The following is a 456,763-nucleotide window of genomic DNA, read 5'->3' as shown; positions in this document are numbered from 1 at the left end:
GCATGTGCAGGAGAAAATGCTGGTCACGCCTGCACATGCTGGTGGGGATTTTGGCCTTGTCGGGGGCCCCTGTCTCGAACAGTCGGTGTACTATCCTGAAAACTGTTAGCTAATTTTTTCTAACAGTGTTTGGGGAGCAGGCAGGTATGGGTTTTCATGAGCGTTTGAAGGACGCCATCCTCCAGGGCGAGTGGGCGGTAGGGCAGCAGTTACCTTCGATTCGCAAGATGATGGCAAGGGAGGGTTTGAGCCATCACACAGTCGTCAGTGCGTACACCCGTCTGGTGGGTGAGGGCATGCTGGAGGCCTTGCAAGGGCGCGGTTATTTTGTGGCCCGCTGGTCCGGTTTGAACGAGGACCTGCCCATTCTGCCGTCCGAAGCCCCGATGGATCCCTTGTTTAAACTGCTGCAGGCCAGGCCCGAGCAGTGCAAGCTGGGCTGTGGTTGGTTGCCCCTGCCTTGGCGGGATACGGATATGCTGGCCAAGGCCATACGCAAAACGGCCCGATCTGGCCGTAGTGGTTTGGTGGAGTATGGCGATATTCATGGGTATCTGCCGTTACGCAAGCAGTTGTCCCTCTTGCTGCGTCAATCGACCTTGATCCAGGTTTCCCCTCAGCAGATTTTGACGACCCTGGGAGCAACGCAAGCCTTGGATCTGATCTCGCGCACGGTGATTCGCGCCGGGGATCATGTTCTGGTGGATGAGCCTTGCAGCAGTAATTTGATCAAGCTGATTCGTTTGTGCGGTGGGATACCTGTCGGGGTGCCTCGTCTGGCGGATGGGCCGGATGTGGCGGTGCTGGATCGTATTTTGCAGACTCACAAAGTGCGGGCTTTTTTCTGCAATAGCACTTTTCATAATCCAACTGCTGCGGGTTTAAGTCCCAAGGTGGCTTTTGAAGTGCTGAAGCGCGCAGCCGAACACGATTTTCTGATTGTGGAAGATGATGTGTATGGGGATTTTTTCCCTGGTGTGCGTCAGACGTTTGCGGGGTTGGGGGATTTTGAGCATGTGGTCTATATAGGCAGTTTCTCCAAGTCGCTGTCGGCTTCCTTGCGTATCGGATATCTGGTTTGTGGGCCGAAGTTGATGGAGTCCTTGCTGCGTCTGAAATTGTTGACCAGTGTGGCCGTACCGGGGTTTTGCGAGCGTTTTGTGAATACGATTCTGGCCGATGGCACTTATGCCAAGCACACGCAGGCGATTCAACGCCAGTTGATGACGCACCAGCAAATTGCGCAGAAGGTGCTGAAGGAATATGGCTGGGAGTTCGAGGTACAGGCGCAAGGTGGGATGTTCTTGTGGGTTCGGCATCCGGATCTGCCGGATTTGGCGGATTTTATTCAGCGGTTGGAGAGCAAAGGGGTCTTGCTGATGCCGGGAAGTGCGTTTGCCGTCAGCAAGGAGTTCAAGGACAGGACGCGATTGAATGTGGCGCATTTGATGCCTGCGGTGTTTGATTGTCTGGATGTGAGTGTGGGAGCTTGATTCTTGGTCAGTATCTGGGTTTTTTTGCCAAGACGCCCCTCAAGCCCGCCGCCCGACCAATCGGCTGAGCCCTTGCCGGTGCTGCGCACCGGTGCCCTTGGCGTACCATTGCTCCGGGCGCGCCCTTAACTCCGGGGGTGACTGGTCCCCCGGACCAGCCACAAGCGTCCCCGTCAAACAGAAGGGCGCTTGCATCCCTACGCAATGGTTCGCCGGCGGCAAGGACTCTGACCCGCCGATTGGTCGGGCGGCGGGCTTGAGGGGCTTGGGAAATACATAAAGAGCAAGCCAGAATCCCAAATTGGAGTTCTGGCTTGTGGTGTAAAAAAACGGCCCCGGCTGCCTATGCATACAGGTGGGGCCGGGGTCGGCTTAAGGCTTCAGAGCGGGTTGGTGTCCTGCCAGGGGTTTCATCGCTTCTACGGCGTAGGCTACGTTCAGGATGCGTGCTTCCTCAAAGGCAGGGCCGATGATTTGCAGGCCTACGGGCATGCCGTTGGAGATACCGGCGGGCACCGTGACGGCCGGCAGACCGGTCAGGTTGCTGGGGCCGGTAAAGCGGATGCCTTCGTCGATGAAGTCCAGCGTTTTTCCGTTGATGTTGACGGTATCCACGCCAATGTCCGGTACCTGGCAAGGCAGGGTGGGGGCGATGATGACGTCTACGTCGCTGAAGGTGCCGGTAAATTGCTGTTTGAGGGCGCGGCGTACTTGCTGGGCTTGCAGGTAGTCGATGCCGCTGAACAGTTCGCCCAGTTCAAACAGGAAGCGAATGTCACCGCCAAAGTCTTCTGGGCGTTTGATCAGGTCCTGGTGGTGGATGGTCGCCGCCTCGGTCAGGCTGACGGCCAACTCGGCCCATTCGGAGTAGCGCAGGGCAGGCACGTTCAGGGGGATGACCTTGGCGCCCTGTTTTTCCAGGTCGGCCAGGCGGTCGCGAATGACTTTTTCAATTCCCGAGTCGACGTTCTTGAAGAAGTAGTCTTCGATGATGCCGATGCGCAGACCTTTGACGTTGCCGTTCAGAGCGCTCAGGTAGGAGCCGACAGGGACATTGGCGCAGGTCGGGTCGCGGGGATCAAAACCGGCAATCACTTCCAGCATCGCGGCAGCGTCCGCTACGGTTTTGGACATGGGGCCAACGTGGTCCAGGGTCCAGGCCAGCGGATAGACGCCAAATTTACTGACGCGTCCGTGCGTGGGTTTCAGGCCCACAATGCCGCAAGCGGCCGACGGGATGCGAATGGAACCGGCTGTGTCAGTACCCAGCGTGTTGTAAGAGCTGTGGGAGGCAACGGCGGCGCCGGAGCCACCGCTGGAACCGCCGGGGACGCGATCAGGGTTCCAGGGGTTATGCACGGCACCAAAGTGCGGGTTGTTGTTGTCAATGCCCCAGGCATATTCGTGCATGTTCAGCTTGCCGGTGAAGATTACCCCGGCATCGCGCAGCTTGGTGGCAACGGTGGCGTCGTCCTTGGAGACAAAGTCCTTGTGAATCTTGGAGGCCATGGTGGTGACCTCGTTCGCAAAGTAGATATTGTCTTTCAGCGCCAGGGGCACACCATGGAACACGCCCTTGTACTTGCCGGCCATGATGTCCTGTTCGGCTTGTTTGGCACTTTTTCTGGCCTGCTCGGCGGTGACGGAAATGTAGGCGTTGGTCTGTGGGTTCGACTCGTCGATGTAGGCCAGTAGGTTGTCGGTCACTTCGACAGGAGAAACAGCCTTGTTGCGCAGTTTGTCCGCCAGTTCAATGACGCTTAGCTCAAGCAATTCCTTATTCATGGTGATCCCCTCCGGCCAGGTGTTTGATAGCAAGGTCGGCATCGTCAATGGCGATGCCTTCCAGATTGCCTTTCATGGCTTGAATCTCGCGCCATTTGGTCTCCAGCTTGGCCAGATGTTCGGGACTGGGGTGTATTCCTTTTGCAGCCAGGGTGTCTTTGACACTTACAGTCATTTGTCCTCTCCTTATCGTTTTCAAAACCGTGCATGCGCCAATGACGCGCACAAAAAAAGCCCCACCCCTGGTGACAGGGAGTGAGGCTTTATTGCCTGCATGTCGCTGGCAACGTTGGCAGCGCATGCATGTGTTTTGGCAGACTCAGATATCTGCTTTTTCAATCTACAAAATATTGATGCCTAAACATACTGGGGTTTACCAGAGGACGTCGAGGACGGGAAAAGCTCGTCGATTTTGCAGCTTTCCGGCCTCTGATCTATGCGCTTTAGCCGGCTTGATTCACAGATTCAGACAGTAGGTAAAAAGCACTATCGGAATAGTCTTATGGTTTGTTGGGGTATGAATGGGTGAAATTATATCTGGGTCTTTTTACATGCCTATTTAAAAAAAGGTAATCCCATGAGAAATAAAAAATGCAAAAGCAAGTTGTGTTCAATACTGGTAGCCGGTTTTTTTACCTGCTTTTCCGTGAATGCTGTTGCTCAAGCTAGTGAGGATTGCCTAAGAAATACGGATTTGAATTTATATGACTGGAAAGTCGAGCCTTATGGAAATGGATTCTATAACGGTCAGGTAATAGCATCAGCATTGACAAACGCGACATTCTTTTATTCGTCAAAAGAGCGTAAAGCCAGTGTGGATGCGGGGGGAGTGAACGGTGGTAATCACCCCTATAACGCTATTCCTATGCCCAAGACACCTGGTGTGGGAGTACGAGTTTCCTGGAATGGTTTTTATAGTCTTTACGCGTTTACTGCGTCCTCTGTCCGTCCTGACGGAACCCCGGTTTCTGTTTCTTATATGGGGAAGATGTTGACCGGAGAAGGCCCAAAAAGTTACACGATTTCGTATTATTTTAAATACGAAATCGTGGTGATCGACGCGGAAAAATATAAAGGTGGAAAGCTTGAGGTCACTAATGAGCAGGCAGTTACTGCTTTTGTTTCTCGGACTAGTTCGGCAGGCAGAAACACAATTTGCGTTAATGGGATCCTTGATCTTATGGGGCCTTTGGTAAAAGGGGGCGGAATTCCCGAAATGCCCAAACCACCAGCGCCCACCTGTTCGTCGGCTGACCTGAACCGGGTGGTGTCCATGCCGCCCATCACCCTCTCGCAGTTGGCCGCATATGGCAGCAGTCGCAGCGAGGGGAGGATCGCTGAACAGAACTTTGAACTGGTAGGCCGCGGCTGTCCGGCAGGCACCACGATCAAGGCCTTTTTTACCGATACTCGTGCCAGTTCGGAGCCCAAGAATTATTTGCGCTCTTCACATCCGTCGGTTGGTGTGCGTCTGTATCACCGGGATAGCCAGCAGCCAATCGAGTTTGGTCCTGCGCCTGTGGGTTCCACTTTGCCGGACCGGCCCCCCGTCGTGGAAGGGCCAACAAGCAGCTCTTTATCTGATATGTATTTGCCTATCACCGCCCAGTATGTGCAATTGCCCAATGTGCAAAGCGGCACGGTAACACCAGGCAGTTTGCAGGCCGAGGCCGTGGTCACTTTCATGTATGACTAGGCCTGTAAGAGCATCCGCTCATATAAAGAGCGGGCTGCACTGGCAAGGGCTGGGGTTTTCAGACTATTCCTAGGCCATTAGCCCGCAGGAAATCTTACGATCTCAGTTATCGATTCTGGCCTGGAAATTCCAGTCTGTTCATTGTTAGCCGGGGACATTCATGTTCGCACCATCCACTTCTCACATGCCACCTACGATGGTGATGAACTTGCTTCGTCAGCCTCGCTCGGAGTCCGGCTTGTGGATGCCCCGGCGCATTGTCCCTGCTGTCGGGCGTTCTGCTAAAGCAAGCGCAGCTCCGGTAGACAGCAAGGCCTTGAGCAGCCGCCTGGTCCGGCCTTACGGCTTTTCGGGCCGTAGCGGGTGCGCTCAGCCTGAACAGGGCGGGATGCTGATTACGCGGGCTGTTTTGCTCGATGCCTTGCGAAAGGAGCAGGTTCAGGCGTGGCTGCAGCCCAAGGTCTCGGTGCAGTCCCAGCAGTTGGTTGCGTTGGAGGCTCTGGCGCGCTGGCGTCACCCTCAATGGGGTGTCTTGTCCCCCGATGTGTTTTTGCCCTGGTTCAGTGAGCATGGCCTGGACGAGGCTTTGCTCTTGCATATGCTGCAAGAAGTTCTAGGTTTGCAGGCCTATTGGCGTCGTCAGGGTTTGTCGGTGCCTGTGGCAGTGAACCTGCCCACTCATTTGCTTGATGATGTCAGCCTGCCAGATCGTCTGATGGCCTGTGTACAGGAACAGCAGGGGCAGGCCAGCCAGATTACGTTGGAGTTGCTGGAAAACTCCAACACCCGGACGCCCTGCGCCTTGTTTTTAGGGGCTTCACGCCTGGTAGCGATGGGCTTTGGGCTGGCGCAAGATGATGCCGGGGTGGCCTACAGCTCAATGGAACGTTTGATGTCAGCCCCGTTTTCAGAACTCAAACTGGACCGGCAAAGTGTGTATGGCTTGGCGCACAGTCGCGAGCAAAGCGAACAGGTACAAGACTGGATCCGGGTGGCCAAGCAGCGTGGCCTGCGTGTTACCGCCGAAGGAGTAGAGCAGCAGGAGGATCTGGATTGCTTACGACAAATGGGCTGTGATTATGCTCAAGGCTATTTGTTCGCCAAACCCACACCCGCCTTTGAGCTGGATATGTGGATGCGTCAGCGTTGGGCGACATGAATCAGGCATGCCCGGCCCTGCCTTGTGCGCATTCAGGAGAACAGGTTGTTCTGGGTACAGAACGCAATCAGGTCCTGGTTGTTATGCACGTTCAGTTTGCGCATGGCCGATGCTTTTTGGGCGCTGATAGTCTTGATGCTGCGGTTTAATTGTTCAGCAATGGCGCTGATGGAGTCTCCCATGGCAAACAGGCGCAGGACTTCAAATTCCCTTGGGCTCAGGGACTCCAGGCGCTCCTGTACCGAGCTGGTCAGCACGTCTTTGGGCGTATCTTGCTTGAAATTGGCCGGGTAGTACTTCACGCCCTGGCGCAACAAGTGCAGGGCGACCAGGACTTCAGAGAGCTCGTCCTGTTTGAGGACAACTCCTTGTACGCCAGCATCGTACAAAGAAGAAATAATCATGGGGTTGGACACCATGGTCAGCACAATCAGTTTGACGTCGGGAAAGTGGCGCCGTAGATAAGAAATGAAGCGCATCCCGTCGCCATACTGCTCATCGCCGGGCATGGAGTAGTCGGTAATGATGGTATCGGGCTGGTTTTTCTGCAGGTGCTCGACCAGCTCCGAGGGGCTGGCAGCTACGGCCTCAACGCTCAGGTTGATATCGCGGCCCAGCAGCTCGCGTATCCCCATCAAAATCAATGGGTGATCGTCTGCAATGATGACGCGCAGTTTCTGAATGGCGGGCATTCGGGTTTCCTTGCCTGTTTTGCTAGACTTGTTCAATCAGCTCGCGTAGTGCCTGGCACACGGCAGCGGCTGTATGAACTTGTGTTTCAGTTTGTTGAGTATTTTGCCTGAAATTCTGTTCCAGTTCTTTCACTCTGTCCGCGATTTCATGCAGACCCATTACCACCAGAGCTCCAGCCATGCGATGCAAGACGGCCTGGCTTTGCGCCGCGTTTTGCTCTTGCAGGGCTTGTTCCAGAGTCTGTAAATCCTTGCTCATGGTGCTGCGGAAAATCTCCCGATAGCGTTTGGGCACAGGTGAGGTAGCTAACGATTCCAGCAGACTGCTCAGGGTGGCCAGATTCATGGGCTTGACCAGGCATGCGTTCATGCCGCTTTGCGTACAGCGCTGGGCCTCGTCGCGCATGGCGTTGGCGGTAATGCCAATGATGGGTGCATTCATGCCTTGTGCACGCAGATGACGTGCCAGCTCGTAGCCCGTCATATTGGGCATATTGACGTCTGTCAGTAGCAAATCATGGTTGTTGTCATCCCACAGACTCAAGGCCTCTTCGCCATCTTGAGCCAGGGTTACCTGATATCCCAAACGCTCCAGCTGTTCACGCAAAGTCGCCTGATTGAGCGGGTTGTCTTCAGCGACCAGCACATGCAGGCCGGGGCGGCTGGGGGGCTTGATCGCTGTTTTGGCGGGTGGCGTGGACTCCAGGATTTGTGCCGGCGTGGCATGTTGTTGTGTCTGCCAGCGCTCCAGGGAACGAGCGATGCTTTCGGGACTGGTGCCATCCGCCTCGGGCAAGGTACTACTGCCATCGCGTGCCGAGACACTGAGGTAGGGGCCGAGCCAATGAGGTACCGGCTGGCTGCCGGGCATCATCACATCCAGCAAGATCTCTTCGGCCTGGCCTGTCAGAGAGTCGCTGGGCAGCAGGGCTTGTGCCTGGGCATTCCAGCGGATAAGCCAATTGCAGATCGACTCGGACAATTCGGCATGGGGTGTTCGCACATGCAGCTTCATGCCATGCAGGTTCGGGGCAGGGCGGGTTTGGGCCTCTTTGGGCTCTATGTCCAGATTCAGCGTAAAGGAGAAACTGCTGCCCAGTCCTGGTTCACTGGTTAACTGAATCTGACTGTCCATCAGTTCGGCCAGACGGGCACAGATGGACAGGCCCAAGCCTGCCCCTCGTATGGTGTGCTCGCCCGCATGGGCGACATAAAAGGGGGTAAACAGCTTGTCCTGTCGTTCGTGCTCAATGCCCACGCCACTATCAGCCACCTGAAACATTAATTGGGCTTTTCCTTGGGCAATCTGCTCAAGACGCAGTCGCACAATAATGTGACCTGCCTGAGTGAACTTGACGGCATTGCTGATCAGATTGCTCAGAATCTGACGTATGTGCAGAGGATCGCCCAGGACGCAAGAAGGGACATCCGGGTCTATATGGCAAAACAGCAGCAGGTTTTTTTGCTGAGCCATGGCGGTATAGGTGGCGGTGCAATCCTGGACCAAAGCAATCGGGTCCAGGGGCACCGACTGCACATGGGTCTGGCCCGCTTCAATCCGGCTGATATCCAGAATGTCACTGATGATCTGCAACAACTGGCGCGAGGCACCTTGAATTCGGTCTACCTGTTGATGCTGCTGGCTATTTAATTCGGTCATGGACAGCAACTCCAGGGAGCCCAAAACGCCGTAAAGGGGCGTGCGAATCTCATGACTCATCGTGGCCAGGAAAGCGGACTTGGCCGTACTGGCTTCATCGGCGGCCGCGCGCGCGCGTTCCAGTTCACGCTGGATTTCTTCTTGTGCCGTCAGGTCCATCAACACACACAGCAGAACGTCCTGCTCATGGTAGCGGCTGGGTGCGCAGGCCAAATGCAGGCTGCGTCCGTCTGCTAAATCTACTTTGCCTTCGGTGGCCTGCGCTCCCTGTTGCTGCAAGGTGTTCAGGGCCAAGGCTAGCGGTGCCTGTTCAGGTAATACATCCCCCGCATCCAGCCCCAGCCATTCCAGTGCCTGGGCATTGCCAAAAATAATCTGCCGCTTTTCTTTGCTGATCACGCACAGAGCTACCGGCGAGGTATCAATGATGCTGCGGTTGAAGTCCCGGCTTTCCAGCAGTGCACGTTGGGCCTGACGTGCTGGCTCCACCACACGGCGCCCGTACCAGCGGGCATAAGCCATGCCGCCCAGCAAACTCAGCAATAAAAATACGACCGTGCCCAGGGGTACCCATGTGCTGTCCAGCAACTGACTGGGGCTGATCAGGTAGCGCCCTGTCCAGGTGCCGGAGGGATCGCTCATTTGAAAGGCCAGGCCCCGCCAGCTGATGCTAAAACCATCGTGCTGCAAATCAGGGGAGTCGTTTTTACCGATCAGCAAACCCTGCTGGGTATGGTGCAGCCAGAATCGATACCCGACAGGCGCTTCGGACTGATTGAAAAATTCCCGCAGCCTGCCTTTGTCAAACAGACTCATGGCCTGGAATCGGGCCGGGTCTGCACCAGGTACGGGCAGTCCGGGCAAGGCAACCGGGATGATGCCCAGCATATGCAAGGGGTGGTCGGGCAGGGAAACCCACTTCACTGCTTGTGGACCGGGTAAAGGCGTGCTCCAGGGCTGGACGTGGTCGCGTGCTTCTTTGTGCGACGCAATAGGCAGGACCGTATCTGTGCGGGAGGATTCCAGCTCCGGAATGCTCAGGCTGTCCTCCATGTCGGGATGGAACAGGAACAGGTAGCCGGAGGGAAAATAGGATCTGGCCCAAAAGGACGCAAAGCTGTCGGCCAGATCGGCCCCCAAGGTTCCGTAGGCCTCTTTGGGGGCGCGGCAGTGCTGCTCGCAAATCATGGAAAACGAGACGCTGGCTGTTGGCCGCCAGATATTCACGGAACGGCCGCTTTCTACCGGTGGAGGTTCTGGCTCCGGCCCGGCTTGCAGTTTGGCGGCATCTGCCTTGAGCTGCGCTAAAAATCGTTCCTGTTCGTGGATATAGGCCACCGTCACGGCGAAATCGGATTTCAGACGATGGCGCTCCTGGCTGAAAAAATGCTGGCCGCCTACGACCAGAGCGCCCAGCAAAACGAAGGAGACAGGAATAACGCTAAGCAATAGTCGCGTGTGTCCACGCGAGCGCCGCGTCATACGATTAAAAGGTGAGTTGGCCATGGTTCTCCGTGAGGTCGCCGATTTGGGCAATTCCTGCCGTATCATACCGCCCTGCGCCGCGGTAGCGCCGTAGCATTTGTGGCTGGTCGGGCTGGTTTAGAAGGTCGGAGGCTGCAGGCTGTCGCGCAAGGCGGCCATGGGCAGAGGTTTGATCAGCAGGGCATCCATGCCTGCGGCTGACCATTCTTTGTCTTTATCCAAAATGGCATTGGCGGTAATGCCAATAATGCGTCCCTGGTAGCCTTCCGAACGCAAGGCGCGGGCCAGAGAGTAGCCGTCCATGCCGGGCATGAACAGGTCTGTAAACACAATATCAAATTGATCTTTGTTTGCCAGTGTCGAGGCGGCTTCGCCGCTGGCTTCCAGATGAGTCGTGCAGCCCAGCAAAGTTAATTGCTCCTGAAGAATTTGCCGGTTAACCGGGTTGTCGTCCACGACCAGTACACGTTGGGGGCGTACGGAGGGTTTTAATGTCTCTTTGGTCGGCTGAGGCGCGCAATCGAGCGCTTGAGCCTGCTGCACCGCTTGCATGATGTGTTCCATGGCGGTCGAGGCAGTGTAGAAGCAGTCAGGATTATCGGCTTGAGGGGTTTGGGTCTGGGTATTGGGTTGAACCATGACCTGGCGGCCTGTCCACTCAGGTGTACTGGTGGCAAAAGACGGCCAGCTATGCACCAGCACAGCCCCCGGTTTGGCGACTTGCCCGGTGTAGGGCAGGGCATAGGCACCCCAATGACGGAGCCATTTGCTGACGTTGGAGACGATTTCCGGGATGTCTCCAGTCACATAGACGGGGCGGAATGCCAATTTGGACTCGGGAGCCGGAGCTGTGCCGGGCGGGGAGGCCACAGGCAGAATCACTTCGAACGTGATACTGGTGCCGAGGCCCGGTTCACTGACCACAGACAGAGAGCCGCCCATCAGGCTGGCCAGGCGCTGACAAATGGGCAAGCCCAGACCCGTGCCAGGCTGCTTGTTGGCACCACCTTCGTTAAGGCTGAAATAGGGCAGGAACAGTTTGGGCAGAACCTCTGCACTGATGCCCTGTCCGGAGTCCGTAATCTGAAAGCGCAGTGACAGGCGGTTGCCCGGCTGGGGTTCAGTATGCAGACGCAGCACCACATGGCCAGAAGTGGTGAACTTGATGGCATTGCTGATCAGGTTGCTCAGAATCTGGCGAATCTTCAGGGGATCACCAATAGTGGGAACCAGGGCCCTGACAGGGGTGATGGAATACAGTAGCAAGCCCTTGTTTTGTGCGGTTGCAGCAAACGCTGCAATAGTTTCATCCACCTGCTCCTGCGCACAGAATTCGCGCGGTTCCAGGGTGACGTGCCCCGCTTCAATACGAGACAGGTCCAGCGATTCACCCACTACCCGGAACAGTGTTTCGGCCGAGCGGCGCAAGGTGTCCAGATAGGGCGAAGGGTGTTGCTGCTTTTCGGAAAGAGACAGGAGCTCCAGCGTCCCTAGAATTCCGTACAGGGGCGTGCGGATTTCATGACTCATGGTGGTCAGGAATTGAGTTTTGGCGATATTGGCGTTCTCGGCCAGTTGGCGGGAGTGGCGCAGGGCAGCCTCTTCGGCTTTCTCAGCGGTGACGTCAATAATGGAGCACAGAGCCGCGGGCTGTCCGCGGTAATGCAAGCTGATGGCATGGACACGTACACTGCGCCCATCCTTCAGGGTAACGTCGGTGCATGTGCTGGGGTCATGCTCACCGGGTAAGCGTGTACGCCATTGATCATCACCTTGCATCCAGGTGCGTGCCTGCAGGTTTTCTTGAAAAACCACTTCACCTTGGGCGTCGACCAGGGCCAGGCCGACAGGAGCCATGGCAACCAGCTTGCGATTCAAGGACACGCTATCGACCAGGCTTTGTTGCTGCTGGCGCGCAGGCAGCAACAAGCGCCTCCGTATCAGGCAAGCGCCGACCAGAACAACGGTGGTAAAGACGGTGAGGGTCAGCAAGGCCGTGATCAAGGCATTGCGGCCATCGTGCAATAACTGTTTGGTGGGCAGGGCGTAGAGTACTCGCAGGCCGCCCGTCCCAATGGATTTGCTCAGGATGATATGTTTGGGCCAGCCTTTGCCGTCAAAACCAAAGTAGTCCTGCTGAATCCAGCGCAACTCGGACGCATCAGGCGGGGAGCTGCTGTACAAAACAGCTTGCCCGCGTATATCGAACAAAATGTATTCCGTGCCAGGTGGTGGTGGCGTCAAGGTCAGGGCGCGGTCGATATTGTTCAGTTCAAGACCCAACCAGGCTCCCTGACGGTTTTCTCTGTCTATCGGGGTGTAAGCCACCAACTGCGAGAAAGAGTCATTGTCCTGGTGTAGCCAGAGCACGGGAACTTGCCGGGCGTGAGGCTGTTTATTGATGGTGTTCAGGCGTGTGGCTAGCGCATCCACCTGTGGTTCCCAGAACCGGCGCTGGCCGTCGCGCTCCAGACGGTAGTCTCGGGCAGGATCCAGCTCGCTGTATCGCAAGGTGCCTGTGCGATGGATGGCATTCCAATGGCGGCGCGTCAGTAAAAAGACGTAGTGATCGGCTGAGCCATTATTCGGGGTGTCGAGCGTTTCCAGGTTTTGTCTATTGGACGAGAGCTGCACGGTGTCGGGAGAAACCGCTGCTGCGGCCACGGCGCGCAGCAGGACCTCACGCTGGTCAAAAAATAATTGGGCGTGGTCGGCAGCACCGTTCAGTTGCCGACGATACTCGGAAATCAGGTGCGTAGCCGATGCATACAGATATGCCCCGGTGCCCAAGGAGGCACACAGGATAAGGATTAAGGACAAGGCACCCAGCAAGACGCTGGGAAAGCGAGGAACCTGCATGCAGGGCAGGTTCTCTCGCATGGGGCTGCCTCTTAGCTGAACAGGCCTCATACTGTTCCGTCCTGGCTTGCGCCTTGTTTGGCCAGATCGCCGGGCAGCATGGGATCGGGTTCACGCTTGACACAGTTCAGGCGAAGCAACTGATAGTTCAGGCTTTCGGCTTGTTCGGCCAGCTCGTAGCGGGCGCGACACAGCTGACCATTACGGCTGATATCCAGATAGCCGCGCATTTGTTCAGGGGAGACCATGGTCAGGATACGGCCACGCGGGTCGGTCATGCCCAGTTGCTGGCCGGCGGCATCCCGCACCATGGCGCCAAAGGGCAACGCTGCACCTTGCTCATCGCGCAATTCAAACTGTACGCGGTAACCGACTTCGGCCTTGAAAGTAGCCAGGGCAACCGCACCGCGGGTAGGGACGATTTGCTGCACGGCGTTGTCGAATTCGGCATTGCGCGGGGCGTTGCGTGTATCCAGGCTGACGTGGTTGCTGCGGTAGGGGGTGGCATTGGGGATGATGGCGTAGCCGTTCGAGCCGGTCTTGACACCTGCGTGGCTGGATACGCCTACCCCGGCTACAGGCGGCTCTACTTTGGCCAGCATGATGGTCTCGCCCAGAGCCTGACCCAGGTTCACCCCGCCGCTATGCGCCACAATCGAACCATTGGCCGAGAAGTTGCCGGAGCTGTGTTGATTGCCATAGGAGTAGCCGGCATTCATACGGGCAAAAGAGCTTGCTGTTCCCACGTTGACCGAGGTACTGCTTTCACCGGCAGCACTGCGGCCACCTGCAACGGCGTAACTGATCTCGCGCTCGGTAGGCAATAGACCGCTGGCACCAGCCTGGACGGCATTGCCACTATTGTCATGGCTGACCGTGGTAAAGCTTTGTGGCGCATTTGGTCCGCTGCCCAGAGGGATACTCAAGGTCAGCATGACTGCGTTGTCGTGCGAGCGCGAAGGACCAAAGGAAGACTGCAGGTTACGGGTACGGGTGTACGACAGGTTGTAGTTCACCTTGCCGATATGGTTGCTGTAGCCCACCGACAAACTATTGGAGGAGTTGTTCTCCCAGTTCTTGTTGTAGGAAGCGCTCAGGTACAGATTGCCACCGCCTACAGGTTGGCTGATATTGGCATCGATGCGCTGGCGCGAGTCACGTTGACCGTACAGGCGCAAGTGCGCTGGTGCTTCTGTGGCGGTGACGTGATCGGACAGGGTGCGATAGCCACGGCTCAAGTCGTGACGCATATTGATGGACACGTTCGAGCCGGTAGCCTCGATGAACTTGTTGTAACGCAGGTTCATGCTGGTGCCCTGGGATTGCTGGCCCTGGACACGACTGGTGGAGCGGGTCGCATCCAGCGAGACCGCACCCAACTGGGTGTTCATGCCGACCCCCAGGGAATAGGCATTGAAGTCTTTGGAGACCTGCACCCCGGCGGCCAGGGTGGTGTTGGCGCTGACGCCATACAGCATGGAGCCGCTGACAAAGTGGGGACGCTCCTGCATTTCGTCGTTCAGGCGCAGTTGACCGGCGGCGATGTCATAGCTCAGGCGGCCTTCACGCACCATCAAGGGCGGTGCAGAGAATGCCTGGCGCAAGATGCGACGCGAACCATCGGCTTCGATAATGGTGATTTCCAGATCACCGTTCGAGCCCGAGGGCGCCAGGTCACTGATGGCGAAAGGACCGGGGGCGACGTTGGTGGTGTAGATCACATAGCCGTTCTGGCGTACTTCCACCGTGGCATTGCTTTCGGCCGTGCCACGGATAACCGGCGCGTAGCCCTGCTCGCTGTCGGGGCGCATGGCCTCGTCCGAGAGCATCTGCGCACCCATAAAGCGCACACTGTCAAACAGGGGCGAGCGGGTATACGTCTGCCCGGCCAGCAACTGGCTTTTCAGGGACACGATATCGCGCTGGGCGTAAGTGTTCTGGCTGGTAAAGGAGCTGGAACGATTGGTGCCCGAGGTGTAGTAGGAGTTGTTGCGTATGCGCCAGGGGCCGATGTTCACACCCAGGCGCAGGTCTGCACTCAGGTGGTTGGTGGCGGACATGCCTTTGCTTTGATCGCGGCGCACATTGACACCGTAGTTCACAAAGGCAGCTGTCTGGCCTTCGTCCCACAAAGAGGGATCAACATAACCGCGTTTGCTGGGGCTCAGGTAGATCTGCGGGATACTCAGCAGCAGACGCAATTGGGCACTTTCGTAGACCACGGTGGCGTCAGGCACAATTTCGGGCAGACGCAAGCAGGTGGACTCGGCCGACACGGGAGCGGGCAATTTGCTCAGATCAATCCCGATCTGCTCGAGCATCTCCTGGTCAAAGCAGGGCTCGTTTTCGTCCGTACGCGGGTTGCGTTTGAAGGTGATGTCGCGTCGTCCGGTACGCTGCTGGTTCACGTACAGGTCCACGCGCTGTACGCCTTCAGCGACGTTGCTGCTCGAGAGCAGGGTGCGCAAGTCGGCGGTGGAGGCGTTGCCTTGCAGGAAGGCCATGTTAAATGCCATGGAGTCACCGCTATCCAGAGCAGCAACTTGTACGGGCTCTGTCTTGTTTTCTTCGGGAGCGGGAACGGTAACGGAGGCGGTCGTCTGAGCCTGGGCAGCACAAGCTGCAAATACCATGCAGGGCAGCAAGGCAATCCGCAACGCGGCCAGTGGCTGGCGGCTGATGGGATGAATGCGATGGCAGAACAGATGGTTTTTTGTGAACATGACTCTGCACCCAGGGGGCGTGATTGACGATTTGAAGACGTGCAAGGGCTCCTGCTACTGGCCGGGTGCCAGTAGCCGAAAGGGTCAGACGTGAGAAGCGGGGAGTGGGCGGCGGGTCGTGCCGCCGGCTTACGGAGTGTCCGAGCTCAAGGCGCGGGCCTGAACTTTGCTTTGGCCGTTCAGGCGAACTTCATAGGGATCGGCGCTGCCGTAGTCGCTGATCGCACGAAACTGCAAGGTGTCTTGTGCGCCGGAGCGACCCAAGGGCAAGCGGCGGGTCTGGCCAGGGGCAATCATGCCGGGGTCTTCCATTTCCTGGCCTTTGGCATTGCGCAGGGTGGACATGGACACGTGGTAAGCGCTGGGGTTGTGGATCTCCAGCATAGGTGCGCCCTGAGCGTTGACCACGGACCACTGCAAATCGACAGGGGCCTGGGCGGCCGAACCGGGCAAGCCGTCAGGACGGAAAAATAATTTGATGCGTTGGCGAATGGCTATCTGCAGCTGATTGTCTCCGGGACTTTGTTGCGGGATTTCCTGGATGTTCAGCCAGAGCACGGTTTCGCGGTCACGAGGCAGGCCCTGGTCACCGCCGGCATAGAGCACACGCATCACTTGCTGGCCGTTAGGGGCAACTTTGACCAGTGCAGGGGTAATGGCAAAGGGGAGTTCTGCTTGATCGTGATCGGTATTCGTTTCCAGCCAGGACTGAACCAGGATGGGCGAATTGTCGTTGCGAACCACAATGGACGCTTCTTGCTGCTTCTCGGGCAGGATCAGGCGGGTACCGCTCAAGGAGATGGATGCCTGAGCCTGGTTGCTCAATAGCGCAGCGCTCAGGGCCAGACATCCAAAAGCCAGTTTCTTGAAAGTTAAGATGGACATGGTTCATTCTCCTTGAGGGGTTGGTTCTGGCGAAAGGGATCACCCTTCGCCAGAGGTTCAGGCAGTCTTATTCGTAAGACAGCTCGTAGGCAACGGTCGCGTTGGCTTGGCCACCGACAACATCAGCAACTTCAGCACCGGCCTTGCGGGTGTAGTAGGCGGTCAGAGGAATGTTGATGGCGCCGTCAGCGTAAGGAGCTTCCAGCTTGGCGGTGCCGCTGGTGAAGTCCAGAATGGTTTGGTCGCTGACCAGCATGATCTGCACGTTCTGGGCGCCGCCAGTGACAGCAATACCCTTGCCGGAGGTCGCGGTAGGAGCCAGCTTCAGCTCAACTTTGGTGCCGGTGGCACATTCGATCTGCATATCGATGTTCTTGGAGATCGAGGTGATGCCGCCTGCGGAGGTAGCGGGCGTCGCTTCCGTACCCAGAGTCTTGGCCGACACAGGGCCCATATCGACCAGCATGTTGGCACCGGAGCTGGAAGCACCAGGAGAACGCACGGTGCAACTGTCAGCGTTGATGCTGCCTACAAAGTTGATGTTGCCGCGGGCACCGATAGTGGATTCGGCTTGAGCACCGGCAGCAGCAAAAGCGGAAAGGATAGTGAGGCCGAAAAGGATCTTTTTCATGATTGATTTGACTTCCGATTGTTGGACAAACGAAGCAACCTTGTTGTACGCCTTGGGGCGCTCTAAGGTTCCCAGGAGTGTGCTCTGTTTGGGCACAATTGAAGTTTAGGAAATCAATCGGGGAAAAGATTTAGGACTATTCTTAAAATGCAGTCCTATTAATTGAGAATGTTTTTTTTAATTGTTTTGTTCTGTCAAGTGGCTTGTTTGCTTGGTTTGCAATTCTTGACGATTAAGCTTGATTGGGTTTGAGTATCAATTAAGAGCGGAAAAATAACTCTAGGAATAATCTTAAATAATTGAATAGACTGCGCTTTTAAAATTTCATCATTAATTGGCCCCGATAGGGGTTGGAAACGAATTTTGATGAATGAGATGCGTGATATGTGGAACCGTATATTCAGGAAACAGGAGTTTTCCCGCCAGCGATTCGTGTGGGCTAAAGCATTGATGCTGCCCATTGCCTTGCTTGTCGGGATGGGCCAGGTCCAGGCTCAGTCAACGAGCTGTTTCAGGTCCCGAGACCTGACGGCACGCTCAAGCTGGAGTATGGCCCCTAGCGGCACCGTCTTTAAAAATGGCGATATTGTAGGGCGTACGTCTGCCTATGCTGAGTACTACATGCCCATTGCCCACGGCGAAACAGTGGATGTCTATGCAAGCGGGCAGATAGTGGATAACGCTTATCAAGCAGTTCCCTTGAGTGGGATGCCAGGGTTGGGTTTGGTCGTTCGCTGGGCGGGGTACGCCTCCACTGTCTCTTTGACGCCAATCGGACCAAGTGCTCCGCAGGGAACGATTATTTCCAGTAGCCCGTGGATTTCTGTGCTACGAGCGCGAACAACGGCCAGTTACACGCTGGCCCAGTTCTACAGTTTTGAACTGGTGGTTATTGATGACAAGGTATATAAAGGCGGCAAACTGACCTTTACTGAAGCCAATAAAGTCCTTGTTATGACAGCCAATCAAAAGGGCACGGCTAATGCACAGCTTTGTATTAATGGGTTCGTGGACCCCATGGCGGCTTTGACCGGCACCGTGCAAGTGCCTGAGTTGCCCAAACCTGCCTTGCCCAGCTGTAAGTTCTCGACCAGTACCTTGACTCAAAATGTGGTTCTGGGACCCGTTGATCCCGGTCAGATTGTGCCTGCAGGTGCAAGTCGCTCTTCAGGTGCGTCAGGGCAAGCCCATTTCTTGATTGAGGGAACGGGTTGTACCAAAGACACCAAACTGAATATCTATTTCACCGACACCAGGGATAGTGCAACGAATAAAAATTATTTGCTCTCAAGCAACCCGGCAGTCGGGATACGTTTGTTTCATCGCGGTGAATCTGACCCCCTGCCTTTTGGTCCTGCGCCTTCAGGCTCCTGGGTGCCGTCGCGTTATGCGCCTTCTGTAGGGCCGGCCCTGACGGATGGTGCTGTACTGTCTACCGGTTTTACCGCTCAGTATGTACGGCTGCCCAATAAAACCGAATCAGATGTCAGACCGGGGCCTTTGGAAGCGGCTGCAACTTTTGTGATTGTGTATCCCTGATATGCAGGAAGAAAAAAGCGGAGCCAAGGGGCTCCGCTTTTTTTATTTGCTGGTAGCGGGTTCCTGCCAGCGTAAATAGGCATTGCGGGTTTGGGTGGACACGGACTCCAGCACCTTTTGATGTGTCACCTTATGGCGTGCCAGCAGGCGTGCATCTGCCACTGTTCGGGATTTGCAGAACCAGTGGCAGCTGTGTTGAAACAGGTATAGCTCGGCGGACAGATGAAAGGCCCGGCTTTTTGGGTCCAGCTGTTCGGGGTTGTCCACCATATGACGCAGCCCGGCAGCATGAATCTGCAATAGCTGGCGGAAGTCGCGCGTCATGGAGGGGATGATGCGTTCGGCATAGGGCACGCAAAAGGGCAGCATGCCTACTCGGGTGTTTTCTGCTGGTTCTTTTTGCAGAAGGTCGGCCAGAGATTGAATCTGGGTGGCTACCGCGTTTTCGGTCTGGGCAAACATCTCCAACACCTGCAGTTGGCGCGAGGGGTCCTGTTCGCCAATCGCGCGGGTATAGCCTTCCGTCAGCGTTTCCATATGGCGTTCCAGCTGGAAGCTGCTCAAGTGGCGACCCAGCAAGATAATGCGTCCGCGTTGATACCGTGCCCGCACAAAGTGCAGGGCTATTGCGGCGACCAGAAGAAGAATTACTGTGTCCATCATCCGTGTTTCCGTGCAGGGCCAGGCACCTTGTTGTTTTCTGCTGCAGCGCCAAGCCTGGCTATAAAAATCTCGGCTGCCAAATAGCAGCCGGCCATTGTATCCCGCCATTCTTTATTCTTGTTTTCATTCTTGTCGGGGATTGCCACCAGTGAGGCCAGGTGGATTGCACAGACGGAAATCGCTGAAAAAGGGGGGCAGTCCCCCCGAGCAGCCCCCAAGCCTGAAGACGAATTCAAGCTTGGGGAGCTACGTATGTGTGGGGTGCGTCTTCCAGGTAGAACGCAGCCCTTGATGCAAGGGCTGACTCCAGGAGGGCTGGTGTTCAGGTTGCAGCTGGATTCCAAGCTGCAATTGGTTCTGTTCTCAAGCTTTTCCAGCGGCTGGCAGGGCGGGGCTGCCGGATGCTCTTGCCTGCTCCTGACTGATCTGACGGACTACCAGCAGCATGCACAAGGCTGAAACAATAATGCAGGGAATTGCCGAGCTGATGACGCCAGCGGCTCCATACCCCTGGCTAAGCAACATGCCTGCAAGGGTTGGACCCAGCGTTGCGCCGATACGGCCAACGGCTGCAGCGGTGCCGACGCCAGTGGCACGTACGGAAGTAGGGTAGACAATACCGCCAAAGGCATACAAGACGCCCTGGCAACCAATCACAAACGCACCCGTCAGTGCGGCAGCCCAATACATCTGCGTCAGGCCGGATGCGGCGTTCAGGCTTAACAAACCAGCCAGAATACCGCCGTACATCAGTGCAATAACCAGGGTTTTGTGCCAGCGGTCGGTCAGATACCCTAACAAGACGGTGCCCACGGTTGCGCTGACCATGAACCAGAATTGGGCTGTGCTGCCTTGCTTGCGGCTAAAGCCCAGCTCCTGGAACAGGGAGGGAAGCCAGCTCAGCATCAGGTAGACCACCATCAGCGTGAAAAAATAGCTGACCCACAAGAGCAGGGTGCGGGTGGCCAGACCATTGCTGAACAGATCCTGGAAGCGCCCTTGAACGACAGCAGGGCTTTGTCGAGCCTGCAGGAACTCGCGTGATTCGGGCAGGAACCATACCATGACAGGAATAACCAGCAGGGGGAGCAGGCCGCCCAGATAGAAGATGTTTTTCCAGTTTTCACCAAAGTTGGAGGCAGCGACCAGTGACAGAATGGCGGCCCCAACAGGCATGCCGGCATACATCATGCCCACTGCACGGGCACGGTGTTCTGGTTTGACGGATTCGGCAGCCAGCGTAATCAGATTGGGCATGGCCGCGCCCAGACCGGCTCCAGCCAGAAAGCGCACCATCAACAGGATGGCCAGGCTATTGACCCAGGCAGTGAACAAGGTAAACAGGGCAAAGATGGCGACCGAGGCAATCAGCACGGCCTTGCGACCGTATTTATCGGCCCAGCGCCCGCCCATCAGCGAACCGGGTAGCAGTCCCAGAATGCCCGCACTTAGAAAATAACCTTGGTAGGTTTTATCCAGACCAAACTCTGCTGCTACGCCTTTCACGGCAATACCAGCGGCCTGGATGTCCATGCCTTCGATAACGGCGATCAGAAAGCAGATCGCCACGGTAATGACCGCATGTCTGCGGCCTTGAGTATGTGTCATTGCTATGTCTCCTCGGTTGACCGGGACGTTTTTCTTGTTGCTTCTGCCCCCTGCCCGCCCCGAATTCAGGGTGCAGAAACCCGCTCACTGCGCGGCAAGGCAGCGCTGAGCGGGGGTAGAACTTTTTTTTAGAGTCTCGGAATCAGGCTGTGGCGCCTTGGCGCTGCAGCAAGTCCAGGGCCACGTCCACGATCATGTCTTCCTGTCCGCCCACCATGCGGCGTTTGCCCAGTTCGACCAGAATGTCCACGACTTTCAGCCCGTACTTGTTGGCTGCGGCTTCGCTGTGGCGCAAGAAGCTGCTGTAGACACCGGCGTAACCCAGGGCCAGGGTTTCACGGTCTACACGGACCGGGCGATCCTGCAGGGGGCGCACAATGTCGTCGGCGGCATCCATCAGGGTGTACAGATCGGTGCCATGGTTCCAGCCCATGCGCTCGGCAGCCGCAATAAAGACTTCCAGCGGTGCATTGCCGGCACCTGCGCCCATGCCTGCCAGGCTGGCATCAATGCGGTCGCAGCCTTCTTCAACGGCCACAATGCTGTTGGCCACGCCCAGGGACAGGTTGTGGTGGGCGTGAATGCCGGTCTGGGTTTCAGGCTTGAGTACATCCTTGAAGGCCCGGAAGCGTTCGCGCACATCGTTCATGTTCAAGGCACCGCCCGAGTCCACCACATAGCAGCAGGTTGCCCCGTAGCTTTCCATCAGCTTGGCCTGTTCGGCCAGATGCTGCGGACTGGTCATGTGGCTCATCATCAAAAAGCCGGCGGCATCCATGCCCAGCGAGCGGGCGTATTCGATGTACTGCTTGCTGACGTCCGCTTCCGTACAGTGCGTGGCAACGCGTACGATGCGTGCGCCGGCGTCGTAGGCGGCTTTCAGATCATGAATGGTGCCAATGCCCGGCAGCAGCAAGGTGGCAATCTTGGCGTGCTGCACGACCGAGGCCACTGCCTCGATCCACTCCAGATCAGAGTGCGCCCCAAAGCCGTAGTTGAAGCTGGAGCCGCACAGCCCGTCACCGTGGGCCACTTCAATCGAGTCCACCTTGGCCTGGTCCAGGGCACGGGCAATGTCGATGGCGTTCTGCACGCTGTACTGGTGACGCACGGCGTGGCTGCCGTCGCGCAAGGTCACATCGGAAATAAAAAGCTTTTTTTGTGAATCGTGTGCCATGTTCGTGTCCTTGCTAATCATGCGGCCTGCGTCAGCAAGCGGGTTTGTGCCAGACGCTCGGCACAGGCCAGGGCGGTGCTGGTCATGATGTCCAGATTGCCTGCGTAAGCGGGCAGATAATGGGCCGCACCTTCCACCTCGATAAAGACCGACGTTTTCAGACCGGAGCGCAAGCCCAGACCGGGCACATTGATGGGCTGGTCTTCCCGGATCAGGTCAAATTGCACTTTTTGCTTGAGGCGATAGCCGGGCACATAGGCCTGAACCTGGGCTGCCATAGCTTCAACCGATTGCTCGATTTCAGCCTCTTTGCCCGGATCAGTCAGGGTGTAGATGGTGTCGCGCATCAGGAGCGGGGGCTCGGCCGGGTTCAGCACAATAATGGCTTTGCCTACCTGTGCGCCGCCTACCACTTGCATGGCTTTGCTGGTGGTTTCCGTGAACTCGTCGATATTGGCGCGTGTGCCGGGACCTGCGGATTCGGACGAGATGGAGGCAATGATTTCCGCATAGTGCACGGGGGTGACTTGCGAGATGGCCGCGATGATGGGCACGGTGGCCTGTCCGCCGCAGGTCACCATATTGATGTTGGGCGCGTCCAGATTGTCTTCCAGGTTCACCACGGGCACGGTGTACGGGCCAATGGCGGCAGGCGTCAGGTCAATCACCTTGATGCCGTGTTCTTGCAGCAGCGCATTGTGGCGGGCATGGGCCCCGGCACTGGTGGCATCGAACACAATACGAATGTCCTGGAAGTTGGGCAGCTTCAACAGCCCTTCAATACCTTCATGGGTGGTGGGCACGCCCAGCCGGGCTGCACGGGCCAGGCCGTCCGAGCTGGGGTCGATACCGACCATGGCACCCATGCTCAGGTATTTGCTTTGGCGCAGTACCTTGATCATCAGGTCGGTGCCGATATTGCCCGAGCCAATAATGGCGACGGCAATTTTGGGGTTTGTCATGTGTGTTACTCCGAACAAAGAGGACTTAGCCTGCGCTGAAGGTGACCGATACCGAGCCTATGCCCTCGATCACGGCTTCAAAGTGATCGCCGCTGGCCACCGGCGCCATGGGGCCCAGAGCGCCGGTCAGAATGACATCCCCGGCCTTGAGCGGATCACCCAGTTCGGCCAGGGTGCGGGCCAGCCAGGCGGCTGCATTAAAGGGGTGGCCCAGGCACTCGGCACCACTGCCGCTGGAGGCCGCTTCGCCGTTACGCAGCAGCGTCATGCGGGCGGCGCGCAGGTCCAGACCATCCAGGCGACGGGCGGGTCCGCCCAGCACATACAGGCCGCTGGAGGCGTTGTCGGCCACGGTATCGACAAAGCGGATGTCCCAGTTTTCGATGCGGCTGCCCACAATTTCCAAAGAAGGCATGACCCAGCCTACGGCGGTGGCGACATCCGCAAAGCTGGTGTCGGCGTGGGGCAGGTCGCGCTCCAGAATCAGGGCGATTTCGGCCTCGATCTTGGGCTGCAATACACGTTCGAAGGGGACGGTGTCGCCATCGCCATAGGCCATGTCGGCAAACAGGGCGCCGAAGTCGGGCTGGTCCACGCCCAACTGCTTTTGCACCTTGGGGTTGGTCAGGCCGATCTTGCGGCCCGTCAGGCGGCGTCCCTGCGCTACGCCACGAGCAATATTGATACGCTGGATGTCATAGGCGGCCTGGGCATTGTCTTCACCGATCAGAGCGCGGATCGGTTCAATGGCCTGACCGCTGTGTTCGGCCTGGCGCAGGCGGGCAGCCAGCGTGTCCAGCAGTTCAATGGATGATTCGCTCATCTCAACGCTCCAGGAAGTCCAGCACCAGCTGGTTGAACTTCTCGGCGTGTTCCCATTGCGCCCAGTGGCCGCATTGGTTGTAGACGTGCAGCTCGGAGTTCGGGATACCCGCCAGCAAGCGCAGGCCGGTGTCAAAAGGAACGACACGGTCCTGACGGCCCCAGATGATCAGGGTGGGGGCGGTGATGCCGGGCAGGCGCGGGCTGAAGTCGGGGAACTGGCGCGGGTTGGCTTCCAGGGATTTCAGGAAGTTTTCCAGATGATCCTTGCGGCTGAGCATATTGTTCAGACGGGCTTGCAGCAGCTCTTCGGTCAGAACGCTGGCATCGAACACAAAGACATTGTTAAAGCGCTTCAGGTTTTCCAGCGTAGGTTCGCGGTACAGGCCGTTCAGCAGCTTGATGCCTTCGCTGGGCATGGGGGTGAACAGGCTCATGCCACCTGTGCCGCCGCCCATCAGAACCAGTTTGGCCACGCGTTCGGGCCAGGTCAGGGCAAAGGCCACCGAGCTATGTCCGCCCATGGAGTTGCCCAGCATGTGAATCTTGGCTATGCCTAACTGGTCGATGATGCTTTTGACGACACGGGCATTCAAATCCGAGCGCGAACCGCTGTTGACGATGGAGTCGCTCTTGCCCCAGCCGGGGCAGTCAATCAGCAAGACGCGATAGCCAGCCTGGGTCAGGGGTTCGATATTGCGGTTGAAGTTGGCCCAACCGGTTGCACCGGGGCCCGAGCCGTGCAGCATGACGACGGTCTGTTCGCCCTGGCCCAGATCGTTGTAGTGAATGCGCAGTTCCTTGCCTTCCTCGACCACGGTCGCGAAACGGCTGTAATCAGCTTCATTAAGACTCATGACAATCTCCTGATGTTTTGTTGTGGTGGATTTCAGTTCTTGCTGGGATGGGCGGACAAGCCGCCAAAACCGGCAATCCACTCGGGAATTTCGCGGTAGTAGCGATGGCCTGCTTCGTAAGGGCCATAGGCCGACAGTCCGGCAAAGGCGGCTACCCAGGTTTTGACTTCGTGGGCGCTGCGGCCTGCCAGGGCGGAGACCTCGTCGTTGGCGACCTCATCGAGCTGGGCATAGCGCTGCGTTTGCAGCAGATCCAGAAAGTTCTGGTCCCACTCGGGGTTAAGCGGATGCAACACCGAGGGGTCCTGGGTGAAAGCCTTGCCAGCATCAATCGTGCGCTGGGTGCGAGCGGCACGGGCTTCGGGCGACAGGGTGTAGCCTTCGCCATCCAGAGAGCGGCGCACGGGCTCGGGCGCTTCGGCGTAAACGGGCACGGGGGGCTGATGTGACAGCCCGCCGGAACCCAGCCACAGCACGCGTTTTCCGGTAGAACGGGCCCATTGACCGATGGCTTCACCCAGCAGGCGTGCACGCTTGAACGTGGGCAGGGGGGCCGCTACCGAGTTGATGAACACCGGAATAACCGGGTACTGATCCAGGCTGCCTACCAGATGCTCCAGCGGATAGGCAGCACCGTGATCGACCTGCATATCGTGTGAAATCGCCACATCCACACCGCTATTGATGACATGGGTGGCGCAGTCGGTAGCCAGCTCAAAGGGCACGTTCAAGCGCCCGGCCAGACTGCCAAAATCCCCAATCGCATGGGCGCCTGTGCCGATGCAAAAGCTGGGCATGACGTTATAGAAAAAACCATTGAAGTGATCGGGCGTGAACAGCACGATCAAATCCGGTTTGAAGGCGGCAATGCGCTCGCGGGCGGCTTTTTGTACTGCAAAGACTTCGTCCAGCACGGCCTGTGCCGGGTCGTGATGACCCAGCAAGGGGGTGTGTGATAAGCACTCCAGATGTGCCTGCATCCCGGTCTCCTGTTTTATGAGTGTGAAGGGGCCGCGACGCATGGAGCCGCGGCTTGTGCGGCAAGCGCAAGGCTCGCCCCCTGTTTGGCCAGATTGCGCAGGGCCTGGGTGGTATCGGCCCAGACCTCCAATGGCAAGATGGCTCTTTGTTCAATCAATTCCTTCAAGGGACGCATGTCGCGACCTTGGTTGACGGTGATGGCGCCACAGATGGCACCTTCCGGGTCCAGGCCGATCAGCACAAAGGGCGTTTGCTCCAGTGAGCCACGCAGGACCCAATGAGCCGCCTGCATCTCCCCGGCGAATTGAATATTCAGGTCGCATTGATCAGTCCAGAACCAGGAGGGAGTGGCTTTGGCGGGTTCCTGGTTCAGCATGTGGCACACAGCCATCACGGCCTGGCGGTTGGCGTTCTCCCAGGTTTCCTGCCGCTGCCAGCGGCCATCCAGTCCGATCTGAACGGTGGTGTCGCCGGCGGCATAAATGCCTGGGCAGGAACTGCGGCCATGCTCATCAATGACCACGGCGCCTTGCTCGGTATTTAGCCCGGCACTGTCAGCCAGGCAGGTGTCTATGGTGACGCCTACGCCGTAAATCAGCAGATCACCCTGCAGCGTCTTGCCGTTGCTGAGTGTCAAAGCAATTTTTTGTTCAGCTTCAAGGCTTGCATGCTCGACATGGGTGCCCAGATGAACGTGGACGCCGCGCGCTTGATGGACGCCGAGCAAGTAATCGCTCAAGACTTCGGGAGCATTGCGCGACATGATGCGGGTGGCCGGGTCGATCAGCTCGACAGTTGCGCCCATGGCGACCAGGCTGGAGGCCAGCTCCAGACCAATCACGCCAGCCCCTACCAGCAGTGCATGACTACCGGGTTTGATCTGGGCGCGAATGCGATGGGCATCGTCCAGGGTGCGCAGCACATGCGATACAGAACCCAAGGCATCCAGTTCGGGCAGGCGTCGGGCCTGCGCACCGGTGGCCAGCAGCAGCGAGTCGTAATGCAGGCTGTCGCCATTGGACAGGCTGACCTGACGAGCTTGAGCATCAATGGCTACAGCACGTACGCCCAGTCTCAGATCGATATTCTGTTCCTGGTAGAAACTTGCGGGGTGCAGTGTCAGTTGGGCCTGTTCGGGGTTGAGCAAGGCGTCCTTGGACAGCGGCGGACGCTCATAGGGCAGATGAGGCTCATCACCGACCAGCGTGATCGAGCCTTGAAAGCCACGGCTGCGCAGTTCAGCGGCTGCTGTGGTGCCGGCCTGCCCAGCTCCAATAATGAGGATATGGGGGGCTTGCATCACAGCTCCAGACCGCCAGCCACATTGCGGATGCCCCGGATACCCAGGCCCGCATCAGCATTGATCATGACGCCGGTCAGCGTCTGGTTGTTCTGGCGTGATGCCAGCAGCACAAAGGGGCCGGTAAATTCTTCCGGTTCGGGGAAGAACTGCAGGGGCAGGATGGCCTTGATTGCATCGGGCGAGCGTGAGTCCATGATGCGGGTGTCTTGCTGACCCAAAGCCTGCGGTCCGCGCAGATCGGTTTTCATGCCGCAAGGGCCCACGCCATTGACGCGTACCTTGGGGGCCAGCTCGAATGCCAGTTCACGGATCAGACCGACCGCCGCGTGCTTGCTGGCGGTGTACAAAGGGCCACCGCCTTCGGCGTAGAAGGCGGAGTTGCTCAAGGTAAAGATCATGCTGCCGCAGGATTTCACCAGCTCGGCGGCAGCCGCTTTGGCCCCAAGCAGATAGCCTTTGACGTTGATGGCAAACAGCTCATCAAAGCCTTTGTCCAATTGCTCCATGCTGGTGTTGATCAGGCGTGCGCCGTGATCCCAGACGGCCGCATTGCCAATAAAGCAGTCCAGCTTGCCAAAGCGGGCCACTGTGGCATCCACGGCCTTTTGATTGTCGGCCGCGCTGCACACATCGCCCTGGATGGCCAGCACCTTGCCTTCAAAGTGCTGCTCCAGCTGGGCGCATTTTTCTGCCGAGCGTTCCAGCACGGCCACCTTGGCCCCTTCTTTCAAAAAGCGCTCCACCAGAGCCAGGCCCAGGCCGGAGCCGCCTCCGGTGATCAGTGCGACTTCGTTTTCAAGCCAGCCTTTCATGCCTGGGCCTCCAGATCGATATAGACCATGCCTTCGCTGATGATGACCGGATAGGTACGCAGCGCTTCCGTGGCGGGCTGGCACAGTGCCGCGCCCGTTTTCAGACAGAAGCGGGCAGCGTGCAAGGGGCACTCCACGGTGCCGTCGTCCTCGACATAGCCTTCGGACATGGACGCGTTGCCGTGGGTACAGCGGTCGTCCGTGGCGTAGAAGGTGCCAGCGATATTGAACAAGGCGATCTGGCGCTCGGGGGTGTCTATCTTCAGTGCTTCGCCATCGGCCAGCGCACCGGTTTCACATGCAGTAATGTGGGTCATATCAATCAACATCGGAAAATAAGCGGGTTCAGAACAGAACGCTTAAGTTGTGGGAGGTAATGACGACCTGATCCAGAACGATTTCGCGTTCGTACAGCTCCCAACCAAAGCGGTTGTCGCTGCGGCGCACGCAATCAATGCGTTTGCCGGCATACCAGGTCTCATCCCGTTCTTTCTGAGCGCGGTACAGGATGTAGTTGCTGCGGATCTCGTAGCCCTGGCCATCGCTCGTTGGGCGGATACGCAGATTGCTCACAAAGTGACGGGTGCGGGAGGGTGGCTCTTCCGCCCAGGCCATGCCGGTTTCCAAACGTGCGACGCGGCGCTCCAGCTGGAACTTGTTGTCGTTGAAGATCCAGGTGCTCGGTGGCTGCACACTGCGCCGACGATCGCGGGTTTGCGCATTGGTCGTGCTGCGCATGTGGTAGTGCACATCCTCGGACAGCAGGTCCAGCCAGTCACGGAACTGCCAGTCATCCAGCAGTTCGGCTTCCTGGTACAAAAAGTCGGCAATCTCGTGATACAACTGCATGTCGACGATGGCCGCTTGAGTCGGCTCTTGAATGACGGCGCTCATTTCACCAGCTCCTCTTCGTAGGCACGGCTGCGTTCCAGTACTTCATCCCAGGTTTCGGACACCATCAGGTCGGCCCAGTACTTGTACAGGCCACGGGCGGCGGTCTCGGAGAAGATGTAATTGGTCACACCGGGTACGCCATCGCTGCGCAGCCCTTCGTTACCCAAGCCCATTTCCATGCACAGTTGCGTGCCGCGAGCGCGTTTGCCACGCAGGATTTTCTGGATTTCAGCCCAGTTCTCGGAGTCGTCCTGTTCCAGGAAACCGGCGGGACCGAAGGCGCGGGTAGCGCTGCGCTCGAAGGCGGCTTTTACATCGTCGGGAGCGGCTGCATCGGCAATGCAAAAGGCCCAGACTTCTACCTGATTGGGGCCACGGGGATGCCAGACGCGTAGTGTGGCGGTGCCGTTCAACCAGCTCAGGGTAGGGAACATATTGTTGTGACCGGCCAGGCGCAGGGCGCGGACTTCACCCAGGCGCTCGTGGGCTTCGGCATAGGTGTCGCGGAAGTACTGGGAGACTTCACCGTCCACCCACACGTTGGCGTCAGGCTGCTCGGTAAAGAAGAAGCCACTGCCATGGCCGCGCTGGCCGTACTGGACGGCGTCCTTGGCGGTTTCCCAAACCGGGCGTGCGGTTTGTCCGGCGCCCAGAGCCTTGTCCTCGTCACCGGGTTTCTGGCCCAGCACTTGCACGGCAGAGGCGTGCGAGAACAGGGCGTGATACTGGTCGGAGGCAAACTGTTCGGCGGGGAATTTCCAGTTGCATTCGATGGTCCATTTCTGAACACCACCGATGATTTCAGTGCCGCCTTCGCGTCGGTCCAGCACACCGTCCAGGTACCAGGCAATGTCGCCCATGTACTCTCCCAGATCAGGCGCTGTGGCGTCCCAATTGCCAAAGACCAGGCCTTTGTATACTTTGACGCGGGTTACTTCCTGCAGGCCCCACTTTTCCTTGCACAAGCCTTGCGGATAAGCGCGAGGCTCCAGCGGTACATCCACCAGATCGCCGTTGGTGCCGTAGCTCCAGCCGTGGTAGGGACAGGTAAAGGCTTTGGTATTGCCCGAGTCTGCATAAGACACGCGCATGGAGCGGTGTCGGCATTGGTTCAGAAAGGCCTTGATCGAGCCGTCTTTCTGACGAACCACGATGATCGGGTCCTCGCCCATATAGGTATTGAAGAAGTCTCCCGCTTTGGGAATCTGGCTGGTGTGGCACAAGAACAGCCAGGTGCGGCCAAAGATGCGCTCCAGCTCCAGCTCATAAATATCCGGGTCGGTGTAAATGGAGGGGGTGACGCGTCCATTACGTGCATCGACCAAGGCTTCGATTTTTTCAGGGTTGATTCCCATCGTTTGCTCCTCGCTATTGCAATGCGTGCTTTTGCAAAACAGGTTTTTGTCGCTAGCGGCAAAATGTAGAAGCTTGAAATGAATCCGACCAATACTTGCTTTAGATCGGGTGATCGGCAAACCCGATAAGTCCCTCTAAAACCCCTTGCTTACATGTGGGTTTCGGGTTCAGGCCAGTATTGATGCGGCTTTGGCGACACCTAGGGTTTACGCTAGCTATGATTGCTGCGCTGCAGCATTGAAGATTGGGTCTGCTTTTCAGGGCGTGGGAGCGGCGACAATAGTGCCTAAAAGAAAGGCTTGTTTTGGTCCTCACAGCAGGCTGCGTCCAACGCTGTGCGGGTACGTTCCGGGCAGGGAACGATCAATTTGACAGGAGACAAACTTGGAGTTGCGACACTTGCGTTACTTCGTTGCAGTCGCGGAAGAGTTGAATTTCACCCGTGCTGCCGAGCGGCTGTATACCTCTCAACCCTCCTTGAGCGAGCAGATCCGAAATCTGGAAGAAGAGATCGGTTATCCCTTGCTGAACCGCACGCGCCGTAAAGTCGAATTGACCGAAGCAGGTGTGATTTTTCTGGATGACGCGCGCGAGATCCTGCACAAGGTGGAGGAGGCCGTACAGCGGGCCGGCAAGGCCGCCTCGCAGGCGCGGGAAGTGCTGACGATAGGCTTTGTGCCCGCGGCCGAGGTGCGTATCTTTCCAGCAGTGCTGCCCGCTTTTCGTGCAGCCTTTCCTCAGGTCGATGTAGTGTTGCGCAGCCTGACTTCCAATGAGCAGGAGGGAGCCCTGGCGCGTGGCGAGCTGGACCTGGGATTCATGCGCGGCCCGGTGCGCGCCACCAATGTGTTCAGCGAAGTGGTGCTGGATGAGCCCTTGCGAGTGTATCTGCCTCAGGGGCATAGCCTGGAGGCTTATAGTCTGATCCCGCCGGCACGCCTGAATCGCTTGCCCATGATTGCGGTGGATCGTTCCTATGGCCGCTCCATGCACGATGTGCTGGCCCGCTATCTGGCTCATCATAAAGTGGTGCCCGAGCACACCTATAACTCGGCCAACCCCCTGATGAGTATTAATCTGGTCGCTGCTGGCCTGGGTTATACCTTGCTGCCTACCTACGCGGAATACTTCATGCCCAAGAATGTGGTGTCGCGCCCCTTGATCGGTGGCGGCCCGCGCTGTGAATTATTGATGGCCTATCCACGAGATACAGGCTGCATGAGCGAGGCCGCGGTCAGCCTGATAGAACGTATACGGGAGCTGGCTCGCTGGCACGGTTCGGGCCCCTCGGCTGCCAGTCATTTGAAACTGGCTCCCAGCAAAATCGCCTGTATGTAGTTGCACATACAGGCGAGGGCGTTTTTCAAAAATACGGGCTCTATCTTACTGTTTGATAATGTGGATCTCGTTTGACAGTTCAGGCGTATTTATTATTGTGTCCAGAACTGGGCAGGTTCTTTCAATGAAATTGACGAATTCTTCTATTTCTTCATCATTGTTATTGGCCTGGATATAGTATTTGCACGTAATTTTATGAAATCCCATTTTGGCCTCTTTATTGATCCCGTAGAAGCCATCTGTGTCTATTTCACCGTCCATCTCGATTTTGATGTCGATTAAGTCAATTTTTTGACTCTTTGCAAAGCTTTTTGCAGCAATGCATTTACAGGCGCCAATTGCTGAAAGCAGGGCCTCCAGGGGAGTCATCCCGCCGCTGCCATTATCTCTCTTGCCGGGTTCATCCAGAACAATGGAAAAATCCCTGGAAGTGCATTCAATCTTTAGTTGGTCTATTAACGTTGCGGTTGCAGAAAAAACGTGGATGCTCATGGCTGTTCCTTTTGCTTATAGCTTGTTAATTGGCTAATGATTCCAGGCTTCTGTCTCTTTTTTAAAATTGGATATGGGTGTGCTTTAGTGTGCTCCGGTGGGAGCGTGCGGCGCTTTTGGGCTTGAAAGGTAGTTTATATATTTTTTTTGGCTGCGGCATTTATTTTGAAAATTAGCTGCCTAAGCTAATAACTGCCTGGTATGGCACGAGCTGCTGCTTGCAGACTCGGCAACGGCACTGGCTATTGCTTCCAATAGGTTATGGTGCTGGCGTTGCCGGTCCTTGGTTCAGGGACTGTCGCTGTCCTATTTATTTATCTTCTACAAAGCGCATGCGAAAGCGTCGGCCTTTGATGTTGGCGTTGGCAATGCGGTCAAAGTATTGACGTGCAATCTTGCGGTCCAGCGCCACGTAGGAACGGGCATCGGTAATCGCAATCTTGCCAACCTGCTCGCCTTTCAGGCCCACATCGCGGGTCAGGGCACCAAGCAGGTCGCCGGGGCGCAGCTTGTCTTTTTTGCCACCCTGAATTTCCAGCGTCATCATGGGGGCGCGCAGCGGCTCTTTGGACTGAGGGCGCAAGCCTTTCAGATTGCTCCATTTCACTTCGCTGCCCTGGAACTCCTCGATCAACTTCACCCAGCGCTGCTCGCTGCGCGAGACCAGATTCAGGGCCAGGCCTTTCTGATCACCCCGGCCGACCCGACCCACGCGATGGATATGCACTTCGCTGTCTTTGGTGACGTCTACGTTGATGACGGCCCCCAGATTCTGAATGTCCAAACCGCGTGACGCCACATCGGTCGCGACCAGCACGGCACAGCTCTGGTTGGAGAACTGCACCAGAATCTCGTCGCGATCACGTTGTTCCAGGTCGCCGGTCAGAGCCAGGGCCTGGATGCCTTCGGATTGCAGTTCTTCCACCACTTCCTGGCAACGCATCTTGGTGTTGCAGAAAATCAGGGTAGAGGCGGGGCGGAAGTGCTCCAGCAGGGTCACCACGGCAGATAGACGTTGCTCAGGGTGAACTTCATAAAAGATCTGTTCGATCTGGCTGGCATCGTGCAGCGCTTCCACTTTGACTTCTGCAGGGTTTTTCAGAAAGCGGGCGCTGAGCTTGCGGATATTTTCCGGATAAGTGGCGGAGAACAGCAGGGTTTGACGGCGGGGTGGGCAGTGCGAGGCAATGGCCACGATGTCATCGTGAAAGCCCATATCCACCATGCGGTCGGCTTCGTCCAGGACCAATGTTTTCAGGGCGGACAAGTCCAGATTGCCGCGCTCCAGATGGTCCTGAATACGGCCCGGCGTTCCCACCACCACGTGCGCACCGTTGCGCAAGGCTTCGGTTTGCGGACGCGAAGGCACACCACCGCACAAAGTCAGCATGCGCACGTTAGGAATCTGGCGGGCCAGACGACGCAGTTCCGTGGTGACCTGATCGGCCAGCTCGCGCGTGGGGCAGATCACCAGGGCTTGCGGAGTCAGCTTGCTGGGGTTGAGGGTTTGCAACAGACCCAGGCCAAACGCGGCGGTTTTGCCGCTGCCGGTCTTGGCTTGGGCGATCAGGTCGCGGCCTTGCAGAATCAAGGGCAGGCTTTGTTCCTGAATGGCCGTCATTTTTTCAAAACCCAGGCTATCCAGGGTTTCAAGCAAGGCGGGCAGAAGGGGAAGGGTACTGAAAGAGGTATGGGGCACGATGGGTGACATCAAAAAGGACTGCAAAATAAAGGATTTAGCGACAGTTTACCGTTTGCGGGCCGATCGCTGGGAAATAGAAAGCAGGGAAGATGGTTGGATGTTGGCAAGCAAGTAAGCAAGTAAGCAAGCAGGCAGGCAGGCAAGCAGGCAGGAAGGTAGCGCAGCTCCTGCGATTTACTGGTTTTCTTGCAAGGCCTGGCGGGGGTGACAGTCCAGGTCAGGGTTCATAGGCCTGCGCTTTATAAACAAACTTCAGGGTAAATGCCGCTACCGCCTTCTGGATCAAGAAATAATTCAAACAAAAAGGGGCTGCTGATGCCGCCCCTTGTTTTTATAACGTGCTGTGCAGGCTGGAAAAAGCTTATGCCTTGCGCGACGCCCCCAGGCGTTCTGACAGGCGATTAGCCAGCTTGCGCATGGCTTCACCGGCACGGCGCTGGGCTGCTTCATCGGCTTCCTGGGTCAGCAAGCTGACGGCCACTCCGGCCACGGCAGCGCGGTTATTGGAGTCAAACACGGCAGCTCCAAAGCAGTGCATACCGTCGCGTACGCCACAGGCGTCCACGGAGTATCCCAGGCGCTGCACATCGTTCAATTCCACCATCAAGTCTTCCTTGCTGCGCGGGCCATGCACGGTAAGCGGTTCGGGCCAGGGGTGATTCAAGGCCTGCTCCAGCTCCGATCCCGGCAAGGTGCTGAGCATGGCTTTGCCGGTAGCGGTATAGACCGCAGGCAAGCGCATCCCCGCACGGAAGGTGAAACCCAGCGGGCGGGTTCCGTTGCGGCAGGCAATGTAGACCACGTCTTCGCCATCCAGAATGGACAGGGTGATGGTCTCTTCAGGCAGGACGCGCATATCGTCCCAAGCGGCAAAAAACTCCTGCGTCAGATCCAGCTGAGACAGGAAGGCATTGGCCCAGCCCATCACGTGTGTACCCAGGGTGAAACTGCCATTTTCCAGCTTACGGATCAGGCGCAGATCCAGCAAGGTGGTGCACAGACCATACAAGGAACTTTTGGGCATACCCAGGCGTTTGACCAGGTCCGTAAATGACAGGGGCTCCGGCGAGGCCGCCAATTCGTCCAGTACGGTGACTGCACGTACTACAGCCGGAACCAGTTTCTTCTCTTCCACTACGACTAACTCCATAACGACACACAGGAAGTCCAATAAGCCCGGATGGACAGGGCTGAACTCTGGGAACAGGGGCAGGGTTCTGTCAGCACAGCCAGAAGCATCTCATAGGGCAATCAGCCCACAGACCAGGCGTACAGGCCCTGAATTAGGCCAGATTTGCTGTCGGGATGCCAACTCTACATTGTGCCTTCAAATGCCCCAAAACAAAAAATACGGTGACTGATGTTCTACGGGTAAACCCGTAAGCCGATTCGTTGACGACGCGATTTTTCGGCTCCTATAATTCTATCAAGTTCACTATAAGAGAAACAGGTTCAGCATAATGAACAATATCGCGGCATCATTGATTAGCAAACTGAAGGATCCCAGCCTGGCAAAAGATCAGTCCTGGACCGCTCAGGGTTGGGTCTCGGCAGGCGATGGCAACACCTTCGCCGTTCTTAATCCTGCTACGGGTGAGTGCCTGGCCAATGTCGCCAGCCTGGCCACAGCGGAAATCGAAGCGGTCATCGGCGATGCTGAAGTGGCCCAGCGCGAGTGGAAGGCACGTAGCGGGCACGAGCGTGCCAAGCTGTTGCGCGCCTGGTTCGATGCGCTGGTTGCCAACGCGGACGACCTGGCCACCATAATGACCATGGAACAGGGCAAGCCCTGGGCCGAGGCTCGTGGCGAAGTGCTGTACGCCGCTTCCTTTGTGGAATGGTTCAGCGAAGAAGCCAAGCGTGTATATGGCGACGTGGTCGGCCACCCCCAAGCGGACAAACGCATTGTGGTGGTCAAGCAGCCCGTCGGTGTGTGCGCTGCCATCACTCCCTGGAACTTCCCTGCGGCCATGATTACCCGCAAGGTAGCGCCAGCTCTGGCTGCGGGTTGCAGCATTATTGTTCGTCCTGCCGACCTGACTCCCCTGACCGCCCTGGCGCTGGCCGTACTGGCCGAGCGCGTGGGTATCCCTGCTGGTGTGTTCCAGTTGGTCACCGGTCAATCCCGTGTGGTGGGCGCCGCTCTGACGGAAAGCCCCATTGTGCGCAAGCTGTCCTTTACCGGCTCCACCGAAGTGGGTCGTTTGTTGATGGCGCAGTGTGCTCCAACCATCAAGCGTCTGTCGCTGGAACTGGGTGGTAATGCCCCGTTCATCGTGTTTGACGATGCGGATCTGGACGCCGCCATCGAAGGCGCCATGGCCTCCAAGTACCGCAACAGCGGTCAGACTTGTGTGTGTGCCAACCGCTTCCTGGTGCAAGACGGTATTTACGATCGCTTTGCCAAAGCCCTGAGCGAACGGGTTGCTGCCCTGAAAGTGGGCAACGGTATGGAAGAGGGCGTGGAGCAAGGTCCGCTGATCGAGCAAAAAGCCGTCAATCGTTTGCGCGAATTGATTGATGACGCCGTTGAAAATGGCGCCAGCGTTCTGCAAGGTGGCCAGCCTCATCCTCTGGGCGGTACCTACTTCTCGCCCACCGTGCTGGGTGATGCAACACCGGCCATGCGCGTGGCCCGTGAAGAATTGTTTGGCCCTGTGGCGCCGTTGTTCCGCTTCAAAGACGAAGCTGAAGCGATCGCGATGGCCAATGACACCGAATATGGTCTTGCTGCCTACCTGTTCACCCGCGACAACGCACGTGCCTGGCGCATGGGCGAAGCGCTGGAGTACGGCATGGTTGGCGTCAATACCGGTTTGATTTCCAACGAAGTGGCTCCCTTTGGTGGCGTCAAGCAATCCGGTCTGGGTCGCGAAGGCTCCCGTTACGGAATCGACGAGTACCTGGAAATCAAATACATGTGCCAGCAGCTGTAAGTTGATACATGCCCGCGCCCAGCGCAGCGAAGGGGGCCGCTCTTATATATAGAGCGCCCCATCAGCAGAACCCCACAATAAGCTAAATAAAGGAGACGCTATGTCTATCCTGTCTGCAACCCCACGAAAATTGACTTTGGCCCTGACACTGGCCACCGCCGGCCTGATGGCCAGCACGACTGCCAACGCTGATGATGTCAAACCCATCAAGATTGGTGTGGTGACTTTCTTGTCCGGCGCTGCTTCCGGTCCTTTTGGCGTTCCTGCCAAAAATGCCGCTGAACTGACGGCTGCCCAATTGAATGAAGGTAAAGTACCTGCCCCTTACAACACCAAGGGTCTGGGTGGCGCACCGATTGAACTGGTTTTCATTGACGAGAACGGCGGCACCGCCAAACAGGTCAGCGAATACCGCAACCTGGTTCAGCAACAGAACGTGGACATCGTGGTTGGCTACATCTCCTCGGGTGATTGCCTGGCCGTGGCCCCCGTTGCTGAAGAGCTGAAAAAACTGACGTTGATTTTCGACTGCGGTACACCTCGCCTGTTTGAAGATGCCAGCTACCAGTACGTCTTCCGTCCTGTGGCCCACGCCACCATGGACAACGTGGCTGCTGCCCGCTTTGTGCTGGAGCGCAACCCCGAGTTGAAGAGCTACGCCGGTATCAACCAGAACTACGCCTGGGGTCAGGATGCCTGGCACGACTTTGAAGGCACACTGCAAGCCCTCAAGCCCGGTGTAGAAGCCAAGACCTCGCAAATGCCCAAGCTGGGCGCTGGTCAGTACAACGCCGAAATCTCGTCCTTGATGGCTGCCCGTCCTGAAGTGATTCACTCCAGCTTCTGGGGTGGTGATCTGGAAGGCTTCGTGGTGCAGGCTCTGCCACGCGGTCTGTTCCGCAATACCCTGACCGTGCTGACCGCCGGTGAAACGGCAACACACCGTGCCAACAACCAGATCCCGACTGGCACCATCATCGGTGCTCGTGGCCCACACGCTGCTTTCGCTCCTGACAATGAATTGAACCGTTGGTTGCGTGCCAGCTACCGCGAACAGTTCAATGCAGATCCTAGCTACCCGTCCTACAAGATGACGCAAACTCTGCTGGGTCTGAAAGCGGCTTACGAAAAAGCCCAGGCTGCCAACGAAGGCAAAACCCCTTCCACCGAACAAGTGGTTACTGCATTCGAGCACCTGACCTTCGAGAGCCCATCGGGCGACGTGACCATGTCTTTGGGTAAAGGTCACCAGGCTGTTCAAGGTACGACCTTGGGCGTGGTGAAAAACGATAAAGGCGTGATCAGCTACACCGACTTGCGTCACTTCAAACCTGAAGAAGTCACTCCACCCGAAGGCGTGAAGTCCATCGACTGGATCAAGGGTGGTCTGAAGTACTGATCCGAGCAGATGTCCTGAAAAGGACGCTGCCCTGACAATCCGGGCATGCAAGACCGTTTTTTGCATGTCCGGTTTTTACCGCCGGGCCGCTCCCAAGGTTAAGGCTCCCTGTAAGGGGGACACCGAAGGCGTCGCCAGTGGTATGTGCATTACCGCCGAGTTGCTTGCGAGGTAAAGGCTCCTCCCACAAGGAGAAGCGCACCGAGCTTGCGGCGTGGTGGCATTTTTTATTCCCTTTCCACAGAAACCGACTATGTCTCTTCTTTCTGCTGCCCTAATAGATGGCATCATGTACGCCGCCTGGCTGTTTCTGGTCGCGGTCGGACTCACGCTGATCTATGGTGTGATGAAGATCCTGAACATGGCCCACGGCAGCCTCTATACCATTGGCGCCTATACCGCTGTCACCATGGTGACGCAGTGGCTCTCTACCGATCAAAGCCCATACGGCAGCTATTTGATGCTGATCCTGGCCGCGGTTATTGCCGGTCTGGTGCTGGGGCTGGTCATTGAATATGGCCTGCTGCGCTTCTTCTACCAGGAAGAACCTGTTGTCTCTTTGCTGATTACCTACGCGGTCTTCCTGATCCTGGAAGATACCGTCAAGCTGGTCTGGGGCGTGGATCCTTATGTGATCGCCGAACCTTATGGTTTGCTGGGTAACGTCGAATTCGGCGACCTGTTCTACCCCACCTACAGCTTTGTGATTGTTGTGGCTGCCATTCTGGCTGGCCTGTTCCTGACCTTGTTCCTGAAGTATTCGCGTCAAGGCCGCATCTTGCTGGCCGTGATTCATGACCGCGAAGTCAGTCAGGCCATGGGCATTAACGTGCAACGCTACTTCCTGCTGACGTTTATTGCTGGTGCCACGCTGGCCGCCCTGGGTGGCGCGCTGACGGCTCCTACCATCTCTGTCGCTCCCGGCATGGGCGTGGAAGTCATCGTGATGGCTTTCGCCGTGGTCGTGATCGGTGGTCTGGGCTCCTTGCCTGGTGCTGCTCTGGGCGCTGTGATTGTTGGCCTGGTGCGCTCTTTTGCCGTGCATTACTGGCCTGAAATCGAACTCTTCTCCATCTACGCGGTAATGGCACTGGTGTTGGCCGTCCGTCCTAAAGGATTGTTTGCTGCCGCCGAGGCCCGAAAGATATGAACAAGACCAACATTACGCTTAAGCAGGGCATGATTGCCCTGGTCATTACGGTGGCCGCCCTGATTGTGGGCTTTGGCCTGCCATCCTGGCAGTTTCTGATCACGGTGGCGCTGGCCAAGGGCCTGGTTGCCCTGGGCGTGGTGCTCTTGCTGCGCTCCGGCCTGGCCTCTTTTGGTCAAGGCTTGTACTACTGCATCGGTGCTTACGGTGTCGGTATGGCCATGAACTACCTGGACTGGCGCGAAGCCGTGATCCTGCTGCCATTTGCCGCTGCTTGCGCTGCGCTGCTGGCCTGGGTTCTGGGTTTTCTGCTGGCTCGCTACCGCGATATTTTCTTCGCCATGCTGAGCCTGGCCCTGTCCATGATCATGTACGGCTTGCTGGTGCGTAACCCCAGCCTGGGTGGCAGTGACGGCTTTAACGTGCACGCGCCTTCCTTCATGTGGGGTGCCTTTGCTGAAACCCTCTCGCGTCCAGGCGTGTTCGTCCTGACCGTGGTACTGGTGGGTTTTGTGCTGTGGGCCATGCAAGGTTTCCTGCGCAGCCGTGCCGGTCGTCTGGGACCAGCCATCAAGGACAATGAAATCCGCGTTGAATACCTGGGTGCTTCGGCTTACCGCAATATTCACCTGAGCTACGTGCTGGCGGCGGCTCTGGCTGGTCTGGGCGGTGCCTTGTCCTCGCTGAGCATCGGTCACGTGGACCCTGAGCTGGCGTTCTGGACCACTTCGGGCGAGTTCATCTTTATTGCTGTGCTGGGCGGTACTCGTAACGCTTACGCACCTTTCCTGGGTGCGCTGAGCCTGGAACTGATCCGCACACTGGCTTACCAATATGCTCCTAACACCTGGCAGATTGTCATGGGTGTCAGCATGTTGGCCCTGATTGTGTTCTTGCCCGGTGGCCTGATCAGTATTCTGAACCGTCGCAATGCAGCGGCTACCTCCAACGATTCTTCTTCACCGACAGGGGCCCGCTCATGAGTCAGTCACCCTTGATTTCTGCTAAAGGTTTGTGCAAGCAGTTTGGCGCTGTCCACGCTGCGCGCGATATGACCGTTGATATCCATGCGCAAACCATTACGGGCCTGATCGGTACCAATGGCGCAGGTAAAACCACCTTCGTGAACATGTTGACCGGCTACATGAAGCCGGACTCCGGCAATATCTTTTTTGCCGGTCGCGAGATCACGGGTTTGCCACCCCGGGAAGTGACCCGCATGGGGATCGCCCGTTCTTTCCAGATTCCTCAGCTGTTCACCTCCTTGAACGCCTTGGAAAACGTGGAAATTGCCCTGGGCGTGGCCAAGCAGCCCTTGTCCGAAGCCAGTGCGATTCTGGAGCGTTTCGGCCTGAGCGCCTTCGCCCAGTCCCAGGCCGGCACCTTGCCTGAAGGGATTCGCAAGTTGCTGGACATTGCTTTGGCCATGGTGGCCCAGCCTAAAGTGCTGTTGCTGGACGAGCCTACCAGTGGTGTGGCCAGTGACGAGAAATTTGAAGTGATGGACCGTGTCATGAAAGTGGTTCGTGATGCAGGCGTGACGGTTCTGTTTGTGGAGCACGATATGGAAATCGTGCGTCGCTACAGCGATCGCGTGCTGGCTTTCTACGACGGCACCATTCTGGCCAACGGCACGCCAGACGAAGTGCTGGCCCATGAGCAGGTCCGTGAATACATCATCGGCGAGCCGGTGGGACGCAATAAACAGGAGGCCGATAATGCTGCTTGATGTCAAAAATCTGGATGTACGTATTGGCCCGACCAGCATTTTGCGCCAGGTAAACCTGCAAGTGCGCCAAGGCCAGATTGTGGGTCTGGCCGGTCGTAACGGTGCGGGTAAAACCACGCTGATGCGCACGGTGATGGGCTTGCTGGCCGTGGACAATGGCTCGGTCATGTTTGATGGTCAGGAACTGGCCAAGATGCCTGCTTACCGTCGCACCAGTCTGGGCATGGGTTTTGCCCCCGAGGATCGCAAACTGATCCCCGAGCTGAGCGTGGAAGAGAACATCCGCCTGCCCGCCTGGGCCCTGAAATCCCAGGATATTGAAGAGCGTCTGGAACGCGTCTGGCGCATCATTCCTGAGTTGAAAGTATTTGGCCCACGCCGCGCCCTGCAATTGTCGGGCGGTCAACAAAAGCTGGTCGCCATTGGCCGAGCCTTGATGACGGCTGACAAGCTGCTTTTGCTGGACGAGCCTTTTGAAGGCGTTGCTCCTGCGCTGTCCAAGCGTATTGCAGAAGTGGTGGGCGAGTTGAGCAAAGAGGGCTTCAGTGCCTTGTTGTCCGGTGCTGACTTGCAGCACGCAGGCAATGTGATTGATTACACCTACCGGATGGACCGCGGCCGTATCGAAGTACCGCAGCCCGCCATACCATAAGGAGAAAGCCCATGTCGGCATTCGAGTTCAGAACCACCCCCGCTATTTATGTTGAAAGCGGAGCCGCTGCCCGGCTCGGTCAGATCTTGCGCAAGCGCTACTCGCAAGAGCGCGTTTGTCTGGTGACTGACCGTTTCCTGCACGAAAGCGGCTTGCTGGATCCCGCCCTGGCTGATCTGAAAGCCAACGGCTGGACCGTGCAAGTGATTGACGATGTTATTGCCGATCCTCCAGAGCACATTGTTTTGCAGGCAACGGAGCGCGCTCGCCAGGCCAAAACGGAAATCGTTGTTGGCCTGGGTGGCGGTTCGTCCATGGACGTGGCCAAATTGCTGGCCGTCCTGCTGGCGTCAGACCAGCCCCTGCAAGAGATGTACGGCATTGATAATGTGCGCGGCTCGCGCCTGCCCTTGGTGCAGATCCCGACCACGGCGGGAACAGGCTCGGAAGTGACGCCTATTTCCATCGTGACCACCGGCGAAACCACCAAATCCGGTGTGGTGGCGCCCGAGCTGTACGCTGATCTGGCCATTCTGGACTCGCAACTGACATTGGGCTTGCCACCGCGCATCACCGCGGCGACGGGTATCGACGCCATGGTGCACGCCATCGAGGCTTACACCAGCCGTATTTTGAAAAACCCGCTGTCGGACAACCTGGCCAAACAAGCCCTGCGTCTGATTGGCAGCAAGCTGGTGCACGTTTGTCGTAACGGCCAGGATGCCGAGGCTCGCCAGGACATCCTGCTGGGTGCCACGCTGGCTGGTCAGGCTTTTGCGAACGCTCCCGTGGGTGCCGTACACGCATTGGCTTACCCGATCGGCGGTATTTTCCACGTGCCACACGGCTTGTCGAACTCGCTGGTCCTGCCACACGTTCTGCGCTTTAACGCTCCGGCTGCCGCTCCGCTGTATGCCGAACTGGCGGAAGTGCTGATCCCCGGCATCCAGGGTGATGAGGCCTCCAAGACCGAAGCCTTCATCAATTTTATGGAACAGATCGCCATTGATACCGGCATCGAGCGCCAATTGCGCGAAGTCGGCATCAAGGAAAGCGACCTGCGCCGTATGGCCCAGGAAGCCATGAAACAAACCCGTCTGCTGGGCAACAACCCCCGCGACGTGACTGAAGACGACGCATTCGCTATTTACAGCGCCGCGTTCTGATAGACCGCTAACAGCGGAAATCTTTTTGCCTGAGTCTGGTGCTGTGCCGGCTCAGGTTTTTTTTCGTCTGCTCAATGGGGGGCTGCAACGACGCTAATAGAGATAGGGAAGAGAAATAGGAATGGGGAGTTAAGCTTCTTGATGGCGCGAGTTCCGTTTTATGCGGCAGGGCAGCGATGCCGCGTCTGCCTAATGCGTGTCAGAACGAGCGATAAGGACGTAGCTGAGGCTAGACTGCTTGCTTGTACAGGTCGGTTTTTGGGTTATCAGGGTTATGCTATTATTAATCATCATAAATAACCTTCAAGGAGTCTATCCATGAGCGTCCTGGTAAGTAGTCCCAGTGTCTCGACCTTGGTGGGTACGCCCAAAGAGGTTAAGGCTCGCTTGGGTCGTTCGCAGGCCGAGCAGGTGCTGGTGCTGGCTTTCGATCACATCAAGCCCGCCGCTTTCAAGGCTTTGGCCGAGAACTTCACCAATGTGGCCTCGTCCATGTTCGAGGTCTTGCAGGAGCGGCAGGACAAGGAGTCGCTGGAGCGTCTGGCTGAAGTGCTGGTGCCCCGCACGCCACCATCGCCCCGTCTGCTGAAAGAAGCCGCCATGCTGGTTCAGGCCCGCACCGCGGTGTTGGAAAGCGGGGATTGGCTTAGCGCTGCTGATGTGGCGCAACTGGCGGGCTTAAGCACCCGCAACCCTAGCGCCCAGCCTAATAAGTGGAAGAAGCAAGGGCAGATTTTTGCCATCAATCATGGTGGCGCGGATTACTTTCCTGGCTATGGCCTGGACCCGGCTACCAGCTTCCGTCCTGCCAAACCATTGGCTCAGGTTCTGGAGATTCTGGCCGGGCATAAAGATAGCTGGGGCATGGCCTACTGGTTCATGTCCAGCAACAGCTTTTTGGGTGGCAAGCGGCCGCAGGACTTGTTGATGTCTGCACCGGAAAAGGTCATTGCCGCTGCTCAAGACGAAGTACAAGCCGTGGCTCATGGCTAAGCCAGCGTCGCCCGCGGCCGCTGATAAAAAGCACATTCCGCAGGAGGGGGGATCGGCAATCTCCGCTCCAGGTGGTGAGCTGCGTTTGACCTTGATGGAGTGGCCCAAAGGGCAGTTATTGCATCGCGTTCATCAAGATAAGTATTTGGCGACCCAGTTCAACCCAGGTATGCAGGGCAATGCCCGTTTCAGTCCAATTCAGGATGAGAAGGGCAGGGCCATTCCCACCTTGTACGGTGGCACCAGCCGCGATTGCGCCATGATGGAAACCGTCTTTCATGACGTTCCGCACGCCGCAGGCTTTAAAAGCTATGACAAGAAAAAGCTGTTGGGGCAGGTGCATTCCACCGTGCTGCTGAACGCGCCTTTGGTTTTAGTGGATCTGGCCAGCGTTTCGCTAAGGAAACTGGGTGTGACACGCAAGCAACTGATCGACACTGAAAAAGATCAATATCCGGCAACCCGCCTGTGGGCTGCCGCGATTTATCAGCAATGCCCCCAAGCCCAAGGCTTGTGCTGGGTGTCCCGGCAGGACGATTCGGCGCGAGCCGTGATGCTCTTTGGGAATCGTGTCGCTAAAAGTATCTTGAAATCGCAGGGGATATCGTTGAGTTTGAGTGAGGACTCAGCCACCTATGATGCCGTGCTGGAGCTTGCCGAGCGGATCGGCGTCATGATCGTTCCGGGCGATGTTTAAGTAAATGGGGGCTTGGCCTCAATCTATAAACTATTTGAAGTAGATCCCGTATAAGTAGTTTTAGTCTGTTTTTAGGGTTTTCCATATGATGAAGTTGCTGACAAAGTCTATCTGGCCTTCTATGAAGAAAATCAAGGAGCCAGGGGAGATGGTCGTCGTTGTTGCTTATGTTACGGCGGACCTTTTGGGTTTGGGAGAGGGCGATATCCTGATCTGTGATGCTTCTAATGTGAATGTGGCTAGTGGTGCTGTGTCAGCCATTGCTTTAGAGAGTCTTTTTAAAGCTGGTGTCACACTCTTTAGCTTTACGGGTTTGCATGCCAAACTAGTTTTGACATCAACGCATGTTTTGGTGGGCTCTGCCAACATGACCCAGAACACAAGTAAGCTCTCAGAGGCTTCTGTGTTGTCGGATGATCCGGTTCTGTTGAAACAAAGTAGAGGGTTTGTTGACAAGATGCTGGCAGATGAGCGGCTTATCCCGATTGATCAAACAGAGCTAGAGCGTTTATTGAAGATTCGAGTTGCAGCTCAGAAAAACTCGGGAAAGAGTGTAAGGGAGGCCCAGCTGTGGGTGAGTAAAGTCGATTTCTTGCCTGAAAAAAAAGCGGATGAAATAGCGCAATATATTGGATCCCTTAGTGACAGTGGGATGCCATGCGAGGATCCTTTCGTCGTTTTTTCTCGTAAAGATAGTACGTTGGCAAAGAATATTGGTATTGACGACTATTTTATTTCTGTTGATGAAAATGCGAATACGGTAGGGCCGCAGAAAGTGAAAGCAACTCTTAAATGGCCAATGAAGGGTAAGAGTGCGGGCGAGCAGATAGTTATCGTTTTGGAGGAATCAGCAGAAGAAGTTTCTGAGATCCCTTGGGAGACAGTGCGCTTGGCATTGTTGCAGGAGGACATGGAGATTTCTACTCGAAAAGGTATACGACCTGGTCTCACTCAACTAAGTAGCTCGGCACGAGAAAGGACTGAGCAGATTTTTACCTCTTGACGCAGGGCGACAAGGTGGGCGGTATTAAACTAGCTAGGTTCTGCGGGATGTAGCGTGGGTCTTCCTCCTGTGCTGTCCTTCTTGAATCGACTGCTTTTTACTCACCATGATTGCGATTACCCTTTCTTCCTTACAAAACCGGCGCACCCTGATCTTGTGTCTGGCTGGTGCGGTGCTGGGCCTGCTTGAGTGGGTCGCCTTCAGCGAGCTGATGATGGCGCCTGTGACGCATGAGCGGATCTGGGTCTCCTTGTTGCTGGCAGTGGGGATTTTTGGTGTTGCCTCCTTTACCCTGCTCATGCACGTGACTCTGTCCAAAGCCTTGTTGGCTGCCGTGGGGCTGGGACTAGTCAGCGGTGTGCTGATCTTGCAGGGACTAGGTGGATATGCCGAGGCGGATCTGTTCTGGCGGGCACCGCAGATGTGGGTGGCCATAGGTCTGTTAACGACGATCACTCTGCCATTTCTGGCTATTTTGATAGAACGTGCACGGGACTGGGCGAATTACCGCCGCCTGTTCGAGCTGAGCTGGTCCATGGTGTGTTCCTGGGCGGTGGCCTTGTTCTTTTGCGGCCTGGCTTGGGGCGTGCTGATGGCTTGCCATATGCTGCTCAGCTTTGTCGGCATTAGCCTGCTGGGGGACGTCTTGATGGAACCCGCAGTTGCGGCTGTGGTTTCTGGTGCTTTGGTGGGAGCAGGTCTGGCGCTGGCCTCGGATTCGGAGGGCGGCTATCTGTCCCCGATTCTGTTGCTGAAGCTGCTGCGTTTGCTGACCCCTGTTTTGCTGGTGGTGATGGTGGTGTTCATTGTCGCCTTGCCCTGGCGCACGGGTGAAGGCTTGCCACTGGCGGCCTTGTGCGTGGCGGCCGTTCTGGGGGCCTCGACGCTGGTGTCTTCGGTTGTCGCGGACGAGGACACGAATGCCAGCGCCACTTCTTTGTTGCGCGTTTCTGCTCGTTTGCTGGGCTTTGTCATGCCGGTGCTGGCGGGCGTGGCCTTGTGGGCGATAGGGGCTCGGGTTGTTCAATATGGCTGGACACCAAGCCGCGTTCTGGTAACGACGGCAGCGCTGGTCGCGGCGGGCTATGGGGTGAGCTATTTCTGGGCTGCCTGTCATCCTCAACGCTGGATGGCGCGAGTGCGTCGCTCCAATGTTGGCATGGCTTTGGTGTTGATTGTTCTGGCAGTGATCTGGCTGCTGCGCATTGCTTCTCCTGAAGCCATTTCTGCTGCCTCTCAAGTAGCCAGGCTGGAGGCCGGTACGCTGGCAGCGGATGATTTCCCCGATACACAAATGCGAATGTATTGGGGGCTGCCGGGGCAAGAGGCGGTGGAGTATGCCGTCAACAAGAATTTACTGGATAAAGAAGTCGGACAAGAGGAAGACGGCACAGTACCGGATCAGGAGCTGAAGGTCTGGGAAATAGGCGAGGACAAGGGGCGAGAGATGCTGCTCGGTTCCTTGCCAAGTTCTCCGGCTGATCACCCTTTGCGTCAGTCTTTTATTGAAAAGTATCCAGGCTGGGATATTGCCTATTTGGTCAAGGCCTGCGAGACCCGAACTCCCGGTGAGCATGCTGGTTGCTTGCTGGTATTTGCAGATTTGTTGCCGGGTGAAGCAGGGGAAGAAGCGATTGTCCTGTCGGTCAACAACCCCATGAGCAATGGGGCCGTGTTTGTGCAGACGGCGGAGGGGGAATGGGAGAAGGCGACGGCCTTTACGCCCGGTTTGTCTCTGGACAATATGGGCGTCATTATTGATGGCATTTACGCCAAGGGGGCAGTCATTGAACCAGCCCCTTTCAATGTGCTGAAACTACCAGATGGTGGCTTTATTGGCGTGGGCCAGCGCCCTTGAAGGCAGGGGGCTGACCTTGCTCAGTAGTGATGCCCCCGGTGGGCATCGCTATTGAGCGGCAATTCTGAGTGCTGGTTTCAATGAGGCCGCCAGCATTTGCCCATGGTTCAGTTCGCTGAAGTTTTCGTAGCTGACATTCAACCCTGCATCTTGCAGATGCTTGGCCAGATCCTGCGTAGACCATTGAGCTGCCGTATTGCTCATGGAGGTATTTCTGCGCTGTCCGCCCACCATGATGGCAATTTGCTTGTCCTTGGCCAGCGAGGTATTAAAGGCCTGAGCGGTCTTGACCAGAATCCCGTCATGCCACCACAGGGAAGGATCTCCCGCGACGTAACGCTGGTACAGATCAGGGTGGGTGAATAGGGTATGCAAGGTGAACAGGCCGCCATAGGAGTGACCCCACAGCGTCTGGCGGGAGCGATCAATAGGTTCGCGTTCTTCTACCGCCGGCTTGATATGCGTTTCGATGTAGTCCAGGAAAATATCTGCACCGCCCCCTAAGCGACCTCGTACTTCTACCGTTTTGCTGACGCCGTTTTCCGTAACGGGAGGCGTGTAGTCGAAGGCGCGGGCAATCACATCGTGGCGCGCTTCGGTGTCGTAGCCAATGGCAACCAGGACCGGGGCAGACAAGGCGCTGATGGCTTTCAGGTCGTCCACATCAATACTGGCCATGGCGGCATTGCCATCCACCATATAAATCACCGGATGACCGCGTGCGGGAGCGGGGCGGTTGGGCGTGCCTATCTGTATTTTGTAGTGCCGCTTGCCGTCTTCCGAGGACATGATCAGCGTCTCGAAGCGGTACAGGCTTTGTTGCTGGTCCACGATGGAGGGGCCGGCTGCCTCGTTCCAGGGGCGCTGGGTTTGCTGGGCGTGGGAGGGAAGTGTGAACGCCAGGCAGAGCGTGGCGGCACTGATCAGAAAGCGGGGCAGGGAGGTCTTCATCAGGGTCGGAATATAGAATGCTGAACAGGAATCATTCTTGATTATAGAGTGTGCTGTCTGGTAGAAAACAAATATCCGGACAACAAATCGTATCTATATGATGAGGGCGCTACTGCTCAGCTGTCGATGACCTATTGCTGGTTATTTGGAGCTTGCAAATTGCTATCAGGTCTTGGCTGCCTGTTCTTGTGATGGTGCAGCCACGAGAGAGGAGTGTATAGAGTGTGAGGCTGGTAGCGAAGCGGATATAAAAAAAGCCCGGATCAGCGTTGAGCCAGTCCGGGCGTTTCTTTACAGGGCCTGATCGGGCAAGGCGAAGGGGTTCAAACCCGTGCGACCATAACCTTCTTCGGTCGCAGCATCGTCCAGCACCAGGCTGGCCAGGTCATCGGCGACGCTTTCTGCTGCCGCATCGCGTTCCTGTGAGATGACTTTCAGATAGCTATGGCAGTGACCACAGCTTTCTGCACGGACGACCGCCTCGGTCGTTTCAAAGCTCAGATAGTCCAGATCGCCGGCGTCGGCGCAGTTCGTGCACTTGGCACGAACCATATGCCATTCACACTCGCACAGGGAGCAGTGCAAGTAGCGCAAGCCTTGGCGCGTGCCTTTGTGGATCAGGCTGGCAACAGGGGCGCCACCGCAAACCGGACAACTGGCAGACTCTTCCTTGCTGTTTGCAGGCAAGGGAAGAGCTCGTGCGGCCAGGGCAACTTCCAGAGACAAGGCGGCCCATAAAAACGGAGCCAGTGCCTGGGAGACGGCGTCGAACTGGTTTTGTGCCAAGGCCAGGCCTGCCTCGCGACGTGCCTGGGTGCTCATGGCGCGCAGCGCATCCAGATGAGGGCTGATAGCGGGCGAGGCGCTGGGAGCAAGCTGCTCCAGCAGGGCGTCCAGATGCGCTGTCCAGGCACCCTGACGAGCAATGGCAACAGGATCGACGGCATCGGCATCCGATTGGGCTTGTTCCGAAACCTGGGCCTGTGCCTGAGCAATATCGGCAGCCAGCTGCAGATAGGCCTCAAGCTCATGGCCTTGAGCCAGCTCGCGCAGACGGGCTGCGCGGGCGGTGTACAGCTCGTGCAGTTCGGGCCGCAGGATGGGATCAAAATGCCGGGTGGAGGCTTCCGACGGCACGGAGCGGACGATAGGGATTTCGTTCATGCCTTGCCTTCCTTCGCATCTTTTTTTGCAGCCTGCAATTCATCATGCCAGCGGTCGTGGTGATGACGTATCCAGGCTTTGGAGACATAGCCGGTCACCATGCCGGTGATGGAGCCGCGCACCCAGATCGCCAGATAAATATGGCCCAGAATCAGCAGGATCAGCCCGATCCCGGCGACGGAGTGGATCAGGATGGCCAGACGCAGCACGGGAATGGAGAAGAACTCGGCAAAGTAGGCGCGCCACATGATCAGGCCCGATACCAGCAGCGTGACGATGGACAGCATGATCAGCCAGAACAGCAGTTTCTGACCGGCATTGTATTTACCGATACGCAAAGGTTGCTTGGCGTTGTTCAGGATCACGCCTTTGACATTACGGAACCAGATCAGGTCGGTTTTTGCCGGCAGGTTGTACTTCACAAAACGCACAAACATATAGCAAAGGCCGACGAAAACCGCGATCCCTAGAAAAGGGTGCAGGACGCGGGCCAGTTGCGGTGTGCCCAGGAAGGAACTGAGCCAGGAAAAAGAAGGGTAAAACCAGGACAGCCCTGACGTTGCGGCCAGAAAGAAGCAGAGCACCACTGCCCAGTGGCACAGTCTTTCGGGGAATTTGGTGCGCAGAACAAGATTATTTTTCTTGGCCATGATCGCCTCCTTCAGATGCCTTTGCCTCTGTGTCCTCGTGGTCCTCGTCAACACTGTTCGGGCCTACGCCAATAAAGTGTGCTGCCATCCCTGCGACAGCCACGGCGCCTGCCACCGCTGCAGCGGGTTTGAGCACATCTTTCCAGCCACCGACCACCGAGCTGATGTGCGGGTCTTTGGGCAGACCGGCATAGCGCTGGGGATCGTCCGCGTGTTGCAGCACGTACATGACGTGGGTACCACCTACGCCTTGCGGGTCGTAGAGGCCAGCGTTTTCATAACCGCGCTCGTTCAGGTCCTCGATACGGCTCAAGGCCAGATCTTTCATTTCCTGCTTGGAGCCAAACGCAATTGCGCCGGTGGGGCAGGTTTTGGCGCAAGCGGGTGCCTGGCCCACGGTGACGCGGTCCGAGCACAGCGTGCATTTGTAGGCCTTGTTGTCCTTCTTGGAGATACGCGGTACGTCGAAAGGACAGCCCGCCACGCAGTAACCGCAGCCCACACACAGATCGGACTGGAAATCCACAATGCCATTGGCGTATTGAACAATTGCACCAGGAACCGGGCAGGCTTTCAGACAGCCGGGGTCTTCGCAGTGCATGCAGCCGTCCTTGCGTATCAGCCATTCCAGCTTGCCGGCTTCGTCCTCGTGCTCTGTAAAACGCATCAAGGTCCAGCTGTCGGGGCTCAGGTCGCTAGGGTTGTCGTACACGCCGACGTTTTCCTCGACCTGGCCGCGCAAGTCGTTCCACTCATTGCAGGCGACCTGGCAAGCCTTGCAGCCAATGCAGATGGACACGTCAATCAGCTTGGCGACTTCCATCTGGTGATCACGCACCTGCGGCGCAGGCGTGACCGAGTTGGTGGCCGAACGGCGCACTATGTTTTGCGAATTCATGCCGTGGCTCCCTTCATTTTCTCGACATTGACCAGAAAGGCTTTGAACTCCGGTGTTTGCGTATTGGCATCGCCTACGCCGGGGGCCAGGGTATTGGCCAGAAAGCCCTTGCGGGTTTCACCTTCAAAGCCCCAATGGCAGGGGATACCAATTTGCTGCACTTCCTGACCCGCAACGGTCAGGGTCCGCATGCGCTTGGTCACCACGGCCTTGGCTGTGATGTAGCCACGCTTGGTGGTGACTTTGACGGTGTCGCCGTGACGGATGTCTTTTTCAGCGGCCAGTTGCTCGCCAATTTCCACAAACTGTTCAGGCTGCAACATGGCATTCAGATAGGAATGCTTGGTCCAGTGGCGGAACAGTTCGGTAATGGAGTAGGTGGTGGCCACATACGGATAGTCGTGACGGTTGCCCATGCGCTCGGCATCATTGGACAGAATCCGTGCCGTTGGGTTGTGTGTCACCTTTTCGTGCAGCGGGTTCTTGGCAATCGGGCTTTCTACCGGCTCGTAATGCTCCGGGAAGGGGCCGTCATTAATGCCTTTTTCCGAGAACAGGCGGCCCAGACCTTCGGGCAGCATGATGAACGGGGCAGCAGGGCTACCGGGAGGCAGGTTGGCCGGGAAGTCCGGAATATCGGCCCCGGTCCATTGCTTGCCATCCCAATGCAGGATTTGACGTTGGGGATCCCAGGGATTGCCCATCTCATCCATGGATGCACGGTTGTACAGAATGCGCCGGTTGGCCGGCCAGGCCCAGGCCCAGCCGGGAGTATTGCCCAGGCCCGTATCGGTATTGTCCCGATTGGCCATCTGGTTGCCTTTCTCCGTCCAGGAGCCGGCAAATACCCAGCAGTAGCTTTGCGTGGTGCCGTCATCGCGCAGTTGCGCGAAGTTGTCCAGCAACTGGCCCTTGCGCAGGATCTGCTTGCCGTTGTCGTCGAACACGTCAGCCAGCGCATAGCCATTGGCCTCTTTGGCCACTTCTTCGGGATGCGGGAAGTGTGGGTCGTGATAAGTATCGGCGTCCCAGGTCATGCTCAGAACCTGCTCGGGACAGGCACCGCCTTCCTCTTCGTACAGGCGACGCAACTCCATCATGATTTCGCCCAGAATATTGGGGTCATGACGGGCCAGCCCTGGAGGTTGCTGCCCGGCGTAGTGCCACTGCAACCAGCGGCCCGAGTTCACGATGGAACCGTCCTCTTCAGCAAAACAGTTCGATGGCAGGCGGAACACCTCCGTCATCACTTCTTCTGTCTTGATGTCGTTGAACTGGCCTTCATTGCGCCAGAAGTTCGAGGTCTCGGTGACCAGCGGGTCCACAATAACCAGGAACTTCAGCTTGGACAGAGCCTTGGACGTCTTGTTCTTGTCCGGCATCGCGGCCAGCGGATTAAAGCCCTGCGCAAAGTAACCGTTGACCTTGCCTTCATACATCATGTCGAAGTAGGCCAGCATGTCATAGCTGCGATCCCACTTGGGAAGCAGGTCAAAGGCAAAATCGTTGGCTGGCGTGGCGTGCTTGCCGTACAGGTTCTTCAGCAAGGAGATGAAGAACTTGGGTGTGTTTTTCCAGTAGTTCACCTGACCGGGCAACACATCCTTGGGCGTGGTTTCTTCCAGATACTGCGCCAGCGTCTGCTGATTGTCCGAGGGCAGGTTCATATAACCTGGCACACGCAAGGACAGCAGGCCCAGGTCGGTATAGCCCTGGATATTGGAGTGGCCGCGTAGGGCGTTCACGCCGCCGCCAGCCATGCCGATATTGCCCAGCAAAAGCTGGATCATGGCAGCGCCACGAATAATCTGTGCGCCACCCGTGTGGTGCGTCCAGCCCAGCGCATACAGCCAGGTCAGGGTTTTGTTCTTGGCCGAACAGGAACCAATGATTTCGGCAATCTGCAGGAAATCGGCCTGCTTGACGCCGGTAATGTTCTCCACGACTTCGGGCGTGTAGCGGTCCACGTGGGCTTTCAACAGCTGCAGCACGGAACGTGGATGCGTCATGCTCATGTCGCGCATCACTTCGCCGTTTTCGTCTCGTGCGTAGGTCCAGGAGGATTTGTCGTAGACCTTGGTTTTGGGATCGAAGCCGGAGAACAGGCCTTCTTCAAAGGCAAAGTCGTCGCGCACGATCAGGGAGGCATTGGTGTAGGAGCGCACGTAGTCGTGCTGAATCTTGTCGTTCTCCAGCAGCCAGCGCACCATGCCCATCAAAAAGGCGGTGTCGGAGCCCGCGCGGATGGGCGAGAAGATGTCTGCCACCGCAGCCGTACGGTTAAAGCGTGGGTCCACCACGATAACCTTGGCCTTGTTCTTGACCTTGGCTTCAATCACCCATTTGAAACCGACCGGGTGGGCTTCGGCGGGATTGCCGCCCATCACGATCACCACGTTGGCGTTCTTGATGTCCACCCAGTGATTGGTCATGGCACCGCGCCCAAAGCTGGGGGCCAGGGCCGAGACGGTGGGGGCGTGACAGAGCCTCGCCTGGCAATCGATACCCAGCATGCCCAAAGCGCGAGTGAACTTGAAGTCCAGCAAGCCGGTTTCGTTGGAGGCTGCCGAGGAGGCCAGAAAGCCTGAGGACAGCCAGCGGTTCACGACCTGACCTCTCTCGTTCCTGGCAATGAAGTTGGCGTCGCGGTCGTCCTTCAGCAAGCGGGCAATGCGTCGCGTAGCGTCTTCCCAGCTGATCTTGACCCATTCCTTGGAGCCGGGCGCCCGGTATTCGGGGTGCAGCAGCCGGTTCTTGGAATGAATCATGTCCAGCAGGCCTGCGCCTTTCGGGCAGAGCGAGCCACGGCTGACCGGGTGATCCGGGTCGCCTTCAATGTGAAAGATACGGGGTTTCGCATTCTTGGAGCCATCGCCCATGGAGTACATGAGGATGCCGCAACCGACTGAACAGTACGTACAGTTGTTGCGAGTTTCTTTGGCGCGCAGCAGTTTGTAGGGCCGGACGGCTGCAGGAACTTGAGCGGCGGCTGTCGAAAGTCCCATCGCGGTAGCTGACAGCGCAGCTGCCCCAGCACCAAGAATTTTGAGAAATTGACGCCGACCAAAACTTGGCACGGTGTTATTCATGAAGGATTCTTCTTGCAAAAAAGGTAGTGGCAAAAGGATCACTAATTGCCGGGGCGGATTATAGCAGCATGCTTATAGGGTGCCCGGCTATTGGCATATAGGTCCTTGAAAAGGCAATAGTTGTGGCATAAAGGGGAATGTGGAAGTCGCCATATAATTGAGAATGTGTGCTATTCTCATGTGGCCTATTTCACTCTTTCCTGCCATCCGCGCCATTAAAGAATTATTTGCGGGCCTGGCTCGGGCTGCTTGCTCCCACACTCCTATGATCAGATTTACGGTATCGGATTTTGACCGACTCGGTAGTCCGACGGGTTTTCGCTATTGCTTGCCGGATTACAACGGTCCCAAGCAGGACATGGAGCAGGTTTGTATTGCCGAAGGGCGCGTGCAGGAATACGAGGTCCGGCCCGGCATGAAGATGGTGCTTTCAGACATCATCACTCACCACCAATACCAGGCGACCTCTTTGGCCGCGCCGCAGTTCTCGGCCATTGTCATGTTGCAGGGTCGGGCGCAGACTCAGCTCGCCAGCCAGAACACGGTCAGCATGATGGCTCAAAGTGGGGCCACCATTGCACATGCGGACGCGGTGGCCATGACAGGAACTCATCCTGCTGGGCAGCGTCTGCGTGGCTTGAACATCACTTTACATACGCCTGACAGCTTGGCTGACTCACCCTTGGGAGAGATGCTGGCCAACGTCATGGGTTCTTCGCGGATACGCCTGCAACGCTGGGCGGTGCCCCCGCATTTGTTGACCGCGATCGATCAGTTGATAGACAGTCCCTGGCAGGGCACCTTGCACAATCTGTTGCTGGAGGGGGTCAGCTTGCAAGTGCTGGCTCATGCGCTGGATGGCCTGGCCCGAGAAACAGAAAAAGATTCTCCCGTCTCCGCGCGCGACCGGCAATTGCTCGAACGTGTCAGAGAGCGCCTCTACCATTCGCCTGGCGAGGACTACACCTTGGCAGATCTGGCCAAACTGGCCTGCATGAGTCCCAGCACTTTGCGGGTGAAGTTTCAGGCGGTCTATCAGTGCTCGGTATTTGGCTGGCTGCGTGAGCGCAGGCTGGAACTGGCGCGAGAGTATCTGGCGCAAGGCTGGAGCGTACAGCAGGCAGCGCACTATGTAGGCTATCGCCATGCCACCAACTTCGCCACGGCATTCCGTGAGCGCTATGGCATCTCACCCAGCGAGTTGAATTAGGCTGTCCCGTCATTGCCCAAAGCTCTTCAAGCATTGCGCATTCCCTGACGACGCTTGCATCGCTCATGCTGAAAGACCCTGCCCCTTGCGGGCCGCTTCTTTTTGTATGTGACTGTGCCGCCTTTCCTGCTTCCTCCGTATCCCTTGATGGTTTTGATGTTGGGCCTGCTGGCCTGCGTGGCACCGGCCACCATTGATGCCTATTTACCTGCATTCAGCGCTCTGGAACAGGAATTCAATGTGCCGCCACACAGCGTGCAGCAGACCCTGGGTGTGTATATGTCTGCGTATGCGGCCATGTTGCTCTTGCACGGTACCTTCTCCGATGCCTGGGGACGCAAGCCAGTGGTGCTGGTTTCCTTGCTGGTTTATGTGGCAGGTTCTGTGATGGCGGCTGTAGCGCCCAGCTTCTCGTTCTTGTTGGCGGGCCGTGTCTTGCAGGGCTTGTCCGCCGGAGCTGGCTTGGTCATCGGGCAGGCCATGGTGCGTGATTGCTATCAGGGGCAGCAAGCGCAGCGCACATTTTCTTATATCTTGCTGGTGTTCAATGTCTCGCCCGCGCTGGCGCCGATTGTGGGCGGGCAGTTGATCGCCCATCTGGGCTGGCGCTCGGTGTTCTGGATGCTGGCCGTATTGGCCGCGCTGGCGGCTTGCTTGTGTGCGCTGCGCCTGCCAGAGACCTTGCCGACGTCCAGACGTCAGTCTTTGGTCTGGTCGCAGTTGCGGGTCGAGCTATGGCTTTTGTTGCGCAATATCCCTTTTATGGGGATGAGCCTGGCTTTGAGCTTGTTGATCGGTGCGCAGGCATTTTTGATTGGTGCCGCGCCTGATTTCATTACCCATACCTTGAAGCTGCCCGAGACCGCGTTTGCGGCCTTGTTCGTGCCCTTGGTGATTGGGGCCAGCGCGGGAGCCTTGGCCTCAGCTCAGCTCTCCCGTCTTTGGGAAGCGCGCAAGCTGATTACTTGTGCCTATGGCTTGATGCTGGGGAGCTGCCTGGCCTATGCCGCCTACCTAGCACGTGCTGCAGAACCCGCGTTGCTGTGGGCGGTCGGGTTGCCGGCATTCTTTGCCGCCGGGCTGGCCATGCTGTTTCCGGTGTTGACCATGCAGGTCTTGGCGCAGGTTCCCGCACGCGCAGGGCTGGCGGCTTCCTTGCTGGGGTTTTGTCAGATGGCTACCTTTTCCCTGGTCAGTGGCTGGTGCGTACCTTGGGTTTACGGGCAGCCTGTGCGCATGGCGGCCGCGATGCTGTTGGCCGTAGTTGCCAGCCTTGTCGCCTGGCTTTGGCTGCAAAAGCGTGCAGATCGGGCCGTGTCATAGGCAGGACTGATGTTTGGCATAGCGTTTTTGCGTTTATGAATACATCGCTCTAAAACATGAAGATGATAATTGTTCGCATCTAAAACCTTTGCTGAGATCCACCTTCATGTTTGCCGTTTCTTCCAGCTCTGCTCGCCTGCGAGTGCGTTTGCTGACACCTCTTACTCGCTCCGCCATGCTGCTGGCGGCCGCGGGCAGCCCAGCCTGGGCACAGGACAAGGCTCCTGATCAATCTCCCGTGGAGCTGTCCACAATTACGATCAAAGGCAATCGAGATCCGGGGGTGACCGAAACCAGCCAGTCCTACACCACCAAGGCAATGAGCACAGCCACGGGTTTGTCACTGTCCATTCGTGAAACACCGCAGTCGGTCAGCGTGGTGACCCGCCAGATGATGGAAGATCGCGGTATGCAGACAACGGCCGATGCCCTGCAAAGCGCCCCGGGTATTTCCGTGACGCGCAGCGATACCAACCGTTATTCCTTTTCTTCGCGTGGCTTTGGTATCGATAACTATCAGTTTGATGGCTGGACCCAGCCTGTGCTCTCGCCCTGGGCTTTTGGTGAAAGCAATCTGGACCTGGTGGTGTTTGATCGGGTTGAAGTGGTACGCGGTGCGACAGGTTTAATGACGGGGGCGGGCAGCCCCTCGGCCTCGGTCAACTATGTACGCAAGCGTCCCTTGCGTGATTTTGCGGCATCGGGGGGCGTGGACGTAGGCAGCTGGGACTTTGCCCGTGGTTATGCCGATGTTTCCACACCTATTACCGAAGATGGCCGTATTCGCGGGCGTTTTGTGGGTGCTTATGGCAAGGCCAACAGCTACACCAGTTTGCAGGACACCAAGACGCGCACCTTGTATGGCGTGATCACGGCTGACCTGATGCCCGGCATGGAATTGACCGGTGGAGTGGCCTATCAGTCCAGCTCGAACAATGGCTTTGGCAGTGGTTTTCCGCTGTTCTATAGCGATGGTTCGCGCACAGACTTCAAGCGCTCTGTTTCCAACAATACGGACTGGTCGCGCATCGAGAATGACACCACCACGGGCTTTCTGGATTTGAGCCATCAGTTTGCCAATGACTTGAAGCTGCGCCTGACTTATAACCAGTCGCACACCGATGCATCCATGAAGCAGATTTTCCGGGGCGGCTACCCGGATCGGGAAACCGGCTTGGGTACCGCTAACTCCTATTCCTATTACAAGGGGGATGTGCGTCGCAAGGCATTCAATGCCTCTTTGTCCGGCCCCTTCGAGCTGTTCGGTAAAGAGCATGAGTTCTCTGTGGGCTGGATGATGTCCCAGGACCGTGTCTCCTTCCCGCAGTATCGCGCCCTGGCACCTTTGCCGGATGCGGGCAGTTTTTATCAGCCGGGCCGCGTGCCCGAACCCGTGTGGTCAGGCGAGCCCTCCCAGGCGGATGACATGAGCAACAGACAGTCTGGTGCCTATGCCGTAGGGCGTTTTTCCTTGATGGATAATCTGCGCTTGATGGTAGGTGGACGCTTGAGTAACTGGGAGACGGACCAGACCTACTTTGGTGCCAAACGCCAGTATCGCAACCGCAATGAGTTCATCCCTTATGCCGGCCTGATCTACGACTTTGACGACACCTACACGGCTTACGCCAGCTATACGGAAATCTTCAAACCGCAGAACGCCCGCAACGAACAGGGTGATCTTCTGGCTCCCATCACGGGTAAAAGCTACGAACTGGGCTTGAAGGCCGCCTGGCTGGATGGCCGCTTGAATGGGGCGGTATCCGTGTTCCAGACTCGCCAGGACAATCTGGCCGAAGCCACTGGCAATAACGTGATCGGCGCGCCGCCCAATACCCCCGCTTATCGCCCCGTGTCGGGAGCCAAGGTAGAAGGTATCGAGCTGGAGCTGGGCGGGGAGTTGATGCCCGGTTGGAGCTTGGCCAGCAGCTTGACGACCTTCACGGCCAAGGATGCACAAGGCAAACCCATCAACACCAGCAAGCCACGTACTTTGTTCAAGCTCTACACCACCTATCGCTTGCAGGGCGATTGGCAAGGGCTGACAGTGGGTGGTGGTATCGACTGGCAAAACCGCATGTACCAGGATGCGACCGCACCGGGCCGTAAAGTGGTCAAGGTAGAGCAGGGCAGCTATGCCATCGTCAATCTGATGGCGCGCTATGACTTCAACAAGCGCATGTCCGCCACGCTGAACGTGAATAACCTGTTCGACAAGAAGTACTACTCGCAGATCGGGTTTTATAACCAGGGCTGGTATGGGGCGCCTCAGAACGTGATGCTGTCCTTGCGGGCGCAGTATTAAGAGAGAAAGGTGCAGGCAGTAGAGCCTGATGCAAAAGTCTGCTTGTCATCGCCAAGCAGGCTTTTTTATTGGAAGCGGATAGGTTGCTTGCTGTATCTCGGACACCGAGATCTTGTAGCCCTTGAGCTACAAGAACAGCGCTATCGGTCTGCTTTGAGGCCTGCGGGCTACAAACTCAGGACACCAAAGCCAATAAATCAGTCACCCCAATATCGACACCTGCCTGATACAACAAGGTGCTGGTCTGACCGCGATGGTGAGTCTGGTGATTAAAAAAGTGCGTCACTAAAAGCGCAAAATCCTTCTCCATACTCTGGCCCGCCATATTGCTGTAGCGTAGCGTTTGGCCCAGTTGCTCCGGTGTCAGCGTGGCGGCCCAATCAATAATGATCCGGTCCAGCTTGTGACGGTACTGATCCAGTTCCGCCAAGGTGTCGAACAACTGCTGGTCCAGTGCACGTGGCTTGGCAAATACGCCGATTTGCTCGCGCAAGGCGTGAGCATCAGGATGCTCGGCAAAGCGGTGCAGCCAGACGGTGTCCCCCACCGCAATGTGCATCATGGTCTTGAACAGCGAACCGAAGAAAGCCCCCCGTTCCTGATACAAGTCCTGCGCTGAAAGACTGGCCGCCGCATCGTAAAGACGGCGGTTCATTTGGCTGTTGTAGGATGCCATGCGGGTGGCGGTTTGGGGTGTCATGTTTTTTCCAGGCCAAGGTTCAGTACAAGGATTATTTGATTAAAAGGAAGTATGGATCAAGACGGATCTGCTTCTTCAGACTTGTGCCTCATTAATTCACTTGACCCAAATATAAGTAGTCAGCTACATTTCAGCCATGATAATTATGTGGCAGCGCGATGTTTGAACTCAAGGACCTTCCTAGCTACGACACTCTGGTAAAGATGGGCGTCGAGTACCGCAACCCGGATGTGGATGGGTTGCAGGCTTGGCTTATCTGGGCTTCGGCTACCAGTGAAATGTTGTCGGCTTTTGAGGCCAATCTTGATCGCACTTCCGGTTTGTCGCAGACACAGTTTTTTGTGCTGATTCTGCTCAAACGCAATCCGGATGGCTTGAGCATAGGCACGCTGGCAGATGGGGTGTCGGTTACGTCGCAGACGATGACTCGCATTATTGATCGCATGGAAGTTGCCGGTTTATGTGATCGGGAGCAGCACCCTCAGGATCGTCGTGCCTGGTTGGTTCGCCTGACAGAGCATGGGGCCCAGGTTTTGGGTAAAGCCTTGCCGGCTCACTATGTGTGGGTGGCTGAGCTGATGAGTCATTTCGACGCGCAAGAACGCGATGTGCTTGTGCGCTTGATGCTCAAGCTCAATCAACAAGGCATCTTGCCCAAGACAAGCGGCGGCTGATTGTCGGCCGTTTTTTTTAAATAAATATGTAGCTTGCTGTATAACAGCTAGGAACATTTATCATGAAAGTATCTGCTAGTGATCCGCAAGCTGTCGGGACAGGTTTGCGTGCCTTGATGGTTGTCTGCGCTTTAGCGGTTGTTTCGCTGCTTTACCTGCCTTTGCCCATTCTTGGAGTCTTGAAGCAAAGCCATGGCATTGATGCGACGGGCATGGTGAGCAGTTTTGGGTTTGCCTACGCAGCCGGGTTTCTGATCTTTGGTCCCCTGTCCGATCGAGTGGGGCGTCGCAATGTCATGGTCGCAGGCCTGCTGGCCCTGGTGAGCGCGACGGTGGTGCTGGCCGTAGCAAGTACCTCCTGGTCCCTAATGGTCGGCCGTGTGTTGCAGGGCTTGGCGGCTTCTTCTTTCCCTCCCGTAGCGATTGCCTATCTGGCAGAGCGGGGTAGCCCACGTCAAAGGGTGTGGAGTGTGGCCTGGATGAGTACGGCATTTCTTTCCGCTGGTTTGTTGGGGCAGATTTATGGCGGACTGGTTGCTGGACCTTGGGGGCTGGCGGCTGCCTTTTGGCCGCTGTGTCTTGTATTCGCCTTGACGGCCTGGTGCCTGTGGAAGAAACCCGCTGATATGCAGGCGGGCCAAGGCTTAAGCGGATTTTTCAGCAATTACAAAGCCATAGGTGGCTTGTTGGCTGATGCACGACTGCGTCGTGTTTACCTGCCTGCATTCTTCCTGCTGATGTGTTTTGTTGCTTTCTACATGACTTTGGATAGCAAGCTCGGGATGCAATTTGCGCAGTTGGGAATGTCTCCTTTGATGACACGGGCTGTGGTGGCGCCTGCTTTTTTGATGCCCCTGCTGGTGGCTGTCGTGATGCCGAAGCTAGGGCCTCAGCGAACCTTATGCTCTGGATTAGCGTGTGCCGCTGCTGGCTTGGCCTTGAGTGCATGGGCTGGGGAAGAGCATCTGATGGCTTTGCTGAGTGCCAGTTTCCTGTTTGTGGCTGGGCTGGGCATCAGCGTTCCTAGCCTGATTGCCCGAGTGGCAGCAGTCAGCGATATCTCGGTGCGGGGATTGGCCGTGTCGCTCTACACCTTTGTGCTGTTTATTGGCGCAAGTCTGGGGCCATGGCTGGCTCAACAGACTGCGGATATGACTTTGGCCAGCACCTATTTGCTGTTTGCCGGTGTATTGGCCATCTGCGCGATCTACGCCGTTTTTTCCAACTAGGAGTTCACAACGATGCGAGTTCGTCTTCCCCTTTCTGCTGTGCTTGCTGTTGCAACGTTGCAAGCTGCCTGGGCTTTTCCTGTGCAGACACAGAACAGTCTTTCTACTACGGAGAATGTCATGAGTACCACAATCAATAATCCGGCTGCCGCCTTTGTTCCTGAGGCTTACGTTCAAGTGGCCCAGCGGGCTGTCAGCGTGGATGGTGAAGCCGTTGTATTGACTCGTTATGAGCGTGAAGATGGTCGAAATTCAGGTTTGGAAGGTGAGCACTTCAGCTCTGTAGTGTCTGAGTCCGGGCGGCTGAAGGGCTTTGCGCATATCTCTTTGGACCTGGTGGATCGGCCCTTGCCCAGCGCTGAACGTAGTGAGGCGATCGCTCGTGCTTTCTTGAAGGAGCATGCCCCTGACCTGTTGCCAAAAATGGAGATTCATTGGGTCGATACCCATGATGAGCCTATCCGTGTAGAGCGGAATGGTCGTACCGAAACAGTGGCCTTGACCGGTATGAAAGTGAAGGCGCGCAACCTGGAGGATCGCCTGTGGTTCTGGGTCATTGTTGGGCCGGATGAGCAGCCCATAGTGTTCGAGCGCGACATTACCTGGATTACTTTCCCTGGCCATCGCAAGACAGAGAAGTGGCTGCATGATAGTTGGCTGAAGCAGCAAAAGACGGATTTTGCTAAGGGCACCCAAGGTGTTTAAGCTGCTTCCAGGGAGTATTTGACGCTACGTTGACAAGGCCCCGGTTCCGGTTTGGAAAGCCTTTGTGCAAGCGCAGTTTTAGCCGTTCAGGCCAAGACTGCGCGTGTTGGATTCAAGCCTTCCTCAGCCTTTATTTCATATATGGAATATCGTTTCTTACAGCTTTTTTAGCTTGATGCCTTTTTAAGCGGACAAAACTGTCCGTATAATTTCGGAATGAAAAACCGGAATTTACCTAATCGTTCTGATGCCTTGGAACGCCGGGAACTGTTGCTGGATGCGGCTAACACGGTCTTTAGCAAGTGTGGTGTCACGGCCCCTTTGGATCAGGTTGTGTCGCAGGCAGGGGTAGGACGGGCGACGCTCTATCGCAATTTCCCTGATCGGGCTGCCTTGATGGAGGCGTTGCTGATACGGGCAGCAGACCGGATTGAAGAGCGCTTCTTAAGCAAGCGCAAAGGCAATGCCCAGGACTTCAAGGTCTTGATGCAGGTGCTGGCAGGGTTCGCGCTGGAGTCGGCTCCCATGTCGGATTACTGGAAGGCGATTGACCCCAATCACCCCACCATTGTGGGGGTGCGCGCACGTTTGGTTGATCTGGCGCGCGAACCCTTGGCAATGGGGCAGGCCGCCGGGCAGTGCAACCCGGCCTTGCAGCCCACGGACATTCCCTTGTTGATTGGCATGCTGGCTGCCAGCTTGCGGGGGCGCACGGACAAGGAAAGGCTACTGTTCGTAAAACGCTCGCTGAAGTTCTTGTGTGAAGGCGTGTTGTTGCAGGTGGACCGTAATGCTCCCGATTGGGAGCCTGAATGAGTCAGTACATCAAGCCGCATCCACATTGGGAGGAGCATGAAAAGCCCTTCATGCCGGGCTCGCCATCGGCACCTCATCATGAATCGCATATCCGTGTGGCTTATGGTCTGGTTGCGATTCTGGTTGGTTTGACAGGTGGTTTGGGTAATGCCCTGGTGTCGGTGAATTTGCCGACGCTGCAAGGGGAGCTGGGTTTGACGCCCTCCGAGGCAGCCTGGTTGCCCGCAGCCTATGCCATGGTCAATATCACCGCCAATTTGCTGGTGTTCAAGTTCAGGCAGCAATATGGCATGCGCCTGTTTGCCGAGATAGGCCTGGGTTTGTATGCCGTTCTGGCTTTGCTTCATTTATCCATTAATAGTGCTGAATCGCTGATTTTTCTGCGTGGTGCCAGCGGGTTTTCTGGTGCGGCGGCCAGCACCCTGGGCGTCTTGTACATGCTGCAAGCTTTCCCCAGACGCCTGCTAGGTAAGGCTTTGGTGCTGGGAGTGAGTATCACGCAAATGGCGACGCCCTTGGCCTGGGTGCTGTCGCCGTCCTTGATAGAGCTGGGGAATTGGCACGGCCTGTATAGCTTTGAGGCGGGCATGGCCTTGTGCTCCTTTGCGGCAGTAGTGCTGTTGAAGTTGCCCCCCGGCTATCAGATCAAGGCGTTTGAAAAACTGGACTTCCTGGCTTTTGCCTTGTTTGCTCCGGCTGCCGGTTTGCTGATCGCATTCTTGACGCAAGGCTATATCCGCTGGTGGTTCAACGACACAAGCCTGGCCTGGATGGCGATGGCGTCCTTGTTCCTGTTCACCGTCTGTTCGTTTCTGGAATATCACCGCGTCAATCCTTTGCTGAAAGTGCGGTGGTTGGCGCAGGGTTCCACCATTTACTTTGCCGTCGGGGCCATGATTTTGCGCTTCATCACGACCGAGCAGAACTACGGCATGGTCAATATGCTGCGCAGTTTGGGCATGGGCTCGGAGCAGATGCAGCCTTTGTTCTGGGTGGTGTTTGTGGGCATTGTGTGCGGCATTGTGCTCAGCGCCATCACTTTTGGGCCCAAGACGATTCTGGTACAGGTGTTTGCCGCGATTTTGCTGATTGGCGTGTCCAGCTTCATGGATTTTGGGCGTACCAGCCTGGACCGCCCGCAGGACTTTTTCTATAGCCAGTTCGTGCTGTCCATTGGCGCGGGCATGTTCATGGGACCTTTGGTGATGATTGGCTTCAAGCAAGCCTTCAAGTATGGCCCTGACCATATCGTGACTTTTATTGTGCTGCTCAATGTCACTCAGACTTTGGGCGGATTGATGGGCACCGCGACCTTGAGCACGTTTCAGCAGCAGCGCCAGCAGCATCATTACGCGGCCATTGTCAGCCATGTGAATGTGGCTGAGCCTTTGGTGGCCAATCGTCTGAAACAGCAGCAACAGGCGGTGGGGCCAATGGTGACTGATCCCATGTTGAGGGCGGCGACGGGCACGGCTCAGTTGGCACAGATTGCCCGCCGCGAGGCCAGTGTCAGGGCGTACAACGATGTTTTTCTGTTGATTGGCATTCTGGCGACGGGCTTTTTGCTGTGGCCCGTGTTGCTGGCCGCTGGCCCCGCTATTCAGTCCAGACGAGCGCAAGCCGCTGCTGGCACTTCTTCGAATTCTTAAACCTGGTCCGTATTTATGAGTCAAGACACTTCATCTGAAAATCAGGATCGCAATAGTGAGCTTGCCGCGCCGACAGACTCGGATAACGATGGCAAGCTGGGTCCGAATACTGAACCTTCTCTGCCGCCCAAGATCATCAAACCCAGCAAACGCAGTGTCATTGCGATGGCCTTTGTATTGTTGGGAGGTTTGCTGTTGATCTTGTGGGCTTGGAACCTGGGGCCGTTCAACACCACTCGTGTCACTACCGACAACGCCTATGTACGTGGGCAAATGACGGTGCTGGCACCGCAGGTAAGCGGTTATGTGTCCGAGGTACTGGTGCAGGACTTTGAGCGAGTTCAGGCGGGCCAGCCTTTGGTGCGCATTGATGAGCGCATTTATAAAGAAAAACTGCATCAGGCGCAGGCTCAACTGGATGCGGCTTTGGCTGAGTTGGCGAATCTGGATCAAGCCCAGGCACAGAACCGCGCCAGCCTGGATGCTCGCAAGGCGGCCTTGGTGTCGGCTCAGGCTGAAGCCCGTCGCTCCGAGGCGGATCGTAATCGTGCCAGGGAATTGGCAAACAAAGGTTCGATCTCGGTACGAGAGCGAGATCAGGCTGTAGCGACTGCCGAGCTGGGGCGCGGCAATATGCTGCAAGCCAAGGCAAACATTGCGATTGCCGAAGAAACCATCAAGTCCACCGAGGTGGCTCGGGCGACCTTGCAGGCCAAGGTGAAATCCGCTGAAGCCGCCTTGGGTTTGGCTCGCATCGATATGGATAACACCGTGGTGACCGCGCCCGCAGCCGGTCAGATCAGCGAAGCGTCTGTGCGTCAGGGGCAGTATGTGACGGCAGGTTCGCAACTGCTGTTTCTGGTGCCGGATACCCGTTGGGTAGTGGCGAACTTCAAGGAAACGCAGACGGCGGGTATTCATGTGGGGCAGGTGGCCCGATTCACCGTTGATGGTCTGGATGGCACAGAGTTTCAAGGTCATGTAGAGCGTATTGCCCCGGCCACGGGCTCCGAGTTTTCCGTGCTGCGCGCGGATAATGCCAGTGGCAACTTCACCAAGGTTGTTCAGCGCTTGCCGGTACGCATTGCTATCGATGCGGATCAGCCCGGTATGGAGCGTTTGCGACCTGGCATGTCCGTGATTGCCAAGGTGGATATTTCCGATAAGCCTGATCAAACAAAACAGGAGCATGAACAATGATCCTGTCTGCAAGAACGTATGGCATGGCCTTGTTAAGTGCTGCGGCGCTGTTGTCCGGCTGTATGCCTGCTTACCGGGTCGCACCCGAGCAGGCGCAGGTAACCGTGCCATCCGGGTGGATAGGAGCATTCTCTGAAGGCACAGTCGTTGATTCGGCCTGGTGGAAAGCCTTTAACGATCCTGGCTTGAGTGCACTTGTAGAAGCTGCCTTGGCACGTAATAACGATATCTTGAGTGCTGCTACCCGCATCGAACAGGCAAGGGCGGCCGTGCAGCTGGCGGATTCGTCCTTGGGCCCTTCCTTGTCTTTTGACACAGGCGCGCATGCAGAGCGGGCCCTGGGGCCTGGCGGTATGGCAATCAGCCGTGCGGTACAACCTGCCGTGCAATTGAATTGGGAGCTGGATCTATGGGGGCGCTTGAGTTCGCAGGCGAAAGCGGCTGAACTCAAACTGTCTGCTACGCAGGCGGATTATGATGCCATTGCCTTGAGCGTCGCCTCCGAGACAGCACGTACCTATATTGCCTTGCTGGGTCTGGATGCACAGTTGCAGCAGGCCAAGGCCACCTCTACCTCCCGGACAGAAGCCTTGCGCCTGGCGCAGGAAAAGTTTGATGCGGGCTATATCTCCCAGCTGGAGTTGACCCAGGCCCAGTCCGAGCTGGAAGCGGTAGCGCAGCATATTCCACAGCTGGAATTGGCGATTAGCCGTCATCACAATGCTTTGCGCCTCTTGTCCGGGGAGTTGCCTGCGGCTTATGAACAGAACTCCAGTTCCACCTTGTCGGCTTTAGAGCTGCCTGCACCGGGCTCTGGCTTGCCGTCCGAGCTGCTACGCCGCCGTCCTGATATTGCGCGAGCAGAGCTCGGTTTGGCTTCCAAGGACGCGTCCATGGCAGCCAGCCGGGCTGCCTTTTTGCCGCAGGTTTCCTTGTCGGCACGGGCAGGGGCTTTGTACGTCAGTGCCTTGAGTTATGACCCGACCAAGATCTGGAGTTTGGGTGGCAGCATTCTGGCACCAATTTTTGACCGTGGTCGTTTGCAGGCGCAGTTTGATTCTGCAACAGCCCAGCGCGATGAGGCGGCCTTTGCGTATCGCGGCGTTGTTTTGACGGCCTTTTCCGAAGTGGAAAACGCCTTGGCGGGCCAGCGTCGTTTTGCGGAAGAGTTAAGCCACGTGACCGCTCGTCGGGACGTCTTGAAGCGCTCCTTGGAACACGCCCGCAATCGCTATGAGGCTGGCTATGCGTCTTATCTGGAACAACTAGATGCGCAGCGGAATCTGTACGAGGCAGAAAACCAGGTCATCGCCGTGCGGGAAAACCAGTTGCAGAATATGGTGGATCTGTACAAGGCGCTGGGTGGCGGCTGGGATTATGAAAAGGCGATGAAGCGGGAGTAACTTGAAAGAGTCGGTAGAGGGGCCCTGTCAGGTGGAGCATGTGTTTTGCTGCTACTGCTCCCGCAAAATCCGCCGAATTTCCAGAATTGCCTCGGGCGTCTCCTGCACACTGTGGGAGAACGGAATCACCAGCTCCGAGGTCGCACCGGGCAGATGAGAGCTTTGATAAGGCACCAGTCCATCGTCCGAATACAGCAGGTCTTTTTTGGGCGTGTCGTTGGCGATAATGCTGTGATACCGCACTTGCGTGGAGATCGGCATTTTGGAGGTGATCTGCATGAATGGATCGCTGTCGCGCAGGCTTTCCACGCCATTGGGCAGAATCAGCATCTCATCTTTGGCGGGCGTGTTGCCAACCGCCACCTGGCTAAGTTTGTTGAGTTGAGTCACCACCGTAACCGGCAAGGTAATCAGTGCTGCCGCCAAGCGTGAAATACGATTTCCTGCAAACGGCGTGCCCTTGTGAGGCGCAGCAATAAAGATGGCTGTCGTCACGCCGGGCAGGGGAGAGAAGTGCACCACATTGCCAAACTCCTGATTCATTCTGGCAATGCTGACATCATCCATTTGATAACGGTCGCGGGCCGCGTCTTCCAGCAGATTATCGGACGAGGACACCAGCAAACGTCCCAGCACACCGCCCATGCTATGGCCGATCACCACGATATTGTTCGAGGCAACGGCTTTCCTGTCCGGATCAAAATGCCGGAAGGTTTCCGTTAGAGCTTTCCGAATCTCGGCATTGTTGTAGGGCAGGGGCAGGTTGGTCGGATAGTAGACCTGCCAGATCTGATAGCGATCCCGTAATTCCTCATCGCCCAGCACCTCATTGGCGACGTTAATCCAGGCTTCCGGGCTGCTGGCCAGGCCGTGTAGCATGATGATGACGCGGCGATTCGGGTCATAGGGTTGCAGCAGGAACACATGCGGGGATTCAATACCACCGTCCCGTCCCAGGACGGTGCGCAAAGCCTGGGTCGAGAAGTCCGAGCGCGCCAGCCATAGCCCGTAGGCAGAGGTGTAATTGGCCGCCAAGGGCACTTGCACGTCTTTCAGCTTGACGCTGGTTTGCTGGTACGGATCGTAGCCAATAATGGTGGCGTCGCGAGTTTGCAGAACCTGGGACAGGGTTTCGCCGGGGAAAGTAATAATCCCCGTCACTGCCTGGAAGGGCGGCTCGCTATAAGTGCTTTGAAAGCTGTTCGGCGTGACATCCTTTGACTCGTTCACGACCACCATCTCGGCTCCAAAACCGTCGCGCCGATAAATGCTGCGCACCCCGCGGAATGTTAATTGGGAGGCCGGAATCAGCTCATGGGGCTGAGGGGCGGCGGCATCGCGTACCTGGGACAGATCACCACGAATACGCCACCGACCAATCTCGATAGTTTTCTGGAAGGCGTAGCTGGTGTCGTGATACTTGGCAAACAGCAGCATGGTCGCTTGCTGTACCGCGTAGTTGTAGTAGTCACGCACCTGGGTCTGGCGGTCTTCAAATGCCCGGTCTCCTGGCCTGCGATCCGTGAAGAACAGATAGGCGTAGGCATAGCGGGCGCTTTGCAGATAGGCATCGAACAGCTCGGTCGAGAAGTCTGGCCGGGCATTGCGCCGACCTTGCAAGCGCAAGGCCTCTTGCGTCCAGATCTCGGCCAAGGTGGCCATGCGCTGCTCGGTGTCCAGATTCCACAGCTCTGTCAGCCTGGAAGAGCAGTGGGGAATATCTTTAGCGCATTGCTCGGGCGCGATAGCCAGACTGGTCAGCGTATCGCGTGCGGAGGCGCTGAGTTTATTAGTGGTAAGAATGTCGCCACGGCGTTGGGCAATGTAGTCCTCGGTGCTGACAGTGGCGATTTTGACGCCGGCGCAGCCGCTCAGCAGTATGGCCAGAACTGTGATGGCCCCAGCCTTGTGTAGCCCGCTCCTATGCTTGCCAGATACAAGCCGCTTCAAGCTGGTCGCGACGGCTTGTACCGGTGCCAGGTCAAGCAGCGTGTTCCGTACAGGATTAATCAAGGCCATCACGTTCTACAGTGGGTTCGTTGACGGGTTTAGAGGAGCTTGGTGCCGTGATACGGACTCAAGCAGCTGTCCAACGGCGTCAAATCGGCAGATTTGCGGAATGTATCCGTGTGCGAAATGCGATATTAACCTAAAGGCCTGGTACTGGCAGCAGCCGGATCTGGACTGTGTAAAGCGTGCTTAGTTTTCTTTGCTGCGGGCGCGGTAGGTGGCTGGTGTATTCAGTCTGTATGGAGGCACTGCGTTCGTAGGCGCAGCGTTCCAGGCATCGCTGCAATGTAGAGTGCTAATTCTTGATGAGGGGCTAGCTTTAAGCGTGTAGGGTGGACCCACATCAGAGCGGGGTGGAACTATCGGTTTGCTCTTATGGTGTTTTAGCTGCTCTAACGCTTGCCTGCAGCAGAAAAGAAAAAAGCCCAAACCGAAGTTTGGGCTTTTTGAATTTGGAGCGGGAGACGAGTCTCGAACTCGCGACCTCAACCTTGGCAAGGTTGCGCTCTACCAACTGAGCTACTCCCGCATTTTTTACTGCACTACCGACTTGTGACCAGAATTACTGGAGGCGCAAGCCGGAATCGAACCGACCTAGACGGATTTGCAATCCGCTGCATAACCACTCTGCCATTGCGCCGTGGTCGATTAAAAAGGGAAGCCTAGGCTTCCCTTAGGAATCTGGAGCGGGAGACGAGTCTCGAACTCGCGACCTCAACCTTGGCAAGGTTGCGCTCTACCAACTGAGCTACTCCCGCATTTTGCTGTGCAGATTGAATCTGTTTTCAGCGTTTTACTTATTAGCTATTGCTTATTAAGTAAAGAAAGCTAGTTTAGAGTGGCTATCTTTGTTTGTCAAGCGTTTTTGATATTTTGCTTAAGCTTTTTATCAGTACTGCCTAACGAACTAGCCTGCCTTCAAACTGCTTTTTGCTGCGAAACCGACGCTGCGCTAAGCAAGAACGTAACTATAGACTGCAGCAAAGAAGCTTGTCAATAGATTCTGTAAATTTTTCCGGAAAATTGTCTGTCCGAGCTATGCTTACTGCTTTCTTTGATGGTGGGACAGGGCCGTGGACAGGCAGCGTAATGTGGATTTGAGCTCTTTTAATACCTTGGGTTTGGGCAGCCGCGCGCGCGACCTGGTGGTGTATGACAATGTTACCCAGCTGCCTGCCTTGCAAGCGCTGGTGGAGCAGGGGGAGCGTATCTTTGTGCTGGGCGGTGGCAGCAATGTGGTGCTGGCCGAGCACGTTGATGCCCTGGTGATCAAGGTAGAAAGCAAAGGGATCTGTTTACTGCAAGAGCGGGACGATGCCTATATTGTGGAGGCGCAGGCGGGTGAATGCTGGCATGATTTTGTGCAGTATTGTTTGAATCAAGGCTGGCCCGGTCTGGAGAACCTGGCTTTGATTCCCGGTACGGTAGGTGCTGCGCCTGTACAAAATATTGGTGCTTATGGCTTGGAGCTGGAGCAGCGGGTGCACAGTGTACTGGCCTGGAGTTTTAAGGAAGGCAAAGAGGTGGAACTGTCTGCGGCCGAGTGTGGCTTTGCTTATAGAGACAGTCGCTTCAAGCACGACCCGGCCGGGAGCTGGTTGATTCTGGCGGTGCGCTTTGCCTTGCCGCGTCAGTGGAAGCCGGTGCTGGAGTACCCCGATCTTAATAAGCAAGCTCATTTGGCGGGGGAGCCAGACCCTCAACGTATTTTTGATGCGGTTTGCCAGATTCGCCGTCAAAAATTGCCTGACCCTCGTGTCTTGGGTAATGCGGGCAGTTTCTTCAAGAATCCCCTTGTGCAGACCGAGCAGCGTGATGCCTTGAAGCAGCAATGGCCCAATCTGGTTTCTTATGAAGTTGGACAGGGCCAATGCAAACTAGCGGCGGGCTGGTTGATTGACCAGTGTGGCTGGAAAGGCAAGCGTGATGGTGCCGTGGGCGTGCACGATCGCCAGGCTTTGGTGCTGGTGAATCATGGTGGCGGAACTGCGCATGATATTGAACGCCTGGCCCAGGCGATTCGGGGTTCTGTTCGGGAACGCTTCGGCGTGGAGTTGGAACAAGAGCCCGTTATTGTCAATTAAACATCGACCGCGCCCCACCATCGCAGAGTTTGTGCCAGATGGTGGCGCACGGCTTCCATGGCCGCTTCGGGGTTTCCTGCCTGTAGCGTATCCAGAATCTGTAAATGCTCCTTCATGGCGGGCACAATGCGCTCGGGTAATGGGCGGCGCGAGTGCTGCAGAACATTGATGCGATCACAGTTCTCTTCGTAGATCGTCATGGCCGAGCGGTTCTGCAGCGCTTGAGCCAGATAGCGATGCAAGGCCCAGTCCACTTCCATGGCCTGAATCTGCAAAGCGGTGGTAACAAGGCCGCTTTGTGCCTGCTCCAGAATCTTCTCGTGTTTGTCCCGCAAGCTCTCCAATGCGGGCTGCTTGGCACAGCTAGCCAGTATCCTGGCCCCCTCCTGATCAAAGACACAGCGCAGTTGGAAGCATTCCCGCAGCGCTTCCGTGGTTGCCTCCAGAACCAGCACTCCCCGCTTGGGCAGGATGGACACCAGCCCGGCAGCCGCCGCGCGCTTGACCGCTTCACGCACTGGGGCCAGAGGGAAGTCGCTTAATTTCATCAGCTCCGCCATCGACACCATCTGCCCCGCGCGAACCTGCCCTGTAGCCAATAAATGACGAAATGCCTGAAACGCCTGGGTGGCCAGCAAAGTGTCATCAGAGGAGGAGGGAATACTCATTTGGCGTCTCCGGTTTGTACTTGTAGGGGTTTTTACGACTGCTTGTGCATATTCGATTTTAATTATATTCGGTATTTCATATTGAATATATGCTGACATGTCAGATGAGATTTTAGATTGATGGATTGCTGGTAGCGACACGGCAGCGCTTACAAAACAACAGGAGACAACGATGCGTTTTTTGTACAGAACCTTGTTTGGACAGGTCATTGTGGCCTTGATACTGGGAGTCCTGGCGGGTGTGATCTGGCCGGATTTCGCCGCCTCGCTCAAACCCTTTGGTGATGGTTTTATCAAGCTGATCAAAATGATCGTGGCTCCCTTGGTGTTTTGTGTCGTGGTGCACGGAATTTGTGGCAGCAGCGATTTGAAGAAGGTGGGGCGTGTTGGGGTGAAGGCCCTGATTTACTTTGAGGTTGTCACCACCTTTGCCTTGGCCTTGGGCATTTTGCTGGGCTACTTCTTTACGCCTGGGCATGGGATGAATGTAGACCCCAGTACCCTGGACGCCAGTGCCATGGCTGCATATACCTCGCGAGTGGAGCAAAGCACAGATACCGTCGGGTTTTTAATGAAGATTATTCCGACGACGTTTGTGGATGCCTTTGCGTCAGGCGATATTTTGCAGGTGCTGCTGATTGCAATTTTGTTCGGTTTGGCGGTTGCCTTGCTGGGGGAGCGGGGCCGTCCGGTAGCATCGGCGGTAGAGACGCTGTCCCATGTGTTCTTCAAAATTATTGGTTTCATCGTCCGTTTGGCACCCTTGGGCGTGCTGGGAGCCGTCGCTTTTACGGTTGGCGAATACGGGCTTGGCACCTTGGGCAAGCTGGGCCTGCTGGTTGTACTGTTTTATGTGACGTGCGCCATTTTTGTGCTGGGCGTCTTGGGGCTGATCCTGCGCATGACCGGCTTTAGCATCATCAAGCTGTTGAAGTATTTGCGCGAGGAATTGCTGGTTGTACTGGGCACAGCGTCGTCTGATGCAGTCTTGCCCCAAGTGATGCGCAAGCTCGAGCGTATGGGTATCAAGCAATCCACTGTAGGTTTGGTGGTGCCAACAGGTTATTCCTTTAACCTGGATGGTTTTTCGATCTACCTGACCTTGGCCGCCGTGTTTATTGCACAGGCAACCAATACCCCCTTGTCCTTTATCGATTTGATGACCATTTTGGCCATTTCCATGTTGACCTCCAAAGGGGCGCACGGTGTGCCGGGGTCTGCCATTGTGATTCTGGCAGCGACCTTGAGTGCGGTTCCTGCTATTCCGGCCATTGGTCTGGTGCTGGTTTTGTCCGTTGACTGGTTCATGGGTATGGCGCGGGCCTTGACCAACTTGATTGGTAATTGCGTAGGAACCGTGGTGGTGGGCGCCTGGGAAGGTGACGTGGACCGAGAGCGGGCTCATGCTGTTTTGGATGGGCGTGTTCACGTTGATCTGAGCCAGGACAGTAATGGCAATTAAGCCGAACCGTTCATGAGCTTAAAACCCGTGTCAGCCAAATCGGCTGAAACGGGTTTTTTATTGAGCCTTAAGTCTACTAATCATCAATTAAATCAGAGCATTAAGCTGAAACTTCCTCCAGCGAACGCCCCTTGGTTTCCACCCCCAATGCAATCACCACCAACGCTGCAATAGAAAAGGAAATAGCCCCCAAGGTGAAAACGCCTGCATGACCGGTCCAGGGCAGGATAAAGCCCACCAGCAGCGGTCCGAATAAGGAACCCAGTCGGCCAATGGAAGAGGCAAAGCCCGCGCCTGTGCTGCGTGTCCGTGTGGGGTACAGCTCGGGGGTGTAGGCATACAAAACCGACCACATGCCAAACATGAAGAACTGCATGCACAAACCAGCGCCAATCAGTTGAGCAACAGGCGCCTGACTGGTGGCGACGTGGCCATAGATAAAGGCACAGCCGGCGCTACCGAACAGCATCAAGACCATGGTTGCCTTGCGACCCCATTTCTCCAGCAACCAGGCCGAGAAGATGAAGCCTGGAATACCGGCCAGGGAAATATAGATGGTGTAGGTAACGGACTTGGTGACTTCATATCCGGCTTGTTGCAATAGTGCGCCCAGCCAGGTGGTCAGACCGTAGTAGCCCAGCAAGGAGAAGAACCACAGCATCCACAGCATCAGGGTACGGCGGGCGTATTGGCCTTGCCAAAGCTGGGCAAACAGCGCGCCACGCTTAAGCTTCTCGCAAGGGGTGGGAGGCAGGGGAGAGGGCAGGGCCTGGCCGCCGTTGGCCTGAATAACTTTATGTTCAAAGGCCGTGGTGACTTGTTCGGCGCGGTCGTTATGGCCTGCTTCTTCCAGCCAGCGGGGGGACTCAGGAACCCAACGGCGGATCACAAACACAAACAGGGCAGGGATAGACAGGGCAATGAAGATCCCGCGCCAGCCTATATAGTCCAGGCTCAGGTAGGTCAGAATCCCGGCGCTGATAAAGCCCAGCGGCCAGAAGCCTTCCAGAATCGCGATGTACCGACCGCGACTTTTAGCGGGCACGATCTCCGAGACCATGGCCAGGCCGATGGGAAATTCCATTCCCATGCCAAACCCCAGCAGCACCCGGAACGCCATCAACTGCTCGACGTTTTGGGACAGGCCACAGGCCAGGCTGCCTACGCCCCAAAAAATCATGCTCCATTGAAAGACAGGTTTGCGCCCGTACTTGTCTGCCAGCATGCCCGCAATGGCAGCACCCAAAAACATGCCTAAAAAGCTGGAGCTGGCCAGCATCCCCGCCTGCGCGGTGCTGAGCCCCATTTCTGCTTTGATGGAACCTAAAACAAAAGTCATGATGCCCAGGTCCATGGAGTCAAAGAACCAGGCGGTCGCGATAATACCGAACAGCATGCGTTGATAGCGTGTCATGGGCAATCGCTCCAGGCGATTGGCCACATTGGGGGATACGGCTGTCATAGGTGTCTCCTGTAGGTCCGCTCTTGTGGCGGGTTTATGTATAGGTGACCTGCCGTCAGGCCATGGCAGGCCTTTTTTCTTCTACTGATATATTACATGGATACTAGTGGTGTTCATTTTAAGATTAAATAATGGTATGTACTTAGCTGGCTAATTAATTATGGGTCAGTGCTCCGGCTAAAGAGCCCTCAAAAGCGTGTTGAATAATGCGTTGATAGGCGCTGGTGCAGTCAGCAACCGGGAAGGCTTTGGCAAGACGAGTCACTTGCAGGGCGTCGCTCAACAGGCGCTCCAGCTGATGCTCTTGTACGCCGCATTGGCTCAGGTCAGAGGGGATGTCCAGTTGTTCGACCAGCGACCGCACATAGGCAGGCAGAGCCAGTAAGGTATCTTCCGGCTTGCCGGTTGGCATGCCCAGTAGTTGGGCGACTTCCAGCAATTCCGAGGCGCGGGTTTCACGCAGTTCGTCCAGAACGTAGGGCAGCAGCACGGCATTGGTGGTGCCGTGAGATTGATGCGTCAAACCTGCCAGTGCGTAGGCAATGCCGTGCACCGCATTCAGACCTGCCGTGCCGTAGGACAGGGCGGCATAGTAGCTGGCGCTGGCCATGCCATCACGGGCTTCAGTGTCGGTGCCGTCGCGATAGGTTCGCAGCATGTACTGGCCGCACAGGCGTATGGACTCGCGTGCAAACATCATGGTCAGGCTGGATCGGCCACTATAGCCAGGGTCGGGGCTGCCACCACGATCAAACAGGCTGGCATCCTGCGTCACAAAGGATTCAATCGCGTGGGTCAGGGCATCGATACCGGCGTCGGCAGTGACGCGGGGTGGGCAGCTATCGCTGAGTTCCGGGTCGATGACCGCAATGGCGGGACGCAGCGCATTGCCCATGACGGCAATTTTGGTGGCATTGTCGGGGTCGACCAGAATGGCTCCCGGTGTTGCTTCTGATCCCGTGCCGGAGGTGGTGGGCAGGGCGATCAAGGGCAAGGGCTTGGTGTGGGCGGGCCAGGTCCCGCTGTAGGTGCGTATGGGCTCCCCGGTGGGGACGGTCAGACACAGGGCTTTAGCCAGATCTATATTGCTGCCGCCGCCCAACGCCAATACGAAATCGATAGGGTGATCGGCCAGGTGGGCACGTACTTGCAGCGTGGCCTGATCACATAAGGTAGTGGAAGGATCTGGCTCGCCCCCATCAAAAACCACAAGTTCAATTCCCTGTTCTCTACAGGCGGCGATGTGGTCCTGAACCCAGGTGGTTTGAATGGTGAAAAAACGGTCGGTAATCAATAAGCCGCGACGCCAGCCCAGGTGGGCAATCAAGGCAGGTAGTTCATGGCGGCAGCCGCGTCCCATCAGGGTGCGGGGTGGTGGGCAAAAGAAAACGTGTGTGTTCATACGGCAGTCCTTGCGGTGTGTAGAGAGCAGAAGGGGTCTATCAATGAGGCGATTAGTTCAGTGTGTGAGCCCAGGATGCTGTGGCCCGCATCAGGCAGGCTGTGCAAGGTGGCTTGTGGCAGTGCCTGCGCCAACCGGTGGGCGTGCTCAATGGGACAGTCCTGATCCTGTTCGCCATGGATGATCAAAGAGGGGATGGAAATACGGGGAAGTTGCGCATACAGGTCGTGGTGCCGATTAGCCAGCCAGGTCCAGGCCACATCTTGATGACCTGCGGCCTCCAGCAGGCCCAGGCGCTGTTCCCGTTCTGCAATTTCTTGCAGCAAGGCAGGCGTGTCCTGGGCCTTGAACCATTGAGTCCGGTTCAGGCTGGCTGTGCCCGATAACAACAGCAGGGCTTGAGGCAGTGGGGCCTGTTCGTCCAGTAAAGTCAGACAGGTTTGCAGCACCACTGAGACGCCCAGGCTCCAGCCTGCCAGGACATAGGGCGTGTGTTCAGGCAAGGCTTGAATGCTGGCGCGTAGATCCTGCACAAAGCCGTCCAGCCCGTAATCTTCCTGGCTGGAGCCACGAAAGGCATCGCCTCGGCCTCGCAAGTCCGGGGTGTGCCAGGACATCAAATTCGAGCTGGCGTTGACTACTGGCAACCAGCTGCGATGGGTGCCCTGAATCCCATGCACGGCAATGATGGTGGTTTGTTTTGAATCGCAGGCAATGCTCATGTGGCTTCCTGGAGTAGATAAATACAACTAAGATATGAGGCTGTTGCCCAGTTCCGGCCTTGTACTTGCAGGGCCAGAGCAGGCGTCAGAGTTTGGGTGTCAGCAGCAAACGCTGCGTTTTAAAGGCAGGGTCAGCATGGTTACAAGCAAGCGGAAGGTAGCGGGAAAAGGGCAGGCTCAAGATGAGGTGCTGGACATCAAGGCCTTGACGGAACCCAAGCCCAAGCTCACAGACATTGCTTATGAGCGTTTGGAAGAAGCCATCATTACCCTGAAGCTGCCGCCGGGCAGCATCGTGTCCGAGCTGACCTTGAGCCAGATGTTCGAGATTGGCCGCACGCCGATTCGGGAGGCCATTCAACGGCTGGCACGCGAACATTTGATGCTGGTCTTGCCGCAGCGTGGGCTGTTGATTCCAGAGCTGGACATGCCCAAGCAACTGCGCCTGATCGAGACGCGACGGGAGATCGAGCGTCTGATCTGCCGTAGTGCGGCCAAACGGGCGACACGCGATCAACGCGAGCAATTCAAGAGCTTGCATGATGCTTTCCTGGAAGCAGCCACCCAGAACGATGAAGTCAGTTTTATCCGGGCAGATCGACGGTTGAATGAGCTGGAAATCGAGGCGGCTCGCAATGAGTTTGCCGAGGCAGCGATGCGTCTGACACATGGGCTATCCCGTCGTTTCTGGTTCTGCCACTATCAGCAAAATCCGGATTTAACGGAGATGGGCAGACTGCATGCCAACTTGGCGATGTCCATTGCCGGGGGCGATATGGACCAGGCCGGTCAAAGCCTGGATCTCTTGATGGACTACATCGAAGAACTCGCCCGCACGACCCTGATTTCCAGCTTGTAAGGACAGTCAGGGCCTTAGCTGGCCAGGCCACGCTCCAGGGCGTGGGCCTCTTCTTTTTTCAAGGCCGGGCCGTCCGTGGTGTCGCCGGTATCTTCAAAACGGAAACGGCGAATAATGGGCTTGAGCTCTTCCTTGACGTGCTTTTCGCTATAGCCATTGAACAGGTGGCCAAGCAGACCGCGACGTAGATCCGTAGTGCCCATGGCCCAGTCGGCGATCGGGAACGTCAGGTTCATGTTGTACTTCATCATGATGCCCTGATTGTGGTGGGCGGTATGGTGGCGGCGAATGGTGTTGATGAAGGGCATATTGCGTACAAAGCTGTTCTCATGCACATGACAGCAGTAGTGAAAGGCCTCGTACACCAGGTACTGCGCCACCATGGTCATGAATACAAAATAGCCTGCATTGGGGTTGATGATGGTTGCGGCCAGCCAGCCCAGAATCCCGCCGCCTACCCCCAACGTGGCCAGAACGCGCCAGGGGAAAAACACAATCCGGAACTCCTTGCTGGAATCAATCGTGGCTTCGTTGTCGGTGAAGTACTGGTGATGCTGGCGGGTGTGGCGTTCGTAGATTTCCCGCAAGCCAATGATGTTGATGCGTCGGTGCATCACATAACGATGCATGGCCCATTCAACAAAATTACCCGCCAGAAAAACGGGGATCACAATCAGCCATTCCCAACCTACCGGGCCTAGCTGGGTGATGCTGTAGTAAATCGCTGCCAAGCCCACGATATAGGTCACTACCACGTGAACAATGCCGTTGTAGGCGGGGCTGATGTTGGATTTGTAGTCCTCTCGGAACTTGCGTTGGCGTTCGCTCATCATGTCGGTTGTCTCCTGCGGGAAAAGGTTTATTCTTTAAATATCCAACTAACATATTAGTGATATTTTTTTCTGCGTCAAGCAGGGAAAACAGGGGGGAGGGAATGTGACAAGGGGGCGACTTAAGGGGAGAACCCGCCACAGCGTTTGGTGGAGCAGTTTTTCAGGCTGGGCTCAGGGCTGGTTTTGCCGTTTTACTGGCGAGCTTGGAGCTGCTTTTTTGTGATGAGGCGAGTTGGGAAGGGGCAGGACGGGACACACTGGATCAAGGCTGGAGCAGGAGAGGAAAGGACGAGTGAAGGACAAAGCAAGGTAAAGAGTAGGGACAAAGGCAAAGGGATAGGTGCTGGCCAGATCAATCCAGCGTGGCCACTTTCGGAAAGTAGCCAACAGGAGGAGGCTCTGTTAAGCGAAGATAAAAAAAGCCGGCTCGAAAGCCGGCTTTTGGTCAGAGCGTTTGCAAGTCAGGAACTTACAGGCCCAGCACGTCTTGCATGTTGTACAGGCCAGTGTTTTTATCGCCCAGGAAACGGGCTGCACGCAGGCTGCCGTTGGCATAGCCAGCACGGCTGCTGGAGCGGTGCGAGATTTCGATGCGCTCGCCTTCGCCGCAGAAAAACACGGTGTGGTCGCCTACAATGTCGCCACCACGGACGACGGAGAAACCAATGCGGCCATCCTGACGGGCACCGGTGTGGCCGTGACGGGCCCAGTCGGCTACATCGTTCAGGGATTCACCCCAGGTTTTGGCAATGGCTTCGCCCATAGCCAGAGCTGTCCCCGATGGCGCATCCACCTTGTTGCGGTGGTGGGCCTCAAACACCTCGGCGTCGTAGCCCTGGTTCAGCAAGGCAGCCGCCATTTCAATCAACTTCAGGGTGGCATTGACGCCTACGCTCATGTTCGGGGCGAAGACAATGGCAATCTCGCGACCAGCCGCCAGAATCTGTTGTTTCTCTGCTTCGGAAAAACCGGTAGTGCCAATGACCAGACGGGTGCCGTGCTGCATGCAGGCGTCCAGATGGGCCATGGTGCCTTCAGGGCGGGTGAAGTCGATCAGGCAATCTGCCTGGGCCAGGGCGTTCAGGTCGTCCGTGACTTTGATACCTGTGTCTTTACCCAGAAAGGCTCCTGCGTCCTGACCAATGGCTTTGGAGCCGCTGTGGTCCAAGGCCGCGGCCAGTGTCAGGTCGGTACTGTTCAAAACAGCTTCAATCAGCATACGGCCCATTCGGCCGTCTGCGCCAGCAATGGCAATGCGCATGTATCCAGTGTCCTTAACGTAAAGCTTAAAGCGTGGGCTGGTTGCCGCTCACGCTGGGTGTTGGGGCGGCTTGGTCGGCGTCAGCGGGGGGCGGGGTGTGTTTCTTGCCTGTGTCGCTGCGCTCGAAGGGCTGGCGGTCAGGTTGCTCGTCGCCTTCCCAGCGAACCAGAGTGTCGCCTTCAAACCAGACGGTAAAGGTGCGCTGCTCGCTCTTGCCGTAGCCAGGCTTGTTCAGGTAAGGGTAGTCCCAACGGTCGGCGTGGAAAATGTCCTGCAAGGTGGGCGAACCCAGCAGGTAACGAACCTGTTCGCGTGTCATCCCCGATTGCAGGCGGGCCACTTGCTCGGCAGTGATCCAGTTCCCCTGCTGAATGTCGGCGCGGTATGGGAAGCCCCATTTAGAGGATCCGCAAGCGCTCAGGGCGGCGGCAGCCAGGCTGGCTGCGAGTATGGCGCGGATGACAGGAGTGAATGAATTGGCCTTCTTCTGCACGAAATGCCCCAGTAGGAATAAAATCGTTATCATATAAGGGTTTAGGAAAAAGCGCATGAATTGCGCATTGAACCGCCTCAAGACGAGCTGGTTTTCAACCAGGACGGACTTGAGATCCATCCCCATCAAGATGCGATAATTTAGCCATGAACGATCAAAATGAACTGAAGAACATGGGGCTTAAGGCGACTTTTCCGCGCCTGAAGATTCTGGATATTTTTCGCCGCTCCGACCAGGACGGTCAACGCCACCTGAGCGCTGAAGACGTATACCGCCTGCTTATTGCCGAAGAAGTCGATATTGGTTTGGCCACGGTCTACCGTGTGTTGACCCAGTTCGAGCAAGCCGGCATTTTGGTGCGCAGCCAGTTTGACGGCGGCAAAGCCGTCTTTGAACTGAATGATGGCGATCACCACGATCACCTGATCTGCACCAATTGTGGCGTTGTGGAAGAGTTTACCGACAGCAATATCGAAGCCCGCCAGCACCAGGTCGCCAAAGACCACGGTTTTGTGCTGGAGAGCCATACCATGCTGCTGTACGGCATTTGCCCCAAGTGCTCGGAAGCGGGCAAGCAGGCCAAGCCTACCTTGCGCAGTTAATCCCTTTGTAGAGGGTCCGCCGGTGCGGGATCTGATGATTGGGGGCAGGATAGCCAGGGCGGCATCCTGAAAATTCAAAGAACAATCAGATCCGGATCATAGGGCCTCACGATTGGATACAAAAAAACCACCAGCTGCTTCGGCGCTGGTGGTTTAGCTTGCGTTTCAAAATTGCTTAACGCTGACGTGCCAGCATTTCCCGCGCATGTTCACGCGTTGTTTGTGTAATTTCCAGACCACCCAGCATGCGGGCGATTTCGTCCACGCGTTCGTCTTGCGTCAAAGGACGGATAGAGGAAAAGGTCTGACCTTGCTCGGTCGTTTTCTCGACCTTCAAATGATGGTTGCCGCAGGCGGCCACTTGGGGCAGGTGGGTCACACACAAGACCTGATGACGTGCCCCCAACTCTTGCAGCAAGCGTCCCACCACTTCGGCCACCGCGCCACCAACACCCGTATCCACCTCGTCAAAAATCAAGGTAGGCACGCGGGCTGCCTGGCTGGCGATAACAGACAGTGCCAGGGAAATTCGGGCCAGCTCACCACCCGAGGCCACTTTGGCCAGCGGACGTGGTGTTACCCCTTCGTGACCAGCCACCAGAAACTCCACCTGCTCTGCGCCGTGAACCTGAGGTGTGCAAGCGGTGAGGGCGACCTCGAAGCGACCGCCTTGCATGGCCATGGACTGCATCGCCTGGCTGACCTGTTTGCTCAGTTGCACACTGGTTTTGCGTCTTGCGGCACTTAGCTTGTTACTTAGCTCCTGGTACTGCTTTTCAGCCTGCTGAGCCTTGGCTTGCAAGGCTTCCAGATCAAAAGACTGTTGCAGCTGTGCCAGCTGTTCCTGCCAGGTTTCCAGCAGGCTGGGCAGTTCTTCGGGCTCCACTTTCAGCTTGCGTGCGGCACTGAAAATGGCAGAAACCCGTTCTTCTGCCTGCGCCAGACGCTCGGGGTCCAGCTCCATATCGCTTAGATAACTGTTCAAGTCCGAAGCTGCTTCGGTGACGGCAATTTGTGCCGACTCCAAGGCATCCACAATCGCTTGCAGGCTTGGGTCATGGCGCAGCAGGGCGCTCATTTCGTGGCTTGCTTTGCCCAGCAGTTGCTGTACCGAGGTTTCCTCGCCATCCAGAGCTGTCAGGGCCAAGGCACTGCCGTCAATCAAGGCCTGGGCATGGGACAGGCGGGTGTGTTCCTGTTGCAACTGGTCCCATTCACCAGCACGCAGATTCAGGCTGGACAGCTCGTTGATCTGCCACTCCAGACGCTCCTGCTCTCGTTTGCCCTGCTCAGCACTTTGACTGGCCTGTTCGACGGCTTTGCGTGCCTGGCTCAATTGCTGCCAGGACTGCGCCACTTGGCGCGCCAGGGGTAAATGGCCGCCTTGGCTGTCGAGCAGATCGTATTGGCTTTGAGGGTTCATCAGACTTTGATGAGCGTGCTGACCGTGAATATCCACCAGCAATTCACCCAGTTCGCGCAACTGAGTCAGGGTTGCAGCGCTGCCATTGATGTAGCTGCGGTTGCGACCTTGCTGGTCGATCAGTCGACGCAAGATCAACTCGTCCGCGACATCGAAGTCACGCTCGCTCAGCCAGCTTTGAATGTCTTGTTCACAATCGAAGTGCGCGCTGACTTCAGTGCGCGGACAGCCCTCGCGGATGGCTTTGGCATCGCCGCGTGCCCCCAGCACCAGGGAGAGCGCGTCAATCAGAATGGATTTACCAGCGCCGGTCTCTCCGGAAAAAACCGTGAAGCCGGAGTCGAAATCAATCGTGGCTTGATCCACGATCACAAAGTCTCGAACGTGCAGGGTACGGAGCATAGGGGTTTATTCGTTTTCGTCGTTAGGCAAAGGGATGTGATTCCAGCCCAGCTTCTGACGCAGGGTGGAAAAAAAGCTGTAGCCCTTGGGATGGATAAAGCGAATGGTGTCCTGGGAGCGACGCACGTCAATGCGGTCTCCCTGCTGACAGTCCGACCAGGTTTGCATGTCAAAGTGCACGCTGCCACCCGATTCCACCCGGCCCAGAGCCGTAATGGTCAAGTTCAGGGTGCCTGTGTCGGGTAGCACGATAGGGCGGTGCGACAGGGTTTGCGGAGCAACGGGGACCAGCAAAAATGCCTTCAGGGAAGGGTGCAGCAAGGGACCACTGGCCGCCAGCGCATAGGCCGTGGAGCCCGTGGGGGTGGAGATGATCAGGCCGTCGGAGCGCTGGCGGTACATGAATACGCCGTCAAGCTCGACACGCAGCTCGATCATGCCGCCGCGCCCGGCACGGTTGATGACCACATCGTTCAGGGCCACGCCCGAATACAGCACTTGCCCGTCACGCACCACGCGGCCTTCCAGCATGGAGCGCTCTTCAATGTCGTATTCGCCTTTCAGCACGCGCAGCAAGGCGTCGTTGGCGTCATCCAGGGGAATGTCGGTAATGAAGCCCAGGCGGCCGTGATTGATCCCGATCAGGGGAACCTTGCTGTGGGCTAATTCGCGCGCAGCGCCTATCATGGTGCCATCCCCGCCCATCACGATAGCCAGATCGGCGCGCTCGCCAATTTGGGCATAATCGCCGATGGGGAATTCGGTAATACCGGCATTCTGGGCGGTTGTGGCCTCAAGCAGCACCGAGCAACCAGTGTTGACCAGGGTTTTAGCCAGCGATCGGATGGGCGCATCCAAGCCGGAGTCCTGGTATCTGCCAACAATGGCAACCGTTTTGAAATGCATGGGGCGAAAACCTTATGATTGATGAAATAATGGCGATCAGTGGATTATAGAGTTGCCACTCTAGGCTTGGCTGTAAGATTCTCCCCTTTATCATGCAGAGCTGGTGTTTTTAAGTGACGTACGCGACATGGATGACAGAGCAAATGCCTTGTTGAAGGTGCTGATCGAGCGTTACATCGCCGATGGTCAGCCGGTAGGGTCCCGTACCTTATCGACCATTTTTGATTTTTCCCCGGCCACGATTCGTAATGTGATGGCCGAGCTGGAAGGCCTGGGCCTGATTCATAGCCCCCACACCTCGGCGGGGCGCATTCCTACGCCCAAAGGCTATCGCCTGTTTGTGGATCGCCTCCTGGCTGCCGAGCGTTTCGAGCGGCCCGATGCACGCAACCTTAGCCAGTACCTGCCTTTTGACGAGCCCAACCGGGCGGTCAGTTCTGCCGCTTCCTTGCTGTCGAATCTGTCGCAGTTTGCTGGTGTGGTGCTGGCGCCGAAAAAAGCCCAGACCTTCAGGCAGATTGAATTTATTCGCCTGTCTGACAAACGGGTGTTGCTGATTATCGTCACGCCGGATGGTGATGTGCAAAACCGCATCCTGTTTGTCCCGCGCGACTATCTGGAGCAGGAGCTGGTCGAGGCCAGCAACTTTTTCAATCAGCATTTCTCGGGCATGTCCTTCGAGTCGGTCAAGCTGGCCTTGTCGCAGGAGCTCAGCTCCTTGCAGGCGGACATTTCGCGCCTGATGCAACAGGCGGTGGATGTGGGCAGCCATCAGCCCGATAGCGAAGAAGCGGTGGTCATCGCCGGTGAAAGCAAGCTGTTGAACGTGACCGAGATGGTGGCGGACATGGACCGTTTGCGCCGTCTGTTTTCCTTGTTCGAGAAGAAAACCGATCTGCTGCACTTGCTCGATGTCTCCAGTCAGGCCGACGGCGTGCAAATTTATATAGGCGGAGATTCGCAGCTTTTACCTTTGGATGATGTGTCCGTCATTACCGCGCCGTATGGCGTGGATGGCAAGGTCGTGGGGACGCTGGGTGTGATCGGGCCATCGCGGATGGCGTATGATCGTGTGATTCCTATCGTGGACATTACGGCCCGGCTATTGTCCAATGCCCTGAGCCATCACTCTGCCAGTTAAGGGATGGACCTTCGGCCTGCTGTTGGGCTGAGGGCAATCTGGCTGTCTAACGTACTAATCATCATGCCCAAGTTGTTTGCTTCTCCTTACTTGCCCGAAGCGCAGGACGCCGATATGTTCAATGATCAGGCTCCGGTACGCGAGGCCGGGCCCATCGGTATCTTGCTGGTCAATCTGGGCACGCCGGACCAGCCCGATGCTGCGTCCATTCGCCGCTACCTGGGGGAATTCCTGTCAGATCCCCGTGTCATTGAAATCCCTCAGCCGCTCTGGCAGATTATTCTGCGTCTGTTCATTTTGCCGCGCCGTCCCAGCAAGCTGGCACCGCGCTACAAGGATATCTGGTTGCCACAAGGCGCGCCCTTGCTGGTCTACAGCCAGGCACAGGCCGATGGCCTGCAAGAGCTGCTGCAATCGCAAGGCCATGATGTGAAGGTGGAGCTGGGTATGCGTTATGGCAACCCTTCCATTGCCAGTGGTCTGGATAAATTGAAAGCAGCGGGCTGCGAACGAATCTTGAGCTTGCCCCTGTATCCGCAGTATGCAGCCAGCACCACGGCTACGGCGGTGGATTGCGTGGCGGAGCACCTTGGAAAACAGCGCAATCAACCTGAGCTGCGCTTCCTCAAGCGTTACCATACGCACCCGGACTACATTGGCCCGCTGGCGGCACAGATACGCCGCTACTGGGATGAACATGGCAAGCCAGAGCGTCTGCTATTGAGCTTTCACGGCTTGCCGCGCCGCTGCGTGGAGCTGGGCGACCCTTATTACCGTGACTGCCGTGAAACGGCGGATGCCTTGCGTGCGGCGCTGGATGAGCCTGCTGTAGAAGTGCATATGGCATTTCAAAGTCGCTTTGGTGCGCAGCGCTGGCTGGAACCCTATACCGAGCCCACCTTGCGCGAATGGGGCAAGCAGGGCGTGGGGCGTGTGGATGCCGTCTGCCCCGGTTTTCTGGCCGATTGTCTGGAGACGCTGGAAGAAATCCAGGTGGAATGCCGCGACGCTTTCCTGGAAGAAGGTGGCCGCGAGTTCCATTACATACCTTGCCTGAATGACGATCCGCAATGGATTGAGGGTCTGGGACGGCTGGCCGTGCAGCATTTGGGAGGCTGGTTGCCCAGCCGTCTGGTGCCAGCCGGATAGCGGTATTGGACGTTTTCCAAGGGACTGGCCAGCAAAATATGCAGGCGGGTCTTGAACTGGGGGCAGATGCCCCCATTTTTATGCGATCAACGAATTCTGTAGTGGAGATACATCGAATGGCTACACATGCCGATCCCAATAAGCCTCTGGACGGGGAAGTGACGGAAAACACGCCTGAACAGGCACAACAGGGCACCCCCGAGCACGAGCAGCCAGAGATTTTGGCTCAGCAGCCCGAAGAAAGTTCGGCTGATCTGGCCACCGAATTGGCCCAGGCTCAGGAAAAAGTGTCGCAGTACTACGACCAGCTGCTGCGTGCCAAGGCCGAGGTGGAAAACATTCGCCGCCGTGCGGAGGATGATGTCTCTAAAGCCCGCAAGTTCGGCACCGAGTCCTTTGCTGAAAGCCTGATTCCCGTGCGTGACAGCCTGGAAGCGGCTCTGGCCCAGACCGAGCAAAGCACGGACGCCTGGAAAGAAGGCGTGGAAACTACCTTGCGTCAACTGAACAAGGCTTTTGAGCGCAACAACCTGAAAGAAGTGGCTCCCCAAGCCGGTGACAAGTTTGATCCGCACCTGCACCAAGCCATTTCGGCCGTGCCTTCGGAGTTTGAAGAAGGCGTAGTGGCTCAGTTGCTGCAAAAGGGCTACACCATTTCGGATCGCGTGCTGCGTCCAGCCTTGGTGATGGTGTCGGCCCCCAAGTAATAGAGCCAGCCTGTCTGTGCGCGCAGGCTGTCCGGAATCAAGGCGTTTTTGACTGCTTTTTCGGATCAGCCGCTTGCACAGTAAAAAAATAAGGCCATTGCTCTTGAAATGCACGCAGAGTTCCCCATATGCATTTCATCAAATAATTTGCTTTCGCAATCAATCTTTTAGTCAGGTAAAAAATCATGGGCAAAATCATTGGTATTGACCTTGGAACCACCAATAGCTGTGTATCGGTGTTGGATGGCGACCAGGTTCGTATTATCGAAAATGCCGAAGGCGGTCGTACGACCCCTTCCATCGTGGCTTACATGCAGGATGGCGAAATCCTGGTTGGCGCTCCTGCCAAACGCCAGGCGGTCACCAACCCCACCAACACTATCTTCGCTGTCAAGCGCTTGATCGGTCGTAAGTTCACTGAAAAGGCAGTTCAGACAGACATCGAGCACGTGCCTTACACCATCACTGCCGCCGACAACGGCGACGCATGGGTGGAAGCTCAAGGCAAGAAGATGGCACCTCAGCAAGTGTCCGCCGACATCTTGCGCAAAATGAAGAAAACCGCCGAAGACTACCTGGGCGAAGAAGTAACCGAGGCCGTGATTACCGTGCCTGCTTACTTTAACGACAGCCAGCGTCAGGCAACCAAGGATGCAGGCCGCATTGCCGGTCTGGAAGTCAAGCGCATCATTAACGAGCCTACCGCCGCAGCTTTGGCTTTTGGTCTGGACAAGGCTGACAAGGGTGATCGCAAGATCGCTGTGTACGACTTGGGTGGCGGTACGTTTGACGTGTCCATCATCGAAATCGCCGATATCGACGGTGAGAAGCAATTTGAAGTGCTCTCCACCAACGGTGACACCTTCCTGGGTGGCGAAGACTTTGACAAGCGCATCATCGACTACATCATTGACGAGTTCAAGAAAGAAAGCGGCGTTGATCTGTCCAAAGACGTGCTGGCCTTGCAGCGCCTGAAAGAGTCCGCTGAAAAAGCCAAGATCGAACTGTCTTCCACGCAGCAGACCGAAATCAACCTGCCTTACATCACGGCAGACGCTTCCGGTCCCAAGCACCTGAACCTGAAGATCACTCGCTCCAAGCTGGAAGCGCTGGTCGAGGACCTGATCGAACGCACGATCGAGCCTTGCCGTGTTGCCATCAAGGATGCTGGCGTGAAGGTTTCGGAAATCGACGACGTGATCCTGGTCGGCGGCATGAGCCGTATGCCCAAGGTGCAAGAGCGCGTTAAAGAGTTCTTTGGCCGTGACCCACGTAAAGACATCAACCCTGACGAAGCTGTTGCCGCTGGTGCAGCCATTCAAGGTTCCGTGTTGTCCGGCGATCGTACTGACGTCTTGTTGCTGGACGTGACTCCTCTGTCCCTGGGTATTGAAACCCTGGGTGGCGTCATGACCAAGATGATCCAGAAGAACACCACGATTCCTACGCGTCACTCGCAAGTGTTCTCCACGGCTGACGATAACCAGCCTGCTGTGACCATCAAGGTGTTCCAGGGCGAGCGTGAAATCGCTGCCGGTAACAAGGCTCTGGGCGAGTTCAACCTGGAAGGCATTCCACCAGCAGCACGTGGCCTGCCACAGATTGAAGTGACCTTCGACATCGACGCCAACGGTATCTTGCACGTGTCCGCCAAAGACAAGGGCACAGGCAAAGAGAACAAGATCACCATCAAGGCAAACTCCGGTTTGTCCGACGAGGAGATCGAGCGCATGGTGAAAGATGCCGAGGTCAACGCAGCAGAAGACCACCGCATCGCTGAACTGGCGGTTGCACGCAACCAGGCCGAGGCTTTGATTCACTCCACCCGCAAGTCCATGACGGACTACGGCGACAAGCTGGAAGCGGAAGAAAAAGAAGCCATCGAAAAGGCCATCGCTGATCTGGAGGAAACTCTGAAAGAAGGCGATAAGGAAGCCATCGACGCCAAGGTGGAAGCACTGGGTGTGGCCTCGCAGAAACTGGGCGAGAAGATGTACGCCGACATGCAGGCTCAAGCCGCAGCACAAGAAGGTGCTGAAGGCACAGCCCAGCAGCCCGCCGACGAGAACGTGGTCGACGCTGACTTTAAAGAAGTCAAACGCGATCAGTAATTGCGAGCCTGAATAAGGTTCCCTGGCCCGATCTTTGGCGGCATACGCTGGAGATCGGGCATTATTATTCAAACAGCGGCGTTTGGACGTCGTTAATCAAACATGGCAAAACGCGATTTATACGAAATTCTCGGTGTGGCCAAAAATGCGACGCAGGATGAAATCCGCAAGGCGTATCGCAAGCTGGCCATGAAGTTCCACCCTGACCGTAATCCGGATAGCAAGGACGCCGAGGAAAAGTTCAAGGAAGCCAAGGAAGCTTACGAGATCCTGTCCGACGAACAGAAACGCGAAGCCTATGACCGCTATGGTCATGCCGGAGTCGATCCCAATGCCGGCATGGGCGGTATGGGTGGCGGCATGGGCGGGGCCGGATTTGCAGACGCCTTTGGCGATATATTTGGCGAAATCTTTGGTGGTGGCGGCGGACGTCGTGGCGGTGGCTCTCAGGTTTACCGTGGCGCGGACTTGCGCTATTCGCTGGATATCAGCCTGGAGCAGGCAGCAGCCGGTTTTGATACTGAAATTCGTGTACCAAGCTGGGAAAACTGCGAAACCTGCTCGGGTTCGGGTGCCAAGCCCGGTACCTCTGCACAGACTTGTCGCACTTGCCAAGGTAGTGGCGCGGTCCGTATGCAGCAGGGCATTTTCAGCATGCAGCAAACCTGCCCGACCTGTCACGGTAGCGGCAAGGAAATTCCTGATCCCTGCGTGGTGTGTCACGGCGAAGGCAAGGTCAAGAAGACCAAGACTTTGCAGGTCAAGATTCCAGCCGGTATTGATGATGGCATGCGCATTCGCTCCAGCGGCAATGGTGAGCCTGGCGTTAACGGTGGTCCTGCCGGTGACTTGTATGTGGAAATCCGCATCAAGCCGCACGGTATTTTCCAGCGTGATGGCGAGGACCTGCATTGCGAACTGACCATCCCCTTTACCACGGCGGCCTTGGGCGGAACGGTGGAAGTGCCTACCCTGACAGGGCGTGGCGAAATCACCATCCCTGAAGGCACCCAAGTGGGCAAGACCTTCCGCTTGCGTGGCAAGGGTATCAAGGGTTTGCGTTCCAGCTACCCCGGTGACTTGTACTGCCACATTCAAATCGAGACACCTGTACGTCTGAACGAAGAGCAAAAGAAATTGCTGCGTCAGTTTGAACAGGCCTTGAGCGATGGTGGCGTCAAGCACTCGCCAAAAAGCGAATCCTGGACGGACAAGGTGAAGGGTTTCTTCTCCTGAATCCTGGCAGGGCTCCAGCAAGGAGTCGCCAAGTAGAAAGTAAAAAGCCCGGTACTTTTGTACCGGGCTTTTTTACGCCTGCTCAACGTTCAGGCAAGCGGGGTTGCTGGCTTGATCAAGGTTGGGCATCCAGTGGCTCTGGAGCCGGCGCTGTCACCGGAGCCTGTTCTGCGGTTTCAGGTGCTGGCGCGGAGGCGCCTTGCTTTTGACGCTCATGGTCAGCGGCAATCGCTACGACCATTTCCTTGGGTTTCAGGTATTTGCGCAAAACCGCATTGACTTGCTCCGCATTGAGCTTTTGCAGATCCTGGTCCATTTTCTCGGACCATTCAAAGCTGCGGCCCAGGTCCAGGTAATTCAACCACGCACTGCTGACCACGGTGTCCTGGCTGCGCGACAAGCGGCGGTAGTTCAGCAAGGCATTCACACCTTCCTTGACCTCTTGCTCGCTAAAGCCATCTTTCAGTGTTTGGGCCAGGACCTCGTCGATAGTCTTGCTCAACTTATCGCTATTGCTGGGAGCGTGAATGGCATAGACCGTCCACGAACCCTTGGGTTCATAGCTGGACGCATCCACCTGGCTGCGTACGTTGTAGGACAAGCCATCCTCTACGCGCACACGGTTCCACAAGCGCGAGGTTTCAGACAGGCCCAGCAAATAGTTGGCCAGATAGACAGCCGGGAAGTCCGCATCGCTGTCTTGCAGTTTCAGGCCCAGGTCCGCCAGATAGAAAGCATTTGCCTTGTCCGGCGTGTTGATGTCAAAGACCTTGGGAGCCACGGTCTGCAGTGGATCGTCCGGACGCTGGTAGGTCGGGGCTTTGCGCCAGCCTTTCAAACCATCGGCCAACGCCTTGCGAACCTCGTCCTTGTCAAAGTCACCCACGGCACTAAAGGCGACATCACCCGTACCGTAGAATTTTTGATGGAAATCCCGCACCTGTTTGATGTTAATCGCCTGGACTCGCTCTATGCCTTCTTCAAAGCTGGGCGTGTAGCGGATATCGTCTTTGGGCCATGGGTTGGTGTAGCGTTCAATCGCTTGGCTGGCCAAAGCAGCAGGTTCAGTGCTGGCCGATTTCAGATCGGTGACCACGGCTTGCTGATATTTCTTCAGCTCGTCCTCGGGGAAGTTTGCATTGCGCAGCACGTCCAGCGCCAGAGCAATGGCTTTGGGCAGGTTCTCGCGGTTGGAGGACAAGCTCAGGTACAAGCGACCATTGGAGCCGCTGGTGCTGAACTGGGTTTGCATGGCGGTGAACTGATCAGAAATCTGTTCGCGGTTCAGTTTCTTGGTGCCGGTGCTCAGCAGGCTGGCGACGGCTGCAGCGGTAGCGGTCTGGTTCTTGAGCTGATCAGGTGAACCAAACTTGAAGGACAAGCGAGCCTCCACGCGTTCCGCACGAGTTCCCTTGGGCAGCAGGGCCATTTTCACTTCGCCCAGATCCTTATCCAAGGACAAGGGCTGCAGATCGGTGCGAGCCATGATGTTGGCAGGGCTAGGATCAAAGGCTTCTACCGTTTTGCCGCCATCCTTGCCGGTGTAGTCCTGGACCAGCTTGGCCACATCAACGGTGCTGGCTTCAGGAGCTCGCAGCGGTTTTTCTGTGGGGATGTACAAGCCATTGCTGCGGTTGCTGGCGACCAGCCAGGTTTCCAGCGCCTTTTGAACTTGGGGCAGCTTGGCAGCTTCGACCCGGTCGCGCTGCAGGAAAAACAAACGCCAGTCGCCGCTGGCCGCGGCTTCGGATAACGCGCTGGCCAGACTGGAGGGGTTGGCATAAGTTTGTGTCCAGCCCGTCATCCACTGGCTGCGGATGCGCTCCAGGTCCGTATCTTTCAACGGGGATTTGGCCAGGCCTTCCAGCGTGTCATTCATGACCTTCAAGGCCTTTTGCTGATCCATATCAGGTTTCAGCTCCGCACCAAACAGGGCGTAGCCTGGATCGTGGCTTTCGGAATCAAAGCTGAATACGCTGGTGGCCAGGTTCTTGTTGACCAGATTCTTGTACAACTGTCCGCTGGGGGTGTCGCCCAAGGCGCTGATGCCCAGGCTCAAGTCCATGTATTCCGGGCTGGCAGCGCTGGGCAGGTGGTACAGCGACATGATCAGGGGCGCACCACCGTGACGGCGCAAGGTGACTGTGCGGGTACCGTCTTGCACGGGTTCAACCGTGTATTCGGGGCGCAGCGTGCGAGTCGGTTTTGGTATGGAGCCAAAGGCCTTGGCAATGTGCTCCAGAGTCTGATCGGTGTCGAACTGCCCGGTCACAAACAGCACCGCATTATCGGGCTGATAGTAGTCGTGGTAGAACTTGCGCAGTTGTTCAATATCCACGTTTTCGACGTCGGAGCGGGCGCCAATCGTGGTCTTGCCGTAGCTATGCCATTGGTACGCAGCGGCTGTCAGCTTTTGCATCAGAACACGGAAAGGGCTGTTTTCACCGCTTTCCATTTCATTGCGCACCACGGGCATTTCCGCTTCCAGATCCTGCTTGTCGATTAGAGCGTTGACCATCACGTCGGCTTGCCAGTCCAGATACCATTTCAGGGTCTCGGGATCAGCGGCGAAGCTGGCAAAGTAATTGGTACGGTCGCTGGAGGTGGTGCCGTTGGCTTCCAGACCACGTTTGGAAAACTCTCCCAGCGCATTGCGCAAGGTGGGGGTGCCGCGAAACAGCATATGCTCCAGAAGGTGAGCCATGCCGGTTTGCCCATAGTTCTCGTGTCGCGAGCCGACCAGGTAGGTCATGTTGACGGTGGTCGTAGGTTTGGAATCGTCTGGGGCCAGAACAAGGCGCAAGCCATTGTCCAGCGTGTATTGAGTGACGCCTTCGACAGAGGGGCCTTGGGCCAGACCTGCGGGTAGGGCATAGGCTGCCAGCGAAGTGGACAGCAGCGCAGCCCCTGCAAGATGGCGCAGGCGCAGGGCGGCAATCAGTACAGAGAGTTTCATGAACACATCCTTACGGTTTTAGCGATGAAAAAGCCAGCCAAGCCGACCAGTGTCTTTTGTAGCATGGGGCCGTTTGGCTGGGTAGGCGACTTCTCTCGCAAATGTCCTGCACCATCGAAAAAAAGCCCACCAGGGGTACTGGTGGGCAAAACAGCAAGAAAACAATGCTGCTACTGGTTAGGTTTGTGTTTCAGCCTTTCCAATGCATCTTGGCGCAGGTGGCCAATGCTCTTGGAGAGAAAGTCGTATAGCGCACTTAATTGCTTGGCGTTGTAATGTGCCGTGGCTTCCATAATGTAATGTGCGGGCCGATCCATATCGGCAATCAGGCGCTTGCAGCGTTCTGCGTTGGGATACAGGCTGGTCATGCGTCCGTCGCGCGGGTGCGGTTTGCGTAGCAAATAGCCAGCGCTTTCCAGACGAGTGATCAGGGCTTGCGTGCCACTGGGGCTCAGGTCCAAGAGCTGGGCCAGCTTGCCAGGAGACAGGGGCTTGAGCTCCAGCACAAATTCCAATGCCTTGTATTCATTCAGGCTCAAACCGGCTGCTTGTGCCAATTGGTGCTTGTTGGCTTCCAGGTAGACATCAAACTGGCGCAGCATCATGCGCACAATGTCGTTTTGCATATGCCCTGACAAAACCCCATCCCTTGCTGCTGGCTCAGTCCATTCCGTTGTCAGGGGCTGTTTATTGGGCATACGCATATATCCTTAGCGCGGGGGAGCACCCAGCAAACCGTTAACCAGACCCGTGACGGGGCCTAGCAGACCGGTATTGTTGACGGTGACTGTGTTGTCGGTAGGAGTCTCGGTCACGGCTGCGGGTGGGCTAAGCAGACCATTGCCCAGGATAGTGACGCCGTGTCCAGCTGTGTCAAATGCTCCTTCAATTTCATCGTTTTTGATGATGCTACCCATACTTATTGCATCGAGAATGCGCGCTTTCCAGCGCTCGATACTCGTAGTGTCGACTGTCAGGCTGAGCAAAATGATCCCGCTGGATGCAAAACGAGTCTTTCTAGTCATGACTTACTCCATCTTCTAGTGATCAGGATTGCTCAGCCATTTCAGGCAGAACTGAGGGGGAGCCTGGGGTTAAGGGATGGGGCGTACTCCGCCCCATCTCTATGCTTAGCGAGGGCCGCCCAGCAAGCCACCAAGCAGTCCGGTTACCGGGGCGAGCAGCCCGCCATTGTTGGTGCCCGCAGCCGCCCCACCACCCGCGTTGACGTTACCCGAGGCGCTGACATCTACGGAAACAGTTGCACCGCCGCCCAGGAGCCCGCCGACCAGGCCGGTCACAGGAGCCAGCAGACCGCCATTAGCGGCGTCACCGCCTGCCAGGCCACCTGTCAAACCACCGACCAGACCCGTTACGGGTGCCAGCAAGCCGCCATTGGCTGCATCACCGCCACCCAGGCCGCCGACCAAACCACCGACCAGGCCTGTTACGGGAGCCAGCAGGCCACCGTTAGCTGCATCGCCACCACCCAGGCCGCCAGTCAAACCACCGACCAGGCCTGTCACGGGTGCCAACAAGCCGCCGTTGGCTGCATCACCGCCGCCCAGGCCGCCGACCAAACCCCCGACCAGGCCCGTCACGGGAGCCAGCAGGCCACCGTTGGCTGCATCGTCACCACCCAGGCCACCCGTCAAACCTCCGAGCAGGCCGGTCACAGGGGCCAGCAAGCCGCCGTTGGCTGCATCACCACCGCCCAAGCCGCCAGTCAGTCCGCCGAGCAAGCCGGTTACTGGCGAGAGCAGGCCGCCTTCCCCATTACCCGTCAGCCCGCCAGTTAAGGAGGCGACAGCTTGTGTAGCGTGATTCAGGGTGTTGCCCAGTGGGTTTGTATTGGTCTCTGTTTTATGCAAGAGGCCACCGACCGAGGCAACAGCCTGGCCCAAGTGGTTGACGGTGCCGCCCAGACCCAGAGGAGTTGCGCCATCAATCTGAGTGCCCACATTGCTCAGGGCGCTGCCTACACCACCCAGCAAAGCATTGATAGGCTGGCCAACACCCAGACCATCACCCACTTGTTGAGTGACGTGGGTGACTGTGGCGCCAACAGGAGCGACTACGGTGTCCAGAGTCTCGCCGACATTACCCAGGATGGGGTTCAAGCCAATGGGCAAAATGTTGTCGACTGTCTGGCCTACGTTTGCCAAAGCAGGTTCGAGGATAGGGGCGGCATCAGCGCCATTGAGCAAGCCGCCCAGTCCCAGTTGTCCTGTCAGGGGATACAGCAGGCTGCCTTCACCCAGCAGGGAGTCTGTCAGTGCAGCAACACCGCCGGTTGCATGGCCCAGTACGGCTGTCAGTGGGTTAGGGTTGTTGGCGTCAGCATGAAGCAGGCCACCTGCGCTGCCTACGGCATTACCCAGACCGCTCAGCAAGCCACCAACACCCTGGCCCAGATTCAGGGGCAGGCCGCTGTTACCCAGCTGCTCGCCCAAGTTGGTTACAACGCCGCCAACTTGCTGTGTCAGTCCATTGATGGGCTGGCCCAGGCCGGTTGCGCCACCAATTTGTTGAGTCAGGCCAGTTGCGGTGTCCACGATAGGAGCGACTACGGTATCCAGTGTTTTGCCCAGTTTGCCGCCGGTATCTTGCAAGCCGACTGGCAGGACATTGTCGACGGCTTCACCGACATTATTCAGAGTGGTCTCCAGCGGGCCTGGCGTGCGAGTGGGGGGATTGCCACCGTTATCGCCACCGCCGTTATCACCGCCGCCGTTGTCACCGCCGCCGTTGTCGCCGCCGCCGTTATCGCCACCGCCGTTATCACCGCCGCCGTTATCGCCGCCGCCGTTATCGCCACCGCCGTTGTCACCGCCGCCGTTGTCGCCGCCGCCGTTGTCACCGCCGCCGTTGTCGCCACCGCCGTTATCACCGCCACCAGTGCCTGGGCCTGGATTGGTGGGGGTTTCCGATCCGCCGCCACCGCTGCCACTACTGCCACCACCGGATAAACTGCCGCAGGCAGTCAGCGCTAAAGTGCTGGCCATCAGGGTGGCCAGGAGTGTCAGGCGCAGGCCTGGTTTCTTGCTGTCTGTATTTTTATGCATTGCTTGCTCCAATAAATGATCGGGGGACTTGCTTGCTTCCTGAGTCTAGTTAAGCAATTCACGTGCCAATTTATTGGCTTGCCTGCAGGCCGCATGTAAGCTGGGTTTGGCGAAAAGTAGAGGAAAAAAAGAGGGCTATTTGTTACGGGTTTTAGGGGCTGGGCGGAACGTGTTACGTAACAAAAAAAGAACCGCTGACAAGCAGCGGTTCCGAAGGGGCTGAGCAGGGTGCTCAGGAGGCTCGTGGCACCAGGGCCTTGGCATCCAGCCAGGCTTTGGTGTTTTGCCTGAAGGTGCTCATGCTGTCGACCAGAAAGTCGTACATGGCAATCAGCTGGGCAGGGTTTTGATTCGCTGCCGTGTTGATCGCCTGGTTGATAGCACGTTCCTTCACAGCCAGGACTTCACGGCATTTGTCCATTACCGGATGCAAGGCAATCACACGCTTGTCCAGGGGGTGGCGGCCGCGGGTAATGTAGCCCCTGTGTTCCAGACGGTTGATCAGGGCGCTGACACCGCTGGCACTCAAGTCCATCAAATGAGCCAACTGACCTGTAGGCAATGCATCGAATTCCATGATGTATTCCAGTGCTTTGAAATCATTCAAGGGGATATTCGCTTCTTCGGCCAAGCTGGCTTTCAGGGCTTCTGCGTAGATGGTGAACTGACGGCCCAGCATTTTGCCCAGATCCATCAACATCTTTTCTGACAACATGCTTTGCTCATCGCTGTGTGAGGACCAGTTGGAGCGAGCCCCGGCGCCTTGGGCGCCAGGATGAAAGCTCACTGGCAAACTGACCGGGTTCATGACTTTATTCATCATTTCCGGCCACCTCCCAGCAAGCCACCGAGCAGACCAGTTACCGGGGACAGCAAACCACCATTGGCTTGTTCGCCGCCGGCTGCGCCAGCGTTTGCCTGTACGTTGACGCCACCTGTCAGGCCACCGACGAGACCACCGACCAAACCGGTAACGGGTGCCAGCAATCCACCACCAGCCTGACCTTCCGCTGCTGCGCCACCACCGATCGAAACACTGCCTGTGATGCCACCCACAAGACCCGTGACAGGAGCCAGCAAGCCACCGTTGGAGGCATCACCACCCGTCAGGCCACCAGTCAAACCGCCCACCAGATTGGTGACGGGAGAGAGCAGGCCGCCGGCCGCGCCGTCACCGCCACTCAAGCCACCAGTTAATCCACCGACCAGATTGGTGACAGGGGAGAGCAAGCCGCCGCTCGCGCCGTCGCCGCCAGCCAAGCCACCAGTTAGTCCACCGACCAAGCTGGTGACAGGGGCCAGCAATCCACCGCTAGCACCATCGCCGCCACCCACACCACCTAACAGCCCGGTAACGGGTGCCAGCAAGCCACCACCTTCTCCACCTGTGATACCGCCCAGTCCGCCCGTCAGGGAGGCGACGGCCTGGGTGGCGTGATTCAAGGTATTACCCAGGGGGTTGGTATTTGCATCAGTCTTGTGCAGTACACCACCCACCGAGGCGACGGCCTGACCCAAATGGCCTACCACACCGCCCAGCCCCAGAGGTGCTGCATTGTCCAGTTGGCTGCCCACATTACCCAAAGCGCTGCCAACACCACCGAGCAAGGCGTTGATGGGTCGGCCAACGCCCAGGCCATCACCCACTTGTTGGGTCACATTGGTGACGGTGGCAACCACAGGCGCTACCGTGTTGTCCAAAGCACCGCCCACATCACCCAGAATCGGGTTCAGCCCCAGTGGCAGAATGTTATCTACGGTTTGTCCGATATTGCCCAGTGCAGGCTGCAGGACAGGTTCTCCCCCCTCTGCCAGCAAGATACCCCCCAGGCCTAGCTGCGCTGTCAATGGATGCAGCAGGCTGCCTTCTCCCAGCAAGGAGCCGGTCAGCACTTCTATGCCTTTGGTGGCGTGGTGCAAGGTGTTGCCCAGTGGATTGGGGTTCTTGGGATCGTTGACCAGCAAGCCGCCGACCGAACCCACGGCTTGACCCAAGTGGGACAGCAGACCGCCCGCACCCTCACCCAGGTTCAGGGGCAGGCCGGTTTTGCCCAGTTGATCGCCCAGATTGGTCACTACACCGCCGACTTGAGTAGTCAAGCCGTTGACGGGCTGTCCCAGTCCGGTCACACCACCGACGGTGCGTGTGGCATCCGTCACGATATTGGTAACGGGTTTGAGCGCGCCATCCAGCGTTTTGCCCAGTTGATTGCCTGTTTTGCTCAGGTTCAAAGGCACTACGTTGTCGACAGCCTGGCCCAGATTGCCCAGTGCATTTTGGGTCAGGCTAGTGTCCTTGCCACCGCCGTTGTTTCCGCCGTTATTGCCGCCGCCGTTGTCGCCACCGCCGGTACCGCCGTCACCGGGCTTGGGCAGGTTAGGGTCAACAACAGGGGGGCGAACCGACACATCCAGGCCGTCGCGAACACCGCCGCGCGAGGAGCAACCGGCCAGAACGGCGGCGCTGATGACCAATGTAGCGACAACGGCACGTTGCAAGTTGCGGTGTACCGAGGCGTTTCTTGCTGAATTCCTTGCTTTCATGTCTGACTCCGATTTGAAGTGTAAGCACGCCCTTCAAGGGCTGTTGATAGACATGAAGCAAGTAGCGTGCCAAGTTCTGTTTTTGTTGTTGTGTTTTATTTTTATTGTTGTTAATCAGTGTGTTGTGAGTTTTTCTGGTTTTTGTGGATCAGGATTTCATCAAAAAACAGGGTCGGTGTGAGCGTGTTTAGGGCTGTTTTTGTGGGGTGTTCCGTTCCTGTTACGTAACGTTTTTCGTAACACCTGAGGCCGGAATCTGCCGAAATGGAAAACAAAAAAGGCCATCTTGCGATGGCCTTGGGGAAAAATCGGCAGTAAGGGTACCGGCAGGATGCCTGCTAAAAACCGTCGTAGAAGAACAGAAAGTTGGTGTTCAAGCGTACTTTGCGTTTGTCGGAGTTAACCGGCAAATCGCCCAGCGGTTTGGCGACGTTGATGTCAAACAGATAGTGTTTGTTATTGGACAGCCGTACACCAATGGCAGCGGAACGCAGGCGTCGATTGTTATAGCTGTTCAGTCGCTCCAGGTTGTACCAGGCGCGTGCCCAGTCATAGGCAATATAGGGTTGAATGTTGTTGAGCCAGGTGGAGGAGTTCGTAAAGCGTCGATTGATTTCCAGCGTGGCGCCTATGCCTTTGTCGCCAGCCAGCTCGCCTTGCGGATAGCCATAGCCATGTCGCCAGGCACCAAAAGAAACCTGTTCGGAGTTTGGCAGGACGTTCGAGCTGTACTGGCCGCTGGCCGAAAAGCTCATGCCAAATTGCCCTGGCAAGGCCAGATTCTGCTTGAAAGAGGCGGTCCAGCGGGTGAAGTCCAAGTCCAGATCGGACTCGGCGTCACGTTGCAAGTAGGTGTTCAGAGACTTGCGGGCGCCCATGGCATCCAGACCCTTGTAGACCCCCAGATTGACCTCGCGAGATTGACGCTGCGAGGCATCGGTATAGCGCAACTCAGCCTTCAGGGCGCGTACGTCGGTGGTGTTCTCGATCCAGACATTGTCCAGCGTCTTGTGGGTGTAGTCGTCCAGGGAGCGACTGGCATAAAAACCTGCCGTGCCTTTCAGACTGCGTTGATTGTTCAAAATAAAGGGATAGCTGATTGCCGCCCCGATACGTTCGTTGATGACCTTGCGGTTCCAGCCCTGGCTTTCCAGAACTTCATCACGCGGCTTGGAACGGTAGTGATAGCCATCAATCTCCAGATTCAAGCCATTACCGGTCAGGGGAATGGTCAGGTTGCCGCTGACGTACTTCACGTCCTCAGAGCTGGTGGGGATGGCGGCAGTCAGCTTCAGCTCTTCGCCCAAAGGCGTCAGGCTATTGGCGCTTAACTGCACCAGAGCCTGTTTGCTGGAGCCCATTTCCGCCACACTGGCATTTGCGCTGAAAGATTTGTGCTGTGCATTGATGACCAGCTCGGAGGCGCCATCAGTACGTACGGGCATGTCCAGCTTGGGATCTATTTTCAGGCCCGGAACGGTGCGCAGCAGATTCATGGTGCGCTCCAGCGTGCGCTGGGTAAGCGGCTTTTCATCCATCATGGCTTTGGCGATACGCTCGATGCGAGCCTGGCTGCGACCTGGATCGCCTTCAATACGAACACTGCCTACATGCCCTTCCACCACTGTGACTTTGATGTGTCCTTGTGCAAAGTCCTGTTGCTGCAAGATGGCAAAAGACAGGGGGTAGCCCTGCTGCTGATACAGGGCGGTGATCTTGTTCACCTCGTTGATCAGCTGGGCAATGCTAAGCGTTTTACCGGCCAGCGGTTCCAGAATCGCGGTGATCTGTTCAAAAGGAATGCTGCGACTGCCGCTGACATCAAAGCTGCGCACCACCACTTGCAGCTGTAGTTGCTGCTGCAATTGAGTCTGGGCGGCAGCGGGCGGAATGTTTAGAGATGGCGCACGCGTGCTGGGGGCCGGTGCATTAATGGGCGGCAAAGAGTCGACCGGGTTCCCCCGCAAGGGGGCGTCCGCCCAACTTACTGAACCAGTAGCGGCCAGCCCCATAAATAATCCCAAGCTCACAATCAGGCTGGGATTTTTTTTTCTAAGGAAGGCCAGTGACAAGTGATGCTTGGGATTCATATTCATTAATCATTATTCGCTGTAAATCGGGCGCTTTTTTCTACTGTGCCGTAGTTTAACTTCGCTGTCACTTTTTGCTGTTTGAGAGCAGGGTATTTCCTCTTAGTGCTTTAAAACACTTTAACTATTACATTTTGAAACGTAAAAAAAATAGCCCTGATTTAGCTCGTTAGCAAACAGTCTTGTATGTCTGTATTCATGCTTAGTTGGGGCTGCGCGGGTTTTCCCTTGCTAACAGCAATAAATTGAAAAAAAGCTACTTTCTTTCAAGTAATTAAAGCTGGCTTGCAGACGCCTTGCAGCAGTAGCCGGTCAGTTTTTCTGTTGCATTCTGAAATGATAAAAACAGTAACATTAACAAACTTCGACACAATACAGGTAAGTAAAGGTTTCAAATTAGCTGTTTTTTGGCCTTTTTCTATGGGAAATTGGCTGTTGTAAATACACAATCATGCGTTTTTCGTATCTTTGGGCTAGAATTCGTTTGTGTATTTGATGTTTGTTACACGTAAACCCTAGTAAAAACAGATACATACATGGGTTTAAGATGATTTCAACTGAAAAATACAAAAATTGATAACAGTTAGCAGTGGAAGTTGCCAAAGTTGGCAAAGTGTAGTGCCCCAAGGGGCCTTGAATCCTCGCTGTTGAGGGTAATTTTTTCTTTTTGAATGGGGACAGTCATGAAGACTCAACTTCAGCAATTCTGGAACGATGAAGACGGTGCAACGGCTATTGAGTACGGCCTGATCGCAGGGCTCATCGCTGTGGCGATCATCGGTGTCTTGACCGCGCTGGGTACGAATTTGGATGCTCTTTTTACAACGATATCTGACAAGATCAGTGGTGCAAAGTCCGTCACGTAATAGTTTTTACGGACTCTTGTTTTGATTAAGTAAGACGTTTTGATGGTGCATCAGCCACTTCAGGTCTGGCTGTATCTTTTAGCTTGAATGGCTGATGCTTATGCCCGTTTTAATTAAGCTTTCCTTTATTTTTATTCTGCTTTTCTTTTCCTCTCAGATTATCTATAGCGATCTGAAGCTCCGGAAAATCCCTAATGCCTTATTAGTTTTTTATGGTTTGGCGGTTCTGTTGCACAAGGTTTTTGTCAGTGTGTCCTATGGCCTTCCCTGGGGATGGGTGGCGGGCTGGGGGGACTCCCTGATCGGTTTTGCCGCCGCCTTGATCGTGTTTTATCCAATCTGGTTATTGCGTTTGATGGGTGCGGCCGATGTGAAGCTGATGGCCGTGCTGGGCCTGGCCCTGGGGTGGAAGGAAGCAGGCATGGTGGTGTTGTTTGGCACGGTATTGGCGGGTTTGCATGCCTTGGTGCTGGTGCTGATTCCATCCTTGGAACGTAAGTACGGATTTGCTTTGCCGGGAACCCGCGTCAAGGCGCGTAGTGTGCCTTTAGGGGCCTGGTTATCCCTTGCAACAATGGGGTGGGTATGGATGCAAAATCAATAAAGCCCCCACGAGAGGGCCAATTAGCAAAACGGCGTGGCGTAGATAAAAAATACCAATACGGAGCCTACGCACTGGAATTTGCATTCGTTTTCCCATTGTTGTTTCTTTTCATGTATGGCTTGCTGACGTTCGGTCTGATCATGACCGCGCAGCAGTCTCTTAATTTTGCGGCCGAATCCGGTGCCCGCGCTGCTTTGCTGGAGCCAGGCGCAGGTCCGGGTGGCCCCATGCTCAGTCCGGATCGCCTGCAAGCACGAGTAAATCGGGCCAAGGAAGTGGCCGCCGATCAGGTGCAGTGGCTAAGCACTTGGGTAGGCAGTGAGCATGTGCGCATCACCACAGATTTGCTCAGTGATGAGCTGCGTGTGGGGATTGTGTACGACTACCTCCAAGCCCCTCTGATTCCTCGTTTTGCTCCCGATACCTTGTTTGCGCTGGTTGTGCCCGAACAGTTAAAGGGCAATGCGCAGATCAATCTGCTGGTTGCCGGTGAAGTGGGCACAGCGGGAGACACGCCATGACGCGTGCCGCCTGTTTCCTTTCTGCTGCACAACGTCAGCAAGGTGTTGCTGCCATCGAGTTTGCCTTGATGGTGGGGATTCTGTTGTTGATCTTCAGCGGCATCATCACCTTCAGTTCCTTGTTTCTGGCCAAGCAAAAAATGGACCATCTGGTCGGCGATCTTTCTCGCCAAGCGACGATGCAGGTCAAGAACGCCGATGAGATCGCGCCTTTTATAAATCAGGAACTGGCCAGGAACTATGGCAGGGGCCAAGCCAAGAGCGACGCGTTCTTGCATTGGTTTGGCGACCTGAGTGCGGATGTTCAATCCCAGGCTTGTGCCTCGGAGCCTCAGTATGACTGCGCCCAGCTTTCTCTGAAGCTGGAGCTTGAACCCGGAATTCTTTCTCAAACCCTGGATCTGTTCAGGCCTGAAGAGGGTCAGGCAGATCAATTGCGCAGCTTAAGCGCCAAGACACTACTCGTACTCAGGAGACCACATTAATGAGTGGCATTATGAAGGGGGCGGCAGTCCTTTTATTGCTGATCGCAGCCGTATTGGTTGCGTTTGCCTTGTACCTGGGCATGAAGCCCAAACCCGAGGTGGTCCAGCCTGTGCTCAGCACGCAAAGCGTAGAGCCAGCGGCCAACTTGCAGGCGGTGGTCGTGCTCAAACGGGATGTGAAAGCGGGGGAAACCTTGCAGGCTGATGCCCTGGAATTGGCGCAGTGGCCTGCGGCCCCCGCCCAGTCTTTCAACACGCTGGAAGCCTTGAGCGGGAAAACCCTGCGTTTTGACTTGGGCCAAGGGCAGCCGGTGTTAAGCAGCTTCATCGCCAAAAGTCTGGCCAGCTATCTGGAAGAGGGTGAGCGCGCCGTCACCATTCCCATTGATGTGATTACTGGCGCCAGCCACAGGGTAGAGCCGGGCGATCTGGTCGATATCTTCATTACCTTTAACAGCAACAACGAAGTCAATGACACCCAGGCCCGCCTGTTGATGTCGCGTGTGCGCGTGCTGGCCTATGGCGGCGCTTCGCTGTCCGGGCCAGATCCGGCAGAGGCCAATGCGACAAATCGTGCCGAGACTCAGGCGCGCCACGCCATGCTGGCCGTCCCCCTGGAGTCGGTGAACGAACTCCTGCTGGCCAGCCGTAGCGGCAGCCTGCAACTGGTCCTGCGTGCTCCCAAGGACGAGAGCTTGCCGGACGCCTCCTTGTTCCCTGAATTTGCGGGTCTGATTCCCGCGCGTGCTGGTCTGGATGCGGATCAGCGCGATGCCTTGAAACTGCCGGATAACCGCGCCATGGCCGGTTTGGGCTTGCGTGAATTTGCAATCAGCCAGACCGAAAAAGAACAGGTGCAGGCACGAGCCCTGGCCAGCGGAGAACCGCATGCTGCGCCGCCGCGCCGCACGGAAGTTATTCGCGGGGGCCGTTTAGAGGTCATTCAGTATTAAGCAATACAGAGCTTGTTGTGGGGACGGGTCAGCCTGCCTGTGAGGGCTGACGAGACGCGACGCAAGGCAGCATGGATTAAACACATGAGACAGAAAATCAAAAAAGCAGGTCTGGGTTTGGGGTGCTGGTATGCGCTCTGCTTGTCGGGTTTGGCACCGGTGCCGGTGATGGCGCAAACGGCCCAAACCAGCGCCAGTCAGAAGGTGATACGTCTGGTGGCCAACGATCAGGATATTTTGCGCTTGTCGCAAGTTCCGCAGCGTGTGGCGATCAGCGATGAAAGCGTGGCGGATGTGCAAATTCTGTCTGCATCGGCCGGGCAGCGCGGCGAGGTGCTCCTGATCGGCAAACGCGCGGGTACGGCTGATTTGCGTGTCTGGATGCCTGGTCGCACGAATCCGGATCGCTGGACGATTGAGGTGACCAGTCAAGTGCAACAGCAACTGGCACAGGCGGGTCGCCCCATGTCGGCGCAGGTGTCCAGCGCCGGGCAGCAGTCCTTGATTACGGGTAGCAGCCCCTCTTTGCTGGATCACCAGGATGCCATGGCCGCCGCACGCTCCGGCGCTGGTCCGGATGCGCCGGTGCTGGACCTGTCCGAGGTCAGCACCAGTGGCATGGTGCAGGTGGAAGTCAAAGTGGTGGAAGTTTCCCGCGAAGTCATGAAAGACATTGGCCTGAGTGCCAATGCCATTGGCGGCAAGCCCTGGTCGGGCGGGGTGAACTTGTTGCCCAAGGCTTTAACGGGTGGCTTGAGCCTGGGGTACAACTCGAGCAACTTCAGTGCGACCTTGAATCTGCTGGAGCAAAATGGCCTGGCCCGTGTGCTGGCTGAGCCGACTTTGGTGGCCATGTCAGGTCATAGCGCCAGCTTTTTGTCCGGTGGCGAAATTCCCATCCCCAGTTCGGGCGGTTTGGGAACAACGACGGTGGAGTACAAACCTTTCGGGATCGGTCTGACGGTAACGCCAACGGTGCTGTCTCCCGAACGTATTGCCCTGAAGGTTGCCCCTGAAGCCAGTGATCTGGATTACTCGAATGTGGTGCAAATGCCCGGTGGCGGTGTGATGCCTTCTTTGCGTACCCGTCGAGCCGATACAACTATTGAGCTGGGTGATGGCCAAAGCTACATCATCAGCGGGCTGGTGTCGCGCCAAACCGCCGCTGCCGTCAAAAAGATTCCCTTCCTGGGGGATTTGCCGATTCTGGGTAGTTTTTTCCGCAACGTGCAGTACAGCCAGAAAGAGCTGGAACTGGTCATTGTCGTCACTCCCCGTCTGATCAAACCTATCCAGAAAGGCGCCACGATTGCCTTGCCGGGTGGTCGTCAGGAAAAACTGGATGACGCACCCAATGCCTGGGGCTACTTCTTGCTGGGCCGCCATGGTTACGAGCAGATGCCAGGGTTTTCGCGCTAAGCGCGTGGAGTGGTGACGTGCAACGATATCGGGAATACCTCTTGTGTACAGAGCACCCCGAGCTGGCTGTGATGATCAACACGGCAGCTGCCGGGCTCCTGACGGTAAGGGCGATTGAGCCCACGACCGAGAGTTTGCGCCGGGAGCTGGCCAAGCAAGCGGAACCTTTGGTGTTTTTTGACTTTGTTCATGGACAGCATGGGGAAGAGAACGGACAGGTAGTAAGTTTGGTACGCAGTCTGGCGCGGCTCGATGCCAGTGTGCAGCGTGTGGCGGTAGGGCGGGCATCCGTGCCCCAAGGCCCCGTCAATGCCTTGCGGGCGGGTGCCAACGAGTTCCTGAACCTGGACACGAACGAAGATCTGCATCATCAGTTGCAGGTATTGATTGAAAAGTTGGGTCAGACCCAGCACAGCCCTTTGCTGGACAAGCCTTTTCGCAGTGTGCTGTTGATGGGCGCGCGTATTGGTGTCGGTTGCAGTACCGCTGCCAGCAGTCTGGCCTGGCTCTTGCAACAAGAGATGAACCGCATGGGCAAGGAAGTACGAGGTTTGACGTCGGCCAAGCCCTTGCCGGTTGAACTGGTGCCGCTGTCCGAGCGAGTCGGTTTGCTGGATCTGGGAGCACCTACCGGGGACTGTGCCTTGTACATGGGCCTGGGTTCGGAATTTGACTTCATTCAGGCGGCATCACAGCGTCATCGAATGGACGACACCATGTTGCATTCGGCACTGGCACAACACAGCAGCGGCTTGAACCTGCTGTCTTTGCCCGCCGATGTGAATACCTTGAATCAAATCAGTCTGGAAGATTCGCTGGGTTTGTGCAGTTATTTGCGTGAACGCATGGGCTGCCTGGTGATTGATGCTGGCGGTTTTCCCAATCCGCGTTTTCTGGTGGAACTGGAATCGCTGGTGGACGAGGTGCTGGTGGTCACAGACCAAAGCATGGGGGCGCTGGTGTCTCTGGCCGAGTTCATGGCCTTGCGTGCGCAGTTCGATGCGCTGGCCAATGTGCGTCTGGTGGTGAATCAGTTTGATCCGGCTTACGGTTTTTCTGGGCAGGCCATTGCCGAGCGCTTTGATCTGGAGTTGGCCGCCGTGCTGCCGGATCGGCGTCTTGGGCATATGCGCAGCGCCGGTCTGGGCAAGATTCTGGTGCAAGTAGATGAGAAGGACCCCTATACCCGTGCCTTGCAAAGTTTGGCATCGGGTTTGATGGGGCGCAGGCAGGGGCTGTCACAAAACAAGGTCAGTACGGTTTTGGGACGGTTGAAATTCAGGTTCGGGGGCTGAACAGGCCCAAGCATGGAAAAGTAAGGCATGAACAATACTTCATTGCTCGGTGGGCGTCCCGACCTGATTCAGGTCCGGGAACAGGCCCATGAACATTTGCTGGCTCGCATCGAAGAGTTGGGAGCCGAGTTTGGTCGCTGGACACGGCAGGCCATACAGGATTTTGTTGGCATCGAATTGGCCAGCTTTGTTCGGTTGAAACGGGTGCCCGTCAACGAACAGGAAGTGCGCGAGATCGTGCAGGCGCTGACCCGCGAACTGGCGGGCCTGGGGCCTTTGGAAGACCTGCTGGAGGACCCGGCGGTTGAAGATATTCTGATCAACGGTTACGACAAGCTGTTTGTGTCGCGCGGTGGCGTGTTGGGCCAGGAGCCCAGTGGGTTTACGGATGATCAGCACGTGCTGCGTATCGTGCGCCGTATTCTGGCTCCGTTGGGACGCAGACTGGACGAGTCGGTTCCGATGGTGGATGCCCGCTTGCCCGATGGTGGCCGCCTGAACGTGGTCATTCATCCCCTGGCGGTGGATGGCCCCATGGTCTCTATCCGTAAGTTCCGCAAGGACCCGCTAAAGCCTGAAGATCTGATGCGTTTGGGCGCGTTTGACGAGCCGGTGGACCGGCTGCTGCAAGCCGCAGTGAAATCGCGTTGCAATATTCTGATTTCTGGCGGGACCAGCTCCGGCAAGACGTCCTTGCTCAATGCCCTGGCTTTTTACATTCCCAAAACCGAGCGTGTCGTAACGGTGGAAGATACCGCCGAACTGGCCTTGAATCACCCGCATGTGGTGCGCCTGGAAGCACGTCAGGCCGGGTATGACGGCAGCGGCGAAATCTCGATTCGCGAACTCCTGCGCAACAGCTTGCGTATGCGTCCGGACCGGGTGGTCGTGGGGGAAGTGCGGGGTGCCGAGGTCATCGACATGCTGCAAGCCATGAATACTGGTCACGAAGGCTCCATGGCCACGATCCACGCCAACTCGCCGCGTGAATGTGTGTATCGCGTAGAAATGCTGGCCGGGTTTGCGGGCTTTCAGGGCAGCGAGGACAGTTTGCGCAGACAGATCGCCAGCGCGCTGGACTTCATTATTCAGATTGGCCGCCTGCCCAATGGCAAGCGCCGGGTGCTGTCCATTACAGAAATTACCGGCATGGGCGATGGTGTGATTGCCATGCAAGAGCTGTATCGCCACGAATCCTATGTGCTGGATGATGGCACCGAGCAGGATCGCTGGGTCAGCCTGGGCATTCATCCTCATACCCGCAAGCTGATGCAGTACCGCGATCAACTGGCTAATGAGCAGGTTCAGGCTCAGGACAACACGCCTAAAGAAGGCGGTGGTTTCTGGGATTGGAGACGCTAAATGATGGCTTTGTATATCGCTTTGGCGGCTGTGATTCTGATGCTGGGCGCGGTGCTGCTCTGGGCCAAGGGTGCTCAGCGTCAGCAGGCCCAGCGTTCGGCACAGGTGCTCGAGCAGCAGCTGGCTTTGCGCCCGGCGGTGCAAAGTAGCGTACGAGCCCAGCCTAGTACGCAGGATGCCTGGTTGGGAGCACCCAAAGGCTGGCGGGAGTTCATGCTGCGCACCGGCATTCAGCCTTCACGCCGTTTTTATCTGATTCTTCTGTTGGGCACGCTGGTGCCGCCTGCTTTGTTGCTGGCTTTTGTCGGGCCGGTTGCAGGTGGGGCCATGCTGCTTGCCACCGTACTGGGCGCCTATACCTTTTTGTGGTTTCGCAGCGATAAGCGACACCGCAAAATCGTCTCTCAAATTCCGGACTTTCTGGATCTGATGGTGCGCTTGATCACCATTGGCAACAGCATGGGAGCGGCCTTTTTGAATGCGGCTGACAACACGCCACAACCCCTGGGCCAGGTATTGCAGGATGCAAATTCCCTGCACCGTTCCGGGCAGGATCTGGACGTAGCCTTGCGTGCTGTTTCGCGTCAGCACGGCTTGCACGAGCTCTTTCTGGTTGCCGCTGTAATCAGTGTGGCAATGCGTTTTGGCGGTCGCAGTGATCAGACCATGGAACGTATGGCCGGCTTCATGCGAGACCGGGAAAACGCCCGCAGCGAGTTGGTGGCCTTGTCTGCCGAGGTGCGCCTGTCCGCCTGGATTCTGGCGTTATTGCCGATCCTGATCGGTGTCTACATTCTGATTTTCAATAACGAGCTGTTCCTGACCATGTGGAACGACCCCGTGGGGTTTCGCATGCTGCTGTTCGCAGCAGTCTTGCAGTGTGTGGGCTGTTATTGGCTGTATTGGATGGCACGCAATGTCTAGGAGCAAGACATGATGGCCTTGGAAGCACAAACCGTTCTGGTCTGGGGAGCTGTGGCTTGCGCTCTGGCTGGCCTGATTCTGTTTGCCTTGTGGTTTCACAACCATTGGCAGCAGCGTCAGCAAGCCATGCGTTTGAGCCAGGCGGTGGATGAACGCCTGAAAGGCGCGCCGCACATGACGCAGGCGCCCAGCCAGTCTCGCCAGACGGTGGAACAGATCAAGATGCAGGCAGGCAGTCTGGGCGAGCGCTGGCTGAAAGGGCGTTTCGGGTCCAGTCTGCTTAGCGAGGAAGATCGCGTACTCATCATGAATGCGGGCTTCAAGCACATTGATGTGGCGCGGCAGTATTTCGTCCTGAGTCGAGTCGGCCTGAGCATCGTTCTGATTGTCCTGTTCAGCTTGCTGCCCATGACTCGCAGGCTGAATGAGTATGTGCCGTTTGTGTCTGTGTTCATTGGCTTTGCCCTGGGCTGGATGCTGCCCAAATGGTGGCTGGCGCGCCGGGTCTCGCAACGTCGTCTGCGTATCGCTGCGGAGCTGCCCCTGTTTGTGGATTTGCTGCGTTTGCTGCAAGGCGTGGGCCTGTCCATGGACCAGACCTTGCACACTATCGAGCGCGAGTTCCATGACGTGATTCCCGTCATGGGCTCAGAGCTGACCATTGCGGTCGAGCAATATGCCCGTGGTCGTACTCGTGAACAGTCGTTGGAGCGGATTGCCAGCGGCTTTACCAACGAGGATCTGGCCGTGATCTGTCGCCTGATTGTGCAGGTGGACCAGCACGGTGGTGCGATGCAGGAACCCCTGCACCGCTTCGGTGTGCGCTTGCGCGAGCAGCGTCGCCTGGAGCTGAAAGCCAAGGTAGGCAAATTGACCGTAAAGATGACGGGCGTCATGGTGCTGACTTTGCTGCCTGCCTTGTTGATTATTACTGCGGGGTCAGGTTTTCTGGCCTTGTTCCGTGGCTTGAGCCAAGTGGCCGGAGGGTGACTTTGATGAAAACGTCGATATGGACTCGTCCCTTGATGCGCTGGGCTGCGCTGGGTTTGGGGAGTACTTTGCTGGTGGCGTGTTCCACCACGGACTCCGCCTATGAGCTGGTGCGTCAGCAACAGGAACAGGAAGCCTTCTTGCAGAGCAAGGAAATTGAGCATTGGGAAAAGCGCAGACCGACTGACAAGCAGATGGCGGTACGCATGCTGGAAGAGACGCAAAAACAGGGCCGCTACTTTGCGTCCCTGGCCTATGCCGAAGCCATGGAAAAGGAATATGGCGCAGACCCGGAGGTCATGGTGTTGCGGGCTGAAGCACAGCGTCAAACCGGACAGCTGGAGCAGGCAGCGCACACCTTCAAGTCCCTGTTGAATACGCCCGTGGCCGGACGGGCTTATCAAGGTTTGGGTTTGATTGCTGGCTCGCAAGAACACTTTGATCAGGCTGCTCATTTCCTTAAGCAGGCGGCTGGGCAAGACCCCACGAATGCGATTGTGCAAAGCGATCTGGCTTATGCCTACTTGCGTTCCGGTCGCCCTCACGAAGCACGTCTGGCCCTGGGCAAGGCGGCCGAACTGGCCCCGGATAACCCCAAGATACTGAGCAATATGGCCTTGTATTTGCTGGTCAGCCAGGAAACGCAACGGGCTGGCTTTGTGATGCAGCAAGCAGGTATGGACGCCGCAACCCAGCAAGCCATTGTGCAGATGGCCGAACAGATTGGACAGGAGCTGGAGCAATTGCACGCCCGTCAGCAAATGCAGAAACAACACGAGCTGCGTATGGCAGCGGCTGCAAAGGATGAGCAGGCCAGAGCCCAGGCGGTGGCATTGAGTCCGGCTACTCCGACGGCGATGGGCCAGGTGGTCTTGAACCGATCCGCCCAGGCACCAAACCCGGCCGTGGCTCGTCCTGCTGCGGTTGTGGTTTCTTCTACGCAAGCGGGCTTGAACCGTCCCTTGCTGGAAAGCCTGGGCCCTGTGTCTTCGTCAATGAATTGATTGCCGTTTTTTCAAGGATATCGCAATGAACCGATCCCGCATTTTGGCCTGCTGCACCTTGTTGATGGCCAGTAGTGCCTGGGCGCAGACACAAGCTCCGCTGACTGGAACCATGGTTTCAGGCACCAGCACCTACCCGGTCAGCACCAGCCCGGCAGCGGCCAGCAATCAGGGTGTGCACACACCGGCCGCTCCGGCGGCAGAAACAGCGCCTGCTGAGCGTCAGCCTTACGAGAAGTACCGCTTGAGTGATGAGGAAGTACACCCTTGGCCTGAAGTGGAGGGCCTGCCTGTGCATGTACAGAACGAGCGCCGCCATATTCCGCCGCGCATCGAGGTGGGGCCTGATACCCGCAGCCTGCTCAGCATGCAGGCCGACCCGGACCGAGAAGGCAAGGTCTTGCCGGTGCATGGTGCGGCAGCCAATCTGGCCTGGGAGCGCTATTTGGAGAGCTTCAAGCATCCCATTCCTGAGTACATGAAAGAGCGCATCAAAACAAACGGTAGTGATTAAAGCCCACAGGGCTGGAGTGGGTCAGGAGAGCGAGATGAAATGGGGAAGAACTCGAACCCAGAGCGAGCAGGCACATAAGCAGCAAGGTTCCATTATTGTGCCTGCAGCCGCCGCGTTGCTGGTGGGGCTGGTGTTGCTGGGGGCGGCGCATCTGGGGCATAACTTCCATGTGAAGCGGGGGCTGCAAAACGCGGCTGACCTGGCTGCACTGGCGGGGGCGCAGGCCTTGGGTTCCGGGGATGCGCTGGGCTGCCAGCAAGGTGAAAGCATGGCCAGGTTCAGCCTGAATAGCCAGCCCGATTCGCCTGCTGCGGGTTTGACGGGCGATGGTGCCAAAGTCTTTTGTGGTAAATGGAATAGCAGCCACAGTGATCCGGCCCAGCGTTTTGTTTCTTCCTTGCCCGCTGATTCCGTGCGCGTGCATTTGAGCTATCAGCCGCCTTCTCTGTTCCCTTTCTTTACTTCCTCGGTGATTGAGGCGGTTGCCACCGCCAAGAACAGTGAGCCGGTTGCGACCTTCTCCGTGGGCAGTCGCCTTTTGTCCTTGAAGCGCAATGGTCTGGTCTATAACCTGCTGCGCGGCGTGGGCCTGCGCCCGGACCAGTTGACGGTGCTGGACTCGGCCGGTTTGGTCAATGCCAAGATTACGCCTTCCGGTTTGTTGAAAGCCTTGGGATTGCCCGCCACGGTTATCGCAGGAGTGGGTACACCTGAAGAATTGGCCCGGCTGGAGCAGCTGACTTTGGCCGATTTGCTAAGTGCCAGCCTGGCCTTGCTGGACCAGCAAAAAACACTGGGTCTGGACGTTGGGGCCCTGCAGGAATACATCCGCTTGTTGCTGGGCGTCGGGCCTCTGGATTTGCCCGTCAAACTGCTGGGCGATGGCGGTATTCTGGCCTTGATCGATGGTGTGGATCCCTTGTCGGCCTTGAATGTGAACCTGGACGTGCTGCAACTGGTCAACACGGGACTGGTGGTGGCCAATGGCAAGAATCTGATTGATTTGAACCTGACTGCGCTGCCTTCCGGTTTGACCAATATGTTCAATAACGCCCTGGATTTGCGAGTGCGGGTTGTGGAGCCGCCCAGCATCGCCATGGGCGGGATAGGCACTAAAGCGAACTCGGCAGGTGTGCGAGTCTATCTGAATCTGGATACTTCCAAGATTCCATTGGCCGGCCCGATCCTGAAGGTGCTGGGAACCGAAGTCAGCTTGCCGGTCATTATCGAGTTGTCCCAAGCCACTGGGGAGCTCGTCAATATCTGTCGTGCCCCGATTGCCGAGAATCAGGCCACGATTGCGGTCAAATCCTCCTTGGTGAATGTGTGTCTGGGCAAGTTCCCGCATTCGGATTTCTTTTCGACCAGCAATAGCTGCAAGGACGAATCCTTCGGGCAGATTCAGCGCCATCGTGTCATCAATGTGCTGGGTATCTTGCCTTTGACTGCCAAAGTCACCTTGCCCCTGATTGATACCAAAAACCCGGTTCATGTGACGCTGACAGCGCCTCCGGGCGAGCCTTCGGAAGCAACCGTGAACGCAACTCAGCTGGACTTGTCCCGCAGTGTGCGCCTGCTCTCCGATGCGGTTCTGTCGGGCATTCTGGGCGACTTGCTGAACACGCCCTGGAGTGGCGCTTCCGGTAAACGTCAGATGGCAGAAAGTCTGGTCGGTGATGGGGCGGGCCGCTCAATTTCTGCCGTTGTGAACGAGATGAACTGGTCCAAGGAACGCATGGAGCAACTGTCCCGCACCATGAGCCAGAACGGTTTGATTGGTGTGTTGGGCGGAACTCTGGGCTTTGTCGATAATTTGCTGACAACCCTGCTGGGTGCTCCCTTGAGCGATCTGGCTTGTGTGATTGGCGGTATAGGTGGCCAGAAAGCCATGCGCGAGTGCCGGACAGGCGCGGTAGAGGTGCTGGTCTTTAAAGACTCCAACCTGGTTGGTGCCGTTCTAAGTTTGGTTGTCGCTTTGTTAGACCCTGTATTGCAAGGTTTGAGCGCGCTGCTGGAAGAACTGCTGAAGCTGCTGGGCCTGAGCCTGGTCGAGGCGGATGTGAAACTTCATGATGTGCAGTGCGGTACTGCCTATCTGGTGCAATAGGGCGGGAGGCGAATACAGCAATGAGCGTCAGCTTTATGGGTAATGAACCCGTTTTATACGTCTGGGAGGGTAGTTCCGATCTGGTGACGCGTGCCGAGCGCGCCATGGAACCCAGTTCGGTAGCGGTCATGCGCGTAGAGCCTTCCCTGGTGCTGGACGCCGAGCGTCATCCCACGCGCCATGCGGTTGCATTGGTGTCCGTCAGTGTGATGGCCCAGGGACGTTTTGAGCAGCACCAGTGGCTGGTCGAGCACGCCATTCCGGTGATCTGGGTGGCCTCGGAGGACCGGGGCTACGACCCGCGTTTTTACCCCTCGGCCTACTCCTATACCTTGCCGCTGTCTTTCAGTCAGGCTGAGCTGCGTACCCTGGTGGCCAAGCTGGCCGGGCTGACCGCACAGGTCGAGCGCGAAGGGCAAGGTGGTCCTCAACCATTAGTAGCCGTATCGCCTGTGATGCGGGCCTTGATTGCTGAAGCGGATATGTACGCCGATAGCGGGGCCAGTGTTCTGATTCATGGTGAAACAGGTGTGGGCAAAGAACGCATCGCTCAATTGCTGCACGAGCGTTCTTCACGAGCGCAAGGGCCCTTTGTTCCGGTGAATTGCGGGGCGGTGCCTGAGGGCCTGTTTGAAGCCCACTTCTTCGGCCACGCGAAAGGGGCTTTTACAGGCGCGATCGGTGCTCATAAAGGTTATTTCGAGCAGGCGGATCAAGGCACCTTGTTCCTGGATGAAATTGGGGATTTGCCCCTGCATCAACAGGTCAAATTGCTGCGTGTACTGGAACAGCGTTCCGTGACGCGTCTGGGGTCGACGCAACAGATTCCGGTGGATTTTCGTATGGTGGCCGCTACCAATAAAAACCTCTTGGGGCTGGTGCAACAAGGCCAGTTCCGTGCAGACCTGTATTACCGCCTGGCCGTGGTGGAGCTGCTGATTCCGAATCTGGAGCAGCGTGGCTCCCAGGAAAAAATCGCCATTTTCTGCGCCTTGCTGGAACAGGCCCTGGAGTGTGACGTCGAGGATATCCCTCAATGGGTTCTGGATGCGGTGGGCAGCATGCGCTTTAACGGCAATGTGCGCGAGCTGGCTAATCTGGTGGAGCGCGTTGCTGTCATGAGCAAGCAGTTTGGGGCCTGGGAGTCGGTGCAGTTGCGGCAAGTGCTGGAACGTTTCAATGCCCCCGTTATGGCCCCGGCTCTGGCTTTGCCTGAAGGTGCACCCATTCTGGAGAGGCCCGAGCCCGTCATCAGCTTGAGCGCACAGGAGCAGGAAGAGCGTGCACGTATTATTTCGGTTCTGGATACTCAGAACTGGCGACGGCAGGATACCGCTGCCGTATTAGGGATTTCTCGTAAAGTTTTGTGGGAAAAGATGCGCAAATTCAACATAAAGGCACAAGATGCGACAAGCCGCGTTTAGAATACGGGCTGATTCTGTGTATCAAGCTAAACACAAAAAAATTGTTTATCAAGGGATGGGTATGGTGAACCTTAGTCAGAAGACGGCGGTGTTGCTGTCCTTGGGGGGACTTCTTTTCTTGTCAGCGTGCAGCTCGGTGTCTTTGGTGCAGGAGCCAGAGCGGCCCGTGGTCGCGCAAACCCAGGAACAAGAGGTTGAAGAGGTAGCCCCGGTTGCGGCTCCAGCCGCTGCTTCAGCGCCCGCAGCGGCCCCGGCTTATCAAAACACCACTGTGGCTCAGTTGCAGCAGCTGATTCAGGCCCGTGCCGTGCAAGAGCTGCGTACCGCCTATAACGGTCGCTTCGGTGCCAGTCTGTTGTTCTCTGCCGAAAGCATGACCTACTACGTGGCCCTGTTCCAGCAGCGTGAGTTCTGGCGCGTCTTCAAGACCACCGACGAATCCCTGGCCGAGCGCATGTACACCCAGTACCGTCAGGACACGGTGGACTATGCCGCCGCCGATCTGGAGCGCATCAAGCTGCAGGCTGAAGTTGCCAAGGCTGAAAAGCAATTGAATGAAAGCGCCGATCAATTGACCGTGCTGCAGAACGACTTGGCGTTGCAGCGTCAGCAAGAGGCCTTGGCCATTGCTCAGCGCGAGGAGTCCCGTCGCGAAGCCCAGGCGCTGGCCGAACAAGAGCGTGAAGCCCGAGAGCAGTTGCGTGAATTGCAGAGTCAGATCAAGGATCTGGAGCGACAGCGTGCCGGGATGTTGCAGCGTCAACGAGGTCGTTGATCGCTGCAGTAGCAAAGCCTGATTGAAAACCCGCACAGTCGCAAGACTCTGCGGGTTTTTTAATCGTAAATAAAAAAGACCCGAAATTCGGGTCTTTTAACTTGCTGCTTGATAAAGGTCTGATGCTACCGCGACAAGTACCGCATTGCCTCTTCCAGCCCTGCGCTGGTGACGGGGTACATATGGTCGGACATCAGATTCTGAATGATGGCAATGGATTGGCGGTACGGCCAGTAAGCCTGCGGCTCGGGGTTGAGCCAGGCAATACGTGGCCAGTGGTCGTTCAGTCTTTGCAGCCAGGCTGCGCCGGTTTCCTTGTTGTAGTGCTCGACAGAACCACCTGGGGCCATGATCTCGTAAGGACTCATGGTGGCATCGCCCACGATAATGACGCGCCAGTCCTCGTTGTACTTGCGCAGCAAATCCCAGGTTTCCAGTCGTTCGCTTTGGCGGCGTGAATTGTTCCGCCATACCGATTCATACACGCAGTTATGGAAGTAGTAGGCCTCCAGGTGTTTGAATTCGGAACGTGCGGCCGAGAACAGGGATTCAACCTGGGCGATGTGGTCATCCATGCTGCCGCCTATATCCAGCAGCATCAGCACATTGACGCGGTTTTGTCGCTCGGCCTGCATTTGCAAATCCAGCATGCCCGCATTGCGAGCCGTCTCGCGTATGGTGCTGTCCAGATCCAGCTCGGTAGGGGCACCTTGGCGTGCAAAGCGTCGCAGGCGACGTAGCGCCATCTTGAAGTTGCGTGTGCCCAGCTCTTGCTGGTCGTCGTAGTCCACGAACTCGCGCTTTTCCCAGACCTTGATGGCGGTACGGTTTCCTGCCGAAGGGCCACCAATGCGGATACCTTCGGGATGATAGCCACCATGTCCAAACGGCGAGGAGCCGCCGGTTCCAATCCACTTGTTGCCGCCTGCATGACGCCCTTGCTGCTCTTTCAGACGTTCCTTGAACATCTCCAGCAGCTTTTCCAAGCCATGCTTTTCCAGTGCGGCTTTCTGTTCCGGAGTAAGGTTACGCGTCAGGGTTTTGCGCAGCCAGTCCTCGGGCAGGGTTTTATCTTTGGCCAGCGCTTCCAGCTGCGGCTGATAGAACTCCCCAAAGGCCAGATCAAAGCGGTCGTAAAGCGTTTCGTCTTTGATAAGAACCAGTCTGGATAGATGATAAAAATCGTCCAGCGTGGGCGGCATGATGCCTTTGCACAAGGCGTCCAGCAGCGTCAGGTGTTCCTGAATGGCCACTGGCAGGCCACGTTCACGCAGGTGGTAGAAGAAATCAAGCAACATGGCTGTGCTGCCTTAGTTTGTCCTGCAAGTGGGCGCGGGTATCGGGCCACTCGCCTGCCATCAAGCTGTAGAACATGGTGTCGCGTATCGTGCCATCGCGGCGGATGGCATGGTGGCGGACACGACCATCGAAACGCGCTCCCAGCCGGGTGATGGCTTGCTGGGATTTGAAATTCAGGTGGTCGGTACGCCAGCCCACGACTCCGGCTCCCAAGGTCTCGAATGCATGTTGCAGCAGGAGCAGTTTGGCCGCGGTATTGACGTGGCTGCGTTGGGCGCTGCGCGCGTACCAGGTGTAGCCGATTTCCAGGCGGGCCACTGGCGCAATAATGTCGTGATAGCGCGTAGTGCCGACAGCCCGGTCTGTTCTCAGGTCACGCACCAGAAAGGGCAGCATATGGCCTTGCTCCAGGCCGTCCAGCGCCTTTTTTACATAGTCCTGGGCCTGGCCGGGGGCGGGCACGCTGGTTACACGTACATTCCAAAGTTCGCCATCGGCAGCGGCGGCTTCCAGTAACTCCACGTGCGCCAATTGCAAAGGCTCCAGACGCACGTCCCATCCTTCCAGCGTCACGGGGGCCAATGGCTGGGAAAAAGCGCTTGTTTGCATATCAGCTCCGGCGCTGGCTGCGTTGGCTCATGGCGGCCAGACGCTGCATCAAGGACAAGTCCTGTTCGTTTTTCAGCAAGGCACCGGCCATAGGGGGCAAGCCTTCATCCAGCTCGTGCAGGGCATCGGCAGGAATATCGTTGGCCAGCAGCAGACGCAGCCAGTCCAGGAATTCCGAGGTAGACGGCTTTTTCTTCAGGCCGGGGACATCTCGCAGGGCAAAGAAGGTATCCAGGGCGCTGGACAGAATGTCACTGCGCAGATTGGGGTAATGCACCGCCACAATCTGTTCCATGGTTTCGCGCTCGGGGAAGCGAATGTAATGGAAGAAACAGCGGCGCAGGAAGGCGTCGGGCAGATCTTTTTCATTGTTGGAGGTAATGATGATCAAGGGACGATGGCGCGCCTTGACGGTCTGGCGAGTCTCATAGACATGAAACTCCATGCGGTCCAGTTCCTGCAGCAAGTCGTTGGGGAACTCGATGTCGGCCTTGTCGATTTCGTCGATCAGAACAACCGTGGGTTCCTCGGACTCAAACGCTTGCCACAATGTGCCCTGCACAATGTAGTTGCCAATGTCGCGGACTTTTTCATCGCCCAACTGGGAGTCACGCAGACGCGACACCGCATCGTATTCATACAGGCCCTGATGGGCCTTGGTGGTGGACTTGATGTGCCATTGCAGCAGGGGGCGTCCCAGGGCGCGGGCCACTTCCAGGGCTAGCAGTGTCTTGCCAGTGCCGGGCTCACCTTTGATCAACAAAGGACGTTGTAGCGTCAAAGCGGCGTTGACGGCCAGCTTCAAATCATCAGTGGCAACGTACTGATCGGTGCCTTCAAAACGGGTCGTAGTAGTCATAAATCGGCTCAAACTTGTACTTAAAATGTTGATCTGTCAAGAATAGAAACTCGGGTATAAATACTAGTATCAGTCATCCTTGGCAATTATCATACAATCGACTCAGTACTCGTCGGTCAGCATCACAGAGCCAGGTGTCGCGTTGATTCCTTTTTGCTGCAATAGACGCAGAGCCTGACCCGGACCGTTTTCAACTCCACGACAAAGCGAATAGCGATGATGAAGTTGCAAATGAAGCGGTATGTCTCTTTCTTTCTTCTGGCCTCAAGCTCCTGTCTGCCCTGGGCAGCCCAGGCGCAGGATTCCGAGCCGATCAAGGCCAATCCCGAGGCGGCGCGCGACAAGATCTCCATGTGTATAGGCTGTCATGGCTTGCCCGGTTACAAGGCCAGCTTTCCCGAGGTCTATCACGTCCCCATGATTGCCGGGCAGGGCGCTGCTTATATAGAAGCAGCACTCAAGGAGTATGCCAGCGGCGCTCGAACCTTCCCCACCATGCAAGCCATTGCGCTGAGCTTGTCCGAACAGGACATGGCGGATATTGCCGCGTACTACGCGGGCAACAAACCTTGAGGACGGGGAGGCACCTATGAGAAAAACAGTCTTGCTGGTAGCAATGGGGCTGATGGCCGGGGTGGCCGGTCAGGCGATAGCCGCTGAGGATCTGGCCAAGGCAGGCGGGGAAGCCTGGAAGAATCTGAATTGCGCATCCTGTCATGGTGACGATGCGAAAACGCCCTTGAACCCGGAATATCCCATTCTGGCCGGTCAGCATGCCGATTATTTGCGGCAGGCCTTGATGGCTTACAAGCGTGGGCAGGCCGGGGCACCGGCAACGTCCAATATCCGCAAGAATGCCGTCATGGGGGCTATGGCCAATACCATGAGCCAGGCGGATATCGACAGTATCTCCGTATGGCTGTCGCGTCAGCCCGGCCCTTTGAGCATTAGAAAGTAAGGCAGCCTGCGGCTTTAGTCGCGCGTGCTGTGGCGCAAAATCAATTCGATATAGCGCTCGTTGTTCAGCGGAGTGCCCAGACGTTGTGCTTCCCAGATCACCTCGCCCAGCGCTTCCATAATGATGTGCGCTGCGGCGTGCTGATCGTGCCGGGTCAATAGGCGCTGATACGCTGCCTTGATGCCCGGAGGCTGGTCAATGGACAGTTGTTCATTGATAGCCAGGTGCATGGACAGATGCAGGAAGGGGTTGCTGCGTCCTTGCTCCACGGAATAGTCCTGGTTGACGGCGTCGGCGTTGCGCAAGTCGTCGTGGTATTCAGGGTGCTGTTGCACCAGATCCACCGCCATGGTTTCCAGAGCGGTCAGCAGATGACCACTTTGGTGCTTGTCCCAAGCTTCAATGAAAAATTGGCGAACCTGCTCGCGAGAGGGGTTGAACATGGTGGAATCGAGATAAAAATAGTCAGAAAATGCGAATCTTCGGCGCGTGTTTTGCGTGAAATGGTGGGGGCGCAAGGCCGGCACAAGCTGCAATCGGGGCCGTGTAGAATGGATAAGTTGCCAAGAATGCAAGCATTTTTGGCAAGCTTTGAGTTTACAGGTGCCTGAATACGCGCGAATTAAGTTAAACTCTTATATAAGACTTCGGAAACGCGAAAGCGTTCCGTGTTTAGCTATCCCTAATATTGGAGCACAACTGGAGCATCCATGTCCTATCAGCATATCAAGATCCCCGCGTCGGGGCAGAAAATTACAGTTAACGCGGATTTTTCCCTGAATGTTCCCGATCAACCCATTATTCCTTACATCGAGGGTGATGGTACGGGCGTGGATATTTCGCCAGTCATGATCAAAGTGGTCGACGCTGCTGTTGCCAAGGCTTATGGCGGCAAGCGCAAGATCGAATGGATGGAAGTGTTCGCCGGTGAAAAATCCACCAAGGTGTACGGTTCCGACGTCTGGCTGCCAGAAGAAACTCTGGATGCCGTTAAAGACTACGTCGTGTCCATCAAAGGCCCTCTGACCACTCCCGTTGGCGGCGGCATCCGTTCCCTGAACGTGGCCCTGCGTCAGCAACTGGACCTGTACGTCTGCCTGCGCCCAGTGCGCTACTTCAAGGGTGTTCCTTCGCCTGTGCGTGAGCCAGAAAAGACCGAAATGGTCATTTTCCGCGAGAACTCCGAAGACATTTACGCCGGTATTGAATTTGCTGCCGAGTCCGAAAGCGCCAAGAAGCTGATCGACTTCCTGCAAAACACCCTGGGCGTGAACAAGATTCGCTTCCCCAATACCTCCGGTATCGGTGTCAAGCCTGTGTCCCGCGAAGGTACCGAGCGCCTGGTGCGCAAGGCCATCCAGTACGCCATCGATAACGATCGCTCTTCCGTGACCATCGTTCACAAGGGCAACATCATGAAGTTCACCGAAGGTGGCTTCCGTGATTGGGCTTACGAACTGGCTCAAAAAGAATTCGGCGCTGAATTGATCGACGGCGGCCCATGGTGCAAATTCAAGAATCCCAAGACTGGTCGCGAGATCATCGTCAAGGATTCGATTGCTGACGCCTTCCTGCAACAGATTCTGCTGCGTCCTGCCGAGTACGACGTTATTGCCACACTGAACCTGAACGGCGACTACATCTCCGACGCTCTGGCTGCTCAAGTGGGTGGTATCGGTATCGCTCCCGGTGCCAACCTGTCCGACTCCGTGGCCATGTTCGAAGCTACCCACGGTACTGCTCCCAAGTACGCTGGCAAAGACTACGTGAACCCCGGTTCGCTGATCCTGTCTGCCGAAATGATGCTGCGTCACATGGGCTGGACCGAAGCTGCTGACCTGATCATCTCCAGCATGGAAAAATCCATCACCTCGCGTAAAGTGACTTATGACTTTGCCCGTCTGATGGAAGGCGCGACTCAAGTGTCCTGCTCCGGCTTTGGCGATGTCATGATCGAAAACATGTAATGAATACAGGCTGTTAAAGCCGGTTTTCTACATGAGAAACCGCCGACCTTCGGGTCGGCGGTTTTTTTTCGTCTCATGCTGGCGCAGGCCATTTTTTTCTCTTTTTTCTGCTTCGCTTGTGCTCAAAATATTTTTGATCGTTACTTTTATGCAATTAAAAATAAGCTTGGTGCATGATTATTACTAGGTGAAAACCCGAATAAACTCAATAAAACAAGCGGGTTTAGCGTTTTTCATGATTATTGATATTGCGATTAACTGACGATAGCTATAAATTTGCCATATTAAATAATTCTAAGGAGCTGTTATGACTATCACAGGAGCTACATTGGTCGCCGAGCGCGAGCGGATCACCGTTACCCAGGCGCCATCCCGTCAGGAGACAGAGGAGATTTTGGAGCGTATCCATGAGATCGGCCCGCTGCTACGTGAGTTGGCCCCGCAGGCTGACCGTAATCGCATGTTGTCAGACGAGGCGGTTCAGGCTTTGGAGTCCACCGGGGCCTGGCGCATTTCGGCCTTGAAGCGCTACGGCGGTTATGAGGGTGGGGCGGAGATGCTCTTGCAATGTGCCAGCGCCGTGGGCTATTACGATCCGGCAGCAGCCTGGTGTGTGGTGATCTCTAATGGTTCGGTCATGCTGGCCAACCGCTTTAGCGATGCCATGCTCGATGAGGTGTTTGCAGACGGTCCAATCCGTGCGGCGTCCATTTTTGCCCAACCCCAAGGCACGGCAACGCCGGATGGCGATGGCTGGCGCATTACGGGCAAGTGGCCTTTTGCCTCGAACAGCAATCACTCGGACTGGGCACTGGGGATTTTGTTCATCAAGGAAAACGAGCAGGTCGAGCCTACCGTGGGCTTTGTGCTGATGCGTCGTGATGAGTTTGAAATTCAGGATACCTGGTACACCATCGGTATGCGCGGCTCGGGCTCCAACACCATGGTGGCAGAAAACCTGTGGGTGCCCAAAGAGCGCCTGATTACGTTTCAGCAACTGATGGGTGATGTGCAGGAGCAAGATCCCTTGGCTACATTTGGTCGTCGTTTGACGCCGCACCTGACCATGTCCACCTGCATTCAAGCGCCATCTTTAGGGGCCGCGCAAGCCGCCGTGGATTTCACTACTGGTGTCAGTGGCAAGCGCGGCATTACCTATACCCATTACAAGAAGCAGTCGGATTCGGGGGCGTTTGTGCAGAACCTGGGAACGGCAAGTATTCAGATTGATGGTGCTCGTTTGCTGCTGGAACGCGCTGCGGCGCAGATCGATGCTGCTGCTTCCGGTACCGTGCCCATGCCTTTGGAGCTACGTGCTCGCCATCGTGCCGGGATCGGCCATGCAGGACACGAGCTGGTGGATGCGGTGAACAATCTGTGCTGGTTGCATGGCACCGCCTCCTTCGCGGAAAACAGTCTGCTGGGCCGCATGTGGCGCGATATTAATACAGGTACTCGCCATGCCTCCATTACCGCGCCAATGGGATACGAGCTGCACGGTAACGGCATGACCGGTACGCCTTATATTTCCAACAAGCTCTAAACCATGACGGCGACCTTGCGGATCAATGCTCCTTCACGCCGTTGTCATGCCGACGGCGTAGAGGTGCAGGCCTGGTATGGCCTGCGTTATGCCCAAGGCACGCGCCGTTTTGAAGCGGCGCAGGCAGCGACGGGGCGAATGGCAGCGACCTCTCTGGATCAGGTGCCTTTGTTCCCGCAGCGCCCCAGCCGTCTTGCGGCGGTCATGGGAGCAGGCAGTGCCAATCCTCAATCTGAAGACGCTTATTTTTTGAATGTGTGGGCACCTGCGCAAGCACAAGGTCTGCCCGTACTGTTCTTTATCCACGGTGGAGCCTGGGTGAGCGGTGGCGCTTCTTTGGATTGGTATGACGGCACCCGCCTGGCAGCGCAGGGCATGGTGGTGGTCAATGTGAATTACCGTCTGGGTGCCTTGGGGCACCTGGGCGATGCACAAGCTGACGATTTGCCTTTGCCGGCAGCCGACCTGCTCTTGGCACTGCAATGGGTGAAAGATCGTATCCATGCCTTTGGCGGAGACCCGGACAAGATTACCTTGATGGGGCAATCGGCGGGTGGCTGGTATGCGCATTTGCTCAGCGTGCTGGAGTCCACACGAGGTTGGATTAATCGTGTTGCTTTGCTCAGCATGGGAACGCGCACGCCGTGGTCACCCGAGCAACAAAGAAAAACCACAGAGCGCCTGCGACAAAGCCTGGGTGATCAGTGGCTGACGGCGAACGTGGATATCTTGATGCAGCACGGCATGATGGCCTTGGACAAAGAGCCGCTACGTTTGGCTCATGCTCCTTCGGCATTCTTGCCTGTGGCCAGCGCCGGGATGCCGCCCGACTTCTTAAATCCTGACTGGGCGGCACAAGCCTGCCATGCGCAGGCGGTGTATCTGCGTTGTACTGCCCAAGAGTCCTCGGTGTTCTTTTTTGACGTGCCTTTTCATCGGCAGGCGACGCAAGAGCAGGTCGATCAGGCTTTGGGTGTATGGCCTGTGGGAGATTTGCCAGACAGCCTGCTGCGAAATGGGGTGTATCAGGGAGTAGGTTCGGGTCTGACGCCGTATCAGCAAGTGGTGGCCGCGTCGTCCTGGTTGCAATTCCAGCGTTTTCCCACGCAGTATGCGGCTAGTCTGAAAGCAGCGGGGCGCTCGGTGGTCTGGAGTGACTTCATGGAACAAAGTCCGCTTGAAGCGGTGTTCAGCGGGCACTGTTTTGATTTGCCTTTCCAGTTTGGCAACTTCCGGGCCTGGCAGGATGCGCCCATGATGCAGGGGGTGACGCCGGAGCGGTTTGAGCGCGTCGCCCAGGATTTGATGGGCGACATCGCACGCTTTGCGGGGGCCTGACTAAAGGAGCAGGTTTACTCCGTGCCGCGGGCCTTCCAGTTTGGAATGGCCTGCTGCACGTGTTGCGAGCTCAAGGGACTAAGCAGTCGATGCAAATCACCGAACAATTTGCGGGCTGTATTGCCTACCCAGTTGTCTGGCAATAGCTCGGGTGCCAGGCCTGGGTCCAGAAAGGGCAGTCTGCGCCAGCGTGTCACCATAGGCATATAGAGTCGGAAGGCTTCCAAAGGGTCGGCCGTGCCTTGGCGTAAAGCGGTTTGCCACGCTTCAACTTCGTGTTGATACGAGTTCAAGAAGGCCTGGTACTCATTGGCCAGCTTGTCCCAATTCCACCAGCGGGAGATCTTTTCCTGAATATCGCTCAGGCCACTGGGTTCGCAGGTGAACAGCTCAATATAGGGCCAGAGCTGGTGCTCGCGTATGTACTCGACAGCCTCTGCCTGCAAGCGCGCCGGACCTATATACAGGCCCGCATTTACCGTGCCAAACCCCATGCGAGCCAAGCCTGTACGAATCTTGTGACGGTTCTGGCGTTCGCTTTCCGGAACGGAGAAGGAGACCAGCAGCCAGGGGTCCCGAATATTCATGGAGGGGGAGGAAAAAATCCGCTCGTCACCGGCCTGCATATGCGGCTCCAGTTCGGCCGCCAAGGCATAGCCTTTGCCCGAGGCGGCTTGTTGGCTAACTAGCACGCCTTTTTTCTTGAGCCGGGAAATGGCGGAGCGCACGCTGGACGGTTCAGCACCCAGGTCGGCCAGTAGTTGAACCACGCTGGCCACGGGAATGATGACGCCGGTGGGGCGGGCGAACAGACCGTAGAGCGTCAGAATGTAGTGGTGCGGGGCAAGTTGCTCGTGCTCGCCATGGTCTCGGCTAGCGATGAACTCATCAATCGCGACGCTTGCTTTCATTCTGTTTTCCGGTGGTGGGGCTGATTGCTACCCATTTTTGATAGTAGGTTTGTAGCGGGCCATTTTACCGTGCGTGCCCCGGCGGCGCTAGCGTAGCCGCACTGGGGCTGCTTGCGTCCTGTTTGCCAGGGCGCCAGCTTGAGCTTCTTAGGGCAGGCTTTTCTCCAGCACGCTGTCCAGCACGACGATGTCCTGAATGTGCGGGGCGATGGCATCCAGCATGGCCTGGTGAGCATCACTCTGTCTGTAGGCGTCCAGTGCTTCTTGAGTGCGGAATACAGAAAGCAGGGCATGGCTGTAGCGCGCCGAGCTGAGTGACAGGTTCGGCACCCATTCAAAGCGTTCTATGCCGGAGCATTCCTGATGTATGCGGATAAAGGCCTGGTCCAGCTTGGGGGCGAGTTCCGGGCTGACAGGGGTGTGGGGGGCCATCAAAACGATATGTAGATACATGCTGTCCTTGTGGATTCCGAGAGGTTTTAAGCTCATTAATTATTGCAAATAAATAATGACGAAAGATAATACGCAATAATATTCGGTTGAATTGTATAGGCCTATAGCTTTTAAAACGACGAATTTTCATAGGGTTAATACCTAAATTCAACAAAAAACATCCTTATTTGATTATTTTGTTATTGCAAATAAATGACGATCGAAACAGAATTGAGGCCAAGCGAGTGTGTTGTCGCAGAGCTCGCCTCATTTTGGGTTTTGGGTCTTTAACGCCTGAGCAGAGTCATCGTCATGAAAGAAAACATAAGTGGGTTGGGAGCCAGGGTGGTGCGCGAAGCCTTCGGACATTTTCCATCCGGGGTAGCGGCCATTGCCGCCGTACTCGATGGCAAGCCGCAAGTCATTGTTGCGTCCAGTTTTTCCGTAGGGGTTTCGCTGGATCCGCCTTTGGCCGCCTTTTTTGTGCAGAAAAGTTCCTCGACCTGGGCGCTGCTGTCTCGCGCCTCGCGTCTGGGGGTGTCAATTTTGAGTGCTGAACATGCGGCTATTTGCCGTCAGCTGGCCGGACCGGACAAGGACAGCCGATTCAGCGATATCGAGGTCGAGCTGACCGAGGAGGGGGCCGTCCATATACAAGGGGCATCAGTCTGGTTTGACTGCAGTGTTTTTCAAGTGCATCCCGCTGGGGACCACGATGCCGTGCAATTGCTTATCCACGATGTGCAGATCGAGCGCGAAATCTCGCCACTGATCTTTCATCGTTCTCGTTTCACGCAGTTGGTGGCCTGAGCCACCGGATCAAAAACAATAAACAAGAAGCATAACTATCACAGTGAAGGGGACATCTCTTGGACGCACATACACCATCGTTGCGCGAGCAGCCCATGACTGCCGCGCAGCGTCGACGCGTTATTTTGGGGGTTGGGGCGGGTAACGCCCTGGAGTGGTACGACTGGACGGCTTATTCGATTTTTGCCGCCTATTTTGCCAAGCAGTTTTTCCATAGTGAGGACCCGCTGGCGGCTTTGCTGGGCACACTGGCGGTATTTACTGTGGGTTTTTTCATGCGCCCGCTGGGAGGCATCTTTTTTGGCTGGCTGGCCGATCGCAAGGGGCGGCGTTTCACCATGACCCTGTCCATGCTGGTGACAGCCTTGGGCAGTTTGGTGATTGGTATTGCTCCTACGTATGACATGGTGGGGCCGATTGCCGCCTTGTTTTTGTTGATGGGCCGTTTGTTGCAAGGGATTGGCCACGGTGGGGAGGTGGTTTCTTCCTTCACCTATGTCACCGAAATGGCACCTGCTCATAAACGTGGGCTGTGGTCTTCCTCCGTGTTTGTGTTTGTCACGATCGGGGTATTGGCGGCTGTGTTGCTCAGTGCCTGCCTGACCAGTCTGCTGGGTGAGGATGTTGTTCGGGCCTGGGCATGGCGTGTGCCTTTTGTCTTGGGTGGGGCCTTGGGGGTATATGCGCTGTATCTGCGTAGAAAGCTGGATGAAACTCCCATGTTCAAAGCCCGTCAGGCCGCAGCGCAAGCGGCAGGCAAAACGGCACGCCCGGGCGCACGCGTGTTCTGGTCGGAGGTCTGGAAGTATCGCAGTGCCTGCTTGCGCGTATTTGCCTTGTCGGCTGGCGGCACCGTGCTGTATTACGTCTGGGCCATCATGGCGCCCACCTTTGCCATTACCTCCCTGGGCATGCCTGCCGCCAAAGTGATGTGGGTGGGGGTGGGGGCCAATCTTTTCCTGATTCTGTGCCTGATTTTCTGGGGCGCATTTTCGGATCGTTTTGGTCGCAAGGCGAACTGGTATTTCTTCTCCATCGGTTCAATCATCAGCATCATCCCGCTGACCATGGTGCTGACCGGCGGCCAGGGCGAGATCTGGCGTCTGGTGGTGTTCATGGCGGGCGGCATGCTGTTGATCTCGGCACCCACCGCCATCATGCCGGCCTTTTTCCCCGAGCAGTTTCCGACCCGCATTCGTGCGGTTGCCATGGGCTTGCCCTATTCGGTTGCTGGTGCCCTGACGGGCGGGACCGCTCCCTATTTGCAAGCCTGGCTGCATTCCATCAATCAAAAACAGGTTTTTGACTGGTACCTGATCGGCCTGTGTGTTCTGGCTTTGTGGGCCACCATTGCCTCGCCCGAGACCAAGGGCAAGGACTTGCACGACTGATGTGTATAGGCGCTGCCCGGCTGAAAGAGCCGCGCAGCGCCTTTTTTGAATTTTCTAGGAGTAGTGAGATGTTGCGTGAGCATATTGAAGGTAAGTGGATTGCTGATTTTGTAGAAGTGTTTGGACTATGCAAAGTACAACCCGGCGAAATGGCAGTCGTGCTGTCCGAGACGCAATCGCGCTCCGTGCTGGCCGAGCTGGCTGAGTTGGCCCTGACGCAAATGGGGGCACGGGTTTGCCATGTGAAACTGGTCTCGCCACGTCTGAAAAGCAATATTGCCCTGCGCTCGACCGGGACGTCTTTGGCGCTGGAAGGTATGGACCCGATTGTCCAGGCTTTGGCAGGCAGCCAGTTCATTGTGGACTGCACCGTAGAAGGGCTGCTGCATTCGCCCGAGCGTGCCGCACTGCTGGCCAAAGGTGCCCGCATCATGATGATTAGCGACGAGCATCCCGAGATTCTGGAACGGGTCAAACCCAGTCCTGATTTGCAAAGCAAGTGCGATATTGGCGGCAAGCTGATTACCGATGCCAGTGTCATGCACATTAGCTCCGAAGCCGGTACGGACCTGACGGTCAGCCTGGCGGGTGTGATCGGGCGCGGCAGTGCCGGGATAGCCGACAAGCCGGGCAGCTTTGGGTATTGGCCTGCTGGCCTGTGCATTTGCTACCCCAGCAATGGCAGTGTGAATGGCACGCTGGTGCTGGATAGTGGAGATGTGAACCTGACCTTCAAGCGCTATCTGGAATCAGCCGTAACCTTGCGCATCGAAAACGATTATGTCGTGGCTATTGAGGGCAAGGGCGTGGATGCCGATTTGATCCGCTCCTATTACGCCAGTTGGAATGACAAGGATGCCTATGCGGTCAGTCATGTGGGCTGGGGCATGGCGCCGGCGGCACGCTGGGACTCCATGGCTATGTATGACAAGCGCGATACCAACGGAACCGAGTTGCGCGCCTTTGCCGGTAACTTCCTTTTCTCTACGGGCGCAAATCCAGCGGCTGGCCGTTTCTCCGATTGCCACTTCGACTACCCAATGCGCAATTGCACGGTTAGCCTGGATGGCCGTGAAGTCGTCAGCAAGGGGGTGTTGCAAGGCGATCTGGCCTAAAGCGCTAGCCAGGGCGGTACCAGCAGGAGAATGGGCCTACAGAGCCCGGCCGGCTGAGGCCGCCCTTTGATATTCCGTGGTACAAAACCAAGCTCAATGGTTTATGGCTGGACAGTTCAATAGTCATCAAGCTGTGCAGGCGTGTCGTAGCCGCTATTTTGCTTTGTGTGAAGGCAGTGCGACCCAGCTTTGCTTTGTTTTCAAGGGTACGGATTATGCGCGAAGGATTGGAGAAGCTACTGGCGGCAGGCAAGGATAATGCTTTGTTGCGCTTTGGCCTGGGCAATGCCTGTATGGGCGAGGGCGATTTGGAAGCGGCTCGCGAACATTTGTCCAAAGCCGTGGAAATGAATCCGCGTTACACCGCAGCCTGGAAGCTGTTGGGCCGGGTGCTGGTGAACCTGGAGCAATTCAAACAGGCCAGGGAAATTCTGGAGCAGGGCTTGGTGATTGCCCAAGAGCAGGGCGACAAGCAGGCTGAGAAAGAAATGCAGGTGTTTTTGAAGCGGGCCATGAAGGCTTTGGACCAGGCAGCAGAATAAAGACTGCGAATGGGCGACTGATATTTTCTTACCATGCGGGTATCAGTGCATTCCCTAAGTGTGACAGCTTTATAAATGGGGCACAATACGTTTCATGCAGGTGAGGAGACATAGCCCCGCAACGCTGGGCAATAAAGACCGAAATAAAACGGTCACTATTATAAAAGCAATAGGCAGTACAACATAACAACAACAAAAAAAAGGCCAGCGAAAGCTGGCCTTTTTTACGTCTGTACCTAATGGAAAAAATCAAACACCGGGCTCGGACATGGCTTGCAGCACCAGTTTGACGGCACCTTGCCCACCTTCGTTGGGCGCGCATTCCATATAAGCCAGAACGCTGGGCAGCTGGGTTAACCAGCGACGCACGGCATGACGCAAAACGGGTTCGCCATTGCGCGAGCCGTAGCCCGTGCCATGGACAATTCGTACACAGCGCACGCCGTGCTCCAGACAGGAGCGCAGAAAGTTGTCCAGTCGCTCGCGGGCCTGTTCCAGATCCGAGCCATGCAAATCCAGGCTGGACTCAATCGGCCAACGGTTGCGTTCCAGATCGCGCAAGACATCGGTGCCACAGCCAGCACGCAAATGTCGTATATCGTTGCTTTCACCTTGCACGCTGACATATTGGTCAGAGGCCTGGGGCAGGGCAGGCGTACTGGTGGGCGCACCTACCGCGTGGCGACGACGTTGCTCCAACTGTTCCGGGCTAGCCGCAGGACGGCTCATGACTACGCTTTGACCGCGTTTTTTCAAGGGGGCGACGTCCCGCATGGACTGGCGTAGCCAGGCCCTGTCGCTGGGGTCCAATAAGGAAACGGGGTCTTGGGCCGCTGTAGCATTACTGGCAGGAGCCAGTTTGGCTGGCTTGCCACCGGGATCCGGTGGGCGGGGGCGCTTGCGAGCCTGGGGACGGGCGTCGTAAGGCTTCTCGTCGGTCGCAGTCGTGGTGTTGCCAGCGTCGTCAGTCGTGGTGACTTTGGCTTCAACCTTGTCGTTGTTGACCAGTTCGGAACCAGGAACGTCCACGCTCCAGGTCTTGCCGTCCGGATTGACGGTGGTTTCGTATTCTTTACCGCCGACGGTCACAGTGACCTTGTCGCCAGGTTTGACGTCTTTACCAACCGTACCAGTAATAGTTACATCACCTTCGGACTCTTCCTTATTGATGACGCCGTCTTCAGTAATGGAATCGATCGTGATTTCAGCTTCTGGGGGCAGCGTGTCGACCGTGGTCGTGTCTTCGCCGCCGTTACCTGGGGTACCAACTTCGTTGGTGTAGCTACCGTCAGGCACTTTGACGGTGATTTCACCTTCGTAGTTCGGTGGGGGAACCAGCGTTCCGGTCCAGGTCTTGGGATCTTTGTTGTCTGGTGTCAGACCTTCGATGCGACCGCCGCCGGTGACCACGATATCTTCGATATCAAAGCCAAATGGCACTTCAGTAAATGTGAAGGTAACGGTGCCGTCGTCATTGATCTTGACAGTAACGGAGGGAGGAACCAGAGGACCGGCCTCTTCTTCGCCAGTACCGCTGTAGCCACCCAGGCGCACGTTTTCAACGGTGGGCACGCCAGGACGTGGGTATTCCAGGGCCAGAGGGCGCGTGGTTTCCACAATGCTGACCAGGCGGGTGAAGCTGCTGCCACCGCCTTCGCCACCACCGGTCAATACGGCAGCGGTTGGGTCAAGTTGGGAGAATGGGTCATCGCCAGCTTCCAGAGCGGCCAACACAGCCGTAATGGCTGGGTCGTTCGGGTTGGCCAGAGCAGCGGCTACTGGGTCCACATCGGTTTCTGCGATATCGCCGCTGACCAGGAAGGAGCGGTTATCGGAAATGGTCATCGATGGGCTGCCAGGGATCTCAAGCTCGACGCTGGCGCCGGTCTCGGTGATGATCTCGGCATTAACAGGGACGCGCATCCCTTCTTTGACAGCTACTTTGGAGCCATCGGCGGTACGGATCCATGCCGTACCTTCAACTCGTGTCACTAAAACAGTATCCAGTGCCATGACTGTCTGATTCCTAAAAAAAGACTGCCGCCAAGCAGCAGTCAGAAATGGACTTTCTTTGATCAGAGAATAGCGAGTTGGTCCGCTAGTCGATATTGGCGTCGCCGCCAGTTCGCTGTTTTATTTATTGTTATTGACCTTACTTAACAATACGAACGGGACGGCGAGCAGGGGTTTAGGCTATGCCGTGTACTTTTAGCGCCAACATCAAACGATCTGTTACATCCAGCTTTTCAAAAACCGCCTGCAGATGGGCGCGAACCGTTCTCTCGGTGATGCCCAGGTCCTTTGCGATCAGCTGATTGGAGTGGCCCAGCGAGGCGCGTTGCGCAACCTCGACTTCACGACTGGTCAGGGTGCTTTCCCAGCCCGCCTTGGGTTCCAGACGACGGGTAACGTCGCTAAGCAAACGGCTCAGCAAGGACTCCCCAACCCAAACCTGCCCACTAGCCACGTGGTCCAGCGCCTGCACCAGCAAAGGCGACGAGCTGTAGGCGTGAATGTAACCACGAGCCCCCAGGGCCAGTACGGCCTGACCTTCGCTATCCAAAGGACGTGGGCTGGCGACAATAATCTTCATGCCCTGCACAGCCTTGGACCATTGGGGATGATTCCACAAAGCCAGGGCACTATCGACCACCACCAGATCACGCTGCTGTTGTTTCCAACGCAATAAATCGTCCATGCCCTGCCCTCTGGCGGGCAGCCAGGTGACCGAATCCAGATGACGCCAATGCTGCCACAACGCCTCATCGGCAGTCAGAAATAAAACCGAATTTACTTGTCGCATACCGCTTTTCCCTTACTGGTAACACGAGCTATATGCCATCAGCTCTTGGTCTGACTCGGGTGTTACACCTCTATCGTCAGCGCTACTCCCCCAACGGACCAATCAGCCTTAACGCTCTCTGAATGCGTTGGATCTGGCCCTGAGAATAGGTTTGAGTAAGTACTGCATAACAGTCCGCTTGCCAGTCATGATGTGCACTTCGGCCACCATACCGGGCAAGATTGGACGGTTATCGTCACCGACATACACCGTGTCCGTACGTACTTTAGCTATATAGAATGAATTGCCTTTTTCATCGGTAATGGTGTCGGCACTGGTCTGTTCCAGCACACCGGGCAAGCCGCCATAAACAGCAAAGTCATAGGCGGTGAATTTGACCTCGGCAGTCTGGCCTGAGTGCAGAAACCCGATATCGCGCGGATTAATACGCACTTCCAACAGCAGGGTGTCGTCAGTAGGCACGATTTCCAGAATGTCTTTACCGGGCTGCACCACACCGCCGACCGTATTGGCAGACAGGGTCTTGATGGTGCCGCGCACGGGCGAGCGCACTTCAGCCAGGCGCACACGGTCGGCCAGGGCACGTTGGCCTTGCTCCAGGGAAGCCAGCTTGGCACGTGTTTCAGCCAGTTCGGTACGGGCCTGATTGCGGAAGGTAATTTCCACTTCACCAATCCGGTTCTGGGCTTCCTGAATCGAGGCCTGAATACGGCTGATCTGTGCCGTGGCTGCTTTTTGCTCACCGCAGTAACGAGCCACATCACGCTGCAGACGCAGCAAATCCACTTCGGACACCGCCCCGCTTTTGAGCAAAGGACGTGTCATTTGCAGTTCTTGCGAGGTCAGCCCGCAACTGGACGCGGCCTGATCACGATTGGCCTGCGTCTCACGCAATTCTTGTTGACGCTGGTTCAGCTGTTCCTGAGCCACCGAAATATTGGAGCGCAGCTCTTCGGTACGAGCCTGCCAGACGCGGCGTTCCATTTCTGCCAGATCAGGGGCTTTTTCCAGCACTTCACTGGGCATATCAAAGGGCTGATCGGCAGCAATCGCTTCCAGTCGAGCCGCCTTGGCCATCAAGGACAAGGACTCGGCTTCGTTCTCGCCCAAGGAGGACGAGGCACGGGTAGGATCGATACGCAACAGCACTTCGCCCGCTTCCACGGACTGGCCAGGACGCACCAGAATTTCTTCCACCACACCGCCGTCCAGACTTTGCACAATCTGGACCTGGCGAGATGGCACAACCTTGCCCTCGCCACGCACCACTTCATCAATGCTGGCAAAACTGGCCCAGACAATCAGCAGGCTGATGGCCAGCAAGGTCAACCAGATCAGCAGCGTGGAACCCCGTACATCTTGGTAACGAGCCGTCCACGACGCGTTTTTGAGCATATTGCTACCAGGAGGTGGGGAATTGGTGTCCTGGAGTTGCGCACGCACCCAATTGGTCAGGTTCTTTATTTTCATGCTGCACTCCGGGCCTTACCAATCTGCCCACTACGCAAGGCGGCAATGACCTGATCCTTAGGACCATCCGCCACAATACGCCCCATATCCATCACGATCAGGCGATCCACCAGCTCCAGCAAGGCGGTGCGGTGGGTCACCAGCACAACTGTCTTGCCCTCACATTCTTTATGCAGGCTGCGACGCAGGGCCGATTCGCTCTGGTTATCCATATTGCTGCTGGGTTCATCCAGCAACAGAATGGACGGGTTACCGATCAAGGCACGAGCCACAGCGATAGCCTGACGCTGACCACCCGAGAGGGATTCGCCGCGTTCGCCAATCATCATGTCGTAGCCATCAGGATGGCGTCGTGCGAAATCATCCACCCCCGCCTGACGAGCCGCTGCCAACATTTGATCGTCAGTTGCATAAGGCGTGCCCATCAGCAAATTGTGTTTCAAAGTGCCATAGAACAGCGTGGGGTCCTGCGAGACATAGCCCATGGATCGACGCACGTCTGCCGGGTCAATCTGCTGGCTATCAATTCCGTCCAGCACAACGGTGCCGCCCGTCGGTTTGTACAGACCCAGGATCAGCTTGGACAAGGTGGTTTTGCCGGAGCCAATACGGCCGATAATCCCTATCTTCTCGCCAGCCTTCAAGGAAAAACTGACCTTATCCAGCACGTTCTGATTAGTGCCGGGATAGCTGAAACTAACGTTGCGGAACTCGATAGAGCCTTCCAGATAAGGGCGTGGCACAAAGTGACGCTCTTCAGGATGCTCTACCGGCATATTCATGTACGAATCCACCGAACCCAGGGAGGTACGGGCATTCTGATACTGCATCATCAAGCCAGCCACTTGCCCCAAAGGAGCCAGGCAACGGCCTGCAATCATGGAGGAAGCAATAATGCCCCCCATGGACAATTTGGTTTCCTGAACCAGATACACCCCGATAATCACCACGCTGATGGTGACCATCTGCTGCAGCATCTGCACCGTGTTTACGGTCAGGGTGGAAGTCATCTTGATACGCGCACCCTGACGAGCCAGGTACTCGGTGGACTGCTCCCAGTCGCGCTGCGCATTGCTTTGCGCATTCAGGACCTTCAAGGTTTCCATACCAGCCAGGGATTCGACCAAGCCGGCGTTACGCTGGGCAGCAGCCTGGAAGGTCTGTTTGGTCAGGCGTTCCATACGTGCCTGAGCAAACCAGGAAATACCCAGAATGATCACAATGGCCACAACGGGCGGGATCAGCATCCAGGGCGAGATCCAGGCCAGCACAGCCAAAAACAGCAGCACAAATGGCAAATCGACCAGTGTCGTCAAACTGGCCGAAGCGATAAAGTCGCGCACCGATTCAAAAGAGCGCAGATTGGCAGCAAAAGAGCCCACCGACGGCGGTCGGTTCTCCATGCGCAAGTCCAGCACCCGCTCCATAATCCGCGCGGACAACTGAATATCCACCCGTTTGCTGGCAGCATCAACTACATAGGCTCGCACACTGGAGAGCACCATGTTCATGACCAGCACCAGCCCAATCCCAATCGACAGTACCCACAGGGTTTCAATCGCTTTGTTGGGAACCACCCGGTCGTACACGTTCATGGTGTAGAGCGGAATGGCCAGCGCAAACAGGTTAATCAGCAAGGCAGCGCCAATGGCGTCGCGATACAGACGCCAGTTTTGCACTACGGCTGTCCAGAACCAGTGTTTGCCCTTCATGGGGGCCACACCATCTTTGGCACGCGCTTCGACGCGGAAATCCGGCTGCACCACGGCCAACAGCCCGGAGTACTGCGCTTGCAGATCTTCCAGGCTAATTTCGCTGGGGCTACCACTTTCCGGGAAATGCACCCGGGCACGTTCTTCTTCCAGCCCCAGCAACACACATGCCCGGTTATTGTTCAGCAACAAAATAACCGGGAACAGATTGGTGTCGAGTTCGGTAAAGGCGCGGCGCCACACTCGGGCCGTGCAATGACCACGCGCGGCTGCTCGACTGAGCAAGGCAGGCGTCAAACGCCCACGCTGCAAAGGCAAGCCTGCAGACAAGTGCTGCGGCGTGCAAGGATTACCGTGGATACGGGTAATCTCTGCCAGGCAGGTCAGAAGAGGATCATCATGCGTCAGATGAGGCGGGATACTGTATTGCCCGCTTGCTTGTGTCGTGCTGTCAGATGAGTGGTTCATCGTCATTAATCAAATCCAGCGAATCCCGCAGGCGTTGACGGGTACGTTTGCGCTCGTTCAATTTGGCCAAGGCCTGGGGAGGCAGATCAGTCATACGAAGCACACCGTTAGCAACCAGTGCGTCAATCAAATCCTCCAGCACTCGGATAAAACTGGCATCCGAGACTGAGAGCTCTTGTTTGTAGTCATCTTCGTTCTGACTCATACGTGCCTCCCTTCACTATCCAATAACGCCAAGAAGCAGCTACTTACAGCCCGGCTGGTTTCTCGCGCAGGACTGGCGGAGCCATACCGTCGCGGTAATCAACAGAAACCGGGGCCAGGTTGCTGGTATCTGGAACAGGCGTCATACATGCCTTGAATGCCTCTTCGGGGAAGTCCAGCTTGGCGGCTTCTTCAGGCTGCTCCGAGTAAGGCTGGGACAGGCCAACTGCCGACACCAGACGGTGCGACAAGGTCAACCAACGGTATTCGGCTTGTTGCAGGTCGTAAGTGGCATTGGCCAGAGCGCGACGCGCATCAAACAGTTCGTTTTCCGTATCCAGCAAGTCCAGCAAGGAGCGCTGACCGATCTGGAACTGCTGCATGTAAGCAACGCGAACCTTGGACGTAGCCAGTTCGTGTTGTTTCAGGAATGGCAACTGAGCACGCAGGCGCTCGATGTTGTTCCAGGCCACGGCCAGATCCTGCTGTACGTTGCGGCAGGTGTAATCGCGCACGTCGCGGGCAGCGTACTGCTGAGCTGTGGTTTGACGGATGCGAGCAGCATCGGCACCACCACGGAACAGGTTGTACGACAGCATCAACTGCACGTTGCTGCTTTGCGAGTTGCGGTATGCGGAACCGGGAGGATCATTCTTGTCCTTGCCTGTCGCAGCACGGAATTCCAAAGTAGGCGACATGCGGCCTTGAGCCACGTGTTTGCCCGACTCAGCAGCTTGATACAAAGCCTGCTTGGCCAGAATCACGGGGCTGGTGCGCAAGGATGGCAAGAAGTCGGTGGTATTGGCAGGAATCGACTCGCTCAGGCTAGGGGCCGCTTGCATGACTTCAGGAGCAGCCACACCCACAATGCGACGGTAGCGTTGCAGCACGTCGTTCAGGTTGCCGGCCTCGGTCATCATGTTGCTTTGAGCCAGGGACTGACGGCCATAAGCTTGTTCCAGGTCCACACCACGGCCCACGCCGGATGCCGAACGCTCCTGAATCTGGCTCAGGATGTTCATGTGCATGCCGTAGTTTTCACGGGCCAGCTTTTCCATTTCGCGGTAACGCAGCACATCAATGTGCGCGTTGGCCGCTTCCAGAGCCAGAGAATCTACCGAAGCCAGCAGCTCGTAGTAGGTAGCCAGTTTTTCGTAACCCAACTGACGAACCTGGTTGATCGAGGAGAAACCATCAAAAATCAACTGACGCAGTTGCAGGCTGTAGCCGCTGCGGGACCAGTCGGTAGACGGAGCACCGGAGGTGCTGCCACGCCACTCTTTGCCAACCCAACCCTGTGCATTGACCTCGGGCAACAAGGCGCCACGGCCAACGTTCTGACCTTCAAGCGCAGACTGGAAATCCTGGAAGCGAGCGCCAAGTTCAGGATTGGACATAATTGCCCGCTCAATACTGTCCTTGAAGCTCAAGCTGTTTTCCTGCTGGGCAAGCGCTGGTTGCGCCAGCAGTAGCGCTGTCAGCAGCGCACTTACCGTTAGAGTTTTCTTACCACGCACGTCGGCCTCCGTAAGATCCTGTGCCGCGTTCGCAACAGACGTCATTACGTCAGCGTTGCAACGCATTGCCAGATCAAATTTAAGTACAAAAATGAAAGAAGAATGGGTTCGGTGTGTCGCTCAAACAAAGCGAAAGAAACACCACCCGAGGGCCCAACACCTATGTATTGCACATGGGCTTTACATCTAAGACTGGTAAGTACATCGCCAGCCGCAGCAGTATGTTCATAATGGACCGGGGCAAGACAAGGCGGAGCTACAGGCTTCTGACCTGTATTCTTGGAGCATAACCTTGTGTCTGATTGTGACTTTTTACGTGACGCATAGTGAAACTCATCACGTAGATCACGGGACAAATTGTATCTTAGATTACAAGGAGCTTCGTGGACGACAATGTTAAAAATGATAAATAGCCCGTGATAAAAAAGGCAACAATACACTGAAATTAAACGATTTCGGGCGATTAGGCGCTTAAGCAATAACTGTTGCGCTTATCCCACGTGGCGCGATCGTTGGTAATAATCTACAAAAAACTTTCACCTTAATAAGCATTTAGGTTACATCAAGATAAAACCAGGTTATCACCAGACGATAAAAATATTTTCATCGTTAAAAATATAACAATCGCTCACATTAAGAATGCTGCACTTGTAACGATTTCTTATTGCAGCTTGATGTCGGTTTTCATCTCTTTGTCAGGCCTTCAAAAAGAGATATGAAATCAAAAACTTATAACGGTTTCTTGAAGGGCTCCCTGTTTCGCGCCCGTTTGTAGCTTCTCTGAACAATCCGTTGCTGCAATATCCGCCGCCCACGCTTGTCCCGTTTCTGCTCGCCCGATACCATCGAACGGTACGTATTTAGTTAGCAACACAGACAACTTGGAGGCCGCTCATGTATCAACACCTGGCCCTGTATATCAATGGTCAATTTCTGGATGGACAAGGTCGCCAGACCCAGGCCGTCATCAATCCTGCCAATGGCAGCACCTTGGGCCAACTGCCGCTGGCATCCCAGGCGGATCTGGACGCGGCTCTGAACGCCGCCCAGGACGCGTTCAAAAGCTGGCGTCACAGCTCGCCCATGGATCGCAGCGCGATCCTGCGCAAGGTCGCGGAACTGTCGCGTGAACGCGCCCAGGAAATTGGCCGCAATCTGACACTGGACCAAGGCAAGCCCTTGGCCGAGGCGGTAGGCGAAATCATGTCCTGCGCGGACCATGCGGATTGGCACGCCGAGGAGTGCCGCCGTATTTATGGCCGCGTCATCCCCGCCCGCAACCCCAAAGTGCAGCAAATGGTTCTGCGCGAGCCCATCGGGGTCTGCGCCGCCTTTACGCCCTGGAACTTTCCCTACAACCAGGCCATTCGCAAGATCTGCGCGGCTATCGGTGCTGGGTGCACGATTATTCTGAAAGGCCCCGAGGACTCCCCCAGTGCGGTCATGGCTATTGCCCAAGCCTTTCATGATGCGGGCCTGCCTCCGGGTGTACTAAATATTGTCTGGGGTGTGCCACAGGAGGTGTCGGACTACCTGATCCGCTCGCCCATCGTGCGTAAAGTCTCCTTTACCGGATCTGTACCTGTAGGCAAGCAACTGGCTGCACTGGCCGGTGCCCATATGAAACGCATCACCATGGAATTGGGCGGTCACTCGCCTGTGCTGGTCCTGCCTGATGCCGATGTAGCCCGCGCTGCTCGTCAGCTGGCTCGTTTCAAAATTCGCAATGCTGGTCAGGTGTGCATTTCGCCCACGCGTTTTTATATCCACGACGACATCTACACTGCATTTGTGGACCGCTTCACCGAAGAGCTGGCCAATGTAAAAGTGGGCGATGGTCTGGACCCGGATACGCAAATGGGGCCCTTGGCTCACGAGCGCCGCCTGCCCATGATGCAAAAGTTTGTCGACAACGCCCGCTCTCTGGGTGGCAAAGTGTTGCTGGGAGGAGAACAGATCAAGCGCGATGGTTTCTTTTTCTCGCCCACAGTGCTGACGGATTTGCCCGACGATGCACTGGTCATGACCGAGGAGCCATTTGGCCCCATCGCCCCCTTGACGCGCTACAGCGATCTGGACGATGCCATCGCCCGTGCCAACAGCCTGCCCTACGGTTTGTCGGCCTATGCCTTTACACAATCCTTGCAAGACGCGCATCGACTGGGTACCGAACTGGAATCCGGTATGGTCAATATCAATCACTTCGGCAGTTCCCTGCCCGAGACTCCGTTTGGCGGCGTCAAGGACAGCGGCATTGGCAGCGAAGGCGGTGCCGAAACCTTTGACGGATACTTAGTCACCAAATTTGTGACCCAGATCTAAGACTGGCTCCTGGCCCCGCTTTGCGGGGCTAGGGTGAACCCCTACTGTACTAACTGCGCATTCCCGTTACATTATTCAAACACTCGTTTGAAATTAGGAAATAACGGTGAAACGCTCTGATCGGACACAGTCCGCCATTCTCGATGCAGCCGAACATCTTTTCGCGCTGTATGGCCACGAAAATACCTCCATGCGCCAGATTACGGCGCAAGCCAAGGTGAACCTGTCGGCTGTCAATTATCACTTTGGCAGTAAAGACGGACTGACACAGGCCGTGTTCCAGCGCCGCCTGAACAGCATCAATCAAGAGCGCCTGGAAAAACTGGCGTTTTATCGCCAGCAAGCCGGTGAAGGTCCTTTGAAAGCATCCCAGGTGGTGGATGCCTTTTTTGGCCCACTGATCCGCCTGGCAGGTTCAGGCAACGGCGCCCCACGCTCGTTCATTCCTTTGCCGGGGCAGGACCGCCCGGCGCCGCAGGATTTCATTCAGTCCATCTGTTGGGACGAACAAGTCGCCATCTTCCTGCCCTTCAAGCAGGCTTTGCATGAAGCTCTGCCTACCGTGCCTGAAGAAGAAATCATCTGGCGATTCCATTTCATGCTGGGTGCCACCTCTTATGCCTTGATGGGCACCCAATCACTGCGTCGGGCTTTGCAATTACCCCTTAGCGACAGCCCGGAAAGTGAGCAACAACTGCAACAGCGCTTGATGAGTTTCCTGCTGGGTGGATTACGAGCTCCTTTACCCGCCAGCACCTGAGCTGAACGGCCCTGACCACCAAGCTACACCACGGTGAACCGCGCCCCTCTCTTAGGGGCAGCAAGTCGAAGGTGCAGCATGAGGGGGTTTTACCGCCGGGCCGCTCCCAAAGCTCGGCGCCCCCGGTAAAAAGTGCCCCCTCGGGGGCAACAAGCCGAAGGCGCAGCGTGGGGGCCTTCTTCTTTTTTTTTCTGAGCTAGTCCGGAGTTGCTATGTTTGTGACCTTGCTATTGATAGTGCTAGTGCTTGGCTGCGTCTACGTTCTCAAAAACCGGAATCTACGCACCAAGTGGCTAAGCCGCCCAATCTACCGCGCCTTTTCCAGCGTTCTGCCTGCCATGTCCCAAACCGAGCGCGATGCGCTGGAAGCAGGTACGGTCTGGTGGGAAAGTGAGCTGTTTCGCGGCAAACCCAACTGGAATACCCTGAGCTCTTATCCGGCCTACCGGCTCACCGATGAAGAGCGCCAGTTCATGGACAATGAAGTCAATGTGGCTTGCGCCATGATTGACGACTGGCAAGTCAGCCAGGAAGACTTCGACATGCCTGCCGAGGTCTGGAACTACCTGAAAGAAAACCGCTTCTTCAGCCTGATTATTCCCAAGGAATACGGCGGTCGCGGTTTTTCGGCGCAAGCGCACTCGGCGGTTGTCGCCAAGCTCTCCACCCGTAACTCGGCCTTGTCCGTCTCGGTCATGGTGCCCAACTCGCTGGGCCCGGCAGAACTGCTGCTGCACTACGGTACCGACGAGCAGAAACAACACTATCTGCCCCGCCTGGCTGATGGCCGTGACATTCCCGCTTTCGCACTGACCAGCCCTTGGGCCGGTTCGGACGCCGCCTCCATTCCTGACGTAGGGATTGTCTGCAAAGGCGAATGGGAAGGTCAGGAAGTGCTGGGCATGCGCGTCACCTGGGACAAACGCTACATCACCCTGGCTCCGGTTTGCACCTTGTTGGGTCTGGCCTTCCGCCTATATGACCCGGACGGTTTGCTGGGTGGCGAAAAAGACATTGGCATTACCTGCGCCCTGGTTCCAAGCGACCACCCCGGCGTGGACACTGGCCGTCGTCACTTCCCCTTGAACGCCATGTTCATGAACGGCCCCACCCGTGGCAAAGACGTGTTCATGCCGCTGGAGTTCATCATTGGTGGCCCCGCCATGGCTGGCCAGGGCTGGCGCATGTTGATGGAATGTCTGGCTGCTGGCCGCTCCATCTCTTTACCCTCCTCCTTTACTGGCATGGCCAAACTGACCAGCCGCGCCGTGGGTGGTTACTCCGCCGTGCGTACCCAGTTCCGCAGCGCCATCAGTAAATTTGAAGGCGTGGAAGAAGCACTGGCTCGCATTGCCGGCCATACCTACGCGATGGATGCCGCCCGCACCATGACGGCTGCTGCCGTGGACCTGGGCGAGAAACCTTCTGTCGTCTCGGCCATCGTCAAATACCACGTCACCGAGCGTGGTCGCATTGTGGTGAACGACGGTATGGATGTGATTGGTGGTAAAGGCATTTGCCTTGGCCCCTCCAACTTCCTGGGCCGGGCTTACCAGCAAATTCCCGTCGGCATTACGGTGGAAGGCGCCAATATTCTGACGCGCAGCCTGATCATCTTCGGTCAAGGCGCTATCCGTTGCCATCCTTTCATCCTTGAAGAGATGACAGCCGCCCTGAACCCTGACCGCGAAGCCGGTTTGCGTAAATTTGACCAGGCTTTCTGGGCACACATCCGCTACACACTGGCCAATACAGGCCGCTCCTTCTGGCTGGGCCTGGGTGGCTGGCGCTTGCTAAGTGGCCCTACCGGCACCTCCAAGGCCATGCACACCTACTACAGCCAGGCCAGCCGTTACAGTGCTGCTTTCTCCCTGCTGGCCGATGCCTCCATGCTGGTTCTGGGTGGTTCCCTGAAAATGCGTGAGCGCCTGTCCTCGCGTCTGGGGGATGTGCTGTCCGAGCTGTACATGCTAAGCGCCGTGCTCAAGCGTTACCAAGACGAAGGCCGTCAACAGGAAGATGCACCTCTGGCTCACTGGGCGGCTCAAGACGCCTTGATGCGTGCTCAACACGCTCTGGACAAAGTACTGGAGAACTTCCCGAACCGTCCTTTGGCGGCCGTACTGCGCTTCCTGGTCTTCCCTCTGGGTCTGCGCCGTCTGGGCCCTGATGACAAGCTGGACCACACTGTTGCCAAACTGTTGACCAAGCCCGGTGCCACTCGAGATCGCCTGACTTACGACACCTACTTGCCTGACGACGATATGGAACCCGTCGGTGCGATTGAAGCGGCCCTGCTGGCTTCGCTGAACACCCGCGATATTGACGCCAAAATCCGTCAGTTCGAGAAAAGCGGTCAATTGCAGGACAACCCCAAAGCCAACGTACGCGATCTGGCCGAAGCCGTCTTTCAGGCCGGTGGCATCACGGCTCAGGAATACGAGCAAATCCAGGCCCGCGACATCGTGCGCGATCGGGTTATTGCCGTTGATGATTTCCCCTTCGATTTGCGTCGGGAAAATCCTGCCGCTGAAGCCGCCAGTGGGAGCCAAGCATGAGTTTTCAACCGGTCTATATTATTGACGGCGCACGCAGCCCGTTTCTGAAAGCGCGTAATGCGCCCGGCCCCTTCTCTGCTGGAGATCTGGCCGTGCAAACGGGTCGCGAGCTGTTGCTGCGCCAACCCTTTGAGGCCCCGCAGCTAAGCGAGGTCATCTTGGGTTGCGCCGCCCCCTCGCCCGATGAAACCAATATCGGCCGGGTTCTGGGTCTGCGTCTGGGCACAGGTCACAAAGTGCCGGGCTGGACCGTGATGCGTAACTGCGCCTCGGGTATGCAGGCACTGGACTCGGGCGTACAGGCCATTCAAACCGGCCGCTCGGATCTGGTGCTGGCCGGTGGCGTAGATGCGCTGTCTCACGCCCCCATCCTGTTCAGCGACGACATGGTGCGCTGGCTGGCCACCTGGGGCAAAGCGCGTAGCCTGGGCGCACGCCTGAAAGCGCTGCGCAGTCTGCGTCTGTCCTATCTGAAACCAGTCATCGGCCTGCTTAAAGGGCTGACTGATCCCGTCGTTGGCCTGTCCATGGGGCAGACCGCTGAAATTCTGGCGCACGAGTTTGGTATCAGCCGTCAGGATATGGACGAGTTTGCGGCCCGCAGTCACCGTCTGGCTTTGCGTGCTCAACAAGAAAACGCTTTTGAAGAAATCGTGCCGTTAAGCGACACGCGCGGTAATAACTACCCGCAAGATGATGGCGTACGCGAAGACTCCACGCCCGAGAAGCTGGCCAAGCTGCGCCCAGTCTTTGATCCGCCTTGGGGCAATATCACGGCCGGCAACAGCTCCCAAGTGACCGATGGCGCTGCCCTGCTGATTCTAGCCAGCGAAGCCGCCGTCAAGGAACATCAGCTCAAACCCATTGGCCGCATTGTGGATGCGCAATGGGCTGGTCTGGACCCAGCCACCATGGGCCTGGGCCCTGTTTTCGCCGCGACGCCTATTTTGGAGCGCAACCGTCTGGCCCTAAATGGTCCGGACTTGTGGGAAATCAACGAGGCTTTTGCAGCACAGGTACTAGCATGTCGTGCTGCATGGGACAACCAGGAGTGGTGCCAAAAGCATCTGGGTCGTGATGCTTTGGGTCTGCTGGATATGGACAAGCTCAATGTGGACGGTGGCGCCATTGCGATCGGCCACCCGGTGGGTGCCTCCGGAGCCCGAATTGTGCTGCATTGCTTGAATGCCCTGCGTCGTCGCAACTTGCGTCTGGGCATGGCCGCTATTTGTATTGGCGGCGGACAAGGCGGTGCCATGCTGATCGAATCGCTGCAAGGAACTGAATCATGATGCCCGTCGCTACCCTGGATTTGCAAAATTTCACGCTGTACACGGACGATCAGCAAATTGCCTGGCTGAAAATCGATTGCGTGGGCAGCTCGGTCAATAGACTCTCGGCAGCCGTTCTGCAGGAGCTGAACCAGGCGCTGGACTACCTGGGCAGCCATCCTCCTAAAGCACTGATCATTTACTCCGGCAAAGCTGCCGGTTTTGTAGCCGGTGCGGACATTGACGAGTTTTCGGAACACAACAACAACCCTGAAAAGGGCTTGGCACTGGTCACACGCGGCTGGACCGTCTTCAACAAGCTGGCCAAGCAGAACTACCCCACGTTGGCGCTGGTGCAAGGCCACTGCCTGGGCGGTGGTCTGGAGCTGGCCCTGGCATGCCGTTATTGCCTGGCCGTAGATCAGGACGATACACGCCTGGCTCTACCTGAAGTGATGCTGGGTATTTTCCCCGGTTGGGGCGGCATGTTGCGACTGCCTGAATATATAGGCCCTGCCGCCGCCATGGACTTGATGCTGAGCGGCAAAAGCGTGGATGCCCGCAAGGCCGCCCGTCTGGGTATGGTCGATGCCTGCGTTCCCGTCCGTCTGGCCAAGCAAGCTGCTATCAAACAGGTGCTCAGTGGCAAGAAGCCGCGGCGCGCCAAGGGTCTGCCACGCCTGATGAATACCAAGCTGCTACGCCCCCTGGTTGCTAATCAGGTACGCAAGCAGTTGGCAAAGCGCGATCCCTATCAGCACTATCAGGCACCCCGCGCCATCCTGGAGATCTGGGAAAAGCACAACGGCAATGCCTTGAAGGCTCCCGAGCTGATCGAGCAAATCACCCGCTCGAACACCGCAGCCAATCTGCTGCGTGTCTTCCATTTGCAAGAGCGTCTGAAAAGCGTAGGCAAGCATTCGTCGACTCAGGAGATCAAGCATATTCACGTGGTCGGTGCTGGTGTCATGGGAGGCGATATTGCCGCCGTATGTGCGCTGAAAGGCATGCGTGTGACGCTGCAGGATCAGGACCGCAAGCGTATCGCCCAGGCACAAGGTCGTGCCGCCAAGCTGTTCCAGCGCCGTCTCAAAGACCGCAGGCTGGTACAAGCCGCACTGGATCGATTAATCCCGGACCCGGACGGCCACGGCATCCCCTCGGCAGATCTGGTGCTGGAAGCGATCTTCGAGAACGCCGATGCCAAACGTAGCCTGTACACCACCATTGAGCCTCTGCTAAAACCCGGTGCCGTACTGGCGACCAACACCTCCAGCCTGCCCTTGTCCGAGCTCAGCCTGAACCTGATCAATCCGGAACGGCTGGTAGGCATTCACTTCTTTAACCCGGTCTCTCGTATGCCCTTGGTGGAAGTGGTGGAAAGCGAACTGCTGGCCCCAGAGGTGCGCAGTGCCGCCTACGCTTTTGTGAACCAGATCGGCAAGCTGCCCTTGCCCGTCAAGGACAGCCCCGGCTTTCTGGTCAATGCCGTCCTGGCTCCCTATATGCTGGAAGCCATGCGTTGCGTGGACGAGGGGCTGGACCCGGCCACTGTGGACAAAGCCATGCTGCAGTTCGGCATGCCGATGGGACCACTGGAATTAGCCGATACCGTAGGCCTGGATATTGCCCGTGATGCAGGTGCCCAATTAAGCCAGCAGGCGGCCATGCCAGCCTGCCTGAAAACCCATCTGGACCGCCAGGAACTGGGTCGCAAAACCGGCCAGGGTTTCTACACCTGGAAAGACGGCAAAGCCCAAAAATCTCCTGCGGGAACAGTCCCAAGCGGTCTGGCAGATCGCTTGATCAAACCACTTATCGAACAGACCGAACACCAGGTTCGCATCGGTGTTGTGGAGAACGACGATCTGGCCGATGCAGGCGTGATTTTCGGTACCGGCTTTGCGCCATTCAGAGGGGGCCCTCTGCATTACAAAGCAACACAAAAACAACGCAATTAGTTCGGATTGGCACAAATACCTATACGCCGATTGGCCTAGGTCATGCACCATAGAAAACAAACAGGTGTTTTAAAACTTGTCATAAGCCTCTGTCAGACGTCGCACCTATACCTTGGAGAAGAGACATGAAAAAGACGGTTGTAGCTTTGCGTACCATCCCCGCCTTGCTGATTCCTCTGGGAATGAGCATGGGGATGGGTCAAGCCCATGCGGCTGGTTTTAACTTGCTCGAACAAAATGCGAGCGGCCTGGGCAATGCCTACGCAGGCTCGGCCGCCATTGGTGACAATGCCAGCACGATCTACTTCAACCCGGCCGGCATGACCTTGTTGCCCGAGACCAACTTCTCGGCAGGTTTTAATGCGATTAAACCTACCTTCAAGTTCTCCGATAAAGGCAGTACCGACCCCTTGGCCCTGACGGGTGGCGCCAGCCGTCCCGCCACCGGCGGTTCAGGTGGTGATGCCGGTAAAGTCGCCGCTGTTCCCAATATTTATCTGTCCCACCAGCTCTCGCCCAAGTGGTGGGTGGGCCTGGGTATTGGTGTCCCGTTTGGTCTGACAACCGAATATGACGAAGGCTGGGTTGGCCGTTACCACTCCGAAAAATTTGCCATTGAAACCATCAACGTCAACCCGTCGGTGGCCTACAAGGTCAACGATCAGTTGTCCTTCGGTGTGGGTGTGAACTGGTTGCACATTGATGCCGACTACCGTCTGGCTACCCCCGTCGGCTATCACCCGGCATTGGGCCCACTGGACATGGACACCCGCGTCAAGATGAAGGGCGACGCCTGGGGCTGGAATGCCGGTTTGCTGTACCAAATTACCCCCAGCACTCGTTTGGGCGTTTCCTATCGCTCGCAAATCAAGATCACGGCTGATGGCGACACCAAACTGCGTAACCGCAACGTGCCGGCTGGCATTCCTGCCCCCAACATCAATTGGGACGCAGAAGCCACCATCAAGCTGCCTGACACCGCCATTGTCAGCTTGGTGCACGACCTGAACTCGCGCTGGCAATTGCTGGCCGATGTGTCCTGGACAGGCTGGAGCAGCATCCCGCGTCTGACCATTGAAAACAGCGGCCCCGGTGCCAAGGATTCCGGTCTGGAACTGAAGTTCAAGGACGCATGGCGCGTCGCCCTGGGTGCGAACTACCACTACAACGAGCAGTGGACCTTCAAGGGTGGTATTGCTTGGGACCAATCCCCCGTTCGCGACAAGAACTACCGCCCAACCGCCCTGCCTGACAGCGATCGTTACTGGGTGTCCCTGGGTGCTCAGTATCGTGCCAGCAAGAACGCCACCTGGGATATCGGCTACACCCACTTGTTCCTGAAAAATACCGACATGAACAACAACACGGATCTGAAAGGTCGTGGTCTGACACGCGGTACCTACAAAAACAGTGGCGACATCCTGGGCGTGCAGTTCAGCTATCGCTTCTAAGGATGCACTATGGCCCGCAGTCGCCGCATGGAGCTGCTCGCACGCCTACCCCCCACATGGCGTGCGCGCTTTTTGCAGCTGGGCTTTAACTGGCACCCCGCCTTCCGGGCAACCGGCGGGCGGGTCCACAAAGTTTCAGCGAACTTGCAACACATCGTCGTACGCCTGCCATTGCGTCGTCGCACTCGCAACATCAATGGCTCTTTATTTGGCGGCTCCCTGTTTGCCATTACAGACGGCGTGCACGCCACCATGCTTCTGGCTGGGCTGCAACGCCATGTGATTGTCTGGGACAAGAATGCAGAGATTCAGTATCGCCGCCCCGGCTACCAGACTCTGTACGCCAATTTTCAAATCAATCCAGATGAACTGGACGCAATACGAGGACAGCTAGACCAATACCACGAGGCTGAAGCCACATTTACCGTGCAGATCCAGGACCCCGAAGGCCAGATCTACACCACGGTGGAACGCACCATCTATATCGCCGACGCCCACTTCTACAAGCAGAAATCACAATCACGCTAATTTGCCGGAGGACCGCTTCATGTTTACCCCCCGCTGTGCCGCCCTGATTTTAAGTCTGTCCCTGGGGCTACCCGCCGCCCAGGCCGCTACTGTTGCGAATGTCACCGTGCCAGACACGGTCACCGTCGAGCAGCAAAGCCTGAAACTGAATGGGGCAGGCCTGCGCAAGAAAGTTGTTTTTGATGTGTACGTCGCCGCCCTGTATACCGCTTCGCCTTCCCAGGATGCCGAGGCCATTATTCAATCCCCCGGACCGCATCAGATCCGGCTAGTCCTCAAACGCGACCTGGATGCCCAAACCCTGATCGATGCCCTGAAAGACGGCATTCACAGCAACCTGACTGATCCTGAAAAACAAGAACTGGACCCTGTCATCAAGCAATTTGAAGACTTGATGCGCCAGGTGGGTGAAGCCAAGGAAGGCGACGTTGTGGTGCTGGACATGCACACCCCTCAGGTCAAGATCCTGTTCAACGACAAGACGCTGGGCGAGCTCTCTCACCCTGATCTGACCCCTGCTTTGTTGAAAATCTGGCTAGGCAAGAAGCCTGCCCAAGAATCGCTCAAAAAGGCCCTGCTGGGATTGTCTTGAACCTACACGCCTCGGAGCGCTTCATGGATAAAGTCTGGCTGCAGAACTACCCCGCCGGTATTCCTGCCACTATCGAAGATCAGGCCCAGCAGTACTCGTCCTTGCTGGATGTATTTGAACAAAGTTGTACCGAGTTCGCGCAGCGCACTGCCTATATCAGCATGGGCAAACGCATGAGCTACCGCGAACTGTCGACCAATGCCTTGGCCCTGGCCAGCTGGCTGCAAAGCCAAGGCGTGAAAAAAGGCGACCGTGTCGCCCTGATGATGCCCAATATGCTGCAGTACCCCATCAGTCTGTATGGGGTGTTGCGCAGCGGGGCCACCATTATCAATACCAACCCGCTGTATACGGCCCGTGAACTGCGCCACCAGCTGCAAGACAGCGGCGCAGAAACCATCATCATTGCGGAGAACTTTGCCCACGTGCTGCAGGAAATCCTGCACGAAACACCCATCAAGCGAGTCATTGTGACCAGCGTGGGGGATTGTCTGGGCGGCTTCAAGGGCTGGCTGGTCAATCAAGTGGTGCGCCACATTAAAAAAGGTGTGCCTGCCTGGTCCTTGCCTGGCTCCGTCTCTTTCAAAGCCGTACTGGCTCAGGGCCGAGGCCGCGCACCGGCCCCGGTCAAGCTGACCCACGATGATATTGCCTGCCTGCAATACACCGGGGGCACGACGGGCGTTGCAAAAGGAGCCATCCTGACCCATGGCAATCTGGTTTCAAACCTGAGCCAGGCCCTGTCCTGGATTCGCCCTTATTTGAAAGAAGGCCAGATCGACTGCGTTGTTACTGCCCTGCCGCTTTACCATATCTTCGCTTTCACCGCGAACCTGCTGGTGTTTCTGCGTCTGGGTGCGGAGAACCTCTTGATCATTAACGCGCGCGACATTCCCTCCATGATCAAGGACATGTCCAAGCTGCGTTTTACTGCCATTACGGGGGTGAACACGCTCTTTAATGCCATGCTGAACAATGCCGAGTTCCGCAAGCTGGATTTCTCCTCGCTGCGCTTTACATTGGGTGGCGGTATGGCAGTGCAGGAAGTGGTCGCCAAGCGCTGGCTGGAAGCGACCGGCAAACCCCTGGCCCAGGCTTATGGACTGACTGAAACTTCACCAGCAGCCACGATCAATCCGCTGGATAAAAAAGAGTTCACCGGCTCAATCGGGCTGCCCGTTCCTTCTACCGACATACGCATACGCGACGAAAACCAGAACGACCTGCCGTTGGGCGAAACGGGCGAGCTATGCATTCGTGGGCCGCAAGTTACTCCCGGCTACTGGCAACGTCCCGATGAAACCGCCAAGGTCTTTGATCGCGACGGCTTTTTACGCACGGGCGATATTGGCTATATGGACGAGCAAGGTTATGTCTTCCTGCTGGATCGCAAAAAAGACATGATTCTGGTCTCGGGCTTTAACGTCTACCCCAATGAGGTGGAAGCGGTCGCCGCCCAGCACCCGGATATTGTCGAGGCCGCCGCCGTCGGTGTACCGGATGAAAAAGCAGGCGAAATCGTCAAGCTCTATGTCATCAGCCGTAATCCCGAGCTGACGGAAAAAGACGTGATTGCCTTTTGCCGCAAGGAGCTGACCGGCTACAAGGCCCCACGTATTGTCGAATTCCGCGACGATCTGCCCCGCACCAATGTGGGCAAAATCCTGCGTCGGGAACTGCGTCCATAACACGTATTTCGCACGCGCTTAGACCAAGATGAAAGGGGCTTATGCCCCTTTTTCATTAACCGGAGTATTCATAAACAAATAAGAATCGGATCGTTCGTAGCCCTGATACCGCTCTTTAGAATGGGACAAACTATTTATATAAGCGAGTGTCAGAATGCACGCCCTGTCCCGCCTCTCGGAGTCCAATCGCACGGCGATTGCTCAAATTACCGACGAGCTCGATCCGCTGTCCCTGAACTGGCTGTCCGGCTATCTCGCGGGTGTCGCGCAAGTGCGCCACACCGGCCTTCCCGCTCAAGCGCCTGTTTCTCCTGAACTGTCGTTGGTGCCCGCCGCCGCTGCGCCCGCCCAACGACCTGCCACTATTGTGTTTGGCAGCCAGACAGGCAATGCCCAACGCGTCGCCGAAGCCTTTGCCCAACGCTGCGAAGCCGCCGGCATCCCCGTGCGCCTGCTGCGCGCCGACCGTTACCCCACGCGCGAGCTGAAAGAAGAGCGTCTGCTGTACGTCATTATCAGCACCCAGGGTGAAGGCGACCCGCCAGACGATTCCATCGCATTCTTCGAGTTCCTGTCCGGCGCCCGTGCTCCCAAGCTGCCCGAGCTGAAATTCGGTGTGCTGGGTCTGGGTGATTCCAGCTATCCCCTGTTCTGTGGGATCGCGGAAAAGATTGATCAACGTCTGCTGGCGCTGGGTGCGGAACGCATTCTGGACGCAGGGCTGGCTGATCTGGATATTGATACGGTCGCCGCCCCCTGGCAGGACAAAGCCTTTGGGTTTCTGGAAACGGATCACCAGGCCCACGCCGCTGCGGCCGTTCCTGCCGCCCAATCCAGCAACGTTACGGTGCTGGAAACCCAGACCCGCAGCAGCTTCACCCGCGACAATCCATTCCAGGCCACCGTGCTGCAAAGCCAAAGCATTACGGGCCGCGACAGCACCCGCAACATCTATCACTACGAGTTGTCGCTGGAAGGCAGTGGCCTGAAGTACCAACCCGGTGATGCATTGGGTGTCTGGCCTACACAAAACGCCAAGCTGGTCGAAGCAGTTATCCAGACGTTGAAGCTGGACCCGCAAGAGACCGTCACCATTCAGGACAAGTCGCACACGCTGCAAGAATGGCTTAGCCACTACCGCGAGCTGACGCAACTGACCAAACCTTTCCTGGTGGAACTGGCCAAGCGCAATAGCGATGCCGTGCTACAGACAGCCGTAGGCCCAGAAGGTTTGAGCACTTTGCAAGAGCTGCTGAAAACCCATCAAGTGCTGGACGTATTGGAACGCTTCCCGGCCACCTGGAGCGCTGCCGAGCTGGTGCAAGCCTTGCGCCCCCTGGCACCCCGCATGTACTCCATCGCCTCCAGCCAGTCCGAGGTGGACGAAGAAGTACATCTGACCGTGGCCAATGTGCATTACCAATTCAACGAGCAGGATCGTTGGGGCGTGGCTTCCGACTATCTGGCCCGCCTGAACGAAGGCGATACCGTGCCGGTCTTTATCGACCCCAATACACGCTTCCGCCTGCCTGAAGATACCAGCCGTGACGTGATCATGATTGGTCCCGGCACCGGCGTTGCCCCTTTCCGTGCCTTTGTGCAGGAACGCAGCGTTCAGGGTGGTGAAGGCCGCAACTGGCTGTTCTTTGGCAACCCGCACTTTCACTCCGATTTCCTCTACCAGACCGAATGGCAACGCGCCTTGCAGGACGGTCAGTTGCAACACCTGGATCTGGCCTTCTCGCGCGATCAGGAAAACAAGGTTTACGTCCAGCACCGCTTGCTGGAAAAAGCAGCCGAGGTCTATGCCTGGATTCAGGGCGGCGCCCACATTTATGTGTGCGGTGATGCCAATCAGATGGCCAAGGACGTACACCAGACCCTGCAGGAAATTGCCCGCCAGGAAGGTGGATTGGACGCAGACCAGGCTCGCAGCTGGTTGGAAGAACTCTCGGCGCAGGGCCGCTACGCCCGCGACATTTACTGAGAAGCAAGGACATGACAGAAAAGAAAATCGCCGCTATCGAGCAAGTAAAAATTGATAGCCACTATCTGCGCGGTGGCATTACCGAGGGTCTGGCAGACCCAATCACGGGCGCCATCAGCGAAGACGACAACAAGCTGCTGAAATTTCACGGCAGCTATCAACAAGACGACCGCGATCAGCGTGAAGAGCGTCGCAAACAAAAGCTGGAACCGGCTTTCAGCTTCATGATTCGCGCCCGCCTGCCTGGTGGCGTGGTCACGCCCGCCCAGTGGCTGGCCTTTGACCAGATCGCCTGTGACTGGGCCCAGTTTGGCCTGCGCATCACCACCCGTCAGACCTTTCAATGGCACGGCGTGCGCAAGCCCTTTTTAAAGCCCACCCTGCAAGCCATCAACAAGGCCATGTCCACGACATTGGCTACTTGTGGTGACGTGAACCGTCAGGTGGTCAGCGCCACCAATCCCTTGCTGTCCGAGCAGCATGGTCTGGTTCAAGAGTGGGCTGACAAGATTTCCGAAACCTTCCTGCCCAAAACCCGCGCCTATGCCGAGATCTGGCTGGACGGCAAAAAAGTCGAAGACGCCATTGACGGCGAAGACTTTGAACCGATTTACGGCAAGACTTACCTGCCCCGCAAATTCAAGATCGGCATTGCCGTGCCTCCCTTGAATGATGTGGACGTATTTGCGCAGGACATCGGCCTGATCGCGATTATTGAGAACAATCAGTTGCTGGGCTTTAACGTCGCCATTGGTGGTGGCATGGGTGCCACACATGGCGACGACACCACCTATCCACGGCTGGGCAGCGTGATCGGCTTTGTACGCCCCGAGCAATTGCTGGCCGTTTGCGAAGCCGTCATCACCACACAACGTGACCATGGCAACCGCGACGAGCGCCGTCATGCCCGTCTGAAATACACCGTGGATAAGCTGGGCGCCGACTGGTTCCTGGAAGAAGTGCAAAACCGCAGTGGTCAAACGCTGGAGCCATCACGCCCCTACCATTTTGACCACAATGGCGACCGCTTCGGCTGGACCCAAGGCAGCAATGGCCGCTGGCACCTGAGCCTGCGTATCGATTCGGGCCGCATCATGGATACCGAAGTCGGCCCCTGGCTGACGGGTATGCGTGAGATCGCGAAGATCCACCAAGGGCAGTTCCGCCTGACCTGCAACCAGAACCTGATCATTGCCGATGTGCCTGAAGAAGATAAGGCCAAGATCGACAAACTGGTCGCAGATCACAAGCTGGATGTGTACCAAACGCAAAGTGGCATACGCAGCAGCACAATTGCCTGTGTCTCTTTGCCGACCTGCGGTTTGGCCATGGCCGAGAGCGAACGCTACGCCCCCATCCTGCTGCCCAAGCTGGAAGCCTTGCTGGACAAGTACCAGCTACGCGACGAGCGCATTGTGCTGCGTATCTCCGGCTGCCCCAACGGCTGCGCCCGTCCTTATCTGGGTGAAATTGCCCTGGTTGGCCGTGCTCTGGGTCGCTATGACTTGCGTCTGGGTGCGAACTTCAGCGGCGAGCGCCTGAACGTAATCTATCGTCAAAATATTGCCGAACCAGAAATTTTGAGCATTCTGGATGAGCTGTTTGGCCGCTTCGCTGCCGAGCGTCTGGAAGGCGAGCACTTTGGCGATTTTCTAGTTCGCTCTGGCGTGGTTGCCGAGCCTACAAGCCGCTTGATTCCTTTAGTTTTACAGCCAGCCTGACATGAACCTCTTTCCTTTATTCGCCAACTTGAAGCAGCGCGCGGTATTGGTGATCGGCGGTGGAGAAATCGCCGAGCGCAAAGTGCGTCTGGTCCTGGCCGCCGGTGCCCAGGTCACGCTGGTCGCCCCCTATGTGGTGGACAGTCTGGAAGAGCTGGCGAATCAAGGGCGCATTACCCTGATTCGGGAGCGCTATCAGGCCCAGCATCTGCAAGGGGCCTGGCTGATTATTGCCGCCACTGATAAGCGTGACGTGAACCAGGTCATTGCCCAGGACGCACAAGAAGCCCGCATTCTGGTCAATGTGGTGGACGACCCCGAATTGTCCAGTTTTCAGGTGCCTGCCATTGTGGATCGCTCACCGCTGATTATTGCCATTTCCTCTGCAGGGTCGGCCCCCATGTTGGCACGGCGAGTACGGGAGCAACTGGAAACCATGTTGGACCACAGCCTGGGTGCGATCAGCCGTCTGGCGCAGGAATACCGCAGCGCCATTCGGCGCGCCCGCCCCGAGCTGGGTGCACGCCGCCGTTTCTACGACTGGCTGCTGGATGGCCCGGTAGGTGCCGCCCTGCGCAGCCAGCAAGCCGAGCAAGCCCGCTTGAGCCTGGAGAGCGCGCTGCAACAGCCTGAGTCACCCCGCGCCACACAAGGCCGCGTGATTCTGGTGGGCGCCGGTCCAGGCGATCCAGGTCTGCTGACCCTGCATGCCCTGCGTGCACTGAATCGTGCTGATGTGATTCTGTACGATCGTCTTGTATCCGATCAGGTGATGGAGCTGGCTCGTCGCGATGCCCACCGTATTTTTGTAGGCAAGCAATTGGGCGAAGATCATCACCAGACCCAAAACCGCATTCATCAATTGATGATTGAACACGCCAGAGCAGGTCAAACCGTGGTGCGCCTGAAAGGCGGCGATGGCTTTATTTTTGGCCGTGGCGGTGAAGAACTGGAATATCTGGCCGAGCATGGCATCGCATTTGAAGTGGTACCCGGCATCACGGCTGCCATCGCATGTGCGGCTTATAGCGGTATTCCTCTGACCCATCGTGACCACGCGCAGTCCGTGCAATTCGTGACGGCACATCGTAAAAGCGGTCACGGTATCGAGGATTGGAACCCGCTACTGGACACCAGCCAGACGGTAGCTGTGTACATGGGTTTGCAGCAAATCCTGGGCTTTAGCCATGAACTGGTGCAGCGTGGCCGCAGTGCCACCACGCCCTGCGCCTTGATTGAAAATGGCTCGCGCCCCGAACAGCGCACCTTGCTATCCACACTGGAAAATATTGCCCAGGATGCGCAGCAACATCAGTTTGCCAGCCCGTGCATTCTGGTGATCGGTCAGGTAGCTACCTTGGGCAGTACCTTGTCCTGGTATGGCGAGCTAATCGACCAGCTCAGTCCACGTACAGCAATTACGCAGGATGCGGACAATACCCTGGTCGCTGCATGAAGGCAGTGATCAAGGCCTAGCTAGAGTCTCGTCTCAAGATCACTTTTCTATACATACCAACTAAGGCTCCAGTCAGTGCGGGATTAGCATCCTTACCGCTTCAAACTGAATCTAAAAAGGCCCTCAACATCTCAAATGTTGAGGGCCTTTTTTATCTTTCTGCAGCTTCTGAAAAGCCACTAAGCACCAGGTAAAACTGCCAGCGCCTACAAGAACGGAACTGGCAGCGGCAGATAGCCTGAGCATGCTCTGTCACTTGTCTTTCCTGGAAATACAAAACAGTCAAAGCTCTTCACCTGCCGGCCCAAGGGCTGATTATTTAGCGCTGTCCCAAGGCCGCAAATAAGGCTCGCAAAGCGCTATCCAGCAGATAGCCAATCAGACCAATCAAGACAATTACGGCCATCAGTTCGGAATATGCCATACGGTCGCGCGTATCCAGAATCAGGTAACCCAAACCGGCCGACACACCCAGCATTTCGCAAGGTACCAGCACAATCCACAAGACGCCGATTGCCAGTCGGCTACCCGTCAGCACCGAGCCTACAATGCCGGGCAGAATCAAGTACAACAGCGTTTCCAGCTTGGTGGCCGCCAGACTGCGACCCAGCATCAGCCAGCGCGGATTCAGATGCCGTACGCCCGAGGCTGTATTCAGCAAGACAGGCCAGACACCGGCCACACCCAACAGAAAATAAATCGGTGCATCCCCAATGCCAAAGGCCATGACGGCAATAGGCATCCAGGACAGGGGCGAGATCATGCGCAGGAACTGGAACAAGGGAGTCAATGCGGCGTGAGCTCGCGCTGACAAGCCCAGCAGCAAACCGGCGGGCACGCCGACACCCAATGAGATCGCCAGCCCTACAAAAATACGCTGCAAGCTGGCACCTATGTGCATCCAGGTCTCGGACCAGCCCAGTATCTCCAGCAGGCTATGAAATGCAGCGGCCGGCCCGAATTGCTGCATCAAAGGGCTGCTGGACCAGGCTGTGGCCAAGTACCACAGCACGACTCCCGCCAACAAACCGCCCAAGCCCCACAGGGTGCTGGCAATCCAGGCATTCATTTTGGGGCGTCGCAAAGACGCAGCCGATCGCAGATCAGACTGCGCCAATGACGGAGAAGAAGCAGACGCACTCAAACTCATACAACAATGCTCTCGTTGCGGGTGTATTGCTCGGACAAGCCAAACTGCGCCAGGCCCCCCTGCTTTTCCAACGCGGCACGGACAAAGCGGTCATCCACCAGATCGCTGGCTACGTGTTCAGGAGACAGCCCTTCCAGGAAACCACGCTCGCCCTGAATCAAGGTCCCTTGCAGCATTTGCACCAAGGACTCGGTGTAGCTGGGGAAAGGATAAGGTTGAAAATCGATACGCTGGTCGTCCCAGTCCGGATGACGAATTACGCCAGACTTCACGTATTGCGCGCGATCCGCCGGGTTCGGGGACAGCACTTTCAACAGGTTTTCCTGAGTGTGCGGGGTATAGCGGTTCCCGCCTTCACGCGACAGAATCTGGGCCGCCTCGGCACGGTGACTACGTATCCAGATCTGTGCCTTGACCAGGCCATCCACCACGCCTTGCGACCATTGGGGGCGAGTCTGCAAATCCTGCTCGTGCATGAAGGCTACGCAACAGGCATGATCGCGCCAGACGTCGCCGGTAAAGCGCAGGATGCGGCCCATGCCTTGAGTTTCTGCCAAAGCATTGAAAGGTTCGGCCACCGTAAAACCGGCAATTCGCCCCGAGGCCAAGGCCGGCGGCATATCAGCAGGCGCCATCACCACCAGATTGACCTCATTGGGTGCCAGCGCACCGGCGTTTTTCACGACAGGCGTCAGGCCATGTGCTTTGAGCACATGCTGCAGCACCACGTTGTGAATCGAATACCAGAAAGGAATCGCCACCGTCTGCCCGCCCAATTGCTCGGCCGAGCTGATGTTCTGCGCAACCGTGATAGCAGAGCCACTCATGTGATTCCATGCCACCACTTTTGCAGGGACTTTGCTGCCGTAGCGCGCCCACACCGTCATGGGAGAGAGCAAGTGCACCAGATTGACCTGACCGGAGATGAAAGCCTCGATCAACTGAGCCCAACTGCGCACCATCACGGGCTTTTCAACCGCAATACCCGCTTCTTCAAAATATCCATTGTGATGCGCCACCAACATGGCGGTGGCATCGGTAATCGGCAAATAGCCGATACGCAAAGGCGCATTTGACTCACTTTGTGCACGAGCAGTCCCTTGGGCCAGCAAGGGCGCAGCACCCGCAACGGTCAGCAAAGACGCCAGTTTCAGCAAGTCGCGACGGGTACGAGACGTAGGAGATTCAATCATGACGTGCACCTTACAAAACAGAAGCGTGAACCGCCTGGGAGAGGCTTTGCTCCAGGCTGGCCACAATTTCCAGGCGTATGGCCTGAAGCCAGTTATCCAGATGAGATCGGGGGTGTGCCGGGCAGCTCCATTCACGCTGCAAACCGGCAGGACGGCCACCTAACAGCAGAACTCGGTCCGCCAGCAAGAGGGCCTCATCAATATCGTGAGTGACCAGCACAATGGCGCAGCCGGTCTGATCGCGTATCGACAGAATCAGCTCCTGCATCTGGCGACGGGTTACTTCGTCCAGCGCGCCAAAAGGTTCGTCCATCAACAAGACTTGTGGACGTCGAGCCAGACAACGTGCAATGGCAACACGCTGTGCCATACCCCCCGACAAGGCACCAGGACGCTGATGACGGCTTTCATACAAACCAACCTGACGCAGCGCCTGTTCAACCCGCAGGCGGCGTTCGGCGGCGGATACGGAAGGCTGGCGCGCAAAGCCCAGACCAAAACCGGTATTGGCCTGCACATTCAGCCACGGCAAGAGAATGGCTTCCTGAAACGCCATGGCCAAAGCGGGGTGAACCCCACGCACGGGCTGCCCCAGAAAGGACACCTCTCCCTGGGTGGGCGTTTGGAGGCCTGCCAGTACCCGCAACAAAGAGGATTTACCCACTCCGCTGGGGCCCAGCAGCGCCACGATCTCGCCCGCGCGCACGTTCAAGTCCAGGTTCTGCAAGATCGTCTGGCCACCGTAGGCCAGATTGATCCCCCGAGCGGACAAGAGTCCGGCCCCTACAGAATCGGTATGCGAGGGGGCGGGGGAACTCATACGGCATCCTGCCCAAGTTCGGCTTTCAGTTGCGCCACCGTGGGTGAAATCAAAGGCACCAGCATGGCTTCGCGATAACGGCGCAGCAGTTGCGGATGCTTGCCCTGCATATAGGTCGCCCCGCCGATCGCGGAGCTTTCCAGGGCCACAGCCTGCGACGCCAAACTACTTAGCTCGATACGGACTTTGAACAAATCAGGCGGCGTGGCCGAGCCGGGCTTACGTACAGCATCAACCAGCACATCCGACAATTCCTGCACACGATCCAGCAGGCGGCGGGCGGGCTGCTCCTGTACCCATTGGCAGCGTGGCGCATCCAGCACTTGCTTCAAGGAACGACGTGCCAAGCCCATGGTCATCCCGCATTGCAGCGCCATGAAACGGGGGCGTACCGAGCGCACAAAGTGGCCTGCATCGGGATGCAGCAAACGCTCTTGTCCCAGACGCACAGCATTGAACTTCAAAGCGGCGGTATTGCTGCCACGCAGTCCGACCAGATCCAGATCTGCGGAACGCTCCAAGCCTGGATCGCCCAGTTCTGCCACCCAAATACCGGCTCGCTCTTCAGGCATGGCGGCCACAATGGCAACCAGGCAGTTGCCGGGACGCAGATTGGTAATCCAGGGCAAGCGGCCCTCAAACTGCCAATGTCCTTGTTCAGGCTGGGCACGCACTTGCAGCTCTTCAATGCCACCCAAAAACTTGATGGCATTGGACAGACCCGTCGCACCGGCAACACTGCCATCCAGCAAACCGGGCAAATAGCGGTCGCGCATGGCGGGGTCCTGAACGTCACGCAGGTATTCAATAAAGGTACGCTGGCTCCACAGGACAAAACCTGCCGTCAGCGAATGTTCGGCCACTTCCACGATGGATTGAACGGCATCACCGAAGTCGGAAAAATCCGCTTTCAGGCCCAGGTTCAACAAACCGTCTTGCGCCAGGCGAGGCAACAAGGCCTGCGCCTGAGATGCATCGCTATCCAGCGACAGGGCATGCTCTTCCAGCCACTGGGCCAAGCCAGGCGACAAAACAGGGCGCTCTGAGGCCAGCACAGGCTGCTCAGCGCGCTTTAAGGCGTTTCCCATGCGTAGGCCTCCAACTGGCTATTGAGCGGCGTACGAGCCAGATTATTGGCAAAGTTGCAGATCGTCGCCAAGCCAATACCGGTAATCACTTCCAGAGCCTGCTGGTCGCCGTAACCGGCAGCACGAAAATCGGCCAGAGCCTGATCCGACACCTGACCACGGGTATCAATCACGGCGCGACTGAACAGAGCCAGAGCCTGCAGGCGCTCGTCGTTGATCTGGTCAAAGCCACGCGCACGCAAAGCGGCCAGAATTTCCGGGTCCAGCTTGGCTTTATTGGTCGCAATGGCGGTGTGACCGGCCACGCAGAAGCGGCAACCGTGAGTGGTACCGGCAACCAGTTGCACGACCTCACGCTCGACCAGCGACAGGCTGGCGGTGGCGTTCAAGGCGGACATATCCTGATAGGCTTGCAGGGCAACAGGAGCATTAGCCAAAATAGCCAGCAAATTGGACAAAAAGCCGCTACCACGCACAGCTTTCTCAAGGGCTGGTTTGACCGCCTCTGGTGCGGAGTCCACAGTATGCAAAGTTAAGCGAGTCATGATGGCGACAATTCCTTAGTTAATCCGAGAAGGTTTCATTGTCGATTGACTGGCGCCTTATCTCCATGTGCGAACATAGCGGTATTCATATTAAAAATATCCACGAAAAGAAATAAGCATATTTTCTGCATGAGCGACTCTGCCTTTCCTGACAGCCATTGCGCTGTCGACTCCAAAGACACAGGACACCCTGTGGAGGAACTGCTCTTGTCCGGGCTGGAGATCTCTGCCAGCCTGTTTCACTTGGGGCAATACTGCAATCAATGGGAAAGCAGCCTGCACGGGCACCAACGCGCAGGCTTTCATGTGGTCTTGCATGGGCCGTGCTGGCTGCATATTCAGCATCAGGAAGCCTTGGCCTTGCAGGCGGGTGACGCGGTGTTCTTCTTGCGGGATGTGCCCCATCGCTTAAGCTCCTCGCCCACGCCGCCAGACTGGAATGCGGCCATGCGGCGACAAACCATGCAGAGCCTGGAGCCACAAGTGCCACACAGTACGGGCTTGCTCTGTGGTTTTCTGGATCTGGGCCGTGGTTTGAGCGAATTGCTGCTGGCGACCGTGCCTGATGTTTTGTTGATTGATGGTTCTCAGACAGATGCAGATTCAGGACGCCCTTTGCTGGACTTGATCCAGGCCGAAATGCGACGCCAGCCGCAAGCCAACTCCAGCCTGCTGGAAAAGCTGGTGGAGCTGTTGTTGTTCTATACCTTGCGCCAGCAAATCGGACAGACACCTGCCGAAGGTGCCCTGCCCGCCGGCTTGATTCATCTGGCAAGTGACCCTGCCTTTGGTGGCCTGATCGAGCAGCTGCTGCGTGAACCTGCCAAAGCCTGGTCGGTGGACGATATGGCCGCCTACTTGAACATGTCACGCGCTGCCTTTCACCGCCGCTTTACCTTGCTGTGCGGGATGGCGCCAGCCCAAGTACTGTTGCAACTACGTATGCAGCTGGCCAAGCGTCAGCTGGAGCAAGGTCTGACCATGGAGCAGATTGCCGAGCGTATCGGTTATAGCTCTGCGGCCGCATTCAGCGCCGCGTTCAGACGCAGTGTGGGTCTCAGCCCGGCACAATGGCGCAAGCAAGACGCGCGTCCATAAGTCAGCAAGCTGCTACAACTCTGACCCCCAGATTGTCGTCCTAACCCGAGTACGTATGCAGGGTAGCTGGCACGATATCGCCCTCGCCCCATAGTTGCCACCGCACAGAATAGAACAAGCTGTTCCCGCTTTTTTGTGAAGGCTTCCGGCTTACGCATACAAGCCGCCATGCCCCAAGCTTGATCATTCAGTTCAACTCCGGGTTTAAGCGGCATGACGGGCCACAAGACGAAATACGAACATTGCTCCTGTCTATGAGCAACAGCAAAGTGGACAAGCATAAAAAAACCCCAATCTGTAAACAGATCGGGGTTTTTGACCTACCAGAGCCAGGCCGAAGCCTGGACATCTGAGCAAGCGTTTAGATCACGCGGGCTGCTTCGATCAGACGCACAACAGTCCAGGACTTGCTGCGGCTGATAGGACGGCCTTCGGTAATCTCAACGGTATCGCCTTCGTTGTACTGGTTGGTCTCGTCGTGCGCTTTGTATTTATTGGAGCGGACGATGATCTTGCCATACAAGGGATGTTTAACGCGGCGTTCAACCAGAACGACGACAGTTTTGTCCATCTTGTTGCTGACAACTTGACCGATCAGGGTACGTTGACGTTTTGCGGTAGTTTGAGTTTCGCTCATCTTACTTTCCTGCGGTCTCAGCCATGACGGTACGGACGCGAGCGATGTCGCGACGTACTTTGCCCAATTGGCTGGTGTTGGAAAGCTGTTGAGTAGCACGCTGCATGCGCAGGTTAAATTGTGCTTTCAACAGGCTCTCGAGCTCTTTTTGGAGCTCGGCGGCATCTTTAGTACGGAGTTCGCTGGCTTTCATGACGTCTCCTTAAGCACCGATCTGACGCGTTACGAACGTCGTCGAGATAGGCAGCTTGGCAGCGGCCAGACGGAATGCTTCGCGTGCCAGCTCTTCGCTAACACCTTCCATTTCGTACAGGACCTTGCCTGGTTGAATCTCAGCGACCCAGAACTCTGGATTACCCTTACCGTTACCCATACGAACTTCGGCAGGTTTCTGCGAAATTGGCTTATCGGGGAAGATGCGGATCCAGATGCGGCCACCACGTTTGATGTGACGGTTAATTGCACGACGTGCTGCTTCGATCTGGCGAGCAGTCAGACGGCCACGGTCAGTGGCTTTCAGACCAAATTCGCCAAACGAAACTTGCGCACCGCGAGTAGCCAGACCGGTGTTACGGCCTTTGTGCTCTTTGCGATACTTTCTGCGAGAAGGTTGCAGCATGTTTTATTCTCCTTCGGACGCAGCAGGAGCAGCGTCTTTACGAGGACCGCGGCCACGACCACCTGGACGGCGGTTTTCAGGGCGGTCACCACGTGGACGACGTGGGCGGCGCTCTTCAGGGGCTACGGTGTCAACAGGCATTTCGCCGTTAGGCAGCATGTCGCCCTTGTAGACCCAGACCTTGATACCGATGATCCCGTACGTCGTGTGCGCTTCGGAAGTACCGTAATCGATGTTAGCGCGCAGGGTGTGCAGAGGCACACGGCCTTCGCGGTACCATTCGGTACGAGCGATTTCGATGCCGTTCAAGCGACCCGAGCTCATGATCTTGATGCCTTGGGCACCCAGACGCATGGCGTTTTGCATGGAACGCTTCATCGCACGACGGAACATAATGCGCTTTTCCAATTGCTGAGCAATGGAGTCGGCGATCAGTTGAGCGTCGGTTTCAGGTTTGCGAATTTCTTCGATGTTAACGTGCACTGGCACGCCCAACAGGCGCTGCAGGTCAGCCTTCAGGCTTTCGATATCCTCGCCGCGCTTGCCGATCACCACACCAGGACGAGCCGAGTAAATAGTGATGCGAGCATTCTTGGCAGGACGCTCGATGACCACACGGCCAACGGACGCACTTTTCAGCTTGCGTTTCAGGTATTCGCGCACACGGATGTCGTCAGCCAACATCGTACCGAACTCAGCACCGTCAGCGTACCAACGCGAGCTCCAGTTACGGTTAACAGCCAGGCGGAACCCAATTGGGTGGATTTTCTGTCCCATTGTGACTCCTTAAGCGCCGACTTTGACCACAATGTGGCAAGTCTGCTTCTCAATACGGTTACCGCGGCCTTTGGCTCGTGCAGAAAAACGCTTCAACGACTGAGCCTTGTCCACGTAAATGGAGGTGACTTTCAGTTCGTCGATGTCGGCGCCGTCATTGTGCTCAGCGTTGGCAATAGCCGATTCCAGAGCTTTCTTGATGATGCCAGCGGCTTTCTTAGGAGTGAAAGTCAGCGTATTCAGAGCGTGAGCGACGGACTTGCCGCGGACCATGTCCGCAACCAGTCGTGCTTTTTGCGCCGAAATATGGACTCCACGAATAATTGCTGTAGTTTCCATCACTTATCTCCGGGCCTTTTTGTCCGCAGCGTGACCCTTGAAAGTACGGGTCAAAGCGAACTCGCCGAGCTTGTGGCCAACCATGTTCTCGTTGATGTAAACGGGAATGTGTTGACGGCCATTGTGAACGGCAATCGTCAGCCCAATGAACTCGGGCAGGATGGTAGAGCGGCGCGACCAGGTTTTGATTGGTCGCTTGTCGTTACCCACAACGGCTGCGTCAACCTTTTTGATCAGGTGAGCATCAACGAATGGGCCTTTTTTGATCGAACGTGACATAGTGTTCGCCCCTTACTTGCGCTTACGGCGCGAAACAATCATGTTGTCTGTGCGCTTGTTACGACGGGTGCGGTAGCCCTTGGCAGGAGTACCCCATGGGCTGACTGGCTCACGGCCTTCACCCGTACGACCTTCACCACCACCGTGCGGGTGATCGACTGGGTTCATCGCCACACCGCGAACGGTAGGACGAATACCACGCCAGCGAACAGCACCGGCTTTACCGATTTGACGCAGGCTGTGATCGTGGTTGCTGACTTCGCCAATCGTGGCGCGGCAGTCGATGTGAATGCGGCGAACTTCACCGGAACGCAGACGCACTTGAGCGTACGTGCCTTCACGAGCCAGCAACACAGCGGAACCACCAGCGGAACGAGCGATTTGAGCACCCTTACCAGGCAGCATCTCGATGCAGTGAATGGTTTGACCCACAGGAATGTTGCGGATAGGCAAAGTGTTGCCGGAACGGATAGGAGCTTCCGCGCCAGACACAACCGTTGCACCCACTTCCAGACCACGAGGGGCGATGATGTAACGACGCTCGCCGTCTGCGTAGCACACCAATGCGATGTGAGCGCTGCGGTTAGGGTCGTATTCCAGACGTTCTACTTTCGCAGGAATACCGTCCTTGTTGCGACGGAAGTCGACAATACGGTAATGCTGCTTGTGACCGCCGCCACGGTGACGAACCGTGATATGGCCGTTGTTGTTACGGCCAGCACTGCTGGATTTCTTTTCCAGCAAAGCCGCGTAAGGAGCGCCTTTGTGCAGTTCAGGGTGAACCACTTTGATCATGCCACGGCGACCTGGCGACGTTGGTTTTACTTTTACCAATGCCATATTAGTTCACCTCAGAAAAGTCGAGTTCCTGACCGGGCTTGAGCGAGACATATGCCTTGCGCACACTGCGGCGGCGACCCATGAAACGGCCAAAGCGCTTTTCCTTGCCCTTCTGATTGAGCACCTGCACCGACTCAACTTCTACTTTGAACAGCAGTTCAATAGCAGCTTTGATTTCAGGCTTGGTAGCATCAGGAGCGACGCGGAAAGCGATTTGCTGATTTTTTTCGGCAACGTACGTGGCTTTTTCAGTCACGACAGGAGCCAGAATTACTTGCAATAGACGTTCGGCGTTCATCCCAACATCTCCTCAAACTGAGCGACAGCCGCTTTGGTGACCAACACTTTTTTGTAGTGGATCAGGGACAGCGGGTCGGCGTAGCGTGGTTCAACCACAGCAACGTGAGGCAGGTTACGCGTAGCCAGGTACACGTTCTCGTCCAGCGCGTCGGTGATGATCAGCACGGATTCCAGGCCCAGGTCTTTCAGCTTGTTGGCTGCCAGACGGGTCTTGGGTGCTTCCAGAGTGAAGGAATCAACAACCAACAGACGCTCGTCACGGACCAACTGAGACAGAATCGCGCTGATACCGGCGCGGTACATCTTCTTGTTGACCTTGTGTGCGTAGTTTTCTTCACCGGTGTTGGGGAATGCACGACCGCCTCCACGCCACACGGGCGAGGATGTCATACCAGCACGAGCGCGGCCGGTGCCTTTCTGGCGCCATGGCTTCTTGGTGCTGTGGTTGACTTCGGCACGAGTCAATTGCTTGCTGTTACCGCTGCGAGCATTGGCTTGGTATGCAACAACGATCTGGTGAACCAGTGCTTCGTTGAATTCACGACCGAAAACGGTTTCGTTGGCCTGCAATGTGGATGCAGCTTGGCCTTGTTCGTTCAGGAGCTTCAGTTCCATGGATTAGGCTCCTTTCACAGCAGGGCGCACAACGATATTGGCATTCTTGTGACCTGGGACAGCGCCCCGGACCAGCAACAAGCCACGCTCGGCGTCGACGCGGATCACGTCAAGATTCTGAACCGTACGGGTAACGTCACCCATATGGCCCGACATTTTTTTACCTTTGAACACACGGCCTGGATCCTGGGCTTGACCAATGGAACCGGGTACGCGGTGCGAGCGCGAGTTACCGTGGCTGTTACGCTGGCCGCCAAAATTGTGGCGTTTGATGGTACCGGCAAAGCCTTTACCAATCGTGGTGCCCGTAACGTCAACCTTCTGACCCGCTTCGAAAATGCTTTCCACAGCAACTACGGAACCGGCGGAAAGCTCGGCGATAGCAGCGGGGTCGAGGCGGAATTCTTTCAGGATGCTGCCAGCTTCAACGCCAGCTTTTGCATAGTGCCCTGCCTGGGGCTTGGTAACGCGTGTTGCACGACGGGTGCCAAAGGCAACCTGTACAGCAGCGTAACCGTCAACTGCGGGCGTCTTGACCTGGGTGATGCGGTTGTTGGACACGTCCAGCACGGTCACAGGGATGGACTCGCCTTCCTCTGTAAACACACGGGTCATGCCAACTTTACGCCCAACAAGGCCCAGCCGCCACGCGGCAGGCGTAGGTGTCGAGTTCGACATCGTTTTCTCCATTCCTGACTACGATTGGTCAGGGCTAACTGAGAGTACACGCAATAATTTGCGCGACGACCATAGCCAAAACTTTTTGGCTAAGCTAGTAAATATAGCACGCAGCTGTAAAGCCAAGCAAGATTTACTGCAAAAATCCGCCCTAAACTGCTTGATTGACAACAGTTTTTTTGAATTCGCGGTGCTTGGCTACACAGTCTGAATCAGAAAAATTGATCTGCCGCGCATTTTCTATTGGTGCGCCTTATTGACAAAACGAGCCACGTATTCGTTCACCGGTTCATCACGAATTTGAGCCGGAGTACCGCTTTGTTCCACCCTGCCCTCACGTAGCACCACAATATGCTGACCCAACCGTAATGCCTCATCAATATCGTGAGTAATAAAAATGATGGTTTTGTTCAGGCTGCTTTGCAGGCGTAAAAGCTCATCCTGCATCTCGTAGCGAATCAAGGGATCCAGGGCCGAGAAGGCTTCGTCCATCAAAAGAATGTCTGCATCAACGGCCAAGGCTCGGGCAAGTCCTACTCGTTGCTGCATCCCGCCTGACAATTCGTCCGGATAGTTATCGGCATAATCATGCAGACCCACGCGCTCCAGCCATTGCCGAGCCTGCTCTCTGGCCTGTGAACGCTTGTCTCCTCGGACCTCCAGACCGAAGGCGACATTCTCCAACACCGTCAAATGGGGTAACAAGCCAAAGGCCTGAAAGACCATGCTGATCCCATAGCGGCGAAATTGTCGCAAGCTGGCCATGTCCAGCTGCAATATGTCCTGTCCATCCACCAACACCTGCCCGGCACTGGGGTCGATCAAACGGTTGATGTGGCGCACCAGCGTGGATTTGCCTGAACCGGATAAACCCATGACGCAGGATATCTGCTGCGCGGGAAAGCAGGCATCGACCCCTGCCAGGCCTACGATGCAATCCGTCTGCTTTTGCACGGCCTGCTTGTCGGCCCCCTGCTTTAACAGCTCTACGGCTTCGGTCGCCCGGCTCCCAAAGACCTTATAAACGTCTCGCAGTTCTATCTTGCAGGCCTGCTCACCCGAGGGGGTAGGAATGATATTCATGCTTGCCTCCTGACCTTGCGACGGTGACGCTGAGAACGACCAAAGGATTGAGAGATTCGGTCAATAACAATGGCCAGGATCACAATCGCCACCCCTGCCTGCAAACCACGCCCTATATCCAGTGTCTGAATACCAGCCAGCACGTCTTCACCCAAACCCTGGGCTCCAATCATGGAAGCGACCACCACCATGGACAAGGCCATCATGGTGGTTTGATTAATACCGGCCATGATGCTGGGCCGCGCCAGGGGCAAGGTGACCTTGGTCAGCATTTGCCAGCGTGTAACCCCGTACGCCTGGGCTGCTTCCATCACATGTTTGTCCACCTGTCGCAAGCCCAGGCTGGTCAGGCGAATCAAGGGAGGGACGGCATAGACAACAGTGGCCAAAACGGCGGGAACCTTACCCAGACCGAACAGCATCAGTACCGGGATCAGATACACAAAACTGGGCATGGTTTGCATCACATCCAGTACGGGCGTCAGCACTTTTCTAAGCAGGCGGCTACGAGCACTAAGAATGCCAACCGGGACGCCGATCAGCACAGAAAAGACCGTGGCCACCAGTACCAAGGTGAAGGTTTGCATCAGCTTGTCCCACAGGCCCATAGCGCCTATCAAGTACAGGCCAGCTACATAGAGCAGAACAGGCAAAAAGCGCCGTTGTCCCCACCACGCCAGCAAACCGGTTAAAGCCAGAATCGCCCAGGCAGGCACCTGCTGCAAGACACGCTCCACCGGCAAAATGGCATGCGTCAGAATCCAGGCGCTGATCTGGCGAAAACCTGTGCCCCAATCCTGCACGGCCACCAACAACTGACGGTTAACCCAGTCTGCAGCTGACCACTCCGGGAAGAAGCGGGACTGCGCTGCGGCGACCGACTGTATTGCCTGAGGTTCCAAAGCTGCCTGCAAGCGATCTGCCTGGGCCATTGGCATCCACTGACGCCATTGCTCTGCATTCTCTTTCAGGAACTTCTGTACCTGCGTGCTGGCGTTCTGCCCACCCTCTGTCATGCCCAAAATGATCTTGTTCATCTGTTCGGGCTCTAGCTGGATCTTTTCAAACAAGGTCACCAGCTCGGGGTGGGACTCTACGAAAGGAGTAGAAGCCGCCACGCCTATATGCGCCAGGATAAAGTCCGTTGGACAGATCTTGCCCTTACCCGACACAGCGGCTTCCCAACAGCTTTCATTGAAAGGCGCGCTAGCTAACTTCTTGAAGGAATACTTGGCCATCAGACCCGCAGGCTGCCAGTAATAGAACAGGATCGGTTCACGCCTGTCATAGGCGGCGCTGATTGCCGCATCCAGAGCCGCGCCCGTACCGGGCCGAAAGTTTTGATAGTGTTCGCCCAGACCATAGAGATCGAACAGGCGACTATTGAAGGTTTCACATACCCAGCCGGAGGGGCAGTTATAGAAGCGGCCTTTATTGGGCTGTTCCGGGTCACTAAAAACAGTGGCGTAGCGCCCTAAATCCTCAACTTTCTGTAGATCGGGTGCAGTGGGCTTGATTCCTTTGTCCGGGTCGCCATCGACGACATAGTCCGGCACATACCAGCCCTGTTCTGCCCCACCCTTCAGGGTATTACCAAGTACCTGCACCTGGCCGGCTTCAATGGCTTTTTCAATGATCTCGGTACGTCCCGACCAGATCTCGCCAATTACTTGAATATCATTTTGCGCCAGCGCACTTTCCAAAGCCGCCGAGGAGCCTGGAACCCGTTCGGTCTTGCAACCGTAGGCCTTCTCCAGAATCTGCTGATACAGCTCGGTGCTAAATGCTGCGCTCTCCCAGCTCAGGTCCGCCAGCCGTATGGGTTTGTCGTCCCCACACGCTTGCGCTGATGCACTGCTTCCCCACAGACATAGCCAGAGCGCCAGGAAATACCACAGGGCCAGGAACGGCTGTCGTCTCCGATTTATCATTCTTGTCCTCCTTCAACCCTGCCCATCGTCGCATTTGTAGCCCTGGCAAAGTGTGTCCGGTCGTAAAAAGTAGACCAAAACCCGCTTTTTCCCAATCACAACACCATGATGAACTAGCCATGAAGCACCTAAGAGCAAAGCTCTTGTTCTGTTCAGGATAAACGGGCAGTCGCCATTGCTCCTGCAGCGTCCGAAGGAAACGTGCAGACGAAAAAAAACGCCATGCAGTTGCATGGCGTTTCTTTCGATGTAACTCGAACAGCTAGGCAGAATTACTGCAGAGCGATTTCGACGTCAACACCGGCTGGCAAATCCAGACGCATCAGAGCGTCGACGGTCTTGTCGGTAGGATCGACAATGTCCATCAAGCGCTGGTGGGTACGCATTTCAAACTGATCGCGCGATGTCTTGTTGACGTGCGGCGAACGCAGAATGTCGTAGCGACGGATACGTGTTGGCAGTGGTACTGGACCACGAACAACAGCGCCGGTGCGCTTGGCGGTTTCTACGATCTCAGCAGCAGACTGATCGATCAACTTGTAATCGTAAGCCTTCAGACGGATGCGGATTTTCTGGTTTTTCATGGGTAATCCTAAAGAACGATATAAGTGGGGGCTTTTTGACTGAGCTTACCGATTGCTCGAAGAAACGCTGACTAAAAAGCACCCCTTTTGGGGGTAGCAAAGACGCGGCGGGAAGGTTTGCACCTTCACACCGCGATCAAGGCTTATTACTTGATGATTTTTGCAACCACGCCAGCGCCGACGGTACGGCCGCCTTCGCGAATAGCGAAGCGCAGACCTTCTTCCATGGCGATAGGAGCGATCAGGGACACTTTCATCGAAATGTTGTCGCCTGGCAGAACCATTTCCTTGTCTTCTGGCAGCTCGATGGTGCCGGTCACGTCAGTCGTACGGAAGTAGAACTGAGGACGGTAGCCCTTGAAGAAAGGAGTGTGACGACCACCTTCTTCTTTGGACAGAATGTACACCTCGGCGTCGAAGTCGGTGTGTGGCTTGATCGAACCGGGTTTGGCCAGAACCTGACCACGTTCCACGTCTTCACGCTTGGTACCACGCAGCAGCAGACCGACGTTATCGCCAGCTTCGCCCTGGTCCAGCAGTTTGCGGAACATTTCAACGCCGGTACAAATGGTCTTGACCGTGTCTTTGATACCCACGATTTCGATTTCTTCGCCGACTTTGATGATGCCGCGCTCAATACGACCGGTCACAACCGTACCACGGCCGGAGATCGAGAACACGTCTTCAACAGGCATCAGGAACGTACCGTCAACGGCACGCTCAGGCGTAGGAATGTAGCTGTCCAGCGCTTCGGCCAGAGCCAGAACGGCTTGGCTGCCCAGTGGGCCTTCGTCGCCTTCCAGAGCCAGTTTGGCCGAACCCTTGATGATCGGGGTGTCGTCGCCAGGGAAGTCGTACTTGGACAACAGTTCGCGAACTTCCATTTCAACCAGTTCGATCAGCTCTTCGTCATCAACCATGTCGGCCTTGTTCAGGAACACGATGATGTAAGGAACGCCAACCTGACGGCTCAGCAGGATGTGCTCGCGAGTCTGGGGCATTGGGCCGTCAGCGGCCGAGCAAACCAAAATAGCGCCGTCCATCTGGGCAGCACCGGTAATCATGTTCTTGACGTAGTCAGCGTGGCCGGGGCAGTCAACGTGAGCGTAGTGACGGTTAGGCGTTTCGTACTCAACGTGCGACGTGCTGATGGTGATACCACGTGCTTTTTCTTCAGGGGCGTTGTCGATCTGCGAGTAATCGCGCGCTTCGCCGCCGTATGCCTTGGACAGAACCGTGCAGATTGCAGCGGTCAGAGTGGTTTTACCGTGGTCAACGTGACCGATAGTACCGACGTTGACGTGCGGTTTAGTCCGTTCAAACTTACCTTTTGCCATGATTTATCCCAATTATGTTTTACAGGAAAACAAAAAAATTGTTGAGCAGCCCGCCATAGGGCGGGCTGATATTGCTATTACTTACCGCGAGCGCTGATCACTTCGTCAGCCACGTTCTTTGGAGCTTCAGCATATTGCTTGAATTCCATCGTGTACGTAGCGCGACCTTGTGTTTGCGAACGCAGGCTGGTCGAGTAACCGAACATCTCGGCCAGAGGAACCTCGGCCTTGATGACCTTACCACCACCAACCATATCGTCCATACCCTGAACCATACCGCGACGGGAGGACAAGTCACCCATCACTGTACCGGCGTATTCCTCAGGGGTTTCAACTTCTACAGCCATGGTGGGCTCCAGCAGAACTGGGGCAGCCTTGCGCATACCATCCTTGAAGGCCATCGAAGCGGCCATACGGAAGGCGTTTTCGTTCGAGTCCACATCGTGGTACGAACCGAAGAACAGCGTAGCCTTGACGTCAACCACTGGGTAGCCAGCGACCACACCTGCGGACAGGGTTTCGCGGATACCTTTTTCAACGGCAGGAATGAATTCGCGAGGAACCACACCGCCCTTGATGGCGTCAACGAACTCAAAGCCACCGCCTGCTTCCAGGGGCTCCAGCTTGAGGACAACGTGACCGTACTGACCACGACCACCGGACTGTTTGACGAATTTACCTTCGATTTCGTCGCAAGTCTTGCGGATGGTTTCGCGGTAAGCCACTTGTGGTTTACCCACGTTGGCTTCCACGCCGAATTCACGGCGCATGCGGTCTACCAGAACTTCCAGGTGCAGCTCGCCCATACCGGAAATAATGGTCTGGCCGGATTCTTCGTCGCTGCTGACGCGGAAAGAAGGATCTTCCTGAGCCAGACGGGACAAGGCCACGCCCATTTTTTCCTGGTCGGACTTGGTTTTTGGTTCCACAGCCTGCGAAATCACGGGCTCTGGGAACTCCATGCGTTCCAGAATGATGTGCTGACCGGCGTCACACAGGGTTTCACCTGTGGTCACGTCTTTCAGACCCACCACGGAAGCGATGTCACCAGCAACCAGTTCTTTCAGCTCGGCACGGTTGTTTGCGTGCATCTGCAAGATACGGCCGATACGCTCTTTCTTACCCTTGATAGGGTTGTAGACCGTGTCGCCCGAACGCAGAACGCCCGAGTAAACGCGTACGAAAGTCAATTGACCAACAAAGGGGTCAGTCATCAGCTTGAACGCCAGAGCGGACATAGGCTCTTCGTCGTTGGCTTTACGATGAATGACTTCACCGTCATCGTCCGTACCTTCGACAGGTGGAATATCCACAGGCGATGGCAGGTAGTCGATCACGGCGTCCAGCATGCGCTGTACACCCTTGTTCTTGAACGCGGTACCGCACAGCATTGGCTGAATTTCGCAGGCAATGGTACGTGTACGCAGACCCAGGTTGATGTCCTCTTCGGAGAGATCACCGTTTTCCAGGTACTTGTTCATCAGGTCTTCGCTGGCTTCAGCAGCCGACTCGACCATTTTTTCGCGCCATTCTTCGGCCGAAGCTTGCAGCTCGGCAGGAATGTCGGTGTATTCAAACTTCACGCCGTTGCTGGCTTGATCCCAGATGATTGCTTTCATCTTGATCAGGTCAACCACGCCTTGGAACTCTTCTTCAGCGCCGATCGGGATAACGACAGGCACGGGGTGGGCTTTCAGACGCAGCTTGAGCTGGTCGTAAACCTTGAAGAAGTTAGCGCCAGTACGGTCCATCTTGTTGATGAAGGCCAGACGAGGCACGCCATACTTGTTGGCTTGACGCCATACGGTTTCCGACTGAGGCTGAACACCACCCACCGCGCAGTAAACCATGCAAGCGCCGTCCAGCACGCGCATGGAACGCTCAACTTCAATAGTGAAGTCAACGTGGCCGGGGGTATCAATGATGTTGATACGGTGTTCTGGGTAATTGCCCGCCATACCACGCCAGAAAGCAGTGGTAGCAGCCGAGGTAATGGTGATCCCGCGCTCTTGCTCTTGCTCCATCCAGTCCATGGTGGCCGAACCTTCGTGGGTTTCGCCCAGTTTGTGGTTCACACCGGTGTAGAACAGGATGCGCTCGGTAGTGGTCGTTTTCCCGGCGTCGATGTGAGCCGAGATACCGATGTTGCGATAGCGCTGAATAGGGGTTTTGCGGGCCATGGTTATATGTCCTCAGATTACCAACGGAAATGGCTGAATGCTTTGTTAGCATCGGCCATCTTGTGCGTGTCTTCACGCTTTTTCATTGCACCGCCACGGCCTTCAGCCGCATCGGACAATTCGCCGGCCAGGCGCAAGTCCATCGATTTTTCACCGCGCTTTTTAGCGGCTTCACGCACCCAGCGCATGGCCAGAGCCAAACGACGCACGGGACGCACTTCGACAGGTACCTGGTAGTTAGCGCCACCAACACGGCGGCTCTTCACTTCAACAACAGGTTTTACATTATTGATGGCAGCATTAAACACTTCGAGCGGATCTTTGCCGGTTTTCTGCGCAATTTGTTCCAGCGCGCCATAAACAATACGTTCGGCAACAGCTTTCTTGCCGGACAGCATGACCACGTTCATGAACTTGGCCAGCTCAACGCTGCCAAATTTCGGGTCAGGTAGGATTTCACGTTTGGGTACTTCGCGACGGCGAGGCATTTTTATTTCCTTGTGACTATTCAGTTGAACCGCTTTTCGCGGTCTCGGTCATTCATGACAAATGACCACTTACCTACCATGGCACTCAGGCCACGGTTGCACGGATCCAGACCAGGGAACTGATCAATGGATACATGGATTACTTGGGACGCTTGGCGCCGTACTTGGAGCGGGCTTGTTTACGATCCTTGACGCCTTGCAGGTCAAGAGCACCGCGAACAATGTGGTAACGCACACCTGGCAAGTCTTTAACACGACCACCACGGACGAGAACGACCGAGTGCTCTTGCAGGTTGTGGCCTTCACCACCGATGTAAGAAATGACTTCGAAGCCGTTGGTCAGACGCACTTTGGCGACTTTACGCAGAGCGGAGTTAGGCTTCTTGGGGGTCGTGGTGTAAACACGGGTGCAAACACCGCGGCGTTGTGGGCAGTTCTCGAGCGCAGGGCTCTTGCTGCTAACGCGGCTGACTTCGCGCGGTTTACGCACGAGCTGGCTAATGGTTGGCATGACCTTTACGTATCCTATAACGTACTTTACGTACTGGTTGACGTATATGTTTTGAAAAACGCCGTCCAGTTGGCGGGTATTGAAACCCTGGACCGGAAGCGGCATTGCGCACTACCACTCCCCATAAAACACGAAAAAGAGCGGTCTTGCACATGGCTTGGGCTTGATTTCAAGCACTAAAAAAGTGCCCGCAGCCCCTAAATTCAGGGCTGCCATCAAATTACTGCAAGGTGTACCGGCAAAGGATCCTTAAAGTAAGCTCTAAAATTTACCACAGTAAACCCTTATAGGTCAACGATTTGGACACCAATCCGGCAGTTTCCCGTTGTCACGGCACACGCATGGAAGCACTTGGTCACTCGCTATCTACATATCGTTATACTGCAGGGCTATTGCACTTCTGCGACAAGGACAATACCCATGATCATCGCTTCCCTGGAAGACGACCTCGTCCAGGCTGAACTGATTGCCCGGATCCTGACCGAGGCTGGCTATGAGTGTCGCTCCTTTCATCAAGGAAAGGACCTGCTGGCCGCTCTGGCCAAGCCACATAATTTCGGTTTATTGCTACTGGACTGGGAACTGCCGGACGTCAGCGGCCTGGATGTGTTGCGTTGGGTTCGCACCACACTGGGCCATGCCCTGCCCGTCATATTCCTGACCAGCCGTACCCAGGAAGAGGATCTGGTCACGGGTTTGCAGGCCGGAGCCGACGACTATATTAATAAGCCCGTACGCAAGGGAGAGCTGGTTGCGCGCGTCAATGCCGCTGTGCGCCGTCTGGATCTGAGCACCTCGGCCACTCAGGACAGCCGCTTTTCGTTTGCAGGCTACGATATCTTTCCTGAACAAGGCCATATTGTGCTGAACGGTGAAACCGTTACTCTGGCGCCCAAAGAATTTGAATTGGCCCTTTTGCTGTTTCGCAACCCCGGCCGCCTGTTCTCGCGTGATGTTTTAAGTTCCGCGGTCTGGAACCGGGAAATTCCGGCCACCTCCCGTACGCTGGACACTCACCTGTCCAACATACGCCGTAAACTCCAGTTGCGACCCGAAAACGGGGTACGCCTGACGGCGTCTTACGCCCTGGGCTATCGCCTTGAACTTTTGACCGACCCTAGCTGATTTCTATGATTACTTTGCGTATCGCCGCGCCTCTCGTTTGCGGCCTGATTTGGGGTGGCGTCGTGTCAGCCCAACCTTCTGGCGCCCGCGGCGAAAATTTTGTCTATAAAGTGCTGGCCGGTGACACCTTGCTGGGCATCTCCCAGACCTACACCCGCCAGGACCGCAACTGGTCCGAAATTCAGCGTCTGAACGCGGTGGCCGATCCCTACCGTCTGCCTATCGGCAAAGAACTGCACATCCCATTTCGCATGATTCCGGAAGTGCCCGCCCCCGCCCGTATCACTCACCAGACCGGCCAAATTCTTGTGAATGGTCAAGCACTGGGTGCAGGAACGACTCATTTGCAAGAAGGCGACCTGATCCGCACAGGCAGCAATGGCTACCTGACGCTGGAGTTGCAAGACGGCAGCCAACTGAGCGTACCCGCACAGGCATCCTTGAGCGTGGCTCGCATGCGTGCCTTTGAAGGCACCGGCCTGACCGACTCGATCATCGCTCTGGACGATGGCGACGTGGAATCACGCGTTTCCCCGGAAAAAACCGGCGTAGGTCGCTTTGAAGTCCGCACCCCTGTCAGCATTACCGGTGTACGTGGCACCGAATTGCGTGTGCGTACTCAACAAGGCATGGCTCACAGCGAAGTGCTGGAAGGCCGCGCAGAATTGGGAACCCAGCAACGCAGCACCCCCACCGCCCTGAAGCAGAATCAAGGGGCCGCTGTAGGCACAGATGGCAATATCATGGCGCTGGAGCCTTTGTTGCCCGCTCCGCAGATCTCCACGCCCGAGCGTCGCGGTGGCCAATGGAACAGCACGATTCAGGCCGTGCCCGGTGCCCAGGCCTATCTGGTCCAGACCTCTACCGACCCGCAAGGTGCCAAGCTGCTGTCGCGTAACATTACGACAGATACGGATATTCAGTTCGGTGCCTCGCGTCCCGGCACGTACTACGTTACCGTTCGTGCCATTGACCGCCATGGTCTGATGGGCCCGGACACAATCGAAAGCTTTGAAGGCGCAGCCAGCCTGACCAGCTCGGATGGCCAAGCCGTGGTCAGCAATTTTGGCGATCCAATCCTGCTCTCTCAGTTCGAGTAGCTAAACGGCGTACGGCATGAGCAGCCCAGCCCCCAGAAACAACAAGCTACTCTCTGACCGGATTCGGAAAGAGTGGCATCTGGTTTCGGGCTTGCTGATGCTGCTGACCTTATTGTTCAGCTCCCTGCGTGACGACTTCGCGCTGGGCAAGCTGAACAACCTGATTTACGACTTCACCATGGCAGCCGCTCTTCCACAGGCTGCGCCCCCGGATATTGTCATTGTCGCCATCGACGACTACAGCATTGCCAACCTGGGCTTTTGGCCCTGGCGACGCATCAACCATGCCCAACTGCTAGGCCGTCTTGAACAGGCTCGTGCTGTCGGCATCGATCTGGTTTTTCAGGAGCCCAACCCAGCTTACCCCGATGATGACCTGGCTCTATCAGAGGCCATACATCATCACGGACGCGTTGTGCTGCCAATGATCTATGACACTCAGCGGCAGGCCGTGCATACCGCCATTCCCGTGCTCAGCCAGGCAGCCAAGGCGTCGGGCTACATCAATATCGAACCTGATTCAGATGGGGTAGTGCGCCGTGTCGCCCTGCAGCAGACGACCCCCTTGGGCCGTGTGCTGCCGCACTTCACGATTGCCATGCTGATGACAGGCGGAGATGTGGATCTGGCCCTGCAAGCTCTGGACTCCAGTCAGAAAGACATTCCCCACATTCCCTTTCTGGGCCGCAGCGGTCACTTTCGGACCGTGCCTTACTTCAATGTCCTGAACGGCGATATTCCGCCCTCTTTCTTCAAGGACAAGTATGTGCTGGTAGGAGCCTGGGGCAGTGGACTGGGCGATACCTTTCCTACCCCTTTGTCCAAAGCCGGCATGAGCAGCATGTCGGGCGTTGAGATCCTGGCCAATACCTTGCAAGCCGTACGCAGCAATCATTGGGTGCGCACCCCACCAGCCTGGTTCATTGCGCTGGCCAGTTGCCTGCCAGTCCTGCTGGCATGTCAGGTTCTGATCTATCTGTCGCCACGCGCCACCTTGCTGAGCCTGATCGGGCTGGTCTTTGCGATCCTGCTGGTGAACTGGATCGCCATGCATGGCTTCAATCTGTGGATTCCGCCACTAGCCAGCCTGATCACTGTTCTGTTGGCCTACCCGCTATGGCACTGGCGCAGTCAGGAGGCTGCCCTGAATCAGGTGACCGAAGAACTGAACAAGCTGCAGCTGGAATACCCGGATGTCAGAACTGCTCTGAACGAGCGCTTATCAGGCTTAAGTACACGTAACCTGCCTCATCGTCTGACCCAGCTGCATAAATCCATCAATTTATTGCGCCAGGCCCAGACCAAGCGTGAAGAAACCTTGCGCTTCATTTCGCATGATATGCGGGCGCCCCAGAACTCCATCCTGGCACTAACGAGCTTGCAACGTCAGGATGACAGCAAACTGCCGCCAGATCAGTTTCTGCACAAGATGGAAGGCTATGCCGAACAAACGCTGGAACTGGTGGACAACTTCATCAGTCTGGCACGGGCCGAAGCCATGGAAATGGTGCTGAGCCCGCTGAACCTGTTTGATCTGCTGGCAGACTGTCTGGATGACGCTTGGGCCAGCGCCAGCAAGCGCTCTATCAGCCTGAACTTGAACGACTCGGAGCTGGTCTGGGTGAACGGCAATGCGCCCATGCTGCGCCGCGCCTTTACCAACCTGATTCAAAACGCCATCAAGTACGGACCGGATGGCAACCAGATTGATATAGACCTTGTGCTGGGCAACAACAGCGTTCAGGTATTCGTCAAAGATCAAGGCTGGGGAATTCCGGCAGAAAATCAGGCGACGATTTTTGAGCCTTATCATCGAGCCCACGAAAATACCGAAGGTGCACCTTCGGGTAGCGGACTAGGTTTGGCCTTTGTGAAAACCGTGATCAACAAACACGGCGGGGATATTGTCCTGGACAGCACGCCTGAGCAAGGCTGTACCTTTATCGTCTCCCTGGCCACGATTACTATCTCCGATGAAGACTGAATTCTGGCGCGATGCCGCCCTGCCCTATGTAGAAAGCCGACGTGCTTGCAACAGCCGGATCTGCTATCAGGAACACAGCCACCCCACCTACTCGATTGGCGCCGTTGATGGCGGTGGCAGCGTCTTTACGGGCGCACCCGGCGGCCCGGTCCAGCTTGCGCCAGGCTCTCTGGTCTTTGTCCCTGCGCACCGCAGCCATGCCTGCAATCCTTTGCCAGATCAGTCCTGGAGCTATCAGATGCTGCATCTGGATGCAGGGTGGCTGGAGCAGCTTTGGCAGGAAAGTACAGAGTTCAGACTTCAAGCCCAGGAGCCCATCCGCGTTAGTCACGAGCCGCTGCTTTATGCTGCCTACTGTGACTTGAACTCGCTCTTGTTTTCAGCCGCTCCTCTACTGAGCAAAGAAGCAGCCCTGATCGACTTTTTGCTGCATCACGGCTCAGCCCAATCCCAGCCTTTGGCACCCGCTCCCCCACCTAGCCCCATCTTGCAGAAAACCCTGGATCGCTGGGTTGAAGGCCAATTAGCCACTATCCCCCTGCACGAACTGGCCCAGGAAACCGGTTTTAGCCGCTACCAGCTGATTCGCGCCTTTCGTCGCCATACCGGCCTGACTCCACAGCGCTGGCAATTGAACCAACGTATCAATTTGGCCCGAAACGCCCTGCGCCAAGGTGACGAGCTGGCTGATATTGCCTATCGCCTGGGCTTTGCCGACCAAAGTCATTTTCAGCGTGTCTTCAAGCACTACACCGGTGTCACTCCGGGCCAGTACCGCAGTTAAAGCGCGCGCACTTTTATTCAATACGGCACCCCCACTTCTGGTCACACTGCAGTTTTGCTCCTGGACGTACCGCCGTGTCCTTGTTCTTGCTGATCGCCAGCACCCATTTCCTGGCCCTGCTTTCCCCCGGCCCCGATTTTTTCCTGATCGCCCGCAGCACCCTGGCCCATGGACGCTGGGTCGCAAGCGGAGCGTGTGCCGGTGTCGCCCTGGCCAATGGCCTGTACATCAGCCTGGCACTAACGGGCTTTGCCCGGATAAGCACTGGCAGCCCTCTCTTTGTGCTGCTACAGGGCGCTGGAGGACTGTATTTACTGTACTTGGGCGTGACGTTCCTGCAGGTAGCCCACCACACTGCTGGGCAAAGGATCAAGGCCTCTGAAGCCTCTACAGGTGGCTGGTGGCATCATGCTCTGCTTGGCCTGCTCTCGGGGCTGCTGAATCCCAAGAACGCCTTGTTTTACGCCAGCCTGGCCTCCGTACTGGCCAGCAGCCGCGCTGGCACCGGCCTGCACATCTTGCTGGGTCTGTGGATGTTTTTAATTGTTCTGCTCTGGGACTTGTTCATCACCGTTCTGATCGGGCACCCGCTTTGGCAGCAGCGTATACAAAAGCACTTGCCACGTATCGAACAACTCTGTGGCCTGCTGTTGTGCCTGATTGCCGCTGCCGCCCTCTTCAACGTGGCTCAACACTTGGTCACAAAATAAACATCCCGAAAAGTGAAACCTGATCTGCACCGCCGTCAAGCTACCTGAAGGTGATAGAGTGAGGCTGTTAGAGCCACATCAAACGATGGGAAAACAAATCATTTACGGTCTCGGACGCGGCGATATAAGCCGGTAAAATAGTCCGGGTCTTTGTTTTGTTAAGCACCTTGAGTGCGCTACAGTCTATGCTGTAAGACCGGAACAACACCCCCCGTGTCCCGTTCCTTTTTTTGTCAGTTTTCAAGGAGTTACTAGAATGTTTGCCAAAATCGCTTTCACAGCCGTTCTTGGATTGGCCAGCGTGCCTGCTTTTGCTGCTTGCGACGTTACCATCGAAGGCAATGACTCCATGCAGTTCAACACCAAGAGCATCGTTGTTGACAAGACATGCAAGGAATTCACAATCAACCTGAAACACACTGGCAAGCTGCCTAAAGCAGCCATGGGCCACAACGTCGTTATCTCGAAGAAAGCCGATGAAAGCGCTGTTGCTACCGATGGCATGAAAGCCGGTCTGGACAACAACTACGTTAAAGCCGGTGACGAACGCGTGATCGCTCACACTGACGTGGTTGGCGGTGGCGAAAGCACCTCCGTAACCTTTGACGTCTCCAAGCTGAAAGAAGGCGAAGACTACGCATTCTTCTGCTCCTTCCCAGGTCACTGGAGCATCATGACTGGCGAAATCAAGCTGGGTAGCTAAGCGCATCCGCTTGTAGCCGCCAGACGGCCATAAAAAATCCCCACGTGGCCTGGCCATGTGGGGATTTTTTTAGCTCGAACTATCTGGTTTCAACCGACTACCTGAAGGTAGCGGCCCACCCTGGATAAGCAGGGTGGGGAACCACTAAGTCTGGCTTATTCCTGATCGCCCTCTGGGGCTGCAGGTTGCTGCTCGGGCTCGGAGGCACCGGACACAAAGACCGGATCTTCCGAAGGCTCAGGAGCCGATGCAAACGGGTTTTCCAGTTCACGGGCTGCTTTGCGCTCTGCCACTTCAAAGGCTTCTTTTTCCTTGCGGGCGGAATGGAAGGCCATACCGGTACCAGCAGGAATCAGACGACCCACGATCACGTTTTCTTTCAGACCACGCAGATCGTCGGTTTTGCCCATGATGGCCGCTTCGGTCAACACGCGGGTGGTTTCCTGGAAGGAAGCCGCCGAGATGAAGGAGTCGGTCGACAGCGAGGCCTTGGTAATACCCAGCAGCACGTTTTCGTACGTAGCTGGAATACCGTTTTCGGCCAGAACGCGATCGTTCTCGTTCAGCAGTTCGGAGCGTTCAACCTGTTCACCCGTGATGAAGTTGGTATCACCGGCATCCACAATGTTCACGCGGCGCAGCATCTGACGAACAATCACTTCAATGTGCTTGTCGTTGATCTTCACACCCTGCAGACGGTAAACGTCCTGCACTTCGTTAACAATGTAGTTGGCCAGCTTCTCGATACCCTTCAAGCGCAGGATGTCGTGCGGATCGGCTGGGCCGTCCACAATCATCTCGCCCTTGTTCACCACTTGACCGTCGTGAGCCAGAACCTGTTTTTCCTTCGGAATCAGGAACTCGTGGCTGACGCCGTCCAGGTCGGTAATGACCAGACGCTGTTTGCCCTTGGTGTCCTTACCGAAGGAAACCGTACCTGTAACTTCGGCCAGCAGGCCGGCGTCCTTGGGCGAACGAGCTTCGAACAGTTCGGCCACACGTGGCAGACCACCGGTAATGTCTCGAGTCTTTTGCGATTCCTGAGGAATACGCGCCAGAATCTCACCCACGGACACTTGCTGACCGTCGCGAACGGTAATCAGCGCGCCCACCGGGAAGGAGATATTGACCATGTGATCGGTACCAGCGATCTTGATCTCCTGACCTTGCTCGTTCAGCAGCTTGATCTGAGGACGCATGGTGATCTTGCCACCACGTGTCTTGGGAGTGATCACAACCAGAGTCGACAGACCGGTCACTTCGTCCACCTGACGAGCCACGGTCACGCCTTCTTCGATGTTCTCGAAGCGAACGGTACCGGTGTACTCGGACACGATAGGACGGGTCAGCGGATCCCAGCTTGCCAGACGCTGGCCAGCCTTGATGGCTTCACCATCGCCCACCGTAATGGTGGCACCGTAAGGCACTTTGTGGCGTTCACGTTCACGACGGTTGTCGTCAAAAATGACGATTTCACCGGAACGGGAGATCGCAACGCGTTCGCCCTTGGCGTTGGTCACATAGCGCAGACCAATTTCAAAACCGACCGTACCAGCCGTCTTGGTTTCCACCGAGCTTGCCAGCGCTGCACGCGAAGCCGCACCACCAATGTGGAACGTACGCATGGTCAGCTGAGTACCCGGTTCACCGATGGACTGAGCAGCGATAACACCGATGGCTTCACCACGGTTAACCAGCATACCGCGGCCCAGATCGCGACCGTAGCAGCTTGCGCACAAGCCGTGACGGGTTTCGCAAGTCAGCGGAGTGCGGATCTTGACTTCATCAATACCCAGGTTGTCGATCAGGTCGACCAGGTCCTCGTTCAGCAAGGTGCCGGCGGGGATAACCAGTTCCTGATTGTCAGGGTTGACGATGTCGGTCGAGGCCACGCGGCCCAGAATCAGATCGCGCAGGGGCTCGATAACCTCACCACCATCCAGGATGGCTTTCATGGTGTAGCCGCCCTTGGTACCGCAATCGTCTTCGGTAATGACCAGATCTTGAGTCACGTCGACCAGACGACGAGTCAGGTAACCGGAGTTAGCCGTCTTCAACGCCGTATCGGCCAGACCCTTACGAGCACCGTGAGTCGAAATAAAGTACTGCAGTACGTTCAGACCTTCACGGAAGTTCGCGGTAATAGGCGTTTCAATAATGGAGCCATCAGGCTTGGCCATCAGACCACGCATACCAGCCAGCTGACGAATCTGTGCAGCCGAACCACGAGCACCGGAGTCCGCCATCATGTAGATGGAGTTGAAGGACTCTTGACGTACTTCTTCACCAAAACGGTTGGTCACTGGCTCGGAAGCCAGTTGCTCCATCATGGCCTTACCCACGCGGTCACCGGCTTTGCCCCAGATGTCCACTACGTTGTTGTAGCGTTCCTGAGCGGTCACCAGACCCGAGGAGTACTGCTTGTCAATTTCTTTAACTTCGTTGCTAGCCTGAGCCAGGATACTTTCCTTGACGACAGGCACAACCATGTCATTCATGGCGATGGAAATACCACCACGAGTTGCCAGACGGAAACCGGACTGCATCAACTTGTCGGCAAAAATCACGGTGGCACGCAGGCCGCAGCGACGGAAGGACTGGTTGATCAGACGCGAAATTTCTTTCTTCTTCAACGCACGGTTCAGTGCGGTGAAAGGCATGCCCTTGGGCAGAATTTCGGACAGCAAGGCACGGCCAGCAGTCGTTTCGTAACGCTTGATGGTCTTGACCCACTCACCGTCTTCGCCCTTCTCGAATTCTTCGATACGGACGGTCAGACGAGTTTGCAGCTCGACTTCCTTGTTGTCGTAGGCGCGCTGAACTTCAGCCACGTCGGCCATGAACAAGCCTTCGCCCTTGCCGTTTACCAGTTCGCGGGTCGCATAGTACAGACCCAACACGATATCCTGGGAAGGAACGATGGATGGTTCGCCGTTGGCGGGGAACAGCACGTTGTTGGAGGCCAGCATCAAAGTGCGCGCTTCCAGCTGGGCTTCCAGCGACAGCGGCACGTGAACGGCCATCTGGTCACCGTCAAAGTCAGCGTTAAAGGCGGCACACACCAGGGGGTGCAGCTGAATCGCTTTACCTTCGATCAGGACCGGTTCAAAAGCCTGAATACCCAAACGGTGCAGCGTAGGCGCACGGTTTAGCATCACGGGATGCTCGCGGATCACCTCTTCGAGGATGTCCCACACCACCGGTTCCTGGCTTTCCACCAACTTCTTGGCTGCCTTGATGGTCGTAGCCAGACCCATCAATTCCAGACGGTTGAAGATGAAAGGCTTGAACAGTTCCAGCGCCATCAGCTTGGGCAGACCGCACTGGTGCAGCTTCAACTGAGGACCCACCACAATCACGGAACGACCGGAGTAGTCCACGCGCTTGCCCAGCAGGTTCTGACGGAAACGACCGCTCTTGCCCTTGATCATGTCGGCCAGGGACTTCAGTTGACGCTTGTTGGCGCCGGTCATGGCCTTACCGCGACGACCGTTATCCAGCAAGGAGTCCACGGACTCTTGCAGCATACGTTTTTCGTTGCGCAAGATGATGTCCGGTGCCTTCAGTTCCAGCAGACGCTTCAAACGGTTATTACGGTTGATAACGCGGCGGTACAGATCGTTCAGGTCGGAAGTGGCAAAGCGGCCGCCGTCCAGCGGTACCAGCGGACGCAGGTCCGGTGGCAGCACGGGCAGCACTTCCATGATCATCCAGTCTGGCTTGATGCCGGATTTCTGGAAGCCTTCCAGCACTTTCAGACGCTTGGAGATCTTCTTGATCTTGGCATCCGAGCCGGTGGCTTTCAGTTCGGCACGCAGGCGCTCGACTTCGCGATCGATGTCGATCGTACGCAGCAGTTCGCGCACCGCTTCCGCGCCCATCAGGGCGTGGAAGTCGTCACCGTATTCTTCGGTCTTGGCCAGGAAATCGTCATCGGACATGATCTGACCGCGCTTGAGCGGGGTCATGCCAGGTTCGATGACGCACCATGCTTCAAAGTACAGCACGCGCTCGATGTCACGCAGGGTCATGTCCAGCACCATGCCCAGACGGGATGGCAGGCTCTTCAGGAACCAGATGTGAGCAACCGGGCAGGCCAGTTCAATGTGACCCATGCGCTCGCGACGCACCTTGGAGACGGTGACTTCAACGCCACACTTCTCGCAGATGACGCCACGGTGCTTCAGGCGCTTGTACTTGCCGCACAGACATTCGTAGTCCTTGATGGGACCAAAAATCTTGGCGCAGAACAGACCATCGCGCTCGGGTTTGAACGTGCGATAGTTGATGGTCTCTGGCTTGCGGACTTCACCGAAAGACCAGGACCGGATTTTCTCGGGCGAGGCGATGCCGATCTTGATGGCATCGAACTGCTCGTCCTGAGTGACTTGTTTAAAGAGATCGAGTAGCGCTTTCATTATTTACGCTCCAAATCCATGTCCAGGGACAAGGAACGGATTTCCTTGACCAGAACGTTAAAGGACTCCGGCATACCGGCGTCGATCACGTGGTCACCCTTGACAATATTCTCGTAGACCTTGGTACGGCCGGCGATGTCGTCGGATTTAACCGTGAGCATTTCCTGCAGGGTGTAGGCGGCGCCATACGCTTCCAGCGCCCAGACTTCCATCTCCCCGAAACGCTGACCACCGAACTGAGCCTTACCACCCAGCGGCTGCTGAGTAACCAGGGAGTACGGACCGGTCGAACGAGCGTGCATCTTGTCATCGACCAGGTGATGCAGCTTCAGGTAGTGCATGTAGCCTACGGTGACCATACGCTCAAAGGCTTCGCCGGTACGACCGTCAAACAGGCGAACCTGCGTGCGGTGTGGTGCCAGCTGCAGTTTCTCGGCGATGTCGTCAGGGTAGGCCAGACGCAACATCTGGTCGATTTCCTGCTCGGTTGCACCGTCGAACACTGGCGTAGCCAATGGCAGACCTTTCTGCAAGTTGGTGGCCATGTTCATCACTTCGTCGTCAGTCAACTCGTTGATGCGAGTCTTCTTGCCGGCAGTGTTGTAGACCTTGTCCAGGAACGCGCGCAGTTCGGAAACCTGCACGTTCTTTTCTTCTTGCATCATGTCGTTGATGCGGTGGCCAATACCTTTGGCAGCCCAACCCAGGTGAACTTCCAGAACCTGACCCACGTTCATACGCGAAGGCACGCCCAGCGGGTTCAGAACGATGTCCACAGGGGTACCGTCAGCCATGTGCGGCATGTCTTCCACGGGAACGATGCGGGAAACCACACCCTTGTTACCGTGACGGCCAGCCATCTTGTCACCAGGCTGCAGACGACGCTTAACAGCCAGGTAAACCTTGACCATCTTCAGCACGCCAGGAGGCAGCTCGTCGCCTTGAGTGAGCTTCTTGCGCTTTTCTTCAAAAGCCAAGTCGAACTGGTGACGCTTTTGCTCCAAGGATTCCTTGGTGTGCTCCAGCACCAGTGCGTGTTGCTCGTCTGCCAGACGGATGTCGAACCACTGCCAGCGATCCAGATCGTTCAGGTAATCAGCAGTCAGCTCGGTGCCCTTGGGCAGTTTGCGTGGACCACCGTTGACGGTTTTGCCGACCAGGAACTTCAAGGCACGGTCAAAGGCGTCGTCTTCAACGATTTGCAGCTGGTCGTTCAGGTCCTGACGGTAGCGACGCAGTTCATCATCAATGATGGACTGAGCACGCTTGTCACGCTCGATACCTTCACGGGTAAAGACTTGAACGTCGATCACCGTACCGACCATGCCCGAAGGCACGCGCAGGGAGGTGTCTTTAACGTCAGAGGCTTTTTCACCAAAAATGGCGCGCAGCAGCTTTTCTTCCGGCGTCAGCTGGGTTTCACCCTTGGGTGTCACTTTACCGACCAGCACGTCGTCGGCACGCACTTCGGCGCCGATGTACACAATGCCGGAATCGTCCAGACGGTTCAGCTGAATTTCGGACAGGTTGCTGATATCGCGGGTGATATCCTCAGGTCCCAGCTTCGTGTCACGGGCAACAACCGTCAACTCTTCGATGTGAACCGACGTGTAGCGATCGTCAGCCACGACCTTCTCGGAGATCAGAATCGAGTCCTCGAAGTTGTAGCCGTTCCAGGGCATGAAGGCGATCAGCATGTTCTGACCCAGAGCCAATTCGCCCAGGTCAGTCGATGCGCCGTCAGCCAGCACGTCACCACGAGCCACGATATCGCCACGTTTGACGATAGGACGCTGGTTGATGTTGGTGTTCTGGTTGGAACGGGTGTACTTGGTCATGTTGTAGATATCTACACCGACCTCGCCAGCCACGTTCTCGTCATCGTGCACGCGAATAACCACGCGCTGTGCGTCAACGTCTACAACCACACCGCCACGACGGGCTTGTACGGTGGTACCCGAGTCAACAGCAACAGTACGTTCGATACCGGTACCGACCAAAGGCTTCTCAGGGCGCAGGCAAGGAACTGCCTGACGCTGCATGTTGGCGCCCATCAGTGCTCGGTTGGCGTCATCGTGCTCCAGGAACGGAATCAGCGAAGCAGCCACAGACACGATCTGCGAAGGAGCCACGTCCATGTAATGGATGTTCTCTGGCGCAGTCATCATGGTTTCGCCAGCTTCACGGCAGGCAACCAGATCGTCAGCAAAGGCACCGTCTTCGGTCAACTCGGCGTTAGCCTGAGCGATGACGTAATTGCTTTCTTCAATAGCCGACAGGTAATCGATCTGTTCACTGACCTTGCCGTCAACAATCTTGCGGTAAGGCGTTTCCAGGAAACCGTACTCGTTCAGACGAGCGTACAGCGCCATGGAGTTGATCAGACCAATGTTTGGACCTTCAGGCGTTTCAATCGGGCACACGCGACCGTAGTGGGTTGGGTGCACGTCGCGCACCTCAAAGCCCGCACGTTCACGAGTCAGACCACCAGGGCCCAGTGCCGAAACACGACGCTTGTGCGTGATCTCGGACAGCGGGTTGGTTTGGTCCATAAATTGCGACAGCTGGCTGGAACCGAAGAACTCCTTGACAGCCGCAGAGATGGGCTTGGAGTTGATCAGATCGTGCGGCATCAGGTTTTCGGTCTCGGCCTGGCCCAGACGTTCCTTGACGGCACGTTCCACACGCACCAGACCGGCGCGGAACTGGTTTTCAGCCAATTCGCCCACGCAACGAACACGACGGTTACCCAGGTGATCGATATCGTCGATCTGACCGCGGCCGTTACGCAGATTCACCAGCACCTGAATGGTGTCCAGAATGTCTTCGTCGGTCAGGGTCATGGGACCTTCAATGCTGTCACCACGGCCCAGACGGCTGTTCACCTTCATGCGACCCACGCGCGACAAGTCGTAGGACTCTTCGCTGTAGAACAGACGGTTGAACAAAGCCTCAACCGCTTCTTCGGTTGGTGGCTCGCCGGGACGCATCATGCGATAGATCGCGATGCGGGCAGCATTGGAATCCGCTGTTTCGTCCGTGCGCAGGGTCAGGGAGATAAAGCCGCCCTGATCCAGTTCGTTGACGTACAGGGTCTCGAAATCACGCACATTGGCTGCGCGCATTTCGGCCAGAATGGATTCGGTAATTTCGTCGTTGGCGTTGGCAATCACCTCGCCGGTTTCGGCGTTGATGATGTTCTTGGCCAGCACACGACCCAGAAGGAAATCTTCCGGGATGGAAATGTATTCGATCTTGGCTGCTTGCAGGTCGCGCAAATGCTTGGCATTGATACGCTTGTCCTTTTCAACCAGTACGCGACCATCACGGTCGGTAATGTCGAAACGGGCAACCTCGCCCTTCCAGTGTTCTGGAACGAATTGCAGCTTGCCACCTTCCTGGTGCAGTTCGATGTGATCGAACTCGAAGAAGTGGGCCAGGATCTGTTCTGGCGTCAGGCCAATGGCCTTCAGCAAGATAGTCACAGGCATCTTGCGACGACGGTCGATACGGAAGAACAGAATGTCCTTGGGATCGAACTCGAAGTCCAGCCAGGAACCACGGTAAGGAATCACGCGAGCCGAGAACAGCAACTTACCCGAGCTGTGCGTTTTACCGCGGTCGTGTTCAAAGAACACGCCGGGGGAACGGTGCAGCTGGGAAACGATGACTCGTTCGGTACCGTTGATCACAAAAGAGCCGTTATCAGTCATCAGGGGCATTTCGCCCATGTAGACTTCTTGCTCTTTTACTTCCTTGACGGTAGGCTTGCTCACCTCGCGGTCCATAAGGACCAGACGAACCTTCGCCCGCAAGGGGGAAGCATAGGTCAAACCACGAAGTTGACACTCTTTGACGTCGAACACCGGCTCGCCGAGCGTATAGCTCACGAACTCTAGCCGCGCCATTTGGTTATGGCTTACTATTGGAAATATGGAACTGAAAGCTTCCTGCAAGCCTTCAACCTTACGCTGAGAAGGCAGCGTGTCCTTCTGCAAGAAGGTTCTGAAAGAATGCAGCTGGGTAGCCAACAGGTAAGGAACCTGCTGTACGTCTTCACGTTTGGCGAAGCTCTTGCGTATGCGCTTTTTTTCGGTGTACGAATAAGGCATGAGCACTCCGACTCAAGGGTTACACGGACCGTCAACCACGGCCCTGGTTTACGACTCTAAAAAACCCGACTTTCTACAATACTAATTAAAAATCATGGGTTTTCTGGAAACGCAAAAGCCCGGGAAGGCTTGAAACGCATTCCCGGGCATCTATCGATACTCTTACTTGAGCTCGATCTTGGCGCCAGCTTCTTCCAGCTTCTTCTGAGCGTCTTCAGCATCAGCTTTGGACAAGCCTTCTTTAACAGCCTTAGGAGCACCGTCAACCAAGTCTTTGGCTTCTTTCAGGCCCAGACCGGTGATTTCGCGCACGACTTTAATGACGCTAACTTTGTTTGCGCCAACGTCAGCCAGGAACACGGTGAATTCGGTTTGCTCTTCAGCGGCAGCAGCAGCGCCACCAGCAGCAGGAGCTGCAACAGCAACAGCGGCGGCAGCAGCCGACACACCGAATTTTTCTTCCATTTCTTTGATCAGCTCGGACAGTTCGAGCACGGACATTGCGCCGATGGCGTCAAGGATTTCAGCTTTAGTAGCCATTTTTAAGAACTCCAGATATTAGGTAAATGCCAGGTTTGGTTGTCGTTCGCAACGACGAAGTTTCCTGAAGGAAAACTGCTTACGCAGCTTCTTTCTGATCGCGCACAGCCGCCAGGCCGCGAACAAACTTGGTGGGAACTTCGTTAAGCGTACGCACAAAAGTAGCGATAGGTGCTTGCATGGTGCCCAGCAGTTTCGCCAGCAATTCTTCGCGCGAGGGCATTGTGGCCAGAGCCTTAACACCATCAGCATTCAGAACGCTATTGGGCAGCGCACCGCCCATGATGACCAATTTGTCATTGGTCTTGGCAAAATCTGCAACGACTTTCGCCGCAGCAACGGGATCTTCACTGATGGCGTACATCAGAGGACCCACGAGCTGGCTGGAGATACCGTCAAACGAGGTACCTGCCAACGAACGACGAACCAGGGTGTTTTTCAACACACGCAGGTAGACGCCAGACTCACGCGCTTTTTTGCGCAATACGGTAGCAGAAGCGACGTCCAGACCACGGTACTCGGCGATAATGATCGATTGGGCCTTTGCCAGTTCGGCAGTGACTTCTTCGATGACTACCGCTTTCTCTTCACGATTGAGACTCACGGTTGAACACTCCTTCAAACGATGTCGGGAAGGCTTCCCAACATCAACCGAATGCGGCGCACCTGGACGAGTTCTATAACGAATTCTTCCACGGGCGCCGTCTACGTTGGATGGGACGTTCTGCCCCGATTAAGCAGTGAGATGACAAGTCAGCCAACTGCTCCAACGGTCTTTGACAGCAGTGACCCTGTAAACAGGATCACAGCCCAAAGTTCTTTTTTTCTAACTGTTGATTAAACAGTCAGAGATGCAATTTCAACACGTGCACCGCCACCCATGGTGGAGGACACGGCAACCTTGCGCAGGTAAACACCCTTGGCAGCGGCTGGACGAGCCTTGTTCAAGGCGTCAACCAGGGCAACCAGGTTGGTCTGCAGCTGTTCAACGTTGAACGAAGCGCGACCAATGGTGCTGTGAATGATACCGGCCTTGTCAGTACGGTATTGAACTTGACCAGCCTTGGCGTTCTTAACAGCCGTAGCAACGTCAGGAGTCACAGTACCAACCTTGGGGTTTGGCATCAGGCCACGAGGGCCCAGAACCTGACCCAGGGTACCGACAACACGCATGGTGTCAGGCGAAGCGATCACAACGTCAAAGTCCATCTGACCGGCTTTGATTTGCTCAGCCAGGTCGTCCAGACCAACGATGTCAGCACCAGCTTCACGAGCGGCGTCGGCTTTTTCGCCTTGGGCGAAAACGGCAACACGCACGGTTTTACCGGTACCAGCAGGCAGAACCACGGAGCCACGGACCAGTTGGTCGGACTTACGAGGATCAATGCCCAGCTGAACAGCGATATCGATGGATTCGTCGAACTTGGCAGTGGCAGTATCTTTCACCAGGGCCAGAGCTTCGGCCACAGGGTAGAACTTGTTGCGGTCGATCTTGGCAGCAATAGCGGCTGCGCGTTTGCTTACTTTAGCCATGACTTACACCACCCCTTCAACGTTGATGCCCATGCTGCGAGCGCTACCAGCGATGGTACGCACAGCGGCGTCCAGATCGGCAGCGGTCAGGTCGGGTTGTTTGGTCTTGGCGATTTCTTCAGCCTGAGCGCGGGTCAGCGTACCGACTTTATCCACGTTAGGACGTGCAGAACCGGATTTGATACCAGCAGCCTTTTTGATCAGGATGGTTGCTGGAGGAGTCTTCATGATGAACGTGAAGCTCTTGTCAGCAAAAGCGGTGATCACCACAGGAATTGGCAGACCGGGTTCCAGACCCTGTGTCTGGGCGTTGAACGCCTTGCAGAATTCCATGATGTTCAGACCGCGCTGACCCAGCGCTGGACCGATTGGAGGGGATGGGTTTGCCTTACCAGCTGGGACTTGCAGCTTGATAAAGCCGACGATTTTCTTCGCCATGCTTAGCTCCTTGCGGGTGATGACGCCTGGCACATGATGCGACAGGCTTCCCGGGGGTTGTAATTAATCAGGTCTTTTCGACTTGATCGAAATCGAGTTCAACGGGGGTGGCGCGACCGAAAATAGTAACGGTGACACGAACCTTGTTTTTCTCGTAGTTAACTTCTTCGACGTTACCGTTAAAGTCTGCAAACGGACCGTCCTTGACGCGTACCAGTTCGCCAACCTCGAACAGCACTTTGTGCCGTGGCTTCTCAACGCCCTCTTCCATTTGCGACAGGATTTTTTCCACTTCGCGCTCGGAGATGGGAGCGGGACGGTTACCGGAACCGCCCAAAAAGCCGGTGACTCGCGGCGTACTTTTTACCAAGTGCCAGGTTTCGTCGGTCAAGGCCATCTCGACCAGAACGTAACCAGGGTAAATACGTCGCTCTGTAATTGATTTCTTGCCGTTCTTTACTTCAACGACTTCTTCCGATGGAACCAGAATGCGACCAAACGCTTCTTGGAGATCAGCGCGTTCAATGCGCTCCACCAGAGCTTTGTGCACGCTTTTTTCCATGCCGGAATAAACGTGAACCACATACCAGCGTTTGCTCATGTGTGCCCTTTATTTCCAGCCCAGCAACAGGCCATAAATGATCCAGCCGAGCCCTTTGTCAATCAGCCACAACAAGATGGCCATAACGGCAACAAACACAAAGACGATACCCGTCATTTGCGTTGCTTCTTTACGGGATGGCCAGTGAACGCGACGCACTTCCGTGTAGGCATCACGAGAAAAAGCGACCAGGCGGCGGCCTGTATCGCTAAACCAGATGATCAATACGGCGACGATTAAGCTGGCAACAAATACCCCAGCGCGAACCAGTGAATTTTGGCCATCCAGAACGGAATAGCCAACAATACCGGCGGCGACGACTAGGACCGCTAGGCCCAGCTTGATGCGCTCGGAACCTCGGTTAACGGTTTCTACGTTGGTATTCGACATATTCCGACGAGTGACGCCACGCGAGGTGGTGGCGAGTGACTGTGGTGGCAGGGGCAGAAGGAATCGAACCCTCAACCTTCGGTTTTGGAGACCGACGCTCTGCCAATTGAGCTATACCCCTATACCTTGACAAACCGTAGCGCGTTACTTTGCTACGTTTGGCTTTTAGGCAAAAGAGGATATTAACCTCTTTCGCCCAAAATTACTACTCTTTTTTTACTTGATGATTTTTGCAACCACGCCAGCGCCAACGGTACGGCCGCCTTCGCGAATAGCGAAGCGCAGACCTTCTTCCATGGCGATAGGAGCGATCAGGGACACTTTCATCGAAATGTTGTCGCCTGGCAGAACCATTTCCTTGTCTTCTGGCAGCTCGATGGTGCCGGTCACGTCAGTCGTACGGAAGTAGAACTGAGGACGGTAGCCCTTGAAGAAAGGAGTGTGACGACCACCTTCTTCTTTGGACAGAATGTACACCTCGGCGTCGAAGTCGGTGTGTGGCTTGATCGAACCGGGTTTGGCCAGAACCTGACCACGTTCCACGTCTTCACGCTTGGTACCACGCAGCAGCAGACCGACGTTATCGCCAGCTTCGCCCTGGTCCAGCAGTTTGCGGAACATTTCAACGCCGGTACAAATGGTCTTGACCGTGTCTTTGATACCCACGATTTCGATTTCTTCGCCGACTTTGATGATGCCGCGCTCAATACGACCGGTCACAACCGTACCACGGCCGGAGATCGAGAACACGTCTTCAACAGGCATCAGGAACGTACCGTCAACGGCACGCTCAGGCGTAGGAATGTAGCTGTCCAGCGCTTCGGCCAGAGCCAGAACGGCTTGGCTGCCCAGTGGGCCTTCGTCGCCTTCCAGAGCCAGTTTGGCCGAACCCTTGATGATCGGGGTGTCGTCGCCAGGGAAGTCGTACTTGGACAACAGTTCGCGAACTTCCATTTCAACCAGTTCGATCAGCTCTTCGTCATCAACCATGTCGGCCTTGTTCAGGAACACGATGATGTAAGGAACGCCAACCTGACGGCTCAGCAGGATGTGCTCGCGAGTCTGGGGCATTGGGCCGTCAGCGGCCGAGCAAACCAAAATAGCGCCGTCCATCTGGGCAGCACCGGTAATCATGTTCTTGACGTAGTCAGCGTGGCCGGGGCAGTCAACGTGAGCGTAGTGACGGTTAGGCGTTTCGTACTCAACGTGCGACGTGCTGATGGTGATACCACGTGCTTTTTCTTCAGGGGCGTTGTCGATCTGCGAGTAATCGCGCGCTTCGCCGCCGTATGCCTTGGACAGAACCGTGCAGATTGCAGCGGTCAGAGTGGTTTTACCGTGGTCAACGTGACCGATAGTACCGACGTTGACGTGCGGTTTAGTCCGTTCAAACTTGCCTTTAGCCATGGCAGACTCCTGAAGGGATAGAACGATATAGAGAAGAGAGATGTGGTGCCCATGACGCGGATCGAACGCGTGACCTCTCCCTTACCAAGGGAGTGCTCTACCACTGAGCCACATGGGCATTCAACTTCAGCCGAGAGTGGCTAAAGATTTTTACCTGGAGCGGGTGAAGGGGATCGAACCCTCGTCTTAAGCTTGGAAGGCTTCTGCTCTACCATTGAGCTACACCCGCAGACTTTTCTTCACCCTCTCCTAAAGTCGCCTTGCTGGCTGACTCTAGAAAAGTGCTGGTGGTGGGAGTTGGATTCGAACCAACGTAGGCGCAGGGCCAACAGATTTACAGTCTGCCTCCTTTAACCACTCGGACATCCCACCCGAAGCGAAAATCGAATTATGGACATGTTTTAAGAGGTCGTCAAGCCTTTTGGGAAGAAAACTGAATAATTCGATGAATTTTTTAAAAAAACTGGATTTTGGGTGCTTTTCTTACTGGTTTTGTCACTGTTTTCAGGCGTTAGACATGCCGCTTTTGAATGCTTTCAAAACTGGGAAATCACGGTGAAATACGGGTAAACACATAGATTTTTTTCTGTTTTCAGCGCTTATTTTTGTAAGCAAAAGATACGAAACCGGATTTTTCACTTTTAATCCGGCTCTCGGACGTCTTCCCTGCTCTGTTCCCTGACTTGCTTGGAGTTCCTCTTGCTGTTTTCCACTGGCCGGGGCACAAGCAAGCAAGCAATCTGAAAACCTTGCAGCCATGAACTACCTCCAGAAAGAAGCTTGGATTGCTGATGAACTTTACTTAAGAAGGAGCAATCCATCATTCCAGAAGTTGTTCCAGTTCATCTCCCACCAGCTGCTTCTTTTTTTCAGCCAAATACTGCTCAGTAGCAAAACACGGGGCATGGCAAGGAAAAAGCCGACCTGAGGTCGGCTTTTCTACATCAACTGCATCGCTTTCAGCGTGGCGCGGGCCTGACTTAATCGTCCGTTTGCTCCAGCAAGGACGACAGCCCCTGCTTTTCCAGCAAAGCATTCAAATGCTCCCAGCCATGGAAAGCGATCTGCAACTGGCCCTTGTCCTTGGCACCGACCTTCAAGGTCACCTTGGTACCCAGGTGGTCAGACAGCACCTTTTCAAAGCGCTGTACGTCGCCATTGCGGTTCGCCTTGCTCTGGGCCTGCTTGCTGGCAGGCTCGTCATCCTCGTGCAAAGCACGGGCGACCAGCTTCTCGGTTTCACGTACCGACAGACGGCGGGCAATCACCTCGTTGGCCAACATGATCTGACGGGCAGCGTCCACAGCCAGCAAGGCACGAGCGTGACCCATATCGATGTCGCCGGCCAGCAGCATGATCTGCACAGGCTCTGCCAGGTTGATCAGACGCAGCAGGTTGCTGGTGGTCGAACGCGAACGGCCAATCGCCTGAGCGGCCTGCTCATGAGTCAGACCGAACTCGTCCAGTAAACGCTTCACACCTTGCGCCTCTTCCAGCGGATTCAGATCTTCACGCTGGATGTTCTCGATCAGTGCCATGATGGCGGCGTTCTCGTCGCCTACCTCGCGCACCAGAACGGGCACTTCTTCCAGACCAGCAATTTGCGACGCACGGAAACGACGTTCACCGGCGATGATTTCGTATTTGCCCTTGTCCTTACCCGACAGAGGACGCACCAGAATAGGCTGCATCACGCCTTGTGCGCGAATGGACTCGGCCAGCTCGTTCAAGGCGCCCTCGTCCATGCGAGTACGCGGCTGATACACCCCAGCCTTGAGCAGTTTGACGGGCAGGTTGGAAGGTGGGCCATCGCTCACCGTCGCTTCGCCCTTTTTCCCGATGGTTGCGATAGCGCCTGCGTCTGCGCCGAGCAAGGCATCCAAGCCTCGACCTAGACCTTTTGGTTTTCGTGTAGCCATGCTTACATTCCTATTGATTCTTGTGTGCCTTATGCCTTGTCGCTGCGGGATTCTTTCTTCAAGCGCTTGATCAGCTCTTTACCAAAGTCCATATAGGCCTTGGCACCCCGGGAGTTCTTGTCATACACAATACCTGGCATACCGTGGCTTGGCGCTTCAGCCAAACGTACGTTACGTGGCACCACCGTCTTGAACACCTTATCGCCAAAGTGTGTCTCGATCTGATTGGAGACTTGCTGCTGCAAAGTTACGCGGCCATCAAACATCACCCGCAGCAAACCAATCAACTCCAAATCCGGGTTGATATTGCGATAGACCCGTTTAACCGTGTTGACCAGATCCGACAGCCCTTCCAGCGCAAAGTACTCGCACTGCATGGGGATGATGACCCCGTGAGCACTGGCCAAACCATTTAACGTCAGTAAGGACAAGGTAGGCGGGCAGTCGATCAGCACAAAATCGTAATCGTCCAACACCTGAGCCAGAGCCTGTTTAAGTTGTTGCTCACGCTCTTGCATCTGGATCAGGTCGATTTCTGCGCCCGACAGCTCCCTATTGGAAGGCAGGACGTCATAGCCACCTGTTTCTGAATGCATCTTTACGTTAGCAATGCTTTCGTCGCCAATCAGAACTTGGTACAAATTACCAGACAGGCTGTTTTTATCAATACCACTACCCATGGTGGCATTGCCCTGAGGATCCAGGTCAATCAATAAAACCTTTTTCTTCAGCACAGCAAGAGCAGCTGCCAAATTAATTGCTGTGGTCGTCTTGCCAACCCCGCCCTTTTGGTTCGCAATACAAAACACATAGGCACGGGGAGATTTATCGTCTTTTTTACTCATGATTATCCTTGCTGCACCAACCACACTAGACAACGCTGTGCCTCTAGCTCCGGTACGGTTAATGATTCTATTCGTTCGACCCGCCAGTTACTTTCAGATTGCAATGCCGCTATTTCTTGATCAGGTTCTTTACCCTTCATAGCCGCAATGCGTCCACCTGGACGAACATGCCTGCCTGCCAAATTTACGAAATCAAGCAGCGAAGAAAAAGCTCGGGAAACCACAATATCTGCCTGCATGGGTTCCAGCTGCTCTACACGCACATGCATCGCCGACAAATTGGGCAGAGCCAAAGCACCAACCATTTGTCGAACAAATGCCATTTTTTTCTCGACAGCATCAATACAGCTAATGTTCCACGTGGAACATGATGCTGCCAAAACAACTCCCGGCAAACCTGCCCCTGAACCTACATCTACAATCTTTACCGATTCTTGTGTCTGTGTATTGTTGCCGGCCAGATAGTTCTGAAACGGACGGACAATCGACAGGCTATCAAAAATGTGTTGCACCAGCATTTGATCTGGGTCACGCAGGGCGGTCAGATTATAGGTACGGTTCCAACGCTGCAATTGATTTATATAATCCAGTAGCTTGCGTACCAGGACAGGGTCCTGATCCAGACCCAAATCCAGCAGGGCCTGATTCAGGCGTTTTGAAAAAATATCGCTCATGCCGTTTGTTTGTTCTTTTGCTTGCGCTTCAGGTGTACCAACAATAAAGAAACCGCCGCAGGTGTCACACCTTGAACACGCCCGGCCTGGCCAATGGTTAAAGGCTTGGCTGCCTTCAAGCGTTGGCGCACCTCAATCGACAATCCCTTGATGTCGTCGTAATCCAGGTCCTCTGGAATGGCTTGCTCTTCCAGTGCTGCCTGGCGAGTCACCTCATCCTGCTGACGCGCCACATAGCCCGCATACTTCACCTGAATTTCCACCTGCTCCACATGCACCGGATCTTCCAGACCTGGGCCTGCTACAGGCATGCCTTGGTCATTCAGCACGGCCATCAACTTGGCATAGTCCACTTCGGGCCGCTTGAGCAAATCGAAGAAGGAGTATTCCCGTTCGATATTTTTACCTAACAGTGCATTTGCTTGTTCGGCAGGCAAATTGCGAGGGTTCACCCAGGTACCTTTCAAGCGTTCAATTTCACGTGCAACCGCATCACGTTTACGATTGAAATGATCCCAACGGGCATCATCCACCAGGCCCAACTCCCGGCCAATTTCAGTCAATCGCTGGTCGGCATTATCCTCCCGCAGACTCAAACGGTATTCGGCACGAGACGTGAACATACGGTAAGGCTCGGTCACCCCACGGGTAATCAAATCGTCTACCAACACACCCAGATAGGCTTCGTTGCGACGTGGATACCACTGCTCTTTCTCTTGTGCCAAACGCGCTGCATTCACCCCGGCCAACAAGCCCTGAGCGGCGGCTTCTTCGTAACCTGTCGTGCCATTGATCTGACCGGCAAAGAACAAGCCACGAATCTGTTTGGTCTCCAGCGTGGGGTACAGGGATCGAGGGTCAAAATAATCGTATTCAATCGCGTAACCTGGACGCATGATGCGGGCATTTTCCAAACCAGGCAGGCTGCGCACCATAGCCAACTGGATATCGAAAGGCAAGCTGGTCGAGACACCATTAGGGTAGATCTCGGTCGTGCTCAAGCCTTCAGGCTCCAAAAACACTTGGTGGCTGCTCTTGTCCGCAAAGCGATGAATCTTGTCTTCGATAGACGGGCAGTAACGCGGACCAATGCCTTCGATAGTGCCTTGGTCGCTATACATGGGCGAGCGATCCAACCCGGAACGGATGATGTCGTGGGTACGTTCGTTGGTGTGCGTAATCCAGCACGGCATCTGCTGAGGATGCATGGAAACATCGCCCATATAAGAGAACACCGGAATCGGATCGCTATCGCCAGGTTGGACTTCCAGGCGGGAGAAATCGATGGTGTTTGCATCAATACGCGGAGGGGTCCCTGTCTTCAACCGCCCTTGCGGTAACTGCAGTTCCCGCAAACGATGCGCCAAGCTGATGGACGGCGGATCCCCTGCCCGGCCCGCAGAATAATTATTCAGGCCTACGTGGACCAGACCATTCAAAAAAGTGCCTGCTGTCAGAACCACAGATTTGGCTTTGAATTCCAAGCCAATCTTGGTCACAGCACCCACGACCCGATCACCTTCCACAATCAAGTCTTCGACTGATTGCTGGAACACCATCAGGTTGGGTTGGTTTTGTAGAACCTCGCGAATAGCCTTACGGTACAAAGACCGGTCCGCCTGAGCACGAGTGGCGCGCACGGCCGGACCTTTGGAGCTATTCAGAGTACGGAATTGAATACCGGCGTGGTCGGTAGCCAACGCCATTGCCCCGCCCAGCGCATCCACTTCCTTGACCAAATGCCCCTTCCCAATCCCCCCAATAGAAGGGTTGCAGGACATCTGCCCCAAGGTATCCATATTATGGGTTAACAATAAGGTAGACACGCCGGTTCGAGCTGCCGCTAAAGCCGCTTCGGTACCAGCATGTCCGCCGCCTATGACAATAACGTCAAACTCTTCGGGATAAATCATGTCAGAACAGCTAAAAAATAAAAATCAATTATACGATTACCAGCGGAGTATGTTCCACGTGAAACACATGGAACCAATATCTGTTCCACGTGGAACACAGTTTTTTGCGTAAATACCACTGTGGATAACTTTGTGGAGAAAGGGACGCTTTTTTATCCCCAGGCCACCTTGGGAAGCACAGGCAGCGCTTGCAAAGATTTTCTTCAGCCAGAACTCCCCACGGAGCGAAGCCATAAAAGGCGCGCTTATCACTCTTAAATCCCCTAAAAGGGGCTATCTAAGCCAGTACCTCACAATAGGTGGATAAAAGCAGCCCAAGCAGGCAGCAAAATTGTGGATAACAGAGCAATAAAAAGAAATACTGCCTGAGGACCACATCCACCGTTCTACAGTGTGGCGATAAGAAAATTTCCGCTGGCCTGCGGAAAATATAAGGCGTCGATTATGTAATCCGACTACCTTGGCTACAAGAAAAAAGTGTCCTATGCGCAAAAAGACAGCTATCCAGATAGAACAGGATTTACTTGAGACGACAGATACTTTGAAGAAACAACAGCAGCACCTTTAACGCCTAGCTTAAAACCTGGGACTTAATCGAGAGGCCGAAGTTAAGACACAGGTCTAGCCAGAAAATTCCCGTGGCTACAAGACGAGCCTGCAGCGCGAGAGCTGAGGAAGCAAAACAGCAGGAGAAGCCGGGCTCGGAACCTATATAGGCAATAGCTATATCAATGTAAGAAACCGATCCTGAGTGGTCAGTTCCACGATCAACAGATACGCGCAGAATCTATGGTATTTTCGACAAGAATTTGTCTGATACTTCGCCACCCAACTTTTTACTCAAATCTGAAGCGCGGGTGCATTTTTATTATTCATATCAGTAGACCCATGCAGATCACATCCAAGCTCCCTTCTGTGGGCACCACCATCTTTACCACCATGAGCCAGCTGGCTCTGGAGCATAAGGCCATTAACCTGGGCCAGGGCTTTCCAGACTTCAATCCGGATCCAGCCCTGATTGAGGCTGTGCACCAGGCCATGCTGGATGGCATCAACCAATACCCTGCCATGGCTGGTTACCCTGCCCTGCGAGCCGCCATTGCCAGCAAGACGCAGGCTCGGTATGGCCGCCTTTACAACGTGGATACGGAAATCACCGTCACCAGTGGCGCTACTGAGGCCTTAATGGCCAGTTTCCAGGCTTTTGTGCACACAGGCGATGAGGTCGTCGTAATCGAGCCCTTCTACGATCTGTATATCCCCGCCATCGAGCTGGCCGGAGGTACCCCTGTGGCTGTCCCCATGACAGCGCCTAGCGAGGCTGTACCCTACTACCGCGTTGACTGGGACCGAGTGGAGCAAGCCATTACCAGTAAGACCCGTATGCTGGTGATCAATTTCCCACACAACCCAACCTGCACCATCTTGCAGCCCCAGGATCTGGACGCGTTGGAGCAGATTGTAGAAAAACATCCTTCCTTGATCATCTTGTCCGATGAGGTCTATGAACACCTGACCTTCGATCAGAAAGAGCATCTAAGTCTTGCTACCCGCCCTCTCCTGGCAGAACGAGCAGTAATCGTTTCTTCCTTTGGCAAAACCTTCCACGCCACAGGTTGGAAAGTAGGCTACTGCTGTGCTCCTGCCAGTCTCAGCACGGAAATTCGCAAGGTCCACCAATACACCGTCTTTACCGTTCCTAGCCCCTTACAGGCTGGTTTAGCCACCTATATGCAGGATCCAGCCACCTGGGAGAGTCTGCCCGCGTTCTACCAGGAAAAACGCGATCATTTGCATCAAGGTCTGCAGAACACCCGTTTCACTCCTATGCCCAGTGAAGGGACTTTCTTCTTGCTAGCCAGCTACGAACACATTTCGGAGCTGTCCGAGCTGGATTTTGCCAAGCATTTGAACCAGAACTATGGCGTAGGCGCGATCCCCGTGTCTGCCTTCTACCTGAATCCCAATTCTGAGCAGGCTAACCATCGTTTGCTGCGTTTTTGCTTTGCCAAGCAGCTCAACACCCTGGACCAGGCTATTGAACGCCTGAAAAAGGTCTAAAGGCTTTTTTCCCTACCTTCATCAAACCGCCGTCAGGCGGTTTTTTTGTGTCCTGATTTTTGTGGACAAGTGCAGTCATCGCAATCTTGCCTAAATCTGTCACACAAGCCCTGCAACGGCGACGTAAAACAGTAAGCATTGTCCGAAGCACAAACCATCTACCGCAAACCACAAAACCCGCATCTTGTGCCCCATAGAACGCCAAACGTGAAACGGGCAATACAGCCTTCCAGCGCTGTCCTGTTGATAACTTTGGGGGTAAACCTGATTTTTTGCCCAGTTATCGCTTCTTTTCCTTTGAGAAAAGTAAAAATCAGCCAGCTCGCAGGCCTTCCTGTTTCAGTTCATGTGGCTTGCCAAAAAACAGGCCTCAAAGTTAAAACCACAAAAAATATAGATATAAAACAAGGACTTATTTCAATATCACAAGCTTTGAACAGACTTTGCAACTGTGAAAATACACAGGTCACCAAGCCTCTTCGAGCACCACAAAATACGAGCAAGCACAAACCAACGCTTTACCCACAAAATGTGGATAAGTCAAAAATTCAAACAAGATTGACCTAGTACAAGCTCCAGGCGCAGCAATCCCTGCAGCCATAGCAAACTCTTGGCCAAACATGTAGTCCAGGTAGAACACCCCTCTTTTGCCAACCCATTCCTTTGTTTGAGTTTTTCTCATGTTGAAAGAAAACTCCGGGAACAGACGACAAAGTCGATCTTGTACGGTTCTGAAAATAAATTTTCAGCCTTTGACGCTCAGATTTCTGTATGCAAAAGCCGCATAAGCCAGCTTTGAGCGAGATCGTGATTTTTGTTCATGGACTGCATCTTAGTCGAGAACTTTTAGCTTGCAAAGGGCATGGAGCTGGCCTGCAGAGAGTTGAACTTATCTTATATAACAAGCACTTAAATCTTTTATTGGAATTATTGGATGGAGCCCTGTTGATAAGTCGAACAAGTGTCTTTAGCAGCGTTAAAACAAGAGCTTAGCGCTTTTTTTTCCGGGGATAGATCTAACGCTTACCGGTGGATGGTTTAGGTACAACTTTTAGACTTCACAAAGAAGTACCTACTTATGCCTTATGTATCCACACCCTGTTCACAATGCCCTTCCTAGAGCTTATCCACAGCAAAGAAAATTGTAACAGCGGAATATAAAGTGAATTTACCGGGTTGCTTGGATAAATCCAGTGTCTGTCATGATGATTTTCTCTGGCCAACGCAAAGCAGCCAGGTGAAAAGCGGAGCCTTCAGGTGCCTGGTCCTTGCGGCGATCGCGCCAACGAGCTCCTACGGAAAAATCCACGCAAAATGTATTTTTCTTTGCTCCATGCCAGGAAAATGGATCTATATCTTTGAATAATAAGGAATATTTAGACATTTTCGCTGTTGGTTGAGGAAAAAGCTGGCGCCAATAGTGGCCAAAAACGACAGGAATATCGTCCTGGTAGTTGTTCCACCAAGGAGTTCGGTCGGAAAAACGCCAACGGTTGCCAGCAAAAAACGGACGATCTGCGGGTCCTTCAGTGCCGGAAGTCAGCAAACGGATGGGGTTGAAGTCATTTTTGACCAAGTCGTAGTCAATGTAGGCCTGCAACAAAGGTATCAGGGCCTTTGGGTCTTCAATTTTTTCTTTCCATTCTTGTTTTGCAGCTAGATATTTATTTAGAATTCCTTTTTTTTCTGCATAAGTATCAGCTTTACGCTCACATTCAAAGAAAAAATCAAGAAAATCTTCGTTTTTAACCGATCTAATTGTATCAATAGCAGGATTATTCCAGGCTGCATGCACAATTCTTAGGTCATCTCTTTCCAATGCAATGGGTAGTGTGCTTAAAAACTCTCGGATTTTGTCTCTATTTTGAGGTTTTGCACGTATAAATGGCGAGTAATTCTTTAAATCTGACTGATATCGCTGCTCAAAATACCAACCTGATCCATCTTTTGCATCATCTATCAGTAGATTGATTTCATGATTACCTAATATTCCTTTTGCTTTATTATTATTTATCAAGGACTTAAGGTATTCAATTACAGCAGGGCTATTTGGACCTCGGTCACAATAATCTCCCACGAATATCAGGCTACGTTGCTCTGGATGAGAGCCATCTTCCTGGTAACCCAAATTTTGGATCAGTTGTTGCAAGGCCTGAAGCTCTCCGTGTACATCACCGATGATGTCTAAAGAACCAGCAGGTAAAGGCTGTACAAGAAAGTTGGGCATGGGTGAAGAGATCTTTATTTAATAATAACTATATATATAACTGGTAATGGATAATGGGTGTCTGTGGATAAGTGGCATAGATAGAAATTAAGCTTTAATTTCAGTACTTTATTGACCACTTTCGCCTGTGCACCACCCCGTTGGAGTCGGTGGACCGAAACTGGACAAAATTTGAGGCCCGGCCAGACAGGCAACTTATCCCCCTTTCATCCACAGCAGGTCCACAGCAGGCCTTCTTGGAGCTTATCCACAGGGGGCCAGAGCCAGTAGCTGCCTTAAATATAGCTTTTTTGCCCCGTTCTTGACCGATTTTCTGGCCGAACTTCGCCTGTTTGGGAGACCAGGGTGGGCGGATGCAGGTGTTCTCATGAACCCGGTTTTGGGATACGGATTAAGCCTTTATAATATCCACAAATTATTCACTTTCTTATTAAGCGCTTATTTCAACCAGTTCTATATTTCCATTTTTGGTTTAATCTGTTTTGTTAATAAGATTGTGGATTTCTTTTTTATCCAGACCTGTGGATAAGTCGACTCATCACGACCGTAATTTGTTTTCTTTATCTAACAAACCCTTGTTTTTGTGATTCACTGAGCGTGGTTTGTTTTTGCTCCCAATCTTTATTTTTATTCAATTGATAAATTTCTAATAATAAAATTATTATTTTTATTTTTTCTGAATTATTTTTCTTGTTTGTTTTTTATAAATAAGAATATTTCCTGATTTTTATGTTTTTTCAAGAAAATAGAAATTAATCAATGCTCTGGGTTTGTTTTTATCCATGATTCAGAATTTTTATTTAGAGATTTCTTAATTCCTTTCTGTATTTATTGGATAAAGCTTGCTTGCCGCAGGTTGATAAAAATAGCTTGAGCAGAGTAAAAACATTGAAAGATCAGGGTTGATGCTGAAACCTATGCCGACCCGACCCGACCCGACCCGACCCGACCCGACCCGACCCGACCCGACTGCGGCGGCCAGGCTGTTCGGCGGAAATCTGGGTGTTTGCTTAGTATTGGATATAAACCCAGTCCCATGTGCCCGTTTCTCGGCACTCCCTCCCCTGCCCAAGCACTAGCACGCTTTATTGATCGTTCTCTGTCCGGATGCCAAACGTGGCTTTTTGGCGATAGTGGGCAATTCGTTTTGTCAGCTATCTACTTTGATAGGACAATCTGCTCACCGTGGAACTTTCGAGGCGTTTGGGACGACAAAGCCGTAGGTTTGAATCGCAAATTGCTGCCAAGGTGAGGCGAAACCGGCACTTACTCCAGTACATGGACAACGTATTTCTGCCTTGGCCCGTGGAATCACCCACTTATCTTTAAGGGGTATGTTTTTTCCTTGTGGGCAGCAAGGGTATTCTCCTGCTAGCCCGTGGCTTGTATCGCTATAAGAAATAGCGCGAAATCTCCCCTCATGTAACAATTGCCGCCAAGGCTGTTTAATCCTTAAGTATCGTCTCGCTACTCTCCCTGTACTTCATGTCTCAACCGAATATCGAAGAAGCCGCTCAGGACTGGCACGGCTTGCTCCAGAAAGTGCCCCTGGCGGTCCGTGCTCATGTGCTGACTATCACTCAAGATAACCAGGACGAGCTTGCGACCCACTTTTATACGCATATGCTCAAGCACCCTGCCGCACAGGTGTATCTCTCGCATGATCAGGTACATAAGCGCTTGCATCGCTCCTTGCGCAGTTGGTTGGTACAGCTGTTTTCGGTGGATGAACACAGTGATATGCAAGATCAGGTCAAGCTGCAAAATCAGGTTGGCGAGGTCCATGCTCGGGTTGGGGTGCCGGTTCACCTGGTGCTGCGTGGTGCACGCTTGCTCAAGGGGCGTTACGCCCGCTTCCTGTTTGAATCTTCGACTATTAGTTCCGAGCAGGCCTGGGAGTGCTATCGCTACATTCAGAACTTCATTGATCTGGCGATGGAACTGATGAGCCATGCTTATGCCAATTCGCGTGAGCGTAAATCCCGTGCCGAAGAGTCCTATCGCCTGTTTGCCATTGTGCAGAACGTGGCGGCCGAGCGTGGCCGACAGCGAGCCGCGCTGCTGGATTGGGAAAATCTTTTCATGTTTGCGATGGCGGTCAACAATGGTGTGACGCCTGCCCCGCGGATTGGAGATTCGGACTTCGGTATCTGGTTCAAGCATAAGGGTGCGCATGCCTTCCAGGGCACGGTAGAGAGTCGTGAGATCCTGGACTTGATGAATCTGATTGATACCGAGCTGATGCCGGCTTTCGAGCAAGGGGACGCGAAAGGACAGGTTCTACGCTTGCATGAGCTGCGTGATCGAACCCGAGCCATTGGTTTACACCTGGATCGCTTGTTCGAGCAGCAAAACGAGCTGGAGTCCGGCCGGGACGTGCTGACCCGCCTGTTAAGCCGCAAATACCTGCCTGTCGTGCTTAGCCGTGAAGTGGGCTATGCCCAGCAGCGGGGATCGCGTTTTGCGCTGCTGGCCGTGGATATAGACTTCTTCAAGCGGGTTAATGATACCCATGGCCATGATGCCGGTGATCGTATCTTGCGTCAGTTTGCTGAGCTGCTCAGCAATAGCGCGCGTGCCGGTGATTACGTGTTCCGCCTTGGGGGCGAAGAGTTCCTTCTGGTCTTGGTCGACGTGGATGCGGATGGTGCGATGCGTGCCGCCCGTAATTTGCGTCTTCGTATTCATGCGGAGACCTTCCGGGTTGTGGATGGCGAAAGCATGAATATCACCGCCAGTATTGGCGTGGCCTTGTATGACGGTCACCCGGATTACGAGCGCACGCTGCGCCGGGTTGACCGCGCCTTGTATCAGGCCAAAGAAGAAGGCCGCGACCGGGTTGTCTACGTCTGATGGGACGGGCTTGCCCGCCCTTTTATGTCGTATGGCGGCAACCTGTGCTACAAGTGCGTATTGTTTTGTTCCTGCCAGTGTTTGGTGCCTGATTCCTGACGGTTGCGCGGCCTTTGAAGTGGTGGCCCCGGCCGGATGTGGCGCGTGAAACACAATTACATTGAATGGCATAAACGCTTTGGCCCCAGGCTGAAGCAGGATTTGTTTGCGAGCTGATTTTATGCATCCCCGTTTGGCTGTTCTTCCCCAGTACCTGCTCCCTAAACAGGCTCTGACCCAGTTTCTAGGCGGTTTGGCCTCCAAGCCCATGGGCGGGCGCACGACCTGGGCTATCAAGCGTTTTATCGACCGTTATCAGGTCGACATGAGCGAGGCAGAAAACTCCGACCCAGCCAGCTACGCCACCTTTAACGAGTTTTTTGGTCGAGCTTTGCGTCCGGGGGCCCGCCCTATCGCGGAGACGGCCTTGGTCAGCCCGGTTGATGGTGCCATCAGCCAGTTGGGGCCTATCCAGGGTGCCGAGGTGTTCCAGGCGAAGGGGCATAGTTACTCGACGACGGCTTTGGTAGGCGGAGACGCTCAGGAGGCTGCCCGCTATCAGGATGGGCTGTTTGCGACCCTGTACTTGAGTCCTAGCGACTATCACCGGGTACATATGCCTTGTGCGGGTGTGCTCAAGCGCATGATTCATGTACCGGGCGATTTATTCTCGGTCAATCCGACGACGGCGCGCGGTGTTCCCGGCCTGTTTGCCCGTAATGAACGTGTGGTTTGCTTTTTTGACTCCGAGCAAGGCCCGTTCGTGTTGGTGCTGGTGGGGGCGACGGTGGTGGGCAGTATGGTCACGGTTTGGCATGGTGTGGTAAATGCCTCGCGTGACGGCAAGATCCACGAGTGGAACTACGAAGGTCAGAATATCGCCTTGCAAAAGGGGCAGGAAATGGGCCGATTTCTGCTGGGTTCCACGGTGGTGATGTTGTTCCCCAAAGAAAGCGCCTATCGTTTTGATCCGAGCTGGCAGCCGCAAGGCGTAATCCGCCAAGGTCAAGCGATGGGCTATCAGGGCTAAACCCTGTTTTCTAATGAATAAAACCTGTGTTCAAGTGGACACAGGTTTTTTTTTGTCGTCGGGTCGTCTAAAGGCTCGGCGCCTCCGGCAAAAACTCCCCCTTTGGGGAGGCAGCAAGCCGAAGGCGTTGCGTGGAGCCTTTTTTGACGGTTCAGCGCTTAAAAGTAATCTGTATTCAAGAGGTCTGTGGAGTGAGTATGAAAAGGTGGGGGGCGATGGTGATCAAGATTTTGGTCCTGTTATTGGTCTTGGCGGTAGCGGCCTGGGGCGCGCTGGCACTACAGTTTCAGCTGTCAGCAGGTCTGGGGCGCTGGCTGGCATTGGCTGGCTGGGTCGCGGTGGCTGGATTGAGCCTGTATGCCTTGAGCAAGGGCAAGAACTGGCTCTTTGCACCCCAGGCGTTGGGCTTTCTGGTGCTGGTGGTCTGGTGGAGCAGTATTGCGCCCAGCAACGACCGGGAATGGGCGCCTGATGTGGCCAGAATGAGTTACGGCGAGGTAAATGGTTCAGTAGTGACTCTGCACAATGTGCGTGACTTTAACTGGCGCAGCGAGACCGATTTTGATGAGCATTGGATTAGCCAGGACTACGATCTGCAGACGCTCAAATCGGTAGATATGTTCCTTTCGTACTGGATGGGCCCGGTGATCGCTCATACCCTGGTGTCTTTCGGGTTTGAGGATGGCCGCCATGTGGTGTTTTCGGTAGAAATACGCAAGGAAAAGCACGAGGCATTTTCTGCGATAGGCGGTTTTTTCAAAGAGTTTGAGTTGAGCTTGATTGCGGCAACAGAGCAGGACATTGTGCGTACCCGTAGCAATGCGCGCGGCGAAGACGTGTATATGTACAGCGTGAAGTTGGCGAAACCTGCCATGCAGGCCTTGTTCTTGTCTTATGTGGAGCAGGGCCAGCAATTGCAGACTACTCCTCGTTTCTACAACACCTTGACGGCTAATTGCACCACCATTGTTTATGACATGGTCTCCAGGATTGTGGACGGGATACCGTGGGACTGGCGTGTGTTGGCTTCGGGCTATTTGGCCGAGTATGTGTATGGTCTGAATGCTTTGGCGCCAGGCCATAGTTTCCAGGAACTGAAGCAACTGGGCTACATCAACCCGAGAGCCTTGTCGCAGCAGGAGGGGCAGGATTTTTCTGCTTTGATTCGACAGGATTTGCCTCTCGTAAAGCCTTTTTAAGGCTGTTTTAGGCGCTTTTGTTCCACGTGAAACATATGTTTTACTTGATACGCTCTGAAAATTAGAGCGTATCAGGAATAAAAAGAATAAATAAAAACCCCATCATATGAAAATTATGTGATGGGGTTTTTTAATCCCTGTACCCTGTTTTCCAGATTGCAGATGCGATAGAAAATAATTATTTTTTCCAAATGCGTCAGGGCTGATAACGGACAGTTTAAGGAGTGGCCCGCCACTGCACCAACTGCTCCAGCGTCGTGGTGTTGCCACCACACACAACGACCAGAATGTTGTTGTAGGGAGCCAGGGCCTCATGATCCAGGTAGAGAGTCGACAAAGCCGCGCCACATGCGGGTTCCACCAGAACGCGATGATCGGTCAGAAAGCGCAGGCATGCGCTGACGGCCTGAGCATCGCTGACCTGAACGCAGGTGGTGGGATGAGATTGGCTGATGGCGTAAGCCTGGTCGCAGACGCGTGGTGCAGCCAAGGAGGTGGCAACCCCACTGACTTCGCTAAGTGTGATGTGCTGGCGCTGCCTTACCGACTCGCCCAGGCTGGCGGTGCCCTGGGTTTCTACCGCAATAATCGGGGTTTTGTCCCAACCCTGCTCCCGCAGGCCTTGAGCCACACCGCATAGCAAGCCACCCCCGCCTACAGCCAGCAAGACGGCATCCGGCTGTACGCCCATTTGGGCCACTTCTGCGATCAGGCTGGCATGGCCTTCCCAAAGCAAAGGATCATCAAATGGGTGAATCAGGGCGTCGTCTTCTTGCACCAGGGTCAGCGCATACTCATGAGCTTCCTGCCAGTTCTTGCCGATTACGTGCAGCTCGGCTTTTTCCCGTTGAATCAAGCGTCTGGCGTGTTCGCTAGTGGTTTCGGGGACGACAACAAGGGTGGGCATGGTCAGGCGGCGTCCGGCATAGGCAAGGGCAATTCCGGCATTGCCTCCCGAAGAAATAATAAAGCGCTTCTTTCCTTGCTGGGCATGGTGCTGACACAAGTGGCCAATACCGCGAATTTTGAATGATCCGCTAGGTTGCAGCGCATCCATTTTTAACCAGATTTGTTTGCCAAGCTGCTCGCTCAAGGCGTGTGAAAAAATGAGCGGTGTCTCAAGGTGAAGAATCATTTCTTATCGTTCCAGATTTTATAGTGATCTGAGGGGGCGCGTTGGGCGCTCCGAGCGCTGTTCACCACATTTTATCGGTCTGAAACACGTGTGGCTAAAGATCCTGGGCATGGTTTTGTGACGACCAGGACAAGCGGGCGGAAAATTGTTTGGAAAGGATGCTTATATCATCGGGCCTGGATTTTGTAACTGTTCTTGTTCTCTGCCCTAAGTCCCTTTATTAGCGTTTAATGTGAGGCAGCTTACTAACTAACTACGTGTCTGCACCTACTTACAATTTTGCTTCGTCTGGACTGTAGTGTTCAAGCTAAATCAAGGGCTTATCTGATAAAATTCCAGATAAATCGCCCGACTCAAGACCCCTTTCCGTACGGAATTCAGGCCCGGTCTTAAGCGTTTAATTTTAAGTGCATGATAAGCACCGAAACTCATTCCAATCACTCGGGCCATAAAGCAGTGTTGTTTTTTGCTTTGCCTGGGCGGAATAAAAACAATAATAACCAGAACTTATTTCTAGAAAGGACGCTGTGGTAGCGGTTCTTAAAGGAATAAAGATTTTGTTATGAAAACTGCCACCAGACCTGCTGATATTTATATGCGTTTTTTGCAGCTCGCCGATTCGCTGCATACCCTGCCTTGCTTGCCTTGCCTGGACCCTCTTGAAGAGCGGATCCTGGTGCTGGTTGCCAAGGCATCGAAAGACTGTTTGCGTTTGTCGGTGCGCGATGTCATGGCCGTAGAACGGCTGGGATCGCCCGCGACTATTCATACCCGTCTCAAATCCATGCGCGAGAAAGGCTGGATCGTCCTTAGTGATACGGAGGACACTCGCCGCAAACAAGTGGACTTGAGCCAGGCTGCCCTGCTGCATTTTGATCGTCTTTCCGCCTGTCTTTTAGAGGCGGCAAATGTTTGATTGATCAAATGGCGCGGCCTGGCACCCGTTGTAATTGCTGAACCCGCAAAAAGAAGCGTTTGGCATCAGGTAAATAAGCGGGAAGCGCTCGGGTCCAACTAATGGAATGCAAACAGGCGTTTGCAAAAAGCGCTCGCGTGTCTGGTGCTTAAAAAACGGAAAAGATAGGCGGTATTAAAACAATGCCCCTGTTCCGCGGATTTACCTGCCTTCAAAGAGTCTATTTTTCTATACTGGGGACTCACCTTGAATTCCATGCCTGGAGGCAGAATGCGCTTACCCATCTATCAGCTTGATGCCTTTACTGACACCTTGTTTGCAGGCAATCCTGCCGCCGTGGTGTTGTTGCCCGAGTTCCCTGACGATGCCTTGATGCAGTCGATTGCGCAGGAGAACAATCTTGCCGAAACCGCCTTTCTGGTGCCACAAGGCCAGGACTTTCGCCTGCGCTGGTTCACCCCTACGGTAGAAGTGCCCTTGTGTGGACACGCAACATTGGCCAGCGCCGCCGTTGTGCTGCAGCATGTGCGTCCCCAGGACAGCCAGGTGGTGTTCCATACGCTAAGTGGTGCTTTGACGGTACGTCGTGACCAAGACAGCTATGTCATGGATTTGCCTGTGCGCCCGGTTCACCGTGTGGATGACAATCCTTTGCTGGAGCAAGCCTTGGGCACCAAGATTACGCAACTGTGGCGTAATGACTTCACCCATCTGGCTGTATTGGAAACGGAAGAGCAAGTGCGACAGCTGCAGGTGGATGCGGCAGCCATGCTGGCCAGTGGCTGTGACGGATGCATTGTGACAGCGCCGGGCTCGGGCCAGTTTGATATTGTCAGCCGCTTTTTTGCTCCTGGTCACGGTATTGAGGAAGATCCGGTGACGGGCTCGGCCCATTGTGCTTTGCTGCCGTACTGGGCTCCTATCCTGGGCAAAACTCATTTGCTGGCATATCAGGCTTCTGCCCGTGGTGGTGTACTGGACTGCACCTTAACGGGTGACCGCGTGTTCTTGAAAGGCCAGGCCGTCCTGTATATGGAAGGACACATCCAGATCGCCTGAGACGATGCCAAGCGGTTTAAACGGGCCTGGCGGTGCCGTGCCTGTATTGGTAACGCCCTTCCCTTGTTTTTGCCCGATCAGCACAGTAGTCAGCAAGACAGGCTGTACATTTTTTCGGCCTTCTTTATTGCGACTTTTTATGGTTTTTTGATCTCTTATGATTCCTGTCGCTCCATTTTCTTTGCTGTTTCTGCTGATTATTACGCTCGGGCCGCTTGCCTTAATTATTGTGCTGGTCTGGGTGGTTTTGCTTTTAGTACAGCCACATCGCCGGGAAAACTTTAAGAAAAAACCCTGGCCACGCCTACTGGTTTTGCTTCCTTTGCTTGTATTGGCGCTCTACTACAGTTATTTCCAGTGGGAGGTCTATCAGTTCGATAAACGTCAGGCACAGGAGCTGGCTAGTCGGCAGCATGTTTTAAAAGAGCCTGGCCGTTTTGCCGGAATTGATATGCCAGCCGGAACAGAGCTGGAGTTGAGTGTGTGGGGCGACCCGGACAGCGTGTCCTGGGCTCGTTTCCCGGGGGCGGTCATGGTAGGCAATGCTCCAGTGCTGTCTTTCAAGCGCCCCCGGCCCGATTTGCAGAACTCCAGCTGGAAGCTGCATCTGGCAGGCGATACGGAATTGGAGGGCTGGCAATGTGATGGCAGCCAAGTGCTTGAAATGGAACAAGATTCCATGGCAGAGCACGGTTTTCGTTTTGTCAGCTGCTTTTTGGCTAAAGGGAATCAGATCAGGGGCTGGAGTCCCTATGCGGCGGCTTCCAATATGAATACAGCCCCGGATTTTGTTCTGGATCTACCTGCCGGCACTTTGGTTCAGGCCAGGCCGGATGGGACTTTGTATGTCAACGGTGAGCGGGATCAGGACCGTTGGATGGTACGTGTAGAGGAAGAGGGTTTACAGGTTCAGGCATGGAATCTGCCTTTGGAACGTGCTTATTTCTCAGTCGATAAAAATAAAAATCTGCTTTATCTCTCGCATGCTCAATTGGCTCGAGAATTTCAATTCGGCGGATTTAGTTATCCAGCCGGTACGCGTGTGTCGACGCCCAACTATCGCTTTTACCCGCAGTGGCCACTTTTATTGAGAATGGTATTGCCTGCGGATGGCGAATCGGATCAAAGAAAAGAACAGGTTCATGACCTGCTTAGTGGCCAAATTTTGGACGGATTTCACTAGTTAACGACCTGATTCCGGCTTTTTTTACCTGTAATCTGCAGTTTTTTTGTGGTGAGTGTAATTAAATAAGGCGAATTTGTTTGGAATGGGTCAATTTGAGTTAATGTAAGCATTTGAAGCGAATGTATAAAATAAAAACGTATCGTTTTCAAAGGTGGAATGTAGAGGGTTGGTGGCTGCTGGTTTCGTTTTTTAAGGTTTTGGCCTTGAGCGGAAGAGACAATCCGTCGGACTGAAACCGCCCTATTGCTGGCTTAACTGAACAAGGTTAGATGCCGCTATGACGACATATCAAGGGGAACTGCTGGAGCATACGCAGGCCCACGCACAGGCTGCTTACTGGTTTACTCGCTTGAACTCGGGCGAGGCTACCGCAGCTGAATTACGGGAATTTGAGGATTGGCGCCGTGACAATCCTGAAAATGAACGTTCATATCGATATATTTGCTATTTTTGTGACGCCAGCCTGGATGCGCCCGAGCATGAGATACGCCGTTTATTGGCTGGCTCGGGGGAAAAGCCAGTGTTGCTCAAGCCCTATCACCGTGGTTTGCTGGCGGGTTTTCTGGTGTTGGCCTTGGCGCTGACCGTGTTTTTCTCCTGGCCCGAGCCGGTATTGCGAGAAGAGCACTTGGTATCGGGGGCTCAAATGCTGGAGCAACGGTTTGTCGATGGGGCCGTGCTGCGCTTGGGCCCGGATTCAGCCCTTGAAATCCGTGAATATGAGGACAGATTGAATCTGCAGCTTTTACGTGGACAGGTCACGCTGTTGCTGGCTGATCCCACACCAAAGAGTGTGACGGTCTTTTCCAGCTTTGCGCAGGCCCGCAGTAACAAGGGGCAGTTCTCGGCTTTTCTGGACAGCGATCAAATGAAATTTGCTGTGGATACTGGATCGGTCGAAGTATCTAGCGGGACATGGTGGCGTCGACAGACTCGGGTCTTGATTCCCGGTCAACATATTGATGTGGATCGATGGTCTGGAATGAAGCGGGTTCAACCCGCTCCTGTATCTCCGAATGAGGCCGACTAACAGTCGGCCTCTTACGTTTCGGAGCGTTTAGAACATCCAGTTCAGGAACAATTTACCGTTTATATCGGCACGGCTATCCCCTAATAAACGGGTGCTGGCCGACAGACCTAAACGCAGACGTTCGGATTGCTGCAAGCTGATGCTGGTGCCCAGCGCCAAAGCATGGCTATCTACCCGCGCGTAACGACCATCAAAACTCACGGATTGGGCACTGGCGAAGGCTGCCTCCTGGTTCTGGTTACGGCTTAGCAAAGCCTGCTCCCAAGCAATCGATAAGGACGTTTGCAGTTGGCGATCCTGGCTTAAATTCCAGTTTTGACGCAGGGCCAGGCCAATGGAAGCCTGCAAGGCATTTTGGCGGCTGGCGTCCAGGCGCAGACGGCTGGCGGCATCGCCGCTCTCTTCCAGTCCAGGGCGCCGGTAATGGAGGTAATCCAGAGCCAGAACCGGCCCGATGCTGCCGTTCTCGCCTAGCGCCCAGTTGTAGCCAGTCTGTACACCGAGCGAGAAGGTATGCCCTGTCCAATCCGAGGAGGGACGTGCCTGATAGCCCGCAAAGCTGATGTTGCGGTTCATCTTGCCCTGTTCGATACCCACACGTAGTTGGGCCAAGCCATTCCAGCCTTCCTGGCTGTAGCCACGGTAGCGGGCATGCACCCCCAGGCCCAGACCGGTCAGCTTGCTCTTGGCCTGGAAGGGGGCGTCTACGTTGACGCGCTGCTCGTTGGCATTACCATGCACCCCCAGGCTCCAGTCACTGCCTTCAGCCCGGTGTTCCGCCCCCAGCATTACCCCATAGGTCTCGCTGCGGTGGTCAACATCGTTGTTACCCAGTTGCCAGTGGTAGCGGCCCCCATAGGTCTGGATGAAGCTTTGCCAGCCGCTCTTGTTGATACCGTCGGTTTGGCGCAATTGCTCGGATACCAGTTGTTCGCGACGCAAGGCGGCGGCGGTTTGGGCGGCGTAAGATCCTGCACTTAATTGGTCCAAAGCCAGGCCAATATCGCTGCCATCAGTTCGAGAGAAGTCCATGGCCTGATACACCGCTGCCAGGGACTGATTGCCCGAGGAAGCTTGTGCCAGGCTGGTACCTACCGAGGCTGCATTGGGCGAAGCAGCATATTGCGCATAAGCGTCCTGATTACGGCTGACGGACCAGCCATTGCCGGTACTTTTTACATTCAGGGTGGGGGATGCCAGCGTGGCATTGAGCGCAGCAAACTGCCCTTGTGTCTGGCTGGCAGTGAACACCTTGTCCTGATTCAGTGTCCATCCGTTCTGATACCAGTCTGGCTGCAAGTCCACGTGCAGTTCACCATCCAGCTGAGCCAAGCCTTGCACATCAATATGATCGTTCTGCGTGGTCGAGGCCTCCACCAGAATCCGGCCATCGGCACCTTGGACAAAGTTGCCCTTGATCGTCATGTTCCCGTAGGAATTCCCAGGGCTGAGTGTGCCGTTATTGGTGAAGTTGTATTCAGGGTTGATCGTGAATTCGCTATTGCCGTACAGGGTGGCGCCCTGATCTACTCGCAAGCCATACAGCTCGTGTTGCCCATTCAAGGAAGTTGAGCCCCCGGCAATGACAACAGCCAGATTGTTTTGACCTTTGATATTGCCGTCATAACGCATCTGGAAGTTAGGATCAGCCGCCTTGGTGGCACGACCGTTTTCATCGGCCTTTTGACCGAAGCTGATGCGGGTCAGGAGCAGTTGCTGGTCAGAACCGCGACGGTTGTAGTTCGAGGTGATGTCACCAGTAATTTGTGCGCCCTGCAAGATATTGATGTTTTGCACCCAGGCATTGTCTGCGATATGGATGGCTGCTTTCTGGCCCGACAAGGTGCCGGACAGATCGTAATTGCTGATCAAGGCACCTTGCAAAATGGTCGGTACAGCTTGTAGCCGGCCATCCACTACGACTAGCCAGGAGCCGTGATACTCATCGTCGCTACCCATGGCGTTCTGGCCAAAGTCAAACAGGGCTCCGATGCCATCCTGGCCATCTGCCCGGACCTCACCTTGCTGAACAATATTGTGATGACGACCATAGCTGAATTGCAGGCCGCGGCCATACCAGCCCTGGGCATGAATACGCGTGGCTTCGGGGATAAGGAGAGTGTTTTCGCTACCATCCACACGTACGCCTACGCCTCCTGGCCCGGCTGTCAGTAAATCCGCCGCCTGGGTAATGGTGTTGCGTTCGCCATAAATGTGCAGCCCCAAACCTTGCGTGGCCATATTGTATTGACCGGGCAGGTAGGCCGTGCCGTTTGCATTGCGGGCAAAGTAGCCATTGGTATTGTTCAGGGTGACACCGTCCCCATAGACCGAATAGCCAAAGAAGTTGCGGCGATCAATGCTCAGCCCAATATCCTGCAGGGCGGCAAGCTCGGCTTCCATCAGATTCACATAATTGCGATAGGTCTGATGGCTCATCAAGCTGTTGCGCAGCTCGGTGTGGCTCATGTAGTTGCGATCCACTCCGTATCGCGGTTGGTCATGAACGTTCAGGATGCTGACGGGGATGCCCGGCATGGCGCCATTCAGGACTTCCTGTACATGATCTCCAGTGAAGTAGCCCTTGTCTTCGCGCAGGTCAAAAGCGGCAGGATCATATGGGTTGGTGCAGACCGAGCACAGGATTTTCTGTCCGGGGCTGGGGGCTCGACCCTGGTCATCGCGCAAGCCCAAGGCCCAGGGACTAAGGTCATTCAGGAAAAAGGGATCGGGTGGATCAAAGCTGTTTTCAGGCAGGTTGTCGGTGACTGTATTGCTGATGCCCAAAGCATGCGCCAACTCGTGGAAAATGACTGCGTTGTAGTCCGCCTTGCCAGTTAAGGGCAGTTGGCTTGGATTGACGGGGGCGGTATCCAGATCCAGCTTTCCGACGCTGATAACCGCATCGGGGTTGTTTGGGTCACCCTGGAAGATTCCGTGCAAGCGTGCTTGCAAGGCCGACAGGACGAAGTTGGGATGATCAGGGTTACTTAGTTGGGCACCATAGGCATTGGCGTTCTTGTCATTCATGGTGCCCAGGTTGATCACAGCCGGTGTGTAGCCCGCCGGCAGATTCAGGATTTCGGCCCAGCGCTCCAGTGCGGCACGAATTTTCAGCCGACCATTCTCGTCAATATTCCAGGGGGAAACGCGTGGATTGGATTGATCCGACGTATCGTAACCGCCATCATCCGGCCCATAGATCCGCAGCTCAAAGGCTTGTTGACCTTGTTTGTTCAGAATGAATTCTGTCTCGTAGGCATAAGCGCTGCCGGCCCAGCTCAAGGCCAACAGGGTGTGGCCTAGTAGTGCTTTGATTTTGAAGTCCATGGGGTTCAGATAAAGAGAAGACAATGGTTAGGGGGCACTTTTCGTATAAAAGTAAATAAAAGTGTCTTTTCTTGCTACTTATTTCTGAGCTGTGCCGAACAGCTGAGTAAAAGGCGCAACACTTGTGCACACATCACGGTAAAGAACTACCGGGTTTCAGCCGTAACCCTCTAGGGGATGATGTGTACAAGAGAGGAAAGTATGACCATAGAGATCAGTGGACAGGGTTTAATGCATAGGCAAACTATGCCTGTGGCCGAACCATTAAACGCGTCGGCCATGACGCCCCCTGTGGTACCCGAGCAGGAAGAGTCTGGTTCCATAGACTCATCGGGACGTATCAAGGTGCACCTGTCTCCCATGGGCAAAGATCTGTCGTTGACCAGTCAGCAAGCTCAGAAAAAAGGCCGCGACAAGGACATTGATGACAGCTCTTTGCCTGACGGAGTCAAGGACATACTTAAACGTATCCGCGACCTGAAAGAGCAAATTCAGCAAAAACTGATGGAGTTGCAGCGTATCCAGGCCAGCGACAAAGGTAGTGAAGCGGAAAAGAAACAGGAGCTGGAGCGCGTGCAAGGCGAGCTAACCAGCTTGAACGGTGCTCTGTCCAGTGCCCACGCCATGTTGAACAAGGTTATGGACGACGTTGAGCTGGATGGAGATAGCCGTATGGAAGTGGCAGATTTGTTGATGAAGTAAGAAGCCGTTCGACTGGCTTCGGGAGTCCTTGGGGGCGCGGGTGGTTTGTTCGGGCGCAAGCCTGTATGAACCATTGACTGCGCCCTTTTTTGACTCTGGACAGCCAGGGGCTGCCGTCACTGATGCTCAGGGCTGGTTTGCCACCGTCAAGGCCTGCGTAATTTTGTGGTTGAGCTGATGTGGAGACATCAAATCCGCCGTGACCTGTGCTTTGGTACGAATGATGTAGGCAGTTGAAGGATTCAAATCAATGCAATACACCACCAGCGATCCGCCCCCTAGGGGAGCGGCACCAATATAAACCCCTAACTGTTCGCTGGCTGCCGAGTCATTGCGCTGCTGGTAGCCTTCGCCCGCGGCGGTTTGCTGAACGGTATCCAGGCACTGGGCCACGCTGAGACGGGAGATGGAGCGCTGTTCCGCCTCCAATTCCAGAGGCATCCATTCTTGAGCTTGTGCTGCCCAAGCGCCATGAAGCAAAGCTGCCATCAAAACCCACTTGTTGAGTGTGTGCATGATGTCCTCCCGCAGGAGACGATGGAATGCTCAGCATAGTCCTGATCGATGAGGGCGAGCTTTGATAGGGCTTAATTCAGGGATGAATTTCGGGTTTTTACTGAGGTGGGGGCCTGCTCGCAGTAGTCGGGGTAGGTAAGTATCCGGCCGTCGGCTTGAAGAGGGTTTCAGGCCTTCTTCCTTTAGCTGCTAGTGTGGCTCTTGGTCTTTCTGCTTGTGGGCTGGAAGTTTCCCTGTTTGTTTCAGCAGTTTCTTTTCTTCTGTTTTGACGCGACGTTCCAGCTTTTTAATATCTTCCTCGGCAGGGAGCTGCTCAGGTTGGATACCGCGCTGACCCAGCATATCGCGCACGCTGCGGTTGTTCTGTTCATGCTCGCGGGTGATCGACGTCTCGCCATGTAGCTGCTCTTGCGTGACGTTGTGATTCGTCATTTCCGTGGCGAGGTTCTTGGCGGCAATGGTTAGCGTAGGCAGAAAGTCAGCCAAGGGGCGGGTTTGAATAATGCCGTAGCGGTCTTTCATCATCTGGGTGGTGTGCCCACCAAATAGCGCCGCATCTCCTTTTGATCGGATGCGGCCAAAGCCTTTGGCGTCTACCCCATGTTCATAGAGGTTTTGCGATAGTGTCCTTTCGGACTCGCGAAGGCGTTCGCGGGCATCCAGTCTGGCTTGCAGACGCATGCGATCTTCAATCAGCTCCTGCTTGCGGGTCTGGATGGCGAAGTAGCTTTGAGCAAAGGCAATGGCCGGCTTGCGTGGGTCGCCGTTCTGGGCGATGAGGTAGCAGGCATAGCGGGTGAGCATGATGTCTTCTATTGAACGATCTGCTCCGCTGCCAATCTGGACCATTTTCGTGACGCCACGAAAATGGTCCCCTTCTTCGTAACCCGTTGTTTTACAAGACTCCACCGCCCGATCTATCGCCGTCTTGAAGTTCTCCCAGCGCACATAGCCCAAGGGTTCCATCAAGTCGCGGGCGAACCAGAACTCCACGCCCTCTTCGGGGATGGTGTGGCTCAAGCCGTCGAACTGGTTTGTTAGCTGCGTAATGTCTTGAGATTCCACTTGATGTCTCCGGGTTGTATGACACTTGCCATCATGTCGCCAAAAGCCTTGTCTGGTTCTTGGGCCCGTGCGATGAGACACCGAGGACGTCCAGGCCTGCGTCACTTCCCAATACAAAAACTGGAGAAAATCTCCCCCAGCAAGTCATCGCTGCTGAACTCGCCGGTAATCGAGCACAGATCCAGATGCGCCAAGCGCAGTTCTTCGGCAAACAGATCCAGCACCTGATCGCTGTGTGTGGCGTGTTCCGCAGCCAGGCTCAGGTGGTACTCCGCGCGCTCCAGGGCCCGCAGGTGCCGTTCTCGCGCCAGCCAGGGGGACTCACTGCCGGGGTTCCAGCCTGCGATATCCAGCAAAGTGCGGCGCAGCGTGTCCAGACCGATATCCTTACGGGCAGAAATTGGCAGCACGGTGGCGCCGCTTTCTTGTGCCGGCAAGGCCGCCTGCTGCTCAGCTGTCAGCAAGTCTATCTTGTTATAGACGCGCAGCACGGGTACGTGTGATGGCAGGCGAGTGGTAATGGCACTGTCCAGCTCGTCTTGCGGGTTGCGAGCATCGAGCAGGTGCACGATCACGTTGGCTTTGGCGATTTCGTCCCAGGTACGGGCGATACCGATGCGCTCTACGGTGTCCTCGGTTTCACGCAGACCAGCGGTATCCACAATATGCAGCGGGATGCCATCGATGTGGATCAGCTGCATGACGCGGTCGCGGGTAGTGCCGGCGATGTCGGTCACGATGGCCACATCTTCACCGGCCAGGGCGTTGAGCAGGCTGGATTTGCCCACATTGGGCTGGCCTGCCAGTACAACGTGCAGCCCCTCGCGCAGGATCGCCCCCTGACGCGAATGCTGCAGGATGCGTTCCAGCTCGTCCTGTATACCTTGCAGGGTGGCCGCTGCCTGGTATTTTTCCAGGAAGTCGATTTCTTCTTCGGGGAAATCCAGCGTAGCTTCTACCAGCATGCGCAGGTGAATGATGCGGTCGGCCAGGGCGTTGACGTTGTTGGAAAACACGCCGGACAGGGAGGCGACGGCACTGCGGGCGGCGGCCTCCGAGGAAGCGTCAATCAAGTCGGCCACGGCCTCGGCCTGGGCCAGGTCCAGTCTGTCGTTCAGGAAGGCGCGCTGGGTGAATTCGCCGGGCTCGGCCAGGCGCAGGCCCTGATCTTTACCTGCTTCCAGGCAGCGATCCAGCAGGCGGCGCAGAACAGCCGGGCCGCCGTGGCCCTGCAGCTCCAGCACATCTTCGCCGGTATAAGAATGCGGGCCTTTAAAAAACAGCGCGATGCCCTCGTCGATTGCCTCGCCTTGTGCGTCCTTGAAGGGCAAAAAGTGCGCATGACGCGCTTGCAGCGTGCGGCCAAACAGGGTCTGGATCAGAGCATCAAGCTCCTTGCCGGACACACGGATGACACCAATACCACCCCGGCCGGGGGCGGTGGCAATAGCCACAATAGGGGAAGAACTGGACATGGGCAGATCGATCAAAGAGGCGGAACAGAGCCGTATTGTAATGGAGCAGGTGGATGGTTCGGGCTTGGCACACTAGGCCTGATTGGTATCTGAAATGCTTGTGTTTATATACTGGTGGCCCAGGCTCTTGAGAATCAGGCAGACATCTGGGTTATCTAACCGGGGCCAAAGCAAATAAACAAGCTCTTTGGTATGCCACCAAAGCGTAAAAAGCTAGCTGTCTACGCCTCTTGGGCCTAGTGATTGTTCACACAAACCACCAAGATCTCCACGCTTTCCCCGTGTTCGCACAGGTACAAGTGGCCCAGATTGCTTTTGAAGTAGATGCTGTCGCGCGCCTGCAGCACGTGGCGGCGCCCGTCCTGAAACTGCATGGTCAACTGCCCTTCGATCACAAAAATAAATTCTTCGCCTTCGTGCTGGCTGAAGTCGCTGGCATCGCGTGGTTTACCGGCCAGGACACGCCCGTGCATGGGCGTCATTTTCTTGTTGATCCATTCCGATGCCAGCATGCCATATTCATAACGATGCGCATGGTAGGTCACGGTACGTGAAGCCCGTCCCACCAGAATATCCATGCCGGATTCATTTTGATCGCGAGGCGTCTTGAACAGGTCGGATAAATCCATCTTCAAGGCCCGGCTGACGGCCAGAAATTTTTCGTAGCTCAGGCCAATCAGGCCGCGCTCTGCCTTGGACAGGGTGGACAAAGACACATTGGATAAGCGTGCCAACATGAGCAGGGTCAGGCCCTGTCGTTTGCGTTCATCACGTATGCGCGCCCCCATGGCTGTTTTGCTCAATAAGTTGGGGGCGGTGTTGGCTAAGTCTTTTGTCATAACCTAAAGAAGTAAAAAACCATCTTCTTATAAATAATATTAATTTTCTTATAAGAAAACTCTGTCCTATTGTATAGAACTACACGCTTTACGCTGGGAGAAAGAAGGCATGACTGCGTTGTTTGATCCTACTGCTTATCCCTCTACCTCGGTGGAATGGATACAAAAACTGATTGCTTATGATACGACAAGCCGGGAATCCAACCTGGAACTGATTCATGACGTGCAGGCCTATTTGCAGCAGCAAGGGCTGGAAACTGTGCTGACGCATGACGCCAGCGGCCGCAAGGCCAATCTGTTCGCTACGATTCCGGCTGCCGATGGCACGCGTACGGGTGGCATTGTTTTGTCGGGCCATACTGATGTGGTGCCTGTCGATGGCCAAAACTGGAGCAGTGACCCTTTCAAAGCCGAGATTCGCGACGACCGCCTGTATGGCCGCGGTACTTGCGATATGAAAGGCTTTGTCGGTGTGACTTTGCAATTGGTTCCTGAAATGCTGGCGACCAAGCTGGCCAAACCCATCCACCTGGCTTACTCCTACGACGAAGAAGTCGGTTGTGTCGGCGCGCCCGTCATGATTGATGATCTGGTTCGTCGTGGCGTGAAACCGGAAGGCTGCGTGGTGGGTGAACCCACCAGCATGCGCACCATCGTGGCGCATAAAGGCATTAACGCCTATCGCTGCCGGGTGCACGGTCATGCCGCGCACTCCTCGCTGACCCCTAAGGGTGTGAACGCGATTGAGCATGCGGCACGCATCATCACGGCTATTCGTGATCTGGCCGATGACTACAAGAGCATGGGCCCTTATGACCATGATTTCGACGTGCCCTTCACTACTTTGCAGACCAGTATGATTCGTGGCGGTATCGCCTTGAATACCGTGCCTGACCTCTGCGAGTTTGAATTTGAATATCGCAATCTGCCCGGCGTGGACCCCGAGCCGATCTTGCAGGAAATCCGTGAGTTCATCGACCAGAAAGTCCTGCCTGCCATGCGCCGCGAGCATCCCGATGCTTTGGTGGAGCTGGAAAAGCTGGCCAGCGCCCCCGGCCTGAATCCTGAAGAGCAGGCCGCCATTACCAAGCTGGTGCGTGAACTGACACGGGACGACACGGTGCGCAAAGTGGCCTATGGCACAGAGGCAGGTCTGTTCCAGCAAGCCGGTATCCCTTCGATTATTTGTGGTCCCGGCAATATCGAGCAGGCCCATCGTCCCGACGAATACGTAGAACTGGCGCAAGTGGAGCAGTGCGAGCAGTTCTTGCGCGCTCTGATTCGCAGCCAGGCCGTAGCCTCTTAAAAATAGACAAACAGGTTTCAAGGCAAACCCATGACAACAGAAAAAGTTACCAAGGAAAATGTGGTGCAGGCGCATGAGCGTCTGCGTCCCTATGTGCGCCAGACGCCCGTGTTCGATTACCAGACCGGGCGTCTGGATAGCGCCGTCAATTTCAAGTTTGAGCATTTGCAGGCCTCGGGCACGTTCAAGGCACGCGGTGCTTTCAACAACTTGCTGAGCTTGTCCGAAGAAGCACGCCAGCAAGGGGTGACTTGCGTTTCTGCAGGTAACCACGCCGTGGCCGTGGCCTATGCCGCCCATCAAATGGGGGTGAAAGCCAAGACCGTGATGATCAAGACGGCCAGCCCGGCGCGCGTAGCCCTGTGCCGTGAATATGGGGCCGAGATCATCTTTGCTGACAATGGCGAGCAGGCGTTTGAACTGGTGCGTCAGATAGAGAAGGACGAACAGAAGACCTTCATTCATCCGTTCAGCACCTACCCCACCGTGCTGGGAACCGCCACGCTGGGCTACGAATGGTTGCAGCAAGCGGGCAAGCTGGACGCGGTGCTGGTGCCCATTGGGGGCGGTGGCTTGGCCGCCGGTGTGTCGGCTGCCGTCAAGCTGTGGCAGCCTGATTGCGTGGTTTATGGCATCGAGCCTGTGGGAGCAAACGTCATGGCGCTTAGCCGCCAGGCTGGCGAGCCGCAAAAAATCGGCGCCATGCAGTCCATCGCAGACAGTCTGATGGCTCCGCATACTGACGAGTTCAGCTTCCGTGTGTGTCAGGACAATATCGATACGCTGGTGACCGTCAACGACGACCAGATCCGTGCAGGGATGCACTTCCTGTTCAACGAATTCAAGATGGCCACTGAACCGGCTTGCGCTGTGGCAACGGCTGCCTTGATGTTCCCCTTGCGCAAACATCTGGCCGGGCAACGAGTGGGCGTGTTGTTTTGCGGCTCCAATACGGATACCGACACCTTTATCCGCCATATCACCACGCCACTGGCGCAAGGCTAATCATGCAGCTAAGCGTTTATGTAGCAAAAGCCCAGGAAGTGTATGAAGGGCTGGATATGGGTGCGGCGATTGATCTGATGCGCCAGGGTTTTATCGCCATGCAGCAAGGGCGTATTGACCAGCCCTTGCGTACGATTGTGCGCAGCCATTTGTCCAGCGGCTTTCTGGGCATGATGCCTGCCTGCATCGACATGCCGGAGATTTATCCCGAGCCTTTGTACGGTGCCAAGATGGGCACCCTGTTTCCAGACAATGTGCGCCTGGGTAAGGACCCCCATCAAGGCTGCGTGCTCTTGATGAGCGGCTTGACCGGCGAAACACGTGCCATTCTGGATGCCAGCAGCGTGACGGCCTTACGTACCGCAGCGGTCAGTGGCCTGGCCACCGACATGCTGGCGCGCCCGGATGCCAGCGTGCTGACCTTGTTTGGTGGCGGGCATCAGGCCTTGTGGCAGTTGCGTGCCGTGGCGCAAGTGCGTCGCTTGAGCAAGGTATTTGTGATTACCCGCTCCGCACAGTCGGCTCAGCATTTCATTGAAGAAGCCCAGGCGTATCTGGATTGCCCCTTGATAGCCGGAGTCTCGGCCCAGGAAGCCGTGTCCCAGTCGGATATGGTACTGACAGCCACCAGCTCTGCCACGCCTGTCTTGCAGCGCGAATGGCTGCGCCCTGGCACGCACATCACCGCCATGGGTTCCAGCACACCCGCCAGCAGTGAACTGGATGGCCCCACCATGACGGCAGGCCGTTTGTTTGTGGACCGTGCGCAATCCACTCGTAACGAGTCGGGCGAGTTCTTGAATGCGTGTAAGCAGGGCTACTTGTCGGCCGATACCGAGCTGAACGAGCTGGGTGCCGTTCTGGAGAGGCAAGCCGCAGGCCGCATCAACAATGAAGAAATCACGATTTTTAAATCCTTGGGCTTGGCATTCGAGGACGTATTGACGGCGGCCGCCTTGTTAAGCCGTCATGCCGCACAAGGAAATGGACGAGTAGTAGAACTTTAATAGCGTCATCAAGAGGTAGGGAGACAAGTAATGAAAAAGAAATGGGCGCAGGTTTTGCTGGGAACGGCGTTGGCCTTGGCAACAGGTATGTCTGTTGCTAGCAAATTGCCGGACACCATACGTTTGGTCGTAGGTTATCCGGCCGGAGGAACAGCGGATGCCGTCGCGCGGGTGTATGCCGAGCAATTGCGTGAAAAGCTGGGTGTGAATGTGGTGGTGGATAACCGCGCAGGCGCGGGCGGGCAGGTTGCTGCTCAAGGCTTTTTGCGCTCGCCTACCGATGGCTCGGTGCTGTTGGTCGCTAATAATCACATGATGACCACCCTGCCCCTGACCGTAAAAACGGTCAGCTACGATCCAATAAAGGATTTTGCGCCGGTAGCCGTGATTGCCAAGTTCGAACATATCTTTGTGGTGGGTAAAACCACGCCTGCCAATACCTTGCAGGAGTACGTGGAGCTGGTGCGCAAAGAACCGGAAAAGTACGGCCACTATGGTATTCCCGCCCCCGGCAGCGCCCCTCAGTTCATTGGCTACAGCATCGCCAAGAAGAACGATATCCAGATGTCCCCCGTGCCTTATAAAGGGGGTGCCCCTTTGATCAACGACCTGCTGGGTGACCATATTCCCGCTGGCGTGGATGCGGTGGGCATGATTACCGAACACGTTGCCGCCGGTTCGGTGCGGGTGCTGGGGATTACCGGCGCGGAACGCCTGCCTATCTTGAAAGACGTGCCCACCTTTGCAGAAATGGGCTATGGCGACCTGAAAGCGTCGGGCTGGATGGGGATTTTTGCCCCGCTGGGCATGGAGCCGGAGATGGTCAAACAGTTCCAGGATGCCTTCAATGAAGTGGCCAAGCTGCCACGCATTGAAAGCGCGATTGTGCCGATCGGCTTCCGACCCGAGTCGGGCGATGCGCAGGAGCTATCGCGCATTGTTCAGGATGATCTGGATACTTGGGGACCCATCATCAAGGAGTCGGGGTATTTGCAGCAGTAAGACTCAGGGTGTTGATGCATACGCCTGCTTGTGATGAGCGGTGTTCATCAAGTCCGATGAGTAAAGGCTAGCGCTTCGACTTCGTTCTTATGGAACATGGGGAGCAACGGCTAGTAGCAGCTAGCAGCACAAAACTTGTTAGCGCAGAAAAGTGGGAATGCGGGCCTGATGTCAAATCAGGTCCGCTTTTTTATGGCGATTTCAAGAAGGGAACTGCCACCTTCAGAGCTTGTTGGTTGTGTCTCTTGTGAGGCCAGCTTTTGGGCGGAATTTCATCATCAGAAAGAGGCCTAGTGACCCGAAAAGGGAGCTGGTTATCTATGTGCTGAGACATCGGGTTTTCGGTTCGTAGCCAGTCTGTGGGTAGCTGAAATACCTTTGGTATACCCTTCAAATAGCACTTGAGTGTTGTCACCAAGATTAAGCCGGCAAGCAGGTTTCGCCTGGCCTCCATCATCCATGAAAACTGCTGGAAATCCATTAAGTGACTGATAGATAACAATAAAAAATTATTTTAAGTCTGTAGGGAATTCCCTATATTTTATTTATTGGCTAGTCAGTTAATAATATTTCAAACTAGAAATAATCAATCAGTTAATTAAAAACCAAGGAAGGAGATACAAGGTGCGCAAGACGATATTGACGATGGGGTTGCTCATGACGCTGGGTGCTGTGGGGGCCGTGCAAGCGCAAACCATCAAGATTGGTGTGATTCAGCCTTTGACCGGGTCGGTGGCCTACAACGGGGAGGCCGATGTGAACGGTTCCAAGTTGGCTGTCAAAGAGCGTAATGCTCATGGCGGGGTGTTAGGCAAACAGGTTGAACTGGCTATTGAGGATGGAGAATGTCAGCCCTCCAAAACCGTGAACGCGGCTGAAAAACTGATTCAGAAAGACAAGGTGCCAATTATTTCCGGCGCCTTTTGCAGCTCCGCCACCATTGCGGCTATGAGCGTGGCGCAAAAGTACAAAGTGCCTCTGCTCTCGGGCGTGTCGTCAAAAAGTGATTTGACCGAGCGTGGCAATGAGTGGTTCTTCCGCACCGCTGAAACCGATGGTTTGCTGGCCCATGCCTTCGCAACGATTCTGGTCGAGCAGCTCAAGCTGAAAAAAATCGCCTACATCGGTGTGAATGATGATTGGGGCCGGGGCGGCATGGAAGAGTTCTCCAGCCAGATCGAAGCCTTGGGCGGTGAAACCGTGCAAAAGCTGTATTTCGACCATGGCACCACGGACTTCTACACGCTGTTGACGCGGGTACGAGCCGCCAAACCAGATGGTGTTTTTGTGGCAGCCGAAACCCAGGATGGCTCGATTCTGGTCAAACAGATGAAGGAAGTGGGTCTGGAGAGTCTGATTTTTGGCGTGGGTAGTTGGGCGACGGCGGACTTTGTGAATTTGGCGGGCTCTGCATCAGAAGGCATTCATGCTGCCGTTCCTTATGCCCACACCTTGCAGCGTCCCGAAAATCTGGAGTTCGTGCAGTCCTATCAGAAAGAGTATGGCGAGCTGCCAGGCAAGTATTCGGTGGCTGGCTATAACGCGATGAACATCATCATGGACGCGATCGAACGCGCAGGGGAAGCCGATCCGGACAAGATTCGTCTGGCACTGCCGGCCACGGATTACAACGGCCCCAATGGCAACTTCAAATTCAACGAAAAACGCCAGGGCTACGGCTTTGATGCCGTGTTGGTGAAGCTTCAAGGCGGGCAGCCGGAAATAGTTGCTCAGGCCAAGGTAACGGCGGACTAAGAGCACGATGAGCTGCGGATTTTATCGTTTGATGAGGGGGCATTGTGTTTGATTTATTGCTGCAGTTCATTGCCAATGGACTGGTGAACGGGACGTTCTACGCGTTGTCGGCTCTGGGTCTGACCCTGATTTTTGGTTTGATGCGATTGGTGAACTTTGCCCATGGCGAGTTCTACATGATCGGTGGCCTGCTGGGATGGTTGGTGACCCAGCAACTGGAGCTGAACTTCTTTGTGGGCCTGGCGCTGGTCATGGTGATCGTCGCGGTGTTTGGTTGGCTGCTGGATCGCTTCCTGATTGCTCGTATCCGGGACAAGGGCCCGGAGCCAGGCATTTTGCTGACTATCGGTTTGTCGATTTTCCTGACAAATACCGCCTTGATGATCGTGGGTACGGCACCTTTGAAAGTGGTGGCGCCGGTGCCTAATACTCCCCTGTTTTTGGGACCGATATTCATCACCGAGGTGCGCGTTTTTGCGATCGGGATGTCTATTGCGGCCATCGTCGGCGCACGCCTTCTGATCCAGAAAACCCGCTTGGGTAAAGCCATGCGGGCCACGTTTCAGGATTCGACGGCGGCCAGTCTGGTCGGTATCAATACCGCCACGATTTACGCCTCCACCTTCGCTTTGGGTGTGGTTCTGGCGGCAACCTCGGGCATGTTGCTCAGCTCCATTTATGTCGCGCAGGCTTCGATCGGTGGCCTGATCAGTTTGAAAGCCTTTGTGGTGGTCATTCTGGGCGGGATGGGCAATTTCGGTGGGGCCATTCTGGGTGGCTTGATCCTGGGCGTGGCAGAAGCGCTGTGGGGAGGTTATGTGCAAACGGGGACAGCGGACATGGTGGGCTTTGCCCTGGTTATCTTGATTCTGTTCTTCCGCCCCTATGGCTTGTTTTCGGTTCGAGCGGAGCGCGCGTAAATGAAAATAGAACGTCACTTTATGGTGGGCTTCCTGGCCTTGTCGGCGTTGCTCGCTGGTTTTGTGCAGAACGATTATTTGCTGCATATCCTGGTGCTGGTGCTGATGTATAGCGTGCTGGCCAGCAGCCTGAACCTGATCATTGGCTATGTAGGGGAATTCCCGCTGGGTCATGTGGCATTTTTTGGTCTGGGTGCGTATTCAGTCGCCATTTTGAGCTCGCCCGCGGTGGGCTGGCCTGTCACGGTCACCATTGCCGCGGCGGCCTTGATTGCTGCGGCAGCGGGCTACGTGATCGGGCGTGTGACTTTGCGTCTGAATGGGCCCTTCTTTGTCATTGTGACGCTGGCCTTTGCCGAGGTCCTGCGCCTGCTGGCCAATAACTGGGTGGACCTGACCAATGGCCCGATGGGCATCTCGGGTGTGGCTCATCCTGCCTTGCTGGACATGTCGCCCTGGCTGGCTGGGAAGCGGGGTTTTGTGGTGATGGGCATTGTGCTGGCCGCCATCACTTTCTACATCTGCTACCGCCTGGTGCATTCCAGTGCGGGCCGTGCTGCCGTCACTCTGCGAGAGAACAACTACGTGGCGCAATCGGTCGGTATTGATCCTTTTCGCTACTCGCAGTTTGTCTTTGTGGTGGCGGCCTTTCTGGCCGGGATTGCCGGGGCTTACTACGCCAGCTACATCAGTTTTGTAGGGCCGGAAGTTTTCGGTTTTCCGTTTACCGCGACCATGATCATTATCGTTTTGCTGGGCGGTAAAGGCACCTTGCTGGGGCCTATTGCAGGGGCCATTGTGGTGGCCTTGCTGGAAGAGTATTTGCGCGAATTCAAGGAGTTGCGTCTGTCCTTATTTGGACTGATCGTCATGGCTTCGGTGCTGTTTGCGCCGGATGGAATCATGGGATTTGTGCAGCAGCGTTTTCATCATTTATTTGGGAGGACGCGTCATGCTTGAAGTGTGCGGTCTCAGCAAATCCTTTGGCGGTATTCATGCGGTTCAGGATATTGATTTCACCGTTCCTGCCGGGCAAATCGTCAGCTTGATCGGGCCCAATGGGGCTGGCAAAACAACGTGCTTCAACCTTATCACCGGCTTTTATCAGCCTACTCGTGGGCGGGTGTTATGGGATGGCAAAGAGGTCACGGCCAGCAAGCCGTATCGCATGGCACAGCAGGGCGTCATACGCACTTTTCAAAAGACTAATGTGCTGCGGGCTCTGAGTGTTTTCGACAATCTGGTCCATGCCCATTATTTGGCTGATCGGGCACCCTTGTGGCGCACTTTCTGGCCTAGCAAAGAGCAGGCAAAAACCGAACAGGAAATCATCGTCTCGGCCCGCCGTATTCTCGATCAGATTGGCTTGGCCAAGCGTGCTGATGTCCTGGCCAGCTCCTTGTCTTGTGGCGAGTTGCGACTGCTGGAGGTGGGCGTTGCTCTTGGTGCTAAACCCAGATTGTTGATGCTGGATGAGCCAGCCGCCGGACTTAATACACATGAAGCAGAAGGCTTGGCCGACTTGCTCAAACAGCTGCCTGGGCAGTGGGTGGAGTCCATTTTGCTGGTAGAGCACAACATGGGTTTGATCATGCGTGTGTCTGACCAGATCGTGGTCATGAACTTTGGCAAAAAACTGGCAATGGGAACACCGGCAGAGATTCAGGCCAATGAGCAAGTGTTGGAAGCCTATATGGGGAAAGCGGCATGAGTAAACAGGACATTGAACCTCTATTGGCGTTGCAGGATGTGGTGGCGGGTTATGGCAATTTGACGGCCCTGCATGGCGTCAGCTTGCATGTGCAGCCTGGTGAAGTTGTAGCCATTCTGGGAGCCAATGGCGCCGGGAAATCCACCACGCTCCGGGCAATCTCCGGTCTGATCCGCCCTACTTCTGGCCAGATCACCTGGAAGGGACAGGTGATCAGTGGTCGTAGCCCTGAACATATTCTGAAGCTGGGTTTGGCTCACTGCCCTGAAGAACGGCATGTGTGGCCTGAAATGACCGTTGAAGACAATCTGGATCTGGGCGCTTACCTGATCAAGTCCAAGACTGAAGTGGAGCGGCGTAAAGGCATTGCCTTTCATCGCTTCCCGCGCCTGAAAGAGCGATACAGGCAACTGGCAGGCACGCTTAGCGGCGGGGAGCAGCAAATGCTGGCGATTGCTCGGGCATTGATGTCAGAACCGGAGCTGTTGATTCTGGACGAGCCCTCCTTGGGGCTCAGTCCCAAGATGGCTCTGGAGGTTTTTCAGGTGGTGCGGGACATCAGTGAGCATGGCGTGTCCATTCTGGTGGTGGAACAGAACGTGCATAACGCGCTGAACGTAGCCAGTCGAGCCTATGTGCTGGAGACAGGGCGCGTTATTGCAGAGAAAGACAGCGCCAGCATGTTGAAAGACCCTGAACTCTTGAGCGCTTACCTGGGAGGCTGATGATGAGCATGAACAAGACAGTAGAGCTCCCATCGCGCCTCAGCTACGGCGCCCATGTCCATGCCAATGGCATACGGCAGCATTACTTGCGTTATGCCGGTCCCGGACCAGCCTTGGTGCTGGTGCCCGGAATCACCAGCCCTGCCCCCACCTGGGGCTTTGTGGCAGAGCGTCTGGCCCGGCATTTTGATGTGTATGTGCTTGATGTACGTGGTCGTGGTCTTTCTCAAGCAGGCGCAGAGCTGGACTACGGCGTGAATGCTTGCGCGGATGACTTGTGCCAGTTCGTTCGGGAGCTGGCACTGGAGTCGCCCATTTATGTGGGGCACTCCATGGGGGCGCGCATTCTGTTGCGTGCGGCCAGCCGAGGCTTGGCCAAGGGGGCCGCCATGGTGCTGGTGGATCCGCCAGTGTCCGGCCCAGGGCGACGCCCCTATCCGGCGAATATCGCCTGGTACACCGATTCGATTGCACAGGCTCAACAAGGTATGAGCGCCGAGCAGATGCGGCAGTTTTGCCCGACCTGGACTCCCGAGCAACTGGCGCTGCGCGCCCAGTGGCTGCACACCTGCGATGTGCGCGCGGTGACGGACAGCTATGAGTGGTTCCACACCGACGATGCGTTCCCGGACTTCAGCCAGCTCAATGACTGGAAGGTGGCCCTGATGGTGGCGGGCAAGGGAGATGTCATTCGCGATGAGGATAGTAAAGAGGCGCAGTCCTTGAAGCCCGACTTGCAGGTCTTACGTGTGCCAGAAGCGGGACACATGATTCCCTGGGATGACGAGGAAGGCTTTTATCGCGCATTGGGCACCTTTCTGGGCCTTACCTTTTAACAAGAAACAGGAGTGGAAGATGGCTGTATCTGATCATCAAATGGTTCAGGCCTGGAATGAGGTGCTGAGTCTTTCTGGAGTGAAGCCGGGGCAGATGGTCACCATTCTGACCAGTTCGCATACCCATCCTCAAACCTTGGCTACCGCCAAGCTGGCCGTGGCATCTTTGGGGGCAACCCAGATGCAGGTGGACTTGCTGCCTGTAAACGCAGAAAAAGCATTGAGCCGCGACCTTCTGGCTTACTTGGGCACGACTCCGCTGACGGGTAATCCAGCAGCGATTGCCGCCCTCAAGGCCAGTGATTTGGTGCTGGATCTGATGACCTTGCTGTTCTCTCCCGAACAGCATGAGATTTTGAAGTCGGGCACCAAAATTCTCCTGGCAGCCGAGCCGCCCGAGGTGCTGGTGCGTATGGTGCCGTCCTTGCAGGACAAGGAGCGTGTGGAGCGTTCGGCGCAGGTGTTGCAGGGGGCTCGTGAAATGCGAGCCACGTCAAAGGCAGGAACCGATCTGGTCATGCCTTTGGGTCAGTACCCGGTGGTAAAGGAGTACGGCTTTGTGGATGAGCCGGGGCGCTGGGATCACTGGCCCAGCGGTTTTATCCTGACTTGGCCAAACGAAGGTCAGGCTCATGGCCGCATCGTGATTGATCGTGGCGACATCTTGTTGCCCATGAAGTCCTATGCGGCTGACCCGATCACCATGACAGTCGAGAACGGTGTGGTGACCTCGATTGAAGGTGGGTTAGATGCCGAGCTGCTGCGCGAATACATGGCCTCGTTCAATGATCCTGAGGCTTACGCCATGTCCCACATAGGCTGGGGTTTGCAGCCCCGTGCTCACTGGTCCACGCTTGGCCTTTACGACAAAGAGCAAACCTTGGGCATGGATGCCCGTGCCTATGCGGGCAATTTCTTGTTCTCTTTTGGCCCCAATAATGAGGTCGGGGGCGACCGCACGACGGCTTGCCACATCGATATTCCGCTGCGTGCTTGCACCGTGACCGTAGATGGTCGCGAGACCGTTCGGGAGGGCAAGCTTGTGGAGGAGTTGGCATGAGCAGCCAGAGTGTTTACGAGCGTCAGGGATTTGGGCAAGGGCTGGAGCTTGAAGGCAATGTCGGGCTGTTAATTGTGGATTTCGTTAACGGTTTTGCGGACCCTCAAGCATTTGGCGGTGGAAATATTCTGGAAGCCATTGAGCAAACGCGCACGGTTCTGGCGGATGCGCGGGCACAGAACTGGCCGGTGGCGCACAGCCGCATCGTCTTTGCCGATGACAGCGCCGACCGTAATGTATTCGGCCTGAAAGTCCCCGGTTTGGTGCAGCTGCGAGAACACAATCCAGCCAGTGCCATTGTCGATGCCTTGAAGCCAGCACCGGGTGAGCTGGTCGTGCGTAAAACGGTTCCATCGGCCTTCTTTGGAACGGCTCTGGCTGCCTGGTTTGCGGAACGGGCGGTGCAAACCTTGCTGATTGCTGGCGCAACCACAAGCGGGTGCGTACGTGCCTCTGTCGTAGATGCCATGTCCTGCGGCTTGCGCCCTTTTGTCCTGGCAGATTGCGTGGGTGACCGAGCCAAGGAGCCTCATGATGCGAGCCTGTTTGATATTCAACAGAAGTACGGCGAGGTTCGTCCGTATGCAGACTTGCGCCCCTTGCTGGTGATCTAGGCTTATCTGTTTTTTTGCTTATTTATTATTTATTTGTTTAATTAATTGAGGAGGTTTGGGCTGCCCAAGGCCCAAACACCGAGGATGTACAGCATGAAAAAAACGTTGAAAGTAGGTGTGATAGGCGGTGGTATTGGCGGCGTGACTTTGGCAGCAGCCCTGGAGCAACGCGGCATCGAAGTCCATTTGTTTGAGCGTGCCGCCGCCTTTGGAGAGGTGGGTGCCGGGATTCAAATGACTCCGAATGCCGTCAAGGTGCTCAACGCTTTAGGCGCCCACGATGCGCTGGCCAAGGTGGGGTTTTTGCCCGAGGCTTTGGTGGGGCGTGATTGGTCCACTGGAGAGGAAAGTTTCCGTATCCCTTTAAAGAGCGATTGCCCGCAGCTGTATGGCGCAGAGTTCTTTCACGTGCATCGTGCGGACCTGCATCATTTGCTGACCGAGCTTCTGGGGACAACGAAGGTCACCTTTAACACGCAGTGCACCAGGGTGTCGCAGCAAGATGGCAAGGCGGTGGCGCATTTTGCTGACGGCTCTAGTTTTGAGGCCGATCTGATTGTGGGGGCTGATGGCGTACGTTCGGAAGTACGTCGCTCCATCTTCGGGGAGGAAGAACCCAAGTTCACCGGCAATATGTGCTATCGGGCAGTCGTACCTTTTGACCAGATGCCTGACTTCGTCGCACCCGAGTCTTCATTCTGGCTGGGGCCTAAAAGCCATGTGGTGACCTATTACGTAAACGGCGGCAAGGCCGTCAATATTGTGGCGGTGAATGAAACGGCCAGCTGGGTGGAGGAGTCCTGGAATGCGCGCAGTACCCAGCAGGAAATGCTGCAGGATTTCAAGGACTGGCACCCCAATATCGTCAAGCTGTTCGAGCGTGTGACGGATGTCTATCGCTGGGGGCTGTTCGATCGTGACCCTATGACTAAATGGTCGTCGGGCCGTGTGACTTTGCTGGGCGATGCGGCGCATCCCATGCTGCCCTTCTTGTCTCAAGGTGCGGCAATGGCTATCGAGGACGCCTACGTGTTGGCGGTTGCGCTAGCCGCTTTGCCAGATGATCTGGACACCGCCTTGTCGCTTTATGAAGCAGAACGCTTGCCACGTACCAGCCGGGTGCAACTGGAAGCACGTGAGCGCGGCCGCACCTATCACCTGTCCGATAGCGAAGCCAAGGCCAAGCGTGATGCCGAATACCGTGAGCAGCAGAAGAAAAACCCGCACGCGGGCGGCATCAAGACGGACTGGGTTTATTCATATAATGCTACTGACTTTCAGCCGAAAGCATTACAGGTTTAACAGGTAGGGCCGGAGGGAGCGTCTTGTTGTCGATACGTCAGTATGTTGAGAACCAGATTCACATCATTACCGGTCTGCAAGGCAGCCTGGTAGACTTTACGACGCCTGCGGGCGACCCCGGCTTGTTTGGCCCACAGTCGGCTGTGTGGCAAGTGCATGCAGATTTCACCTCCATGATGCTCGGGGGGATTTCTGCATTGTGTTTGCAGATGCTGGACCCGAAGGTTTTGGCCGGGGTCTGGGATCATTCCCGCTTTCGTCAGGATATGCAGGGGCGCTTGAGTCGAACGGCGCAGTTCATCTCGGCAGTCAGTTATGCGGGTACGGAGCAGGCTGAGCGTTGCATTGATCAGGTACGGCGGGTGCACGAGCACGTACACGGGTATTTGCCGGATGGCACGCCTTACGATGCCAATGACCCGGAGTTGCTGCGTTGGGTGCATCACACGCAGGCCTACTGTTTTCTGCAATCCCATATGCGCTGGCGTAATGCCAGACTGGCGCCGGAGCAGCAGGATCGCTATGTTGCGCAATACTCGAAAGTTGCCGTGCTGCTGGGTGCGGATGGCCTGGTCATGGATGCGGCAAGCTTGAGGGAGCTGTTTGCCCAGGCCGGTCCGCAATTACGGGTTGATGCGCGAACCCGGGAAGTGGCTACAATTTTAATGTCTTCACATACCCTGTTTAAGGGGCCCAAGGCTTGGGTTGCCAGGGTGTTTCTGTTAGCGGCATTGGATATGTTGCCAGAGTGGGCTCAACGCTGTTTTGAGCATCGCCCCAGCACGGCATCCATGTGGTGGCGTCGCAAGGTGGTGAACAGCGTTGCTTGCGTCTTGCGTTGGGCCACACGTAACGGTTCCGTGCATCGGGCGCAGCGTCGCGTCGCCAATCTGGCTTAGCTGGTAGATAAGAATGAATCAAATTTTGAGGCAAATATGGGCCGTGTAACTTTGTCGTCGGATAGCTCCTGGGTCAAGCGGGATAAGCCTGGACGCCCGGAAGGGGTAGGTGACAACACGTCAGAGCGGATTCTGGACGCCGCCGAGGAAGAGTTTTCCGAGACTGGCTATGCCGGGACCACATTGCGTGTTATTGCTCAAAAAGCGGCTGTGACCCAAGCCTTGATCAATTACTACTTTGGTTCCAAATACGGCCTGTTTGAGGCCGTGTTCATCCGCCGAGGCAAAACCATTTCCGATGAGCGTTTACGGCGCTTGCATGCTCTGCGCGATCAAGATGGCAAGGTCCTGGTCGATGATGTGGTGCGCGCGTTTTTGGCACCCACGATAGCCTTGCGCGAGACACCCGGAGGCCGCCGCTTCTTGCGGCTGCAAGCACGTTTGCACACCGAGCCAGCCGAGATTTCCTACAAACTGCGTAATGAAGCCTACGACGGCTCAACGCGTGCGTATGTGCAGATCCTGGAAGAAATATTGCCGGAGTTGCAGGCTAAAGATGTGTACTGGCGTGTGGTCCTGATGATTGGGGCCTATATGTATGCCTTCTCCGATACCCACCGGCTGGAAGAGCTGGCGCCAGGTATCTGTGACCCCAACAATACCGACGAGATTCTTGAGCAGATCATTGCCTTTGTCTCTGCCGGTTTGCTGGCTGCGCCGGTTGTCTTGCCTGGCAAGGCTTGAACCGGGCACCTGCATGTCGACCAGGGACCCTGTTGAACTCTTTGCATTGAAATGACACTTGTCCTTTCTCGCCATCAGGGCCGACGCCAGCAAATTTTGCTGGCGTTTTCGATTATTTAACCGGCGTACACAACTCCACCACAACACGCTCTGGCGTCTGCACATAAGACACCATCTGTCCCCATGGCTTGTTCTGTGGTGGCGCCAGTTCCGTGCCCCCTTCCGCCAGTGCCTTGGCATGAGCTGCAGGCACATCGTCGCAGACCAGGGCGATTTCAATGGCCAACGGCACGTCGGATGCGTGAGTCGACAAATGCCCTTTGGGGTAGTTCATGTAGGCCAGCATTTCACCCGCAAAGGCCAAGGTGGTTTGGCCGGTTTCCAGCTCACCGTACAAGCCGGTTTCATGCAGCATTTTGGTGGACAAACCAAACGCACGGTTAAAGTAATCCAGTGCCTGGCCGACGTCGGGTACGTAGATGATGGTGTAGCCAAATTTCATGGTGGGGCTCGATAGGAAAACGCAGGGCCAGTGCAAAAAAAATCGGCTCCCCGATTGTAGATGGGGAGCCGATTCTTTGATGGCTTAAACAGCCCGGTCAGGGTTTAAAGCTGACCGCGTTTTGTCAGTTCTGCCCTTACACCGGCACCGTAGGCAGGGTCTGCCTTGGTGAAGTGGCCCAGCTGACGCTCGATGATTTCCTTGGGAACACCCGCCATGGCGTCGGCAATATTGCTGAACAGACGCTGCTTTTCCTCGTCGTTGAACAGGCGGAACAGATTGCCGGGCTGCGAGTAGTAATCCTCATCCACGCGGTGATCCCAGTGATCTGCCGGCTGGCCGTCCAGCGCCAGAGGCGGTTCGCTACGGGGAGCCTGTTGCCATTCGCCCTGGCTGTTGGGCTCGTAGTTGATCGTGCCGCCGTTATTGTCGCCAGTACGCATGGCGCCATCGCGGTGGTAGCTGTGGAACGGGCAACGCGGTGCGTTCACTGGCAGCAGCCCGTGGTTCACGCCCAGACGGTAACGCTGGGTGTCGCCGTAGGAAAAGATACGACCTTGCAGCATGCGGTCGGGCGAGTGACCAATGCCGGGCACCAGGTTGGCAGGCGTAAAGGCGGCTTGCTCCACTTGGGCAAAGTAGTTGGTGGGGTTCTCGTTCAGTTCCAGCATGCCCACATCGATCAGCGGGAAGTCGCCATGTGGCCAGACCTTGGTCACGTCAAAGGGGTTGATGTGGTAGGTGCGCGCCTGCTCTTCGGTCATGATCTGAATGCGCAGCGCCCAGCGTGGGAAGTTGCCCTTTTCAATGTTTTCGTACAGATCGCGCTGCGAACTCTCGCGGTCCTGGCCCACGACTTTGGCGGCTTCTTCATTGGTGTAGTTGGCAATGCCCTGCTGGGATTTGAAGTGGAACTTCACCCAGTGGCGCTCGCCCTTATCGTTGATCAGGCTGTAGGTGTGCGAACCAAAGCCGTGCTGCTGGCGCAGGTTACAGGGCAAACCGCGGTCGCTCATCAAGATGGTGACCTGGTGCAAGGATTCGGGCGACAAGGACCAGAAATCCCAGGCGGCGCTCATATTGCGCAGGTGGCTGCGAGGGTCGCGTTTCTGTGTGTGGATGAAGTCGGGGAACTTCAGTGGATCCCGTATAAAGAAGACAGGAGTGTTATTGCCCACGAGGTCCCAGTTTCCGTCTTCTGTATAGAATTTGAGGGCAAATCCTCGAACGTCGCGTTCTGCATCGGCGGCTCCTGCTTCACCAGCTACGGTGGAAAAACGTAAGAAAACGGGGGTCTGGCTGCCTGGCTTGAAGACCTTGGCCATGCTGTACTGCGTGATGTCGTGCGTGACGGTAAAGGTACCGAAAGCGCCCGAGCCTTTGGCGTGTACGACACGCTCCGGGATGCGTTCTCGATCAAAGTGAGCCAGCTTCTCCAGCAGCCAATAATCCTGCATCAGGACGGGACCACGAGGGCCTGCTGTCATGGAGTTCTGGTTCTCCTCAACTGGGCGGCCAGCGGCGGTCGTCAGGGTTTTGTTGCTCATTGTGATTCTCCGTTGAAGCTGACCCGAACCGAGGGGGGCGGGTCGTTTTAAGAAGTTGAGATCAGTCTACTTGCCTTGGTCTAAATAGTTAAATCAAATGATTTTAGCGAACGAATAGCTTTTTGCTATTGAAAGGGGTTTTCATCCCGATCATAGCGGTAAGTAGAAACACAGAAAATGAAATTTCTACGATCGGGGCAGAGAGAAAAAGCTAATAAATGTGTGCACACAGTCTTTAAGCGCTGGGGGACAAGGCATTATTGGCGGGCAGTAGCGTTTAGTGCAATCGGGTAGATAACAGGCATAAAAAAACCCCGCTAAACGTAGCGGGGTTTTTTGTGTCAGAGCGAATTAGCTGTTGGCTGCTTTCGCGCTGTTCTTTTCGATCTGCACCATGATGTAGCGCTGCTGGGCAATGGACAGGATGTTGTTCACGCACCAGTACAGAACCAGACCGGCGGGGAAGAAGAACATCATGCCACCAAAGACCAGAGGCATCAGCATCATGACTTTGGCTTGCATTGGATCAGGCGGAGTGGGGTTCAGCTTGATCTGCAGGAACATGGTACCCATCATGATGGCGGGCAGAATCATCCATGGGTCGCGTGCGGCCAAGTCGTGAATCCACAGAATCCAGGGTGCACCGCGCATCTCGACGCTGCCCAGCAGCACCCAGTACAGCGCAATGAACACAGGGATCTGAACCAGCATGGGCAAACAGCCACCCAGCGGGTTGATCTTCTCGGTGCGGTACATCTCCATCATGGCGGCGTTCAGCTTGGCCTTGTCGTCGCCGAACTTCTCGCGCAGGGCTTGCATGCGTGGCGCAAATTGCTTCATCTTGGCCATGGAGCGGTAGCTGGCGGCCGACAGCGGGAAGAACACCAGCTTGATCAGCACGGTCAACGCCACAATGGCCCAGCCCCAGTTACCCAGCAGGGAATTCAGCCAGGTAAGCAGCTTGAACAAAGGCTTGGAGATGATGGTCAGCCAGCCGTAGTCCACCACCAGATCCAGACCGGTAGCCAGTTGCGACATGGCTTTCTGGTCTTGCGGGCCTACCCACAGGGAGGCGTCCACAGCCTTGCTTTGCCCAGCGGCGATCGAACCGACCGATTCCAGCGTGCGCACGGCGTACAGATTGTTGCCCAGCTTCAGGATCTCATTGGTGCGTTGCAGGTCCTGGGCAGGAACCCAGGCGGTTGCAAAGTAATGCTGCACCATGCCGATCCAGCCGTTATCCACGCTGCGAGCGTAGGTGGCCTTGTTCTTGTCGATGTCCGAGAAGGTGATCTTCTGGAACTTGTCGCCGCTGGAGTAAACCACAGGACCGGTAAAGGTGCTGTACAGGCGGGAAGAGTCGGGCGGGTTGTTGCCGTCGCGAGTCAGTTGCAGGTACAGGCGTGGGTCAATCGCGGTACCCGTATTGTTCTGGATGTCGTGACGAACCTGGATGTCGTAGCGACCCTTGTGCAGCGTGTAGGTCTTGGTGACTTTCACGTCGTCCGCAGTAGCTTCGAACACCACGTCCAGCGTATCGCCCGTCATGCTGCGCTGGCTCGAGACCAGGGTGAACGGGGTCAGGTGGTTGGGCAGGTTCTGGCCGGCGGCACCCACAATACCGGACTGGGCCAGGTAGGTGGAGGCAGGCGAGTTATCCAGCAGCACCATGGGCTGCTCGGGGTTCTCGGGCGAACCGTACTTCAACAGCTCGGCCTTGATCAGCTGGGCACCTTCGGTGCTAAAGCCCAGCTTGTAGACGTCTGTGGTGATGTCGATAGTTTGCGCTGTGGCAGACACCGCGCTGTTGCTCGAAGGCAAGGCAGCAGACGCAGTCGGCTCTTGAGCAGCGGGAACACCACCGTTTGCGGCAGGTTCGTCGGAGGCTGCTGGCGCTTGTGTGGTGGCTGGGGTGGAAGCGAACAGCGATGGTTTGCCGTTATATTCCTGCCAGTTGTTCCACAGCAGCAGCAGTGCAAAGGAGAAGATCATCCATAGGATGGTGCGTCGGATATCCATAGCGCCTGTATCACATTTATAAAGCTGAGCAAAAGCTTAGCAGTTTAACGTAGCTGGTCAGCAAACAGGGGGTTGCCTTGAAAAACAAGGCGCAGACCAGGACGATTTTAGAAAGTGTTGCGGTCTTCGGGCGTGCGAGCGGGCACAGGATCATGCCCTCCCTTGCACCAGGGATTGCAGCGGCAGATGCGTACACCACCAAGCCATAGCCCTTTGAGCGGGCCATGAATGTCAATGGCCTGCAAGGCATAGTTGGAGCAGCTGGGAGTAAAGCGGCAGTTTCTACCGATCCAGGGACTCAGAAAAAACTGGTAAAAGCGGATCGGTGCCGAAGCCAGTTTGCGCATCATGGCCGTACCTTGGAGAACAAGGTGTCGGCCTCGGTGCGAACCAGTTGCTTCAGGGCAGTCAGCGACACCTGGGGTACCTTGCTGTGCAGCCTAAAGACATAGGCGGCATTGGGCAAGCCTTCACGTTTGTGGCGGAAGGTTTCGCGCAAGATACGCTTGATGGTGTTGCGGGTGACGGCGCGGTTGGCAAAGCGCTTGGGGACGATCAGTCCCAGACGGGCGCCTTCGGTCTGGTGTGGATCTTCGCCACGAGAGCGAGTGACCACGAACAAAGCCCCGCGACCTACGCGTTGCCCTTTAAGAGACTGTGCGTATTCGGTGGGGCTATGTAAGCGAGCCGTAGCTGGAAAGGAGGCACGCATGATGCGTATCGTGGGAGTCGGGCTTTAGATAATAGATCCATCACCCTGGGCCCCGCATCCCGACATGGCTTATACAGCCAGACGTTTGCGACCTTTAGCGCGACGTGCGTTCAAAACAGCGCGGCCACCGCGAGTTTTCATGCGAACGCGAAAACCGTGGGTACGCTTGCGACGGGTAACAGAGGGTTGGTAGGTGCGTTTCATGGTGTATCCAAAAAAATGAGCCGCCAGAAATCGCAGAAAATCTCCACCCCGACAGCGCAAACGCTTGGGATCTGGCAACAGAAAATCGTGTTAAGCCCGTCATTTCAGCAAATTCTTTCTGTTGTGTCAATTATTTAGCCCGATATTACGCAACTAAATTTGTTAGCCTGTGGATAACTTGGCACAGCTCAGGGTAGAATCGAGGTTTACAGAAGTGATGACCGATGAATGAATTCTGGCAGTCCTGCGTTCAGAAATTGGAGCAGGAGCTTCCCCCCCAACAAATAAGTGCGTGGATACGTCCACTGGTTCCCCTGGACTTCGACAGCGAAGCCGGGGTGTTGCGCGTTTCTGCTCCTAATCGTTTCAAACTGGATTGGGTCCGCAAGAATTTCGCCACTCGCATAGAGGAACTGGCTTCGGATTTCTACGAATGTCCCGTAACGGTTCAGTTCGAGCTGCCTTCGGCCAGCGCGGCGCCTCGTCGCGCCCTGGCCGATCGTGCCGCTCCTGCGCCTGCAGGCAGCCCCGCCGGTGAAAACCTGGCCCCTCCTGTTGCCAACCCGGCCATGACGGCGGTGGTGGATGCGGTACAGGATCGTTCGCGCCTGAACGCCGAACTGACTTTCGACAACTTCGTGACGGGTAAAGCCAACCAGCTGGCACGCGCAGCGGCCTTGCAGGTGGCCGAGAACCCCGGTGTCTCCTATAACCCACTCTTTCTGTATGGCGGTGTGGGTTTGGGCAAGACCCACCTGATTCACGCGATCGGCAATGCGCTGGTCGCCAATGGCAATGGTGTGCGGGTACGTTACGTCCATGCCGACCAATACGTGTCGGACGTGGTCAAGGCGTATCAGCGCAAGGCGTTTGACGAGTTCAAGCGCTACTACCATTCGCTGGACTTGCTGCTGATTGACGATATTCAGTTTTTCGCCGGCAAGAACCGTACGCAGGAAGAGTTTTTCTACGCCTTTGAAGCGATGGTGGCTCAGCGCAAGCAGATCATCATCACCTCGGATACCTATCCCAAAGAGCTGGCCAATATTGATAGCCGCCTGATCTCGCGCTTTGACTCCGGCCTGACCGTGGCCATCGAGCCGCCCGAGCTCGAAATGCGCGTGGCGATCTTGTTGCGCAAGGCTCAGGCCGAAGGCATTGCCATGCCCGAAGAAGTGGCCTTCTTCATTGCCAAGCATCTGCGCAGCAATGTGCGCGAGCTGGAAGGGGCGCTGCGCAAGGTTTCGGCCTACGCGCGTTTCCATGGCCGCGATGTCTTGACGGTGGAAGTGTGCAAGGATGCACTGAAGGATTTGCTGTCGGTCTCCAATGGGCAGATCACAGTGGAAAATATTCAGAAAACCGTGGCCGATTTTTATAAAATCAAGGTCGCGGATATGTACTCCAAGCGCCGCCCCGCCAATATCGCCATGCCGCGCCAGGTGGCCATGTATCTGGCCAAGGAACTGACCCAAAAGAGTTTGCCGGAAATTGGCGATCTTTTCGGTGGTAGGGACCACACTACGGTGCTGCACGCGGTGCGCAAAATCTCGGATGCACGCACCAAGCAAGCCGAACTGAATCACGCATTACACGTACTGGAACAAACTCTCAAAGGATGACCATGCAACTCGTTCAAGCTACCCGCGACGCATTGCTAAAGCCCTTATCCACAGTAGTTGGCATTGTGGAGCGCCGCCATACTTTGCCGATTCTGGCCAACATCCTGCTGCGTAAAAACGGCTCTGATGTCTCTTTCCTGGCAACCGACCTGGAAGTGCAGATCACCACCAATGCCGACTTTGGTGTGGGTGAGGACAATGCAGCCACCACGGTGGCGGCCCGCAAGCTGCTGGACATTCTGAAAGCCCTGCCCGACTTTGGCGATGTGCGCCTGGGCCTGGACAGCGGCAAGCTGACCATCCAGTCCGGCAAGAGCCGCTTTCAGTTGCAGACTCTGGAAGCCGCTGATTTTCCAGTGCTGAACCTGCCAGAGCAGTGGGACGTGTCCTTGAGCATGCCCCAGCGCACTTTGAAGCACCTGTTCAATACGGTGCACTTTGCCATGGCGCAGCAAGACATTCGCTACTACCTGAACGGTATGTTGCTGGTGTTTGAACCCGGCCTGGTACGTACGGTTACCACGGACGGTCACCGCCTGGCTCATAATGCCACCGCAATTGACGGCGTGCAGGAACGTCACGACATCATCGTGCCGCGCAAGACGGTGCTGGAAATGCAGCGTTTGCTGGGCGATACCGACGATCTGGTCAACATTGATGTGTCCAGCCGTCAGATTCGTTTCCGCTTTGGCGATGTGGAGTTGGTCTCCAAACTGGTTGAAGGCAAATTCCCCGACTTTGCTCGTGTGATTCCTTCCAACTACACCCGCCACTTCGATGTCAGCCGTGAAGTGCTGCAAGGCAGTTTGCAACGTGCTGCCATTCTGACCACCGACAAACTGCGTGGCGTGCGACTGCAACTGTCGCAAAACCAGCTGAAGATTTCTGCTTCCAACGCTGAACAGGAAGAAGCCGTCGAAGAGCTGGATATTGATTATGAACACGAAAGTCTGGACGTTGGCTTTAACGTCAGCTACCTGCTCGATGTGTTGGCCAGCATCAAGGACGAAACAGTCCGCTGGTCTGTGCAGCCCGATGCCAATGCCTCTGTGTTGATGACGCTGCCCGAGCAAGAAGACTTCAAGTACGTGGTCATGCCGATGCGCATTTAATGCAGCATGTTTGACCGGTATGGCCCGCCGGGCCATACCCGCTTGAAGCAGACAGGCTATTACAAGGTTTTATGCTATGACCGATCAAACCACGACCACCCAGCCAGCCGATTACGGCGCTGATTCCATCAAAATGCTCAAAGGCCTGGAGGCCGTGCGCAAGCGTCCAGGCATGTACATCGGGGACACCTCCGATGGCACCGGCCTGCACCACATGGTTTTCGAGGTGGTGGATAACGCGATTGATGAGGCCTTGGCCGGTCATTGCGACGATATCGTCGTCACTATCCACTCCGACAACAGCATTTCGGTGTGCGATAACGGCCGCGGTATTCCAACCGATATCCACAAGGACGACGAACACCAGCGCAGCGCCGCTGAAATCGTCATGACCGAACTGCACGCCGGCGGTAAATTCGACCAGAACTCCTACAAGGTATCTGGCGGTTTGCACGGTGTGGGTGTGTCTTGTGTGAACGCCCTGTCCGAATGGTTGTTGCTGACCATCTGGCGCAATGGCAACGAACACCAGGTCGAGTTCCGCCGTGGCGAGCGCACTGCGCCCCTGGCGGTGACCGGTCCTGCAGAAGGCCGCACGGGTACCTGCGTGCGTTACCTGGCCGACGTGGAAATTTTCAGCAATATCGAATACCACCACGAGATCCTGGCCAAGCGCCTGCGCGAGCTGTCCTTCCTGAACAATGGCGTGAAGATTCGCCTGGTTGACGAGATTCAGGGTAAGGAAGAAGACTTTGCCTTCCTGGGCGGCGTCAAAGGCTTTGTGGACTTCATCAACCGCAACAAGACCCCGCTGCACCCTAACGTGTTCAGCGTGGCAACCGAGTCCAATGCCGGCGGTACGCCAGTATCGGTTGAAGTGGCCATGCAGTGGAACGACAGCTACGCCGAAACCGTGCTGTGTTTCACCAACAATATTCCCCAGCGCGACGGTGGTTCCCACCTGACCGGTCTGCGTGCGGCCATGACCCGCGTGCTGAACAAGTACATTGCCGACAACGAACTGGCCAAGAAAGCCAAGGTCGACACCTCCGGTGACGACATGCGTGAAGGCCTGGTGTGCGTGCTGTCGGTGAAGGTGCCCGAGCCCAAGTTCAGCAGCCAGACCAAAGACAAGCTAGTGTCCAGCGAAGTGCGTCCCGCCGTGGAAGAAGCCGTGGCCCGCACCCTGGAAACTTGGCTGTTGGAAAATCCGAACGACGCCAAGGCCTTGTGCGGCAAGATCGTGGAAGCAGCCCGTGCCCGTGAAGCGGCCCGTAAAGCCCGCGAAATGACCCGTCGCAAGAGCGTGCTGGAAGGCGCTGGCCTGCCCGGCAAGCTGGCCGACTGCCAGGAAAAAGATCCCGCCTTGTGCGAACTGTACATTGTGGAGGGTGACTCCGCAGGCGGCTCGGCCAAGCAAGGCCGGGACCGTAAATTCCAGGCCATTCTGCCGTTGCGCGGCAAGGTGCTGAACGTAGAAAAAGCCCGTTTCGATCGTCTGATTTCCAGCGAGCAGATCACCACCCTGATCACCGCCCTGGGTACCAGCATCGGTCCGGACTTTGATATCGACAAACTGCGCTACCACCGCATCATCATCATGACTGACGCGGACGTGGACGGTGCTCACATTCGTACCCTGCTGCTGACACTGCTGTATCGTCAGATGCCCGAGCTGATCGAGCGTGGCTATGTGTACATCGCGCAGCCGCCCTTGTTCAAGGTTAAGGTTGGGCGTGAAGAGATGTACCTGAAGGACGAGGCCGAGGAAGCGGAATTCATGTTGAAGCTGGCCCTGCGCGATGCAGTGCTGACGCCAGCTGAAGGTGCAGCTCCCATCACAGGCGAAGCCTTGTCCGACTACGCTCATCGCTACGTGAAGGCCAAGGCCGTGATTGAGCGCCTGTCGCGTCATATGGACGGCGATGCCCTGTCAGCATTGGCTGAAGGCGTGAAGTTGAACTTGGATACACAGGAAGCCGCCGAACAAACTGCTAAGGATTTGGAGAAGGCCCTGTTCGACGAAGCTGCCCCCACCGTCGTCAAAGTCTTTGCCGCCTTTGATGAAGGGAGCGAATCCTGGCGTGTGGTGGTGCAGCGTCTGCACCATGGCAACATCCGTGTCACGGTGTTTGACCGCAACTTCGTGCGTGGTGGCGATCACCAAACTTTGGCCCGCGCTGGCGAGACCTTTGCCGGTCTGATCGGTGATGGCGCCATGGTGGCTCGTGGTGAAGGCGAGAAGCGTCGTGAAACCGCCGTGGATGACTTCCGTGAAGTCATGCAATGGCTGTTGACCGAAGCCGAACGCGGGCTTAGCAAGCAGCGCTACAAAGGTCTGGGTGAGATGAACCCCAGCCAGCTGTGGGAAACCACCATGGACCCCACTGTACGTCGTTTGCTGCGTGTGCAGATTGCTGATGCTATCGATGCGGATCAGATCTTCACCACGCTGATGGGTGATCACGTTGAGCCACGTCGTGCCTTTATCGAATCCCATGCCTTGCAGGCGGGGAACCTGGATATTTAAGGCTGTCGGTGCTCACCGTTCCTGAAAGCTGTTCGGCTTGATGAAAACCGATCTCAGGAATTCGTGAAAAACCTCGCAGTGATGCGAATGAATAAAATGGGCTCCGGCGTTCCTGCTGGGGCTCATTTTTTTGGTGATGACTGATGAGCTCTGAGTCTTAAAGATTCAGCGTCTTTGGGCAGGCTCAATTAATTTTTGTCAGTAGACACGGACTGATCAATTGCCTGGTGGGTTGGTGGCAATGGCGTCACGCGCCAGGAATGGAAAGGTGCGGAATCAAGCTGATGTGGTCTACTTGCAGTGATACACCCTGCTTCAGAACGAACTAAAAGAAGGGGCGTGGGGATCTGATGGTGGTACCTGGCGTCGGCCTTGCAAGGCCTCTTGATCGATCGTAAAGACGCTGTAAATTATTCAATAATTCTTTGTTTGGAAATGGAATGCGACTGGACAAGTTTCTTGGTGAGAGCACGGACCTGAGTCGCTCAGACGCGCGTAAAGTGCTTAAAAGCGGAGAAATCACCGTCAATGGCGAGGTAGTGACCAAAGGCACTCACGTTGTACAAGAGGGTGATGTAGTGTGCTGGGATGATGAGCCGCTTGCCCTGATTGGCCTGCGTTACATCATGCTCAATAAGCCCGCTGGTTACGAGTGCAGCCTTAAAAATAGTGCTTACCCGTCCGTGATGATGCTGATCGATGTAGAAAAGCGCGAGCGCTTGCACACCGTCGGTCGCTTGGATGTGGATACTACCGGCCTGATTTTGATTACGGATGACGGCCAGTGGACGCATCGTATTATCTCGCCCCGCCATCAATGCGATAAGGTCTACGTGGCGACCTTGGCAGAGCCTTTGCCTGATAATGCAGAAGAATTGTTCAAGGCCGGTATCTTGTTGAATGGCGAGGACAAACCAACGCTGCCAGCCGTGCTGGAACGCATTGATGAACGCACTGCGCGGCTGACCATCCAGGAAGGGAAATACCATCAGGTGAAGCGTATGTTTGCTTCCCTGGGGAATCTGGTTCAGACCTTGCATCGCGAGCGTATTGGCTCTCTGTCCCTGGACGACAGCCTGGAGCCAGGCGAGTCGCGCTACTTAACGCCTGCCGAGGTGCAGCAGTTTGTAGAAGAAGGCTGAACTCCTGGCCCTTGGGTCTGGCTTTGATAAGTCAAAGGTGTATCAAGGCCAAGGCTTTGATGTCCTGACTTTGGGAAACCAGTCAAAAAAAAGCGCTCAAACAGAATGTGGTTGAGCGCTTTTTTGTACCTGCTCAATCATCAAAGGGTCTGGTGGCGCGGTGTCCTGCCTTATTTAAGCGCCTTGCGCATGATGCTGGTGTTGTGTTCATAGCCTAGTTGCTCATATAGCGCGATAGCGCCCCGATTATTGCTCAAGACCCCCAGCTCGATGTAGTCCAGTCCACGCACTTGTGCCCACTCCTGGGCGGTCTGCATCAGCAGCTTGCCCAGTCCCATGCCTCGTGCCGATTCCGTCACGACAAGATCAATCACATAGGCAAAGTCATGCGGCGTGATGCAGTTGTACGGCGGGGTCTTTTGCTGCTGAACAATAATAAAACCCAGCGCCTGATCGTCCTTCTCGGCCACAAACAAGGCTGCCTGGTCCGACTCGATCATGGACTGGATAAAGCCCTCGTCCTGCCGTGCTTGCAGGTAGTAGTGCGGTTGCAAATGATGCATGTGGGCGAATAGCTCGGCGTACATATCTCCAATCGTGCCAATGTCAGCAAGTTGGGCGGGACGTAGGGTGGGCATGGTTCGGGCTCTTGGTCAGTAATAAAGCGGAAGCGAAAACAGAAGCGTCTTGATGGTAGGCCGGGCACGGGGAGGAGGCAAATCTTCTGTTCAGAATATCCCTTCAATAACAAGGGGTAATCCGCTTTCATGCAGGCCTGAAGCTTGGGTCCGGCTTCGTTCCCTGTACACCTTTTCCCCCTGAGAGCCGCTTCTGTACATTTATCCCTGTTTTTGTAAAGTATTTGTGCACGTACTTTACGACCGTCTTTTTCCTGCAAGCTCTTTTCCCGGGTTTCATAATGAGGCTCTGAAACCCTTGTGTATTCAGGTTTTTTATAAATATTTAATGGAAAACCCCAAGCTTATTTTTTTCAAAAAACTAGAGGTTTAAAGTAATATCACACTGTTTTTGGGCAAATTTTGTGTACATTTAATGCACGAAATTTACACGAGGCACTGAAATTTACACGCAATGCCTATAGAGGGGAGGAGATTGATGCAGACCCGTTTCTTGCGTCATGTTTGTAGTTGGATGTTCGGGCTGTCCGCACTGGCCATTCTGGCCTTGATGGCGGTGGCCTTTGCCGATGTCATGATGCGCAGCTTCGTGCGGCCGCTGTCAGGCGCTTTTGAATTAACCGAGGTGCTGGTCGGGGTGATGGTGTTTGCCGCCCTGCCCTTTGTCACCTTGAGTGGCAAGCACGTCAAAGTGTCCCTGCTGCGCTCTCTGGTGGGCAAGAACGTGCTGGTGCAAGGTCTGTTGCGTTGGTGCAGTCGCGTGGCGACAGGCGTGCTGATGGCCTTTCTGGCTTACCACCTGTGGGCCCTGGGTGTGCAGTTTGCACAGACCAATTCGCGCGCGGTTTTTGCGGACCTGCCCCTGGCGCCTTTTGCCTATTTTGCAGCGGCAATGTGCGCCCTATCCACGCTGGCCGCACTGTTCAGTGCCGACGGCGACGAGCTCGCTGAGGAAAAATAATGACTGTCGTTGTCACTGGCATGATCATCCTGATCGTGCTCATGGTCCTGGAAGTACCCATCGCGGTGGCGATGGCTCTGGTTGGTATTGGTGGCTTTGCTTACGTGGTCGATTGGGGCCCGGCCGCCTATATGGCTGCGGAAACCTCGTATCGCCTGGTTCATAACTACAACTTGTCCGTCATCCCGCTGTTCATCCTGATGGGCAATCTGGTGACACGGGCGGATGTCTCCAAAGACCTGTTCGATCTGGCCTATCGCTTTGTCGGTCATCGTCGTGGCGGTCTGGCCATTGCCACAGTGCTGTCGGGCGGCATGTTCTCGGCCGTATGCGGTTCCAGCTTTGCGACGACGGCCACCATGGCCCGGGTCGCCTATCCCTCCATGAAGCGCTACGGCTATGCCGATTCCCTGGCAGGCGGCGCTATTGCCTCGGCCGGTACTTTGGGTGCCATGATCCCGCCCAGCGTGCCCCTGATTGTCTATGGCGTGCTGACCAGCAATGACATCGGCAAGCTGTTCATTGCGGCTGTATTGCCGGGCATCCTGGGCATGGTGCTGTACATAGGCGCGGTTATGGTGGCCACTCGCATGACACCCGGCCTGGCTGGCGCGGGCGAGCGCAGCTCCTGGATCGAACGTATTCGCGGCTTGAAGAGTGTGGGTTCGGTCTTGCTGCTGTTCCTGCTGGTGATTGGCGGGATTTACGGCAACTTGTTCACGCCGACTGAAGCGGCCGGTATTGGTGCGGTCGGTGCCCTGCTCATCATGATCTGGCGTCGCAAGTTCTCCTGGCAGAGCTTGATGGGTGCCTTGCGTGAAACCGCCATGACCAGTGCCGCCATCTTCGTGATTATGGTGGGGGCACAGATCTTCACCACCTTTGTGAACGTGGCCGGCTTTACCGCCCTGTTGTCCGATGCGGTCCAGCAATGGGACTTGCCGGGCTGGGGCATTTTGCTGGGCATTGTGGTGCTGTACCTGGTCCTGGGCTGCATGCTGGAAGGTATGTCCATGCTCTTGCTGACCTTGCCCATTGTTTACCCGCTAATCATCAACCAGGGTCTGGACCCGATCTGGTTCGGCATTCTGGTGGTCACCTTGATCGAAGTGGGTCTGATCACACCGCCCTTGGGGATGAACGTGTTTGTGCTCAATTCCGTGGTGCCGTCCATGTCGCTCAGCACTATTTACCGCGGCGTTATCTATTTTGTCTTTGCTGATCTGCTGCGCCTGGCGCTTTTGATTGGCATTCCCGGCATTGCTTTGTTTCTGCCCTCATTGATGTAAGCCATTTTTATTGAATCTGATTTTCTCGAAGGAATAAGCATGATTAAGCAAGTTAGCAAATGGGTGGGGGTAGCGGCAGTCGCCCTGGCAGCCAGCACCAGCGTTCAGGCACAAAACGTCACGCTGCGTTTTTCCAATTGGTTGCCACCCACCCATCCCATGGTGACCGAGATGTTGAACCCTTGGGCCAAGGATGTGGAACAGGCAACGGAAGGACGGGTGAAGATTCAGGTTTTGCCGCCTCTGGGCACCCCGGCTTCGCACTACGATCTGGTGCGTAATGGTGTGGCGGACATGACCATTGGTGTGCACTCCTACACCCCGGAGCGTTTCAAGTTGACGGAAATGGTGGAGTTGCCCATGACGGCCGAGAACGCTCAGGTGAACTCGCTGGCCTACTGGCGTACTTATCAGAAGTACTTCATGGGCAAGAACGAGCACGCTGGCACCAAATTGCTGGGCGCGTGGGTTCCTGGCTCGTACCAGTTGTGGACAGCCGCCAAGGTAGACAGCCTGGACAAGCTGGATGGCACCAAAATCCGTATTCCCGGTGTGCTGGTGGAGCGTATCGCCAAGCTGCTGGGTCTGGTGTCGATTTCCTCGACGCTGACCGAAGCCTATGACCAGATTTCGCGCGGCATTATTGATGGCATGTTCCAGAACTACACCACGGTGATCGACTTCAATCTGGCGCGCTTCATGCCGAACTTGTTCATCTTGCCCGGTGGTTTCTCTGCCTCCAGCCAGTTCATGGTGATTAACGAGCGCAGCTGGCAGCGTATCAGCGAGGCCGACCGTGCCGCGATTGATGCCTTGTCGGGTGAAGCACTGGTCAAGCGTTTCTCGGGTATCTGGCAAAAAAACAATATGGCGGCTTTTGATCGCTTGAGCGCTGAAGGCATCAAGGTGCACCGTATTGAAGGCGAGCAGCTGGAAGCCATGAAGACCAAGCTGGCGGTGATTGAGCAGCAATGGTTGAGCGAAGCCAAGGGTGTGGAGGCTCAGGAAGCGCTGAACTTCTACCGTGCCGAGCTGGATCGCGTGGCTGCTGAATTGGGCGTTCCCAAGGACTAAGCCCGTCATGACACAGCATCTGGAAAGTGAATACAACGCCAGTTGGCATGTGCCCGACCATAAGGAGATTGTGGCCTCGTGGTCGGGGTTGGCCGAGCAGTTTCGGGCTGGTTCGCGTCATGAAGCCAATCAGCCTTACGGCCCGGAAACGCGTAATGTCATGGACATTCACTTTCCGGTTGTGGAGCGCCCGGATGCGGCGGTGCTGATGTTCATTCATGGTGGTTATTGGCAATCCATGGACCAGCGTCGTTTCAGCCATCTGGCACAAGGCAGCGTGGATAACGGCCTGATTACGGTATTGCCTACCTATACCTTATGCCCGCAGGCGAGCGTGGCGCAGATCATTGATGAGCTGCGCCTGGCTTGCGCGACGGTCTGGCGACGTTTCAAGCGTCCGATCGTGGTGGCAGGACACTCGGCAGGGGGCCACTTGGCAGCTTGCCTGCTGGCTACGGATTGGCCCGGTTTTGCACCGGACCTGCCCCACGACATGTTGCAGGCGGGCCTGGGTTTGTCCGGCTTGTATGACCTGGAACCGCTGACGCATATCGGCATCAATGATGCCTTGCAGCTCAATGCCGATACCGCCCGAGCCTCCAGCCCCTTGTTCTGGCCTGCCCCTGCCAATGGGCAGCCTTTCGAGGCCTGGGTAGGCGGTGACGAAACCTCGGAATTTCATCGTCAAAGTCAGGAACTGGCCAAGGTTTGGTCCAGGCAAGGAGTGGATGCGGTGTACCGCAGCCTGCCGGGAACAAATCACTACAACGTGATCGCGGCCTTGGCCGATAAAGAATCCGTACTGTCAGCGCGTCTGGTTGCGCTGGCAAGGAATTGAGTGATCTCTGTCTTTCATTAGACACACCACTTTTACCGGGCCTTTGGCCCGGTTTTTTTGTGCCTGCTTGATTCTCTTTAACTTTGTTCATTGTTAATAATTCGTCTTTAAACGAAAATAACGCAGAAAGACTGCATGGGGCGCTTATTTATTGGTAGGACTGGCAGGAGAGAAAAGACCATGAGAAGCAGATCACATGATGAGGCTATGGCCGATCTGTATCGCAGTGATCCGGCCTTGGCATTAGAGACTATCAATCAGATTTTGGAGGACGGGGATCAGGCCGAACTCCTGATCGTGTTGCGTCAATTGGCACAGGCTTTTGGTGGTGTGCAGGCAGTTGCCGAGCAGGCGCAGTTAAATCCGACGCAGCTTTACAGGACCTTGTCCCCCAAGGGGAATCCGGCCTTGAGCAGCCTGACGGCCATTTTGAAGGCAATGGGCCTGCGTCTTGCGGTGCAGCCTTTGTAGGCTTCTGGCGGATCATGATTTAGCATGACATTTCCCGCCCTGGACTTATTGTGATTCAAAGCCATTCATGACTGAAAACACCCCTGATACTCGCCCTGTGCATAAAGCGGCCTGCCATTGCGGAGCCGTTCGTTTCAATGTGAAGCTGACCGATGGTCTGCGTTCGGCGCGCCGTTGCAATTGCTCCTATTGCCGCATGCGTGGCGCGGTGGCGGTGTCGGCTAACCTGGCCGATATTCAGGTGGAGCAAGGGCAGGATGCACTGACGCTTTATCAGTTCAACACCGGGCAGGCCCAGCATTATTTCTGTTCGCATTGCGGGATTTATACCTTCCATCAGCGCCGTTCCAACCCGGAGCAGTATGGAGTGAACGTAGCCTGTATTGAGGGCATGAGCCCCTTCGACTTTGAAGAAGTACCGGTTAATGAAGGCCGTAGTCATCCCAAGGATCGTCCGGGCGGTGGCAGTGTGATTGCTGGCTGGTTGCGTTATCAGGCAAATCCCCAGGCGCCGGACGACTGACGTTGCCTGCCCGGTGGTTAAAAAAACGCCCCTTACGGCTAGCGTAGAGGGGCGTATAAAAACAGATAGCGCGGAACAGAATCGCGTATCTACGGAAAAACAGTACAGCGAGTCAGGGTGTGGCCCCCGAAGGGGCGTCCCGCTTTAGAACTTGTGGTTAAAGGCTACGTACAGCTGTGTGGCGCGTGCGTCTGGCAGGAAGGTCAGGTTCTGTGCATAGCCGCCGTACACGTACACCATGGTGCGCTTGGACAGGTCGTACTGATAACCCACCGAGTACACATGCTGACGTTTGGTCTGCGCATTGGGGCCGGTAATGCTCTCTGGCAAGTTGCGTGGATCAGCCATGTTCCAGCCCAGCGAGAAGCGGCCGCCTGCCAATGGTGTGGTCACACCAAAAGAGTAGGAGTTGATCCGCAGGCCTGGCACTGCTGCAAAGGAAGGCAGCGGGTTGGTGACGTTGCTCAGGCCAAAGACCTGGGTGGCGAACAGGCCGTCGCGAGTCTGGCCGATGCCGGCAAACACTTTGACCACATCAAAGTCGTAGCTGGCCGCCCCCGCCCAGGCGCTGACACGGGTAGAGTCGGCGGCAGGGCGTGCGCCGCTGGCAGACTGTTTATTGATGTGCAGTTGGTCGTACACCAGAGCGGCGCTCAAGGGACCGTTGTTGTAGCGCAGGCCGGTGGTCACTGCACGGATATTGTTGTCTTTGCTGTTGGTGCCATCCGGGCGCTCGCTATCCCAGTGCTGCTGTCCGTTGATGTTGAAGGAATAGCCAATACCGAACTGAAAGCCGTTCAACGTGGGCGATTGGTATTGGATCTGGTTGTCGTAACGCACCGTGTTGGCCACGCTGAAGGTCGATCCAAAGCCTACAATTCCACCACCGCCACCCAAGGGGTGAGCCATGCTGAAGTATTCGGTAGGCATATTGTTCTTCAGACCGAAATCCACCTGACCCCAGTCCTCGCCGGCCAGACCCAGTGTGGCCTGACGGCCAAACAGGCGACCACCCTGAATGGACTTGCCGGTAGGCACATCAAAGCCGCTTTCCAGCACAAATTTGGCTTGCAGCCCGTTGCCCAGATCTTCCGTGCCGCGGATACCCCAGCGGCTGCCAAAATGTACACCGCTATTAGGACCCAGGCGCGAAGTCTTGAACTCGGTGGCATCAGTCCGGTCCCGGCTGTAGCTGCTATTACCCTTGTTCATGTCGTAGCCAACACCCGTGTCCAAAATCCCGTACAGGGTGATGGATGCGTGGGCTGCCGAGCTGGCCATCAGTAAAAACAGGGCCGTACTGACCGCGGTTTTATTTCTTGTTTTCAATTCCTCTTCTCCTTCGTGGTAGATAAAAAAAGCGTGCAGCAATCCCCCTACCGCAAGTGATGCAGCAAGAAACAGGCGCAACAAAGCAGGCAGGGCAAAGTGCCTGCGCCGTGTACCAGCGAAGGGGGTGTGGGGCGAGTACCGGCGGTACTCGCGGCAGGGGTCTTAGATCAGTTCAAGATCGACCAAAGTTTGGCGTATGACGTCTATCTCGGTGTCCTCGACCTCCAGAATGGGGCGGCGTACATAGGGCTGCACGGGTACGCCGCGCATCTTGAATGCAACTTTCAGCACCGAGGGCGAGGAGCCGTAGCGGCCGATCAGCTCGGGGGTGTACCAGCGTTGCAGAATCTGTATGTCTTTCTGGCCGCAGGCGCGGGCAGCGTCTATATCGCCGCGCCAGATGTGGTTGTAAAAATCGGGTTGATAACGGCCCAGCACACCGCCTGCGCCAATCGTGCCGTCGCCGTCCACACTTTGCAGCAAGGACAGGCCGTGCTCATCCATGCGAAAGCCGTACACACGTACTTTGTCTTTCAGGCGGAACAGTGTCTTGATGAATTGCTCAATGCTGGGGCTGGATTGCTTGATGCCGACGACACCATCGATGTCTGTCAGCTGCTCCAGCAAATCCACCGACAAATCGATTCCGGTTCCGGCAGGCCAGTTGTAAATCACGATAGGCAGGGTGATTTCTTTGGCGATCTGCTGGTAAAAGGCCAGTATTTCCTTGTCATTGGGGCGTACATAGGGGGGCGGTGCAATCACGACCCCTTCATAGCCCAGTGCCTGGGCCTCTTGAGCAAGAGCGACCACTTCGGCGGGTGTGTAGCCGGTACAGCCTGCCAGTAAAGGCAATTTGCCGCGCATGGCGTCGGCACTGGCGCGGAACAGCTCTACCCGTTCCTGGTTGGACAGGCTGGTCCATTCGCTGGTGGTGCCGCCTACAAACAGACCGTGCATGCCCTCGGCATGCAGCCATTCCAGCATGCTGTGCAGTGCCGGTACATCCAGCTGTCGTGCTTCATCAAAAGGGGTGATGATGGTTGGGATATAGCCCTTCCAGTTCACCCGGTGTTTCTTGCTCATGTGTGTCACTTGTATGGGTTGAAGAAAAGAGGAGGCCTCTGGCTCAGGGCAGACGTGCCGTGGCTTCGATCTCGACCAGCATGTCTGGCAGTGCCAGATTGGCGACTCCCAGCAAGGTGTTGGCAGCCGGTTCGGCCCCTTCGTAAAACTCGTTGATCAGCGCGCAGATGGGGCCCAGCTCTTCAGGTGTGTGGCCGACCAGGTAGGTGCGCAAACGCACGACATCGCGCGGGCAGGCACCGGCTTCTTTCAGGACGGTTTTCAGGTTCTGCAAAGCCTGGCGGGTTTGTGCGATGCGATCGCCTGCACCCACTAACTGCCCTTCACCATTCCAGGCGACTTGCCCGGCCAGATGCACGGTGCGGCTGTTGTCCTGTACGACAGCGTGGGAAAAACCGAAGTTGGTGCTGTTGTAGAGCGATGCCGGATTCACGCATTCACGGCCCTGGGGGGCGTTCAGTGGTTGGCTGCGCTGGACCAGCTCAAAAATATTGCCCCAGGGGTCGGTGAAGTACTGGAATTGAGCACCGGCGGTCGGGCCAGAATCAAAGGCGATGCGGTCCAATACTGTGCAGCCGTGCTGTTCAAGTTGTGCCACCGCCTGATCCAGATCGGCCACCAGAAAACCCAGGTGATGTGCACCCACATGGTTGGACTTCAGGGCTCTTTGGGTGTCGCTGGCAGGTTGTGCGTAGGCAAACAGCTCGATATGAAAGCCATTGGGCAGCACCATAAAGGCCAGTTCCAGCTTGGCATCGGGTATGTCCAGGTGGGCGTGGGTCCAGTCTTTGCCTTGCGCAGAACGGGGCAGGTCAGCACTGTTGATGGGCCCCAGACGGTAGAGTTGGCGGGCACCAAACAGGCGTTCATAAAAAGCAATGGCCGCATCCAGATCGGGTACGGTCCAGGCGGCGTGATCAATTTGTTCAATAGCCAATGGCAAAACAGGCGATGTCATGAAGTCTCCGTTTATGCCCGTACGGGGGCTGTATACAAGATTGTGCAATAAAACTGCACATAATTTACGGTTAAATAATACTTTAGGCCTGTAGTTTTTTGTTGAAAAACCAGACTACGTATTTTCCCTAGGTAAAATATTGTTTATAAACAATGGTTTGTGATTTGTGTCTGTGGCGCCTATATCGGTGTTGCGTGTAAAGTGCTTGTGCACACGTGTAAAGTCTGGAAGAATTCAGCACTGAAACTGCACGGTTTGTGCAGTTTCGGAACATGCATTTGCACACCATTAGGCTGCCTCTCTTACCCTATAATTCGTGAAGTTCGGCTACACATAACTACACGAACATAGGACTTCAGAATGATAGGCAAACGACTTCATGAGCTGCGCGTGGCCAAGGGTCTGTCCCTGCGGGAGTTGGGTCAGATGGTCAAGCTCTCGCCCACGCTGCTCAGTCAGGTAGAACGCGGTGTCACCACACCCAGTTTGACGACCCTGCGCAAGCTCAGCGGGATCTTTGGGGAATCCATGTCTTCCTTGTTCATGGATACCAGCAAGGGGCCGTCGGTATGGATCAGCCGCCCTGGTGAACGCATGTTGTTGCGTGGCCCGCGTGGGGGTGTCGTCTATGAACGGCTCACCCGTGGCAATGGCGAGATGGAAGTGTTCCGGGCTGTTTACGAAGTCGGTCAACAGTCCATGGACGATATGTCGCACCCGTCCCTGGAAAGTGTCTATGTGGTCCGGGGTGTCATTACTGCAGAGATTGATAAGGTAAGTTTTGACGTCAAAGCTGGCGAGAACATCAGCTTTGATGCACGCCAAAGCCACCGTTACCTGAACCGGGGAACGGAGGAAGCGGAAATCATCATGTCGATTACCCCGCCCGTCCCCTGATTTGTCTTGATCCGGGGCGAACGGTGTACCGCATCACTACACTATGAGCCCCAAGCCTGATTCTCTTTCCCCCCTACCTGCCTGTGCCCCTGGCACCCTGCCCGCCCGGACGGATGTCCTGATCATTGGCGGCGGGCTGCTGGGCTGCGCCGCTGCCTACTATTTGAGCCTGGCGGGAGTGCCCGTGACCTTGATCGAACAAGGTGAGCTGGGCCTGCAGGCATCCAGCCAGAATGCGGGCAGCCTGCATTTTCAGATGGAATACCGCATGATCGAGGCGGGGCTGGAGGCCAGCAAACGCGCCTTGCAAGCCATGCCCTTGCATGTGGACGCCATTGCCCGCTGGCGGGCCCTGGAAGATCAGTTGGGTGTGTCGGTGGGCGTGCGTCAGAAAGGCGGCTTCATGCTGGCGGAAACGGCACAGCAAGCCCAGGTTTTGGAACAAAAAAGCCGTCTGGAAAACAAGGCTGGCCTGAAGGTCGAACTACTGGACCGGGCCGCATTACAAGCCAAAGCGCCCTATTTGTCGGATTCCGTGCTGATGGGGGCTTTTTGTGCTGATGAAGGCAAAGCCGACCCTCGCCGCGCCAGTCTGGCCCTGGCGGCCGCCGCGCGGGCCTTGGGTGCGCAGATCGTCAGCCAATGCCAGGTGGTGGACTTGAAGCGAGTGGGCTCGGGCTGGCAAGCCCAGGTGCTCAGTGGCGAGCAATGTCGCAGCAAGCAGGTTCTGATTGCGGCCGGTGTCTGGTCCGGACGTATTGCGCAAATGACCGGCTCGCAGTTACCTGTCAGCCCGATTGCCCTGACCATGACCGCCACCGCACGCACCGCGCCCTTTATGGACTACCTGTTCCAGCACGTGGGACGACGTCTGTCCTTGAAGCAAACGGCTGAAGGCACGGTACTGATTGGCGGCGGCTGGCCTTCCACACTGCATCACCGTAAGGGGATAGCGGATCTGGAACGCAAGCCCAGTCTGAACCTGGATTCTTTGCAACGCAGCATACAGACCGCCTGCAGCGTCGTCCCCCAACTGGCCTCCTTGCCTGTCTTGCGCTCCTGGACCGGGGTGACCTCTCTGGTGTCGGATCAACTGCCATTGCTGGGCCAAGTGCCGCACCGCCCCGGTTTGTTCATTGCCACTGGTGGAGCCGCCTTCACCCTGGGTTTGACCTACGCCCATTTGCTGGTAGCGCAGATGCTGGGTCAGCCGCCCAGCCTGGATATCTCTGCCTACGATCCTGATCGTTTTAGGAGTTTGACCTTTGCCTGACGCACAACGCTTGCTGCATAAACGCCAGCGCTTCGAGCCAGCTGTGGTGACAATCAATGGTCATGAGACAGCCTGTTATCTCGGTGAAACCGTGGCGACGGTTTTGCTGGCGGCCGGAGTGGGCGCTTTTCGTCGCACCGCCAGTGGTGCGCCACGTCGTCCGGTGTGCAATATGGGCGTGTGCTTTGACTGCATCGTGACCATTGACGGGGTGCAGGGGCAGCGCAGTTGCATGACTACGGTACGTAGCGGTATGCAGATCGAGGTAGCCGACGATGTCTGACATTCTGGATTTATTGATTGTGGGGGCAGGTCCGGCAGGACTGTCTGCGGCTCGAGTCGCCAGCTCGCAGGGTTTAAGCGTGGCCGTGCTGGACGAGCAGCCGCGCTTTGGCGGACAAGTATTCCGGCAGGCACCCGAGGAGTTTGCGGCAGCGGACCCGGACTCCATGCACACCTATCCTTTTTCACACAGCTTGTTTGCCTGGGCGCGGGCCACCACGGCTGTGCAGTGGCATTTCAGTACCCTGGTGTGGGGGATTTTTGACGACCCGCAGGATGAGCATGTGCGTCAGATCGGCACTGCTGGTCCACAGGGCGCCTCCGTGCTGAAAGCACGCCGGGTGTTGATTGCGACCGGGGCCTATGACTTGCCCGTGGCCTTTCCGGGTTGGACCTTGCCGGGCGTGCTGAGCGCCGGTGGTGTGCAAACCATGATCAAGAGCCAAAGCCTGATGCCGGGACAGCGTTTTCTGTTGGTGGGCGGCCATCCCTTGCTGCTTCTGGTTGCTGAGTTGTTGCTGGATGCCGGAGCACAGATTGCCGAAGTTGCCATCGCCCGCAGCTTGCCGTCCATAAAGGAAATGCTGCGCGCTACGCGTGCCCTGCCCGGACAGTCCCGGCTGGTTAAACAACTGCTGGCGATCTTGTTGAAACTGCGTCGTCATGGCGTGCCTTTGCGCTTTGCAACGGGTATAGAGCGTGTCCATGGTGACGAGTCCGTTCAGGCTGCCACGCTATGTAAAGTGGATCAAAACTGGCACGCCATCGCGGGCACACAAAGACGTGTAGAGGCAGATACGGTGGTCGTGGGTTATGGCCTGCTCGCCAGTACGGAATTGGCGCGTCAGGCTGGTTGTGCCGTGCGGTGGGACAGTGCCGCTGGCGGCTGGCTGGTGCAGCATGATGATAGGCTGCACAGTACTCAGTCAGGCGTACTGGTTGCTGGAGAGCAGACGGGTATTGCAGGAGCATTCAACGCCCATCTGCAAGGTGAACTGGCCGCGTGGCAATGTGTGCTGGAATTGCAGCAGCCAGCTGCCGTGACAGAGATAGAAAAAACCATTGCCGACCTGCAACTGCGCCTGGGTCGTAATCGTCGTTTTACCGACACCGTGATTGCCTTGTCGGCCCCCAAGCTGGAGGCATTGGCCCAGGCGATCACCCCGGATACGGTGGTGTGCCGCTGCGAGGAAGTCACGGCACAGGAGGTGAATCAGTTTCTGGACGCCCATCCTTATGTGACGGACATCAATAGCATCAAATTGGCCTGTCGTACCGGAATGGGCATGTGCCAGGGGCGCTACTGTCAGCACACTGTGGCGCAGATGCTGGCCAGCCGTTTGGGCAGAGGTATAGATCAAGTGGGAATTTACAAGGCTCAAGCGCCAGTGAAGCCTGTGCCGGTCGCGGCGTTGGCGCATATGGAGTAAGAGGGGCTTCTAACAAAGGACGTACAGTGCAATGACGAACGTCCCTTTTTTACAGGGGCGCTCTGTCCTTGGTTTTGTATTGTTCTTACACTGGCTGTTCCAGTATTTCCTGCAGGCGGGTCAGCAGCTTGTCGCTGGCGTTGTGCATATGCCGTTCGCAGATGGCAAGGGCGCCTGCTTCGTCGCCCGACGCAATGGCCGCAGCCAGTTCCTCATGCTCGTCCCAGATGGACAGACGCTGTTCTGCTGATTGCAGTACAGCCCCCATGACACGTCGCAGGTGTACCCAATGAACTTGTGCGCTCTCGGCGATCATGGGGTTGCCTGACGCTTCGTAAATCGCTTTGTGAAAGGCTTCGTCGGCTTCGATCATGGCGCGTACGTCATGACCACGAGCAACCTTGCGGCCCAGGCGGATCAGGTCCGGGTCCAGTACGGCACTTTGACGTGCCGCCAGCTTGGTTGCCAACGCTTCCAGGGCACCCCGCACCTGGTACAGATGCCCGATATGTTCCAGATCCAGCGGGGCCACCATGACGCCCCGCCCTTCGGCGTCTTGCAGCAATCCATCTTTCTTCAGGAGCTGGATGGCTTGCAGCACGGGCGAGCGGGACACGTTGAGCTGCTCGGCAATGTCTTCCTGAGTGATGCGCGAGCCGGGGGCCAGAGAGCCGTCGCTGATGGCATCGAGCAGGATGCGATAGACCTCGTCAACATAGTGTGGACGGGCCTGCAACTTACCGGAAAGCTTGGCATGCATGAGGTCTGGAACTCCGCTACAAACAAAAAACAAGTTAAGGCCGCAGCCTGGCTGCGGCCCTGGGTTTACATCAGGGCGTGGTCCGCATGGATTGCAAGAGCGCCGCCATGGGGTCCTGGTCTGACGTCGCTTGTACCTCGAACGGGTTGCTTAGCGGGTCGTCTGCCTGTATTGCTCCTGGGCTGAGCATGGGGGCGGGACGGTTCAGCTGGAGCAGGATTTCTTCATCGCTCAGGCTGACTGTTTTGTGCAAGCCTCCCGTTACCAGTTGCGGATAGGCAATCACAATACCCACCACCAGCAATTGTAGTACGACGAAGTAGGCTGAGCCCTTCCAGATCTGCTGGGTACGAACCCTTGGAATAGTTTGCTGGCTAACGGAATCTACATAGTCGGATCGGGGTGCCACGCTGCGCAAATACAACAAGGCAAAACCGAACGGGGGTGTCAGAAAGGAGGTTTGCAGGACCAGAGCAATCACGATACCGAACCAGATCAGATCAATGCCCAGGCTGTTGGCGACGGGTGCCAGTAAGGGCACCACAATGAATGCAATTTCAAAAAAGTCCAGGAACATGCCCAGCACAAAGATGATGGCGCTGACGGCAATGACAAAACCCAGTTCGCCGCCGGGAATGGCATCAAACAGGTGCTCTACCCACAGGTGGCCGTCTGCGGCACTGAATGTGAAGCTGAAGACGGTGGAGCCGATCAGGATGAACATCACGAAAATAGCCAGCTTGGCGGTATTTTCCAGAGCTTGATTGAGCAAGGACCAGTTCAGGCGTTTGCGTATCAAGGCCAGTATCAGCGCGCCAATTGCACCCATGGCCCCGCCTTCTGTTGGTGTAGCAATTCCCAGGAATATGGTGCCAAGGACCAGAAAGATCAGGATGACTGGCGGGATCAGGGCGAAGACGAAGCGTTCGGCCAGTTGCGAGAGCAGACCCCATCCTGTCACGCGATTTACCGTCGCAAACAGCAGCGCACTCAGGGAGGCGACAACCAGGGCGGTGATGGCCACTTGATCCGTGGGGGCCTGAGCCGGCTGGGAAAAGACCTGGGCCATGACTTCGTTGTGCAGGCCTGCCCAGGTGAATCCGATGAAGGCGCACAGCAGGACCAACATGCCCAGCGACCGTCGTCCACTTGCGCCAGTGGCTGTCACCTGACTTCTGGCCTGTTCTGGCAGTGCGGGCATCCAGGAGGGACGGAACAAGGCCAGAACAATGACGAATGTAATGTAGATCACCAGCAGCAAGAGACCGGGGCCCAGTGCCGCTGCGTACATGTCTCCGACTGAGCGGCCCAATTGATCGGCCATCACAATCAGGACCAGAGACGGCGGCAACGCCTGTACCAGAGCACCTGAGGCGGTGATGACGCCCGTAGCAATTTCCGGTTTGTAGCCGTAGCGCAGCATGACGGGCAAGGAGATCAGGCCCATGGAGATCACTACCGCCGATGTGACGCCGGTGGAGGCGGCCAGAAGGGCCCCTACCAGGACAACCGAAACGGCCAGGCCACCACGGACAGCACCAAAGAGCTGGCCCATGGTTTCAAGCAGGTCTTCTGCCATGCCCGACCGTTCCAGGATGATGCCCATTAGCGTGAAAAAGGGGATGGCCAGCATGGTTTCGTTTTGCATGATGCCAAAGATGCGTAGCGGCAAAACCTGGAACAGATTGGTCGGAAACAGGTCCAGTGCAATGCCTAGTACGCCAAATACCAGGCCGGTGGCGGCCAGTCCGAAGGCCACAGGAAAGCCGGTCAGCAAGAGCACAATCAGGCTCAGGAACATGATGGGGACGAAGTAGTCCGTGATAAAGGTTGCAATCATCGTGCGCCCTCCTGTGCGGTCGATAGCGCTTCGGCTGGCACATGAATAGGCGTGTCCTGGGCATTATCTTCAGCAATGCAGTCCGGCCCTTTGCCTGTCAGGAACAGGATACGTTTGACCAGCTCGGCCAAGCCCTGAAGCAACAGCAGGCTAAAGCCGGCAGGAATCAGCAGGTAGGCGGGCCAGCGCACCAGCCCGCCGGCGTTGCCGGACATTTCACCCGAATGCCAGGCGGCGGTGAAAAATCCCCAGCTCAGGTTGATGACAAAAATACAGAACGGGATCAGGACGACAACAATCCCGGCGATGTCCACCAGGTTGCGTCCCCGCGCCCCCAGGCGGGTGGAAACGAAATCGATACGAACATGGCTGTTATGCAGAAATGCGTAGCCTCCTCCCAAGAGAAAGACAGCCGCATACAGGTACCACTGAGCTTCCAGCATGCCGTTGGAGCTCAGGTCAAAAGCCTTGCGAGTAATGGCGTTGCTGGCGCTCAAAATGGTGGTGGCCAGCAATAGCCATTTGATGATGAATCCGATACAGCGGTTCAGGTGGTCTATTCCCCCCACCATGGTTTTCAATGCAGTCATTGTTGTCTCCGCGAATATTGTTGTGTTCGTCGTTGTGCTGCCGGGGAGTGTTTGATGGCGGCCGTATGCAAGCCGCTCTGTAGCAGGTGCTGTGTTGACTCCTTGGGCTACGAGCGTGCCCGAAGTAAATGGGGTGTGCCCTGGCGGGAGCCAGGACCAGGAGATGGCTTTACAGGTCCAGAACCAGTACGCCCGAGCGTGCGCGCGAAACGCAAGCGGTCAGGCAATGGCTTTGCTCGTCGGGGCTGAGGATGTAGTCCTGGTGATCAACATCCCCTTGCAGGTAGTTGACGCGGCATGTGCCACACAGGCCCGATACGCAGGAGGTGGCAATAGGCACACCGGCTTGCGTCAAGGCATCGCTCAGGGATTGATCGGGAGCAACCTCAATGCATTGGCCGGTACTGGCAATCTGCGCCATGAAGGCACCGGGAGGCAGGGTATTGGCATTAGGGGCAGGTTCAGGCGCCTTGAAGTGTTCGCAATGCACGGAACCGGCAGGCCAGTGCGAGCTGGCCTGCGCACAGGCTTGCATGAAGCCGGCTGGGCCGCAGTAATACACGTGAGTCCCTTCAACTGCATTGGCCAGCAGATCCTGCAGATTCAGACCTTGTGCGGGGTTGCCGTTGTCCAGATGCAGATGCAGGCGGCCTTGTTCTTGCCATGTGAGCAGTTCGGAGCCAAAGGCGGCCGTGTCGTGGCTGCGAGTGCAATAGTGCAATTCAAAGGGCTGACCCTGAGACTCCAGAAAGTGGGCCATCGCCTTGATGGGCGTGATACCTATACCCCCGGCTAACAGAATGGAACGGCGTGCATTCGGGTCCAGTCGAAAATGATTTCGAGGCGTGCTGACTGTCACTTGCTGCTGGACCTGCAAGGCGTCGTGCAAGGTGCGTGAGCCGCCTCGTCCATTGGCATCGCGCAGGACAGCAATGACGTAACGATGACGCTCATGAGGCGGGTTGCACAGCGAGTATTGGCGGATCAGGCCGGGTTGAATATGTACGTCTATATGGGCACCGGCCTCGAAGGCGGGCAACTCGCCACCCTGAGGACAGCTGAGTTCATAAGAATTGATGCCTTGTGCTTCGTAGCGGATTTGCCGGATCCGCAGTGACAGCAGCCCGTCCGGGTTGGTAGCCGCCTGGACGGGAGTGGCGGGTTCTGCAATGGCGTTCATGGCGCTCTCCGTATGGGGCACCCGCCCCTTTGGAGCGGGTGCGGCAGGCGATCAGGATTCAGCAGCGACAGCGCTGAGCGATTGTTGAAGTTCCTGCATGCTCTGTTTGACGAAAGCCTCGCGCTCCGAGCCTTTCAGATTGTCGGCCGAGGTCAGGATGCGCACGATTTCGCGCGTGGCATGTCGGCGGCGTGCGACTTCCTGGGCCAAATCCTCGGACTCGGGAATCGCCAGGACATTGCCCGAGCAATAGCTGTTGGGGGCGCCACCACAATCTTTCAGCCATTGGGCAAAGCCTTCGGGGGTCGCGGCAGGGTTGGAGCCACGCAAGGCATCGCGCAACATCTTGCGGAATATGTACAGCCCGGCGTCGAACTTGGTCGGGTTCTCCAGAGCATGGACCGCAATCGGGCGTTGGCTGATGATGGCCTCGTAATCGCCTGGTGCCTGCTGGCATTCCTTGTAGTTGTGGCGGGCACGATGGTCGGACGGGATGGGTGGCAGATCTTCCAGCTTGTACTGTCCAAAGCGCTCGGGACGGCGCATCGCAACCTGCCCTTCCAGAAAGTCGATGGTCTCGTAGCCCACCATCTCCTTGTTACCCACTCCGCGTGTATCAATGCCAGGGCCCATGACGCGCCAGCCAATCATCTTGCTGTTCTGGTCGTCCACGGGAACGGTCCAGCGCACGATGTGAAAGCGGCTGAAAAACTTTTGCTGGGCACCGTCTTCGGACGTGTAGGCATGCAGGCTCAGATTGGGCAGGACCTGGTGCTGAACACGGATAAACAGATTGTCCTTGCTGGCACGACGGGCACCCGCGCAGGCCAGGCTGCGGCCATTGTGTACCGGGATGAACTGCATGTCGGGGGCTACTTCCATGGAGGCCGCGCCCACCTCATCAAACGTGGTGCCCTGGTAGTTGCCGCCTACCACGTTCTTGGCAGCGTGCAGTGCGGTGGGGTGGAAGTTGTCAGCGGCGTTGTCCTGTACTTGCAGCCAGTTGCAGTGCTGGAAGTTGCTGAAAGCCACCAGTTCATCACCGGGCATGACGGTGAAGTTTTCCTCCCATTCTGGGAAAGGAGGTTCGGCATCGGGTGGGCCCATATAGGCAAAAATCAGGCCATGGCGCTCGAAGGCCTTGTAAGCACCCTGGCGGATGGAGCAGGCGTATTTTTCGCCCTCGGCCTCTTCGCCTTTGGGGTAAGGGACATGCAGACAGGTTCCGTCTACGTCGAACACCATGCCGTGATAGCAGCACATAATGCCCTTTTCCTGGATGGCACCGTACTCCAGAGAAGCGCCACGGTGGGCGCAATGGGCGTGCAGCAGGCCGATCTGACCGCTTTTGTCGCGAAAGGCGACCAGTTCTTCACCTAGGATTTTCAGGAAACGCGGGGTGTCGGTCAGTTCCGCAGCCATGCAGACGGGATGCCAGAAGCGGCGCATGTACTCGCCCATGGGCGTGCCAGGGCCAACTTCGGTCAATTCAGGGTCGTGATCAGGAATGCGGTTGGTGTAATAGCCGCCGTAGGGAATCAGTTTCTTTTCGGTCATGTCGTCCTCGTGTACAGATCAATGGTGGAAAGGGTCAGGCTACTTTTCGGTCGACCAGCGCCTGGGCGCTGATCCAGGGCATCATGGCGCGCAGCTGCTCGCCGACGATTTCAAGGCGGTGGCGCTGGTTCAGGCGTCGATGGGCATTCAAGGAAGGTTGGCCGGCACGGCTTTCCAGGATGAAATTCTTGGCATAGGTGCCGTCCTGGATGTCGCGCAGCAAGGCTTTCATGGCCTGGCGTGTGTCTTCGGTCACGATGCGTGGACCGGCCTGGTATTCGCCAAACTCGGCATTGTTGGAGATGCTGTAGTTCAGGTTGGCGATGCCACCCTCGTACAGCAGATCCACAATCAGCTTCAGTTCATGCAGGCATTCGAAATAGGCCATTTCTTCGGCATAGCCCGCCTCGACCAAGGTTTCGAAGCCGCACTTGACCAGATCCACCATGCCGCCACAGAGCACCGCCTGTTCGCCAAACAAATCCGTTTCGGTTTCTTCACGAAAATCGGTTTCGATAACGCCGGAGCGCCCGCCGCCATTGGCGATGGCGTAGGACAAGGCCAAGTCACGAGCCTGGCCGGAACGGTCGGCGTGAATGGCAATCAGGTGGGGGACACCGCCGCCCTCCACATAGGTGGAGCGCACCGTGTGGCCGGGCGCCTTGGGGGCGACCATGATGACGTCCAGATCGTCGCGGGGCTGGATCTGGCCGTAATGGATGTTGAAACCGTGGGCAAAGCCCAGCGTGGCGCCGGGGCGGATATGGGGGGCGACTTCCTGCTCGTAGACGCGGGCAATGTCCTCGTCAGGCAGCAGCATCATCACGATGTCGGCTTGTTGAACGGCAGACGCGATGTCTGCCACAGCCAGACGGGCAATGGCGGCCTTTTGACGCGAGGCACTGTTGGGGCGCAAACCCACGACCACTTCCACGCCAGAATCACGCAGATTCAATGCGTGAGCATGGCCTTGAGAGCCGTAGCCGATGATGGCAACCCGGCGTTGCTGCACCAGGGCCAGATCGCCGTCCTTGTCATAAAACACCTTCATACTGCCTCCTTTTTGTGAGTTCTGTGTTCTGTATACAGAGTTCAGTATTGTGGGGCGATATTCGAGGTGTCAAGGAAAAATTGGCAGGTCGGGGGAAATCCCTAGGACGGAAATTTTGCTTAGCGCATCGGGGTCAGGCTGGCCTCGCGCAGCAGCCATTCACGCAGGTGTTCCACGCGTTTGAGCGTGTCGCGGTGATTGCGGTAGTAGAGAAAATGCATCTCGCGTTGCAGGCTGCGACCATTGGGCGCGGGCAAGACGATTAGTTCTCGATTGTCCAGTTCGCGTTCGGCAAAGCGCTGTGTTTCCAGGCAGACACCCAACTGATCCACCGCTGCTGCAACTGCCATGGCACCGCGGTCAAAGGACAGACGCGGCCCGGGGGCGGCGGCCATACCATTGCTGCCAAACCAGTCAGCCCAACTGACCGGGCTGATGGTGGAGTCGATCAAGGGCAAATGCAGGTACCAGGGCTGATGCAGAGCCAGACTGGCATAGAGTTTGGGCGAGCATAAAGGCAACAGGGGTTCAGGATGCAGCGACTCCACCACCAGCCTAGGGTCGTGGCTGGGGGCATGTCCGTAGCTGATCACGCAGTCAATGTCGGTGGACTGGTGCAGATCGGGCGGCGTGGCATCCGTGCGCAAATGGATGGCCAAGCCGGGATGATCCCGCATGAAAGCATGTAGACGGGGCCCCAGCCATTTCACCGCCAGGCTGGGAGCGCAATGCACGGTCAAGGCGTGCGTACCCCCGCTCTCGCCCTGTGTGTCCTCGCAAAGCCGGGCCAGCTTGTCCAGCAAGGGAGTCAGTTCTCGATAGAACTCCTGGCCTTGGCTGTTCAAGCTGACACGCCGGTTGTGACGGACGAACAGGCTGCGTCCCAGATGAGTCTCCAGGCTTTTGACCTGATGGCTGATCGCGGAAGGAGTCAGGTGCAGCTCATCGGCCGCCAGGCTGAAACTCTCCAGCCGGGCGGCCGATTCAAAGGCTCGTAGCCAGGCGAAATTAGGGATGGCTCGCATGAGGGTGCCTTAAACAGGTGAATATTTTTAATCAATAGCTGAAAAAGCTTCGTTTGTCATTCATGGTTTTCGACCTCTACCATGGTTTTACGTTTCACCCGTACGCTGCGCTGGATGGGCTGGCGTGCGGGCAACGCAACATCTTGCCGAACCCGAAGGAGACCTTCCCATGAACGCTAAACCCGATATCAAAGAAATTTTGGCCATGACGGGCCGAAAGTCGATTTATCAGCCCGAGCAGCAGGGCCTGATCTATCCCGAAGAGCCCCAGTTTGAGTCTTTTGAAGAAGCGCGCACGCATTTGAAGCAGCGCCTGGTGGCCGCCTGCCGTGCCTTTGCCCTGCATGGTCTGGACTATGGTTTTGCAGGCCATCTGACCATTCGCGACCCCGAGCATCCCAGCCTGTACTGGACCAATCCCATGGCCGTGCACTTTGCCGATGTGAAGGTCTCGAACCTGATTCTGGCGGACCACGAAGGCAAAGTGGTGGAAGGCGATTACGCGGTGAACCGTGCCGGCTTTGTCCTGCATGCTGCGGTTCACGAAGCACATCCCGACATCGTTGCCATGTGCCATGCCCATACGGTTTATGGCACTGCGTTTGCCTCACTGGGCCAGGAAATCCTGCCTATTACGCAGGATGCCGCCGCCTTTTTTGAAGACCATGTTGTCATTCGCGAAGAAGCGGGTCAGGTTGCCGTGGAAACCAAGGCTGGTCACAAAGTGGCTAATGCCTTTGCTGGCGTCAAGGCGGCCATCCACCAGAACCATGGCTTGCTGACGGCCAGCCGTCACAGCATTGAAGCCGCCGCCTTCTGGTTCATTGCGCTGGAACGCTGCTGCCAACAGCAATTGATGATTGCTGCAACCGGCATGACGCCCACATTGGTGACCCCCGAACGTGCCCGTTACAGCCGTGAGCACGTAGGGAGCGAATACATTGGCTGGCTGCACTTTCAGCCGATCTGGGAAAACCTGTTGCGCACCCAGCCCGATATGTTTGATTGATCCGTCCCGCAAGCAGCTTGATCCGTTGGGGGCAAGCTGCTGACTTTGCATAAATAAAACGAGGAGACACAAGCGTGGAACGACGAGCAATGCTAAAACTGACCGGCCTGGCCGGCATTGTGGCCAGTGGCATGGCCCCTGCGGTCGTCAAGGCGCAAGAGAATTTGCGCTGGCGACTGGCATCCAGCTTCCCCAAGCACCTGGATACGATTTATGGCGGTGGGGAAGTCTTTGCGCAGAAAGTGCGTGAGCTTAGCGATGACAAGTTCAATATCTCCGTGCATGCGGGTGGGGAGTTGATGCCGGCCATGGGTGTAGTCGATGCGCTGGAACAGAACTCGGTGGAAGCGGCTCACACGGCGCCTTACTATTTCTTTGGCAAGAATGAGGCGTTTGCCTTGAGCTGTGCCATTCCATTTGGCATGAACTCTCGCCAGCTGACGGCCTGGATGTACCACGGCAATGGCTTGAAGCTGACGCGCGACTTTTATGCCAACTACAACATCGTCAACTTCCCCTGTGGCAACAGCGGTGTGCAGATGGGCGGCTGGTTTCGCAAGCAGATCAATACCCCGGAAGATATACGGGGCCTGAAGATTCGGATTGGTGGTTTGCCCGGTAAAGTCATCGAGAAGCTGGGTGGCATTCCGCAAAATATCGCCGGTGGCGAGGTGTATCAGGCACTGGAAAAAGGCGTTATTGATGCCGCCGAGTGGGTGGGACCCTATGACGATTTGCGACTGGGCTTTCACAAGGTCGCGCCCTATTACTATTACCCAGGATGGTGGGAAGGTTCAGTAGGGCTGGATCTGCTGGTCAACAAGAAAGCGTATGACGGTTTGTCGCAGCACTACAAAGATATTGTCTCGGCAGCCAGCACGTATGCGCATCTGGATATGCAGGCGAAATACGATGCCCGTAACCCAGGTGCCCTGAAAGAACTGGTCGGTCAGGGAGCCAAAGTCTTGCCTTTCTCCAAGGAAGTGCTGGATGCCTCATTCAAGGCGAGTGAGGAACTGTATGCCGAGCTGAATGCAAGCAATCCGCAATGGCGTACGATTTATTCGGATTACCGTGCGTTCCAAAAGGATGAGCTGCTGTGGTTCCGCTTCGCGGAAGCACGCTTTGATCAATACATGCAGACCGTGTCTTTATGAATGAGTGGTAGGAGTAGCCGGACCTCGGGGCCGCTTTCTGTTATGGAAAGCGGCTTTTTTTGGTGTCTGGGAGCAGGTGGTTTCAACCCCACTATTTAGCGGAATACATGCCCAGGCCATGATTTTTTTATATAAATATATAGATTAACGTCCGTACAAATAAACCGACAGACTGCGTCGGTGTTTTCCCTTAAATTTAGGCGTATTCCCCTGTGGGTGCTGGTTATAAGGTCATTGTCAATCCATATTTCCATAGACAAGTATCGGCTCCTTATTATATTGTTCGTATCAAACAACAATTATGTCCGGTCAATTAATAGGAGCAGGTCCATGAAAAACGGGATACGGGGTGTACTGGCAGCAGCAGGGATGGTGGCCGCGCTGGGCGCGCAGGCTCAAACGCTCAAGCTGGGTGTGGTAGGAGGCATGACAGGTCCAGGCGCGCCCTGGGGTCTGGCTATTGATGGTGGCGTGAAAATCGCCGTGGATGAAATCAATCAGGCCGGCGGCCTGGAAGTGGGCGACAAGAAGTACAAGGTTGAAGTGCTGACCTACGACGACCACTACAAGGCAGCGGATGCAGTAACCGCCACCAACCGTCTGATCGATCAGGATGAAGTGAAATACATCATCGGCCCGATTGGCTCGGCTTCGGTCATGGCCATGAAGCCGATTACCGAGCGCAACAAGGTCATCATGCTGTCCAACAGCTACTCGACCGAAGTGCTGGATGCGAATACGCAATACATGTTCCGCGTGCTGCCTACGCAGTACGAATACAACCGTCAGCTGATCGGCTGGTTGAAGCAGGAACGCCCCGAGCTGAAGCGTCTGGCGATCCTGTCGCCTAACGATGCCACCGGCTGGAGCACGCAAAAGATCCAGACCGCTGCATACAAGGACGCCGGTTACGACGTGGCTGAAACCAAGTTCTTCGAGCGCTCGCAAAACGATTTCCGCACCTTGCTGACCAGCATTCTGGCCAAGAATGTGGACTTCATCGAGCTGGACACCGTGCCACCTGGCCCGGCCGGGATCGTGATACGTCAGGCACGTGAAATGGGCTTCAAAGGCCAGTTCACCAAGTTTGGCGGCAATAACGTGGCTGAAACCGTGAAGTCTGCCGGTGCGGACAATGCGGAAGGAACCTTGGTGTATTTGTCGGCCGATCCGTCCAGCGAACCGTACCAGAAGCTGAGCCAGGCTTACGCCAAGGTCCACAGCAACAGCATGGATGACTTCGTTTTCTACTTCTACGATGCCACCCGCCTGCTGTTCAAGGCCATTAACGAAGCTGGCACCGTGGACGATACCGATGCCGTGCGTGCCCGCATTGAAGCCAATAGCAGCTTTGACGGTATTCAAGGCGCGATTGTGTGGGGCGGCAAGGATGTCTATGGCGTGAACCACCAGATCGCCACCCCGGCCTACCTGGGTGTGATCGAGGGCGGCAAGGCCAAGGTCATCAACAAGTTCGACGCCCGCTAATTACCGGTTTTGTTTCAGTACGCACTCCGCCACGGCGGTGGAGTGCACCTTGATACGGTTAGCAATTATGCAGATCGCAATGCAAATCGCCATCATCGCCCTGATGTCCACGTTCGTGTATGCCCTGGTTGCCCTGGGTTTCACGCTGGTGTTTGGCATCTTGCGGGTGGTGAACTTCGCTCACGGCGAGTTCTACATGCTGGGCGCTTACGCCATGTATGTGTTTTATGGTCAGTTTGGCTGGCCCTACCTACCCTCTATCGCGGCCGCTGCCGTGCTGGTGGGATTTCTGGGCTTACTGGCTGAACGCGGCCTGTTCCGTCGCTTTGTGGGCGACGAGATGGGCGGCATGATCATGTCCCTGGCTTTGGCGATTACCTTGCAGGCGGGGATCTCGCTGCTGTTCTCGGTGGACGAGCAATCGGTACGCCGTCCGGTGGAAGGTGCCTGGCAAATTGGCCAAGCCTTTTTCGCCAAGGATCAATTGCTGATCGTAGGCATGAGTGTGCTGGCGCTGGCCGCCTTCTATTTTCTGATCGAGCGTACCCGTATCGGCATGACGATACGTGCGGTGGCGCAGGACCGGGAAGTGGCACGTCTGCAAGGCGTCAGTTCCTGGAAGATCATGGCCTTCACCTTTGCCTTGAGCTGCGGCCTGGCCGGTTTGTCGGGTGCCCTGATGGCGCCGGTTTACACCGTGCACCCCTATATGGGCGAAGCCGTGGTGGTGAAAGCCTTCATTATTGTGGTTCTGGGTGGTCTGGGCAGCTTGCCCGGTGCGGTGGTTGCCGCCCTGATTCTGAGTGTTACCGAGGCCGTGGCGTCCACCTTCTATAACGCGACCGTGGCCACCATGTTGTCCTTCCTGATCGTGATGGCCGTGTTGCTGGTCAAACCCAGCGGTTTGATGGGGAAATCGTCATGAGCGCGATCAAAACTGCTTCTTTCTATCCGCGTGATGGCGCCCTGCAATGGGTCTGGCATGCCGTTGTGGTCGCGGTGCTGCTGGGCTGGCCCGTGTGGGCCGGACAGCCTCGTTTTGCCCTACATCTGGCCATCATGGTGTCCTTGTACGCCTGCCTGGCCATGAGCATGAATCTGGTTTTGCGCATCGGCCAGCTCTCGCTGGCGCATGGTGCCTTGTTCGGGCTGGGGGCGTATGCCTCGGCCATTTTGAGTCGAGATTATGGCTGGTCCTTTCCAGCCGCGTTTTTGGGCGCCGGAGTGCTGACGGCAGCATTAGCTGTGATCACCGGCCCTATTTTTATGCGTATCAAGGGTGTGCATTTCGCACTCTTGACCTTCGCCCTGGGCGAAGCCGTGGTGCTGTGCTTTATCGAGTTCCACGAACTGTTTGGCGGTAATAACGGCTTTGGCCAGATTCCGGCCCTGCAAGCCAGCTTGCCGATTCCTGAAGGGCGTTACGGCGTTTATCTGGTGACGGTCAGCTTTGCTTTAGTGGTGTATTTCGTGCTGCGGGCCCTGTACCGCCGCGAATGGGGCATGGTGGCGGACTCCCTGCATCAGAACGAGCAATTGGTGCGTTCCGGTGGTTTGAATGTGCTGCGCTTTCGGGTCAGTGTGTTTGTCCTTAGCGCCCTGATTGCCGGCTGGACAGGCAGCTTGTATGCCCACTACCAAGGCTATATCTCGCCTGATTCCTTCGGTTTCTGGACAGCGGTGAATGCCGTCATCATGAATGTGCTGGGTGGTGTGGGTGCCCTGGCTGGTGCCGTGGTGGGGGCCGCAATCCTGATCCCCCTGCCCGAGTTGCTGCGCGACTTGCAGCAGTATCAGCGCCTGATCTATGGCCTGACTTTGATTTTGCTGCTCTTGTTCATGCCGCAAGGTTTGGCGGGTCTGTGGCGTAAGTGGCGCGGTGCCCGCAAGGAGGCAGCATGAGCGTGCAATTGAGTGTTCAGGGTCTTAGCCGACATTTTGGTGGGATCCGCGCGGTGGACGAGGTGTCCTTCAGCACGGCTCCCGGTCAGATTACCGGCGTGATCGGCCCCAACGGCGCCGGTAAAACCACGCTGTTCAATCTGATTGCCGGTACGACCAAGCCCAGCGCGGGTGCTGTCACCATGGATGGTGCCGCGATTACGGGTCGCCCGGCCGCGTCCTTGGCGCGCCAGGGTCTGGTGCGTACCTTCCAGATGACACATGTATTTGCAGGCCACACGGTATTTGAAAACCTGTATCGCGCGGCTCTGTTCCGTCAGTTTCCTTCGCCCTGGTCGCTGTTCAACCCTTGGGGTGTGCGTCGTGGCCGCGAAGAGGCCGCGCGACAGGCAGAACAAGCCTTGGCCTTGATTGGCCTGGAGTCTGTAGCCGATGAGCAGGCCGATTCGCTGGCCTATGGCTTACAGAAGATTTTGGGTGTGGGTATGGCCCTGACAGCCATGCCCCGCCTTCTTTTAATGGATGAGCCCGCTGCTGGCCTGAACCCGGTGGAAACCGTGGCTATGGCCGACCTGATTGAACGCATCCACGCCAGTGGCATTGATGTGGTGGTGGTCGAGCACGATATGGGCCTGGTGATGCGCCTGTGCCAAAAGCTGGTGGTGCTGGTTAACGGTCGTTTGCTGGCCGAAGGCCCGACCGCACAAGTGCGTCAGGACCCGCGGGTGATTGAAGCCTATCTGGGTGCGGATCTGGATAAGGAACCTGGTCTGGAACCAGCCGTGGAGGTCCGCGCTGCGCAAAACGGGACGGGACACTCGGCTTCGGTCTCTACGAGTGGTCAGGGAGCTGCCAAGGTCGGCAAGCCTGCGCCCATGCTGGAAATCAAGGACTTGAGCGTGTCCTATGGCGCAGTACGGGCCTTGGACAAGGTCAGTTTTGCGGTGGAAGAAGCCAGTGTGTGCGCCGTGATCGGAGCCAATGGAGCGGGGAAATCGACCCTGATGAAAGCCATTAGCGGTCTGGTGCCGGTTGCTGGGGGAGAAATCCTGCTGGAAGGCCAGCCTATCCAGAACTTGAGTGCAGAACGCCGTGTGAATCTGGGTATTGCCCTGTCTCCTGAAGGCCGTCGCCTGTTCCCGGAACTGACGGTACGCGAGAACCTCTTGATGGGGGCGTATCTGCGTCGCGATCAGGTCGACATTACGGTGGATCTGGAGCGAATTTATGGCTACTTTCCGCGCCTGCTGGAGCGCGAGCAAAGCCAGGGGCGTCATCTCTCGGGCGGCGAGCAGCAAATGTGCGCGATTGGCCGTGCCTTGATGTCCCGGCCTCGCCTGCTCTTGCTGGATGAACCCTCTCTGGGGTTGGCCCCGGCGGTCACCTTGGAAGTGGCGCGCGCGATTCGTCAGATCAGCCAGGATGGCACCACGATTGTGCTGGTGGAGCAAAACGCTCGCCTGGCGCTGAAGTTGTCGAATCACGCCGTTGTGCTGGAAACCGGGCGCTTGAGTCTGGCGGGCGACAGCAAAGACATCATGAATAACCCACAAATTGCAGCAGCCTATCTGGGCCACGCCGCAGAGGCTTCGCATCATGCCTAATATTTACCAGGTCGCCATGTTCAATGCCGAGCGCTACCCCGACAAGGTAGCGGTTTCGGACGAGCGCCAGGCCTTGTCCTTTGGCCAGTTCTGCGCTCGTGCGCGCGCCTTGTCGGCTTACTTGAAAGGTTTGGGCGTACAGCCGGGGGATCGGGTGGCCATCATGACGCCCAATTCCATCGATTATCTGGCCTTGCTGCATGCCACGGCCGTAGGCGGTTTTTCTCTGGTGCCGGTGAACACTCGTTACGGCGCCACCGAACTGCGTTACTTGCTGGATGATGCCCAGCCTACCGTGTGCATTGTGGACCCGGCCTACCGTCCTTTGCGCGAGCAGATCGAGTCCGAAGGTGGTTTGAACAGTGCTGTGCAGTGGCTGGAGCATTTGCCTGAGTCCTTGCCCGATCACCGTGCGGATGATCCGGTGCAGCACCGCTTTGGCCGTGTGGGGGATGAAGATGTAGCCATCATCATGTACACCTCGGGTACGACCTCGGCCCCCAAGGGAGCCATGCTGACACACGGCAATTTGTCGGCCAATGCGGTGAACTACATCATGGAGCTGGGCATTGATGCCAACAGCCGCTCCTTGCTGGCGACACCCTTGTTTCACATTGGCGGCTTCGGGGTGGTGAATGGCCCCATTCTGTATGCCGGTGGCAGCTTGCACGTGGTGCCACGCTTTGAGGCCGATGCCGTCATGGACGCGCTGCGTCTGTACCAGCCTACGCATGTGTTCCTGTTGTCGGCTATGTGGGTAGGCTTGACCGATCACCCTGAGTTTAAAGAGCTGTCCCTGCCCGGTGCCCAGTTTGTGCAAACTGCGGCTGCGCCTTTGGGCCAGTGGCGTCAGGACTTGATCCGAACCGTGTTTCCCAATGCTGAATTCAGCTGGGGCTTTGGCATGACGGAAAGCTGTGTCACCACCATCAAGAATCGCTACACGCAGGAGATTCTGGAGCATCCCGGTTCCATCGGTTACCTGTGGCGGCATGTGCAGTATCGACTGGTTGATGCCGACGGGAAGGTGCTGCCCGATCAGCGCGGGCCGGGCGAAATGCAGGTGCGTGGCCCGACCGTGTTCAAAGGCTATTGGCGACAGCCCGAGCTGACTGCCCAGGTGCTGGATGCCGATGGCTGGCTGCACACGGGCGATTTGATTCGGGTGGACGATGAAGGCTTTGCCTATTTCATGGGCCGCAGCAAAGATATGATCAAGACAGGTGGCGAGAACGTAGCCGCGCTGGAAGTGGAAAACTGTCTGGCCAGCCACACCGATGTGCGCGAGGCCGCCGCCTTTGGCCTGCCCCACGAGTATTGGGGCGAAGAGCTGGTTGCCGCGATTGTGCCCGCTAATGGCCGTGAGCCGGATGTGGAAGTCCTGCGCGAGTTTTGCCGGGAAAAACTGTCCGGCTTTAAAGTACCCAAACGCATCTTTATTGTGGATTCCCTGCCCCAGTCCTCTTCGGGCAAAGTGCAGAAGTTCCTTCTTCGACAAAGGTATGTCTGATGCTGACGTCTTTATCTCTGTTTGACCCTGCCGTGCTGGCTGCCTGGGCCAAGCGCGCCCGCGCCGATGATTTTGTACGGCAGCATAGTGTCCTGGCCGATGTTTGCGTGGCGCTGCGCAATACCGACACCGGCGAGCATAGTTGGCTGGCCGTGTCAGAACAGGATGTGCAGGCGGGCACAGGCCCGCGCGAGGTGCCGTTCTGGCTGGAAGGCGATAGTGCTGCTTTTGCGGATCTGGCCCAGGGCTTTCCATTTAACCGCTTGGTGCGTCAGCACCGTCTGGTTGTGGGAGGCGATTTGCGCGCCTGCGTGCAGAACTGGATGTTGTTGTACGCCCTGACCCGCCTGACGGGCGAGCTGGAGGTCTGAGCATGCCTTATGTGACAACCGCGGATGGTATCCGCGCCTATTACGATCTGGCCGGTTCCGGTCCGGCCTTGGTGATGGTGCACGGCGCCAGTCAGGACAGTCTGTCCTGGCAATATGTGCTGGATCACTTTGCGCCCTTTTATACGGTGTATGCCCTGGATTTGCCCGGTCACGGCAAGAGCGGCATGCCATTGGGTGGCCCTCATACTGTCACCCCGCAAAATGCTCAGTATTTGCTGCAGTTTCTGGATGCGGCAGGTATCCAGAATCCGGTCTTGATGGGGCACTCCATGGGCGGGGGCATTGTTGCCCAGGCCGCTGCCATGGCGCCCGAGCGTATTCGTGGCCTGGTGCTGGTCGATGGCGCTTCGGTGAACGTAGTGAAATCTTCCGGCTATAACCCGCGCATTCTGGAGATGGCGCGTATCAATCCGGGCGACTGGTTTGAAGTGACCTTCCGCACCTTGATGGGCACCTTGTCCGACCCGGCCCGTGCGCTGGAAGTGGTGACGGATGCCCGTCGTTGCATTCCGGCGGTGGCCTTTGCGGATATCTGCGCTTTTGGTGGTTTTCGCATGGAACAGATTCTGGACGATATCCGCTGCCCGGTGGTGATCGTGGAAGGCAGCGAGGATTGGTCCGTGCCGCCAGAGTCCGCCAGAGAGGTCGAACGCTTGCTGCGAGAAGGCAAAGTTCCGGTGGAATATATAGAATGGCCGGGCATCGGGCATTTTCCCCAAAGTGAATGCCCTGAGCAGTTCACCCGCGACACCCTGGCTGCGATGCGCCGCCTGTCTCTTTAAGCTGAAAACCGTATGGCAAACACCGAATCCCAGTCCAGCGCCAAGCCAACCCTGTATCAGAACATGAGCGATCGCTTGTTGGAGCTGATCCGTTCGGGCCATTACCCCGTCGGCTCCAAGCTGCCCACCGAGATGGAGCTTTGCGAGATGTATGGGGTAGGTCGGCACACGGCGCGTGAAGCCATACGCAAACTGACCGATCTGGGTTTGATCGAGCGGCGTCGCCGTGCCGGTACCACCGTGATACGCCAGCATCCCAAGCCGCAATTTGGCCTGGCGCTGGACACCACGGACCAGTTGCAGCGCTATCTGGAATTTACCGATCTGCACGTGCATAAAAAGGCGGTTTGTGTGGATAAGCAGCCGCCTGAAACCGCGCTGGACGGTGAGCCGGCAGATTGGGTGAAGGTGGAAACCTACCGCAGTGTGCCGGGCAGCAAGCGCGGCATTTCCTGGACAGATATTTATCTGCGCAAGGAATACCAGGCGGTAGCTGACCTGATTTCCACCCAGCCCGGTGGTGTGTATCCGCTGTTGGAGGAGCACTGTGGCGAAGTGGTGGAAACTATCGAGATGGAAATCTCCGCCTCGCGCTTTCCCCCGCATGTTGCCCGCTTTCTGGGCTACGAGGACTCCGACCCGGCGCTGCTGATTATCCGTACCTTCCGCAATCTGGCGGGCAAGGTCATGGAAGTGGCGGTCAGCTTTTACCCACCTTATGAATTCCGCTACGTCACGCGCCTGTCGCGCAGTGATGGGAGCCACCGCTCACAGAGCTGATTTTTCCGAACCTTTGGGGAGACATTCATGAAACGCAAATATGGCCGCAGTGTGACGGTCAAGGTGACGGGCGACCATGCGCTGGTGCGCTTTGATCGCGGCGTGAACCGTAATGCTATTGATCAGGACACTTTGCTGGCCCTGACGCAAGTGGCGCAGGATCTGGCCTTGTCGCTGGAGATTCACACTGTGGTACTGACCGGGGCCAAGGATATTTTCTCGGCCGGGATTGATCTGAAAGACCCGCAAAAGTGGAACGATGAACAGGCTGGTTTGCTGGAACGCCGTGATGTGGCCCAGCGTGGTGCGCGTTTGTGCCGTTTGTGGGAAGAACTGCCACAGCTGACCATTGCCGCCATTGAAGGCGCCGCCGTGGGTGGTTCGGTTGCTCTGGCGCTGGCGTGTGATTGGCGTGTGGCATCGCAGTCATCCTTTCTGTATCTACCTGAAGCCAAGGTGGGCCTGAACATGGGCTGGGGTGCCATTCCACGCATGGTGAACATGCTGGGTGCCGCTCGCACCAAACGTGCCATCTTGCTGGCCGAACGCTTCGGTGCTGAACAGGCGCTGGACTGGGGTCTGCTGGATGAGGTCTGCGAACCCGGTCAGGCCGTGGCGGTGGCGCAGTCTTTGGCCAAGCGGGCGTCGGAATCGCCTGCGGCGATTATCCGCATGACCAAGGAGTCGGTGAATCAGGTCGCCAATGCCATGAACCGATTGGGTATTTATATGGATGCTGATCAGGCGCTGGTGTGTCGCGACAGTGTAGAAGGAGCCCAGGCGCGTGCGGGTTTTTTGTCCGCTGGTCGAGCCTAGATAAAACGGCTCTGCTTGGGGGCGGTCAGCGGACCGGCGACCAGGGCGGGAGAAGGTATTTTGTCGGACCGCGCTTGAGTGCGCTGCGGGCACAATCTGCCTGGCGTTAGTGTCCGCAAATAGCGTGTTACGTGCCCCTATCCGCGTTTGCGGACAAGGGGCTATCTACATCGAGGGATCAGGCGGTTTGACGCTCTTGTGCCAGTCGTCCCATCCCCTGCGGAAATAAATCCAGCCCAGCCGTCGCCACCAGATCCCAGAAGCCAGCAGGCGAGCTGGACACAACAGTGACGCCCAGCTTGTCCTCGACCTGACGCACGGCTTCCAGCGACACCAGGCCGCCGCAAGACAGCAGCAAACCTTGTGCTTGACCGGGGGCCTGCTCTTGGGCGATGTCCCACGTCTTCAGACACAGGTCTACCAGCTCCTGCGTGCTGATTTTCGACATGGCCGTGACGTCATTAACGCCCAGTCCATAGGCGCAGACGGCCTGGATCTGGTTCTGGTCCAGAAATCGGACCAGGCGCTGGTTTACGTCATCAATATAGGACGAGGCCACCGCTACCCGTTCGATGCTGCTGACACGCAGACCGCGCAAGATGGCATGGCTCATGGTGGAGCATGGCAAGCCGGTGGATTCGCGCAGACGTGCCACCAGCTCTTCGTTAAAGTCCGAGCCGCGGTAAAAGCTCAGCGATGTTCCCATCAGGGACACGGCCCGGGCGCCACGGGCAGCCAGTTTCTGGGCTGCTTCCACCACCTGGTCGATAACCTGGTCATAGCCTTCCTTGTCCACCGAACTGAGCGCCAGACCTTGGGCGATGAAATCGATTTCCGGGTACATTTCCGGACCTTCCGGAGGCACCAGACCGGCGGCCGGTGGCACGATCAGGCCCAGTACGGGGCGCTTGGTATCAGAGTTGTCAGTCGTCATAACTTAGCTGCTTATTTCATTGTTTAAAGTCGAGTTGGGCGGTCTTGATGACATTGGCCCAGCGTTCTGTTTCTTCACCTAGCCATTTTTCGGTGGCCTGGGCATCTTGATAACCGGCTACCGAGCCTTGGGCCAGGAAGGCATCCTGTACTTGCTTTTGCTGCATGCTGTTTTCCAAGGCCTTGCTGACGGTGGCGATCAAGGCCGGGTCCACGTTTTGTGGGGCCAGCATGAACAGTGACGGTGTCACGCTATAGCCAGGAATGGTTTCCGAGACGCTGGGCAGATCGGGCATGCCGGGGAAGCGGCGCTCGGACAAGGTGGCCAGCAGACGAATGCGGCCGGAGTTGGCCAGGCCAATCGAGGAAGCCAGGCTGGCAAAGGACATGGACACTTCACCGGAGGCCAGAGCCTGACTGGCGGGAGCGCCACCGCGGTAAGGAACGTGCACCAGTTCGGTTTTGGTTTGCAAGGCGAACAGTTCACCACCCAGATGGTGCACCGAGCCTACGCCCACCGAGGCGAAGGTTTCTGTTTGAGGAGGCGCTTTGCGAATGGCCTCGATCAATTCGGCCACGGTTTTGACAGGGCTGTCGCCCGGAACGGCCAGCGCCAGATCAGACTGGCCCACCATACCGATAGGGGCGAAGTCACGCTGCAAGTCGTAGCGCAGAGCCGGGTAAATATAGGGGGCGACCAGCAAGGAGGTATCGGCAAACAGCAGCGTGTTGCCATCGGCCTGGGATTTGGATACGTAGTCGGCAGAAATGGTGCCGCCTGCGCCGGATTTGTTTTCCACAATTACGGTGCGGTCCAGCTCCTTGCTTAGCGCCTGAGCGGTGACGCGGGCCAGGGTGTCGACCCCGCCGCCAGGGGCAAAACCCACGACCAGGCGAATGGGTTCGGCAGCGTGTAAAGCGGCTACAGGGCTTAATGTCAGGGCGAGCGCAGCCAGCGCACGCCGTGTGAAACGGCTTGCAAACATGAGAAAGTCTCCTCGGTATGAGTGGTAGTTTTTTTAGCTAATTATTAATTCAGTGCCGCATATAAAACCCGGCTAAAGGGTTGAGCTGGGCGTTTAGCCAGCTATAGCGCTCGCGCTTGTCGAACTCCCATTTCTCGGGATGGGCCTGGGCGACACGACGCAGGGATTCGGCCCCGGACAGCACATGGCTGGCCGCTGCCTGCATGGCGCTGGGGCCGTCACGTTGGGCCAGGGCCTGGGTCAGTGCCTGATGTTCATGCCAGGACTGCTCCATGCGGTTTTCCTGATCCAGATGGCGGTGGCGGTAAGGGTTGGTCAGACGGCGCAGATGTTCAATTTGCTGCACCATGAAGGTATTGCCGGCAATGCTGTGGATCAGGGCGTGCAATTCGGCGTTGTACGTGGCGTAATCAGCCAGGCTTTTTTCTTGCAGGGCCTTGGCACCGCGCTTTTGCAAACGCTCCAGTTCGCGAATCTGGGCATTGCTGATGCGGTAGGCCGCCAGCTGGGTACAGGCGCCTTCCAGCAGGGCCAGGGTTTCCAGCATTTCTTCCAGCTCTTCAATCGTGTGCTGGGTGACAAAAATACCGGCTCGGGGGGCAATGCGCACTTGTCCGGTGGCTGCCAACTGCAACAAGGCTTCGCGTACCGGCGTGCGTGATACCCGGAAAAAAGTGCACAGCAAGGATTCATCAATGGCGCTGCCCGGCGGCAGATCACCGCTGGCAATGCGGTGCTCCAGTTCGATTCGTACCCGGTCGGTATTGCTAAGCGTCATGTCTGTCTCCCAAGCCTTTTCCTGTTTTTTAGGCTTAAATGATTCTAGGGAGGGGTTTTTGATATATCAATTAAGGCTTATCCGAGGGTAAAGAAAGTTTTGCCCCGTTTTGATTCGGGGAAATTTCACGGATAATCATTTTTTGCGCCCCCTCTGCCCCTGTTCGGTCATAGGGGAAAGCACGCTATTTTTCGGATAAAAAAACCATGAGCGAAGAACGTAAACCGCTGGATGCATTGGCCAGCGGCGCCATGCTGGTCCTGTGCCTGATCTGGAGCTTTCAGCAGATTTTGCTCAAGGCCACGGCCAATGACATGGCGCCTATTTTTCAGATCGGTTTGCGCTCGGGTGTGGCTTGTGTGTTGGTGGCTTTGCTGGTTCTGGTGCGCACGCACAAGCTGGCCTTTACAGAAGGGGCCTGGAAGCCGGGGCTGATGGCCGGCTTGCTGTTTGCGCTGGAGTATTTGCTGCTGGGTGAGAGCCTGCGCTTTACCTCGGCAGCGCACGTGGTGGTGTTTTTATATACCGCTCCTGTTTTTGCGGCTTTGGGCCTGCATATTCTCTTGCCGTCCGAGCGTCTGGCCCGCTTGCAATGGGTAGGGATCGGGCTGGCGGTGGCGGGCATTGCCATAACCTTTCTGGGGCCGGCCAGTATGGACGGGGCCAATCTGGGCCGCATGTTGATCGGGGATTTGATGGCCTTGGCCGCCGGAGCCTTGTGGGGCTTTACCACCGTGCTGATTCGTAGCACGCGCCTGTCTGCCGTCCCGCCCTCGGAAGCTTTGCTGTATCAGCTGTTCAGCGCTTTTGTGATTTTGATGGTGGCCGCGGTCGTGACCGGGCAAACCGATATTCATTGGTCAGGCTTGTTGGGTGCCAGCCTGGTGTTCCAGTCTGTGGTGGTGGCGTTCTTGAGTTTTCTGGTCTGGTTCTGGTTGCTGCGTCAGTATCAGGCGTCGCGGCTGGGGGTGTTCTCCTTTGCCACTCCCTTGTTCGGTGTTTTATTCGGCGCTTTCCTGCTGGGCGAGGCCATAGAACCCCGTTTTGTGATGGGCGCTTTACTGGTGTTGATGGGCATTACCCTGGTCAGCGCCTATAGCTGGATCAGTCAGCTGCGACGTCGCAGAGCTTGACTGAATCAGCGAGATGACGCGAATGGCCTCAAGGCGCAATGCGTTGTCGCAAGCTGCTTTTCAACCATCGGCAAAACTGGCGGGCCTCACTTTGCTGGGGTGATTGTGCGTTGACATAGGCCATGTAGGTCGCGCCTGTGGCCACTTGGCCAGGGCCGACTTCCCGCAGGACGCCATCGCGTAGATGGTCCATCACCAGTAAACGCGGCACAACCAGAAATCCGGAGCCGGCAATGGCCCCGGCAATCGCGAAAAACAGGTGATCGTAGGTGGCGCTCATCAGTAGCCGCGAAGGCTCAATACCCTGATCCAAAGCCCATAAACCCAACATGTCCGGTCGTGAGCGCGCGGTCACCATAGGCCAGTGTTCCCAGGCCTGCCCGCTGTGCTGCTGGATCAAGGCAGGTGCTGCCACGCATACCAGCTCTTCGCGTATGAGCTCCCAGCTTTCGCTGTCGGGCAGGCTCAAGTCACGGCTGATCAACACATCAAACTCTTCATTAGGACGGGGTGGCGACAGATTGGTGATCAGATCAATTTGCATATGGTGCTGGGCGGTGAACTGGCCAAGCATGGGCACCAGCACCGTCATTGAAAAGCTGGGCATGGAGGTGCGGACTCTCAGCCGTTCGTGCTGATCCTGTTGATGGGTGATTTGCTGAATGGCCATCTCCAGGGTGGCCATGGCATCTTTGACCGTGTCATACAGCTGCAAGCCGGCGGCCGTCAGCTCAATATAGGGGCCGCGTCGAATGAACAGGGCCTGCTTGCTGACTTTTTCCAGGGTGGCGATATGCCGGCTGACTGCGCTTTGGGTGATCCCCAGGCTTTGGGCTGCACGGGTGAAATTGCCTTGTCGGCCCACCGCGACAAATACGCGCAGGGGGACCAGAGGAATATTCTCAAGCATGATTAAAACTCATGATAGGGCCACGCTTAACAGGGGGTGGGTGTAGGGTGTAACAGAACGGTCATCTAAGATAAATACCATGATTTTCATGCAATTTTATTGAAATTACAGGAAATAATCATGCAAAACCGTTTCCCTTATCTATCCGCTTTGCTCATGCTTTCCTGCCTGGCTACGGGGGCTGCCAAGGCGGATGAAGTGGTGTTGTACTCCTCCAATAACATCGATGTGGTGAACACGGTGATTGAGCAGTTCCGTCAGGTCCACCCCGAGATATCGGTGTCTGTGGTGCGGGCGGGTTCCGGTGCCCTGATGCAGCGTATCAAGGCCGAAGCAGAGCAACCTCTGGGCGATTTGTTCTGGTCCGGCGGGTTTTCTACCTTGTCGCAGTATGCCGAGTACCTGGCGCCCTATTCGTCGTCCGAGGCCAGTGCTGTAGGTGCCCAGTATCAGGGAGCTGAGCAACGTTGGTTGGGTACCAATACCCATGTCACGGTGTTGATGCTTAACGAGCGGCAGTTGGGCAAACTCAAGGCGCCTGACAGCTGGGCGGATCTGGCTGATCCGGCCTGGAAGGGCAAGATCGTGATTCCAGATCCGGAGCGCAGCAGCTCTTCTTATGTTGCCTTGTATGGCCTGCAGGATTTGATGGGCCAGGAGGTGTTTGAGAAGGTTGTGCGCAATGCAGTGGTGGTCGGAACCACCTCCGGTGCCTACGAAGGCGTTGCCAATGGCGAGTTCGCGGTTGCGGTAACGATGGAATATGCCGCCTATCAATATGTGGCCGGTGGTCTGGATACGATTGACCTGGTCTACCCCAAAGAGGGCACTTTCCTGTCGCCGGAAGGCATGGCCTTGATCAAGGGCGGGCGTAACCCCGAATCCGCTCGCAAGCTGTATGACTTCCTTGCCTCCCGCCCTGCGCAGGAAGAGGTATTCAAAAGCGCGTTCCGCCGCCCTTTACGCAGCGATATTGCCGTCAATACGCTGACAAGCTTGCCTGCCATGGATCAGATCCGTGTGCATGCGCTGGATGATGATCGTATGGGTGCGGATCGTGAAGCCTTCCTGGCACGTTGGCGTGCACTGGTTTCCCAGCGCTAGGCGGGACTGGTATGCAGATACATCTATCAGGTATTGAGCAAAGCTACGGTTCACAGACTTTGTTTCACGGCTTGGATCTGGACATCCCCAGTGGCTCCTTGTTTACCCTGCTGGGGCCATCGGGCTGTGGCAAGACGACCTTGCTACGCATGTTGGCCGGGTTTGTGCGCCCTGATCATGGCAAGGTGCTGTTCGGCCAAACAGACATGACGCGAGTGCCTGTGCACAAACGCAATGTGGGCATGGTGTTTCAGGATTACGCGCTGTTTCCGGATCGCAGCGTGCTGGATAACGTCAGCTACGGTTTGCTGGCGCGTGGCCAGTCTCGCTCCCAGGCTCGTGTCCCCGCTTTGGAAATGCTGGCGCGCGTGGGCTTGAAGGACAAGTCAGATGCTTTGCCGTCCGCCTTGTCCGGTGGGCAGCGACAGCGAGTGGCCATGGCACGCGCTTTGGTGATCAAGCCCGATCTGCTCTTGCTGGATGAGCCCTTGTCTGCCCTGGATGCAAAGCTGCGCACCGATCTGCGCGAGATGCTGCGGGACCTGCAGCAGGAAGCCGGCATCACTACTGTGTTTGTGACGCATGATCAGGAAGAAGCGCTGAGCGTGTCTGATTACATTGCCGTCATGGATCGGGGCTGCGTCCGCCAGGTCGGGACGCCCGAGCAGATCTACCGCTGCCCTGACAACAGCTTTGTGGCTGATTTTGTGGGAGGGGCCAATCTGATCGAGCTGCAGGAGGAGCTCGGCCAGGCTGCAGATGGCTGCCGCCGGTTCCGTACGGCGGGGGGCATTGTGCGTATTCAGTCTGTCGGACGTTTTACCGAGCGGACGATGTTGGCCTTGCGGCCTGAAACTCTGAGTGTGGATGCTGTGCGCCCGCTGGGCGAGGGTGACATTGCGGCGCGGATTGAGAGCGTGGATTACCGGGGTCCCAGCACGGCTTATCAATTGCGCACGGAGTTCGGTTTCCTGAGGGCAGTGGTCTGGAATACCGGTGTCAGTCAGAGTTGGGCCCGGGGCGATGCGGTGGTATTGCGCGTTCCCGAATCGGCTCTCTTGGTGGAGCGCACATGATGCTGGGTTCTTTGCGACGCGATCCAGCTTGGCTGATGCTGGCCCTGGGTGCAGTGGCTTTGCTGGGCTACTTTTTGCTATGGCCAGTCCTGTCCATGCTGACCAGCTCCCTGTTCAACAAGGAAGGTCAGTTTGGTTTGCACGGCTACGTGCAGTTTTTCTCCGAGCCTGCTTATCGGGAGAGTTTGTTCAACACCTTGTGGCTGGGTGGGGCCGTAACCGTGTTTAGCCTGGTGCTTGGCGCTGGTTTGGCTCTGGCTGCGGCTCGTTTTTCCTTCCCCTTGGCTACTTGCCTGGGCGTCTTGCCTTTGCTGACCTTGGTCATTCCGGACGTGGTGGTTGCAGCAGCCTGGATTGTGGTGCTGGGTAAACAAGGCGTGCTCAATAGTGTGCTGGCTCCTTTGGGCCTGGAGCTGCCTTCTTTGTATTCGTGGTGGGGTCTGGTGTTTGTGATGACCTTGAACAACTACGTGTACGCCTATGTCGCTGTGCTGGTAGGGTTGAAGTCCATGGACCGTAATCTGGAGGAAGCGGGGCTTAGTCTGGGTAGCTCCCCGGCTCGCACCTTGCGCACGGTGACCTTTCCTTTGATGATGCCGGCTTTATGCGGTGCAGCGGTGCTGGTCTTCATGCACGTTATTGGGGATTTTGGCGTTCCGGCCATTTTGGGAGCCCGTACCCCCGTGCTGGCGGTCAAGACTTATAACGAATTTGTCAGCGAAATGGGCGGTAACCCGCAAATGCAGACCACCATGGCTTCTTTGCTGGTGTTTCTGGGCCTGGCCTTGCTGCTGATTCAAAAGTGGGTTGTAGCCCGACGCACCTACCAGATGGAGTCTGGACGAGCTCCGGAGCGCGTGCCCTTGCGTGCCTGGCAGGCCGCTGTGTGCGCCTCTTTGGTATCGATCCTGATTGTGTTGTCGGTGCTACCCGTGATGGTGGTGGTTGTCACTGCATTTACGCCCTCTATTGGACCGGTGCTGAAGTATGGCGGCTTTACCTTGAGCCATATGCAGCAAGCTCTGGTGCAGGCACCCGGGCCTTTGTACAACTCCTTGTTGCTGGGCGCCGCAGCGACCAGTGCCGGTGCCGTATTTTCCATCGTGGCCGCCTATCTGATCGTAAAGCGTCCTTCCGGTCTAAGTACAGGTCTGGATGTGCTGGTCATGTTGCCCTTGACGATTGCGGGCACCGTATTGGGCATTGCCTTGATTAATGTGTTTAACAGTGGCTGGCTGGTGCTGACCGGCAGTTGGGTCATTATGGCGCTGGCTTACTTTTTACGCCGGGTGCCCACCAGTGTGCGTGCAGCCATGGGACCTTTACATAACTTGCGTAGCTCCATCGAAGAGGCTTCCATCAGCCTGGGCGTAGCGCCGATGCCAACCTTTGCGAAGGTCGTTTTGCCGGTGGTATGGCCTGCCGTAATTGCCGCCACGGTGTTGATGTGGATCACGACTCTGTCGGAATTATCCGCCACGGTGGTTCTGTATTTTGGCGGGATGAGCACCCTGCCTATCGAGGTTTTTCAATTGGTGGACAGTGGGCGTTTGGCACAGGCCAGTGCATATAGCCTGGTGCTGTTGATGGCGATATTTTTGCCGTTGCTGCTGACCCGTTTCATTTTCAAAGTAAAAGTAGGATGGACACAATGAGCTCTGTGCAATGTCAGGAAGAGATCGCGCTAGCCCAGCGCGTGTTGGGAGCCAAGGCATCGGCCACCAAAGAGATGACGCGTCTGGCCAATCAAATGCGGCAACAGGGGCAGTCTGTGATTACCCTCAGTCAAGGCGAGCCGGACTTTGCGACCCCCGAGCATGTGCGTCAGGCGGCTAAAGAAGCAATTGATCGTAATGAGTCCCGCTATACCGAGGTCGCTGGCACCCTGGCCCTGCGTGAGGCCGTGGTGCGCAAGTTCGAGCGTGACAATGGCCTGCACTTCAGCCCCGATCAGATCCAGGTGGGCTGCGGGGCCAAGCAAGCCTTGTATAACGCCTTGCAGGCCACGGTGCAGGACGGGGATGAGGTCATTATCCCTACCCCTGCCTGGGTTTCCTATCCTGAAATGGTCTTGTTGGCAGGTGGCCAGCCGGTCATTGTGCGTTGCAGTGCACAAGCCGGTTTCAAGCTGCAAGCCGATCAGCTTGAACGCGCCATCACCCCCCGTACCAAATGGCTGATGCTCAATTCTCCATCCAATCCCAGTGGTGCCGTGTATTCACGTCAGGAACTGGAAGCGTTGGAGCAAGTGCTGTTGCGCCATCCGCATGTCTGGGTGATGGCTGATGATGTATACGAAAAAATCCGCTATAGCGACGAACCCTTTGCCACGCCTGCCGCCTTGTCCCCGTACATGGCAGCGCGCACATTGACCATCAATGGTGTCTCCAAGGCCTACGCGATGACCGGCTGGCGGGTGGGGTTCGCCGCTGGTCCGCTGCCTTTGATCAAGGCCATGAATCTGGTGCAGTCGCAAGCGACCTCTCATACCAGCTCCATTAGTCAGGCAGCGGCCGTGGCTGCACTGGATGGCCCCATGGATTTTCTGCCTGAGTTTGTGGAAGCGTTTCGCCGACGCCGTGACAAGGTGGTGGCGGCGCTCAATGCCATGCCGGGGATTGAGTGCGATCTTCCCATGGGCGCGTTTTACGTGTTTCCCAGCTGTCAGGGCGTATTGGGTTTGCGAGACCCTTCCGGTCAGTTGATCAGTACCGACAAGGATCTGTGCATTTACTTCCTGCGCAGTGCAGGGGTGGCTGTGGTACCAGGGTCGGCATTTGAACTACCCGGTCACTTCCGGGTGTCTTATGCCTCCAGCGATCAGGAGCTGGAGGAGGCGATGAGCCGCATTGCCCAAGCCATTGCTCGACTGAGCTGATCCCCTTACGGAGAAATAGTGTGAATAGCAAAAAGAATCAGGTGTTGAAAGAAGCCTTCTCCCAAGGGCGTTTGATGACGGCGATGGCCGCACATAACCCCCTGTCTGCTCGGCTGGCGCAGGATGCCGGTTTCGGAGCGATTTGGGGTAGCGGTTTTGAGTTGTCAGCCAGTTATGCCGTGCCCGATGCCAATATCCTGTCGACGGGAACTCACCTGGAGATGATGCGGGCGATTGCCTCAAGCGTGGATATTCCTTTGATTGCCGACATTGATACCGGCTTTGGCAACGCGGTCAATGTTAGCTATATCATCCCGCTGTATGAAGCGGCGGGTGCCAGTGCCATTGTGATGGAGGATAAAACCTTCCCTAAAGACACCAGCTTGCGAGCGGACGGGCGTCAGGAGCTGGTACGGATTGAAGAGTTCCAGGGCAAGATTGAGGCGGCTTGTGCTGCGCGCCGTGACCCTGATTTCTTGATTATTGCGCGGGTCGAGGCCCTGATCGCTGGCCTGGGGCAGGAGGAGGCCCTGAAGCGGGGGCTGGCTTACGAGCAGGCGGGTGCAGATGCCATTCTGATTCACTCCAAACAAGCTACGCCAGATCAGATTCTGTCTTTTGTTCAGGCTTGGCCGGGCAAGGTGCCGTTGGTGCTGGTGCCAACAGCCTACCCTCAACTGACCGAGGCGGACATTGCACAACTGGGCAAAGTGGGCGTGGTGATTTACGGCAATCATGCGATTCGTGCGGCTGTAGGGGCCATGCAAGCGGTGTTTGCCCAAATTCGTCAGGATGGCGGCATTCAGAATGTGGATTCCGGCCTGCCTTCCGTCAAAACCATTATTGGCTTGCAAGGCGATGCCCATATGCGGCAGATCGAGGCTCGGTTTCTGCGCTAGAAGGGGCAGTATTGGGCTTCGTATAATGGCTGATGGCCCGACGGCGGGCCATCAGCCGGATGAATACGATGCCCAAATCTGCACAAGGCCCTATCCCGGTCACATTGTTGACCGGTTTTCTGGGCAGCGGGAAAACGACTTTGATTAATCGCGCTTTGCAAGAAGCGCAGATGGCCGACACCCTGGTCATCATCAATGAGTTTGGGCAGACGGCGCTGGACCATCATCTGGTGGCGCATAGCCAGGAAAATGTGATCGAGGCTATGGGTAGTGGTTGCTTGTGCTGCACCATACGGCGCGATCTGGTACAGACCTTGCGCGACATTACCTGGCGTTTTTCGCGGGCAGGCCAGAGACAGTTCCGACGGGTTCTGATTGAAACGACCGGGCTGGCCAATCCTGCCCCTATCTTGCATACCTTGTTAAGCGATCCGCAACTGGCCGGGAAGTACAGCCTGGCGGGTGTGGTGACGGTGGTGGATCTGGAGCATGGGCTGGAAACGCTGGCGCGCCATGCCGAAGCGCGACGGCAGGTGGCTGTGGCTGATTTGCTGCTGTTCAGCAAGCGTGATCGGGTGGATGCCGTGGCGGAAACGGTACTGCGTGAATATGTGCGTGGTTTGAATCCTTTGGCGCAGCAGCAGATTCTGGCGGTATCGCAGCCTGTTGCGCCCAGTTTGTTGGGCTTGGGTGAGCAAGCGGGGCAAGGACGGGCCTGGAGCTTGGAAGCGTTCGAGGCATTGGGGCAAGATACTGGCGATCACGATCACGATCACGATCACGATCACGATCACGATCACGATCACGATCACGATCACGATCACGATCACGATCACGATCACGATCACGATCATGATCATGATCACGATCATGTGCATAGCCATAGCCATAGCCATAGCCACGGCACGGGCACCCTGGCTGACAACGGCAACGGCAACGGCAACGGCAACGGCAACAGCAACAGCAGCAGTCAGCCCAGCAGCCTTGAGTCTACTCACCTGCATGGAGCAAGCTCCAACGAGTCCGCGGTCGGCTTGCCTGATGTTTCCCGCCATGGAGATTCCATCTACTCGTTAAGCGCCCTGTTCCCCCAAGCTCTGCCCGCCGACAAACTGCAATCCTGGTTGTCGGATCTGTGCCAGTGGGCAGGCCCTCGCCTATTGCGCCTTAAAGCTGTTCTGCCCGTCCAGGGCATGGACCAGCCGCAGGTGATTCATGCCGTGCAACATCAGTCCTATCCTTGGCAGGCCGTGCCGCAGTGGCCCTGGCCGGATCAACAAGGGCGCATGGTAGTGATCACACAGGATCTGGATTTCCAGGAGCTTTGGGCGCGGTTGCAGGCTTTGGATACGGCGGTTCGAAAGACGGATTGATACTCGCAGAGTCCGAGCCTCTCTTGGCCGGATTTTCTCTAGTCGTTGACTTCGAGCCTTTCTTGATCGGATTTTCTTGAGTCGCCGGGAGCTTGATGGAGCGTTGTCTCTTGGTCATCCGGACAGGCTATCCACCGCTGCGGCAGACAGCACCCCAAAGCCGAAAAAAAGGACGCCTAAGCGTCCTTTTCAAAAGCCTTTGGGCTAGCAGGTTTTATTGGGGCTCTACGCCCACTTTCTTGAACAGGGCGGCCCACTGGGGCACTTGTTGCTCCACCTTGGCCTGCAAGGCGGCCGGGTTGGCTTCCTTGTCCATGACCGTGGCTCCCAGAGTGGCCATACGGCTTTGGAAGTCCTTGTCAGCCATGCCAGCTTGAAGCGCTTTTACCAGGGTATCCACGACAGGCTGGGGTGTATCTTTCGGTGCCCACATGCCGTGCCAGATGCCTACTTCAAAGTCCTTGAAGCCGGATTCCTCCATGGTGGGGACGTCCGGGAAGGTCGGGACGCGCTCGCGGCTGGTGACAGCATAGACCTTCACCTTGCCGGATTTGATTTGCTGGGTGGTGTTGGTGGTTTGGTCACACATGATGTCCACCTGCTTGCCCATCAAATCCGCGATGGCCGGGGCGGTGCCTTTGTAGGGCACGGTCAGCAGTTCAATACCCAGTGCCTCAGTGAACATGGTGCCGCACAGGTGGCTGGCCGCGCCAATCCCGGCGTTGGCCAGGGAAACCTTGTCCTGGTTGTCCTTCAGGTACTGCACCAGCTCCTGAATGTTGTTGGGTGGGAAGTCCTCACGGGCAATGATGGTCATGGGAACGTCAACGACCAGGCCGATGGGAGACATGCCGTTGATGGCGTCATAGCCGGGCTTCTTGTATAGCGAAGGGGCGGTGGAAAAGCCGATGTGCATCAGCAGTATGTTGTAGCCATCCGGCTTGGCGCGGGCGACCTGGGAAGTGCCAATGGAGCCACCTGCCCCGCCTTTGTTTTCCACCACAATGGTTTCACCCAGAACTGGGCGCATGGCTTCGGCCAGAGCGCGTGCCACGTTGTCCGTGGGACCGCCCGCCGCAAAAGGCACCACCATATTGATGGGGTGGTCCGGATAACCGGCTGCCTGTGCGGTAACCGAGCAGGCCAAGGCCGCGCCCAGACTGACAAACAGCTTGTTTAATGCAACAGCCATAATGCCTCCTTGATAAGGATTACTTATTCTTTTGGGAGATACTTGGGTCCGGTCGCTCTGTGCTGCGAAGCGTTGCAGGAGTGGCTTTATTCTACTGAGGGTGGACGTGTTTCTTTTTCAGGTCTAACCCTAGTAAGGGGCCTGAATGGACTAGGGGAATATACGGGGGCTCGCATGGCGAGCAAGCCACAGCCAGAGCTTGTGGCTTGCCAAGGTGCCTGCTCAGGCAGAGGCCGGTTTATGCAGTACCGGCGTCAGATAGGCGATGATGGAAACAGTCATTGCGGCGGTGGCGATCAGACTGCAGAAGATCATCAGGCCCTGGTCCAGACCCAAATGGTCGGCCAGCCAGCCCAGACCCAAAATAGGCAGGATGGCACCCAGATAGCCGGTGATCAGGTAGGTAGACGTCAGACCGGCACGCTGATGCGGTGGCGAGACACGCTGCACGATAGACATGCCGCCGTACATGCACAGGCCGTGGCCAAAGGCGGTCAGCAGCACGCACAGGATGAATAACAACGAGGAACTGGCCCACAGATTGATCAGCAAGGCGATACAGGCCAGGGTAAAGGACAGCAGGCCCACGATGACGCTGCGCTTGGCGGGCCAGCGGCGGATCAGCAGCTGGAAGCCCGAGGACAGGAACAGAATAATCCCGATGGAAAAGCCGCTGGTGGCCGGGCCGTGCCAAGGCACCATTTGCGCCATGAAGCTGGGCGCCAGAGAGGCGAACAGGCTGAACATGGCAAAGGCGCAACAGGCGGACAAACAGCCAATCAGATAGGGGCGGCGCAGATGGGTGGCGGGCAGTGTCAGGCGCGGCATCCAGGTGCGCCAGTTGGTCTTTTGCGGTACCGGCTGTTTGCTGGCAATGGGCTTGATCTGAAACAGGGCATAGATGGCCAGCACACCCAGGGCCATGGAGGGGATATAGCTGGAGAACAGTGGATTTGGCACCCACTGTGCAATCAGGCCGCCTACGACCGGGCCCAGGCCAAAACCAAAGGCCAGCATCAGTGAGGTGGTAGCGGCAGCGCGTTGCACGTCTCCGCCTCGGTTAAATTGCCCCAGGCCGATGGAGGCTGAAGTCACAATCATGCTGGAAGCCATCCCGATCATGATGCGGCTGAACACAAAGCTGCCTACATCCCAGGCAAAGGCGGACAGGGTTACGCCGCTGGTCACCAGAATCAGGCCGGTACGCAGCACGGGCATAAAGCCTTTCATGTCGCTCAAGCGGCCCAGAAACAGCAGGCCCGTCAAACCAGCGGCCATATAGGCCACGTACAGTTGGGTAATGTGACTGGCATTCAGGTCCCAGCGGTCCTGATACAGCGGGTATAGCGGGCTGGCCAGGGCCGTGCCCATCACCCCGATACACATGGCGATACTGATCCACACATAGGGGTCCCACTTGCTCTTCTTGCACGCCGGGCGCGCAGCCGCAGGCTTGTCAGCAGCCTTTTGCTGGGCTGGATGGTTCAGGTTTTGTTCGACCCGTGCTTTTTGCAGGGTCTGAGCGGGGGCGCTGGCGTGAAAGTCCTTGCAGCTTTGGGAGTCTCGCCAGCTTTCATGCAGCACCCATTGTCCTGGGGGCTGGTCTTTGCGCAATACATCGAAGCGTAAACAGGCGCTGTTGGCTCGGGCTTGTTCAGCCAGCGAGTCTACATAAGCGGCCTGTGCCTGAGGGTCCAGATCGGTGAAATGGTAGTTTGTAGTGCGAAAGTACGTATCGCCCATACGGCGCAATCCTTGACAGCGAAATCATTCGGGACCATCAAGGATACTCTTTCGTGTCTGCACTGACATGGCAATTCGCTGACACTAGGCTGGCTGGCGTAAATCCAGATGTATATCAGCCACACGCACAATTTCGGCTTCGTGGTCCGGGTCGCGCCAGGTGTCCTGACAGGCCATCTGGTGCCAGCGCTGCATGGCAGGCAATTCCAGTATGCGATTCATGTAGTCCTGACAGGCTTCGTCCAGTTTCAGACCATAGGTTTGCAGGCGAAATACCACGGGAGCGTAAAAGGCATCGACGGCGCTAAAGCGCTCTCCGGCCAGGAAAGGGCCGCCAAAACGGCTCAAGCCTTCTTGCCAGATGGTTTGCAGGCGTTCCAGCTCGCCTTGCAGACGCATGTCCTGCTGATGGTGGTGGGCGCGCAGGGCGACGGCAAAGGGGCAGAGATTCCGTAGCGAGGAAAAGTTGGCGTGCATTTCTGCACTGGCGCTGCGCGCCCAGGCGCGGGCAATGGGGTCTATGGGCCAGACGCCGGGATGCTGTTCGGCCAGGTATTCGGCAATAGCCAGACTGTCCCAAATGATCTGCCCATTGGTGTGTAGCACAGGTACTTGGCCCGCCGGTGCCATTTCATGGAAAGCCAGGGTGCTGAAGGAGGGGCCAAAATTGAACCAGCGTGCGTCAAAGTCTATGCCCAAGTGGCTCATTAATAACCAGGGGCGCAAGGACCAGGACGAATAATGGGGATTGCCCAGAACAAGGGTATAGCTTTTTGAGGGTTGCATGGCGGCAAGCTTTCACGAAGGTGATGGTGTTTGCACTTTAGTAGGCTTTGTTCTGCTTGGGTAGTACCAGTGCCGGCTTAGCGTTTTGGTATGCTGGTTTTTTTTGCGGATTTGGGGAGCGGTGTGTATGGCGTATGACCTGGAGAAACGGCTGGTGATTGGGCTGGCTTCCAGCGCTTTGTTTGATCTGAGCCAGTCCCATCAGGTCTTTCTGGAGCAAGGTGAGGCAGCGTATCGTGATTACCAGCTGGCGCGCGAGCATGAGCCACTGAAGCCGGGCGTGGCTTTTTCCTTCATTCGGCGCTTGCTGGCCCTGAATGATCTATCGCCCGACGATCCCTTGGTCGAGGTCGTGCTGCTGTCCCGTAATGATCCCAATACAGGCTTGCGGGTGATGAATTCCATTCGCCATCATGATCTGGACATTACGCGGGCGGTGTTTCTGCAAGGGGGCGACCCCAGCCCTTACATCCAGCCGCTGTCCATCAGCCTATTTCTGTCGGCCAATCAGGAAGACGTGCATCGGGCGGTGCAGCAAGGCTATCCCGCAGGTCAGGTTCTGAATTCCTCTTACGAGGATGCTTATGACGACCAGCCCATTCGCGTGGCTTTCGACTTTGACGGGGTGATCGCGGACGACGAGTCCGAGCGCGTGTATCAGCAGGAAGGTGGTTTGCCGGCCTTTTTCGAGCATGAAGTGCGTTTGGTGCAAAAACCGCATAATCCCGGCCTGTTACAGGCGTTTTTGCTGAAATTGGCGCACATTCAGGAAGTGGAGCAATTGCGTCAGGAGCAGGATGCCAGCTATGTGCCGCGCCTGCGGATTGCGATTGTGACGGCGCGCAATGCGCCGGCTCACGAACGCGTCATCAATACCATCCGCAGCTGGGGTATCGAGGTGAACGAGGCCTTCTTTCTGGGTGGCATTGAAAAACGTCGGGTGCTGGAGGTTTTGCAGCCCCATATTTTCTTTGATGACCAGACCACCCACCTGATTCCCACCGCGCAGACCTTGCCGTCCGTGCATATTCCGTTTGGGGTGGTGAACCATCCGCCGGCAAAAGTGGTGGTGCCGGAGAAAAAGAAAGGGCGAAAACAGGCCAAGACAAAGCCGCGAACTGATGCTTGATCAGGCGCGGCTTGGTTCCTGGGGGCACCCAGTCCTCAGACTTGGGCCAGGGCGCGGCTAACGGCGCGTGCAGCGGGCTGGATCAGGCTGGCTAGCGCTTCGGGGCTGATCGCCTCAAAGCGTTCCAGCGTACCCAACAAGGTCAGGCTGCCGAAGATACGTTTGGCATCATCAAAAATAGGCGCGGAAATACCGCCTATGCCCGGATTGATCTGCTCTTTGGTGATGCAATAGCCCGCACGGCGCAGTTCCTGCATATGGGCGGAAAACACCGGCCATTCCTTGCCCAGGCGCTGTACATAATCAATCTGCTGATTTTTCTCGTACAAGCGGCGCAGATGGCGGGTGGGCAGATAAGCCGTGACGATACGGGCTGTGGAGCTGCGGAACATATCCATGGTGCGGCCCCGGCCAAACAGCAGCTCGAAACGCTCCGGCCCGGTTTCCTGATGGGTGGTCAATATGCGTTCGCCATATTGCTGGCCGATCAGGACGTCCAGTCCGGTCTGCTCGACCAGCGAACGCAGCAAGGGGCGGCAACGGCTGACCAGCGGATCAAATTCGCGGATCAGCAGATCCATTTCTATAAACCGGGGCCCCGGCGCGTAACCTTCGGGACTGCGTATCAGCAGGCCGCTAGTGCATAACTCTTTCAGGTAGCGATAGGTTGTCGCGGGAGGGTAATTCAAGCGAGCGCAGATGGTTTCCACATCCAGAACCGGAGTGTCTGCACCGTACAAGTCCAGAATTTGCAGCATGCGTCTTAGACTATTCATGTGCCCTCGTAGAAGCGGAGTTGTTGGTTCTTTATTCTAACCATGCTGCGGCGTGTCAGTGGAGCGCAACATCGGGCATTGGCCGAGTCTACTGGTTTATACCTAAACCATCAGATTATTCAAAAATTATTCTCAGACTGCGGTAATAATCTGAGGCATAAGCGGGTCTGTTATGCATTTGCTTACACATGGCCTACTCCTTTTGTGGCGTCGGGTTCTACGCGGGCCCGGACCCGGTTTTTTTTGAGGCGGACATGGATCAGGCTCAGCCCAGTCAGGTGTCTTTAGAGATCAAGAATGTGCTGTTCATCATGTGTGACCAGTTACGTGCAGACCACCTGTCCTGTTATGCCCCTGGGGGCGCATTAAAGACCCCCAATCTGGATCGTCTGGCCGCCATGGGTGTGCGCTTTGATCGTGCCTATGTGAACTCTGCCGTCTGTGGCCCGTCGCGGGCCTCGTATTACACCGGCCGCTATCCCTTGTCGCACCGGGTCACCTGGAATCGCGTTCCCCACCCCATCGACGAGCTGTATCTGGGCGATTATCTGGCCCAGTCCGGGCGAGACTGCCATCTGCTGGGCAAGACCCATCACGTGCCGGACCCGGCCGGGGTCAATGCCCGACGCTTCCAGGTTCAGCCCGAGGCGGCCGAGCGCTTCTGGCAAGGCGGCTTTACCGCGATTGAACGCTATGACGGTCACTTTGAAATGGGCCCGGATAGTGAATACCGCCAGTATTTGCAGGCTCAGGGTTACGACAGCGAGCGTCCCTGGGAAGACTATGTGATCGGCAGCCAGGATGCCCAGGGTCAGTTTGCCTCCGGTTGGTACATGCGTAATGCCAGCCTGCCAGCACGGGTACAGGCGCAGGACTCTGAAACCGCCTACTTCACCCAGCGGGCCATGGATTTCATCACGGCCAAAGGCGAAGAGCCCTGGGCCTTGCATCTGTCTTTCATCAAACCGCACTGGCCTTATAAAGCGCCAGCGCCCTACCATGATCGCTTTGGCACGGAAGACGCCTGTACGCCCCTGCGTGCAGAGCACGAGCGCCAGAATGCACACCCCGTGCATGCGGCCTATCAGCAGCATGAAGAATCCCTGTCTTTTGCTCAGGACGAGGTCTGGCGCACGATCAAGCCTGTCTATATGGGCCTGGTTCAACAGATCGATGATGAAGTCGGCCGTTTGCTGGACATGCTGGAACAGCAAGACCGCCTGAAAGACACCCTGATTATTTTCAGTTCCGATCACGGCGATTTGCTGGGCGACCACTGGCTGGGCGAGAAAGAGTATTTCTTTGAAAACGCCATACGCGTTCCGCTGATCGTGGTTGATCCACGGACTGCAGCGAATGTCACACGTGGTCAAAGCAGTGATGCTTTTGTCGAGTGCGTGGATGTCACCCCTACGATTCTGGATGCCTTGCACCTGCCCGCCCAGGAACACCGGGTGGAAGGCCGTTCGTTGATTCCCTTGTTGCACGGCCAGTCCGACTGGGCACGTGAGTACACCGTGGCCAGCCTGGATTACGCCTATCGGGAAGCCCGCCAGATTCTGGGCCGTGGCGTGGATGAATGTCGTGGCCTGATGCTGCGCGATAGCGACTATAAATACATACATTGGCAAGGCTATCGGCCACAATTATTCGACTTGAAGCAAGACCCTGACGAGCTGCACGACCTGGGCGCAGACCCGGCGTATGCAGCGGTTTGTCGGCGTATGAAAGAAGGCCTGCTGGACTGGCATGACACCCTGAAAGGGCGTGCCAGCGAGAGCTGGGCTGCGGTAGAGGATCGTACCAATGCGCACGAGCGCATGATGAATATCTTGATTGGACGATGGTAAATGCGCTGCGGGGGGCTACCAGTCGGTGGCGGGCCGCAATCAATAACGATAAGGAGTGGACAATGAAGCAGCTTAAAAATACGACGCTGGCCCTGTTGTTGGCAGGTGTGGGTGCTTTGGCCCCGATGATGGCTCAAGCCGCCTGGCCGACTACGGACCAGGTGCGTATTGTGGTCCCCTACCCACCCGGCACCGAGCCTGACATTCTGGCCCGCGATCTGGGTGTGCATCTGAACAAGGCCACCGGCAAGGTCTTTGTGATTGAAAACCGTCCGGGCGCCAACGCCATTATCGGTACTGACAATATCGCCAAAGCCAAGGGGGACGGCTCGGCCCTGCTGATGGTCGATAGCCTGGCGGTATCGACCAACCCGCTGCTTTACAGCAACCTGCCCTACAAATGGGAAAAGGACCTGAAGCCGGTCACCACAGTCGCTGGCGTGAACCTGTATCTGCTGGTGCGTAATGATTTCCCGGCCAAGGACTACAAGGAATTTATCGCCCAGGCCAAGAAAGCCAATGGTGATACCAATGTGGGCACTGGTGGCCGTGGACACGTCACGCACCTGGGCATGGGCTTGCTGGCCCGTGAAGAAGGGGTGAACTTCACCTACATCCCCTACAAGGGTATGGCCCCGGCGACAAACGCCATTCTGGGCGGTGAGACAGATGCCATGCTGGTCGGTGGCATTCTGGCATCCCAGCACGTAGATGGCGGCAAGGTGCGAGTCTTGGCGGTAGGCGCTGACAAGCGTACTGAACTGCTGCCAAATGTGCCGACGGTGCAGGAAGCAGGTGGCCATGCCAACAGCATTCCGACGACGACTTTTGCGCTGTTTGCCCCCGGCACCACGCCGGATGACACCGTGAAAGAAATTCAGGAAAAGGTGGATGCTGCTCTGAAGACCCCCGAAATGCAGGCTGCCTTCAAGAGCCGTGGCCTGGCCCAGTTCTTCACCACCCCGGCCCAGACGCTGGAGCGCGTGCAGAACGACTCCAAGGTCTATTCCGAGCTGATCCCTACCCTGGGCATTCAGCCTGAGTAATGGGCTATCTGGCAGAGCCATACATCTGATCAGTAGCCTGGCTGCTGACGGTTATGGCTCTGTGAAGCCTCAAGGTTGGAAAGGATAAAAAAACACCACACACGCCCCGTTCAGGTGAGGCGTGTGTGGTTTCTCTTGAATCTGGAAGTCGCTACAGACCAGGTTCAGAACGCCAAGCCCGCGCTATGCAGGGTTAGAACCGATAGTGTGGCCGGGCGGGCTGCGTTTTACTGATCGTTGTAGTCGTGCTGCTCGGAGATCAGACGCCGCAAGGTGGTTTTGAGGGCGCCGACATCCAGCGGTTGCAGGCGCTGCACCACTTCCTGCTCGTGCAGGCGGGCCTTGGCAATCAGGCCGGAGATCAGCGTCTGGCCTTCTTCGGTGATGCGTACCAAGGTGATGCGACGGTCCACATCGTGGGCCACGCGGCGCAGCAAACCTTGCTTTTCCAGGCGATCGAGCAAGCGTGTGACGGTGGGTTGCTTGGTGGTGGCAATACGAGCCAGATGGCCGATGCTCACTTCGCCCGCGCCGGACAGGGTGGACAGCACACGCCATTCGGAAATGGACAAACCGTTGCTTAGCACCACTTCATGGAATTCGGCAGAGATCAGCTGGCTTGCCTGGGCCAACAAGGCGGGCAGGTAGTTTTCGACAAAGACGGTGTCGTGTTCGGTGGGGCTCATGGTGCTTATTGTCATTACAGGCTAATGGGTGCCGCAAGGCAGCAACAGGGCTCACTATAACCAAGCTGTCCGCTCGCGTGTCGCAAATAATTTAGCTACTTTACTAGGGAAAACCATGAGAATGGATATGTTGAGATATAAACATATTCCGATGAAAATAAATACCATGTTCACAATGAGCGGTAAGTAAGGAAAGAAAAATGGCTGAGCGATCGTTTGTCGAAGAAGTCAAAAAGCTGCGCCTGGGTGATGGAGACGTATTCAGTGGCGAAGGCATCCTGGCGGTGACCAAGGCCCTGCTCGAATCGGGCGTGTCCTACGTGGCCGGTTACCAGGGTGCGCCTATCTCGCACTTGATGGACGTGCTGGCAGATGCCCAGGACATTTTGCAAGAGAACGGAATCCGTTTTGAAAACAGTGCCAGCGAGGCAACGGCGGCGGCAACGCTGGCTGCGTCGGTTAACTACCCGCTGCGTGGCGCCATCACTTTTAAAGCAACCGTGGGTACCAACGTGGCCTCGGACGCGCTGGCCAACCTGGCCTCCGGCGGGGTCAAGGGCGGTGCGCTGATCATTGTGGGCGAAGACTACGGCGAAGGCTCGTCCATCATGCAGGAGCGCAGCCACGCTTTTGCCATGAAATCGCAAATGTGGATGCTGGACCCCCGTCCCAACCTGCCCTGTATCGTGCAGGCGGTAAAAGACGGCTTTGACCTGTCCGAAGCGTCCAACACCCCCGTGATGCTGCAGCTGCGTATTCGCGCCTGTCACGTGCATGGTCAGTTTGTGGCCTCGGATAACCGCCGCGCCAAATTCACCATCAAAGAAGCCATGGAGCAGCCTACACGCGACATCAATCGCATTGTGTTGCCGCCTGCCAGCTTCCTGCACGAAAAAGAAAAGATCGAACAGCGCTGGCCTAATGCCGTCAAGTTCATCGAAGAGCGTCAGTTGAATGAATTCTTTGCTGATGGCACCGATGACGTCGGTCTGATCGTTCAGGGCGGTGGCTACAACACCGTGATCCGTGCTCTGGAACACCTGGATATGGCCGACGTGTTCGGCGAATCCAAAGTGCCGATGTACGTGATGAACGTGGCCTACCCGCTGATCGAATCTGAAATCGTCCGCTTCTGTGAAGGCAAGCGTGCGGTGCTGGTGCTGGAAGAAGGTCAGCCCAACTTTGTTGAACAGAACATCTCCGACATCGTGCGCCGTCACAATGTGGATGTGACCTTGCACGGCAAGGATCTGTTGCCTCTGGCCGGTGAATACAACACCGCCACCATGTTGAAAGGCCTGCGTGCCTTCATGGAAAAATACGAGCGCATCGAGCCCCTGCCAGCCCGCAAACCACGCGTGATCCCGATGAAAGTCGAGACCGTGGAGCGTCCCAAAGCTGAGCAAGCCAGCCTGGTGGAAGTGGAAGCGGCTGAAGTCAAACCCTTGGGCAGCCTGGACGAGAACGTTCACGCCCGTCCGCCAGGGTTTTGTACCGGCTGTCCCGAGCGTCCTATCTTTACCGCTTTGAAGCTGGTGGAGCGCGAGCTGGGCGAGCACCACGTGTCGGCTGACATTGGCTGTCACCTGTTTTCCATTCTGCCGCCCTTCAACCTGGGTAACACCACCATGGGTTACGGCCTGGGTGGCGCCGGCTCGGCTGCCTTGAACGTGGATTCGGACAAGCGTGCGATCTCGGTCATGGGTGACGGCGGTTTCTGGCACAACGGTTTGACCAGTGGTATTGCCAACGCCGTGTTCAACCGCAGCGACAACCTGACCATTGTGATCGACAACAGCTACACCGCGGCTACGGGCGGTCAGGACATTCTGTCCTCCAAGGCCAAGAACGAAACGCGCAGTACCGGTCACCTGATCGAGAAAGCCGCGCGTGGTGTGGGTGTGGAATGGCTGCGTATGATTCGTCGCACCTACGACTTGAAGACCATGACGGCAACCCTGCGTGAAGCCCTGACGACCAAGGAAAAAGGTCCCAAGGTGCTGGTGGCGCAAAGCGAATGTATGTTGAACCGTCAGCGCCGCGAGAAAGGCCAGGTGCGTAAAGCCGTGGCGGCGGGCGAACGCGTAGTGCGCGAGCGTTTTGGTGTGGACCCGGATACGTGTACCGGCGATCACTCCTGCATCCGCTTGTCCGGTTGCCCTTCGCTGTCGATTCGCCCCAATCCGGACGCTCTGCGTCAGGACCCCGTAGCGAATGTGATGAACAGTTGTGTGGGTTGCGGTCTGTGTGGTGAGGTTTCCCACGCGGCGATTCTGTGCCCGTCTTTCTACCGTGCACAAGTAGTCAGCAACCCGACTGGCTGGGACAAGTTCCGCGAAAAAACCCGCCGTGGCTTTATCGGCTGGTTGCAGCGTCGTGACGCTGCCCGTCGTGAACGTCTGGCCTTCTAAGCACACCCGTAGAGATTTTTATCATGCAGATCAAACCAATCAAGATTGCTATTTTGGCCATGGGTGGCGAAGGCGGCGGCGTGTTGGCCGACTGGATCGTCAACCTGGGCGAACAAAACGGCTACTTTGCACAGACCACCTCGGTGCCGGGCGTGGCCCAGCGTACCGGCGCCACGATTTACTACGTGGAACTGTTCCCGCACTCGGCCGCCGTGGATGGCAAAAAGCCTGTGCTGGCTCTGATGCCCATGCCCGGTGACGTGGACGTGGTGCTGGCTTCCGAACTGATGGAAGCCGGTCGCGCCGTACAACGTGGCCTGGTGACAGAGGACCGCACCACGCTGATCGCTTCCACCCACCGTGTCTATTCCATTGCCGAAAAATCGGCCATGGGTGATGGCCGTGTGGACGACAACGCCCTGATTGCGCACGCAACCCAGGCTGCCAAGCGCTTTGTGTACTTCAATATGGAAAAAGCGGCCGAGGATTCGGGCAGCGTGATTTCCGCCGTGCTGTTTGGCGCATTGGCCAGTACCGGCGTGCTGCCCTTTAGCCGTTCGCAGTTTGAACAGACCATCGAGCGCGGTGGTGTGGGCGTCAAGCCCAGCTTGAAGGCTTTTGGTGCCGCTTACGCCCGTGTTGCGGAAGGTGATGCAGGTAAAGCCGATTCGGAAAACAAGCCGGTTGATATGGCGACGCTGGCTCCTCGCGATCCTGCCGTAGCCAAGCTGATTGACCGCGTCCGTGCCGAAGTACCCGCGCAGGCCCAGCCTATCGTGGTGGAAGGTGTGCGTCGTGTGCTGGACTTCCAGGACGTGGCCTACGCCAATCTGTACCTGGACCGCCTGAAAAAGATCAGCCAGTTTGCCCGCCCTGATGATGTGGCCCTGATCCGCGAAACCGGCCGCTACTTGGCGCTGTGGATGTCTTACGAGGACGCCATTCGCGTGGCTGAACTGAAAACCCGCTCCAGCCGTTTTGACCGTGTGCATAAAGAAGTGCGCGCTGCCGACGGCCAGATCGTGGCAATCAATGAATACATGCACCCCCGTGTGGAAGAAATCAGCGAAATCCTGCCGTTTGCCAGCGTAGGCCGTTGGTTGATGCGTCCTACCTGGGGCAACAAGCTGGTGAAATCCCAGACCAAATCCGGTCGTGTGATTCAAACCAGCTCGGTGCGCGGCTTCATTCCCTTGTACCTGCTCTCGGGCTTCAAGCGCTGGCGTCGTCGTACGTTGCGCTACCAGGCTGAGCAGCAGCGCATTGAAGGCTGGTTGAAGCAGATCGAGCAGGCTGCCGATGCCCATCCGGCCCTGGCTCTGGAAATTGCCCAGTGCCAGCGTCTGGTCAAAGGGTATGGCGATACCCATGCCCGTGGCTTGCGTAACTACCAGACCGTGATGTCGGCTCTGGAGCGCAACCCCAGCACCCTGTCACCTGCCATTTTGGGCGCCTTGCGCGATGCGGCTTTGGCCGATGAGCACGGCGTCAAGCTGGAGGCTGCACTGCGCCAGTACGCACTGGTGTAAGGGCAACACCGGGCCGCTTTCGGGCGGCCTTGGTGAAAACCCTTGAGGAAGCGTTTTTATCCCGCCAAATACTTTATTTCTAAAATATTCATAGTAGAATATAAATTCGGATTGGCACTGCGACCAAGGCCCTGAAAGCCAGACATCCCGTGTCTACTTGGCCACTTGTTCAAGCAAGAATATCCCGCCTGTTGGTCAAACTGAATTAGCCAAAGCTTGGGGGAAAAACAATATGAATCAAAGCGAAGCAGCACTCGAATTTTTGGTAGAACCGGCTGATGCCGGCTTTGAAGGCCGCGTCGGTCCCAAGGACCCCGCCAGCCTGAAATTGTGGTTGCGCATGCTGACCTGCACCAAGCAGATCGAAGACGAAATCCGTCGCCGCTTGCGCCAGAATTTTGATATTTCGCTGGCCCGTTTCGACTATATGGCCCAGCTGTATCGTTACCCGCAGGGCCTGAAGATGGGCGAATTGTCGCGCTATCTGATGGTAACCGGCGGCAATATTACCGGACTGACTGACGAGCTGGCCCGCGAGGGCATGGTGTCTCGCCAGAGCAGCCCCACCGACCGACGTGCTTGGGTGTTGCGTCTCACCCCCAAGGGCAAGAGCAGTTTCGAGGCGATGGCCCAGGCCCACAGCGACTGGATTGCGGAAATGTTTGAAGGTCTGGGCACGGAAGAGGTCGTGCACATCCATCAGCATCTGGGCCTGTTGCGGGTCCATCTGCAAAGCGCTGCTGGCTAGCATAAGGTGCATCCTGCCAGGCCTGTAAACCAGGCAGGATGCGGATAGCGTCACGAACAGGCGCACAAAACACTTGCTAAAAAGGTGTCTACAACATGGTTTCCAAGCTGTACGAACAAGAACATCGCATCCGTTTTTCGGAATGCGATCCAGCGGGTATCGTTTTTTATCCGCAGTACTTTGTGATGTTTAACGACCTGATGGAAGCATGGATCGACTCCATGACCCCCGAGGGTTTTCACAACATGATCGCCAGCAAACGGGTAGGCATGCCCTCGGTGCATATCGAAGCCGAGTTCAAGTCCATCAGCCGTATGGGTGATGATGTGGTGATGAGCCTGGGTGTGGAACGCATTGGCAATAGCTCCTTGAAGCTGCTGTTGCGCTGCATCGGTAAAGACGGTGTGCTGCGTATGCAAGTGCGCCAGACCGTGGTGACCACCTCGCTGGAGACGCACCTGGGTATTCCTATCCCTGATTTCCTGCGCAACCCCATGCAAGAGTATGTGATTGCCCAGCCAGAAAGCAGCAAGGCTTGATCTAGTTTGAAGTAGTAGCAGGCAGTGTGCAGGTCAGGTATTTTTTTTGATTTAAATAGTTGACTTGTATAATATTTATTAATAAATATACTATGCTCAGAAGCATGTATTCAGACCATACGGACATATCATGAATATCGTATGTATTGGCGGAGGCCCAGCCGGCTTGTATTTCGGTTTGCTGATGAAGTTGCAAAACCCTCAGAACGAGGTTTTTGTCATCGAGCGCAACCGACCGTACGACACCTTTGGCTGGGGTGTGGTGTTCTCGGACGCGACCATGGAAAACCTGCGTGAAGCTGACCCTGTGTCCGCGCAGACCATCGGTGACGCGTTCAACCACTGGGACGACATTGAGTGCCATTTCAAAGGTAGCGCCGTGCGCTCCAGCGGTCATGGCTTTATCGGGATTGGTCGCAAGAAATTGCTGAACATCCTGCAGGCTCGCTGTGAAGAAGTGGGCGTCAAGCTGGTGTTCGAGACCGTGGTCACGGACGAAGCTGAACTGGCCCGCAAGTACAACGCCGATATCCTGATTGCTTCTGACGGCATTAACAGCGCCATTCGTACCCGCTACGAAGACGTGTTCCAGCCCGATATCGACACCCGTAACTGCCGCTTTGTGTGGCTGGGTACGGAAAAAGTGTTCGACGCCTTCAACTTCATTTTTGTTGAAACCGAGCACGGCTGGTTCCAGGCTCACGCCTACCGCTTCCAGGATGGCCTGTCCACGTTCATCGTGGAAACGCCTGAAGAGACCTGGCAGAAAGCCGGTATTGGCGAAATGTCGCAGGAAGAGGCCATTGCCTACTGCGAGAAGCTGTTTGCCGACCACCTAGATGGCAACAGGCTGATCAGTAACGCGACTCACCTGCGCGGTTCGGCCATCTGGATCCGCTTCCCACGCGTTATCTGCAACAAGTGGGTGCACTGGCAAGATTACGGCACCGGCAAGAAGGTTCCTGTGGTGCTGATGGGCGATGCCGCTCACACCGCTCACTTCTCCATCGGTTCCGGCACCAAGCTGGCTCTGGAAGATGCCATTACGCTGGCCCAGCACATGGACCACGAGTCCATGGAAGAGGCCCTGAAAGATTACGAAGCCGCTCGTAGCGTGGACGTATTGCGCATTCAGAACGCCGCCCGCAACTCGACCGAATGGTTCGAGAACGTGGCCCGTTACGCCAATATGAAGCCCGAGCAGTTCACCTACTCCATGCTGACCCGTTCGCAGCGCATCTCGCACGAGAACATGCGTATGCGTGACGCGGCCTGGCTGGAAAAATACGAGCGCTGGATGGCGACCGAAGCTGGCATGAAGCTGGCCGACGGTGAAAAGGCCCCCTCGCCCATGTTCACGCCCTTCAAGCTGCGCGACATGCAGTTGAAGAACCGTGTCGTGCTCTCGCCCACGCTGATGTACAGCGCCAAGGACGGCATGCCCGGTGCGACGCACCAGGTGCATTACGGCAGCCGCGCCATGGGTGGCGCTGGCCTGATCATGGCTGAAATGACGGCCGTGACGCCTGAAGGTCGTGTCACTCCCGGTTGTACCGGTCTGTGGAACGACGAGCAGGCCAATGCCTGGAAACCTGTGGTGGCTTTCGCCCACGAACAGGGTGCCAAGATTGGTGTGCAGCTGGGCCACGCTGGCCGTCGCGGTTCGACGCAGCTGGGTTGGGAAAAAGCCAATCAGCCGCTGGCTGAAGGCAACTGGCCTTTGGTGTCGGCTTCCGCCCTGCCTTACCAGGCTGGTGTGACCGCCGTGCCAGCCGAGATCACTCGTGCCCAGATGGACGAGATCCGTGACGCCTTTGTGGCCGCTGCCAAGCGCGCTGACCAGGCCGGTTTTGACTGCATCGAATTGCAAGCCGCCCACGGTTACCTCTTGTCCAGCTTCATCTCGCCGCTGACTAATCAGCGTAGTGATGAATTTGGTGGTAGTCTGGAAAATCGCATGGCTTACCCGCTGGAAGTGTTTGCCGCTATCCGTGCCGTCTGGCCAGAGAACAAGCCCATCATGGTGCGTATCTCGGCAACAGACTGGGCCGAAGGTGGCAACACGGCGGACGACGGTGTGGAAATTGCCCGCCTGTTCAAGCAAGCCGGTGCCGATCTGATCGACGTGTCCTCGGGTGAAGTGGTGCTGGAGCAGCAGCCAATTTACGGCCGCATGTACCAGACGCCATTCTCCGACCGTATCCGTAACGAAGCCGGTATCGCCACCATGGCGGTGGGTTCGATCATGGAAGCGGATCACGCCAACAGCATTATTGCTGCAGGCCGTGCTGACCTGTGCGCCCTGTCGCGAGGCTTTCTGGCCGACGCGAACTGGCCACAACGTCAGGCTGCGGAGCTGGGTTACACCGACCTGGCCTGGCCCGTTCAGTACGAATGGGGCAAGGACTGGTTGCAGCGCCAAATCAAACGTGCGCCAGTGGCCCAGGACGGCCCTGCCAAGTCATAAAACACGAAAGGAGACAGCATCATGTCGGAAGAACGTTTTGACACCCACCGCGAAAGCGTGCTCGGTCGTGCAGATGTTGAGGACACGCCCGAATTGGTGAAGTACTACCAGGATTTGACTCAGTTTGAGGCCGGTGCTCTGTGGACCGTGGCCAACAAGATCGAGCCCTGGGAGCCCAAGTCCGAATCCGTGCCTGTGGTCTGGCGCTACCGCGACCTGCGCGATTACGTGTTGCGTTCGGTGGATCTGGTCAGCCCTGAAAAGGCCGGTCGTCGTGTGATTTACCTGAACAACCCCGGTCGCCAGGAAGTCTCGGCGGCGGTGGGCTGGCTGTACTCTGGTTTGCAGGTCATGAAACCGGGTGAAGCGGCTTCCGCACATGCGCACTCCTCCTCGGCCCTGCGTTTCATCATGGAAGGCCGCGGTGCCTACACCATCGTGGACGGCCACAAGATGACCTTGGGCGCCAACGACTTCGTGCTGACGCCTAACGGTTGCTGGCACGAGCACGGTGTGGAAGCTGACGGCCTGCCTTGCATCTGGCAAGACGGTCTGGACATTCCGCTGGTCAACGCCCTGGAAGCCGGTTTCTACGCGGTTCACCCGGATCTGACCCAGGCCATTACGCACCCCGTCAACGACGCGGTGGGTATCTGGGGTGGTCGTGGTCTGAAGCCCACCTTGCACGACTGGCAAAAACCGTACTCGCCCCTGCTCAAGTACGAGTGGGAGCCTACCTACGAAGCCTTGTCGGCCTACGCCAAGGTTACGGACGGCAGCCCCTTTGATGGCGTCATCATGGACTACATCAACCCGCTGACCGGCGGTCCTGTCATGGCCACCATCGGTGCCAGCATGCAAATGCTGCGCCCTGGCGAGCACACCAAGGCCCACCGTCACACCGGCAGCATCATTTACCAATGCGCCAAGGGTGAAGGCTATTCGATCATCAATGGCAAACGCTTTGACTGGCGCGAACGCGACATTTTCTGCGTACCATCCTGGATGTTCCATGAGCACGTGAACGGCTCCTCGTCTGATGACGCTTGCCTGTTCTCGTTCCATGACCTGCCCGTGATGCGCGCCCTGAATCTGTACCGCGAAGAAGCGCTGGCAGAGAACGGCGGCCATCAGGTCCTGCTGTAAGACTACTTGTTTAACTTATTTGGACGGCCTGCCAAGGCGGGCCGACCCGATTTATTCAAGCCATCTGCACAAGATGGCCCAATCTGGAGATAGAAATGCGTCTTGTAACGTACCGTAGTGAAGTTGCTGCCGCTGGCCGCTTGGGTGCCATTGTGGGTGATTTGGTGGTTGACCTGGGTTACCTGGGCGACGCCACAGGCCACATGCTGCCTGACAATATGCTCGATTTCATCGACCTGGGCCCAGCCGCTGTGACTTCCACGGCTCGCTTGCTGGAAACCTACGCCGACGATATGCCTTTTGGTGTGGCGCTGCCTCTGGCCAACGTCAAGCTGTTGGCTCCTATCCCACGCCCACGCAAGAACATCTTTGGTATCGGCCTGAACTACGTGGAACACGTGGCCGAATCCAGCCGTACTCTGGACACCTCCAAAGAGCTGCCCAAGCAGCCCGTGATTTTCTCCAAGCCACCGACCACTGTGGTTGGCCCTGGCGATGCCATCGAGCACAACAAGAACATCACTCAGCAAATGGACTGGGAAGTGGAACTGGCCGTGATCATGGGCACCCGTGCTCAGCGCGTGGCCAAAGAAGACGCCCTGAAGTACGTGTTCGGTTACTCCGTCATGATCGACGTGAGCGCCCGCGACTGCCGTCGTGCCGGTCAGTGGATCTACTCCAAAGGCCAGGACACCTACGCTCCTTTCGGCCCCGTGATCGTGACCGCTGACGAGCTGACCGACCCGCACAACCTGAACCTGAGCCTGACTCTGAACGGTGTGACCAAGCAAAGCTCCAATACCAAGCACATGCTGTTCAACGTGAACGACCTGATCGCTGACATCAGTGCCGGTATCACGCTGGAACCCGGTGACATCATCGCTACCGGTACCCCAGAAGGCGTGGGCGCTGGCCGTGATCCTCAAGAGTGGATGTGGCCTGGTGACGTAGTGCACGCTGTGGTTGAAGGCATTGGCGAACTGCGCCACCCCATCGTGGACGTCACCCCCCAAAACTAAGTAAAGGAGAGCATGATGCTGGAATTGCGTCAGTTCAAGGCCGCCGCCGTTCAGGCAGCGCCCGTGTTCCTGGATACGAATGCGACGATTGAAAAAGTATGTCGCCTGATCAACGAAGCGGCCGATAACGGTGCCGAGCTGATCGCCTTTCCCGAGGTGTTCGTCTCCGGTTACCCCTACTGGAGCTGGGTGATGAACCCGATCGACGGCAGCCCGTGGTTCGAGCGCCTGTGCAAATCGGCCATCGAAGTGCCCGGTCCCGAGATCCAGAAGGTTGCGCAGGTTTGTCGCCAGCGCAAGGTCAACGTGGTGTTGGGTGTGAACGAGCGCAGTCCCGTTGGCATCGGCACCATTTACAACACGCTGGTCACCATCGGCGCTGACGGTCGCATTCTGGGCCGTCACCGCAAACTGGTTCCCACCTGGGCTGAAAAGCTGACCTGGGCCAACGGTGATGCATCCTCGATGCGTGTGCATGACACCACCATCGGCCCCCTGGGCGCTTTGGCTTGCGGTGAAAACACCAACACGCTGGCTCGTTTCAGCCTGTTGTCGCAAGGTGAACTGGTACACGTTGCCAGCTACATCGCCTTGCCCGTGGCACCGAAAGACTACGACATGGCTGAAGCGATTCGCCTGCGTGCTGCTGCTCACTGCTTTGAAGGCAAGGTGTTTACGGTTGTGGCTTGCTCGACGGTTTCCGAGGAAATCATCGAAGCCATGTCGGCCAGCCATCCTGAAGCACGTGATCTGCTGGCTCGTCCCAACAGCGCGTTCTCGGGCATTATTGGCCCCGATGGCCGCGTTCAGGGCGAAGCACTGATCGACAAGGAAGGCATTGCCTACGCCGACATCGATCTGTCGCGCTGCATCCAGCCGCGTCAAATGCACGACATCACTGGTCACTACAACCGTTTTGACGTGTTTGACCTGCGTGTGAACCGCAAGGCACTGACGCCCGCCCGCTTTTACGAAGGCGACGCAGCGTCCCAGCCAGACCTGAACCCTGCCGAGTTCTCCGTTCTGGACGACAAGGAAGCGTAAGAAGGTTCAAGACGGTCCCTTTCCCCCAGTGGATTGGGGCCGTTTTTTGACGGGTCTCTTTGCTCAAGCGACCTGCTCAAAAAAACCGCCGTGGCCTTGCCGCAGCGGTCCAAGATGCAAGCTGCCTTTGTAAGGAAGGCGGTGCCGGGCCTGAAGGAGCGGGCTGTTTTAACGGCTGGTCCCTATCCTGCGCCATGCAGGGCAGGCAACGATAACGACGACATAAGACCCAAGTAGGAGATGAAATGAGCGACAAGAACCCATTGGCAGCCTTTATCCAGGCGATCGACAGCAAGCAGGTCCGTTTTGTGGATCTGACCCAGACTCTGTCTCCCAGCTTCCCCGCCTTGCAACTGCCTCCCCAATTTGGCCAGACTGCCGGTTTTTCGATTGAGCGCATCAGCCAATACGACGAAAACGGTCCAGGCTGGTACTGGAACAACTTCACCTGTGGCGAACACACCGGTACCCACTTTGACGCGCCTGCGCACTGGATTTCCGGCAAGGACCATCCAGACAACACGGTCGACACTATTCCAGTCGACAACTTCCTGCGCCCTGCCGTGGTGGTTGATGCTTCTGCTGAAGTGGCCCAGAACGAAGACTTCATTTTGACCTCCGAGTTCCTGTTGAACTGGGAAGCCAAGCATGGCCGTATCCCTGAAGGCGCCTGGGTGCTGTTTCGCACCGACTGGTCCAAACGCGTGAACGACGCCGAGGCCTTCCTGAACATGCGTGAAGACGGTGCTCACACGCCTGGCCCAGCTCAGGAAGCGGTAGAGTGGATGATTCACGAGCGCAAGGTTCACGGTTTTGGCGTTGAAACCATCAACACCGATGCTGGCCAATCCTACTCCTGGCCTATTGGCTACCCTTGCCACACCCTGATGCACGGTGCCAACCGCTACGGTCTGCAGTGCTTGTGCAACCTGGATCAGCTGCCCCCTCAGGGTGCACTGATCATGTCGGCCCCTCTGAAGATTGAAGGCGGTTCCGGCAGCCCATTGCGCGTGGTCGCACTGGTTGCTCAGTAAGTAGAAAACGGTGGGGAAGTGGCAGAACTGTGTACCATGCGGTTCTGCTGTTTTCTCACCTAGTGGTTTTCCATTATATTCGGCAGTATATATTTATCCGTAAACTATTCATCAATAAAATAAATTCACAAAAGAATGAATAGAGATCCAGCCATACAGCCAGTCTTGGTGTCAGGCAGCCGGTTTTAGCGGAGACAGTAGACGAGCCTTACGCAGCCTTTTTCAGGTTACGCGATACCGTCCCATTGCCCCCTGCGGCGCTACATCATGCCACGGCTTGGCCTTTTTGGCTGGGTAATTGATGTAGTCATGCTCAATGGTAGGCACATGATGGATACTTTTGAACTCGTTATCCGGGACATCCAGAACGCATCCCCGCTGATTCGCAGTTTTACGCTAGAGCCTGCCCAGGCCGGTTCCCTGCCCGCGTTTGCGCCGGGTTCGCACCTGCAGGTACAGATTCCTGATCTGAACGATCACCGCTGCTATTCCCTGATTTCGCTGGACGCCGACACGGCACAGGGCCCGACCTGTTACCGTCTGGGCGTGCGCCTGGAAGACAACAGCTCGGGTGGTTCGCGCTTCATGCACAGCCTGAAAGTAGGCGATACGCTGCGCGTGGCTGGTCCCAAGAATGATTTCCCCTTGCATGCTGCCGCTGAAGGCGAAACCGAAACCGTGCTGATTGCTGGTGGTATCGGTATCACCCCCATTGCCAGCATGGCCGCTGCCTTGCATCACCAGGGCCGCCCTTATCAGCTGCACTATGCCGGTCGCAGCGTGGAACAACTGGCTTTTCTGGATGAGCTGAGCGCCCTGTCCGGCCCGGCCCTGCGCCACTATGCGGACGATAGCGAAGGCCGTTTCTGCCTGAATACCCTGCTCGACGGTCTGTCCAAAGACCAGCATATCTACGTCTGCGGCCCCAAAGGCATGATTGATGCCGTGATCGAAGCCTGCAAGCAACGTGGCTGGCCTACTGACCATGTGCACTTCGAGCTGTTTGTGACGGCTGCTCCCCAGGAAGGCGACCAGCCTTTTGAAGTGGAACTGCGCCAAAGCGGCGTGACCCTGCAAATTCCCGCTGACAAGACCATTGTGGACGTGATGGAAGAGCAGGGCCTGGACCCCATGATCGACTGCAAGCGCGGCGAGTGCGGCGTCTGTACCTGTGATGTGATCGAAGGCGAGGTTGACCACCGCGACTACTTCCTGAGCGATTCGGAAAAAGCCAGCAACAAGGTCATCCAGATCTGTATTTCCCGCGCCAAGACCCCGCGTCTGGTGCTGGATCTATAAGCCCAAGGGCGACGGAGAACATGATGGAAAAGTATCGTGATAATCCCCAGGCCATCCGCGAATTGGTACGCGAGGCCGAGGTCCACAAGGATTTGTACATCAACCAGGAGCTGTTTGAACTGGAGATGGAGCAGTTGTTCGTCAATACCTGGGTCTACGTTGGCCATGCCAGCCAGGTGCCCAATAAAGGCGACTTCTACACCACGACGGTCGGTACGGAGTCCGTCATCATGGTGCGCCATACCGACGACAGCATCCGTGTGCTCTACAACCGTTGCCCACACAAAGGTGTGCAAGTGGCGGGCGAGACCTGTGGCAACACGGGCAAATTCTTCCGTTGCCCCTACCACGCCTGGACGTTCAAGACGGACGGCTCCCTGTTGTCCATTCCGTTGAAAAAAGGCTACGAGAACACCGGCTTTGAATGCACCGAAGGCAGCAAGGGCATGGCTGCGGTACAGAACGTCAAGGTGTACCGCGATTTCGTGTTCTGTCGCCTGGCCGATGAAGGCATTGGCTTTGAGGAATTCTTTGGCGAGTCTCTGAGCACCATCGACAATATGGTGGATCGCTCCCCCGAAGGCCGTCTGGAAGTGGCCGGTGGCGTGATGCGTTACATGCACCAGTGCAACTGGAAAATGCTGGTTGATAACCAGACCGATACCTGTCACCCCATGGTGGCGCACGAGTCCTCGGCGGGTACTGCTGTGAAAGCCTGGGAAGCGGCCCCTCCGGGTACGCCCAAGCCCATGGCTGTTGAATTGTTTGCCCCCTTCATGTCGCCTTACGAGTTCTACGAAGGCATGGGCATTCGCGTGTGGGAAAACGGTCACGGCCATACCGGCGTGAGCAATTCCATTCACGCTGATTACTCCGAAATTCCGGGTTACTGGGACCAGATGGTCGAAGCCTACGGTGAGGAGCGCGCCAAAGCCATTTTGGGCGATACGCGTCACAACACTTGCTACTTCCCCAACATCATGGTCAAGGGCCCGATCCAGACCTTGCGTTTGTTCAAGCCGCTGGCCGCTGACAAAACCCTGGTGGAATCCTGGACCTTCCGCCTGGTGGGTGCACCCGACACCTTCCTGGAACGCACCCTGATGTACAACCGCCTGATCAACGCACCGACCTCCATGGTCGGTCACGATGACCTGGAAATGTACGAGCGTGCCCAGCACGGTTTGCAGTCGCGTGGTCGCGACTGGATGAACCTGGCCCGTCTGGTGGAAAAAGATGAAGACCAGCAAAAGAACGTGGTGATCAACGGCACCAGCGAAATGCAGATGCGCGCCCAGTTCCGCGCCTGGTTGAAGTTCATGCTGCCCGAGCAGCAGGCCAAGAAAGAAGAGGAATAACCATGAGCGAAATCAGCCGTCAGGCCCTTATCGATTTTGTGTATGCGGAAGCCCGCCTGCTGGATGAACAGCGCTACGAGCAATGGCTCGACCTGTTCACCGAGGATGGCTACTACTGGATGCCGCTGGTGCACGATCAGCAGGACGCCCGCTTGCATGCGTCCCTGATGCACGAGGACAAGCTCTTGCTGCGTATCCGTGTGGAACGTCTGGCAGGCCGCCGTACCTTTTCCCAGCAGCCCAAGAGCCGCAGCCATCACCTGCTCCAGCAACCCACTGTGGAAAGCATGGACGAGGAAAAAGGCGAATACACCGTGCGTTGCGCCTTCCATTACACGGAAACGCGTGGCGACAACCAAGATATCTATGTGGGTTGGAATACCTACACCCTGGTGCGCCAGGACGACGCTTTGAAGATCCGTCTGAAACGGGTGGATCTGCTCAATTGCGACGCGCCTTTCGGCAATATCCAGTTGTTTATGTGATAGGACAGGAGAATTTTTGATGGCCAACACCACGGTCTACCAGGCTTTTCGAGACACCGCCCAGAAATGGGGCGACAAGCCCTTTGTATGTACCCTGCCTGAGACCGCCGAGATCTACGGTATTGAAGCGGGCGAGCTGACTTATGGTCAGGCTCTGGAGCGTATCGACGCCTTGCGCGCCGGCTACGCCGCTGCTGGCTACGGCCACGGCCACCGCGTCGGCATCCTGCTGGAGAACCGCCCCGTGTTCTTCCTGCACTGGTTCGCACTGAACAGCCTGGGCGTGTCGATTGTGCCAATCAATCCTGATTTGCGCGCTGCCGAGCTGGAATACCTGATCGGCCATTCGGAAATGATCATGGCCATCGCCCTGCCCAGCCGTCACCAGGATCTGGTGGAAGCGGCTCAGCGTGCTGGTCAGCCTTTTGCCATCATGGCCGATGGCGATGTGCCTCCTATGGTGGAGCGCGCCGCCTCCCGTTCCTGTGACATTCCTGATGAAAACAGCGAATGTGCCTTGCTGTACACCTCCGGTACCACAGGCCGCCCCAAGGGCTGCATGCTGGCTAACCAGTACTTCCATTATGCTGGCGAGTGGTACCGCGACATTGGTGGTCTGGCTTCGCTGGAGCATGGCAAAGAGCGCATGCTGACTCCGCTGCCCCTGTTCCACATGAATGCGATGGCCTGCTCGACCATGGCCATGATCAAGACCGGCGGCTGCCTGATCTCCCTGGACCGTTTCCACCCACGTAGCTGGTGGGATTCGGTGCGCGAGTCCGGCGCAACCGTGGTGCATTACCTGGGTGTGATGCCTGCCATCCTGATGAAGGCCGAGGCCAGCGAAAAAGACCGTCAACACAGCGTGCGCTTTGGTTTTGGCGCCGGCGTGGACCGTGGTCTGCATCCTATCTTTGAAGAACGCTTTGGTTTCCCCCTGCTGGAAGCCTGGGCCATGACGGAAACCGGCGCGGGTGCCAGCATCATCGCCAATCACGAGCCCCGCTTTATCGGCACCTCCTGCTTTGGCAAGGAAATGCCCGTGGTGGAAGTGCTGTTGCGCAAGGACGATGGCGAACCCGCTCAAGCCGATGAAAACGGCGAATTGCTGGTGCGCTCGGCCGGTGACAACCCACGCTACGGCTTTTTCTCCGGCTACTGGAAAGACCCGGCAGCAACCGACGAAGCCTGGGAAGGCGGCTGGTTCCACACGGGCGACATTGTTTGCCGCGACGAACAAGGCTATCTGCACTTTGTGGACCGCAAAAAGAACGTGATCCGTCGCAGTGGCGAGAACATCGCTGCCGTGGAAGTGGAAAACATCATGCAGCAGCACCCGCTGGTGCGCTCCATTGCCGTGGCCGCCGTGCCCGACGCCATCCGTGGCGACGAAGTGATGGCGCTGGTGGTGCCGCACAACCCAATTGAAACCCAGGAACAGCGCGAACAGGCTGCCCAGGAAATGGTGCAGTGGGGCCTGACCCAGCTGGCCTACTTCAAGGTGCCCGGCTACGTTCTGTTTGTGGATGCCCTGCCGCTGACTTCGACCAACAAGATCCAGCGCGGTGAACTGAAAACGGTTGCTCTGGCTGCGCTGGAAAACCCGGCCTGCGTGAACACGAATCACCTGAAAAAACGTCAGGAGGCCTAAGCCCATGGCCTTGCCGCAAGCAGCCCGCCAGGGCTATGACGATGTGGTGCTGGTCGCCCCGGTGACCATCCCCTACGAGCGCCATTCCGAGCAGACCGCGCATTGGTGGCTGGGTGCGGCATTGGGCCAGTTGCTGGCCCAGTCCGGCCTGAAAAAAGTCGATGTGGACGGCGTGTGCGTGTCCAGCTTCACGCTGGGTTCGGACACTGCCGTAGGCGTGATGCAGCATTTTCAGATGAGCCCACGCTGGCTGGACCATATCCCCATGGGTGGGGCCAGCGGTGTGGTGGCCATGCGTCGTGCGGCCCGTGCCGTGCAGTGTGGCGATGCGTCCATCGTGGCGTGTATTGCGGGTGATACCAACCACCGTGAATCCTTCAAGAACACGGTGTCGGGCTTCTCGCGTTTCTCGCAGGATGCCGTCTACCCATACGGTGCTGGTGGCCCCAACGCCAGCTTTGCGCTGCTGACGGACTACTACATGCGTCACTACGGTGCCACGCGTGAAGACTTCGGCAAGCTGTGCGTCGCCCAGCGCGATAATGCGTTGCGCAATCCGCATGCCCTGATGAAAAAACCGCTGACGCTGGAACAGTACATGGAGGCGCGCGTCATTGCCGACCCCATACACTTGTTTGACTGCGTGATGCCGTGTGCTGGAGCCGAAGGCTATCTGGTCATGCGTCGTGAACAGGCCGAAGCACTGGGCCTGCCTTATGTGCGTATCCGTTCTACCATCGAGCGTCACAACGCTTTCCCTGAAGACCCTGTGCAGCATCGCGGTGGCTGGGCCATGGACAAGGATGCGTTCTACGAACATGCGGGCCTCACCCCGGCAGACGTGGATTTCATGGAAACCTACGATGACTACCCCGTCATCAACGTCCTGCAGTTTGAAGACCTGGGATTCTGCGCCAAGGGCGAAGGCCCGGAGTTCATCCGCAAGAACACTTTTACGGTGGACGGCAGCTTTCCCTTCAATACCAGCGGCGGACAGCTATCGGTAGGCCAGGCCGGTGCAGCAGGCGGCTACCTGGGACTGGTTCAGGCCTTGCGCCAATTGACGGATACCGCAGGCGACACGCAAGTGGCCAATGCCCGCATCGGCCTGGTGTCCGGCTTTGGCATGATTAATTACGACCGCGGCATTTGTACTGCTGCGGCCTTGCTGGAACGGGGGCAGTGATGAGCGACACCCAAATCTTGCCACCGGGTGCACGCAGCGCCACGGCAGCCGGACTGACCGAAGCCGCCCAACGCGGCGAATTCGCCCTGCAAGTGTGCCCGTCCTGCGGCACGGTGCAGTATCCCGCCCGCGATGTGTGCGGCCATTGCTTGCACACGACGCTGAACTGGCAGGCCGTTGCCGACACGGGTGTTCTGCAGGCCACGACCACCTTGCATCACAGCAATGAACCCTACTTTCAGGCACGACTGCCCTGGCGTATCGGCACAGTTGCCCTGGATTGCGGCCCTTTTGCCATCGCCCACTTGCCCGAAGGCGGGCAGGCGGACGAGAAAGTGCGCCTGAGTCTGGAGCTGGATGCTGGCGGCGTAGCCGTGCTGGTGGCGCGCCCTGCGCCCTGAATTTGCCTGGAGACAATCAAGATGACACAAGCTCAATACACCGCCATTGTGACGGGCGGCAGCACCGGTATTGGTGAAGACATTTGCCGCAAGATGCTGGATCAGGGTTACACCGTTATCAGCATGGCGCGCAATGTATTGCCCTGGACGCACGAGCGTCTGCATTGCGTGCAGGTGGATTTGCTGGATGCAGCAGCAACCGAAAAAGCCGCCAAGGATATTGCCGAGCGCTTTGAAGTGACCCACTTCATCCACAACGCAGGCGTGATCTGGCCGGCCTTGCTGGACGAGGTCAAGCTGGAAGACTTGCAGGGTCTGACCCAGATTCACTTGGGCGCGGCCTTGCAGATTACTCAGGCAGTGGTTCCTGGCATGCGCGAGCGCCACTTTGGCCGCATTGTGCTGATGTCTTCGCGGGGTGCGCTGGGTCTGCAAACCCGTACCGCCTACGCTGCTACCAAGGCTGGCATGTTGGGCATGGCCCGTACCTGGGCGCTGGAACTGGCGGACCAAGGCATTACCGTCAACGTGATTGCCCCCGGCCCCATTACTACCAATATGTTCTACGACGTGGTCGAAGCCGGTAGCGAGCGCGAAGCCAAGCTGGCTGCCGCGATCCCTGTGAAGCGTCTGGGCCGTGCGGATGACATCAGCCGCGCAACCATGTTCTTCTCGGATCCTGAAAACAGCTTTATCACCGGCCAGACGCTGTATGTCTGCGGCGGTGCCAGCGTGGGTACGCTGACGATCTGATCGACGGGCAAGGGGACTGCCCGTGATCGCGCTTTGAGTGCGTTCAGGAGCGAGTCCATTTGCTTGACGGCATATAAAACCCCCTTGGTTTTCCAAGGGGGTTTTTGCTTTTGGATGGCACAGCCCCCTTGATGGACTATCTGTTCCAGCATGTCTGGCGGCGAGTGTCGTTTAAACAAACGGCTGAAGGGACCGTCTTGATTGGTGGCGGCTGGTCAGCGGTGCCGGGATTTTTTGCTGCCTAAGTTTTTTTCTTTGTCGCAGAGGCCGATTTTGGCTTTTTATCCCCGGTTTTTGGTGTCAAAAGTTGCTGTTTCAGACCTGCTCGCATCGCATGGAAGTATGTCCAACACGTGAGGGGCCTGTTCATTTTCGACTCTTTTTTTGTCACATGAAACACCTGGGCCTGAGGGTTTGGCTACCGGTCCGGATGCTGCCTGATTGCTAGTGGGCTGATTCTTTTATTGCCCTTCTTAAAGCCAATGTTCGCCTGCTCGACATTGCGCCAAGCCAGTACTCGCGCCTGTTCCAGCAATTTTTATCAGCTCTTGCACAGGACAAGCGAGGCAGTTTGTGACCGTATTTCTTGCTATGTGAGATAGAAACCACGATTCCATGATTTTGGATGGAATTAAGGGTTTCTTTCTATTTACCTGGATTTGTTCATCTATAAACTATTTAGAACAGAAATATAACAATGCGCGTCGATTTTTCGAGGTGCATGATGACCCAAAAAACGGGCCTTCGCCGGCCAAAAAGAGTGGAGCTGTAATGAACGACGATCTGCCAGGAATGGAGCTGGTGCGTTCACGTGGAGTAGTACGAGTTGTAGAGACAATTCTGGATGCTGCCTGTGTGGTCATCTTGATCCTGATGACAGGGATCACTACTGTGGACGTGATAGGCCGGTATGTATTTCACGCCCCTTTGCTGGGCGCTTATGAAGCCAGCGAACTCTTGCTGGGTGTGCTGATTTTTGCAGCCTTGCCGCGTGTTACCTGGCACCAGCAACACTTGACCGTCAGTTTGATTGACGCCTGGCTAGGTCCAGTGGCGCGTCGTATCCAGCAATTCGTGATCAATGTGGTCTCTACCGTCATGCTGGCCGTGTTGACTGTCTACCTGTGGAGTCACGCCAACGAGCTGGCCGACTACGGCGATATGAGCAATGCCTTGCAAGTGCCGATTGCCCCTTTTGCCTACATCATCGCCACCATGACAGGCATTGCCACTGTGGCTTCCCTGTTCAAGATTTTTAGCTCTCCAAGCCGATAAAGACGGAGTTTTTTCATGTTGATTTCTATTATCGGACTGGCTGTCCTGCTGGGTAGCTTATTTCTGGGTTTGCCCATTGCTTGGGGCATGTTGCTGGTTGGTACGCTGGGTTTTGCCTTCTTTACCGGCATGGAAGCGGCCTTGACCATGGCGGCACAGACCAGCTACGACACGGCCATGAGCTACAGCTTTACCGTGCTGCCGCTGTTCATCTTGATGGGTAATCTGGTCAATGCCTCGGGTTTGTCCAAGGACCTGTACAAAGCTGCCCACGCCTTTATTGGTCACCTGCGTGGTGGTCTGGCGATGGCCACGATTGTTGCCTGTGGTGCCTTTAGTGCACTCTGTGGCTCCAGTATGGCCACCACAGCGGCCATGGGTCGTGTGGCCATGCCCAATATGCGCAAGTACAACTATGACGATCGTCTGGCTACCGGCAGTATTGCGGCAGGCGGCACGCTGGGCATTCTGATTCCACCCAGCGTGATGATGGTGGTCTATGGGATTCTGACCGAAACCGACATTGGCAAGCTGTTTGCGGCAGGCTTTTTGCCCGGCATGATCGCCATGCTGATGTACCTGATCACGGTGATGATCATTACCGCGATCAACCCGAATCTGGGCCGTCCTGGCGAGAAGGCCAGCTGGCGCGAGCGCTTTGAGGCGACCAAAGGCGTGATGGCCATTACCGTGCTGTTCATCGTCATCATGGGCGGTATTTACGGGGGTGTCTTCACCCCGACAGAAGCGGCGGGTATTGGCGCTGCAGCGACCTTCTTGCTGACCCTGAAGCGTCGTGGCTGGCAGCCTCGCATGTACCTGACGGTGCTGATTGAAGCCGCTCAAACCACGGCCATCATGTTTGCTTTGGTGATTGGTGCGCTGGTCTTTACCAACTTCCTGACCGTGGCTGGTTTGCCTAATCAGTTGCTGGGTTTCATCCAGGGTATTGATGTCTCGCCCATTGTGGTGATTCTGATCATCTGCGCGATTTACCTGGTTCTGGGTTGTTTCCTGGAAACCATGTCCATGGTCATGCTGACGGTGCCTATCTTCTACCCGATTGTGGCCTCTCTGGGCTTTGATCTGGTGTGGTTCGGCATCATCGTGGTGGTGGCTGCTGAAATCAGCCTGATTACCCCTCCGTTGGGTCTGAACATTTTCATGATCAAGAACGTGATGCCCGATGTTCCTTTGGGCACCATTATTCGGGGTGTGACTCCCTTTGTAATGATGGATATCGTGCGTTTGCTCTTGCTGGTGTTTGTCCCCTGGATTGTTCTGGTTGTCCCGAACAGTATGTAAACCCGGCCCGGATGCAGTTGTGATCCGGGCAGCAGTAAAGCCGCCGGGTGTGCAGGTCCAGGACCTGCTTAACGTCCCATCAAGTGGCCAAGACGCCGGGCTGTAGTGGCCCGGCAGCAAAATAATTTACGAGGAGTCGAGATGCGTGTTTTCAAAAAATTGGCCTTGAGCCTGGGCCTGGCTGCAGCAGCCCTGGCACCGACCATGCCTTCGGTTGCGGCTGAAGTTACCACCTTGCGTTTTTCCCAGTGGATGCCTCCAGGCCACTTCATCGTGACCAATATGTTCGAGCCCTGGGCCCAGGAAGTGGAAAAAGCCACGGAAGGTCGCGTGAAGGTGGAGTTCATCAACGCCTTGGGCAAGCCGCAGGCTCACCTGGATCTGGTGCGTAACGGTATTGCTGATATGGGCATGTCGGTACACAGCTACACGGCTAACCGCTTCCCGCTGATCGAATTTGCTGAACTGCCTTTCACCACGGATGATGGCGGAGTGAACTCGGTTGCCTACTGGCGCACCTACGAAAAATTCATGATGGGTGCCAACGAGCACAGGGGCGTGAAACTGCTGGGTATGTGGACCAGCCCTGCCACCGTGATCTTCACCAGCCAGGACAATGTGCAAAGCATTGACGATTTGAAAGGCAAGAAGCTGCGCTCGCCTAGCCCCTTGTTTGATGCCATCGGTAAAGCGCTGGGTATCGTGACCGTGAACGCGCCTGCATCGGACAGCTACGAAATGCTGTCGCGTGGTGTGATCGATGGTATGTACTTCCAGTACGACCAATTGGACAACTGGAAACTGGACAAGCTGGTCAAGACCGCGGTGTCCGTGGAAGGTGGCTTTGGCAAATCCAGCCAGTACATGTTCATGAACGAGCGCAAGTGGAAGAGTCTGTCGGAAGCCGACCGTGCTGCTATCGAGAAAATCAGCGGCGAATGGATTGCCAACGACTTCGGTTCCAAATGGCAGGCTGCCGAACAGCAAGCCATTGAGAAGCACACAGCAGCTGGCCTGAAAACACTGCGCATCCAGGGTGAAGCAGCAGACCAGATGAAAGAGCGTCTGGCCTTTGTTGAAGAAGACTGGATCAAAGCGGCTGACAAGAAGGGCATTGACGGTAAAGCCGCTCTGGCCTACTTCCGCGAGCAGATCAAAGAGCTGAGCGCTGCCAAGTAATACGCAGCAAGAGACACACTACAGTCTTGGCCCCGCTTTCCTTTGGGAGAGCGGGGTTTTTTTATGTTTTTGGGAGGGGCTGTTGTGAGGGCAAAGGATAGGCAGCCGGGTTGCTGCTGTAGTCATTGTGGACGCTTCTCCCTGTAAAACGCCGCTTCAGGCCCTGGGGGGTCTGGCAGGGCTGACCACTTGCCGGTGCGGCGCACCGGTGCCCTGGTCAAGAGAGAGCTACGGGCGCATCCTGAACTCGCCGGGTACTTGGTCCCCCGGACCAAGTACAAGCGTCCGGCTCAAACAGCAGGATGCTTGCATCCCTACGCTCTCCCTTGCCTGCGGCAAGTAGTCTGACTCGCCCTGCCAGACCCCCCAGGGCCTGAAGCGGCTTGCAGCGGAGGAAATGCACAAGTCCTCAAGCTTTAAGGCGTGGGCGGTGGTGCCCCCGTCTCCAGGTCATAGTGCTGATTGACGGCATATTCATTGATCACCGCCTTGCTCCGGAAGTATCGGGCCATGGCTTTGGGGTCAAAGTGCATATCGAAGCGATCCCGCGAACGCAACGTGGGCAGGAAAAAATACTTGGGTAGTTTTACGTGATGACGCTGATGCTTGTGGGCATCGGCCAAGATAGCGCGTCGTACCTGATCCTGCTCCCAGGTGCCGTGATAGCTGCGCAACATTAATCCGCTGGACACCAGCCATAGCGTGCCGCAGGCCCCCAAGGTTACTAACAGGTTGCGCTGCATGGGTATAGCGCGTTGCCCTTGCGCCAATAAATCATGTCCGTAAATAGACAAGGCCACCAGCAGATACATCAAGCCGCCATTCAAGGATCGCTTGGGGATATTAGGTGCCAGAACCAGAATGGCATTGGCCAGAAGCGATGCGCCAATGAGCAGCCACATTGCCCGGCGTACAGATTCAGAAGACGCAGGCCCTATGGCAAAACGCCAAACCAGCATCACTAGGATCACCCCCCAGTACCGCAATAGGGCGTCCGGGAAACGACGACCAAAATGCTCCCCAATGCGCCATAACAAAGGCTGGTCATACCAATGAGCAAAGACCTCTGCGCGTACTTGATTGCCTGGCGCCAGGACCAGCACGGCGACTCCCAGCCCCATACAGAGCAACCAAACCAGATGCCATGAACCGAGCGAACCTGTGCGCTGAAAGTGCCTTAGGCCCAGATACGCCAGCAAACACCAGCTGATAATGCCGGTGTTTTCATTGGAACAACCGGCCAGCAGGCCCAGAAGGCAGAGCGCCAAGCCTGTGATCACAGAGGGCTTGCCCTTTTGCAAGTAGTAAATAAAGGCCAGCACAAAACCGAAGTTGAACAGATTGGGCCACAGGTAGTTGGCGGCGCCTACCAACCAGAATGTGGTTTGCCCCAGATGGGGGTTGACCAGCCAATACAAGGTGAACACCAGCAGCAGTAAAGACGGGCGCAAGGCTCGTCCGGCCAGTTGGGCCCCCAGTGCTGTCAGCACCGTGATCAGGCCAAACAGGGCCGCTGTATTCAGTGTGGCTTTCAGCCATCCCGGAGCCAGCGTGAGCATGGCGCTGGAGAGCGTATCCGAGACCAGACGACCGCTCCATTGCAGATAATGTTGCTTGATCGACGTCCATGCAATGCCTTTGTTGGCGTAATTGAAGTCGTCCGAGATCATGGGGGTGAGCCAATAAATGGCCCACGTAGCCATCAGGGCCAGCACCGCAAAAGTAATAAAGGCCCAGGCACCAAAACGGTGGCCGAGCAGGGGCTGGCTGAATCGGGATTCAGCAAAAGAGAGAGTTGGGCTCATCGAGATGAAGCGGCGTGTTTGTGGCCAGGTCCACGACGACGGTATTACACATCGCTCGCCGTCCTGGGTGTTCAGGCCCAGGTGATATTGATTATTTACTGGGCGGGAAGCGAGGAATTATCTCATATACCCGTTGAAACACAGCGTTTAACGGCCTTACTGATCGTCATCCTTTAAATCTAAACCAAATCGGGGTTTTCCCTGCTTTTGCGGCTTCTTGCGCTTATTGGCTAGGCGCTGCGCAAAGTGGATATACCGACAAAAAGAGCACTTCTACCATTGGCTCCATCGTCATACCTAAAAAACAAAAGGAGAACGGACGTGGGGGACATCAATAAAAAAATAGCAGCAGTGGTTCTGGGTGCAGGGGTATTGGGCGCCGGCCCGGTCTGTGCCATTGAAGGCAACGGCCTGCCTATTTATCCCGATGGTTTGGAAAACTTCATGAGTGGTGCCCTGCCGCCACCCGGAGTGCACTTGCTGATGTACGGCGGTGCCATGCGTTACGACTCGGTGCGTGACAAGAACGGCGACAAGTTGCCTATTCCTGACTTCAAGGTCGATGTGGCAATGGTTGCGCCGCGTCTGGTCTGGGTGACGGACCAGCAGGTGTTTGGCGGCCAATTGGCGTTCCACGCCCTGGCTCCCTTGCTGACCGTCAAGGCACAGGCCGCCGGTCAGTCCCAGCGCCGTAGCGGTCTGGGTGACGTGGTTTTTGGTCCGGCCTTGGGCTTTCACCCCAGCGAGAAGATGCACTACATCCTGGGCGTGGACTTTGTTGCCCCAACTGGCCGCTACAAAGTGACCGACAGCGCCAACCTGGGCCGCAACTACTGGGCCATTCAGCCCGCTGCTGCGTTCAGCTACATACAGCCCAGCGGCATCAACCTGGATTTGAAGATGATGGTGGACTTCAACTTCCGCAACAGCGACACCGAAACCCGTACGGGTAAAGCCATTCACGCCGATTACGCCGTGGGTTGGGGTTTTGGCAATGGGCTGGTGCTGGGTGTGGGTGGTTACGCCTATCAACAGATTGAAAGCGACCGTGGCCCCATGGCCGGTGACAGCAAGGCTCGTGCCTTCGCCATTGGTCCCAGCCTGCGTTATGCCAATGACAAGGGTCTGCTGATTACGGCCAAGTACCAGCAGGATCTGGGCGTGCGTGGCCGTCCCGAAGGAAAACAATTTTTTGTAAAAGTAGCGGTTCCGTTCTAAGGGCCCGCGGCAGGAGAGCGACATGAAAGGACTGAAGGATAAGGTAGTCATCGTTACCGGCGGCGCAACGCGTGTAGGCGCAGGTGTGGTCGAGGTGCTGATGGGCTACGGCGCACGTGTGGCCGTGTTTGATATTGATGCCGCAGGTGGCCAGAAAGCCGTAGGCAACGATGCCGCCAAAGCCAAATTCTGGGAAGTGGACATTACCAGCGATGACAGCCTGAATGCCGCCATCGAGCAGGTGCAGGCGCATTTTGGCCGTGTGGATGGTCTGGTCAATCTGGCCTGTTCCTATCTGGATGAAGGCATGGCGTCCAGCCGTGCTGACTGGCTCAAGGCTCTGGACATCAACCTGGTTAGCGCCGTGCAGGCGGCCAAGGCGGTGCGTCCCTTGTTGCCGCGTGGTGGTTCCATCGTCAACTTCACGTCGATCTCCTCCTCGATTGCTCAAACCGGGCGGTGGTTGTACCCGGTCTCCAAGGCTGCCTTGTTGCAACTGACACGCAGCATGGCGCTGGACTTTGCGCCTGACGGCATTCGCGTCAACTCGGTCTCGCCCGGCTGGATCTGGTCGCGCGTGATGGACGAGCTGACGGGCGGTGACCGTGCCAAGACCGACCGCGTGGCCTCGGCATTTCACATGCTGGGCCGCGTGGGCGATCCCCAGGAAGTGGGCGAAGTCGTGTCCTTCCTGCTCTCGGATTCCGCGAGTTTCGTGACCGGTGCCGATTACGCCGTTGATGGCGGCTACTCGGCCATGGGCCCAGAGCAAGGTGTACCCGCCATTCCCAAATTGGCTGAATAAGAAAAACCAGGACGCCGCCGCAGTGGTGTCCTTAGCTCCCTCAGAAGGAAAAAATCATGCGTAAAGTTGCTATTGTGGGCGCTGGCCAGGCTGGCATGCCCGTTGCATTCGGTCTTTTGGCCAAGGGCTACGACGTAGCCGTTTTCACCAACCGCAGCCCCGACGATGTTCGTGGTGGCCGCGTGATGTCCAGCCAGTGCATGTTTGCCGAGGCTCTGGACGTAGAGCGTCGCCTGGGCCTGAATTTCTGGGACGACGAATGCCCGCCTGTACAAGGCATTGGCTTTGCTCTGCCCAACCCTGAACAGCCTGACACCAAAGCCGTGGACTGGAGCGGCCGTCTGGATCGTGAAGCCCAGGCAACTGACCAGCGCGTGAAAATGCCTTACTGGCTGGAACTGTTCGAGCAGCGTGGCGGCAAGCTGATCATGGAAGATGTGGGCGTGGCCGAACTGGAGCGCATCACCCAGGAGTACGACCTGACCATGCTGGCTGCCGGTAAAGGCGAAGTGGTCAAGTTGTTCGAGCGTGACGATCAGCGTTCCATGTACGACAAGCCTCAGCGCGCCCTGGCCCTGACCTATGTACATGGTCTGGAGCCTACGCCTGAATACTCGCGCGTGTCCTTTAACTTCATCCCCGGTGTGGGCGAATACTTTGTGTTCCCCTCGCTGACCCTGTCCGGACCCTGCGACATCATGGTGTTCGAAGGCGTGCCCGGTGGCCCACTGGATCGTTTCCGCGATGCCAAGACGCCCGAAGCTCATTTGGAGCAAAGCGTTTCTTTCCTGCGCGAATTCCTGCCTTGGGAAGGCGATCGTGCCCGTAATGTGGAACTGACCGACGCCCAAGGTTACCTGTCCGGTGCTTTCCCTCCCACAGTTCGTAAACCTGTGCTGACGCTGCCTTCGGGCCGCATGGTGCTGGGTCTGGGCGATGCCGTGGTCGTGAACGACCCCATTACCGGCCAAGGTTCCAACAACGCCGCCAAAGCCGCCCAAGTGTATCTGGACAGCATTTTGCAACGTGGTGAAGGCGCGTTTGACCGTAACTGGATGCAGGAAACGTTCGAGCGTTACTGGGATTACGCCAATCTGGTGGTGCGCTGGACCAACTCCATGTTGAAGCCACCAACCGACTCTTCTTTTGCCTTGTTGACCTCGGCTCAGCAATCGCCCGCCCTGGCTCATTTCCTGGCCAACAGTTTCAACCACCCACCGGTTCTGTTCCCGGCCTGGGAAGATCTGAGTGCCGCTCAGGCATTGATCGAGAAGACTCGCAGCCAATCTGTGGCTGCCTGATAGATAGTATTCAAGGAGACGTATCATGACCCCCACCGCAACGCTGCAAGACTCCTCGTCCCAAACCGCTGCCCAGCGGCAGGCCGTGTCTGCCCAAGCGTTGGCAGCCGCTGACGCCAAACCCACACCGTCCAATCTGAATGTGGTCGATAGCCGTGCGTTTCGCCAGGCACTGGGCCATTTTCCAACGGGTGTGGCCATTGTCACGACTCGTTGTCCCGATGGCCGGGCGGTGGGTCTGACCATCAACTCCTTTACGTCCCTGTCGCTGGAGCCGCCCCTGGTGATGTGGAGCCTGGTGAATCACTCGCCCAGCCTGGAAATTTTCGAGAAGTGCAGCCACTTTGCGATCAACGTGATCAGCCAGGAGCAAGTGCCCGTGGCTTTGGGTTTTGCCAATTCCCAGGTCAAGGACAAGTTCTCGCTGGTCTCGCATGTGGATGGTGAAGAAGGCGTGCCACTGCTGGACGATTGCGTGGCGACCTTTGTGTGCGAGAACTACCGTCAGCACGAAGGTGGTGACCACACCTTGTTTATTGGCCGTGTGGTGCGCCACACCACGCTGACCGAACACGAACCTGCGGTGTTTCACCGTGGCCGTTTCGCCAACCTGACCACGCCTAGCGGAGACCGTTGAAATGAGTGATGCGCACAGCGCTGATGTAGTCATTGTCGGCAGCGGGATGAACTCCCTGACCTGTGCCGCCTTGTTGGCCCAACGCGGCTTGTCGGTGACAGTGCTGGAGCGCAATGCGGTGGCCGGGGGCTGCATCCGTACGCAAGAGCTGTTCCCCGGTTTTACCCATGATGTTCTGTCCAGTTGGTATCCCTTGTTCATGGGCGGTGCATCCTATGCCACTTTGGCTGAACCCTTGGCTAAAGCCGGTCTGGAGTTTGTCAAAGGCGAATACAGCACGGGTCTGGCCATTCCTGGTGGCCCGTCGCTGGCCTTGCGTCAGGATATGGACGACACCGTACGTCGCTTCAATGACTTGATGCCGGGTGAAGGCGATGCCTTGGGTGCCATGGCGGCTCGCATGTTTGGCCCGGATGCCGGTTTGGTATTTGGCTTGCTGGGCGGTGAGCCTTACCGTTGGCCCATGGCCAAACTGGCCTTTGGTGCCTGGCGCGAACGGGGTCTGGATGGCTTGATGTCCTTTGGCTCGCAAGCGCTGGAAAGCTTTCGGCGCTGGGCCATGCGCGAACTGCGCAGCGACCTGGCCCGCGCCATGATTGCGCCCTGGGTGCTGCATAGCGGTTTGGGCCCGGATGAAGCCAGCTCGGCCCTGATCGGCAAGCTGACGTTCAGTGCTGTGGTCAGTGGCGGTATGCCTGTCGTTAAAGGCGGCAGTTATCAGATTGTGAAAGCCTTTACCCGCATTATTGAAGAAGCAGGTGGGGCGGTACTGACCAATTCCCATGTGGATCGCGTGCTGGTGGAAGGCAATAAAGCCACCGGCGTGTGTGTGGGTACGCAGCGCTATCTGGCCCGCCGTGCGGTGGTCTGCAATGTGACGCCCGGTCAGCTGTACGGCGATTTGTTGCCGGAAGTAGAACCCGAGCTGTTGAAGTCCGCCCAGGATTATCACTATGGTCGCGGTGGCATGCAGATACACTTTGCCTTGAATTCCCCGCCCGACTGGCTTGACCCGGAACTGCGCCATGTCCCTATGGTGCATGTGACGGAAAGCATGGAGCAGGTGTGTTCCTCGGTGGTCACGGCCAGCAATGGCTACCTGCCTGCCAAACCGACCTTGGCCGTGGGCCAGCCGGTAGCGGTGGATGTGACTCGTGCACCGGAAGGTCACTGGATTCTATGGGTACAAATGCAGGAGCTGCCGCGTCACATCAAAGGCGATGAAGCGGGCGAGATTCCTGTGCCAGCGGATGGACGCTGGAACGAAGCCGTGCGCGAGGCGATGGCCGATCGCGTTCAGGCCCGTCTGGAAACCGTCATGCCTGGCCTGGCTGCCAAGATTATCGGGCGTCGTAGTGTCAGCCCGGCGGATCTGGAAGCCTTGAACATGAATCTGGTGGGGGGCGATCCGTATAGCGGGGTGTGCTCACCGGATCAGTTCTTTTTCATGCGTCCTTTTGCAGGACACAAGAACGCGCGCAGTGGCACCACGCCCTGGCGCAATCTGCATCAAATTGGTGCGTCGGTGCATCCAGGCCCTGGCCTGGGTGGTCAATCCGGCTATCTGGCAGCCCAGCGTATCTTGAAGGGGTGAGAGGACGGGTGAGGCGGTCAGCTTAGTGCTGGCCGCCGCGCACTCGTTGCAGGGTCTCGCTAGGCGTTTCGCCAAAGCGGCTGCGGTATTCGGCGCTGAAACGGCCCTGGTGTGCAAAGCCCCAGCGCATGGCCAGGTCGGCCAGCGTCAGGTGAGGTTCGTTGGAATGGATCAGTTCGTGGCGCAGACGGTCCAGACGAACCTGACGCAGGTACTGCATGGGGCTGACGCCGTAGTGGTCTCGGAAGGCTTGCTGCAAGGTGCGGGAGCTCACGCCCGCAATGGTACTGAGCTCGTCTATTGTGACCGGCAAATGAGCCTGCTCATGCAAATGGCTGGCTACTTTCTTCAAATGGCGCGGCAGGATGCGAGTGGGGTTCAGGGCCTGAATCTGAGTCGGTGGGTGCAGATCCAGCAAGGTTGTCACCGCCAATTGCTCCAGCTGGTTGATAATCAGCGGCGAGCGGCGAATGTCCTCGTAGTTGCGTGCACAGTCCAGCACGTAGCGCAGCATGATTTGCCAGGAAGGCTGGGTATGCGCCTCCAGGCGTACCGGAAACAGCAAACCTTGCGGGCCTACGTCCAGGCCCATGCCACGGGCAGCCTGTTCCACCAGATTGCGGTCTATCTTGAGCATTAATTGCTCATTATTGGCGTGCCAGACCATGTCCACATCCTCGTTGGGATTCAGGATCGTGGCGGCGTAGGGACTGGAGTCCACAGTTTGGCCACCGCAGCGAATTTTGGCGGTGCCGTATTGGGGCATCTGGACCAGGTAGAAACCGGCCAGGTGATCAGGTTGTATGTGTACGTCGGCGCCATAGCCCAGGCGGCTCAAGGCGACCTGACCAAACTGGGCGTGACGCAGCCGGGTTTGCAGGGTCTGATCGGCACGTAGCTGCTTGAGCTGGTGCGACTTGAACATATCGCTGACAGATTTGCGCACGTGTTCCAGGTCAGCAGAAGCTACACGTGCCCAGTGATCGGGCTTATTTTCCATGTTTCATGTGCCTAGATGGTTCTGAAAGGCAGGAAGGATACGTAAAACCTTGAGTTTCAACGGTTTGCAGCGGCTTTATTTTAGTTGTAAAGTATATCAGTGGGCCACCGGGATTTCCCGCAGTCCCGTTTAGTTTGTTGTGTTTATTAACAGAGAGAACCGTGCAGAAAGACTTTCACTTCTACGAACCCACACAAGGCCATGGACTGCGCCACGACCCGATCAGTTCTATTGTGGGTCCCCGTGTCATCGGCTGGATTGGCACCAAAAGCAAGGAAGGTGTGCTGAACCTGGCTCCATACAGCTTCTGCAACGTGTTCAACTATCGCCCGCCTGTCATCGCTTTTTCCAGCGTGGGCTACAAAGACAGCGTGCGTAACGCAATTGAAACCGGCGTGTTTACCTGGAACCTGGCTACCCGTGATCTGGCCGAACCCATGAACATGACCAGCCTGGAACAAGATGTGCGCGAGTTTGAAGTCGCGGGTCTGACGCCTGTGGATTCCCGCCTGATTGATGCCCCCCGCGTGGGCGAGAGCCATGCCTCGCTGGAGTGCAAGGTGACGACGCACTTTCAGTTGAAAGACTCGGAAGGCAAGGATCTGAACACCTGGATGGTGCTGGGCGAAGTGGTCGGCGTGCATGTGTCGCCCAACAGCATCGTGGACGGCATTTACCGCACTGCGATCCCACGTCCGATTTTGCGTGGTGGTGGTCCTGGCGATTACTTTGAGATTACGGACCTGGCCTTGTTTGATATGCCACGTCCCAAGTCCTGATAGCAGGGCTGTAGTCAGAAGCTGCTGGTTGGCGGCTTCATTAGGATGGTTGCAAATGCATAACGGCGCCGAAAGGCGCCGTTTGTTTTATGTCTGCTCAGAGTGTGGCCGAAGTCTTTGGGCTGTTTTACCTGTTGATATACATTCGGCTGTCTGGCGTTCTGGCGATCCGGCGGCCCGGCGATCCGGCTTTTCGATGTTTTCGTCGTGTCGCAGCTTGGCAGGCTTGGCGAACCTGCTGCTTCGCGATTGCTCGGTGACTGAACGATCTGACCGACCCAAGGGGCAGATAGCCAGTCACAGACCCGTCAGTCCGTATTGCGCGCCGTAGGCGGGCATCTTAGCTCTTGGACGAACCGCCCGCTGCCAGGAATTGTGCCAGACGAGGGCTGCGTGGCGACACCAGCACTTCTTCTGGCGGGCCTTCTTCCTCGATTTGACCTTCGTGCAGATACACCACCTTGCTGGAGACGTTGCGCGCAAAGCTCATTTCGTGGGTAACCACCACCATCGTGCGCCCTTCTTCGGCCAAATTCTGCATAACGCGCAGAACCTCGCCCACACGCTCGGGGTCCAGTGCCGAGGTTGGCTCGTCAAACAGCATCACTTCAGGTTCCAGCGCCAGCGCTCGGGCAATCGCCACACGCTGCTGCTGGCCGCCCGACAAGAAGGCCGGGTATTGTTTGGCCAGATCGCGCGACAGGCCTACCTTGTCCAGATACAGCTCCGCTTTGGCAATGGCCTGCGCCTTGTCCATGCCCTGTACATGAATGGGCGTGGCGGTAATGTTTTCCAGCACCGTCATGTGCGACCACAGATTGAAGTGCTGGAACACCATGGCCAGGCTGGTGCGCAGGCGCTTGAGCTGTTGTTTATCTACCGCAACCAGTTCGTCCGTTTTGGGGTCCAGACGGGTTTTCAGTTCCTCGCCCTTGATGACGATACGGCCGGAATTGGGCGTTTCCAGAAAGTTGATGCAACGCAGAAACGTACTTTTGCCCGAACCACTGGACCCGATCAGGCTGATGACATCGCCCGGCTCCGCGCTGAGAGAGACTCCCTTGAGGACCTCCAGGGAACCATAGCGTTTGTGAATATTCTCGATGAGCAGGTTGGGCATGGAAAACGGTATCGTATTGAAAATAAAAAAGACCGGCGCGATGCGGCAGAGGGGATTACAGCACAGACTGGCCGTCAGGCAAATCATTGATGCTGTGGTTTTCCCGTACAAATCTGTGGGTCTAAACGGATTTGCGCGCATTTCTGGGTTTATGATGCAGTCTTTCCCGCAGCCCTGATCGGGCTAAGGGCGCAGCGCAAGCCGCGTTTTAGCCAAGCTTAGGTGTCCGTTACAGGGGACCTGTTTCTAGAGAGTGTTGTCATGAAAAAAGTGGTCCGTGCCAAGCTGCATGGTATCAAGGTGACCGGTGCCGACTTGAACTATCACGGCTCGATCACACTGGATCCTGAAATCTGCGAACAAGCGGGCATTTTACCCATGGAGTTTGTGGAAATCTGGAATAAGGACAGTGGCGCCCGTATTTCTACCTACGTGATCTTCGGTGAACCCGGCTCGCGCTGTGTGGTCCTGAACGGTGCGGCGGCCCGTACCTGTCAAAAGGGCGACACCGTCATCATCTGCGCAACCGAATACGTGATGAACTCCGAAGACCTGTATTCCCTGCGCCCTACCGTGCTGACCTTCACGCCGGAAAACGAAGTGGATGAAGTCATGCACTACGAAGTGGCCAAGACCGCCCAGCGCGATTACGACTTCCGCGTGGTTCGCGACGACCGCCCTCGTGGTGCCGAGCGTCCACTGGCTCGTGTGGATGTGGACGCTCTGTCCGCCGACCTGCGCTCCCGTGGCCTGGATGATCGTGCCATTGCCGACATCCTGTCCTGCCACTTGGCCGATTTCGCGCCTGCGGACCAGAACTGATTGAATGTCACCGGGCCGCATCAGGCCCGCTGATGGCTTTATTAAAAAACGCGGTGTGCACTGCCCCTGGCAGCAAACACCGCGTTTTTTGTTTTAGCCCGTTCGTGGCCCAATGACTTCTGGCGCTCTAGCCTGAATATGGCATTTGGTGCAGCGCCGTAGTGCAGCGTATCGTCGACCACAAGATACCCAGAGCGCTGCGATCAGAGCGCTTGAGTACCTTGTTCATCACGTTCAGCCTCAATATTGGGCGCGCAGCGTCAGCATCACGTTGCGTGGGTCGCCGTAGTAGTTGTAGGCGCGTTCGTGGGCAATATAACGGTAGTACTTCTTGTCGAACACGTTGTTCAGGTTGAGGGTGGCTGAAACCTTGGGCGTGAAGTCGTAGCGCACCATCAGATCAGCCACGGCGTAAGGATTTTGCTCGATACGGATCGTGCCGGCCGTGTTCTCGTACAGGAATTTGGTCTGCCACGTGAAGCCACCCCCCACTGTCCACTGGCGCAACGAGCCGGGCAGGCGGTACGAGGTAAAGAGCTTGAACATATGTTCTGGCGTGCGCGTGTTGAAGGGCTTGCCTTGGTTGGCCGCATCTTTCACGTACTTGGTGGTGTTGTAGGTATAGCCAGCCGTCAGATTCCAGCCTGGGGCCAGTTCACCTGTCAACTCCGCCTCAATCCCTTCGCTGCGCACTTTGCCTGCGGCAATCGAGCAGTAGTCGCTGGTGGTATAGGGGCACGGTTTGGGGCCGTCCAGATCGGTCTGGGCGCGGTTGGTTTCTTCGATACGGAAGGCCGCCAGCGAAGCCTGCACGCGGCCATCCTGGAATTCACCCTTGATACCCGCCTCGTAGTTGGCACCCACGATGGGCTTGAGCAAGGAGCCGTTGCGATCGATGGCGTTTTGCGGACGGAACACGTCGGTATAGCTGGCGTACAGCGAGTAGTTATCGTTCAGATCGAATATCAGACCGGCGTACGGTGTGAACTCGCCACTGACCTTGTAGCTCGAGGAGGCCGTGTTGGCGCCGGTGAGCAGATTGGTGCTGTCGCTGCTGTAGTCCCACCAGCTCCAACGACCACCCACGATCAAGGTAAGCGGATCGGCAAGGCTTAGACGAGCAGCGGTATAGATGCCCGACTGCTTGGTGGTGGTGGCGGTGCGCGATTCATAGGGCCCAATATTGGGCGGAGGCAGCGAGGTGGGGTCCCAGTTAAAGACATCGGGCCGGATGCTGGCGTATTCACGCAGCGGCACCTGGTCGGTTTCGGTGGGATTGCGGCGCATGTTCGCACCTACTACCAGCTCATGCTTGCGGCCCAGTAAGGAGAATGGGCCCGAGGCGTACAGGTCCACGCTGGTCTGGGTGCGGTTCAGGCTGCTGGCTCGTGCGTAGTTCAGGAGTGGGCCTTGGTGCGTGTTGCGGTCCACGCCCGCGCCCGAGGCGGACAGAAACACCGTGTCTACGTCGTAGTGCTGGCGGTTGGCCGACAGCTTGGTCTGCCAGCCGTTGTCCATCTCCCAGGTCAGGTCGCCGAACACGGTGGTGCTGCGGGTGGCCCGGTGGTTCCAGTCGGCACCCAGGTAAGTGCTGCGTGGCAGTTCGAGATCGCCGCCATCGTCAAAGAAGACGACGCCAGTGCCGTTGGGCGTACCCTTGGTGCGCTGATGGTCCACCCCCACGGTGGCCGTGATCGAGGGAGTGAAGTCGTATTGCAAGACGCCATACAGCACTTCCTTGCGTTCCTTGACGTGATCCACGAAGGAGTCGCGGTCGTCGTGCACGGCCACCACCCGCCCACGCAGATCACCGCTGTGGTTGAGTGGACTGGAGACGTCGGCTTCCACACGATAGCTGTTCCACGATCCCACCATCGCGCTGCCGCTGGCGGCAAATTCACGGGTGGGTTGCTTGCGCACCAGATTGAGCGTGCCGCCCGGGTTGCCGGCCCCCTGCAACAGACCCGCCGCGCCGCGTACCACTTCCACGCGATCGTAGATGGCCATGTCGGCGGCCGCTTCCGAGCCGCCTGCGCCCAGCGAGACAGGCACGCCGTCAAGCTGTGCCGTATCCAGCGAGAAGCCGCGGATCTGATAGGTTGTGCCCAGCACTTCGCCTTCCTGCACCTTCACGCCGGTAGCTTGCTTGAGTGCGTCGTTAAGCGTGAGCAGACCCTGGTCGTCGAGCCGCTGGCGCGTGATCACGCTGACCGACTGCGGGGTTTCACGTGCGGACAGGTTCATGCGCGTGGCCGAGCTTGCCGATGCGTTGGTGTAGCTGCCTGTGCCTTCGGTCCTGGGATCGAGTCGTCCCCGTACGGTTACGGTGCTCAGCTGGGTGACGTCACCGGCAGGTGCCTCTGGGACTTGGCGCAGATGGTAGCTGCCATCCGAGCTGGCAACAGCAGTCAGGCCAGTACCGGCCAACAGTGCATCCAGCGCGGCCTGGGGCGAAAACGTGCCGGAAACGCCTGGGCTGTTTCTGTCCCTGGCCAGCTCACCGGCTCCAGCGACCAGTACGCCGGATGCGCTTGCAAAGCGAGCCAGCGCTGTGCTCAAGGGGCCCGCTGGAATGCTGTAGCTTTGTTGTTTGGCAGACGCACTATTGATGGTTTGGGCGTGGGCTTGAGGATGCCAGCTTGCCAGGCTCAATGCACCGCTGGCCAGGGCAAGTTGCAGCACGCAGGCCAAGGGGCTTAGTTTGAAACCGGGTCGGAAAAAGTGCATGGCACCAAAAGAGTTCGCCCCTCGGGCGACAGGCTGGGAATAGCCGGGCATGATGAATTCTGCTCCTTGGAAGCGGTGTAGTCGGCGAGAGCGAGCCGGTTTGCGTGTGTCCTGGTCAGATTCTGGTTTTGCGCCAGGAGACGGGTAAAACGATGCCCTCATCAGGTATATCGAACACGCCAAGGAAAAGCGGAACTCGGAAAAGTGGAAATAGCCGGTTTGAAGCATTGGGCCGCTTGAATAGGCCCGTAAACCGGCTTGTCATGCACGGCGGCTGATGCCCGTGAATGTATGTCTGAATCAAGGTCAGTGCTCGGCCAGTTCAATGCTGACCCACCAGGGCAGGGTTCGTTTGATGCGAATCGGCAGCACCCCTTCCAGCATTCTCAAGGCCCGGTCCGGGTCGGTGGAGGGATAGCTGCCAATCACAGGCAGCTGGGCCGCCTCGGGTGAAACGCTAAGGTGGCCGCCGCGATAGCGTTGCAATTCGCGCACGACCTCGATCAAGGGCGTGTTGTCGGTGACGAGGATGCCTTTGGTCCAGCTTTGCCGCTCGGGCAGGACAGCAGTGGTAGCCGCAATCTCGGTACGCGAAAGCTGTGTCTGCTGACCGGCATGGATAATGTGCTGCTGGCGCTTGTTTGCCGTGTCCACCTGTACCGCGCCTTGATACACCGCCAGAAAAGTTTCCTGACCGTCCAGTCGCACCGTAAAGCGTGTCCCCAAGGCACGCAGCAAACCTTGACGGGTTTCGACCAGAAAGGGCCGTGCAGGATCGGCCGCTGTATCGATCAGAATTTCACCCTGAACCAGGGAGAGCAGCCGTTGATTGCCTCGGTAGTCGTGGTTCATTGCAGTGTCGGAGCTGAGCCAAACGGTAGAGCCATCGGGCAAAGTCAGTTGGTGGACTTCACCACGGGCGGTGCGATGCTCGGCTGACCAGGCCATTACGGTGCCGGGCAAGGACGTATGCTGCCAAGCCAGCCAACTGCCCAAACTGCTGCCTGCCAGTGTGCCCAGGCCCAGCAGCAATTGGCGGCGGCGTCCCATTCGTCGGTTGGCCAGGCAATAGCTTTGGACGGCAGCCTGGCGGCTGTCGCTGCTTTGTATCGGTTCAAAGCGGCCACTGATGCGCTCTACATACTGCCAGGCCTTGCGATGCTCGGCCTGAGCGACCAGCCAGCGTTGCCAGCTTTGTCGATCCTGGGCCGAGGCCTCATCCGAGCGCAACAGGGCAAACCATTCGGCGGCCTGTTCCAGCGCGTCAAATGAGGGCTCCAGCGTATCGTCGGGATGCAGTTCGGAGGTGCTCATGGGGGCGGGTAATCAGCGTGGCTCGGGCAGGCTGGACGCCTGATGCACGGGCATGTCAGCGGCGGTATGGCGGGCTTCCAGTTTCAGGCAGCACAGCATGGCCTGGCTAAGATATCGGTGCACCATGCGTGTGGACACGCCCAGCGCCTCTGCAATTTCCCGGTTGCTCATGCCGTCGGCCATGGCCATGAAAAAGGCATTGCCCACTTTGGCGGGCAGGGTGCGCAACATGCTGTCTATCTCTTGCAGGGCTTCCAGCACCAGGGCCTGGTGTTCGGCAGAAGGAACCAGGGCGGCCGGGCGGTTGGCCAGCTCTTCCAGCCAGGCTTGTTCAATCTGACGGCGTCGCCATAAGTCCACGCACATGCCATTGGCCATGAGCCGCAAATACACACGGGCTTCGGGTTCGCTGCCGAATTGACGGGGTTTTTGCAGCAGTCGGACAAAAACGTCTTGGGCCAGATCGGCCGCATCAAAGGAATTACCTAGCCTGCGTCGTAGCCAGCTATGCAACCAGCCGTGGTAATTCCGGTAGAGCGATTCCGTGTCGGGTGAGAAGGCGGCATTGTGCATGATGCGTTCCAGTGGTGCCTGCTCGACCAGAAAAATGGTAGAGGATCGGGCAATGAGAACTGAGAATAATTCTCAATTATCAGAAAAAACCGCCCATTCGGCAAGTTGCCGTGGGCGGTTTTACTGTTGGCATCGCAAGCGATCAGGCCTGATCGCGCCCTTCTTCTACAGCATGACAAGCCACTTCTTGCGGCCCGGTTTGCAGCAAAGCCGGGGCTTCGCGGCGGCAGCGATCATTGGCCAGCGGGCAGCGTGGATGGAAGGTACAGCCGGATGGCGGGTTCAGTGGATTAGGCACTTCACCAGCGACCGGGATGCGGCTTTTGCCCGCTCCGCTCATGTCGGGAATGGCTCCCAGCAACATGCGCGTGTAGGGGTGGCGAGGCTGCGCGAACAAATCGTCGCGTGGCGCAATTTCCACAATCCGGCCCAAATACATGACGCCAACCCGGTCGGCCACGTGATGCACCACGGCCAGATTGTGCGAGATGAACAGATAGGTCAGTCCCAGTTCGCGCTGCAAATCCTTCATCAGGTTCAGGACCTGTGCCTGCACCGACACGTCCAGCGCCGAGGTCGGCTCGTCACAGACGATGAATTCGGGTTGCAGAGCCAGAGCACGGGCAATGGAAATACGCTGGCGCTGGCCACCGGAGAACTGGTGCGGGTAACGCTGGGCGTCGCTGGGGTTCAGGCCCACTTGCGTCAGCAGCTCGGCTACTTTGGCCTCTTGCTGGGCGCGGCTCATGTCCGTGTGGGTGACCAGTGGTTCGGCAATGATGCGGCCCACGCGCCAGCGAGGATTCAGGCTGGCATAGGGGTCCTGAAAAATCATCTGACGGCGTTTGCGCATGGCCTTCTGGCTGGCTTTGTCCATGGTTTTCAGGGACTGGCCATCAAACAGAATCTCGCCGCGTGTCAGCGAATACAGGCCCGTCAGCAAACGGGCCACGGTGGATTTCCCGCAGCCGGATTCGCCTACCAGGGCCAGGGTTTCACCCTTGTTCAAGGTGAAGCTGACGCCATCGACCGCGCGCAGGTTTACTTTGGGTTTGCGGTAGACCAGGCGCTCCAGCAAGGGCGGGGACACATCAAACCAGCAGGCAGCGTCCTTGACCTGGACCAGGGCTTGTTTAGGGGCGCTCATGCGGACTCCTGTGCATGCAGCCAACAGGCCGCCTGTGTTTGTGGGGGAACAGGCATCAGCTCGGGGCGTTCGACCAGGCAGCGATCAAAGCGACGATCACAACGCGGATTGAAGGCGCAGCCGGGCGGGATGGCGTTCAAGCGTGGCATGCTGCCGGGGATTTGCTCCAGACGCTCCAGCCCCGCGTGCAGATTGGGAATGGAACGCATCAAGCCACGGGTATAAGGGTGGCTGGGTTTCTGGATCACATCCTGTACAGGGCCGATCTCGATAATGCGACCGGCGTACATCACGGCCACACGGTCGGCGGTTTCCGCAATCACCCCCATATCGTGGGTAATCAGCATGACCGAGGTGCCTTGCGAGCGACAGAGTTTTTTCAGCAGGTCGATAATCTGCGCCTGAATGGACACGTCCAGTGCCGTGGTGGGTTCGTCCGCCACGATCAGCTTGGGCTCGGCCGCCAGGGCCAGCGCAATCACCACCCGTTGGCGCATGCCGCCGGAGAACTGGTGCGGATAGTGGTCGATACGCTCGCGCGCTGCCGGAATGCCGGTAGCTCCCAGCAATTCGATGGCGCGTTCCTGTGCCTGTTTCCAGGACAGAGGCAGGTGCGTGACGATGGTTTCAGCCAGTTGATGACCCACGGTATAGAGCGGGTTCAGCGAGGTCAGCGGGTCCTGGAAAATCGCGCCAATCTTGCGGCCACGAATCTTGCGCATCTGGTCCTGGTTCAGATTGTCGATGCGCTCGCCTTCCAGCAGGATCTGGCCGCCGCTGATGCGACCGGGGGCATCGAGCAAACCAATAATGGAGGAACCCGTCAGGGATTTACCGGCACCGGACTCCCCCACCACTCCCAGCACTTCGCCGGGGGCGATGGAAAAGGACACATGATCCAGGGCTTGGAGCACACCACGCCGGGTCGGGAATTCGACACACAGGTCTTGGACAGTTAAGAGTGCAGTCATGGCTTAGCTCAATTTGGGGTTCAGGGCGTCACGCAACCAGTCGCCCAGGAGGTTGACCGACAGCACCAGCAGCACCAGCATCAGGCCAGGGAAAATCGTGATCCACCATTCGCCCGAGAACAGGAAGTCGTTACCGATCCGGATCAGGGTGCCCAAAGAAGGCGAGGTGGCCGGAACGCCGACGCCCAGAAAGGACAGCGTGGCTTCGGTAATGATGGCGGTGGCCAGATGCACGGTGGCCAGCACCAGCACGGGGCCCATCACATTGGGCAGCACATGACTGAACATGATGCGCGGCGAAGACACGCCAATGACGCGGGCAGCCTGCACGTACTCACGGTTTTTCTCCACCAGCGTGGAGCCGCGCACGGTACGGGCATATTGCGGCCAACCGGCCAACGCAATCGCTCCGATCAGCACCGGAAAGGCGACCACATCGTGCATGTTCAAGGGGAACACGGCACGGGCTACACCGTCGATCAGCAAGGCAATCAGGATGGCCGGGAAGGACAGCTGCACATCGGCCACACGCATGATGAAGGCATCCACACGGCCACCGGAGTAACCGGCCAGCAGGCCCAGCACGATACCGACCACCATGGACAAGGCTACCGAGGCCAGACCGATCAGCAAGGAGGTGCGCGTCCCGTACAACAGGGCCGAATACAGGTCACGCCCCTGGCTGTCTGTTCCCAACCAGTATTGGGGCGACCCGTTTTCCGACCAGGCCGGGGCCAGCAAGGCATCCATCAGGTCGATGGAGGTCAGATCGAAGGGATCGTAAGGAGCCACCCAGCGGGCACCCAGCGCGCCGATAAACAGCAGCAAGGCCATGATGGTGGCCGCAATGGCGACGGGAGAGTGGCGCCAGGACCAGACCAGATCGCTATCCCAGGCGGTTTTCAATTTAGCGAACATATTAGTGCCCCTTGGCGCCCGACAATTGGGTGCGCAGACGTGGATCGACCAGGAAGTACAGCAGGTCTACCAGCAGGTTGATCACAACAAATACCAGGGCAATCAGACAGAGATAGGCCGCCATCACGGGGATGTCGGCAAATTGCACGGCCTGGATAAACAGCAGACCCATGCCCGGCCATTGGAAAACGGTTTCCGTCACGATGGCAAAGGCGATGATGCCGCCCAGTTGCAGCCCCGTGATGGTGATAACCGGCACCATGGTGTTTTTAAGGGCGTGACCAAAGTGGATGGCGCGTTGCGACAGGCCACGGGCACGAGCAAATTTGATGTAGTCGGCGCGCAGTACTTCCAGCATCTCGGAGCGCACCAGACGCAGGATCAGCGTGAGCTGGAACAAACAGAGCGTGATGGCGGGCAGGATCAAATGCTTGATCCCGTCCCAGCTAAGCAGGCCGGTACTCCACCAGCCAAACTTCAGGACTTCGCCCCGGCCATAGCTGGGCAGCCAGCCCAATTGCACGGAGAAGATCAGGATCAGCAAGATACCGATCAGGAAGGTGGGCAGAGAGATCCCCAGCAATGAAAAGGCCAGAATGCTCTGCGCCATGAACCCATTGCGCTTCAAGGCGGTGTACACCCCTAGCGGCAGGCCTATCAGCAAGGCCAGTATGGCGGCCACCACGGACAGCTCTACCGTGGCAGGCAGGCGGTCTTTCAGTAGCGTGGAAACCGGTTGGGCTTGCCGCAGGGACAGGCCAAATTCGCCTTGTACGGCCTGGGATACAAAGCGTCCGAATTGCACGGGAGCGGGTTGGTCCAGCCCCAGGCTGGCACGCAGTTCCACGCGATCTTGTTCGGTGGCGTCCTGTCCCAGCATGATGGTGACCGGGTCACCAATGTAGCGGAACAGCACAAAAGCCAGAAGGCTGACCGTCAGCATCACCAGAACAGCCTGGATCAGACGGCGAATAATAAATACCAGCATAGGCGGTCTCCTGGTAGAGCGCGAGGATCACTCGCGACCAGTGTCGTCCTTAATGTGTAGAAAGGGCCCGGCAAGGGGGCTGGTGTAGAAACGGATGACTACAGCGTAATGGGAACCAGCCCCGCACGGAGGCGGGGCTGGGGTATGAAAACAACTTAGTCGATGGTGGTCCATTGGGCCAGCATGCGGTTGTCCGCACGATGTACCACGTTGACCTTCTTGGCCATGGCCCAAGGAATGATCTGGTCATGCAGGGGAATGTGGCCCACTTCCTTGGCATGAATTTCCAGAACCTTGTGGATGGCCGCATCGCGCTTGGCGGTGTCGGTTTCGGTCTTGATCTGGTCGATCAAGGCGTCCACTTCGGCGTTTTCGTAGCCTCCAAAGTTAAAGGAGCCGTCAGCGCCCTCTCCCTTGCTGTGCATCAGGCTTTGCAGGGTGTAGAGCGCATCAAAGGTCGGCACGCCCCAGCCAAACATGTAGGCGCTGGAGTCAAAGCTTTGTACCTTGGGGAAGTAGGTGGCGCGTGGCATGGCGTTCAGGTTGGCTTTCACGCCGACCTTGGCCCACATGCCCACGATGGCCTGGCAGATGGCTTCATCGTTGATGTAGCGATCGTTCGGGCAATCCAGGGTGAAGGTCAGGGAGTTGTCGTAACCGGCTTCTTTCAGTAGTTCCTTGGCACGATCCTGGCTGTAAGGCAGGCGCTGGGCCAGTTCCTTGGTGTAGCCGTGAACCTGAGGGGCCACCATGGTGCCGGTGGGGGCGGAAGAACCGCGCATCACGGCTTTCTTGATGGCTTCAATGTCGATGGCCACGTACAGGGCTTCACGCACACGCTGGTCAGCAAAGGGGTTCTTGCCCTTGATGCTGCTGTACTTCAGTTCCGGATTCTTTTGGTCCAGACCCAGGTAGATGGTGCGGTACTCGTTGCCTTCCACAATCTTGGTTTGCTGGCGCAGACGCTGCAAGTCCTGCGCAGGCGGGTCCAGAACCAGGTCCACTTCGCCCGACAGCAAGGCGGCGGTACGGGTGGCGTTCTGCTTGATAGGTACGTAGATCACTTCGGTGACGTTACCCACCTTGTTGCCCTTGTTCCACCATTCTTCGTTTTCGACAAAGACGGTGCGCACGTCCACTTCACGCGACTTCAGCTTGTAAGGGCCGGTACCGTTGGTGTTGCGAGCCGAGTAGGTTTCTTCGTTCTTGTTGAAGTCCTGGGGCTGGGTCACATTGTTCTTTTCCGACCAGGCCTTGTTCATGATGAACACACTGGTCAATTGGCGCAGCAGAACCGGGTTGGGCGCGGCGGTGATGATGTCCACCGTCTTGTCGTCCACTTTTTCAGCCTTGACGATGCCGTTCACGTAGGCCTTGAAGTTGGACGTAGGGGCCATGGCGCGCTGAATGGAGAACACCACGTCATCGGCGGTAAAGGGAGCGCCGTCGTGGAATTTCACCCCTTCGCGCAGCGTAAAGCGCCAGACAGTAGGTTCACGCTGTTCCCAGGCCGTGGCCAGGCTGGGCACAATCTGGAAATCCTTGTCGTAGTCCACCAGCGCCTCATAGACATACATGCTGCCTGTGATCGTGAGGTTTTCGTTCTGTGCGTGTGGGTCCAGCGTCATGAAGTCGCCCTGGCTGGACCAGGTAAGCGTTTTGCTGTGGCCCACCAAGGGCAGGGCGACCAGAGCTGCCAGCGCAGCAGCCAATACTGTTTTTTTCATGAAAACCTCCTGTTGGGGTGCTTGGTGTCGCTGATAGAGAGGCTGCATAGTAACCGGGCGCTTGCTGCCGATTCAATACGTAGTTTCAGCCTGCTGTCAGCTTAATGATGTTTAGTGATTTATATCATCCCGGCGCTTATTCAGTGGCTCTCGGTGTACCGCTGACTTGTCGCTATAATGGTGTACATATATACAGTTAACAGGCTGATCAAGGTGGCGGCACAAGAAGAAAAACCTCTGGAGCGGCGTATCGCTCATGTGGATATGGATGCGTTTTATGCCTCGGTGGAGCTGTTGCGCTACCCGCATTTGCGCGGCAGTCCCGTGGTGATTGGCGGGCGCAGTGCTGATGCGCCCAGGCAATTGCCCGATGGCAGCTGGCAACATGCCCGTCTGGCCGATTACGTTGGGCGCGGGGTGGCCACGACTTCGACCTATGAAGCGCGTCAGCTGGGTGTGTTCTCGGCCATGGGTTTAATGAAGGCGGCCCAACTGGCCCCTGATGCCATCTTGCTGCCTGCCGATTTTCAAGCTTACCGCCATTATTCGCGCTTGTTTAAACAGGCCGTGGCCACGGTCTCGGACCATATCGAGGATCGGGGTATCGACGAGATCTATGTAGACCTTAGCCATAAAACCGAAGACAGCCACGAACTGGCCGAGCAGATTCGACAAGCCGTGAACCAGGCCACCGGCCTGACCTGTTCGGTAGGCATTACGCCCAACAAGCTGCTCTCCAAAATTGCCTCAGAACTGAACAAGCCCAATGGGGCCTGCGTGTTGACCATGGACGATGTGCCTACCCGCATCTGGCCGCTGGCCGTGGGCAAGATCAATGGCATTGGTCCCAAGTCGGTCGTGAAACTGACGGAAATGGGCATACAGAAGATCGGGGAACTGGCCGCCACACCTGCAGAAAAATTGCAGGAACATTTTGGCCTGCGCTACGCGCAATGGCTGATGGCCGTGGCCCAAGGCCAGGACGAGCGCCCCTTATCCACCGACCGCACGCCTAAATCCATCAGTCGTGAAACCACCTTCGAGCGTGATCTGCACGTGCGCATGGATCGGTCCCGCCTGTCTGCCGTGCTGGAGTCCCTGTGTGAAAAGCTGGAGCAGGATTTACGCAAATCCGCCATGTGCGCCCAAACCATAGGCATCAAGCTGAAATTCGAGGACTTCAAAACCGTGACGCGCGACCTGTCCCTGCCCGCTCCCGTGCTGGCGGCGGATGCCATTTTGGCCGCCGCCCGCCAGAATTTGAAACGCGCCGTGCTGGATAGACGCCTGCGCCTGCTGGGTGTGAAAGCCAGCGCTCTGCTGCCCATCAGTGAAATGCCGCAGGAGCAGCCTCGTCAACTGGATCTGGACGGTTTGTTTTAGGCAGGCAGATCCTTGGAAGGCTGCTTGGATGACAGGTTTTATACAAACGCGTCCCGGCGACTCCCACCCCGATACCGTGCAAAGATTTCAGGCTTAAAACGCTTTGGCGCCTGCCAGGGCGCGGATGTGTACCAGAAAAGGGACAATCCACGGCCAGATGGCCATTGTCCCAGGCATAAGCGTCCTGCTGGGGGTGTGCTGCGTTAGAATTAATTGTCCAGCCGCCGGGCTGGTTTATTTTTTCTTCTTTCATTTTCATCAAGGTTTGCCGTTATGGAATTCGATCGGGCCGGTGTACGTGCATTAATGGAAATTACCCAGCGTCCGGAGTTGGTCTTTGTGCGAGGAGAAGGTTCCTGGCTGCAAGATCACAACGGCAAGCGATACCTGGACACCGTCCAGGGCTGGGCCGTGAACGCGCTGGGCCACAGCCCTGCCAACGTGATCAAGGCGATCACCGAACAAGCGTCCAAATTGATCAACCCCTCGCCTGCGTTCTACAACGAGCCCTCTATCGAGCTGGCCAAACGCATCGTGGAACACTCCTGCTTTGATCGCGTGTTCTTTGCCAACAGTGGTGGCGAAGCCAACGAAGGCGCCATCAAGCTGGCGCGCAAATGGGGTCAGATCAACAAGAACAACGCTTACAAGATCATTTCTTTTGAGCACTCTTTCCATGGCCGTACCCTGGCCACCATGTCCCTGTCCGGCAAACCCGGCTGGGATCGCATGTTCGCCCCTCAGGTCGACGGCTTTCCTAAAGCCAAGCTGAACGATCTGGAATCCGTGCGCGCGCTGATCGACGATCAAACCGTGGGCATCATGCTCGAACCCGTACAGGGCGAAGCCGGTGTTATTCCTGCGACCGTGGAATTCATGAAGGGTCTGCGCGCTCTGGCTGACGAGCACAAATTGCTGCTGATCGTGGACGAAGTGCAAACCGGCATGGGCCGTACCGGCACCATGTTTGCCTACGAACACTCGGGCATCCGTCCTGACATCATGACCTTGGGTAAAGGCATTGGTGGTGGCGTGCCTTTGTCGGCACTGTGCGCACGCGAAGAAGTGTCCTGCTTCCAGCCAGGCGACCAGGGCGGTACCTACAACGGTAACCCCCTGATGACCGCTGCTGGCGTGGCCGTGTTCGATGAACTGGCTGCTCCTGGCTTCCTGGAGTCGGTCAACGCCCGCGCCAAGCAGCTGTCCGAAGGCCTGCTGGCCATCAGCGCCAAGTGGGGCATGAACGGTGAGCGTGGCGAAGGCCTGTTGCGTGCCCTGATCCTGGATCAGGACGACGGCCCGGAAATCGTCGCTGCTGCTCGCGACCGTGCTCCAGAAGGCATGTTGCTGAACTCGCCACGTCCTAACCTGCTGCGTTTCATGCCAGCTCTGAACATCACGGCCGACGAAATCGACCTGATGTTGGCCTGGCTGGACGAAATCCTGGTCAAGGTTCGCGGCTAAGCGGTCAGCTTGCTGTAAAGAAATCCGCCTTCGGGCGGATTTTTTTTGGTCTTTGGATTTTTGTAGCCCTGCGGGTCTGGTGGGCTTGCAAACCGCCGTTCCTGGCTTAGAAGTCGAGTTGCTCAGGTGTAATCCCAAGCGCGGCGGCAATGCGCTCCAGGCTGCTTTTGCGTAGCCGCTCGCTGCTCTCTTGCTGAGCATAGGCAGATTGGCTGATACCCAGACGAGCGGCCAGCTCTGCCTGTGTCAGCCCAAGGTGTTCACGCCATGCCCGAACCGGTGTTGCACCGTCGATCGTGCTGCTGACGACGGCGTGGGGGATCAGCCCGCCGTCTTGGGTCTGGCTGGCGATGTAGTCTTCGTAGGGAATCACGACAAAAGCGGGATTGCCGTCCGGGCCATTGATGATCTGAATATTAGTACGTGCGTTCATCGCGCTTTCTCACTTCCTGGATGTCGATAATTCTTATCTCTACGTCCCAATCAAACAGGACGCGATAGTTTCCGATGCGCAGGCGATAGCCATACTGGTGATTCGTCAGCGCTTTGATGTTCTGCGATCCGGAGCAATTGGGCATGTCAGCCAAGTTGCCGACACCGTCGCGGATAGCGCCTTGGTGTTGCCTGTCGATCTTGCGCAGTTGTTTGGCGGCTTTGGGTGTCCAGAATATCGAGTTCATAGACGAAATATAAGTTAATTATAAGTTAAGTTCCTTGATATAAGTTTGGAAGAATTGCGCGGAGGCAGGCAAAAAAACATTTGTGACCCCTGTTCTTGCACTTCCACGGCTAACTTGAAACGCGCATGAAATATCACAAATGCCATCGTTGTCAGTATTTAGTTTATTTTCAAAAATAATATAAATATCAATAACTTGAGGTAATTTCATCCAGCAGTTAGCCAGCATAAGTAAATGATTGTTCTGTTGTGGTGTCAGGAGAATGGAGTCGATGTAATAGAAGCTTCCAAGATTTGCCTGCAAGCGCAGGCCCACCCCGTGAGGCACTGTTTACCATGCTCCAGCAACTGTCCAAACTCATCGTAGCTAGTGCCCTTGTGCTGGCTGTTTCTCCGGCCATCGCCGCCGACTCCTTACGCATTGGCGTGGTGCCGGGCGCCTATGCCGATTCCATCAATGCCGCGGCCCAGGATGCCAAGGCCCAAGGCATTAATGTCGAGGTGATCGAGTTCACCGACTGGACCACGCCCAATGTGGCGGTGGATAACGGCGATATTGATATCAATTACTTCCAGCATCAGCCTTTCCTGAAGAACGCCATCGAGAAAAACGGCTACAAGCTGGCCAGCGCGGGCACGGGTATTTTGGCCAATGTGGGTGTGTATTCGCTCAAGCATCAGGCGGTGGATCAGGTCCCTCAGGGCGGCAAGGTAGGCATTGCCAACGATCCCGTGAACCAGGGGCGTGGTCTGCTCTTGCTGCAAAAAGTTGGGCTGATCAAGCTCAAGCCAGAGGTCGGTTATCTGGGCAGTCTGGATGACATTGTCGAGAACCCCAAAAAGCTCAGCTTTGTGGAAGTGGAAGGCCCGCAGCTGGTGCGTATTACGGGTGATGTGGATATTGCCCAGGGCTATCCGCATTTCATCGTAGCGGCCAAAGCCTTTGATCCTTCCAGTGGTCTGGCCTACTCCGGTATTGAAGATGCGCAGTTTGCCATTCAGTTCGTGGTGAAAGCGGACCGCACCAACGATCCTGTCATTCAAAAGTTCATTTCCATCTATCAAAACTCGCAGTCTGTACGTGACGTGTCGCGTGCGGCATTCAATAACGACGAACGCCTCTACACCCTGGCCTGGCTGAATACCCAAGGAGGGGCGAAATAATGACGGCGATTTTCTCCTCTCGCGTGCAGCGTTTGGCGCTGGGCATTCTGTTTGCCGCTGCCCTGCCGTTCAGCAGCTCTGCTGCCGTGATTAAAGTGGGCTCCATTCCCGGTGCAACCTCGGATGCGGTGCAAGCGCTGATCCCGGAAGGCAAGAAGCAGGGACTGGATATTCAGCTGGTGGAATTTACGGATTGGACGCTACCCAACGAGGCCGTCAATAACCGCGATATTGATGTGAATTTCTTCCAGCACGAAGCCTTTTTGAACAATGCCATCAAAGAGCGTGGCTACGACCTGGAATTGATTGGTCTGGGCTTGCTGCAAAACATTGGCCTGTACTCGAACAAGTATCAGTCTCTGGACCAGGTTCCCAAGGGCGCAACCGTGTCCTTGCCGAATGATCCGGTCAATCAGGGTCGTGGCCTGTTGCTGCTGCAAAAAGCGGGCCTGATTACCTTGCGTCATGGTCTGGATACCGGAGCCACGGTCAATGATGTGGTGGACAACCCCAAGCAGCTCAAGTTGGTGGAAATTGAAGGCCCGCAACTGATCCATTCCCTGCCGGATGTGGACCTGGCTGTCGTCTGGCCCAGCTATTTCGTCAGCGCTGGCCGCAAGGCGGATGCGGGCAAGGCCCTGGTCTATTCCGGCATTGCCGACACCTTTTATGCAATGGGTTTTGTCACGCGTAAAGACCGCGTCAACGACCCTGCCCTGAAACAGTTCGTGGAGCTGTTCCAGCAGTCGCAGGCGGTACGCAACACGATTGCAGACCGCTTTGATCACAACCCCCATCTGTACACCTTGCCCTGGCAAGGCAGCAGCACAGCGAGCAAGTGATATGGCATACACATCAGCATTACGGCGTAATTTGGACGAGTTGCGCGATACCGCCGAACAGGCCGCAGGACAGCGCGAGGTTCATAAGGCCAGTGCGTCTGTCAAAGCGGAACTGGAACAGCAGCCCAACGTCGTCAAGGCGGGCAGCGTGGCTTTTCGCAATCTGTCCAAAATCTATCAGTCCTCGGCAGGCGCCGTGCCTGCCTTGCAGGACATTGATCTGGACATCGCGCCAGGCAGCATCTTCGGCATTATTGGCCGTAGCGGCGCGGGTAAATCCAGCTTGCTGCGCACCATCAACCGGCTGGAGCGTCCGAGCAGCGGCCAGGTATTGGTAGATGGCGTGGACATTGCCCGTCTGAATGAGTCGGAGCTGGTGCAGCTGCGTCGCCGCATTGGCATGATTTTTCAGCACTTCAATTTGCTGTCTGCCAAAACGGTGTACGAGAACGTGGCTTTGCCCTTGAAGGTGGCCGGGGTGTCGGCACAAGACATTGCTCAGCGTGTTCAGGAACTGCTGCAACTGGTCGGCTTGCAAGATAAGGCCGATACCTATCCCAGTCGTTTGTCGGGTGGGCAAAAGCAGCGCGTGGGCATTGCTCGCGCCTTGGCAACCGGCCCGGAGATTTTGCTGTGTGACGAAGCCACTTCGGCGCTGGACCCGGAGACTACGCAATCCATTCTGAGTTTGCTCAAGGACATTAACCGCCGCCTGGGCATTACCGTCGTGCTGATTACGCACGAGATGAGCGTGATCCGTGAAATTGCCGACCGCGTGCTGGTGCTGGAAAAAGGCCGCATTGCCGAGCTGGGCGAGGTCTGGCGCGTGTTTGGCAAACCGCAGCATGACGCCACCAAGGCACTGCTGGCACCTTTGCAGCACACACTGCCGGAGGACTTGCAGGCACGTCTGGTGCAGCAGCCTCCTAAAACTGGCACGTACAGCCGCATCCTGCAATTGAGCTATAGCGGCGAAGGTGGCTGGGAGCCGGATTTGCTGCGCATTGCCCGCAGCCTGCCCGGCCAGCCGCAGCTGGTTCATGGTGGCGTGGACCGCATTCAGGGCCATGCACATGGACGTTTGCTGGTCGCCATTGAGGGGCATGTGAGCCTGCCCGATTTGACATCTTTGACGCAAGGCCCGGCGGCCATCGCGCATCACATTGAGGACATTGGATATGTTGTGGAATCTGAGTATCCCCGCTGAGCGTTATTGGCAGGCTTTTCTGGACACGTTGATGATGGTGGGCGTGTCTGGGGGCATTGCCTTTCTGGCCGGTATTCCGCTGGCGGTGCTCTTGATTGTGACGGCCCCCCATGGCTTTTGGGAGTCGCCCAAGATCAACCGGGCGGTGGGTAGCGTGGTCAATGGTTTCCGGGCCACGCCCTTCATTGTTTTGCTGGTTGCGCTGATTCCCTTCACGCGCTTGCTGGCAGGCACCACGATTGGGGTGTGGGCGGCCATTGTGCCCTTGGCAATCAGCGCCACGCCTTTCTTTGCCCGTATTGCCGAGGTCAGCCTGCGCGAGGTGGACTCTGGTCTGATTGAAGCGGCTCAAGCCATGGGCTGCAAGAAGTGGGACATCGTGCGCCACGTCTACTTGCCCGAGGCACTGCCCGGCATTGTGGGTGGTTTCACTATCACTATCGTGGCTTTGATCAGCTCGTCTGCCATGGCGGGTGCAGTTGGTGCCGGTGGCCTGGGTGACTTGGCAATCCGCTATGGCTATCAGCGTTTTGACACGCAGGTGATGTTGATCGTGATTGCCGTGTTGATTGCTTTAGTGACTGTGGTGCAGTTTGCCGGCGACCGCTACGTGCAGTGGCTGCGCGCACGTTGATCCGAGTTCAGCCAAGGGCTGGCGCACGTAGTGGCGTCGCCTTGGCAATGAATGTGATGTTCTTTGTTTGCTCGGACGCTCTGTCTTGAGCTGGGACGCAGGTGCTGGCAGCTGCGTCTATCCCTACCGTTTTTAGTCATTGAAAAGAGTGCCGTATGAATGATCGGATTACTCAGGGCGGAGCTTTGCCCGAAGCATCTGCAAAGCCGCGTCTGCCCTTGCCCCCCCAACAGCCTCATGTGATTGGCAGTGAAGCCGAAGCCATCGTCATTGCCCGGCAATTGGCTGCTGAATTTGCGCAAACTGCTGCCGAGCGCGACCGCCTGCGCCAGCTTCCCTGGGACGAGATAGAGCGCTATACCGCCTGCGGCTTGGGTGCCATCACTATCCCCAAAGCCTATGGCGGCCTGGAAGCCTCCAACGAAACGCTGGCGCAGGTTTTTGCCATCATCAGCGCGGCTGACCCTTCTCTGGGTCAGATCCCGCAAAACCATTTCGCGCTGATCCAGAACCTGAAAGACACCGGCACTGAATCTCAAAAGCAGCGTTGGTTCAAGGCGGTGCTGCAAGGCGCACGTTTAGGCAATGGCGGGCCGGAGAAAAAGGGCAAGGCAGCGGTGATTACCGACATCACTGCCCATCTTGCGCGGGCAGCGGATGGCCGCTTGCGCGTTAGCGGCACACGCTTTTATTCAACCGGCGCCTTGTTCGCGCATTGGATTCCTTTCCGAGCTGCGGATGAGCAAGGCCGTGGCGTACAGGTCTGGGTGCGTCGTGATGCGCCCGGCGTGCAGGTGATTGATGACTGGAACGCTTTTGGGCAACGCACCACCGCCAGTGGCAGTGTGGTGTTCGAGCAGGTCCTGGTCGAGGAAGACCATGTGCTGGAAAGCTGGCGCTTTGTGGACAAGCCTTCCCTGTCGGGTCCTATTTCTCAACTGATTCAAGCCAGTATTGATGCCGGTATCGCCCAGGGTGCCTTGCAGGATGCGCTGGAATTTGTCCGCAATCGTGCGCGCCCCTGGACCGATTCGGGTGTGGCCAGTGCCACGCAGGACCCTCACATCATTCAGGAAGTGGGTGCCTTGCAGATTGAGGTGGATGCCGCTCAGGAAGTCTTGCTGGAGGCAGCGCGTTTGCTGGATGAATTGGCTGCCAAGCCCGTGGATGCAGACAGCAGCGCCCGTGCTTCTGTGGCTGTTGCCGAGGCAAAAATCCTGAGCACAGAAGCCGCCCTGAACGCCAGCGAACAGCTCTTTGCCTTGGCCGGCTCGTCGTCCACCCGTGCGGCTCATAACCTGGACCGCCACTGGCGTAATGCCCGCGTGCACACCTTGCATGACCCGGTGCGCTGGAAATATCACTTGCTGGGCAATTACCTGCTCAATGGCGCCTCGCCGTCTTATCACCAATGGAATTGAGGCCATGACAACACAGCTTTCTACATCCGTACACATCATCCAGTCCGAGCCCGAAGCGTTGCAAGCCGCCGAGCAGTTTGCACAATCCATTGCCCAACATGCGCTGGAGCGTGATCGCGACCGTATCTTGCCGCATCGAGAGGTGGAGCAATTCAGTCAAAGTGGCTTATGGGGCATTACGGTCCCCAAAGAATACGGCGGCGCGGGCGTTTCCGCCGATGTGCTCACCCGTGTCGTGCAGCGCATTGCCAAGGCCGATGGCAACTTTGGCCATATCCCGCAAAACCACTATTACGCGTTGGAAGTGTTGCGCGTGGGGGCGACGCACGAGCAAAAGGCCTTTTTCTACGATCAAGTGCTGCAAGGCAAACGCTTTGGCAATGCATTGGCAGAGATCGGCAAGAAGGACTTTGTCCGTCGCACGCAATTGCTGAAAGAACCCGATGGCTGGTTTGTGGATGGCCGTAAATTCTATTGCACGGGTTCGCTGTTTGCACACTGGATTCCCACGCTGACGACCTCGCCTGATGATGGCCGCCTGTATCTGGTTTTTGTACCGCGTGGGGCTGCAGGCGTCACGCTGACAGACGATTGGGACGGCTTTGGCCAACGTGTGACAGGCAGCGGCTCGGTGGAGTTCACACGTGTTCCTGTGCAGCCGCAATGGGTCGTGCCGTTCACGGACTCCTTCGAGCGTCCGACCACTATTGGTCCCTATGCCCAGATCATCCATGCAGCACTGGATTTGGGCATAGGCCAAGGGGCTTTCGAGGCCACCTTGCCCTTTATCCGCGAGCACAGCCGCCCCTGGATTACCGCTGGCGTGGACAGCGCCGCACAGGACCCCTTGCTGCTGCAGGAGGTGGGCAATGTGCATGTGCGTTTGCGTGCCGCGCAAGCGCTACTGGCCCGCGCCGCCCGCTTTGTGGACGCCGCCCAGCAAGCACCGGATGAGGACAGCGTGGCTCAGGCCTCCATTGCCGTTGCGCAGGCCAAGGCTTTGGCGACCAGCGCCAGTGTGCTGGCAGGCAGCAAGTTATTTGAACTGGCAGGCACCAGCGCTACGCAGGCCCAGCATGGGCTGGATCGCTACTGGCGTAACGCCCGAGTCCATACCCTGCATGACCCGGTGCGCTGGAAGTACCACGCCATTGGCAATTACGCCCTGAATGGCGTGCGCCCGCCGCGCCATGGTGCTTTGTGATGCCACCTGGAAAGCTGTGTTTGGGCATGGCTGCAGGGGTGAAGAAGCGTTGCGCAGTATGGCTCAAAGCATGTCAGTAAATACGTTCTAGCAAGACACATATGCGCTTCGATATGGCCTGTTTTCCAGGCCATAGACCTTTCTCTTTTATCTGGATGTTGATTGATGACTATCTCGAAGATTTTGAAAAAACTGACGGCGTTTAGCCTGGTTTCTACTGCTGTTTTGTTGAGCAGCACAGCGACCGCAGCTCCTTTGAAAATCGGCGTTGTTCCCGGCATTTTTGCGGACTCGGTGGCCGTTGCCGCTCAGGAAGCCAAGAAGCAGGGGGTGGATGTGCAGGTGATCGAATTTACCGATTGGGCCACACCGAATGTGGCGCTGGATGCGGGCGATATTGATCTGAACTACTACCAGAACAGTAATTACCTGGCCAATGCGGTGCGCGACAAGGGCTTCAAGCTGGTCAGCGTGCAGCCGGGCATTTTGTCTTACCTGGGCCTGTATTCTCTCAAGCACGCCACGCTGGCCGATTTGCCCGATGGCGCAAAAGTGGCGATTGCCAGTGACGCCGTCAACGTAGGCCGTGGGTTGCGTCTGTTACAGCATGCAGGTTTGATCACGCTGCGCCCCGAGACCGGCTTGCTGGGCACTCCCGATGACATTGTTTCCAACCCCAAGAACCTGAAGTTTGTGGAAGTGGAAGGCCCGCAATTGGCACGTGCCACGCAGGACGTGGATCTGGCTCAAGGCTTTCCGTATTTCATCCTGGCCTCCAAAGCCTTTGATGCTACGAAAGCCTTGTCCTTGACCAGTTACGAGGACGACTCCTGGGCGATTCAGTTTGTGGCCCGTAGCGACAGGACGAAAGACCCGCGCATTGCCCAGTTCCTGGAGGTCTACAAAACATCGCCTGCGGTGCGCGAGGCAATCGATCAGTTCTACCAGGGCGAGAAAAAGCTGTATCGCCTGACCTGGTTGCCGCATTAAGCAAGGAGAATGCCCCATGACGCAGCCCAAGAAACACATCCATATCAACGCTTTCAACATGAATTGCGTCGGCCACATCCACCATGGTTTGTGGACGCATCCGCGTGATCAATCCACGCAGTATCACACTCTGAAGTACTGGACGGATCTGGCCCAAACGCTGGAAAAAGGCTTGTTCGACGGCATTTTTCTGGCGGATGTGGTCGGCTATTACGACGTTTACCAGCAAGGTGTGGACTTGACGCTGCGCGAGGGTATTCAACTACCGGTGAACAACCCCTGGCTGCTGGTCTCGGCCATGGCAGCCGTCACGCAACATATTGGCTTTGGTCTGACAGCGTCAGTGGCGGCGCATCACCCTTACACCTTCGCACGCGATGTCAGCACGCTGGATCAGCTAAGCAATGGCCGCATAGGCTGGAACATCGTGACTGGCTATGTGGATAGCGGAGCGCGGGGTTTGGGGCAGGATGGTCTGGATGCACACGACAGTCGTTACGACCGGGCCGAGGACTTTCTGCAATTGGCTTACAAGCTGTGGGAAGGCAGCTGGGAAGATGGCGCGCTGATTGCCGACAAGCAGCGTCGTATCCATGCCCTGCCCGAGAAAGTGCATACCGTGCATCACGAAGGGCCGTTTTATCGCAGCAATGCAATTCATATGAGCGCGCCCTCTCCTCAGCGCACGCCTCTGCTGTTCCAGGCAGGCACCTCGGCGCGGGGGTTGCAGTTTGCCGGGCAACATGCTGAAGGGGTTTTCATCGGTGCGCGGGACCCGGAAGCGGCCAGGGACTCGTCCCGCAAGCTGCGTCAGGCAGCGGTCAATGCGGGACGGCAAGCGCAGGACCTGAAGATTTATGCGGGTGTAGCGGTCGTTACGGGTGCTACGGAAGCCGAGGCTAAAGAGAAGTATGCCGACTATCTGGCCCATGCCAGTTCCGAGGGCGGCCTGGCGCATTTTGCGGCCAGTACCGGCGTGGACTTTGCCCAGTATGACCTGGATGAACCCATCAGCTTTGGCCCCAGCAACGCGATTCAATCCGCAGCGGCCGCAGCCCAGAAACAAGGCTGGACGACGCGCCGCAAGCTGCTGGAGCAATTCACGCTGGGTAGCCGCTACAAAACCATTGTGGGCGACCCGCAGCAAGTGGCGGATGCGCTAAGCACCTGGATTGATGAAGGCGAGATCGACGGCTTCAATCTGACCCGCATCGTTGTGCCTGAAACCTGGGAAGACTTTGCCAGCTACATCGTGCCCGAGCTGCAAAACCGGGGCCGCTATCGCACGGCGTATGAAGGTGGAACCCTGCGCCAGCAATTGTTTGGACAAGGAGATCGGGTATCTGCCACGCACCCTGCCGCGCAGTGGCGGCATTTGGTGCCCGGTTCGACCCCGGAGGCGGGATCGGATGAGGCGGCTACCTCTGCCTTGCAGGCAAGCTGATTAAGGCGAGAAAGAGCCAGTATCTGCTGCGTTGGATCATTTTTTACGACCCCTTTTTTAAGGTCAGGATCATGTTGTTTGCCCGTTTTTCTATTCGTGCCGTGTTTGCCTTGGCAGCTTTGAGCCTAGCGGGCCATGTGTCTGCTGCTGCATTGAAAATCGGCGTCACGCCCGGCTCTTTGGCCGATTCTGTTGCCGTGGCAGCCAAGGAGGCCAAGAAACAGGGCCTGGAGGTCGAGGTGATTGAGTTCACCGACTGGACCACGCCCAATACGGCCTTGGCCTCCGGGGATCTGGATTTGAATTATTTCCAGCATCAGGCTTTCCTGGACAATGCCGTCAAGGAAGGTGGCTATGCCATTGAAAGTGTGGCTTATGGTTTATTGCCCAATATTGGCTTGTATTCCAAGCAGTATTCGTCCTTGGATGCGCTGCCCGAAGGCGCTTCTGTTGGGGTGGCGAGTGATCCGGTGAATCAGGCGCGCGGCCTGCTGCTTTTGCAGACGGCTGGCCTGATTCAGCTGAAAGAGGGGGCAACTGCGCGTGCCTCGATTCATGATGTGACGGCCAACCCCAGAAAGCTGCGCATTGTGGAAGTCGAAGGGCCGCAATTGGTGCGCGCAGCCGATGACCTGCCCTTGGTCCAAGGCTATCCAGCCCATTTTGTGAACGCCGGGCAGGCCGAGCTAGCCAGCAAGGCCTTGCAGTATTCCACGGTAGATGACCTGTACTACGCCATCCGCTTTGTCGCGCGGAGCGGCCATAGAGATGATCCGCGCATACGCCAGTTTGTGGATCTTTATCAAAACTCCCCTGCCGTGGCCGCGCAGATCGACACGTCTTTTGCGGGAGACAAGAAGCTGTATGCCTTGCCGTGGAAGACGGCGGGTCATGCCTCCATTACGCAGGTTCCTTGAGGGCTGCACATCATGATGACTGACACTGCCGTTTTTACCTCTGATGTTGCGCCACGCCGGAGTGTGCCAGAAAGGGCAGCGCCAGCAAGTGCACGAGCTTCCGATCTGGGCGCCTTGCGTGCCCGTTTCAGCGCCCTCTTTCAGCGCATTGCCGATACTGCGGCGGAGCGCGAGCATACCCGTACCTTGGCCTATGCGCCCATTCTGTGGCTGAAAGATAGCGGTTTTACGGCTCTGCGTGTGCCGCCTCAATGGGGTGGCAGCGGTGTCTCCATCCCGGTGTTCTTTGAGCTGTTTCAGGAGCTGGCTGCTGCGGATTCAAATGTCGCCCAAATTCTGCGCCCTCATTTCGGTTTCATCGACCGATTGTTGATTGATCGGGATGAGGCCACGCAAGCGCAGTGGCTGCCATTGGCAGGCCAAGGGGCGATTTTTGGTAATGCCACGACCGAGACTGGTTTGGGCGCTGTAGGCCAGTTGCAAACCACGCTGGAGCCCGATCCAGAGCAGGCCGGTCAATGGCGTCTGAATGGCCGCAAGTTCTACAGCACGGGCACCTTGTACGCGGATTGGGTCACGGTGGTGGCTCGCAGCACAGGAACGGAGAAGGAGGATGAAACGGTACATGCCGTGGTCGCCACCGACCAGGAAGGGGTGGAGCGTCTGGATGACTGGCATGGCTTTGGCCAAAGGCTGACGGGATCTGGCACGACGGTGCTGACGGATGTGCTTGTGCCCGAGAGCGCCATCATCCGTTTTCCGCGCCAGGAGCCCACACCCTTGGTGGCTTATTTTCAGCTGGTGCATTTGGCGACCCTGGCCGGTATTGCTCAAGCCGTGCAGCGTGATGCAGTGGCCTATGTGCAGGCGCGCAAGCGTGTCTTTAGCCATGGTAGTGCGGCGCTGCCCAAGGACGACCCCTTGGTGCAGCATATTGTGGGAGAGCTGGCCAGCACGGCCTATATTGCCCAACTGGCGGTACGTGATGTGGCGGCTCATTTGCAAAGTATTGCGGATCAGCGGCAGGCGGGTGTGGAGGTCTCCCGCGAAACACTGGATGCCCTGGAACTGCGAACGGCACAGGCGCAAGTGGCTGTAGTGGAACCTGTCTTGCGGGCGGCCACGCGCCTGTTTGATGTGGGTGGCTCTACGGCCCTGGAGGAGTCCCGTCGTCTGGATAGACATTGGCGTAATGCGCGAGCCCTGGCCTCGCACAATCCGGTGATCTACAAGGCTCGGTCGGTGGGGGATATTTTGCTGAACGAGGCCGAGCCTGTGTACTACTGGCATGTGGGGACCAAGGGGAGTTGAGCTGATGCGGGTAGAGGCGGGGCCGCCTCTTGGAAACATAAAGGGCACGAATTAATCGTGCCCTTTATGTTGTCAGCCGTGAGCGCGCAGCCTCTCAAGGTAAATCAACGACAAAATAGTACGTTAAGCGCGTGATGAGGCTGGCACCCAGCGATAAAGCGTAGGAACGGATACGTCCAGGTTCTTGGCCACGTCCTTGAGTGGTACACCGCTGGCCAGCAGCTTCTTGGCTGACTTGATTTTGTTGTCGTTCATCTTGGGTTTGCGACCACCCTTGCGGCCAAGCTGCTTGGCGACTTCCAGCCCGGTACGGGTACGTTCGACTGTCAGTTCGCGCTCCATCTCGGCCAGGCTGGCCATGACGTGGAAGAAGGACCGACCAGACGGCGTGCTGGTGTCGATGGAGTCGGTGAGGCTTCTGAACTGGATACCTTGTGTGCGCAGTTTGTTGACCAGATCGACCAGTTGCTTGACTGAGTGGCCCAAGCGGTCCAGCTTCCAGACCACCAATGTGTCGCCCTCGCGCAGCATTTCGAGCGCTTTGACCAAGTCTGGACTATTTGCTCGCGTGCCACTTACCTTGTCTTCAAAGACCCTCTGGCACCCGGCATGAATCAAAGCTTCGCATTGCAATTCAAGGTTCTGATCTTGCGTCGAGACGCGCGCATAGCCGATCAGCATGGCGTGTCGCCGTCTGCATCCTGACGAACGGCAAGTAACTGTTGAAGCAATTCCGGTAGTGCTGTCTGCACGGTGTTCCACACGACATCGAGGTTGACGTCGAAGTAGCCGTGGGCGATGCGGTTGCGCATACCGCGCATATTACGCCACGGCACTTGTTCGTGTGTCTGAGCGAACTCGATATAGCCATCCATGACCTTCGTGGCAGCCTCGCCAATGATGATAAGGCTCATGATGACGGCTTGCTGGGTTCGTTTGTCCCCAAGAAAATCGTCTTTGCTCAGGCCCTCTATGAAACCGCATGCATCGGTTGCAGCTTGCTGCATGTGGTCAAGGTAATCCGGAAGACGGTACTTGCTCATACCGGTTGCGCCTCTGCAAGCACTTGGGCACGGAATTTAGGTGGTAGGTCACCGGGCGTCAGCAAATCGACGTGAATACCAAGCAGCGATTCCAGCTCGTCTTGCAGGCCTCCCAGGTCGAACAGCGTCGCACCAGGCAGTGCGTCAACCAGCAAATCAATGTCGCTGCCATCCTGGTCGGTGCCATGTAGTATCGAACCGAAGACGCGTGGATTCGCCGTGCGAAAACGGCTTACGGCTTCACGCACTGCATCTCGGTTCATGTCGAGCACAACAGATGGTCGCATGGTCATCCCTTGTTATCAAAACTCATCAAAATGGTAAGTTATTGAGAATGGGATTTCAAGGCCTGGTTCCTCAGATCGAAATTATTACGAGAGTTGAAACAGCCTGGCCGCATTGTCATAAAACAGCTTGTCCAGAATTACATCCTTGAAACCCAGCTGCTGGAAGTCCTCAATACTCTGGCGAATCGGGCGGAAGGTATAGGACGAGCCAAACAGCAATTGCTCGGACAGAAAGCTATTGGCTGCCTGCACATAGCCCTCGTTTCCCGGCTGGAAAATGTACATATCCGGCACCAGATGCACGTTCTCGTGCAGAAAGGCCAGGCCTATGGCCTGTTGCACATTGGGCCAATAGCCGTGATAGACCACTAAAGGCAGATCCGGGAAGGCTTTGGCCACTTTGGCCAGCCCGGCCGGGTCGTTGTAGCGCGGGTCCGGCGTGGTGGGGCCACTCATCAAAAAGACGGGTACTTTCAGGTGGCGCGCCAGTTCGTAAACGGGCCAGTAAACCGGGTCATCGGGGTGACGTGCTGGAACACCAAAACCCGGCTCGATATCAATGCCGGACAAGCCCAGCTCCTTGATGGCGCGTTCTGCCTCGGCCAGGGCTTGCTGCTCGCCTTGCAGAGCCGGATCAATACCGGCAATGCCCAGCAATTCATCGTGTCCGTGCACGATCTGATGAATGGTGTCGTTGGGCAAATGTTGCGACGGTGTGTGGCGGCCTACGACGACCGCTTTACTCAGTCCGGCCTGGCGCACTTCTTCCAGAAAGCCTTCCTGGCTAAGTGACTTTTCAAAGTGAGTATCGCTGCCACGAGTGCCAACGCGGCGGTTTAGCCAGCGCGCGGTGGCATGTTCTGGCGTACCAGGTTCGGCCCCGAAAAACTTGTGCAGAAAGGCAGGTCGGCAGCGTAGATCAATTATTTTTTGGCTCATGATGCAGAGGAAAGTTGCTGGTTTTGAACACCGCGCGCGTCAAAGGCGCCGCCGGTCTGGGCGCGATCACTGACGGTGACGGCCCGTTTGCCCAGAAGTGGAAACACCAGCTCGGCAAAGCGTATGGATTCTTCCAGATGGGGGTAGCCCGAGAGCACAAAGGAGTCCGCACCCAGGTCTATGTATTCCTGCAAGCGCTGGGCCACGGTTTGGGCGTCGCCCACCAGTGCGGTGCCTGCCCCGCCCCGTACCAGCCCCACCCCTGCCCACAGATTGGGCGAGACTTCCAGCTGATCGCGACGGCCACCATGCAAGGCCGCCATGCGTTTCTGGCCTACCGAGTCCATGCTGGCGTAGTTGGCCTGTGCTTTGGCAATGTCCTCGTCCGTCAATTTGCTGATCAGACGATCCGCCTCGGCCCAGGCTTCTTCATTGGTTTCACGTACTATCACGTGCAAGCGCACCCCCAGCCTCAATTTGCGACCACGGGCGGCGGCACGGCGGCGGATGTCCTCAAATTTCTTGCCCACAGCAGCCGGTGGTTCGCCCCAGGTCAGGTAAGCATCGACATGCTCGGCAGCCAGCTCATGGGCGGCGTCCGAGGAGCCGCCAAAGTACAAGGGCGGATAGGGTTTTTGCATAGGCGGGAAGAAGTTGCGGCCATTCTCCACCTTGAAGTGCTTACCCTGAAAATTTACGGTGTCGCCAGAGAGCAATTGACGCCAGATCGTCAGGTATTCATGGGCGTATTCATAACGGGCATCGTGGTCCAGAAACACGCCTTCGGCGGCCAGTTCGGTGGCATCGCCGCCGGGCACCACATTCAGCAGCAAACGGCCATGCAGGGCCTGGTCCAGGGACGCCGCCTGACGTGCGCTGGAAACGGGTGCGCCCAAAGAGGTACGCAGTGCCACCAGCAGCTTGATGCGCTGGGTAACAGGAACCAGGCTGGCCGCCACCACCCAGGGATCCAGGCAGGAGGCGCCGGTAGGAATCAGCAAGCCGTCATAACCCAGGTTCTCGCTGGTGACGGCAATGCTACGCAGATACTCGTTGGTGGGCGCGCGGCCAAAGTCGGATTTGCCCAGATAACGGGTATCGCCCGAGGTGGGCAGGAACCAGAAAATATCGGGTGTGGTGGAGGTGATTTGGCTCATGCTGCCTGCGCCTCCAGAACAGAGTTTCGCAGCGGCAAACGCGTTTGAATACTGTGCAGTACCGGCACGGCCAGATCAACGGTGCGCTGGATGTGCTGTTGCAGGGCGGCGCTGGTGACTTCGCCGTCCTGAATCTCCTCGGGCGTGGCATAGACCCCGATGGGCAGGGTCAGCGCCTGGAAGAAGCTGAACAGGGGACGCAGCTGATGTTCGATGACCAGGGCATGGCGTTGGCTGCCGCCAGTGGCGGCCAGCAGTACAGGCGTGCCGTTCAGGGCATTCATGTCGATCAGATCGAACAGGTGCTTGAGCAGGCCCGGAATGCCCGCGCGAAAGATGGGCGAGCCCACGATCAGAAAATCGGCCTGCTCAATGGCGGTGATGGCCTGATGCGCATGGGCGGGCAAGGCGTCGGTGGACAGGGCCGCGCCAAGTTCGGGCAGCAGGCTGACCAGCTCGATGTTTTGCACGTCCAGTGCCAGTTGGTCGTTCAGTGTGTCGCGTAGCGCATCCAGCAGCACTTGCGTGCGGGAGGGACGGTGCAGGCTCCCATTCACAATAACGGTTTTCAGAGGGCGGCTCATGGCAATTCCTTGCAGTGAAATCAGAACAAGGTGCCGCCAGAAAACGGGGGCACCTGTGCGAGTCAATGTCTTGTATTACATGCCTGATCGCCGCTGCCACGAAAGACAATTCGCTCATGTGTTTATGGTCGATAAGCGTCCTTACTCTTTTGATTTGCTTATGAAAATCAGTATTGTTGAATGTGAAAAAATGAGCTGCCAAATGGCATGGGCATGAACTGTGTCAGGAGTTCGTCGCCGGTCTTTTTCGGGGACAAATAAAGCGATCGGAGCGGGAGTGCCAGAACTGGATAGTGCGCCGCTACGTTGTGCCAAAGCTGGATAGTTCGGCGCCAAATGGCTTCATAGAATGAAACCAGGTCAATCCGGGGGGATTGGCATCCGACTGTGTGGGAAACACAGCGGCTTTTATTTCTATGAGAGAGACAAGTCATGACTCAAAACAGCACCCCACCCTATATCGACATTGAAAAACGCATCGACAAGGTACGCGACGAATACGCGCTGGTTGAAGGCCACTTCGATACGTCCGAGGAAACCTCCCCCTGGATTCCTTTCGGCCCCAATATCTGGCTGCGTCACCTGAGCTTTGATATTCGCAACAACACCTCGGTGCACATCATGCGCGCTGACAAAGGTGGTTCTTTGGGGCGCCATCGTCACCGCGCTGTGGTGACCGGCTACATTCTGTCCGGCAGCCTGCGCTACGAGGAATACGATTGGGTGGCCCGTGCCGGTCATTACATCCACGAAAGCCCCGGTCGCACGCACACCCTGGTGTCCGACGAAGGCATGGAAACCCTGTTCCACCTGGGCACGCCTATCGAGTTCCTGGACGAGAATGACAACATCCTGGAAATCATTGATGTGTTCTGGATGATCGACCACTACACCAGCTACTGTAAGAAGCACAATCTGCCCATCAACAAGTCCATGTTCATCTAGGACTGTTTGATGCTTGTGTGCCGTGTCTGCCCCGTTTGATGGGGCAGTTCCTTGAAGCGTTGCTGGTAGTAGGCAGAAAACCGCCCCAGATGCCCAAAACCATGCGCCAGTGCCACCTCGGTGACGTTGGGGCGGGGTCGGCTTTGCAGCACCTGATGGGCGGCGTCCAGACGCAGATTGCGTACCCAGCTCATGGGGGACTGTTTGTAGTGACGACGGCACAGCAGATGCAGGAAGCGGGGACTCACACCCGCTGCCTGCGCCAGATCATCCAGTGAGATGTTGCTGTGCAAATGCGCCAATACATAGTTTTTAGCTTGGAGCAGACGCATCTGCCCTGCTCGGGCCGCCGCTCCCATGGACTCATCCACCAGAGTCTGCACGGCTTGTTCATCGGCAGGATGACACAGCAGGAACAAGGCCAGGCTGCTTTCAATATGCTGTGTCCAGTTGGCTGGACGGTCGCTATGTTGCGTCGGTAGCAGAAGCAGATGCTGGATGAGGTTGGCCCATTGTGGGCCCATACAGGGGTCCAGCTTGTAGACGCAGCCTCGGGTCATGCCCTCTTGTGCCAGAGTCTGATGGCCCACACCGTCAAATAGGCTGTAGGGGATTTTCACGATCAGCTGTTCGCAACCGGCTTGCCACAAGGTGCGCACATGGTGGCGAGGGGATACCACCGCAATATCGCCGGGATAGGCCGTTAGTTTGTGATGACCATCGCTGATGAATTCGGCCGTACCCTGCAAAGGCATTTGCACCAGACAGAAGTCCCCGAAGGCATCGGCCTGGATTTCCACTTCGGCACCGTAGCCCAGTCGCATCAGGCTGATCTGATCAATATCGCGACGGTACAGGCTGGTGTTGATGCGCCCGCGACCCCAATGCAGGGCATGCCGGGAAATGGCCCGGCTAAGCGGCTGATGAGACAGCTCGGCGCTGTGCGAATGAAAGATTGGATGGCGGTACAACACCGACAGATCCAAGCCATTTTCTGCCGACATTGGGAACCCCTTGTTCCAGAGCATAAGGATGCGCGTGACCAGCGCCTAGTGTAAAAGTTGAGCGGCTGGGTGGGCATGGGGGCTATCCCTGATCGGGGCTGGTCGGTTTCAGAATATTATTTATTTACAGATAGATAGCCGGTTTTCTATTTTATTTAAGTTTAAAAGAAGCTGTCTGCTTCTTGGTGCTGTGGTTGAGGCTTGAAGAAGTCGGCAGCAGGAGTTTTAACGCCCCTGGGCCCGATCCCCTTTCAAGGTCATGACGGCGCTTTCCACTGTCGCAATCATCTTGCCGTCTTCTCGCTGGATTTCACAGCGGTAATGGCTGATGCTGCGCCCGCGATGCGTGGCCCAGGCATGGGCTTGCAGCCGCTCTTGCCAGACTGGCCGCAGAAAGGTGGCTTTCAGATCAATGCTGGTAAAGCTCTCGCCTTCCTGCATCAAGGTGGAATGGGCCGTGCCGATGGCGGCATCGGCCAGTTCGCACAAGAGGCCGCCATGGACCGTGCCCTGCTGGTTGCCATGCAAGGCAGCGTCTGCGTCCAGTTCCAGCGTGGCGCTGGCTTCATCTATAGCGGTAATACGAAAGTTCAGTAGCCGGGAAATCGCGGTGGGGTAACGCATATGCGTGTGCTCGCCTTCGGCCAGTGTGCCATTCAGTTGGCGTTGCAGATATTCCAGTACGGGTAAGTGGCGAGATGAGCTTGGCATGGTGGCTCCAGTCGTTGCTAGGCGATTTGAGAATGTGGTGCTGGCCGTGAGGGTGGCTCTTGGCGGATCAATACATAGTGAATGACGCTGTCGGTGTGGTGGCTTAGCTTAAAAGCGCTTGCACCGGCGGATTCACGTCGCAAACGGAGAGGGTCATGTTGCGGTCAGCCTTAAATAAAAGGTCGAATAATCAGTTGTAGACCCAGGGCCGCCAGAAACAGCAGCAAGCATTGCTTGAAGCGGCGCGGGCTGATGCGCACGCGGATCTTTTGTCCCAGCCACATACCCAGCAAAGCCGGAACAATCACCAAGGTAGACATGCCCAGCTGGTTCAGCTTGAACACATCGTGCATGAACAGACCGCCAGCCAGCGCGATGGTGGAGATTGTGAAGGACAGCCCCAAGGCTTGCACCAGCTCGTCTTTATCCAGATTCAGGGCCTGCAGATAAGGGACGGCTGGCATCACAAAAACGCCGGTAATGCCGGTCACCACGCCGGTCACCAGACCAATCAAGGGTGACAGCCAGGGCTCGAAGCGGGGCGACACGGTCAGGGCGGGGGCGATAAGCGCATAGCTTGCATACACCAGCAACGCGATACCCAAGGCCATGCCCGATAGCTGTGGTGAGGTACTGGCCAGCAGCGTTGAGCCCCAGAGCGTGCCCAGCACAATGGTCAGCATCATGGACCAGAGCCTGCGCAGCAAAGCCAGCATGGACGGCCCGACAAAGCATTGCCAGACATTGGTGATGAAAGAAGGCAGCACCAGCAAGGCGGCAGCCGAGGCCGGTGACATCATCAGGCCCAGCAAGCTCATGGCTACCGTTGGCAGGCCCATGCCGGTAACGCCCTTGACCATGCCCGCTATCAGGAAGATGGCACTGAGCAGAAGAAGGAAAGAGAGAGATTCGTGCATGCCTGTATTGAAGCGTGGCAGGCAAGTGCACACAATGTGGATTTAAGGCGCTATCCTTCGGTTTATCCGAAGGGTTTTCAGGAGTGGTGATGCGACTGGGTCTGGCCGATCTGCATTTGTTCTTGAGCATTGTGGATGCAGGCAGCATCACACAGGGAGCGGTACGCGCGAATCTGGCTCTGGCTTCGGCCAGCGAGCGTTTGCGCCGTATCGAGGACGATGCCGGCGTTGCTTTGCTGGAGCGCCTGCCACGGGGAGTCGTCACCACAGAGGCAGGCGAGGCGCTGGCCCACCATGCCCGTTTGATGCTGCGCCAGCATGATCTGTTGAAAGGTGAGTTGCAGGATTTCGCTGTTGGAGCGCGGGGGACTTTGCACCTGTATGCGAATACGGCGGCCTTAACCGACTTTCTGCCATCCCGTCTGGCTCCCTGGCTGGCACAACGGCCGAATCTGCATATCGAGCTGAAAGAGCGTACCAGCGCAGATATTGTGCGTACGGTTGCCGCCGGTTTGGCCCAGGCCGGTGTGGTGTCGGATGCAGTGCAGGCACCGGGGCTGGTGCTGGAGCCGGTGGCCAAGGATCATCTGGTGCTGATTATGGCTGCGGCTCACCCCTTGGCGGCACACAGCAAATTGAGCTTGCAGGATGTTCTGCATGAGCCCTTCGTGGGCCTGATGCCGGGTAATGCCCTGCAAGACCATCTGGACGAACATGCTCGCGCAGCAGGCCATGCTTGGGTGCAGCGCATCCGTATGAAAACCTTCGAAGGGCTGTGCCAGATGGTGGCCCACGGTGTGGGCCTGGGGATTGTGCCGCAAGGCGTAGCCAGCCGCTACAAGCGTCGCCATGGCTTTGTGGCGCGGCCTTTGAGTGACGCCTGGGCCAAGCGCTCCTTGTGCCTGTGTTATCAGGACTGGGGCGCCCTATCCAAACCCATGCAGCGCTTGTTGCAGCATTTGGGGTCTAAGGAGACTGTCTGAGCCCACCTTTTTTGTGAAAACGTGTTCACGGAGCTGCATGCTTTCCAAGCCGCCAGGGGGCAGATGCCAGGCGTAAGGTTCATGCTGATTTCCGCATTTTTTGTCGGATTCAGCGATCTGTTTTTCTATTGGTGGTGCTTTGCAGCTCTGTCGTTTGATGACTGGCTCTAATGCCGGAGCTCACCTTCCTTGTTTTCGCTTAACACCTTAGTGGGTCAGGCTGACAAATAGTGAGCGGCCGGTGATTTTATTCCAGCCCTTCCAGTTTGCTGGCAACAAGCGGCTCTTGCGATTCTGCTGGCTCTGCCAAGTTGATCTTCACTCCAATATCGGCCGGTTTCGCGTAGTGCAGGCTGCTGGTCACCAAGGCATTGACACCTGTTGCGGCATAGGCGGCTGCGTTACCTGCATGAATCCCGCCCGCTGCCAGAATGGTGACGTTGGGATGCGCTTTGCGCAGCGCAGGCACAATTTGTGCCAGGGTCTCGGGCGGGACTTTGTCGAACTGCACCACGTCCGCACCCGCCTGAGCCGCGCTGTAGGCTTCGTCCAGATCCGCCGCTTCAATCACGATTTTCTTCTCGCACAAGGCGTATTTGTGACGGGCAATCGCATGGCCCACCTCCTCCCAGCCACCCATCAGCGCGCGGTGCTGGGGGAAGATCAAAATGGTTTCGCCCAGTCCCAGCCGATGCGGCATGGCTCCGCCCGATAGTGTGGCTTTCAAGGCCAGCTTGCGTACCCCAGGCGCATGTTTGCGAGTGGTCAGCACAGCCACCGAGGCATCTACCGTTTGCACGGCTTGCACGACTTGATGTGTCAGGGTGGCGATGCCGCAGGCAAACTCCAGCAGGTTCTGGCCGACCTTCCAGGCGCGCAGCAAGGCTTTGGCGGGGCCTTGTGCCAGCAAGATGGTCTGACCGGGCATGGCCGCCACGCCGCTGGGGGTGTAGTGCTGGGTCTGGCCGCCGCAAGAGCGCACAATCTCGGCCACCTCCTCAGTGCCCGCCACGCGGATATGGTCACGCACGACGTAACGCAGCGTGGTGTTCTGGTTGTGCAGTCCCAGCATGTGGCTGGTCAGATCCAGGTAGGAGGCATCCTCGCCAATCCATTGGTCGATTTGGCTTTGTTCAAAAAAAACCGTCATTTTTGATTCCCGTAGCGCCGCAGCGCCCAAAAGCAGGCTAATGCCGTCAGCCCCAGCAAGCAGGACAGCGCATTGGCACAGTCTGTGTCGCCATCCAGGACGGCGTTGTAGATAGATAGAGACAGGGTTTCGGTACGACCTGCGATATTGCCACCCAACATCAGCGAAATGCCCACTTCTCCCATGGCCCGTCCGCCAGACAGAATCAGTCCGGTGGCCAAGGCAGAGCGCAGCAAGGGCAATTCCACCCGGAAGAAGTAGGACCAGGTGCCGTGGCCCAGTGTGGCTGCCGCTTCACGCAGCCGTGGCGACAGGCTGTTCATGCTGTTTTGCACGGGTTTGACCATCAATGGCAGCCCGGCGATAAAGGCGGCGATCAGCAAGGCCGCGGGCTGAAAAACAATATTGGGTGACCAGCCGGTGGCACTGGCCAACCAGCCCTGCCTGCCCAGGGCAAGCAGCAGCAAGTAACCGATAACAATCGGTGGGAAAACCAGCGGCAGGCTCACCAGTGAATCGAGTAATCCGTGGCCTGGGAAGCGCTTTCTGGCCAGTACCCAGGCCAGGGTTACCCCCAGAACCAATTGGGCCACCAAGGTGGCGGCCAGCACATATACACTCAGGCCCAGCGAGCTACTGGAGCAGCTCATCCAGGCGGACATCACAGGCCGTGACGCTCAAGAATGGATTTGGCCTTGTCCGAGCCCAGGAACTGGGTCCAGGATTGCAAGGCAGGGCTTGTAGGACGGTCCTTGAGCACGGCCAGGCTCAGATCAATCGGGTCGTGACATTGGGCTGGCATGGGCAGGATGGTGCCCAGCTTGTCCTTGTGGGCCAGCGCTTCGCTGCGGTTGATGAAACCGGCGTCCACCTCGCCATTGAGCAGGTAGGTGGATACCTGCGGCAGCATGGCGACTTCAATGCTGCGACCCTCGGCCTGGATTTTTTCACGTTCCATGCAGGTGGTGGCGGCGCGACCGTAGACGGTTTTCTTGGCATCGCCTATAGCAATGCGGGCATAGCTGGGCTGCTGCAAGTCCTGGATGGAATCAATGGTCTTGCCTTTGGGCACGGCCAGCATTAGGGCACCCTGGCTGATGTTCACAAACTGCTGGGTAATGCCCATGGGTTCCAGAAAAAAGCGGTCGCCAATAATGGCAGCAATGTCTGGATTTTGCTCGCTCTGAGCCCGGACCTGCTGCATATTGCCAAAGCTGCTCTCTACCGTCAGGCCTGTTTCTTTATTGAAGGCTTCCATCAATTCCGTGACGGGTTTGCGGTAGCCTGCGCCAGTAGCAATTAGCAGGTCGGAGGCCTGAGCGGTGGTGGACAGTGCCAGCAGGCTGGCGGCAGAAAGCAGCAGAGATTTCATAGGGTTTCCTGTCAGTAAAATTCGTTATGAGTTTGAGTTTATAACGAGAAGAAGCAGACAGGGACCACCAGGGGGATTTTAGGCCGTGGGTTTGAAAGTGGTATCAGACGCTGTGGCTCGACCGCAGGGTTGAGAGGTGTGGAGAGGACGGCAAACCGCGATTAAGCAGATGTGATGGAGGGCATGACAAGGAGGCAGTGTCGCCGTGTGAACATGATGTTTTCATGAGCTGGCTTACGGCTTACGGCTTACGGCTTACGGCTTACGGCTTACGGCTTACGGCTTACGGCTTACGGCTCATGGTCCATAGCCCATAGCCCACCAGAGTTCACGGCAACAATCCCGCCTCTTTCAGCAAAGGCTCCTCATAAACGGAGTCTTCAGCGGGATAGCGCAGGTTTGGCATGTTTTTGGCCTTGGCCAAGGCCCAGATGATGCTCTCCCCAGCAGGCAATGTATCGGGGGCTTGTGCGTACAAGGGGTCCTGAAATGCTGCCTCTGTTGATGTGATGGTCCAACCCTTGGCGGTAAATGCCGCGAGCACATCCGGCAATGCAGCCGCATTGATCTGGTTGGTATGCAAGAGGATTACATGAGCCGGACTGCGTCCCAGAACCTCTTGCGCCAACTGATCGTAATAGCTGGCACGGTCCAGCAGGTGAAGGATGTATTGCTCTTTCACGCGCTCTGCCTTGGCACTATCGCCTGCTTGCACATGATCTGCAAAGACCCGGCTGTAATACCAGTCGCTGGCATCAATGGATACGGGCGCGCTCTTGTAATCATGCGCCGCCATCCACTGACGGAAACCGTCGCGCTTGGCGATGGTGTCCCCTTCTTTCAGGTAAGGGAAGCGCAGCATGGGTGTGAAGGTGGGCAGGCTTTTGAACGCGGCATCGGCAAGCTGCACATCTGTAATGAAGTCCTCCAGACTGAGCGCCGGGTCGGCCAGGCTTTTGTGGCTGGCGGTATGGTTGCCGATCCGATGTCCTTCCCTAGACCAGGCCTGCACAAGACCCAGCCCCTCTTCCCCGCCCATACGGGCTAGCGATGGGAACAGAGTGGCCTTGATCTGGTGGTCCCGCAAGCTGGTCAATATTTGCTCATTCCACTGATTGGCCTGTGGCTGCGTGCTGGGGTTGAAGCCGTCATCAAAGCTGAGGGCCAGGGTCTGGGACGTGGCCCAAGTAGTGCAGAGAGCCAGAACAGCCGTAGCCAGGAAGTGCAGGGGAGAAATACGGAAAGCCATGCGAAAACGGAGAGGGTGAAAAGAGTGACGGAAACAGGCAAGCTTGCCCAGGCCTTGTCAGCATGCAGGACTGCAAGCGGCGGTGCAAGTTCGTAGTTATCGCAAGGGGCAAGTCAGCAGGCGAAAAAAATCCCCATCCTGAACCAGCAAGATGGGGATTTTGGGACACTGTTACCCGGAGTCAGGCTCCGGGCGACATCGTGTGCTTCAGGCTTGAGCGGCTTTGAATGCCAGACGCCATTGGTGCAGCAAAGGCTCGGTGTAGCCGTTAGGCTGTTCCAGACCCTTCAGAACCAGATCCTGAGCGGCGCGGAAGGCAAAGGAGCCTTCGAAGTTGCCGGCCATGTTCTGGTAGGCTGGGTCGCCTGCATTTTGCTGGTCAACCACAGCAGCCATGCGCTGCAGGGTTTCAACCACTTGTTCGTGGGTGACGATGCCGTGCAGCAGCCAGTTGGCGATGTGCTGGCTGGAGATACGCAGGGTAGCGCGGTCTTCCATCAGGCCCACGTCGTGGATGTCCGGTACTTTGGAGCAGCCCACGCCCTGGTCAATCCAGCGCACCACGTAACCCAGGATGCCCTGAGCATTGTTGTCCAGTTCTTCCTGGATTTCCTTGGCGGACCAGCTGGTGTCAGTGGCCACAGGAATGGTCAGGATGCTGTCCAGGTAGTCGTTGGTGTCGCCTTCCAGGCCCTTCTGGACGTCGACCACGTTGACTTGGTGGTAGTGCAAGGCGTGCAGCGTGGCAGCGGTAGGCGATGGCACCCAGGCGGTGTTGCCACCGGCCTTCACGTGACCAATCTTCTGTTCCAGCATTTCAGCCATCAGGTCAGGCATGGCCCACATACCTTTACCGATCTGAGCGCGACCACGCAGGCCGCACTGCAGGCCGATCTGAACGTTGTTGCGCTCGTAGGCAGGCTGCCAGTCAGCTTGTTTCATGTCGGCCTTGCGCACCACGGCACCCGCTTGCATGCAAGTGTGGATTTCGTCGCCCGTGCGGTCCAGGAAGCCGGTGTTGATGAACACGACACGCTCGGTGGCCTGGGCAATAGCTGCTTTCAGGTTCACGCTGGTGCGGCGCTCTTCGTCCATGATGCCCAGCTTGACGGTGTTGGGAGCCAGACCCAGCAGGCTTTCCACACGGTCAAAGATCTCGCTGGCAAACGCCACTTCGTCAGGACCGTGCATTTTGGGTTTGACGATGTACAGCGAGCCGCTGCGCGAGTTCTTCTTCAGTTCCAGATCGCGCATGCCGATCAGGGTGGTGATCACGGCGTCCAGAATGCCTTCAGGGATTTCGCGACCTTCGCCGTCAATGATGGCAGGGTTGCTCATCAGGTGACCGACGTTACGCACGAACATCAGGGAGCGACCAGCCAGAGTCTGGGTAGCGTCTTTCAGGTCGGTGTACTGGCGATCGTCAGCCAGGCGGCGCGTAAAGACCTTGCCGTCTTTCTTGATTTCTTCGGTCAGCGAACCGGTGACCAGACCCAGCCAGTTGCGGTATGCCAGGACCTTGTCGTCGGCGTCCACGGCAGCCACGGAGTCTTCGCAGTCCATGATGGTGGTCAGTGCGGCTTCCAGAACGATGTCTTTCACGCCAGCCGGGTCGGTCTTGCCGATGGGGCTGTTGGGGTCGATCTGCAGTTCAAAGTGCAGGCCGTTGTGCAGGAACACGATGGCTTCAGGCGCATCGGGCTGACCGCGGTAACCCAGCAGGGTCGAGGCGTCTTTCAGACCGGTGGTGCCGCCGTTTTCCAGGGTGACGCGCAAAGCGCCGTCAGCGATGGTGTAGGAGGTAGCCTGATCGTGGCTGCCTTGAGCCAGAGGAATGGTGTCGTTCAGGAACTGACGGCCAAAGGCGATAACCTTGGCACCGCGCACGGCGTTGTAGCCACCGCCACGCTGAGCACCGTCAGTGTCAGGGATGGCGTTGGTGCCGTACAGCGCGTCGTACAGGCTGCCCCAGCGTGCGTTTACGGCGTTCAGCGCGTAACGTGCGTTCATGATGGGCACAACCAGCTGAGGACCACCTTGTTCGGTGATTTCGGTGTCGACGTTGGTCGTGTTGACCTTGACGTTGGCAGGCGCTTCTTTCAGATAGCCGATGGAGCTCAGGAAGCTCTTGTAGGCAGGCATATCGGTGATGGGGCCTGGGTTGGCCGTGTGCCACTTGTCCAGTTCGACTTGCAAGCGGTCGCGTTCGGCCAGCAAGGCGCGGTTTTTAGGTGCCAGATCATGGACCAGCTTATCGAAACCAGCCCAGAAGGCTTCGGAGGAGATACCTGTGCCGGGCAGGGCTTCTTGTTCGATGAACTGATGAAGCACCTCGGCGACTTGCAGTCGCTGGCAGGAGATTCGAGTGGTCATGTGTACCCTTGCTGATAGTTAAAAGTGATTCGGTACAGCGGCAGGCCAAAACGGCCTTGCTAACTGCAATTACCTGGTCAAGAGCACGTTCAGATCTTGCTGAAATCGCGGGTGACAAGACCCACGCGGCGCCAGGACACAAATGACATCAGAGGGCGAGCAAATGCTTGAAGCGAAAATCATTAAAATACGCTAACCCATTGTAAATTAGCCTAAATACAAGCTAATTTGCGCGATGACGAGCTATGTCTCACACGCATGCCGAGCACACTGCCAGGTTGGATAACTTAAATTATGAAGGACTGACGCTAGCTGGATTTAATACTAAAAGTATTAAGACTACATACTTAATGTATTTACTGGATTTGGGCAAGTCTTATATATGAGGTAGAAGACGTGCCTGACTTCCACTTGCCATCATAAGCTGCCTCATCTGGTCCCGCTTGAAATACCTGATATGCCCGCCAAGCCGCTTGTCTAGCGCCATTAGCATAAAAACAGGGTCTTGGGTCAAGGGCTTGCGCCAGGGCTCTACCTGCCTGATCCCGGGAAAATGGAATTTGCCTAAAACCGGGGTAAAGCTGCCTGTTTAAATGGGGCCTGTGAGTAAATTCAGTCTCAAAACCAACGATAGTCGTGTCCATTGTGTGGACAGTGGGGCTTGTGATTCAGTCAAAAACCAGTAACGACATTTGCTTTGGGTGGGACTGGGACTGGGGCTGGGCTGCCTTGCTCGGATACGGCAAGACACTGGGGCGCTAAGCGAGCCATTGCAAAGGTATATGGGTGATGGCTTTAAGCACAGGCGAAACCGATAGCCGAACGTCTGTATTGGGGAGCGATGGTTCGCGAAAGCGGCAGACGGTCAGGCCTGTCTGTTCGGCTGGTACATGAGCGTCAGGATCAGGCGGCTGAATTTGTCATGGAGTCGTGTAGGAGGCGGAACAATAAACAGCTTATGATGCTTGCAGATCTGCTTGTCTTTGTTTCCCCTTGGAATACTTGTTATGTCTGATCCCAGCGGTTTTTCTCGTATCACGTCCACGCCGGAGCTGATTCCATTCAATGGCTATCAGGATGCCGGCCAGGCTTTGGAGCAGCTGCGCCATATTTACGACCGCAACACCGCTTTTTTGCGCGACTCTTTTGCCCAGTGTCTGGAAACCGGATTTCCACGCGGGCAGCGCTTCAGAGCCTGCTACCCTGCCGTGCGTTTGCGCGTCGATACCTATCAGGAAGTGGATAGCCGCCTGTCTTATGGGCATGTGGTCGAGCCCGGCGTGTACATGACCACCATTACCGCTCCTGGTCTCTATCACGATTACTTGCTGGAGCAACTGGAACTGCTGCTGCGCAATCACGGTGTGCAGGTGGAAGTGGGGGAATCCTCCGTGCCTATCCCGCTGCATTTCGCCCTGAATAATGGTGTGCAGTCCACGGTGACAACCGTGCCTGAATCGCCCGGTGACACCTTGCGCGATCACTTCGATGTACCGGATCTGGCGTATATGGACGATGCCATCGTCAACGGTACGTGGGAGCGCGTGCATAACGAACCCTTGCCGCTGGCGCCTTTTACTGCGCCGCGTATCGATTACTCCTTGCATCGTTTGCAGCACTACAGCGCTACTCGTCCCGAGTACTTTCAGAACTTTGTGCTGTTTACCAATTATCAGTTTTATGTGGACGAGTTCTGCCAGTGGGCGCGTGAAGTGCTGCAGGCGGATGATCAAGGCTATATAGATCTGGTGGAGCCGGGCAATATCATCACTCCGGCGGGTGCGAATGCATCGACAACCGGTTCGCCTTTGGCTCGCGCGCCGCAAATGCCCTCGTATCACTTGCGCCGTGCCGATCATTCCGGCATCACTCTGATCAATATCGGCGTGGGGCCATCCAATGCCAAGACCATTACCGACCACGTTGCCGTTCTGCGCCCTGCTGCCTGGCTGATGCTGGGCCATTGCGCCGGTTTGCGTACTACTCAGCGCCTGGGTGATTACGTACTGGCACATGGCTATGTACGTCAGGATCACGTGCTGGACGAGGATTTGCCTACTTGGGTGCCCATCCCTCCTCTGGCGGAAATTCAGGTTGCCCTGGAGCAAGCCGTGGCCGAGGTGGCCGGGCTGTCAGGTTGGGAGCTGAAGCGCATCATGCGCACGGGTACGGTGGCGTCTATTGATAACCGTAATTGGGAATTGCGAGACCACCACGAGCCGGTGCGGCGCTTGTCGCAGTCGCGGGCGATTGCGCTGGACATGGAGTCCGCCACCATTGCTGCCAATGGTTTCCGCTTCCGTGTCCCTTATGGCACCTTGCTGTGCGTGTCGGACAAGCCTTTGCATGGCGAGCTGAAACTGCCGGGTATGGCCAGCGAATTCTATGCACGTCAGGTTGGCCAGCATCTGCATATTGGCATCCGGGCGCTGGAACTGCTGCGCGAGATGCCCAAAGAAAGGCTGCACTCGCGCAAGCTGCGCAGCTTCCTGGAAACGGCGTTTCAATAAGATATTGCAGGCCTTGTCAGTGCCTCTGCGCCTGGGTGAGCTGTTGGCTCGTAGCACTGACTCACCATTTTTAGTGGTTTGAGAGCAGGCCGTGCTACCAAGTGGAGCACGGCCTCTTGGTTTCTTTGAGGACAGCAGATACTCATATGGTTAAAGCGTTTCAAGATTTTTATGCCGACAACTTCAGCCATTGCTACGGTTGTGGCAAACATAATCCCGACGGGCATCAGCTTAAGAGCTACTGGGACGGCGACGATACCGTGGCCCGCTACACCCCCAAGCCGATTTACAGCGGTGGCGTGCCCAATCATGTGTATGGCGGCTTGATTGCCTCCTTGTTGGACTGCCATGGCACCGCTTCTGCGGCAGCCTTCATCTATAAGGATCTGAATATCGAGATGGGCACCAGCGAGGAGCCGATCCGTTGCGTGACAGCCTCCCTGAAAGTGGAGTTTCGGCGTCCCACTCCAATGGGGACAGAGCTGACGGTACAAGGCAAGCTGCGTGAGCTGGATGGACGCAAGGTCTGGGTGGACCTGTCGCTTAGCGCGAATGGCGAAGTTTGTGCGACGGGTGAAATGCTGGCGATACGCTTCACGGAATAAGCGGGATTTTTTTGGGGCTCAGCGGTCAACGTGCTTTGACACGGTGTCTTGGACTTGCTGATCGCTCAGAAGGAAGCTGGTTTTTGATATTTGTAGGCTGTAAAGAATGCCCTCAGGTTGTGCCGCCGATTTATGGCATTTCTTTCTTCGAGGGTAACCCGGAGGTTGAAAGTATCCCCACGCTGCGCTCGTAGGCTGCTGCTTTCATGAGGTTTGTTTTGTGCGGGGCAGCCAGACAATAAAAAGCCGGGCCCATTCAGGCCCGGCTTTCAGTCTTTCAAACCCAGCTAATTAGCGGCTGGCAGCAATCGCGTCGCGTGCCTTCTTCACCAAGTCTTCACCGATGGTCTTGGTCCATTTCTCGACCACGCCTTCGGTTGCCTTGGCAAAGGCAGCGTGCTGCTCAGGCGTCAGGCTGGTGACCTTCACACCGTGGCTTTCGATCTCTTTGAGCAAGGTAGGATCTTCCGCCGTGATGCCGGTACGGGCAATCACGATTTCACGCTTACCAGCTTCAATAGCGGCTTCACGCACGATCTTCTGGTCTTCCTCGCTCCAGGATTTCCACACGTCGCGGTTCACTACAAACACCAGTGGGTCAGACACGTAGTTCCACAGGGTCAGGTACTGCTGCTGCACGTCGTACAGCTTGGCACCGGCGTAAATGGACAGGGGGTTTTCCTGGCCGTCTACAGCCTTATTAGCCAGTGCGGGTTGTGCATCTGCCCAGCTCATTTGCGTGGGGTTGGCACCCAGGGCGCTGAAGGTGTCCATGTACAGCGGCGAACCGACCACGCGCAGTTTCAGGCCCTTCATGTCTTCAGGCTTGGTCACTTCGTGCTTGGAGTTGCTGAGCTGACGGAAACCGTTTTCACCCCAGGCCAGAGGCACCACACCGGCTTTCTCGATGTAGCCGAACAGATCCTTGCCCACTTCGCCGTTGATCAAAGCGTCGGTGGCTTTGGCATCCGGTTGCAGGAATGGCAGGGAGAACAGGTTCAGCTGCTTGATCTGGGGGGACCAGTTGATGGTGGAGCCCACGGCCATATCAATCATGCCTTGGCGAATGGCGGTGAACTCGCGTGTCTGGTCACCTTGTACCAGCGAGGTGCCGGGGTAGATCTTGATATTGATGCGGCCATCGGTACGCTCGCGCACCAGGTCGGACCAGATCACCGCCCCTTGGCCCCAAGGGAAAGTGGTACCCACCACGATGGACAGCTTGTACTCGGATTTGTAGGCGGCTTGGGCAGTGGGAACCACGGCCAGGGTGGCGGCTGTACATGCCAGAGTGGCCAGAATGTGACGTAATTTCATGGGTCAGGTCTCCCTTTCTATGAGTTGTGTTTCAGTCTTGTGGTTTTAGTTAAAGCCCAGGTAGCGTGGCAGCCACAGGGCAATCTCGGGTTCTGCGATAACGAGCAGCATGGTCGAGCCCATGCCCAGCAGCAGCCAGCCTACCCAACGCAGGGTGCTTTCCATGGGGACGCCCGCGATACGGCAGGCGACCATCAGGTTGACGGCGACTGGCGGGGTGAACTGGCCCAGAGCCACGTTCAAGGTCAGCAGGACCCCGAACCAGACGGGGTGCCAGCCAAAGTTGTAGGCAATCGGCATGAATAGCGGCACGAAGATCAGGAAGATCGAAATGCCATCCAGGAACATGCCCAGCACAATCAGCATGACAATCATCAGCGCCAGAATGCCGTACTCGCCCAGACCGGAATTGATGATGGCATTGGTGACGGGGTCAATAATGCTCAGGGTGGACAGCGCCCAGGCAAAAATACCGGCTAGTGCCACAACCATCATGATGACGGCTGATAGTTCGGCGGCTTCCCGCAGGATCAAAAACAGATCGCGGAACTTGATGGTGCGATGGATGACCATGCCCACGAACAGGCCGTAGAACACGGCCACTACAGCGGCCTCAGTAGGGGTGAACAGGCCCAGGCGCATCCCGCCCAGAATGATGACAGGCGCAATCAGGCCCCAGGCGGCTTCTCGCAGGCTGCGCCAGAATGGTGGACGTGGCAGCTCGGCCTCGGCCAATCCCAGCTTGTGACGGCGCGATAGCCAGATGGCCGGAATAATCAGGCCAATCCCCGCCAGAATGCCGGGGAACATACCGGCCGCAAACAGCGCAGGTACGGAGGCCTCGGGCACCAGCACCGAGTAAATAATGAAGGCGATGGAGGGGGGAATCAGAATGTCGGTGGCTGCACCCGCTCCCACAATACTGGCCGCAAAAGGACCGGGATAGCCCGCACGTTTCATCGCGCCGATCATGACCGCGCCCACGGCGGCCGCGCAGGCCGGGCCGGAACCGGAAATGCCACCCAGGAACATGGCCACGCCGATGGCAACGACGGGCAGCATGCCAGGGCCGCGGCCAACCAGCGCTACCGCAAAGTTCACCAGACGGCTGGCTACGCCCGAGCGGTCAAAGATCGAGCCCACCAGCACGAACATGGGAATGGCCAGCAAGGGGTATTTGGCCAGACCGGCATAAAAGCTTTGCGGCACGGCCATCAGGCCAAACCAGTGCGTATCCAGGTTGGACATCAAAATCGCAAAGGCACCACCTATACCCAGGGACACGCCCACCGGCACGCCCACCAGCATCAGGCCGATGAAGATGACAAACAGCAAGGTTGCAATCATGATTTAGCCTGCCAACGACGCACCCACATGCCCAGCAAACGCAGGCTCAGGGTAGTAGACAGGATGGGCAGCCACATGCTGTACCACCAGGTCGGGACACCAATGGAGGGCGAGGTATCGCCCCACTCGAACTCGTCCAGGGCCATGCGGCCGGACAGAATGGCCATGCCGACAAAGAACAGCAGGCTCATGCCAATGCCAAACAGGGCCAGGCGGCGTTGACGACGCACCGTGCCCGCATCGGCAAAGACTTCAATACGAATGTGCAAGTGGCGCACACAGGCGCTGGCACCGGCATTCATGGTCAGGACCACCAGCAGGAAGATGGAGATTTCCTCGGTCCAGGCAAAGGAGCTATCGGTCAGATAGCGCACAAACACGTTGGCAAAGGTAATTAAAGCCAGGGCCGCCATGATCAGGACCGAAGCCCAGTCCTCTATTTGCAAAGGAATACGCAGGCCGGATTCGGCGGGCGAGGCGGCGTGATTATCAGGTGTATCTGTAGAACTTGAATCCATGAGGTCTGTCAGATTTGGCAATAAAGCTACATGCTAGCGGTCAAAGACGGGGCTGGCAGTGAGTAATTTCCCCCGGTGCAATAGCACCCGCGGGCCATCATTGGCCTGGGGAGAGACGATAGGGATGGGGGCGAGGGCACACGCAATATGGGGGTTGGTGCTTCGCCTAGCTGATGAGGTCTGAAACCTGGCCCGGCACGACAGATGGGCCTGTGTGTGGCGCTCTGAGAGGCCCGACAGGGGTGTTGCCGGGCTTGCTGTGCGGGTGATTAGCAAGGGTGCAGGCTGCCGGTGAGGCAGCCTGGGCTAATGCAAGCTGGGGGACAGCTTACTCTTTTTTACGGTCCTTTTTCCCTTTTTTGCCTTCTTTGTCCTTTTTGGAAGGCTTTTTGTCTTTATTTTTATCCTTGTTTTTGGCTTTTTCTTTTTTCTTCTTTTTGCTCTTCTTATCCTTTTTGCCTTTCTCGCTTGAGGATTCTTTATCGCTATCCGCGTCCTCATCTTTATCCTGATCGGACTCGCCCTTTTCTGCTTGCTTAATGGCAGTGGCCTTCAGATCAGCGGCTTTTTGTTTGGATGAAACCGGCGTTTTGCGGGCCTGTTCCATTTCCGCATCCAATTCTGCGGCCACTTCGCGTAGCTCGTCGGCAACAGCCTGGGAGCGATCTGATTGCAGGGCAATCATGGTGCCACGGCACTGAGGAGCGCCACACAGGCAGCGGTAGTTCTGCTTGAGCTCCTCGGTAATTTCATCGTCGATGACCAGCGAGTAGTCATACAAAAGCTCTTCCCCGGCAGGAATATCGCGCATGGCCACAATAAAGACGCGCGAGCCATCGGCGTTCTCGTGACCTTCACAGTTGGGGGCGCAAGAGTGGTTGATCCAGCGTGAATCATTGCCTCCCTGACCACCGTCCACGATTTTGCCATTGCTCAGTGCAAAGAAAAAAGTGTGGAAAGGCTCATCCGGATTGACGGGGAACAAGGCATCGGCCTGTTCCGGCGTAAGCCGCTTGCCAGCATATTGCAGGATGCGCGTTCCGGCTGGAATATCGCGTAGCGCAAAGACGCCGTTGCCATGCAGTTTGGATGGTTTAACGACGTGCCAGGGTTGGCGTTGAGTGACCATGGGGAATCAGCCTGTAAAAGGGGATAAACTGGACGGCGATCTCTATCTTACAAAACATGCAGGGCTACGCAACCATGTCACTTGAAACGACCGCCCACAACGGCGCGCAAATCTTGCTCGAAACCTTGATCGCTCAGGGTGTAGATACCATTTTTGGTTATCCTGGCGGAGCGGTGTTACCGCTCTATGATGCTCTTCATGCCCAACCGCGAATTCGTCATATTTTGGTTCGTCACGAGCAAGCTGCCGTACATGCGGCCGAAGGCTATGCCCGCAGCACCGGCAAACCTGGCGTGGTGTTGGTGACATCAGGCCCCGGTATGGCCAATACCACCTCCGGTTTGCTCGATGCCTTGTGTGATTCTATTCCTGTCCTGTGTATTAGTGGTCAAGTAGCGACCACCGCAATTGGTACCGCCGCTTTCCAGGAGTGCGATGCGATTGGCATTTCCCGCCCTGTGACCAAGTGGAATGCCCAGGTTCGTCGTATTGAAGACGTGGCCTCCCTGACGGCCAAGGCCTTGCGCCTGTGTACCCAGGGTCGCCCCGGTCCGGTGCTGCTGGACTTCCCCAAAGATATTCAGATCGCCACCCTGCCCGCTGCCAGCAGCGACGCGCCGGCCCAGGACGAGGCTGACAGCCTCTTGGCTCCTGCCGCTCCGGCCTCTGCCCAGGAAGCGGCGATTAAACGCGCCGCCGCCATGATTGCGCATGCTCGCCGCCCTGTGTTTTACGGCGGTGGTGGCTTGATCAACTCCGGGGCCGATGCCAGCCATGCCTTTACCAGCCTGGTTCAGGAAACTGGCGCACCTTGCACACTGACCTTGATGGGCCTGGGTGCCTACCCTGCACGTGATGAGCAGTTCGTGGGCATGTTGGGCATGCACGGCACGCTGGAAGCCAACTTGGCCATGCACCATGCGGATCTGATTATCTGTGTGGGCGCTCGCTTCGACGACCGCATTACCGGCCGTCTGTCCGATTTCTGCCCCCATGCCAGCAAGATTCATATTGATATCGACCCCGGTTCCATCGACAAGGTGGTGCGTGCTGATGTGGCTCTGGTGGGTGATTGCTATCCCCTACTGCGCGCCCTGCGCAAAGAGCTGTCGCATCACGAATTGCCTGAAGGTCGCTTGAATGACTGGTGGCAGCGTATTGGCGTGTGGCGTGCACAAGAGTGCTTGAAAGTGACGCCTCATAGCGACGCCATCTTGCCGCAGCACTTGCTGCAACGTCTGGACGCGCATCTGGAAGGCCGTGATGCCATCGTCTCTACCGATGTGGGCCAGCACCAGATGTGGGCTGCGCAGTACATCAAGTTTGATCGTCCTCGCCGTTGGCTGACTTCGGGTGGAGCCGGCACCATGGGTTACGGCGTACCTGCTGCGTTTGGGGCGCAGATTGCGCATCCGGACAAGCTGGTGGTGTGTGTCAGTGGTGACGCGTCGGTACTGATGAATATTCAGGAACTGGCCAGCGCTGTGCAGCATCGCACGCCGATCAAGGTGATTCTGTGCAATAACCGCCACATGGGCATGGTGCGCCAGTGGCAAGAGCTGATTCACGATGGTCGTTACAGCCACAGCTATAACGAAGCCATGCCCGATTTTGTGGCCTTGTCGCGCGCCTTTGGTTGGGAAGCCGAACGCGTGGAGCATCCCGATCAGCTGGATGCGGCGCTGGAGCGTTGTCTGGCCCACGATGGTCCGTTCTTCCTTAACGTGGAAGTGCTGGCGCTGGAAAACTGTTTCCCCATGATGCCAGCGGGCTATGGCCATCAACAGGTCATGTTGTCCGAAGATAACTGGTACGTAGAAGAATAAGGTGCCCGGCTGGGACACAGGCGTAAAAACCCCTATGTCCCAGTCCGAGCACTACGCATTAAATACACTGATCCATTCAGACAGGAGGGGCATGCATGATGTACCGTCACATGAAGAACCGTCTTTTGGCCGCAGGTTTGATGCTGGGCTTGGGCCTGGCGGCGGGAGCGGCCACGGCCCAGACTTCCTTGAAGCTGGCTTACGCTTTGTCCACCAGCTCTCACTATGGTGCGGGTGCAAAAGCCTTTGCCAGTGCCTTGGAAAAGGACGGCAACTACACCATCGAGGCCTTTCCCAACAGCGCCTTGGGCGGCGAGCGCGAAGTTATTGAAGGCTTGCAACTGGGCACGATTGATCTGGCGATTGTGTCTACCGGCGCAACCCTGAACTTTGTGCCCAAGACTGGCGTGTTCGATATCCCTTTCCTGTTCCGCGACCTGCAACATGCCCGTCATGTGCTTGATGGCAAGATCGGTCAGGACATGCTGGCTGAATTTCCCAAACGCGGAATTGTGGCGCTGGCCTGGGGCGAGCAAGGTTTCCGTCACCTGACCAATAATGTGCGTCCTGTCACCACCCCAGCTGATGCCAAGGGCCTGAAGATACGCACCACAGAGAACCCCATTCATATTGCCGCTTTCCGTGAAATCGGCATTCTGGCTACGCCTATGGCCTGGCCGGAAGTGGCGACCGCCCTGCAACAAGGCACCATCGACGGCCAGGAAAATCCCTTGTCCGTGATTGTGTCGGCCAAGCTGCCTCAGCTGCAAAAGTACCTGTCGCTGACGGCTCACGTGTATGGCCCGGCCTTGGTGCTGATGTCTCCGGCGGTGTATGACGGCCTGTCCGATCAGGACAAGCAGTTGATGAAAGATGCCGGCGTAACGGCTGCCCAGGCCATGCGTGACTACGTGGACGATATCGAGAAAACCGGCGTGGATGCCGTCAAGGCCGAAGGCATGCAGGTCAATACAGTTGACCATGCCGCGTTTGCCAAAGCGGTAGAGCCTGTCTATCCCCAGTACTACAAACAGTTCGGCCAGGAACTGGTCGAATCTATCCGTCAGACTCAGTAAACGGCATTCATCATGAAAGCTCTGTTGTCCGTTCTGGATAAGGGCCTGTTTCGTCTGGTGTCCTGGGTGACGCAGTTGCTGCTGCTCTCGGCAGTGGCGGCTGCGTTCTATCAAGTGATCGCTCGTTTCGTGCTCCAGTCGCCCGCCGACTGGAGCGAGGCCTGGTCACGTGCCGCTCTGATCTGGACAGTCATGCTGGGTCTGTGTCTGGCCTTGCGTCAGGGTGCCATGCTAAGCGTGGATGTGCTGCGGCTCTGGGTCGGAAAGCGGACGCAGCATTGGCTGGATGTGGCCGTGCTGATTACGTGTCTGGCTTTCTTCGGCCTGTTGACCTGGGTCGGCATTCAAATGACCTGGCGGGTGCGGTTTCAGACCATGCCTAGTCTGGAGTGGTCCATTTCCTGGGTGTATATCGCGATCCCGATTGGTGCCGTGCTGGCCATTTTGGGCCTGTTGGCCCGTTGGCTGGAGAAACCTGCGCCTGCTGTGGTCGATAACACGCAGCTCTAATTCAAGACCTGATTCCGTGCCTGTAAAGCACCACCGAACTCTCGATGCCCTACGGGCATCTGTTTAGACCGGAGACCGTATCGTGTCCCAGATCATGCTTGTGTCCATGCTGCTGTTTTTTGTATTGACGGTGCCCGTGGCGATTGCCGTGGGGCTGGCCAATATGGCGGGGGTAGCCTGGGAGGGGCGCATGACTTTTCTGGTCATCGCCCAGCAGTTGTATGCAGCTCTGGACAAGTATCCTCTGGTTGCTGTGCCCTTCTTTATTCTGGCAGGCAACCTGATGGAGTCGGGCGGCATGTCCAACCGTATGGTGGAGTTTGCCAAAAGCCTGGTGGGTGGTGTGCAGGGTGGTCTGGCTTGCAGCTGTGTGCTGACCTGCATGATTTTTGCGGCGGTGGCCGGTTCCAGTGTGGCAACCACTTTTGCGGTCGGGGCAATTCTTATCCCTGCTATGGTCCGGCATGGCTACCCGGCACCGTTCGCGGCATCCTTGCAGGCCTCAGCGGCGGAGTTGGGGGTGATCATCCCGCCGTCCATTCCCATGATTTTGTTTGCCGTATCCACGGACACGTCGGTAGGCGAGCTGTTCGTTGCGGGTATTGGCCCTGGCTTGTTGATCGGCGGCGCCTTGATGCTTTATGTGTGGCTGTATGCACGTCGCCATGGTCTGGGTTTGCAGGACGGTGTGGGTCGTTTGGGTGTCTGGACGGCATTCCGTCAGGCGTGGCTGGCCTTGTTGATGCCGGTGATTATTCTCGGCGGGATTTACGGGGGTATTTTCACGCCTACCGAGGCTTCGGCGGTGGCGGTAGTCTATGCCTTGATCGTGAGCATGTTTGTCTACCGCAGCGTTAAATGGGGCGACCTGTCCAAGGTGCTGCATCGTTCCGTGGTGTCCACGGCGGTCATCATGTTCATCATCGCCAATGCGGGTGTGTTTGGCTTCCTGCTCAATCGCACCGGCATTCCGGCTGCCATGGGGATCTGGTTGGGGGAATTGTTCAGTAGCCCCATGATGTTTTTGCTGGGTGTGAACGCGGCCTTGTTTGTGGTGGGGATGTTCGTTGAAACGTCGGCTTCGATCGTTGTGCTGGCTCCCTTGTTGTTGCCGGTGGCCGTGCAGTTCGGCATTGATCCGGCGCATTTTGGCATCATCATGGTAGTCAATCTGGCCTTGGGGATGGTGACACCGCCCTTTGGTGTGAACCTGTTTGCGGCTTGTTCAGTGGCCGGGATTTCTTTGGAAAAACTGATACGTCCCCTGCTGCCTTTTGTAGTCGTCATCCTGGCTTGCTTGATGCTGATCAGCTATGTGCCAGAAGTCAGTTTGTGGGCGCGAGACCTGGTGTACCGTTGATGAATCGTCTGCTTTCCTGAGCGCTGTTCATGAGCTATTTCCTCCTGTTGTTGGTTCACCTTCTGGCTGCGATTTTTTTTATCGGCACTGTGTTTTTCGAGGTGCTGATGTTGTCGCCTTTGGCGCGTCAGGTTTCCCGCCCATCGATGCGGGAGTTCGAGTATGCCTTGGGGCGGCGGGCGCGCCGCATCATGCCTTGGGTTTTGTTATTGCTCTACGGTGCGGGCTTGAGTCTGGCCTGGCAGCATCGGGCCTTGTTTGAGGTCGGCGGGGCCAGGGCCTGGATACTGGGCGTAAAGATCACTCTAGCGCTAAGCGTATTTGGACACTTTCTATCCGTTATGGTGATGAGCCGGCGCAAAACCATGACGGCGCGCCGGTCCCGGATCATTCATCTGAGTGTTTTCGCCCACGTTCTCTTGATAGTGGTGCTGGCCAAGGCCCTGTTTTACTGGCCGCTTTGAGGCGTGCCCGACCAGGGTTCAAAGCAGAGCAGGCCCACAGACTCCTGCGTCAGTTCCTCTCCTTTAGCGGGGTTTTTTAAGGACACATAGACGCGTCCGCTGCCGGTATCCAGCGCTAGGCTGTTGGTCAGCTTGTCGGTGGTGGCTGCGGCTACCGGGCGCAAGGTATCCAGTGTGTAGGCGGCAACACGTCGGTCGCTACGCTCGGACACGTAGGCCAGGTTCGCCGCGGGGTCAACGCTGATTGCCAGTGGATTGCCCTGAGCAAGCTGTGCCGCGAGAATCCGCCCATTTGTGGCATCGAGCATCAGCACTTGCTGGCGTGATCCACTCCAGTCGCGTTGGGGCAAAAGCCGCTGTTGCCAGGGAGTAATGGAATCGAGCCCCTGGTCAGTCACATAAAGGTGATCCTGGTGGTAGGCCAGATTGATGGGTTGATGCACGCCGGGCAGAGTCCAGCGTTCCTGGATGCGCAAGGCTCGGGTGTCGATTACCACGATTTCCGCCGCCATCGTGGAGACATACAATCTCCCGCCTTGTTCATCCAGGGCCAAGCCGGTGGGATAAAAGCCCAGGTCGGGGATACGGGCCTTAAGGGCAAGGTTCTGGCTATCCAGCACAAAGAGTACGCTTTCGCCGGCCGACAGGCCGGGTACAAATAGCAGGCCTTGAGTTTTGTCCAGAATAAGGCCACGCAAGTCGTGCTCGTAGCGCTTGCCATCTGCGCGGGGCTGGCTCAGTTGTACGGTGTGCAGCCTGCGATTGCGCTGTGTATCGATTACGCTGATGCGCCCTTGCAGGGAGTGGCCTACGTACAGGCGCTTGGCCTGATCGTCCAAGGCCAGACCAAAGGCGCGATAAGGCAAGAGCAGGCGGCTTTTTTCCTGCAAGTTGGCGGCATCGAGCTGCACCAGGCTGCTAGGTAGTGCATCGTCTTTGAAGCCACCGGCCACTGCCGCATAGACGGCTTGTTGGCTGGGGCTGTAGGCCAACTCGTAAACGCCCGGCCCCACGGCTGTTTGTAAGTTGCTGGCGGTGGGGCTGCACATACGTTGCGCCTGTACTGGCAAGGCCAGTGCGCCACTGGTGGCCAGCAGGGCAACTATCCAACGGGTTCGCATGGGAAAGCTCCTTAGTATTGCAGGGTGTAGGTCAGCGCGTAGGTGCGCCCTTGGCCCCGAAAATCCAGCACGCTGGGGGAGATAATGCCGCTGTAGATCAGCTTGGCCTGCTGACCCCATCGAGTTTCGTAGGATTTATTGAACAGGTTCTGAATCCCCAGTGACAGCGTGCCTTTGACTTGTGCGCTGTGATCGAACTGGTAGCGTCCCAGAAGGTCGACCAGTGTCAGGCTGGGCAAGGATTCTTGTTGCTGACCGCCGCCCACGCTGGGGATGTCGCTGCGCAGTTTCATCGAATGGGCCACCTGAGCGCGTACGGCCCAGTTATTGCCTTGCTTGCCAATATAGGCGGTGGCTTTGGACGGGCTGGAGTAGTAAATACCGCGTCGCTGCCAGCGGCCGTCTTTCAGCTCTTCATTGCGAATCAAGAGCAAGCTGGCTCCCGTGCTCCAGCCATCGTTCAGGCGCAGGTCTACTTGTCCTTCCAGACCGTAGTTACGTACTTTGGAGTCCACCAGTGAGATATTTAACGTGCTGCGGTTCAGGGCGATCGACTTGTCCGATTGCGAATGGAACAAGGCGACCTGGGCAGAGAGTGGGCCGTCGTTGTAGCGCCAGCCCACTTCGGTCGAGCGGGTTTTGATGGCCGCCATGGAGGAGTCTGTCACGCTGATGTGGCGACCCAGTGTCCAGTGATTGTCGATCAGTGAATAGCTGGCGCCTGTTCCATAGTATTTAGCAGGATCGGCCAGTTCAAAACCCTCGGAGTAATTCGCCCATACTTGCTGTGCCGGGCTGAGCTTGTAGATCAAGCCGGCATTGAACAAGGTCGTCCCATAGCTGTTGCGCCCGCCTGGAATGGAATCGGCAGACTGGCCGTAGCCCGATAGAACCAGGCGTTGCTGTATCCCCTGAACAAAGTCATTCACCTGCACACGGACGTGTTGCTTGCGCACTCCAGCGCTCAGGCTTAGTTTGTCAGTTAGATGCAGGTCAGCCTGTGCGAAGGCCCCCAATATGTGATTGCGAAAACCGGGGTAGCGCGGCAGGCTGGCCACCTTGTCAAACTCCAGGCCCCCACTGTCCATCGCTTTGTTGATGTCGAACATGGTTTGGGTGGCTTTGAAGGTTTCGTGATCGTAGTCCACACCGTAGTTCAAGCTGAAGCGGTCCCAGTCCTTGTTGAGCATGGCTTTCAGCCCGTACGTCTGGGTTTCCTGAGTTGAAACACTCCAGTTGTAGATGCGTTTGCCTGGAACAAGCGGGTTGGCGTCTGAATCCGGGTAGGGATAAAAACGCATGGATTCATTGCGATAGTAGGCCTTCAGATACAGGTCCTGGCCACCGAGCACATCACCCTTGAAGTAGTCCGCCGCCAGAATCTGGCGTTCGGTGCGGGGCTTATAGTCCGAGTCAAAACCGCTGCGTATATCCAGTTCCGACGGGTTGAGAATATTGTCATTGGGACCGGGACGTAGCCACAGGGCTTTGCCCGGTTTAAAGCCGGAATCGTAGTATTGCGCCAGTAGACGCAACTCGCCCGCCTCTTGCAGATCCACATTCAAAGAGCCCATCAGATCCAGGGACCGGTTCCATTGCAAGTCTGTTTGTGTAATGTCGGGCAGGACGCGTTCACCTTGACTGTCATAGGCGCCGCCATTACGGGTCAGTGACAAGGCCAGTCGCCCTTGGAGGGTGTCGTTGCCGCCTTCTACGGATTGCGACAGGGTGGTGTTCAGGTCATCGCCCGCTTGCAAGCCGCTTCGTACCCCCAGCTCGGAGACAAACCGAGCCGGACCGGGTTCGGCGCGTTTGGTAATGATATTGATGATCCCGCCTGTGGCGTTGCCTCCGTGGATAGCGGTGGCCCCTGACAGGACTTCAATGCGTTCGATATTGAAAGGATCAATGGAATCAAACTGTCGGCTTAACTGACGCGAGCCGTTCAGAGAAATGCCGTCGATCATGACTTGAGTGGGACGGCCTCGCAGGTATTGGCCTGCATTGGTGCGGGATTGCCCTCCCAGATCCAGTCCGGGAATCAGTTGTCCCAGCATTTGCTTCAGGGAGGCGCCTGCACCGGTTTGCTCGGCAATTTGTTTTGAGTCAATGACCCAGACCGTGTTGGCGGTTTCGTCAATGGATTTTGGGGTCCGTGAGGCCACAACGGTAACGGCGGCCAGTGTCTCACCTTGTCGGATAGGGGCGTCCTGGGCCTGCGAAGGGACGGTCTGCAAGGTGTAGGAGTCGGCCCCGACCTGCCGAGGGGCCAGTCCCGAGCCGTTCAGTACGGCGTGCAAGGCTTGAGCAGCGGTGTAGCTGCCTTGCAAGGGGGGAGACAGGCGATGCTCGACCAGATCCTGAGTGAAAAAGACTTGTATGCCTGCTTGACTGGCAATCTGGGTTAACGCGGTGCCCAAAGGCTGGGCGGGTAGATTGAAACTTAGGGTCTGGGCATGAACAGCGGTGCCAATGCTGGCCAGAGCCAGGACAGCCAAGGGAGTAGAGAGCGTCAGGCGCATGGACAAAGTACCTTGAAAGGAGGACTGATATAGCTAAGCCGATTCAGAAGACCGGCTTCCCTACCTCGCTTACAAAGAATTACTTTTTAAGGGGGAGGACCAGTAGGCTGCCATCAGCCTGTGGCTGAAGCTCGATTGACCAGACCTGGGGTAGCAAGGCTGGCAGTTGGTCCAAAGCCGTAAGCTGAAAAACGGCGCTGACTCTGCGTTGGGCCAAGGCAGGGTCCAACACCCGCAGGGTTTGCGGCAGATAAGCTTGTAGTTGATGCAATGCTTGCTCCAGGGGTAAATCATTGATCAGCAGTTGACCGCGTTGCCAGGCCAGCAGCGTGTCGGCCTGCACAGTTTCAATTTGTCCCATCCCGGCAGCATCGACTAGCAGCCGTTGATCAGCCTGCAAGACACGGAGGATGTCCGGGTGATGTGCCTGGTCGCGGACCTGCACCCGTCCTTGCTCTACGATCACGGCAACGGTATCGGGCTTGTGTTCAACCGCAAAACGTGTGCCCAGGACGCGGACTTGTACCGTGCCGGCCTGCACCTGGAATGGACGCCAGGCCGAGTGGCTGACATCGAAATATGCCCGGCCCTGCTCCATCTGTATGTCCCGGCTACGTAGCCGCCAGGTGACCGATAGCCGGGTATCACGGTCCAGGACGGCGATCGAACCATCGGATAGCGTAACGCGTTGCTGAGCGTGAGCCATGCTGCTAATCGATTCGTGTTGCCAAGCCGGGTTCCCGTACCACAGTCCTGTTGCCGCGATTGCGAGAACCAGCAAGCCGGAGCTAGCGCGTCGCCGTTCTCGTTTGCGTTTACGTTCGTTGGCCTGGCGAGCCAGTTGTTCTAGGTCTGGCAAAGGAAATTGCTCACGCAGTGTTCCCTGATTTTGATTGAGCAGTTCGTCCAGTTGGGATTCAGTAGCTGGATCTTGAGCGGGCGGGATGGGGCCAGGAGTGGAACTCATTTAATAACGCTCCATATGACGGCGACAATGCGCCATGCCCAGCCGTATATGTTTTTCTACGGTTTTGACCGAGATAGCTTGCAGGCGAGCGACGTCTGCCTGGCTGATATGGTGAATCTTATGCAAGATGAATACCTCCTGGCAGCGGGGAGGCAACGTCTGAATCGCTTGCATCAGGTGGTCCAATGCTTGACGGGTACACGCATGCTGTTCAGGAGTGGCCGCCGGGCATACCTGGTCTTCGGGCCAGAAGTGACCCTCGTCGTGCTTGCATCGGCGCTGGTCATGGCGGTAGCGATCAATCGCCAGATGGTGCAAGATGCGCCGTAGCAGGGCCAGGGGGGAGCGGGGTTCAGGGCGCTGGGGGCGTTCCAGCAAACGCAGGCAGGCGTCGTGCAGCACATCCTGTGCAAAATGATGAGCACCAAAGCGGCGGCGTAATTGAGCCAGCAGATCATCGTAGTGTTCGCATAAGGCGTCGACCAGCGAATTGCGCCGGTGGCGGGATGAAGCACGGGGTTCTGTCGGCATGGGTGGGAAGCTGCCTGCGAGGCAAAAATAGGAGCAGAATCGGCAAGGTAAATAAAAACGATTCTTATTTTAATATAAGTCGGCTGACAGAGAAAATGCGGGTGGGTCGGCTAGCGAGGTGTCACGTGGTGGGGCATAAAAAACACCCCAAAGGTTGGATCAATATCCAACTTTTGGGGTGCAGTTGATGGCGCGGGCCTTGTTGCGATCGATGTAGTGGGCCGGCAGATTATTGTGCGGTTTTAGCGGCCGTTTTTTTGGTGGCCGATTTTTTAGCGCTCGTCTTCTTAGCCGCTGTTTTCTTCACGGCCGTCTTTTTAGCCACCGCTTTGGTCGCCGTTTTCTTGGCGGCCGACTTGCGACCTGGCTTCTCTGGACGAGGCTCGAACTCAAAGCCGATCTTGCCGTCTGCCTGACGCACCAGGAAGGCTTTGAACTTGCGGTTGGTGCGCGAGGACACGAAACCATCCAGCAAGTCTGTCTTGCCCTCACCCAGCAACTTGGCCATCTGCTCGCGGGTGATCTCTTGCTGCAAGATCACCTTGCCGCTACGGAAGTCGCAGCTCTTGGAAGGGCCAACGGACTTTTCACACAAATAGCGCAAACCGTGCTCAAAGACGGGAGACTGGCACTTGGGGCAGGGGCCGACCGGGGTCTGGCCGCTGAAATCCAGGGCTTCGTCATCATCGTCGTCGTTCTGGCCGAAGTCGAACTCCAGCTTGTACTCGTCGGTAATGCGTAAAAGTGCCGCAAAGGGACGACCCATCTTGCTGATGAAACCAGGCAGTGGGCCCAGTTCTTTCTTGGCAAGCAGCTCTTCAACTTCAGGCAGCTCGAAGGTGCGACCACCGGGGTGCTTGCCGATAGAGAAATCGCAAGCCGTGCAGGCATAACGACGGTAATTTTCTTTGACCACGCCACCACACTTAGGGCATGGAGTCTGCAAGGTCGCGTAATCACCCGGAACCGTGTCGCGCTCATATTCTTTCGCGCGCTTGACGATAACTTGCGTCATCTGCGCGATTTCACGCATGAACACGTCCCGATCCAGCTGACGTTGCTCGATCTGCTTGAGCTGGTGCTCCCACTCGCCAGTCAGTTCGGGCGAAGTCAGTTCGCTCACGCCCAGACCGGACAATAAAGTCATCAGTTGACGTGCCTTGGCGCTAGGCACCAGTTCGCGGCCTTCACGACGCAAGTAGGCTTCGTTCAGCAGACCTTCAATAATGGCAGCACGAGTGGCTGGCGTACCCAGACCGCGCTCGGACATGGCTTCGCGCAAGGCTTCGTCATCTACCAGTTTGCCGGCGCTTTCCATGGCCGACAGCAGGGTCGCTTCCGTAAAGCGTGCAGGTGGCTTGGTAGCCAGGGCCTTGGTGTTCACGTCTTCAGTGCGAACCTTCTCGCCGTCAGCAACCGGCACCAGGGAGGCATCTTCACCTTGGGCATCGCGGCCATAAATAGCCAGCCAGCCCGGTTTGACCAGCACTTTGCCTTCCGTCTTGAAGTGGTGACCGGACACCTGCGTAATACGCGTGGTGACGCGGAACTCCGCGGCCGGGAAGAACACGGCCAGGAAGCGACGGCTGATCAGCTCGTAAATTTTGTGTTCGGCATCACTCAGCTCCCGAGGCACCTGCAAGGTGGGGATGATGGCAAAGTGATCCGAAACCTTTTTATTGTCGAAAATCCGACGGTTGGGCTTGACCCATTTCTGCTCGACCACTTCCTGCGCAAACGGCTGTACCGAAGCGCTGGCAGGCGTACCGCTGTCAGCCAGCGCACGCATGGTTTCTTGCACCGTACTTATATAGTCTTCAGGCAGATAGCGCGAATCGGTACGGGGGTAAGTCAGCGCCTTGTGGCGTTCGTATAGCGTCTGCGCCAAGGACAAGGTGGTCTTGGCAGAGAAGCCGAAGCGCGAGTTGGCTTCGCGTTGCAGCGAGGTCAAATCAAACAAGGCGGGCGACATCTGCGTGCTGGGCTTGGATTCCTCGGTGACTACGCCGGGTTGCTCGCGGCACGCGGCCACAATGGTTTGGGCCGCCGTCAGGGACCACAGACGCGAGTCTTTTTTCTCGGGGTCATGCTCGTCTTTGACGAACTTGGGATCGAACCAGCGGCCGGTGTACAGGCCTGCAGCGGCAATAAAGTCTGCATGTACTTCCCAGTAATCGCGCGACACGAACTGGCGAATGCGGTTCTCGCGCTCGTTCACGATAGCCAGCGTGGGGGTTTGCACACGGCCCACGGGGGTTTTGAAAAAACCGCCATCCTTGCTATTGAAAGCCGTCATGGCACGCGTGCCATTAATGCCCACCAGCCAGTCCGCTTCAGCGCGCGAACGGGCCGCCGCTTCCAGCGGTTTCATGTCTTCATCGTCGCGCAGGTTTTCAAATGCTTCACGGATCGCCGATTGTGTCATCGAACGTAACCAAAGCCTTTGCACCGGTTTTTTCGCGCCGGCGTACTGCATAATGTAGCGAAAAATCAGCTCACCCTCGCGCCCCGCGTCACAGGCATTAATAACAGCGGTGACATCTTTTCGTTTGATCAGCTTGACCAGCAGTTTCAAGCGCTCAGTCGATTTCTTGTCAGTCGGGTTGAGCTCAAACTGAGGGGGAATAACAGGTAGATGTGTGAAGCTCCACTTGCCGCGGACCGGATCATTAGGGGCCACCAGGCCCAGCAGATGGCCGATGCTGGAGGCCAGCACATAGCGATCGCTTTCGAAATAATCACCTTCTCGAGTGAAACCGCCCAATGCCCGCGAGATATCTACGGCGACTGAAGGTTTCTCGGCAATGATTAGTGTTTTATCCATATGATTCCAGTGACAGCAACTGCGCTGCAATGCGCGAAATGATACGAGGTGCTTATCCCTCTATGCAAGTTATGAGACCTGACAAGACTAACGTATGGCCCACAGACTGGCGAGTGTTTCTGACAAAACTGGCCTGGGGTTTGGCCGTTTTGCTGCTCGCTAGTGGTCTGGTGACCTGGATTGCGGCCAATTGGGAAAACTGGGGGCACGTAGCCAAATTTGCCCTGGCTCAAGGCGCCGTGCTGGTTTCTGCAGGGCTGGCCTTGCTGTTTCGCCGACGTTCCGGTGGCTGGGGTCATGATCTGGGAGTGCCTGCTGCTTTGACCGGCCTGGCCGCCGTGGCCACGGGCGGTTTGCTGGCGCTGATTGGCCAGACTTATCAGACTGGCGCAGACCCTTGGCAGCTTTTCGCATTGTGGACTGTGCTGATCATACCTTGGGTATTCACAGTGCGCAGTGTCTTTCTGTCGGTGCTGTGGCTGGTACTGATCAATACCGCCTTGTACTTGTGGATTGATGTTGCCCGCTTGGGCTGGTTCGGGCGCAGTTACACCTCGCAGACCTTGCTAGCTTTGGCAGTCAATGCGCTGTTGTTGCTGGCCGCCGAAACCATCTGGCGTGCGCGTCATGACCCGTGGCGCATCGTGCCGCGTGTGGCAGCAATTGCGGTGGGTTTTTTCATCGGTGCCCAGGTCATGGAAGGCAACTTCCTGCTGGGACTGGTCCTGTTCCTGGTGCTGTACGGTATTTATCACTACCGCCGCCCGGATTTGCTGATCATGTCCTTGGCCTCGTTCGGTGCGTATGGCTCCTTGAGCATGCTGATTATCGAGTATGCAAGCGATGCGTTTCTGCTGATCGTGGTGGTGATTGTGGGCCTGGGCCTGGGCTTGCTGCGCTTCCTGCAGCAACAGGTCGTCCATTGGCGACGGACTCATGGTGGCGAAGCGGCCGCAACTCAAGCACCAGTGAACGCAGCGATGGCAACAAGTCCTGCCGCCTCAACAGCAGAGACCCTGGCCAACGCACAGGCTAGTGTTCAAGCTGACGCTCAGGATAGTGACGAGCATCACCCCTGGTATCTGCGCGTGATCAAGCTGTTCCTCTACCTGCTGTTACCGCTGATTATTCTGCTGTACCTGGCTGTTTCTCTGGATTTGAGTCTGGAAGCGCTAGGTGTACTGGGCGGCATCATGGCTCTGGTGTCCCCCGTGCTGTTTGGCAAGGCTCACACCGTACCCAGCCGGGATCTGGTCGGCGGCTGGGTTGCGTGTGCGCTGCTCTTGCTGAGCGTGCCGCTTGTGGACATGCGCTACCCCTGGCCACCTGAGGCCAGCGCCATGATAGCCGTCGTGATCAGCACCTTGCTGTACAGACTTGCCAAAGGCCAGTTCGTATTGCGCATGTTGCTGGTGATTTGGGCACTGGCCGCGATCGAGTTTCTGGTGATCGAGCGCTTGTTTGATCGCTGGACCATGATGCCTTATTGGGTGCTGGAAATGCCCGCGGCATTCATGTTTTTTGCCGCCTTGTTGCTGGGGCATTTTTATCTGCGTGGTGAGCGCAAGCCGCATTTCTGGCTGCCCTTGTTCTGGTCCTTGCTGCTCGCTTCCCAGATTCATCTTGTTTCGGCGGGCACGCTGTTTTATTCCATGCCCTTCTGGGACGAGTCGCGGCCGTACCTGACCGTAGCTGGCTTTCTGCTGGCCATGGCTCCTTTGGCGATACTGGCGTTTTATTGGCGCGGCTGGCGTGACCAGCCCCTGGGTTATGGCATTGCCTTGCTGGGGATGGCCGCTTTGTGCGCGGTCTGGACACCCTATCCGCCAGTGGCCCTGGCCTTGAGCTGGATTCTGGTGGCTTATGCCTGGCGTTATCTCAGCTTGTTGGCGGTGGCCGTGGCAATGGGCCTGTTCTGCCTCTGGCGTCTGTATTACATCCTGAATATCAGTTTGCTGGACAAGGCCGAACTGTTGCTGGCAACCGGAGTGGGATGTCTGGTCTTTGCCTATTTGGGTCAGTTGAGCCGCAAGAAGAAAGCGGCGTTAGCAGCGCCGCAGGAGGCACCCAAGGGTATTGTTGCCAGTGTTCTATTGGGGACTGTGTTGGTGCTGGGTGTGGCCAACGTGGCCATCGTGCAAAAAGAACGTATCTTGAGCGATGGTCAGACGGTCTTGCTGGAGCTGGCTCCGGTGGATCCCCGTTCGCTGATGCAGGGCGACTATATGTCCTTGAACTTTGCCCTGTCGCAGAACTTGTCTACCCTGTCCTGGGGCTTGCCCAAGGATGCGCTTGCCAAGATGGACGCTCAGCAATGGGTTGTTGTGGCGGTGCAGCTGGATGAGAACAAGGTGGCGCAGCTCAAGGGTGTTTATCTGGAGCAGGACGGCCAGGAGCGTCTGTGGAGTGAAGGAGGCCCTGTGGCTGAACCTTCCGATGTGATGCGCTTGCGCATGCGTCGTCACCGCAGTAACTGGACGCCTGGAACAGATGCCTGGTTCTTCGCTGAAGGTTCGGCAGATCGCTTCGATGCCGCCCGTTATGGCGAGTTTGCGGTGGTCGAGGGTGGTCAAAGCCTGCTGCGCGCGATGCTGGACAAGGACAGAAAGGAAATCAAGTAAGCCTGAGCTGAACAACTGCGCTCAATAGCTTGTAGCCGGATTGTCTCTAATAAAGACAATCCGGCTTTTTTGTATCTGGGGTTTGTTTCGCTAGAGGCAGCCAAGCCAGAGCCAGTCAGCAGCAAGCCTAATCAAAAAGGCCCGAATCCGATGTGGCGTCGGATTCGGGCCTTGGCTTTTTGTGTTGAAGGACCCTCTTTATTGGGGCCGTTTCTTGAGCATAAATAGGTTCCTGTGTATCAGCTTAGTGGGACTGACGGGTGGAGTCGTCGCTGAGCAGCTCTTCAAAGATCAGGTGATCGATTTCGGCTTCGTGGCTCCACAAAACCATCAGGGCGACAATTTTTATTTTGTCCAACGAGACCGGGCTTTCGTCCACCGTCATGGCGCTTTCAATCAGGATTTCGCGCAGGTGGGCGGTAAGAGCGCCGGAATTTTGCAAAAAGGTGATGAAACCCATGGCATCAGCGCCCAGCACATGTTGTTCGTGCTCAGAAAAAATACGCTGACTGTTGGGACTGAGTTGAGCCGTAGGCTGACACTGTTGCGAGGTCTCGCCCAGTGCATGTAACCAGCCAAGTGCGTCGTTGATGTCCTCGTCTTCAAAGCCAATAGCGGCCAATTTGTGGGCCAGAACCTCCGCCTTGGGACAGGACTGGGGGTTGTAATACGTCTCGAATAGATAAACCAGGATATCAAACATGGGTATAAGGTTGCCGTCCTAAGTGATTAAAAAAACTGCGTGATTTCGGTAACCAGTGACCAAACTTTACGCTGATTTGCGGTAGGGGGCAAATGGGGTGTTCAGGGGATGGATGGGTCTTGCCTCGCGCCTCCAGACTGCTTTTTGCCTGGGTCTGCTCTGGCAGACGCCCTTTGCGGCGGGGCGTCTTTATGATTGAAACATAAATCGATTGTTGGGGCAGAAACTGTCGTTTATTTGAAACCCTAGGTGGCATCCGCATCCGCATCCGCATCCGCATCCGCATCCGACCTTGGCTCGTAACTTAGTTGTTCGGGCCTGGGTCTTCAGGTAGCGGGAAGCGTTGCGCCCAAGCGCTGATGGCCTGACTCCAGAACTCGTTCAAGCTGTTTACAGCCATGGGAGCAAAACCCAGAAAAGCCCAGACCCGTTGCAGCGTCTCCATAGGATGATCCAGGTCGAAGGCCGGGGCATGATTCTGTTTGGAGAGCTTGCGGCCTTGCTCATCACAGGCCAGCGGCACGTGCAGAGTGCGCGGGACAGGCAGGCCAAGAACTTTTTGCAGTACGCGTTGGCGGGCGGTGGAACTGAGCAAGTCGGCACCGCGTACAACATCGGTGATCTGGCTGTCTGCATCATCAATGACCACAACAAACTGGTAAGCCCAGAGCTTGTCGGCGCGCTTAAGGATGTAGTCCCCGACTTCTTTGGCTACGTCCTGTTGCTGCGGCCCGGCCCAACGATCCGTAAAGTGCTCCACGCCTTCGGGCACCCGCAGCCGCCATGCACGGATGGCACGGTCTGCCGGGATGCCGTGGCGGCAGGTGCCTGCATAGGGATATTCATGCGAATCCGGGGCAACCGGCATGGAAGCCGCCAGAATCTCCTGGCGGGTGCAGGTGCAGCCGTAGACCAGATCTCGCTCGCGCAGGCTATCAAACACTTCCTGATAGCGTGCCTGCCGCTGGCTTTGCCAAAGCACCTCGCCATCCCAGCGCATGCCCAGACCTTGCAACTGCTGCATGATGATCTGGTCAGCCCCTGCGACCACTCGTGGCGTGTCTATATCTTCAATGCGCAGTAGCCAGCGCCCGTTCTGGGCGCGTGCATCCAGGTAGCTGGCCATAGCAGCCACCAATGAACCCTCGTGCAAGGGACCACTGGGACTAGGCGCAAAGCGACCACAGTAAGGGGTAAGGGGCTGGGCGGTCATGAGTCGTTCTTAACGGCAAGAGCCCCTGGACGGGGGCTCTTGTTAGTGCGACTTTACGCCTATTTTTCCAGCCCGGCAATGCGTTTTACACGGGCTGGGAAGGAGGAGTTTCAGCTCTCCATGGTGACTAGTTCAGCGCCCTCGGGCACTTGATCTCCCACGGCAAAGAACAGCTCGGCCACGGTGCCATCAGCCGGTGCCTGAATGGAGTGTTCCATTTTCATGGCTTCCATGACCAGCAGCACATCGCCCTGTTTGACGCTGTCACCTGCGCCCACATTCAGGGCAATGATCTTGCCCGGCATGGGAGCGGTCAGGCGGCCTCCGTGGGCTTCCTGGCTGTTGGTGCCGGCACTGGCCAGGGTGTCGACCACGGCCAAGGTCCAGTCCGAACCAGCCTGGGCAACTTGCAGATGGTCGCCATCTTGCAGCACCTGGGCGCGGTATTCGACCTGATCCAGCCACAGACGCAAGGTCAGGGTGTTGGCCAAACCAGCCCTTGCCTCGGCTTGCCAGCGCAGCGCGTGTTGGGTTTCGCCCAGCGTGATCTGCCACTGGTTGTCACGACGTTGCAGCAGCACTTCGTGGGCTTCTTCACCCAGTTGCAAGGCCACTTTCTGATCGTAGTCCCCGCTCAAACGCCAGGCGTCATGTACCGCCCACGGGTCGGAGTTGGGGGCTTGCCCGCTCATACCCTGATGAGTCAGCACGGCGCAGGCGGCGAAGGCCAGCACAGAAGCTGGAACGTCCTGATTGCTGGGGAACAGCGCATCGTGGCAACGTGGGATCAGACCCGTATCCAGATCGGCCTGGGCAAAGGCTTCATCGCCCAGCAGACGTTGCAGGAAGGTCTTGTTGGTGTGTACACCGGCCACCTGAGTGTCAGCCAGCGTGCGAATCAGGCGACGACGAGCCTGTTCACGATCAGCACCATGGGTGATGACCTTGGCGATCATGGGGTCGTAGAAGGGGCTGATCACGCTGCCTTCACGCACACCGCTGTCGATACGCACATCACCGGAGGTAAAGGACGCATGGGCGGGGTACTGCAAGCTGCGCAGCGTACCGATGGAGGGCAGGAAGTCCTTATCGGGGTTTTCGGCGTAGATACGGACTTCAATGGCGTGGCCATTGATGCTCAGCTCGTCCTGTTTGGCAGGCAAAGGCTGGCCGTCGGCCACACGCAATTGCCATTCCACCAGATCGTGGCCGGTAATCAGTTCGGTGACGGGGTGCTCCACTTGCAGGCGGGTGTTCATTTCCATGAAGTAGAAACGCCCATCCTGCTCGGCAATAAATTCCACCGTTCCTGCTCCCACATAGTTCACGGCGCGGGCCGCAGCAATGGCGGCTTCGCCCATAGCCTGGCGACGCTCGGGCGTCATGCCGGGGGCGGGGGCTTCTTCAATCACTTTCTGGTGACGACGCTGTACCGAGCAATCGCGTTCGAACAGGTACACGTACCCACCGTGCTGGTCACCAAAGACCTGGATTTCGATATGGCGTGGCTTGGTGATGTAGCGCTCGATCAGCACGCGGTCATCGCTAAAGCTGCTGGCGGCTTCGCGCTGGCAAGAGCGCAAGGCTTCCAGGAACGCGCTGGACTCTTCCACAATGCGCATGCCCTTGCCGCCACCGCCAGCACTGGCTTTGATCAGCACGGGGTAGCCGATGTTGTCGGCTTGTTGGTGCAGGAAGTCGGGGTCCTGGTTGTCGCCGTGATAACCGGGCACCAGAGGCACACCGGCTTTTTCCATCAGGGACTTGGCGGCGGACTTGCTGCCCATGGCCGCAATGGCTTGAGCAGGTGGGCCTACAAAAATAATGCCGGCTTCTTCACAAGCGCGAGCAAAGTGCTCGTTCTCGGACAGAAAGCCGTAGCCAGGGTGGATGGCATTCGCGCCAGTGGCACGGGCGGCTTCCAGAATGGCGTCGATCTTCAAGTAACTATCGCGTGGCTCGGGGCCACCGATGCGCACGGCTTGATCACAAGCACGTACGTGCTGGGCGTCGGCGTCCGCGTCGGAGTAAACCGCAACGGTACGCAGCCCCAGGCTGCGGGCAGTGGCGGCCACCCGGCAGGCAATTTCACCGCGATTGGCTATCAGCAGGGTCTGAAACACAGTGTCTCCTTGTCTTACATGCGGAACACGCCAAAGCGGGTGTCTTCAATAGGGGCGTTCAAGGCGGCGGACAGGCCCAGGGCCAGAACGCGCCGGGTATCCGAAGGCTGGATGATGCCGTCATCCCACAGACGCGCAGTGGCGTAGTAGGGGTGGCCTTCATGTTCGTATTGCTCGCGGATGGGGGCCTTGAAGGCTTCTTCTTCCTCGGCGCTCCAGCTTTGGCCACGAGCTTCCAGGCCATCACGGCGCACGGTAGCCAGCACGCTGGCCGCTTGCTCACCACCCATGACCGAGATGCGGGCATTGGGCCAGAGGAACAGCAGGCGCGGGCTGAAGGCACGGCCACACATCCCGTAGTTACCGGCACCAAAGGAGCCGCCCAGAATCACGGTGAACTTGGGCACGGCCGCGGTAGACACGGCGGTGACCAGCTTGGCGCCATGACGGGCAATCCCTTCATTTTCGTACTTGCGGCCCACCATGAAGCCGGTGATGTTTTGCAGGAACACCAGAGGCGTCTTGCGTTGGCAGCACAGTTCAATGAAGTGCGCGCCCTTCTGTGCCGCTTCCGAGAACAGAATGCCGTTATTGGCGATGATGCCTACGGGCATGCCGTGGATATGGGCAAAGCCGGTTACCAGCGTGGTGCCAAAGCGGGCCTTGAATTCGTCAAAATCCGAATCATCCACAATGCGGGCGATCACTTCGCGCACATCGTAGGGCTTGCGAGTGTCGGCAGGGATGATGCCGTTCAGCTCTTGCGGGTCGTAACGTGGCTCGCGGACTTCTTTCAGCGGCCAGGGCAGTTTTTTCTCGCGGTTCAGGCGGCCGACACAGCGGCGTGCCAGTTCCAGCGCATGCAGATCGTTCTCGGCCAGATGGTCAGCCACGCCAGACAGACGGGTGTGCACATCGCCACCGCCCAGATCTTCAGCGCTAACCTCTTCGCCAGTTGCAGCTTTCACCAGTGGCGGGCCACCCAGGAAAATGGTGCCCTGGTCGCGCACGATGATGGACTCATCGCTCATGGCCGGAACGTAGGCACCGCCAGCGGTACACGAACCCATCACCACGGCGATCTGTGCAATCCCCTGGGCCGACATATTGGCCTGGTTGTAGAAGATGCGGCCAAAGTGGTCACGGTCCGGGAACACGTCTTCCTGGTTGGGCAGGTTGGCCCCGCCCGAGTCCACCAGGTACACGCAAGGCAGATTGTTCTGTTGGGCAATTTCCTGGGCACGCAAATGCTTTTTCACCGTCAGCGGATAGTAGGTACCGCCCTTGACCGTCGCGTCGTTGCAGACCACCACGCATTCAATGCCTGCAATGCGGCCAATGCCCGTGATGATGCCGGCACCGGGAGACTCGTTGTTATAGACGTCCTGGGCAGCCAGAGGCGAGAGCTCCAGAAAGGGAGTACCGGGATCAAGCAGACGTTCGACGCGTTCACGGGGCAGCAGCTTGCCGCGACCCACATGGCGTTGCCGGGAGGATTCGGACCCACCCAAGGCGGTTTTCTGTAGCTTTTGGCGCAGATCAAGGATCAGGGCCTGCATGATCGAGGCGTTGTCCTGAAAGTCTTGGGAACGCGGATTGATGCGGGATTCAATAACTGACATGGCGTGCCTGGAAAGAGAACAGAGAAAAGCCCATAAAATCAGCCGGGCCGCAGCCCGGCTGATGAGCTTGCTTTAAACCAGCTCGACGGCCAGGGCGACAGCTTCGCCACCGCCAATGCACAGCGAGGCAATACCGCGCTTGCCGCCGGTCTTGCGCAGTGCGCCGATCAAGGTCGCCAGAAGGCGAGCACCCGATGCACCGATGGGATGACCCAGGGCGGTAGCACCACCGTGGATGTTGACCTTGTCGTGCGGGATGTTCAGCTCTTTCATGGCAGCCATGGTCACCACGGCAAAGGCTTCGTTGATCTCGAACAGGTCAACGTCAGCCACGCTCCAACCGGTTTTATCCAGCAGTTTCTGGATAGCAGCGACTGGAGCGGTCGTGAACCAGGCGGGTTCCTGTGCGTGCTGGGTGTGAGCCACAATGCGGGCCAGCGGAGTTGCACCCAGTTCCTTGGCTTTCTCTTCGGTGGTGATCACCATGGCGGCGGCACCGTCCGAAATGGACGAGGCGTTGGCAGCGGTAATCGTGCCGTCTTTCTTGAAAGCGGGACGCAGCGTGGGGATCTTCTCGGGCATGGCTTTGGTGGGGGCTTCATCCTTGGCCACAACGACATCACCCTTGCGACCAGCGATGGTGACTGGCGCAATTTCCCATTCAAAGCTGCCGTCATCGCTGGCTTGGCGAGCGCGGCGCAGCGACTCCAGCGCGTAAGCATCTTGCTCTTCGCGGCTGAACTCGTATTTGCTAGCGCAATCTTCGGCAAATACACCCATGGCGGTGCCACGACTGTAGGCATCTTCCAGGCCGTCCATGGCCATGTGGTCATACACGGTGGAGTGACCGTAGCGGTAGCCTTCGCGGCCTTTCAGCAGCAGGTAGGGAGCATTGCTCATGCTTTCCTGACCGCCGGCCACCACCACGTCCACGCTGCCTGCCTTGAGCAGGTCGTGGGCAAACATGGCGGCTTTCAGACCGGAACCGCACACCTTGTGAATGGTGGTGCAAGCTACACCCTGGGGCAGACCGGCGCCCAAGGCAGCCTGGCGTGCAGGAGCCTGGCCCTGACCGGCTTGCAGCACGTTACCCATGATCACTTCGTCGACCTTGTCGGCCTGAATGCCCGAGCGCTCCATGGCCGCCTTGATGGCGACGGCGCCCAGTTCGTGGGCGGCCAGATCGGACAGGCTACCCATCATGCCGCCCATAGGGGTGCGGGCGATCGAGACGATGACAACGGAATTAGTCATGAAAGACTCCTGGTTGCAAAGAGGAGACCGGCGCGCGCTTGGCAAACTCGTGCAGCTGCCGATCTTTGTTATACGGAAAAATATTTTCGATCCGACCTTGCGTCACTCGCAAGCGGCACTGTGTCCACCATTCAGGCTCCAGCAGTTCCGCATGGTGGGCCATGAAGGCTTTGCGAATACGAGGGTCGGTCAATAGAAAGTAGCCGAATTCTTCGGGAAATACATCGTTCGGGCCGATGGGATACCAGGGCTCGCTGGCCATTTCGGCTTCTTCATTTGGTGCAGGCGGAATAGCGCGAAAGTTCATCTCGCGCATGTGCTGGATTTCGTCGTAGTCATAGAAGACAACGCGGCCCAGACGGGTCACACCAAAGTTCTTGAACAACATATCGCCGGGGAAGATGTCGGCGGCGGCCAGTTCCCGGATCGCCTTGCCGTATTGCTCCACGGCGGCGTTCAGGGCGGGGTCGCTGGCTTTGTTCAGATACAGGTTCAGCGGGGTCATGCGCCGTTCAATGTAGACGTGGCGCAGCAAGATGGTGTCCTCGGACTCTTCCAGCAGGCTGGGCACTTCGCGGCGAAGTTCTTCCAGCAAGGCTTCGGAAAAGCGTGCCTTGGGCAAGGCAACCTGAGCGTAGTCCCAGGTGTCGGCCATGCGCCCGACACGATCATGTTTTTTAACCAGCTGGTATTTGCTGCGCACCGTGGCGTGGTCCATGCCCTGCTTTTGAATCCGGTCGCGGATCAGCTTGAACACATAGGGGTAGGACGGCAGGGTGAATACCGTCATCACCATACCGGCAATACCGGGAGCCAGATCAAAGTGATCGTGCGAGTGCGACAGGTGGTGCAGAAAGTCGCGGTAGAACAGCGTCTTGCCCTGCTTTTGCAGACCGATGGCGGTGTACAGCTCGGCCTTGGGCTTGCGGGGCAGCAGGCTGGACAGGAAGTCCACATAGGCTGACGGTGCTTCCATATCGACCAGGAAATAGGCGCGAGTAAAGCTGAACAGCGTGGACAGGTCGTCCGTGGTGTGCAGCAAGGCATCTATATACAAGTGTCCCGAGGGGCGATGCAAAATGGCAATCGAAAAGGGCAGCACTTCACCCTGATTGATCAGGCGGCCCACCACATAGGCACCCTTGTTACGAAAGAACAGGGAGTTCAGCACCTGAATCTGGCAGTCCGAGCCAATGCGCGAGCCATAGCCACGTGGCAGGCGGCGGCATAGCTGACGCACGGCCATGCGAGCCAATGTGCGCACATCGCGCGGCAGGTCGGCAAAGGGGGCGGCCAGACCGAAGTCGGCCAGCATATTGGTCAGGCTGGTTTCCAGACCTTCTTCGGTGGGGTAATAGACCCGATACGAAGGCAGCGCGCCGTCCAGATAATCCGTGGCAACAGCTGGACGCACGAAAATGAATTCGTTGCGAAAATAGTGCCGGTGCAGCACGCGGCAGGAGACGGAGTTGAAGAAGGTCTCGGCACATTCCGGCTGACGGTGGCCCGACAGCAAACGCACAAATTCAGCCTTGGCTTGCAGCCACAATTGCTGCTGGGCCTCGTCCAGATGCGCCGGATCGGAAGGCGTGGGCTGATGCAAACGCAGATTCTGGCTAAGCATGGCCGCGCATTCGCGCACCCGTGTCGCGTAGTACTCGATACGTTCGCGCGAGAGCTGCTGAATACCATGCCAGTCGCCCGATTCGTACAAAGACTTGGCGCGCTGGGCACTATAGCGAAACAGCGCGTAGTGGCGATTGAAACCATCCAGCATGGCCTGGGCCACCTGGATAGCCGTCATCCCCGGTTTTTGAACCGGGGTAATGACGGTGGTTTCGCCAAAATCAGGGTTGGACATGCCTCTGCCTTTTTAGGCGGTTTCGGCGAACAATTCGCGGCCGATCAGCATGCGGCGGATTTCACTGGTGCCCGCGCCGATCTCGTACAACTTGGCATCGCGCCACAGGCGGCCTGTGGGGAATTCGTTGATGTAGCCGTTGCCGCCCAGAATCTGTATACCTTCACCAGCCATCCAGGTGGCTTTTTCGGCGCTGTACAGGATGGCGGCTGCGCAGTCTTTACGCACAGAACGTACATGGCCTGCACCCAGACGGTCCAGATTCTTGCCCACGGCATAGCACAGGGCGCGGCTGGCTTGCAGGGTGGTGTACATATCGGCCACCTTGCCTTGAATCAGCTGGAATTCGCCAATGGCCTGGCCGAACTGCTTGCGGTCGTGGATGTAAGGAATCACCACGTCCATGACGGCTTGCATGATGCCCAGCGGACCACCGGCCAGCACGGCGCGTTCGTAGTCCAGGCCGGACATCAGCACTTTGACGCCACCATTGAGTTGGCCCAGCACGTTTTCTTCAGGCACTTCACAGTCCTGGAACACCAGCTCGCCTGTGTGGCTGCCGCGCATACCCAGCTTGTCCAGCTTTTGGGCAACGGAGAAACCGGCAAAATCTTTTTCGATCAGGAAGGCGGTAATGCCGCGTGCGCCGGCTTGCGGGTCCGTTTTGGCGTACACCACCAGGGTGTCAGCGTCCGGGCCGTTGGTAATCCACATTTTGGAGCCGTTCAGCACGTAGCGATCGCCCTTTTTGTCGGCGCGCAGCTTCATGCTGACCACGTCCGAACCGGCACCGGGCTCACTCATGGCCAGAGCACCGATATGCTCGCCGCTGATCAGCTTGGGCAGGTATTTCTGCTTCTGGGCTTCCGTACCGTTGCGGTTGATCTGGTTCACACAGAGGTTGGAGTGCGCACCGTAGGACAGAGCCACCGAGGCGCTGGCACGGGAGATTTCTTCCATTGCGATCATGTGGGCCAGATAGCCCAGGTTCGCACCACCGTATTCTTCGCTGACGGTCATGCCCAGCAAACCCATCTCACCGAACTTCTTCCACAAGTGCATGGGGAACTGGTCATCGTGATCCAGTTGAGCCGCTAAAGGGGCAATTTCGGCCTGGGAGAAGTCGGCGACAGCGTCGCGCAGCATGTCCAGGTCGGAGCCAAGATCGAAATTCAGGCCGGGCAGGCTCATGAGGCACTCCGTGGAAATAAATGGGTTGTGGAATTGTATTTATATTACGTTTACGTAAACGTCATATATATGGGTTTTCCCTTATCGGGACTCCAACTTCAACTGTTCGCTCATGGTGTGACAGATGTCGAGCTGGTCCTGAATCTCCTGCAAGGTCTGATCCAGGTCCTGCCGCTGGCGCTCCAGGCGCAGGCGATGCTCGTTCAATACCTCCTGATAGTGCTTAAGCTGGGAAGCCGTGTCCATCGGGGATTCATACATATTGATCAGCCGCAGAATCTCCGATAACTGCAGCCCCAGGCGCTTGCCACGCAGAGCCAGCTTCAGGCGGGCACGATCGCGGGGCTGATAAATGCGCTGTGTACCTTGGCGCAGCGGGCTCAAGATCCCTTGGTCTTCATAGAAGCGCAGGGTGCGAGGCGTGATGCCAAACTCGTGCGCCAGATCCGATATTGTCCAGGTTGTCGTTGTCATTTTTAGTGTGATTTACGTAAACGTAAACTATCATGCCATAGAGCTAGAGAGGGAACTAGGGCCTTTTAGTATGGACAGCCCTTACGCCCTACAAGAGCCATTCATTGGAGCGAGCATGAATCCTAACGAACAAAAATTGAATTATCCCTGGGCAGATACCCTGCCCCCAGCGGGTGGCAGCCTGGAAGTCGCGCCGGGGGTGCGTTGGCTGCGTATGCCTTTGCCTTTTGCGCTGGATCACATCAATTTGTGGCTATTGCGCGACCAAATCGAGGGGCGCGAGGGCTGGACCATTGTGGACTGTGGCGTCGCCCGTCCCGAAGTGCGCGAGCTGTGGGAACAGGTTTTCCAGAACGAGCTGGAAGGCTTGCCCGTGCTGCGCGTGATCGTTACCCATATGCACCCGGATCATGTCGGTTTGGCGGACTGGTTGTGCCAGCGCTGGAATGCACCTTTGTGGATCAGCATGACGGACTACGCGACCGCCAGGCTGTGGTCGGGGACAGGTGGACGCCAGACTGGCGCGGAGGCCGGTGGCCCGAATGGTGTGGCGGCAGAAGCGCATTTTGTCCGTCACGGCCTGCAAGATGAGAAAGCCCGTGAACAGATTCGCAGCCGTGGGGATTACTACCCTTCGATGGTGCCTTCGGTGCCCGAGCGTTTTGTGCGCTTGATGGATGGTCAGCGTGTGGTGATTGCCGGTCGCCCCTGGCGTTTGATCGTGGGCTACGGCCACGCTCCCGAGCATATGTCGTTGTACTGTGAAGAACTGAAGGTGCTGATTTCCGGTGACATGCTTTTGCCGCGTATCTCCACCAATATCAGCGTGTTCGATACCGAGCCCTTTGCGAATCCCTTGCCTTTGTACCTGAACTCCCTGCTGTCCTATCAGGATCTGGCCCCGGATACTTTGGTGTTGCCTTCGCATGGCAAGCCTTTCCGTGGCATGCACGAGCGCATTCGTCAGCAGCAGGAGCATCACGCCGAGCGTCTGGAAGAAGTGTTGGAAGCCTGTGCCCAGCCCTGTACCGCCGCCGATATTCTGCCTGTGCTCTTTCATCGCAAGCTGGACTCGCATCAGATGACCTTTGCCATGGGCGAGGCCATTGCTCACCTGCACGCCTTGTATTTTGATGACCGTTTGCGTCGTGAGATGGGCGAGGATGGGGTTTACCGTTTCCAGCGCATTTAAACACTGGGGCGCCTCTTAATAAGAGGGGGCAATATAGCGACTGTTGGCAGAGGCGACTGGGCCCGCTGGCCTGTGGTAGCGTAGAGCTTTTCTTGCTACCGCCTGCCAACACTATGAGCTCTGATCTCGCCCTGGACACCGCCTTGCAACATACGGGTCTGGCCCCGTTCGATCCGCATACCGATGCGGCGCCGGTGGCCGTGCCCATCATGCGCACCAGTACGGTGCGCTTTCGCAATCTGGACGCTCTGGATCGAGCCCAGGCGGACAAGGCAGATCCTGAAAAACGCTCGGTTACCTACGGGCGCTCGGGCATGGATACCCACGCTGCACTGGAGCAGGTGTTCTGTCAGCTGGAATCTGCCACCCAGGCTTTGCTGGCACCGTCCGGCATGGCAGCGATTACCTTGGGTTTGCTGGCACTGCTGGATTCTGGCGATCACGTGCTGATTGCTGACAGTGCTTATGGTCCGGTGCGTTATCTGGAAAAGACCGTGTTGCGCCGCATGGGCATACAGGCCACGTTCTGTGCACCGACCCCCGAGGAAATGGCACGTCATCTGCAGGACAATACCCGCATGGTGTACGTGGAGTCACCCGGCTCCTTGTTGATGCAAATGCTGGATATGCCTGCCTTGGCGGAGTTTGGTCGCAAGCACGATTTGCTGCTGGTTACTGACAACACCTGGGGCTCGGGCTATATCTACCGTCCCTTGGAATTGGGTTTTGACGTGTCTATCGTGGCTGGGACCAAGTATGTGGCAGGCCACTCCGATTTGATGTTGGGTGCAGTCATGTCCGCAGATCCAGCCATCAACAAACGCCTGCACGACAACCACTATGCGCTGGGTTTTTCCATCAGTGCCGATGACGCCTGGTTGGCATTACGCGGTGTGCGTACCCTGCCTATTCGTATGCGTGAAAGCGCCGCCAATGCGCTGGCTGTGTGCCAATTTCTGGATAGTCGCCCTGAAGTTACCCGTATCTATCATCCCGCTTGGCCACAAGATCCTGGCCATGCCTTGTGGCAACGTGACTGCACCGGCTCTAACGGCATGTTGTCGGTGCAGCTACGACTGAACAATGCGCAGGCACGCGCATTCGTAGATGCCCTGACCCTGTTTGGTATCGGCTTTTCCTGGGGTGGTTTTGAAAGCCTGGTGCAGTTGGTGGATACGGCGTTTCTAAGTGGTCATAGCTACTGGCAGGACAGCCAGGACAGTCTGGTGCGCCTGCATATCGGTTTGGAATCGACCAAAGACTTGTGCGCTGACCTGACGCAGGCTTTTGAGACGGCGGCGCAGGCTTAGGCCTTTCACTGACTGCTCCAGCCAGGGACGCACCCTGGCTTTAATAAATGGCCCAGACTTGCAATGACGTTGGAATCCCGTACCTTCTTGTAAGCCGCTGTTATCGAATTACTTACGAGTTACCGGCAGCTAATAGATCACAGATATAGAAACGCCAAGGGCCCTCAAAACCGGAACGAATCCAGTCTTGAGGGCCCTTGGCGGTATGGCTCAGCCAGATCGCTAATTAGCGATTAGTGACCATCTTCACCAGCTCTTGAGCTTTGGTGATGCTTTCGTCGTAACCATTGGCCAGTGCAGGGGAAGTCACAAACTTGCCGCCTACTGCCAGACTAGGTGTGCCCTGAATCTGGTAGGTGTTGGACAGTTCGTTGGCTTTATTGGCCTTGGTCTGCACACCAAAGGAGTTGAAGGTCTGCTCGAAGCGAGCCTTGTCTACGCCTTGCGCGGCTGCCCAGGCCGTGATGGTCTTGGCATCAAAAATGCGCTCACGTTTCTGGTGGATGGCTTCAAACACCTTGGGATGCAGGTCCAGACGGTCCATGGCTTCCAGGGTGTAGTACAGCTTTTGCAGATCAGTCATGCCGGCATTGAAGGCAACAGGCACACGGCGCAGCACGACGTTGTCTGGCAGGGTCTTGGACCAGGCTTCGACCTTGGGTTCCAGGATGGCGCAGTGTGGGCAGCTGTAGGAGAAGAACTCCAGCACTTCGGTTTTACCGACGCTGTCCGAGGGCTGAGCCGCAGGCAGGGTAACGTAGCCTTGGTCGGCTTGTTGAGCCAGCGCGCTGGTGGCGGGCAACAAGGTCGCACCAGCCAAGAGACTGGCACCGACCAGGGATCGTACAAACAATGCGTTCAGCTTCATGAATCAATTTCCTTAATGGGGAAGATGAGGTCTATGACCTGTGCAATGGCGGAAAAGTTCACCTTGGGGCTGCCTTTGGCACAAATTGCTTAGGGCCGGACCACCGAAGTATCAATTTTTTCCTCGGCCAGACGGCTGCGTGCCCGGTTCATTTCGTCTATGCCCTTGAAGGGGCCCATGCGTACCCGGTTCACCGTGCTGCCATTGACCTGTGCACTTTGCACTGAAGCGTCAAAGCCTAGCATCAACAAGCGGGCCTTCATGGCTTCGGCGTCCGCATTGTTGCGAAATGCGCCTGCTTGCAGGTAGTAGGGGGTGGAGGTGGTGGCTGGCTTGGTCGCCGCCGGGGGCGCAGCCGGAGCTGGTGTGGCGGGTTTGCTGGTGGCCGGTGCCGGGGTGCTTGGAGCGGCAGGCGTTGTGGCCGGAGGCGTTACCACAGGAGCGGTATTGCGGGTCTCTGGCTGGCGAGCTGGTTCCGTGCCCATGGCGGGCAAGGTGGCGATCAGATCACCCAAGGCGTCCGGTGCAGCAGGCTTGGACGGGATGCTGGGCAAATTCACGGGGGGCAAGGTCAAACCGGGAATGGTGTCGCCCGGCGGAGGAGTTTGCCCACTGGAGCTACCATACAGGTCCCGGTTCGGGTCCAGCAAGTCTCGCCCTTCAGGCAAGGCAACGGTAGGTTTGTCCCGGCTGGCCTTGTCCACAAAGGGCATGGGCACTTTGGTGACAAACAGGGCAACGGCGACCGCCGCGCCCAGACCCAGAATCAGGCCAATCAGAATGCCGGTATACGTACCGCCGGAACTACTGGATTTTTTACGTGCTCTTGCCATATCTGCCTATGGGTTTACATACGTTCGGGTGCGGACACACCCAGCAGGTTCAGACCATTGCGAATGACTTGGGCGCAGGCCTGGGCCAGACGCAGACGGGCCAGACGCAAGGTGGTGTCGTCTACCGACACGCGCTCGGCGTTGTACCAGGAGTGGAAGTCCGCCGCGCAGTCGCGCAGCCAGAAGGCAATGTGGTGAGGAGCCAATTCGCGAGCGGATTGGGCCAGCACATTGGGGTATTCGGACAGGCGTTGCAGCAGGGCGATTTCGGTGGGGGCGGTCAAAGGCGTGATGTCGGCCTGAGGAACCTGATCCAGCAGTTCTGCCGACTGGTTCAACACGGAGTTGATACGGGCATGGGCGTACTGGATGTAGTAAACCGGGTTTTCTTCGCTTTTGGACAGGGCCAGATCGATATCGAATACGAATTCGGAGTCGGCACGACGCTGGATCAGGAAGAAGCGTACGGCGTCCTGGCCTACCCATTCGATCAGGTCACGCAAGGTGACGTAGCTGCCTGCGCGTTTGGAAATTTTCACTTCCTGGCCATTGCGCATGACTTTGACCATCTTGTGCAGGATATAGGCCGGGAATTCCTTGGGGATACCCAGACCCAGACCTTGCAGGCCAGCGCGCACACGGGCAATGGTGCCGTGGTGGTCGGAGCCTTGAATATTGATGGCGTGGTGGAAACCGCGTTCCCACTTGGCCACGTGGTAGGCCACGTCCGGCACGAAGTAGGTGTAGCCGCCTTCGGATTTGCGCATCACGCGGTCTTTGTCGTCGCCTGTGCCCAGTTCGGTGGTGCGCAGCCACAGCGCGCCGTCCAGCTCGTAGGTGTGACCGGCGTCGATCAGGGCCTGCACGGTTTTTTCAACCTTGCCGGAGGTGTACAGCGAGCTTTCCAGGTAGAAGTTGTCGAACTTCAGGCCGAAAGCCTGCAAGTCCAGATCCTGCTCGCGGCGCAGGTAGGCCACGGCAAAGCGGCGGATGTCTTCCAAATTGTCCAGATCACCACTGGCGGTGACGGAGGCGCCATCGGCAGCCTGAACCGTTGCACCGGCCTGGTAGTCGCGGGCGATATCCAGAATGTAGTCGCCCTTGTAGCCGTCAGCGGGGAATTGCTCGCTGTCGGGCTCGATGCCACGGGCACGGGCATGTACGCTGGTGGTCAGGTTGTCGATCTGGTTACCGGCGTCGTTGTAGTAGAACTCGCGGGTTACGTCGTACCCTTGGGAGCTGAATACGCGGCACAGCGAGTCGCCCAGCGCAGCCTGACGGGCGTGGCCCACGTGCAAGGGGCCGGTCGGGTTGGCCGACACAAACTCCACCATCAGTTTTTCCTGGGTAGGAGCAAGGTGACCGAAGTTATCGCCCTGTTCAGCAATAGTCTTCAGGACAGCCTGGTGCGTGGCGGTGGACAGACGAAAGTTGATAAAGCCCGGACCGGCAATTTCCGCGCCTGCCAGCAAAGCGGCGGCGTTCGGATCGGCCAGGAGGGTATCGACGATTTGCTGAGCCAGCTCGCGCGGGTTGCGACCGGCTGGTTTGGCCAGTTGCATGGCAATATTGCAGGCAGCATCACCGTGCGCAGCCACTTTGGGGCGCTCCAGCGTGATGTTGGGTTCAGCCTGGGGCAAGATGGCACGGACGGCAGCCTGGAGGCAGGCGATTAATTGAGATTGTTGCTCAGCAAGCATAGGAAAGGTCTGGATTGGTAGAAAGACAACTGCGGCGTGTGGAACACGCCCCAGATGGAAGGCGCGACATTGGCCCGCCGGATAGCCCCACATGATAGCGTGATTTGACGCCAAATTCTTTTCAAGAAGCCTAGCGCTCCCATCCCAGGTGGTTATGTAACCACGTATCGTAAGCGTCCATGTCTACCCAACCCACTTGATTTCCGGGACGGATGCGCCAGCTGTTATGGCGTTTGATCACGGTTTCCATGGATTGTTGGGTAGCCTGCCCCAGACGTGGATGCAGGTCCTGATACATCAGGTTTCGACCCGCTCCGTGATAGTCCACACCCCGCAAACTGCCTTTCGTCAGTCGCAGCCCAGGCAGGCGCATGTCCAGTAATACAGGGTGAAGGACGCTAAGGTCTGTGTGCGCCAGTTCCGCCAGCGTCAGGCCCGTCGCCCTGGCCTGCCAATGCATCCAGGCCAGCGCTACCTTATCCAGATCGCTGATGGTTTCTTCGTTTTCATCCGGCAGCACGCCGCCGCCAATCTGGCTGTGCGCGCCGATAAAAGGCATTTCCACCGTGTTCATGGCCTCTGTCAGGGCGCTTAAGGGGAAGTAGGCACGGTGTTCATGCATGGCGACGGCATGCGCAACCCAGCTCCAGGCGTCGGAGACGCCCAAGCGGTATTGGGAGTTGCTGCCGCCTCCCAGCCCGAACTGGGCCACGGTGTCGAACAGCCCTAAAAAGCGGGGCGTGATGCAGGCACGGATGGCGCCGCGCTGCGGATCATTCAGCACAAACCAGCCCTGCTGCACGTGGTCCAGAATTCGATTGGAAAAGTCTCGTGCCAGTGCCGCTCCCCGAGAAAAACCCAGCAAGTCCACGGGTACAGCGCTAGGAGCCGGGCCTTGTTCCTGCATGCGATTCAGAAAATTGTTCCATTGCGACTCCAGAATCTGCCCCGCTCGCCAAGCAGTCAGTGCATCCCAGTTCAGGGTGACTGGATCCCCCGGCCCTTCGGTGTAATGCACCGCTCCATCCTGATACAACTGCGACAGTTTCCACACATTGCTATTGGTAATAGGAGCCTGTCGTGTGCCATCAAAGGCGAACAGGAGCAGGCCGGTGGGATCAATATGACGCAAAGGCTGTTGCTGTGCGTAACCCACGGCCTGGGTCTGCGGCCATGGTCCTAGAGGGTCTGCTTCCAGATACTGCCCGTGATCGGGTAGATAGGTACGCAAGAGATTGTCGTGCCAGCCGGTAGCCGATTCCGCGTACTGCCCCGGCAGGCGTAGGTTGAATTCCAGGGTTTCAAGCAAAGGTTCGGCCTGTCCTAAAGGGTTCAGGTCGGCAGCCCAAACCGGCTGGGTTTGCTGATCGCTAATCAGCCGCACAGCCCCCATCAAATCACTATGCAGGTAATACAGCTGCCCTTGTCCGTCTGGCTGATAAACAATCATGCCTATTGGTGTCAGCCCGGCATACAGATAGCGCCGGGAGATGAGCTGGCCGGGTGTAGCTGGTAAATCCAGCTCAGCCATTAATTGCTGGCCGTGAAAGAAGAAGGCACGCTCCTGATTGCCTTGCTGGCGCCAGATACGTTGGCCAAAGGCATCGTGCCGGTATTCGACCAGTGTGGAGTTTGCTGTTTGCACACGCTTCAAGCGACGGTTGGGGCCGTAGTCCAGATTCAGGTTTCCGACGGCTTTCGCCGTGCCGGAGGAGGAACGCTGAATGGAGGCGGCTGGCTTCGGGTGGCGTGCAGCAAGTTCGCCGTTGTGCCCCCAGGCTAGCCACTGTTCTGGTTCTGTCTTGTCCTGACGGAAAGCGATTAGCCGGTTTTGGGCGTCGTAGTGCAACAGCCAATGACGGGTTTGCTGTAGCAGCGGGTATTCATGACGATCCTCCAGCACCCTGCCTTGGGCATCCAGACGGCGGGCTTGTGTCCAGGCAGGTTTGCCATCCGGCTGCAAAAGCATCAAATCCACCGCTTGCCCGGTGCTGTTCGCATGGCTGATCAGTTGCAGGCCATTGCCCCAGGCATAGCCCACCTCTTGTGCGTGGATCACGGTCTGGCTTTGCCCGGTTTGCTTGATCCACTCCAGAGACAGCAATCGTCCGCTTTTGTCCCAGTGATAGCGTAGCTGGCCACCTTCCGGCAGGGTGTGCCGCGTCAGCTTGCGCTGCTCGTCGTACTCAAAGCGCTCGGTCCAGCGTTGGCCGGGACTATGGCGGCGTTCCAAACGGCGCTCTTGTAGTAAACCGGCCCGCAATTTGAGCCATTGCGTTTCTGTGGGATGACGAATACGCAGCGCGCCAGGCCCGAGCCAGTCCAGCTCACTGCGTTCAGTGTCCTGACCTTGCTGATGCTCAAGACTGCTCAGGCGTCCCTGTTGGTCGTATTGAATTTGGAGCGCGCCTCCTTCGGCATATTCGAGGTACGTCAGTTTGCCATTCGGGTTCCAGCGCCGTGTTTCGCTTCCATGCTGGCTGGTTGCCCAGCTTTGCAAGCGCCCTTTTTCATCCAGCTCCAAACGTAATGCTCCCCAGCCGCCCTGCCTTTTCTCCAGTCGAGAGAGCGTTCCATTTGCCCGGCGTTGCGCTGTCCAAGGTCCGGCCTGCAACCAGCGCCCTTGCGGGTCATATTGCCATTCCGTGCTGTGGACCGGGCAGTCCCTACACAAACGACTTTCCAGTTTTTGTAGCCGCTGCAGGCCTTGATAGTCTCGGTAATGGAAGCGATGTCGCTCCGTACCTATGGACCATTCGCTCAGACCTGGCTCATAGCGTGCCGTCCAGTCTTGCTTGAAGGCGTGGGAGATCAACCTATTGACTCGGCCTTGGGCGTCGTACTCCCATTGTTGGACTGGCTGAGGGGCTTGCCCCGGTGCTTGCAGGCTGCTGCCACCCAAACGGTGCGACCAAGGTGCGGGGGCTGGATGATAGAGGCGTTGCATGCCGTCCGGACGGCTGACGCTGGCCAGCCAGATTTGTTGATCCTGCTGTTCCAGAAGCAAGCGAAACGGCCCGGCCGGGGTTTTAATATTGATAGCCGTAGCCGTAGCCGTAGCCGTAGCCGTAGCCGTAGTTGCCTCCGTCGTCGCTGCTGCTACTGCGGCCGTTCCCGCTGCCCTTACCGCCCTTGTGACATGGGTCAGGGAACTGGTTTTAGTTTGGGATTGAACCTGTCCTGATGCCTGAACTTGAGTTTGGTTTTGTCCTGGTTCTTTGCTCTGTTCCAGCCCTGGTAGCGACACCGACTCCTGCGTTTGGCTTTCCCAGTCAAACACCAGCGCTTGGCCCAAATGATTACGGACAGTGTTAACCGCATACGCCTGCGGATGCGTGCCCGCAAAACGTTCTATATCCAGCCACTGCTGGGTAGATATACGCACATGGATTAACCAGCCCTGCTCATCAAACCGCAGAATCAAACCATTCGGCCCTTGCCAGAACCAGCCCGAACTTTGCCGCTGTGCAGGTGGGTACAAGCGCGTTTGTCTTCCATCCGGCATGAACAAGGCATGGCCTTGCTGCCGCAATTGCAGGTCGTAATTCAAGGCCCAGCCAGTTTGCCCAAGTGTCGGTGTGGGGTTTCGCCCCTGCCCATTCCAATGGCGCTGCAATTGCAGCAAAGGCCAGGCCTGGCTTAGCGGCAGGTCTGTATCGCTTTGGTATTTTTGTCCGCTGAGCAAATCCACTGGATTGAGCAAACCCATATCCGTTGCGGGCTCGGCCTGTTCTCCCAAAGCGGCCGCTGGTGCGCAGCGGGTGGAAGATGGAGGCAATGGGCATTCAAGCGAGCTTTGTGACCAGGCCAGGGACGGTAAGGTAGTCAAGAGCAAGATTAACCATGGCAGAAACGCGGCAGGCATGAAGGACTCTCCAAGACGGGGAAAATCCTGCTATCTTGCAGGGGTGTGTATCCTGAAAGTCGAATCGGAAACACAAAGATCCATAAGGAGAAACCGTATGCTAGTCGTCTTTAAAAGCAAAGCCGCCGCCGATGTTCTGATGTTCTCTGAACATGCCATGCCTATTCTCCGGGCCGCGGGGCGTTCCTATCCTGATGGTTTGCCCGAGCGTGGCGTGTTCACGGCAGAGCAACTGTCCGAAGCTATTGGCAATATTGAGCGAGCGATCGGGCAGGACCGGGAAAACAAGCATTCGCCCCACGAGGACGAAGACGATGAAAAGGAACACCCGATTTCACAGGCCGTGAGTTTCAGCCAACGCGCCTATCCTTTGCTGGATATGTTGCGCCAGGCGAATAACACTGGCGTGCCGGTGATGTGGGAACCGGCTGATAGCTCCTGGTAGTCCCTGGAATGTCGGCCTGCCGACAATTTGGCAGGCCTTCTTTGCTTAAGCTCCAAAGTTGATCTATTTTTTTTCGGAGATCGTCTATGAGCGCTATGGTGCTTGTGATCTTTAGTCCTCGCCAGCACATAGAGCTGGTCACTCCTATACAAACCATTGATGCGGACAGCGGCAAGCAATCGCGTGATTGGTTTGATCGCACCTGGCAAGAGCTTGGCTGTGAACCCCTGCGGGCCAGCGGCAAAGTGCTGTTGCTGGACAAGATTATGGGCGTGGCCGATGCCCTGGGTTACACGCTGCTGTCGCAAGACGATGAGCGCGCCCAGGAATTTGCACGCCATTGCTTGCAAGCGGTGGGCTCCATGCAAGTTACTGTGGATTTGCCGGGTTTGGCGGTCACGTACTGATCTGCGGCAAGGCAAACGAAAACCGGCTCTTGGGCCGGTTTTTTTCTTTCTGATTCTTCGGCAAGGGTTGCCGTGTGTGCTGTGACACCCTTATCCTTGCCTGCACCATCTTCAACTTCTTCCTTCCCTGCGCCATGGATCTGAACACGCTAGAAAAGTACCTTGATGCCTCACCTGTGCTGCAAGCGCATAAACAGTATTTCCTGGACCTGGCGCAACCGGCGGTTGCCATCCGTTTGGGGAAAGGCCAGGGTCAGCCTTTGCAAAGCCGCTTTGGTGGCCAACCTATGGTTCCTCCAGGCTTTACTTGGCCCGAGCATCCGGACGGTGAATATTTATTTGTCGGCCAGATCAATTTTGCGGAGCTGCCGGAAGGACCGGATCGCCCAGCGAATTTGCCCACGAGCGGGCTGCTATCGCTGTTTTACGGTATGGATCAGGAAGACGCCATTTTCTGGCGCGATGAGGACTATCTGAAGGCTTTTTACTGGCCGGACACCACTGATTTTCACGAGCTTCATGCCCCTCATGATTGGGGTACAGCAAGTCGGGAAGTGCTGTTCGAAAACTGCATTGATATTCCTCGCCATGAAGAGCTGCGCAAGGATTGGCCAGTGGATATGGACGAGCTGTATGACTGGTTTGAGGAGCTGGAAGAAAGCGGCGACTTGCCGCGCGACTATCTGCTGGGTCGCCCCTCTTGGGACAGCCTGGGCTATGACCCTACGCCGACGCAGGACGAGTATCCCAGTCAGTCGCCATGGCGTTCACTGCTGACCTTGCAGTCCCATGATGAGTTGAACTGGTGCTGGCAAGATGGTGCCCGCTTGATGGCCTTTATTGAAGAGGACAAGCTGCGCGCCAAAGACTTCAGCCGTCTTCAAGTGGATTGCGGCTAAACAGGGGGCAAGCGCCGTGTGGTGAGATTGGTCGTTTAGAGGCATATTGGCACAGCCATTTGTACTGTGCCGCGAGCATTGGCTTTACGCTCTGGTGCCGAACAGCCGAACAGCCGAACAGCCGAACAGCCGAACAGCCGAACAGCCGAGCCAACTGGGCTAGTCAAACTGACCAGGTCCAGTCCGGTCAGACCTGGCCGAGTCCGGTTTATCTACGGTGTGGAGCCACAGACTAATGGCCCGCCCACGAAAAACCCGCCTTGTGGGCGGGTTGCGGGCAGAGCGACGATAAGCCGGGCTGCGAAAGCGGGTCAGGCGCGGTTATGGTGAACCGGGCGGGCGCTTGGGTGGGATCACCACCCAAGTCGCGACATGAAGACGGTATTAAGCCGTGGTGGCTTCAGCTTCTTGCTGGGCGATGGTGTGGCGGTTAACCGCACTCAAGATCGCCAGGAAGGAGGAAGTCACGATGTCGGCGTGGATGCCCACACCAAAGCCCGATGGGCTGTCGCCGATACGCATTTCCACGTAAGCGGCAGCGCGGGTTTCAGCACCGGAACCGATGGCGTGCTCGTTGTAGTCCATGATCTTGATGGACAGATCCAAGGCATTCACAAAAGCAGAGATTGCACCTTCGCCCGAACCCTTCAGGGTGCGAACCTGGCCGTCGTGCTCCACATCCACTTCAATCGTGAATTGCTGGCCGCTGTCGGCGTGAGGCTGGCTGATGATGTTGTGCTTGAGCAGCTTGTAGTGCTTCTTGCAGTTCAGGTATTCGGATTCGAAAATGCCGTACACATCTGCAGGCGTCACTTCCTTGCCGGAAGAGTCGGTGACGCGCTGAATGGCGCGGCTGAATTCGATTTGCATGCGGCGTGGCAAGACCAGACCGTGCTCTTGTTCCAGCAAGTAGGACACACCGCCCTTGCCCGACTGGCTGTTGACGCGGATCACCGCATCGTAGCTGCGGCCCAGATCGGCCGGGTCGATAGGCAGGTAAGGGACTTCCCAGATTTCGTCGGCTTTTTGCTGGGCCAAACCTTTCTTGATGGCGTCCTGGTGGGAGCCGGAGAAAGCGGTAAAGACCAGATCGCCCGCGTAAGGGTGGCGTGGGTGCACGGGCAACTGGTTGCAGTACTCGGCGGTGCGACGCACTTCGTCGATGTCCGAGAAGTCCAGTTCAGGGTCCACGCCCTGGGTGTACAAGTTCAGGGCCAAGGTCACCAGGCAAACGTTGCCGGTGCGCTCGCCGCTACCGAACAAGCAGCCCTCGATACGGTCTGCGCCAGCCATCACAGCCAGTTCAGCGGCAGCGACCGCAGTGCCACGGTCGTTGTGCGGGTGCACGCTCAGGGTTACGTTGCTGCGCTGTTCCAGATTGTTGTGCATCCATTCGATCTGGTCGGCGTACATATTGGGTGTGGTGGCCTCAATCGTAGCGGGCAAGTTCAGGATGACACGTTCGTCAGCGGCTGGACCCCAGGCTTTCACAACGGCGTTGCACACCTCCAGAGCAAATTCGGGCTCGGTAGTGCTGAACACTTCGGGCGAGTATTCGTAACCCCATTGGGTTTGCGGATACTTGGCCACTTCGTTCTTGACCAGGCGTGTACCGGTCAAGGCAATTTCCTTGATCTCGTCCTTGCTCAAGTTGAAAACAATCTTGCGAAAGGCGGGGGCACAAGCGTTGTACAAGTGAATGATGGCGCGTTTGGCACCGGCAGCCGCTTCAGCCGTGCGTTTGATCAGGTCTTCGCGCGACTGCGTCAGGACGATAATGGTGACATCTTCAGGAATGCGGTTTTCGTCGATCAGCTTGCGAACGAAATCGAAGTCGGTCTGCGATGCGGATGGGAAACCGACCTCGATTTCCTTGAAACCGATTTTGACGAGTTGCTCGAAAAAGCGCAGTTTGCGAGCCACGTTCATGGGCTCGATCAGGGACTGATTGCCGTCACGCAAGTCCGTGCTCATCCAGATGGGCGCTTTGGTAATGCGCTTGGAAGGCCAGGTGCGTTCAGCGAAGTCGCGATCAAAGGCGACAAAAGGACGATACTTTTGAGAGGGGTTTTTCAGCATTGCCATGGGGATACCTGTCGGACAAAAAGTGTTGATTACTTCTTGCCGTCACCAGCGATTGCAGCATTTACGTAGGCCGGTGGCGGCACAAATGACGTAGATGTGGCTGAGTATTGGCTGCCGAACTGCCACGGGACACTAGGCCCGGCAACCGGACGCTAGTAGTAGCAGCTGGGATAGGCTGGAGGCAGGGGCCGAAGAACGGCCTTCACGCACGGAACGCGACAAGGCTGCTTCAGCGGCGGGGCTGAAACCTTGGCAGGCGTAGGAGAATTGGCGTGCGTGAGTCATGACCGTTAGTCAAACACAAAAAAAACAGGAAGGCAAGCTTTAGGCTTGTGGCTCGTGACGTTCGTAGTCGGCTTGCAGCAGGCGGCTTTGCTGCTCGGCCAGTTCGATTTTGCTAAAACGTCCGGAGCGCAACTCGCTATGGGCTCGTTGTAAATCGCCCACAGTCAACGGGCTGCGCTGGTCGGGCCAGCACCACAAAATCACTTCACGGGCCGGACGGCTGAGTGATCGGGCCAGTTGAGCCACCGTGGACTCGTCGATAATGCGTTGCTGGTTGCGTCGCATGACCCCTTGTACGAAGCCATACAAAAGATAGGCAATAATGAGGGTTATGACGCCCACTACCGTCCACCAGAAAAACGGGTTGTATTGCTTGATCAGCGCCAGGTTTTGAATGCTCAAGGCCTGCAGGCCGGAGTAATCCAGGCCACGCCCAAAGCTGATAAGACGGTTGAGCAGGTCCCACCAGATAATGGCGACCACGATAGTGACTACGGTGCAGATAATAGTGGCCGTGGCGCACAGCTTGAACAGTGTGCTGCGCAGAGCCTGACTATCGTTGGCGGTGGGTGTCTGGGCGTTGTCAGTTTTCATGGAAACGATTGTACCTATGCTTACGCGTCAGTCACTAGATTTACGCCAGCAGCAAACGCTGGTTTTGACGCCGCAATTGCAACAGTCTATTAAAGTGTTGCAGCTATCGGGGGCCGAGCTTGAGCAGGAGTTGGCTCAGGCTTTGCTGGATAACCCCTTGCTGGAACGTCTGGACGTGCAGACGGATGTCGCCGCCGAGCCATTGCCCGAAGCCGCTTCGGGCGAGGCGGAATCCTCGTGGGCGAGCCTTGAGTTTCCCAAGCATCAGGGGGATTCGGACGACCCTGACTGGACTCCCGAATCGGCCATTGCCCAGGACCTGGCGGCTTATTTAAGCGAGCAGCTGGGACTGTTGCGTTTGAGCGACCGTGACCGCGCTTTGGCCCAGTTATTGATCGATGAGCTGGACGATAACGGCTACCTGCCCGTCTCGCTGGAAGAGGTGCTGGACTGCCTGCCCGACGAGCTGGATATTGATGAAAGTGATTTGCGCTGTGCGCTGGCCCAGGTGCAGTCCCTGGACCCGGCCGGTGTCGGTGCGCGGGATCTGGCCGAGTGCCTGGACTTGCAACTGATGCAACAGGCTCAGCAATTGGAACCTGCCTTGCTCGACTGCGCCCGTTATCTGGTGCGCGAGCATGTCGGCATTCTGGCCTCTCCTAGTCAGTTGCGTCAGCGCTGTGCCGGCCGCTATTCGGCCGAGCTGGTCGAGCGCGCCCATCATCTGGTCTTGAAGCTGGACCCCAAGCCGGGGCGGGCCTGGACGCAGGACGTCTCGGCTTATGTGGTACCCGATGTGCTGTTGATTCGCGGCAAGGACAATTGGCAGGCGGCCTTGAATCCCCTGGCTGTGCCGCGCCTGCAATTGGTGAATCTGCACGATTATGAAATTGAAGCGCACCCTGCCTTGCTGGCAGAGCGCCAAAAAGCCACCGGCTTGCTGCGCAGCGTTAACAGCCGTTTCGTGACGATTTTGCGGGTGGCCCAAGCGATTGTGCAGATGCAGCAGGACTTCTTCACGCAAGGTGTGTCGGCGCTCAAACCCATGCAATTGGCCGATCTGGCAGCCGAGCTGGATTTGCACGAGTCCACGATTTCTCGCGCAACGCGGCAAAAGTACATGCAAACACCGCATGGGGTGATGGAGCTTAAACAGTTCTTTACCGTGGCCTTGGCCAGTGCTGATGGCAAGGCTGATCTGTCGGCGGCTTCGGTACGGGCACAGATCGCGCAGATGATTCGTGACGAGTCGCCAGCCAAGCCTTTGTCGGACCAGCAGATTACCGACCTCTTGCAGGCTCAGGGCCTGACTTTGGCGCGCCGTACGGTGGCGAAGTACCGGGAAGCGGAAGGTTTGGCACCGGCTTCACAACGCAAGATGCGGGCGGCGGCTGGCGTTTAGGGACGACACGCCATAGCAGCTCAAAGATGCTTGGTGGGCCCAGAGGCTCACCGTTTTAGCTGACAAGACTTGTCAAAACAAAAAAAACAGGGCCTGCATACACGCATGAACAGGCCCTGCAAAAGCGGAGTTAGACCCTGCCAGCCAGACGGAGAACTGGATGGCAGGGGGATCGCTGGTCTACTTAGAATTTCATGGTGGCTGAAGCCAGGAAGGTACGTGGCGAACCTTGGCCATTGCTCAAGGGCACGACCCAGTAGGCCTTGTTACCCACGTTTTCCAGGCTGGCGCGCAAGGTCACTTCCTTGCCGGCAAAGCGCGTTTTGTAGCGCATGCCCAGGTCATAGGTGGTCACGCCTGGCATGTAGTAGCTGTTGCTGGCGTCGGCATATTGCTTGGACTGGCTGTGCAGGTTGGCATTCAAGGTCAGGCCCTGAACAAAAGGCGTATCCCATTCAATTCCGGCCTTGGCGACCCAGCGGGACAGGCCCACGGCCATACGCCCTTCGTTGCTCGGGTTGCTGGCCTTGCGAATCTTGGGGTCCAGGTAGGCAATACCACCGGTCAAACGCCAGTTCTCGGCAATTTGACCAAAGACCTGTACTTCGACCCCTCGGTTGCGCTGACGGCCGTCGTAGCTCAGGTTGGGCTTGCCGTTGAAACGTTCAGCGCTCTCGTAGCTATTGGGTTGGGTGATGTCGAACAGGGCCGCTGTCAGAGCGTAATCGCCGCTGTCGTACTTCATCCCGATTTCGTATTGACGTGTTTTCTGGGGCGCGAAGATCTGGCCTTCGTTGGCGTAGTCGTCACCGACGATCATTCCTTGTGTCAGACCCTCGGCATAGTTGGCGTACAGCATCCAGTCGTCACGCAATTGCCAGACACCGGCAATGGTGGGCGTCAGTGCATTCTTGCTGTAGTTGTCGCTCTTGCCGCTTTTGTCTTTGGTGCTGACCCACTGCTGGCGCAGGCCCAGCGTCAGCTGATATTTGCCATCCGCAAAAGACAGGGTATCGGCTAACGCTGCACTGTACAGATAGCTGACGTTAGGCGCACTTAGCCCATTCATGGGGACATAGGGACGAGCCGGGTAGTCTGGGTCGTAAATATTGATGGTCTCGGACCAGCCTTTGATGGACGTGTTGTCGCTGCGCGAGCTTTTGCGGTTCCAGTCCACTCCGGCGCTGATGGTGTGGTGCACGGAGCCGGTGTCGAAGTTGTAGAACAGACCACTATTGGCGGCCAGGTTGTAGCCGGTATTGTTGCGGCGGGTCGCAGCCAGTTTCAGGTCCCCTTGCTCGTTCAGCAAGGTGCTGCCCTTGGTGTTGTAGTTGCTCATCTCGGACTTGCTGTAACCCGCAGAACCGTAGACCGCCAACTTGTCGTTGGCAGCCCAGTCTGCACGTACCAGTGCGGTGGTTTCACGCGTCAGGCCAGCCGCCCACGGTACGCCCAGCAAGACATTGCCTTTAGGTGGTGAGGGCAATGGGTTCTTGTCCAGCCCCTTGGCCAGACGCACGCCCCGGTTCAGACCGGAAATGTATTCTTCCAGGTGGTACAGGTCGGCAGACAGTTTGACTGTGCCCAGGCGATAGTCGGCCCCCAGAGAAATCAGCTTGTCGCGATTGGTGCGGTGGTCCACCACGCCCTCGCCGTCCTTGAATACGCCGTTCAAGCGCAGGCCCAATTCATTGGATTCCCCGAAACGGCGGCCCAGATCCAGATGCGTCCCGAATTGGGAAGGCTGGATGTAGGACAGGGTGACGTTGCTAATGGGATCATCCGTGGCGCGCTTGGACACCAGATTGATTGAGCCGCCCACATCATTGCTGGCATTCATGCCGTTCAGCACGGCAGAGGGGCCTTTGAGAATTTCTAAACGCTCTGCGATGGCCATCACGCGGCGGCCACTGGTCAAACCTTGCAAACCATTTAGAGACACGTCACCGGCACGGAAACCCCGTATATACATGGTGTCTTTGCCGCCCGTTCCACCTGCACCGGGAGTCTGCACGGAAGGGTCGTTCTTGCTGATAAGAATGCGCAGTTCCTGACCTTGCAGATCTTCGATGTAGTCGCTGGTGTAGTTGATGGTGCTAAATGGGGTGTTCATGACATCCCGGTTGCCCAGCAAACCCAGGTTGCCGCCGGTAGCGACATGATTGCCTTCATAAGCGGGCGGCAAGTCAATGTATTCGCTGGCTTTGACTTCAATGGTGGACAAAGATGTAACTGGGGGAGCATCGGAAGATTGAGCCCAACTGCTGCCCGCGCTGAGCAGGCTCAGGCCAATAAGATGAGAAATGCGCATGGATCTGTAAGTTAAATATAAATAAAAATGATTCTCATTAATGTTTCATTTGTAGCATTTACTTGTAGGTGCTTCAAGCAGTTAGGCGCCTTTGTGATATAAAAAAGACCCTAAAAAACTTATGGGTATAAGTAGGCGGAGTAGTCGATTTCGCTCCGAAACTGCGCCGGAATCAGGGTTTCAGAGGGATTTTTGAGCAAAATAGAGGCCTCGTCTGACACGAGGGTGGGAGTGCGTCCCATGGAATAGTTTTGGCAAGAACAGGTGATCTTTGCTTGGCGAGGGGGAGGCAAGGGAGCGGTGATGGCTCCTGGCTAATAAGGGAGCGGCTCAAGAAATTCTTCTATTTGTGACTTGAACAGGCTTGAGCTGTGTTTCGATACTTGTCGACTGGGACTGGGACTGGGACTGGGACTGGGACTGGGACTGGGACTGCCAGGGCGGGAGGCAGGCAGCGGCAAAAGTCCCCTTCCGCCGCTGCCCCCTCTATCTATCATGCTTAGCTAAATAACCAGGGTTCCTGTTCCCGGCGCAGTTGTTCGTAAGCCTGGATCTGATCCATTTTTTGCTCTGTCACGCTGATATCGTCCAGCGCCAGCAGCAGGCGGTGGCGGCGTTCAGGCTCCACCTGGAAACGGATGTGCTGGTTGGGACCGATCAACATGCAGGCCTCCAGATTTACCGTCCATTCACCCCACGGATTTTGTGTAGCTGTGGTGAATAAACCATCAATTTGCTCCGTAGCCAGCTGGATGGGCAATATGCCGTTTTTAAAGCAGTTATTGCGGAAGATGTCGGCAAATGAAGGGGCGATCAGTACGGCAATGCCCAAGTCCTTCAAGGCCCATACTGCGTGTTCACGGCTGGACCCGCAGCCGAAGTTCTCGCGTCCGAGCAGAATCTGGGCTCCCTGGGCGTGCGGCTGATGCAGGCAGAAACTGTTGATTGGCTTACGCTCGTCCAGTGGTTTGCCGGGGTAGCCAATGTCCGCGTACCGCCAGTTGTCGAAGGCATATTGTCCAAAGCCAGTGCGCGACAAGGATGTCATGTACTGCTTGGGCAAGATAGCGTCGGTGTCTACATTGGCGCGGTCCAGCGCAATCAGGCGCGAGCGCACGGAAGTAAAAGGTGTGTTCATGCGGCGTCCCAGTTGCGGATATCGACAAGATGGCCCGCAATTGCAGCGGCAGCAGCCATGGCGGGGCTCATCAGGTGTGTACGCCCCAAGGCACCCTGCCTGCCTTCGAAATTACGGTTGGAGGTGGAGGCGCAGCGCTCGCCCGGGTTCAGGCGGTCTTCGTTCATGCCCAGGCACATGGAGCAGCCCGGCTCGCGCCATTCAAAGCCAGCTTGCGTGAATATCTGGTCCAGGCCTTCCTGCTCGGCCTGACGGCGTACCAGTCCCGAGCCGGGTACAACCAAAGCTTGCAGCACTGTGCTGGCCACGCGTTTGCCTTTGATCATGGCAGCGGCGCTGCGCAGGTCTTCAATACGGGCATTGGTACAGGAACCGATGAAAACCCGGTCTATGGTGATGCCTGCCAGCGGCTGGCCAGCCTGCAAAGCCATATAGTTCAAGGCGCGTTGGGAATCAGCTTGTTTGCCCGTGGCAGCGGCTAATGGATCAGGTACAAGCTGGTCGATGGCCGCCGCCATATCGGGCGATGTGCCCCAAGTGACTGTGGGGGCAACCTGCGTGGCGTCGATCAGCAAATGCTGATCGTATTGGCAGCCTTCATCGCTGATCAGCGTGCGCCAGTACTGCTCTGCCTTGTCCCATGCCTCTCCTTTTGGTGCCAAGGGGCGGCCGCGCACATAGTCCAGGGTCTTGTCGTCCACAGCGACCAGACCAATACGGGCCCCCGCTTCGATCGCCATATTGCACAAGGTCATGCGCCCTTCCATGGATAAGGCCCGGATGGCGGGGCCGGTAAATTCGATGGCACAGTCTCGCCCGCCATCCGCACCCAGGCGGGCAATGATGTGCAGGATCAGATCCTTGGCGGTGCTGGTGGCAGGCAATTCACCTTGCACGTCTACTTGCAGGCTGCGCATGCGTTTTGCGGCCAAGCATTGCGTGGCCAGAACATGCTCCACTTCGGAGGTGCCAATACCAAAGGCCAAGGCCGCAAACGCGCCATGCGTGCTGGTATGGGAATCCCCCGCCACGATGCTGGAGCCGGGCAAGGTCATGCCCTGCTCGGGTCCGATCACGTGGATGATGCCCTGGCGCTCGTCATCCAGGCCAAAGTAGCGCAGGCCAAACTCCCGGCTATTGATCTCCATCTGGTCGATCTGAGCCTGCGCCAACGGATCTTCCAGACGCTGATTGCGGCGGCGCGTGGGCACGTTGTGGTCCACCGTGGTCAGTGCGGTGTCCGGGCGACGCACATGGCGTCCGGCCAAGCGCAAACTCTCGAAAGCTTGCGGACTGGTGACTTCGTACAACAACTGGCGGTCTATGTAGATCAGATCATGCTCATCGTCTACCGTCGCAACGCGATGTGCATCCCAGAGCTTTTGAAAAAGGGTGCGGGCCGTGCTCATGGTTGGCATACCTTCAAGGCGTAGGCTGGTCCTGCTTTGTGCAGGCGACTTTGAATGGGCTCTTGCGTCAGGGCTGCGATTTCTTCGGCCAAAGGCTGGAGCGCTTCCAGATTCAAGCCTGTTTCCACACCGCTGATCTGGAACATATGCGCCAGATCTTCCAGGCTGGCATTGCCGCTGGCACCGGGGGCGTAAGGGCAACCGCCCAAACCGGCCAAGGCTGCGTCGAACCGACGTCCTCCTTCGCGATACGCGGCCCAGGCATTGGCCAGAGCCAGCCCGCGGGTGTCATGGAAATGGCCGGTGACGCCTTGTTCACCATACAAGCTCAAGGCAGCCTGGGTCAGACGTTCCACATCGGCGGGCGAGCCCATGCCGGTGGTATCGCACAGGCTGACGGAGCTGGCTCCCATGCGTTGCACTTGTTGCATCAGTGCAATCACGTGCGCGGGGGCGACGGCGCCGGTAAAGGGGCAGCCAAAAGCGGTGGACAGGGACACGTTGACTGGCGTTTTGCCCGCCGCTTCCAGCACTTGCTCCAGCTGGGCCAGTGATTGTGCAATATTCATGCGCAGATTGGCCTGGTTATGCGCTTCAGAGGCTGAAAATACAAAGTTCAGCTCGTTCATATGGGCTGCCAAAGCGCGCTGCGCACCGCGCAGATTGGGGACCAGTGCGGTGTAGCAAACCTGAGGGTCGCGTGTGGTCAGGCTGGCCAGCTCATCGGCATCCGCCAGGGATGGGATGGCTTTGGGCGACGTAAAGGACGTGAGCTCGATCTTGCGCACGCCGCATTGAGGCAGTGCTTGCGCGATACGCAGCTTGTCCGGCGTAGGCACCCAGCGTGGCACAATTTGCAGGCCGTCACGCAAGGTGACATCAGTTAATAACACGGTACTCATTCCACGATTCCTTGTTCACGCAGAGCTTGGCGGCGCTCCGGGCTCATGCCCAGTTCTTGCAGGATGCTGTCTGTGTGTTCACCCAACTCCGGCCCCAACCATTGGGTGGCACCGGGGCTGCGGCTTAGCTTGGGGACGATGCCGGGTATGGTCAGTTCCTGGCCGTCCTCCAAGGTGTGTTTCTCCAGCATGCCGCGGGCCTGGTAATGCGGGTCATCAAGAATGTCGGCGGCGGTGTAGATGCTGCCGCTGGGGACTTCAGCCTGATCCAGCACGCTCAGTACCTCTTCCAGACTGCGGGCGCCTGTCCAGTCGCCAATAGTCTGGTCCAGCATGGCGCTGTGCTCCACACGTCCGGCGTTGTCGGACAAGCGCGGATCGCTGGCCAGATCAGGACGGTTCATGGCCTGCATCAGACGGATGAAAATCGCGTCACTATTGGCGGCAATCACTACCCATTTGCCGTCGCCGGTGGGATAGGTGTTGGAGGGGGAGATACCGGGCAGGCTGGCCCCGGTACGTTCGCGCTGATGACCGTTCAGTTGATAGTCTGGAATCAGACTTTCCATGATGGCAAAGACAGATTCATACAAGGCCACATCAATCATCTGTCCCTGCCCGCCTTCCTGACGTAGATGGTGCATGGCCAGCAGCGCGCCAATAGTGCCGTATAGCGAAGCCAGCGTATCGCCCAGGCTGACACCGGCTCGCACAGGGGGGCGATCCGGATAGCCGGTACCATAACGCAGGCCACCCATACATTCTGCGATGGCGGCAAAGCCGGGGCGACGGTGGTAGGGGCCGTCCTGCCCATAACCGGAGACGCGCACCATGATCAGGCGTGGGTTCAGTGCGTGCAGCGTTTCCCAGCCCAGGCCCCAGCGTTCCAGCACGCCGGGGCGGAAGTTTTCAATGACGATATCGCTTTGCAGGGCCAGTTCACGAGCAATCTCCTGGCCTTCGGGCTGGCGCAGATCGAGCGCAATGGAACGCTTGTTGCGACTTTGCACGCGCCACCACAGGGAGGTGTCTTTGTGCAACTGCCGCCAGCGGCGCAGCGGGTCGCCCTTGCCGGGCGGTTCGATCTTGATGACATCGGCCCCAAACTGGGCCAGCAGGCTGCCGGCATAGGGGCCGGCAATCAAGGAACCCAGCTCCAGGACTTTGATGCCTTTGAGCGGGGGTTCGGTAAAGCTGTTCTTATCCATTTCTGTTTCCTCCAGTTATTGATTCTGGGATAGAAAAAGAAAGTAGAAAAGCAATCAAATATTATGCTGCCATCGTAAAAAACGTGGATGGAAAATTAAAAAAACCCGCATGAAGCGGGTTTTATTTTTTAAAGCGTTCTGGGTAACCAAAGAATGATTTCGGGGAAGATTGTCAAAATCACAATCGCCAAAATTTCCAGTGCCACAAAGGGCAGAGCCCCGCGTGTAATCTGCTGTAGCGATATTTGTGGGGCAATGCCCTTGATCACATACAGGTTCAAACCCACCGGCGGCGTAATGACGGCCATTTCGCAGGCAATAATCATCACAATGCCAAACCATAATGGATCGTAGCCCAGCGCCACAATTACAGGCAGTAAAACAGGTGTGGTGATCAGGATAAGAGAAACAATATCCAGGAACATGCCCACGACAATCAGGAACAACAGCACAAACAGGAGAATGACCCAGGCTGGCTGAGACGATGCCGTAATCAGGGCCACCAGCTTTTGCGGAATCATCAAGCGAGTCATGATGTAGCCAAACAGCAGCGCTGCGGCCAGAATCAGCAAAATCATGCCACTGGTGACGGCGGTGGAGCGCAGGATCTGCAAGGCCGTGCGCCAGTTCATTTCCTTGTAGGCAATGGCAATGATGAATGCCCCTGCAGCACCAATACCAGCGGCTTCTGTCGGGGTAGCAATGCCCAGATAGATCGTGCCCAGCACCAGCAAAATCAGCAAGGAAGCAGCCCAGATGTCTTTCAGGGCGGCCAGTTTCTGTGCCCAGGTAACGACTTCCGAATTGCGCGGTGCGGACTCTGGCTTGAATATCGCAACCAGAGCGACATAGATCACCATCATGACGGTGACCATCAAGGCGGGTAGCAAGGCACCAATGAACAGCTTGCCGATGGATTGATCCGCCATTTCGCCATACAGCACAAAGCCAATGCTGGGTGGAATCAGCAAAGCCAGGGCACCGGCCGCAGCAATCGTGCCGCCAGACAGGCTGGGCGAGTAACCACGCTTGAGCATTTCTGGGATGGCAAAGCGACCAATCGTGGCGGCACCCGCCACGCTGACCCCGCTCATGGCGCCGAAAACGGCCGAGCTGCCCACACTGGCTACAGCTAAACCACCGGGCAGGCGGTTCAGCCACAGATAGAACAGCTGATACAGCTTGCCGCCAATACTGGTGCGGGCAATGACCTCACCCATCAGAATGAACAGCGGAATGGCGATCAGGGAATAGCTGGCCATGCCTCGGTGCAAAGTGGCGGGAATGACGTCCAGGCCACCCAGGCCGGATTTCATCAGAATGCCGGAAATACTGGCAACACCCAGTGCGGCAAAAATGGGGGTGCCGATAACCATCAGGATGGCAAAGCAGGCCATCATCAGGCTGAAAATGAGCATGGAATCCATGTCAGAACTCCTTGATGCTGTCGTTGGATTCCACACTGTTCGGGATGAACAGCTGGCGCAGAGTAGCCAGGCCCAGCAAGGTGCCGCCCAATGGGATCATGCCGTAGGCAATCCACAGGGGGAAACGCAGCATGGAGGCCGAGCGGTAATTGCGGGCAATCGCTGTTTCCACTACGGAAATACCGGCCCACAACAGCACCAGGCAGAAGAACAAGATGCACAGCTGCGAAATGCAGGTGGCCAAGCGCTGGCCGCGTGGCGAGAAGCGCATGTGGAAGGCTTCAACACTGACGTGGCGGTTTTCCAGGTGAACCCAGCCGATGGACAGCCAGGAGCAGACCAGCAGCAAGTACACGCACACTTCGGTGATGTAGATGCTGGGGCTATTAAAGACGTAGCGTGCAATGACGCCGTAGGTGCAGGCAATCATCAGAGCGGCCAGTGCAACTTCGGCCACCAGAATGGCGAGCCGATTGCTACCGCGCGCAAATGCGCCCAGAAAATGAATAAGTGGATTCATGGTGTCTCCACACGAGGGATGCGCGCCAGCTTGTGGTCCGGCGCGCAGTCGCGCGTGATCAGGGCTGGCGGGTTTTTTCGATCAGTTCCAGATAAGCGGGACCGTTCTCAACCTGCTTGCTCCATTCATCAATGGCGGCTTGGGTTTGCTGACGCATTTCGGCCAGTTGAGCGGGCTCAACACGGTTGATGGTCACACCGGCTTGCTCGTAGCGTTGCAGGGCCTGGCCTACAAAGGCGTTCACGCGCTCAAACTGTTCTTCGTCGCGCTGGCGGGCGGCCTTGCTGATGATCTCTTGCAGATCAGGTGGCAGGGATTCCCACTTCTTGCGGTTGATGGTCAGCACGGACACATCGATACCGAAGTTGGCGATGGACAGGTACTTGGCCACTTCATACAGGTTGCGGCCAATGCCGGTCAGCAAGGGACGTGGGGTGGCGTCGATCACGCCACGGTCAAAGGCCAGGTACAGCTCGGAAGATGGCATGCCGGTAGGCGAGCCCCCCAGCAGTTGCAGGGCGCGTGCGTCCATGGAGCTGGTCGATGCCCAGACTTTGCCCTTGATATCCGCGGCCGAGTTGATCGGTGCCTTGCGGCTGTAGAACTCGTACGGGTCCCAAGGCGCCAGGCCCAGCACCACGGCATCGTGGGTGTCGCGCAGTTCCTGCTCGGCACCCAGCTTGAACAGGCCTTGATCCAGAGCGCGCTTCAAGTGAGCCGTGCTGTCAAACAGGAATGGCAGGGTAAAGATGTTCAGCGCTGGCACGGTGCCGCTGGGGTACGTGCTGGTCATATTCACGATGTCCACGTCGCCGCGTGACAAGGCTGGCAGCTCCTCGTAGCCATCGAACAGCTGACCGGAGTGGAACACGTTGATCTTGATGCGACCCTGGCTTTCTTTTTCCACGGTCTGAACGAAGTTCTCGATGGGTTTCCAGGCGTATTCGTAGGCCGGGGGCAAATAGGTTGAGAAAGTCAGCTCAACTTCTTGGGCTTGGGCGGGCGAGATGCCCAGCGCCAGGGTGCAGGCGGCCATCGCCGCTGTCAGGGCTTTTTTCATGAGAGTCTCCTGTGGTTTCTTTTTTTGTTGCGCGTTTAAAGCGTGTGTAGATGAGCGATCAAGGCGGCCGAGGGCAGGACTTCGGCGTACTTGCTGGCCATATCGATCAGATTGCTGCGATGTTGGGCTGCCGAGCGGTCAGCCACCGCATCTTCAGCCACAAACGGGGCAAATCCCGACTGCAAGCTGTCCACCACGCTGGCACGCACGCAACCGCTGGTGGTGGCACCGGCCACAATCAGCATGTCGCAGCCCTGATGGGCCAGCAAGGCGGGCAGCGGCGTGCCGTAAAAGGCGGAAGCCTGGGTCTTGTACAGGATGATGTCTTGTTCGGGGTCGTAGTCCAGCCGCGGGTCCAGCTCACAGGCAGGCGAACCACGCAGCAGGCAGCGCAAGGACGAGGCCTTGGTCAGCCACAGATTGGCGTCGGCCAGATGGGCTTCGTAGCCGATGATGGTGAAAATAACGCGACCCTTGCCACGCATGGCGCGAATCAAGGTGTTGGTTTGTTCGATCTGGCTGTCGCAGTTCGAGGCCAGTGGCGTCAAGCCAGGCTCAGTAAAGCCGCGTTGAAAATCGATAACGACCAAAGCCGGTTGTTGCCCCATGGGCAGGGTGCCGTCAAAGCCCCCTTTCAGATTGTCGCTGTCGCGCATCTTGTTTCTCCCCTCACTCTCTATTCCTGACTTAAATAATCAGGTTCCGTATTATGTGCGTAGTCTGTCATCGCTAATGACGTGAGTACAGCGTCAAATTGCGATGGTGCTATCGCAATTGATGATGGCAGAGTGCTTGTCGACCCGCCCTTCCTAGGATGGAATACTGGCTTATGAACATCGATCCCAAATCTTTACGGCTGTTTTTATTGGTGCTGGAACGCGGCACCATCTCGGGGGCGGCCGAGCAGTTTCATATTGCGCCTGCCGCGGTCAGCAAGCGCCTGAGCGATCTGGAGCAGCAACTAGGCGCAGCCCTGATCGAGCGCAGCAACAAGGGTGTGTATCCGACGGCAGCGGGCAAATCATTGGCGGCCATGTCCCAGCGCCTGCTGGACGACATGGATGCCATGGGCGCGCTGATGCGCGACTTTGCCGGCGGGGCTACCGGGCACGTGCGGATTGCGGCCAACCTGTCGTCCATCACGCAGTTTTTGCCGCAGGCTTTGAGCTCCTTTATGGCGCGGCATCCCAAAGTGCGGGTGTCGCTGGAGGAACGTATCAGTGCGGGAGTGGCCCAGGCGGTGGCCGATAACAATGCCGATCTGGGCGTGCTGATACGCGGTGTAGGCAGTGCGGAGGTGGAGTACTACGACTATCGCCAGGATGAGCTGGTGTTGCTGGTGCCTGCTACCCATCCTTTGGCAGGACGGGGAGAACTGGCCTTTGCCGACACGCTGGATTTTGACTACGTAGGTATGCATACCGGCAGTCACCCCAATCTGTTGCTGTTACGCGCCGCCAGCGAGCTGGAGCGCACCTGGCGTTGCCGCGTGCAGGTGACCAGTTACGATGCCCAGTGCCGCATGATTGAGGCGGGGCTTGGAATTGGCGTGTTGCCACGTTCTGTGGCCGAATCCTATGTACAAAGCCTGGGCCTGGCCTTGTGCGTGATCAAGGAGCCCTGGACCTCACGCCGCGTGGCCTTGTGCGTGCGTAGCCGCTATAGCTTGTCGCCCGCCGCGCGCTTGTTGATGGACCATCTACTGCAGAATTGATGCGACTGTCGTTTTCAGACCAAGACCGCAAAGGCAGGCTGCAAGCCATTCCCAAGGCCATATCGAGGTAAGACAGTTCTTAATGAGAATGACTCTTGATATTTTTAGGTTTCTTGATAATAATAGTTCTCATGTTTATCTGCATATGTAACGCGATCACCGAGCGTCAAGTACAAGAAGCAGTACGTGGCGGCGCTTCCAGCCTGGCAGACCTGCAAGGTCAGCTTGGCGTGGCGTCTTGCTGTGGCTGCTGCGCGGAAACGGCTCAGGACTATTTGCCCGGCGGACGCTATGCCAATCAGACCATGATTGCCAGTCTTGAAACCGCCCGGGTGGATTACGCTGCCAACGACAGCCTGATTCCTGCCCCTGAGTTCGGCCGTCTTGTTTGCCGCGCCTAAGCGCGTGTTTTTGATCAGGATTTTCCATTCCCGCTATTGCTAGTGGGAATGATTGTTATTGGTCCTGTTACTAACCCAAAAGTGCAACGCTTTCTGGGTGTTTAGCTGTTTTTTAAGCCATGGCACATGCGTGCATGGTAGCCTGTCACATTCATCCCCCACTGTGTTTTTGCCTGCATCGCGCCTGCGTGCGATCTGTGGCGTGAGCAGCATTTGTGGGGGCTCGGCGGCTCCTTGGGGGGAGCGCCGTCAGATTTACAGGAGAACAGCATGTTTGGCGATAAAGTGGTAATTCAGCATCTGAACAAGCAGCTAAAGAACGAACTAACAGCAATCAATCAATACTTCTTGCACGCTCGCATGTTGAACCATTGGGGCTTTAACAAGCTGGGCAAACACGAGTATGACGAGTCCATCGGCGAGATGAAGCACGCCGATATGCTGATCGAACGTATCTTCATGCTGGACGGCCTGCCCAACCTGCAGGACATGCACAAGATCATGATCGGTGAGAACGTGCCTGAACTGCTGGGCTGTGACCTGAAGCTGGAACAGGCTGCCCGTCAGACCGTGGTAGAGGCTATCGAGTACTGTGAGTCCACCCGCGACTACGTGTCGCGTGATTTGTTCTTGAAGATTCTGGACGACACCGAAGAGCACATCGATTGGCTGGGTACACAACTGGAGCTGATCGAAAAAGTGGGCCTGCAAAACTACCTGCAATCGCAGATGGGCGACCACGAATAAGTCTTTGTTTGGTCAGACCAAAAAAAAGCACCCGTTACTAACGGGTGCTTTTTTATTGTCCTTGGCAGCTTCCTGCTTTGGATACGAAGCCTTCAATTGTAAAGGCAGCGTAGCCTGGGAAGCGACTACAGACAGCTTAGAAGGACTTGCTTGGGCAGCCAGGCACCTTGCCCCAGGCATTGTTCGGACCGCAGTACTTGTTGCGAGCATCCCAGGAACAACTTGGGCGATCGAAAAAGCCTTTTTGGCTACAGGCATTCAACTCTTGCTGCAGTTGTGCCTGCCAGGCGCCGTTATTGTTGCCGGCCACTTGAATATCTTGTGGGGGCGGTGGTGGGGGCGTGCCTACATCTACCGGCTGGATAGGCTCGGAGCCGCCCAGGTTTACGCGAGCAATCCCTTGCAACTCCCGGTTCTGCTCGGTCATGGCAATTTGAATGGCCTGCTCCAGCGAAATGGACGTGGTGGCCAAGGCAATAGGTGGCTTTTCTTCCGTCAGCGTAGACGTGTCGATTTCCCAAGCGATCGGGGTGGGTGCTTGTGGCACTCCCAGGCGACCATTGGGTAAAGGCTGCGGCGGTTGCGCGGTAAAGGGTTTGCCATCGGCATCGAGCGTAGGCAAGTCTGACGGGTCGGGGGTGCTGACCGCCATGGACTTTTCAGGGCCGTGCGCGATTAGCCAGTTCCCCAGTTCCAGGCCGCCCCACACTGAAGCACCTGCGGCCAGCAGCAAGACAGCAATGATAAAACGCCAGGGCATAAGCGATGTCTCGGTTGAATCAGGGGCAATCCGGTCGGCCGGATGCGCGTAATTAAAAGAAAAGAGCCGTCATTGTAGCGAAATGTCGGCCCTGCTCTTGTGACAGAATTAGACGGCATCCCCGAAAACGTGTCCACCATGTTCACGTAATGCGTGGAATTCAATGCCTGGATTCAGCTCCTGAGCCACGCGCAACTGCGCAGGCGAGGTTGCTAAAAAGGCAATGGCCTCGACCACGTCGTAAGCAATATTGCCCGCGTTGGTCTCGATAAACTTCTTCATGTCCTTGGGGTCTTTGGCTGTTACCCAGCGAGCCATATTGAAGCGGCTGGACGACAGGCGCGCTTCCACACCGTACTCCGTTTTCAGGCGGTGGGCCACCACTTCAAACTGCAGTTGGCCAACCGCGCCCAGCAGCATCATGCCGCCTGCCATATGGGGACGGAACACCTGAATGGCGCCCTCCTCACCCAGCTGGGTCAGGCCGGTACGCAATTGCTTGGTGCGCAATGGGTCTTTGACCTCAATGGACTGGAACAGTTCGGGGGCGAAGAAAGGCAGCCCGGTAAATTGCAGGTTTTCGCCTTCGGTCAGCACATCACCCAATTGCAGGATGCCGTGGTTGGGCACACCGATAATGTCGCCAGCAAAGGCATCGTCCAGAAGTTCACGGCGTTGCGACAGGAAGGACACCACGTTATTGGGGCGGATTTCCTTGCCGGTACGCGACACTTTCAGTTTCATCCCGCGCTTGAAATGGCCGGAGCTGACGCGCACAAAGGCCACACGGTCGCGGTGGGCGGGGTCCATATTGGCTTGCACCTTGAACACCACACCACTGAACTTGGGTTCATCGGGCTGTACTTCGCGCTGCAAGGCGGCGCGTGGGCCAGGAGCAGGCGCCAGGTCAACCAGGGCGTCCAGCACTTCCTGCACACCGAAGTTATTGATGGCCGAACCAAAGAACACAGGGGTTTGCTTGCCTTGCAAGAACAGGTCCAGGTCGAATTCGGGCGCTGCAGCATTGAGCAGCTCGATTTCTTCCTGAGCCTTTGCAAAGGGCTCGCCAAAGCGTTCGGCAATCACGGGATTGTCCAGGCCGGGGATGATTTCATCCTCGCCATGACGTTCCTGACCAGGCTTGAACACACGCATATGGTTGGCGCGCAGATTGAACACACCGCCAAAGCGACGTGCCATCCCGATAGGCCAGGAAAACGGCACTACTTCCATGCCCAGGTGCGATTCGATTTCCGACAGTACATCCAGCGGCTCCTGAACTTCGCGGTCCAGCTTGTTCACGAAAGTGATGATGGGCGTATTGCGGGCCCGGCACACTTGCAAGAGGCGAATGGTTTGCGGTTCCACACCGTTGGCCGCGTCAATCACCATCAAGGCGGCGTCCACGGCGGTCAGCACACGGTAGGTGTCTTCGGAGAAGTCCTGGTGACCGGGGGTGTCCAGCAAGTTGATGACGCAGTCGCGGTATTCCATCTGCATGACCGAGGAGGCCACCGAAATACCACGTTGCTTTTCAATTTCCATCCAGTCCGAGGAGGCGTGACGGCTGGCTTTACGAGCCTTGACGCTACCTGCAATCTGAATCGCACCCGCGAACAGCAGCAGTTTTTCTGTCAGTGTGGTCTTACCCGCGTCAGGGTGAGAAATAATGGCAAAGGTGCGGCGTTTCTTGACTTCAGAGCGTATGTCACCGGACGACATTGAAAATCCTTGTGGCAGCGCCAGTCTGGCGCGTGGAAAACAGTGAGCGAATTATCCGTAAAGCAGGGCTTGGGGGCAAGCTGATGCGTGCACAAGGCTAACGCGACACGCTGGCCAATACCGTCCCTGCCAGAATAAATAGCGAACCGAACACGCGGTTCAGCAGCCGTACATGGCTGGCCTGACGCAGCAAATGCAACATGCGAGCGGCCAGCGACGTGTAGCAACCCATGGCCACCAGATCCGTAAAGCACAGGGTCATGGCGATCAGCAGGTATTGCAGCGGCATGGGCCGATTCAAGTCCAGAAACTGGGGCATGATGGCCAGCAAAAATACCAGACCCTTGGGGTTGGTGATATTGATCAGGCAACCCCGTATCAACAAATCGCGAATACGAAAGTCGCTGGGTTCCTGACCTGTGACCTGCACCGGCATGGCGTCGGTGCGCAATTGCTTCCAGCCCAGATAAATCAGGTAGGCGGCACCCAACCATTTAAGCGTGGTGAACGCCAGTTCCGAGCGCGCCAGGACTTGGCCCAATCCCAGGCTGATGATGAATATCTGGATCATGATCCCGATATTCAGGCCTATCGCCATCCAGTAGCCACGTTTGAAGCCGTATTTCAGGCCGGAGGACATGGAGGAAATCGCACCTGGGCCAGGTGAAAACGAAATAACCCAGGAAGCCGCGAAAAAGGCGAGCCAGGTGCTCAGTGCCATGGTGTGCTCGGTTCAAAGGCGGGCGCTGTGCCCGCCTTTGGCAGGCACAGCCCCTTTTCAGGGTTTAGGCTTTGGCTTGGGCAGAACTGCGGTTGCTGCGGTTCGGGCCGCGGCTGTCCTGACGGCCACCGGGGCGACCTTGGCCAGCACGGGCTGCGCCACCGCCTGCACCGCCAGGAGCGGCGCTGCGACGTGGGCGGTTGTCGTTGCCAGGACGGCGCGGACGGCTTTCGCCATTGCCACCACGGCCTTCAGCGGAGCGACCTTGACCACCACCGTTAGGGCGACGGGCACCAGGAGCACGAGCGCCAGGAGCGCTGTTGAAGCGGCGCTCTGCGTAGGTGTCTTCCTTGGCTTCTTCAGCCAGAGCGGCGCGCGAAGGAGGCGTCCAGCCTTCCACCACGATGCGTTCGATAGGATTGCGGGTCATGCGCTCGATCTGCTTGAGCAAACGCATTTCGCTGCGATCTACCAGTGACAGGGCCACGCCTTCGCTACCGGCACGGCCAGTACGGCCAATGCGGTGAACGTAGTCTTCAGGAACGTTAGGCAGTTCGAAGTTGACCACGTAAGGCAGTTGATCAATGTCCAGACCACGTGCGGCGATGTCGGTGGCAACCAGTACCACAACCTTGCCGTTCTTGAAGCCGGCCAGCGCACGGGTACGAGCCGCCTGGCTCTTGTTGCCGTGCAGGGCTTCAGCGGCCATACCGTCCTTGGACAGTTTTTCGGCCAAACGGTTGGCGCCGTGCTTGGTGCGGCAGAACACCAGAACCTGGTTCCAGCCGCTTTCGCGAATGATGTGGCTCAGCAGATCACGCTTGTGTGCCTGGTCAGCCAGAATCACTTGCTGGGTAATCAGTTCGTTGGTGGTGTTGCGGGCAGCAACGGCCACTTCGTCAGGGTTGTTCAGCGAACCACGGGCCAGTTCACGGATTTCGTCCGAGAAAGTCGCCGAGAACAGCAGAGTCTGGCGATCAACCGGCATCAGGCTGATGATCTTGCGAATGTCGCGGATAAAGCCCATGTCCAGCATGCGGTCGGCTTCGTCCAGCACCAGGATTTCCACGCCGGTCAGGTCCACGGTGCGTTGACGCACGTGGTCCAGCAAACGGCCAGGAGTGGCTACCAGAATGTCCAGAGGCTTGCGCAGCGCATGGAACTGGGGGTTGATGTTCACGCCACCAAACATGACCATCGAGCGCAGACGGGTGTGCTGGCTGTACAAACGTACCGATTCTTCAACCTGGGCGGCCAGTTCACGGGTAGGGGCCAGGATCAGCGCACGTGGGCGGCCTGGTTTACGGTTTTGCTGAGGGTTGTTCAGCAGACGGTGCAAGATAGGCAGGGTAAAGCCTGCGGTCTTGCCGGTGCCGGTTTGAGCGGCAGCCAACAGGTCGCCACCTTCAATGACCTTGGGGATGGCCTGGGCTTGAATAGGGGTGGGGTGGGTATAGCCTGCGTCGGTTACAGCACGCAACAGAGGTTCTGCCAGCTCAAGAGAGGCAAAAGTGATTTGAGAGTCCAAGAATTTTCCAGTGACTAGCCCAAAAGCCCTCTTTGGGGCCCTACCAATCCAGGCTAAGGTGTTTTGTTATGGCGACAATGCCACGGCAGGGGCAAGAACGCCGCCTGCTGCAAGAGGCGCAGTGATTGGTGCGCTGCGCAATCTGCCATTATAGCGTGAAATTAGTAAAAATCCTCATTGACCATCTTGTATCATTTTGAGCGGTAGCGTTAAAACAACCTGCTTCAAACGTAAACGGTCAGGCGGATTGCCCTGTCGGATTTGACAGAAATTGTTAAGCGCCGCCATAGACGTACTTGTTATGCTGCGGTACGCGGTTTACGCTTGGCGTGCACGGACCGCCGGGCTCTGTTTGGCACGTGCCCGAGCAAATGGGTCGTAACCCGTTTTTGTTGTTTATCTGCTTATTTTTGCAGGAAAAAAATCATGACATCATGGATACGATGGGTCTTTATCAGCAGCGTGGCGGTTTTGCTGTCGGGTTGTGGGTATAACGAGATCCAGCGCCTGGACGAGCAGGTCAAGGCCGCTTGGTCGCAAACCTTGAATCAATACGAGCGCCGCGCCGAACTGGTGCCCAAGCTGGTCAGCTCGGTCAATGCCTATATGGTGAACGAGCGCGCGGTGCTGACGCAGGTTACCGAGGCGCGCGCCAAGGTCGGCACCATTCAGATGAAAGTGGATGATCTGGACAACCCCGAAGTGATGGCTCGCTTCCAGGAAGCCCAGAATCAGTTGTCTTCGGCGCTATCGCGTCTGATCGCCGTGTCGGAAAACTACCCGCAACTGAAAAGCGATGGCCTGTTCCGCGACTTGATGACGCAGCTGGAAGGCACGGAAAACCGTATTGCCACCGAACGTGGCCGCTATGTACAGACGGTGCAGGAATACAACCTGTTCATCCGTCAGTTCCCTACCCTGATTACCGCCAAGCTGTTTGGCTACAAGGTCAAGGAAAACTACGGTGTGGATCGTCAAAGCGAAATCACGCGTGACCCCGAGGTCAAGTTTGATATTCCTGCGACCCCCGCTCCTGCTGGGTATTGATTAATTCTGGAGGTGGAGTCATGAACGTGCACGATCTTGCACTGACTGCTGGGCCTGGGTCTGCACGTTCTGGCAGGCTGGCCTGGGCCTGTGGTTTGTTGATGGCCTTGTTATTGCTGTGCTGGCCCTGGACGCAGGCGCAGGCCAAACCTGAACCGATTCCCGCCATTGCGGGGTGGGTAACGGATACCACGGGCACCCTTAGCCCGGATCAAAAAGACGCCCTGAACCAGCAGCTCAAAGCCGTGGAACAGGAAAAGGGCGCGCAGGTCGTGATTCTGATGGTACCTACCACAGGCGAAGAAACCATCGAACAATACGCGTTGCGTGTCTTTGATCAGTGGGAAATTGGCCGCAAGAAAGTGGACGATGGCATCTTGCTGCTGGTGGCCAAGGATGATCGCCGTATGCGTATTCAGACCGGCTATGGTCTGGAAGGCGCGGTCACGGACTTGCAGGCGGGGCGCATCATCCGCGAACAGATGACGCCTCGTTTTATCGAAGGCAACTTCTATGCCGGTATCCAGGCCGCAGCCGATAGTCTGGTGGGTCTGGTCAACGGCGAAGAGCTTCCCCCTCCTCCTAAAAATGCCCCTGTCACCTCGTCGGGTGAAGAAGGCGTGTTCTGGGAGCCGTTGCTGGCTGTAGGCGCGATTGTATTTTTTGCTTCGCCTTTGTTTGCCGCCTTTGCTGCTGGTGTGTTCACGCTGGTGGTGTCGGGCAGTATTGGCCTGGCCCTGCTTGCCGCTGTTGTCGGTGCAGGCTTGAGCATGATTGGCCGACTCTTTGGGGCAGGCGGCAAGTCCAGTTCCGGGCGTGCCTCGCGCCGGGGTGGTGTCATTGGCGGCTTGGGTGGTTATTCCTCCGGTGGTTTTGGCGGGAATGGCGGCAGCAGCGGTGGTGGCTTCGGCGGTTTTGGCGGAGGCAGCGGCGGCGGTGGTGGCGGTAGCGGAGGCGGTGGCGCTTCCGGTAGTTGGTAAGGCCACAGGGGAGCGACATGAGTGTGAATTGGAAAGAATTGTCGGGTTGGGCATCGGTACAAGGCCAATGGCTGCGCCGTCGTCATTTCAATGCCGAAATGTTGGGCCATCTGGCTGAGCAGATCCGCAAGGGTGAAGAGAACCATAGTGGTGAACTGGTCGTGGCGATTGAAGCGGTTTTGCCCGCCCATGAAGCCGATAGCGCCCAGCGTGCCCTTGAAGTCTTCGGTCGTTTACGTGTCTGGGACACACCCTTGAACTCCGGCGTCTTGCTGTATCTGGCCTTGGGTCAGCGCCGTATCCACATCATTGCAGACCGGGGCATCAAGGCCGATCAGGCTCAATGGACACAGATCTGTCAGCAGTTGGAAAAAGATCTGGCCTCGCGTGAGTACTTGTCTGGTTTGCTGGCCGCTGTCAGCGCGATTGAAACCGTCTTGCAGCAAGGCGCTCCGGCGCAGACTCCAGGCGTGGCGGCAGTCAATGCCTTGCCTGACGAACCTGTACTTCTTTAAGTGATGGCCAGTGCCATGAAACCGTCTGAACCCGTCGGCTCCTGGCAGCAGCAAACTCTGGTTGAAGCCATACGTTTGCGCGAGACCCTGTGGGGGCCTGTTGAAGACCTGTCTGAATCGCGCCGTGCGCGGGCTGCAGGCGGCTCCTTTGCCCAACGTGTGTCGGCTCGGGCCTTGGCGCTGGCGCGACGCGATGGGCTGGAACAAGCCTGGACGCGCTGGTGGCGTGTTGCCCGCCTTCTATTGATTGCCATGGCGGTGCTGGCTTTGCTGGCCGGGGCTGGTACAGCTGCGGGTGCATTGGGCGATGGCAGTCGAGCCGTGAATGTAGTGACGGCTTTGGGTGCGTTGCTGGGTCTGCACGTACTGACTTTTATTTTCTGGCTGTTCAGCCTGGCCTGGTCGGGCAAGAGTAGCGGCACAGGCAGTTGGGCCGGTGATGCCTGGTGGTGGCTCAGTCGCCGCTTCGTCAAAGGCGACGCCAGTCTGGTTCCCCAGGCTTTTGCCGCCGTGCTGGCGCGCCGGGGCAGCCAATCCTGGTTGGCCGGTCTGATCAGCCATAGCTTGTGGGTGTTGGCCTTTTTGTCGGCCCTGAGTACCCTGCTGCTACTGCTGGCCTCACGCCGCTATCACTTCAATTGGGAAACCACGCTTTTGACGCCGGATACCTTTGTCTGGCTGGTTGAAGGCCTGGGCGCCCTGCCTTCCTTGTTGGGCTTTGCCCTGCCCGATACCCTCACCATACGTAGCAGCGATGGCCTGCAAATGCTCGATGCCCAGGCTCAGGCCCTGTGGTCCAGCTGGCTGTTGGGCGCGGTGGTGACTTACGGTTTGCTGCCTCGTGTGCTGGCTTTGGCCTGGAGCCTGTGGCAATGGCGTAAGCACACGGCTCGTCTGAGTCTGGACGACAGCTTGCCGGGTTTGGCAGAGCTGCGTCCTCGTTTGATGCCCGTTAGCGAGCCGACGGGTGTGGATGAATTGGCGTCGCCCGACAGAGTGGCGCGCATGCAAAACCAGCCAAGCACGCCTTTGGCGGCCAATGCACTGTGTGTGGTGGGGTTGGAGCTGCCACCAGAACATAGCTGGCCCCCTGCTTTCATGCAGGCGCAGATGCAGGATCTGGGGCGGGTGGACTCGCGGGCCGAGCGTCTGGATATTCTGGGCCGCTTGCAGTCTGCCAGCCCTCGTCATTTGTTGATGGTCTGTGATGCCGCTCAGACGCCGGATCGCGGGGTGGTGGCAACGCTGGTTGAATGGGCACAATTGGCGCAGCAGTCCGATGTGGTGTTGTTGGATGAAGCTTTGGCCGACCCGGATCAAACGCGTCGTCGTAGCTGGCATGAACGTTTGGTGGCGGCAGGCTTTGCGCCTGGGCAGATTCACGATCAATGGCCTGACTTGTCTTTGAAGGAGCCATCATGAGTGCTGCGGCTTTGACGCTGGCGGTGGTGGGTCACACCAATACGGGCAAGACCTCTTTGCTGCGTACTCTCACGCGAGATACGGAGTTCGGCCAGGTCAGCAATAGCCCTGGCACCACACGGCATGTGGAAGGCGCCAGGCTGACGGTGGACGGCGAGGCTTTGGTGGAGTTGTTCGACACCCCTGGTCTGGAAGACAGCATGGCCTTGCTGGACTTCATGGATCAGCTCAGCCAAGCCGGTGAACGTATTGATGGGCCAGAGCGGGTACGTCGTTTTCTGGAATCCCCAGCGGCACAGGGCCGTTTCGAGCAAGAAGCGCGCGTGTTGCGCAAGCTGCAATCCTGCGATGCAGGCTTGTATGTGGTGGATGCGCGCGATCCGGTCTTGAGCAAGCATAAGGACGAGCTGACCTTGCTGGCCTATAGCGGGCGGCCTTTGCTGCCTGTACTCAATTTCGTTCGTAGTCCGCAGGCGCGGGTGCAGGAATGGCGCAGTGCCTTGGCACGCTTGGGCCTTCATGCCTTGGCGGAATTCGATACGGTGGCACCGGCTTTGGATGGCGAGGCCTTGCTGTACGACAAGCTGGCGGTGCTGCTGGAGACGCATGCTGGGGTGTTGCGGCAGTTGAAGGTGGATTTGGCGCAGCAGGCAGCATTGCGGCGGCGGGATGCCTTGCGCTTGCTGGCAGAGCTGTTGATTGATGTGGCGGCCTGGCGTGTCAGTACACCCTCGGACAAGGAGTCCATGGAGCTGGCCGCGCAACAGTTAAGGGAGCCGGTGTTGGCCCGCGAGGCCAAGAGTGTGCAGGCTTTGCTCAAGCGCTACAGCTTTGGCCGTCAGGATGTAGTGGCCGATTTGCTGCATTTCGAGGGCGGCCGTTGGGGCATGGACTTGTTTGATCCCCAGGCTTTGAAGGAATTTGGCGTGCAGTTGGGCAAGGGTGTGGCCGCAGGTGCCATGGCAGGCGCCACGCTGGATGTGATGACAGGTGGCCTGAGCCTGGGAACCGGGACGGTGCTGGGTGCCTTGGCCGGTGGTTTGTGGCAAGGCGCGGATAAGTGGGGCCAGCGTTTGATGGGCAAGTTGCGGGGCGAGACGGAACTTAGCGTGGATGATGCCGTGCTGCGTTTGCTGGCCGTGCGGCAGCTAAGCTTGATTGCGGCTTTGGAGCGGCGCGGTCATGCCGCACAGACGCCGATTCGCCTGGGCGAGATTGATGCCGAGAATTTCGATCAGGCCTTGCAGCGGGAATTGAATGTCTGGCGGGCGCAAGGCCTGCCGGAGGAACTGGCGCAGGCACGGATACATCCGACCTGGTCTACCTTGCGCTCAGACTATGCGCCGGATTCGCGGCGGGAGACCTGTGTGCAGAGCTTGGTGCAGCGTTTGCTGGGGGCGCGTAATGGGCCGAATGCTAACGCTGTCGGGCAGGCGCAGGAATAACAAACCCCGGCTTATTTCTTTTCATCTTTCATTAAGTGCGCATAGCAAACCGGCGAGCTGGGTTCATTGCCGTCGTGTATGCGATCTTCTTCAAGCAAAGCCTGAGTCACAGCCTGTTTGAGCACCGTCAGGTACGAGGTTTGCGGGTCGTGGGTGGCGGTTAGCAATTGCAGTTCGCCTTTGCGAGCCAGCTTCATCAAGGAGAGCAAGGAATCAGGGTCGTGCTTGAGCTGTTCCTGATAGCGACGCTGGAATTGCTCGGGCGAAATATCGCCCTTATGAAAGCTTTTGCGTAATTCACTTGTGGGGCTGGCCTCGTGCAGCCACTGGATGTCGCCCAATTCGTCTTTGCTCAGGCCGCGTGGCCAGAGGCGGTCTGTGAGTACACGGGCCGCTTTGCCGGCAGGTTCATGGACGGCGTCGTAAATGCGACTTAAGGTGATGGTGTAGGGCATGACTGGCTCCGGGAGCGTCAGGCTTTTTGTGTTCACGCGCTGGCGGTCAATGACTTATTGTCTATTTTTTCTGTGAGTCAGAGTCGCGTATCGACAGGTATCGGCGAATCGAGCCTCATCCAGACTAGCAAATTGTTGTGTAGCAGCCTTCCAGCCGTGTGTGGTGAGGTTTCGGATCGCCAATCACATTAGCTGCAAGGCTGCTGTTTTGTATTTATACGGCGTTTTACGCTTTCTTGCTGACCAGTCCGTAGACAAACAGGACGATGATGGCACCCACAATGGAACCGATCCAGCCTGCGCCTTCACCAGGCACGTACCAGCCCATGGTTTGTCCCAGGTAGCCTGCGACAAAGGAGCCGACAATACCCAGGATGGTGGTCATTATCCATCCCATTTTTTGATCGCCAGGCATGATGGCTCGTGCCAGCAAACCTACGATAAAGCCCACAATAATCATGGAGATAATACCCATCGTGCTACTCCTGTTCTGTGTTTGCCGGTCTGGGATTCGGACCGCTCTGCTTATCTTAGGTATGGAGTTTTTAGGCGTCTATCGTTTTGCGTTTTTGAAACAGTTAAAAACGTCAGGTTTTGTAAATGGATGGTGTGTAATCAGCTTTGCTTAAGTCAGCAAGGCAGGTTTACGCTTTTGCACCCACTGTGTGGCCTGCTCATAGGCGTAGGACAGCTGCAGCACCGCCATATCGGCCTGGGCAGGGCCCATGATCTGCAAGCCCATGGGCAATCCGGCGTCGTTAAAGCCCGCAGGCACGTTCATGACGGGCAGCCCTGCCAGAGAGCCGCCGATCACGATTTCCATCCAGCGGTGGTAGGTGTCCATTCTGCGCCCGGCGATTTCGCCAGGCCAGTGGGTGGTGCCAGCAAAGGGGAAGACCTGGGCGGTAGGCAGCACCAGATAGTCGTAGGTCTGGAACAGCTTGCGCAGGCTTTCGTACCATTTGCTGCGGTTGATGGAGGCTTGATAGACCTGCGCCCCGCTCAGGTTCAGGCCCCCCGCTACTTCCCAGATCGCCTCAGGCTTCATTTGGGCGCGCAGTTCCGGTTTGGCGTACAGGCCCTGTGCGCTTCCGGCTACGGTGAAGTGGCGCAGCGTCAGCCAGGTTTGCCATAGCTGCTCCATGGAGTAGTCGGGCTGGGCTGCTTCAACGGTGCAGCCTATGGCTTCAAAGCTCTTCAATGCGCTTTGGCACAGGTCCATGATGCCGGCTTCCATAGGCAGATAACCGTTGTAGTCGCCCAGCCAGCCAATGCGGGTGCCTTTGAAGTCGCGTTGCAGTTTCCCGGCAAATTGTTGTGGGTCTTGACCGATGCTAAGGGGGGCGCGAGCATCGAAACCGGCCTGGGTGGACAGCAGCATGGCCAGGTCGGACACGGTACGGCCCATGGGGCCTTCGTAGCCCATTTGCTGGAAGAACACTTCGGAGGACGGGCCATAGGGCACGCGGCCTTGGGAGGGGCGAAAGCCGTAGACGTTGTTGAAAGCACCGGGGTTGCGCAGGGAGCCCATCATGTCGCTGCCATCAGCGACGGGCAACATGCGGGTGGCCAGGGCCACGGCGGCCCCGCCACTGCTGCCGCCAGCACACAGATCGGGCTGGTAGGCATTGCCGGTGGTACCGAACACGGAGTTGTAGGTGTGCGACCCCAGGCCAAATTCCGGGGTATTGGTTTTACCGATCAGAATGGCACCGGATTGCCGCACGCGCTCCACGACGATGGCATCTTGTTTGGGCAGATAGTCCTTGAAAATCGGTGAACCGCTGGTGGTGACAATATCGACCGTGGCCGCCAGATCTTTGGGTGCCTGGGGCATGCCGTGCATCCAGCCCATGTACTGACCTGCTTTCAGTTGCTGATCGCGCTTGTCGGCCTGGGCCAGCAGGCCGCTGCGCTCTTGCAGGGACACAATGGCGTTGACCTTGGGGTTCACACGGTCGATGTGGTCCAGATAGGCCACCATCACTTCGCGGCAGGAGACTTGGCGTTGTGCGATCCAGCCCGACAGAGTCAACGCGTCGGCCATGATGATGTCTTGAGCCGTGCCTGGACCGGGAGCGGTTTTTGCGAGGGCCTGGCGTCCCAAGGAAGGGGCCATACCCGCCAGCGACAGCAGTCCGGTGGTTTTCAAAAAGCGGCGGCGTGTACCCAGCGGCGTTGGGGAATCAGTCATGTTTGTCTCCGGTGTTTTTGTAGGGCCATCCAAGTGGCCAAGCCATTCTATGCAGGTACAATGCGCGGCTCAAACGCCAAAAAATCATCAAGTTGATGCGGTCTGTGCATAAGCCGACTCAAGCGTCAGCAAGGGGACAAGCATGGACTTTCGCAAGCTGCGGCACTTTGTGGCCGTTTGCGAACACGGTACGTTTCACCGGGCCGCGCAAGCTGTCCACTTAAGCCAGTCTGCCTTGAGCCGTAGCATTCAGGCTCTGGAGCAGGAGCTGGGTGTGCCGCTGTTTGATCGCAGCAGTCAGCGCATTTTCTTGACGCCTTATGGTCGGGTACTGCTGGAGCGAGCTCCCCGGGTTTTGCAGGAAGGCCGTGCCTTGCAGCGCGAGCTGGCCCTGCTTCAGGGCGAAGACGCAGGCAGCCTGCGTTTAGGCTTAAGTTCGACCCCCGCTGCGGTCTTGCTGCATCCGTGCATGGTGGCGCTGCTGGACGAGTACCCGCGTTTGCGTGTGGACGCGGTGATTGGCCGCACGCTGGAACTGATCGAAGGTTTGCGCCGGGAACGCTACGATATGGTGGTGCTGGACGTCAGCGCGGTGACCGATGTGCGTGGCCTGGATATTGAGTATTTGCCCGCCATGCAAGGCGATATGCTGGTACGCAAAGGCCATCCGCTGTTGCAGCTGGAGTCGCTGGACTTTGCTGCGATCAGCCAGTATCCCGTGGCCTGCTCCGTGATCAGTGATGATTTGACCGACCGTCTGATTGCCGAGTTTGGCGCCCAAGGCCATCCCGATAGCTTTGTACGCTTTTGTTGTGATAGCTTCAGCATTCAGCGCGACGTGGTGCTGGATAGCGATATGGTCTTGATGAGTGTGCTGGCGGCGGTACGGCGCGATATTGATGCTGGTGATCTGGTGCCGCTGGGCCTGTTTTCTTCATCCTTGTCCGGTCACTATGCCTTGGTGCGCCTGTCGGGCCGTACGCAATTGCCGGCTCTGGATATTGTGTACGATCTGGCGCGTCGCCTGTGCAGGGCCTAGGCTAGACGCCCCGCTTTCTGATCTGCCTTGTTTGAGGGTTTGCTGATGACGATTCCCTTGCCCATTCTGGACCTGAAGCAGTCAGGTGCCGAACACGTTTTTCGCGCTTTCATCGGCTGGTGGCCAGACGCGCAAACCCGCGCCTGGCTGGCGGAGCAGGCGCTGCACGCACATGCGATTTATGGCGGGCGGATGATGCAGCCTGATCACTTTCACTTGACCCTGGCGTTTCTGGACGGCAGCCGTGTGTCGGATCTGCAGACTTTGGCGACACAGATGGCGCAATGGACGGTGCCGCAGATCAAGTTGGATCTGACCATACGGGATGTATTCGAGAAACCAAGGGTAGTGTGGGCCGGGCCGGACGAGTCGCAAACTCAGGCACTGGCGGCCTTGCAGCAGTGGCATGATGAGATCTGGGCCAAGCTGAGTGCTTTGGGCTGGACGCAGCCGCCGCGTCGTTTTCGCCCGCATGTGTCCTTGCTGCGCCATGCGCGGATTGCCGCCGATCAGTCCCATTGCCATGCTTTGCCCACGCAGGCCTTTGTGGGTGCTGGTGCCGGTCTGATCGTGTCCGTTCCCGCAGAGCTGCGTAGCCAATATCATCTGGCCGCCCTGATGAAGCCTGAAAGGACAGGTACATGAATATCCGCTTTTTAGAAACCTTTATCTGGATTGCCCGTTTGGGTAGTTTCCGTGCGGCAGCGAACAAGCAGCATCTGACACAAGCCGCCGTGTCGGGGCGGATTGCAGCCCTGGAAGCCGAGTTCCAGAAAACCCTGTTCGAGCGGGGCCACCGCGATCTGCGCCTGACTCCCGCAGGTCGAAAATTGATGCAGTACGCCGAGCAGATGCTGGGCATGGAACACGATTTGCGTGAAGCACTGGCAGGCTCCAGCCGCTTGAGTGGACGGGTGCGCCTGGGCGTGGTCGAGTCCATTGTGCATACCTGGTTCAAGGATTTGATTCGTCAGCTGCATGCGCTCTACCCCGAACTGGAAATTGAGCTGACCGCCGAGTCCACCTTGCGCCTTCATGATTTGCTCAAGCGCGGCACCATTGATGTGGCCTTGCAGACCGACCCCATCATGGGGGACGGCATACGCAACTTGCCCATGGGCTCCATGCGCATGGGCTGGGTATGCATGGCCGATGAGTCCATGCCGGTACGCAGCGGTTTGCAGGAGCTGGTGCAACGCTGGCCTTTGGTGACCTTCCCTCGTGGTTCCCAGCCGCATCTGGCCTTGGTGCAGCTGCTTGAGCCCTTGCCTGTGGATCAGGCCCGGATTCACTACGTTTCTTCAATTGCCGCCAGCACGCAATTGATCGAAGCCCAGCCTTGCATTGCCACCTTGCCCCTGGCGGCAGTCAGCCGTCAGCTGGACAGCGGTCTGTACCAGGAAATTGTTTGCGAACATGCCTTGCCTGATTTGCGCCTGGTTGCCAGTTGGCGGCCCGACCCTTTAACGCAGACCGCTCAAGCGGTGATTGGCGTGGCGCTGGAGCGCATGCACCATTTTGCTGCCCAGCATCCTGGCCTGGCTTTACCCCCGCCAGACACGCGTGTCTTCGCGATTTAGCCTTTGAGGGTTTTCCCCTTGCCTGCGCATGTGTACTGAGCGTGGGCTTGCTTGATAATCTATATACCGCGCCATTCGCTTGATCTGATCGCTTTTTCTTATTGCCCCAGGCTGAAATAAACCGTTTGGAATCTGCTTGGCAGCCGTTGGACACTCCCACAAAGAGTGTGCAATGACCTTGATTCGGGAGGGCTGTCGTGTCTGCTACTTTTCGCACTGATCGTGATGCGCCGGGGGAACTGTTCATCTGGACAGACATCGCCCCAGAGCATGAGCAGGATTTCAATCAATGGTATGAGCGCGAGCACATGGCTGAACGCGCTGCCATACCGGGTTTTCAATGGTCGCGCCGTTATGTGCGCCAAGGCGCCGGGCGCAAGTATCTGGCCTTGTATCGCACCGAGTCCCTGCGGGTTTTTGGGACGGCAGAATACAAGAAGGCCTTTGAGCAGCAAACGGATTGGTCCAATACCAACTTTGCCCGCATGAGTAATACCCAGCGGCGCGTGATGGCGGTGTCCTTGCTGGGAGGGGTTGGCACCGGGGCCGTGGTCTTGCTGGTGCGTTTGCCGGAGGCAGCACAACTGGATGTGCTGGCAGCTCAGAGTTCAGCCTATCTGGAGCAAACCGATGGCCTGCTGGCCTTGCGTGTGCTGACGCCAGACCCTGAGCTTTCGACCCCTTTGCCGTCCGAGGATACGCAGCAGCGCAGCCTGGACCCCTACCTGGTGGCGGATCTGACCACCTTGAATGCTGCTCGTACCCTGGCTGCCCGTTTGCAGCAGGATCTGGGGGTGGCGACCAACGATGTATCCGAGTTTTCTTTGTTGTGGGATCTGCAGTCACGGGATCTGAATGCAAGCCGCTCATAAGGCGGCCATCACCTCAATTCTTGGGAGAAGCGACATCATGATCAAAAAACTACTTTCCATGGCTTGCGTTCTGGCGCTGGCTGGCACCGCGCAGGCGGCGACCAACTGGAACATGAGTACCGAGCAGCCTGATAGCAACTTCCTGACGCAAAACGCGCGTGAGTTTGCGGCAGACATCAAGGCGGCCACCAACGGGGAACTGAATATCAACGTGCAATCGAACTCGGTGCTGCTCAAGCGCCCCGAGGTCAAGCGCGGTGTACAGCAAGGTGTGGTCCAGGCTGGTGAAATGCTGGTGGCGGCCATTGGCAACGAAGATCCTTTGTTCGAGGTCGATAGTGTGCCGTTCCTGGCCTCGTCCTTCGATCAGTCGGAAAAACTGTGGAAAGCCACTCGCCCCTTCCTGGCCGAGCGTCTGGACAAGCAGGGCATCGTCCTGGTCTATGGTTCGCCCTGGCCACCGCAAGGCATTTACACCAAAAAGCCGGTGGAACAGCTGTCTGATCTGGCCGGTGTCCGTTTCCGTGCCTACAGCCCCGCTACAAGCCGCCTGGTTTCCTTGATGGGAGCAGTGCCCACCACGGTGCAAACACCCGAAGTGCCCCAGGCGTTTTCTACCGGCATTATTGATGCCATGCTGACTTCGCCCGCAACCGGGGTGGATTCGCAGGCTTGGGACTACGTGAAGTATTACTACGACGCCCAGGTCTTCATTCCACAAAGCTTTGTGATCATCAATAAGCGCGCCTTCCAGCGCCTGCCTGAAACTGTGCAAAAAGCCGTGCTGGATGCGGGTGCACGTGCCGAGGAACGGGGTTGGGCCATGTCGCGCGAGCAAACGTCCAAGTTGACGCAAACCATGGCGGATAAAGGCATGGTAGTGGGTAATCTCAGCGAAAAACTGTCCAGCGAAATGCACGCGATTGGTCAAACCATGACCGAAGAGTGGCTGAAGAAAGCCGGTGCCGATGGTCAGAAGCTGCTTGACGCTTACCGTCAACCATAAGCAAGGGGTGCGTCCATGATCGTTCTGGAGCGTATGGCCAGAGTCTGCGGCGCACTGGCCGCATTCTTCCTGTGTTTGATCGGGGTTGTGGTGACTGCGCAGATTGTGGCGCGCCTGTTTTCCATGCAAATACCCGCCTCGGATGACTTTGCGGGCTGGTTTATGACGGCGTCTATTTTCCTGGCACTGCCTTATGCCATGTTGCGCGGGGATCATATCCG

At 56.8% G+C, this 456,763-nt stretch carries 402 protein-coding genes and 7 tRNA genes (1 of these 409 running past the window's edge); 207 read left to right on the top strand and 202 right to left on the bottom strand.

Annotation, left to right across the window (positions count from 1 at the left end; genetic code table 11):
- Nucleotides 1–146 precede the first annotated feature (146 nt).
- Nucleotides 147–1,493, top strand: coding sequence for a PLP-dependent aminotransferase family protein (locus D0C27_RS13865; protein ID WP_137431186.1), 1,347 nt, complete (start codon nt 147–149; stop codon nt 1,491–1,493).
- Nucleotides 1,494–1,865: 372 nt separating this feature from the next.
- On the opposite strand, the gene D0C27_RS13860 is transcribed toward D0C27_RS13865, so the two are convergent.
- Both D0C27_RS13860 and D0C27_RS13855 read right to left on the bottom strand, forming a co-directional pair.
- The gene (locus D0C27_RS13860; protein ID WP_137431185.1) at nt 1,866–3,278 is read right to left on the bottom strand and encodes an amidase; all 1,413 of its coding nucleotides are present in this window, start codon (nt 3,276–3,278) and stop codon (nt 1,866–1,868) included.
- Nucleotides 3,271–3,453 (bottom strand): hypothetical protein, encoded by a 183-nt coding sequence (locus D0C27_RS13855; protein ID WP_003803240.1) that lies wholly within the window; start codon nt 3,451–3,453, stop codon nt 3,271–3,273. The genes D0C27_RS13860 and D0C27_RS13855 overlap by 8 nt, the downstream gene beginning before the upstream one ends.
- Before the next feature lie 402 nt (nt 3,454–3,855).
- Here D0C27_RS13855 and D0C27_RS13850 point away from each other — a divergent pair, with 402 nt between their 5' ends.
- Together D0C27_RS13850 and D0C27_RS13845 are read left to right on the top strand one after the other, a co-directional pair.
- Nucleotides 3,856–4,974 carry a fimbrial protein gene (locus tag D0C27_RS13850; RefSeq protein ID WP_137431184.1) on the top strand — a complete coding sequence of 373 codons (1,119 nt, stop codon included), beginning with the start codon at nt 3,856–3,858 and terminating at the stop codon, nt 4,972–4,974.
- Nucleotides 4,975–5,134: 160 nt separating this feature from the next.
- Nucleotides 5,135–6,133, top strand: a complete 999-nt coding sequence (locus tag D0C27_RS13845) for an EAL domain-containing protein (RefSeq protein ID WP_080748062.1) — start codon at nt 5,135–5,137, stop codon at nt 6,131–6,133.
- A 32-nt stretch (nt 6,134–6,165) separates the two neighbouring features.
- Here the strand turns inward: D0C27_RS13845 and D0C27_RS13840 are convergent, their stop codons facing one another.
- The 6 genes from D0C27_RS13840 to D0C27_RS13815 form a co-directional block, all read right to left on the bottom strand.
- On the bottom strand, nt 6,166–6,825 hold the full coding sequence (locus D0C27_RS13840) for a response regulator (RefSeq protein WP_035272032.1): 660 nt from the start codon (nt 6,823–6,825) through the stop codon (nt 6,166–6,168).
- Between the two features lie 22 nt (nt 6,826–6,847).
- Entirely contained in the window at nt 6,848–9,991 is a 3,144-nt protein-coding gene (locus D0C27_RS13835) for a hybrid sensor histidine kinase/response regulator (RefSeq protein ID WP_170978582.1), read from the bottom strand.
- A gap of 96 nt (nt 9,992–10,087) precedes the next feature.
- Nucleotides 10,088–12,850 (bottom strand): ATP-binding protein, encoded by a 2,763-nt coding sequence (locus tag D0C27_RS13830; RefSeq protein ID WP_170978581.1) that lies wholly within the window; start codon nt 12,848–12,850, stop codon nt 10,088–10,090.
- A gap of 26 nt (nt 12,851–12,876) precedes the next feature.
- Nucleotides 12,877–15,552: a fimbria/pilus outer membrane usher protein gene (locus tag D0C27_RS13825; RefSeq protein WP_137431181.1), complete on the bottom strand. Its 2,676-nt coding sequence runs from the start codon at nt 15,550–15,552 to the stop codon at nt 12,877–12,879.
- A gap of 129 nt (nt 15,553–15,681) precedes the next feature.
- A complete protein-coding gene (locus tag D0C27_RS13820; protein ID WP_083053191.1) occupies nt 15,682–16,437 on the bottom strand; it encodes a fimbrial biogenesis chaperone in 756 nt (251 codons plus the stop codon).
- Between the two features lie 67 nt (nt 16,438–16,504).
- Nucleotides 16,505–17,068 (bottom strand): fimbrial protein, encoded by a 564-nt coding sequence (locus tag D0C27_RS13815; protein ID WP_009459276.1) that lies wholly within the window; start codon nt 17,066–17,068, stop codon nt 16,505–16,507.
- Nucleotides 17,069–17,434: 366 nt separating this feature from the next.
- On the opposite strand from D0C27_RS13815, the gene D0C27_RS13810 reads away from it, so the two are divergent.
- A complete protein-coding gene (locus tag D0C27_RS13810; RefSeq protein ID WP_081055412.1) occupies nt 17,435–18,607 on the top strand; it encodes a fimbrial protein in 1,173 nt (390 codons plus the stop codon).
- 42 nt (nt 18,608–18,649) lie between these two features.
- Here the strand turns inward: D0C27_RS13810 and D0C27_RS13805 are convergent, their stop codons facing one another.
- The 12 genes from D0C27_RS13805 to hcaE all read right to left on the bottom strand — a co-directional run bounded on the left by D0C27_RS13805 (nt 18,650) and on the right by hcaE (nt 30,041).
- A complete protein-coding gene (locus tag D0C27_RS13805; RefSeq protein WP_238441753.1) occupies nt 18,650–19,270 on the bottom strand; it encodes a hypothetical protein in 621 nt (206 codons plus the stop codon).
- Between the two features lie 363 nt (nt 19,271–19,633).
- Complete coding sequence (gene mhpT, locus D0C27_RS13800) at nt 19,634–20,878, bottom strand: 3-(3-hydroxy-phenyl)propionate transporter MhpT (protein WP_009459273.1); 1,245 nt, start codon at nt 20,876–20,878, stop codon at nt 19,634–19,636.
- A 142-nt stretch (nt 20,879–21,020) separates the two neighbouring features.
- Nucleotides 21,021–22,055, bottom strand: a complete 1,035-nt coding sequence (gene dmpG, locus D0C27_RS13795; RefSeq protein WP_115634055.1) for a 4-hydroxy-2-oxovalerate aldolase — start codon at nt 22,053–22,055, stop codon at nt 21,021–21,023.
- A gap of 17 nt (nt 22,056–22,072) precedes the next feature.
- On the bottom strand, nt 22,073–23,017 hold the full coding sequence (locus D0C27_RS13790; protein ID WP_137431180.1) for an acetaldehyde dehydrogenase (acetylating): 945 nt from the start codon (nt 23,015–23,017) through the stop codon (nt 22,073–22,075).
- Between the two features lie 25 nt (nt 23,018–23,042).
- Complete coding sequence (mhpD, locus tag D0C27_RS13785; protein WP_083053194.1) at nt 23,043–23,840, bottom strand: 2-keto-4-pentenoate hydratase; 798 nt, start codon at nt 23,838–23,840, stop codon at nt 23,043–23,045.
- Nucleotide 23,841: 1 nt separating this feature from the next.
- The gene (locus D0C27_RS13780) at nt 23,842–24,696 is read right to left on the bottom strand and encodes an alpha/beta fold hydrolase (RefSeq protein ID WP_060186368.1); all 855 of its coding nucleotides are present in this window, start codon (nt 24,694–24,696) and stop codon (nt 23,842–23,844) included.
- A gap of 32 nt (nt 24,697–24,728) precedes the next feature.
- Nucleotides 24,729–25,676 (bottom strand): 3-carboxyethylcatechol 2,3-dioxygenase, encoded by a 948-nt coding sequence (locus D0C27_RS13775; protein WP_083053195.1) that lies wholly within the window; start codon nt 25,674–25,676, stop codon nt 24,729–24,731.
- Nucleotides 25,677–25,690: 14 nt separating this feature from the next.
- The gene (gene hcaD, locus D0C27_RS13770; protein WP_137431179.1) at nt 25,691–26,977 is read right to left on the bottom strand and encodes a 3-phenylpropionate/cinnamic acid dioxygenase ferredoxin--NAD(+) reductase subunit; all 1,287 of its coding nucleotides are present in this window, start codon (nt 26,975–26,977) and stop codon (nt 25,691–25,693) included.
- Nucleotides 26,977–27,792, bottom strand: coding sequence for a 3-phenylpropionate-dihydrodiol/cinnamic acid-dihydrodiol dehydrogenase (hcaB, locus tag D0C27_RS13765; protein ID WP_115633969.1), 816 nt, complete (start codon nt 27,790–27,792; stop codon nt 26,977–26,979). The genes hcaD and hcaB overlap by 1 nt, the downstream gene beginning before the upstream one ends.
- The gene (hcaC, locus tag D0C27_RS13760) at nt 27,789–28,109 is read right to left on the bottom strand and encodes a 3-phenylpropionate/cinnamic acid dioxygenase ferredoxin subunit (protein ID WP_009459259.1); all 321 of its coding nucleotides are present in this window, start codon (nt 28,107–28,109) and stop codon (nt 27,789–27,791) included. Before hcaC ends, hcaB begins: the two co-directional genes overlap by 4 nt.
- A 28-nt stretch (nt 28,110–28,137) precedes the next feature.
- Entirely contained in the window at nt 28,138–28,686 is a 549-nt protein-coding gene (gene hcaF, locus D0C27_RS13755; RefSeq protein ID WP_137431178.1) for a 3-phenylpropionate/cinnamic acid dioxygenase subunit beta, read from the bottom strand.
- Nucleotides 28,683–30,041 (bottom strand): 3-phenylpropionate/cinnamic acid dioxygenase subunit alpha, encoded by a 1,359-nt coding sequence (gene hcaE, locus D0C27_RS13750; RefSeq protein ID WP_137431177.1) that lies wholly within the window; start codon nt 30,039–30,041, stop codon nt 28,683–28,685. Before hcaE ends, hcaF begins: the two co-directional genes overlap by 4 nt.
- Nucleotides 30,042–30,426: 385 nt before the next feature.
- On the opposite strand from hcaE, the gene D0C27_RS13745 reads away from it, so the two are divergent.
- The gene (locus D0C27_RS13745; protein WP_009459251.1) at nt 30,427–31,380 is read left to right on the top strand and encodes a LysR substrate-binding domain-containing protein; all 954 of its coding nucleotides are present in this window, start codon (nt 30,427–30,429) and stop codon (nt 31,378–31,380) included.
- A 45-nt stretch (nt 31,381–31,425) separates the two neighbouring features.
- On the opposite strand, the gene D0C27_RS13740 is transcribed toward D0C27_RS13745, so the two are convergent.
- From D0C27_RS13740 to D0C27_RS13730, 3 genes are all read right to left on the bottom strand, one after another.
- Nucleotides 31,426–31,872 (bottom strand): OsmC family protein, encoded by a 447-nt coding sequence (locus D0C27_RS13740; RefSeq protein WP_137431176.1) that lies wholly within the window; start codon nt 31,870–31,872, stop codon nt 31,426–31,428.
- A 310-nt stretch (nt 31,873–32,182) separates the two neighbouring features.
- Complete coding sequence (gene dbpA, locus D0C27_RS13735) at nt 32,183–33,583, bottom strand: ATP-dependent RNA helicase DbpA (RefSeq protein WP_009459240.1); 1,401 nt, start codon at nt 33,581–33,583, stop codon at nt 32,183–32,185.
- 352 nt (nt 33,584–33,935) lie between these two features.
- Complete coding sequence (locus tag D0C27_RS13730) at nt 33,936–34,709, bottom strand: IclR family transcriptional regulator (protein WP_137431634.1); 774 nt, start codon at nt 34,707–34,709, stop codon at nt 33,936–33,938.
- A 325-nt stretch (nt 34,710–35,034) separates the two neighbouring features.
- Between D0C27_RS13730 and D0C27_RS13725 the strand changes: the two genes are divergently transcribed.
- The 11 genes from D0C27_RS13725 (at nt 35,035) to D0C27_RS13675 (ending at nt 47,157) form a co-directional block, all read left to right on the top strand.
- A complete protein-coding gene (locus D0C27_RS13725; RefSeq protein ID WP_060186376.1) occupies nt 35,035–36,510 on the top strand; it encodes an NAD-dependent succinate-semialdehyde dehydrogenase in 1,476 nt (491 codons plus the stop codon).
- Nucleotides 36,511–36,610: 100 nt separating this feature from the next.
- On the top strand, nt 36,611–37,909 hold the full coding sequence (locus D0C27_RS13720; protein WP_035272059.1) for an ABC transporter substrate-binding protein: 1,299 nt from the start codon (nt 36,611–36,613) through the stop codon (nt 37,907–37,909).
- A gap of 253 nt (nt 37,910–38,162) precedes the next feature.
- On the top strand, nt 38,163–39,059 hold the full coding sequence (locus D0C27_RS13715) for a branched-chain amino acid ABC transporter permease (RefSeq protein WP_035272061.1): 897 nt from the start codon (nt 38,163–38,165) through the stop codon (nt 39,057–39,059).
- A complete protein-coding gene (locus D0C27_RS13710) occupies nt 39,056–40,042 on the top strand; it encodes a branched-chain amino acid ABC transporter permease (RefSeq protein ID WP_021446921.1) in 987 nt (328 codons plus the stop codon). Before D0C27_RS13715 ends, D0C27_RS13710 begins: the two co-directional genes overlap by 4 nt.
- Nucleotides 40,039–40,788, top strand: a complete 750-nt coding sequence (locus D0C27_RS13705; RefSeq protein WP_009459230.1) for an ABC transporter ATP-binding protein — start codon at nt 40,039–40,041, stop codon at nt 40,786–40,788. Before D0C27_RS13710 ends, D0C27_RS13705 begins: the two co-directional genes overlap by 4 nt.
- On the top strand, nt 40,778–41,440 hold the full coding sequence (locus D0C27_RS13700; RefSeq protein ID WP_042487268.1) for an ABC transporter ATP-binding protein: 663 nt from the start codon (nt 40,778–40,780) through the stop codon (nt 41,438–41,440). The genes D0C27_RS13705 and D0C27_RS13700 overlap by 11 nt, the downstream gene beginning before the upstream one ends.
- Nucleotides 41,441–41,451: 11 nt before the next feature.
- The gene (locus D0C27_RS13695) at nt 41,452–42,606 is read left to right on the top strand and encodes an iron-containing alcohol dehydrogenase (RefSeq protein WP_021446920.1); all 1,155 of its coding nucleotides are present in this window, start codon (nt 41,452–41,454) and stop codon (nt 42,604–42,606) included.
- Between the two features lie 318 nt (nt 42,607–42,924).
- On the top strand, nt 42,925–43,599 hold the full coding sequence (locus D0C27_RS13690; protein WP_063691193.1) for a hypothetical protein: 675 nt from the start codon (nt 42,925–42,927) through the stop codon (nt 43,597–43,599).
- A complete protein-coding gene (locus D0C27_RS13685) occupies nt 43,556–44,296 on the top strand; it encodes an RES family NAD+ phosphorylase (protein WP_240688258.1) in 741 nt (246 codons plus the stop codon). The genes D0C27_RS13690 and D0C27_RS13685 overlap by 44 nt, the downstream gene beginning before the upstream one ends.
- 85 nt (nt 44,297–44,381) lie before the next feature.
- On the top strand, nt 44,382–45,299 hold the full coding sequence (locus D0C27_RS13680) for a hypothetical protein (RefSeq protein ID WP_137431175.1): 918 nt from the start codon (nt 44,382–44,384) through the stop codon (nt 45,297–45,299).
- 106 nt (nt 45,300–45,405) lie between these two features.
- Nucleotides 45,406–47,157 carry a DUF4153 domain-containing protein gene (locus D0C27_RS13675; protein WP_137431174.1) on the top strand — a complete coding sequence of 584 codons (1,752 nt, stop codon included), beginning with the start codon at nt 45,406–45,408 and terminating at the stop codon, nt 47,155–47,157.
- A gap of 48 nt (nt 47,158–47,205) precedes the next feature.
- Here D0C27_RS13675 and D0C27_RS13670 read toward each other — a convergent pair whose 3' ends face one another.
- The 5 genes from D0C27_RS13670 to fdnG form a co-directional block, all read right to left on the bottom strand.
- Complete coding sequence (locus tag D0C27_RS13670; protein WP_137431173.1) at nt 47,206–48,108, bottom strand: alpha/beta hydrolase; 903 nt, start codon at nt 48,106–48,108, stop codon at nt 47,206–47,208.
- A 291-nt stretch (nt 48,109–48,399) separates the two neighbouring features.
- On the bottom strand, nt 48,400–49,272 hold the full coding sequence (gene fdhE, locus D0C27_RS13665; RefSeq protein WP_137431172.1) for a formate dehydrogenase accessory protein FdhE: 873 nt from the start codon (nt 49,270–49,272) through the stop codon (nt 48,400–48,402).
- Complete coding sequence (locus D0C27_RS13660; protein WP_115633963.1) at nt 49,269–49,922, bottom strand: formate dehydrogenase subunit gamma; 654 nt, start codon at nt 49,920–49,922, stop codon at nt 49,269–49,271. Before D0C27_RS13660 ends, fdhE begins: the two co-directional genes overlap by 4 nt.
- Entirely contained in the window at nt 49,906–50,820 is a 915-nt protein-coding gene (gene fdxH / locus D0C27_RS13655) for a formate dehydrogenase subunit beta (protein WP_115633962.1), read from the bottom strand. The genes D0C27_RS13660 and fdxH overlap by 17 nt, the downstream gene beginning before the upstream one ends.
- The gene (gene fdnG / locus D0C27_RS13650; RefSeq protein WP_137431171.1) at nt 50,817–53,909 is read right to left on the bottom strand and encodes a formate dehydrogenase-N subunit alpha; all 3,093 of its coding nucleotides are present in this window, start codon (nt 53,907–53,909) and stop codon (nt 50,817–50,819) included. Before fdnG ends, fdxH begins: the two co-directional genes overlap by 4 nt.
- 265 nt (nt 53,910–54,174) lie before the next feature.
- On the opposite strand from fdnG, the gene D0C27_RS13645 reads away from it, so the two are divergent.
- The 3 genes from D0C27_RS13645 to fauA all read left to right on the top strand — a co-directional run bounded on the left by D0C27_RS13645 (nt 54,175) and on the right by fauA (nt 58,747).
- Entirely contained in the window at nt 54,175–55,119 is a 945-nt protein-coding gene (locus D0C27_RS13645; protein WP_083053909.1) for a helix-turn-helix transcriptional regulator, read from the top strand.
- Between the two features lie 147 nt (nt 55,120–55,266).
- Entirely contained in the window at nt 55,267–56,442 is a 1,176-nt protein-coding gene (locus tag D0C27_RS13640; protein WP_137431170.1) for a Bcr/CflA family efflux MFS transporter, read from the top strand.
- 106 nt (nt 56,443–56,548) lie between these two features.
- The gene (gene fauA, locus D0C27_RS13635; protein ID WP_137431169.1) at nt 56,549–58,747 is read left to right on the top strand and encodes a TonB-dependent alcaligin siderophore receptor FauA; all 2,199 of its coding nucleotides are present in this window, start codon (nt 56,549–56,551) and stop codon (nt 58,745–58,747) included.
- A 175-nt stretch (nt 58,748–58,922) separates the two neighbouring features.
- On the opposite strand, the gene D0C27_RS13630 is transcribed toward fauA, so the two are convergent.
- A complete protein-coding gene (locus D0C27_RS13630; protein ID WP_137431168.1) occupies nt 58,923–59,447 on the bottom strand; it encodes a DinB family protein in 525 nt (174 codons plus the stop codon).
- Nucleotides 59,448–59,605: 158 nt separating this feature from the next.
- Here D0C27_RS13630 and D0C27_RS13625 point away from each other — a divergent pair, with 158 nt between their 5' ends.
- The 7 genes from D0C27_RS13625 to D0C27_RS13595 all read left to right on the top strand — a co-directional run bounded on the left by D0C27_RS13625 (nt 59,606) and on the right by D0C27_RS13595 (nt 67,123).
- Nucleotides 59,606–60,121, top strand: coding sequence for a MarR family winged helix-turn-helix transcriptional regulator (locus D0C27_RS13625; RefSeq protein ID WP_060186383.1), 516 nt, complete (start codon nt 59,606–59,608; stop codon nt 60,119–60,121).
- Between the two features lie 62 nt (nt 60,122–60,183).
- Complete coding sequence (locus D0C27_RS13620; RefSeq protein WP_137431167.1) at nt 60,184–61,350, top strand: MFS transporter; 1,167 nt, start codon at nt 60,184–60,186, stop codon at nt 61,348–61,350.
- 120 nt (nt 61,351–61,470) lie between these two features.
- Complete coding sequence (locus D0C27_RS13615; protein ID WP_239054535.1) at nt 61,471–62,055, top strand: hypothetical protein; 585 nt, start codon at nt 61,471–61,473, stop codon at nt 62,053–62,055.
- A gap of 216 nt (nt 62,056–62,271) precedes the next feature.
- The gene (locus tag D0C27_RS13610; protein ID WP_009459745.1) at nt 62,272–62,871 is read left to right on the top strand and encodes a TetR/AcrR family transcriptional regulator; all 600 of its coding nucleotides are present in this window, start codon (nt 62,272–62,274) and stop codon (nt 62,869–62,871) included.
- The gene (locus tag D0C27_RS13605) at nt 62,868–64,520 is read left to right on the top strand and encodes an MFS transporter (protein WP_137431165.1); all 1,653 of its coding nucleotides are present in this window, start codon (nt 62,868–62,870) and stop codon (nt 64,518–64,520) included. Before D0C27_RS13610 ends, D0C27_RS13605 begins: the two co-directional genes overlap by 4 nt.
- Before the next feature lie 15 nt (nt 64,521–64,535).
- Entirely contained in the window at nt 64,536–65,720 is a 1,185-nt protein-coding gene (locus D0C27_RS13600; RefSeq protein WP_240688257.1) for an HlyD family secretion protein, read from the top strand.
- The gene (locus D0C27_RS13595; RefSeq protein WP_137431164.1) at nt 65,717–67,123 is read left to right on the top strand and encodes an efflux transporter outer membrane subunit; all 1,407 of its coding nucleotides are present in this window, start codon (nt 65,717–65,719) and stop codon (nt 67,121–67,123) included. The genes D0C27_RS13600 and D0C27_RS13595 overlap by 4 nt, the downstream gene beginning before the upstream one ends.
- A gap of 51 nt (nt 67,124–67,174) precedes the next feature.
- Here the strand turns inward: D0C27_RS13595 and D0C27_RS13590 are convergent, their stop codons facing one another.
- The 4 genes from D0C27_RS13590 to D0C27_RS13575 all read right to left on the bottom strand — a co-directional run bounded on the left by D0C27_RS13590 (nt 67,175) and on the right by D0C27_RS13575 (nt 69,891).
- Complete coding sequence (locus tag D0C27_RS13590; RefSeq protein ID WP_137431163.1) at nt 67,175–69,142, bottom strand: esterase/lipase family protein; 1,968 nt, start codon at nt 69,140–69,142, stop codon at nt 67,175–67,177.
- A gap of 444 nt (nt 69,143–69,586) precedes the next feature.
- Nucleotides 69,587–69,662: transfer RNA gene (locus D0C27_RS13585), tRNA-Gly, on the bottom strand.
- A gap of 37 nt (nt 69,663–69,699) precedes the next feature.
- Nucleotides 69,700–69,773: transfer RNA gene (locus D0C27_RS13580), tRNA-Cys, on the bottom strand.
- 42 nt (nt 69,774–69,815) lie between these two features.
- A tRNA-Gly gene (locus D0C27_RS13575) sits at nt 69,816–69,891 on the bottom strand.
- A 315-nt stretch (nt 69,892–70,206) separates the two neighbouring features.
- Between D0C27_RS13575 and murB the strand changes: the two genes are divergently transcribed.
- Nucleotides 70,207–71,217 carry a UDP-N-acetylmuramate dehydrogenase gene (murB, locus tag D0C27_RS13570; protein ID WP_137431162.1) on the top strand — a complete coding sequence of 337 codons (1,011 nt, stop codon included), beginning with the start codon at nt 70,207–70,209 and terminating at the stop codon, nt 71,215–71,217.
- Here murB and D0C27_RS13565 read toward each other — a convergent pair.
- On the bottom strand, nt 71,214–71,885 hold the full coding sequence (locus D0C27_RS13565; protein ID WP_009459563.1) for a GntR family transcriptional regulator: 672 nt from the start codon (nt 71,883–71,885) through the stop codon (nt 71,214–71,216). The genes murB and D0C27_RS13565 overlap by 4 nt on opposite strands.
- A gap of 172 nt (nt 71,886–72,057) precedes the next feature.
- Here D0C27_RS13565 and D0C27_RS13560 point away from each other — a divergent pair, with 172 nt between their 5' ends.
- Nucleotides 72,058–73,347: a C4-dicarboxylate transporter DctA gene (locus D0C27_RS13560; protein WP_088450611.1), complete on the top strand. Its 1,290-nt coding sequence runs from the start codon at nt 72,058–72,060 to the stop codon at nt 73,345–73,347.
- Nucleotides 73,348–73,447: 100 nt separating this feature from the next.
- Here D0C27_RS13560 and D0C27_RS13555 read toward each other — a convergent pair whose 3' ends face one another.
- The 3 genes from D0C27_RS13555 to D0C27_RS13545 form a co-directional block, all read right to left on the bottom strand.
- Nucleotides 73,448–74,809 (bottom strand): MFS transporter, encoded by a 1,362-nt coding sequence (locus tag D0C27_RS13555; RefSeq protein ID WP_021446915.1) that lies wholly within the window; start codon nt 74,807–74,809, stop codon nt 73,448–73,450.
- A gap of 154 nt (nt 74,810–74,963) precedes the next feature.
- Nucleotides 74,964–76,211 carry an iron-containing alcohol dehydrogenase gene (locus D0C27_RS13550; RefSeq protein WP_137431161.1) on the bottom strand — a complete coding sequence of 416 codons (1,248 nt, stop codon included), beginning with the start codon at nt 76,209–76,211 and terminating at the stop codon, nt 74,964–74,966.
- The gene (locus D0C27_RS13545) at nt 76,208–76,933 is read right to left on the bottom strand and encodes an alpha/beta fold hydrolase (protein WP_137431160.1); all 726 of its coding nucleotides are present in this window, start codon (nt 76,931–76,933) and stop codon (nt 76,208–76,210) included. Before D0C27_RS13545 ends, D0C27_RS13550 begins: the two co-directional genes overlap by 4 nt.
- A 136-nt stretch (nt 76,934–77,069) precedes the next feature.
- Here D0C27_RS13545 and D0C27_RS13540 point away from each other — a divergent pair, with 136 nt between their 5' ends.
- Complete coding sequence (locus D0C27_RS13540; RefSeq protein WP_026483247.1) at nt 77,070–77,792, top strand: GntR family transcriptional regulator; 723 nt, start codon at nt 77,070–77,072, stop codon at nt 77,790–77,792.
- 14 nt (nt 77,793–77,806) lie between these two features.
- Here D0C27_RS13540 and D0C27_RS13535 read toward each other — a convergent pair whose 3' ends face one another.
- The 3 genes from D0C27_RS13535 to D0C27_RS13525 form a co-directional block, all read right to left on the bottom strand.
- Nucleotides 77,807–78,625 carry a sterol desaturase family protein gene (locus D0C27_RS13535; RefSeq protein ID WP_009459555.1) on the bottom strand — a complete coding sequence of 273 codons (819 nt, stop codon included), beginning with the start codon at nt 78,623–78,625 and terminating at the stop codon, nt 77,807–77,809.
- Between the two features lie 469 nt (nt 78,626–79,094).
- A complete protein-coding gene (dapB, locus tag D0C27_RS13530) occupies nt 79,095–79,886 on the bottom strand; it encodes a 4-hydroxy-tetrahydrodipicolinate reductase (RefSeq protein ID WP_026483245.1) in 792 nt (263 codons plus the stop codon).
- 25 nt (nt 79,887–79,911) lie between these two features.
- Nucleotides 79,912–80,412, bottom strand: a complete 501-nt coding sequence (locus tag D0C27_RS13525; protein ID WP_196784070.1) for an outer membrane protein assembly factor BamE — start codon at nt 80,410–80,412, stop codon at nt 79,912–79,914.
- Between the two features lie 113 nt (nt 80,413–80,525).
- On the opposite strand from D0C27_RS13525, the gene fur reads away from it, so the two are divergent.
- Entirely contained in the window at nt 80,526–80,981 is a 456-nt protein-coding gene (fur, locus tag D0C27_RS13520; protein ID WP_035272094.1) for a ferric iron uptake transcriptional regulator, read from the top strand.
- A gap of 175 nt (nt 80,982–81,156) precedes the next feature.
- Here the strand turns inward: fur and recN are convergent, their stop codons facing one another.
- Nucleotides 81,157–82,806, bottom strand: coding sequence for a DNA repair protein RecN (recN, locus tag D0C27_RS13515; protein WP_060186393.1), 1,650 nt, complete (start codon nt 82,804–82,806; stop codon nt 81,157–81,159).
- 6 nt (nt 82,807–82,812) lie between these two features.
- Nucleotides 82,813–83,712, bottom strand: a complete 900-nt coding sequence (locus D0C27_RS13510; protein WP_009459550.1) for an NAD kinase — start codon at nt 83,710–83,712, stop codon at nt 82,813–82,815.
- Nucleotides 83,713–83,839: 127 nt separating this feature from the next.
- Between D0C27_RS13510 and hrcA the strand changes: the two genes are divergently transcribed.
- The 5 genes from hrcA (at nt 83,840) to dnaJ (ending at nt 90,056) form a co-directional block, all read left to right on the top strand.
- Complete coding sequence (hrcA, locus tag D0C27_RS13505; RefSeq protein WP_009459549.1) at nt 83,840–84,853, top strand: heat-inducible transcriptional repressor HrcA; 1,014 nt, start codon at nt 83,840–83,842, stop codon at nt 84,851–84,853.
- A 63-nt stretch (nt 84,854–84,916) separates the two neighbouring features.
- A complete protein-coding gene (gene hemH / locus D0C27_RS13500) occupies nt 84,917–86,002 on the top strand; it encodes a ferrochelatase (RefSeq protein WP_035272097.1) in 1,086 nt (361 codons plus the stop codon).
- Between the two features lie 116 nt (nt 86,003–86,118).
- Complete coding sequence (gene grpE / locus D0C27_RS13495; protein WP_137431159.1) at nt 86,119–86,709, top strand: nucleotide exchange factor GrpE; 591 nt, start codon at nt 86,119–86,121, stop codon at nt 86,707–86,709.
- Nucleotides 86,710–86,894: 185 nt separating this feature from the next.
- Nucleotides 86,895–88,820: a molecular chaperone DnaK gene (gene dnaK, locus D0C27_RS13490; protein WP_035272098.1), complete on the top strand. Its 1,926-nt coding sequence runs from the start codon at nt 86,895–86,897 to the stop codon at nt 88,818–88,820.
- Between the two features lie 102 nt (nt 88,821–88,922).
- A complete protein-coding gene (gene dnaJ / locus D0C27_RS13485) occupies nt 88,923–90,056 on the top strand; it encodes a molecular chaperone DnaJ (protein WP_137431158.1) in 1,134 nt (377 codons plus the stop codon).
- Nucleotides 90,057–90,171: 115 nt separating this feature from the next.
- Here the strand turns inward: dnaJ and D0C27_RS13480 are convergent, their stop codons facing one another.
- The 7 genes from D0C27_RS13480 to D0C27_RS13450 all read right to left on the bottom strand — a co-directional run bounded on the left by D0C27_RS13480 (nt 90,172) and on the right by D0C27_RS13450 (nt 100,711).
- Nucleotides 90,172–93,012: a M16 family metallopeptidase gene (locus D0C27_RS13480; protein WP_137431157.1), complete on the bottom strand. Its 2,841-nt coding sequence runs from the start codon at nt 93,010–93,012 to the stop codon at nt 90,172–90,174.
- Between the two features lie 170 nt (nt 93,013–93,182).
- Nucleotides 93,183–93,710: a MarR family winged helix-turn-helix transcriptional regulator gene (locus tag D0C27_RS13475; RefSeq protein WP_137431156.1), complete on the bottom strand. Its 528-nt coding sequence runs from the start codon at nt 93,708–93,710 to the stop codon at nt 93,183–93,185.
- A gap of 12 nt (nt 93,711–93,722) precedes the next feature.
- Nucleotides 93,723–94,037 carry a hypothetical protein gene (locus D0C27_RS13470; RefSeq protein WP_137431155.1) on the bottom strand — a complete coding sequence of 105 codons (315 nt, stop codon included), beginning with the start codon at nt 94,035–94,037 and terminating at the stop codon, nt 93,723–93,725.
- A 105-nt stretch (nt 94,038–94,142) separates the two neighbouring features.
- A complete protein-coding gene (locus D0C27_RS13465; RefSeq protein ID WP_137431154.1) occupies nt 94,143–96,077 on the bottom strand; it encodes a collagen-like triple helix repeat-containing protein in 1,935 nt (644 codons plus the stop codon).
- Between the two features lie 232 nt (nt 96,078–96,309).
- Complete coding sequence (locus D0C27_RS13460; protein ID WP_226348979.1) at nt 96,310–96,900, bottom strand: MarR family winged helix-turn-helix transcriptional regulator; 591 nt, start codon at nt 96,898–96,900, stop codon at nt 96,310–96,312.
- Nucleotides 96,897–98,621, bottom strand: coding sequence for a collagen-like triple helix repeat-containing protein (locus D0C27_RS13455; protein WP_240688256.1), 1,725 nt, complete (start codon nt 98,619–98,621; stop codon nt 96,897–96,899). Before D0C27_RS13455 ends, D0C27_RS13460 begins: the two co-directional genes overlap by 4 nt.
- A gap of 338 nt (nt 98,622–98,959) precedes the next feature.
- Nucleotides 98,960–100,711, bottom strand: a complete 1,752-nt coding sequence (locus D0C27_RS13450) for a ShlB/FhaC/HecB family hemolysin secretion/activation protein (protein WP_240688255.1) — start codon at nt 100,709–100,711, stop codon at nt 98,960–98,962.
- 683 nt (nt 100,712–101,394) lie between these two features.
- Between D0C27_RS13450 and D0C27_RS13445 the strand changes: the two genes are divergently transcribed.
- The 15 genes from D0C27_RS13445 to D0C27_RS13375 all read left to right on the top strand — a co-directional run bounded on the left by D0C27_RS13445 (nt 101,395) and on the right by D0C27_RS13375 (nt 115,954).
- Complete coding sequence (locus tag D0C27_RS13445; RefSeq protein ID WP_021446907.1) at nt 101,395–101,577, top strand: Flp family type IVb pilin; 183 nt, start codon at nt 101,395–101,397, stop codon at nt 101,575–101,577.
- A gap of 94 nt (nt 101,578–101,671) precedes the next feature.
- Complete coding sequence (locus D0C27_RS13440) at nt 101,672–102,181, top strand: A24 family peptidase (protein WP_321387192.1); 510 nt, start codon at nt 101,672–101,674, stop codon at nt 102,179–102,181.
- Nucleotides 102,163–102,702: a TadE/TadG family type IV pilus assembly protein gene (locus tag D0C27_RS13435; protein WP_137431152.1), complete on the top strand. Its 540-nt coding sequence runs from the start codon at nt 102,163–102,165 to the stop codon at nt 102,700–102,702. Before D0C27_RS13440 ends, D0C27_RS13435 begins: the two co-directional genes overlap by 19 nt.
- Nucleotides 102,699–103,187, top strand: coding sequence for a TadE/TadG family type IV pilus assembly protein (locus tag D0C27_RS13430; protein ID WP_035272108.1), 489 nt, complete (start codon nt 102,699–102,701; stop codon nt 103,185–103,187). Before D0C27_RS13435 ends, D0C27_RS13430 begins: the two co-directional genes overlap by 4 nt.
- The gene (gene cpaB, locus D0C27_RS13425; protein WP_115633944.1) at nt 103,187–104,140 is read left to right on the top strand and encodes a Flp pilus assembly protein CpaB; all 954 of its coding nucleotides are present in this window, start codon (nt 103,187–103,189) and stop codon (nt 104,138–104,140) included. The genes D0C27_RS13430 and cpaB overlap by 1 nt, the downstream gene beginning before the upstream one ends.
- A gap of 84 nt (nt 104,141–104,224) precedes the next feature.
- Complete coding sequence (locus tag D0C27_RS13420; RefSeq protein ID WP_009459514.1) at nt 104,225–105,559, top strand: type II and III secretion system protein family protein; 1,335 nt, start codon at nt 104,225–104,227, stop codon at nt 105,557–105,559.
- Nucleotides 105,560–105,576: 17 nt separating this feature from the next.
- Nucleotides 105,577–106,854: an AAA family ATPase gene (locus tag D0C27_RS13415; protein WP_200914597.1), complete on the top strand. Its 1,278-nt coding sequence runs from the start codon at nt 105,577–105,579 to the stop codon at nt 106,852–106,854.
- 27 nt (nt 106,855–106,881) lie between these two features.
- Entirely contained in the window at nt 106,882–108,216 is a 1,335-nt protein-coding gene (locus D0C27_RS13410) for a CpaF family protein (protein WP_051316243.1), read from the top strand.
- Entirely contained in the window at nt 108,217–109,140 is a 924-nt protein-coding gene (locus D0C27_RS13405; protein ID WP_060186403.1) for a type II secretion system F family protein, read from the top strand.
- Nucleotides 109,141–109,149: 9 nt separating this feature from the next.
- Nucleotides 109,150–110,130 (top strand): type II secretion system F family protein, encoded by a 981-nt coding sequence (locus D0C27_RS13400; protein ID WP_009456782.1) that lies wholly within the window; start codon nt 109,150–109,152, stop codon nt 110,128–110,130.
- A 5-nt stretch (nt 110,131–110,135) separates the two neighbouring features.
- Entirely contained in the window at nt 110,136–111,134 is a 999-nt protein-coding gene (locus D0C27_RS13395; protein WP_137431151.1) for a tetratricopeptide repeat protein, read from the top strand.
- Nucleotides 111,135–111,159: 25 nt separating this feature from the next.
- Nucleotides 111,160–111,648, top strand: coding sequence for a DUF3613 domain-containing protein (locus tag D0C27_RS13390; RefSeq protein ID WP_052159417.1), 489 nt, complete (start codon nt 111,160–111,162; stop codon nt 111,646–111,648).
- Nucleotides 111,649–111,682: 34 nt separating this feature from the next.
- Nucleotides 111,683–113,755, top strand: a complete 2,073-nt coding sequence (locus D0C27_RS13385; protein WP_052159418.1) for a pilus assembly protein TadG-related protein — start codon at nt 111,683–111,685, stop codon at nt 113,753–113,755.
- A 20-nt stretch (nt 113,756–113,775) separates the two neighbouring features.
- Complete coding sequence (locus D0C27_RS13380; protein ID WP_009456771.1) at nt 113,776–115,179, top strand: sigma 54-interacting transcriptional regulator; 1,404 nt, start codon at nt 113,776–113,778, stop codon at nt 115,177–115,179.
- Nucleotides 115,180–115,240: 61 nt separating this feature from the next.
- A complete protein-coding gene (locus D0C27_RS13375) occupies nt 115,241–115,954 on the top strand; it encodes a DUF2968 domain-containing protein (RefSeq protein WP_240688254.1) in 714 nt (237 codons plus the stop codon).
- Nucleotides 115,955–116,079: 125 nt separating this feature from the next.
- Here the strand turns inward: D0C27_RS13375 and D0C27_RS13370 are convergent, their stop codons facing one another.
- From D0C27_RS13370 to D0C27_RS13360, 3 genes are read right to left on the bottom strand one after another with little or no spacing between them, the layout of a single operon-like run.
- Nucleotides 116,080–117,252: a vWA domain-containing protein gene (locus D0C27_RS13370; RefSeq protein ID WP_137431150.1), complete on the bottom strand. Its 1,173-nt coding sequence runs from the start codon at nt 117,250–117,252 to the stop codon at nt 116,080–116,082.
- Nucleotides 117,242–117,862 carry a GNAT family N-acetyltransferase gene (locus tag D0C27_RS13365; protein ID WP_137431149.1) on the bottom strand — a complete coding sequence of 207 codons (621 nt, stop codon included), beginning with the start codon at nt 117,860–117,862 and terminating at the stop codon, nt 117,242–117,244. The genes D0C27_RS13370 and D0C27_RS13365 overlap by 11 nt, the downstream gene beginning before the upstream one ends.
- Nucleotide 117,863: 1 nt before the next feature.
- Nucleotides 117,864–118,721 (bottom strand): AAA family ATPase, encoded by an 858-nt coding sequence (locus D0C27_RS13360; RefSeq protein WP_009456767.1) that lies wholly within the window; start codon nt 118,719–118,721, stop codon nt 117,864–117,866.
- 216 nt (nt 118,722–118,937) lie between these two features.
- Here D0C27_RS13360 and D0C27_RS13355 point away from each other — a divergent pair, with 216 nt between their 5' ends.
- Both D0C27_RS13355 and D0C27_RS13350 read left to right on the top strand, forming a co-directional pair.
- Nucleotides 118,938–119,294 carry a c-type cytochrome gene (locus D0C27_RS13355; protein WP_009456766.1) on the top strand — a complete coding sequence of 119 codons (357 nt, stop codon included), beginning with the start codon at nt 118,938–118,940 and terminating at the stop codon, nt 119,292–119,294.
- A gap of 16 nt (nt 119,295–119,310) precedes the next feature.
- A complete protein-coding gene (locus D0C27_RS13350) occupies nt 119,311–119,679 on the top strand; it encodes a c-type cytochrome (RefSeq protein ID WP_137431148.1) in 369 nt (122 codons plus the stop codon).
- 14 nt (nt 119,680–119,693) lie between these two features.
- Here the strand turns inward: D0C27_RS13350 and D0C27_RS13345 are convergent, their stop codons facing one another.
- Nucleotides 119,694–120,122 carry a DUF1841 family protein gene (locus D0C27_RS13345; RefSeq protein ID WP_009456762.1) on the bottom strand — a complete coding sequence of 143 codons (429 nt, stop codon included), beginning with the start codon at nt 120,120–120,122 and terminating at the stop codon, nt 119,694–119,696.
- A gap of 267 nt (nt 120,123–120,389) precedes the next feature.
- Here D0C27_RS13345 and icd point away from each other — a divergent pair, with 267 nt between their 5' ends.
- From icd to D0C27_RS13330, 3 genes are all read left to right on the top strand, one after another.
- On the top strand, nt 120,390–121,646 hold the full coding sequence (gene icd, locus D0C27_RS13340) for an NADP-dependent isocitrate dehydrogenase (RefSeq protein WP_026483219.1): 1,257 nt from the start codon (nt 120,390–120,392) through the stop codon (nt 121,644–121,646).
- A gap of 307 nt (nt 121,647–121,953) precedes the next feature.
- A complete protein-coding gene (locus D0C27_RS13335; protein WP_035274528.1) occupies nt 121,954–123,189 on the top strand; it encodes an acyl-CoA dehydrogenase in 1,236 nt (411 codons plus the stop codon).
- A 3-nt stretch (nt 123,190–123,192) separates the two neighbouring features.
- The gene (locus D0C27_RS13330; RefSeq protein ID WP_137431147.1) at nt 123,193–124,527 is read left to right on the top strand and encodes a carboxylesterase family protein; all 1,335 of its coding nucleotides are present in this window, start codon (nt 123,193–123,195) and stop codon (nt 124,525–124,527) included.
- A gap of 14 nt (nt 124,528–124,541) precedes the next feature.
- On the opposite strand, the gene D0C27_RS13325 is transcribed toward D0C27_RS13330, so the two are convergent.
- Nucleotides 124,542–125,438 carry a PaaX family transcriptional regulator gene (locus tag D0C27_RS13325; RefSeq protein WP_026483216.1) on the bottom strand — a complete coding sequence of 299 codons (897 nt, stop codon included), beginning with the start codon at nt 125,436–125,438 and terminating at the stop codon, nt 124,542–124,544.
- Nucleotides 125,439–125,585: 147 nt separating this feature from the next.
- The gene (locus tag D0C27_RS13320; protein WP_137431146.1) at nt 125,586–125,891 is read right to left on the bottom strand and encodes a Dabb family protein; all 306 of its coding nucleotides are present in this window, start codon (nt 125,889–125,891) and stop codon (nt 125,586–125,588) included.
- 291 nt (nt 125,892–126,182) lie between these two features.
- Here D0C27_RS13320 and D0C27_RS13315 point away from each other — a divergent pair, with 291 nt between their 5' ends.
- The 4 genes from D0C27_RS13315 (at nt 126,183) to D0C27_RS13300 (ending at nt 129,728) form a co-directional block, all read left to right on the top strand.
- Entirely contained in the window at nt 126,183–126,680 is a 498-nt protein-coding gene (locus D0C27_RS13315) for a flavin reductase family protein (protein ID WP_009456753.1), read from the top strand.
- A 59-nt stretch (nt 126,681–126,739) separates the two neighbouring features.
- On the top strand, nt 126,740–128,071 hold the full coding sequence (locus D0C27_RS13310) for an MFS transporter (RefSeq protein ID WP_240688253.1): 1,332 nt from the start codon (nt 126,740–126,742) through the stop codon (nt 128,069–128,071).
- Between the two features lie 68 nt (nt 128,072–128,139).
- Nucleotides 128,140–129,186 carry a hypothetical protein gene (locus D0C27_RS13305; protein ID WP_009456751.1) on the top strand — a complete coding sequence of 349 codons (1,047 nt, stop codon included), beginning with the start codon at nt 128,140–128,142 and terminating at the stop codon, nt 129,184–129,186.
- A 215-nt stretch (nt 129,187–129,401) separates the two neighbouring features.
- Nucleotides 129,402–129,728, top strand: coding sequence for a tetratricopeptide repeat protein (locus D0C27_RS13300; RefSeq protein ID WP_137431145.1), 327 nt, complete (start codon nt 129,402–129,404; stop codon nt 129,726–129,728).
- Nucleotides 129,729–129,977: 249 nt separating this feature from the next.
- Here D0C27_RS13300 and D0C27_RS13295 read toward each other — a convergent pair whose 3' ends face one another.
- The 6 genes from D0C27_RS13295 to D0C27_RS13270 all read right to left on the bottom strand — a co-directional run bounded on the left by D0C27_RS13295 (nt 129,978) and on the right by D0C27_RS13270 (nt 137,947).
- Nucleotides 129,978–131,741 carry a retention module-containing protein gene (locus D0C27_RS13295; RefSeq protein WP_137431144.1) on the bottom strand — a complete coding sequence of 588 codons (1,764 nt, stop codon included), beginning with the start codon at nt 131,739–131,741 and terminating at the stop codon, nt 129,978–129,980.
- A 175-nt stretch (nt 131,742–131,916) separates the two neighbouring features.
- On the bottom strand, nt 131,917–132,531 hold the full coding sequence (locus D0C27_RS13290) for a response regulator transcription factor (protein WP_035269588.1): 615 nt from the start codon (nt 132,529–132,531) through the stop codon (nt 131,917–131,919).
- Between the two features lie 108 nt (nt 132,532–132,639).
- The gene (locus D0C27_RS13285) at nt 132,640–133,926 is read right to left on the bottom strand and encodes an HlyD family type I secretion periplasmic adaptor subunit (RefSeq protein ID WP_230940577.1); all 1,287 of its coding nucleotides are present in this window, start codon (nt 133,924–133,926) and stop codon (nt 132,640–132,642) included.
- A 71-nt stretch (nt 133,927–133,997) separates the two neighbouring features.
- Nucleotides 133,998–136,187 carry a type I secretion system permease/ATPase gene (locus D0C27_RS13280; RefSeq protein ID WP_026484846.1) on the bottom strand — a complete coding sequence of 730 codons (2,190 nt, stop codon included), beginning with the start codon at nt 136,185–136,187 and terminating at the stop codon, nt 133,998–134,000.
- Nucleotides 136,165–136,386, bottom strand: a complete 222-nt coding sequence (locus D0C27_RS13275; RefSeq protein WP_022983326.1) for a hypothetical protein — start codon at nt 136,384–136,386, stop codon at nt 136,165–136,167. Before D0C27_RS13275 ends, D0C27_RS13280 begins: the two co-directional genes overlap by 23 nt.
- A gap of 43 nt (nt 136,387–136,429) precedes the next feature.
- The gene (locus D0C27_RS13270) at nt 136,430–137,947 is read right to left on the bottom strand and encodes a TolC family outer membrane protein (protein WP_137431143.1); all 1,518 of its coding nucleotides are present in this window, start codon (nt 137,945–137,947) and stop codon (nt 136,430–136,432) included.
- A gap of 849 nt (nt 137,948–138,796) precedes the next feature.
- On the opposite strand from D0C27_RS13270, the gene D0C27_RS13265 reads away from it, so the two are divergent.
- The 12 genes from D0C27_RS13265 to cysG all read left to right on the top strand — a co-directional run bounded on the left by D0C27_RS13265 (nt 138,797) and on the right by cysG (nt 156,197).
- A complete protein-coding gene (locus tag D0C27_RS13265) occupies nt 138,797–140,224 on the top strand; it encodes an NAD-dependent succinate-semialdehyde dehydrogenase (protein WP_083055327.1) in 1,428 nt (475 codons plus the stop codon).
- 106 nt (nt 140,225–140,330) lie between these two features.
- On the top strand, nt 140,331–140,984 hold the full coding sequence (locus D0C27_RS13260; protein WP_009462459.1) for a TetR/AcrR family transcriptional regulator: 654 nt from the start codon (nt 140,331–140,333) through the stop codon (nt 140,982–140,984).
- Nucleotides 140,985–141,196: 212 nt separating this feature from the next.
- Nucleotides 141,197–143,542, top strand: a complete 2,346-nt coding sequence (locus D0C27_RS13255; RefSeq protein WP_026484842.1) for an acyl-CoA dehydrogenase — start codon at nt 141,197–141,199, stop codon at nt 143,540–143,542.
- The gene (locus tag D0C27_RS13250; RefSeq protein WP_022983329.1) at nt 143,539–144,834 is read left to right on the top strand and encodes an acetyl-CoA C-acetyltransferase; all 1,296 of its coding nucleotides are present in this window, start codon (nt 143,539–143,541) and stop codon (nt 144,832–144,834) included. The genes D0C27_RS13255 and D0C27_RS13250 overlap by 4 nt, the downstream gene beginning before the upstream one ends.
- Nucleotides 144,831–146,774, top strand: coding sequence for a 3-hydroxyacyl-CoA dehydrogenase NAD-binding domain-containing protein (locus D0C27_RS13245; RefSeq protein WP_137431142.1), 1,944 nt, complete (start codon nt 144,831–144,833; stop codon nt 146,772–146,774). Before D0C27_RS13250 ends, D0C27_RS13245 begins: the two co-directional genes overlap by 4 nt.
- Before the next feature lie 125 nt (nt 146,775–146,899).
- On the top strand, nt 146,900–148,225 hold the full coding sequence (locus tag D0C27_RS13240) for an OmpP1/FadL family transporter (protein WP_137431141.1): 1,326 nt from the start codon (nt 146,900–146,902) through the stop codon (nt 148,223–148,225).
- Between the two features lie 9 nt (nt 148,226–148,234).
- A complete protein-coding gene (locus tag D0C27_RS13235) occupies nt 148,235–148,753 on the top strand; it encodes a DUF4442 domain-containing protein (RefSeq protein WP_026484839.1) in 519 nt (172 codons plus the stop codon).
- Between the two features lie 19 nt (nt 148,754–148,772).
- On the top strand, nt 148,773–149,345 hold the full coding sequence (locus tag D0C27_RS13230; RefSeq protein WP_026484838.1) for a chalcone isomerase family protein: 573 nt from the start codon (nt 148,773–148,775) through the stop codon (nt 149,343–149,345).
- A 23-nt stretch (nt 149,346–149,368) separates the two neighbouring features.
- The gene (locus D0C27_RS13225) at nt 149,369–151,033 is read left to right on the top strand and encodes an AMP-binding protein (protein ID WP_035269577.1); all 1,665 of its coding nucleotides are present in this window, start codon (nt 149,369–149,371) and stop codon (nt 151,031–151,033) included.
- A gap of 154 nt (nt 151,034–151,187) precedes the next feature.
- Nucleotides 151,188–153,020, top strand: coding sequence for an assimilatory sulfite reductase (NADPH) flavoprotein subunit (locus D0C27_RS13220; protein WP_137431140.1), 1,833 nt, complete (start codon nt 151,188–151,190; stop codon nt 153,018–153,020).
- A gap of 11 nt (nt 153,021–153,031) precedes the next feature.
- Complete coding sequence (gene cysI, locus D0C27_RS13215) at nt 153,032–154,741, top strand: assimilatory sulfite reductase (NADPH) hemoprotein subunit (protein ID WP_137431139.1); 1,710 nt, start codon at nt 153,032–153,034, stop codon at nt 154,739–154,741.
- Nucleotide 154,742: 1 nt separating this feature from the next.
- On the top strand, nt 154,743–156,197 hold the full coding sequence (gene cysG / locus D0C27_RS13210; protein ID WP_115634624.1) for a siroheme synthase CysG: 1,455 nt from the start codon (nt 154,743–154,745) through the stop codon (nt 156,195–156,197).
- A gap of 319 nt (nt 156,198–156,516) precedes the next feature.
- On the opposite strand, the gene D0C27_RS13205 is transcribed toward cysG, so the two are convergent.
- From D0C27_RS13205 to D0C27_RS13185, 5 genes are all read right to left on the bottom strand, one after another.
- On the bottom strand, nt 156,517–157,266 hold the full coding sequence (locus D0C27_RS13205) for an ABC transporter permease (RefSeq protein ID WP_137431627.1): 750 nt from the start codon (nt 157,264–157,266) through the stop codon (nt 156,517–156,519).
- Nucleotides 157,267–157,343: 77 nt separating this feature from the next.
- Entirely contained in the window at nt 157,344–158,540 is a 1,197-nt protein-coding gene (locus tag D0C27_RS13200; RefSeq protein ID WP_137431138.1) for an ABC transporter substrate-binding protein, read from the bottom strand.
- A 10-nt stretch (nt 158,541–158,550) separates the two neighbouring features.
- Nucleotides 158,551–159,360, bottom strand: coding sequence for an ABC transporter ATP-binding protein (locus D0C27_RS13195; protein WP_137431137.1), 810 nt, complete (start codon nt 159,358–159,360; stop codon nt 158,551–158,553).
- Entirely contained in the window at nt 159,357–160,448 is a 1,092-nt protein-coding gene (locus D0C27_RS13190; RefSeq protein ID WP_137431136.1) for an acyl-CoA dehydrogenase family protein, read from the bottom strand. Before D0C27_RS13190 ends, D0C27_RS13195 begins: the two co-directional genes overlap by 4 nt.
- Nucleotides 160,433–160,993: a carboxymuconolactone decarboxylase family protein gene (locus D0C27_RS13185; RefSeq protein WP_009462432.1), complete on the bottom strand. Its 561-nt coding sequence runs from the start codon at nt 160,991–160,993 to the stop codon at nt 160,433–160,435. Before D0C27_RS13185 ends, D0C27_RS13190 begins: the two co-directional genes overlap by 16 nt.
- Before the next feature lie 129 nt (nt 160,994–161,122).
- On the opposite strand from D0C27_RS13185, the gene D0C27_RS13180 reads away from it, so the two are divergent.
- Nucleotides 161,123–162,091 carry an AraC family transcriptional regulator gene (locus D0C27_RS13180; protein ID WP_137431135.1) on the top strand — a complete coding sequence of 323 codons (969 nt, stop codon included), beginning with the start codon at nt 161,123–161,125 and terminating at the stop codon, nt 162,089–162,091.
- A gap of 361 nt (nt 162,092–162,452) precedes the next feature.
- Here D0C27_RS13180 and rpsQ read toward each other — a convergent pair whose 3' ends face one another.
- The 17 genes from rpsQ to rpsL all read right to left on the bottom strand — a co-directional run bounded on the left by rpsQ (nt 162,453) and on the right by rpsL (nt 175,289).
- Entirely contained in the window at nt 162,453–162,728 is a 276-nt protein-coding gene (gene rpsQ / locus D0C27_RS13175; RefSeq protein ID WP_009462428.1) for a 30S ribosomal protein S17, read from the bottom strand.
- A gap of 1 nt (nt 162,729) precedes the next feature.
- Nucleotides 162,730–162,921 carry a 50S ribosomal protein L29 gene (gene rpmC / locus D0C27_RS13170; protein WP_003803032.1) on the bottom strand — a complete coding sequence of 64 codons (192 nt, stop codon included), beginning with the start codon at nt 162,919–162,921 and terminating at the stop codon, nt 162,730–162,732.
- Nucleotides 162,922–162,930: 9 nt separating this feature from the next.
- Nucleotides 162,931–163,347: a 50S ribosomal protein L16 gene (gene rplP, locus D0C27_RS13165; protein WP_003803033.1), complete on the bottom strand. Its 417-nt coding sequence runs from the start codon at nt 163,345–163,347 to the stop codon at nt 162,931–162,933.
- Nucleotides 163,348–163,350: 3 nt separating this feature from the next.
- Nucleotides 163,351–164,124, bottom strand: coding sequence for a 30S ribosomal protein S3 (gene rpsC / locus D0C27_RS13160; RefSeq protein WP_003803035.1), 774 nt, complete (start codon nt 164,122–164,124; stop codon nt 163,351–163,353).
- A 9-nt stretch (nt 164,125–164,133) separates the two neighbouring features.
- Nucleotides 164,134–164,463, bottom strand: a complete 330-nt coding sequence (gene rplV / locus D0C27_RS13155) for a 50S ribosomal protein L22 (protein WP_009462426.1) — start codon at nt 164,461–164,463, stop codon at nt 164,134–164,136.
- Between the two features lie 3 nt (nt 164,464–164,466).
- Nucleotides 164,467–164,742: a 30S ribosomal protein S19 gene (rpsS, locus tag D0C27_RS13150; protein WP_003803039.1), complete on the bottom strand. Its 276-nt coding sequence runs from the start codon at nt 164,740–164,742 to the stop codon at nt 164,467–164,469.
- A 12-nt stretch (nt 164,743–164,754) separates the two neighbouring features.
- Complete coding sequence (rplB, locus tag D0C27_RS13145; protein ID WP_003803041.1) at nt 164,755–165,582, bottom strand: 50S ribosomal protein L2; 828 nt, start codon at nt 165,580–165,582, stop codon at nt 164,755–164,757.
- 1 nt (nt 165,583) lies between these two features.
- Complete coding sequence (gene rplW, locus D0C27_RS13140) at nt 165,584–165,880, bottom strand: 50S ribosomal protein L23 (RefSeq protein ID WP_003803043.1); 297 nt, start codon at nt 165,878–165,880, stop codon at nt 165,584–165,586.
- Complete coding sequence (rplD, locus tag D0C27_RS13135; protein ID WP_009462425.1) at nt 165,877–166,497, bottom strand: 50S ribosomal protein L4; 621 nt, start codon at nt 166,495–166,497, stop codon at nt 165,877–165,879. The genes rplW and rplD overlap by 4 nt, the downstream gene beginning before the upstream one ends.
- A gap of 3 nt (nt 166,498–166,500) precedes the next feature.
- Nucleotides 166,501–167,175 (bottom strand): 50S ribosomal protein L3, encoded by a 675-nt coding sequence (gene rplC / locus D0C27_RS13130; protein WP_003803046.1) that lies wholly within the window; start codon nt 167,173–167,175, stop codon nt 166,501–166,503.
- Between the two features lie 240 nt (nt 167,176–167,415).
- Nucleotides 167,416–168,258: a quaternary amine ABC transporter ATP-binding protein gene (locus D0C27_RS13125; RefSeq protein WP_115634636.1), complete on the bottom strand. Its 843-nt coding sequence runs from the start codon at nt 168,256–168,258 to the stop codon at nt 167,416–167,418.
- Entirely contained in the window at nt 168,255–170,189 is a 1,935-nt protein-coding gene (locus tag D0C27_RS19695; protein WP_137431134.1) for a glycine betaine ABC transporter substrate-binding protein, read from the bottom strand. The genes D0C27_RS13125 and D0C27_RS19695 overlap by 4 nt, the downstream gene beginning before the upstream one ends.
- A gap of 272 nt (nt 170,190–170,461) precedes the next feature.
- Complete coding sequence (gene rpsJ, locus D0C27_RS13115; protein ID WP_003803053.1) at nt 170,462–170,773, bottom strand: 30S ribosomal protein S10; 312 nt, start codon at nt 170,771–170,773, stop codon at nt 170,462–170,464.
- A 146-nt stretch (nt 170,774–170,919) separates the two neighbouring features.
- Complete coding sequence (gene tuf / locus D0C27_RS13110; protein ID WP_009462422.1) at nt 170,920–172,110, bottom strand: elongation factor Tu; 1,191 nt, start codon at nt 172,108–172,110, stop codon at nt 170,920–170,922.
- A gap of 77 nt (nt 172,111–172,187) precedes the next feature.
- A complete protein-coding gene (gene fusA, locus D0C27_RS13105; RefSeq protein ID WP_035269563.1) occupies nt 172,188–174,290 on the bottom strand; it encodes an elongation factor G in 2,103 nt (700 codons plus the stop codon).
- Between the two features lie 17 nt (nt 174,291–174,307).
- The gene (rpsG, locus tag D0C27_RS13100) at nt 174,308–174,778 is read right to left on the bottom strand and encodes a 30S ribosomal protein S7 (RefSeq protein ID WP_003800875.1); all 471 of its coding nucleotides are present in this window, start codon (nt 174,776–174,778) and stop codon (nt 174,308–174,310) included.
- Between the two features lie 139 nt (nt 174,779–174,917).
- Nucleotides 174,918–175,289 carry a 30S ribosomal protein S12 gene (gene rpsL, locus D0C27_RS13095; protein ID WP_003800872.1) on the bottom strand — a complete coding sequence of 124 codons (372 nt, stop codon included), beginning with the start codon at nt 175,287–175,289 and terminating at the stop codon, nt 174,918–174,920.
- A gap of 420 nt (nt 175,290–175,709) precedes the next feature.
- Here rpsL and D0C27_RS13090 point away from each other — a divergent pair, with 420 nt between their 5' ends.
- The 6 genes from D0C27_RS13090 to azu all read left to right on the top strand — a co-directional run bounded on the left by D0C27_RS13090 (nt 175,710) and on the right by azu (nt 181,695).
- Nucleotides 175,710–176,414 (top strand): response regulator transcription factor, encoded by a 705-nt coding sequence (locus tag D0C27_RS13090; protein WP_009464199.1) that lies wholly within the window; start codon nt 175,710–175,712, stop codon nt 176,412–176,414.
- Between the two features lie 5 nt (nt 176,415–176,419).
- Nucleotides 176,420–177,514 (top strand): FecR family protein, encoded by a 1,095-nt coding sequence (locus D0C27_RS13085; RefSeq protein ID WP_035269560.1) that lies wholly within the window; start codon nt 176,420–176,422, stop codon nt 177,512–177,514.
- 16 nt (nt 177,515–177,530) lie between these two features.
- Nucleotides 177,531–179,498, top strand: a complete 1,968-nt coding sequence (locus D0C27_RS13080; RefSeq protein WP_230940572.1) for a CHASE2 and HATPase_c domain-containing protein — start codon at nt 177,531–177,533, stop codon at nt 179,496–179,498.
- Nucleotides 179,488–180,282: an AraC family transcriptional regulator gene (locus D0C27_RS13075; RefSeq protein WP_035269558.1), complete on the top strand. Its 795-nt coding sequence runs from the start codon at nt 179,488–179,490 to the stop codon at nt 180,280–180,282. The genes D0C27_RS13080 and D0C27_RS13075 overlap by 11 nt, the downstream gene beginning before the upstream one ends.
- Nucleotides 180,283–180,356: 74 nt before the next feature.
- Complete coding sequence (locus D0C27_RS13070; RefSeq protein ID WP_137431133.1) at nt 180,357–180,992, top strand: LysE family translocator; 636 nt, start codon at nt 180,357–180,359, stop codon at nt 180,990–180,992.
- A gap of 256 nt (nt 180,993–181,248) precedes the next feature.
- Nucleotides 181,249–181,695, top strand: a complete 447-nt coding sequence (gene azu, locus D0C27_RS13065; protein WP_035269554.1) for an azurin — start codon at nt 181,249–181,251, stop codon at nt 181,693–181,695.
- 155 nt (nt 181,696–181,850) lie between these two features.
- Here the strand turns inward: azu and rpoC are convergent, their stop codons facing one another.
- The 18 genes from rpoC to mnmG form a co-directional block, all read right to left on the bottom strand.
- Entirely contained in the window at nt 181,851–186,113 is a 4,263-nt protein-coding gene (rpoC, locus tag D0C27_RS13060; RefSeq protein WP_035269553.1) for a DNA-directed RNA polymerase subunit beta', read from the bottom strand.
- On the bottom strand, nt 186,113–190,225 hold the full coding sequence (rpoB, locus tag D0C27_RS13055; protein WP_022983337.1) for a DNA-directed RNA polymerase subunit beta: 4,113 nt from the start codon (nt 190,223–190,225) through the stop codon (nt 186,113–186,115). Before rpoB ends, rpoC begins: the two co-directional genes overlap by 1 nt.
- Before the next feature lie 162 nt (nt 190,226–190,387).
- A complete protein-coding gene (gene rplL / locus D0C27_RS13050; RefSeq protein ID WP_003800851.1) occupies nt 190,388–190,765 on the bottom strand; it encodes a 50S ribosomal protein L7/L12 in 378 nt (125 codons plus the stop codon).
- Nucleotides 190,766–190,844: 79 nt separating this feature from the next.
- Nucleotides 190,845–191,369: a 50S ribosomal protein L10 gene (rplJ, locus tag D0C27_RS13045; RefSeq protein ID WP_009464320.1), complete on the bottom strand. Its 525-nt coding sequence runs from the start codon at nt 191,367–191,369 to the stop codon at nt 190,845–190,847.
- Between the two features lie 233 nt (nt 191,370–191,602).
- Nucleotides 191,603–192,298: a 50S ribosomal protein L1 gene (gene rplA / locus D0C27_RS13040; RefSeq protein WP_026484874.1), complete on the bottom strand. Its 696-nt coding sequence runs from the start codon at nt 192,296–192,298 to the stop codon at nt 191,603–191,605.
- Nucleotides 192,299–192,301: 3 nt separating this feature from the next.
- Nucleotides 192,302–192,736: a 50S ribosomal protein L11 gene (gene rplK, locus D0C27_RS13035; RefSeq protein WP_009464323.1), complete on the bottom strand. Its 435-nt coding sequence runs from the start codon at nt 192,734–192,736 to the stop codon at nt 192,302–192,304.
- A gap of 67 nt (nt 192,737–192,803) precedes the next feature.
- A complete protein-coding gene (gene nusG / locus D0C27_RS13030; protein WP_009464325.1) occupies nt 192,804–193,337 on the bottom strand; it encodes a transcription termination/antitermination protein NusG in 534 nt (177 codons plus the stop codon).
- A 9-nt stretch (nt 193,338–193,346) separates the two neighbouring features.
- The gene (gene secE, locus D0C27_RS13025) at nt 193,347–193,727 is read right to left on the bottom strand and encodes a preprotein translocase subunit SecE (protein WP_009464327.1); all 381 of its coding nucleotides are present in this window, start codon (nt 193,725–193,727) and stop codon (nt 193,347–193,349) included.
- Nucleotides 193,728–193,772: 45 nt separating this feature from the next.
- Nucleotides 193,773–193,848: transfer RNA gene (locus tag D0C27_RS13020), tRNA-Trp, on the bottom strand.
- A 95-nt stretch (nt 193,849–193,943) separates the two neighbouring features.
- A complete protein-coding gene (tuf, locus tag D0C27_RS13015; protein WP_009462422.1) occupies nt 193,944–195,134 on the bottom strand; it encodes an elongation factor Tu in 1,191 nt (396 codons plus the stop codon).
- 43 nt (nt 195,135–195,177) lie between these two features.
- Nucleotides 195,178–195,252 (bottom strand) — tRNA-Thr (locus D0C27_RS13010).
- Nucleotides 195,253–195,289: 37 nt separating this feature from the next.
- Nucleotides 195,290–195,363, bottom strand: a tRNA-Gly gene (locus D0C27_RS13005).
- 56 nt (nt 195,364–195,419) lie between these two features.
- Nucleotides 195,420–195,506: transfer RNA gene (locus D0C27_RS13000), tRNA-Tyr, on the bottom strand.
- Nucleotides 195,507–195,638: 132 nt separating this feature from the next.
- Nucleotides 195,639–195,893: a hypothetical protein gene (locus D0C27_RS12995; RefSeq protein WP_137431132.1), complete on the bottom strand. Its 255-nt coding sequence runs from the start codon at nt 195,891–195,893 to the stop codon at nt 195,639–195,641.
- A 221-nt stretch (nt 195,894–196,114) separates the two neighbouring features.
- Nucleotides 196,115–197,053, bottom strand: coding sequence for a ParB/RepB/Spo0J family partition protein (locus D0C27_RS12990; RefSeq protein ID WP_009462421.1), 939 nt, complete (start codon nt 197,051–197,053; stop codon nt 196,115–196,117).
- 29 nt (nt 197,054–197,082) lie between these two features.
- Nucleotides 197,083–197,898 (bottom strand): ParA family protein, encoded by an 816-nt coding sequence (locus D0C27_RS12985; protein WP_137431131.1) that lies wholly within the window; start codon nt 197,896–197,898, stop codon nt 197,083–197,085.
- A 2-nt stretch (nt 197,899–197,900) separates the two neighbouring features.
- The gene (gene rsmG, locus D0C27_RS12980; protein WP_137431130.1) at nt 197,901–198,572 is read right to left on the bottom strand and encodes a 16S rRNA (guanine(527)-N(7))-methyltransferase RsmG; all 672 of its coding nucleotides are present in this window, start codon (nt 198,570–198,572) and stop codon (nt 197,901–197,903) included.
- The gene (gene mnmG / locus D0C27_RS12975) at nt 198,569–200,485 is read right to left on the bottom strand and encodes a tRNA uridine-5-carboxymethylaminomethyl(34) synthesis enzyme MnmG (RefSeq protein WP_060186812.1); all 1,917 of its coding nucleotides are present in this window, start codon (nt 200,483–200,485) and stop codon (nt 198,569–198,571) included. The genes rsmG and mnmG overlap by 4 nt, the downstream gene beginning before the upstream one ends.
- 888 nt (nt 200,486–201,373) lie before the next feature.
- On the opposite strand from mnmG, the gene D0C27_RS12970 reads away from it, so the two are divergent.
- Both D0C27_RS12970 and D0C27_RS12965 read left to right on the top strand, forming a co-directional pair.
- A complete protein-coding gene (locus D0C27_RS12970) occupies nt 201,374–202,546 on the top strand; it encodes a methionine aminotransferase (RefSeq protein ID WP_021447167.1) in 1,173 nt (390 codons plus the stop codon).
- Between the two features lie 138 nt (nt 202,547–202,684).
- Nucleotides 202,685–203,113: a hypothetical protein gene (locus D0C27_RS12965; RefSeq protein ID WP_137431129.1), complete on the top strand. Its 429-nt coding sequence runs from the start codon at nt 202,685–202,687 to the stop codon at nt 203,111–203,113.
- Nucleotides 203,114–203,714: 601 nt separating this feature from the next.
- Here the strand turns inward: D0C27_RS12965 and D0C27_RS12960 are convergent.
- The gene (locus D0C27_RS12960; RefSeq protein ID WP_137431128.1) at nt 203,715–204,773 is read right to left on the bottom strand and encodes a metallophosphoesterase; all 1,059 of its coding nucleotides are present in this window, start codon (nt 204,771–204,773) and stop codon (nt 203,715–203,717) included.
- 1,485 nt (nt 204,774–206,258) lie between these two features.
- Here D0C27_RS12960 and D0C27_RS12955 point away from each other — a divergent pair.
- From D0C27_RS12955 to D0C27_RS12945, 3 genes are all read left to right on the top strand, one after another.
- Nucleotides 206,259–207,626 (top strand): diguanylate cyclase, encoded by a 1,368-nt coding sequence (locus D0C27_RS12955; protein WP_035269543.1) that lies wholly within the window; start codon nt 206,259–206,261, stop codon nt 207,624–207,626.
- A 220-nt stretch (nt 207,627–207,846) separates the two neighbouring features.
- Nucleotides 207,847–208,695, top strand: coding sequence for an archaetidylserine decarboxylase (gene asd / locus D0C27_RS12950; RefSeq protein WP_009458320.1), 849 nt, complete (start codon nt 207,847–207,849; stop codon nt 208,693–208,695).
- A 197-nt stretch (nt 208,696–208,892) separates the two neighbouring features.
- Nucleotides 208,893–209,894 (top strand): DUF4105 domain-containing protein, encoded by a 1,002-nt coding sequence (locus tag D0C27_RS12945; RefSeq protein ID WP_170978580.1) that lies wholly within the window; start codon nt 208,893–208,895, stop codon nt 209,892–209,894.
- A gap of 217 nt (nt 209,895–210,111) precedes the next feature.
- Here the strand turns inward: D0C27_RS12945 and D0C27_RS12940 are convergent, their stop codons facing one another.
- A complete protein-coding gene (locus D0C27_RS12940) occupies nt 210,112–211,029 on the bottom strand; it encodes a pyridoxal-phosphate dependent enzyme (RefSeq protein ID WP_137431127.1) in 918 nt (305 codons plus the stop codon).
- 562 nt (nt 211,030–211,591) lie between these two features.
- Between D0C27_RS12940 and D0C27_RS12935 the strand changes: the two genes are divergently transcribed.
- From D0C27_RS12935 to D0C27_RS12920, 4 genes are all read left to right on the top strand, one after another.
- Nucleotides 211,592–211,945, top strand: a complete 354-nt coding sequence (locus D0C27_RS12935; protein ID WP_021447165.1) for a MarR family transcriptional regulator — start codon at nt 211,592–211,594, stop codon at nt 211,943–211,945.
- A gap of 270 nt (nt 211,946–212,215) precedes the next feature.
- Nucleotides 212,216–213,004: a PhzF family phenazine biosynthesis protein gene (locus tag D0C27_RS12930; protein WP_060186807.1), complete on the top strand. Its 789-nt coding sequence runs from the start codon at nt 212,216–212,218 to the stop codon at nt 213,002–213,004.
- Between the two features lie 157 nt (nt 213,005–213,161).
- Nucleotides 213,162–214,187, top strand: a complete 1,026-nt coding sequence (locus D0C27_RS12925; protein WP_137431126.1) for a hypothetical protein — start codon at nt 213,162–213,164, stop codon at nt 214,185–214,187.
- 280 nt (nt 214,188–214,467) lie between these two features.
- Nucleotides 214,468–215,220, top strand: coding sequence for a DUF4880 domain-containing protein (locus D0C27_RS12920; protein WP_035269538.1), 753 nt, complete (start codon nt 214,468–214,470; stop codon nt 215,218–215,220).
- A 27-nt stretch (nt 215,221–215,247) separates the two neighbouring features.
- Here D0C27_RS12920 and D0C27_RS12915 read toward each other — a convergent pair whose 3' ends face one another.
- A complete protein-coding gene (locus D0C27_RS12915) occupies nt 215,248–218,550 on the bottom strand; it encodes an autotransporter outer membrane beta-barrel domain-containing protein (protein WP_137431125.1) in 3,303 nt (1,100 codons plus the stop codon).
- Between the two features lie 231 nt (nt 218,551–218,781).
- On the opposite strand from D0C27_RS12915, the gene D0C27_RS12910 reads away from it, so the two are divergent.
- On the top strand, nt 218,782–219,252 hold the full coding sequence (locus tag D0C27_RS12910; RefSeq protein WP_230940663.1) for a hypothetical protein: 471 nt from the start codon (nt 218,782–218,784) through the stop codon (nt 219,250–219,252).
- A 126-nt stretch (nt 219,253–219,378) separates the two neighbouring features.
- On the opposite strand, the gene D0C27_RS12905 is transcribed toward D0C27_RS12910, so the two are convergent.
- The 4 genes from D0C27_RS12905 to D0C27_RS12890 all read right to left on the bottom strand — a co-directional run bounded on the left by D0C27_RS12905 (nt 219,379) and on the right by D0C27_RS12890 (nt 223,147).
- A complete protein-coding gene (locus D0C27_RS12905; protein WP_137431124.1) occupies nt 219,379–219,768 on the bottom strand; it encodes a DUF6180 family protein in 390 nt (129 codons plus the stop codon).
- Nucleotides 219,769–219,957: 189 nt separating this feature from the next.
- Nucleotides 219,958–220,833 (bottom strand): DNA damage-inducible protein D, encoded by an 876-nt coding sequence (dinD, locus tag D0C27_RS12900; RefSeq protein ID WP_137431123.1) that lies wholly within the window; start codon nt 220,831–220,833, stop codon nt 219,958–219,960.
- A 101-nt stretch (nt 220,834–220,934) separates the two neighbouring features.
- The gene (mnmE, locus tag D0C27_RS12895) at nt 220,935–222,308 is read right to left on the bottom strand and encodes a tRNA uridine-5-carboxymethylaminomethyl(34) synthesis GTPase MnmE (RefSeq protein WP_115634657.1); all 1,374 of its coding nucleotides are present in this window, start codon (nt 222,306–222,308) and stop codon (nt 220,935–220,937) included.
- Nucleotides 222,309–222,544: 236 nt separating this feature from the next.
- Complete coding sequence (locus D0C27_RS12890; RefSeq protein ID WP_022983402.1) at nt 222,545–223,147, bottom strand: helix-turn-helix domain-containing protein; 603 nt, start codon at nt 223,145–223,147, stop codon at nt 222,545–222,547.
- Nucleotides 223,148–223,256: 109 nt separating this feature from the next.
- Between D0C27_RS12890 and argE the strand changes: the two genes are divergently transcribed.
- The 15 genes from argE to D0C27_RS12815 all read left to right on the top strand — a co-directional run bounded on the left by argE (nt 223,257) and on the right by D0C27_RS12815 (nt 238,033).
- The gene (gene argE / locus D0C27_RS12885; RefSeq protein WP_115634659.1) at nt 223,257–224,453 is read left to right on the top strand and encodes an acetylornithine deacetylase; all 1,197 of its coding nucleotides are present in this window, start codon (nt 223,257–223,259) and stop codon (nt 224,451–224,453) included.
- Between the two features lie 30 nt (nt 224,454–224,483).
- Nucleotides 224,484–225,458, top strand: a complete 975-nt coding sequence (locus D0C27_RS12880; protein WP_115634661.1) for a threonine ammonia-lyase — start codon at nt 224,484–224,486, stop codon at nt 225,456–225,458.
- Nucleotides 225,459–225,460: 2 nt separating this feature from the next.
- The gene (locus D0C27_RS12875) at nt 225,461–226,465 is read left to right on the top strand and encodes an ornithine cyclodeaminase family protein (RefSeq protein WP_115634663.1); all 1,005 of its coding nucleotides are present in this window, start codon (nt 225,461–225,463) and stop codon (nt 226,463–226,465) included.
- Nucleotides 226,466–226,495: 30 nt separating this feature from the next.
- Nucleotides 226,496–227,467 carry a tripartite tricarboxylate transporter substrate-binding protein gene (locus tag D0C27_RS12870; protein ID WP_026483987.1) on the top strand — a complete coding sequence of 324 codons (972 nt, stop codon included), beginning with the start codon at nt 226,496–226,498 and terminating at the stop codon, nt 227,465–227,467.
- Nucleotides 227,468–228,091: 624 nt separating this feature from the next.
- Nucleotides 228,092–229,222, top strand: coding sequence for an ABC transporter substrate-binding protein (locus tag D0C27_RS12865; RefSeq protein ID WP_240688251.1), 1,131 nt, complete (start codon nt 228,092–228,094; stop codon nt 229,220–229,222).
- 44 nt (nt 229,223–229,266) lie between these two features.
- Entirely contained in the window at nt 229,267–230,142 is an 876-nt protein-coding gene (locus D0C27_RS12860) for a branched-chain amino acid ABC transporter permease (protein ID WP_035269511.1), read from the top strand.
- Nucleotides 230,143–231,102 (top strand): branched-chain amino acid ABC transporter permease, encoded by a 960-nt coding sequence (locus tag D0C27_RS12855; protein ID WP_045930453.1) that lies wholly within the window; start codon nt 230,143–230,145, stop codon nt 231,100–231,102.
- Nucleotides 231,095–231,853, top strand: coding sequence for an ABC transporter ATP-binding protein (locus D0C27_RS12850; protein ID WP_115634665.1), 759 nt, complete (start codon nt 231,095–231,097; stop codon nt 231,851–231,853). Before D0C27_RS12855 ends, D0C27_RS12850 begins: the two co-directional genes overlap by 8 nt.
- The gene (locus D0C27_RS12845) at nt 231,850–232,578 is read left to right on the top strand and encodes an ABC transporter ATP-binding protein (RefSeq protein ID WP_035269507.1); all 729 of its coding nucleotides are present in this window, start codon (nt 231,850–231,852) and stop codon (nt 232,576–232,578) included. Before D0C27_RS12850 ends, D0C27_RS12845 begins: the two co-directional genes overlap by 4 nt.
- Before the next feature lie 8 nt (nt 232,579–232,586).
- Nucleotides 232,587–233,414: an alpha/beta fold hydrolase gene (locus tag D0C27_RS12840; protein ID WP_137431122.1), complete on the top strand. Its 828-nt coding sequence runs from the start codon at nt 232,587–232,589 to the stop codon at nt 233,412–233,414.
- Nucleotides 233,415–233,433: 19 nt separating this feature from the next.
- Nucleotides 233,434–234,474, top strand: a complete 1,041-nt coding sequence (locus D0C27_RS12835; RefSeq protein ID WP_137431121.1) for a 2,5-dihydroxypyridine 5,6-dioxygenase — start codon at nt 233,434–233,436, stop codon at nt 234,472–234,474.
- Entirely contained in the window at nt 234,471–235,088 is a 618-nt protein-coding gene (locus tag D0C27_RS12830) for an isochorismatase family protein (RefSeq protein ID WP_060186798.1), read from the top strand. The genes D0C27_RS12835 and D0C27_RS12830 overlap by 4 nt, the downstream gene beginning before the upstream one ends.
- Nucleotides 235,089–235,181: 93 nt before the next feature.
- Nucleotides 235,182–236,390 (top strand): FAD-dependent monooxygenase, encoded by a 1,209-nt coding sequence (locus D0C27_RS12825; RefSeq protein ID WP_060186823.1) that lies wholly within the window; start codon nt 235,182–235,184, stop codon nt 236,388–236,390.
- Between the two features lie 23 nt (nt 236,391–236,413).
- Nucleotides 236,414–237,289: an oxygenase MpaB family protein gene (locus D0C27_RS12820; protein ID WP_137431120.1), complete on the top strand. Its 876-nt coding sequence runs from the start codon at nt 236,414–236,416 to the stop codon at nt 237,287–237,289.
- 36 nt (nt 237,290–237,325) lie between these two features.
- Nucleotides 237,326–238,033, top strand: a complete 708-nt coding sequence (locus D0C27_RS12815; RefSeq protein WP_137431119.1) for a TetR/AcrR family transcriptional regulator — start codon at nt 237,326–237,328, stop codon at nt 238,031–238,033.
- A 112-nt stretch (nt 238,034–238,145) separates the two neighbouring features.
- Here the strand turns inward: D0C27_RS12815 and D0C27_RS12810 are convergent, their stop codons facing one another.
- The 6 genes from D0C27_RS12810 to rpmH all read right to left on the bottom strand — a co-directional run bounded on the left by D0C27_RS12810 (nt 238,146) and on the right by rpmH (nt 243,017).
- Complete coding sequence (locus D0C27_RS12810) at nt 238,146–238,535, bottom strand: VOC family protein (RefSeq protein WP_060186797.1); 390 nt, start codon at nt 238,533–238,535, stop codon at nt 238,146–238,148.
- Between the two features lie 104 nt (nt 238,536–238,639).
- Nucleotides 238,640–240,082, bottom strand: a complete 1,443-nt coding sequence (locus tag D0C27_RS12805) for a catalase (protein ID WP_063690085.1) — start codon at nt 240,080–240,082, stop codon at nt 238,640–238,642.
- A gap of 351 nt (nt 240,083–240,433) precedes the next feature.
- A complete protein-coding gene (gene yidC / locus D0C27_RS12800; protein ID WP_137431118.1) occupies nt 240,434–242,101 on the bottom strand; it encodes a membrane protein insertase YidC in 1,668 nt (555 codons plus the stop codon).
- 107 nt (nt 242,102–242,208) lie between these two features.
- Complete coding sequence (gene yidD / locus D0C27_RS12795; protein WP_035269485.1) at nt 242,209–242,451, bottom strand: membrane protein insertion efficiency factor YidD; 243 nt, start codon at nt 242,449–242,451, stop codon at nt 242,209–242,211.
- The gene (gene rnpA, locus D0C27_RS12790; RefSeq protein WP_009461433.1) at nt 242,448–242,813 is read right to left on the bottom strand and encodes a ribonuclease P protein component; all 366 of its coding nucleotides are present in this window, start codon (nt 242,811–242,813) and stop codon (nt 242,448–242,450) included. The genes yidD and rnpA overlap by 4 nt, the downstream gene beginning before the upstream one ends.
- Nucleotides 242,814–242,882: 69 nt before the next feature.
- Nucleotides 242,883–243,017 carry a 50S ribosomal protein L34 gene (gene rpmH, locus D0C27_RS12785; protein WP_003800771.1) on the bottom strand — a complete coding sequence of 45 codons (135 nt, stop codon included), beginning with the start codon at nt 243,015–243,017 and terminating at the stop codon, nt 242,883–242,885.
- Between the two features lie 224 nt (nt 243,018–243,241).
- On the opposite strand from rpmH, the gene dnaA reads away from it, so the two are divergent.
- The 4 genes from dnaA to D0C27_RS12765 all read left to right on the top strand — a co-directional run bounded on the left by dnaA (nt 243,242) and on the right by D0C27_RS12765 (nt 249,423).
- On the top strand, nt 243,242–244,639 hold the full coding sequence (gene dnaA / locus D0C27_RS12780) for a chromosomal replication initiator protein DnaA (protein ID WP_009461437.1): 1,398 nt from the start codon (nt 243,242–243,244) through the stop codon (nt 244,637–244,639).
- Nucleotides 244,640–244,641: 2 nt separating this feature from the next.
- Nucleotides 244,642–245,751, top strand: a complete 1,110-nt coding sequence (gene dnaN, locus D0C27_RS12775) for a DNA polymerase III subunit beta (RefSeq protein ID WP_009461439.1) — start codon at nt 244,642–244,644, stop codon at nt 245,749–245,751.
- A 76-nt stretch (nt 245,752–245,827) separates the two neighbouring features.
- Nucleotides 245,828–248,281 (top strand): DNA topoisomerase (ATP-hydrolyzing) subunit B, encoded by a 2,454-nt coding sequence (gene gyrB / locus D0C27_RS12770; RefSeq protein ID WP_083055118.1) that lies wholly within the window; start codon nt 245,828–245,830, stop codon nt 248,279–248,281.
- Between the two features lie 440 nt (nt 248,282–248,721).
- Complete coding sequence (locus D0C27_RS12765) at nt 248,722–249,423, top strand: pseudouridine synthase (protein ID WP_009461443.1); 702 nt, start codon at nt 248,722–248,724, stop codon at nt 249,421–249,423.
- A gap of 170 nt (nt 249,424–249,593) precedes the next feature.
- Here the strand turns inward: D0C27_RS12765 and D0C27_RS12760 are convergent, their stop codons facing one another.
- Nucleotides 249,594–250,061 carry a GNAT family N-acetyltransferase gene (locus D0C27_RS12760; RefSeq protein WP_060186788.1) on the bottom strand — a complete coding sequence of 156 codons (468 nt, stop codon included), beginning with the start codon at nt 250,059–250,061 and terminating at the stop codon, nt 249,594–249,596.
- A gap of 478 nt (nt 250,062–250,539) precedes the next feature.
- Between D0C27_RS12760 and D0C27_RS12755 the strand changes: the two genes are divergently transcribed.
- The 6 genes from D0C27_RS12755 (at nt 250,540) to D0C27_RS12730 (ending at nt 255,217) form a co-directional block, all read left to right on the top strand.
- Nucleotides 250,540–251,022 (top strand): TRAP transporter small permease, encoded by a 483-nt coding sequence (locus D0C27_RS12755; protein ID WP_035269473.1) that lies wholly within the window; start codon nt 250,540–250,542, stop codon nt 251,020–251,022.
- Complete coding sequence (locus tag D0C27_RS12750) at nt 251,022–252,311, top strand: TRAP transporter large permease (RefSeq protein ID WP_083055131.1); 1,290 nt, start codon at nt 251,022–251,024, stop codon at nt 252,309–252,311. The genes D0C27_RS12755 and D0C27_RS12750 overlap by 1 nt, the downstream gene beginning before the upstream one ends.
- 39 nt (nt 252,312–252,350) lie before the next feature.
- Complete coding sequence (locus D0C27_RS12745; protein WP_137431117.1) at nt 252,351–253,385, top strand: TRAP transporter substrate-binding protein; 1,035 nt, start codon at nt 252,351–252,353, stop codon at nt 253,383–253,385.
- Between the two features lie 7 nt (nt 253,386–253,392).
- The gene (locus D0C27_RS12740; RefSeq protein WP_137431116.1) at nt 253,393–254,223 is read left to right on the top strand and encodes an alpha/beta hydrolase; all 831 of its coding nucleotides are present in this window, start codon (nt 253,393–253,395) and stop codon (nt 254,221–254,223) included.
- Between the two features lie 180 nt (nt 254,224–254,403).
- Entirely contained in the window at nt 254,404–254,694 is a 291-nt protein-coding gene (locus D0C27_RS12735) for a DNA-binding protein (protein ID WP_042485083.1), read from the top strand.
- A 67-nt stretch (nt 254,695–254,761) separates the two neighbouring features.
- Entirely contained in the window at nt 254,762–255,217 is a 456-nt protein-coding gene (locus D0C27_RS12730; RefSeq protein ID WP_137431115.1) for a GFA family protein, read from the top strand.
- A 144-nt stretch (nt 255,218–255,361) separates the two neighbouring features.
- Here D0C27_RS12730 and D0C27_RS12725 read toward each other — a convergent pair whose 3' ends face one another.
- The 3 genes from D0C27_RS12725 to D0C27_RS19545 form a co-directional block, all read right to left on the bottom strand.
- The gene (locus tag D0C27_RS12725) at nt 255,362–256,546 is read right to left on the bottom strand and encodes a porin (RefSeq protein WP_035269984.1); all 1,185 of its coding nucleotides are present in this window, start codon (nt 256,544–256,546) and stop codon (nt 255,362–255,364) included.
- 165 nt (nt 256,547–256,711) lie between these two features.
- On the bottom strand, nt 256,712–257,635 hold the full coding sequence (locus D0C27_RS12720) for a dihydrodipicolinate synthase family protein (RefSeq protein WP_137431114.1): 924 nt from the start codon (nt 257,633–257,635) through the stop codon (nt 256,712–256,714).
- A gap of 43 nt (nt 257,636–257,678) precedes the next feature.
- A complete protein-coding gene (locus D0C27_RS19545) occupies nt 257,679–258,593 on the bottom strand; it encodes a Rid family hydrolase (RefSeq protein WP_240688250.1) in 915 nt (304 codons plus the stop codon).
- A 360-nt stretch (nt 258,594–258,953) separates the two neighbouring features.
- Here D0C27_RS19545 and D0C27_RS12705 point away from each other — a divergent pair, with 360 nt between their 5' ends.
- Genes D0C27_RS12705 through D0C27_RS12690 form a run of 4 tightly spaced genes read left to right on the top strand, consistent with a single transcriptional unit; the run spans nt 258,954 to nt 262,475 of the window.
- Nucleotides 258,954–259,490 (top strand): helix-turn-helix domain-containing protein, encoded by a 537-nt coding sequence (locus D0C27_RS12705; RefSeq protein WP_026483973.1) that lies wholly within the window; start codon nt 258,954–258,956, stop codon nt 259,488–259,490.
- A gap of 43 nt (nt 259,491–259,533) precedes the next feature.
- Nucleotides 259,534–260,763 (top strand): NAD(P)/FAD-dependent oxidoreductase, encoded by a 1,230-nt coding sequence (locus D0C27_RS12700; RefSeq protein ID WP_137431113.1) that lies wholly within the window; start codon nt 259,534–259,536, stop codon nt 260,761–260,763.
- On the top strand, nt 260,756–261,046 hold the full coding sequence (locus tag D0C27_RS12695; protein WP_080655528.1) for a (2Fe-2S)-binding protein: 291 nt from the start codon (nt 260,756–260,758) through the stop codon (nt 261,044–261,046). Before D0C27_RS12700 ends, D0C27_RS12695 begins: the two co-directional genes overlap by 8 nt.
- Entirely contained in the window at nt 261,039–262,475 is a 1,437-nt protein-coding gene (locus D0C27_RS12690; protein ID WP_137431112.1) for an NAD(P)/FAD-dependent oxidoreductase, read from the top strand. The genes D0C27_RS12695 and D0C27_RS12690 overlap by 8 nt, the downstream gene beginning before the upstream one ends.
- Before the next feature lie 85 nt (nt 262,476–262,560).
- On the opposite strand, the gene D0C27_RS12685 is transcribed toward D0C27_RS12690, so the two are convergent.
- From D0C27_RS12685 to D0C27_RS12655, 7 genes are all read right to left on the bottom strand, one after another.
- Nucleotides 262,561–263,235: a GntR family transcriptional regulator gene (locus D0C27_RS12685; protein WP_026483969.1), complete on the bottom strand. Its 675-nt coding sequence runs from the start codon at nt 263,233–263,235 to the stop codon at nt 262,561–262,563.
- Nucleotides 263,236–263,305: 70 nt separating this feature from the next.
- Nucleotides 263,306–265,075, bottom strand: a complete 1,770-nt coding sequence (locus D0C27_RS12680; RefSeq protein WP_109089816.1) for a TRAP transporter large permease — start codon at nt 265,073–265,075, stop codon at nt 263,306–263,308.
- Complete coding sequence (locus D0C27_RS12675; RefSeq protein WP_060186779.1) at nt 265,072–265,665, bottom strand: TRAP transporter small permease subunit; 594 nt, start codon at nt 265,663–265,665, stop codon at nt 265,072–265,074. The genes D0C27_RS12680 and D0C27_RS12675 overlap by 4 nt, the downstream gene beginning before the upstream one ends.
- Nucleotides 265,666–265,834: 169 nt before the next feature.
- Nucleotides 265,835–266,845: a PDR/VanB family oxidoreductase gene (locus tag D0C27_RS12670; protein ID WP_137431111.1), complete on the bottom strand. Its 1,011-nt coding sequence runs from the start codon at nt 266,843–266,845 to the stop codon at nt 265,835–265,837.
- Nucleotides 266,846–266,896: 51 nt separating this feature from the next.
- Nucleotides 266,897–268,402, bottom strand: coding sequence for a Rieske 2Fe-2S domain-containing protein (locus D0C27_RS12665; RefSeq protein ID WP_137431110.1), 1,506 nt, complete (start codon nt 268,400–268,402; stop codon nt 266,897–266,899).
- A gap of 34 nt (nt 268,403–268,436) precedes the next feature.
- On the bottom strand, nt 268,437–269,498 hold the full coding sequence (gene ilvC / locus D0C27_RS12660) for a ketol-acid reductoisomerase (protein WP_223254111.1): 1,062 nt from the start codon (nt 269,496–269,498) through the stop codon (nt 268,437–268,439).
- A 74-nt stretch (nt 269,499–269,572) separates the two neighbouring features.
- Nucleotides 269,573–270,478 carry a LysR substrate-binding domain-containing protein gene (locus D0C27_RS12655; RefSeq protein ID WP_137431109.1) on the bottom strand — a complete coding sequence of 302 codons (906 nt, stop codon included), beginning with the start codon at nt 270,476–270,478 and terminating at the stop codon, nt 269,573–269,575.
- 169 nt (nt 270,479–270,647) lie between these two features.
- Between D0C27_RS12655 and D0C27_RS12650 the strand changes: the two genes are divergently transcribed.
- From D0C27_RS12650 to D0C27_RS12600, 11 genes are all read left to right on the top strand, one after another.
- The gene (locus D0C27_RS12650) at nt 270,648–271,487 is read left to right on the top strand and encodes a class II aldolase/adducin family protein (protein WP_137431108.1); all 840 of its coding nucleotides are present in this window, start codon (nt 270,648–270,650) and stop codon (nt 271,485–271,487) included.
- 74 nt (nt 271,488–271,561) lie between these two features.
- Entirely contained in the window at nt 271,562–272,644 is a 1,083-nt protein-coding gene (locus D0C27_RS12645) for a TRAP transporter substrate-binding protein (RefSeq protein ID WP_170978579.1), read from the top strand.
- 330 nt (nt 272,645–272,974) lie between these two features.
- Nucleotides 272,975–274,132 (top strand): ABC transporter substrate-binding protein, encoded by a 1,158-nt coding sequence (locus tag D0C27_RS12640; RefSeq protein ID WP_009461449.1) that lies wholly within the window; start codon nt 272,975–272,977, stop codon nt 274,130–274,132.
- A gap of 79 nt (nt 274,133–274,211) precedes the next feature.
- Nucleotides 274,212–275,057, top strand: a complete 846-nt coding sequence (locus D0C27_RS12635) for a branched-chain amino acid ABC transporter permease (protein WP_021447158.1) — start codon at nt 274,212–274,214, stop codon at nt 275,055–275,057.
- Nucleotides 275,054–276,034: a branched-chain amino acid ABC transporter permease gene (locus D0C27_RS12630; protein ID WP_021447157.1), complete on the top strand. Its 981-nt coding sequence runs from the start codon at nt 275,054–275,056 to the stop codon at nt 276,032–276,034. The genes D0C27_RS12635 and D0C27_RS12630 overlap by 4 nt, the downstream gene beginning before the upstream one ends.
- Nucleotides 276,031–277,638 (top strand): ATP-binding cassette domain-containing protein, encoded by a 1,608-nt coding sequence (locus D0C27_RS12625; RefSeq protein ID WP_137431107.1) that lies wholly within the window; start codon nt 276,031–276,033, stop codon nt 277,636–277,638. The genes D0C27_RS12630 and D0C27_RS12625 overlap by 4 nt, the downstream gene beginning before the upstream one ends.
- Nucleotides 277,631–279,148 carry a class I adenylate-forming enzyme family protein gene (locus D0C27_RS12620; protein WP_137431106.1) on the top strand — a complete coding sequence of 506 codons (1,518 nt, stop codon included), beginning with the start codon at nt 277,631–277,633 and terminating at the stop codon, nt 279,146–279,148. The genes D0C27_RS12625 and D0C27_RS12620 overlap by 8 nt, the downstream gene beginning before the upstream one ends.
- Complete coding sequence (locus tag D0C27_RS12615; RefSeq protein ID WP_021447155.1) at nt 279,148–279,519, top strand: hypothetical protein; 372 nt, start codon at nt 279,148–279,150, stop codon at nt 279,517–279,519. The genes D0C27_RS12620 and D0C27_RS12615 overlap by 1 nt, the downstream gene beginning before the upstream one ends.
- 2 nt (nt 279,520–279,521) lie before the next feature.
- Nucleotides 279,522–280,322, top strand: a complete 801-nt coding sequence (locus D0C27_RS12610) for an alpha/beta fold hydrolase (protein ID WP_137431105.1) — start codon at nt 279,522–279,524, stop codon at nt 280,320–280,322.
- 12 nt (nt 280,323–280,334) lie between these two features.
- The gene (locus D0C27_RS12605) at nt 280,335–281,102 is read left to right on the top strand and encodes a GntR family transcriptional regulator (RefSeq protein ID WP_009461466.1); all 768 of its coding nucleotides are present in this window, start codon (nt 280,335–280,337) and stop codon (nt 281,100–281,102) included.
- A 27-nt stretch (nt 281,103–281,129) separates the two neighbouring features.
- Nucleotides 281,130–281,918 carry an enoyl-CoA hydratase/isomerase family protein gene (locus tag D0C27_RS12600; RefSeq protein WP_021447154.1) on the top strand — a complete coding sequence of 263 codons (789 nt, stop codon included), beginning with the start codon at nt 281,130–281,132 and terminating at the stop codon, nt 281,916–281,918.
- A 178-nt stretch (nt 281,919–282,096) separates the two neighbouring features.
- Here the strand turns inward: D0C27_RS12600 and D0C27_RS12595 are convergent, their stop codons facing one another.
- From D0C27_RS12595 to D0C27_RS12585, 3 genes are read right to left on the bottom strand one after another with little or no spacing between them, the layout of a single operon-like run.
- Nucleotides 282,097–282,852 carry an arylmalonate decarboxylase gene (locus D0C27_RS12595; protein ID WP_035269392.1) on the bottom strand — a complete coding sequence of 252 codons (756 nt, stop codon included), beginning with the start codon at nt 282,850–282,852 and terminating at the stop codon, nt 282,097–282,099.
- A 16-nt stretch (nt 282,853–282,868) separates the two neighbouring features.
- Complete coding sequence (locus tag D0C27_RS12590) at nt 282,869–283,837, bottom strand: Bug family tripartite tricarboxylate transporter substrate binding protein (protein ID WP_009461472.1); 969 nt, start codon at nt 283,835–283,837, stop codon at nt 282,869–282,871.
- Nucleotides 283,838–283,886: 49 nt separating this feature from the next.
- Entirely contained in the window at nt 283,887–284,615 is a 729-nt protein-coding gene (locus D0C27_RS12585) for a GntR family transcriptional regulator (protein WP_026483950.1), read from the bottom strand.
- A 206-nt stretch (nt 284,616–284,821) separates the two neighbouring features.
- On the opposite strand from D0C27_RS12585, the gene D0C27_RS12580 reads away from it, so the two are divergent.
- The gene (locus tag D0C27_RS12580) at nt 284,822–285,748 is read left to right on the top strand and encodes a DMT family transporter (protein WP_060186765.1); all 927 of its coding nucleotides are present in this window, start codon (nt 284,822–284,824) and stop codon (nt 285,746–285,748) included.
- A 28-nt stretch (nt 285,749–285,776) separates the two neighbouring features.
- Here the strand turns inward: D0C27_RS12580 and D0C27_RS12575 are convergent, their stop codons facing one another.
- A complete protein-coding gene (locus D0C27_RS12575; RefSeq protein ID WP_060186764.1) occupies nt 285,777–286,658 on the bottom strand; it encodes a LysR family transcriptional regulator in 882 nt (293 codons plus the stop codon).
- Between the two features lie 120 nt (nt 286,659–286,778).
- On the opposite strand from D0C27_RS12575, the gene D0C27_RS12570 reads away from it, so the two are divergent.
- The 6 genes from D0C27_RS12570 to D0C27_RS12545 all read left to right on the top strand — a co-directional run bounded on the left by D0C27_RS12570 (nt 286,779) and on the right by D0C27_RS12545 (nt 293,988).
- Complete coding sequence (locus D0C27_RS12570) at nt 286,779–287,762, top strand: ABC transporter substrate-binding protein (protein WP_115634703.1); 984 nt, start codon at nt 286,779–286,781, stop codon at nt 287,760–287,762.
- 11 nt (nt 287,763–287,773) lie between these two features.
- Nucleotides 287,774–288,838: an ABC transporter ATP-binding protein gene (locus tag D0C27_RS12565; protein WP_060186763.1), complete on the top strand. Its 1,065-nt coding sequence runs from the start codon at nt 287,774–287,776 to the stop codon at nt 288,836–288,838.
- The gene (locus tag D0C27_RS12560; RefSeq protein ID WP_137431104.1) at nt 288,835–290,493 is read left to right on the top strand and encodes an ABC transporter permease; all 1,659 of its coding nucleotides are present in this window, start codon (nt 288,835–288,837) and stop codon (nt 290,491–290,493) included. The genes D0C27_RS12565 and D0C27_RS12560 overlap by 4 nt, the downstream gene beginning before the upstream one ends.
- The gene (locus D0C27_RS12555; protein ID WP_137431103.1) at nt 290,490–291,716 is read left to right on the top strand and encodes a pyridoxal phosphate-dependent aminotransferase; all 1,227 of its coding nucleotides are present in this window, start codon (nt 290,490–290,492) and stop codon (nt 291,714–291,716) included. The genes D0C27_RS12560 and D0C27_RS12555 overlap by 4 nt, the downstream gene beginning before the upstream one ends.
- 20 nt (nt 291,717–291,736) lie before the next feature.
- Entirely contained in the window at nt 291,737–292,615 is an 879-nt protein-coding gene (locus tag D0C27_RS12550; RefSeq protein WP_137431102.1) for a phosphonopyruvate hydrolase, read from the top strand.
- A gap of 68 nt (nt 292,616–292,683) precedes the next feature.
- The gene (locus tag D0C27_RS12545) at nt 292,684–293,988 is read left to right on the top strand and encodes a CobW family GTP-binding protein (RefSeq protein ID WP_170978578.1); all 1,305 of its coding nucleotides are present in this window, start codon (nt 292,684–292,686) and stop codon (nt 293,986–293,988) included.
- Nucleotides 293,989–294,202: 214 nt separating this feature from the next.
- Here D0C27_RS12545 and D0C27_RS12540 read toward each other — a convergent pair whose 3' ends face one another.
- The 3 genes from D0C27_RS12540 to D0C27_RS12530 all read right to left on the bottom strand — a co-directional run bounded on the left by D0C27_RS12540 (nt 294,203) and on the right by D0C27_RS12530 (nt 297,709).
- Entirely contained in the window at nt 294,203–295,180 is a 978-nt protein-coding gene (locus D0C27_RS12540; RefSeq protein ID WP_035269381.1) for a tripartite tricarboxylate transporter substrate binding protein BugD, read from the bottom strand.
- Between the two features lie 222 nt (nt 295,181–295,402).
- Complete coding sequence (locus D0C27_RS12535; RefSeq protein WP_137431100.1) at nt 295,403–296,923, bottom strand: MFS transporter; 1,521 nt, start codon at nt 296,921–296,923, stop codon at nt 295,403–295,405.
- An 84-nt stretch (nt 296,924–297,007) separates the two neighbouring features.
- On the bottom strand, nt 297,008–297,709 hold the full coding sequence (locus D0C27_RS12530; RefSeq protein WP_035269379.1) for a glutathione S-transferase: 702 nt from the start codon (nt 297,707–297,709) through the stop codon (nt 297,008–297,010).
- A 127-nt stretch (nt 297,710–297,836) separates the two neighbouring features.
- Between D0C27_RS12530 and D0C27_RS12525 the strand changes: the two genes are divergently transcribed.
- Nucleotides 297,837–298,838 carry a 5'-nucleotidase gene (locus D0C27_RS12525; protein WP_137431099.1) on the top strand — a complete coding sequence of 334 codons (1,002 nt, stop codon included), beginning with the start codon at nt 297,837–297,839 and terminating at the stop codon, nt 298,836–298,838.
- Nucleotides 298,839–298,873: 35 nt separating this feature from the next.
- Here D0C27_RS12525 and D0C27_RS12520 read toward each other — a convergent pair whose 3' ends face one another.
- Nucleotides 298,874–299,614, bottom strand: coding sequence for an IclR family transcriptional regulator (locus tag D0C27_RS12520; RefSeq protein WP_137431098.1), 741 nt, complete (start codon nt 299,612–299,614; stop codon nt 298,874–298,876).
- A gap of 254 nt (nt 299,615–299,868) precedes the next feature.
- Here D0C27_RS12520 and D0C27_RS12515 point away from each other — a divergent pair, with 254 nt between their 5' ends.
- Nucleotides 299,869–301,464: a sulfatase-like hydrolase/transferase gene (locus D0C27_RS12515; protein ID WP_137431618.1), complete on the top strand. Its 1,596-nt coding sequence runs from the start codon at nt 299,869–299,871 to the stop codon at nt 301,462–301,464.
- 62 nt (nt 301,465–301,526) lie between these two features.
- Nucleotides 301,527–302,510, top strand: a complete 984-nt coding sequence (locus tag D0C27_RS12510; RefSeq protein ID WP_009463828.1) for a Bug family tripartite tricarboxylate transporter substrate binding protein — start codon at nt 301,527–301,529, stop codon at nt 302,508–302,510.
- Nucleotides 302,511–302,737: 227 nt separating this feature from the next.
- Here the strand turns inward: D0C27_RS12510 and D0C27_RS12505 are convergent, their stop codons facing one another.
- On the bottom strand, nt 302,738–303,196 hold the full coding sequence (locus tag D0C27_RS12505) for a MarR family winged helix-turn-helix transcriptional regulator (protein ID WP_009463827.1): 459 nt from the start codon (nt 303,194–303,196) through the stop codon (nt 302,738–302,740).
- 200 nt (nt 303,197–303,396) lie between these two features.
- Between D0C27_RS12505 and D0C27_RS12500 the strand changes: the two genes are divergently transcribed.
- The 19 genes from D0C27_RS12500 (at nt 303,397) to D0C27_RS12410 (ending at nt 326,025) form a co-directional block, all read left to right on the top strand.
- A complete protein-coding gene (locus tag D0C27_RS12500; RefSeq protein WP_137431097.1) occupies nt 303,397–305,607 on the top strand; it encodes an indolepyruvate ferredoxin oxidoreductase subunit alpha in 2,211 nt (736 codons plus the stop codon).
- Between the two features lie 23 nt (nt 305,608–305,630).
- Nucleotides 305,631–307,136, top strand: a complete 1,506-nt coding sequence (locus D0C27_RS12495; protein ID WP_035269365.1) for an indolepyruvate oxidoreductase subunit beta family protein — start codon at nt 305,631–305,633, stop codon at nt 307,134–307,136.
- Nucleotides 307,137–307,368: 232 nt separating this feature from the next.
- Complete coding sequence (locus D0C27_RS12490) at nt 307,369–307,884, top strand: MarR family winged helix-turn-helix transcriptional regulator (RefSeq protein WP_009463824.1); 516 nt, start codon at nt 307,369–307,371, stop codon at nt 307,882–307,884.
- A 95-nt stretch (nt 307,885–307,979) separates the two neighbouring features.
- Nucleotides 307,980–308,423: an acyl-CoA thioesterase gene (locus D0C27_RS12485; RefSeq protein ID WP_035269363.1), complete on the top strand. Its 444-nt coding sequence runs from the start codon at nt 307,980–307,982 to the stop codon at nt 308,421–308,423.
- A 130-nt stretch (nt 308,424–308,553) separates the two neighbouring features.
- Complete coding sequence (locus tag D0C27_RS12480; protein ID WP_137431096.1) at nt 308,554–310,890, top strand: bifunctional salicylyl-CoA 5-hydroxylase/oxidoreductase; 2,337 nt, start codon at nt 308,554–308,556, stop codon at nt 310,888–310,890.
- Nucleotides 310,891–310,911: 21 nt separating this feature from the next.
- Nucleotides 310,912–312,036: a cupin domain-containing protein gene (locus D0C27_RS12475; RefSeq protein WP_009463821.1), complete on the top strand. Its 1,125-nt coding sequence runs from the start codon at nt 310,912–310,914 to the stop codon at nt 312,034–312,036.
- Nucleotides 312,037–312,131: 95 nt separating this feature from the next.
- The gene (locus D0C27_RS12470) at nt 312,132–313,055 is read left to right on the top strand and encodes a fumarylacetoacetate hydrolase family protein (protein WP_009463820.1); all 924 of its coding nucleotides are present in this window, start codon (nt 312,132–312,134) and stop codon (nt 313,053–313,055) included.
- Between the two features lie 15 nt (nt 313,056–313,070).
- Complete coding sequence (locus tag D0C27_RS12465) at nt 313,071–314,099, top strand: carbon-nitrogen hydrolase family protein (protein ID WP_009463819.1); 1,029 nt, start codon at nt 313,071–313,073, stop codon at nt 314,097–314,099.
- A 245-nt stretch (nt 314,100–314,344) separates the two neighbouring features.
- Nucleotides 314,345–315,133 carry a cyclase family protein gene (locus D0C27_RS12460; protein ID WP_009463818.1) on the top strand — a complete coding sequence of 263 codons (789 nt, stop codon included), beginning with the start codon at nt 314,345–314,347 and terminating at the stop codon, nt 315,131–315,133.
- A 330-nt stretch (nt 315,134–315,463) separates the two neighbouring features.
- Nucleotides 315,464–316,432 (top strand): PDR/VanB family oxidoreductase, encoded by a 969-nt coding sequence (locus D0C27_RS12455; protein ID WP_115634869.1) that lies wholly within the window; start codon nt 315,464–315,466, stop codon nt 316,430–316,432.
- Nucleotides 316,433–316,455: 23 nt separating this feature from the next.
- Entirely contained in the window at nt 316,456–317,790 is a 1,335-nt protein-coding gene (locus tag D0C27_RS12450) for an aromatic ring-hydroxylating dioxygenase subunit alpha (protein ID WP_009463816.1), read from the top strand.
- Nucleotides 317,791–317,792: 2 nt separating this feature from the next.
- Nucleotides 317,793–318,275, top strand: coding sequence for an aromatic-ring-hydroxylating dioxygenase subunit beta (locus D0C27_RS12445; RefSeq protein WP_009463815.1), 483 nt, complete (start codon nt 317,793–317,795; stop codon nt 318,273–318,275).
- 19 nt (nt 318,276–318,294) lie between these two features.
- A complete protein-coding gene (locus D0C27_RS12440) occupies nt 318,295–319,926 on the top strand; it encodes an AMP-binding protein (protein ID WP_137431095.1) in 1,632 nt (543 codons plus the stop codon).
- Between the two features lie 4 nt (nt 319,927–319,930).
- Nucleotides 319,931–321,112, top strand: coding sequence for a thiolase family protein (locus D0C27_RS12435; RefSeq protein ID WP_088451597.1), 1,182 nt, complete (start codon nt 319,931–319,933; stop codon nt 321,110–321,112).
- A complete protein-coding gene (locus D0C27_RS12430) occupies nt 321,112–321,513 on the top strand; it encodes a Zn-ribbon domain-containing OB-fold protein (RefSeq protein WP_026483927.1) in 402 nt (133 codons plus the stop codon). Before D0C27_RS12435 ends, D0C27_RS12430 begins: the two co-directional genes overlap by 1 nt.
- Nucleotides 321,514–321,534: 21 nt before the next feature.
- Nucleotides 321,535–322,266, top strand: coding sequence for an SDR family NAD(P)-dependent oxidoreductase (locus D0C27_RS12425; protein ID WP_009463811.1), 732 nt, complete (start codon nt 321,535–321,537; stop codon nt 322,264–322,266).
- A 771-nt stretch (nt 322,267–323,037) separates the two neighbouring features.
- Nucleotides 323,038–323,541 (top strand): TRAP transporter small permease, encoded by a 504-nt coding sequence (locus tag D0C27_RS12420; RefSeq protein ID WP_009464436.1) that lies wholly within the window; start codon nt 323,038–323,040, stop codon nt 323,539–323,541.
- Between the two features lie 15 nt (nt 323,542–323,556).
- Complete coding sequence (locus D0C27_RS12415; RefSeq protein ID WP_021447142.1) at nt 323,557–324,846, top strand: TRAP transporter large permease; 1,290 nt, start codon at nt 323,557–323,559, stop codon at nt 324,844–324,846.
- A gap of 141 nt (nt 324,847–324,987) precedes the next feature.
- Nucleotides 324,988–326,025, top strand: a complete 1,038-nt coding sequence (locus D0C27_RS12410; RefSeq protein WP_063689941.1) for a TRAP transporter substrate-binding protein — start codon at nt 324,988–324,990, stop codon at nt 326,023–326,025.
- Nucleotides 326,026–326,441: 416 nt separating this feature from the next.
- On the opposite strand, the gene D0C27_RS12405 is transcribed toward D0C27_RS12410, so the two are convergent.
- Complete coding sequence (locus tag D0C27_RS12405; RefSeq protein ID WP_137431094.1) at nt 326,442–327,830, bottom strand: DUF6056 family protein; 1,389 nt, start codon at nt 327,828–327,830, stop codon at nt 326,442–326,444.
- Nucleotides 327,831–328,160: 330 nt separating this feature from the next.
- On the opposite strand from D0C27_RS12405, the gene D0C27_RS12400 reads away from it, so the two are divergent.
- The 5 genes from D0C27_RS12400 to D0C27_RS12380 are packed head-to-tail and all read left to right on the top strand — an operon-like array spanning nt 328,161 to nt 333,385.
- Nucleotides 328,161–329,048 carry a SphA family protein gene (locus tag D0C27_RS12400; protein ID WP_137431616.1) on the top strand — a complete coding sequence of 296 codons (888 nt, stop codon included), beginning with the start codon at nt 328,161–328,163 and terminating at the stop codon, nt 329,046–329,048.
- Nucleotides 329,049–329,070: 22 nt separating this feature from the next.
- Nucleotides 329,071–329,853 (top strand): SDR family oxidoreductase, encoded by a 783-nt coding sequence (locus D0C27_RS12395; RefSeq protein ID WP_035269344.1) that lies wholly within the window; start codon nt 329,071–329,073, stop codon nt 329,851–329,853.
- 56 nt (nt 329,854–329,909) lie between these two features.
- A complete protein-coding gene (locus D0C27_RS12390) occupies nt 329,910–331,154 on the top strand; it encodes a styrene monooxygenase/indole monooxygenase family protein (protein ID WP_009461224.1) in 1,245 nt (414 codons plus the stop codon).
- A gap of 25 nt (nt 331,155–331,179) precedes the next feature.
- Nucleotides 331,180–331,791 (top strand): flavin reductase family protein, encoded by a 612-nt coding sequence (locus D0C27_RS12385; protein WP_042484910.1) that lies wholly within the window; start codon nt 331,180–331,182, stop codon nt 331,789–331,791.
- 1 nt (nt 331,792) lies between these two features.
- Complete coding sequence (locus tag D0C27_RS12380; protein WP_060186596.1) at nt 331,793–333,385, top strand: phytoene desaturase family protein; 1,593 nt, start codon at nt 331,793–331,795, stop codon at nt 333,383–333,385.
- A 22-nt stretch (nt 333,386–333,407) separates the two neighbouring features.
- Here D0C27_RS12380 and D0C27_RS12375 read toward each other — a convergent pair whose 3' ends face one another.
- Nucleotides 333,408–334,385 (bottom strand): AraC family transcriptional regulator, encoded by a 978-nt coding sequence (locus D0C27_RS12375; RefSeq protein WP_137431093.1) that lies wholly within the window; start codon nt 334,383–334,385, stop codon nt 333,408–333,410.
- A gap of 161 nt (nt 334,386–334,546) precedes the next feature.
- Here D0C27_RS12375 and D0C27_RS12370 point away from each other — a divergent pair, with 161 nt between their 5' ends.
- Complete coding sequence (locus tag D0C27_RS12370; RefSeq protein ID WP_035269337.1) at nt 334,547–335,164, top strand: flavin reductase family protein; 618 nt, start codon at nt 334,547–334,549, stop codon at nt 335,162–335,164.
- Nucleotides 335,165–335,504: 340 nt separating this feature from the next.
- Here the strand turns inward: D0C27_RS12370 and D0C27_RS12365 are convergent, their stop codons facing one another.
- Nucleotides 335,505–336,284, bottom strand: coding sequence for an ABC transporter ATP-binding protein (locus D0C27_RS12365; protein ID WP_088451587.1), 780 nt, complete (start codon nt 336,282–336,284; stop codon nt 335,505–335,507).
- Between D0C27_RS12365 and D0C27_RS12360 the strand changes: the two genes are divergently transcribed.
- Both D0C27_RS12360 and panD read left to right on the top strand, forming a co-directional pair.
- Nucleotides 336,283–336,462, top strand: a complete 180-nt coding sequence (locus tag D0C27_RS12360; protein WP_137431092.1) for a hypothetical protein — start codon at nt 336,283–336,285, stop codon at nt 336,460–336,462. The genes D0C27_RS12365 and D0C27_RS12360 overlap by 2 nt on opposite strands.
- An 83-nt stretch (nt 336,463–336,545) precedes the next feature.
- Nucleotides 336,546–337,106: an aspartate 1-decarboxylase gene (gene panD, locus D0C27_RS12355; RefSeq protein ID WP_083055170.1), complete on the top strand. Its 561-nt coding sequence runs from the start codon at nt 336,546–336,548 to the stop codon at nt 337,104–337,106.
- Between the two features lie 240 nt (nt 337,107–337,346).
- On the opposite strand, the gene D0C27_RS12350 is transcribed toward panD, so the two are convergent.
- From D0C27_RS12350 to D0C27_RS12315, 8 genes are all read right to left on the bottom strand, one after another.
- Nucleotides 337,347–339,884, bottom strand: coding sequence for a TonB-dependent siderophore receptor (locus D0C27_RS12350; protein WP_170978577.1), 2,538 nt, complete (start codon nt 339,882–339,884; stop codon nt 337,347–337,349).
- 255 nt (nt 339,885–340,139) lie between these two features.
- Nucleotides 340,140–341,147, bottom strand: a complete 1,008-nt coding sequence (locus tag D0C27_RS12345; protein ID WP_137431090.1) for a FecR domain-containing protein — start codon at nt 341,145–341,147, stop codon at nt 340,140–340,142.
- A 12-nt stretch (nt 341,148–341,159) separates the two neighbouring features.
- Nucleotides 341,160–341,720, bottom strand: coding sequence for a sigma-70 family RNA polymerase sigma factor (locus D0C27_RS12340; protein ID WP_035269335.1), 561 nt, complete (start codon nt 341,718–341,720; stop codon nt 341,160–341,162).
- Between the two features lie 142 nt (nt 341,721–341,862).
- Nucleotides 341,863–342,867 carry an ABC transporter ATP-binding protein gene (locus tag D0C27_RS12335; RefSeq protein ID WP_137431089.1) on the bottom strand — a complete coding sequence of 335 codons (1,005 nt, stop codon included), beginning with the start codon at nt 342,865–342,867 and terminating at the stop codon, nt 341,863–341,865.
- A complete protein-coding gene (locus tag D0C27_RS12330; protein ID WP_137431088.1) occupies nt 342,864–343,838 on the bottom strand; it encodes an ABC transporter ATP-binding protein in 975 nt (324 codons plus the stop codon). The genes D0C27_RS12335 and D0C27_RS12330 overlap by 4 nt, the downstream gene beginning before the upstream one ends.
- A 3-nt stretch (nt 343,839–343,841) precedes the next feature.
- Nucleotides 343,842–344,756: an ABC transporter permease gene (locus D0C27_RS12325; RefSeq protein WP_009461211.1), complete on the bottom strand. Its 915-nt coding sequence runs from the start codon at nt 344,754–344,756 to the stop codon at nt 343,842–343,844.
- 1 nt (nt 344,757) lies between these two features.
- Nucleotides 344,758–345,744 (bottom strand): ABC transporter permease, encoded by a 987-nt coding sequence (locus D0C27_RS12320; RefSeq protein WP_009461210.1) that lies wholly within the window; start codon nt 345,742–345,744, stop codon nt 344,758–344,760.
- Between the two features lie 155 nt (nt 345,745–345,899).
- Nucleotides 345,900–347,471 carry an ABC transporter substrate-binding protein gene (locus D0C27_RS12315; RefSeq protein WP_009461209.1) on the bottom strand — a complete coding sequence of 524 codons (1,572 nt, stop codon included), beginning with the start codon at nt 347,469–347,471 and terminating at the stop codon, nt 345,900–345,902.
- Between the two features lie 213 nt (nt 347,472–347,684).
- Between D0C27_RS12315 and dinB the strand changes: the two genes are divergently transcribed.
- Nucleotides 347,685–348,854, top strand: coding sequence for a DNA polymerase IV (gene dinB / locus D0C27_RS12310; protein WP_276607168.1), 1,170 nt, complete (start codon nt 347,685–347,687; stop codon nt 348,852–348,854).
- A gap of 273 nt (nt 348,855–349,127) precedes the next feature.
- Nucleotides 349,128–350,318, top strand: a complete 1,191-nt coding sequence (locus D0C27_RS12305) for an acetylornithine transaminase (protein WP_009461207.1) — start codon at nt 349,128–349,130, stop codon at nt 350,316–350,318.
- Between the two features lie 106 nt (nt 350,319–350,424).
- On the opposite strand, the gene D0C27_RS12300 is transcribed toward D0C27_RS12305, so the two are convergent.
- From D0C27_RS12300 to D0C27_RS12290, 3 genes are read right to left on the bottom strand one after another with little or no spacing between them, the layout of a single operon-like run.
- Nucleotides 350,425–350,751: a helix-turn-helix domain-containing protein gene (locus D0C27_RS12300; protein ID WP_042484873.1), complete on the bottom strand. Its 327-nt coding sequence runs from the start codon at nt 350,749–350,751 to the stop codon at nt 350,425–350,427.
- On the bottom strand, nt 350,735–350,998 hold the full coding sequence (locus tag D0C27_RS12295; RefSeq protein ID WP_035269329.1) for a type II toxin-antitoxin system RelE family toxin: 264 nt from the start codon (nt 350,996–350,998) through the stop codon (nt 350,735–350,737). Before D0C27_RS12295 ends, D0C27_RS12300 begins: the two co-directional genes overlap by 17 nt.
- Nucleotides 350,999–351,016: 18 nt before the next feature.
- Entirely contained in the window at nt 351,017–351,325 is a 309-nt protein-coding gene (locus tag D0C27_RS12290) for a hypothetical protein (RefSeq protein WP_137431086.1), read from the bottom strand.
- Nucleotides 351,326–351,333: 8 nt separating this feature from the next.
- Between D0C27_RS12290 and D0C27_RS12285 the strand changes: the two genes are divergently transcribed.
- From D0C27_RS12285 to D0C27_RS12240, 10 genes are all read left to right on the top strand, one after another.
- Complete coding sequence (locus tag D0C27_RS12285; protein WP_137431085.1) at nt 351,334–352,161, top strand: MetQ/NlpA family ABC transporter substrate-binding protein; 828 nt, start codon at nt 351,334–351,336, stop codon at nt 352,159–352,161.
- Nucleotides 352,161–353,003, top strand: a complete 843-nt coding sequence (locus tag D0C27_RS12280; RefSeq protein WP_137431084.1) for a MetQ/NlpA family ABC transporter substrate-binding protein — start codon at nt 352,161–352,163, stop codon at nt 353,001–353,003. Before D0C27_RS12285 ends, D0C27_RS12280 begins: the two co-directional genes overlap by 1 nt.
- A gap of 1 nt (nt 353,004) precedes the next feature.
- Nucleotides 353,005–354,210, top strand: coding sequence for a methionine ABC transporter ATP-binding protein (locus tag D0C27_RS12275; RefSeq protein WP_137431083.1), 1,206 nt, complete (start codon nt 353,005–353,007; stop codon nt 354,208–354,210).
- Nucleotides 354,182–354,844, top strand: coding sequence for a methionine ABC transporter permease (locus D0C27_RS12270; protein WP_009461203.1), 663 nt, complete (start codon nt 354,182–354,184; stop codon nt 354,842–354,844). The genes D0C27_RS12275 and D0C27_RS12270 overlap by 29 nt, the downstream gene beginning before the upstream one ends.
- Before the next feature lie 155 nt (nt 354,845–354,999).
- A complete protein-coding gene (locus D0C27_RS12265) occupies nt 355,000–356,265 on the top strand; it encodes an SfnB family sulfur acquisition oxidoreductase (protein ID WP_137431082.1) in 1,266 nt (421 codons plus the stop codon).
- A 4-nt stretch (nt 356,266–356,269) separates the two neighbouring features.
- The gene (locus tag D0C27_RS12260; RefSeq protein WP_137431081.1) at nt 356,270–357,469 is read left to right on the top strand and encodes an SfnB family sulfur acquisition oxidoreductase; all 1,200 of its coding nucleotides are present in this window, start codon (nt 356,270–356,272) and stop codon (nt 357,467–357,469) included.
- A gap of 165 nt (nt 357,470–357,634) precedes the next feature.
- Nucleotides 357,635–358,459, top strand: a complete 825-nt coding sequence (locus tag D0C27_RS12255) for a MetQ/NlpA family ABC transporter substrate-binding protein (protein ID WP_137431080.1) — start codon at nt 357,635–357,637, stop codon at nt 358,457–358,459.
- A 16-nt stretch (nt 358,460–358,475) separates the two neighbouring features.
- Complete coding sequence (locus D0C27_RS12250) at nt 358,476–359,903, top strand: LLM class flavin-dependent oxidoreductase (protein WP_060186585.1); 1,428 nt, start codon at nt 358,476–358,478, stop codon at nt 359,901–359,903.
- 71 nt (nt 359,904–359,974) lie between these two features.
- Nucleotides 359,975–360,820 carry a MetQ/NlpA family ABC transporter substrate-binding protein gene (locus D0C27_RS12245; protein WP_137431079.1) on the top strand — a complete coding sequence of 282 codons (846 nt, stop codon included), beginning with the start codon at nt 359,975–359,977 and terminating at the stop codon, nt 360,818–360,820.
- 12 nt (nt 360,821–360,832) lie between these two features.
- Nucleotides 360,833–362,131 carry an acyl-CoA dehydrogenase family protein gene (locus tag D0C27_RS12240; protein ID WP_137431078.1) on the top strand — a complete coding sequence of 433 codons (1,299 nt, stop codon included), beginning with the start codon at nt 360,833–360,835 and terminating at the stop codon, nt 362,129–362,131.
- 123 nt (nt 362,132–362,254) lie between these two features.
- On the opposite strand, the gene D0C27_RS12235 is transcribed toward D0C27_RS12240, so the two are convergent.
- The 6 genes from D0C27_RS12235 to msuE form a co-directional block, all read right to left on the bottom strand.
- Nucleotides 362,255–362,812: a recombinase family protein gene (locus D0C27_RS12235; protein WP_115634743.1), complete on the bottom strand. Its 558-nt coding sequence runs from the start codon at nt 362,810–362,812 to the stop codon at nt 362,255–362,257.
- Nucleotides 362,806–363,174 carry a HepT-like ribonuclease domain-containing protein gene (locus D0C27_RS12230; protein ID WP_115634745.1) on the bottom strand — a complete coding sequence of 123 codons (369 nt, stop codon included), beginning with the start codon at nt 363,172–363,174 and terminating at the stop codon, nt 362,806–362,808. The genes D0C27_RS12235 and D0C27_RS12230 overlap by 7 nt, the downstream gene beginning before the upstream one ends.
- Nucleotides 363,171–363,461 carry a nucleotidyltransferase family protein gene (locus D0C27_RS12225; protein WP_115634873.1) on the bottom strand — a complete coding sequence of 97 codons (291 nt, stop codon included), beginning with the start codon at nt 363,459–363,461 and terminating at the stop codon, nt 363,171–363,173. Before D0C27_RS12225 ends, D0C27_RS12230 begins: the two co-directional genes overlap by 4 nt.
- An 84-nt stretch (nt 363,462–363,545) precedes the next feature.
- Complete coding sequence (locus D0C27_RS12220; protein WP_021447129.1) at nt 363,546–364,400, bottom strand: amidohydrolase family protein; 855 nt, start codon at nt 364,398–364,400, stop codon at nt 363,546–363,548.
- The gene (gene ssuD / locus D0C27_RS12215; RefSeq protein WP_115634747.1) at nt 364,397–365,557 is read right to left on the bottom strand and encodes an FMNH2-dependent alkanesulfonate monooxygenase; all 1,161 of its coding nucleotides are present in this window, start codon (nt 365,555–365,557) and stop codon (nt 364,397–364,399) included. The genes D0C27_RS12220 and ssuD overlap by 4 nt, the downstream gene beginning before the upstream one ends.
- Nucleotides 365,554–366,141 carry an FMN reductase gene (msuE, locus tag D0C27_RS12210; protein WP_009461190.1) on the bottom strand — a complete coding sequence of 196 codons (588 nt, stop codon included), beginning with the start codon at nt 366,139–366,141 and terminating at the stop codon, nt 365,554–365,556. Before msuE ends, ssuD begins: the two co-directional genes overlap by 4 nt.
- A 432-nt stretch (nt 366,142–366,573) precedes the next feature.
- On the opposite strand from msuE, the gene D0C27_RS12205 reads away from it, so the two are divergent.
- Nucleotides 366,574–367,086 (top strand): 2,4'-dihydroxyacetophenone dioxygenase family protein, encoded by a 513-nt coding sequence (locus D0C27_RS12205; protein WP_009461189.1) that lies wholly within the window; start codon nt 366,574–366,576, stop codon nt 367,084–367,086.
- Here D0C27_RS12205 and D0C27_RS12200 read toward each other — a convergent pair.
- The 3 genes from D0C27_RS12200 to D0C27_RS12190 form a co-directional block, all read right to left on the bottom strand.
- Nucleotides 367,083–368,090: an AraC family transcriptional regulator gene (locus tag D0C27_RS12200; RefSeq protein ID WP_060186580.1), complete on the bottom strand. Its 1,008-nt coding sequence runs from the start codon at nt 368,088–368,090 to the stop codon at nt 367,083–367,085. The two genes, D0C27_RS12205 and D0C27_RS12200, sit on opposite strands and share 4 nt — an antisense overlap.
- A gap of 225 nt (nt 368,091–368,315) precedes the next feature.
- Nucleotides 368,316–368,801, bottom strand: coding sequence for a PaaI family thioesterase (locus D0C27_RS12195; protein WP_115634751.1), 486 nt, complete (start codon nt 368,799–368,801; stop codon nt 368,316–368,318).
- Between the two features lie 170 nt (nt 368,802–368,971).
- Nucleotides 368,972–369,718: a sulfite exporter TauE/SafE family protein gene (locus tag D0C27_RS12190; protein WP_115634753.1), complete on the bottom strand. Its 747-nt coding sequence runs from the start codon at nt 369,716–369,718 to the stop codon at nt 368,972–368,974.
- Nucleotides 369,719–369,807: 89 nt separating this feature from the next.
- On the opposite strand from D0C27_RS12190, the gene D0C27_RS12185 reads away from it, so the two are divergent.
- Complete coding sequence (locus D0C27_RS12185; RefSeq protein WP_115634755.1) at nt 369,808–370,701, top strand: LysR family transcriptional regulator; 894 nt, start codon at nt 369,808–369,810, stop codon at nt 370,699–370,701.
- Between the two features lie 247 nt (nt 370,702–370,948).
- Here D0C27_RS12185 and modD read toward each other — a convergent pair whose 3' ends face one another.
- The 5 genes from modD to D0C27_RS12160 form a co-directional block, all read right to left on the bottom strand.
- Nucleotides 370,949–371,851, bottom strand: a complete 903-nt coding sequence (modD, locus tag D0C27_RS12180; protein ID WP_115634757.1) for a ModD protein — start codon at nt 371,849–371,851, stop codon at nt 370,949–370,951.
- Nucleotides 371,848–372,501, bottom strand: a complete 654-nt coding sequence (gene modB / locus D0C27_RS12175; protein ID WP_060186636.1) for a molybdate ABC transporter permease subunit — start codon at nt 372,499–372,501, stop codon at nt 371,848–371,850. Before modB ends, modD begins: the two co-directional genes overlap by 4 nt.
- 11 nt (nt 372,502–372,512) lie before the next feature.
- Nucleotides 372,513–373,223, bottom strand: a complete 711-nt coding sequence (modA, locus tag D0C27_RS12170) for a molybdate ABC transporter substrate-binding protein (protein ID WP_137431077.1) — start codon at nt 373,221–373,223, stop codon at nt 372,513–372,515.
- A 328-nt stretch (nt 373,224–373,551) separates the two neighbouring features.
- Nucleotides 373,552–374,472: a polysaccharide deacetylase family protein gene (locus D0C27_RS12165; protein ID WP_060186575.1), complete on the bottom strand. Its 921-nt coding sequence runs from the start codon at nt 374,470–374,472 to the stop codon at nt 373,552–373,554.
- 207 nt (nt 374,473–374,679) lie between these two features.
- Nucleotides 374,680–376,845 carry a malate synthase G gene (locus tag D0C27_RS12160; protein ID WP_137431076.1) on the bottom strand — a complete coding sequence of 722 codons (2,166 nt, stop codon included), beginning with the start codon at nt 376,843–376,845 and terminating at the stop codon, nt 374,680–374,682.
- A gap of 1,007 nt (nt 376,846–377,852) precedes the next feature.
- Here D0C27_RS12160 and D0C27_RS12155 point away from each other — a divergent pair.
- A complete protein-coding gene (locus D0C27_RS12155; RefSeq protein ID WP_026483878.1) occupies nt 377,853–379,355 on the top strand; it encodes an AMP nucleosidase in 1,503 nt (500 codons plus the stop codon).
- A gap of 146 nt (nt 379,356–379,501) precedes the next feature.
- Nucleotides 379,502–379,960 carry a PaaI family thioesterase gene (locus D0C27_RS12150; protein WP_137431075.1) on the top strand — a complete coding sequence of 153 codons (459 nt, stop codon included), beginning with the start codon at nt 379,502–379,504 and terminating at the stop codon, nt 379,958–379,960.
- A gap of 291 nt (nt 379,961–380,251) precedes the next feature.
- Here D0C27_RS12150 and D0C27_RS12145 read toward each other — a convergent pair whose 3' ends face one another.
- The 4 genes from D0C27_RS12145 to D0C27_RS19690 form a co-directional block, all read right to left on the bottom strand.
- A complete protein-coding gene (locus tag D0C27_RS12145) occupies nt 380,252–381,277 on the bottom strand; it encodes a DctP family TRAP transporter solute-binding subunit (protein WP_137431074.1) in 1,026 nt (341 codons plus the stop codon).
- A gap of 45 nt (nt 381,278–381,322) precedes the next feature.
- Nucleotides 381,323–382,624 (bottom strand): TRAP transporter large permease, encoded by a 1,302-nt coding sequence (locus tag D0C27_RS12140; protein WP_035269297.1) that lies wholly within the window; start codon nt 382,622–382,624, stop codon nt 381,323–381,325.
- On the bottom strand, nt 382,621–383,142 hold the full coding sequence (locus tag D0C27_RS12135) for a TRAP transporter small permease (protein ID WP_060186573.1): 522 nt from the start codon (nt 383,140–383,142) through the stop codon (nt 382,621–382,623). Before D0C27_RS12135 ends, D0C27_RS12140 begins: the two co-directional genes overlap by 4 nt.
- A gap of 328 nt (nt 383,143–383,470) precedes the next feature.
- The gene (locus D0C27_RS19690) at nt 383,471–384,271 is read right to left on the bottom strand and encodes an SET domain-containing protein (RefSeq protein WP_035269291.1); all 801 of its coding nucleotides are present in this window, start codon (nt 384,269–384,271) and stop codon (nt 383,471–383,473) included.
- Nucleotides 384,272–384,327: 56 nt separating this feature from the next.
- Here D0C27_RS19690 and ilvB point away from each other — a divergent pair, with 56 nt between their 5' ends.
- The 5 genes from ilvB to D0C27_RS12105 all read left to right on the top strand — a co-directional run bounded on the left by ilvB (nt 384,328) and on the right by D0C27_RS12105 (nt 389,507).
- Nucleotides 384,328–386,097 (top strand): biosynthetic-type acetolactate synthase large subunit, encoded by a 1,770-nt coding sequence (gene ilvB, locus D0C27_RS12125; RefSeq protein ID WP_060186572.1) that lies wholly within the window; start codon nt 384,328–384,330, stop codon nt 386,095–386,097.
- A 110-nt stretch (nt 386,098–386,207) separates the two neighbouring features.
- Nucleotides 386,208–387,173 (top strand): TRAP transporter substrate-binding protein, encoded by a 966-nt coding sequence (locus D0C27_RS12120; protein ID WP_035269947.1) that lies wholly within the window; start codon nt 386,208–386,210, stop codon nt 387,171–387,173.
- A 12-nt stretch (nt 387,174–387,185) separates the two neighbouring features.
- The gene (locus D0C27_RS12115; RefSeq protein ID WP_009463607.1) at nt 387,186–387,683 is read left to right on the top strand and encodes a TRAP transporter small permease; all 498 of its coding nucleotides are present in this window, start codon (nt 387,186–387,188) and stop codon (nt 387,681–387,683) included.
- A gap of 82 nt (nt 387,684–387,765) precedes the next feature.
- Nucleotides 387,766–389,043 carry a TRAP transporter large permease gene (locus D0C27_RS12110; RefSeq protein WP_026483870.1) on the top strand — a complete coding sequence of 426 codons (1,278 nt, stop codon included), beginning with the start codon at nt 387,766–387,768 and terminating at the stop codon, nt 389,041–389,043.
- 29 nt (nt 389,044–389,072) lie between these two features.
- Nucleotides 389,073–389,507 (top strand): CopD family copper resistance protein, encoded by a 435-nt coding sequence (locus D0C27_RS12105; RefSeq protein ID WP_060186570.1) that lies wholly within the window; start codon nt 389,073–389,075, stop codon nt 389,505–389,507.
- Here the strand turns inward: D0C27_RS12105 and D0C27_RS12100 are convergent.
- The 5 genes from D0C27_RS12100 to D0C27_RS12080 form a co-directional block, all read right to left on the bottom strand.
- Nucleotides 389,492–390,628: a YncE family protein gene (locus D0C27_RS12100; protein WP_137431073.1), complete on the bottom strand. Its 1,137-nt coding sequence runs from the start codon at nt 390,626–390,628 to the stop codon at nt 389,492–389,494. The genes D0C27_RS12105 and D0C27_RS12100 overlap by 16 nt on opposite strands.
- A gap of 11 nt (nt 390,629–390,639) precedes the next feature.
- A complete protein-coding gene (locus D0C27_RS12095) occupies nt 390,640–393,150 on the bottom strand; it encodes a TonB-dependent siderophore receptor (RefSeq protein WP_060186568.1) in 2,511 nt (836 codons plus the stop codon).
- 79 nt (nt 393,151–393,229) lie between these two features.
- A complete protein-coding gene (locus tag D0C27_RS12090) occupies nt 393,230–394,117 on the bottom strand; it encodes a FecR family protein (protein ID WP_115634771.1) in 888 nt (295 codons plus the stop codon).
- On the bottom strand, nt 394,118–394,648 hold the full coding sequence (locus tag D0C27_RS12085) for an RNA polymerase sigma factor (protein WP_115634773.1): 531 nt from the start codon (nt 394,646–394,648) through the stop codon (nt 394,118–394,120).
- 229 nt (nt 394,649–394,877) lie between these two features.
- A complete protein-coding gene (locus tag D0C27_RS12080) occupies nt 394,878–397,472 on the bottom strand; it encodes a DNA topoisomerase III (RefSeq protein ID WP_060186565.1) in 2,595 nt (864 codons plus the stop codon).
- Between the two features lie 113 nt (nt 397,473–397,585).
- Between D0C27_RS12080 and D0C27_RS12075 the strand changes: the two genes are divergently transcribed.
- A complete protein-coding gene (locus tag D0C27_RS12075) occupies nt 397,586–400,093 on the top strand; it encodes a GDYXXLXY domain-containing protein (RefSeq protein WP_137431072.1) in 2,508 nt (835 codons plus the stop codon).
- 244 nt (nt 400,094–400,337) lie between these two features.
- Here D0C27_RS12075 and D0C27_RS12070 read toward each other — a convergent pair whose 3' ends face one another.
- The 8 genes from D0C27_RS12070 to D0C27_RS12035 form a co-directional block, all read right to left on the bottom strand.
- A complete protein-coding gene (locus D0C27_RS12070; protein ID WP_009463598.1) occupies nt 400,338–400,796 on the bottom strand; it encodes a DUF494 family protein in 459 nt (152 codons plus the stop codon).
- A 304-nt stretch (nt 400,797–401,100) separates the two neighbouring features.
- On the bottom strand, nt 401,101–402,009 hold the full coding sequence (gene gluQRS / locus D0C27_RS12065; protein WP_137431071.1) for a tRNA glutamyl-Q(34) synthetase GluQRS: 909 nt from the start codon (nt 402,007–402,009) through the stop codon (nt 401,101–401,103).
- 110 nt (nt 402,010–402,119) lie between these two features.
- Nucleotides 402,120–404,132 (bottom strand): acetyl/propionyl/methylcrotonyl-CoA carboxylase subunit alpha, encoded by a 2,013-nt coding sequence (locus D0C27_RS12060; protein ID WP_137431070.1) that lies wholly within the window; start codon nt 404,130–404,132, stop codon nt 402,120–402,122.
- 14 nt (nt 404,133–404,146) lie between these two features.
- The gene (locus tag D0C27_RS12055; RefSeq protein WP_042484787.1) at nt 404,147–405,754 is read right to left on the bottom strand and encodes a carboxyl transferase domain-containing protein; all 1,608 of its coding nucleotides are present in this window, start codon (nt 405,752–405,754) and stop codon (nt 404,147–404,149) included.
- 72 nt (nt 405,755–405,826) lie between these two features.
- Entirely contained in the window at nt 405,827–407,008 is a 1,182-nt protein-coding gene (locus D0C27_RS12050) for an acetyl-CoA C-acyltransferase (protein WP_035269274.1), read from the bottom strand.
- Nucleotides 407,001–408,812, bottom strand: a complete 1,812-nt coding sequence (gene aceK, locus D0C27_RS12045) for a bifunctional isocitrate dehydrogenase kinase/phosphatase (protein WP_239055719.1) — start codon at nt 408,810–408,812, stop codon at nt 407,001–407,003. The genes D0C27_RS12050 and aceK overlap by 8 nt, the downstream gene beginning before the upstream one ends.
- Nucleotides 408,813–408,881: 69 nt before the next feature.
- Complete coding sequence (locus D0C27_RS12040) at nt 408,882–410,060, bottom strand: isovaleryl-CoA dehydrogenase (protein ID WP_026483861.1); 1,179 nt, start codon at nt 410,058–410,060, stop codon at nt 408,882–408,884.
- 81 nt (nt 410,061–410,141) lie between these two features.
- Nucleotides 410,142–410,534, bottom strand: a complete 393-nt coding sequence (locus D0C27_RS12035) for a MerR family transcriptional regulator (RefSeq protein ID WP_009463587.1) — start codon at nt 410,532–410,534, stop codon at nt 410,142–410,144.
- A gap of 115 nt (nt 410,535–410,649) precedes the next feature.
- On the opposite strand from D0C27_RS12035, the gene D0C27_RS12030 reads away from it, so the two are divergent.
- On the top strand, nt 410,650–411,726 hold the full coding sequence (locus D0C27_RS12030; RefSeq protein ID WP_060186560.1) for an MBL fold metallo-hydrolase: 1,077 nt from the start codon (nt 410,650–410,652) through the stop codon (nt 411,724–411,726).
- A gap of 113 nt (nt 411,727–411,839) precedes the next feature.
- The gene (metC, locus tag D0C27_RS12025; protein ID WP_060186559.1) at nt 411,840–413,036 is read left to right on the top strand and encodes a cystathionine beta-lyase; all 1,197 of its coding nucleotides are present in this window, start codon (nt 411,840–411,842) and stop codon (nt 413,034–413,036) included.
- A 226-nt stretch (nt 413,037–413,262) separates the two neighbouring features.
- Here metC and D0C27_RS12020 read toward each other — a convergent pair whose 3' ends face one another.
- The 4 genes from D0C27_RS12020 to D0C27_RS12005 form a co-directional block, all read right to left on the bottom strand.
- Nucleotides 413,263–413,904 (bottom strand): thiol:disulfide interchange protein DsbA/DsbL, encoded by a 642-nt coding sequence (locus D0C27_RS12020; protein ID WP_009463582.1) that lies wholly within the window; start codon nt 413,902–413,904, stop codon nt 413,263–413,265.
- A gap of 89 nt (nt 413,905–413,993) precedes the next feature.
- On the bottom strand, nt 413,994–414,737 hold the full coding sequence (locus D0C27_RS12015; RefSeq protein WP_137431068.1) for an SPOR domain-containing protein: 744 nt from the start codon (nt 414,735–414,737) through the stop codon (nt 413,994–413,996).
- 14 nt (nt 414,738–414,751) lie between these two features.
- On the bottom strand, nt 414,752–416,437 hold the full coding sequence (argS, locus tag D0C27_RS12010) for an arginine--tRNA ligase (protein WP_026483856.1): 1,686 nt from the start codon (nt 416,435–416,437) through the stop codon (nt 414,752–414,754).
- A 130-nt stretch (nt 416,438–416,567) separates the two neighbouring features.
- Nucleotides 416,568–420,302, bottom strand: coding sequence for a phospholipase effector Tle1 domain-containing protein (locus D0C27_RS12005; protein ID WP_137431067.1), 3,735 nt, complete (start codon nt 420,300–420,302; stop codon nt 416,568–416,570).
- A 97-nt stretch (nt 420,303–420,399) separates the two neighbouring features.
- On the opposite strand from D0C27_RS12005, the gene D0C27_RS12000 reads away from it, so the two are divergent.
- The 3 genes from D0C27_RS12000 (at nt 420,400) to D0C27_RS11990 (ending at nt 422,053) form a co-directional block, all read left to right on the top strand.
- Complete coding sequence (locus D0C27_RS12000; RefSeq protein WP_009463576.1) at nt 420,400–420,747, top strand: DUF1840 domain-containing protein; 348 nt, start codon at nt 420,400–420,402, stop codon at nt 420,745–420,747.
- An 86-nt stretch (nt 420,748–420,833) separates the two neighbouring features.
- The gene (locus tag D0C27_RS11995) at nt 420,834–421,154 is read left to right on the top strand and encodes a hypothetical protein (protein ID WP_009463574.1); all 321 of its coding nucleotides are present in this window, start codon (nt 420,834–420,836) and stop codon (nt 421,152–421,154) included.
- Nucleotides 421,155–421,288: 134 nt separating this feature from the next.
- Nucleotides 421,289–422,053, top strand: coding sequence for a YwqG family protein (locus D0C27_RS11990; protein WP_137431066.1), 765 nt, complete (start codon nt 421,289–421,291; stop codon nt 422,051–422,053).
- Nucleotides 422,054–422,437: 384 nt separating this feature from the next.
- Here D0C27_RS11990 and leuA read toward each other — a convergent pair whose 3' ends face one another.
- The 3 genes from leuA to D0C27_RS11980 form a co-directional block, all read right to left on the bottom strand.
- Nucleotides 422,438–424,132 (bottom strand): 2-isopropylmalate synthase, encoded by a 1,695-nt coding sequence (gene leuA, locus D0C27_RS11985; protein WP_035269943.1) that lies wholly within the window; start codon nt 424,130–424,132, stop codon nt 422,438–422,440.
- A 138-nt stretch (nt 424,133–424,270) separates the two neighbouring features.
- Nucleotides 424,271–424,423 (bottom strand): hypothetical protein, encoded by a 153-nt coding sequence (locus D0C27_RS19285; protein WP_155624357.1) that lies wholly within the window; start codon nt 424,421–424,423, stop codon nt 424,271–424,273.
- 39 nt (nt 424,424–424,462) lie between these two features.
- Nucleotides 424,463–425,017 (bottom strand): hypothetical protein, encoded by a 555-nt coding sequence (locus tag D0C27_RS11980; protein ID WP_009460264.1) that lies wholly within the window; start codon nt 425,015–425,017, stop codon nt 424,463–424,465.
- Nucleotides 425,018–425,033: 16 nt separating this feature from the next.
- Here D0C27_RS11980 and rpoN point away from each other — a divergent pair, with 16 nt between their 5' ends.
- Nucleotides 425,034–426,419, top strand: coding sequence for an RNA polymerase factor sigma-54 (rpoN, locus tag D0C27_RS11975; RefSeq protein ID WP_009460262.1), 1,386 nt, complete (start codon nt 425,034–425,036; stop codon nt 426,417–426,419).
- Nucleotides 426,420–426,603: 184 nt separating this feature from the next.
- Here rpoN and D0C27_RS11970 read toward each other — a convergent pair whose 3' ends face one another.
- The 9 genes from D0C27_RS11970 to D0C27_RS11925 form a co-directional block, all read right to left on the bottom strand.
- Nucleotides 426,604–428,730, bottom strand: coding sequence for a TonB-dependent receptor (locus D0C27_RS11970; RefSeq protein ID WP_060186555.1), 2,127 nt, complete (start codon nt 428,728–428,730; stop codon nt 426,604–426,606).
- 499 nt (nt 428,731–429,229) lie between these two features.
- Nucleotides 429,230–429,868 (bottom strand): 3-isopropylmalate dehydratase small subunit, encoded by a 639-nt coding sequence (leuD, locus tag D0C27_RS11960; protein WP_137431064.1) that lies wholly within the window; start codon nt 429,866–429,868, stop codon nt 429,230–429,232.
- A complete protein-coding gene (gene leuC, locus D0C27_RS11955; RefSeq protein WP_137431063.1) occupies nt 429,865–431,277 on the bottom strand; it encodes a 3-isopropylmalate dehydratase large subunit in 1,413 nt (470 codons plus the stop codon). The genes leuD and leuC overlap by 4 nt, the downstream gene beginning before the upstream one ends.
- Nucleotides 431,274–432,179 carry a hydroxymethylglutaryl-CoA lyase gene (locus tag D0C27_RS11950; protein WP_137431062.1) on the bottom strand — a complete coding sequence of 302 codons (906 nt, stop codon included), beginning with the start codon at nt 432,177–432,179 and terminating at the stop codon, nt 431,274–431,276. The genes leuC and D0C27_RS11950 overlap by 4 nt, the downstream gene beginning before the upstream one ends.
- Entirely contained in the window at nt 432,176–433,387 is a 1,212-nt protein-coding gene (locus D0C27_RS11945) for a CaiB/BaiF CoA transferase family protein (RefSeq protein ID WP_137431061.1), read from the bottom strand. The genes D0C27_RS11950 and D0C27_RS11945 overlap by 4 nt, the downstream gene beginning before the upstream one ends.
- A 128-nt stretch (nt 433,388–433,515) precedes the next feature.
- Nucleotides 433,516–434,814 carry a TRAP transporter large permease gene (locus tag D0C27_RS11940; RefSeq protein WP_060186550.1) on the bottom strand — a complete coding sequence of 433 codons (1,299 nt, stop codon included), beginning with the start codon at nt 434,812–434,814 and terminating at the stop codon, nt 433,516–433,518.
- Between the two features lies 1 nt (nt 434,815).
- The gene (locus tag D0C27_RS11935) at nt 434,816–435,334 is read right to left on the bottom strand and encodes a TRAP transporter small permease (protein ID WP_026483845.1); all 519 of its coding nucleotides are present in this window, start codon (nt 435,332–435,334) and stop codon (nt 434,816–434,818) included.
- 58 nt (nt 435,335–435,392) lie between these two features.
- The gene (locus D0C27_RS11930; RefSeq protein WP_060186549.1) at nt 435,393–436,394 is read right to left on the bottom strand and encodes a TRAP transporter substrate-binding protein; all 1,002 of its coding nucleotides are present in this window, start codon (nt 436,392–436,394) and stop codon (nt 435,393–435,395) included.
- A 35-nt stretch (nt 436,395–436,429) separates the two neighbouring features.
- Complete coding sequence (locus tag D0C27_RS11925; protein ID WP_137431060.1) at nt 436,430–437,050, bottom strand: isochorismatase family protein; 621 nt, start codon at nt 437,048–437,050, stop codon at nt 436,430–436,432.
- A gap of 173 nt (nt 437,051–437,223) precedes the next feature.
- Between D0C27_RS11925 and D0C27_RS11920 the strand changes: the two genes are divergently transcribed.
- From D0C27_RS11920 to bfr, 3 genes are all read left to right on the top strand, one after another.
- Nucleotides 437,224–438,108, top strand: coding sequence for a LysR family transcriptional regulator (locus D0C27_RS11920; protein WP_026483843.1), 885 nt, complete (start codon nt 437,224–437,226; stop codon nt 438,106–438,108).
- A gap of 131 nt (nt 438,109–438,239) precedes the next feature.
- The gene (locus D0C27_RS11915; RefSeq protein WP_009460253.1) at nt 438,240–438,509 is read left to right on the top strand and encodes a (2Fe-2S)-binding protein; all 270 of its coding nucleotides are present in this window, start codon (nt 438,240–438,242) and stop codon (nt 438,507–438,509) included.
- Between the two features lie 270 nt (nt 438,510–438,779).
- On the top strand, nt 438,780–439,256 hold the full coding sequence (bfr, locus tag D0C27_RS11910; protein WP_009460252.1) for a bacterioferritin: 477 nt from the start codon (nt 438,780–438,782) through the stop codon (nt 439,254–439,256).
- A 136-nt stretch (nt 439,257–439,392) separates the two neighbouring features.
- Here bfr and D0C27_RS11905 read toward each other — a convergent pair whose 3' ends face one another.
- From D0C27_RS11905 to D0C27_RS11890, 4 genes are all read right to left on the bottom strand, one after another.
- Complete coding sequence (locus D0C27_RS11905) at nt 439,393–440,016, bottom strand: hypothetical protein (RefSeq protein ID WP_009460251.1); 624 nt, start codon at nt 440,014–440,016, stop codon at nt 439,393–439,395.
- A 108-nt stretch (nt 440,017–440,124) separates the two neighbouring features.
- Nucleotides 440,125–441,738, bottom strand: coding sequence for a peptide chain release factor 3 (locus D0C27_RS11900; RefSeq protein ID WP_035268647.1), 1,614 nt, complete (start codon nt 441,736–441,738; stop codon nt 440,125–440,127).
- A gap of 97 nt (nt 441,739–441,835) precedes the next feature.
- On the bottom strand, nt 441,836–442,459 hold the full coding sequence (locus D0C27_RS11895) for a LysE family transporter (RefSeq protein ID WP_009460249.1): 624 nt from the start codon (nt 442,457–442,459) through the stop codon (nt 441,836–441,838).
- A gap of 64 nt (nt 442,460–442,523) precedes the next feature.
- A complete protein-coding gene (locus D0C27_RS11890) occupies nt 442,524–443,987 on the bottom strand; it encodes a DEAD/DEAH box helicase (RefSeq protein WP_009460248.1) in 1,464 nt (487 codons plus the stop codon).
- 426 nt (nt 443,988–444,413) lie between these two features.
- Here D0C27_RS11890 and D0C27_RS11885 point away from each other — a divergent pair, with 426 nt between their 5' ends.
- Genes D0C27_RS11885 through D0C27_RS11865 form a run of 5 tightly spaced genes read left to right on the top strand, consistent with a single transcriptional unit; the run spans nt 444,414 to nt 449,396 of the window.
- Nucleotides 444,414–445,034 (top strand): LemA family protein, encoded by a 621-nt coding sequence (locus tag D0C27_RS11885; RefSeq protein ID WP_009460247.1) that lies wholly within the window; start codon nt 444,414–444,416, stop codon nt 445,032–445,034.
- A gap of 20 nt (nt 445,035–445,054) precedes the next feature.
- Entirely contained in the window at nt 445,055–446,014 is a 960-nt protein-coding gene (locus tag D0C27_RS11880) for a TPM domain-containing protein (RefSeq protein ID WP_081055431.1), read from the top strand.
- 17 nt (nt 446,015–446,031) lie between these two features.
- On the top strand, nt 446,032–446,529 hold the full coding sequence (locus D0C27_RS11875; RefSeq protein WP_035268642.1) for a TPM domain-containing protein: 498 nt from the start codon (nt 446,032–446,034) through the stop codon (nt 446,527–446,529).
- A gap of 15 nt (nt 446,530–446,544) precedes the next feature.
- Nucleotides 446,545–447,951: a DUF2868 domain-containing protein gene (locus D0C27_RS11870; protein ID WP_170978575.1), complete on the top strand. Its 1,407-nt coding sequence runs from the start codon at nt 446,545–446,547 to the stop codon at nt 447,949–447,951.
- The gene (locus D0C27_RS11865) at nt 447,948–449,396 is read left to right on the top strand and encodes a DUF3482 domain-containing protein (protein ID WP_137431058.1); all 1,449 of its coding nucleotides are present in this window, start codon (nt 447,948–447,950) and stop codon (nt 449,394–449,396) included. Before D0C27_RS11870 ends, D0C27_RS11865 begins: the two co-directional genes overlap by 4 nt.
- Before the next feature lie 11 nt (nt 449,397–449,407).
- Here the strand turns inward: D0C27_RS11865 and D0C27_RS11860 are convergent, their stop codons facing one another.
- The 3 genes from D0C27_RS11860 to D0C27_RS11850 form a co-directional block, all read right to left on the bottom strand.
- The gene (locus D0C27_RS11860; protein WP_137431057.1) at nt 449,408–449,851 is read right to left on the bottom strand and encodes a DUF488 domain-containing protein; all 444 of its coding nucleotides are present in this window, start codon (nt 449,849–449,851) and stop codon (nt 449,408–449,410) included.
- Nucleotides 449,852–450,077: 226 nt separating this feature from the next.
- A complete protein-coding gene (locus D0C27_RS11855) occupies nt 450,078–450,326 on the bottom strand; it encodes a GlsB/YeaQ/YmgE family stress response membrane protein (protein ID WP_026483834.1) in 249 nt (82 codons plus the stop codon).
- Nucleotides 450,327–450,476: 150 nt separating this feature from the next.
- Entirely contained in the window at nt 450,477–452,045 is a 1,569-nt protein-coding gene (locus tag D0C27_RS11850) for an amidase (RefSeq protein WP_137431056.1), read from the bottom strand.
- Nucleotides 452,046–452,187: 142 nt separating this feature from the next.
- Here D0C27_RS11850 and D0C27_RS11845 point away from each other — a divergent pair, with 142 nt between their 5' ends.
- The 6 genes from D0C27_RS11845 to D0C27_RS11820 form a co-directional block, all read left to right on the top strand.
- A complete protein-coding gene (locus D0C27_RS11845; RefSeq protein ID WP_009460224.1) occupies nt 452,188–453,084 on the top strand; it encodes a LysR family transcriptional regulator in 897 nt (298 codons plus the stop codon).
- A gap of 45 nt (nt 453,085–453,129) precedes the next feature.
- Nucleotides 453,130–453,729 (top strand): RNA 2',3'-cyclic phosphodiesterase, encoded by a 600-nt coding sequence (gene thpR, locus D0C27_RS11840; protein WP_170978574.1) that lies wholly within the window; start codon nt 453,130–453,132, stop codon nt 453,727–453,729.
- Nucleotides 453,726–454,664: a LysR family transcriptional regulator gene (locus tag D0C27_RS11835; protein WP_009460222.1), complete on the top strand. Its 939-nt coding sequence runs from the start codon at nt 453,726–453,728 to the stop codon at nt 454,662–454,664. Before thpR ends, D0C27_RS11835 begins: the two co-directional genes overlap by 4 nt.
- A gap of 197 nt (nt 454,665–454,861) precedes the next feature.
- Entirely contained in the window at nt 454,862–455,536 is a 675-nt protein-coding gene (locus tag D0C27_RS11830; protein ID WP_060186544.1) for a DUF4286 family protein, read from the top strand.
- Nucleotides 455,537–455,573: 37 nt separating this feature from the next.
- Entirely contained in the window at nt 455,574–456,542 is a 969-nt protein-coding gene (locus D0C27_RS11825; RefSeq protein ID WP_137431054.1) for a TRAP transporter substrate-binding protein, read from the top strand.
- Nucleotides 456,543–456,557: 15 nt separating this feature from the next.
- Nucleotides 456,558–456,763, top strand: partial view of a TRAP transporter small permease gene (locus tag D0C27_RS11820; RefSeq protein WP_137431053.1) — the 5' end (the start) only. It continues 286 nt past the right edge of the window; the window shows 206 of its 492 coding nt (coding positions 1–206); its start codon is at nt 456,558–456,560; its stop codon lies beyond the right edge, outside the window.

The sequence above is a fragment of the Alcaligenes faecalis genome (assembly GCF_005311025.1).
Taxonomy (GTDB): domain Bacteria; phylum Pseudomonadota; class Gammaproteobacteria; order Burkholderiales; family Burkholderiaceae_B; genus Alcaligenes; species Alcaligenes phenolicus.
Note: the sequence above shows the minus strand (reverse complement) of the source record. Positions and strands in the feature narration are given on the sequence as shown.

What these genes read in the sequence shown, in the direction of transcription:
- D0C27_RS13865 (WP_137431186.1), top strand. Translation starts at nt 147, where the DNA reads ATGGGTTTTCATGAGCGTTTGAAGGACGCCATCCTCCAGGGCGAGTGG.
- D0C27_RS13860 (WP_137431185.1), bottom strand. Translation starts at nt 3,278, where the DNA reads ATGAATAAGGAATTGCTTGAGCTAAGCGTCATTGAACTGGCGGACAAA.
- D0C27_RS13855 (WP_003803240.1), bottom strand. Translation starts at nt 3,453, where the DNA reads ATGACTGTAAGTGTCAAAGACACCCTGGCTGCAAAAGGAATACACCCC.
- D0C27_RS13850 (WP_137431184.1), top strand. Translation starts at nt 3,856, where the DNA reads ATGAGAAATAAAAAATGCAAAAGCAAGTTGTGTTCAATACTGGTAGCC.
- D0C27_RS13845 (WP_080748062.1), top strand. Translation starts at nt 5,135, where the DNA reads ATGTTCGCACCATCCACTTCTCACATGCCACCTACGATGGTGATGAAC.
- D0C27_RS13840 (WP_035272032.1), bottom strand. Translation starts at nt 6,825, where the DNA reads ATGCCCGCCATTCAGAAACTGCGCGTCATCATTGCAGACGATCACCCA.
- D0C27_RS13835 (WP_170978582.1), bottom strand. Translation starts at nt 9,991, where the DNA reads ATGGCCAACTCACCTTTTAATCGTATGACGCGGCGCTCGCGTGGACAC.
- D0C27_RS13830 (WP_170978581.1), bottom strand. Translation starts at nt 12,850, where the DNA reads ATGCGAGAGAACCTGCCCTGCATGCAGGTTCCTCGCTTTCCCAGCGTC.
- D0C27_RS13825 (WP_137431181.1), bottom strand. Translation starts at nt 15,552, where the DNA reads ATGTTCACAAAAAACCATCTGTTCTGCCATCGCATTCATCCCATCAGC.
- D0C27_RS13820 (WP_083053191.1), bottom strand. Translation starts at nt 16,437, where the DNA reads ATGTCCATCTTAACTTTCAAGAAACTGGCTTTTGGATGTCTGGCCCTG.
- D0C27_RS13815 (WP_009459276.1), bottom strand. Translation starts at nt 17,068, where the DNA reads ATGAAAAAGATCCTTTTCGGCCTCACTATCCTTTCCGCTTTTGCTGCT.
- D0C27_RS13810 (WP_081055412.1), top strand. Translation starts at nt 17,435, where the DNA reads ATGAATGAGATGCGTGATATGTGGAACCGTATATTCAGGAAACAGGAG.
- D0C27_RS13805 (WP_238441753.1), bottom strand. Translation starts at nt 19,270, where the DNA reads ATGATGGACACAGTAATTCTTCTTCTGGTCGCCGCAATAGCCCTGCAC.
- mhpT (WP_009459273.1), bottom strand. Translation starts at nt 20,878, where the DNA reads ATGACACATACTCAAGGCCGCAGACATGCGGTCATTACCGTGGCGATC.
- dmpG (WP_115634055.1), bottom strand. Translation starts at nt 22,055, where the DNA reads ATGGCACACGATTCACAAAAAAAGCTTTTTATTTCCGATGTGACCTTG.
- D0C27_RS13790 (WP_137431180.1), bottom strand. Translation starts at nt 23,017, where the DNA reads ATGACAAACCCCAAAATTGCCGTCGCCATTATTGGCTCGGGCAATATC.
- mhpD (WP_083053194.1), bottom strand. Translation starts at nt 23,840, where the DNA reads ATGAGCGAATCATCCATTGAACTGCTGGACACGCTGGCTGCCCGCCTG.
- D0C27_RS13780 (WP_060186368.1), bottom strand. Translation starts at nt 24,696, where the DNA reads ATGAGTCTTAATGAAGCTGATTACAGCCGTTTCGCGACCGTGGTCGAG.
- D0C27_RS13775 (WP_083053195.1), bottom strand. Translation starts at nt 25,676, where the DNA reads ATGCAGGCACATCTGGAGTGCTTATCACACACCCCCTTGCTGGGTCAT.
- hcaD (WP_137431179.1), bottom strand. Translation starts at nt 26,977, where the DNA reads ATGCAAGCCCCCCATATCCTCATTATTGGAGCTGGGCAGGCCGGCACC.
- hcaB (WP_115633969.1), bottom strand. Translation starts at nt 27,792, where the DNA reads ATGAAAGGCTGGCTTGAAAACGAAGTCGCACTGATCACCGGAGGCGGC.
- hcaC (WP_009459259.1), bottom strand. Translation starts at nt 28,109, where the DNA reads ATGACCCACATTACTGCATGTGAAACCGGTGCGCTGGCCGATGGCGAA.
- hcaF (WP_137431178.1), bottom strand. Translation starts at nt 28,686, where the DNA reads ATGAGCGCCGTCATTCAAGAGCCGACTCAAGCGGCCATCGTCGACATG.
- hcaE (WP_137431177.1), bottom strand. Translation starts at nt 30,041, where the DNA reads ATGGGAATCAACCCTGAAAAAATCGAAGCCTTGGTCGATGCACGTAAT.
- D0C27_RS13740 (WP_137431176.1), bottom strand. Translation starts at nt 31,872, where the DNA reads ATGAGCATCCACGTTTTTTCTGCAACCGCAACGTTAATAGACCAACTA.
- dbpA (WP_009459240.1), bottom strand. Translation starts at nt 33,583, where the DNA reads ATGTCACCCATCGTGCCCCATACCTCTTTCAGTACCCTTCCCCTTCTG.
- D0C27_RS13725 (WP_060186376.1), top strand. Translation starts at nt 35,035, where the DNA reads ATGAACAATATCGCGGCATCATTGATTAGCAAACTGAAGGATCCCAGC.
- D0C27_RS13720 (WP_035272059.1), top strand. Translation starts at nt 36,611, where the DNA reads ATGTCTATCCTGTCTGCAACCCCACGAAAATTGACTTTGGCCCTGACA.
- D0C27_RS13715 (WP_035272061.1), top strand. Translation starts at nt 38,163, where the DNA reads ATGTCTCTTCTTTCTGCTGCCCTAATAGATGGCATCATGTACGCCGCC.
- D0C27_RS13710 (WP_021446921.1), top strand. Translation starts at nt 39,056, where the DNA reads ATGAACAAGACCAACATTACGCTTAAGCAGGGCATGATTGCCCTGGTC.
- D0C27_RS13705 (WP_009459230.1), top strand. Translation starts at nt 40,039, where the DNA reads ATGAGTCAGTCACCCTTGATTTCTGCTAAAGGTTTGTGCAAGCAGTTT.
- D0C27_RS13700 (WP_042487268.1), top strand. Translation starts at nt 40,778, where the DNA reads ATGCTGCTTGATGTCAAAAATCTGGATGTACGTATTGGCCCGACCAGC.
- D0C27_RS13695 (WP_021446920.1), top strand. Translation starts at nt 41,452, where the DNA reads ATGTCGGCATTCGAGTTCAGAACCACCCCCGCTATTTATGTTGAAAGC.
- D0C27_RS13690 (WP_063691193.1), top strand. Translation starts at nt 42,925, where the DNA reads ATGAGCGTCCTGGTAAGTAGTCCCAGTGTCTCGACCTTGGTGGGTACG.
- D0C27_RS13680 (WP_137431175.1), top strand. Translation starts at nt 44,382, where the DNA reads ATGATGAAGTTGCTGACAAAGTCTATCTGGCCTTCTATGAAGAAAATC.
- D0C27_RS13675 (WP_137431174.1), top strand. Translation starts at nt 45,406, where the DNA reads ATGATTGCGATTACCCTTTCTTCCTTACAAAACCGGCGCACCCTGATC.
- D0C27_RS13670 (WP_137431173.1), bottom strand. Translation starts at nt 48,108, where the DNA reads ATGAAGACCTCCCTGCCCCGCTTTCTGATCAGTGCCGCCACGCTCTGC.
- fdhE (WP_137431172.1), bottom strand. Translation starts at nt 49,272, where the DNA reads ATGAACGAAATCCCTATCGTCCGCTCCGTGCCGTCGGAAGCCTCCACC.
- D0C27_RS13660 (WP_115633963.1), bottom strand. Translation starts at nt 49,922, where the DNA reads ATGGCCAAGAAAAATAATCTTGTTCTGCGCACCAAATTCCCCGAAAGA.
- fdxH (WP_115633962.1), bottom strand. Translation starts at nt 50,820, where the DNA reads ATGAATTCGCAAAACATAGTGCGCCGTTCGGCCACCAACTCGGTCACG.
- fdnG (WP_137431171.1), bottom strand. Translation starts at nt 53,909, where the DNA reads ATGAATAACACCGTGCCAAGTTTTGGTCGGCGTCAATTTCTCAAAATT.
- D0C27_RS13645 (WP_083053909.1), top strand. Translation starts at nt 54,175, where the DNA reads ATGATCAGATTTACGGTATCGGATTTTGACCGACTCGGTAGTCCGACG.
- D0C27_RS13640 (WP_137431170.1), top strand. Translation starts at nt 55,267, where the DNA reads ATGGTTTTGATGTTGGGCCTGCTGGCCTGCGTGGCACCGGCCACCATT.
- fauA (WP_137431169.1), top strand. Translation starts at nt 56,549, where the DNA reads ATGTTTGCCGTTTCTTCCAGCTCTGCTCGCCTGCGAGTGCGTTTGCTG.
- D0C27_RS13630 (WP_137431168.1), bottom strand. Translation starts at nt 59,447, where the DNA reads ATGACACCCCAAACCGCCACCCGCATGGCATCCTACAACAGCCAAATG.
- D0C27_RS13625 (WP_060186383.1), top strand. Translation starts at nt 59,606, where the DNA reads ATGTTTGAACTCAAGGACCTTCCTAGCTACGACACTCTGGTAAAGATG.
- D0C27_RS13620 (WP_137431167.1), top strand. Translation starts at nt 60,184, where the DNA reads ATGAAAGTATCTGCTAGTGATCCGCAAGCTGTCGGGACAGGTTTGCGT.
- D0C27_RS13615 (WP_239054535.1), top strand. Translation starts at nt 61,471, where the DNA reads ATGAGTACCACAATCAATAATCCGGCTGCCGCCTTTGTTCCTGAGGCT.
- D0C27_RS13610 (WP_009459745.1), top strand. Translation starts at nt 62,272, where the DNA reads ATGAAAAACCGGAATTTACCTAATCGTTCTGATGCCTTGGAACGCCGG.
- D0C27_RS13605 (WP_137431165.1), top strand. Translation starts at nt 62,868, where the DNA reads ATGAGTCAGTACATCAAGCCGCATCCACATTGGGAGGAGCATGAAAAG.
- D0C27_RS13600 (WP_240688257.1), top strand. Translation starts at nt 64,536, where the DNA reads ATGAGTCAAGACACTTCATCTGAAAATCAGGATCGCAATAGTGAGCTT.
- D0C27_RS13595 (WP_137431164.1), top strand. Translation starts at nt 65,717, where the DNA reads ATGATCCTGTCTGCAAGAACGTATGGCATGGCCTTGTTAAGTGCTGCG.
- D0C27_RS13590 (WP_137431163.1), bottom strand. Translation starts at nt 69,142, where the DNA reads ATGGCCTTGATTAATCCTGTACGGAACACGCTGCTTGACCTGGCACCG.
- D0C27_RS13565 (WP_009459563.1), bottom strand. Translation starts at nt 71,885, where the DNA reads ATGAGTATTCCCTCCTCCTCTGATGACACTTTGCTGGCCACCCAGGCG.
- D0C27_RS13560 (WP_088450611.1), top strand. Translation starts at nt 72,058, where the DNA reads ATGCGTTTTTTGTACAGAACCTTGTTTGGACAGGTCATTGTGGCCTTG.
- D0C27_RS13555 (WP_021446915.1), bottom strand. Translation starts at nt 74,809, where the DNA reads ATGACAGCCGTATCCCCCAATGTGGCCAATCGCCTGGAGCGATTGCCC.
- D0C27_RS13550 (WP_137431161.1), bottom strand. Translation starts at nt 76,211, where the DNA reads ATGAACACACACGTTTTCTTTTGCCCACCACCCCGCACCCTGATGGGA.
- D0C27_RS13545 (WP_137431160.1), bottom strand. Translation starts at nt 76,933, where the DNA reads ATGAGCATTGCCTGCGATTCAAAACAAACCACCATCATTGCCGTGCAT.
- D0C27_RS13540 (WP_026483247.1), top strand. Translation starts at nt 77,070, where the DNA reads ATGGTTACAAGCAAGCGGAAGGTAGCGGGAAAAGGGCAGGCTCAAGAT.
- D0C27_RS13535 (WP_009459555.1), bottom strand. Translation starts at nt 78,625, where the DNA reads ATGATGAGCGAACGCCAACGCAAGTTCCGAGAGGACTACAAATCCAAC.
- dapB (WP_026483245.1), bottom strand. Translation starts at nt 79,886, where the DNA reads ATGCGCATTGCCATTGCTGGCGCAGACGGCCGAATGGGCCGTATGCTG.
- D0C27_RS13525 (WP_196784070.1), bottom strand. Translation starts at nt 80,412, where the DNA reads ATGATAACGATTTTATTCCTACTGGGGCATTTCGTGCAGAAGAAGGCC.
- fur (WP_035272094.1), top strand. Translation starts at nt 80,526, where the DNA reads ATGAACGATCAAAATGAACTGAAGAACATGGGGCTTAAGGCGACTTTT.
- recN (WP_060186393.1), bottom strand. Translation starts at nt 82,806, where the DNA reads ATGCTCCGTACCCTGCACGTTCGAGACTTTGTGATCGTGGATCAAGCC.
- D0C27_RS13510 (WP_009459550.1), bottom strand. Translation starts at nt 83,712, where the DNA reads ATGCATTTCAAAACGGTTGCCATTGTTGGCAGATACCAGGACTCCGGC.
- hrcA (WP_009459549.1), top strand. Translation starts at nt 83,840, where the DNA reads ATGGATGACAGAGCAAATGCCTTGTTGAAGGTGCTGATCGAGCGTTAC.
- hemH (WP_035272097.1), top strand. Translation starts at nt 84,917, where the DNA reads ATGCCCAAGTTGTTTGCTTCTCCTTACTTGCCCGAAGCGCAGGACGCC.
- grpE (WP_137431159.1), top strand. Translation starts at nt 86,119, where the DNA reads ATGGCTACACATGCCGATCCCAATAAGCCTCTGGACGGGGAAGTGACG.
- dnaK (WP_035272098.1), top strand. Translation starts at nt 86,895, where the DNA reads ATGGGCAAAATCATTGGTATTGACCTTGGAACCACCAATAGCTGTGTA.
- dnaJ (WP_137431158.1), top strand. Translation starts at nt 88,923, where the DNA reads ATGGCAAAACGCGATTTATACGAAATTCTCGGTGTGGCCAAAAATGCG.
- D0C27_RS13480 (WP_137431157.1), bottom strand. Translation starts at nt 93,012, where the DNA reads ATGAAACTCTCTGTACTGATTGCCGCCCTGCGCCTGCGCCATCTTGCA.
- D0C27_RS13475 (WP_137431156.1), bottom strand. Translation starts at nt 93,710, where the DNA reads ATGCCCAATAAACAGCCCCTGACAACGGAATGGACTGAGCCAGCAGCA.
- D0C27_RS13470 (WP_137431155.1), bottom strand. Translation starts at nt 94,037, where the DNA reads ATGACTAGAAAGACTCGTTTTGCATCCAGCGGGATCATTTTGCTCAGC.
- D0C27_RS13465 (WP_137431154.1), bottom strand. Translation starts at nt 96,077, where the DNA reads ATGCATAAAAATACAGACAGCAAGAAACCAGGCCTGCGCCTGACACTC.
- D0C27_RS13460 (WP_226348979.1), bottom strand. Translation starts at nt 96,900, where the DNA reads ATGATGAATAAAGTCATGAACCCGGTCAGTTTGCCAGTGAGCTTTCAT.
- D0C27_RS13455 (WP_240688256.1), bottom strand. Translation starts at nt 98,621, where the DNA reads ATGAAAGCAAGGAATTCAGCAAGAAACGCCTCGGTACACCGCAACTTG.
- D0C27_RS13450 (WP_240688255.1), bottom strand. Translation starts at nt 100,711, where the DNA reads ATGAATCCCAAGCATCACTTGTCACTGGCCTTCCTTAGAAAAAAAAAT.
- D0C27_RS13445 (WP_021446907.1), top strand. Translation starts at nt 101,395, where the DNA reads ATGAAGACTCAACTTCAGCAATTCTGGAACGATGAAGACGGTGCAACG.
- D0C27_RS13440 (WP_321387192.1), top strand. Translation starts at nt 101,672, where the DNA reads ATGCTTATGCCCGTTTTAATTAAGCTTTCCTTTATTTTTATTCTGCTT.
- D0C27_RS13435 (WP_137431152.1), top strand. Translation starts at nt 102,163, where the DNA reads ATGGATGCAAAATCAATAAAGCCCCCACGAGAGGGCCAATTAGCAAAA.
- D0C27_RS13430 (WP_035272108.1), top strand. Translation starts at nt 102,699, where the DNA reads ATGACGCGTGCCGCCTGTTTCCTTTCTGCTGCACAACGTCAGCAAGGT.
- cpaB (WP_115633944.1), top strand. Translation starts at nt 103,187, where the DNA reads ATGAGTGGCATTATGAAGGGGGCGGCAGTCCTTTTATTGCTGATCGCA.
- D0C27_RS13420 (WP_009459514.1), top strand. Translation starts at nt 104,225, where the DNA reads ATGAGACAGAAAATCAAAAAAGCAGGTCTGGGTTTGGGGTGCTGGTAT.
- D0C27_RS13410 (WP_051316243.1), top strand. Translation starts at nt 106,882, where the DNA reads ATGAACAATACTTCATTGCTCGGTGGGCGTCCCGACCTGATTCAGGTC.
- D0C27_RS13405 (WP_060186403.1), top strand. Translation starts at nt 108,217, where the DNA reads ATGATGGCTTTGTATATCGCTTTGGCGGCTGTGATTCTGATGCTGGGC.
- D0C27_RS13400 (WP_009456782.1), top strand. Translation starts at nt 109,150, where the DNA reads ATGATGGCCTTGGAAGCACAAACCGTTCTGGTCTGGGGAGCTGTGGCT.
- D0C27_RS13395 (WP_137431151.1), top strand. Translation starts at nt 110,136, where the DNA reads ATGAAAACGTCGATATGGACTCGTCCCTTGATGCGCTGGGCTGCGCTG.
- D0C27_RS13390 (WP_052159417.1), top strand. Translation starts at nt 111,160, where the DNA reads ATGAACCGATCCCGCATTTTGGCCTGCTGCACCTTGTTGATGGCCAGT.
- D0C27_RS13385 (WP_052159418.1), top strand. Translation starts at nt 111,683, where the DNA reads ATGAAATGGGGAAGAACTCGAACCCAGAGCGAGCAGGCACATAAGCAG.
- D0C27_RS13380 (WP_009456771.1), top strand. Translation starts at nt 113,776, where the DNA reads ATGAGCGTCAGCTTTATGGGTAATGAACCCGTTTTATACGTCTGGGAG.
- D0C27_RS13375 (WP_240688254.1), top strand. Translation starts at nt 115,241, where the DNA reads ATGGTGAACCTTAGTCAGAAGACGGCGGTGTTGCTGTCCTTGGGGGGA.
- D0C27_RS13370 (WP_137431150.1), bottom strand. Translation starts at nt 117,252, where the DNA reads ATGTTGCTTGATTTCTTCTACCACCTGCGTGAACGTGGCCTGCCAGTG.
- D0C27_RS13365 (WP_137431149.1), bottom strand. Translation starts at nt 117,862, where the DNA reads ATGCAAACAAGCGCTTTTTCCCAGCCATTGGCCCCCGTGACGCTGGAA.
- D0C27_RS13360 (WP_009456767.1), bottom strand. Translation starts at nt 118,721, where the DNA reads ATGACTACTACGACCCGTTTTGAAGGCACCGATCAGTACGTTGCCACT.
- D0C27_RS13355 (WP_009456766.1), top strand. Translation starts at nt 118,938, where the DNA reads ATGATGAAGTTGCAAATGAAGCGGTATGTCTCTTTCTTTCTTCTGGCC.
- D0C27_RS13350 (WP_137431148.1), top strand. Translation starts at nt 119,311, where the DNA reads ATGAGAAAAACAGTCTTGCTGGTAGCAATGGGGCTGATGGCCGGGGTG.
- D0C27_RS13345 (WP_009456762.1), bottom strand. Translation starts at nt 120,122, where the DNA reads ATGTTCAACCCCTCTCGCGAGCAGGTTCGCCAATTTTTCATTGAAGCT.
- icd (WP_026483219.1), top strand. Translation starts at nt 120,390, where the DNA reads ATGTCCTATCAGCATATCAAGATCCCCGCGTCGGGGCAGAAAATTACA.
- D0C27_RS13335 (WP_035274528.1), top strand. Translation starts at nt 121,954, where the DNA reads ATGACTATCACAGGAGCTACATTGGTCGCCGAGCGCGAGCGGATCACC.
- D0C27_RS13330 (WP_137431147.1), top strand. Translation starts at nt 123,193, where the DNA reads ATGACGGCGACCTTGCGGATCAATGCTCCTTCACGCCGTTGTCATGCC.
- D0C27_RS13325 (WP_026483216.1), bottom strand. Translation starts at nt 125,438, where the DNA reads ATGAAAGCAAGCGTCGCGATTGATGAGTTCATCGCTAGCCGAGACCAT.
- D0C27_RS13320 (WP_137431146.1), bottom strand. Translation starts at nt 125,891, where the DNA reads ATGTATCTACATATCGTTTTGATGGCCCCCCACACCCCTGTCAGCCCG.
- D0C27_RS13315 (WP_009456753.1), top strand. Translation starts at nt 126,183, where the DNA reads ATGAAAGAAAACATAAGTGGGTTGGGAGCCAGGGTGGTGCGCGAAGCC.
- D0C27_RS13305 (WP_009456751.1), top strand. Translation starts at nt 128,140, where the DNA reads ATGTTGCGTGAGCATATTGAAGGTAAGTGGATTGCTGATTTTGTAGAA.
- D0C27_RS13300 (WP_137431145.1), top strand. Translation starts at nt 129,402, where the DNA reads ATGCGCGAAGGATTGGAGAAGCTACTGGCGGCAGGCAAGGATAATGCT.
- D0C27_RS13295 (WP_137431144.1), bottom strand. Translation starts at nt 131,741, where the DNA reads ATGGCACTGGATACTGTTTTAGTGACACGAGTTGAAGGTACGGCATGG.
- D0C27_RS13290 (WP_035269588.1), bottom strand. Translation starts at nt 132,531, where the DNA reads ATGCGACAAGTAAATTCGGTTTTATTTCTGACTGCCGATGAGGCGTTG.
- D0C27_RS13285 (WP_230940577.1), bottom strand. Translation starts at nt 133,926, where the DNA reads ATGCTCAAAAACGCGTCGTGGACGGCTCGTTACCAAGATGTACGGGGT.
- D0C27_RS13280 (WP_026484846.1), bottom strand. Translation starts at nt 136,187, where the DNA reads ATGACGATGAACCACTCATCTGACAGCACGACACAAGCAAGCGGGCAA.
- D0C27_RS13275 (WP_022983326.1), bottom strand. Translation starts at nt 136,386, where the DNA reads ATGAGTCAGAACGAAGATGACTACAAACAAGAGCTCTCAGTCTCGGAT.
- D0C27_RS13270 (WP_137431143.1), bottom strand. Translation starts at nt 137,947, where the DNA reads ATGACGTCTGTTGCGAACGCGGCACAGGATCTTACGGAGGCCGACGTG.
- D0C27_RS13265 (WP_083055327.1), top strand. Translation starts at nt 138,797, where the DNA reads ATGTATCAACACCTGGCCCTGTATATCAATGGTCAATTTCTGGATGGA.
- D0C27_RS13255 (WP_026484842.1), top strand. Translation starts at nt 141,197, where the DNA reads ATGTTTGTGACCTTGCTATTGATAGTGCTAGTGCTTGGCTGCGTCTAC.
- D0C27_RS13250 (WP_022983329.1), top strand. Translation starts at nt 143,539, where the DNA reads ATGAGTTTTCAACCGGTCTATATTATTGACGGCGCACGCAGCCCGTTT.
- D0C27_RS13245 (WP_137431142.1), top strand. Translation starts at nt 144,831, where the DNA reads ATGATGCCCGTCGCTACCCTGGATTTGCAAAATTTCACGCTGTACACG.
- D0C27_RS13240 (WP_137431141.1), top strand. Translation starts at nt 146,900, where the DNA reads ATGAAAAAGACGGTTGTAGCTTTGCGTACCATCCCCGCCTTGCTGATT.
- D0C27_RS13235 (WP_026484839.1), top strand. Translation starts at nt 148,235, where the DNA reads ATGGCCCGCAGTCGCCGCATGGAGCTGCTCGCACGCCTACCCCCCACA.
- D0C27_RS13230 (WP_026484838.1), top strand. Translation starts at nt 148,773, where the DNA reads ATGTTTACCCCCCGCTGTGCCGCCCTGATTTTAAGTCTGTCCCTGGGG.
- D0C27_RS13225 (WP_035269577.1), top strand. Translation starts at nt 149,369, where the DNA reads ATGGATAAAGTCTGGCTGCAGAACTACCCCGCCGGTATTCCTGCCACT.
- D0C27_RS13220 (WP_137431140.1), top strand. Translation starts at nt 151,188, where the DNA reads ATGCACGCCCTGTCCCGCCTCTCGGAGTCCAATCGCACGGCGATTGCT.
- cysI (WP_137431139.1), top strand. Translation starts at nt 153,032, where the DNA reads ATGACAGAAAAGAAAATCGCCGCTATCGAGCAAGTAAAAATTGATAGC.
- cysG (WP_115634624.1), top strand. Translation starts at nt 154,743, where the DNA reads ATGAACCTCTTTCCTTTATTCGCCAACTTGAAGCAGCGCGCGGTATTG.
- D0C27_RS13205 (WP_137431627.1), bottom strand. Translation starts at nt 157,266, where the DNA reads ATGAATGCCTGGATTGCCAGCACCCTGTGGGGCTTGGGCGGTTTGTTG.
- D0C27_RS13200 (WP_137431138.1), bottom strand. Translation starts at nt 158,540, where the DNA reads ATGATTGAATCTCCTACGTCTCGTACCCGTCGCGACTTGCTGAAACTG.
- D0C27_RS13195 (WP_137431137.1), bottom strand. Translation starts at nt 159,360, where the DNA reads ATGAGTTCCCCCGCCCCCTCGCATACCGATTCTGTAGGGGCCGGACTC.
- D0C27_RS13190 (WP_137431136.1), bottom strand. Translation starts at nt 160,448, where the DNA reads ATGGGAAACGCCTTAAAGCGCGCTGAGCAGCCTGTGCTGGCCTCAGAG.
- D0C27_RS13185 (WP_009462432.1), bottom strand. Translation starts at nt 160,993, where the DNA reads ATGACTCGCTTAACTTTGCATACTGTGGACTCCGCACCAGAGGCGGTC.
- D0C27_RS13180 (WP_137431135.1), top strand. Translation starts at nt 161,123, where the DNA reads ATGAGCGACTCTGCCTTTCCTGACAGCCATTGCGCTGTCGACTCCAAA.
- rpsQ (WP_009462428.1), bottom strand. Translation starts at nt 162,728, where the DNA reads ATGAGCGAAACTCAAACTACCGCAAAACGTCAACGTACCCTGATCGGT.
- rpmC (WP_003803032.1), bottom strand. Translation starts at nt 162,921, where the DNA reads ATGAAAGCCAGCGAACTCCGTACTAAAGATGCCGCCGAGCTCCAAAAA.
- rplP (WP_003803033.1), bottom strand. Translation starts at nt 163,347, where the DNA reads ATGCTGCAACCTTCTCGCAGAAAGTATCGCAAAGAGCACAAAGGCCGT.
- rpsC (WP_003803035.1), bottom strand. Translation starts at nt 164,124, where the DNA reads ATGGGACAGAAAATCCACCCAATTGGGTTCCGCCTGGCTGTTAACCGT.
- rplV (WP_009462426.1), bottom strand. Translation starts at nt 164,463, where the DNA reads ATGGAAACTACAGCAATTATTCGTGGAGTCCATATTTCGGCGCAAAAA.
- rpsS (WP_003803039.1), bottom strand. Translation starts at nt 164,742, where the DNA reads ATGTCACGTTCGATCAAAAAAGGCCCATTCGTTGATGCTCACCTGATC.
- rplB (WP_003803041.1), bottom strand. Translation starts at nt 165,582, where the DNA reads ATGGCATTGGTAAAAGTAAAACCAACGTCGCCAGGTCGCCGTGGCATG.
- rplW (WP_003803043.1), bottom strand. Translation starts at nt 165,880, where the DNA reads ATGAACGCCGAACGTCTATTGCAAGTAATTCTGGCTCCTGTCGTGACT.
- rplD (WP_009462425.1), bottom strand. Translation starts at nt 166,497, where the DNA reads ATGGAACTGAAGCTCCTGAACGAACAAGGCCAAGCTGCATCCACATTG.
- rplC (WP_003803046.1), bottom strand. Translation starts at nt 167,175, where the DNA reads ATGTCGAACTCGACACCTACGCCTGCCGCGTGGCGGCTGGGCCTTGTT.
- D0C27_RS13125 (WP_115634636.1), bottom strand. Translation starts at nt 168,258, where the DNA reads ATGAATATCATTCCTACCCCCTCGGGTGAGCAGGCCTGCAAGATAGAA.
- D0C27_RS19695 (WP_137431134.1), bottom strand. Translation starts at nt 170,189, where the DNA reads ATGATAAATCGGAGACGACAGCCGTTCCTGGCCCTGTGGTATTTCCTG.
- rpsJ (WP_003803053.1), bottom strand. Translation starts at nt 170,773, where the DNA reads ATGAAAAACCAGAAAATCCGCATCCGTCTGAAGGCTTACGATTACAAG.
- tuf (WP_009462422.1), bottom strand. Translation starts at nt 172,110, where the DNA reads ATGGCAAAAGGTAAGTTTGAACGGACTAAACCGCACGTCAACGTCGGT.
- fusA (WP_035269563.1), bottom strand. Translation starts at nt 174,290, where the DNA reads ATGGCCCGCAAAACCCCTATTCAGCGCTATCGCAACATCGGTATCTCG.
- rpsG (WP_003800875.1), bottom strand. Translation starts at nt 174,778, where the DNA reads ATGCCTCGCCGTCGCGAAGTACCCAAACGTGAAATCCTACCTGACCCG.
- rpsL (WP_003800872.1), bottom strand. Translation starts at nt 175,289, where the DNA reads ATGCCAACCATTAGCCAGCTCGTGCGTAAACCGCGCGAAGTCAGCCGC.
- D0C27_RS13090 (WP_009464199.1), top strand. Translation starts at nt 175,710, where the DNA reads ATGATCATCGCTTCCCTGGAAGACGACCTCGTCCAGGCTGAACTGATT.
- D0C27_RS13085 (WP_035269560.1), top strand. Translation starts at nt 176,420, where the DNA reads ATGATTACTTTGCGTATCGCCGCGCCTCTCGTTTGCGGCCTGATTTGG.
- D0C27_RS13080 (WP_230940572.1), top strand. Translation starts at nt 177,531, where the DNA reads ATGAGCAGCCCAGCCCCCAGAAACAACAAGCTACTCTCTGACCGGATT.
- D0C27_RS13075 (WP_035269558.1), top strand. Translation starts at nt 179,488, where the DNA reads ATGAAGACTGAATTCTGGCGCGATGCCGCCCTGCCCTATGTAGAAAGC.
- azu (WP_035269554.1), top strand. Translation starts at nt 181,249, where the DNA reads ATGTTTGCCAAAATCGCTTTCACAGCCGTTCTTGGATTGGCCAGCGTG.
- rpoC (WP_035269553.1), bottom strand. Translation starts at nt 186,113, where the DNA reads ATGAAAGCGCTACTCGATCTCTTTAAACAAGTCACTCAGGACGAGCAG.
- rpoB (WP_022983337.1), bottom strand. Translation starts at nt 190,225, where the DNA reads ATGCCTTATTCGTACACCGAAAAAAAGCGCATACGCAAGAGCTTCGCC.
- rplL (WP_003800851.1), bottom strand. Translation starts at nt 190,765, where the DNA reads ATGGCTACTAAAGCTGAAATCCTTGACGCCATCGGCGCAATGTCCGTG.
- rplA (WP_026484874.1), bottom strand. Translation starts at nt 192,298, where the DNA reads ATGGCTAAAGTAAGCAAACGCGCAGCCGCTATTGCTGCCAAGATCGAC.
- rplK (WP_009464323.1), bottom strand. Translation starts at nt 192,736, where the DNA reads ATGGCGAAGAAAATCGTCGGCTTTATCAAGCTGCAAGTCCCAGCTGGT.
- nusG (WP_009464325.1), bottom strand. Translation starts at nt 193,337, where the DNA reads ATGAGCAAACGCTGGTATGTGGTTCACGTTTATTCCGGCATGGAAAAA.
- secE (WP_009464327.1), bottom strand. Translation starts at nt 193,727, where the DNA reads ATGTCGAATACCAACGTAGAAACCGTTAACCGAGGTTCCGAGCGCATC.
- tuf (WP_009462422.1), bottom strand. Translation starts at nt 195,134, where the DNA reads ATGGCTAAAGGCAAGTTTGAACGGACTAAACCGCACGTCAACGTCGGT.
- D0C27_RS12995 (WP_137431132.1), bottom strand. Translation starts at nt 195,893, where the DNA reads ATGGCTGCAAGGTTTTCAGATTGCTTGCTTGCTTGTGCCCCGGCCAGT.
- D0C27_RS12990 (WP_009462421.1), bottom strand. Translation starts at nt 197,053, where the DNA reads ATGGCTACACGAAAACCAAAAGGTCTAGGTCGAGGCTTGGATGCCTTG.
- D0C27_RS12985 (WP_137431131.1), bottom strand. Translation starts at nt 197,898, where the DNA reads ATGAGTAAAAAAGACGATAAATCTCCCCGTGCCTATGTGTTTTGTATT.
- rsmG (WP_137431130.1), bottom strand. Translation starts at nt 198,572, where the DNA reads ATGAGCGATATTTTTTCAAAACGCCTGAATCAGGCCCTGCTGGATTTG.
- mnmG (WP_060186812.1), bottom strand. Translation starts at nt 200,485, where the DNA reads ATGATTTATCCCGAAGAGTTTGACGTTATTGTCATAGGCGGCGGACAT.
- D0C27_RS12970 (WP_021447167.1), top strand. Translation starts at nt 201,374, where the DNA reads ATGCAGATCACATCCAAGCTCCCTTCTGTGGGCACCACCATCTTTACC.
- D0C27_RS12960 (WP_137431128.1), bottom strand. Translation starts at nt 204,773, where the DNA reads ATGCCCAACTTTCTTGTACAGCCTTTACCTGCTGGTTCTTTAGACATC.
- D0C27_RS12955 (WP_035269543.1), top strand. Translation starts at nt 206,259, where the DNA reads ATGTCTCAACCGAATATCGAAGAAGCCGCTCAGGACTGGCACGGCTTG.
- asd (WP_009458320.1), top strand. Translation starts at nt 207,847, where the DNA reads ATGCATCCCCGTTTGGCTGTTCTTCCCCAGTACCTGCTCCCTAAACAG.
- D0C27_RS12945 (WP_170978580.1), top strand. Translation starts at nt 208,893, where the DNA reads ATGAAAAGGTGGGGGGCGATGGTGATCAAGATTTTGGTCCTGTTATTG.
- D0C27_RS12940 (WP_137431127.1), bottom strand. Translation starts at nt 211,029, where the DNA reads ATGATTCTTCACCTTGAGACACCGCTCATTTTTTCACACGCCTTGAGC.
- D0C27_RS12935 (WP_021447165.1), top strand. Translation starts at nt 211,592, where the DNA reads ATGAAAACTGCCACCAGACCTGCTGATATTTATATGCGTTTTTTGCAG.
- D0C27_RS12930 (WP_060186807.1), top strand. Translation starts at nt 212,216, where the DNA reads ATGCGCTTACCCATCTATCAGCTTGATGCCTTTACTGACACCTTGTTT.
- D0C27_RS12925 (WP_137431126.1), top strand. Translation starts at nt 213,162, where the DNA reads ATGATTCCTGTCGCTCCATTTTCTTTGCTGTTTCTGCTGATTATTACG.
- D0C27_RS12920 (WP_035269538.1), top strand. Translation starts at nt 214,468, where the DNA reads ATGACGACATATCAAGGGGAACTGCTGGAGCATACGCAGGCCCACGCA.
- D0C27_RS12915 (WP_137431125.1), bottom strand. Translation starts at nt 218,550, where the DNA reads ATGGACTTCAAAATCAAAGCACTACTAGGCCACACCCTGTTGGCCTTG.
- D0C27_RS12910 (WP_230940663.1), top strand. Translation starts at nt 218,782, where the DNA reads ATGCATAGGCAAACTATGCCTGTGGCCGAACCATTAAACGCGTCGGCC.
- D0C27_RS12905 (WP_137431124.1), bottom strand. Translation starts at nt 219,768, where the DNA reads ATGCACACACTCAACAAGTGGGTTTTGATGGCAGCTTTGCTTCATGGC.
- mnmE (WP_115634657.1), bottom strand. Translation starts at nt 222,308, where the DNA reads ATGTCCAGTTCTTCCCCTATTGTGGCTATTGCCACCGCCCCCGGCCGG.
- D0C27_RS12890 (WP_022983402.1), bottom strand. Translation starts at nt 223,147, where the DNA reads ATGACAAAAGACTTAGCCAACACCGCCCCCAACTTATTGAGCAAAACA.
- argE (WP_115634659.1), top strand. Translation starts at nt 223,257, where the DNA reads ATGACTGCGTTGTTTGATCCTACTGCTTATCCCTCTACCTCGGTGGAA.
- D0C27_RS12880 (WP_115634661.1), top strand. Translation starts at nt 224,484, where the DNA reads ATGACAACAGAAAAAGTTACCAAGGAAAATGTGGTGCAGGCGCATGAG.
- D0C27_RS12875 (WP_115634663.1), top strand. Translation starts at nt 225,461, where the DNA reads ATGCAGCTAAGCGTTTATGTAGCAAAAGCCCAGGAAGTGTATGAAGGG.
- D0C27_RS12870 (WP_026483987.1), top strand. Translation starts at nt 226,496, where the DNA reads ATGAAAAAGAAATGGGCGCAGGTTTTGCTGGGAACGGCGTTGGCCTTG.
- D0C27_RS12855 (WP_045930453.1), top strand. Translation starts at nt 230,143, where the DNA reads ATGAAAATAGAACGTCACTTTATGGTGGGCTTCCTGGCCTTGTCGGCG.
- D0C27_RS12850 (WP_115634665.1), top strand. Translation starts at nt 231,095, where the DNA reads ATGCTTGAAGTGTGCGGTCTCAGCAAATCCTTTGGCGGTATTCATGCG.
- D0C27_RS12845 (WP_035269507.1), top strand. Translation starts at nt 231,850, where the DNA reads ATGAGTAAACAGGACATTGAACCTCTATTGGCGTTGCAGGATGTGGTG.
- D0C27_RS12840 (WP_137431122.1), top strand. Translation starts at nt 232,587, where the DNA reads ATGAACAAGACAGTAGAGCTCCCATCGCGCCTCAGCTACGGCGCCCAT.
- D0C27_RS12835 (WP_137431121.1), top strand. Translation starts at nt 233,434, where the DNA reads ATGGCTGTATCTGATCATCAAATGGTTCAGGCCTGGAATGAGGTGCTG.
- D0C27_RS12830 (WP_060186798.1), top strand. Translation starts at nt 234,471, where the DNA reads ATGAGCAGCCAGAGTGTTTACGAGCGTCAGGGATTTGGGCAAGGGCTG.
- D0C27_RS12825 (WP_060186823.1), top strand. Translation starts at nt 235,182, where the DNA reads ATGAAAAAAACGTTGAAAGTAGGTGTGATAGGCGGTGGTATTGGCGGC.
- D0C27_RS12815 (WP_137431119.1), top strand. Translation starts at nt 237,326, where the DNA reads ATGGGCCGTGTAACTTTGTCGTCGGATAGCTCCTGGGTCAAGCGGGAT.
- D0C27_RS12810 (WP_060186797.1), bottom strand. Translation starts at nt 238,535, where the DNA reads ATGAAATTTGGCTACACCATCATCTACGTACCCGACGTCGGCCAGGCA.
- D0C27_RS12805 (WP_063690085.1), bottom strand. Translation starts at nt 240,082, where the DNA reads ATGAGCAACAAAACCCTGACGACCGCCGCTGGCCGCCCAGTTGAGGAG.
- yidC (WP_137431118.1), bottom strand. Translation starts at nt 242,101, where the DNA reads ATGGATATCCGACGCACCATCCTATGGATGATCTTCTCCTTTGCACTG.
- yidD (WP_035269485.1), bottom strand. Translation starts at nt 242,451, where the DNA reads ATGATGCGCAAACTGGCTTCGGCACCGATCCGCTTTTACCAGTTTTTT.
- rnpA (WP_009461433.1), bottom strand. Translation starts at nt 242,813, where the DNA reads ATGCGTGCCTCCTTTCCAGCTACGGCTCGCTTACATAGCCCCACCGAA.
- rpmH (WP_003800771.1), bottom strand. Translation starts at nt 243,017, where the DNA reads ATGAAACGCACCTACCAACCCTCTGTTACCCGTCGCAAGCGTACCCAC.
- dnaA (WP_009461437.1), top strand. Translation starts at nt 243,242, where the DNA reads ATGAATGAATTCTGGCAGTCCTGCGTTCAGAAATTGGAGCAGGAGCTT.
- dnaN (WP_009461439.1), top strand. Translation starts at nt 244,642, where the DNA reads ATGCAACTCGTTCAAGCTACCCGCGACGCATTGCTAAAGCCCTTATCC.
- gyrB (WP_083055118.1), top strand. Translation starts at nt 245,828, where the DNA reads ATGACCGATCAAACCACGACCACCCAGCCAGCCGATTACGGCGCTGAT.
- D0C27_RS12765 (WP_009461443.1), top strand. Translation starts at nt 248,722, where the DNA reads ATGCGACTGGACAAGTTTCTTGGTGAGAGCACGGACCTGAGTCGCTCA.
- D0C27_RS12760 (WP_060186788.1), bottom strand. Translation starts at nt 250,061, where the DNA reads ATGCCCACCCTACGTCCCGCCCAACTTGCTGACATTGGCACGATTGGA.
- D0C27_RS12755 (WP_035269473.1), top strand. Translation starts at nt 250,540, where the DNA reads ATGCAGACCCGTTTCTTGCGTCATGTTTGTAGTTGGATGTTCGGGCTG.
- D0C27_RS12750 (WP_083055131.1), top strand. Translation starts at nt 251,022, where the DNA reads ATGACTGTCGTTGTCACTGGCATGATCATCCTGATCGTGCTCATGGTC.
- D0C27_RS12745 (WP_137431117.1), top strand. Translation starts at nt 252,351, where the DNA reads ATGATTAAGCAAGTTAGCAAATGGGTGGGGGTAGCGGCAGTCGCCCTG.
- D0C27_RS12740 (WP_137431116.1), top strand. Translation starts at nt 253,393, where the DNA reads ATGACACAGCATCTGGAAAGTGAATACAACGCCAGTTGGCATGTGCCC.
- D0C27_RS12735 (WP_042485083.1), top strand. Translation starts at nt 254,404, where the DNA reads ATGAGAAGCAGATCACATGATGAGGCTATGGCCGATCTGTATCGCAGT.
- D0C27_RS12730 (WP_137431115.1), top strand. Translation starts at nt 254,762, where the DNA reads ATGACTGAAAACACCCCTGATACTCGCCCTGTGCATAAAGCGGCCTGC.
- D0C27_RS12720 (WP_137431114.1), bottom strand. Translation starts at nt 257,635, where the DNA reads ATGAGCAAGAAACACCGGGTGAACTGGAAGGGCTATATCCCAACCATC.
- D0C27_RS19545 (WP_240688250.1), bottom strand. Translation starts at nt 258,593, where the DNA reads ATGACATCGCCTGTTTTGCCATTGGCTATTGAACAAATTGATCACGCC.
- D0C27_RS12705 (WP_026483973.1), top strand. Translation starts at nt 258,954, where the DNA reads ATGATAGGCAAACGACTTCATGAGCTGCGCGTGGCCAAGGGTCTGTCC.
- D0C27_RS12700 (WP_137431113.1), top strand. Translation starts at nt 259,534, where the DNA reads ATGAGCCCCAAGCCTGATTCTCTTTCCCCCCTACCTGCCTGTGCCCCT.
- D0C27_RS12690 (WP_137431112.1), top strand. Translation starts at nt 261,039, where the DNA reads ATGTCTGACATTCTGGATTTATTGATTGTGGGGGCAGGTCCGGCAGGA.
- D0C27_RS12685 (WP_026483969.1), bottom strand. Translation starts at nt 263,235, where the DNA reads ATGCATGCCAAGCTTTCCGGTAAGTTGCAGGCCCGTCCACACTATGTT.
- D0C27_RS12680 (WP_109089816.1), bottom strand. Translation starts at nt 265,075, where the DNA reads ATGATTGCAACCTTTATCACGGACTACTTCGTCCCCATCATGTTCCTG.
- D0C27_RS12675 (WP_060186779.1), bottom strand. Translation starts at nt 265,665, where the DNA reads ATGACTGCATTGAAAACCATGGTGGGGGGAATAGACCACCTGAACCGC.
- D0C27_RS12670 (WP_137431111.1), bottom strand. Translation starts at nt 266,845, where the DNA reads ATGAACGCCATTGCAGAACCCGCCACTCCCGTCCAGGCGGCTACCAAC.
- D0C27_RS12665 (WP_137431110.1), bottom strand. Translation starts at nt 268,402, where the DNA reads ATGACCGAAAAGAAACTGATTCCCTACGGCGGCTATTACACCAACCGC.
- D0C27_RS12655 (WP_137431109.1), bottom strand. Translation starts at nt 270,478, where the DNA reads ATGCGAGCCATCCCTAATTTCGCCTGGCTACGAGCCTTTGAATCGGCC.
- D0C27_RS12650 (WP_137431108.1), top strand. Translation starts at nt 270,648, where the DNA reads ATGAACGCTAAACCCGATATCAAAGAAATTTTGGCCATGACGGGCCGA.
- D0C27_RS12640 (WP_009461449.1), top strand. Translation starts at nt 272,975, where the DNA reads ATGAAAAACGGGATACGGGGTGTACTGGCAGCAGCAGGGATGGTGGCC.
- D0C27_RS12635 (WP_021447158.1), top strand. Translation starts at nt 274,212, where the DNA reads ATGCAAATCGCCATCATCGCCCTGATGTCCACGTTCGTGTATGCCCTG.
- D0C27_RS12630 (WP_021447157.1), top strand. Translation starts at nt 275,054, where the DNA reads ATGAGCGCGATCAAAACTGCTTCTTTCTATCCGCGTGATGGCGCCCTG.
- D0C27_RS12625 (WP_137431107.1), top strand. Translation starts at nt 276,031, where the DNA reads ATGAGCGTGCAATTGAGTGTTCAGGGTCTTAGCCGACATTTTGGTGGG.
- D0C27_RS12620 (WP_137431106.1), top strand. Translation starts at nt 277,631, where the DNA reads ATGCCTAATATTTACCAGGTCGCCATGTTCAATGCCGAGCGCTACCCC.
- D0C27_RS12615 (WP_021447155.1), top strand. Translation starts at nt 279,148, where the DNA reads ATGCTGACGTCTTTATCTCTGTTTGACCCTGCCGTGCTGGCTGCCTGG.
- D0C27_RS12610 (WP_137431105.1), top strand. Translation starts at nt 279,522, where the DNA reads ATGCCTTATGTGACAACCGCGGATGGTATCCGCGCCTATTACGATCTG.
- D0C27_RS12605 (WP_009461466.1), top strand. Translation starts at nt 280,335, where the DNA reads ATGGCAAACACCGAATCCCAGTCCAGCGCCAAGCCAACCCTGTATCAG.
- D0C27_RS12600 (WP_021447154.1), top strand. Translation starts at nt 281,130, where the DNA reads ATGAAACGCAAATATGGCCGCAGTGTGACGGTCAAGGTGACGGGCGAC.
- D0C27_RS12595 (WP_035269392.1), bottom strand. Translation starts at nt 282,852, where the DNA reads ATGACGACTGACAACTCTGATACCAAGCGCCCCGTACTGGGCCTGATC.
- D0C27_RS12590 (WP_009461472.1), bottom strand. Translation starts at nt 283,837, where the DNA reads ATGTTTGCAAGCCGTTTCACACGGCGTGCGCTGGCTGCGCTCGCCCTG.
- D0C27_RS12585 (WP_026483950.1), bottom strand. Translation starts at nt 284,615, where the DNA reads ATGACGCTTAGCAATACCGACCGGGTACGAATCGAACTGGAGCACCGC.
- D0C27_RS12580 (WP_060186765.1), top strand. Translation starts at nt 284,822, where the DNA reads ATGAGCGAAGAACGTAAACCGCTGGATGCATTGGCCAGCGGCGCCATG.
- D0C27_RS12575 (WP_060186764.1), bottom strand. Translation starts at nt 286,658, where the DNA reads ATGCTTGAGAATATTCCTCTGGTCCCCCTGCGCGTATTTGTCGCGGTG.
- D0C27_RS12570 (WP_115634703.1), top strand. Translation starts at nt 286,779, where the DNA reads ATGCAAAACCGTTTCCCTTATCTATCCGCTTTGCTCATGCTTTCCTGC.
- D0C27_RS12565 (WP_060186763.1), top strand. Translation starts at nt 287,774, where the DNA reads ATGCAGATACATCTATCAGGTATTGAGCAAAGCTACGGTTCACAGACT.
- D0C27_RS12560 (WP_137431104.1), top strand. Translation starts at nt 288,835, where the DNA reads ATGATGCTGGGTTCTTTGCGACGCGATCCAGCTTGGCTGATGCTGGCC.
- D0C27_RS12555 (WP_137431103.1), top strand. Translation starts at nt 290,490, where the DNA reads ATGAGCTCTGTGCAATGTCAGGAAGAGATCGCGCTAGCCCAGCGCGTG.
- D0C27_RS12545 (WP_170978578.1), top strand. Translation starts at nt 292,684, where the DNA reads ATGCCCAAATCTGCACAAGGCCCTATCCCGGTCACATTGTTGACCGGT.
- D0C27_RS12540 (WP_035269381.1), bottom strand. Translation starts at nt 295,180, where the DNA reads ATGGCTGTTGCATTAAACAAGCTGTTTGTCAGTCTGGGCGCGGCCTTG.
- D0C27_RS12535 (WP_137431100.1), bottom strand. Translation starts at nt 296,923, where the DNA reads ATGGGCGATACGTACTTTCGCACTACAAACTACCATTTCACCGATCTG.
- D0C27_RS12530 (WP_035269379.1), bottom strand. Translation starts at nt 297,709, where the DNA reads ATGCAACCCTCAAAAAGCTATACCCTTGTTCTGGGCAATCCCCATTAT.
- D0C27_RS12525 (WP_137431099.1), top strand. Translation starts at nt 297,837, where the DNA reads ATGGCGTATGACCTGGAGAAACGGCTGGTGATTGGGCTGGCTTCCAGC.
- D0C27_RS12520 (WP_137431098.1), bottom strand. Translation starts at nt 299,614, where the DNA reads ATGAATAGTCTAAGACGCATGCTGCAAATTCTGGACTTGTACGGTGCA.
- D0C27_RS12515 (WP_137431618.1), top strand. Translation starts at nt 299,869, where the DNA reads ATGGATCAGGCTCAGCCCAGTCAGGTGTCTTTAGAGATCAAGAATGTG.
- D0C27_RS12510 (WP_009463828.1), top strand. Translation starts at nt 301,527, where the DNA reads ATGAAGCAGCTTAAAAATACGACGCTGGCCCTGTTGTTGGCAGGTGTG.
- D0C27_RS12505 (WP_009463827.1), bottom strand. Translation starts at nt 303,196, where the DNA reads ATGAGCCCCACCGAACACGACACCGTCTTTGTCGAAAACTACCTGCCC.
- D0C27_RS12500 (WP_137431097.1), top strand. Translation starts at nt 303,397, where the DNA reads ATGGCTGAGCGATCGTTTGTCGAAGAAGTCAAAAAGCTGCGCCTGGGT.
- D0C27_RS12495 (WP_035269365.1), top strand. Translation starts at nt 305,631, where the DNA reads ATGCAGATCAAACCAATCAAGATTGCTATTTTGGCCATGGGTGGCGAA.
- D0C27_RS12490 (WP_009463824.1), top strand. Translation starts at nt 307,369, where the DNA reads ATGAATCAAAGCGAAGCAGCACTCGAATTTTTGGTAGAACCGGCTGAT.
- D0C27_RS12485 (WP_035269363.1), top strand. Translation starts at nt 307,980, where the DNA reads ATGGTTTCCAAGCTGTACGAACAAGAACATCGCATCCGTTTTTCGGAA.
- D0C27_RS12480 (WP_137431096.1), top strand. Translation starts at nt 308,554, where the DNA reads ATGAATATCGTATGTATTGGCGGAGGCCCAGCCGGCTTGTATTTCGGT.
- D0C27_RS12475 (WP_009463821.1), top strand. Translation starts at nt 310,912, where the DNA reads ATGTCGGAAGAACGTTTTGACACCCACCGCGAAAGCGTGCTCGGTCGT.
- D0C27_RS12470 (WP_009463820.1), top strand. Translation starts at nt 312,132, where the DNA reads ATGCGTCTTGTAACGTACCGTAGTGAAGTTGCTGCCGCTGGCCGCTTG.
- D0C27_RS12465 (WP_009463819.1), top strand. Translation starts at nt 313,071, where the DNA reads ATGCTGGAATTGCGTCAGTTCAAGGCCGCCGCCGTTCAGGCAGCGCCC.
- D0C27_RS12460 (WP_009463818.1), top strand. Translation starts at nt 314,345, where the DNA reads ATGAGCGACAAGAACCCATTGGCAGCCTTTATCCAGGCGATCGACAGC.
- D0C27_RS12455 (WP_115634869.1), top strand. Translation starts at nt 315,464, where the DNA reads ATGGATACTTTTGAACTCGTTATCCGGGACATCCAGAACGCATCCCCG.
- D0C27_RS12450 (WP_009463816.1), top strand. Translation starts at nt 316,456, where the DNA reads ATGGAAAAGTATCGTGATAATCCCCAGGCCATCCGCGAATTGGTACGC.
- D0C27_RS12445 (WP_009463815.1), top strand. Translation starts at nt 317,793, where the DNA reads ATGAGCGAAATCAGCCGTCAGGCCCTTATCGATTTTGTGTATGCGGAA.
- D0C27_RS12440 (WP_137431095.1), top strand. Translation starts at nt 318,295, where the DNA reads ATGGCCAACACCACGGTCTACCAGGCTTTTCGAGACACCGCCCAGAAA.
- D0C27_RS12435 (WP_088451597.1), top strand. Translation starts at nt 319,931, where the DNA reads ATGGCCTTGCCGCAAGCAGCCCGCCAGGGCTATGACGATGTGGTGCTG.
- D0C27_RS12430 (WP_026483927.1), top strand. Translation starts at nt 321,112, where the DNA reads ATGAGCGACACCCAAATCTTGCCACCGGGTGCACGCAGCGCCACGGCA.
- D0C27_RS12425 (WP_009463811.1), top strand. Translation starts at nt 321,535, where the DNA reads ATGACACAAGCTCAATACACCGCCATTGTGACGGGCGGCAGCACCGGT.
- D0C27_RS12420 (WP_009464436.1), top strand. Translation starts at nt 323,038, where the DNA reads ATGAACGACGATCTGCCAGGAATGGAGCTGGTGCGTTCACGTGGAGTA.
- D0C27_RS12415 (WP_021447142.1), top strand. Translation starts at nt 323,557, where the DNA reads ATGTTGATTTCTATTATCGGACTGGCTGTCCTGCTGGGTAGCTTATTT.
- D0C27_RS12410 (WP_063689941.1), top strand. Translation starts at nt 324,988, where the DNA reads ATGCGTGTTTTCAAAAAATTGGCCTTGAGCCTGGGCCTGGCTGCAGCA.
- D0C27_RS12405 (WP_137431094.1), bottom strand. Translation starts at nt 327,830, where the DNA reads ATGAGCCCAACTCTCTCTTTTGCTGAATCCCGATTCAGCCAGCCCCTG.
- D0C27_RS12395 (WP_035269344.1), top strand. Translation starts at nt 329,071, where the DNA reads ATGAAAGGACTGAAGGATAAGGTAGTCATCGTTACCGGCGGCGCAACG.
- D0C27_RS12390 (WP_009461224.1), top strand. Translation starts at nt 329,910, where the DNA reads ATGCGTAAAGTTGCTATTGTGGGCGCTGGCCAGGCTGGCATGCCCGTT.
- D0C27_RS12385 (WP_042484910.1), top strand. Translation starts at nt 331,180, where the DNA reads ATGACCCCCACCGCAACGCTGCAAGACTCCTCGTCCCAAACCGCTGCC.
- D0C27_RS12380 (WP_060186596.1), top strand. Translation starts at nt 331,793, where the DNA reads ATGAGTGATGCGCACAGCGCTGATGTAGTCATTGTCGGCAGCGGGATG.
- D0C27_RS12375 (WP_137431093.1), bottom strand. Translation starts at nt 334,385, where the DNA reads ATGGAAAATAAGCCCGATCACTGGGCACGTGTAGCTTCTGCTGACCTG.
- D0C27_RS12360 (WP_137431092.1), top strand. Translation starts at nt 336,283, where the DNA reads ATGGAAAACGGTATCGTATTGAAAATAAAAAAGACCGGCGCGATGCGG.
- D0C27_RS12365 (WP_088451587.1), bottom strand. Translation starts at nt 336,284, where the DNA reads ATGCCCAACCTGCTCATCGAGAATATTCACAAACGCTATGGTTCCCTG.
- panD (WP_083055170.1), top strand. Translation starts at nt 336,546, where the DNA reads ATGAAAAAAGTGGTCCGTGCCAAGCTGCATGGTATCAAGGTGACCGGT.
- D0C27_RS12350 (WP_170978577.1), bottom strand. Translation starts at nt 339,884, where the DNA reads ATGCCCGGCTATTCCCAGCCTGTCGCCCGAGGGGCGAACTCTTTTGGT.
- D0C27_RS12345 (WP_137431090.1), bottom strand. Translation starts at nt 341,147, where the DNA reads ATGAGCACCTCCGAACTGCATCCCGACGATACGCTGGAGCCCTCATTT.
- D0C27_RS12340 (WP_035269335.1), bottom strand. Translation starts at nt 341,720, where the DNA reads ATGCACAATGCCGCCTTCTCACCCGACACGGAATCGCTCTACCGGAAT.
- D0C27_RS12335 (WP_137431089.1), bottom strand. Translation starts at nt 342,867, where the DNA reads ATGAGCGCCCCTAAACAAGCCCTGGTCCAGGTCAAGGACGCTGCCTGC.
- D0C27_RS12330 (WP_137431088.1), bottom strand. Translation starts at nt 343,838, where the DNA reads ATGACTGCACTCTTAACTGTCCAAGACCTGTGTGTCGAATTCCCGACC.
- D0C27_RS12325 (WP_009461211.1), bottom strand. Translation starts at nt 344,756, where the DNA reads ATGTTCGCTAAATTGAAAACCGCCTGGGATAGCGATCTGGTCTGGTCC.
- D0C27_RS12320 (WP_009461210.1), bottom strand. Translation starts at nt 345,744, where the DNA reads ATGCTGGTATTTATTATTCGCCGTCTGATCCAGGCTGTTCTGGTGATG.
- D0C27_RS12315 (WP_009461209.1), bottom strand. Translation starts at nt 347,471, where the DNA reads ATGAAAAAAACAGTATTGGCTGCTGCGCTGGCAGCTCTGGTCGCCCTG.
- D0C27_RS12305 (WP_009461207.1), top strand. Translation starts at nt 349,128, where the DNA reads ATGGAATTCGATCGGGCCGGTGTACGTGCATTAATGGAAATTACCCAG.
- D0C27_RS12300 (WP_042484873.1), bottom strand. Translation starts at nt 350,751, where the DNA reads ATGAACGCACGTACTAATATTCAGATCATCAATGGCCCGGACGGCAAT.
- D0C27_RS12295 (WP_035269329.1), bottom strand. Translation starts at nt 350,998, where the DNA reads ATGAACTCGATATTCTGGACACCCAAAGCCGCCAAACAACTGCGCAAG.
- D0C27_RS12285 (WP_137431085.1), top strand. Translation starts at nt 351,334, where the DNA reads ATGCTCCAGCAACTGTCCAAACTCATCGTAGCTAGTGCCCTTGTGCTG.
- D0C27_RS12280 (WP_137431084.1), top strand. Translation starts at nt 352,161, where the DNA reads ATGACGGCGATTTTCTCCTCTCGCGTGCAGCGTTTGGCGCTGGGCATT.
- D0C27_RS12275 (WP_137431083.1), top strand. Translation starts at nt 353,005, where the DNA reads ATGGCATACACATCAGCATTACGGCGTAATTTGGACGAGTTGCGCGAT.
- D0C27_RS12270 (WP_009461203.1), top strand. Translation starts at nt 354,182, where the DNA reads ATGTTGTGGAATCTGAGTATCCCCGCTGAGCGTTATTGGCAGGCTTTT.
- D0C27_RS12265 (WP_137431082.1), top strand. Translation starts at nt 355,000, where the DNA reads ATGAATGATCGGATTACTCAGGGCGGAGCTTTGCCCGAAGCATCTGCA.
- D0C27_RS12260 (WP_137431081.1), top strand. Translation starts at nt 356,270, where the DNA reads ATGACAACACAGCTTTCTACATCCGTACACATCATCCAGTCCGAGCCC.
- D0C27_RS12255 (WP_137431080.1), top strand. Translation starts at nt 357,635, where the DNA reads ATGACTATCTCGAAGATTTTGAAAAAACTGACGGCGTTTAGCCTGGTT.
- D0C27_RS12250 (WP_060186585.1), top strand. Translation starts at nt 358,476, where the DNA reads ATGACGCAGCCCAAGAAACACATCCATATCAACGCTTTCAACATGAAT.
- D0C27_RS12245 (WP_137431079.1), top strand. Translation starts at nt 359,975, where the DNA reads ATGTTGTTTGCCCGTTTTTCTATTCGTGCCGTGTTTGCCTTGGCAGCT.
- D0C27_RS12240 (WP_137431078.1), top strand. Translation starts at nt 360,833, where the DNA reads ATGATGACTGACACTGCCGTTTTTACCTCTGATGTTGCGCCACGCCGG.
- D0C27_RS12235 (WP_115634743.1), bottom strand. Translation starts at nt 362,812, where the DNA reads ATGCTGATCGGCTATGCGCGCGTCTCGACGCAAGATCAGAACCTTGAA.
- D0C27_RS12230 (WP_115634745.1), bottom strand. Translation starts at nt 363,174, where the DNA reads ATGAGCAAGTACCGTCTTCCGGATTACCTTGACCACATGCAGCAAGCT.
- D0C27_RS12225 (WP_115634873.1), bottom strand. Translation starts at nt 363,461, where the DNA reads ATGCGACCATCTGTTGTGCTCGACATGAACCGAGATGCAGTGCGTGAA.
- D0C27_RS12220 (WP_021447129.1), bottom strand. Translation starts at nt 364,400, where the DNA reads ATGAGCCAAAAAATAATTGATCTACGCTGCCGACCTGCCTTTCTGCAC.
- ssuD (WP_115634747.1), bottom strand. Translation starts at nt 365,557, where the DNA reads ATGAGCCAAATCACCTCCACCACACCCGATATTTTCTGGTTCCTGCCC.
- msuE (WP_009461190.1), bottom strand. Translation starts at nt 366,141, where the DNA reads ATGAGCCGCCCTCTGAAAACCGTTATTGTGAATGGGAGCCTGCACCGT.
- D0C27_RS12205 (WP_009461189.1), top strand. Translation starts at nt 366,574, where the DNA reads ATGACTCAAAACAGCACCCCACCCTATATCGACATTGAAAAACGCATC.
- D0C27_RS12200 (WP_060186580.1), bottom strand. Translation starts at nt 368,090, where the DNA reads ATGTCGGCAGAAAATGGCTTGGATCTGTCGGTGTTGTACCGCCATCCA.
- D0C27_RS12195 (WP_115634751.1), bottom strand. Translation starts at nt 368,801, where the DNA reads ATGCCAAGCTCATCTCGCCACTTACCCGTACTGGAATATCTGCAACGC.
- D0C27_RS12190 (WP_115634753.1), bottom strand. Translation starts at nt 369,718, where the DNA reads ATGCACGAATCTCTCTCTTTCCTTCTTCTGCTCAGTGCCATCTTCCTG.
- D0C27_RS12185 (WP_115634755.1), top strand. Translation starts at nt 369,808, where the DNA reads ATGCGACTGGGTCTGGCCGATCTGCATTTGTTCTTGAGCATTGTGGAT.
- modD (WP_115634757.1), bottom strand. Translation starts at nt 371,851, where the DNA reads ATGACGGTTTTTTTTGAACAAAGCCAAATCGACCAATGGATTGGCGAG.
- modB (WP_060186636.1), bottom strand. Translation starts at nt 372,501, where the DNA reads ATGAGCTGCTCCAGTAGCTCGCTGGGCCTGAGTGTATATGTGCTGGCC.
- modA (WP_137431077.1), bottom strand. Translation starts at nt 373,223, where the DNA reads ATGAAATCTCTGCTGCTTTCTGCCGCCAGCCTGCTGGCACTGTCCACC.
- D0C27_RS12165 (WP_060186575.1), bottom strand. Translation starts at nt 374,472, where the DNA reads ATGGCTTTCCGTATTTCTCCCCTGCACTTCCTGGCTACGGCTGTTCTG.
- D0C27_RS12160 (WP_137431076.1), bottom strand. Translation starts at nt 376,845, where the DNA reads ATGACCACTCGAATCTCCTGCCAGCGACTGCAAGTCGCCGAGGTGCTT.
- D0C27_RS12155 (WP_026483878.1), top strand. Translation starts at nt 377,853, where the DNA reads ATGTCTGATCCCAGCGGTTTTTCTCGTATCACGTCCACGCCGGAGCTG.
- D0C27_RS12150 (WP_137431075.1), top strand. Translation starts at nt 379,502, where the DNA reads ATGGTTAAAGCGTTTCAAGATTTTTATGCCGACAACTTCAGCCATTGC.
- D0C27_RS12145 (WP_137431074.1), bottom strand. Translation starts at nt 381,277, where the DNA reads ATGAAATTACGTCACATTCTGGCCACTCTGGCATGTACAGCCGCCACC.
- D0C27_RS12140 (WP_035269297.1), bottom strand. Translation starts at nt 382,624, where the DNA reads ATGATTGCAACCTTGCTGTTTGTCATCTTCATCGGCCTGATGCTGGTG.
- D0C27_RS12135 (WP_060186573.1), bottom strand. Translation starts at nt 383,142, where the DNA reads ATGGATTCAAGTTCTACAGATACACCTGATAATCACGCCGCCTCGCCC.
- D0C27_RS19690 (WP_035269291.1), bottom strand. Translation starts at nt 384,271, where the DNA reads ATGGTCACTCAACGCCAACCCTGGCACGTCGTTAAACCATCCAAACTG.
- ilvB (WP_060186572.1), top strand. Translation starts at nt 384,328, where the DNA reads ATGCAGGGCTACGCAACCATGTCACTTGAAACGACCGCCCACAACGGC.
- D0C27_RS12120 (WP_035269947.1), top strand. Translation starts at nt 386,208, where the DNA reads ATGAAGAACCGTCTTTTGGCCGCAGGTTTGATGCTGGGCTTGGGCCTG.
- D0C27_RS12115 (WP_009463607.1), top strand. Translation starts at nt 387,186, where the DNA reads ATGAAAGCTCTGTTGTCCGTTCTGGATAAGGGCCTGTTTCGTCTGGTG.
- D0C27_RS12105 (WP_060186570.1), top strand. Translation starts at nt 389,073, where the DNA reads ATGAGCTATTTCCTCCTGTTGTTGGTTCACCTTCTGGCTGCGATTTTT.
- D0C27_RS12100 (WP_137431073.1), bottom strand. Translation starts at nt 390,628, where the DNA reads ATGCGAACCCGTTGGATAGTTGCCCTGCTGGCCACCAGTGGCGCACTG.
- D0C27_RS12095 (WP_060186568.1), bottom strand. Translation starts at nt 393,150, where the DNA reads ATGCGCCTGACGCTCTCTACTCCCTTGGCTGTCCTGGCTCTGGCCAGC.
- D0C27_RS12090 (WP_115634771.1), bottom strand. Translation starts at nt 394,117, where the DNA reads ATGAGTTCCACTCCTGGCCCCATCCCGCCCGCTCAAGATCCAGCTACT.
- D0C27_RS12085 (WP_115634773.1), bottom strand. Translation starts at nt 394,648, where the DNA reads ATGCCGACAGAACCCCGTGCTTCATCCCGCCACCGGCGCAATTCGCTG.
- D0C27_RS12080 (WP_060186565.1), bottom strand. Translation starts at nt 397,472, where the DNA reads ATGGATAAAACACTAATCATTGCCGAGAAACCTTCAGTCGCCGTAGAT.
- D0C27_RS12070 (WP_009463598.1), bottom strand. Translation starts at nt 400,796, where the DNA reads ATGTTTGATATCCTGGTTTATCTATTCGAGACGTATTACAACCCCCAG.
- gluQRS (WP_137431071.1), bottom strand. Translation starts at nt 402,009, where the DNA reads ATGACCGCCCAGCCCCTTACCCCTTACTGTGGTCGCTTTGCGCCTAGT.
- D0C27_RS12055 (WP_042484787.1), bottom strand. Translation starts at nt 405,754, where the DNA reads ATGTCAGTTATTGAATCCCGCATCAATCCGCGTTCCCAAGACTTTCAG.
- D0C27_RS12050 (WP_035269274.1), bottom strand. Translation starts at nt 407,008, where the DNA reads ATGACTAATTCCGTTGTCATCGTCTCGATCGCCCGCACCCCTATGGGC.
- aceK (WP_239055719.1), bottom strand. Translation starts at nt 408,812, where the DNA reads ATGACGGCTATCCAGGTGGCCCAGGCCATGCTGGATGGTTTCAATCGC.
- D0C27_RS12040 (WP_026483861.1), bottom strand. Translation starts at nt 410,060, where the DNA reads ATGAGCCTGCCCGGCCTGAATTTCGATCTTGGCTCCGACCTGGACATG.
- D0C27_RS12035 (WP_009463587.1), bottom strand. Translation starts at nt 410,534, where the DNA reads ATGACAACGACAACCTGGACAATATCGGATCTGGCGCACGAGTTTGGC.
- D0C27_RS12030 (WP_060186560.1), top strand. Translation starts at nt 410,650, where the DNA reads ATGAATCCTAACGAACAAAAATTGAATTATCCCTGGGCAGATACCCTG.
- metC (WP_060186559.1), top strand. Translation starts at nt 411,840, where the DNA reads ATGAGCTCTGATCTCGCCCTGGACACCGCCTTGCAACATACGGGTCTG.
- D0C27_RS12020 (WP_009463582.1), bottom strand. Translation starts at nt 413,904, where the DNA reads ATGAAGCTGAACGCATTGTTTGTACGATCCCTGGTCGGTGCCAGTCTC.
- D0C27_RS12015 (WP_137431068.1), bottom strand. Translation starts at nt 414,737, where the DNA reads ATGGCAAGAGCACGTAAAAAATCCAGTAGTTCCGGCGGTACGTATACC.
- argS (WP_026483856.1), bottom strand. Translation starts at nt 416,437, where the DNA reads ATGCTTGCTGAGCAACAATCTCAATTAATCGCCTGCCTCCAGGCTGCC.
- D0C27_RS12005 (WP_137431067.1), bottom strand. Translation starts at nt 420,302, where the DNA reads ATGCCTGCCGCGTTTCTGCCATGGTTAATCTTGCTCTTGACTACCTTA.
- D0C27_RS12000 (WP_009463576.1), top strand. Translation starts at nt 420,400, where the DNA reads ATGCTAGTCGTCTTTAAAAGCAAAGCCGCCGCCGATGTTCTGATGTTC.
- D0C27_RS11995 (WP_009463574.1), top strand. Translation starts at nt 420,834, where the DNA reads ATGAGCGCTATGGTGCTTGTGATCTTTAGTCCTCGCCAGCACATAGAG.
- D0C27_RS11990 (WP_137431066.1), top strand. Translation starts at nt 421,289, where the DNA reads ATGGATCTGAACACGCTAGAAAAGTACCTTGATGCCTCACCTGTGCTG.
- leuA (WP_035269943.1), bottom strand. Translation starts at nt 424,132, where the DNA reads ATGCTGAAAAACCCCTCTCAAAAGTATCGTCCTTTTGTCGCCTTTGAT.
- D0C27_RS19285 (WP_155624357.1), bottom strand. Translation starts at nt 424,423, where the DNA reads ATGACTCACGCACGCCAATTCTCCTACGCCTGCCAAGGTTTCAGCCCC.
- D0C27_RS11980 (WP_009460264.1), bottom strand. Translation starts at nt 425,017, where the DNA reads ATGAAAACTGACAACGCCCAGACACCCACCGCCAACGATAGTCAGGCT.
- rpoN (WP_009460262.1), top strand. Translation starts at nt 425,034, where the DNA reads ATGCTTACGCGTCAGTCACTAGATTTACGCCAGCAGCAAACGCTGGTT.
- D0C27_RS11970 (WP_060186555.1), bottom strand. Translation starts at nt 428,730, where the DNA reads ATGCGCATTTCTCATCTTATTGGCCTGAGCCTGCTCAGCGCGGGCAGC.
- leuD (WP_137431064.1), bottom strand. Translation starts at nt 429,868, where the DNA reads ATGAACACACCTTTTACTTCCGTGCGCTCGCGCCTGATTGCGCTGGAC.
- leuC (WP_137431063.1), bottom strand. Translation starts at nt 431,277, where the DNA reads ATGAGCACGGCCCGCACCCTTTTTCAAAAGCTCTGGGATGCACATCGC.
- D0C27_RS11950 (WP_137431062.1), bottom strand. Translation starts at nt 432,179, where the DNA reads ATGAGTACCGTGTTATTAACTGATGTCACCTTGCGTGACGGCCTGCAA.
- D0C27_RS11945 (WP_137431061.1), bottom strand. Translation starts at nt 433,387, where the DNA reads ATGGATAAGAACAGCTTTACCGAACCCCCGCTCAAAGGCATCAAAGTC.
- D0C27_RS11940 (WP_060186550.1), bottom strand. Translation starts at nt 434,814, where the DNA reads ATGGATTCCATGCTCATTTTCAGCCTGATGATGGCCTGCTTTGCCATC.
- D0C27_RS11935 (WP_026483845.1), bottom strand. Translation starts at nt 435,334, where the DNA reads ATGAATCCACTTATTCATTTTCTGGGCGCATTTGCGCGCGGTAGCAAT.
- D0C27_RS11930 (WP_060186549.1), bottom strand. Translation starts at nt 436,394, where the DNA reads ATGAAAAAAGCCCTGACAGCGGCGATGGCCGCCTGCACCCTGGCGCTG.
- D0C27_RS11925 (WP_137431060.1), bottom strand. Translation starts at nt 437,050, where the DNA reads ATGCGCGACAGCGACAATCTGAAAGGGGGCTTTGACGGCACCCTGCCC.
- D0C27_RS11920 (WP_026483843.1), top strand. Translation starts at nt 437,224, where the DNA reads ATGAACATCGATCCCAAATCTTTACGGCTGTTTTTATTGGTGCTGGAA.
- D0C27_RS11915 (WP_009460253.1), top strand. Translation starts at nt 438,240, where the DNA reads ATGTTTATCTGCATATGTAACGCGATCACCGAGCGTCAAGTACAAGAA.
- bfr (WP_009460252.1), top strand. Translation starts at nt 438,780, where the DNA reads ATGTTTGGCGATAAAGTGGTAATTCAGCATCTGAACAAGCAGCTAAAG.
- D0C27_RS11905 (WP_009460251.1), bottom strand. Translation starts at nt 440,016, where the DNA reads ATGCCCTGGCGTTTTATCATTGCTGTCTTGCTGCTGGCCGCAGGTGCT.
- D0C27_RS11900 (WP_035268647.1), bottom strand. Translation starts at nt 441,738, where the DNA reads ATGTCGTCCGGTGACATACGCTCTGAAGTCAAGAAACGCCGCACCTTT.
- D0C27_RS11895 (WP_009460249.1), bottom strand. Translation starts at nt 442,459, where the DNA reads ATGGCACTGAGCACCTGGCTCGCCTTTTTCGCGGCTTCCTGGGTTATT.
- D0C27_RS11885 (WP_009460247.1), top strand. Translation starts at nt 444,414, where the DNA reads ATGACATCATGGATACGATGGGTCTTTATCAGCAGCGTGGCGGTTTTG.
- D0C27_RS11880 (WP_081055431.1), top strand. Translation starts at nt 445,055, where the DNA reads ATGAACGTGCACGATCTTGCACTGACTGCTGGGCCTGGGTCTGCACGT.
- D0C27_RS11875 (WP_035268642.1), top strand. Translation starts at nt 446,032, where the DNA reads ATGAGTGTGAATTGGAAAGAATTGTCGGGTTGGGCATCGGTACAAGGC.
- D0C27_RS11870 (WP_170978575.1), top strand. Translation starts at nt 446,545, where the DNA reads ATGAAACCGTCTGAACCCGTCGGCTCCTGGCAGCAGCAAACTCTGGTT.
- D0C27_RS11865 (WP_137431058.1), top strand. Translation starts at nt 447,948, where the DNA reads ATGAGTGCTGCGGCTTTGACGCTGGCGGTGGTGGGTCACACCAATACG.
- D0C27_RS11860 (WP_137431057.1), bottom strand. Translation starts at nt 449,851, where the DNA reads ATGCCCTACACCATCACCTTAAGTCGCATTTACGACGCCGTCCATGAA.
- D0C27_RS11855 (WP_026483834.1), bottom strand. Translation starts at nt 450,326, where the DNA reads ATGGGTATTATCTCCATGATTATTGTGGGCTTTATCGTAGGTTTGCTG.
- D0C27_RS11850 (WP_137431056.1), bottom strand. Translation starts at nt 452,045, where the DNA reads ATGACTGATTCCCCAACGCCGCTGGGTACACGCCGCCGCTTTTTGAAA.
- D0C27_RS11845 (WP_009460224.1), top strand. Translation starts at nt 452,188, where the DNA reads ATGGACTTTCGCAAGCTGCGGCACTTTGTGGCCGTTTGCGAACACGGT.
- thpR (WP_170978574.1), top strand. Translation starts at nt 453,130, where the DNA reads ATGACGATTCCCTTGCCCATTCTGGACCTGAAGCAGTCAGGTGCCGAA.
- D0C27_RS11835 (WP_009460222.1), top strand. Translation starts at nt 453,726, where the DNA reads ATGAATATCCGCTTTTTAGAAACCTTTATCTGGATTGCCCGTTTGGGT.
- D0C27_RS11825 (WP_137431054.1), top strand. Translation starts at nt 455,574, where the DNA reads ATGATCAAAAAACTACTTTCCATGGCTTGCGTTCTGGCGCTGGCTGGC.